The organism is Bradyrhizobium sp. NBAIM03 (assembly GCF_020194055.1).
Lineage (GTDB): Bacteria > Pseudomonadota > Alphaproteobacteria > Rhizobiales > Xanthobacteraceae > Bradyrhizobium > Bradyrhizobium yuanmingense.
Map to the genome: position 1 here is coordinate 1 of NZ_JADYVS010000002.1, position 446,220 is coordinate 446,220.

Here is a 446,220-nt window from a genome sequence, read left to right on the forward strand (position 1 = left end):
AACCATAGTCGATGCGTGGGGCGGGCTCAATCTGCCGGTCCGAAGTGGCCGCGACGAAGGTGTCAGGTGGGAACGACGTTCCATCCTCCGTCATTGCGAGCGCAGCGAAGCAATCCAGAGTCCCCCCGGCGGAAAGACTCTGGATTGCTTCGCTGCGCTCGCAATGACGATGTGGATGGAGCGAAGCCTTACCGCAGCGGCTTCTTCAGCAGCGAGAAGCGGTCCGGATCGAGGCCCATCGAGGGCTGCAGCATCGGGGCTTCGACGCTGGACATCGTCTTCGCGGGCGGTGCCGAGAACACGGGGTCGTTCGGCACGTCGCGCTGCGAGGTGGCGCCGCGCCAGCGTTCGAGCACGGCGCTGACGAAATGCATGTCGTGGCCGGAGGTGACGGAGGGCACGCTCGAGATGGTGGCCTCGCCGCGCGGCAATTGGTGCGGCGGCACCTCCTTGAAGCGCAAGCGGGTCGGCAGCGCCACGCCTTCGCCGAACGCCAGCACCTCGCGGGTGCCGAGCGACGGCACGAAGGAGAGCAGGTTCGCGGCGGCGTCCGACACGGCGGCGCGCAGCAGCGCCTGGTCGCGGTCGTTGGCGAGGCGCATCGTGAACAGCGTGTTGCACTGGGAGATGATGGTGGCGTCGAGCTCGGCGGGGCGCTGGGTGATGAGGCCGAGATAGACGCCGTATTTGCGGCCTTCCTTGGCGATGCGCGATACCGCCTTGCGGGTCGGGCCGAAGCCGATGTTGCGGTCGGCGGAGGCGTAGCGGTGCGCCTCTTCGCAGACGAACAGCAGCGGCGAGACGCCGTCGCTCCACAGGCCGAAATCGAAGGCCATGCGGCAGAGCACGGAGACGACGGAATCGATCACCTCGGCCGGGAAGCCGGCGAGCTGCATCACCGTCATCGGCTTGCCGTTGGCGGGCAGGCGGAACAGATGGCTGATCACCTCGGCCATGGTGTCGCCGCCGACATTGGCGTTGTCGAACATGAAGGCGTAGCGCGGGTCGTTGCGCACGGCCTCGATGCGCGAGATCAGCTTGTGATAGATGATGCGCGAGGAGCGGTTCTCGAGCTTGCCCATCCGCTCGTCGATCAGCGACAACAGGTCGACCAGGCGATAGGGCACAGGCGTATCGACGGTATAGCCGATCTGCTTGGGATCGATGCGCTTGAGGCCGATGCGGTCGGCGTTCTGGTACTGGGTGTAGACGCCTTTGGCGAGCGGGATCACCTCGGCGAGGATGTCGAGCTCTTCCGGCACGCCGGCGCGGCCGCCGAACAGCACGTCGACGATTTCCTCGAAGTTGAACAGCCAGAACGGCAGCTTCAGGTTCCGCGGGTTGAGCACCAGCGCGCGGTCGCCGAAGCAGCGGCCATATTCATTGTGCACGTCGAGCAGGAAGATGCGCAGGTTCGGCCGCGCCTTCAGGATCTCGTTGAGCAGCAGCGAGACGCCGGTCGATTTACCGACGCCGGTCGATCCCAGCACGGCAAAATGCTTGGACAGCATTTCCTCGACGTCGACATAGGCGATGACCGAGCGGTCCTGCTGCAGGAAGCCGACATTGATCTGGTCCGAGCCGGTCGGCGCGTAGATCGTGCGCAGCTCCTGGCTCGTGATCAGGTCGACGGCATCGCCGATGGTCGGATAGTTAGTGACGCCGCGCTGAAATTTGGCCTTGTCCGCGGCATTGAGGATCTCGCCGAGCAGGTCGACGGAGGCGATGGCAATGTAATTGTCGGAGCTCGACAGATTTTCGCAGGAGACCTCCGTGATCATCGCAACGATGACCGAGCTGGCGCAGCGAATGCTGACGAACCGGCCGACGGTGGCCCGCACCTCCGAGATCGGCATCCGGCTTTCCGCCAGAAGCCCAACCCGGGCGAGCGATCCGCGAACCGAAATCACGCGTCCAAAGGATGTCACGATGAATGAACCTGGCAAGAGCAAGGGGAGTTGCCCGGACTATGCGCGGCCGTCGCTGCACAAACGGTTAAACGCCGGACGCGCCGGCTCCGTTAAATCCGCGGTAATTCGGTCGGGAGCCTCGCCGCCAATGCCTGCTTATTGGCAAAATCGCCGGGAAAATGCTGCATTTTCCGGACCTTTCAGGTGAGATGGTCCTTAAGGAAGAGTTTACCATTCGGGCAGGCTGCCCGTCTCGTCCGGAGGCCGGCGGTCAGGCGCCGATCGCAGCAGAATACCGGCTGCTTTGTTGACTGGACCTAATGATTTGTACATTAGTACAAATGAGGTGCCGCGCCGAAAGCCCCGCGTCCGCTCCAGGAGGAAGCCATGCAGCCCGAACCGATCCTCGACCTTGCCCATCTCGGCCACATGGAGCTGCTGACGCCGAAGCCCGACGAGAGCCTGAAGTTCTTCGTCGATGTCATGGGCATGACCGTCAGCGGACAGAAGGGCGAGTCGGTCTATTTGCGCGGCTGGGACGATTACGAGCGCTATTCGCTCAAGCTCACGGCGTCGAAGACCTCGGGCATGGGCCACATGGCGCTCCGTGCGCGCAGCCAGCAGGCGCTGGAGCGGCGCGTCGCCGCGCTGAAGGGATCCGGCTTCGACATCGGCTGGATCGACGGCGACATGGGGCAGGGGCCGACCTTCCGCTGCCGCGACCCCGATGGCCACATCGTCGAGCTCTATTACGAGACCGAATGGTATCAGGCGCCGCCGGAGCTCAAGCCCGCACTAAAGAACCAGGCGCAGCGCTTTCCGGCGCGTGGCGTCAACGTCCGCCGGCTCGATCATCTCAATTGCCTCGCCGTCGACATCAAGGCCAACCGCGAGTTCTTCGAGAATTACCTCGGCTGCCGCCTCACCGAGCAGATCGTACTCAACGACGGCCGTGAGGCCGCGATGTGGCTGACGATGTCGAACAAGAGCTACGACTTCGCCTATTCGCTCGATCACTCGGGCGTGCCGGGCCGCTTCCATCACGTCACCTACGCGCTCGACAGCCGTGAGGAGATTCTGCGCGCCGCCGACATTTTTCTCGAGAACGGCGTGCACATCGAGACCGGGCCGCACAAGCACGCGATCCAGCAGACCTTCTTCCTCTATGTCTATGAGCCCGGCGGCAACCGCGTCGAAGTCGCCAATGCCGGCGCGCGTCTCATTCTCGCGCCCGACTGGAAGCCGATCGTGTGGACCGAGGAGGAACGCAAGAAGGGCCAGGCCTGGGGATTGAAGACGATCGAGTCCTTCCACACCCACGGCACGCCGCCGGTGGAGGTGAAGCACGACTAGCGTATTCACGCAGTGTCATTCCGGGGCGACGCGAAGCGGCGAGCCCGGAATCCATAACCCCGGCTGGTGGGTATGGATTCCGGGCTCCCTCGCTATGCTCGGGCCCCGGAATGACGTTAGTGGGTCGAACTTCGCACCCGCGAGATCGTCTCGCGCACGCCGGTCCAGGCCGGCTTGTCCGGCGCGAACTGCTTGCGCAAAAACGTCACGAGCTCCTCGACCTGTGCATCGCTCATGCTATTCCCGAACGCGGGCATGTAGCCGAGATCGCTGGAGACTGGGTCTGCAATGCCGTGCAGGATCACCTGCACGAGATTATCCGCCTTCGTGCTGTGAACGTTGCTGTTGAGCGCGAGTGAGGGCCGCGTGCCGAACAGCGGCAGACCGCCGACCTCGTGGCAGACCGCGCAGGCGCCTTGATAGAGGCGCGCGCCCGCGGAGGAGGCGACGGTCACTTCCGTTGTGCTTTCGAGCTTGGCGGCAAGCGCATCCTGCGCCTGTTGGTCGACCGCCGTGTCATTGAACGAGTTGAGATAGACCGCCATCGCCCGGATGTCCTGGTCGGGCAGAGCCTTGAGGTCCCGGACAACAGGCGCCATCGGGCCGGCCGCAACGCCGTGGTAACGCGAATGGCCCGTGCGCAAATAGGCGTAGAGCTCATCCTCGCTCCACGGGATCGGCGCGTGCGAGAGCGACGTCAGCGCCGGCGCTTCCCAGCCCTCGGCGAAGCCGCCGGCGAGATAGGCGTTGCGTTGCTCGGCGCCCAGCGCGTTGCGCGGCGAATGGCAGGCGCTGCAATGGCCGAGTCCCTCGACCAGATAGGCGCCGCGATTCCATTGATCGGACTTGGCGGGATCAGGCTTGAACTCCTTCGTGTCGTGGAACAGCGCATTCCAGCCCGCGAGCAACGAGCGGAGATTGTAAGGGAAGGCGAGTTCGTTCGGCGGTGCCGTCCCACGCACTGAAGGCTGCGCCATCAGATACGCATAGAGCGCCTGCATGTCCGCGTCGCTGGTCTTTGCAAAATGCGTGTAGGGAAAAGCGGGATAGAGCTGCCGTCCGTCGCGATGCAAGCCATCGCGCATGGCGCGCTCGAAGGCCGGATAGGACCAGGCACCGATCCCGGTCTCGACGTCGGGCGTGATGTTGGTCGAATAGATCGTGCCGAATGGCGTCTCCAATGCGCGGCCGCCGGCGTTGAGCGCGCCGCCAATGCTGGTATGGCACTCCGCGCAATTGCCAAGCGCTGCAAGCTGCTCGCCGCGGGCGATGGTCGCCGCGGAATAGACCGACGCGTCGGGCCGTGCGATCGGCGCAATTGCGCGACCTGGAAGGAGCGCCGCACCGATGCCGATGGCAGCGGTGCAGACGGCTGCGATCGCTGCAGCGATACCGGCGCGCCTGGCGAACGGATTCGCCCAGACCCGGGAGGGCCGCGATGCCGCCGGTGCGGGCAGAGCCTGCGGCGTCACCGCCGCATCGCCGCGCAGACCCTTGAGGATTCGCTCAGGCGTGAACGGCGGCTCGCGGAAGCGCACGCCGGTGGCATCGAAGATGGCGTTCGCGATCGCCGCTGCGCTCGGCACCGAAGCAGACTCGCCGACGCCGAGCGGCGGCTGGTCCTGCCGCGGCAGCATCAAGACGTCGATCTTGGGTACGTCGGGGAAGGGGATGATGGGATAGGCGCCCCATTCGCGCGCGGCCACCGTGCCGCGCTCGAACGACACCTCTTCCATCAGCGCGCGGCTGGTGGATTGGATGACGTTGCCCTGGATCTGGTGGCGCACGCCGTCCGGGTTAATCATCAACCCGGAATCCTGCCCCGCGACGACGCGCGTCACGCTGACGTCGCCGGTCGTCTTGTTCACCGCGACGTCGGCAACCCAGGCCGACCACGCCGCGCCATAGCCCGGAAACTTGCTGTGGACGTAGAGCGCGTAGGCAAAGCCGCGGCCGTGCACGACCTCGCCGTCCTTCTCCTCGCGAACGGGGCGGGGCGTCCAGCCCGCGCGCTCGGCCACAGCATTGACGAGATCGACAGCGCGCTGATCCTTCAGGTAGCGCAGACGATATTCGATCGGATCGACGCCGGCTTCGGTTGCAGCCTCGTCGATATAGGATTCATGCGCGAAGGTGTTCGGCAATGCCGAGACGCCGCGGAACCAGGAGGCCCGCACGATCGGCGGCGTGTCGTGGGCGACGACGCGCATGTGCTCGTAATCGTAAGGAGGGATCGCGGTGCGGTCGCCCATCTGGAGCACGGTGGGCTCGGGGGAGATGCGACAGGTCAGCAGCAGCGCCAGCGTCGGAGCGGCGTTCGAGGGGTAGCGCGTGGCGAGATCGTAAGCGGCGATGCTGCCGTCAGCGTCGAGGCCGCCATTGACGTCGATGAGCTGCGCGGTGCCCTTGGGCTCCCAGGCGTGCTCCTGCTCGCGCGTCAATTGCACGCGGACGGGACGGCCGACGGCGCGCGACAGCAGGAGCGCATCGGCGGAGACGTCGTCGGCGCAGTTGCGACCGTAGCAGCCGGCGGCCTCCAGCCGGATCACCTCGATCTCGCTCTCGGGGCGCTCGATCAGCAGCGCCAGGTCGCCGCGCAGCACGTGCGGGTTCTGCGTGCCCGACCAGACGCGGATGTTGCCGTCCTGGAAGTCGGCGACGGCGCAGGAAGGGCCGATCGAGGCGTGCATCTGATACGGCCAGACGTAAGTGCGCTGCATCGGCTTGGCCGCGCCCGATATCGCCTTGTCGACCTCGCCCTTGTCGATCAGCGTGCGCGGCGTCGATGGATTGGCACGCAGGGCGGTCTCGACATCGCCAAGATCGGTAAGCGTCGGCGTCGGCTTCCAGCTCACCTTGAGCTGCTCTGCCGCACGGATCGCATTCTCCTCGCGCTCGGCGACGACGCCGACGAAATCGCCGATCCGCACCACGGCGACAAGGCCGGGAATGTCGCGCACGGAGGATTCGTCGACCGCAATGAGGCTGGTGCCGACGAACGGTCCGGCATCGACGCCAGCATAGGGCGGCCGCACCACGCGGCCATGCACCATTCCTGATACTCGGACGTCGTGCACGAAAGTCAGCTCGCCCGTGGCTTTAGCAGGTAGATCGACGCGCGGCACCGACTGGCCGACGATCGCGTAATCGCCGACAGGCTTGAGCTCGACGTCATCGGCGAGCTCGAGGCGGATCGCTTCGTCGCCGATGAGCTCGCCATAGCTGACGCTGCGATTGTCGTGGCCGCGAACGAGTCCGTCCTCGATCTTGAGCTCGGCTTCGGGCAAGTCCAGGCGTTCCGCCGCGCGCGCGATCAGAAAGTGCCGCGCTTGCGCCGCGGCCTTCCGCAGCGGCACGGCCGTGATCTGGATGGTCTCGCTCGCAATCGTCGCGCCCTGGTTCGGCACCAATGCCGTATTGCCGAGCACGACGACAACGCGCGCAAAGGAGACGTCGAGCTCTTCGGCGACGATCTGGCCCAGCGCAGTGCGGATGCCGGTGCCGAGATCGACATGGCCGTTATAGGCCGTGACCGAACCGTCCGCGGTGATGCGGACGAAGGTCTCCGATGTGACCTCGTCCACGCTGCGCGCGACGACGAGCGAACCCGCACGCTCAGCTCCGTTCGTAACAAAGGACGCCATCAATCTGCGGCCTCGGTGAGCTGGCCCGATGCGCGCATCACTGCGCGAAGGATCTCGACATGCGTGCCGCAGCGGCAGAGATTGTAGCGCAGCGCCGCCAAGGCCTCCCGTTCGGTCGGCCGCGGGTTGATCGCGAGCAACGCCTTGGTGGTCATGATCATGCCGTTGAGACAATAGCCGCATTGTGCGGCCTGCTCGTCGATGAAGGCCTGCTGCACGACGTCGGGCTTGTCGCTTGTGCCGAGGCCTTCGAGCGTCACGATGTCGCGCCCGGCGCAGCCGCTCACCGGAATCACGCAGGAGCGTGCCGCCAGTCCGTCGATCAGGACAGTACAGGTGCCGCATTCCCCCAAGCCGCAGCCGTATTTCGGGCCGTTCAGCGCGAGATCATTGCGCAGCACGTAGAGCAGCGGCGTGTCGCGCGCTGCCGTGACCTCGTGGATCCTGCCGTTCACGGTGAGGCGGATCGGTGTCTGCGTCATCCTCGTTCCCAAGCCCAAGACGATATCCAAGATCATGCAATCGCGAAAATTCGTCGCTGCGACGATACCGTTTGTACACAAACGTGCAAGCCATGCATGCCGCACTGCAGCGCGGTTGCCTTCTTTGTGGACAGGGCGGATAGGCAAATGAGGTTTTATGCGGCAGTGGCATCTTTTGCGCTGCACCGCCGCTTGACAGCCCCGGGGCAGCGCGCGCAACATCGTTCGTATACGAATGATAACAGCGGTGTCCGCCGGCTCCGACATGGTGACAGAAACGACGAGCGCCGTCATCGACAAGATCCGCTGCGATGCTTGTCCGGTGATGTGCTACATCAAGCCGGGCGCGGCGGGCGCCTGCGATCGCTATGCCAATCACGACGGCAAGCTCGTCCGCGTCGATCCGCATGTCATCCTGGAGCGTACCGTTTCTCATGGCGGCAAGCTCGTCCCGTTCAGCCGCACCGAGGACTGGGACGGCAACATCGTCCATGAGCCCTCGACTTTCGTGACGGCGATCGGGGCAGGCACGACCTATCCCGACTACAAGCCGGCGCCGTTCATCGTCTCTGCGGAGGTCGACGGCGTCGACATGGTGACGGTCGTCACCGAGGGCATCTTCTCCTATTGCGGCATCAAGGTGAAGATCGACACCGATCGCTATCTCGGCCCGGAGACCGCGACCGTGCGCGCGCAGGGCGAGGCGGTCGGCCATGTCACCACCAGCGAATACGGCTCGCAGATGCTCTCGCTAGGCGGCGTGCATCATCTCACCGGCGGCTCCAAGAAGGAGGGCCGCGTCACCTGCGACACGCTGATGGACCTCGCCAATTGCAAGGCGGTCGAGCTCACCATCGATGGCGGCGCCACCGTGGTGGTGCAGGCCGGGCAGCCGCCGATCGTCAACGGCGTGAAGGAAGAGCGCATGCGCGTCGGCTGCGGCTCGGCGACGATCGGCATGTTCGCCAAGCAATGGCACGGCAAGGTGGACGAAGTCGTCGTGGTCGATGACCACATCACCGGCGTGCTCAGCGAGCATCAAGCGGGCAAGCTGCTCGACATCGCCGACACCGGCATCAAGATGAAGGGCCGTCGCTCGACGCCCGGCCGCTATTTCCAGGTGGCCGATCCAGGCACGGGCTGGGGCGGCACCAACATCTCAGATCCCCTGTCGATCCTTGGCCCGTTCGATGCCAAGGAAGCAAAGCCCGGTCTGACCATGCTGATGGTCTCCACCACCGGAGAGCATTCATCCTATTACGTGCTCGACCAGGCCTTGAAGCCGGTCGAGACCGAGATGCCTGACGACTTGAAGTTCTCGGTCGAGCGCATCCAGGAAAATTGCGAGCCCGCGTTGTGCACGGTGTTGTTCATGGCGGGCGCGGGCGGCTCCTTGCGCGCTGGCGTCACCGACAACCCGGTGCGGCTGACGCGCTCGGTGAAGGATGCGCTGACGCGCGTCACCAGCGGCGGCGCGCCGGTCTATGTCTGGCCCGGCGGCGGCATCACCTACATGGTCGACGTGACGCAGATGCCGTCAGGCGCGTTCGGCTATGTGCCGACACCGGCCCTGGTCGCGCCGATCGAATTCACCATGAAGCTGTCCGACTATGCCGCGCTCGGTGGCCACATGGATTATGTGAAGCCGCTCTCCGAGGTGCAGAGCGGCGACGATGTCCGCCAATTGCCCTGGCAGAACCCGATTCCGGGGCCTCGCACATGACCAGGCGCCCGCAAATCGCATTGCTGTCTGATGGCCGGCGGCTGCATTTGCAGGATGGACCGATCGATCTGATCGTGGAGGCGAGGGGACGTACGGATGCGGTGCGGGTCGCCTATGAGGCTGCGGCGCTGCGGTTCACTGGATTGCTCGACGAGCTTTGCGCGGAATTGCCAGGGCTGCGTACGGCGGTCGAGGAGAAGACCTCGCTGAAGGGCGTTGTCGCCCGCCGCATGCACGCTGCCGTCGCGCCTTATGCCGCCGATTGCTTCATCACGCCGATGGCGGCCGTTGCCGGCAGCGTCGCGGAGGAGATTCTGGCCGCGATGCTGCGCGCTGCACCGCTCGATCGGATTTACGTCAACAATGGCGGCGACATCGCGCTGCATCTCGGTGTGGGCGAGCATTTTTCGGTCGGCCTGATGGATCGTCCCGACCACGACGGCGTGATGCGGAGGATGCGGATCGATGCGAACGATCCGGTGCGGGGCGTCGCGACCAGCGGTCGGCACGGCCGCAGCTTTTCGCTCGGGATCGCCGATGCCGTGACCGTGCTGGCCGCAACCGCTTCGCAGGCCGATGCGGCCGCGACCGTGATCGCCAATGCCGTCGATCTGCCCGGGCATCCCGCAATCATCCGACAGCCTGCGAACGAGCTTCAGCCCGACAGCGATCTGGGCGCGCGCCTCGTGACGCGCGGTGTCGGCGAGCTGTCTCACAATGAGATCGCCGCCGCGCTTGAATCTGGCGCGGAATGTGCACGGCAATTGTTCGATCGCGGACTGATCGAAGGTGCCGTGCTGCGGCTTTGTGGTGATATGCTTGTCATCGGAACAAAGGATATAGAAGAGCAACGATCGCGCCCGCGTGTGCTGGAGAACGCGGTCCATGCCTGAACAGGGAAGCGAAACATGAGCGCGATCATCCGCAAGATCGTCACCGTCGTCGAAGAGACGCAGATGGAGATGGGACGCCAGGTGTCGCCGCCGACCCGGCGTGCCGCCGCGATCGCCGTGATCGAAAATCCTTTCGCCGGAAAATATGTCGAGGATCTTTCGCCGCTGATCGCGATCGGCGAGGAGCTGGGCGAGCTCTTATCGAAGCGCGCGGTGGCGGCGCTCGGCATCGATGGCGCCAAGGCACATAGCTACGGCAAGGCCGCGGCCGTCGGCGAGAACGGCGAGCTGGAGCATGCCGCCGCAATCCTCCACCCCAAGATGGGCGCGCCGGTGCGTAAAGTTCTGGGGAAGGGCGCGGCGCTGATCCCGTCCTCGAAGAAGCGCAGCGGCCCCGGCACGACCCTGGACATTCCGCTGGGGCACAAGGACGCAGCCTTCGTCCGCAGCCATTTCGACGGGATGGAGGTACAGATCAACGATGCGCCGCGCGCCAACGAGATCATGGTCGCTGTCGCCGTCACCGACAGCGGCCGTCCGCTGCCGCGCGTCGGCGGGCTGACGGTCGCGGAGATCAAGGGCGAAGACGGTCTGAGATAGAAGTCGTAGGCGAGTTCAAATTGGAGGTTGGGATGCGAGCAAGAAATACTATCGTCGGCGCGGCCTTCGCGCTTCTGGCAGGCGGCATGGCGCATTCGGCCCTGGCGCAGGACATCAAGATCGGCGAGATCAACAGCTATTCGCTGCTGCCGGCATTCACCGAGCCCTATCGCAAGGGCTGGCAGCTTGCGGTCGAGGAAGTCAACGCGGCCGGCGGCATCAACGGCAAGAAGCTCGTCGTCATCTCCAAGGACGACGGCGGCAAGCCGGCGGACGCGCAGACCGCGGCCAACGAGCTCGTCTCGAGCGAGGGCGTCGCGATGCTCGCGGGAACGTTCCTGTCGAACATCGGTCTTGCGGTCTCTGACTTCGCCAACCAGAAGAAGGTGTTCTTCCTCGCGGCCGAGCCGCTCACGGACGCCATCACCTGGTCCAAGGGCAACAAATACACCTTCCGCCTGCGTCCCTCCAACTACATGCAGGCGGCGATGCTGGTGGAAGCTGCCAGCAAGCTGCCGGCGAAACGCTGGGCGACGATCGCGCCGAACTACGAATACGGCCAGTCGGCGGTCGCGGTGTTCAAGAAGCTGATGTCGGAGAAGCGCCCCGACATCCAGTGGGTCGACGAGCAATGGCCGCCGCAGGGCAAGATCGACGCCGGCCCGGTGGTGCAGGCGGTTGCCGCCGCCAACCCGGAAGCGATCCTCAACGTCACGTTCGGCGCGGATCTCGTCAAACTCGTGCGCGAAGGCAACACCCGCGGCCTGTTCAAGGGGCGCGAGGTCGTCTCCTTCCTCACCGGCGAGCCCGAATATCTCGACCCGCTCAAGGACGAGACGCCGGAGGGCTGGATCGTCACCGGCTATCCCTGGTACTCGATCAAGACGCCCGAGCATGACGCGTTCCTGAAGGCGTACCAGGCCAAGTACAACGACTATCCGCGTCTCGGCTCGATCGTCGGCTACCAGACCATCAAGTCGGCCGCCGCGATCCTGGCCAAGGCAGGATCGACCGATCCGGAGAAGCTGATTGCCGCGGCGGAGGGGCTTACGATGCCATCGCCGTTCGGCGAGATCACCTTCCGCAAGATCGACCACCAGTCGACGCTCGGGGCCTTCGTCGGCAAGACCGCGCTGAAGGACGGCAAGGGCGTGATGGTGGACTCGTCTTACAAGAAAGGCGCGGACTATCTGCCCAGCGATGCCGAAGTCGCGAAGTTGCGTCCGAAGGATTGATACAACAGAGACCGGGGCCTTCATGGTTCGAGACGCGCGGCGTCGCCGCGCTCCTCACCATGAGGGTCCCGGACCTCATCCTGAGGAGGCGCGGAGCGCCGTCTCGAAGGATGAAGACCAGCACCGAGACCTAACCAACCCGGACCGCCGATGGCCTTTTACGTCGTACAGTTTCTGACCGGTCTCGCCAGCGCAGCGTCGCTGTTTCTGGTGGCCTCGGGCCTGTCGATCATCTTCGGCGTGACCCGGATCGTGAATTTCGCGCATGGCGCCTTCTACATGATCGGCGCCTACATCGCCTTCACGCTGACCGAGCGCTTGTCCGGCGCGTTCGGCTTCTGGGGCGGCATCGTCCTGGCCGCGTTCGCGGTGGCGCTGATCGGCGTCATCGTCGAGATGGTGCTGCTCCGGCGCATCTATCATGCGCCCGAGCTGTTCCAGCTGCTCGCGACCTTCGGCCTGACCTTGATGGTCGAGGATCTCGTCGTGCTGATCTGGGGGCCCGACGATCTCGTCGGCCGCCGCGCGCCGGGCTTCAGGGGCGCGATCGATTTCTTCGGCCAGAACATTCCGAGCTACGACCTGTTCCTGATCGTGCTCGGTCCCGTCGTGCTCGGCATTCTCTGGCTGCTGTTCCAGCGCACGCGCTGGGGCGTCTTGGTGCGCGCGGCGACGCAGGATCGCGACATGGTGGCCGCGCTCGGCGTCAACCAAAAGTGGCTGTTCACGTCGGTGTTCGCTGTCGGTGTCTTCCTGGCAGCGCTCGGCGGCGCGCTCCAGATCCCGCGCGATGCCGTGCACCACGCCATGGACCTGCGCATCATCGTCGAAGTCTTCGTCGTGGTGGTGATCGGTGGCCTCGGCAGCATCGTCGGCGCTTTCGTCGCGGCGGTGCTGGTCTCCGAGCTGAATGCCTTCGGCATCCTGATCTTCCCGAAGATCTCGATCATTCTCGTCTTCCTGGTCATGGCGGTGGTGCTGATCGTGCGTCCCTGGGGCCTGTTCGGCAAGCCGGAGGCGGCCGCGCGCAAGACGCCGGGTCTCACCGTCAATCCCTGGCGGCCGCTGACCTCGAACGAGCGGCTGATGGCGCTTGCGGCGCTGATCGTCGCGGCCATGCTGCCGCTGTTCGCCGGCAACTATCTGCTGACCGTGGGCTCGGAGATCGCGATTTTCGTGATCTTCGCCGTCAGCCTGCACTTCCTGATGTCGGTCGGCGGCCTCGCATCGTTCGGTCACGCTGCCTATTTCGGGCTCGGCGCCTATGGCATCGCCTTCCTCGCCAAGATGGCGGGACTTCCGATGATCGTCTGCTTGCTGCTCGGGCCGCTGCTCGGCTGCATGGGCGCGGCCGTGTTCGGCTTCTTCGCGGTGCAGCTCTCCGGCGTCTATTTCGCGATGCTGACGCTCGCCTTCGCGCAGATCGTCTGGTCGATCGCGTTCCAGTGGGTGGACGTGACCGGCGGCGACAACGGCATTCTCGGCCTCTGGCCGTCGAGCTGGGCGGCAAGCCCGTCGCGCTTCTACTGGCTTTCGCTCGGCGTCGTGGCGCTGGTGACCGTCGCGCTGCGGGCCATGGTGTTCTCGCCGTTCGGCTACGCGCTTCGTGCCACGCGCGACTCGGTTCTGCGCAGCGAAGCCATCGGCATCGATGCCAAGCGCATCCAGTGGACCGCCTTCGTGATCGCCGGCACGACCGCCGGCATCGGCGGCGCCTTGTTCGCCTACCTCAAGGGTAGCGTGTTCCCCGACAATCTCGGCATTTCGCTCTCCGTCGACGCGCTCGTCATGGTGCTGCTCGGCGGCGTCGAGACGGTCTCGGGCGCGGTGATCGGCGCCATCGTCTACAAGGCTTTGAACATCTGGCTGGTGAGCCAGACCGATCTGTCGAAGCTCGTGCTCGGCGGCTTCATCATGCTGATCGTCGTCGTCTTCCCCAAGGGCATCGTCGGCACGCTGGAGATGCTGGCGCAGCGCCGCAAGAAAGCATCGCCGCCGGGATCACCTTTGCTCGCCAAGCCGATCGAGTCTGCCGAATGAGCGTCGCACCTCCACTTCTCGCGGTCGAAGGCCTGACCAAATCCTATGGCGGCATCCATGCCGTGCGAGGCGTCTCGTTCTCGCTGCGGGCCGGCGAGATCCTGGCGCTGATCGGGCCGAACGGCGCCGGAAAAAGCACCTGCTTCGACATGCTCAACGGCCAGAACATGCCTGATAGCGGCCACGTTCGCCTGCTTGGCGAGGAGATCACCGGCCGGAAGCCGCGTGAGGTCTGGCGGCTCGGCGTCGGCCGCACCTTCCAGATCACCGCGACCTTCGCCACCATGACCGTGCGCGAGAACGTGCAGGTCGCGCTGATCTCGCACGGCAAGCAGCTGTTCAATCTGTTCGGCTCGGCGCCGAAGTTCGATCGCGACGAGGCCGGCCGCCTGCTCGAGCTGGTCGGCATGGGCGGCTATGCGGACCGGCCCTGCGGCGAGCTTGCCTATGGCGATCTCAAGCGGCTCGAGCTTGCGGTTGCGCTCGCCAATCAGCCCAAGCTGCTGCTGATGGACGAGCCGACGGCCGGAATGGCACCGCGCGAGCGCGTCGAATTGATGCGGCTGACCGCGCGCATTGCCCGGGAAAAATCCATCGGCGTTCTCTTCACCGAGCACGACATGGACGTGGTGTTCGAGCATGCCGACCGCATCCTCGTGCTCAACCGCGGGACGTTGATCGCGGAGGGCTCGCCGGCCGAAGTGCGCGGCAATCCCCAGGTGCAGGCGGTCTATCTCGGCGAGGGCCTTGTCTACGATGCCCGGCACCGCGAGGGAGCCTCCACATGAAGCTCACGGTGCAAGACCTCAACAGCCATTATGGTCCGGCGCATATCCTGTTCGACATCGGCTTCGAGGTCGGCGAGGGCGAGGTGGTGGCACTGCTGGGACGCAACGGCGCCGGCAAGTCGACCACGTTCCGCTCGATCGTCGGCCTCGTCGCGCAGCGCTCCGGCCGCATCACGTTCGAGGGCAAGGACGTCTCGACGAAACCGACGCACGAGATCGTGCGCGAGGGCCTCGGCTACGCGCCGGAGGAGCGTCGCATCTTCACGGACCTGACCGTCGAGGAAAACCTCGAAGTCGGCCGCCAGCCGAAGCGTCCGAACGCGCCGCACTGGACGCGCGAAAAGCTGTTCGCGCTGTTTCCTAACCTCGGCGAGATGAAGAACCGCCCGGGCGGACGAATGAGCGGCGGCGAGCAGCAGATGCTCACCATTGCGCGCACGCTGATGGGCAATCCCTCGCTGGTGCTGCTGGACGAGCCGTCGGAGGGCCTGTCGCCGAAGATCGTGGAGCAGATGGTTGATGCCATCCTGACCATGAAGAAGGAAGGCGTCAGCATCGTCGTCTCCGAGCAAAATCTGCATTTCGCGCGGCTGATTTCGGATCGCGCCTACATCATCGAGCGCGGCCGCATCTGCTTCGGCGGCACCATGGCCGAGCTCGACGCGCGCCCGGATATCCGCGACGCGCATCTGTCGTTGTGAGGCAAGGGGAAGGGCTGCGAACGGATGGCGAGAAGCGTTGCGGCAAAGAAAAGTGTCAAACCGGCGAAACCGCCTTACGTGCTCGACGAACAGGTCGGCTTCATCCTGCGCCAGGTCTGGCAGCGCCACAGCTCGATCTTCGCCCGCGACATCGGCACCAATCTGACGCCGACGCAATGGGCGGCGCTGTCGAAACTGGCCGAGACCGGGCCGTGCTCGCAGAACCAGCTCGGGCGCCTGACGGCGATGGACGTCGCGACCATCAAGGGCGTGATCGATCGTCTCACCGCGCGCGGCCTCACCGAGACGAGCCAGGATCCCGAGGACGGCCGCCGCCTGCTGGTGAGCCTGACCCGCGCCGGACAGCAGCTTGCCGAAAAGCTGGCGCCGAACGCGCTGGCGATCACCCGCGAGACGCTGGCGCCGCTCGAGGCGAAAGAGCGCGAGACGCTGATGATGCTGCTGAACAAGCTCAGGTGAAGGTTTCGTAGGGCGGGCAGAGCGAAGCGTGCCCGCCATCCTTTCTCGAGTCGCAAAAATCGTGGGCACGGCACTTCGCGCCGTTTGACCACCCTACGGCAGTTGAACAAGGTGCCGGAACTGGCGACTAACCTTGATGAAGGGTTTATCGAGGTTTTGGTCATGAGAGTTGCGACGCGCTTTGCGGTTGTCTTGAGTCTTGGTGCCGTGCTCGCCGGCCAATGCGCTCCCGCCTTGGCGGCGCAGCCTTACGAAGGCTTCTGGGCCTCGACCAAAAAGGACTGTCGCAACGAGGACAGTCCCAACCGCATGAGCATCGAGGGCGGCAATCGCCTGTACTGGTATGAGACGCGGTGCCGCGCCAGCCAGATCACGGCCGACGGAAGGCTCGGCTGGAAAATGAAGCTGGCCTGCGAAGGCGAGGGCGAAAAATTCCGCTCCAATCCTCGCGTCTCCGTCGCTGCGGATGGCAGGCTGGTGATGGACAACGGTCCAGTTGGGCGGGCCAAGCGCCAGACCTATGTGCGCTGTGAGATTGCGAAGAAGCGCTGATCTCTTACGTCTTTCCCGGCCATTTGGCGCGGTAGCGGATTTCGCTGCCGTCACCAAGCCGCCGCCACGTTCCGAATTCCGGCGTATGCGGCGCGCGGGCCGTCAAATCGATCGGATAGATCCGGCTCGGCTGGCCCTGGATGTTGATGGCGAGCTGCCGGTGCGAGGTTCGAAACGCCAGCTCGACTTCGCCGGCGATAACCGCCTGGTCGCCATCGCGATAGAACGCGGCCGGACTGACTTCGCCCGGCATGGTGTTGATGTCGGTTTGCAGTTCGATGGTGATGTCCTGCGCCGATGTTGGCACCGTTACTCCCGCCGGAAAGCGGACCTCGAACACGAGCAGGGGATTGGCGCCGTTGCGGTTGAGCCAGGGCGTTGCGGTCGCGTATGCGTACGCAATGTAGGCGCCGAGGCCGGCGGTGCAGAGCAGGGCGACGATGCCGAGCGACTTCAAGCTGTTCCGCGCGACGCCGCCGACGCCTGCGTCCTGCCCTGCATTTTTGCCTGAACGCGTCACGAGCCAATTGGCGAGGACCGCGCCGGCGATTGCACCGGTGGGCGAGTAGACGAACAGTCCCAGCAGACCCGATGTGATCGGGTCCGCACGGTTGCCGACATCGAGGAGAGAAAACAGCACAAAGATCGCGATATAGCCCGCCACCGCGCCAGCGACGCCCACGGCTATCCGTGATGGGTCCTTCATGTCAGCCTCGATGGTCGAACAATGAACTGCCGCCGCCGAGGGCTGCCTGCGTTAGACGCAACAGGCTTGCGACTTGTTCAATGCCTTCGAGGGACGGTGCGAGCGGCGGGCCGCTCCGGCTGCATCACTTCGCCACCACCTCCGGCACCTTGCCGGCGGGCGGCGTGTTGCGGCTGCGCTGGGTGCGGACGATGCCGTCGATGATGGTCATTCCGATGCCGGGGAGATCGCCGAGCTGAACGCTCTCCAGGATGTTCTTGCCCGGCGAGTGCTGGGCCTTGTCCATGATGACGAAGTCGGCGGAGCGGCCGACCTCGATCAGGCCGCAGTCGAGCTGGCGCATCCGGGCGGTGTTGCCGGTGGCAAGGCAGAATGCGATCTCGGCCGGCAGGTCGCCGAGCGAGGACAGCATCGAGACCATGCGCAGAATGCCGAGCGGCTGCACGCCGGAGCCGGCGGGCGCGTCGGTACCAAGGATGACGCGATGCAGGTCGCCCATCTCGCGGGCGGTGCGCAGCGTGAACAGGGCCGAGCGCTCATTGCCGTTGTGCACGAGCTCGAGGCCGCGCTTGCAGCCCTCGCAGATGCAGCGGATCTGGTCGTCGGGCAGAGCAGTGTGGCCGCCGTTGATGTGGCCGACCACGTCGGTGTCGGCCTCAAGCACCACGTCCTTGTCGATCAGGCCGGAGCCGGGGATCGACGGGCCGCCGGTGTGGATGGTGCTCTGGATACCGTATTTGCGCGCCCAGCCGACCATCTTCCGCGCGGTCGGGCCGTCCTTGACGCCGCCGAGGCCGACCTCGCCGAGCAGCTTGACGCCGTTCGCGGCCATCTCCTTGAAGTCTTCTTCCACCATCTCGCATTCGATCACCGGCGCGCCGGCGTGAACCTTCACCCCGCCAGGACGCAAGGTCCAGAATGCGCGCTGGGCGAACACGGCCATGGCCTTGAGGCCGACGACGTCGCGGGGTCGGCCAGGCATGTGCACCTCGCCGGCGGAGATCATGGTGGTGACGCCGCCGTGCAGATAGCTGTCGATCCAGTTGATCTGGTTCTGCCGCGGCGTCCAGTCGCCGGCGACAGGGTGGACGTGGCTGTCGATCAGGCCCGGCGCCACCGTGGTGCCGTTGGCGTCGACGATGGTGGTGGCGCCTTCGGTATTGACCTCCTTGAAGCGGCCGATCGCGCTGATCTTGCCGTTCTCGGCGACGATGGTGTCGCCGTCCAGGATCGGCTTTTCCAAAGCGCCGGACAGGATCAGGCCGATATTGCGGATCACCAGCTTCGAGGGTCCGGTGGCCTGGGGTGCGTCATGCGCCATGGAAGGGGCTCCTTATTCCTAACTGCAACGCTTCCGATCTTGGGCAGCCTTGACCGCGGGATCAAGCCGGATTATTCATTAGTATACGAATGATCGTGTACAAACGACGCATAGCTGCCGGCCTCGGAACCGCAATCGACGCGACAGGGAAGGTGAGATGAGCAATTTCAATCAAGAAAGCGTTTTGAGCGTCCACCACTGGACCGATACGCTGTTCTCCTTCAAGACCACCCGCACCCCGACCTTCCGCTTCCGCAACGGCGAATTCACCATGATCGGGCTCAGGGTCGGCGAGAAGCCGCTGCTGCGGGCCTACAGCGTCGCCAGCGCCAATTACGAGGACACGCTGGAGTTCTTCTCGATCAAGGTGCCGGACGGACCGCTGACCTCGCGCCTCCAACATCTGAAGGAAGGCGACGAGATCATCGTCAGCCGCAAGGCCACCGGCACACTGGTGATCGACAATCTGGAAGAGGGACGTAACCTCTACCTGATCGGCACCGGCACGGGTCTTGCGCCGTTCCTGAGCGTGATCAAGGATCCCGAGACCTATGAGCGGTTCGAGAAGGTGGTGCTGCTGCACGGCTGTCGGCACGTCAAGGAGCTCGCCTATGGCGAGATGATCACCGAGCATCTGCCGAAGGACGAGCTGCTCGGCGAGTACATCCAGAACCAGCTGATCTACTATCCGACCGTGACGCGCGATCCCTTCCGCAATCGCGGCCGCATCACCGATCTCATCACCTCAGGCAAGCTGTTCGCCGATATCGGCCTGCCGGTGCTGGAAGCCGCCCATGACCGCGTCATGATCTGCGGCAGCCCGGCCCTTGTGGCGGACACCCGCGTCCTCCTGGGTGAGCGCGGCTTCGTCGAGGGCAATCACGGCGAGCCTGCCCAGTTCGTGGTAGAGAAGGCCTTCGCCGAGCGCTGAAGCGTTTTCGAGCGAAGTGGATACCGGTTCGCGTCAAGAAGACCCGCCCAAATAAGAATCTAGGGTCCCGTTGCGGGGCTCCAGATCCGGAATTTCTGCGCGAGAAGATCGCATTTTCGCCACCGCCGGGGCGTTGCGGCGCCGATTCGGCGCACGATACTATGGGGGACCGAATCAGCGGAGTTCCCACATGGTTGCGGACAGCGACAGCAACATCGCCTGGCACCGGGTTCAGTTGAAGAAGAACCGCGCCGAGCTGAAGGCGCTGGAGACCGCGCGCTTCACGATGGGCGAGATCGCCACCTCGAAGCGCAACGGCCAGACGCAGAAGACGATCGCGGAACTCAAGCGCAAGATCGCACAGTCGGAGCGCGCCATCGCCGATCACGACAAACGGACGCGCCGTCCACTCGCAACCGACCTGCAGAGCCTCAGCAATGGCAGCTGGAGCCATTGGGACGCCTACACCCAACAGCAGCGCAAGAGCGGCCAGCGCTCCTCCGGGCGCGGATAGCCGCGGCTCGCCACGCCCGCGGCCGACGAGCAGACGCGCCCTTGCGCCGGCCGCGCCGCGCACCATCTCGGTGATACGCCACCAATCGTTCCGGTGATCCCATGACAGCGCGCCTCGATTTCACCAGCGAGGCCTTCTTTCGCGATCCGCCCAAGGCGATCGCGAAATTGCGCATGTCCGCACCCGTGGTCGCGACGCGGTTTCCCATCGTCGGCAATGTCTGGATCACCACGACTCATGACGCCACCGCGCAGGTCCTGAAGGACGGCGCGACCTTCACGTTGCGCAAGGAGGATGGCGACATCGCGGGCTTGCGCTGGTGGATGCCGAGATTCGTCAGGACCATCGCCAACAACATGCTGACGATGGACGAGCCGGATCACACGCGGGTGCGCAGCATCGTCGACGAAGCGTTTCGCCGCCGCGCGATCGTTGCGATGGAGCCGCGCATCCGGGCCATCGCTGACGGTCTGGCCGACGAGCTGTTCGCGCAAGGATCCCCGGCCGATCTGGTCCAGCGCTATGCGCGCATCCTGCCGCTCGCGGTGATCTCGGAGCTGCTCGGCCTGCCGCTCGCAGATCGTCCAAAGTTCATCGCCTGGGCCAACGCGATATCCTCGCTGACGAATGTCGTCAGCTTCTTCCGCCTGCTGTTCGCGGTGCGCAAGATGCGCGCCTACCTCGAGCAGCAGTTGCAGATCGCGCGTGTCCAGGGCGGCGAGGGCCTGATTGCCGAGCTGATTCAGGTCGAGCGCGAAGGCGGCCAGATCACGCCGGATGAAATGGTCTCGATGGTGTTTCTGTTGCTCGGGGCGGGATCGGAAACCACCACCCATCTCATCAGCGGTTCCATCTACGAGCTGCTCAGGAATCCCGAACGGCGCGATTGGCTGGAACAGGATTGGAGCCGTGTCGGGCTCGCAGTCGAGGAGTTTCTGCGCTTCGTCTCACCGGTGCAATTCTCCAAGCCGCGCTACGTGCGGCGCGATGTCGAGGTCGAGGGCGTGCGCCTGAAGAAGGGCGATCGCGTCATGGTGATGCTCGCCGCTGCGAACATGGATCCCGCGGTACATGATCGTCCCGAGACCCTCGATCTCGAACGCAAGCCGAACCGCCATATCTCGTTCGGCACGGGAATCCACTTCTGTCTCGGCCATCAGCTCGCGCGCATCGAGGCGGCCTGTGCGCTGGAGGCGCTGTTCGTGCGTTGGCCGAAATTGAGTCTTGCCGTCGATGCCGCTGAAATCCGCTGGCGCAGGCGGCCGGGCTTGCGCGCGATCGCGAAGCTTCCCGTCACGGCAGAGGGCCGCGGAACAGAGACGACTGCACGCAGCGGAACGAGGCACGATCGTTCCCTCACCGCGGCGAACTGACGTCGGCGGCGCCCTTTCGGAAAATCTTTGCCTGTTGTGATCGGCCAGGAACGGTGTGCCGTTCGTGCTGTTGTCATCCCGACATGACGCGGAGGGGAGTTCCTTGGGGCGCATGTCGCAGATCGACGTCTTAACGGGAGACCAGATCATGGCCAGCAAGATGCCACCTGTTCCACCGGACAATCAGAGCCGCAAGGGAACCGGCGATCGCAAGCAGATGTCCGCCGATCAGATGCCGCACGGTCAGGAGCGTGTACAGAATCCAGATCAGCAGGGACAGCAGGGCAACATCAAGCAGAACACGACCAACCAAGGCTATCAGCAAGATCGCTGAGGAGGACGACATTCATGTCGACATCCACGAAGACACCGAACAGCATTCGACAGGGCGGACCCGGCGCCTCGCATGAGAACGCGAAGGCACCGCTTCAGGTGAAGAAGCCGCCGGCGGACGATCCGCAGCGCAGCCACAGCCGGGTTTCCGGCGGCGGTGGCGAGCGCGATTCCCATCACACGCACGACGAGGCCGGAAAGGGCGGAGGCAGGTGACATGGCCAACAAGCAACCCAAGCTGTACGCGCCGACCGAGAAGGACCTGCATGACAACCCCCTGATCGGCGGATCCAATGGCGCGAACAGGGCAGGCGTTTCGCCTGACGACCTCGAGGACGTCTTGGGCGAGAACACGATCGAAGGCGACGTCGAAAACGACGTGAACGCCGGTGGCGGTATCGACAAGGATGTCGCGCGGAGCGGTTCGCCCCGAAGAGGCCGGTAAGATTGGAGGCCCACAATGCAGGGAAAGAAGACTCACGAACAGCAAGTGCGCATCCTCGAGCGGAAGCCAGATGTTCCGGATGCGCGAGAACTCGAACAGGCCGCCGGTCATAACCCGCAAGATACGCGCGTCCATCGTGCCAACCCCGAAGCTCGTCACAGCGAGTTTCCAGTGAGCCGCGGCGGTCTCAACCAGGAGAGCGATCACAACAAGCACAACGATCCCGGCCAGAGCGGCCACAAGCCGCCCAAACCGACGACGGCACAACAGAAGCACTAAATCATCGGAAGAGAGGAGAGACTGATGCCTGGTGGGCATGGCAGCAAGACGCACTTCAGATCGGGCATGCATGGCAAGGGCGACGGCACCGGCGCATTGACCGACGTGCCGAAGGAGATGATCGGCGACAACATGGTCCTGTCCAACCGAGACAAGAAACAGCATTCGGACATTCGCGGCATGGACGGCAAGTCCATCCAGACCGAACAATATCAGGACCACGCAGCAAACCGGCTCGATGAGAAGCCGGAGGCCGACGAGACCTGAGAGGGCGTTCCTTCCGCCGACTTGCGGACCGGTGTTCAGCCGGTCCGCTTTTTTGTGGGCGCAAGGTCGCGCTCCCAGCCGAACACCGAGCGGCCGTCGAGATCCGGTGAGGCCGCTCGTTCACCGGCGATGAAAGCCTCGACCGAAGGCCCGCGCGCGGTCCGCTCCAACCGCCGCGCCTGGTCGTCGAGGCGCTTGATCGCCTGCATCTCTTCCTCTCGCCCGAGGTTCGCGTTGTGGATCGCGCCCTTCAGCACCCGGATGGTCTCGTCATAGACCTTGATCGGAACGGGGTAGGGATGCCGGTCCTTGCCGCCATGGGCGAGCGAGAAACGGGCGGGGTCGGTGAAGCGATAGGGCGCGCCGTGCACGACCTCGGCAACCATCGCGAGCGAGCGCACCGTGCGCGCGCCGACGCCCGGCGTCAGCAGCAGCTCCGGAAAATCCGCCGGGCCGCGTTCGGCTGCAGCGGCGAGTGTGCCGTGCAGGCGGCGCGCGAACACGTCCTTCGGCCGCACATCATGATGCGGAGGCATGATCAGATGCGGCAGCATGCCTTGCGCCGGCGTGGACGGGGTCCCCGTGAGCCGCTCGAATTCGGAGACGATGCGATCCGGACCGAGGTCGGAGAGCAGCTCGAGCTGTGCCGTCCGAGATAGATCGGCGCGATGATCGGTGAGATTGACGATCTCCCCCTGCTGCGGCCCGTCGATTGCGCTGTGCGGCGTATCGACAAAGCTCTTCAGTGCCTCGGAGTGCCAGTGATAGCGCCGCGCCTGCCGCTTGTCGCCGTTCATGCCCTGCTGCACCACCGTCCATTTGCCCTCAGTGGTGACGAAGAAGCCGTGCAGGTAAAGGTCAAAGCCGTCCTGGACTGCGGCGCTGTCGACCTTGGCGACCAGACGGCTGGCCCGGGTCAGCTTGACGCCGTCGAATCCGACGCGGTCGCCGAGCTGCAACAGCTCGTCCGGCGTCTTGCGCGAATGCTGACCGCGACCGCCACAGACGTAAATCCCGAGCTCGTCCTGGAGCGGTCCGAGCCCGCGCTTCAGCGCGCCGATCACGGAGGTGGTGATGCCGGAGGAGTGCCAGTCCATTCCCATCACGGCGCCAAACGACTGGAACCAGAATGGATGCGACAGGCGCTGTAGAAATGCGTCGCGGCCGTAATGATGCACGATCGCCTGGGTGACGATCGCCCCGAGCGAGGACATGCGACTTGCCAGCCAGGGCGGAACCCGGCCAGTGTGAAGAGGAAGATCGGCGCTGCCGGTTCGTCGAGTCATGGCGGCAAGCCTAGCGCAGCTCAGCGACGGTTGCACCTGCGGGATGCTGCATTGCACGGGGCGGGGGAGCGAAGCCGGCCGGGATGCGTTGTGCGGGTTGCGTGAGTGCAATGATGGGGACGATCCATGGATTGGCAGGCTCTGACGGCCGATATCGACAGGATGTTCGGCTGGATACCGTCATGGTTCATCGGCCTCACCCTGGTTGCCGGCGCGATCCTTCTTGCCCTGCTCGTCTACCGGGTTGCCACCTGGCTGCTCAACCGCGCTTTCGGAACGCGGCTTCCGCTCTTGAGCGTGTTCATCGAGCGCACGGCAGGCCCCGCGCAAATGGCGCTTTGCCTTGCCGCCGTCGCAATGGTGCTGCCGCTGGCGCCGCTCGACGATACGATCCGCACCCCCCTGACGCGGCTGTTCGTCGTGGCCTTCATCGCGCTGATCGGCTGGATCTCGATCCGGATCGTCGACATGAGCGCGGCGCGCTACTTGCAGAACTTTCGCGATGTCACCGAGAATTTCGTCGCGCGCAAGCACGTCACGCAGGTGCGCGTGTTCAAGCGCGTCACCGACACCATCATCGTCATCATCACGGTCTCCGCCGCGCTGATGACGTTCGACTCCGTGAAGCAATACGGAGTCAGCCTGTTCGCCTCCGCAGGTGCTGCCGGCATCATCGTCGGCCTTGCCGCGCGCCCGCTGCTGAGCAATTTGATCGCCGGCCTGCAGATCGCGATCACCCAGCCGATCCGCATCGAGGATGCCGTGATCATCGAGAACGAATGGGGCTGGATCGAGGATATCGCCTCGACCTATGTCGTGATCCGGCTGTGGGATTGGCGCCGCATGGTGGTGCCGCTGTCCTACTTCATCGAAAAGCCGTTCCAGAACTGGACGCGCGACACCGCATCCCTCATCGGCGTCGTCGCGCTGCATGTCGACTATCGCGCCGACGTCCCGCGCATCCGACGCTGGCTGGAGGAGGCGGTGAAGCAGTCGAAGCTGTGGGACGGGGAGGTGGTGAATCTCCAGGTGATCGATGCCGATTCGCGCACCATCGAGCTTCGGGCGCTGGTCAGTGCCAGGAACGCACCGCAGTCGTGGGACCTGCGCTGCGAGATCAGGGAGAAGCTCATCGCCTTCATCCGCGACGAGATGCCGGAGGCGCTGCCGCGCGACCGCGCCATCCTGATCCCGTCGGGAGACGGAGAGGGCGATCTCGGACTGCGTCCCGCACCGCCGGAAAAGATGCGGGCGAGCGCCAGTCACTGAACGGCGCTTACGCGCCTGCGTCGTCCCGCCATTGCCACGTTCTTGTTGACGAGACCTGATCTTTTGTACGATAGTACAAATCTCATGGTACGCAAGCCCACCAAGGAAGCGGCCCGCAAGCCGAACATGCGCGAGGCGATCCTCGCCGCCGCGGAGGAGCTGTTCGCCACCAACGGCTTCAATGCCGTATCGGTGCGCGACATTGCGCAAGCTGCCGGGGCAAATCCGGGCAGCGTGACCTATCATTTCAAGACCAAGGACGGTTTGCTGCTGGAGATCTACCGGCGTCATTGCGGGCCGATGAATCTGCGCCGTTCCGAGCTGCTCGCGGCCGCAAAGCGCGTGCGCGATCTCCAGGACCGGCTGGAGGCGATCGTTCGGGCTTATGTGGTGCCGGCCTTCACCTCGGGCAGCGATCTCGCCGGCGGCGGGGCGCGTTTCACGCGGCTGCGCGCGGTGATGTCGGCGGAAGGTAACGAGGTCGCGCGAAAGATCATCGCGCAGACCTTCGACGACACCAGCCACGCCTTCATCGACGCGGTGCACGAGAGCCTGCCGCACATTCCGCGCACGGACATCGTCTGGCGCAGTCACTTCCTGCTCGGCGCACTCTATTATTCGCTGGTGACGCCGGAGCGCGTGTCGCGCCTGTCGCGCGGCGAGGCCGACGGCAGCGATGCCGCTTGCGCCATCGAACAATTGGTGCAGGCCACCGTCGCCGCCTTCCAGGCGCCGGCGCTGGATGAGGCCGCGCCGGCGCGGCGGCGGCCGGTCGTCGCCGGCAAGGCGTGAAACAAGAAATCTCGCTTCGGCGGTTCACCTCATGACGATGATGTACACGCCGACCATTCCACCGCCCGATCCTGATACGCGCACGCCGAAGTTCAGGCTGCCGAAGCTGTCGTGTGACGCGCATTGCCACATCTTCGGGCCCGGCGCGAAATACCCTTACGCGCCGGAGCGTTCCTACACGCCGCCGGATGCGCCGCTGGACGATTTTCGCGCGCTGCATGCCAAGCTCGGCGTGGAGCGCGCCGTCATCGTCAATGCCAGCGTGCACGGCACCGACAACAGGGTGGCGCTCGATGCGATCGCTGAGAGCAATGGCGCCTACCGGGCGGTCGCCAACATCGACGATACCATCACCGAGCGCGACCTGCGCGTCCTGCACGAGGGCGGTTTTCGCGGCTGCCGCTTCAATTTCGTCCGCCATCTCGGCGGCGTCCCCGACAAGCGCGTCTTCGACCGCATCGTCGCGATGGTCACGCCGCTCGGCTGGCACATCGACCTGCATTTCGATGCGATCGATCTGCCCGAATATGCCGACATGCTGACAAGGCTGCCCCTGACCTACACCATCGACCATATGGGCCGGGTGAAGGCGGCAGACGGGCTCGACCAGCTGCCGTTCAAGATCCTGATCGAGCTGATGCAGCGCGATGACAAGTGCTGGGTGAAGATCTGCGGCTCGGAGCGGGTGTCCTCTATCGGTCCGCCGTTCACCGATGCGGTGCCGTTCGCGCGAGAGATCGTCGAGACCGCGCCGGATCGCGTCATCTGGGGCACGGACTGGCCCCATCCCAACGTCAGGGTGATGCCGAATGACGGCGATCTCGTCGATTTGATCCCGCTGTTCGCGCCGGAGCCGGAGCTCAAGACGAAGATTCTGGTCGACAATCCCGCGCGCCTGTTCGGGTTCGAAGCGTGACGAGACGTTGCGCGACATGCGTTGCGGACGCTGGCGGATGCATACGAACGAAAAGGAGTAGCCCATGAAAACAGGCCTCGTCGTCACCGCCCATCCCGGCGATTTCGTCTGGCGCGCCGGCGGCGCCATCGCGCTACACGCGAAGAAAGGTTATCGCGTGAAGATCGTGTGCCTGTCCTTCGGCGAGCGCGGCGAGAGCCAGTTCGCCTGGAAGGAGCAGGGCGCGACGCTGGAATCGGTCAAGGCCGGCCGCAAGGACGAAGCGGAGCGGGCAGCCCGGCTACTGGGCGCCGAAATCGAGTTCTTCGATTGCGGTGACTATCCGCTGAAGCTCACCGAGGCGCATTTCGATCGTATGGTGGACATCTACCGCGAGCTCAATCCGAGCTTCGTCCTGACGCATGCGCTGGAAGACCCCTATAATTTCGACCATCCGAACGCCGCGCATTTCGCGCAGGAGACGCGCGTGGTCGCGCAGGCCATGGGCCACAAGCCCGGCGCGCAGTACAAATATTCGACCCCGCCGGTGTTCCTGTTCGAGCCGCATCAGCCCGAGCAGTGCAATTACAAGCCGGACACGATCCTCAAGATCGACGAAGTCTGGAAGGAGAAGTATGAGGCGTTCCAGATTCTCGCTGCGCAAAAACATCTCTGGGGCTATTACGAGCGCGTCGCGCTGAACCGCGGCATCCAAGGCAGCCGCAACACCGGCGTTCCCATGACCTATGGTGAGGCCTATCAGCGCCTGTTTCCGACCGTGGCGGAGGAGTTGGCGTGACGCCGGTCCGCACCATCAGGCTGAAAGCCGTGCTCGGCAGCCACCCTCACGTCGAGGCGGTGAAGAGCGGCGCGCTCCGCTCCGACCTGTTCGATCTCGACTTCGTCGCGTACACGCCGACCAACACGGCGTTCAAGCCAATGGTGCGCGAGCAGGCCTTCGACGTCTGCGAGATGGCGATCGTCACCTATCTGATGGCGAAAGCGCACGGCAAGCCGCTGGTGCTGCTGCCGGCGACCATGCTCGGCCGCTTCCAGCATTCCTACGCTCTCTATAATCCCGCGCATGGGACGCTCGGGCCCACTGATCTCGAAGGCAAGCGCGTCGGTATCCGCTCCTTCACGACCACGACGGGCGCCTGGATCAGGGGCATCCTCGCCAACGATTGCGGCGTCGATCTCGACAGGATTCGCTGGATAACCTTCGAGGATCCGCATGTCGCCGAATATGTCGACACCACCGAGCGCGCGCCGAAGGACAAGAAGATCCTGCAGATGCTGCGCGACGGCGAGCTCGATGCCGTTCTGGGCGAGACCTCCGATGATCCCAAGCTGAAGCCGTTGTTTCCCGATCCGGCCGCAGAGGCCGCCCGATGGTATGCGCGGCGCAGCGTCGTGCCGGTCAATCATCTCGTGGTCGTGACCGAGAGCCTCGCGAAATCGCGCCCCGACGTGGTCGCCGGCGTTTATGATCTCTTGAAGCGGAGCAAGGCGCAGGCAGGGCCGGCGGCAACGCCCGACCTCGTTCCGTTCGGGATCGAGGTCAACAGAAAACCGCTCGAGCTGATCGTCGACTACGCATTCCAGCAGGCACTGATCCCGCGCCGCTATGCGGTAGAGGAACTCTTCGACGAGACGACACGAGGGCTGAACTGATGGCAGGTGATCCCAGGCGCTGGCAGATCGGGTTGGTCGGCTATGGCGAGGTCGGCAGGATACTGGCTGAGGATTTGCGCCAGCAGGACATCAAAGTCTCAGCCTACGATATCAAGCTCGGAGGCGAGCAGGGTGTGCCGCTGCAGGAGCATGCGGCGAAATTCGCTGTCGCTCTTGCGACCTCTCACGCCGAGCTGACCGCGAAATCCGACTTCATCATCTCCGCCGTCACGGCGAGCCAGGCCGTGCCGGTCGCAGAGGCCTGTGCGACGGCGATCAACCAGGGCACCTGGTTTCTCGATTTCAACTCGGCCTCTCCCGGCGCCAAGCAGCGCGCGGCGGCGCTGATCGACGGTGCCGCCGGGCGCTATGTCGAGGGCGCGGTGATGACCTCGGTGCCGCCTTATCGCATCAAGGTGCCCTTGCTGCTCGGCGGACCCGGCGCGAGAGAGCTCGAGCCGCTGCTGAACGCGATCGGTTTCGCGGCCAAGGTTGCCAGTGACAAGCTCGGCGTGTCCTCGGCCGTCAAAATGTGCCGCAGCATCATGATCAAGGGCCTGGAGGCCATGGTCATCGAGAGCTTCACGACAGCGCGCGCCTATGGTGTCGAGGATGCGGTGTTGCCTTCGCTTGCGGAGACGTTCCCCGGGATCGATTGGGAGGAGCTGGGCGCCTATTGCTTCCAGCGCGTGATCGAGCACGGCCGCCGCCGGGCCGAAGAGGTGCGGGAGGTTGCCGAGACCGTGCGCGAGGCGGGGCTGACGCCATGGTCGGCGCAAGGCACGGCCGAGCGGCAGGCCTGGATGGCTGATCTCGCCGATGAGGGGCTGTTCGGGTTGAGGGGCAGCAGCGAATTCGCCCGCAGTGCGGACTGGCGCACCGAGGCGGACCGGATCCTGGCGAAGATCAATCGGACGAAATAGTCAGCTCAGGACCGGGTCGCGGGATTCGAAGCTCCCGACCTGGTCACGCGCGCGTTCGATGAGGTCGATCAGATTGCGGGATTTACGGACGAGCTGCTCGGTGGCCGGCTGGGTGCGGAACTCCGCCAGCACGGCGCGAACGCACTTGCTGGCGGCATCGAGCGTCCAGAGCGTACGGTTCACGTCGGCCTGCGTCTGGATGGCCGAGATGTCGAGGCCCGAGAGAACGTGGCCGATGCCGTCCAGCCGCTTCACCGCCGTATCGGTCGGCGTTCGGGCGTGGACGGAATCATCGATGCTGCTGAATGCGCTGAACAGACTCATACTTCCCCACTGAACGCAGATTGTCAGTGCACGTCCTAGTTACGGCGGCGCGGCCTGCCTCGCAATGCGTTGAGCTACGGTCCGGGATTCTACCGAACTCGGGTCGGCGCGGACCGGCGGTAAAATCGAACTGCCGTGGCCCCGCGGCCGATCAGGTCGTGCGCGCGATGCCCGAAATATCGGCCGCGAAACGCGCTCAGCTCTTGAACAGGGTCGGCCGCGGCCGTGCAAATGTCTGCCGGCCGCGCTTGAAGCCCATCAGGACGTCGGGCAGCTCGGCGATCGCGAGTCGGCTGTCCCTGGTATCGAGCACGATCAGATCGGCGGGATTGCCGACCTCGATGCCGTAGTCGGCGAGGTTCATCAGCCGGGCCGGCAGCTCGGTCACGAGGTCCAGGCAGGTGTCGAAGTCGCTGACAGAGGCGTGCGCGACGTTGGCGTAGAAGTTCGCCATCCGCAGCAGCGAGGCATCGCCGAACGGCGTGAAGGGATTGAGCACGTTGTTGGTCGCGACCGAGCAGAGCACGCCGTCGCCGGCAAGCTTGTGGGCGAGGGTCAGCCCGCGCGGCGCGTTGTGCGTGGCCTCGCGCCCCATCAGATAGAGATCGGTCGCGGGCAGGACGGTGACCGCAACGCCTGACCTTGCCAGTTGCGCAGTGGCCGCCTTCATCCGTTCGCGGGGCAAGGCCGACAGTTTCGTGGCATGGCCGATCGCGACGCGTCCGCCATAATTGCGCTGCTCGGTCTGGCGACAGACCTCGTCGAGATGCCACCAGGAGGGATCGAGGTCGAAGTCGAGATGGAGGTCGACGTCGATGTCGAATTCCCCGGCAAGGTCGAAGATGCGCGCAAGGTGCGCGTTCGGGTCGGTGTCCATGTAGGGGCAGCCGCCGATGGCTTCACCACCCTCGCGAAGCGCCTGGATCAGCAGCTCCTCCGCTCCGGGATCATTGGTGAGGCCTTCCTGCGGGAAGACGCAGAGCTCGAGATCGATCGCCCAGGCGTAATCGCGCTTCAGCGCCTTGACCGCCTCGAAGCCGCGAAGGCCGATGCGAGGGTCGATCTCGACATGCGTGCGCATGCGCGTCGTGCCGTTGACGATGGCGCGTTCGAGCACTCTTGCGCCGCGTGCGTAGACGTCCTCGATCGTGAAATCCTTCTTCATCGCGGCGACGGCGCGGATCGCCTCCGAGACGCTGCCGTGATCGTGGCCGCAGCGGCCGAGCAGGCAGGCCTTGTCGAGATGGATGTGGGTGTCGACGAAGCCGGGCAGGGCGAGGAGGCCGCCGAGATCGACGTCGGCGGCCTCGCAGGCCAGCTTGGGCGCGATCGCGGCGATGCGGCCGTCCTTCACCCCGATATCGACCGGTGCGGCGGAAGAGCGCAACAGCGCGTTGCGGAAGATCAGGTCGAAGGTGGCTTGGGTGGTCATGGCGTTGGATTCAGCCGTGGCAGCCTAGCGGAAGCCGTGGGGGCGGGCAGCTCCAGATTGTGTGCAATGCTGGGGCTGGATTGTCCAAAAATTGTGCATGCACTTTGAGGCCCGGATTGTAAGATAGCGGCATCCGGAGAGAATCCCGCGATGTCTACTGCCGCAAAATCCGAAAGCCCGATGACCGACGCCGAGATTGTCGAAGCCTATCTTACCGCTTCGATGATACCGGATCCCGACGCCGCTGCGGCCTATATGAAGCCGGGCACGGTGATCACGTTCACCGGCGGGCGCGCGTTCGACCATCCGCGCGGGCCGACCGGCTTCAACGCGAAACGCTATCGCTGGGTCAAGAAGAAGATGGACCGGTTCGACGTCTGCCCGGGCACGGACGAGACCGTCGTCTACAGCGTCGGCACGCTCTATGGCGAATGGATGGACGGCACGCCGTTCGAGGGCAACCGCTATGTCGATCGCTTCGTCGTGAGGGACGGGCAGATCGTGAAGATGGATGTCTGGAACGACAGCGCCGAGCGCATCCTCGTCCAGCGCGGCATCGAGGCCTAACTCCGTCGAGCCAGCTTCGGCAGCTTGATCACCCGATTGCTCGTCACCTCGTCCGCATAGGGTGCGAGGATGTCGAGCAGATCGCGGCCACGCTGCGGAGTGGGAGCGACCAGCGCACGATTGGCCACCGAATCCAGGTGATGATGCATCAATTCCATCACCTTGGCCGCATCGCCCTTGGCAAGCGCCGCGATGATGGCGCGGTGCTCGTTGATGGCGCATTCGGTGGAATGCGGCCGGCTGTACAGCGACAGCGTCAGGCAGCAGCGATAGGCGACCTCGCTGACATAGCGCACCAGAATCGGGCTGTTCGTCATATGGGCGAGCAGAATGTGGAATTCGGTCGCGAGTCGGATCGACACCGCATCCGTGCCGCCGCGGGCGCGATCCTCGGCATCGACATGGGCGTTCAGCTCGGCGATCTGCGCCTTGGTCAGCTTGCCCGCGAGCTGGCGCACGACGAGGCGTTCGAGCTCGATGCGGATGTCGAAGGCATCGCGCGCCTCCTGCCAGCTCGGCGTCGCCACCACGGCGATCCGGTTGCGGCGGAGCTCGACCAGGCCTTCGGCGGCGAGTTGACCCAGCGCATGGCGGGCAATGGTGCGGCTGACGCCGAAACGTTCGCCGAGCGCATCTTCCGGCAGCTTGGCGCCGGGCTCCAGCGCCTGCTCGATGATGGCGCGCCGGAGCGCGCGGCAGATCACGCTGACCTTGTCCGACGATTCAGAAGTCTTGCTGCTGGCGCGTGCCGCCATCGGCGAATCCCCTGGGAGTGATCTCTCTCTTTAGCACAGGCTCGCGTCGATTCAGCGCTCCAATTGCATGCAGTTTGGCCTCCGGACTGCCTAAATCGAATCCGGCGGTTTGGCGCGGATTCGGCTAGGCCTTTGATTTCGCGGGGCTCGATCGCTGGCATCCAGCTTGCATGCACTTTTTTCCGTGATGCGCATGCAACCCAACGCCCAGTTCGACGGCCAGCCCGTTCCCGAAGGCTCTGCGACGATCGCCATCGAGCTGTCGGAGGCCTCGGTGACCTTCGGGCGCGGCGACCGCGCCGTGCCTGCTTTGTCGAAGACCACGCTCAAGATCGCCGACGGCGAGTTTGTCGCATTGGTCGGCCCATCCGGATGCGGCAAATCGACCATTTTGCGGCTGGTCAGCGGCCTGGTGCAGCCGACCAGCGGCGTCGTCATCGTCGGCGGCCGCGAGGTGGCGGCACGGGCGATGCGGGTCGGCATGGCCTTTCAGAACCCGACCATGCTGCCGTGGATGACGATCGAGCGGAACATCATGCTGCCGCTGAAGATCGTCGAGCCGTTCCGCTCGAAGTTCCGCAAGCTGCGCAAGACCGAATTCCGCGACAAGGCCAATGCGCTGCTGGAGCAGGTCGGCCTCAAAGGGTTCGGCAACCGCTATCCCTGGCAGCTCTCCGGCGGCATGCTCCAGCGCGCCAATCTCTGCCGTGCGCTGATCCACGAGCCGCGCATGCTGCTGCTGGATGAGCCCTTCGGTGCGCTCGACCAGTTCACGCGCGAGGAGCTTTGGGCGATCCTCCAGAACCTCTGGATGACGCACAAGCCGACGGTGCTGCTGGTCACGCACGATCTGCGCGAAGCCGGCTTCCTTGCCAGCCGCATCTGTGTGATGAGCGCGCGTCCCGGCCGCATCCTCGACGACAGCCGGGTCGACTTCGCGCGGCCGCGCACGGTCGCGATGACGTTCGAGCCGGATTTCGTCGCGCTGAACCAGAAGCTGCGCGCCTTCATCGAGGATGCGCGCAGCGCCGCTGAGCAGGGGGCAGGCTGATGTTCGGGATCGATGTCAGGCAGAAAGCGTGGTCGGCGGGGCTGATCGTGCTGTTCTTCGTCGCCTGGGAGCTGTTCTGCCTGATGACCGGCATGTCCGACCTGGTGCTGCCGCGGCCCTCGCAGGTCTTCGTGACGCTGGTCCAGCGCTTCCCGGTGCTGTGGCCGCACATCGTGCAGACGCTCGCCACCACCATGCTCGGCTTCGTGCTTGGCGTCGCGCTCGGCGTCGCCCTCGGCGCGATCATCGGCGTGTCGAAGACGGCCTACGACACCTGCTATCCGCTGCTGATCGGCTTCTCCTCGATCCCCAAGGTCGCGGTGGTGCCGATCTTTGTGCTGTGGTTCGGCTCCGGCACGGTGCCGGCGGTGCTGACTGCGCTGTCGATCTGCTTCTTCCCGATCGTGGTCAATATCGCGACGGGACTTGCCACCACGGAGCCCGAGCTCGAGGACGTCTTGAAGGCGCTCGGCGCCAGCAAGCTCGATATCCTCTGGAATGTCGGTCTGCCGCGCACCATGCCGTTCTTCTTTGCTTCGCTGAAGGTCGCGATCTCCTACGCCTTCGTCGGCGCGGTGCTGTCGGAGACGGTCGCCTCCAACCGCGGCATCGGCAACGTCATGATGACCGCGTCCTCCAATTTCAACGTGCCGCTGGTGTTCGCGGGCTTGTTCGTGCTCGCCGGGCTCGGTGTCGCGCTCTACGTCGTGTTCTCGCTGATCGAAGGACAGGTCACCGGCTGGGCCACGCGCAAGAACGACGTGATCGCCACCTGATTTCTTGAACCGTCACGCAACGAAGCTGAGGAGGTCTCGATGTTGAGGAAGTTAACCGCCGCGCTGCTTGGATTGGCGCTATCCGCAGGCGCCGCCACCGCGCAGGAGACCACGATCAAGTTCACGCTAGGCTGGAAAACCCAGGGCAGCGACGCTGCCTTCTTCTATGCCAAGGACAACGGCTTCTTCAAAGAGGAAGGCCTCAACGTCGTCATCGATCAGGGCGAGGGCTCCGGCGCCACCGTCACGCGCGTGATGTCGGGCGCCTATGACGCCGGCTTCGGCGACGTCAACGCCATCATCCAGAACGCCTCGACCAAGCCGCAGGAGGCGCCCGTCATGGTCTACATGATGTGGAATCAGCCGCCGTTCGCCATCGTCGCCAAGAAGAGCAGCGGCATCAACACCATCAAGGATTTCGAAGGCCGCACGCTCGGCGGTGCGCAGGGCACGCCGACCACGCGCTTGTTGCCGGTGTTCACCCGCAAGAACGGGCTCGACGGCGAGAAGATCAAGATCTCCAACATGGCGCCGAACCTGCAGGAGCCGATGCTGATCAAGGGTGACATCGATGCGGCCCTCGTCTTCAACATCACCAGCTATTTCAATCTGGTGCTCAACCGCCAGGATCCGGACAAGGACTTCAAATGGTTCTCCTTCGGTGAATATGGCCTCGATCTCTACTCCAACGGCGTGATGGTCTCCCGCAAGCTGATCGCCTCGAATCCGAAGGCCGTGGCGGGCCTGGTGCGCGCCATCAACAAGGGTGCGATCGCGATTGCCAAGGACCAGAATGCCGGCATGAAGGCGGCACTGAACTACGACAACCTCATCAACGCCGAGGTGGAGAAGCGCCGGCTGCAATATTCCTTCGAGAAGCTGATCGTCTCGCCGGAGATGAAGGAGATCGGCATCGGCGACATCAAGGACGACCGGATGACGCGCGCGATCGGCATCGTGGTCGAGGGCTATCAGCTCGCCCGTGCGCCGACGCCGGCGGAGGTGTTCTCGCGCGAATTCCTGCCGCCGCGCGCGGAGCGGGAACTGGTGTACACTGCCAACTGAGATTGGAGGAACAGCCATGGCCACGGAGATCTCGGCAACCAGCCTGTTCCGTGGCCCTGACCGTGGCGTCAGCGAGAACGTCGTGCTGCGGCACGACGAGGGCGTCATCACCGAAATCTCGGAAGGAGCGGGGCCGGCGCCTCGCTCCTTCGTCATCCCCGCCTTCGTCAACGCCCATGATCATGCCCGTGCCACGGCGTCGTCCTTCGGTGCGGTCGGCATGCCCCTGGAAAGCTGGATTTTGCGCACCGCGCTGGGCTCGCCGGTCGATCCCTATCTGACAGCCGTCTCGGCATTGGCCCGTTCCGCCAAGGCAGGCTGCGCGGCGATGATGGTCCATTACACGCGTCCGAGCGGGACGATGCCGCTGCTGGACGAGGCTAAGACCATCGCGAAGGCCGCATCCGACGTCGGGATTCGCATGGCGTTTGCAATGGCGGTGCGCGACCAGAACCCCATCGTCTACGGTGATGCCGAGCCGGTGCTTTCAGGGCTTCCCGGGGACGATCGCAAGACGATCGAGGATCTCTTCGTTCGCGCGCCGCTGTCGCCGAAGGCCTATATCGAGCTGACCGACGCAATTGCCGCAGCCATCGCCGGACCGATGGTCGACGTGCAGCTCGGGCCGGCCGGTGTGCAATGGTGCTCGAAGCCGCTGCTGGAGGCCGTCGCGGAGAACTCCGCGCGGACCGGTCGCCGCATTCACATGCATCTGTTGGAAACAGTTTATCAGCGCGCCTGGGCCGACCAGCACTTTCCGGACATGGTGCGCTGGCTTCGCGACGTCGGCTTTCTCTCCGAGCGGCTGACGCTGGCGCATTGCATTCACGCCCGCCCCGAAGAGCTCGAGATGATCGCGGCCTCCGGCGCGCGCATCGTCACCAATTTCAGCTCGAACATGCACCTGCGTTCGGGCCTCGCCCCGATCGCCGCCGCGCACGGATGCGGCTGTGCCATCGCCGTCGGCGTCGACGGGCTGGCTTTGGACGAGGACGACGACATTTTGCGCGAGATGCGGCTGGTGCAGATGGTCCACGGCGGCCTCGGCTTCAAGGCGACATGGACGCCGGCCGAGATGTTTTCGCTCGCCATCCGCAACGGACGCCATGCGACCGGGGCGCCCGGGAATGGTGAGCTCGCCGCGGGCAATCCCGCCGACTACGTCGTGATCGATCTTGACCGGCTCGATCGAGACCAGATCATGCCGGTCGATCCCATGGCGCTGCTGTTCGCGCGCGGCAATGCGTCGCTGGTGAAGGAGGTCGTCGTCGCCGGCAAGACCATCGTGAGGGAAGGGGGCTGCACGAGCGTCGACCTGGTGGCCGTCGAGCGGGAATTGCGGGCGATGTACCGCGCCAATGTCGGCAAGCTCGACAGCTTCCGGCGGGTGTGGCCGTCCCTGTCGGATCGGTTGAGCGGCTGGTTCGAGCAGCAGCTGACCTGCGAGTGACGCGCCGATGGGCGCCGCGACGGAATGCATATCAAACAGCGATAGCTGGTAGACGCAGCCTCGTCTGGCGCATGACCGACCTCTAGGCTATCAGCTCCTCGATAGTTCGACACCAATCCCCTTCGAGGAGCCCCTGATGCGCCTACCGACCATTCTCCTGGCCCTGACATGTCTTGCCGGCGCAGCTTCGGCCGAAGACCTCACGGGCACGCTCCAGAAGGTCAAGGAGACCAAGAAGATCACGCTGGGCTATCAGGAGGCCTCCGTCCCATTCAGCTATCTCGACGGCAACCAGAAGCCGGTCGGCTTTGCCATGGACATCTGCCTCCGTATCGTCGAAGCCGTGAAGAAGCAGCTCGGCATATCAGACATTTCGGTCGAGACTGTCGCGGTGACGTCCTCGAACCGGATTCCTTTGATGGTCAACGGCACGCTCGACCTGCATTGCTCGGCGACCACCAACAATGCCGACCGCCAGAAGCAGGTCGCCTTCACCAACACGCACTTCCTCAGCGCGACGCGGTTCGCGGCCAGGAAGGCGGCGAGCATCAAGACCATCGACGATCTCAAGGGCAAGGCGGTCACGGCGGTCGCGGGATCTGTGAACCTGACGCAGCTCGCCAAGGTCAACACCGAGCGCAATCTCGGCATCAACATCATGCCGGCCAAGGACCAGGCCGAGGCGTTCCTGCTGCTGGAGACCGACCGCGCCCAGGCCTATGCGCTCGACGACGTCCAGCTCGCGGTCGCGATCGCGCGGTCGAAGGAGCCGCAAGCTTACATGATCAGCGAAGAAGCGTTCTCCAAGCCTGAGCCCTACGGCATCATGCTGCGGCGGGAGGATGCGCCGTTCAAGGCGCTCGCCGATCGCGCCACCGCGGAGCTTTATGCCAGCCCCGAGATCGAGGTGCTCTACAAGAAATGGCTGCAATCGCCGACGCCGCCGAACGGCCTCAACTACAACGTCCCGATGTCATCAGCCTTGCGCAACGCCTTCAAGAAACCGAGCTCGAGCGCCGATCCTGACGTCTATGTGGTGAACTGAAGCGAAGGAAGAGCGCCTTTCTTACGCGTTCGAGTATTTCTTCAGTTCGAGCCGCGCGATCTGGTTGCGATGGACCTCATCGGGTCCATCGGCAAGTCGCAGCAAACGCGCGGTGGCGTAGGCCTGCGTCAGGCCGAAATCGTTCGAGGTGCCGCCGCCGCCATGGGCCTGAATGGCCCAGTCGATGATCTGACAGGCCATGTTGGGCACGGCGACCTTGATCATTGCGATCTCTGCCTTCGCCACCTTGTTGCCGACCGTGTCCATCGCATGGGCCGCGTTCAGCGTCAGTAGCCGCGCCTGCTCGATCATGATGCGCGCCTCCGCAATGCGCTCCTGCGTCACCGTCTGCTCCGAGACGGGCTTGCCGAAGGCGACCCGGCTCCGCACGCGGCGGCACATCTTCTCCAGCGTGCGTTCGGAAAGGCCGATCAGCCGCATGCAATGATGGATGCGGCCGGGCCCGAGACGGCCCTGCGCAATCTCGAAGCCGCGGCCCTCGCCGAGCAGCATGTTCTCCTTGGGCACGCGCACATTGGTGAACACCACTTCGGAGGCGCGGTCGGGCACTCCGTAGAAGCCGAACACGGGCAGGGGACGCTTGACCTCGATGCCCGGCGTGTCCATCGGCACCAGGATCATGGATTGCTGCTTGTGACGGTCGGGATTGTCGGGGTCGGTCTTGCCCATGAAGATGCAGATCTTGCAGCGCGGGTCGGTCGCGTTGGTGGTGTACCATTTGCGCCCGTTGATGACGTAATGGTCCCCGTCGCGTACGATCGAGCTCTCGATGTTGGTCGCATCGGATGATGCGACCGCCGGCTCGGTCATGGCGAAGCAGGAGCGGATTTCGCCCGCGAGCAGCGGCTTCAGCCAGCGCTCCTTGTCCCGCTCGCTGCCGTAACGCTCCAGCACCTCCATGTTGCCGGTGTCGGGCGCCGAGCAGTTGAAGACTTCAGGAGCAAGGTGCGAACGGCCCATCACCTCGCACAGTGGCGCGTATTCGAGATTGGAGAGGCCCGCGCCGTGATCGCTCTCGGGCAGAAACAGATTCCACAGCCCCTCCGCGCGCGCCAGCGGCTTAAGCTCCTCGACGACCGGATAGACCTTCCACGGCCCGAGCTCTTCAGCCTCGCGGTAGAAGCGCTCCTCGTTCGGATAGATGTGCCGGTCCATGAAGCTTTCGAGCCTGCGCTTGAGCTCGACGACTTTCGGCGACATCGGATAGAGCATTTTCTGGTCTCCTTGATCGACGGCGAGCGGGTCACGCGACCCGGTACTCTTTGAACCTATCGCGCAGAGCGGATTTCAGCACCTTGCCGGTGCCGGTCATCGGGAATTCGTCGAGGAATTCGACAGCGTCCGGCAGCCACCAGCTCGCGATCTTCGGACGCATGTGCTCGAGCAGCGCCTTGCCGTCGACGGTCGCGCCCTTCTTGCGGACGACGAGGAGTAGGGGGCGCTCCTGCCATTTCTCGTGGCTGATCGCGACGACGGCCGCTTGCAGCACGTCGGGGTGGGACAGGGCGATGTCCTCGAGCTGGATCGAGGAGATCCACTCGCCGCCGGACTTGATCACGTCCTTGGAACGGTCGGTCAGCGTGACGTGGCCTTGTGGGTCGATCACGGCCATGTCGCCGGTGATCAGCCAGCCGTCGCGGTCGAGGCCTTCGTCCAGCTTCATGTAGCCGGAGGCGACCCAGGGGCCACGGGCGCGCAGATGGCCGACGGTCTTGCCGTCGCGCGGCAGCTCGTTGCCGGCATCATCGACGATGCGCAAGGCGGTGCCGAAGCAGGCGCGGCCGGAGACCTGGCGCCGGTCGAATTTCTCCTTCTCGCTGAGATGCTCCGAGCCCGGCCGCAGGCCGGGCATCGAGCAGCCCAGCGCCTCGGTCATGCCCCAGGCCTGGATGTAATCGACATTGTACTCGCGCTTCAGCTTCTCCACCATGGCGCGCGGTGGGGCCGAGCCCGACGACAACGTCGCGCGCAAGGCCGAGAATTTGTTGCCGGTCCGTCCGAGCCAGTCGAGCAGGATCAGCCAGAAGCTCGGCACGCCCGCCGACAGCGTCACCTTCTCGCCTTCCAGCAATTCATAGAGCTTGTCCGGCTCGTAGTTGCGGCCGGGCAGTACCAGCTTGGAGCCGGTATAGGGCGCGGTGAACGGCATGTTCCAGCCATTGCCGTGGAACAGCGGCGCCATCGGCATCATCACCTCGCGCACGCCTTCGACGTGTCCCGGCAGGAAGTCGAAATTGCAGCAGGTCATGGTCTGCAGGATCGCGGCGCGGTGCGAGTAGATTACGCCCTTGGGATTGCCCGTCGTGCCTGACGTGTAGCAGATCGTGGAGGCAGACTTCTCGTCGAACTCCGGCCAGGCGAAGCCGGCATCGTTCTCGCGTTCCAGAAGCTCTTCGTAACAATGCACGTTCGCGAGATTCGTCTCCGGCATCCGCTCGCGCGAGGACATCACGACATAGGCTTCGACCGTCGTTAGCTGCGGCGCGATCGCCTCCACGAGCGGCAGCGTGGCGCGATCGATGAAGAGCAGGCGGTCCCCGGCATGGTTGATGATGTAGATGAGCTGCTCGGGAAACAGCCTGGGATTGACCGTGTGCAGCACGTAGCCCATGCCCGGCGCGGCGTAGAACATCTCGAAATGCCGGTGTGTATTCCAGGCCAGCGTTCCGACGCGATCGCCTTGCTTCATGCCGAGCCGCTTCAGCGCCAGCGCCATGCGCTTGATGCGCGGATGCGCGTCTGAGTAGGTGTAGCGATGGATGTCGCCCTCGATCTCGCGTGCGACGATCTCGGCTTCGCCATGATAATCGGCCGCATACTGGATCAGGCCGCTGATCAGCAGCGGCATGTCCATCATCAATCCCTGCATGGTCTCCCTCCGGATAGCCACGTCGTTGCATGGCGTAGGCTCGTGATTTGCGCTCGAGGTTAGCGGAACGTCACGCAGCGTTCACGCAAAAAACAATCAGCGTGATTGCATGCAGCGCTTTTTCGGCGCTAACGTGCGGTGAGCTGCCGGCGAAGCAGCATGCGCGGGAGGAATCGAATGTCAGCGGAAAGACACAAGACCGATGCAAGCGGCGCTTCTACGGTCGATATTTCCGCCCTCCGTGCCCGTTATCGCGACGAGCGCGACCGCCGTCTGCGCGCCGAGGGCAAGGCGCAGTATGTCGAGGTTGCGGGCGAGTTCGGCCGTTATCTCGACGACCCCTGGGCCGATCCCGGATTTGCGCGCGCGGCCATCAACGAAGCGACCGAAGTGCTCATCGTCGGCGGTGGCTTCGGCGGCCTGCTGTGTGGCGCGCGATTGCGCGAGGCCGGCATCGCGGATTTTCGCATCGTGGAAAAGGCCGCCGACTTCGGCGGCACCTGGTACTGGAATCGTTATCCCGGCGCCGCCTGCGATACCGAGAGCTATATCTACCTGCCGTTGCTGGAAGAGACCGGTTACATGCCCGTGCGCAAATATGCCCGGGCGCCGGAGATCTACGAGCACTCGCGCCGCATCGGCCGTCATTTCGACCTGTACGAGCGCGCGCTGTTTCAGACCGTCATCTCGCGGATGACCTGGCAGGAGCATGAGGCGCGGTGGCTGGTCGAGACCAACAGGGGCGACCAGATCCGCGCGCGCTTCGTCATCCTCGCCGGCGGTCCGCTGAGCCGTCCGAAGCTGCCGGGGATTGCCGGCATCGAGACGTTCAGAGGTCACAGCTTTCATACCAGCCGCTGGGATTACGGCTACACCGGCGGCAACGCGAATGGTGGCCTTACCGGTCTTGCCGGCAAGCGCGTCGGCATCATCGGCACCGGCGCCACCGCCGTGCAATGCGTGCCGCATCTCGGCCGCTCCGCCAAGGAGCTCTATGTGTTCCAGCGCACGCCGTCCGCAATCGGCGTTCGCGACGATCGTCCGACGGACCCGACCTGGGCGCAGAGCCTCAAGCCAGGCTGGCAGCGCGAGCGCATGGACAACTTTACCGCCGTGATTTCAGGCGAGCCGTTCGAGCAGGACCTGGTGCAGGACGGCTGGACGGGCCTGCTCGGCGAAATCCTGCTGGCACCGCGCCGGCAAAAGCAGCCGGTGACCTCGATCGAGGAAGCGCTGAAGGTGATCGAGCAGGCCGACTATCGCAAGATGGAGGAGATCCGCGCGCGCGTCGACACCGTGGTCAAGGACGAGGCGACCGCGGCTGCGCTCAAGCCCTGGTACAAGGCGTTCTGCAAGCGGCCGTGCTTCCACGACGAATATCTGGACACCTTCAACCGTCCCAACGTGCATCTCGTCGATACCGGGGGGAAGGGCGTCGAACGCATCACCGAGAATGCCGTCGTCGCCGGCGGCAAGGCCTACGAGCTCGACTGCTTGATCTATGCCAGCGGCTTCGAGGTCGGCACCGATTACGCGCAGCGCATGGGCTTCGAGGTTTATGGCCGCGACGGCATGAGCCTGTCCGAGCGCTGGCAGGACGGCGTCAAGACGCTGCACGGCTTTTACAGCCGCGGTTTTCCGAACTGCTTCCTGATCGTCACCGTGCAGGCCGGCCAGAGCGCCAATTTTCCGCACATCATCGACGAGCAGTCGCAGCACATCGCCTATGTCATCAAGCAGGCGCGCGAGCGCAACGCACGCACCCTGGAGCCGACGCTTGCGGCCGAGAACGCCTGGGTCGAGGAGGTCGTCAAGGCCGCGCTCGGTCGGCAGACCTATCTCGCCGAATGCACGCCGGGCTACTACAATAACGAAGGCGTGTTCGATCCGATCGCGGCAAGAAACAGCCAATATTGGCGCGGGCCGGTGGCATTCCTGCGGCTGCTCGACAAATGGCGCAAAGAGGGCAACCTGGAAGGCCTCGAATTGTCCTATGATCGGGCCATGGAGTCGGCGCATTCCAGCGGGTAAGATTGCGCCGCCGAGCGGTACAGGACAGGAGAGGTCGGGCATGATCAGGGGCAGGGCTGTTGCGGGAGCGGTTCTTGGCGCAATGACGCTGCTCGGTTGCCTGGCATCCTCCGCCGAGGCCGCGCAATGCGGCAGCTCGCCGGCCGGCTTCGAGGCCTGGAAGCGCGAGTTCAGCGCGGAGGCGCAGGGCAAGGGCATCGGCCCCACGGCACTGTCGGCGCTGATGCAAACGAACTATGCCAGCGCCACGATCGCGGCCGACCGCGGCCAGCGCAGCTTCTCGCTGACGCTGGACCAGTTCCTGGCCAAGCGCGGCGCCACCACCATCGTCGCCAAGGGCCGGCAGCTCAAGCAGTCGCAGGCCGCTTTGTTCGCCTCGATCGAGCAGCGCTATGGCGTCCCGCCCGGGCCGCTGATCGCGATCTGGGGCATGGAGACCGGCTTCGGCAGCCAGCGCGGCAACCAGAACATGCTGTCGTCGATTGCGACCCTCGCCTATGACTGCCGCCGTCCCGAATTCTTCACCGACCAGCTCTATGCGGCCCTGAAGCTGATCGACCGCGGTACGCTGTCGGGATCGACCCGCGGCTCCATGCATGGCGAGGTCGGCCAGACCCAGTTCATGCCCAAGAGCATTCTGGCCTACGGCACCGGCAATCTCGAAGTTGCGGCCAATGCGCTGAACTCGACCGCGAATTTCCTCAAAGCCCATGGTTGGCGTGCGGGAGCCGGATACCAGCCGGGCGAGCCCAATTTCGCTGCCATCGAGGCTTGGAATGCCGCTGGTGTCTATCAGAAGGCGATCGCGCTGATGGGCCGGCAGATCGACGAGGGCGGGAGTGCCGCGGCCTCACGCTGAGCTCTTGCTCAGCGACGTGTGATGCGACGGCGAGAGAAAGTTGTTGCCTTCTGGAACCGACGGCACGAGGTTTGCTTTGATCAAGTTCAGGGCTGGGCATGAGGAGACTCAACATGGCTACCCAGATCGTGATGGACCAAACTGGCGATACGCGCCACGAGTTTGATCCTGGCAACGCCGAGGCGCTGGCGCGAGCCGAACGGCGCTTTCGTGAGCTGACCGGAGCGGGCTTCACCGCCGCGCTTCGAACCGGACCCGGCGAAGTGACCCGGATCCGATCGTTCGATCCGACCGCGCAGGAAACGCTGTTCTATCCCCGCCTGGTCGGCGGTTGATCTGAGCTGCTCATGATCGCGGCAGTTTGGCTCCGCGCGCCGGCGCGTGCGCGCCTGCATGCGCTGCGTGAACTCTATCGCCGCTTCTTCGGCGAGAACACGCCGGATGCGCGCGGCCGCCGGCTTCTGGCCGAATGGCTGTCACCGGCGCAGCGCGCTCAATTCGAGCAGTTTCGGTATTTCGACGTCGTCGGTTGCGACACCGGCCGGACCTATCGCATCCACTACGGCACAGCCGCCAACGTCCACGAGGTCGATAGTGAGGGGCGCGCGACGATGGGGTGGTGCTTCGTCCCGTCAGGCTTCCTGGTACCGGGCGATGTGATGTTGGCGCAGAAGATCGCGCTCGAGACGGACGAGAGAGGGGCGCTTGCGCTCGCCAACCGGTTTCCGCCGGCGACGCATTCCGAGCACTTCTACCGGCGACCTTTCTAGAGCATGATCCAGAGGAAAAGTGCGGAGCGGTTTTCCAAAAAGATCATGCTCAAACAACAACCTAAAGCGCGATGACGATTCATCCTAATCGCATCGCGCTTTAGCGTCAGAACGGTCAGGAATGCGTAGTGCGGTAAGCGTCGAACGCATGCGCCGCGAAGACGCCGATGCTGCACAGCGCGAGCAGGGCTGAGATCAGCTCGATCATAGCTCGTCCTCCCGCAGCGGCTGGGCAACGAGATTCTGGCAGCACGAATATTCGTAGATCAGGTCGAGGATGAACTGCATGGTGGCCGTCCCTGTATTTATTTTGACAACTACTTAAGCGGCCATCTGTTTCAGGCGTGTTTCGTCGCATCGGGAAAGGGGTTTCGTCAGGAACCTTGCGCTGGTTTGTGCGCTGCGGGCCCGCTATATCCCTCATGGCTCAGTCGATTTTGAGCCGTCTCTTCGGGAGCGGCACGTCATTTTGCGAGGCAAAATCATGGCGCAGGTCGAGTGGTTCGACGATCTCACCATCGGAATGCAGTTCAAATCCCCCGAAGTCGTGGTCACCGAGGCCGACATCAAGCGCTTTGCCGCCGAGTTCGATCCGCAGCCGATGCATCTCGACCACGAGGCGGCGAAGCAGACCCTGTTCAAGGGGCTTGCCGCCTCGGGATGGCACACCGCCGCGATAGCCATGAACCTTGCGATCCAGACCCGTCCGTTCGGCCCGCATCCGCTGATCGGCGCCGGTGTGGACGGCCTGCGCTGGACCATGCCGGTGCGGCCCAACGACCGCCTGCATCTGGTCGGCGAGGTCATGAGCCTGACGCCGTCGAAATCGAAGCCGCAAGGCATCGCGCTGGTGAAATGGACCATGTTCAACCAGAACGGCGAGGAGGTTTACACCTTCACTCCGATCGCGATCGTGCCGCGGCGGGGATAGGACGGCCGCCGGCCGTTCGCCTCGCCCTCTTGCGAGCCGCCGGGAGAGGTGGTCATCTCGGCGCGGGGAACGCGCTGGAGGCCGACATGAAACGATCTCTTCTTGCCGCCGGAATTCTCGCTTGCGTCTTGAGCGCAACCGCCTCGAGCTCGAGGCCCGCGCTTGCGCAACAATCCAAAGTCGGCGACTGGACCATCGAGAAGCGGGCGCAGGACACCCATTGCAATGCCAGCCGCGGCTACAAGGACAAGGATGACGAGAACCGCGACTACGTCATCGTGATCACCTATTCCGAGCAGGCGATCGTGATCGTGATGATCTACGACGGTTGGGAATGGGACAAGGCCGGTGAGATCCTCCGGGCCGATGTCGGCACCGACGATGCCGACATCATGAAGAAGGCCAAGTGGGAGGTCATGGACAAGACCACGGTGCGCGGCATCTTCGCATACGACCAGTCGATCATGGACCGCCTCGCGAAGGCCAAGCGCCTCACGCTGGACTTCGAGGACGACGACGATGACAGCATCGAGATGCAGATCCCGCGGGCCGGCGAGGCGCTGGCGGCGCTGAAATTCTGCGAGGAGAACCGGAAATGATGGTCCCGCCGGGGGCGTGCCGCGGCGGGACGCTGTTCACTCGGCAGGCCCCTGGACCGGCGCTGCGCTGATGTCACTGCCGTGATGAACCAGCGGCTTCATGCCGGTGACGGTTCTGAGCAGCACATAGAACACCGGCGTCAGGAATAGGCCGAACACGGTGACGCCGATCATGCCCGAGAACACGGCAACGCCCATGGCGCGCCGCATCTCCGAGCCGGCGCCGGTCGAGAGCACCAGCGGCAGCACGCCCATGATGAACGCCATCGACGTCATCAGGATCGGGCGTAGCCGCAAGCGGCTGGCTTCGATCGCAGCCCGGATCGGCGTGCGCCCGGCGAATTCGAGCTCGCGCGCGAATTCGACGATCAGGATCGCGTTCTTGGCGGAGAGGCCGACCAGCACGATGAGGCCGATCTGGGTGAAGACGTTGTTGTCGCCCTTGGAGATCCAGACGCCGAACATCGCGGCGAGCAAGCCCATCGGCACGATCATGATGATCGACAGCGGCAGGGTCAGGCTCTCATAGAGCGCGGCCAGCACCAGGAACACCAGCAGGATCGCCAGCGGAAACACCCAGATGCCGGAATTGCCGGCGATGAACTCCTGATAGGTCAGGTCGGTCCATTCGAAGGCAAAGCCCGGCGGCAGCACCTCCGCCGCGATCCGCGTCGCCGCTTCCTGCGCCTGGCCCGATGAAAAGCCCGGCGCGGCCGCCGCGTTGATATCGGACGAGAGGAAGCCGTTGTAGCGGATCGCGCGCTCCGGCCCCGCGCTCTGGCGGATATTGAGCAGCGCCGACAATGGCACCATGTCGCCGGACGACGAGCGCACCTTCAACTGTCTGATGTCGTCGGCGCGGGCGCGGAACGGCGCATCGGCCTGGACGCGGACCGAATAGGTGCGGCCGAACTTGTTGAAGTCGTTGACGTAGTAGGAGCCGAGGTAGATCTGCAGCGTGTTGAACACCTCGGTGACGGGCACGCCCAGCTGCAGCGCTTTGGTGCGGTCGATGTCGGCGAACAGCTGGGGCACGTTGACCTGGAAGCTGGAGAACACGCCCGCGATCTCCGGCGCCTTCTGCATCGCCGCCATGAAGGCGGTGGTTGCCTCGTTCAGGGCGTCATAGCCGAGACCGGCGCGGTCCTCGATCTGCAGCTTGAAGCCGCCGATGGTGCCGAGGCCGTTGACCGGCGGCGGCGGGAACATGGCGATGAAGGCTTCCTGGATGCCGGCATATTTCTTGTTCAGCTCGGCCGCGATCGCAGGGCCGCTGAGCGAGGGATCCTTGCGCTCGTCGAACGGCTTCAGCGTCGAGAACACGATGCCGGCATTGGATGAGTTGGTGAAACCGGAGATCGACAGGCCCGGGAAGGCTACCGAGCTCTCGACACCGGGCTGAGTCAGCGCGATGTCGCTCATCCTGCGGATCACCTCTTCGCTGCGGTCGAGCGTGGCGCCATCGGGCAGGCGGGCAAAGCCGACGAGGTACTGTTTGTCTTGGCCCGGCACGAATCCACCAGGCACCTGCTGGAACAGAAATGCGGTGAGTCCGACGAGGACCACATAAAGGCCCATCATCGCGGACTTACGCGAGATCACCTTGCCGACGCTGCCGCTGTAGTTCTCCGAGGACCGCGTGAACGCCTTGTTGAACCCGCGGAAGAACCAGCCGAGGCTCTTCTCCATGATCAGCGTCAGCCAGTCCTTCGGCTCGTTGTGGCCCTTGAGCAGCAGCGCCGACAACGCCGGAGACAGCGTCAGGGAATTGATGGCCGAGATCACCGTCGAGATCGCGATCGTTAGCGCGAACTGCTTGTAGAACTGTCCCGTGAGGCCGGAGATGAAGGCGAGCGGCACGAACACCGCGATCAGCACCAGCGCGATCGCGATGATCGGGCCCGAGACCTCGCGCATGGCCTGATAGGTGGCATCGCGCGGCGACAGCCCGGACTCGATGTTGCGCTCGACGTTCTCGACCACGACGATGGCGTCGTCGACGACAATGCCGATGGCGAGCACCAGGCCGAACAGGGTGAGCGCGTTGATCGAGAAGCCGAACACGTGCATCACGGCGAAGGTGCCGACGATCGACACCGGCACGGCCAGCAGGGGAATGATCGAGGCCCGCCAGGTCTGGAGGAACAGGATCACGACCAGCACGACCAGCGCGATCGCCTCCAAGAGCGTGTGGATCACAGCCTCGATCGAGGAGCGAACGAACTGGGTAGGGTCGTAGACGATCTGGTAGGACACGCCCTCCGGCATGTTCTTCTTGATCTCCGCCATGGTGGCGCGGACATTGTCGGAGATCTGCAGCGCGTTGGAGCCCGGCGCCTGGGAGATCGGGATTGCCACCGCATGCTTGTTGTCGAGCAGCGAGCGCAGGCCGTATTCGGACGCGCCGAGCTCGATGCGCGCGACATCGCGCAGACGGACGACCTCGCCGCGCGTGCCGGTCTTGACCACGATGTCGCCGAACTGCTCCTCGTTGGCGAGGCGGCCTTCGGCATTGACCGAGAGCTGGAGATCGATGCCTTTGACATTCGGAGAGGAGCCGACCACGCCGGCGGCGGCCTCGACGTTTTGCGCCTGGATCGCGCGCACGATGTCGCTTGCGGTCAGGCCGTGCTCGGCCGCCTTCTGCGGATCGACCCAGACCCGCATCGAATAGTCGCCGGCGCCATAGAGCTGGACGTCGCCGACGCCGTCGATCCGCGCCAGCCGGTCCTTGACGTTGAGCACGGCATAGTTGCGCAAATACGTCATGTCGTAGCGGCCGTTCGGCGACAACAGATGCACCACCATGGTGAGGTCGGGCGAGGACTTCTTGGTGATGATGCCGAGCTGGCGCACCACGGCCGGCAGGCGCGGCTCGGCCTGCTGCACGCGGTTCTGCACCAGCTGCGTCGCCTTGTCGGGATCGGTGCCGAGCCGGAACGTCACCGTCAGCGTCATCGCGCCGTCGGTGGTCGCCTGGCTCGACATGTAGAGCATGTTCTCGACGCCGTTGATCTGCTCCTCGATCGGGGTCGCCACTGTCTCCGCGATAACCTTGGGGTTGGCGCCGGGATAGGTAGCGCGCACCACGACGGAGGGCGGCACGACGTCGGGATATTCCGAGATCGGCATCGCGAACAGCGAGATCAGGCCGGCAAGGAAGATCAGGACCGACAGCACGCCGGCGAAAATCGGACGATCGATAAAGAACTTTGACAGATTCATGGCCTTGCCCCTGGGCAATATCCTGATGTTCTCCGAGACCTCCACTCGTCATTCCGGGGCGCGCGAAGCGCGAACCCGGAATCCTGAGGTGATGTGATCGGAGTTTCGTACGCTCGAGATTCTCAGGTGCGCAATTGCGCACCGTAGTTCGCGCGATGCGCGCCCCGGGATGACGGGGTGCATTAACGCTGCACCACGTCCTGGTTGCTGTGGTTCGACGCCTGCTGCGGCCCCCGTGCGCCCATCGCCGCCACCTCCGTCTTGAGGAGGGCTCCCGGACGCACGCGTTGCAGACCATTGACGACGATGCGGTCGCCGGACTTCAGGCCCGAGGTGACGATGCGAAGCCCATCGACGGCGCCGCCGAGCGTGACCGGCCGGTAGACGGCGCGGCTGTCGTCGCCGACTGCCATCACGAACTTCTTGTCCTGGTCGGTGCCGATCGCGCGCTCGTCGATCATCACCAGCGCCTGTTGCTTCGGCTGGCCCATGCGCACGCGCGCGAACTGGCCGGGGATGAGACGCCCATCGTCGTTGCGGAACACCGCGCGGACACGGATGGTGCCGCTCTGGCCGTTGACCTGGTTGTCGATCAGCTGGATGTTGCCCTTCGCGGACAAGCCGCCCGAGGTCGTCATCTCGACCGGGATCTGGTCGAGCTTGCCGCGTTGCCCGGAAGCATCGGCGATCGAGTTCAGCGCGCGCAGCACCACCTCTTCGTCCGCATCGAACGAGGCGTAGATCGGATTGACCGAGACCAGCGAGGTCAACACCGGCGAGGCGGTGCCGGCGGCGACGAGATTGCCGACGGTGACCTCGATCTTGCCGACGCGGCCATCCACGGGGGCGCGCACTTCGGTGTAGTCGAGATTGAGCTTTGCGGTCTGCAGCGTCGCCTCGGCCGCCTTGACGTTGGCGATTGCTTCGCGATTGGCGTTGTCGCGCTGGTCGTAGTCCCGCCGGGTGACCACGGCGTTGCCGACGAGCTGTGCGCCACGCTCGAGCTCGCTTTGGGTGAAGACGACGCGCGCTTTGGCGGCCTCGAGCTGGGCGGCAGCTTTGTCGACCTCGGCCGCATAGGGGGCGGGATCAATCTTGAACAGCACGTCGCCGGCCTTCACCAGCGCGCCCTCGGTGAAGTTCGCCGACATGATCGCACCCGCAACGCGGGGGCGGAGCTCGACACGGTTGATCGCCTCGAGCCGGCCGGAGAAATCGTCCCACAGCACGGTCTGCCGCGGCTCGATCATCGCGACGGTGACGGAAACGGCTTGTTCAGCTGCGGCCGCGGGTGCGGTCGCTTGCGCCGCATGAAAATAGCGGCCGGTCACGATCGAGCCGGCCGCGGCGAGGGCGCCCACGATGGCGACGCCGCCCAGAAGGCGGCGGAAATGGCCGGTGCGGGAGGTATTTTGGGAGGGATGCATTTGCGCGCTCCAGATATGTAGTGTTCACTACAGATGTGGAGCTGGATACCGCAGTGCAAGATAGTTATGTACCAATCACTAAGAAAATTGTACGCCGATACCGCGACGATTGGAAGACACAAGAAAAAGAAAGCTAGAACAAATAGATAGGATCCGGCGTTAGGCTGAGACAGCACGCCGAATCCGAGGAGACAGGCACATGGGCATGGGACGCCCCCGCGAATTCGACGCCGAAACGGCGTTGGACCAGGCGATGGAAGTGTTTTGGCGCCATGGCTATGAGGGCGCGACCATTGCCCAGCTCACGGAGGCCATGGGCATCAATCCGCCCAGTCTCTACGCCTGCTTCGGCAACAAGGAAGGCCTGCTGAAGGCTGCGCTCGACCGCTACACCACGCTGCGCAACATCTGGATGGACGAGGTGGTCGCAGCGCCCACCGCTCGCCAGGTGGCGGAGCGGATGCTGATGGGCATCGCCGACAAGCAGACCGATCCCGCCAATCCGCCCGGCTGCCTGCTCGTGCAGGGCGGCATCGCCTGCGGCACCGGCTCAGAAAACGTCCCCTTCGAGCTCGCCGCCCGCCGCGCCCAGAACGAGGACCAGCTCCGCGACCGTTTCGTCCGGGCCAAGGCGGAGGGCGATCTCAAGGAGAGCGCCGATCCGGCCGCGCTCGCGCGCTATGTCTCGGCGGTGGCGGTCGGCATGGGCGTGATGGCGTCTTCAGGCGCCGATCGTGAAGCGCTGCGGCAGGTCGCTGATGTCGCCGTGCAGGCCGTGGAAGCGCAGTCGGCCAGGGGGTAGAGACGAGTGGCCTGCGCTGAACGACGATCTGCCCGCTCGGGAGCGCGATAGATCGCAAGGCCGCTTAGCTCAGGTCGTGAAGGTCCTTTCCAAGCGGCGGTGTCAGACGAAAGTTCGAGAACACGACTTCCAGTCCCGCCCGCTCGGGCGTGCAGGCCATCGGGCCCACAAGATAGGAGCTTGCTGCCGGAAACGGCGCTAGCCGCATGAGAGGCCAGGTCTTGCCATCGGCCGAGACTTGTAGACGAAGGACGCCGTCGGCGACGGTTGCGCGGACCCAGAAGTCTCCGGCATCATGCTCATAGGGTGCCGTTGCCCAGTCCGATCGCCCGTCGGTTAGCACGCTTGCAAGCATGGCGCGGCCGTCCGACAGTTCGATGCCGGCCTTGACCCAATGTCGCGCGTCGATGCGCACCATGATGCCCGCCTGATCGTAGAGCGCCTGGAAGTCGCCCTGTACACGTAAGCTGGCGGTGAATGCCTCGCCGGTTGGAAAGCCCAGGAAATGCCCGCTGTCACGATAAAAGCCGTAGTAGGTTTCGCGCCAGAAATCGGTGCCTTTGTCCGTCACGACCTGGAGGCGATCGTCCTCTGCCGTCCATCGTTTCGGTTCGTTCAACCACACGCCGTCACTTCTGAGGAGAGTCATTTCCAACCTCGATTGCCGATGCCTGCCGTGGCTCGATCCATCTGCCGGACAAGCATGGCCTCGTGCAAACTGCGATCGGGCGCGTGCACAGAGTTCAGCCTCGCGCCATCGACAGTGGTGCCGATGTCGAGGCCGGCTCACGTTTGATAGCAGCCATGGCTTCCGACCGGTTAAGGGCGTCGGCGCGAGTTGCGGATTCACGATCGGCGATCATGCAACTTTGCGCCTGTTCTGCCCGACGTGTCAAACGGCCTTCGCCGGCAGGACCCGCACCATGCGGCGCGAAATTCTTCAATGATTCGTACTGTGCATGGGGTTGTTTTCGCATTTTTGTTTGAGCGTGCCCGGAGCCTGATCATCCAGCGCCGCAAACCGTATCGATACGGGAACCCCTAAGAGTTTTTACATACAGTTCTGGCACGTTCCGCGCGTCAATATCCGCAGCCTGCATCGTGTCTCATTTCGCGCACGAAAAGACGGAGCCGGCGGGAGTCGAGGGGCCGTAAGCCATGACTGCACTTGCTTCGGACGCCGGTCGCGCCAGGAGTGGGATCGTGCCGATCCTGTTGTGCGTCGTGCCGTTCAGCCAGGTTCCGCTCGATGCCTATACGCCGGGCCTGCCGCAGATGGTGGTGGATCTCGCAGCTGACGCGGCGTCGATGCAGAACACCGTCACCGCTTACATGCTCGGCATGTCTCTGGCGCTGGTGCCGGTCGGTATCGCCTCGGACACTCTCGGCCGCCGCAACGTGCTGCTCGCAGGCCTGTCGGTCCTGATCGCGATGAGCATCGCCTGTGCGATGGCCACCAGCGCCTCGCTGCTGCTCGGCTTGCGCTTCCTGCAAGGCATCGGCGGCTGCACTTGTCTCGTCGTCGCCTATGCGGTCGCAGCCGATTGTTTCCGCGGCCGCGAGCTCACCGCGATCTCCGGCTTGTTGGGTGCCGCCTGGGGCCTTGCGCCGGTGCTGGCGCCGGCAGCCGGTGGCTTCATCGTCGAGCTGACCTCGTGGCGCGGCGTCTTCGTCGTCATTGCCGTCGCCGCGGCGATCGTCGCCGCGATCGTCGCATTTCTTCTGCCCGAAACATTGCCGGCAGAGCGGCGCGCGCCGTTCGATCCGCGCCGCACTGCCGGTATTTTGCGCGATGCGCTGGTCCGCCCGGGCTTCCTCGCCTTCGTGCTGGTGTTTGTCGCGGCGGCCAGCGCGCAGCTGGCGTTCGGCGTCGTCGCGCCGTTCTTCTACCAGACCGGTCTCGGCTATTCGGCGGCCATCTACGGCCTCGTCGCACTCGGGCTTGGCGGGGTCAATCTCGCCGGCGAGCTCGGCTGCGCGCATTTCGCGCGCGTCATGCCGGCGCGCTTGCTGGGCTTCGGCGCCTTCGCGCTGTTCCTCGCCGGTGCGGTGGTCCTGACGGTAACAGGCATGACCCTCGGCCTCGATGTTGCGTCGATCACGATCGGCGGCGCGCTGGTGCTCGGCGGCTGCGGCGTGCTGTGCCCGATGATGTACGGCATGGCGCTTGGCCTGTTCGAACGCGACCATGGCCTGGTTGGCGGCCTCATCAGCGCGCTCTGCTATCTCGCCGTGAGCGGTGCCATGGCGATCACGGCGGTGTTGCCCGAAGCGACACAGGCGCCGATCGGATGGCTTTATCTCGGACTCTGCGCCATTGCGGGGACGCTGCTCGCGATCTCGCTGCCGTCGGCGCGGCAAGCGACACACAGTTAAATAAGGAACCAAATCATGACCACGGTCGGAATTCGCGGCACGTTCTTCGATTTCGTCGACGATCCCTGGAAGCACGTCGGCAACGAGCCGGCCGCCGCGCGCTTTCACCAGGATGGTCTCATGGTCGTCACTGACGGCGTGATCAAGGCGTTCGGTCCTTATGACAAGATTGCCGCCGCCCATCCGGGCGTCGAGGTCACCCACATCAAGGACCGCATCATCGTTCCCGGCTTCATCGACGGCCACATCCATCTGCCGCAGACGCGCGTGTTAGGGGCCTATGGTGAGCAGCTCCTGCCGTGGCTGCAGAAATGGGTCTACCCGGAAGAGCTCAAATACCGGGATCGCGACTACGCGCGCGAGGGCGTGAAGCGTTTCCTCGATGCGCTGCTCGCCTCAGGCACCACCACCTGCCAGGCCTTCACGAGCTCCTCGCCTGTTTCGACCGAGGAGTTGTTCGAGGAAGCGAGCAGGCGCAACATGCGCGTCATCGCGGGCCTCACCGGGATCGATCGCAACGCGCCGGCCGATTTCATCGATACGCCGGAAAATTTCTATCGCGACAGCAAGCGGCTGATCGCGCAGTACCACAACAAGGGCCGCAATCTCTACGCCATCACGCCGCGCTTCGCCTTTGGTGCCTCGCCGGAATTGCTGAGAGCGTGTCAGCGCCTCAAGCACGAGCATCCGGACTGCTGGGTCAACACCCACATCTCCGAGAACCCGGCCGAATGCAGCGGCGTGCTGGTCGAGCATCCGGATTGCCAGGATTATCTCGGCGTCTACGAGAAGTTCGACCTGGTCGGTCCGAAATTCTCCGGCGGCCACGGCGTCTATCTCTCCAACAACGAGTTCCGCCGCATGTCGAAGAAGGGCGCGGCGGTGGTGTTCTGCCCGTGCTCGAACCTGTTCCTCGGCAGCGGCCTGTTCCGCCTCGGCCGGGCCACCGATCCCGAGCATCGCGTCAAGATGTCGTTCGGCACCGATGTCGGCGGCGGCAACCGCTTCTCGATGATCTCCGTGCTCGACGACGCCTACAAGGTCGGCATGTGCAACAACACGCTGCTCGACGGCAGCATCGATCCCGCGCGCAAGGACCTCGCGGAAGCCGAGCGCAACAAGCTCTCGCCCTATCGCGGTTTCTGGTCGATCACGCTCGGCGGCGCCGAAGGCCTCTACATCGACGACAAGCTCGGCAACTTCGAGCCGGGCAAGGAGGCCGATTTCGTCGCGCTCGATCCGAACGGCGGACAGGTCGCGCAAGCGTGGCATCAATCGCTGATCGCCGACGGCGCCGGCCCGCGCACGATGGACGAGGCCGCGAGCATGCTGTTCGCCGTCATGATGGTCGGCGACGATCGCTGCGTCGACGAGACCTGGGTGATGGGCAAGCGTCTCTACAAGAAAGGCTGAGGCGGACCGCTGCCGATGCGCGCATCTCCTGAAACAGCCGGCCAGCCGGTCGCTCTCGTCATTCAGCGCCGCATCGCCGACGACGCCTTTGCTGCGTTCGCCCGGTGGAACGGTGAGGTCGGCGAGGTGCTCAAGGCCTGGCCAGGCTTCCTCAGCCTTGAAGTGGTGCCGCCGCAACCGCCGGCGCATGTGGACTGGGTGACGATCCTGCGTTTCGCGAGCCCCGCTGCGGCACGTGCCTGGCTGCAGAGCGAGGTGCGGGCGAAGCTGATCGCGGAAGTGCAGCGCTTCTTCGTCGGTTCGGAGGACGTCCATATCCTGCCCGACACCGGCGTCCCGCGCGACAGCGCGGTCTCGGCCGTCATCTCATTCAAAGTCCCTGATGGACTCGAGGACGCGTTCCTGAAATGGCAGCAGCGCATCCAGGCGGCGGAGGCCGAGTTCAAGGGATTTCTGCGGCACAAGATCGAGCGGCCGATTCCGGGCCTGCACGACGAATGGATCATCATCCTGTCTTTCGACAGCGATGCCAATCTCAATGCGTGGCTCGACTCGCCGTTGCGGCAGACGCTGCTGAAGGAGGGCGCGCGCTTCAATGCCGGAATGCACGTGAGGCGGGCGAGCTACGGCTTCAATTTCTGGTTCCCGGCCGGCAAGACGTCGGCCCCGGAGCAAGGGCCCGGTTTCATCTGGAAGAGCAACCTGATCGTTCTCCTGGTCCTTTATCCCGTAGTCTACCTCTGGGGCTATTTCATCAGCGCGCCCCTGATCGACAGAAACGGCGTGCCGGTCTGGCTGTCGCTGTTCATCGGCAATCTCGTCAGCACGCAGCTGCTCGGCTGGTGGCTGGTGCCCGCCGCCTTCAAGGCGCTCGACTGGTGGGTGACGCCGAAGGCGACGATCAGTCGCCAGATCGCGGGGTACGTGCTGCTCGCCGTGCTCTATGCCGCGTCGATGGGCCTGTACGCGCTGCTGCTCGCGTGGCATTGGGGACGGTGAGACCGTCAACCGTATCGACGCGGAGAAGGACGGTCGCTGGACATCGACGACCATGTTCGCCCTGACGTTTCTCGGGACATCGGCGAGCGTTCCCTCGGCGGAGCGCAACCATCCGGCACTCCTCGTGGAAGCCGCAGGCAAGCGCGTCCTGGTCGATTGCGGCGAGGGCACGCAGCGCCAGCTGCTGCGCAGCGGCGCCGGCTTCCGGCGGCTCGACCGCATCCTGCTCACCCACGCCCATCTCGACCACGTGCTCGGCATCCCCGGACTATTTTCGACGCTCGGCTTGCGGCAGACGTCCGAGACGATGACCGTTCACGGCGGCGCGGGCACGCTCGACCTCGTCACCCGCATGCTCGCCGGCCTGTGGGGCGCGGGCAGGGCGCCGATCGCCGTCCAGTTCGAAGCGCTGACCGAGGGACGAGCTATCGATACCGGTGAATTCGCCGTTGACTGTTTTCCGGTCCGCCACCGCGACACCGACAGCTTCGGCTTCATCTTCCAAAGCCCCGCGCGCCGTCATCTGCGGCCTGATCGCCTCATCGCGCTCGGTGTCCCCGATGGTCCGTTGCGCGGCGAGTTGGCCGCCGGCCGACCGATCGTGGTTGCCGACCGAACCATCGATCCGGAAGAGGTCCTGGGTCCTGTGAGCGGCGGCAGCAAGCTCGTCGTGATCGGCGACACCGAGACCACCGAGGGGTTGTCGCAATACGTCGCCGGCGCCGACATGCTGGTGATCGAGGCGACGTTCCTCGATCGCGACGCGCCGACCGCGCGGAATTACGGCCATCTCACCGCGGCAGAAGCGGCCTCCTTTGCCGCCGCGAACGAGGTCGGACAGCTCGTGCTGACGCATATGTCGGGACGCTACGAAGACGCAGAGATTCTCGCCGAGGCGGCAAAAATCTTCCCGAACACCCGGATCGCCGCAGACTTCGACCACATCGTCGTCTGTTCAAACGCGCCCTGACCCGATCCGTCCACCGCAGCGCTTGCCAGCCCAGATGCGAGCGGGTAGAAGGCTGCCACGCCTGAGCCGCGATTAGCGCGATGCGCTTCCCGGCCACAGTCGAACAAATCAAGCAGGCCTTTGAATTTGTTCGACTATTCCGTTGGGGAATGGTGTAACGGTAGCACAACAGACTCTGACTCTGTTTGTCTTGGTTCGAATCCAGGTTCCCCAGCCAGTTCCGGGCGCTTTCCCAAAGGTATGGTTCCGGTCCCTGGGCAGGATGGCAGGCAGGTTGATGGGCTGCCTCGCTGCTCGCGACGGTTTGCCTCACCTAGTATTTGCGTTTCCAAGTCGGATCGCCGCGCGCTGTATCGTCCTTGGGCTGGACAACCCAAGGAGATCCGCAAATGCCCTATGTCGATGGTTTCGTTCTCGCCGTGCCGAAGGACAATATCGAGGCCTACAAGGCGCTGGCGACGCAAGCCTGCGCCATCTGGATGGAGCACGGCGCGCTCGATTATGTCGAATGCATCGGCGATGACGTTCCCTATGGAGAGCTCACCTCGTTTCCGCGCGCGGTGATCGCGAAGGAGGACGAGATCGTGGTGTTCGCCTGGATCGTCTATCGGGACCGCGAGAGCCGCGATGCCATCAACAAGAAGGTGATGGCGGACCCGCGCATCAAATTCGAGGGCATGCCGTTCGACGGCAAGCGCATGATCTATGGCGGCTTCACAACGCTGCTTCGGGCGAGTGACATCGTGACGCGAGGCGTGCCTGCTACTTGATCTTGTCGTAGGCCGCCGCGAAATCGCCGAGCGGCATCGGGATCGCGATGGTCTCCTTGGCCATGTTCTGAAAAGAGACCTTCAGCTGCTTGCCCGACCGCAAGGCGGCGAGCAGGTCCGGCGCAACCGGGGTCGAGGCGTAGCAGCCGCGATTCTCGCAGGTCTGGATCTGGAGATCGAACGTCTTGCCTTCGTCGATCTGGAGCTTGGCCCCGACCGGAAGGTTGAGGCCGAGCGGCAATTGCAGAAGCGCGATCGGCGTGCGGGTGTCGGGCGCGATGCGGATGTTGATCAGGACGACGGTCTGGCCCGTCTTGGTCAGCACCGCGTTCTGCTCCATCGCGCATTCGAGCGGCGCGTCGCGGCTTGCGCTGGTGCAGCGGACGATCCAGCCGGGCTGTCCGGAAGCACCGTCAGCCTGCGCCTGTGTCGGGGCAGGCGCGGGCTGCGCGGCCGGGGCGGGCGCGGCGTTCTTCTTGGCGCCCTGCTGGGCGTGTGCTGCGCCCGCTGACAACAGGACAGCAGCGACAAGGGCGACAAGTCTGGATTGCACAGGCATGGGAAACCGCATTTGCGAACCGGGGTCTCGCTGTAGCGTCGCGGCAGGCGCGGCGCAAGCTTACTCGGCGGCTTCCTTGACGCTGCCGTGCTCGGGCGTCTCCTCGCCTTCGTCGTCCGAACGGCCCCAGGTCGAGAACCAGTTGTTGAGCTTGTCGAGGTAGAGATAGACGACCGGCGTGGTGAACAGCGTCAGCGCCTGACTGACGATCAGGCCGCCGACCATGGCGTAGCCGAGCGGCTGGCGGATTTCGGCGCCGGTGCCGTGGCCGAGCATGAGGGGCACGCCGCCGAGCAGGGCCGCCATCGTCGTCATCATGATCGGGCGGAAGCGCAGCAGTGCGGCCTGGCGGATCGATTCCTCCGGCGTCTTGTGCTCGTCGCGCTCGGCGGCAATCGCGAAGTCCACCATCATGATGCCGTTCTTCTTCACGATGCCGATCAGGAGAATGATGCCGATCAGCGCGATCAGGCTGAAGTCGAATCCGGCCGCCATCAGGATCGCGAGCGCGCCGACGCCGGCCGAGGGTAGCGTCGACAAAATCGTGATCGGATGGATGTAGCTCTCGTAGAGAATGCCAAGGATCAGATAGACCACGACCAGCGCGGCGAGGATCAGGAGCGGCACGGTGCCGAGCGATTGCTGGAACGCCTGCGCGGTGCCCTGGAAGCTCGAATTCAGCGTGGGCGGCGTCCCGAGCTCCGCCATCGCCTTCTGCACGGCCTCGGTGGCCTGGCCGAGCGCGACGCCTTGCGCGAGATTGAAGCTGATCGTGATCGACGGGAACTGGCCTTGATGGCTGATCGAGAGCGGGCGGACCGGATCGGTGGTCCAGCTCGCGAAGGTCGACAGCGGCACCTGGTCGCCGGTCAGCGGCGATTTCACGTAGAGCTTGTTCAGCGTCTCGAGATCGCCCTGCATCTCCGGCAGGACTTCCAGGATCACCTTGTAGGTGTTGAGCTGCGTGAAATATTGCGTGACCTGCCGCTGTCCGAAGGAATCATACAGCGTATCGTCGATCAGCTGGGGCTGGATGCCGTAGCGGGCGGCGGTGTCGCGGTTGATCTTGAGCTGGACCGTCGTGCCCTGCGTCTGCTGGTCGGTCGCGACGTCGCGCAGCTCCGGCAGTGTCTGCATCTTGCCAAGGATCTTCGGCGCCCATTCGTTCAGCTCGTCCAGATTGGCGTCTTGCAGCGTGAATTCGAACTGAGTGCGCGTGGGTCGACCGCCGAGCCGCACGTCCTGGGCCGCCTGCATGTAGAGGCGGGCGCCCTGGACCTTGTCGAACTGCGGACGCAGACGCGCGATGATCTGCTGGGCCGAAGCGTCACGCTCATTGCGCGGCTTCAGCGTGATGAACAGGTTGCCGTTGTTGCCGGCACGGCCGCTGCCACCGATCGACATGGCAACGCTGGCAACGTCGGGATCGGCCAGGATGATCTTGCCGAGTTGCTCCTGGCGTCTCACCATCTCCTTGAACGAGATGTCCTGCGAGGCTTCGGACGTGGCCGTGATCAGGCCGACGTCCTGCTGCGGGAAGAAGCCCTTGGGGATCAGCACGAACAGGTAGATCGACAGGCCGAGCGTGACGAAGAAGATCGCGAGCGTGGTGCGCCGCCAGGCGAGGGCGTGATCGAGCACATATTCGTAGCCGCGCAGCATCGCGTCGAAGGCGCGCTCGCTCCATTGATAGAAGCGGCCGTGCTGCACCTCACCATGGGCGCGCAGGAAGCGTGAGGCCATCATCGGCGTCAGCGTCAGCGATACGAACATCGAAACGAAGATCGTCATCGCCAGCACCACGGCGAATTCGCGGAACAGGCGCCCGATAATGCCGCCCATCAGGAGCAGCGGGATCAGCACCGCGACCAGCGAGATGCTGATGGAGACGATCGTGAAGCCGATTTCCTTGGAACCCTTGAAGGCGGCCTCCATCGGCGAGTCGCCTTCCTCGATGTAGCGCGTGATGTTCTCGAGCATCACGATGGCGTCGTCCACCACGAAACCGACCGCGATGGTGAGTGCCATCAGCGACAGATTGTCGAGCGAATAGCCGACCGGCCACATCAGGGCGCACGCGCCCAGCAACGCCAGCGGAACCGTGACGGTGGGAATGACCGTCGCCCAGAAGCTGCGCAGGAAGATGAAGATGACCATGACCACGAGCACAATGGTCAAGAGCAGCGTGAACTGGACGTCCTCGACCGCGGCACGGATGGTCGCGGTGCGGTCGCTGATGAGCTCGATCTTGATCGCGGGCGGGATCGCCGCCACGAGACGAGGGAGGGTCGCCTTGATCCTGTCGACGGTTTCGATGACGTTGGCGCCGGGCTGCTTGAAGATCACCAGGAACACGCCGCGCTTGCCGTTGGCCCACGCCGCCTGCTTGGCGTCTTCGGCAGCGGTGACCGCTTGGCCGATATCGCGGATTCGCAACGGAGCGCCGTTGCGATAGGCGATGATGACGTCGTTCCAGTCCTTCGCGTGGGTGAGCTGGTCGTTGGCGTAGATCGTATAGGCCCGCTTCTCGCCGTCGATATTGCCCTTGGGGCTGTCGACCGTGGTGATCGCGATCTGGCTGCGGATATCCTCCATCGACAAGCCCTTGGCGACCAGCTTTGCGGGATCGACCTGAATGCGGATCGAGGGTTTCTGCTGGCCGCCGATGAAGACCTGGGCGACGCCCGAGAGCTGGCTGATCTGCTGGGCGAGCTGGGTGTCGACGGCATCGCTGACGCTGGTCAGCGGCAGCGTCTCCGATGTCGCCGACAGTAGCAGGATCGGCGCGTCGGCGGGGTTGACCTTGCGGTAGGTCGGGGGCGACGGCAGGTTCCTCGGCAACTGGCCGCTGGCCGCGTTGATGGCACCCTGTACGTCGTTGGCGGCGCCGTCGATGTTGCGGTTGAGGTCGAATTGGATGGTGATCGACGCCGTGCCCAGATAGCTCGTCGAGGTCATCTGCGCGATGCCAGGAATCTGGGCGAATTGCCGCTCGAGCGGCTGCGCCACCGACGAAGCCATGGTCTCGGGGCTGCCGCCGGGCAAATTGGCGGTGACCTGAATGGTCGGAAAGTCCACCTGCGGCAGGGGCGCGACCGGGAGCAGGGGATAGGCGACCAGGCCGACGAAGAGAATGCCGGCCATCAGCAGCGAGGTGCCGATGGGATATCGGATGAAAGGCGCCGAAATCCCGCCCCCGATCATTGCTGTCGAACCTTGTTCTGGGTCGGATCCGAGCTTGCTACCGCCGTCGACACCAGGCTTCCGGGCTGCACCTTGAACTGTCCGCCGACGATCACCTGCTGACCGGGGCTCAATCCTTCCTCGATGACCGAATGACCGTCGATGCCATAGCTGACCTTGATCTTGTGCAGTTCGGCCTTGTTGTCCTGGTTGACCGTATAGGCATAGAGTCCGTTGGTGGAGCGCTGGACCGCGTCATCCGGAACGACCGTCGCATCCTTCAGCGTTCGCACCAGGAGCCGCGTCGAGACCGATTGCCCCGGCCACAGCGTTCTTTCCTTGTTGTCGAACACCGCCTTGAGCCGGATCGTGCCGCTGGTCGCGTCGACCTGGTTGTTGATCACCGCGAGCTTGCCCTCGGCCAGCGTCCTCTTGCCGTCGGTGGTGAAGGCGATCACCTTGAGCGCGCCGGCCTTGTGGCCTTCGCTGATATAGGGGAGCTGGTCTTCCGGCGCGGTGAAGATCACCGCGATCGGCTCGACCTGCGAGATCGTGACGATGGCGGTCTGCGACGAAGCGTTGACGATGTTGCCGATGTCGACCTGACGCAGGCCTGCCACGCCGGTGATCGGCGCCTTGATCTGGGTGTAATCGAGCTGGGTCTGGGCGTTGGAGATCGCGGCATCGTCGGCGGCGATCTGGGCGGTGAGCTGAGCGACGGTGGAGCGCTGTGTGTCGACGCGCTGGGCGGTGGCGAATTCGCCGAGCTTCGTGGCGCGCTGGAGCTCGAGATTGGCGTTGGCGAGACTGGCCTCGTCCTGCGCCTTCTTGGCCTTGGCCTGGTCAAGCGCGGCCTGATAGGGACGGGGATCGATCGAAACCAGGAGATCGCCCTGCTTGACGATCTGGCCTTCCCTGAATTCGAGCTTGTCGATCTGGCCATCCACACGGCTTCGGACCTGGACCGTGTTAAAGCCCTGAACCGTGCCGAGACCAGTGAGATAGACCGGAAAGTCGGTCTTCTGAACCGGCGCAACGCTGACCGGGACGGCGGAGGGGCGAGGCGGGCCTTTTTGTGCGGTCTGGGTTTTTCCCGCCTCGGACGTGCCGAATTTCTGCCAACCATAATAGCCCGCAGAAGCCACGGCCGCGATGATCAGAAGCCAAAGGATCGGCCGGGACTTGTTCATGTCGTCTCGTGTCGGCTCGTATGCCCTCGGCTACGAATATCGGGGCAATCGTACGGTTCCAGCATGATGTATAATACACGCCAACTTCCAGAGTAAACAGCACTATCGGGTGAGAATCCTAAACAATTGGAAAGCTTTGCACCGTGTAGGCAGCTCGTTGGCGCGGCGACGTGCAATGCCGCGTTTTCCCGCCGCGATCGGCCGGCGTGCAAGTCTTGCGTAGCACGCGGAGCAGTGTGCTCGGGACCGATCGGCCCCGCGCCGCGCTGCCTTTCGGATCTGCCGCAAGAACGGTTCTAAGTCGCCTCGTAGCCGTTTCGGTTACCATGGATTTCGGCATCGTCCATTTCGGCGCCGCAGCGACGGAGCAAAGCATGGACGAGCTGAACGGCAAGCTGATCGCGTGCCAGATGCTGATCGAGGGATTGATCGCGTGTCACCAACGAGCAGCGCGATCCCTTGTGCTTCCTCACCGACTTTCGCGACGAGATCAAAGCCGTTGTCAACGGCGCCAACATCGCCGGCATGGACAGCACCGATCGCGTGCGCGCCGTTGCGAAGACCGTCGACGAGTTGCTGTGGCTGATGAAACCCAGAGCGGCGATCGAGTGGCCAGCAATCGATTTGCGTTTAGGACGCATCCTTCGCTCAGAGAGCGGGGCAGTTTAGAATCGTTTTGATCTTGATCTATTCAAGGGTTCTCGCGAACGGCACGCATTGACCCGCAATTGTGTGGCCGATACCAACAGGCGACATTCGTTCGACGCGTGTGAACGACAGGAATTGGAGGGCCTTGTGCTCTATCCTCCAGCACCTCTCGTCGCCCCCGTGACCAGGGGGACGCGGGTTGCGTCTTTCTTCTGGCTTCAGAGCATGATACGGGACGATCAAGCCCGGAGCATGATCTATGGCCTCGACACCGCGATACAGGCGCTGGTGGAACGGCTCGGGCGTGACGATCCCGAAACGGTCAAATTGACGGGTATCTATCACAATCTCATTCGCTACTGGGCCGAAGTATGAAGACCATCTCCTTCCAAGCAAGCCTTGCCGCAGCCTTGATGCTGGCGTCTGCCTGGCTCGCATCCCCCGTTTCCGCCCAGACGCAGAGCCCGCCGGCACCGGCCCCATCGACGGCTCAGCCGTCCGCTGCCGGGACCGTCCCCCCGGCAGCTGCGCCTGCGGCCTCGACGGCTCCCGCCGTCGTGGGCGCCGCCCCGGTGGCCGCCAATCCCGCGGGTGCGAAGCCCGAGGCTGCGGCCATGAAGGAATTGTCGCCCTGGGTGATGTTTATGTCGGCAGACGTCATCGTGAAGGCGGTGATGATCGGGCTCGCCTTCGCTTCGCTGATGACCTGGACCGTCTTCATCGCCAAGTCGATCGAGCTGTCGGTCGCCTCCGGCAAGCTGCGTGCGGCGTTGAAGAAGATTGCGGAGGCGCGCTCGCTTGCCGAAGCGCAGATGGCGCTCGGCACCAAGGAGGGCATCCTGCCGTCGTTCCTTGCGGCGGCGTTGCGCGAAGCGCGGATGTCGGCTGGCCTGTCCAGCGATGCCGGCATCAAGGAACGCGCCGCCTCGAGCTTTTCCGAGATCGTGCGCGCGGAGCAACGGCGCATCCGGATCGGCATGGGCGTGCTCGCGACCATCGGCTCGACCTCGCCCTTCGTCGGCCTGTTCGGCACGGTCTGGGGCATCATGAACAGCTTCATCGGCATCTCGAAGTCGCAGACCACGAACCTCGCCGTGGTCGCGCCCGGCATCGCCGAGGCGCTGCTCGCCACCGCGATCGGCCTCGTCGCCGCCATTCCCGCCGTCATCATCTACAACCACTTCTCGCGCGTGACGAAAGGCTATCTCGAGCTCGTCAGCCGCGCCTCGGGCGCGGCGGGGCGACTGCTGTCGCGTGATCTCGACCGCAGCCACGGCAGCGTGCATTCGCGCGCGGCGGAGTAGACCATGGCCGTTTCGCTCGCTGACAATGATGACGACGACGATTTCTCGGAAACGCATGACATCAACGTCACGCCGTTCATCGACGTCATCCTGGTGCTGCTGATCATCTTCATGGTCGCCGCGCCGCTGTCCACGGTCGACCTGCCGATCGATCTGCCGACGTCGAGTGCGACGCCGCAGAAGAAGCCGGACAAGCCGACTTATCTCAGCATCAAGCCCGATCTGACGCTCGCGATCGGGGAGAACGCCGTTCACCGGGCCGAGTTGATCGGAACCCTCGACGGCCTTTCCGAGATGAGCAAGGATAAGTACGTTTTCCTGCGCGCTGATCGCTCGGTGCCCTATGGCGAGTTGATGGGCGTGATGGAGCTCTTGCGCTCGGGCGGCTATACGCGGGTGAAGCTGGTCGCGCTGGAAGGCGCACCGGGGGCGCCTGTGGCAGGCGCCGCCCAGCCTTAAGAAGACGGAACGATGGCGGACGAACCGAGACCATCCCGGAAGCTCTGGATCCTGGCGGCGGCGGCCGCGCTCGCCCTGCATCTCGGCGGTGCTGCGCTCGCGCTGGCGCATTTGCACGGCGACGACGACGGCGATGGTCTCGGCGCGGCCGGAGCCGAGTTCGCCGTCGAGATGGCTTCGCCGGAGGCTCAGGAATCCGATTTGCCGACCGGACCAAACGACTCCGCGGCACAAGAGGAGCGCCCGGAGCTTCCAGAGCAGAAGGCCGAACTGAAGGAGACGGAACTTCCTCAAGATCGACCGCAAGAGGCCGAGGATCCCGATCGCATTGTCAGCGAAAAGGTTGCGAAGAAGGAGCAGGACGACGATCCGAAGGCGGCTGCCGTTGAAACGCCCGCCATGGAGGCTGCCCCAAAGCAGGTTGATATGGCCCGGCAAACGTTCGAGGACGCAACGCGCGAGGCCGAAAAGGCCCTGGCGCCGGTGGTTGGGCTCGGCAAGGACATCCTGAAGATCACGGTGGACTGGAACAAGAAAATCAGTGCGCGTATCAAGCAGCACCAGATCAATCCGGAAGGCAGAGAGAACGCCAATCAGAAGGTCACGGTGAGTTTCGCGCTCAACCGAAAGGGAAATGTGGTCTCGGTCGACGTGATCGCGTCGTCCGGCGACGCCGCCTACGATGCAGCTGCGATCTCGATGGTTCGCAAGGCGGATCCTTTCGAGCCGCCTCCGGTTCAACTGACCGAGGAGCGTTTCGAGCGCACCCTCGAGATCAGCTTCGCCCCTGAGAAATCGAAGAAGACCGCCAACAAGAAGTCGGCTCAACGCCAGTAGAGCCGGATCCCGACATAGACCACCACCAGGCAGGCGAAGATCAGCGCCACGGGCAGGGGCCGTTTCTGGGCTCCGCTGGCCGCGCCTGTCCCGAAGAAACCAGCGCTTTTCGGCTTCGGCGCCGGGCGCCGGAAAGCGGTAACATTATCCGCTGCCGGCTCGGCCTCGCGCGGACGCACGTCGGGCGGCGTTCCAGCGCCACCCATCTCGACGTAATAGGCCTTGTAGATCGCACCGATGGTGGCCTCGGTGGCTTCGCCTTCGCTCATCTGCGCCAGCAGGTTCCTGTAGCTGCTCAGGAACTCCTGGGCCTCCGGAGGCAGCGCGGACGCCCCGTTGAGCTTAGCCATCATCTTCCAGGTGGCAAAATCGGCGCGGGCGCGGGTGTCGGCGCGTCGCGCGATCAGCATATCGGCAGCTTTGACCAAGTCGGCCTCTGGCCTTTCGGCTCGTGTTCGGGTGTTCCGGTTCAACTACGCATTGCCGGTCAGGAAGAGAACAGCCTGAATCACATAACCGGTCAACGTCCGCAGTATTGCTGAAATAACATCAAGATTTAGACCTAACTGCGAGCCCGCCAGCGGCAGCAGGATCAAGAGGCCGATCAGGATCAACATACCGAACGGCTCGAGCCGGGCGAGCGGCAAGGCCAGGGGGCGCGGCAGCAGCCCGACCGCGACGCGGCCGCCGTCCAGCGGCGGGATCGGCATCATGTTGAAGACGGCCAGGATGGCGTTGATGATGAGGGCATTCTTGAGGTTGTCGGCAACCCATTTCGCCGCGCTCGCGGGCACCAGCGGCAGGGCATGGAAGGCGAGGGCGGTGGCGAGCGCCAGCAGGATGTTGGTGGCGGGTCCGGCCAGCGCTACCCAGACCATGTCGAGCCTGGGATTGTTCAGCTTGCGGAAGTTTACCGGCACCGGCTTGGCGTAGCCGAACAGGAACGGCGAATGCGCGAACAGCAGCATCGCCGGCAGGATGACGGTGCCGAACGGGTCGATATGCCTGATAGGATTGAAGCTGACGCGGCCGAGCTGCGCGGCCGTGTTGTCCCCGAGCCGGTCCGCGACGAAGGCATGCGCGGCCTCATGGAAGGTGATGGCGAGCACGAGGGGAAGCACCCACACCGACAGGTCGTACAAGGAAATGTTCACAGCTCATCCATTTCGGTTAGCTAGCGGCCTTGCAACCGTCCTGACCAAACCGGCGCAGCAACGCTTCGGCTCAACATAGGGTGGCCGGTTCCGAATTGCCACGCTGCAGATGGATGCTTCGGCCGGCCGCCGTGCAGTCGCGCAAAGTCACGCCGGGATCGTCCCGGGATATTGCACCAAGCCGTCGTCGAGCTTCACCCAGGCGAGCTTTTCCGACACCCAGATGTGCTCGGTCGGCGCAAAGGCGTTACGATCATCGAAGGTGGCGAGCGCAACGCCCGCTAGCGTGCCGTTGCGGCGCCAGGCGAAAAGCCGCGTGCCGCAGCGCTTGCAGAACACGCGATCGATATTCTCCGAGGAGGCGTAGCGTGCAGTCTCGCCCTCGACGCTGAGCGCGCGCTGGTCGAACTGGGCGCGGGCGAAGTAGGGCGAGCCCATCGCCTTCTGGCAGATGCGGCAATGGCAGATGCGGACGTTGAGCGGCTCGCCCTCCGCCTTAAAACGCACCGCGCCGCACAGGCAACCACCTTCCCGGATCATGATGTCCTCAATAGGTCGCGCGCCCGCCCGAGATGTCGAACACCGCACCGGTCGAGAAGGCGCAATCCTGGGATGCGAGCCAGCTCACCATCGCGGCGAGCTCTTCCACCAGCACGAAGCGCCCCTTCGGGATCTTCGACAGCATGAAGTCGATATGCTGCTGCGTCATCTGGTCGAAGATCGCCGTCTTCGCCGCCGCCGGTGTCACCGCGTTGACGAGGATGTCATGGGCGGCGAGCTCCTTGCCGAGCGACTTCGTCAGCGCGATCAGGCCGGCCTTGGACGCCGAATAATGCGCGGCGTTCGGGTTGCCTTCCTTGCCGGCGATCGAGGCGATGTTCACGATCCGCCCGTATTTCTGCTTGAGCATTTCGGGCACGATCGCCTTGGAGACGATGAAGGGGCCGTCGAGGTTGATGCGCAGCACCTTGCGCCATTCCTCCAGGTCGGTCTCCCAGACCGGCTTGTTGACGCCGGCGATGCCGGCGTTGTTGACGAGAATGTCGATCTTGCCGAAGGCCTTGAGCGTCGCATCGCGTGCCTGCTCGACGGCCGCCGTGTCGGTGACGTCGACCTTGAAGACTTTCGTTTCGCCGCCGATCTCCTTTGCCGTCTTCTCGGCCAGCGCGGCGTCAAAGTCCCAGATCGCGACCTTGGCGCCGGAGGCGACGAAGCGCTCGGTGATGGCGCGGCCAAAGCCCTGCGCGCCGCCGGTGACGATAGCGATGCGGCCGTTGAGATCGATCTTGTTCATGCCGGAGGCCTTCCTGCGTCAGAGCATGTAGCCGCCGTCGACGACGAGATCGACGCCGGTGGTGAAGGCGCTCTCGTCGCTGCCGAGATAGACCGCCATCGCGGCGATCTCCTCGGCGGTGCCGAGCCGGCCCATCTTCTGGCGCGAGATGAACATCTCCTTGCCCTGCGGGCCCTGGGCTGCCGCGCGGTCGAGCATCGAAGGCGTCTCGACGGTGCCGGGACAGATCGAGTTGCAGCGGATGCCCTTGGTGATGAAGTCGAGCGCGACCGCGCGCGACAGCAGCGACACCGCCGCCTTCGACGAGCTGTAGACGTAGCGGTTCGCCGGCGGCCGCAAGGCTGCGCAGGACGAGATGTTGACGATGCTGCCGCCGCCGCCGGCGATCATGTCGGGCAGGAAAGCCTTGATGGTCCGGTGCATCGACTTGACGTTGAGGTCGAACGAGAAGTCGAAGTCCTCTTCCGAACATTCCAGGATGGTGCCGTGATGCACGAAGCCGGCGGCGTTGAGCAGGATGTCGATCTTGCCGACGCGCTTGGCGAAGGCGTTGACGTCGGCGGTGTTGCGGACGTCGAGCTTTGCGACCTCGGCGATGCCTTCCTTCGTCAGGCTCGCGATGCCGGCTTCGTTGATGTCGGTGGCGATGACGGTTGCGCCTTCACGCGCGAACGCGATGGCGCAAGCGCGCCCAATGCCTGCCGCGGCAGCCGTGACGACGGCGCGCTTTCCCTTGAGGCGGTCTGCCATGTTGTTTCTCCTGCGAATTTTCCTTCGTCATTCCGGGGCGCGCCTCTTGGCGCGAACCCGGAATCCATCGCGCCACAGCGCCGGTGGATGAATGGATTCCGGGCTCGCGACTGCGTCGCGCCCCGGAATGACCGTGTCAGTGATTGTCCCGCGCCACACCGAACGTACCGGCGACGTTCTGGTAGCGCGTGGCGAGCTCCATGCAGGCGCCGGTCGATTGCTGGCCGACGGTGTTGCGATAGATCTCCTGCCACGGCGTCTGGTTCGGCGGATGCTTGAAGCCGCCGCTGGCCTTGAGCTCGGCATGGCGCTTCTTCAGCTCCTCGTCCGAGATCAGGATGTTGGCGCTGCCCTTGTTGAGGTCGATGCGCACCTTGTCGCCGGTCTTTAGGACGGCAAGACCGCCATTGGCGGCAGCTTCCGGCGAGGCGTTCAGGATCGAGGGCGAGCCCGAGGTGCCGGACTGGCGACCGTCGCCGATGCAGGGCAGGGACAGGATGCCGCGTTTGATCAGCGCCGCCGGCGGCTGCATGTTCACAACCTCGGCGCCACCGGGGTAGCCGATCGGGCCGGTGCCGCGGATGAACAGCACGCAGCGCTCGTCGATGTCGAGCGAGGGATCGTCGATCCGCTCGTGATAATCCTCCGGCCCCTCGAACACGATGGCGCGGCCCTCGAAGGCATTGAGGTCCTTCGGGTTGCTGAGGTAGCGGTCGCGGAATTCCTTGGAGATCACGCTTGTCTTCATGATCGCGGAATCGAACAGATTGCCCTTCAGCACCAGGAAGCCGGCGTCCTTCACCAGCGGCTTGTCGTAAGCCCAGATCACGTCGTTGTCGGGAGCGGGCGCGTTCTTGCAGTTCTCGCCGATGCCGCGGCCGTTGACCGTGACCGCGTCCTCATGGATGCGCTTGTGCTTCATCAACTCGCGCACCACGGCGGGCACGCCGCCGGCGCGGTGAAATTCCTCGCCGAGATAGAAGCCGGCCGGCTGCATGTTGACCAGGAGCGGCACGTCGTGGCCGAACTTCTGCCAGTCCTCGATCGACAGCTCGACGCCGATATGGCGGGCGAGGGCGTTGATGTGGATCGGCGCGTTGGTCGAGCCGCCGATCGCCGAATTGATCACGATGCAGTTCTCGAACGCCTTGCGGGTCAGGATGTCGGAAGGCTTCAAATCCTCCCAGACCATCTCGACGATGCGTTTTCCGGTCTCGTAAGCGATCTGGCCGCGCTCGCGATAGGGCGCCGGGATCGCCGCGCAGCCCGGCAGCGAGAAGCCGAGCGCTTCGGCAAGCCCGTTCATGGTCGAGGCCGTCCCCATGGTGTTGCAATGGCCGACCGAGGGCGCCGAGGAGGCCACGATCTCCATGAACTCTTCATAGTCGATCTCGCCGGCCGCGAGCCGCTCGCGCGATTTCCAGACGATGGTGCCGGAGCCGGTGCGCTCGCCATTGTGCCAGCCGTTCAGCATCGGGCCGCCCGACAGCACGATCGCGGGCAGGTTCACCGTCGCCGCCGCCATCATGCAGGCCGGCGTGGTCTTGTCGCAGCCGGTGGTCAGCACCACGCCGTCGAGCGGATAGCCGTAGAGAATTTCGACGAGGCCGAGATAAGCGAGGTTACGGTCGAGCGCCGCGGTCGGTCGCTTGCCGGTCTCCTGAATGGGATGGGTCGGGAATTCCATCGCGATGCCGCTGGCCTCGCGGATGCCTTCGCGGACGCGGTGCGCGAGCTCGAGATGATGGCGGTTGCAGGGGGACAGATCGTTGCCGGTCTGGGCGATGCCGATGATCGGCTTGCCGGATTGCAGCTCGGCGCGGGTGAGGCCGTAATTCAGGTAACGCTCCATGTAGAGCGCGGTCATGCCCGGGTTGTGCGGGTTGTTGAACCATTCCTGCGAGCGAAGATGGCGGCGGGTACCGTTGCTGCCGGCGGCATGCCCGTTGGTTGGTTTCTTTGTCATTGGTTTCTCCTGCAATGCAAACGCGACTACCGTCCGTCTCATGGTGCGGCATGTGCGGTGCCCAACGGCGCGCGCGATGATCTGCCTTCCCGCTGGCGGGTCGTTTCCTCACGATTCCGATACTAGTCGTGGCTGCTTGGTAACGCTATCATTTTGTTCGCCGCGCCCGCGGCTGATACGGCTGGCCTGCTGTCCGAACGTCGCGCCGACGAGCTTTGCCGCTCGATCACCTTGAAGCCGAGATCGAGCACCGGCTGCTCCGGGCGGCGGCCCTCGATCGCGTCGATCAGCATGGTGGCGGCCGTCTTGCCCATCTCATAGCGGTTGGTGCGGACGCTGGTGAGGGTGGGGACGGCGGCGGCCATGAATTCGAGATCGTTGAAGCCGACGATCGCGATCTGCCCGGGGACTGCGATCTCCCGGCGCCGGCATTCGAACAGCACGCCGAGCGCGAGGTCGTCGTTGGCGCAGAACACCGCATCGATGTCCGGCTCGCGCGCCAGCAGATCGGTGAACAGGGCGCCGCCGAGCGTCACCGAGGTCGGCGTCGCCGTCGTGACCACCAGGCGCTGGTCGAACGATCCGGCGTCCTTCATGGCCGAGACATATCCGTCCAGCCGCCGCTGCACCCTGGGATCCATCCTCGCGCCGACGAAGCCGACCTTGCGGTGACCTTGCTCGAACAGATGCGCGATCGCCGCGCGGGCCGCATCATAGTGCGAAAAGCCGATCATCATGTCGACCGGGTCCGGGCCGATCTCCATGATCTGCACGATCGGACAGTCCGCGGCCTGAAGCATCGCGCGGGACTCCGCGGTCTGGTCGATCCCGGTGACGATCAGCCCGGCCGGCTTCTGCGCCAGAAACAGACGCAGCAACTTCTCTTCCTGGAGAATGCTGTAGCGCGTGTTTGACAACTGGATCGAGTAGCGGCTGCCTTCGGAGGCGTCATAGATGCCGCGCAGCACGTCCGAGAACACGTTATTGGTGAGCGATGGGATCAGGACACCGATGACCTCGGTGCGTTGCGAGGCGAGGGCGCGCGCGGCAAGGTTGGGCACATAGCCGAGCTCCTTGGCGGCGCTCTCGACCCGCGTCCGCTTCGCGACCGACAGGGCCTCCGGATTGCGGAAAAAGCGCGACGCGGTAATCGGGCTGACGCCGGCGAGCTCGGCCACTTCGGCCAGCCGGATTTTGCCTGACTTGGTGCGTTTTCGACCCATTTGCTGCTCTTAACACAGTCAGTCCCGCAAACAAAGGAACGTTGACAGCGCTACCAGCAACGACTAACCAAAGACAAATTGCCAAAACCGCACAAACTACCGACAATGTTGCCCGCTAATATCGGGCCTGGTTCGGTAAAGTCCGAAAAACAAGACGGTCGCGGCGCGAGAGGCGCCGTGGACTTTCGAGGAGGGAGCTAGATGTCGTCTGTGCAAATCCGCGACGTGCGGAAATCGTTCGGCAATTTTGAAGTCCTGCACGGCGTGACGATTCCGATCGAGGACGGCCAGTTCGTCGTCCTGGTCGGCCCCTCCGGCTGCGGCAAGTCGACGCTTCTGCGCATGCTCGCCGGCCTCGAGAACATCACTTCCGGGACGATCTCGATCGGCGACCGCGTCGTCAACAATGTCCAGCCCAAGGAGCGGGACATTGCGATGGTCTTCCAGAACTACGCGCTCTATCCGCACATGACGGTCGCCGACAACATGGGCTTCTCGCTCAAGCTGCGGAATGCCAGCTCGGACGAGATCAACAAGCGCGTCAAGCGCGCCGCCGAGATCCTCGCGCTGTCGCCGCTGCTCGACCGCTATCCGCGACAGCTCTCCGGCGGTCAGCGCCAGCGCGTCGCCATGGGCCGCGCCATCGTGCGCGATCCGCAGGTGTTCCTGTTCGACGAGCCGTTGTCGAACCTGGACGCCAAGCTGCGCGTGGCCATGCGCACCGAGATCAAGGAGCTGCACCAGCGGCTGAAGACGACGACCGTCTACGTCACCCACGACCAGATCGAGGCCATGACCATGGCCGACAAGATCGTTGTCATGCATGACGGCATCGTCGAGCAGATGGGCACCCCGCTCGAGCTCTACGACAAGCCCGACAACCAGTTCGTCGCCGGCTTCATCGGCTCGCCTGCCATGAACTTCCTCAAAGGCCATGTGCGCGTCAACGGCGTTGCGAGCTTCGAAGGACCGAACGGCGTCAAGCTCCCGCTCAAGACCGCGCCCGCCAATTCCGACGGCCGTCCTGCGGTCTATGGCGTGCGGCCGGAGCACTTCACCATCGCCGATGACGGCGCCGAGGCCGAGATCATCGTCGTCGAGCCGACCGGCTCGGAGACGCAGGTGTTTGCCAAGCTCGGCGGCGAGCAGGTCGTCGCGGTCTTCCGCGAGCGTCACCAGTTCAATCCGGGCGACAAGGTGCGGCTGAAGCCCGAGCCATCGCTGGTCCATCTGTTCGACGATGCGACGGGCAAACGCATGAACGCCTAACGCATCAGACGACAAGGCATAAGACGACAAAAAGCATCACAGGGAGGACAACATGCAAGACTTTACCCGCCGGTCTCTGCTTCAAGGCGGCACCGCTTTGGCTGCGACCGGCATGCTGACGGGGCCGGCACTGTTCGACTTCGCCAAGGCCTGGGCGCAGAGCGCGCCCTGGAAGGCCGAGCCCGGCGCCAAGCTGACGGTGATGCGCTGGAAGCGCTTCGTGCCGGCGGAGGACGATGCGTTCAACGCGATGGTGGCGGCGTTCAAGGCCGCGACCGGCACCGAGATGAACACCTTCAGCGAGTCCTTCGAGGACGTGCAGCCGAAGGCCTCGGTTGCGGCCAACACCGGCTCCGGCCTCGATCTCGCCTGGGGTCTGCACACCCTGCCGCAGCTTTTCCCGACCAAAGTGCTGAAGATGAATGATGTCGCCGATTATCTCGGCAACAAATACGGCGGCTGGACCGATGCGGCGGCCAAGACCTGCAAGCTCGGCAACGACTGGCTCGGCATTCCCGTCGCGACCAACGGCGGTTACATGACCTACCGCAAGTCGGCGCTCGACAAGGCTGGCTTCAAGGAATTCCCGAAGGACTTCCCCGGCTTCCTCGAGATGTGCAAGGCGCTCAAGGCCAACAACACGCCGGCCGGCTTCGCGCTCGGTCACGCCTCGGGCGACGGCAATTCCTGGCTGCACTGGGTGCTGTGGGGCCACGGTGCCTACACGGTCGACCAGAACGACAAGATCGTCATCAATTCGCCGGAGACGGCGAAGGCGCTGGAATATTGCAAGGCGCTGTACGACAACTTCATTCCGGGCACGGCGTCCTGGAACGATTCCTCCAACAACAAGGCGTATCTCGCCGGCGAGCTCTATTGCACGGCGAACGGCATCTCGATCTACGTCGCCGCCAAGACCGATCCCAGCAAGAAGGAGCTCACCGAGGACACCTATCACGCGCTCTGGCCGGTCGGTCCGGTCGGCAAGCCGACCGAGCTGCAGCTGGCGCTGCCGATCCTCGCCTTCAACTTCACCAAATATCCGAATGCGGCAAAGGCCTTCGTCGCCTTCATGCTGGAGAAGGAGAACTACGAGAAGTGGCTGGCCGGCGCGCAGGGCTATCTGACGCAGACCCTGAACGCCTATGAATCGGCGCCGATCTGGACGGCCGATCCCAAGAACGCCGTGTTCTCGCAGGCCTCCAAGCGCACGCTGCCGGCGTCGGGCATCGGCACCGTCGGCGAGAAGGCGGCAACCGCGATCGCCGACTTCATCGTCGTCGACATGTTCGCCAATTACTGCACCGGCGCCAAGGATGCGAAGGGCGCGATGGCGGAAGCCGAGCGCCAGCTGAAGCGCATCTATCGCTGAACAGTCACGGGGCGGGCGCCTCTTGGGTCGCCCGCTCGTCAACATTTCGATCAGGGATATCGGGCATGGCTGATGTCGCAATTCCCCGGGCCAAGCCTCAGATGACCGAGGCTGGCGCCTGGGCCCAGCTTAAACACAATCGCAATTGGCTCGGCTTCTGGTTCATGGTGCCGGCCATGGTGTTCCTGATCTTCTTCCTGGCCTATCCGCTGGGGCTGGGCATCTGGCTGTCCTTCACGGACACGCGCATCGGCAGGGTCGGACAGTTCATCGCCTTCGAGAACTACGAATGGCTGTGGGACGATTCCATCTTCTGGCTGTCGGTGTTCAACACGCTGCTCTACACCTTCGTCGCCAGCGCCTTCAAATTCGGCATCGGCCTTTACCTCGCGCTGCTGCTCAACGAGCACATGCCGTTCAAGGCGATGCTGCGCGCGATGGTGCTCATCCCCTTCATCGTTCCGACGGTGCTCTCCGCGCTCGCCTTCTGGTGGATCTTCGACTCGCAATTCTCGATCATCTCCTGGTCGCTGAAGCAGCTCGGCCTGATCAACCAGAACATCAACTTCCTCGGCGACACGACCTGGGCACGCATTTGCGTGATCTTCGCCAATATCTGGCGCGGCGTGCCGTTCGTCGCGATCACGCTGCTCGCAGGCCTCCAGACCGTCTCGCCGTCGCTCTATGAAGCCGCGACGCTCGACGGCGCCACGCGCTGGCAGAATTTCCGCTACATCACCTATCCGCTCTTGACGCCGATCATCGCCGTCGTGATGACCTTCTCGGTCCTGTTCACCTTCACCGACTTCCAGCTGATCTGGGCGATGACGCGTGGCGGCCCGGTCAACGCCACTCATCTGATGGCGACCCTGTCCTATCAGCGTGCGATCATCGCCGGGCAGCTCGGCGAGGGCGCCGCGATCTCCAGTGCGATGATCCCGTTCCTGCTCGCCGCCATCATGGTGTCCTGGTTCGGCCTGCAGCGTCGCAAGTGGCAGCAGGGAGAAAACAATGACTGATCTCCCCACCTCGCGGATCGATCTCAAGGCCGTCCTGCATAGCTCGGCTCCGACAGTCGCGAAGGATGATCACAGCGAGGGCATGAGCTATCTGCAGTCGGTGCCGCGCAGGCTGGTGACGCTGTACCTGCCGCTCGCCATCATCGTCGTCGTCCTGCTGTTCCCGTTCTACTGGATGGCGCTGACCTCGGTGAAGCCCGACGAGCAGCTGCTCGACCTCGACAAGTACAATCCGTTCTGGACCTGGAATCCGACCTTCAAGCACTTCCACAAGCTGCTGTTCGAGAGCTACTATCCGTACTGGCTCTGGAACACGATGTACGTGGCGATCTGCGCGACGGTGCTCTCGATCATCGCCTCGGTGTTCGCCGCCTACGCCATCGTGCGCTTGCGTTACAAGGGCGCCAATCTCGTCGGCGGGCTGATCTTCCTCGCCTATCTGGTGCCGCCGTCGATCCTGTTCATTCCGCTCGCCACGGTCGTGTATCAGTACGGCCTGTTCGATTCGCCGCTGGCGCTGATCCTGACCTATCCGACCATCCTGATCCCGTTCTCGACCTGGCTGTTGATGGGCTATTTCAAGACCATCCCCTTCGAGCTCGAGGAATGCGCGCTGATCGACGGGGCGAGCCGCTGGCAGATCCTGATCAAGATCGTCGTGCCGCTGGCCATTCCCGGCCTGATCTCGGCCTTCATCTTCTGCTTCACGCTGTGCTGGAACGAGTTCATCTACGCCCTGACCTTCCTGCAATCGACCAGCAACAAGACGGTGCCGGTCGCGATCGTGAACGAGTTCGTGGACGGTGACATCTACCGCTGGGGCTCGCTGATGGCGGGCGCGCTGGCCGGCTCGCTGCCGCTCGTGATCCTTTACGCCTTCTTCGTGGAGCATTATGTGTCGGCGATGACCGGCGCCGTGAAGGAATGATCGCGGGGCTTGCCGAGGGCGCGCCAATGGTTTCAAGAGCGGCGCGCTCCGGCCAATAAGTCCGGCCAATAAGAAGGAGTTGAGCTCTTGCACATTCTGGTTCTCGGCGCCGCCGGCATGGTCGGCCGCAAGCTCTGTGAACGGCTGCTGCGCGACGGCCGGCTCGGCAAGAGCGATATCACCAAGCTGACCATGCATGACGTGGTCGAGCCGAAGAAGCCGGAGCAGGCCGGTTTTGCCGTCGAGACCGTCTCGGGCGATTTCGCCGTCCCGGGCGCGGCTGAGAAACTGATCGCAGGTCGCCCCGACGTGATCTTCCATCTCGCCGCGATCGTCTCCGGCGAGGCCGAGCTCGACTTCGACAAGGGCTATCGCATCAATCTCGACGGCACGCGGATGCTGCTCGATGCGATCCGCCTTGCGGGCGGCGGCTACAAGCCGCGCGTGGTGTTCACGTCCTCGATCGCAGTGTTCGGCGCGCCGTTTCCCGATGCGATCGGCGACGAGTTCTTCCATACCCCGCTGCTCAGCTACGGCACGCAGAAGGCGATCGGCGAACTTCTGCTCGCCGATTATTCCCGCCGCGGCTTCCTTGACGGCATCGGCATCCGCCTGCCGACCATCTGCATCCGGCCGGGCCTGCCCAACAAGGCGGCATCGGGCTTCTTCTCCAACATTCTGCGCGAACCGCTCGCCGGCAAGGAAGCGATCCTTCCGGTCTCCGAGGACGTCCGCCACTGGCACGCGACGCCTCGCTCGGCCGTCGGCTTCCTGCTTCACGCCGGCACCATGGATCTCGCCACTGTCGGCCCGCGCCGCAACCTGACCATGCCGGGCCTATCGGCCACGGTCGGCGAGCAGATCGCCGCCTTGAAGCGGGTTGCGGGCGAGAAGGTCGCCGCGCGCATCAAGCGCGAGCCCGATCCCTTCATCGTCGGCATCGTCGGCGGCTGGCCGCGCAATTTCGATGCCAGGCGGTCGCGCGAACTCGGCTTCACCACCGCCGAGAAGACGTTCGACGATATCATCCGCATTCACATCGAAGACGAGCTCGGCGGCAATTTCGTCGCCTGAGCTCGGACTGAGCGGGCCCTGATGATGGCGAGCGTTGCTTGCATCGGCGAATGCATGGTCGAGCTGCGGCAGGCCCAGGGCGGCGCGTCCGCCGGGCAGGGGCAGGGCGGTGGCCTGTACTCACGCGGCTTCGGCGGCGACACCCTCAACACGGCGGTGTATCTGGCGCGGCTGGACGTCAAGGTCGATTATCTCACCGCGCTCGGCGATGACGCCCTGAGCGACGAGATGGTCGCTGCCTGGAATGCGGAAGGCGTCGGCACGCGGCGTGTCGTGCGGCTCGCGGGCAAGCTGCCCGGCCTCTACATGATCCAGACGGATGCGGAGGGCGAGCGCCAGTTCTTCCATTGGCGCGACAGTGCGGCCGCGCGCCAGCTGATGGGCCTGCCGGAGACGGACGAGCTGCTCAACTCGCTGATGAGCTACGACGTCGTCTATCTCTCTGCGATCACGCTCTCGATCTACGACGCGGACGGGCGCGAGCGCCTGTTCGGCGCCATCAAGCGCGCGCGCCTGCTCGGCACTCGCTTCGTGTTCGACACCAATTTCCGCGCGCGCGGCTGGCCGGACCGCGATATCGCGCGGGAGGTGTTCGCGACCGCCTTCGCAGCCGCCGACATCGTGCTGACCTCGACCGAGGATCTGCTCGCCCTCCATCCCGGCGAAAGTCACGACCAGCTGATGGCGCGCATCCCAACCCCGGAACTGGTGTTCCGTCTGCCCGAGCCGGTGAGCCTGTTGCGCTACCCCGGCGGCGCCAGCGAGGTCCGCGCCGAGCCCATGACCAAGCCCGTCATCGATACCACCGCCGCCGGCGACAGCTTCGCCGCGGCCTATATCGCGGCCCGGCTCGCCGGCGCCGAGCCGGTGGAGGCGGCCCTATCAGGACATCGGCTCGCCAGCCTCGTGATCTGCTATCCCGGCGCCATCATTCCGGGCTATGCCATGCCGCCGAAGAAGCGGCACCGGCCGGCGGCGTCCCGCCAGGCCAACAATTAGACAGCGACCAAATGAATCGAGACCCATGACCACGGCTGCCCAACAGAACCACCTCGTCGCGCTGTTCAAGGCTGCGACCGTCATTCCCGTCCTCACCATCGAGCGCATCCAGGATGCGGTGCCGCTGGCGCGCGCGCTGGTTGCCGGCGGTGTCCGCACGCTGGAGGTGACCTTGCGGACCCCCGTTGCGATCGAGGCGGCGCGCGCGGTGATGACCGAGGTCCCCGAGGCGGTCGTCGGCATCGGCACCATTCTCAATCCGGCCGACTTCAGCCGGGTCGAGAAGCTCGGCGTCGCGTTCGGCATCAGCCCGGGCCTGACCCCCGATCTGCTCAAGGCCGCGACCGACAGCTCATTGCCGTTCGCGCCGGGGATTGCCACGGCCTCGGAACTGATGATGGCGCTGTCCTACGGTTTCGACGTCGCAAAGTTCTTCCCGGCGGAGCAGGCCGGCGGCATCAAGGGCCTGCGCGCCCTCGGCGGGCCGTTCCCGAACGTGCGGTTCTGCCCGACCGGCGGGGTGGGCGAGGCCAATGCCGCGACCTGGCTGGCTGAACCCAATGTCGTTGCGGTTGGCGGGTCCTGGCTGTGCCCGACGGCGGAAATCCGGGCCGGGAACTGGGCCGGCATAACTGCCATCTGCGAGCGGACCCTCAAGGCGCTGAAAGCCGCGTGAAGTCTTGCCATCCCTGGGCTAAGACTTAGCTCAGGAAGAGGCCTCCAGGGAGAAATGACCATGACCGCCAGCATCGTCGGATGGGCGCATACGCCGTTCGGCAAGTTCGACACCGAAACCGTCGAAAGCCTCGTCACCCGCGTCGCCAATGAGGCGCTGGCGGATGCCGGCATCTCGGCCGGTGATGTCGACGAGATCGTGCTCGGCCATTTCAACGCCGGCTTCTCGCCGCAGGATTTCACGGCGTCGCTGGTACTGCAGGCTGATCCCAAGCTGCGCTTCAAGCCGGCGACCCGTGTCGAGAACGCCTGCGCCACGGGATCTGCCGCCGTGCATCAGGGCCTGCGCGCGATTGCCGCAGGGGCGGCCAAGATTGTGCTGGTCGTCGGCGTCGAGCAGATGACGCGCACGCCGAGCGCCGAGATCGGCAAGAACCTGCTCAAGGCTTCCTACCTCCCTGAGGACGGCGACACGGTCGGCGGTTTCGCCGGCGTGTTCGGCAAGATCGCCAGCTCCTACTTCCAGAAATACGGCGACCAGTCCGATGCGCTGGCGCTGATCGCGGCCAAGAACCACAAGAACGGCGTCGCCAATCCCTTCGCCCAGATGCGCAAGGACTTCGGCTTCGACTTCTGCCGCGCCGAGAGCGAGAAGAACCCCTATGTCGCCGGCCCGCTGAAGCGGACGGACTGCTCGCTGGTCTCCGACGGCGCCGCTGCGCTGGTGCTGGCCGATGCCGAGACGGCCAAGGGCATGACCAAGTCGATCGGCTTCCGTGCCACTGCGCACGCCCAGGACTTCCTGCCGATGAGTAAGCGCGACATCCTGCAGTTCGAGGGCTGCACGGTCGCCTGGCAGCGGGCGCTGGAGAAGGCCGGTGTCACGCTGTCCGATCTCTCCTTCGTCGAGACCCATGACTGCTTCACCGTCGCCGAGCTGATCGAGTACGAAGCGATGGGTCTGACGCCGAAGGGGCAGGGCGCCCGCGCCATCAAAGAAGGCTGGACGCTCAAGGACGGCAAGCTGCCGGTCAATCCGTCCGGCGGCCTCAAGGCCAAGGGCCATCCGATCGGCGCCACCGGCGTCTCCATGCATGTGATGACCGCGATGCAGCTCGCGGGCCAGGCGCCCGAGGGCATGCAGCTCAAGAACGCCAAGCTCGGCGGCATCTTCAACATGGGTGGCGCGGCCGTCGCCAACTACGTCTCCGTCCTGGAGCCGCTGAAGTAGTTTGATCCTGTAGGGTGGGCAAAGGCGCCATACGCCATGCCCGCCTTATTTCTTTGCGTTAGATCATGGTGGGCTCGCGCGGCCCCCTTAATGCTCTGATTGATTTTGCGGGAAATGCATCATGAGCACTAACTACGAAGATTCACTGTCGATGGACGCACTCAACGATCGTATCGCGATCCTCGAAGACAATATCCGCCAGCTCATCGAGCAGGCCGCTGCCGCCTCCGGCGAGCAGAACGAGTCGCGCATCGCCGACCGGATCAATCAGCAGAATGACGAACTCGACCGGCTCCTGAAGATCCGGGAATCCCGTCAGAAGAAATAGCGGCCGACGTCGCCCCGCGGCGCATGCCGCCATACGCCGCCCGCCCTTGCGCGAGCGGCGGCACTGCCGTTAGCTGGACCGAAATCGCGTGGGCAGTTGGGCTCGGCGCAATCGGGAGCGAACGATGGGGCCGCTGAAAGGCATTAAGGTCGTCGACATGACCACCGTGCTGATGGGCCCTTATGCGACCCAAATGCTCGGCGATTACGGTGCCGACGTCGTCAAGGTGGAATCGCTGGACGGCGACGTCACCCGCCTGATCGGCCCGATGCGTCACGCCGGCATGGGGCCGGTGTTTCTCAACACCAACCGCAGCAAGCGCTCGATCTGTCTCGATCTGAAGAAGGCTGCGGGGCGCGAAGCCGTGCTGCGGCTTTTGAAGGACGCCGACGTCCTGGTCTACAACGTCCGCCCGCAGGCGATGGCGCGGCTTCAGCTCGGCTACGACGTCGTCTCCGCCATCAACCCGCGTCTGGTCTATGCCGGCGTGTTCGGCTTCGGTCAGGACGGGCCCTATGCCGCAAAACCCGCTTACGACGACCTGATCCAGGGCGCCACGGCCCTGCCGGCGTTGATGGCGCAGACCGGCGATGGCGTGCCGCGCTACGTGCCGAACGCGCTCGTCGACCGTATCGTCGGCCTCACCGCGGTCGGCGCGATCTGCGCCAGCCTGGTGCACCGCGACCGCACCGGCCGCGGCCAGCGTCTGGACATTCCGATGTTCGAGACCATGGCCGGCTTCGTCATGGGTGATCACATGGGCGGGCTCACCTATGAGCCGCCGCTCGACAAGGGCGGCTATGCCCGCCACCTCTCGCGCGACCGCAGGCCCTACAAGACCTCGGACGGCTACCTCAGCGTCATCGTCTACAACGACAAGCAGTGGGAGAACTTCTTCAAGGCCACGGGGCGCGACGACCTGCGCGCCGATCCCAAATTTGCAACCTTCGCCGGCCGGGCCGCCAATATCAATGTGGTGTATGCCGAGCTCGCCCGCATCTTCGAGACGCGGACCACGGCCGAATGGATCGACCTGCTGACGAAAGCCGACGTGCCTGTCATGCCGATGCACGATCTCGCCTCGATCCTGCACGATCCGCATCTGGAGGCGACCGGCTTTTTCCCGGTGGTGACGCATCCGACCGAAGGTCCGATCCGCAGCATGAAGGTGACGGCGACCTGGTCCGAGACCGAAGCCGAGCCGGTACGCCTGGCGCCGCGGCTCAACGAGCACGGCGCGGATATTCTGAGCGAGATCGGCTATTCCGCTGACGAGATCGCAGCCATGGTGCGCGACGGCGTCACGCGCGTGGCGCCGGAGTAGGGAGAGTGGAGATGACCACGCTTCTCTCATCCGTCATTCCGGGGCGCGCCTCTTGGCGCGAGCCCGGAATCCATTCATCCTCCGCACATGCCGTTCGATGGATTCTGGGCTCGCGACTTCGTCGCGCCCCGGAATGACGGTGGAGAAATGGCACCATGAGCTTCATCACCGGCGTCGGCCTCACGTCGTTCGGCAAGCACGAGGGCTCCTCCTCGCTCGACCTGATGAGCGAGGCCGCGCAAGCCGCGCTCGACGATGCCGGCCTCAAGCGCACCGACATCGACGGCATCCTCTGCGGCTATTCCACGGTCTCCCCGCACATCATGCTCGCCACCGTCTTCGCCGAGCATTTTGGTATCCGCCCGTCTTACGCCCATGCCGTCCAGGTCGGCGGCGCCACGGGTCTTGCGATGACGATGCTTGCACATCATCTCGTCGCGTCAGGTGTCTGCCGGAACGTTCTGGTGGTCGCTGGCGAGAACCGGCTCACCGGGCAGAGCCGCGATGCCTCGATCCAGGCGCTGGCGCAGGTCGGCCATCCCGACTACGAGGTGCCGTTAGGACCGACCATTCCCGCTTATTACGGCCTCGTTGCCAACCGATACATGCACGAATACGGCGTGACCGAAGAGGATCTCGCCGAATTCGCGGTGCTGATGCGTGCCCACGCCTGCACCCATCCCGGCGCGCAATTCCACGATCCCATCAATGTCGCCGACGTCATGGCCTCCAAGCCAGTGGCGCTGCCGCTCAAGCTGCTCGATTGCTGCCCGGTCTCCGACGGCGGCGCGGCGTTCGTTGTCAGCCGCGAGCGAACCGGGGAAGCGGGCGTGCGTATCCGCGGCTGCGCCCAGGCCCACACGCATCAGCATGTCACGGCAGCGCCCGCCCTCAGCGAGCTTGGCGCTGAGATCTCCATCGCGCGTGCAAAGGCGGCCACGGGTCTCGCGATCTCCGACGTGCGCTACGCCGCGATCTACGACAGCTTTACGATCACGCTCGCGATGCTGCTGGAAGACCTCGGTCTCGCCGGCCGCGGCGAGGCGGCCGCGCGCGTGCGCGCCGGCCATTTCAGCCGTGACGGCGCGATGCCGCTGAATACCCATGGCGGCCTGCTCAGTTACGGCCATTGCGGCGTCGGCGGCGCCATGGCGCATCTTGTCGAGGCGCATTTGCAGATGACGGGGCGGGCGGCTAGCCGCCAGGTCCGCGACGCCTCGATTGTACTGCTGCACGGCGATGGCGGCGTGCTGTCGTCTCACGTCAGCATGTTCCTGGAGCGGGTGCGATGAGTGAGCGTCTGGCGGACTGGACCAAGGGTGAAGAGGCCATCACCTACCAGGCCTGCACCGCATGCGGGCATGTACAGTATTTTCATCGGGCCTTCTGCGCAGCTTGTGGCGAATCGGACCCGCGCGAGCAGCGCGCCAGCGGCAAGGGCAGGGTGTATGCGACCTCGTTGGTCTGCCGCGCGGCAACGCCCGAGACGCGCGCGCACGTGCCCTACAACATCCTGCTGGTCGATTGCGCCGAGGGTTTTCGCATGATGGCCCACGGCGAGAATGACCTCGCCATCGGCGATTCGGTCATTGCGAGCTTCAAGCCCTTTGCCGGCAAGCTGGTGCCGTTCTTTGCCAAAACCAAATAGGGAAACGCGAATGTAGCCCGGATGGAGCGCAGCGAAATCCGGGATTCGCACCTCGCGGACAGACTTCCCGGATTGCGCTGCGCTTCATCCGGGCTACACGCCAACGAGGGATCCGTCATTCGGGGGCGGTCACGTGACCGAGCCTGGAACGGGAATTCTGGGCTTGGCTTGTGCGAGAGCCACCCCGGAATGACGAAAACGCTGAGCGCCTGATCCGGAAAAGTGTGAAGCGGTTTTCCGAAAAGATCATGCGCAATCGAAATACTCTAACGCCCGTAGAACAAGATGCTGGCGATGACGAGCATCGCCGTCACCGCCAGCATATGCGCGAGCGCTCCCGAGGCTGCCCCCTTGGTGGCTTCCTTCATGCCGTTTCTCCCTAGACTTGGGCGTGACTCATCGTTGCGCGGTGAGCGCATACGACGGCCAATTGTTTTTACTCGGAACACCCCTTGCGAGTATCCGCCGCGATTTGTCCCCCCGCGGCGAATATCGACTGTGTCAGGGTCGATCAGCAATGCGGCGGCAATTTGACTCGATGATGTTGCTCGTGCGTCCCCACGCGAATAGAGTCTTCGGGAACCTTCGCCAATGGCGACAAAAAGCATCAAAAGATCAGGGAAAACTTCAGGAAAATCATGGCCCGCATTCAGTACAGCGACCCGTCCAAGGCATCCGACCGCACCCGCGAAATCCTCGACAAGAACCGCCATGCCAACATCTTCCGGATGATGGCGCATTCGCCGAGTTACTTTGAGCAATATTGCCGCCTCGGGGGCGCAATCAGGCACAAGGGCGAGCTCGACCCCATCGTGCGCGAGCTTGCGATCACCCGTACCGGCATTCTGTGCGAGGCACCCTATGAGATCGTCGCGCACAAGCGCATCGGCAAGAATGTCGGCGTCACCGACGAGCAGAACGAGGCGCTCGAGAACTGGCAGGCCGCATCCTGCTTCAACGAGGTGCAGCGCGCCGCGCTCGCCTTCACCGACGAGATCGTGAAGCTGACGAAGCCGACGGATGCGACCTTCAAGGCGATCGCATCGAAGCTGACGCCAGCGGCGCTGGTCGAGCTCCAGCTCTCGGTCGGCTTCTACATCATGACGTCAAAATTCCTGGAGACGTTCGAGATCGACCTCCAGCCCGTCACCGAAGTGGTGGGCTGATCCAAAGCTCGGCTTGCGAGGGATGCTCATGACAATCGATGAATATGCGGCCTGGGCCGCAACCATTGCCAAAGTCGACGAGCATCCGTCGAACGAGCGGTTGTCTTATCTCGGGCTGGGCCTTGCCGCTGAGGCGGGCGAGGTCGCCGAGCACATCAAGAAGCTCCTGCGCGACGACTGGCTCGACAAGGCCGGTCTCGTCGAAGAGCTTGGCGATGTCGTCTACTACTGGGCCTGCCTGTGCGCCGCCACCGGCCAGCAGCCGTCCGCGCTGCTCAACGCCAGTGCCGCCAAGATCAGGCGACGCATCAGCGAAGCGGCGAGCCGGTAGAGCAAGTGAAAGCTGGGAGCTCCGGCGTCATGGCCGGGCTTGTCCCGGCCATCCACGACTTGCCGCGCAGCACGAAGAACGTTGATGCCCGGGACAAGCCCGGGCATGACGATCTGTTGCGCATGAACCGCTCACGTCGAGGTCAGAATATCCACCTTGGCGTTGGCGACGATCAGGCGGTCGGCCAGGAGCTGGGCCAGGTTACGCATGATGCATTCGCTGGCGCGGGGGTGCTGCTTGCGGAAGCGCTCGAAATCCTTCAGCGGGACCTCGCATGCCGTCGCTGCCATGTCGGCGAACACGTCGGCGGAGCGGGTTTGTTCCAGCAGCGCCATCTCGCCGAACGCCATGCCGGCGGTGAGCGTCGCCAGCCTGACGCCATCGGGCAAGGTGACGTGCACAGCGCCGCTGCGCAGGAAGTACAGGGCATCGGCGGGGTCGCCGGCCGTGAGGATTTTGGCGCCGGATTGATAGGTCCTGATGGTGCAGAGCGAGGCGAGATCCGTCAGCTCTTCCTCGCTCAGCCCGGTCAGCAGCGGCTGTTCGGCTAGCTCGGTGGTCTCGTGAAAATCGATCGAGCCGCCGTAGCGATAGACGATCTGGTCTTCGGCCCATTCGATCGCAGTGTCGAGCAGATAGAAATCGCGCACGTTCTTCAGCTCAGCGGTCCATTCGCGTAACGTATTCCATTCCTTGGAGGCGCGCCGGACGCCCGACAAGACCACCGTGACATTCAGCGCGGCCAATTCCTCGAACGTTTCGGCCACAAGTCGTGCGCCGGCCCGCGTAGTCGAGGTCACGCGGTGGAGATCGAAGATCACGAATTGCGGCCGCGGTCGTCCCGCGAGCCGGCGCGAGACGTAATCCACCGCCGACAGCGACAGCGTGCCGACCAGTTCGATGATGCGCACCTCTTGCTCGTGGGCTGCCAGGATCTCGCGCTCCTGCGGGCGGCGCACGCGGCGCGACGGGCTCTTGCCGATGTCGTAGTCGGCGATGACGGCGTTGCGTGCGTCGTCGCTGCGGTTGAGCATGTGCAGGTCGTAATGCGAGGACAGCGCCTCGCAGACCTTGATGCCGCGCACGCTGTTGCCGTGCTTGTCGAGCTTTGGCGAATAGCTGCCGAGGCCGAGGCGGGCAGGGAGCGCGGCCAGGATGCCGCCGCTGACGCCGCTCTTGGCGGGGATGCCGATGCGGTAGATCCACTCGCCGGCATAGTCGTACATGCCCGACGACGTCATCACCGACAGCGTGCGCGAGATCGCGTAGGCGCTCAGCACCTGCTCGCCGGTGATCGGATTGATGCCGCGATTGGCGAGCGTTGCCGCCATCACCGCGATATCGCGCGCGGTCACCAGCACGGCGCATTGCCGGAAATAGACGTCGAGCACGCCGGCGACGTTGTCCGAGATCACCGCGTTGGTCTTGAGCAGATAGCCGATGGCGCGGTTGCGGTCGCCGGTCTGGCTCTCGGAAGAATAGACGGCGTCGTCGACGGAAAGGTCGCGGCCTGCAAAACGGCTGAGCGCAAGGCGGATCTGCTCGAAAGCCTCCGCGCCCTTGCTGTCGTAGATCAACCCGGTGCAGGCGATCGCGCCGGCATTGACCATCGGGTTGAACGGATGGTTCTCGGAATTGAGCCGGATCGAGTTGAAGGGATCGCCGGAGGGTTCGACGCCGATCGCGCCTTCGACCTTGCCGGCGCCGAGCAGGTCCAGCGCCAGCGCGAACACGAAGGGTTTCGACATCGACTGGATGGTGAAGGGCACCCTGGAGTCGCCGACTTCATAGACATGGCCGTCAAGCGTCGCCAGGCTGATGCCGAAATAGGCAGGGTCCGCCTTGCCGAGCTCGGGAATGTAATCGGCGACATGGCCCGACGTTTCGGCGGAGAATTCGCTGAGGCAATTGCCCAGAAACCGCAGCAGGGGCGGCTTCGAACGGGTCCAGGCGGTGGCGAGAGGCGAGAGCGGTTTCATCGCCTCCCTTGTGCAACGCAATCAGAGCACGCGCAACCCGTCCGGCATCACAGGCGGGCGCCGGACCAAGAGAAGCGCGATCAGGATCGTCGGCAGCAGGATGCCAAGGCCGAGCAGCGTCACTTGCATCTGCGACAGCGGCATGATGCCGCCGCCGGGGGTCGCCACCACGAAGCCGCCGATCACCAGCAGCACACGGATGGGCCATTCCAGGCTGCCTGTGCCGCGCAAGTCCCCGACGAAAGGCTGGTAGCCCTGGATGCCGCCGCAGATGAACAGCGTACCGAAGGCGGCGAGGCCCATCAGGCCGAGCCCGGCGAGGTATGGGCTCGAACCCTGCAGCACCAGCGCCGGATTGAGCACGAAGAAGAACGGCAGGAAATAGATGATGCTGCCGACCCACATCGATTCCCAGCCGGTCTTCATGGCCGGCGATCCGGCGATGCCGGCAGCTGCGAAGGAAGCGATCGCGACCGGCGGGGTGATCGACGACAGCATGCCCCAATAGAAGATGAACATGTGCACCGCCATGCGGTTGAGCCCGAGCTTCTCCAGCGCAGGCGCGACCAGGATGGCGAGGAAGATGTAGCAGGCCGTCGTCGTCAGGCCAAGGCCGAGAATGAGGCTGGTGAGGGCGCACATGCCGAGCAGCAGGAAGGCATTGTCGCCGGCGATGTGCAGGAGGTCGTTGGCAAGGCTCGACACCACGCCCGTCATCGAGAACGCGCCGATCAGCAGGCCGCAGCCGGCGAGGATGCCGACCAGCTCGACGAAGGTGCGGCCGTTGACCTCCAGGAACTTGCCGATCGTCGCAAATGTCCAGCGCGTGTCCTTCGAGAAGAACTGGTTGAGCACGAGAAGCAGCGCGGTGGCGTAGAACGGCGCGTGGCTCTCGCGCTTGAAGTAGAGCAGCATCACGATCAGAAGCGCGATGACGAAGACGTAGTACCAGCCGTCCTTGATCGTATCCATGATCCGCGGCAGCTCGGCGCGGGGAATACCTTTCAGCTTGTGGCGCGCCGCGTAAGCGTCGACCTGCATGAAGAGGCCGACGTAGTAGAGCACGGCCGGAATGATTGCGGCGAGGGCGACATCGGCGTAGCTGACGTTGAGGAACTGGGCGATCACGAAGGCGGTCGCACCCATCACTGGCGGCGCCAGCACGGCGCCGGTCGAGGCGCAGGCCTCGATCGCGGCGGCATAGGAGGCGCGAAAGCCGCTCTTCTTCATCACCGGGATGGTCATGGTGCCGGCGGTGAGCACGTTGGAGATGATCGAACCCGACATCATGCCGAGCAGGCCGCTGGCAAAGATACAGACTTTTGCCGCGCCGCCGCGAAAGGTGCCACACAGCGCGAAGGCCAGGTTGATGAAGAACTTTCCGGCGCCCGTCATCATCAGCGCGGTGCCGAACACCAAAAAGCCGATCACGGTGTCGGCGAAGGCCTGGATGGGGATGCCGAGCAGGCTCTCGCCCGAGAGCACGTGATAGGCGGTCGCCTGCTCGAGCGTCGATTGCGTGCCACGGAACGGTCCGAGCCAGCGGGCTTCGGCGAACAGGGGATAGACAGTGAAGGGCAGAACGCTGAGGAGCAGGCTCCAGCCGCCGGTGCGGCGCAACGCTTCCATCAGCATCATCCACATCACGAGGCCTGCGGCGATCACCGTGTTGGGCGCGCCGCCGAATTCCCAGCCGGCCTCCGCCGCCTTGCGCACGTTAACCATCAGTATGATCGCCGCCGCGAAGGTCACGACGAACAGGACGAGGTCATACCAGGGCATGCGGTCGAGCGGCGCGCGTTCGGTGCCCGGAAAGATCAGGAAGGTGAACGGCAGCATCAACGCGATCAGGAGATAGAAATATTCCGTGTTGAGCTGGGTGTATCCGACGAAGAAGCGCAGCGAGAATTGCTGGTTGATGCAGAGCAGGATCGTCGCCGCGGTCGCAACGATCAGCGTCCAGCGCCACGCGCCGCGCAACGTGCGGACGCGCGTGACTTCCGCTTCCTGCATGTTGCCGGCGGCGCCATGGGGATCATCGAACACGACGCGCTTGGGCTCGTCTTGCGGGACGGTGGAAGTGGAAGAGGACATCATCGATCCCGCGCGTGGGCTGGTGAACGCAATCAGGCAAACGGCAGTTGTTTGAACCGCTCTGGCCGCGCGCTCAACCTCTCCCGCGTGCGGGAGAGGTCGGCGCGAAGCGCCGGGTGAGGGCTTTCTCCTCTGGGGGAATCCCACCGCGGAGGCACCCTCTCCCCAACCCTCTCCCGCAAGCGGGAGAGGGGGCGCACTTCTCGCGAGGCAACGATCACGCCTAACAACACCTCGCTCTATTCCTCGAACCCGTTCGGCATGCCCGCTTTCGCTAGCGCCGCGGCACGCGCCTTCGTCCAGCCTTCGAGGAACGCCTTGTCGTCCGACGGCGGATTGGACTTGCCGTAATCGGCCCAGGCGGCCGCCAGCACCTCCTGCCGCTTGATCAGCTGGTTGTTGTGTGCCTCCTGAGCGTCGCTCCATTGGCCGGCCTCTTTCAACGCCTTCACCGCGCCGGGATGCACCGGCACCACCCAGTTCTTGGTCTGGCGGTTGGCCGCGAGTCCGCCGGCGCCGGGCGCGGAGTCCTTATAAGCGTCGTAGTTGACGATCATCGCCTTGGTGATCGCATAGACCTGGTCGGCCGGTTGCGAGGCGTAGGCGACGAAGATCGGGTAGGGATAATTGCCGAGCTCGATCGGCTTCTCCGGCGAGATGCCGGCACCGCAGGTCGCCAGCTGCGGGAAGAAGAACGAGCCGACCTTCTGCATCCGCGCCCAACCTTCCTTGTCCTTGGCGGGCAGCGGCGGCCAGATCAACCCGCGCGGCGAAGCCTCGGCCTCCTTGGCGGGACCGGTGATGGTGGTGCCGAAGGCGGCATCGACGTCGTTGTTGATCAGCCCTTTCCACATCGCGCCGTAGCTGGCGAATTCGACAGCCTTGACGTCCTTCTGCGTCAGCCCGGCGAAGGCGAGCACCGCGAGCGAGTTCTGGTTCAGCGCGGGTGAGCCGACCACGAAGCCGACGCGCTTGCCCTTGAGGTCCTTCAGCTCCTTCACGCCGGTGTCGGCGGCCACCGCAAGCGAGGCGCAATTGCAGTCGACGGTCGAGAGCAGGGTCTGCAGCGGCTGCGGACCCCATTCCTTCGAGCCGAACTCGAACACGCCTTCCTGCGCGAAGTAGGTGCCCGACCCCATCGCCGCGGAAACCGCGCGCTTGGCGCGCAGCGGCGCGAGGCGCGCGACGTCGTTGCCTGCGGGGAGCACGCGCACGTCGGTGCCGTACTTGTCCTTCATCATCTTGCCGACGCCGACCGCTATGTTGAATCCGGCGGTGCCGGTGTCATAGGCGGTGAAGGTCAATGTCGCCGGCAGCTTGATGTCTTCGGCGAACGAATAGCGTGTAGACGCAAAAGAAATGCCCGCCACCAGAGCAGGCGCGAGCACGAGCAGCCCACGAAGCATGTTTCCCTCCAATGATCTTCGCTTTGCCGCGAAGATTTTCATTCTTTGTTTGAAACAACGTTTTGTTTGAAACCGATCATGTCACCGCGATCAAGCGATGGCAACGCCATACAGCGCGCGTGGGAATGCGACTGACACATTGTCGCGGAAAAGACCGGATAAGACGCTCAGCTCGCGACGATCGCTATCGCCTGTCCCTCCGCAACGACGTCATCGACCTTTACCAGAAGCGATGTGATGGTGCCGTTTGCGGGCGAGGGCACTGGGATCTCCATCTTCATCGCTTCGACCACCACAACGTCATCGCCATCCGCGACGGTTCCTCCAACTTGCACGGGAGTTGCGCAGATGCGTCCCGCGACCTCCGTGACGATCTTAATTTCTGGCATGCCATCGCCTTTTTGTTGTCGTCGCAAAATGCCTGAGGTAGCGTCGTCTGCAAGTGGAATTTAATTCCGCACAGCGGAACACAACGGTAGGGATCATGGGACGACGTTCGGAGCGGTTGAGCAGGCAAGGTGCGCTCGCTGGCGAAGCCGGTGAGGGTGATGTGATCCAGGTGGTGTCGCGCGCGTTCGACGTATTACGATGCTTCGAGGGCCACGAGGCGCGACTCGGCAATCTCGAGATTTCAAATCGCTGCGGTCTGCCGCGCTCGACGGTATCGCGGCTCACGCATACGCTGACCCGCATGGGCCAGCTCGTGTATCTCCCGCGCGACCAGAAGTATCGCATCGGCCCGAGCGCGGTGGCGATGAGTGCTTCGATGATGAAGGGCGCGCAGCTGCGCAGCATGATTCGCCAGCGGCTGCAGGAAGTCGCCGAGCAGCTGCCGGGCACGGTCGGCTTCGTCGTCCCCGACCGCTTCCATCTCGTCTATCTCCAGTTCGCGCGTTCGGCGACGGCGCTCGGCTTGCACGAGGGCACCGGCAGCCGCATCTCGATGGCCTCGACCGCCGCGGGCGCGGCCTACACCGCGGCGCTCGCGCCGGAAGTCGGTGATGCCTTCGTCGCGGACATGGAGCGGGAAGCCCCCGAAGCTGCGAAGATTCTCAAGCCCCGCATCGAGGCCAACCGGCAGATGTTGCGCGAGCGCGGCTATGTCGTCGCCTGCGGCCTCTGGAGCCCGCACATCAACGGTCTCGCGGTGCCGATCTGGTCGCCGCAGTACCAGACCTTCGTGGTCATCACGATCGGTCTTCTGTCGGCGATGTATGACGAGCAGCGTCTGCACGAGGAAGTCGCGCCGATGATGCTCCAGCTTGGCCGCTCGCTCGGCAGCCTGATGGAAGGCGCGGAAGGCGACGCCTTCAACAACCGTATCTCGCGTAAGCCGGTCGCCATGGCCGTGCACAACAATAACAAGCCGATCCATTCGGAGGGAGTGAATGAACTGGAAGCCGGAACTCGACGAGCTCGCCCGGCGCGAAGCCTTTGCGCGGGAGATGGGCGGCGTTGACAAGGTCAAGCGACAGCATGACCAGGGCCGGCTGACTGTTCGGGAGCGTATCGACAAGCTGATCGACAAAGGCAGCTTTCACGAGATCGGTGCCGTCTCCGGCATCGGTGAGTACGATTCCAGCGGCGATCTGAAGAAGCTCACGCCGGCTAATTGCGTGTTCGGCCGCGCGCGCGTCGACGGCCGCACATTGGTCGTGGTCGGCGACGATTTCACCGTGCGCGGCGGCTCGGCGGATGCGTCGATCTCGGCCAAGCCGCTGATGGCGGAGGAGATGGCGCACGATTTCCGGCTGCCCATCGTCCGCATCATCGAAGGCTCCGGCGGCGGCGGCTCGGTCAAGACCATCGAGACCAAGGGCGCGGCCAATCTGCCCGGCGGCATCGGCGGCACGCGCTGGTATCGCTTCACGACGGAAAATCTGTCGCGCGTGCCCGTGGTCGCGCTCGGCCTCGGCTCGGTGGCAGGCCTTGGCGCCGCGCGTCTTGCCGCCAGCCATTACTCCATCATGACGCGGAAGTCCGCGATGTTCGTCGCGGGTCCGCCGGTGGTGAAGGCGCTGGGGCAGGACCTTACCAAGGAGGAGCTCGGCGGCGCCGATATCCAGACCCGCGCCGGCGCGGTGGATCATGCGGTCGACACCGAGGAGGAGGCGTTCGCCTGCGCGCGGCGCTTCCTCTCCTACCTGCCGTCATCGGCCTACGAGCTGCCGCCGACCTTGCCCTGCACCGACAGCCCCGAGCGCAGCGACGAAGCGCTGATGAACGCAGTGCCGCGTAACCGCAAGCAGGTCTACAAGATGCGGCCCATCATCGAGTCCGTCGTCGACAAGGGCTCGTTCTTCGAGGTCGCCAAGAACTTCGGCAAGCCGATCATTGTCGGCCTTGCGCGGCTCGAGGGCAGGGCGGTGCTGCTGCTCGCCAGCGACAGCTTCCACTATGGCGGATCCTGGACCGCGGATGCCTGCCAGAAAGTGGTGCGCTGGGTCGACTTCGCCGAGACCTTCCACCTGCCGGTCGTCTATCTCATGGATTGCCCCGGCTTCATGATCGGCCTCGATGCGGAGAAGGCGGCCACCATTCGCCACGGCGTGCGTGCCATGGCGGCGGTGAACCAGACCACCGTGCCCTGGTGCACCGTGATCCTGCGCAACGCGTTCGGCGTCGCCGGTGTCGTGCACCAGCCGGCCGACCGCTTCTCGATCCGCTATGCCTGGCCCTCGGCCTATTGGGGCTCGCTGCCGCTCGAAGGCGGCATCGAAGCCGCCTACCGCGCCGACATCGACGCGGCGGAAGACAAGGCGGCGAAGCTGAAGGAGATCGAGGAGCGGCTCAACAAGCTCCGCTCGCCGTTCCGCTCGGCCGAAAAATTCTGGGTCGAGGAGATCATCGATCCCAGGAAGACGCGATCGCTCCTGTGCGAGTTTGCCCGGCTCGCGGAGCCGCTGCGAAAGCCGGGGCCGCCGGAGAATATGACGATCAGGCCGTAGCATCCTTGTGCCAAGTCATGACGCTCGTGCCCCGGACGCAGCGCGCCGCTGCCCTGGCGATGCGAAGCATCGTCCAGTTCAGCGGTGCGCTGCAGAGCCGGGGCCCATGCCACAGCGAATCTGGAGCCTCCTGGGTCCCGGCTCAGCGCCGCAACGCTTGAAGCGTTGCAGTGCGTCCGGGACACGAGGTGCGGCATCGACACAATCCAAGACACTTCCACGGCAAAACAATAACGCGCTAAGCTCCGCCAACAAGAACAAGAGGAAGCGCCAATCGTGTACGACTTCATCATCGTGGGCGGCGGCTCGGCGGGGTCCGTGCTGGCCCACCGGCTCTCCGCCAGGAGCGCCAACAAGGTCCTGCTCTGCGAAGCCGGTCAGGACACGCCACCCGGCAACGAGCCAGCCGAAATCAGGGACAGCTATCCCGGCACCGCCTATTTCGATCCGCGCTTTCACTGGACCGAGCTCAAGGTGACGACCCAGGTCGTCAGCCACAACAATCCCGAGGAGTCGCGGCCTCCTTTGCGCAAATACGAGCAGGCGCGCGTGCTGGGCGGGGGCTCGTCGATCAACGGGCAGATGGCCAACCGCGGCGCGCCGACCGACTACGATGAATGGGAGGCGCGCGGCGCCGAGGGGTGGTCGTGGGCTGACGTGCTGCCGTTCTTCAAGAAGGTGGAGCGCGACCTCGATTTCGACGGACCGTATCACGGCAAGGACGGAAGTATCCCTGTCCGCCGCATCCCGCGCGAGCACTGGACGCGGCATTCGGAGGCATTCGCGCAGGCCTTCCAGCAGGCCGGCCATCAATTCGTGGCCGACCAGAACGGCGAATTCGTCGACGGCTTCTTCCCGGTGACGCATTCCAATCAGGCCGAGCAGCGCGTCTCGGCCGCGATGGGGTATCTCGATCGCGACACCCGCGCGCGTGCGAACCTTGCGATCTCCACCAACACGCAGGTACGAGAGCTGCTGTTCGAAGGCACGCGCTGCGTCGGCGTGAAGGCGATGGTCGACGGCCGCGAGCAGGAATTCCGCGGACGCGAGATCATCCTCTCGAGCGGCGCCATTCATTCGCCGGCGCATATGCTCCGCGCCGGCATCGGTCCCGTCGGTCACCTCAAGGACCTGGGCATTCCCGTGCTGGCGGCCTTGCCGGGCGTCGGCCAACGCCTGATGGATCATCCCTCGATCTCGCTGTCGTCCTTTGTCCGCCGCGGCGCGCGCATGAACGAGCACACCAGGCGTCACATGCAGCTCGGCCTGCGGTACTCCTCCGGGCTGCCTGATGTGCCCAAGGGCGACATGTTCGTCGTCGTCATCAGCAAATCGGCCTGGCACGCCGTCGGCGCGCAGATCGGCTCGCTCCTGACCTTCGTCAACAAGACCTATTCCGAGACCGGACAGGTCAGGCTCGCCTCGCGCGATCCTTCGGCAGAGCCGATCGTCGAGTTCAACCTGCTGTCCGACCGCCGCGATCTCGATCGCCTGATGAGCGGTTTCCGCAAGATGGCAGCGATCCAGATGAGCGAGGTGGTCAGGAAGGTGACGGACAAGCCGTTTCCGGCCGCATATACCGATCGCGTCCGCAAGATCGGCGTGGTCAACACCAGGAACAAGATTCTCACCACGATCGCCGCGACCCTGATGGACGGGCCGGCGGCGCTGCGTCACTACATGATCGACAATTTCGTCGTCGAAGGCTTCACCTTCGATCAGGTGATGAACGACGACGAGGCGCTGGAAGCCTTCGTGCGCAAGGCGACGATCGGCGTCTGGCACGCCTCGTGCTCGTGCCGCATGGGCCGCACTGAGGATCCGATGGCGGTGGTCGACAATCAGGGCCGCGTCAAGGGCGTGCAGGGCCTGCGCGTCGTCGATGCCTCGATCTTCCCGGTGGTGCCATGCGCCAACACCAACTTTCCGGTGTTGATGTCGGCGGAGAAGATCGCGGCCGCAATGATGCAATGAGCGGCAGCGAGTTCTGGCGATCCGGGCAGTGCGGTGAGGAGGAGCGCTGATGGATACTTGGTTGCATGCCGCCAGCTTGACGCGCTGATCGAGCATTCGAGCGCTGCGAGTTAATCATCTCAGGCGCTACGTGTAGGCTATGAGATCGTGCAGTCGTGGCGCGCGATCGCAGCCAGTTTCAGCCGCGCTTTAGGCCCATTTCAGCCAAACTGTTATTGGTCTCTTTGCCCGGGGCAGGGTCTCTCATTTGGAGTCCTGCAATGTTCAAGCGAGTATTTTCTGCGTGCGTCCTCGTTATCCTGGGTTCTGTCGCTTCGGAAGCGCGCCCTTATCGCATTCATCAAGCTCCTGAATGCAACGTCACCATGCCCTGCGACTTCTCCTACTCGCAGGCGCGACGCGAGCGGGCTGCGAGGCCCTCACTGGCTTCCAGATCTTCGTTGATTTCCAGGCCCTCACTGCAAGCGTATCGCTCGACACAACTGACGGTGACTGATGCTGGGAGCACGACCACGCCGGCGGTCGTCTCCGGTGCCCACGGCACTCGCATTGTCGGTGGCCGTCCGGCCGGTTGCCCTTCGTCGTTCTGCGGCTGCGGCGCGGCTCTGCGCGTGTTCGGCCGTATCGTGCCGGAATTAAATCTTGCGTCCAATTGGCTCCGCTTTCCCAGGACAACACCCGCACCGGGAATGGTTGCTGCGCGACGAGGACACGTGTTCGTCCTTGAGCAGCACCTCGGAGGCGACGTCTGGATGGCCTATGACGCCAACTCGGGTGGGCGCGCGACGCGAATCCACGCGCGTTCGCTGCGAGGGTATACGATTGTCAACCCGCGCGGTGGCTCGGTGGCTTGAGGCCAGCGGATAGCACTCCAAAAACGGCGGACGGGTCGCAACATCTTTGCGACCCGCCAACGCCGAACGCCGAGCCGATCACAGCCGGAGTACCTTGCCGGGATTCATGATGTTGTGCGGATCGAGCGCGCGTTTGATGGTGCGCATGATGTCGAGCTCGGTCTTCGAGCGGTAGTGGCTGAGCTCGTCGAGCTTGTCGATGCCAATGCCGTGCTCCGCCGAGATCGAGCCGCCCATGGAGGTGACGAGATCGTTCACAGCGCGCGTGATGGCGGCCGCGTATTGGTTTAGCGTCTGCTGGTCCATGCCCTTCGGCCCCATGAACGAAAAGTGCAGATTGCCGTCGCCGATATGGCCGAGCGGATAGGGCCGAATGGTCGGGAGAATGTCGAGCACGGCCTTGAGGCCCTTGTCGATGAACTCCGGGATTCTGGAGATCGCCACCGACACGTCGAAACTGATCCCCGGTCCCTCGGCGCGGGAGGCCTCCGCCATGGCTTCGCGGATGCGCCACATGTTGCGCGATTGACCGAATGTGTGCGCGATCGTCGCATCCAGCACGCGGCCGGCTTCGAGCTGATCGGTGAGAAACTGCTCCATCTTGCCGGACATGCCCTCGGTTCCGTCCTGCCGCGGGCGCGCCGACGACCATTCCAGCAGCAGGTACCAGGGCGTATCCGCCTTCAGCGGATCCTGCGTGCCGGGAATGTGGCGCAGGGAAAGGTCGATGGCCGCCCGGCTGAGCAGCTCGCAGGAGCCGACATTGTCCTCGGATGCCGCGTGCGCCTCGGACAGGATTTCCAGCGCCGCGCGGGGATCGCGGATCGCCAGCCACGCCGTGCAGACGTCCTTCGGTGCCGGCCACAGCTTGAGCACGGCCTTGGTGATGATGCCCAGCGTCCCCTCGGCGCCCATGAACAGGTGCTTGAGGTCGTAGCCGGTGTTGTCCTTCTTGAGCGCGCGCAATCCGTCCCAGACCTCGCCATTCGGCAGCACGACCTCGAGCCCCAGCACGAGATTGCGGGCATTGCCGTAGCGCAGCACCTGCACGCCGCCGGCGTTGGTGGAGAGATTGCCGCCGATCATGCAGGAGCCCTGGGCACCGAGGCTCAGCGGCAGGAAGCGGTCGTGCTCGCTTGCGGTCTCCTGAAGCGTCTGTAACACGCAGCCGGCCTCGACCGTCATCGAATAGCCGACGGGATCGACATCCAGCACGCGGTTCATCCGGCCGAGCGACAGCACGATGCCGGTGTGCGCAGGCCAGGGCGTCGCCCCGCCCATCAGGCCGGTGTTGCCGCCCTGCGGCACGATCGCGACGCCGTGCTCGTGGCAGAGCCGGACCACTTTCGAGACCTCCTCGGTGCTGCCAGGGCGAACGACGGCTCCGGCGTTGCCGACCAGCAATCCCCGCCAATCCGTCACAAACGGCTGCTTGCCATGCTCGTCCTCGATCAGGCCTTTGTCGCCGACGATCGCGCGCAACGCATCGCGCAATGGTTCGGTCACGGGAGCGGTCGGGATGGTGGGCAGGGACGTCGGGAGCGGCATTTGTTTCCTCTGGCACATCTTTGTGTGTACTGAGCGCGCGAAGCGCCGCAGCCATTGTCCACGTTTAGGCTGCCGAGTCTAACGGCAATGCGCCACGCGTGTGGGGAGTTTGGGTCGGCCTGACCGCTTGGAACGGTCCGCAGCAGCACGACGTTTGCTTCTCGGCACAACAGGAGAGCCGCATGGCGAAGGTTGACGAGGAGCTCATCCGGGTGAGAGCCCACCAGCTTTGGGAACTCGCAGGCAAGCCGGAGGGCCGCCAGGACGAGTTCTGGCGAGAAGCCGAGCGCGAATTATCAAACGACGCCGGCGCAAATGCCGAAGAATCCTCAAAGACTTTCACGGAGTAATCCGCGAGCGAACGGTCTCGCGCTATCGGGCTTCAACCAGCTGGCGGGCATTGGCCATGGCTGCGCCCGAAGCGGTGTTGTCGAAAATGCACCAGACCGAGGCCGCCGCGCATCCGGCCAGCCGCACCTTGAGCGCCGCCAAGGCAGCCGCGTCATAGCTGGAATAATAGACCCTCGGTGAACCGTGAAGCCGAAAATAGGCCAGCCCGGTCCAGCCGCCGGGCGCAGCGCCATTGGCGGCACGCGGTGGATCCGCGGCCACCCGCGCGACGCCTCGTTGCGCCAGCCAGTCGTCGGCCGGCCTGGTGAACCAGCTCGCGTGCCGTGGCTCGCAAACCACCGGCACCTGCCCCCCTTTCTGCAGCGCTATTACGAGCTTCCCGGCGCCGCGCCTTGCGAAGATTGTCGACGAAGGCAATTGCAGCAGCAGCACGCCGAGCTTTTGCCCAAGGCCGGAAATCTCCTCGCAGAACCGATCGACGTCCGCGCGATCGAACCTCAGCTCCGGCGCATGGCTGATCGATTGCGGGACCTTGACCGCAAAACGGAAGCCGGCCGGCACCGCAGCGCTCCATCGCTCATATGTCGTGCGCCGATGCGGACGATAGAACGACGTGTTGATCTCGGTGCAGTTCAGCACTGAGGCGTAGCGCTCAAGGTGGGAGCCCTCGGCCTTGAACGCATCCGCATGCTGGGACGGCACGTTCCATCCCGCCGTGCCAATCCGAAGGGCATGCTTGCGCGTCCGTCCAGGCCTGTCTGTCATCGCCACAGCATAGGAGGCATCTTTGCGGCGTGGTCATGTCGGAACGATTTGGCCCGCCTTCACGACACTGCGGGGCTCTGTTTCTTCTGTCAAACCGGAAGGCAGAAGACGTGGTTCCTTCTCACGCCATCGCCACTTGCGGCTTCGGCTGCCGCGACAGCGCCAGCACGATCAGGGCCGCGAACACGCAGAGCGCGCCGGCGATGAAGAAGGCGGGCAGGTAGCTCTGGTAGACTGTGCGCGAGAACCCCGCGCCGAACGCCGCGGCGCCGGCGCCGAGCTGATGGCCGGCGAATATCCAGCCGAACACCAGATTGGCGCGCTCGGGCCCGAACTTTTGCGCGGTGAGCCGCACCGTCGGCGGCACCGTCGCGATCCAGTCGAGACCATAGAACATCGCGAAGACCGAGAGGCCGTAGAAGGAGAAATCGCTGAACGGCAGGAAGATCAGCGAGAGCCCGCGCAGGCCGTAGTACCAGAACAGGAGCCAGCGATTGTCGTAGCGGTCGGACAGCCAGCCCGACATGATCGTGCCGAAGAAGTCGAAGATGCCCATCGCCGCCAGCAGGCTCGCCGCCTGCACCTGCGGGATGCCGAAATCGAGGCACATCGGGATCAGGTGCACCTGCACCAGCCCGTTGGTGGAGGCGCCGCAGATGAAGAAGGTCGCGAACAGGATCCAGAACGTCATCGACGTCGAGGCGTCGCGCAGCGTGCCGAGTGCAACGCCCGTGATCGAGCCGTGGCTGACGGGCGGCGCGGGCAAGGGTGCGGTGCCTTCGTCGCCGAACGGCTTCAGGCCGACGTCGCTGGGGCGGTCACGCATCGCGAGCAGCACGGCCAGCGCGGAAACACCGAGCATGATGCAGACGAGACCGAGCGCGAGGCGCCAGCCATAGCGCTCGGTGAGGCTTGCCAGCAGCGGCAGGAACACGAGCTGGCCGGTGGCAACGCTCGCCGTCATGATGCCGATGACGAGGCCGCGTCGTGCCGCGAACCAGCGCGTGGCGATGGTCGCGCCGAGCACCAAGGCCGTCATGCCGGTGCCGATCCCGATCACCACGCCCCAGAGGGCAATGAGCTGCCAGACCTCCGTCATGCCGAGCGAGAGCACGAGCGCCGAGACCACGATCAGCTGGGCGGCCAGCGTGACGTTGCGCAGGCCATAGCGGTTGAGCAGGGCGGCCGCGAACGGCGCCATCAGTCCGAACAGGATGAAGCGGATCGACAGCGCGGACGAGATCTCCGCCGTGCTCCAGCCGAACTCCTTCTGCAGGGGAACGATGAACACGCCGGGCGCGCCGACCGTGCCGGCGCTGATCAGCGCGGTGAGGAAAGTCACGCCGACCATCACCCAACCGTAATGAATGTTACGGCGGGACAGTGCTGCCGCGAGCCAGTTCGAGATCATTGGGCCTCAACATTGATGGGCAGGCCGAGACAGACCTGCGTCAGTCTAGAGAATGACACGGGATGTATCTGTCGCAAATGACAGAGTTCCCTCGTTTCCGGACGTCCGCGTCAGCGGCGTTCCACCGCGATGGCCGTGGCTTCACCGCCGCCGATGCAGAGTGCGGCGATGCCGCGCTTGAGGTTGTTGGCCTCCAGCGCATGCAGCAGCGTCACGATCAGCCGCGCGCCGGTGGCGCCGATCGGGTGGCCCAGCGCGCAGGCGCCGCCATTGACGTTCAGCTTGTCGCGGGGAATGCCGAGGTCGCGCTGCGCCGCCATCGCCACCACGGCAAAGGCCTCGTTGATCTCGAACAGGTCGACGTTGCCCGCGCTCCAGCCGACCTTGTCCAGCAGCTTGCGGATCGCCGGGATCGGCGCCGTGGTGAACCATTGCGGCTCCTGGCTATGGGTGGCGTGGCCCTTGATCTCGGCGAGAACAGGCAGGCCGCCCCGGTCGGCAAGCGCGCGCTTCGTCAGCACCAGCGCGGCGGCGCCGTCGGCATTGGCGGAGGAGGCGGCCGGCGTGATGGTGCCGTTGGCGCGGAACGCCGGCTTCAATCCGGGGATCTTGGCGGGGTCGACCTTGAGCGGATGCTCGTCATTGGCGATCACGCGCGGTCCGGCCTTTTCGGTCAGCGTGATCGGCGCAATCTCGGCCTTGAACGCGCCGCCCTCGACGGCCTTGCGGGCGCGGCTCAGCGTCTCCATCGCATAGGCGTCCTGATCCTTGCGGGTGAATTGATAGGCTTCCGCCGTGGCTTCGCCGAAATCGCCCATGGAACGGCCGGTCTCGTAGGCGTCCTCCAGGCCGTCCATCATCATGTGGTCGATGATGCGGTCGTGGCCGACGCGATAGCCGCCGCGCGCCTTGGCGAGCAGGTAGGGCGCGTTGCTCATGCTCTCCATGCCGCCGGAGACGACGATGTCGGCCGAGCCGGCGCGGATGATGTCGTGCGCCAGCATGGTCGCCTTCATGCCGGAACCGCAGACCTTGTTGACGGTGGTGGCACCGGTCGCATCAGGCAGACCGGCGCTGCGTGCGGCCTGGCGCGCCGGCGCCTGGCCTTGGCCTGCCGGCAGCACGCAGCCCATGAAGACCTCGTCGACCTTCTCGGGCGCGAGCTTGGCGCGTTCGAGCACCGCCCCGATTACGTGTGAGCCGAGCTTGTGGGCCGGGAGCGGCGACAACTCGCCCATGAAGCGGCCGAGCGGGGTGCGTGCGGCGGAGACGATGACGACGGGATCGGCGGCTTCGGCCATGACGAGAACTCCCTGGCGATGACGTGTAAGATGATGACCATCATATGATGCGGCGCAAAAAATGCAACCGCGGTTGGGATGAGAAAATGTCGTGGGTCGGATGAGATTTGGTCACTCCCTCGTCCGTGTCCCGGACGCGGCGCGACGTGCAACGTTGCGACGCAGAGCCGGGACCCAGATCGCGCCGACCTCATCGGTGCATGGGCCCCGGCTCAGCAGCGCACCGCCAAGCGGGCGCTGCGCTGCGTCCGGGGCACGGCAACCTGCATCCTACCGCTTCCGGTTGACAAACGCGCCCATCAGCCGCGTCGGCTCGTCCGTCAGGAATGACTCGCCGAACACTTTCACGCTCAAATTCACCGACTCGGTCAGCGGCAGTTCCTCCCATTGCCGCAGCAGCGCCTTTTGCGAGCGCAGCGCCTCGGGGCCGCATTCGAGCAAGGCCTTCACTAGATGCTCGACCTCGGCATCGAGCTCGCCGGGCGCAGCGACCTTGTCGACCAGGCCCCATGCCAGCGCCGTGGCTGCATCGATGTTCTCCGCCGTCATCACCAGCCAGCGCGCGCGGGCCCAACCGATCAGGCGCGGCAACAGCGCGGCATGGATCACCGAGGGGATGCCGACACGCACCTCGGGCATGCCGAAATGGGCATCATGCGCGGCGACGCGGAAGTCGCAGGCCGCCGCCACTTCGAGCCCGCCGCCGAGGCACCAGCCCGGCATGCGTGCGATGATCGGGGCAGGGAAGGCGCGCACCGCCTCGCAGAGATCGCGCAGGCGGCTGATGAAGGCCTCGGCGGATATCTGGTCGAGCCCGGCCATCTCCTTGATGTCGGCTCCGCCGATCAGGCTCTTCTCGCTCTGTCCGCGCAGCACCACGACGCGGATGCTGCGGTCGGATGCGAACTGCTGCAGGCCTTCGCGCACGGCGTCGGTCACGGGCGAGCCGAGGATGTTGAGCGGGCCGGCGTTGCAGATCGCGACATGAACGACGCCGCGCGCATCGCGCGTCACGCCGCAATGATTGTTGAGCATTTCCATCGTGGGATCTCGAAAGGTTTCGTGGACATGCGCGGGGCGCGCCGGTCGGGATCACTTCCGGGCCGAAACGTACGTCTTGTCAAGCGGCGGGGAGGGCGGGTTGCCAGCGTGAAGTCCGTGGCATAGTATGACGAATATCATCTAAAGAGGCTGCCATGACCGGTGACGATCAACCCGACCTGTTTTCGCCCGCGCAGAGGCGGGAACGCGTAGTGGACTGGCAGGTGCCTGCGCCGGTGGCGCGGGCGGCGATGGGCCTGTCGGGCATGGATGCCATGCTGGGCATCCGTGACGGCCGCCTGCCGCCGCCGCCCTTCGCCAAGCTGATAGGTTTCACCATGGCCGTGGTCGAGCCGGGCCGTATCGTCATGGAACTGCAGCCGCGCGAGGATCTCGAAAACACCATCGGTCTTCTCCACGGCGCGACCGCCGCGGCGCTGCTCGATACCGCGATGGGATGTGCCATCTCGACCCGGCTCGAGGCCGGACAAAGCTCGGTGACCCTCGATCTGAAGCTGACGTTTCTCCGCCCCCTGTCGGTTCGCTCGGGGCTGATCTCGGCCGAGGGCAAGATCATCAAGCTGGGGCGGCAGACCAGCTATACCGAGGGTTTCGTTCGCGACGGGAAGGGGGCCCTCGCGGTGCACGCAACTGCAACGTTCTCCATGATCGGAAGCAACTTGACATGAATTAATGCACCCATCGCGGCATTTGCGTGTTATGAGATGATCTCCGACATTCAATGAGATCCGCATGCGCTATTCCCGGGAACACAAGCAGGAAACCCACGATCGCATCGTGAAGAAGGCCTCGGTGCGGCTGCGGGAGAAGGGCGCCCACGGTATCGGCGTCGCCGACCTCATGAAGGAGGCCGGCCTGACCCACGGCGGCTTTTACGCGCATTTCGATTCCCGCGAGGCGCTGGTGATCGAGGCTTTTGCCTACGCGATGGACCGTTCGATGGAACACTGGCGCAAGCTCACCGGCGAGGTCGCTCCGGAAAAGCGGCTGGCGCTGATCGCGGAAAGCTATTTGTCCACGCTGCATCGCGACAATCCCGGTCACGGCTGCTCGATTCCCGCGCTGGGAGCCGAGATCGCCCGCGAGAGTCCGAAGACACGCAAGGCCTTTGCCGGCAAGCTGGATGAGATGATCGAGGCCCTGACCGACACCATCCCGAACATGCCCCGCAAGGCGGCACGCAAGCAGGCGATCGCGACGCTCGCGACGATGGCCGGAACCATGCTGCTGGCGCGCATCGCCGGCTCGAGCGAATTGTCCGACGAGATGCTGAAGGCCGGCCGGGACCACGCGCTCGAGGGAGCGAAGCGTGAGTCGAAGGTGGCGGCCGCGAAGAAGGCGAAACAGAACTAGGCGAAATGCCGTGTAGGGTGGGTTAGCCATGCGATTGCGCGAAGCGCATTCGCTTGGCGTAACCCACCACTGTGTTCGTCCGCGGAGACGGAAGAGGTGGGTTACGCCTTCGGCTAACCCACCCTACGAGACCGCCGTTCACCGCCCAGCAAACAACGCCCGCTCGCGCTCGACAATCTCCGAGATGTAATCCGCCACGGCCCTGATCCGCGCCAGGTCCTTACTGTCGGCGTGCATCAGCATCCAGAACGTCCGCGTGATCGAGATCTCTTCGGGCAGCACGGCGACAAGCTGCGGATAGTCGCTCGCCATGAAATGCGGCAGCACCGCGATGCCGAAGCCGGAGAGGGTGGCGTTGAGCTGCGCGATCAGATTGGCGCTGCGGAAGCGCGCCGAGATCCGCGGCGACACCTGCGGCAGATAGTCGAGCTCAGGCGTGAACAAGAGTTCCTCGATGTAGCCGACGAAGCGGTGCTGCGTCAGATCCTGCCGCGAGGCGATTTTCGGGAAGCGGTCGAGATAGGCGGGGGCTGCGTAGAGCCCGAGGCGGTAGTCGAGCAGCTTGCGCCCGACGATGCGACCTTCCTTCGGCATGGTCAGGCTGATGGCGATGTCGGCCTCGCGCTTGGAGAGGCTGAACAGCCGCGCGGTTGCTACAAGTTGCAAGTCGAGATCGGGATAGCGGTCCGCGAACGGCGTCAGCCGCGGCGCCAGGAAGGCGGTGCCGAACCCATCAGGCGCGCCGATCCGCACCGTCCCGGTCAGCCGCGCCACGGAGCCGCCGACCTGCTCCTGATTGGCAACAATGGTCGATTCCATGGCTTCGGCGCTGTCGGCGACGCGCTGGCCGGCCTCGGTGAGGAGGTAGCCGGTCTTGCGCCGGTCGAACAGCTTGGCCGAGAGGTGCTTCTCCAGCCGGTCGACGCGGCGGATCACGGTGGCATGGTCGACCCCCAGCTGTTTTGCCGCAGCCGACACCGAGCCGCCCCGCACGATGGCCAGCACGAAGCGAAAGTCGTCCCAATCGATAGCGCCTTGATCCAGCATTTTCGCACATCTATGGTGCATTATCTCAGACTTGAATCCTATAAAATGCAGGTCAATAGGATTTGTCAAAGCGACCACGCTCGCCTGAAGGAGACCATTCCATGCGTTCAATCGGACATTTCATCGGTGGCAAGGAGGTCAAGGGCACCTCGGGCCGCACTGCCGACGTCTTCGAGCCGATGACCGGTGACGTCCAGGCCAAGGTGGCGCTGGCGTCCAAGGCCGAAGTCCGCGCCGCTGTCGAGAACGCGCGCGCGGCACAGCCCGAATGGGCCGCGACCAATCCGCAGCGCCGCGCCCGCGTCATGATGAAATTTGTGGAGCTGGTCCAGCGCGATTACGACAAGCTCGCCGAGCTGCTCGCGCGCGAGCACGGCAAGACCGTCCCCGACGCCAAGGGCGACATCCAGCGCGGCCTAGAAGTCGCGGAATTCGCTTGCGGCATTCCGCATCTGATGAAGGGCGAATACACCGAAGGCGCTGGCCCCGGCATCGACATCTATTCGATGCGCCAGCCGCTCGGCGTCGTCGCAGGCATCACGCCGTTCAATTTCCCGGCGATGATCCCGATGTGGAAGTTTGCGCCGGCGATCGCCTGCGGCAACGCTTTCATTCTCAAGCCCTCGGAGCGCGACCCCGGCGTGCCGATGCTGCTCGCTGAACTCATGATAGAAGCGGGCCTGCCGGCCGGCATCCTCAACGTCGTCAACGGCGACAAGGAGGCGGTCGACGCCATCCTCGACGATCCCGACATCAAGGCCATCGGCTTCGTCGGCTCGACGCCGATCGCGCAATACATCTACGAGCGCGCCGCGCAGACCGGCAAGCGCTGCCAGTGCTTCGGCGGCGCCAAGAACCACGCCATCGTCATGCCGGACGCGGACATGGACCAGGCCGTCGACGCGCTGATCGGCGCCGGCTACGGCTCGGCCGGCGAGCGCTGCATGGCCGTTTCCGTCGCGGTCCCCGTCGGCAAGTCCACCGCCGACCGCCTGATGGAAAAGCTGATCCCGCGCGTCGAGTCGCTCAAGATCGGCACCTCGATCGATCCGTCGGCCGACTATGGTCCGCTCGTGACCCGCGAGGCGGTCGAGAAGGTCAAGAGCTACATCGACATCGGCGTCAAGGAAGGCGCGACGCTCGCCGTCGACGGCCGCGGCTTCAAGATGCAGGGCTACGAGAACGGCTTCTATCTCGGCGGTTCGCTGTTCGACAACGTCACCAAGGACATGCGGATCTACAAGGAAGAGATCTTTGGCCCGGTGCTCTCGGTGGTGCGCGCGCACGACTACAAGGAGGCGCTGGCGCTGCCTTCCGACCACGATTACGGCAACGGCGTTGCCATCTTCACCCGCGACGGCGATGCCGCGCGCGACTTCGCGGCCAGAGTCAACGTCGGCATGGTCGGCATCAACGTGCCGATCCCGGTGCCGATCGCTTATTACACCTTCGGCGGCTGGAAGAAGTCGGGCTTCGGCGATCTCAACCAGCACGGCCCGGATTCGATCCGCTTCTACACCAAGACCAAGACGGTGACCTCGCGCTGGCCGTCCGGCGTCAAGGAAGGTGCGGAGTTCTCGATCCCGCTGATGAAGTAAGGCTGTAGCCCAGCCTGTCATTGCGAGGAGCGTAGCGACGAAGCAATCCAGTATCTTTCCGCGGAGACGGTCTGGATTGCTTCGCTTTGCTCGCAATGACGAAAGAAAGAGCAGCCCGGCATGCAGTTCGCTCTGAATGAGGATCAGATCGCGGTTCGCGACATGGCATTGGCGTTTGCGGCCGAGAAGATCGCGCCGCACGCGCTGCGTTGGGACGAGGAGAAGTATTTTCCAGTCGAGGTGATGCGCGAAGCCGCCAAGCTCGGCATGGGCGGCATCTATATCCGCGACGATGTTGGCGGCTCCGCCATGACGCGGTTCGACGCAGCGCTGATCTTCGAGGCGCTGGCGACGGGCTGCCCGACCACCTCGGCCTTCATCTCCATCCACAATATGGCGAGCTGGATGATCGATGCCTTCGGCAGCGACACCCAGCGCCACCAATGGCTGCCGAAGCTCTGCACCATGGAGCTGATCGCAAGCTACTGCCTGACCGAGCCGGGTGCCGGCTCGGACGCCGCGGCGCTGCGCACGCGCGCCGTGCGCGACGGCGACCACTACGTCCTAAACGGCCAGAAGCAATTCATCTCCGGCGCTGGCGGCACGGATATTCTGGTCGCGATGGTACGTACCGGTGGCGACGGTCCCGGCGGCATCTCGACCCTCGTCATCGACGGCAAGGCGCCGGGTGTCTCCTTCGGCGCCAATGAACGCAAGATGGGCTGGAACGCGCAGCCGACCCGCGCGGTGATATTCGAGAACGCCCGCGTGCCTGTGGCCAATCGCCTGAGCGAGGAGGGCACAGGCTTCAAGATCGCGATGGCCGGCCTCGACGGCGGCCGTCTCAACATTACGGCGTGCTCGCTCGGCGGCGCGCAAGCAGCACTCGACAAGGCGCGCGCCTACATGAAGGAGCGCAAGGCGTTCGGGAAGCGGCTCGACGAATTCCAGGCGCTGCAATTCCGTCTCGCCGACATGGCGATCGAGTTGGAGGCCGCGCGCACCTTCCTGTGGCGCGCCGCCGCGGCGCTCGATCGCAAAGACCCCGACGCCACCATGCTCTGCGCCATGGCGAAACGCTTCGGCACCGATGTCGGGTTCGAGGTTGCCAACCATGCGCTGCAACTCCACGGCGGCTACGGTTACCTCAGCGAATACGGCATCGAGAAGATCGTGCGCGACTTACGCGTGCACCAGATCCTCGAAGGCACCAATGAAATCATGCGGCTCATCGTGGCGCGCAAACTGATCGAGGGCGCGCGATGAGTGGGGTGGAAGAGGGCGATCTGGTCGCGCGCGTCGAAGGCGCGGCCGGCATCATCAGGCTCAATCGTCCCAAGGCGATCAACGCCGTGACGCTTGAGATGTTTCGCGACATCGACAAGGCGCTCGATCGTTTCGAAGCTGATCCTGCAATTGCCGTGATCCTGCTGGAAGGCGCCGGCGAGCGCGGCCTCTGCGCCGGCGGCGACATCCGCACGCTCTGGGAAAGCTCGAAGGCGGGTGGCGATCTCGGCAAGATCCTGTGGCGCGAGGAGTACATCCTCAATGCCCGGATCAAGAAATTTCCAAAACCCTATGTCGCCTTCATGGACGGCATCGTGATGGGCGGCGGTGTCGGTCTGTCCGCCCATGCCAGCCACCGTATCGTCACCGATCGGACCAAGCTCGCGATGCCCGAAGTCGGACTCGGCTTCTTCCCCGATGTCGGCGGCACCTATCTGCTGTCGCATTCGCCGGGCGAGATCGGCACCTATTTCGGGCTGACCGGCCAGACCATGAACGGGCCGGACGCGATCCACGCGAAGTTTGCCGATTGGGTGGTGCCGGCCGTGAGATTGCCGGAGCTGCGCGAGGCGCTGACCAAGCTGCGGTCCGGTGCGACCGCAGCCGATGTCAGCAAGCTCATCGACGGCTTCGCCTCCGGCGAGACTGCGGGGCCGGTCGCCGCCAGGGAGCCGGTCATCGATGCGTTGTTCGGCTTCGACCGCATGGAGGACATTGTCGCTGCGCTGAAGCGCGATGGTTCCGAGTTCGCGCTGGCCACGCTGAAGACGCTGAACGAAAAATCGCCGCGCGGCATGGTGGTCACGCTGAAGCTACTGCGCCTTGCGCGCGGATCGAGCCTGGAAGAGTGCCTGGTTCGCGAATACCGCGCCGCGCTGGAGGTGTTTCGGAGCGATGATTTTCGCGAGGGCGTGCGCGCCGCCGTGATCGACAAGGACCGCAACCCGACCTGGTCGCCGCCGCGGATCGAGGATGTGACGCCGGAGGTGCTTGCGCCCTATTTCGCCGAGATCGGCGCGGACGAATTGAAGTTCAATTAACAACGCTGTAGCGGAGGAAACGACAATGGCGACGATCGCATTCATCGGTCTCGGCAACATGGGCGGCCCGATGGCGGCCAACCTCGTCAAGGCCGGCCACAAGGTGGTGGCGTTCGATCTTGTCGAAGCCTCGCGCAATCAGGCCAAGACCGATGGCGCCAGCATCGCCGACAGCGCCCCGGCCGCGGTGAAGGGCGCCGATGTCGTCGTCACCATGCTGCCCGCAGGCAAGCATGTGCTCGGCGTCTGGAACGAGGTCGTGCCCGCCATGACCAAGGGTGCGCTCATCATCGACAGCTCCACCATCGATGTTGAAAGCGCGCGGGCCGCGCATGCGCTCGCCGCCAAGCACGGCGTGCTCTCGGTCGATGCGCCGGTCTCCGGCGGCACGGGCGGTGCCAAGGGTGCGACGCTCACCTTCATGTGCGGCGGCGAGGAGAAGGCATTTGCCGCGGCCAAGCCCGTGCTCGAGAACATGGGCAAGAAGATCGTGCATTGCGGCGGTGCCGGCGCCGGGCAGGCCGCAAAAATCTGCAACAACATGATCCTCGGCATTTCCATGATCGCGGTGAGCGAAGCCTTCGCGCTCGGTGAGAAGCTCGGGCTCTCGCATCAGGCGCTGTTCGACGTCGCCTCGACCTCGTCCGGCCAGTGCTGGTCGCTGACGACCTATTGCCCGGTGCCGGGCCCGGTGCCGACCTCGCCGGCCAACAACGATTACAAGCCGGGCTTTGCCTCGGCGCTGATGGTGAAGGACCTCACCCTGGCGCAGGAGGCGGCCAAGGCCGCGGGCGCGGCCACGCCGCTCGGCAAGCATGCGCAGGAGATCTATCAGTCTTTCGACGCAGCCGGCCAGGGCGGGGTGGATTTTTCCGGAATTATCAAGCACGTTAGGAGTTTAGCCGGGAAAGCTTGATGACCACATTCCAGGAAGCACGCGCGTTCCTTCTGCAACACCGTACGGATTACGAGGCAGCGGTCAAAGGCTTCCGCTGGCCTGATCCGGTTCCTTTCAACTGGGCGCTCGACTGGTTCGACGCCGAGCTCGCGGCCAATGCGGACAGCAAGGATCGGCCCGCGCTCTGGATCGTCGATGCCGCCCAGGACAAGCAGACGAAGCTGTCCTTCGCGGCGCTGTCGCGCCGCTCCAACCAGGTCGCCAACTTCCTCCGCGCGCAGGGCCTCCGGCGCGGCGACCATCTCCTGCTGCTGCTCGGCAACGTGGTTCCGCTGTGGGAGACGATGCTTGCCGCGATGAAGCTCGGCGTGGTCGTCATTCCCGCCACGACGCTGCTGACCGCCGACGAGCTGCGCGACCGGCTCGATCGCGGCAAGGCGAGGGCGGTGGTCGCCGCGCAGGACCAGGTGGCGAAATTCGCGAGCTTGGGCGCCGAGAATGTCGTTCGCATCGTCGTCGGCGCGGCCTCCGACGGTTGGCTGGCATATGTCGAAGCAGCAAAAGCTTCCGAAAGCTTCGCGCCTGATGGTCCGACCAATGCCGACGATCCGATGCTGCTGTATTTCACCTCGGGTACGACAGCAAAACCAAAATTGGTGCGACACAGTCAGCGCAGCTATTCCGTCGGCCATCTCTCGACGATGTACTGGATCGGGCTGAAGCCCGGCGACGTCCATCTCAACATCTCCTCGCCCGGCTGGGCCAAGCATGCCTGGAGCTGCTTCTTCGCGCCGTGGAATGCGGGTGCGACCGTGTTCGTGGTCAACCAGCCGCGCTTTGATGCCAAGTCGCTGCTTGCCACCATCGGCCGCCGCGGCGTCACCACGCTGTGCGCGCCGCCGACGGTGTGGCGGCTGTTCATCCAGGAGAACCTCGCCTCGTTCAAGGTGGCGCTTCGCGAGGTCTGCGGCGCCGGCGAGCCGCTCAATCCCGAGGTGATTGATCAGGTGCAGGCGGCCTGGGGCCTCACCATTCGCGACGGCTACGGCCAGACCGAGACCACGGCGCTCGCCGGCAATTCGCCGGGCCAGCCGATCAAGATCGGCTCGATGGGCCGTCCGTTGCCGGGCTATCGCGTGCAGATCAGCGATGCCGACGGCCATCCCGCAAAGGAGGGCGAGGTGACGCTGGTGCTCGGCGCCGACCGCCCCGCCGGCCTGATGCAGGGCTATCAGGGCGACGACGGCAAATTGTCCGGCGCCGCAGGCGCGCTCTATCGCAGTGGCGACGTCGTATTCGCGGATGAGGACGGCTACTTGACCTTCGTCGGCCGCTCTGACGACGTCTTCAAATCCTCCGATTATCGCATCAGCCCGTTCGAACTGGAGAGCGTCCTGCTCGAGCACGAGCTGGTCGCGGAAGCTGCGGTGGTGCCGAGCCCGGATCCAATCCGGCTCGCGATCCCCAAGGCGTTCGTGCTGCTGACCGCGGGTGCAGAACGCTCGCCGGAAACCGCGCTATCGATCTTCAAGCACCTGCACGCGCGTCTGGCCCCGTTCAAGCGCATCCGCCGCCTCGAAATCGTCACCGAGCTGCCGAAGACGATCTCTGGAAAGATCCGCCGCGTCCAGCTACGACGGCTCGAACGCGACGACGATCGCAGCGATCCCTTGCGCGGCCGGGAATTCCGTGAGGAGGATTTTCCGGAGCTGGCGAAGACACGGAGTGAGACCTAAGTGAACGAAGTCTGGAAGAAGCCGCCTGTTACGCTCGAGGCCTATCAGGCCATGATCGGCAAGGAGATCGGCGTATCGTCGTGGCACCTGATCGATCAGCCCCGCATCGACAGCTATGCCGACGTGATCGAAGATCACCAGTTCATCCACGTCGATCCGGAACGCGCGAAGAAGGAAACCGCGTTCGGCACTACCATTGCGCATGGTTTTCTCACGATGTCGCTGCTGTCGATCATGTCCTACGAGGTGATGCCCGTGATTGCGGGCACCACGATGGGCGTGAATTACGGCTTCGACAGGCTGCGCTTCATCTCGCCGGTGCGCTCAGGTAAGCGCGTGCGTGGCCGTTTCGTGCTGGCGGAAGCCAAGCTCCGCAAGCCAGGCGAGCTCCAGTCCCGCACCAACGTCACGGTCGAGATCGAGGGCGAGGATAAACCGGCGCTCGTCGCCGACTGGCTCGGCCTGATCTATTTCGAGTAGGCCCGTGCCGTCCTTGCCGGGCTTGACCCGGCAACCCATCGCTGCTCAAAAGCCTGTCGATTTTGATGGATGGCCGGGTCAAACCCGGCCATGACGGCTAACATCTAGGAAACCCACTATGCCAATCAGGTTCGACGGACGCGTCGCCATCGTCACCGGCGCGGGCAATGGTCTCGGACGCGCGCATGCGCTGGGGCTGGCGAGCCGCGGCGCCAAGGTCGTGGTCAACGATTTCGGTGGCGCGCGCGACGGCACCGGCGGCTCGCTGTCGCCGGCCGAGGCCGTGGTCGAGGAGATCCGCAAGGCCGGCGGCACCGCGATGGCCGACGGCGCCGACGTCTCCAATTTCGAGCAGGTCACCGCCATGGTCGAGCGCGCTACCAAGGAGTGGGGCAGCGTCGATCTCTTGTGCGCCAATGCCGGCATCCTGCGCGACAAGTCATTCGGCAAGATGGAGGTGGCCGATTTCCAGAAGGTGCTCGACGTGCATCTCGTCGGCACCTTTTATTGCTGCAAGGCGGCCTGGGCCGGCATGCGCGACCGCAATTACGGCCGCATCGTGTTGACGACGTCGTCCTCGGGCCTCTACGGCAATTTCGGCCAGGCCAATTACGGCGCCGCGAAATCCGGCATGGTCGGCTTGATGAACGTGCTCGCCGAGGAGGGCCGCAAGAACGACATTCGCGTCAACATCATCTCGCCGACCGCGGCGACCCGCATGACCGAGGAGCTGTTGCCGCCGCAGGCGCTGCAGCTGATGAAGCCGAACGCGATCACGCCTGCGGTCGAGTACATGCTGAGCGAGGATGCACCGACCCGCACCATCATGGGCGCGGGCGCCGGCTCGTTTGCGGTGATCAAGATTTTGGAGAGCGAAGGTATCAACCTGCCGGAGAGCGAGTGGACGCCGGATGCGATCGCCGCGCATTTCGCCGAGATCAGCGACATGTCGAAGGCCAGGGCGCTGCAGGGCGCGTTCGAGCAGACGCAGAAATACGTCGCCCAGGCCGCGGCGCGGGCGGGGATCAAGCTCTGACCGACGTCGCCGTCATCGGCGCAGGTCCCGCCGGGCTGATGGCGGCGGAGGTGCTGGCGTCAGGCGGCGCCCGCGTCACTGTCTACGACGCGATGCCGTCGGCGGGACGCAAATTCCTGATGGCCGGCCGCGGCGGACTCAACCTCACTCACAGCGAACCGCTGCCGCAATTCATGGCGCGCTACCGCGAGGCCGCACCGAAGCTGCAGGCGGCGGTCGAGGCATTTTCGCCCGATGCGCTGCGTGCCTGGAGCGAGGCGCTGGGCGAGCCGACCTTCGTCGGCAGCAGCGGACGCGTGTTTCCGAAAACGTTCAAGGCCTCGCCCTTGCTGCGCGCCTGGCTGCGGCGGCTCGATGCCGCCGGTGTCCGCTTTGCTTTTCGCCATCGCTGGATCGGCTGGGACGGCGAGGGTCGGTTGATCTTTCAGACGCCGAAAGGCGTCTCCGCCATCGAAGCGAACGCCACGCTGCTCGCGCTCGGCGGCGCAAGCTGGCCGCGGCTCGGCTCGGACGCCGGCTGGGTCGACATCCTCGCTGCAAAGGGCATTGCCGTCTCGAAGCTGCGGCCGGCCAATTCCGGCTTCACGGTCGCATGGTCCAAAGTGTTCCGTGACCGTTTCGAAGGCCAGCCGCTCAAGGGCGTGGCGCTGACGCTTCGTGCGCACACGGTGCGCGGAGAGGCGATGATCACCCGCAGCGGCATCGAAGGCGGCGCGATCTACGCGTTGTCGGCGGAACTGCGCGAGGCTGTGCTGAATCTCGGACAGGCGACGCTGATGATCGGGTTGCGGCCCGATCTCGACGCCGCTGTGCTGACCACGCGGCTGTCAGGCGTGCGTGGCAAGCAATCGCTGGCGAACTTCCTGCGCAAGGCCGCGCAATTGTCGCCGGTCGGCACCGGATTGATGCAGGAGGCAGCCTTCGCCTCCGGCCGGCCGCTGGCCGCGTTCTCGCCGGCGGAGCTCGCAGGGCTGATCAATGCCATTCCAGTTCAGCTCACCGGAGTGGCGCCGATCGATCGCGCGATCTCGACCGCGGGTGGAATTATGTTCGACGAGCTCGACGAGCAATTCATGCTGCGCAAATTGCAAGGTGTGTTCGCCGCCGGCGAGATGCTGGATTGGGAGGCGCCGACCGGCGGCTATCTCTTGCAGGCGTCCTTCGCGACTGGGGCTGCCGCGGGCAGGGGCGCGCTGGAGTGGCTCAAACGCTAACCCCCGTCATTGCGAGCGCAGCGAAGCAATCCAGAATCCCTCCTCCGCGGAAGTCTGGATTGCTTCGTCGCAAGAGCTCCTCGCAATGACGGCCGTGGCAACGGCGCGCGTACACCTACCGCAGCTTCCCACGCGCGGCCACCGGCAGCGTGCCGATGATCTCCTCGCCGCGCACCATCACCACCTCGTCCATCATGTTGACGACGACGCAGACGTGGTTCGGCACGATGCGCACGACATCGCCGACATTGGGCCGGGTATTGCTGCGGGAGAGATCGAGGAAGCCGTGTTCCTCGGCGAATTTGGCGATTCTGGCTTCGGGATGCTCCAGGATCAGGCCGTGGCCCTCGAGCCCGCCGGTATCCGTGGTCAGCGTCTTCGAGCCGGCGTCCAAGATGCCGCGCTCGGGCGCGGCGCGGCTCACCACCGTCGAATAGATGTGCAGGGCGCAATCGTCCCAGGTCGCCGAGCCTGCGGCGACTTGCATGCGGTCGTTGTAGATGTAGGTGCCGAAGCGATGTTCGGTGCCGCCCTTGAGCTTGCCGATGTTGACGAGGTTCGGCGTGCCGCCGGTCGAGACGATCTTGGCGTCGAGCCCGTGCGCGCGTACGCCGGCCAGCGCTTCGTCGTAGAACTTTTGCGCGTCCGCCCAGCCGGTCTCGGTCGGGTAGAGCATGAAGCCGGCGAATTCGAGCCCCTCGGACGAGGCGATCTCGCGCGCCAGCGCGATCGCCTCAGCCGGCGTCTCGACACCCGCGCGCTTGCGCCCGGTGTCGCATTCGACCACGACGGAGAGCGGGCGGCCTGACGCCGCAGCCGCCTTGGGCAATCCCGCGACGACCGTGGGATTGTCGGCGGCCACCGTCATGTTGGCCTTGGCCTGCAGCGCGCCGAGCCGCGCCATCTTCTCCTCGCCGAGCAGATTGTAGCTGATCAGGATGTCGTCGATGCCGGCATTGGCCATGATCTCGGCTTCGCCGAGCTTCTGGCAGGTGATGCCCTTGGCGCCCGCCGCGATCTGAAGCTTGGCGATCGTCGGGTTCTTGTGCGTCTTGATGTGCGGCCGGTTGGCGATCCCGGCGTCGTCGCAAGCCTTCTGGATCCGCGCGATGTTGCGCTCGACCCTGTCCATGTCGATGACGGCGCAGGGCGTGCCGTATTCGCGGGCGATCTTGGCGGCGAGAGTTGTTGTCATAAGTTATGCCTGTTCAATCTCTTCACGTAGCATTTCGAGTTCGAGCCAGCGCTCTTCGGCGGCCGATAGTTCTTCATGCGCCTTGGCGATCGCGGCCGACGTGTCGTCGAATTTTTTCCGATCCTTGGCGTAGAGATTGGGATCGTCGAGCACGCGCTGCAGCCTGGCGATATCCGCCTGCAACGTTTCCATCTTCTTGGGAAGCGTCTCCAGCGCGTGCTTCTCGTTGAAACTGAGCTTACGCTTGGGCGCGGACGCCGGAGCCGCCGCGCGCTCTTCCTTCTTCTCGGCAGCCGTCGGCGACTTGGCCGTCTCGCGCTTGAGGTCGGCGCCGCGCTGGATCAGCATGTCGCTGTAGCCGCCGGCATATTCGATCCACTTGCCGTTGCCCTCGGGTGCGATCACGGAGGTGACGACGCGGTCGAGGAAGTCGCGGTCGTGGCTGATCAGGATGACCGTGCCCTCGTAATCGCCGAGCATCTCCTCGAGCACGTCGAGGGTTTCGAGATCGAGGTCGTTGGTCGGCTCGTCCAGCACCAGCAGGTTCGACGGCTTTGCCAGTGCGCGCGCCAGCATCAGCCGGCCGCGCTCGCCGCCGGAGAGCACCTCCACCGGCGTGCCGCGCTGCTCCTGCGCGAACAGGAAGTCCTTCATGTAGCCGACCACGTGCTTCGGCTTGCCGCCGACCATGATCTGATCGCCGCGGCCGCCGGTCAGGGCCTCCGCCAGCGTCGATTTGGGATCGAGGCTTTCGCGATGCTGGTCGAGCGTCGCGACCTCCAGGTTGGCGCCGAAACGTATCGTCCCGGAATCCGGCTGCATGCCGCCGGTGAGCAGATTGACCAACGTGGTCTTGCCGGCGCCGTTCGGCCCGATGATGCCGAGGCGGTCGCCGCGCTGGATGCGCGTTGAGAAATTGTCGACGATCTTGCGCTCGCCATAGGCTTTGCTGATGCCCTTGGCCTCGATCACCAGCTTGCCGGACTGTTCGGCCTCGCTGGCCGCGAGGTTGGCGCTGCCGGCTGTGCCGCGATAGTTGCGGCGCTGGTCGCGCAGCGCATGCAGATTGGCGAGCCGCTTGACGTTGCGCTTGCGGCGGCCGGAGACGCCGTGGCGCAGCCAGTGCTCCTCGTCGACGATCTTGCGGTCGAGCTTGTGCTGGTCGCGCTCCTCCTCGGCCAGCACCTCGTCGCGCCAGCTCTCGAACGAGGCAAAGCCGCGATCGATCTGCTTGATCCGGCCGCGATCGAGCCAAGCGGTGGAGCGCGAGAGATTGGTCAGGAAGCGACGGTCGTGGCTGATGATGACGAGCGCGCTGCGCCTGGAGTCGAGCTCCTGCTCCAGCCATTCGATGGTGGCGAGATCGAGATGGTTGGTCGGCTCGTCCAGCAGCAGGATGTCGGGCGAGGGCGCCAGCACGAAGGCCAGCGCCGCGCGGCGCGCCTCGCCACCGGAGAGGTTGTGCGGGTTCTCCTCGCCGGTGAGGCCGAGCTGCTCCAGGAGATAGCGCGCCTGGTGCTGGTCGTCCCCCGGCGCGAGCCCGGACTCGACATAGGCGAGCGTGCTCTTGTGCGCGCCGAAATCCGGCTCCTGCGGCAGGTAGCGCACCGTTGCGCCGGGCTGCACGAAGCGTGTGCCGGCGTCAGGCTCGACCAGGCCGGCCGCGATCTTCAGCAGGGTCGATTTGCCGGAGCCGTTGCGGCCGATCAGGCAGACCCGTTCGGATGGCGCGACGTTGAGCTCGACGCCCGACAGCAGCGGCGTGCCGCCGAAGGTCAGCCTGATGTCTTTGAGTTGGATCAGCGGCGGGGCCATGGCTAACTTTGGCTCGTTGCGGCCTGATCTGCGCGGCGGCGCTGGATCCGGCGCAGTGTCTGGTCGAGCGCCGAGAGGAAGCTGGAGCGGTCTCGCGGCGAGAACGAGCGCGGGCCGCCGGTGACTTCGCCGGCCGATCGCAGGTCCGTCATCAGATTGCGCACCGCCAGCGTCATCCCGATCGATTCTTCGGTGAACGGCTTGCCGTTCGGCGCGATCACGTCGGCGCCCGCCTTCACACAGCGGCTCGCCAGCGGAATGTCCGAGGTCACAACCACGTCGCCGGGCCTGGCGCGCTCGGCGATCCAGTCGTCCGCGGCGTCCATGCCGCTGCCCGCGGCGATGCGCTCGATCAGAGGGTCCTGCGGCACGCGGATGAAATTGCCGGCGACCACGCTCACGGGCACGCCGTGCCGGATCGCGACGCGATAGATTTCGTCCTTCACCGGACAGGCGTCGGCGTCGACAAAGATGCGGGTCGGGGTCTCGGTCATTCCGCCGCGTGGTACCGCATTCGGGCCGCAAAGGCGAGGGGATTGACCCCAGTTCCTCAGGCCCTACGATCGCTCCTGAAACAACAAGAACAGGGAAAGGCCAGTCATGCCGAACCGGCTCGAAACCTATCGCGTCACGGCCTACAACACCGCCAAACAATCCGAAAACAAGATGCACGACGACAATGTGGCCCGCCGCTTCGGCTTTTCCGGCGGGCTGGTCCCCGGCGTCGACGTCTTCGCCTACATGATGCACGTGCCGATCGCGCGCTGGGGGCGGGACTTCCTGTCGCGCGGGCTGGTCGAGGCCCGCTTCATCAAGCCGGTCTATGACGGCGAGACCGCCGATGTCGATGCCACCGAGCACAACGGCCTGCTGACCATCGAGGTGTTCAGTCGCACCGAGCTGTGTGCCACGGGAAAGGCGTCGCTGCCGGCGGCGGTGCCGGCATTGTCGTTGAGCGACTATGTCGAAGTCCCCGCCGCCGCCGAGCGCAAGCCTGTCAGTCCTGCGACATTCGAGCTGGGCAAATGGCTGGGCACGACGCCGCGCCGGTGGGCCGGGCAGGATGCGGCCGACTATCTCACTGACGTCAGGGAGGCCGATCCGATTTTTGCCCGCGAGAGCCTCGGCCATCCCGGGCTGATCCAGCGCGTCATGAACCGCGTCCTGGTGGACAACACCATCCTGGGTCCCTGGATCCACGTGGGCAGCCGCATGCAGCTGCTGTCCGCCGCGCGCGCCGGCGACGAGATCACGGCGCGGGCCAAGGTCACTGCGAATTACGAGAAGAAGGGCCACCGCTTCGTCGAGTTCGACGCGCTGGTCGTCGCCAACGGCACGACGCCGCTCGCGCATTGCCAGCACACCGCGATCTACCAGCCGCGCGAGCAGGCGGCGGCGTAGCGGACAGTTGGGAAAGCCCACGCCCGTCAATCAAGGACGTCGTCATTCCCAGCGAAGGCGGGGAATCCAGTACGCCGCAGCTTCTCGGTCAATCGCTGCCGTCTCGGAGTACTGGATCGCCCGGTCAAGCCGGGCGATGACAGTAGAGTTTGTGGCGACGACAGTGCCCCTTACGCCGCCTTGGCCTTCGCCTCCTGGATCGCGCGCCACACCCGCTCGGGGGTCAGCGGCATGTCGATGTGCTTGATGCCGTACTCCGACAGCGCGTCGAGCACCGCGTTCACCACCGTCGACAGGCTGCCGGCGCAGCCCGCTTCGCCGCAGCCCTTGCTGCCGAGCGGATTGGTGGTGGCGGGCACCGGGTGGTCGCCGACCGTCATGTTGGGGACGTCCTCCGCGCGGGGCAGGGCGTAGTCCATCAGCGAGCCCGTGATCGGCTGGCCATTGTCGTCGTAGCGAATGTGCTCCATCAGGGCCTGGCCGATGCCCTGGACCACGCCGCCATGGAGCTGGCCCGCGACCAGCATCGGATTGATCACCGTGCCGAAATCGTTGACCGCGCTGTAGCGCACGATCTGCACCACACCGGTGTCCGGGTCGATCTCGACCTCGGCGACGTGGCAGCCGTTCGGGAACGCCGAGGCGACCGGTTCGCTGGTATGGTCGACATCGAGGCTATCAGGCACGCCCTCCGGCACCTTGCCGTCATGCAGACGCTTGGCGAGCTCCATGATGTCGATGCTGCGATCGGTGCCGGCGATCGTAAAGCTGCCGTCGGCAAACTCGATGTCGGCTTCGGATGCTTCCAGCATGTGCGCGGCGGCGCGCTTGCCTTTCTCGATGACGAGTTTTGCGGCCCCCACGATGGCCTGGCCGGTCGCAGTGATCGAGCGTGAGCCGCCGGTGCCGTTGCCGGTGTGGACGATATCGCTGTCACCCTGCACGAGCTTGACGCTCTCGAAGGGGACGCCGAGCTGCTCGCACAGCACCTGCGCGAACGGCGTGGCATGGCCCTGGCCGTAATCGAGCGTGCCGGTGATGAGCTGCACGGTGCCGTCACGATCGAACACGATCTTGCCGAGCTCGGGGCTCGGCGGCGCGGTGACTTCGAGATAGGAGCCGACCGCGATGCCGCGCAGCTTGCCGGCCTTCTTGCTCTCCTTCTTGCGCTTGGCGAAGTTCTCGTGGTCGGAGATTTCGAGCGCCTTGTTGAACACGGCCTGGAAGTCGCCGCTGTCATATGTGACGCCGGACGACGCCGCGAACGGGATCTGGTTCGGCTTGATGAAGTTGCGCTTGCGCAAGGTCAGCCGGTTGATGCCCATCTCGTCGGCGGCGCGGTCGATCAGCCGCTCCATGTAATAGTTCGCCTCGGGCCGGCCGGCGCCGCGATAGGCCCCCATCAGCGTGGTGTTGGTGAGCACCACCTTGATGTCGACCGCCATCAGCGGCGTGCGATAGACGCTGGAGAAGTTCTTGCCGGTATTGAGCGAAAGCGGCCCCGGCGCGACGCCGGTGATGTAGGCGCCGAGATTGCCGTAGCCGGACAGCTTTGCCGCGAGGAACTGCCCCTCGGCATCGAGCGCGAGCTCGGCGTGGATCTTCTGGGCGCGGCCGTGGCTGTCGGAGAGGAAGCTGGTGGAGCGCTCGTCCAGCCACTTCACCGGGCGTCCCAGTGCCTTCGCCGCATACAGAATGCACATGTACTCGGGATAGTTGATGTTCTTCATGCCGAAGGAGCCGCCGACATTGGCGGTGAGAATGCGCACCTTCTCGTTCGGCACCTTCAGGTTCTTGGCGAGGTTGGCGCGGTTGCCGGCAACGCCCTGCGTCGGCACCTGAAGCGTGTAGCGCTCGGTCTTCTTGTCGTAGGAGGCAAGCCCCACGCGCGGCTCCATCGAGACCACGGCAACGCGGGTGTTCTCGATGTCGAGCTTGGTCACATGAGCGGCGCTGGCGAAGGCGGCGTTCACCTTGTCCATGTCGCCATAGTGGTAGTCGAGCGCGACGTTACCAGGAATGTGGTCATAGAGCTGCGGCGCGCCGGGCTTGGCGGCTTGCTCCGGGTCCGTCACCGCCGGCAGCGGCTCGATGTCGAGCTCGACCGCCTCGGCCGCGTCGCGCGCCTGAGCCAGCGTCTCGGCCACCACGAAGGCGACGGGATCGCCGACGAAGCGGACCTTGTCGGTCGCCAGGGGCTGGCGGTTGGTCTGGAGCAGGGGCGAGCCGTCGCGGCTCTTCAGCGGCAGGCCGCAGGTGAAGGGGCCATAGCCGGCGGCATCAAGATCCTTCCCGGACCACGCCCCCAGCACGCCCGGCATGGCCTTGGCGGCATCGAGGCCGATGCTGCGGATGATGCCATGGGCATGGGTCGAGCGGACGACTACGGCATGGGCCTGGTTCGGCAGGTTGAAATCGTCGGTGTAGCGGCCCTTGCCGCGCACCAGCGTGTCATCCTCCTTGCGGCGGACCGGTTGCCCGACGCCATACTTTTGCAGTGCAATAGCGTTCTCGAGCGTCGACGATTTGGTGTGTTCTTGCATGGGAATTGACCTGAAAAGCCGGCATTTGCGCATTTTCGCGGCAGCGGAGCACCGGACTCCCTCAAATAACCCACCACCCCCGTTCACGACAACGCACGATTGGACATGGTCCCATGTGATGCGTTGTTGCGCAGGCCTGCCGCGCTGCTAATGTTTCAGGCGAATAATCAATTCCAGACCGGCCCGACCGGCCGCGGAAAGACAGTTTGTATGAATGACCACACGCGGCTCCGCGACGGCCATGCGCCGCATAGCGAGCTGGAGGGGTCGATGGCGGCGGTGGCATTGGCCACCAATCCGGCCGTCGGCGCGCAGGCGCCGGGAACCGGCGTCTATGCGGCGCTGGACCTCGGCACCAACAATTGCAGGCTGCTGATCGCCTGTCCGACTCAGGACGGCTTTCGTGTGGTCGATTCCTTCTCGCGCATCATCCGGCTCGGGGAGGGCGTCTCGGCGACGGGGTGCATTAGCGACGCCGCGATCGAGCGCGCCATCGCCGCGCTCAGCATCTGCCGCGACAAGATCAATCTGCGGAAGGCGCGTCGGCTGCGGCTGATCGCGACCGAAGCCTGCCGCGCGGCTTCGAACGCGGAAGGTTTCCGCAGCCGCGTTGCGGCCGAGACCGGCATCGAGCTCGAGGTGATCGACCGCGAGACCGAGGCCGCGCTCGCCGTGCTGGGTTGCTCGCCGCTGGTCGACCCCAGGGGGCGGGGCGCGATCCTGTTCGACATCGGCGGCGGCTCCACCGAGCTGGTGCGGATCGAGCGCGACGCCACCAATCCGGAGCCGCGCATAAAAGCCTGGATGTCGATTCCCTATGGTGTGGTCACGCTCGCTGAGCAGTTCGGCGGACGCGACGTCACGCCAGAGATCTATGCCGCCATGGAGCAGGAGGTCGCAAGCCACGTCGCGCCATTCGCCGAGGAGCACGGCCGCGATCTCGCCGACATGCACCTGCTCGGCACGTCGGGCACGGTGACGACGCTGGCCGGCATCCATCTCAACCTCGCGCGCTATGACCGCCGCCGCATCGACAGCATCTGGATGAACGATGCCGACATCACCGCGACCATCAACAAGCTGCTCGGCATGAGCTACGAGGAGCGTGCCGCCAACAGCTGCATCAGCGTCGAGCGCGCCGATCTCGTCCTGGCGGGCTGCGCCATCCTCGACGCTATCCGCCGCGCCTTTCCGCTGCCGCGCCTGCGCGTCGCCGACCGCGGCTTGCGCGAGGGCATGCTGGTCGAGATGATGCGCGAGGACGGCGCGCTCAGGAGCTGGTGAGTATGGCCAAGGACACCACCGGCCGCTTGCACGTTCAGGTCAAGACCGGCGGCAAGCGCAAATTGTCGTCGAAGCTGTGGCTGGAGCGGCAGCTCAACGATCCCTATGTCGCCAAGGCCAAGGCGGCGGGCTATCGCTCGCGCGCCGCGTTCAAGCTCTTGGAGATTGACGACAAGTTCCGGCTCTTGAAGCCCGGCATGGCCGTGGTCGATCTCGGCGCGGCACCCGGCGGGTGGAGCCAGATCGCAGCAAAGCGCGTCGGATCATTGGAAGGCAAGGGCAAGGTCGTCGCCATCGATCTGTTGGAGATGCCGGAGATTCCCGGGGTCGATTTCGCGCAGCTCGACTTCATGGACAACGACGCGCCCGAGAAGCTCACCGCGATGCTGGGCGGCAAGGCCGACGTCGTGATGTCCGACATGGCCGCCAACACCACCGGCCACCGCAAGACCGACCAGCTCCGCATCGTCGGCCTGGTCGAGACGGCGGCGGCCTTTGCCTGCGACGTGCTCAAACCCGGCGGCACGTTCCTGGCGAAAACGTTCCAGAGCGGCGCCGACGCTGAGCTGCTGGCCCAGCTCAAGCGCGACTTCGCCACCGTGCGTCACGTCAAGCCGGCCGCGAGCCGGCAGGATTCGTCCGAACGCTACGTGCTGGCGACGGGATTTCGCGGCGGCGGAGCGGCGTAGCTACGTACTCCGTCATTGCGAGGAGCTCTTGCGACGAAGCAATCCAGAGTGCTTCTGCGGAGAGATTCTGGATTGCTTCGCTTCGCTCGCAATGACGGGAGGAGACTACCCCAGCCGCTGATCCCGCACGTCCTGCGTATCCTCGGACGCCGCCTTGACCGCGGCCTTCTCTGCGCCCTTGCCGGCGCCCTTGCGGCTCGCGATCTCCACCGCCTTGCGCCCCGAAATCTCGTGGCCTGCGTCCGCGGGCATCTGCCAGAAGAACCAGCTCGAGGCCGCCGAGGTCAGCGCCACCACGACGAAGGCGGGCGCGAACACCGTGGCGTTGAGCTCGCTGACGTGGCTGAACCACATCGTCGTCTCGACACAGGCCGCGCCGACGGCGACGCCGGCCGAGATCGCGAGCTGCTGGTTGACGCTGACGAGGGTTGTGGCGCGGCTCATTTGCGCGGTCTCGACGTCGGCATAGGCGACCGTGTTGATCGCGGTGAACTGCAGCGAGCGGAAGAAGCCGCCGACCACCAGGATCACCATGATGATGAGCAGCGGCGTCGTCACCGTGAACAGCGCGCAGACGCCGAGGAAGAACGCGCTGACGATCGCGTTCACCGTCATCAAATTGCGGAAGCCGAAGGTGCGGATGATGCGCGCCGCCAGCGTCTTCATGCCCATCGCCCCGAGCGAGGAGGCAAAGGTGACGAGGCCGGAATGGAACGGCGACAGGCCGAAGCCGATCTGCATCAGGAGCGGCAGCAGGAACGGCAGCGCGCCGATGCCGAGCCGGAACAGGAAGCCGCCGAACACGGCTGCGCGCAGCGTCGGCAGCTTCAGGAGCGAGAAGTCCAGCACCGGCGATCTGGTCCGCCGCGCGTGGATGACGTAGAGCGTCATCGAGATCGCTCCGCCCACGACCAGCGCGGCCACCGTGCTCCATGGCAGCAGGTTGAGCCCGGCAACGGAAAGGCCGAAGGCGATGCCTGCGAGCCCCAGCCCAGAGAGCACCATGCCGTAGAGATCGAATGGCTCGCGTTCCTCGCTCTTGATCGGGTCGATGTACTTCAGCGCCATGAAGATCCCGAGCAGCCCGATCGGGATGTTGATCAGGAAGATCCAGTGCCAGGACGCATAGGTCGTGATGAAGCCGCCGAGCGGCGGGCCGATCACGGGACCGATCAGGGCAGGGACCGTCACCCAAGCCATGGCGTTGACCAGCGCGCTCTTATCGACCGAACGCAGCAGCACGAGGCGCCCGACCGGCGTCATCATGGCGCCGCCCATGCCTTGCAGGATGCGCGCGAACACGAAGTCGGTGACCGAGGTCGAGAGCGCGCAGCCGACCGAGCCGACCATGAACACGCCGACGGCGATCGCGAACACCATCCGCGCGCCAAACCGGTCGGCGGTCCAGCCGCTCGCCGGAATGAACACCGCGAGCGACAGCAGATAGGAGGTGATCGCGAGCTTCAGCGTCAGCGGGCTGGTGCCGATGTCGGCTGCGATCGCCGGCAGCGAGGTGGCGATCACGGTCGAATCCATGTTCTCCATAAAGAGAGCCGTGGCCACGATCAGCGGAATGACGCGTTGCTTGTCGACCATGAGGGCAATGAAATCGGAAGGAGGAGTGGAGTTGCGGCTTATCACCGCCGTCCGCCGCCGACCATTGCGGATCCATGCATGGTACCTAAATCCCGCGTAACAACGGTGTGACCGTCTTTCGTCATTCCGGGGCGCGCCCACTTGGCGCGAACGCGGAATCCATCGGACTGCAGCATCCGCTGCGCGATGGATTCCGGGCTCGCGACTTCGTCGCGCCCCGGAATGACCGGTGGAGGGACGGCGTACCGAGCCCAACCCCGCTGAATCGGCCAAAAAACCCCTGTGCATGGCTGGCCAGCGGCCCGAATCGCTTTGATTCGTCACGCGGCCGTGCTATCGACCCGCGTCAACCCCACCGATGGGCTCCGATTCTCAAGGCGTTGCCGCAAGGGACGCCGAGGGCGGCGCTCATCCATTAGCATTTGCGGCAGGGCCGCAGGAAGGAGTTGGCAGATGGCCACGTTGCAACTTCAGGGCATCCGCGAAGCCTTTACGTTCGACGACGTGCTGTTGAAGCCGGGCCTGTCCGACGTCATGCCGGGCGAGGTCGACATTCGCTCCCGCGTCACCCGCGCCATCCCGCTCAACATCCCGATCATGGCCTCGGCCATGGACACCGTCACCGAGGCCCGCATGGCGATCGCCATGGCGCAGGCCGGCGGCCTTGGCGTCATCCACCGCAATTTCGATCCCGAAGGGCAGGCCGCCCAGGTGCGGCAGGTCAAGCGCTACGAGTCCGGCATGGTGGTGAACCCGCTCACCATCAGCCCCGACGCCACGCTCGACGACGCGCTCAAGCTGATGAGCGACCACGGCATCTCCGGCATTCCGGTCGTCACCGGCGCCGGCAAGAACACGCCCGGCAAGCTGGTCGGCATCCTCACCAACCGCGACGTGCGCTTTGCCACCGACCGCCGGCAAAAAGTCTCCGAGCTGATGACCCGTGAAGGGCTCGTCACGGTCCGTGAGAATGTCAACCAGGATGAGGCGCGGCGGATGCTGCACCAGCACCGCATCGAGAAGCTGCTGGTGGTCGACGATCAATATCGCTGCGTCGGGCTCATCACCGTGAAGGACATGGAGAAAGCGGTTGCCCATCCGCTCGCCTGCAAGGACGGGCAGGGGCGTCTTCGCGTCGCTGCCGCCACCACGGTCGGCGATACCGGATTCGAGCGCACCGAGCGGCTGATCGATGCCGGCGTCGACCTTGTCGTCGTCGACACCGCGCACGGCCATTCCCGTCACGTGCTGCAGGCGGTGAACCGCATCAAGCGCCTGTCCAATTCGGTGCAGGTGGTCGCCGGCAACGTTGCCACCACGGAAGGCGCGCAGGCGCTGATCGATGCGGGCGCGGATTGCATCAAGGTCGGCATCGGCCCGGGCTCGATCTGCACCACGCGCATCGTCGCCGGCGTCGGCGTGCCCCAGCTCACCGCGATCATGGATGCGGTCGAAGCGGCGAAGAAGGCCGACATCCCCGTCATCGCCGACGGTGGCATCAAATATTCCGGCGACCTTGCGAAAGCGCTCGCGGCCGGCGCCGACATTGCCATGGTCGGTTCGCTGCTCGCCGGCACCGACGAGACGCCCGGCGAAGTGTTTTTGTGGCAGGGCCGTTCCTACAAGGCCTATCGCGGCATGGGCTCGGTCGGCGCGATGGCGCGGGGATCGGCCGACCGCTACTTCCAGCAGGACATCAAGGACACGCTCAAGCTCGTGCCTGAGGGCATCGAGGGCCAGGTGCCCTACAAGGGCCCGGTCGGCAACGTCATGCACCAGCTCGCCGGCGGCTTGCGCGCCGCAATGGGCTATGTCGGCGCGCGCGACATGAAGGAGCTGCACGACAAGGCCCAGTTCGTCCGCATCACCGGCGCGGGCCTGCGCGAAAGCCACGTCCACGACGTCACCATCACGCGCGAGAGCCCGAACTATCCGGGCGGGGGTTAGGCGCTTCGGTCGCGCGCGCGTTTTGCGCGCGATAAGATACTGCCGTGCTTGGTTCGACCGGAGCGGCCCGCGACCGGATTTCGGATAAGCTCGTCGTCGCGGTCGCTCAGGTAAGGTTGAGATGCAATCCTACTCGGCGAATGGCGCTGCATCCACCAGATCAACCACCGAAGGCGCGCTGTATCCTTCGACAAAGCGCTCGCCGAAATCTCGGATGAAATTGTCGTAGCTTGTTTCCGGCCTGGTGCTTGCGATATGGCAGAAGCAGCGGCGGAATTGCCGCTTGATCTGCATTCGCGGGAATTCGGCGATGATCCGCGACACTTCGGCGGCGGGAATGACGTCGTATTGCAGCCCGATGACGTCGAAGCAGATGCCAGCTGTGGCGAGTGCAACCTCGCTCTCTTTGTAGAGAGCGATCGACGGGGTCGAGTTCAGCGCGACGCTGTCCCAGATCAGCTGGGCGCGGCGCCGGTCGAAGCCGCGCTCGGCGGCAAAGTGCCGCGCCAGGTCCGCGCCTTCGACCTCGAAGCGGCGAGGTCCGGCGAAGCTTTCATTCAGCGTGATGTCGTGCAGCAGGGTGCCGACCGCGAGCACCTCCTCATCGTGCACCACGTTCTGCAATTGTCCGAGCCTTGCCGCGAACAGCCACGAGCGGACGACGTGGTTGAACAGATACGGCGCGCAGTGCTGCCGCGCATGTTCGATTGCGGCATCGACTATGGGAGCGTCGGGAACGACGACGCCCGCGAGGGTGGGGTGGGCAGGTTTGTCCATGCTGCTGTCTTTCTCGTTGAGGTCTGCAATTCAGGTGAACGAGATCGCTAGCTCCGGATGAATTTCAGCAGCTCGGCGTTGATCTGATCCTGATGGGTGGCGGTCAGGCCGTGGGGGGCTCCCGGGTAGTAGACGTCCTTGGCGCCTTTGATGAGCTTCGCCGATTTGCGCGCGGAGTCCTTGACCGGCACGATCTGGTCGTCTTCGCCGTGCAGGACCAGGGTCGGCACGTCGAACTTCTTCAGGTCCTCGGTGAAATCAGTTTCCGAGAAAGCTTTGACGCTCTCATAGGCACTCTTGGCGCCTGCCTGCATGCTCCACAGCCAGAACTGGTCGAGCGTGCCCGGCGAGACTTTTGCACCCGGCCGGTTTGCGCCGTAGAAGGCAATCGCCAGATCCTTGTAGTATTGCGACCGGTCGCCGGCGACGCCTGCACGAATGGCATCGAACACCTCGACCGGAAGTCCCTCCGGGTTGGCTTCGGTCTTCAGCATGATCGGCGGCACCGCCGCGATCAGCACCGCCTTGGCGACGCGACCGGTACCATGGCGGCCGATATAGCGCGCGACCTCGCCACCGCCGGTGGAATGGCCGATCAGCGTGGCGTCCCGTAAATCAAGCGCTTCGATCACCGCGGCGAGATCGTCGGCATAGCCGTTCATGTCGTTGTGCTCCGAGGCCTGGCTGGAGCGACCATGCCCGCGCCGGTCGTGCGCGACGACGCGAAAGCCGTGCTGGGCAAGGAACAGCATCTGGCCGTCCCAGGCGTCTGCATTCAGCGGCCAGCCGTGCGAGAAGGTCACGACGGGGCCTTGGCCCCAGTCCTTGTAATAGATCTCGGTGCCGTCCCTAGTGGTGATCGTGCTCATCGTTTTGCGTCCTTTGGGGTGAGGAGAGAGTTGTGGAGCCAGTCGGCGAGCCGGGTCCGCCCGAGCTGCGGCTCGTCGCCCGGCGTCAGCGACTGATCGTTCAGGGGCAGGCCGAAATAGTCCGCCCGGATATCGGGGATCACTCGGCGTGTGTCGCCCCTGGCGGCCAGAACCTGCTGTGCAAACTCATCGAGGCCGCGCCTTTCGGGACCAGCGATCTCGACTATGCGGTTGCGAGGCGGACCAAGCGCCAATTCGGTCAGTGTGGCCGCGACGTCGTCGGCAGCGACGGGCTGGAGATGCGCAGGCGACAGCCGGATCACGTCGCCCTCGGCGCCGCCTGCGATGATCGCGTCGATGAATTCGAAGAACTGGGTCGCGCGCAGGATGGTGTATGGAAGGCTTGATGCTTGGATGAGCTCCTCTTGCACAAGCTTTGCGCGGAAATAGCCGCTCGTCTGCAGTCGGTCGGTGCCCACCACCGACAGCGCGAGATGATGCTTCACCTCGGCGGCGGTTTCGGCCGCCAGCAGGTTGCGGCCCGAGGTCCGGAAAAAATCCATCGCGGTCTTGTCATCGAAGGCGGGCGAATTCGAGACGTCGATTACGACTTGTGCACCGTCGACTGCTTCGGCGAGGCCCTCGCGGGTCAATGTGTTGACGCCGGAGGAGGGCGAGGCCGCGACCACCTCGTGGCCTTTGGCCTGAAGCCTGCGCACCACATTGCTTCCGATCAGGCCGCTGCCGCCGATCACCACGATCTTCATTGTGCCCTCGCGTCTCGTTCGCTCCAGATGCGGCAGGATGCGCCGGAATCCGGCCCAAGACCTTGGTATGGACGTGCAGCGCCCTTGGTTTTTGCTTGAAATCTGCTTGCAGTTTCGTCCAAACAGGGCGCAGCAGCCTCGGCTGTCGTGCGCCGAGAGCGGGATGCCGCTCGGGTTTCAATCAGGGTCTTTGTGGTGCGGTTCACCTTCGAAGCCTATGTCCTCGATGAGGACCGGCGGGAGTTGCGGCGGGACTCCGGGGCTGTCAGCCTCACGCCGCAGGCTTTCGATCTGCTGCTGTATCTGGTGCGCAACCGCGACCACGTCGTTAGCAAGAATGATCTGTTCGACACGGTCTGGGGCGGGCGGATCGTCTCGGAATCGACGCTGGCCAGCCACATCAACGCTGTGCGCAAGGCGCTGGAAGACAGTGGAGAGGGGCAGCGGCTGATTCGAACCGTTCCGCGCAAGGGGTTCCGCTTTGTCGGCGAGGTGCACGTAGCGGCCGATCAGCGCATCGCGATCGTGCCGTCGGCGGAGAAGCCGGTTGCCGCGCTCGACCTGCCCGACCGGCCCTCGATCGCTGTGCTGCCGTTTCTGAACCTGAGCGGGGACCCCGCTCAGGACTACTTCGCCGACGGCGTCGTCGAAGACATCATCTTCGGTCTGTCGCGAATCCGCTGGCTGTTCGTGATCGCCCGCAATTCCAGCTTCACGTACAAGGGCCGCGCGGTCGATGTGAAGCAAATCGGCCGCGAACTGGGCGTGCGCTACGTCCTGGAAGGCAGCGTGCGCCGCTCCGCTGGCCGCGTGCGCATCACCGGACAATTGATCGACGCCTCTACCGGCGCTCATCTGTGGGCTGAGCGGTTCGAGAGCGCGATGGACGACATCTTCAAGCTGCAGGACCAGATCACCGCCAGCGTCGTCGGCGCGATTGCGCCGCAGCTCGAGCTCGCCGAAATCGAACGCGCCAAGCGCAAGCCGACCGAAAGCCTCGATGCCTACGACTATTATCTCCGCGGCTTGGCGCAATTCCACACCGCGACCCGCGACGGAATCGATGGGGCATTAGCGCTGTTCTACGGGGCGATCGATCGCGATCCGGACTTTGCTGCGGCTTATGGCATGGCGGCGTGGTGCTTTTACTGGCGCAAGATGAATCGCTGGCTCGCAGACCGCGCCGCCGATGGCGCCGAGGCGGCGCGGTTGTGCCAGCGCGCGGTGACGCTGAACAAGAACGACGCAGTTGCATTGTGCCGTGGCGGCCACGCATGGCCCCATTTCGGCGGCGATCTGGACACCTGCGTCGCCCATGTAGACCGCGCGCTGGTGCTCAATCCGAATTCGTCGACGATCTGGTATCTCGGCGGGTATCAACGAATCTCGATGGGCGAACACGACAGCGCGATCGACTATTTCAGTCGCGCCATGCGGCTCAGCCCGCTCGACCCCGAGATATTTCAGATGCAGACCGGGATCGCGATGGGACATCTGTATTGCCGCCGCTTCGACGACGCGGTGGCGTCACTGCAGCGGGCATCGCGGCAGATGCCGAACGTCCTGCGGGTGGCCGCCTTCATGGCGGCGAGCCACGCGCTAGCCGGGCGGATGGACGAAGCCCGTGAAGCGATGGCCCACGTCCGCAGGCTGGATCCGACTTTACGGGTCAGCGTTTTGGAGGATTGGCTGCTCGTCCGCCGCCCGCAGGATTTCGCGCTCGCCTCGGAGGGCATGCGGATGGCCGGGCTACCCGAATGAAGGACGCTGTCTCGGCACAAAATGCTGGAAACGGCGACAACGGATCTGAACAGGCTTGATCGGCGATAGGCCTTGAATCGACGCTGACGCGCCCTCGGCTCCGAGGGGCCAACCGCTCACCGCTTTTGTGTTGACGCGCCTCGCTGCCTCCGCTTCCGTCCGTATCGAAAGACAAAAGGAGGAAGCCATGGCCCAAGCCAAACGCATCGTTCTCGCCGCGCGTCCCGTCGGCGAACCCAAGCCGTCTGATTTCCGTTTGGAGGAATTCGCCGTTCCGACGCCAGGGCAGGGCGAAGTCCTGCTGCGCACGATCTGGCTGTCGCTCGATCCCTATATGCGCGGGCGCATGAGCGAGGGGCCGTCCTACGCAGCTCCGGTGCCGGTCGGCGGCGTGATGGAGGGCGAGGCGGTCAGCGAGGTCGCGGCGTCCAACAATCCCGATTTCGCGGTCGGCGACATCGTGCGCATCCGCTCGGGCTGGCAGACTCATGCGATCTCGAGCGGCAAGGGCCTGATCAAGGTCGATCCCAAGCTCGGGCCGATCTCGACCTCGATCGGCGTGCTCGGCATGCCCGGCATGACCGCCTATACCGGCCTGCTCGACATCGGCAAGCCGCAACAGGGCGAGACTGTCGTCGTTGCCGGTGCGTCCGGCGCGGTCGGCTCGGCAGTGGGGCAGATCGCCAAGATCAAGGGCGCCCGTGCGGTCGGCATCGCCGGCGGCAAGGACAAGTGCGACTACGTGGTGAAGGAGCTCGGCTTCGATGCCTGCATCGATCACCGCGATCCCGATCTCGCCGCCAAGCTGAAGGACGCCTGCCCTGATGGCATCGACGTCTATTTCGAGAATGTCGGCGGTGCCGTGTTCGAGGCGGTGTTTCCGCTGCTCAACCCGTTTGCGCGCGTGCCGGTGTGCGGCCTGATCGCCCATTACAACGACACCGAGGCCAAGCCGCCGAAATGGGCGGCCAGCCTGATGCGCGCGACGCTGACCAAGCGGCTGACCTTCCGCGGCTTCATCGTCTCCGACTTCGCCGCCCGCCACGGAGACTTCCTGCGCGACATGTCCGGCTGGGTTCGCGACGGCAAGGTCAAGTACAAGGAGTTCGTCACCGAGGGCCTGGAAAGCGCCCCCGGCGCCTTCATAGGCCTGCTGAAGGGGGCCAATTTCGGCAAGCAGCTGGTCCGGATCGGGCCGGACAAGGCCTAGGCATGCTCCGGAAAAGTGCGAAGCGGTTTTCCGGAAAGATCATGCCCAAACAACAACCTAAAGCGCGAGCGCATTCATCGCGCTTTAGGTGACAGGGACTGGGACTCACGTGGCCCCGCGGCCACACGCCGCGTGGGGATAGTTAAGAAAGAGTCACCAAATGGTCACACCTGCCCGCAAAAGCCGCGGGTGTGACCGCCTGTTCATTGACGGCCGGACGAAGGCATTGAATCATCGTGCATATTTTAGGTGCTGCGATGTTAGAGATTGGTATTTTCTGCGTCATCCTCCTGGCCGTCGGCTATTGGGCGACCATGTTCATCATGGGCCGTCGCGACGACGTCATCCATGGCAAGTTCGTTCACGCCGAGGACGAGGGCGAATTCGCCCCGGCCGCAATGCCTGCGCCTCCGCTATTCCCGAAGCGTCCCGTGAAAGCTGCGCAGCGCCCCGCTGCCGAGCCAGCCAGCACCGAGGCCAAGCCGGTGAACAGCGCCGCGCTGCAATCGCTGCTCGCCGCGATCCAGCAGGATCTCAAAAGCGTGGCTTGAGTCTTTCGCGAGGCCGCAACACAAGAGCGGCTGAGGTTCAGCCGCACATGTGCGCCATGGCTGTGACAGCGCGCTACAGCATGATTCGGAAAAGTGGGTAGCGGTTTTCCGAAAAGCTCATGCTCAAACAGTAACCCAAAGCGCGATGACGATTCATCTTAATCGCGTCGCGCTTTAGGCGGCGTGCCGCATGCGTTCGATACTCTGAGTAATATGGTTTCCTGCATCGTCAGCCACCTTCAAAGACATGTCCGCCATCCGGCGGCTGGTATCGAGGGCGCTTCTGATCGAATCGCGCATCAGATCGGTCTGCACAGCCGCCAAATCCTGCGGAGTTCGGCAGCGCCAGAGTTCATTCATACGGTCCATGGTCCTCTCGATCTGCTGTCGAACGAAATCGAAGTACTCGCGTGAGACGCCGTTCATTCCTTTGACGACCGCGGTTGTAGAGTACATGATTGCTTCAGCGTTGCGGACCGATCGTTCTGTTGCCTGCTCCGTTTCATTGCCCGTCACACCGAACGTGCGACCAAGCTGATCAGCAGACCGGCCCAACATTACAGTGGCCATGTCGACGCCGAAGCGCCAACTGTTTTGCAACATCTCGGCATTCTGTTGCAGCAGGTGACTGCTGGCTTGGGCCACCTCCTCGCTGGCCTCAGCGGTAGCTAAGCCGATCCGTCTGGTTTGCTCAGCGGTCCTTTCGGCGGCGCGGCGCATTGTGTCCTCAGGGCTTTGCGTAGACTTTTCCTCCTGGCGTGGATTAGCCATCTGTTGCTCCTTGGTTATTGTTGGTGACGTCGGATCCTCTCCGTCACAGGTGCGATCCTTAGCGGCCAACGTGGGCATTTCTGGACCGTTCCGGGGCACGTGATTTTTAATCAATCCTCCGCGATCGCGCGCAGGAACGAGCGCTTCAACTTCCAATTACTCCATGGATTGGTTCACTTGCTTGGCACCGCGGGTCTCATGTTCATACCCTCGATCATCAAGGGTCAGTAATGACCACCGCTGAAACCGTGTTGCTCATCGCTGCCTTGTTATTGGCGCTTCTCGTCGTCGGTAACATCGGCTTCTCCAAACTGGCCGAGTGGAGGAATCCACCAATCGGCAAGTTCCTCGAATGCGACGGCGTAGTGCTCCACTATGTCGATCGAGGGGATCCGGCCGCTCCTTGCGTCGTGCTGCTCCATGGCAACGGATCCATGATCCAGGACTTCACGATCAGCGGTCTGGTCGATCTTCTTGCCCGCACCAATCGCGTGGTGTGCTTCGATCGCCCAGGCTTTGGCTATAGTCAGCGGCCGCGGCTCCGAATATGGACCGCGGCAGCTCAAGCCGCTCTGCTGGCGAAGGCGCTCAATCAACTTGGAATCCGCAATCCGGTTGTGCTCGGCCATTCTTGGGGCGCCTTGGTCGCTATCGCTCTCGCCGTGCGAAAGGATTATCCGACCCAGGGTCTTGTGCTTGCGTCAGGGTACTATTTCCCGACCGGCCGATTGGACGTGTGGCTGATGTCAGGTCCAGCCATACCGGTCCTGGGCGACCTGGTCAGTTACACTGTCGCGCCGATCGTTTCGTGGGCCGTCCTGCCAGGAGCTCTTCGCAAGATCTTTGCGCCCCGTTCTGTCCCGCAGACGTTCAGGAATGAATTTCCAGCGTCTTTGGTGCTCAGACCCACACAGTTGAGGGCGGCTGCGGAGGAAAGTGCACTCCTCATTCCAACTGCAACACAATTCCAAGCTTATTATCCAGCCATCGGCGAGCGAGTGCAGATATTCCACGGAACAGAGGACCAAGTGATCGAATTCAGACAAGCGCAGGATTTACATCAAGCACTGCCTCGGTCCGATCTTCACCTTGTTCCAAATGCCGGGCATATGGTCACGTACGCAGACCCCGCCGCCATCGTGGAGGTCGTCAACTCAATGACGAACTCCTGAGATCGGCAGCGACGGCCGTCACTGGGCCTTGCCGCGTGCAGGCGCAGCAACCGGCCGCAATTCCATTCTTGATATGCCTGCTGCGACGTTCACACCTGTCTGCGCCTGGACGGACACCGGCTGCAAGGCAATCGTACGATCCGAGCCGCCCACCAGGAGGTTGGCACCAACTCCGGCGCCGACAGTGCCGCCGGCGGTCGCGCCCGCATAAGTTCCGGCCAAGGCTGCCCGGCGAACTGTCGTTGGCGCAAACACGGTCCAAACGAGCTGACCGCCGGACGTGGCTCCTATGTCCAGACCAAGCGTGCTGACGGTGCCTTCGTAAGCCTCGCGCGCCCTGCCTCGTGCCGATGCATAGATGCAGCTCAGCTGCCGTTGTCCCGCAACAATCATGCCGACTCCGGGCGATATGTTGCACGTGAGTGTGCCGACTCTCGAGCGCCCAGCCTCCTGCGCCGTTGCCGGAACCATCGTGAGGACGAGTGCCAAGGCCGCGCAAGCCGTGGCCAAATTGGTCAGCCTCGCTTCATTCAGCGTTGTCCTGGTCATGGGGCCTCCATCGACGTAGTCTGATCGTCCTTCAATGCGCGCGGAGCCAGCGATGTTCCTGTTGGTCGCAAGCCGAAGCTCCAGAACCACTAGACAGGCCTCGCTTACGGGGTCGGGATGTGGAGCACGCGTGTCCGGCTCTGCGCTAGGTGTTGAGTGACAGGCGGACATCAAGCGCGCCTACTGCACGCAGCCGATTTTATCAGTGCCCGTCGCCCATCTGGATGAGCAGCTCCTCGATATCGACATCGACCTGGCCGGCCGCCCTGATGTGGCGGACCTCGAGACTGTCGGGCTGGAAGCGGTATTCGACCAGGCCGACTTCCTTGATCGCGATCCGGTCCTGGCGCTGATCGTTGATGACGAAGCCCGCTGACGGCGCCCAGACGTGGCGGGTGTGGCGGAAGGTGAAGTCGCGGCGCTGGTGCACGTGCCCGCTGGCGATGAGACGCAGGTCGACCTTGCCGAACATCTCGATCAGCCGCGCCCGCGCCGGCTGCGGCACGTAGCGGATCGACGTCTCCGGCGTCTCGGCGTCGTCGGGCAGGTTGAGGAACAGCGGCTTGTGCAGGAACAGTGCGACCGGCCTGCCGTTCACGCGCGAGATTTCCTGAGACAGCCAGTCGAGCTGCTCGGCCTCGAAGGCGAGGCCCGAATTCATCACCAGCGAATTGAGGCCGATGAAGCGCCAGCCCGCGGCGTCAAACGCCCAATGATCTTCGCCGATGATGTCGCAGAACTGCTGGCGGTGCGTCTCGCTGACCGGCGGCTTCGGCGCCGGCCCGATCGCGGTCGGATTGTCCCCGATATCGTGATTGCCGGGGAGATAGCGGCAGGTGACGGGCAGCGCGTCGTGCAGGCTCTTCGCGAATTCGACGTCGTCGCGGCTGGTCGGCCCGTCGAACGAGACATCGCCGGTGTTGACGACGAGATCGGGCCTACCGGCGTCGATATGCTCGCTGATCGCCGCGAAGTTGGCGATCAGGCCGGGAAAGCGCCGGCCAAGATGGGTGTCGGAAATCTGCGTGAGACGAAATTCGGACATGCGATCATCCTACCGGTCGCCGCGCGTCGGCACGATGACGGGGCGGGCATGGATCGCAGCGAACAAAGTTTAAAGCACGCGATAGCGGATGCTGTAGCCGTCCTGCGGGGCGACGGCAGCGGCGAGCGGGGAAGCGATGCGGTCGGCGAGGTGCCAGGGGCCGAACTGGCCGGAGCGATGCGGCTCGGCCGGCAGGCGGAGGCGGAACTCGAAGACGCCCTTGCCTGAGAGGTTCACGACCAGAACGCGATCGGCCGTGCGGTGGTTGAGCACCACTGCGCCGCGCAGCACGGCCCGGCCGTCCGAGAGGTCGCGCACGCCGTCCACCAGCGCCAATGTCTGGTTGCGGTCGGTGTGCAGCTCGATCTGGCTGTCGTTCACCGCCGTCAGCATCTCCCGGGGCATGCGGATCTCGAACTCGATGGCGGGCTTGGAGGGATTGAGGCCGAGATAGGCGAGCGCCGCATGGCGCATGTCGTAGGCGGCAAAGGCGAACAGCGCGAGCGCGGCCAAGGTCGCCAGGCCATGCCTGATGACGTCGCGCCAGGTCCTGTAACTCAGGCGGAAGTAGACCGTCATGGCCAGCGCGACCGCGAGCGCTGCCGCGATCCCCGACAGCGCCGACATCAGGATCCCGAGCTGGCCCGCGGCGGCTTCGCTGAACAAGCTGGACAAGGAATTCATGGCTGGCTCGCCTCGGGGCCCAAGGGGCCGAAATCGCTTCAACAATCTGGGGTTGGTCGGGGAAGCGGGAATGCCGGTTCAAGTCGTTCATTGTCAGCGCCAAAAGTCGCGGCTAATGACGTCGGCGGCATTTCGCCTCCCGGGAAAGTTCCGATGTCCGTTCAAATGGTCCTGCTGCCGGTCTTCGTGCAGGTCGCTCTCACCTTCGCGCTGCTGATCGGCATGGTCCTGGCGCGCCGCAAGACCTTGGTCTCCGGCGAGACCAAGATCCGTGACATTGCGCTCGGCGAGCCGAACTGGCCGAAGGGCGCCACACAAATCGCCAATTGCTACCGCAACCAGTTCGAGCTGCCGGTGCTGTTCTATGTCCTGATTGCGCTGGCATTGCCCTTGCGCCGCGCCGATCTCTTCATCGTGCTGATGTCCTGGGTGTTCGTGGTGACGCGCTTTGCCCATGCCGGCGTGTTCGTTTCCTCCAACGATCTCGGCCGCCGCTCCACGGTCTGGCTCGCCGGCGTGCTGGTGCTGCTCGCGATGTGGATTTACTTCGCGCTGAAGCTTTTGCTGCTGATCTAGGCGCTGCGCACCACTTGAAAGAACGCGAATGACCCCTGCTGCCCGGCTGTCCGCAGCCATCGAACTGATCGACACCATCGAGAGGGACCGCGTGCCCGCGGCGAAGGCGCTGAAGGAGTGGGGCACCGCGCACCGCTTCGCCGGTTCCGGCGACCGCGCGGCCATCGCCGGCCTCGTCTGGGATGTGCTGCGCCGCTACGCCTCGAGCGCCTGGCTGATGGATTCCGATACCGCGCGGGCCCGGCTGATCGGCATGCTCCGCCTCGAGCGCAACATGGACACGGCGACTATGGGCGCCTTGTTCGACGGCAGCCGCTTTGCGCCGGCGCCGCTGACCGAGGCCGAGCAGGCTGCGCTCGCCTCGCGCTCCCTCCAGGACGCACCTGCCGCCGTCGCCGGCGACTACCCGGAATGGCTCGACCCGCACCTTGCCAAGGTGTTCGGCGAGGACCGCGCCGCGGAGGCGGCCGCCATGGCGAGCCGGGCGCCGCTGGACCTGCGCGTCAACACGCTAAAATCCAACCGCGACAAGGCGCTGAAGGCGCTTTCTCATCTTCATGCAAAACCGACGCCCTGGTCCGCAACCGGCCTGCGCATCGAGCTTTCGGCCGATGCGCGCAATCCCGGCATCCAGGCGGAAGAGGATTTCATCAAGGGCGCGATTGAAGTGCAGGATGAGGGATCGCAGCTTGCGGCCCAGTTCACCGCGGCAAAACCCGGCGAGCAGGTGATCGATCTCTGCGCCGGCGCCGGCGGCAAGACGCTGGCGCTGGCCGCCCTGATGCAGGGCAAGGGTCGGCTGATCGCAACCGACCGTGACAAGCGCCAGCTCGCGCCGATCCATGAGCGGCTGTCGCGCGCCGGCGTCCACAACGCCGAAATCCGCACGCCCAAGGGCGAGGCCGATTCGCTTGCCGACATCCGCAGCACCGCCGACCTCGTCGTGATCGACGCGCCCTGCACCGGAACCGGCACCTGGCGCCGCAACCCCGATGCCAAATGGCGCATGCGCCCCGGCGCGCTGGAGATCCGTCTGCGCGACCAGGCCGAGGTGCTGGAGCGCGCGGTTCCGCTGGTCAAGCCGGGCGGCCGCATCGCCTACATCACCTGCTCGGTGCTGGCGGAGGAGAACGGCGAGCAGGTGAGGGCGTTCGTCGGCCGACATGGCGAGTTCTCGGTCGTCCCGCCCGAGCAGACTGCAAGCGTGCTCTGGGACAAGGCGGAAGCCTTTGGCGAGGCTGCGCTGCAGTCAGCCGAGGGCTGGCTGATGACGCCGCGCCGGACCGGGACGGATGGGTTTTTCGTGTCGGTGCTGAAAAAGACCGGCTGATCGACGTTGTCATTCCGGGGCGCGCGTAGCGCGAGCCCGGAATCCATCGTGCGGCGGTCTCCGCGGGTCCATGGATTCCGGGTTCGCCCTGCGGGCGCCCCGAAATGACATCAAAAACAAAAGCCCCGCAGACCGATCCCGGTCGCGGGGCTTTCGAGTTCCAACGTTCTGCCGGTATGTCCGCGGTCAGAACGGTGCGAGGGCGTTAGCCGACGCGGAGATTGTCAGCCGACGACTTGCCGCTGCGGCGGTCGGCGACGATGTCGAACGAGACCTTCTGACCCTCGTTGAGGGAGGAGAGGCCAGCGCGCTCGACGGCGCTGATGTGAACGAACACGTCCTTCTGGCCGTCATCCGGCTGGATGAAACCATAACCCTTTTGGGTGTTGAACCACTTCACGGTGCCCATAGCCATGGGAATTTCCTTGTTAAGTTAGAGAGGTACGCACGCAGACCGGTACGCAGCATTGCGCCCATAGTCCCTGATGAGTCGATGTTTGGAGAATTCATCTGAAGCGTGCGCGCCCGTCAGCAACGAAGCGAAGCGGCCCAGTCGTTCGGCCAAGTATCGATGATCACAATATAGCGAGAATTTGGGGCCACTTCAAGGCACCACCCGCGACCCGAAACGTCGCGCGACTTTGCTATTTTGCGGTGCAAATTAACCGTCGGCGCGCTTCAGTCGACGATGAAGAGCGTCGCCCCCGTCGTCGTCGAGGACCGGTGCGCGGCGTCGCCTAAGTCCGATACCTGGTAGCTCATCCCCGCCGTGAGCTTGAATTTGCGCCCGTCGCGCAACTCAGAGTCGAGCTCGCCCTTCAGCACATAGAGCACGTGGCCGCGATCGCACCAGTGATCGGCGAGATAGCCCGGCGAGTACTCCACCATCCGCACGCGGAGTTCGCCGATGTTGAGCGTGCGCCATGTGGCCTCGCCGCTCTCGCCCGGATGCGTGGTCGGCTCAACCTTGCTCCAGTCGGTGACGGTGAAGGGGGAGGTGGGGAGTTTCATGGGGGCGATCCTGTCTCGGAGCCGGCGCCGCTTTTGTTAGCGCACGCTGTTGCCTCCGTCATTGCGGGCGCGAGTCGTCGCCCCGATGTGGCCGCTTTTTCTTGGAGCGCTCGTTAGCGTTGCGACGACGTTTGCGTTGACCAAATTAGGTAAATATTACTTACCTAAGCGCCTCGTGTCCATGCCCAAAGAAGCATGTGGGCGCTCCACCACCGCGGTTGCGGCCCGCGCGCCGCCAGCGTATTGGCTGGCCATGACAGCAGCACAGAACGACCGCTCCGCGTCGACGCCCTCGGTGGCCTCGGCGCACGACAAGATTCTCATCGTCGACTTCGGCAGCCAGGTGACGCAGCTGATCGCGCGTCGCGTGCGCGAGGACGGCGTCTATTGCGAGATCGTCCCGTTCAACAAGGCGGAAGCCGCCTTCGAGGAGATGAAGCCGAAAGCGGTGATCCTCTCCGGCGGCCCCGAGTCGGTGCATGAAGCCGGCTCACCCCGCGCCCCGCAACTCATCTTCGATTCCGGCGTGCCGGTGATGGGCATCTGCTACGGCCAGATGACCATGGCGGCCCAGTTAGGGGGCGAGGTCGAGGGCGGCCATCACCGCGAATTCGGCCGCGCCGATGTCGAGGTGAAGGCCGAGAGCCAGCTGTTCGCAGACGTCTGGTCGTCAGGCAGCAAGAACCAGGTCTGGATGAGCCATGGCGACCGCATCACCAGGATGCCGCCGGGCTTCTCCGTCGCCGGCACCTCGCCGAATGCGCCCTTCGCAATCATCCAGGACGAGAAGCGCAAATATTACGGCCTGATGTTCCACCCCGAAGTGGTGCACACGCCCGACGGCGCAAAGCTCATCCGCAACTTCGTGCGCAAGATCGCCGGCCTCACCGGCGACTGGACCATGCGCGCCTTCCGCGAGGAGGAGATCGCAAAAATCCGTGCACAGGTCGGCAAGGGCAGGGTGATCTGCGGCCTCTCCGGAGGCGTCGATTCGGCCGTGGCGGCCGTCCTGATCCACGAGGCCATCGGCGACCAGCTGACGTGTGTGTTCGTCGATCACGGCTTGATGCGCCTCAACGAGGCCGAGCAGGTCGTCGACCTCTTCCGCCACCACTACAACATCCCGCTCGTCCACGTGGACGCTTCCAAGCAATTCCTCGGCGAGCTCGAGGGCGTCACCGACCCCGAAGCCAAGCGCAAGACCATCGGCCGCCTCTTCATCGAGGTGTTCGAGGCTGAGGCCAAGAAGATCGGCGGCGCCGATTTCCTGGCGCAAGGCACGCTCTATCCTGATGTGATCGAGAGCGTCTCCTTCACCGGCGGACCTTCCGTCACCATCAAGTCGCACCACAATGTCGGCGGCCTTCCTGAGCGCATGAACATGAAGCTCGTCGAGCCCCTGCGCGAGCTGTTCAAGGACGAGGTGCGCAAGCTCGGCCGTGAGCTCGGCTTGCCCGAAATCTTCGTCGGCCGCCATCCGTTCCCGGGCCCGGGCCTTGCCATCCGCTGCCCCGGCGACATCACCAGGGACAAGCTCGACATCCTGCGCAAAGCCGACGCCGTCTACATCGACCAGATCCGCAAGCACGGCCTCTACGACGAAATCTGGCAGGCGTTCGCCGTGCTGCTTCCCGTGAAGACCGTCGGCGTCATGGGCGACGGCCGCACTTACGATTACGTCGTTGGCCTGCGCGCCGTGACCTCGACCGACGGAATGACCGCGGACTTCTACCAGTTCGACATGAAGTTCTTAGGGGAGACCGCGACGCGGATCATCAACGAGGTGAAGGGCGTGAACCGCGTGGTGTATGATGTGACCAGCAAGCCGCCGGGGACGATCGAGTGGGAGTGATCTGGTTGGTTGGCACGGCCCGGAACCAGAAAGGTGAAACCCTGGAACGCCCGCAGAGATGCGGGCTTCTTCGTTTTCAAGCTGGTGCTTGCGAGCGCCGGCAAGACTCGCGTCGCTGTCCATCTTTGCCAAGATCGATAGGTAGCGGACCATCAGCTTGCGGCGGATCTGGCAACACTTTCTCGAGGTCGAAGGAGGAGCTGCGATGACCATCTCGACAAGCGAAGTGGAACAGTTCTTTGAACGATATGCCCAAGCCTTCAGAGATGGCTTGGACGGTACTCTTGATGAGGAGTTTTTCCGTTCGCTTTTTTCCACCCAATATATCGCTGCAGGACCAAAGGGTGTCATGGCAGGGGACAACGATCACAGTTTTGTCGAGCGGATTTCAAAAGGATACGAGCGCTACCGTCAGATCGGAAACAAGGCGGTCACCGTCTCCGAGATCGAGATGCATTCGATCGATGAAACACATTGCCTTGTCCACGTGGGCTGGAGCAGCGAATTCGAGAAAGATGGCAGGCGTATCGACGTGCCTTTTACCAATGCCTATCTGCTTGAGCAGAATGATGGGCTGCTGAAGGTTTTCGGCTGGATTACGGGTGATGAAGTTCAACTGCTCAAGGACAATGGCCTCTTGTGAGGCTTGCCCAACGGCAGCGCGTCAGCAACTTGCATTGATCAAATAAGCTCTGCGCCGGCTCTTCGAAGCCGGCAGAACGGCCTCTGCGCGTCGAACTCAACCGCAACTCGTCCGTTGCAGGCCGTGCGCGGGGTAGGACATTCCGGCATATTGAGATGGTAATGTGCCGAGGATAGCCTTCAAGGACAGTGCCCGCAGAATGCTTAAAACCCTCGACATCGGATGTTCGAGGCAGTTGGAACAAGCGTAGGTTGAAAGCGTTAGCTGCGGGCCGCACTTGATGTCGGGGGCGGAGCTATGTCCGACTTATTACCCAGCGCGTTGGATCTTGCGCGCTTCCAGTTTGCCTTCACGGTGGTCTGGCACTTCCTGTTTCCGGCCTTCACGATCGGGCTGGCGAGCTATCTTGCGGTGCTCGAAGGGCTGTGGCTGTGGACGGGCCGGGGCGCCTATCTAGATACCTACCGCTATTGGCTTAAGATTTTCGCTGTCGCTTTCGCCATGGGCGTGGTGTCGGGCTTGGTCATGTCATACCAGTTCGGCACGAACTGGTCGGTGTTTGCCGACAAGACATCCCCGGTGCTCGGGCCGCTCCTCGGCTACGAGGTGCTGACGGCATTCTTTCTCGAGGCCGGCTTCCTTGGAGTCATGCTCTTCGGCCTGGGACGCGTTGGCCCGCGCCTGCATTTCGTCGCGACCTGTTTCGTCGCGGGCGGCACCTTGCTCTCGGCCTTCTGGATTCTAGCCGCAAATTCCTGGATGCAGACGCCGGCAGGACACGCGATGGGAGCGGACGGCCAATTCATCCCCGAGAGCTGGCTCGCGATCATCTTCAATCCGTCGTTCCCTTATCGCTTCGCCCACACGGTGACGGCGGCTTACCTGACGACCGCGATGATCGTGGGAGCCGTGGGCGCCTGGCACCTGCTGCGGAACAGGATGAACGAACGCGCTCGCATCATGTTCTCAATGGCGATGTGGATGGCCGCGATCGTGGCCCCGCTACAGCTTCTGATCGGCGATCTGCATGGGGTGAATTCGTATCACCACCAGCCCACCAAGGTCGCCGCCATGGAGGGTCACTTCGAGACCGAGCGCCGCGCGCCTTCCATCCTGTTCGGAATGCCGGACGCCGAAGCCGGGGTGACGCGCGGCCAAATTGCCATTCCTGGCTTTGCGAGCCTCTATCTCACGCATAGCCTTGATGGAGAGGTCAAGGGGCTCAAGGCTTTCCCGAAAGACACCTGGCCGACCAACATTCCGCTCGTCTTCTGGGCGTTCCGCATCATGGTCGGCTTGGGGATTCTGATGATCGTGCTCGGCATGGCCTCGCTCGTTCTGCGTTGGCGAGACGCCCTGTACGACACGCCATGGCTGCATCGCTTTGCCGTGGCCATGGGGCCGTCGGGGCTGATTGCTGTGACAGCTGGATGGACAGTGACGGAAGCGGGACGCCAGCCATTCACGGTTTATGGACTGCTGAGGACCGCCGATAGCGTGGCGCCGATCGCAGCGCCGGCCGTGGCCGCGTCTCTGGCGGCATTCGTTGTCGTGTACTTTGTCGTGTTCGGCGCGGGGATTGCTTATCTGTTTCACCTCTTCCGCCAGACCCCTGAAGCCGGCGAGCACGGACCGCCACAAGGCCAGCCGGTCCGCACGGCCGGCATCACGCCGGCGCCAGCCTTGATAGCAGGGTCAGACACGCACAGAGCAGAGCCGCGACAAGCGGGGATCCGGCCATGAGCATCGACCTCACATTGATTTGGGCGCTGCTGATCGCCACGGCCGTGCTGCTCTACGTTGTGATGGACGGCTTCCACCTCGGCGTCGGCATCCTGTTTCCGGCCGAGGTGGCGAGGCCCGATCGCGATGTCATGGTCAACTCGGTGGCACCGGTCTGGGACGGCAACGAAACCTGGCTCGTCCTCGGTGGCGGCGGATTGTTCGCCGTGTTTCCACTGGCCTACGCGACGATTTTTCCTGCGCTGTACATGCCGCTCATTCTGATGCTGCTGGCGCTGGTGTTCCGCGGAGTAGCCTTCGAAATGCGGTTTCGAGCGCGGACGTCGGCTGGTGAAATATGGTGGGACCGCGCCTTCTCGTGGGGCAGCTTTGCGGCCGCATTGCTCCAGGGCGTTTGCCTTGGTGCCATCGTGCAGGGCATCCGCGTGGAGGGGCGTGCTTACGCCGGCGGGTGGTGGGACTGGCTGACACCTTTCTCGGTTTTGACCGGTGTTGCCCTTGTCGTCGGCTACGGCCTGCTCGGCGCGTGCTGGCTGATATGGAAGACCGACGGCGCGCTTCAGGCACGCTGCCGCAACTACGCACGCGTTCTCGGGTTTGCGACACTCGGCTTCATCGCCCTCATATCACTGATGATGGTCATCCAAAGCCCTGCGTTCCGGGAGCGATGGCTGACGCTGCCGAACATGCTTTACGCAGCGCCTGTGCCAGTTCTCTTGGCCCTGCTGGCATGGCGCTTTCACCGCGCGCTCGCGAAGGGCGAGGATGGGATGCCGTTCCTGTGCGCGCTCGGCTTTTTCCTGCTTTCTTATGCCGGGCTGGGCATTAGCATGTGGCCGATGATCGTGCCGCCCTCGATTACGATCTGGCAGGCAGCCACGCATCCCAGCAGCCAGTTGTTCCTGCTCGTCGGCGCGGCGGTGCTGGTACCGGTGATCCTTGTCTATACCGGCTACGTCTATTGGATCTTCCGCGGCAAGGTGCGGCACGGCGAGGGGTATCACTGATGCTGCGCGCATCGCGGACCTGGAAGCAGCTGCTATGGTTCGTGACGCTGTGGGCTGCAGGTGTCACCACGCTCTTCGTGATCGCATTGCCGATCCGGTGGTTGCTCAAGGCGGGATGAGGAATCCGGAGCGGGCAGGATCGGCAGGCTGCCACTCCTCTCGGCATAGTGCGGCGCTGCGAGCCCCTCGCGTGCCATGCTTGGCCACGTCATCCCGACTGTGCGTAGCTCCCCGGCACAAACGTCGGATGCCCGACCTCTGCTCCCGTGATACGACATCCGCATCGTCTCCAAGGAGCCCGCTTAATGTCCGTCGCGACTGCCGCCAGCCAGCAGCCTGCTGCCGCTGAAACCGACCCCGAAACCCTCGGCTATATGCGCGGCTTCCCGCCATCCCCCGACCGCCTCATTACCTTCCAGGACGGCTCCTTCCGCAGCTTCCCCGAGCTGCGCTGGGCCTGGAGCAACATCCGCCAGCTCGTGCCGACCGTGAACGTCTGGCGCGGGGCAGGGCCGGCGTCGGTGTTGCCGCGGGCGGAGCAGGACATCGGCCGGGTTGCCTCGGTCACGATGGACGGCCGACCCATGACGTTCGAAAAGATGCTGGAGGAGACCTACACTGACGGCATCGCCGTGCTGCACCGGGGCAGGCTGATCTATGAGCGCTATTTCGGCGCGTTGAAGCCGCACAAGCCGCATATCGCGATGTCGGTGACGAAGTCGTTCACCGGCGTGCTCGCGGGGATTCTGGTCGCTGAGGGCAAGGTCGATCCGCAGGCGCCCGTCGTCGACTATGTTCCGGAGCTGAAGCCAAGCGCGTTCGGCGATGCGCGTGTGCACGAGGTCATGGATATGACCACGGGGCTCGCCTACACCGAGGTCTACACCGACAAGAACTCGGACGTGTGGGGCCTCAGGCGCGCCAACGGCATGGCGCCGATCCCTCCGGGCTATGACGGCCCCACCACCATCTTCGATTTCCTCATCGCGCAGAAGAAGCAGGGCGAGCACGGCAAGGCCTTTGCCTACAAGACCGTCAACACCGACGTGCTCGCGTGGATCATCAGGCGCGCCAGCGGCCTGACGCTGTCCGACCTCCTGTCCGAGCGGATCTGGCAGCCGATGGGCGCTGAGGAGGACGCGCATTATCACGTCGACCGCATAGGCACCGAGAGCGGCGGCGGCGGTCTCTCCACGACATTGCGCGATCTCGCTCGCTTTGGCGAGACCATGCGCAACCACGGCCGCTTCAACGGCCGCCAGATCGTGCCGTCGCAGGTGGTCGAAGACATCGCGCGCGGCGGCGATCCCGAAAAATTCAAGCCGGCCGGCTACACCACGCTGCCGGGCGCCTCCTACCGCAATCAATGGTGGGTGACGCACAACGCGCACGGCGCCTACATGGCGCGCGGCGTCTACGGCCAGGGCATCTACATCGATCCCAAGGCCGAAATGGTGATCGCACGCTACGCCTCGCATCCCATGGCAGGCAACGCCGCCAACGATCCCGTGACGCTGCCGGCCTACATGGCGCTAGCCAAAGCGCTAGTGGTCGGTGCGTAGGGTGGATTAGCCTGCGGCTGCGCGAAGCGCAGTCCGCCGGCGTAATCCACCATCTCTCGCCGCGCCGTGTCGGCAATGGCGGATTACGCCTTCGGCTAATCCGCCCTACGAGCTGGCGAAGGCGCTGATGCCCGGCGGGTAGTGCGTCGCAGCTCGTGCCTCACTCATGCGCCTCCTGCCAATGCGGATAAGTGACATAGGCGGTGACGGCGCCTTGCTCGTGCGAGCGGATCGTGACCGTCTCGCCCTTCGGCATATGGACGATCTCGCCGGGCCCCGCGGTCACGGTGCTGCCGTCGCTCGTGACCGACAGCTTCCCTTCGAGGACGATCATGACATCGTCGACCTTCATCGTCTCCTTGAGATTTTGGTTCGGCGCGTAGCGGCCGAAGCCGATCGTGATAGGTCCGCCGTGGCGCTGGTCGACCAAGTTGGCGACGAAGATATCGCCGTCCTGTCCCGGTGAGCGCTCGAGCGAGGCGTCGGCGATGGCGAATTTGCGAACTTTCATGAGGTCATTCCGTCTTGTGGGGCTGGGGGAGGGCACGGATAGACGCCGTGGCCGTTGTTTGGTTCCGCCTCGCGGGCGGTTTGACACAGCGGAACGTCGCGCAATATAAGTATTGACTTATATTAGTCGCGATCGATATTTGTTCGGCGGATGAACCACAGGGAGAACCGAAAATGCAGATCGACGTCGCCAGGGTCTTGGGGCTTGTGACGCGCTCGGTGAGGAGCTTGGAGAGAGACGGCAAGCCGGCTAGCGCGGTGACGCTAACGCGGCTCTACGACACCAGCGTCGACGATCTCTGGGACGCCGTGACCAGCAGGGAGCGGATCCCGCGCTGGTTTGCGCCGGTCGAGGGCGACCTCCGGCTCGGCGGACGCTACCAGGTCAAGGGCAATGCCGGCGGCACCATCACGTCCTGCACGCCGCCCACCCATTTCGCCGCGACCTGGGAATTCGGCGGCGCCACGAGCTGGATCGACGTCAGCCTGAAAGCCGAGCGGAGCCAGGCGCGCCTGACGCTTGAGCACACCGCGATCATCGAGGATCATTGGAATCAGTTCGGTCCGGGTGCGGTCGGTATCGGTTGGGACCTCGCGCTTGCGGGACTTGAGCGATATCTTGCGACCGGGGCATCGGTCGATCATGAAACGGCGGAGGCGTGGATGGTCTCGCCCGAGGGCAAGGACTTCATGACGACGAGCGGCGAATATTGGCGTGCGGCGCATGTCGCAAGCGGGGTCGATCCTGACGAGGCGAAGCAGCGCTCGGACCGCACCATCGCATTCTATCGCGGCGAGATGCCGCCCGACATCGTTCATCCCGGCACCGGAAGCTGATGCACGCCTTCGAGGTCCTCGCCGATCCCGTGCGCCGCCGCATCCTCGAGCTGCTCGGCCTCAAGGAGATGGCGTCCGGCGAGGTCGTCGAAGTCATCGGGGCCGAGTTCGGCATCACCCAGGCGGCCGTCTCGCAGCACCTCAAGGTGCTGCGCGAGAGCGGCTTTGCGAGCGTCCGGGCGGAGGCGCAAAGGCGCCTCTATTCGGTCGACGCCGCCGGGCTGCAAGCGGTCGATGCCTGGGTCGGCCAGTTCAGGATTTTCTGGGAGCCGAAGCTGGACGCGCTCGCCACCGAGATCGCGCGCGGCAAGCGCGAGCGTCGCAAGGCGCCGATCATCAAGCGGACAGGGAAGAGGGCGTAATCGGGCTCCGTAGCCTGGATGGAGCGCAGCGTAATCCGGGGTGTCCCACACAGGCAGTAGCGTAGGGTGGATTAGCAGGCCGCCGCGAAGCGCAGCGGGCGGCGTAATCCACCATCTCTCTCATTTTGTCGTACTCAGGTGGATTACGCTGCGCTAATCCACCCTACGAATTCCGCGACATCTTCTCGAACTTCTTCACCAGCCGCTCCCGCTTCAGCCGCGACAGCCGCTGAATCCAGAACATGCCGTCGAGCTGGTCGATCTCGTGCTGATGGCAGACAGCTCGCAGGGCTTCGGACTCCTCGGTGTGCATGTTGCCGTCGAGATCCCGATAGCTGATCCGCACCCGCGCGTGTCGCTGCACCTCGTCGTTGATCCCCGGCATCGAGACGCTGCCTTCGCGGTGCATGATCATCTCCGGCGAGACCCATGTGATCTCCGGATTGACGTAGGTCTGCGGGCCGTCCTTCGCGTCGAGCTCCAGCACCACGACGCGCAAGGGCACGCCGATATGCGGCGCGGTGATGCCGATGCCGGGCGCGGCGCGCATTGTGTCGAGCAGATCCTGCGCGAGCTCGCGCAAGGAATCGTCGAACGCGGTGACGGCGCGGGCCGGCAGCGCAAGCCGGCGGTCGGGATAGCGCACGATCGGGCGGATGGTCATGCAGGGCTCCTACCACTCACTCACGGATCATTGAAGCATCCTCGCTTGACCGCCTACCTACTGGAAGGTAGCTAAGCGCCATGAGCACCGCTTCCTCGACCGCCGACGACATTCTTGGCTGCGCCCGTACGCTGATCATCGCGGGCGGCTACAACGGCTTCAGTTACGCCGACATCGCCGATGTCGTCGGCATCCGCAAGCCGAGCATCCACCACCACTTTGCCAGCAAGATCGATCTGGTCCGCACCCTGGTGTCGCGCTATCGCGAGGAGGCCCAGGCAGGGCTGTCGGCGCTCGAGCGCAATGTCGCCGACCCCGCCGAGCAGCTCAAAAGCTACATCGCCTATTGGGAGGCGTGCATCAAGGATGCGACGGCTCCCTTCTGCGTCTGCGCGCTCCTTGCCAGTGAGCTTCCGATTCTGCCCGAGGAAGTGGCGCTCGAAGTCCGCGCGCATTTCCGCTCCGTGTCGTCGTGGCTGGCTTCGGTGATGGAGCGCGGCAAGCGGCAAGGCCGGCTCCATCTCTCCGGCACCGCGCGGGCCGAGGCGGAGGGATTCATGGCAACCGTTCACGGCGCGATGCTGTCGGCGCGGGCCTATGGCGATCCAAAAATCTTCGGGACAATCACCCGGCCGCTGCTGGAGCGGCTTTCCACCAGGCACTGACGAGATCGGCACAGGCCGGGCAGGGCGGTGCTCGGCGTCGTATGTAAACTACCAACTAGTAGGTAAGGAGCAGAAAATGAGAACCAGCGAGATGGCTTTGGGCGCCGACCAGGCGCAATGGCTGAAGCAGTACTACTTCATGCGTGCCGCGTTTTCCGTCGCTTGGGTCATTGCGGCCCTCGCGATCGCGCCGTCATCGGCAGTGATCGCAGCGACGTTGCTCGTTGCCTATCCGGCCTGGGACGCTGCCGCCAATTATCTCGACGCGCTCTGGAGCGGTGGCTTGAACCAGAACCGCACGCAGGGCCTGAACGTGCTGGTCAGCCTCGCCACCACCATTGCGGTCATCCTGGCCTTGCAGGTCAGCATGAACTGGGTGCTCGGAATCTTCGGAGCCTGGGCGATCCTGTCCGGACTGCTCCAGGTCGGCACGGCCGTGCGGCGCTGGAAGCGTCTCGGCGCGCAATGGGCCATGGTGCTCAGCGGTGGCCAGTCGGCCCTGGCGGGCGGCTTCTTCATCTTCCAGGCCGCGACGCCTGCGGTGCCGTCGATTGCGAATGTCGCGGGCTATGCCGCGGTCGGCGCGATCTACTTCCTGGTCTCGGCGGTCTGGCTCACGGTCGGCGACTGGCGCCGTAGTGCGGCCCTGTGAGCCGCAATGTCACTTACAGATAGGGCGTGCCGTCCTTGTGCAGGAAGCGGCCGTCCGCTGCCGGGCTCATCATGTCGATGTCGGAGCAGGTGATGAGGTCGGCTGGCGAGCGTGAGCCGATCTCGAGATAAACCGCCGTCACGCTCGACCTGTTGATCATGTGATGGCCGTTGCCGCTGGCCTTGGGGAAGGCGGCGCAATCGCCGGCGTGCAGCACGGTTTCGCCGCCATCCTCGATCAGCGTCACTTCGCCTTCGAGAATGTAGACGAACTCGTCCTCGTGCGAATGCCAGTGCCGCTGGCTCGACCAGGTGCCCGGCGGCAGGCGCATCAGGTTGACGCCGAAATCCGACAAGCCTCCGGCATCGCCGAGCCGCTTGCGAATGCGCTCGGCGCAAGGCGCATTGAAAGGCGCCGGATAGCCGGAGCCCTTGCGGGCCGGCACGGTGGCGACGTCGATCTTTGGCATGTGGGACTCCCTGCAATCCACCAACAGACCGGCGGCGCGAAGCATCATCACGATGAACATCGCGGACCAGATCAATATGTGTGGGATGCTGTCATTCTGCGGCTGTTTTGCCCGACGTGTCAAACCGATCTGTGATGATGTCGCGCGAGGACAGGGAGCCGCTGAGCTGTCGTTCCTGGTAGGTAAGTCATTGATCCCGCTGGCGCCGGCTACTGTGCATGGGGTTGTTTTGCGAGTTTTGCTGGCCGCTCACGAAAGCGTGCGGCAAAAATGACGTCGGCCTGTCGGCGGGCGCAGTTCCCATTCGTCTTTCACGCGAGACAGACCTGACGGGAGACTGAAATGACTTCGTCCAACTATCGCTGGGTGATCGTCGCCGCCGGCGGCGTGCTTGGCTGCGTCGCGATCGGCGGCATGTTTTCGCTGCCGGTGTTCCTGCAGCCGATCACCAAGGACACCGGCTGGTCGGTGACCGGCATCTCCAGCGCGATGACGATCGGCTTTCTGGCCATGGCCTTCACCAGCATGGCTTGGGGCACGCTGTCCGACCGGTTCGGGCCGCTGCCGGTGGTGGTGACGGGATCGGTCGTGCAGACGCTCAGCCTGTTTGCGGCGAGCCACGCCACCTCGCTTCTCGTGTTCCAGATCGTGTTCGGCCTGCTGGTCGGCGCCGCTTGCGCTGCGATCTTCGCGCCGATGATGGCGACCGTCACGGGCTGGTTCGACACCAATCGCGGCCTCGCCGTGTCGCTGGTCTCCGCCGGCATGGGCATGGCGCCGATGACGATGTCGCCGCTGGCGGCCTGGCTCGTCTCCGGCCACGACTGGCGCACCTCGATGCAGATCATCGCGCTCGTGGTCGGCGCCATCATGATCCCGGTCTCGTTCCTGGTGCGCCGTCCGCCGGCGCTCGCGCAAGGTCCGGCCGCGCCCGCCGGCGAAACCGCCGGACAAAACGAGATGTCGATGGGCGAGGCGTTGCGCTCGCCGCAATTCCTGATCCTGCTCGCCACCAACTTCTTCTGCTGCGCGACGCATTCCGGCCCGATCATCCACACCGTCAGCTATGCCGTGAGTTGCGGCATCCCGCTGGTCGCAGCGGTGACGATCTACAGCATCGAGGGATTTGCCGGCCTCGGCGGGCGCATCGCCTTCGGGCTGATGGGCGACCGCTTCGGCGCCAAGCGCGTGCTGGTCTCGGGCCTGCTGCTGCAGGCCTTCGGCGCGCTCGCCTATGTCTTCGCGCAACAGCTGACGACGTTCTATGCGGTCGGCGCGATCTTCGGCTTCATCTATGCCGGCACCATGCCGCTCTATGCCGTTCTGATCCGCGAGAACTTCCCGCTCAAGATGATGGGCACGGTGATCGGCGGCACGGCGATGGCAGGCAGCCTCGGCATGGCGACCGGCCCGCTCGCCGGCGGCCTGATCTACGATGCCTTCTCCAGCTATGCCTGGCTCTACATCGCCTCCTGGGCGATGGGCTTAGGGGCCTTCCTGATGGCCATGACGTTCCGCCCCTTCGCAAAGCCGCAAGGCGAGGTGGCGCCCGCGGCGGCGTGAATTCGAGATCGAGGCGTGGCGTCAGAGCTGCGCCTCGATCGCGGCCTTGTCGATCACCGACCAGACCTGCCGGATCTTGCCGTCGAGAAATTCGTAGAAGACGTTTTCGCAGAAGGACACGCGCCGCCCGTTGACCGCAAGACCAACGAATGTCCCGACCGGTGTGCAGTCAAACTTCAATCGGGCGGCGATGCGGGGAGGATCGGAGATCAGCATCTCGATATGGAACTGCAGATCGGGGATCTCCCGAACATCCCGTTCCAGCATCGCGCGATAGCCCGCAAGCCCAAGGGGCCGCGCGTTGTGGGTGGCCTCCTCATGCACGAATTGTCCGAGTGCCGGCCAATCCCGCCGATTCAGGCAAGCGATGTAGGCGCGGTAGATGTCGGCGAGGTCGTCTCTCATCATTATCGAAGCTCCCACGGCCTCGACCAACGCGCGAGGACCGCGAACCGGTCCAGCGTCAGAGGCGCTTTTCGAAGAAGAGGTCCGGATAGGGATCGTCGTTGAACCGCGGGATCTCGCGCCAGCCCGTGCTGCGATAGAGCTGACCGGCTTCGGGCAGTGCGCTGTTGGTGTCGAGCCGCAGCAGTGCGATGCCGAGCTCGCGCGCGGCGCTCTCGGCCGCATCCATCAGGCGGCGGCCGAGCCGCAGCCCGCGCGCGGCGGGCGCGACCCACAGCCGCTTGATCTCGGCGTAGCCGTGATCGGTGCCCTTCAAGCCGACGCAGCCGATCGGCAGCGTGTCCGACATCGCAACGAGGAATGTGCCGCGCGGCCGGCGCATGTCCTTGGCGTCGGGGTCGCGTGACAGCGAGACGTCAAAGCCCTGGCTGAAGCGGCGGCCGAGCTCGGCATAGTACTCGCCGAGGCAGTAGCGCGCTTGCTCGCAGCGCGGATCCGTCTCCTCCAGCGCGACGCGCTCGCGCGTCAGCGCGGAGGCGATCAGGTCCATCGCCGCCAGCAACGCCTCGCGTTGCGAATGTTGCGCGAGGAGGCCTTCGGCCTGCGCGTTGGACAGCGCCTCGTAGGCTGCGAACTCGCGCCGGCCCGCCCGTGTGAGCGTTGCCATGCGCCGCCGCGCATCGTCCTCGCGTGCGGCGGTCTCGATCAGCCCTTCGTCCTCGAGGCTGCGGAGCAGCCGGCTCATCAGCCCGGAATCGAGACCGAGATAGTCGCGGATCTCCGCCACGTCCGATCGCCCGTGCCCGATCGCATTGAGCACGCGCGCGGCACCCAGCGGCCGGCCGCGCCCGAGAAACGACGTATCGAGTGCTCCGACCGCAGAGGTGACGGCGCGGTTGAAGCGGCGAACGCGGGAGACGGGATTGAGCATGATATCTGACTTTAGTCAGATATCGCGGCTTGTCAATCGTGCGAGAGCTGATCGAGTTGCAGTTGCGCGCCTCTTTGTGAGTTGTTCCCGTGTCGGGAGCCGTTACCATGCGGCCGCTCGGGGAGTCTGAATTCACAACGAGCGGAGGCGGCATTGGGCGGGATGGAACGCAAAGCGAAGGGATCGGACCTGTTTGTCGCGGCGTTGGAGAATGAGGGTGTTGACCGCATCTTCGGCATCCCCGGCGAAGAGAATCTCGATCTGGTCGAATCGCTGCGTGCTTCGAGGATCGAGCTGATCCTGACCCGCCACGAGCAGGCCGCGGCCTTCATGGCCGCAACGCACGGGCGGCTGACCGGCAAGCCCGGCGTTTGTCTGTCGACGCTCGGCCCGGGTGCTCTCAATCTGTCGACGGGCGCCGCCTATGCGCATCTCGGTGCCATGCCGATGATCCTGATCACCGGCCAGAAGCCGATCATGAGCAGCCGGCAGGCCCGCTTCCAGATCGTGGACGTCGTGGCGACCATGAAGCCGCTGACCAAGCTGTCGCGGCAGATCGTCAGCGCCTCCAGCATCCCGACCGTGGTGCGCGACGCCTTTCGCGTCGCGATGGAGGAGCGGCCCGGGCCGGTGCATCTCGAACTGCCCGAGGACGTTGCCGGGGACGAGGTGCCTGCGGTCCCCGTGATCCCGGTCCATCCGATAGAAATCCCGGTCGCCCATCGCGCCGCGCTCGACCGCGCCGCCGAGATGATCATGGCCGCCAAGCGCCCGCTGGTGATGATGGGCGCGGCGACCAGCCGGCCGCGGTCGACACACGGCATCGCAAGCTTCGTGCGGCGGACAGGCATGCCGTTCTTCACGACGCAGATGGGCAAGGGGACCGTGCCCGGCGGCACCAATCTCTACATGGGCACTGCCGCCTTGTCCGAGCGCGACTATGTGCATGATGCCATTGACGCTGCCGACCTGATCGTTGCGATCGGTCACGACCCGATCGAGAAACCGCCCTTCATCATGGGGCCGTCAGGGCCAAAGGTCATTCACGTCAGCTACACGCCGGCGAGCGTCGAGCAGGTCTATTTCCCCGATGCCGAGGTCGTAGGGGACGTCGGCCCGAGCCTGGAGCTGCTGGCGGATCGACTCGAAGGCAAGCTGCCGCAGGCCGCGGCGCTGCTGCCGCTGCGCGAAGAGATACTGAAGCACATCGCCGACCGCGCCATCGAAGCGCGCTGGCCGCCGACGCCGCAGCGCATCGTGCACGACATCCGCCAGGTGATTCCGGAGAACGGCATCGTCGCCCTCGACAACGGCATGTACAAGATCTGGTTTGCGCGCAACTATCGCACCCGCGTCGCCAACACGCTGCTGCTCGACAATGCGCTGGCGACCATGGGCGCCGGCCTGCCGTCGGCGATGATGGCCGCGATGCTCTATCCCGACCGCCGCGTGCTTGCGGTTGCCGGCGACGGCGGCTTCATGATGAACAGCCAGGAGATAGAGACGGCGGTCCGCCTCAAGCTCAACCTGGTCGTGCTGGTGCTGGAGGACAAGGCCTACGGCATGATCCGCTGGAAGCAGGCCGTCGACCGCTTTGCCGATTACGGCATGACGTTTGGCAATCCGGATTTTGCACTATACGCCAAGGCTTATGGCGCCAAGGGTCATCGCATCGAAAGCATCGACAGCTTCGGCACGACGCTCGATGCCGCCTTCAGGGAGGGCGGCGTGCATCTGGTCGTGGTCCCGATCGATTATTCGGAGAACGTGCGGGTGCTGGTCGACGAGTTGCGGGCGCACGAGAAGGCGAAGGCGTGAATTTTGTGCGACGCTCTCACCGTTCGTCATTGCGAGGAGCCCTTGCGACGAAGCAATCCAGACTGTCACCGCGGAAAGATTCTGGATTGCTTCGCTGCGCTCGCAATGACGGAGCCTGTGGCGCACGTCTCGGTTCAACATGACAACCACACTTGTGTTGGGCGTGCCGATCGTCGAAACTCTCCACTACCCAACCAGCCACAGGAATAAAGCATGCCTCGCGTTCGTTGTGTCACCGAGATGGGCATGGGCGTCGACGTCCACGGCAGGGACGCCACCAAGGCGGCCAAGCGCGCGGTCTCCGATGCCATCAGGCATTCCAGCCTCGGCTTCTTTCGGATGATCGGCAAGACCGCGAACGACATGTTCGTGGACGTCACGATCGGCGTGCCGAACCCAGAAACCGTCGACAAGGAAGCCGTCGCCAAGGAGCTGCCTTACGGCACCGTGACCGTCACCGCGGTCAAGGGCGGGCTGGAGATCCCCTCGGCCACGGAAGTGGCCAACGATCCCATCCTGATCGCCAATGCCGCCGTCATCGTCAGCTTCGACAAGGATTAGGCCGATGTCCGCGAGCGATGAGGCGCTGCTGGATCGCCCGATCTGGAGCGCGTTGACGACGAGCCAGAAGCATCTGGCCGAGGGCGGCCCGCGGGCTCTGCGCTATCCCGTGGACATGACGCCGTTTGCCGATATGGCGGACATGTCCGCGGCAAGTTTTGCGGCGCTCGGCGATCTCATGTCGGGCTCGCAAGTCGCGGTGCTGTTCACGCCCGAGCCCGTCGAAATTCCCGCCGGCTTCAAGGTGCTGCTCGCGGAGCCCGGCGAGCAGTTGATCGGCTCGCCCGCCGACACTTCGCTGCGCGATGCCGAGATCGTCCGCCTCGGCGCGACTGACGTTCCCGCCATGATGGCGCTGACCGAGCTGACCAAGCCCGGGCCGTTTGCGGCGCGGACGCACGAGCTCGGCACATTCCTCGGCATCCGTGCACGCGGCGAGCTGGTCGCCATGGCCGGCGAGCGGATGAAGCCGGGCAATTTCACCGAGATGACGGCGGTCTGCGTGCATCCCGATCATCGCGGTCGCGGTTACGCACAGGCGTTGCTCGCCGCCATCGCGCGCCAGATCGAGGCGCGCGGCGAAATTCCGTTCCTGCACGTGTTCGCGAGCAATACGTCTGCCATCGCGCTGTACCAGCGGCAGGGCATGCGGATTCGGCGCCGGCTGCAGGTCACCGTGCTGATGAAGCAGGGATGAGCTGCACCGTGGGCTTCATATCCTGAGAAATCGCGCTATATCGATTCCAACCACAAATCGGGGGGCGAGCACATGGACGCCAGAACGACTGATTTTTCCGCCGTACGGACGGCGATGCAGCGCTACGTCGATCAGGAGATCATTCCCGGCGTATCCTGGGCCGTGCTGCGCGGCCGCGAGGTGGTCGATCAGCAATGCGTGGGCTTTGCCGACCGAGAGGCCAACACTGCGCTGCGGCCCGATCATATCTTCCGGGCGTTCTCCAACACCAAGATCTTCGTCACCTGCGCGATCATGCTGCTGGTCGAGCAAGGCCGCATCGGGCTCGATGACGCAGTCGAAAAATTCCTGCCGCAGCTCGGCAATCGCAAGGTGCTGAAGCAGGGCGCTTCGAGCCTTGCCGATGTCGAGCCGGCGAAGAGTCCGATCACGATCCGCCAGCTCCTGACCCACACCTCCGGTCTCAGCTACGGTATCTTCGATCCCGGCACGGTGCTGTTCAAGGGTTACAACGAGGCGCGCGTGCTCAATCCGCTGACGCCGCTCAGCGACATGATCGACAGGCTCGCCGACCTGCCGCTGTCCTATCACCCTGGCACGGCCTGGGAATATTCCGTGGCGACCGACGTGCTCGGCCGTGTGGTCGAGGTCGTCTCGGGCCAGCCGCTCGACGCCTTCCTGAAGGCGCGCATCTTCGATTCCCTCGGCATGACCGACACCGGCTTTTATATCCCCGAGGCCCAGCAGGGCAGGCTGGTCGCGCTCTACAACGGCGCCGACGTGCTCGACCCCATGAAGCCCGGCCTCACGCGGGCCGACCATCTGCCTTACCCGCAAGCCTATCGGCGGCCGCTGCCGCGGCTCTCGGGCGGCGGCGGTCTGGTCTCGACCTTGCCAGACATGCTCGCGCTGGTGTGTGCGCTGCTGCCCGGGTCCGATGCGTTGCTGAAGCCGGAAACGCTGCGGCAGATGATGACGAACCAGCTGCCCGCAGGCCAGACCATCCGCTTTGCCAATCTCGGCCCGATTCCCGGCAAGGGCTTTGGCCTCGGCGGCGCCGTCACCTTCGCGCCGACACCGTTCGATCCCCCGAACTCGACCGGTGAATTCCAATGGGGCGGCCTGGCCGGGACCCATTGGTGGATCTGTCCGGAAGCCAATACGGCGGGCGTGCTGATGGCCCAGCGCTATATGGGCTTCTGGAATCCGTTCTTCTTCGAGTTCAAGCGCCTGGCCTATCAGGCGGTCGGAGCCTGATCGCAAAAAAATCTTCCGTCAGCGCGAATCCTTCTTGGCCGTCGCGTCCTCTTGTTGGTCGAGGCAATCGGTCTCGGCCCATATCGGAGGATGTGATGGGATTCTATAGGAAGAACATCGGCGGACTGCATCAGGTGGTGCGGGTCGTCCTGGGGATTGCGGTGGCGGCTGCGGCGTTCGTTTATCTTGCCGGCGCGACAGCATGGCTGGTCGCGCTCGGTGGCGCCGGCTTCGCGCTGACCGGTCTCGTCGGTTATTGTCCGATGTGCGCGATAGCGGGCATCGGCAAGGGAGGGGTGTCGTGAGCGCGGCGGCGATCTCGCCAAACCTGTTCGAGGCCGCGCGGCTCGGCGATGCCGAGGCGATTGCGCGTCTGCTCGAGACGACGCAGCCGGACATCCGTCGCTATGCGCGGGCGACCTGCCGCAGCTCGGCGGACGCCGAGGATGCGACGCAGGAGGCGCTGTGGATCCTGTTCCGCCACGTCGGCACGATCCGTTCGCTGCTGGCGTTGTCGGCCTGGCTGTTCAGCGTGGTCCGGCGCGAATGCCTGCGGCTCGCGCGCCGGGCCGGCGTTGTGCCGGCGGTCGATGGCGCCGAGGCGGAGGCCGCACTGCTGTTGCGCCCTGAGGCCGATCTGCGGCTCGACGTCGCCGCGGCGTTCGAGGCGCTGCCGCCGCACTATCGCGATGTCGCGCTGATGCGCGACGTCAAGGAGATGACGATCGAAGAGATTGCCGCCGCGCTCGGCGCGAGCAGGCAGACCGTGAAGGCGCGGCTGCATCGCGCCCGCGCGTTAATGCGCGAATATCTGACGAGATGAGAGGCGACCGGATTCAAAGAAAGAAAATGGAGTGACGTGGGCGGGAGACGTCGCCTCCCGCCCACGGTTTCGCTTTAGTCCTTCCACGGATCGAACTCGCCTTCGCCGGCCATGGCGACGGCGAATGGCCGCAGCGTGTGCAGCACGCGCACGGTGCCGGCGTGCTGGGCCAGCACGTCCGGCAGGCGGCGATAGGCCATCGGGCTCTCGTCGAGGTCGGCACCGATCAAGGTGACGCCGCGCTCGTTCAGCCAGCGGTCCATCTCCTCGCGCGAGAAGCGCCGCTTCGCCTCACGCCGTCCGAACAGGCGGCCGGCGCCGTGCACGGTCGAGTAGAGCGAGGCCTTGGCCTCCGGGCTGTCGACGCCTTCGAGGATGACGGCGTCGTCACCCATCGAGCCGCCGACGAACCCCTTCTGGCCGGGAAACGCCGGCGTCGCGCCCTTGCGCACCACCCACAAATCCTTGCCGTCGTGGGTCTCACGCCAGGCATAATTGTGGTGGTTGTGCACGCTCTCGGTCACGCTGCCGCCGATGATCTGGCGGACGCGCTCGACGACCCATTCGCGGCCCGCATAGGCATAGCGCCCGGCGAGCTGCATCGCCGCGATGTAGCGGCGGCCGAGCTCGCTGTCCTCGTCGACGACGGCGGGCGGGACGTTCATGCCGTCCTTGCCGCCGGCGGCCTTGAGGTAGCGCGTCGCGGAGGTGTGCCCGAGACCGCGGCTGCCGAAGTGGACGCCGATCCAGACGAAGCCTTCCTCGTCGCGCATGAGGTCGACATAGTGGTTGCCCGATCCGACCGTGCCGAGCTGCTTCACCGCCTTCTGACGGTAGTCCTCCATGTCGCTTTCGCGCCAGGCCTCGCCGTCGTCGAACAGGTCGTGCTCGGCCCGTTCCGCGTTGGCACGTCCGACGCCGAACGAGATCACCTTGGCGACGTCGCGGATGATCGTGGGAGCGATCCCCGCGATGTCGTCGAAGCGCGTGTCGAGCCGAGCCGCCATGTTGCCGCAGCCAATGTCGAAGCCGACGCCGGAGATGCTGATCTGCTTCTCATAGGCGATCACCCCGCCGACCGGCTGCGCATAGCCGAGATGGCCGTCGGCGCAGATCACGCCGGAGACGACATTGCCGATGGCCATGCAATTGCGCATCTGCGCGATCGTCGCCTCCTCATGCGGGCCGAACACCTTCAGCGGCGCATTCTGGAAGCGGGCGTCCTGCGTCCGGAACGCGGCGATCGAGCTCGCGGTCGCATTGGCCTCGCGGGCAAGATGCTCCTTGCGCGCTGCGTCCTTGTACAGGCACCAGGCCGGCTGGCCGCGGCCTTCGCCGACGCGCGAGTCGGGATCGACACCGGCGGCGAGGCAGAGCTCGCGGGCGCGTTCCATGTAGGGATCGGGTCGTCGCATGGTCGTAGATCCTTGTCATTCCGCGCGCACCATAACGGGGGCGGGCGGATCATTTCAGAGATTTCGTTGGCCCGGGCGCATCTCGCGTCCGGGGCCATTGTTGTTGCGCATCAGGTCAACGCCGTCTCGGACGCCGCGATCCACGCGACCACGGCCTCGGAGAAGCCGTTGACGCGGGTCCAGGCGCCGTGACCGACGCCGTGCTGATACGAGGCCACGTTGACCATGGTGCCGCGCGCCCTCGGCTCGGGGACCTGGTCGTGGCTCTGCTCGTCGGTGAAGACGATGAGGCGATCGCCCTTGCAGTCGATCTCCGTCACCGCCTTGCCGAGATAGGTTCCGCCATGCGGCTGCGAGTTGATGATCGCATCCCGCAGCGCGAAACCGCGGCGGGGAGGGACCTTCACGACCTCGTTGGAGAAGGTGAAGATCTCGACCTCGTCGCAGATCTCGCGGGCGAGAATGGCAAGGCCACACGCCACCTCCGCGCGCGTCATTTCCGACTGCGCGGAGAGCGTTGCGAACATCGAGCCGGACACGTCGATCAGGAGCCGGGTGCGGCCCGGAAGCCGCACATGGTCCTTGATCGACTTGAGCATCGCAGCCTCGAGCTCGGGCTCGAAGTCCGGCGCATAGCGCGCCGCCGTGATGAAGCGATAGGGCAGGATACGATCCGTCCGCATCGCCTCGATCGCGCCTGCGATGGTCTCGCGCGGGACCTGCGCGTTCTGCATCAGGCGCAGATTGCGCAGTAGCGCCAGGCCGCCGAGCTTTCGCTCGGCGATCAGCCGCTCGAAGGTCTCGCGCTTGTTCTTGCCGGCCGAGAGCGAAACCTCCCAGGTGTCGGGGGAGGCGAGCTCGCCATCGACGAGCTGCTTCCACACCTTCGCCTGATCGGCGTCTTTCGGCTTGGCGTGCACCAGGAACAGAACGTCCCTGATCCGCACCGCGCCGTCGCGGTCCCACTTGGCGAGCTGATAGGCGTCGAACTTGGTCAGCGCGCGGGCAAGACCCTTCTTCACCTGTGCCGAGACCGGCTGGCGCTTGCGCTGCTGCATCGGCCCCAGCGCATCCGCCCAGTAGATCGCGAGCAGCTCCGTCATCTCGTCGGGACGCTGGATCACCTGGGCGAGCGTGTCGGCAACGAGGGTGCGGTGCTTCTCGTTCCGCGCCATCTCGCGGATGACGAGGAGCGGTGCGTGCCGCAGCTTCATCACCTCGCGCGCCTCGATCGCAAGCTGCGCGACGCGCGCGGGCGCGACCTTGGGCACGAGGGCCTTGATGCGGTCGGCGATGGCGACGCCATCCTCGTAGAACTGGTCCTCCCACAGGAGGCAGTTCATCAGCGCGCGCTTCAGCTCCATCTCGGGCGTGAAGCGAATTGCGCGTGCGCCCTCCCGCGTGAAGGCGCGAACGATCTTGTTGAGCCTGACCATGATGGCCTCCTCTTGGGTTGATGGGGATGGAAACGGAACAGGCGAGGCTGTACTGCCCTTGCGGGCAAGTCACATGCTCTACCGCTGAGCTACGGACTTTCGTCCGGAAGGAGTCGAACCTTCGACATTGCGATCCGAAGTAACAGCGCTCCTCACCACCGGCGGTGGCTAGGGGACACGATCCGGGAACGGGCGATTGCTGTACCCGACGAGCCGAAGCTCGCCGGAAAGCGCTCTATCCTCTGAGCTACCGGTGCATGGGACACCGGGCGGGATTCGAACCCGCGACCTCTCGCGTTGCAGGCGAAGTAACAGAAATCTTCACCACGGATCGTGACGGGTTGGCGGGGAACGATCGATGCTGTTGCTGCCCTTGCGGGCGATCCGCCTTTCGGCGCGCAGGGTTCGAACCTGCTCGGCGCTTTCCCGCCTTTACCACGAAGTAACAGACATCTTCACCACCGCCAGGCCAGTGCTTTCGCATCGGCCATTGATGGGTACGCTGGGGAACGGGCGATATCGGCTTTCAGTGACAACAACACAGTCTCTGTCCCCAACGGATAGATCCTGCGCCGGGCCGCGTGCAAGCCTTTTCGGAGGCCGCATCCCGGTGCGTGTGTCAAAGGCGGGAGGCATACCCGCTGTGCCGTGTGGAGAAGTATCCGACATCTTCACCACCAGCGTCGGTTGAGCCGCGATCCCTCACGGCAAACCGAGTTAGAAAAATTCGATCGCGGCGCTGTCGACGCGCCGCACATTGCGAACCCACTGGGTTCGCTCTGCCATCGGTGTCCGGCTCATCGCCTCGTTCCCTCCGGCAGGCCCCGCGCATTTGGGCACGCGCCTCTCCAGCGCGAGCCCCGAGATCCGGGTCTCTCGTTCCGGCCATTGCCGGGATGTTCGGTGGGGCCGCGCGGCGGGCAACAAAAAACCCTCCGGAGCGGCAGGCTCGGGAGGGTCCGTGAGAAGCGGACTGTCGATCTTGCGGTCAGGCAAGATCGCTCCCATGGGCCGGGCATGCGCAATCGAACAGCTTTGGGCTATTCGGTATGCGGATAATTCTTTCGTAGCGGTACGACATCGCTCGGTTCATGGTGTCTGTCGCAAACGGAAGTGCTTGCGAGGGCGCGGGACATACGCCCGCAACTTGCGGATGTCAAGCGAGACGCGCGAGGAAACTGAAATTGACGGACGCATGACTTGCAAAAACTATCTGGGGCTCGACGGATTTCGCTTCGGCTGGGTCGCAGCGTGGATTGACGAGCGCGGCGATCAAGGCTTCGATTATTCGCCAAGCCTGATGCGTCTGCTCGCAATCCCGCACGCCCGCGCGATGATCGACATGCCGATCGGACTGAACGCGAGCGGCTACCGCGCCTGCGATTTGCGCGCACGCGAACTGATCGGCCCAGCCGTGTTTCTCGGCGCGCGCCGCGACCTCTGGGCGTTCCACGACATGGCGGCGGCCAATCGCCATTACTGGAAGCACGAAGGCGAGGGCAGGGGCGTGTCGGCGCAGCTCTGGAATATCAGGGACAAGATGAGGGAGGTCGACAAAGCCATGACGCCGGCGCGGCAGGCGACGATCGGCGAAGCGCATCCGGAATTGATCTTCTGGAATCTGGCAGGACGCGTGCGGCTCGAACCGAAGTCCTCGCCGCGGGGCCGCGAGCAGCGTATCGCGCTTTTGAGAGGCCGCGGCTTCACTGAGGTCAAGAGATGGCTCACGCTTCGCCACGGCACCGGGATCGGTCGCGACGATCTCATCGACGCCTGTGCCTGCGCTGTCGCAGCGCGCGACAGCACGCAATCCGTTGGTGACGGCAGGATCGATCCGCGCGGACTACGGATGGAGATCAACTTCTGAAGGCGATCAGCCCTGCCGCTCGCCTTTACCTTCCAGCCGGCAGCGACTATTGCGGCTTGGAGTCGAGCGGACGTCTTCGTCGTCCAGTCTTGTTGCTCTCGCTTCGTACTCCTCGGCCATCGCCCGCAACCGCTGCGCCGCTTTGCTGTGCGTGAGATCGTTCGCGACGCGGCGACAGCGTTCGGCGTGGTCGAGCAGGGCGCGTTTCTCGATGTTCATTATGCGACAACGCGCGAGGGGGCCATTGGTCCCTTTGAGAGCCGCCGGAACAGAGCGATGCCGTCGCAGCAGGATCGGGAAAAAGTAGCAATATTTGGTTGCCGTCTGGAACGTGGCGCCTGAGCCGACGTTCTACGCCAGAGGCTGTCGAGGGATATAGAACACCATGTACGACGTGTGCCAATTGGCGACCGCGATGCTCGCGGTTGCCTTTACGGCCCTGCTGCTGATCACGGGTCAATGGTTCATCGAGTCGAGGCTGCAGATCGAGTCGAGGCTGCAGTATGAAGCAATGCCCCCGTTCGTGGCGATGGCGACACTGCCGCCCTAGCACAGCCGGAAGTGACTTGCGCGGTGCGGTACCTTGCCTAGATTGAGCACGCCTCAGTCCATGCACCCAGAGTCCCGATGTCCGATATGTCCTCCATTCCTGTCCCCAACTGGGACCGTCTGTCAGTCTTTCCGATCACCAGGCGCTGGCCACCCAAGCATCCGGAATTACTTCAGCTCTATTCGCTGCCGACGCCGAACGGCGTCAAGGTTTCGATCATGCTGGAGGAGATCGAGCTTCCTTACGAAGCGCATCTGGTCGACTTCGGCAAGGACGACCAGAAGACGCCCGAATTCCTCTCGCTCAATCCCAACGGTAAGATTCCGGCGATCCTCGATCCCAACGGTCCCCGCGACAGGAAACCATTGGCGCTGTTCGAGTCCGGGGCGATCCTGCAATATCTCGCGGAGAAGACCGGCAAGCTGCTGCCGCAGGATGCCGCGCGGCGTTATCAGACGCTGCAATGGCTGCACTTCCAGATGGGCAGCGTCGGGCCGATGTTCGGTCAGGTCGGCTTCTTCCACAAATTCGCCGGCAAGGATTACGAGGACAAGCGGCCTCGTGACCGCTACGTCGCCGAAGCCAAGCGCCTGCTCGGCGTGATGGATACGCATCTGGCCGGCCGGCAATGGTTCATGGATGACGACTACACCATTGCAGACATCTCCATGCTCGGCTGGGTGCGCAATCTCATCGGCTTTTATGGTGCCGGCGATCTCGTCGAATTCGCCCAGTTTAAGGCGGTCGGCGCCTGGCTCGAACGCGGCCTCGCGCGTCCCGCGGTGCAGCGCGGATTGAACATTCCGGCAAGGCCCTGACAAGGCCCTGAGGCTAGAACAGCCGTCCGCCGTTCGGCACCGGCTTGCTCGGCTGCACCAGCACCACCTTGCCGTCGGCATCGGGGAAGCCGAGCGTCAGCACCTCGGAGACGACCGGGCCGATCTGGCGCGGTGGGAAATTGACGACGGCCGCGACCTGTTGGCCCACGAGACTTTCGAGCGGGTGGTTGTCGATGATCTGGGCCGAGCTCTTGCGCACGCCGATGGCGGGGCCGAAATCGATCCACAGCCGCCAGGCTGGCTTGCGCGCTTCCGGAAACGGTTTGGCGTCGACGATGGTGCCGACACGGACGTCGACCGCGAGGAATGTGTCGAAGTCGATGGTCGGTGCGGCCGCCGCTGCGGGATCGTGGGTGACGTGCATGGGATGTCCGTTCGGTGGGGTGACGCGTCTCGCGACATTGTCGCGCGACGCGGAGTTTCGTACAACGCCACGCACATCACCGCTACGCCATGCGCGAGGACCGTCTTGCCCACCATCATCTACGGCATCAAGAACTGCGACACCATGAAGAAGGCCCGCGCCTGGCTCAATGGCCATGGCGTGGCTTACGCGTTTCACGACTACAAGGCGGCGGGTGTCGAGAAGGACAGGCTGAAGCAGTGGAGCGACAAGGTCGGTTGGGAGACCCTGCTCAATCGCGCCGGGACGACCTTCAAGAAGCTGCCCGACTCCGACAAGGAAGGCCTCACCGAGAAGAAGGCGCTGGCCTTGATGCTAGCGCAACCATCGATGATCAAGCGGCCGGTGCTCGAAATCGGCGGCAAGCTGTTGGTCGGCTTCAAGCCGGATATCTATGCCAAGGAGGTCGGCGGCAAGGCGCGCTGACGGCTAGTTCAGCTCAATGATCTCGTTGGAGATGGCGCGGCCCGGCTGGTCCGAGAACTCGACCGGATCGGCGGGTGCGATGCGGCCGGGGGCGCGATGAAACAGCTCGCGATCGATCACGGCCCGCAGCTTCGGGCGCGGCAGCGCGTCATTTCCGCGCATCAGATTCTTGATCTCGAAGCCGCCGTCCTCGCAGAAGGTCTTTACTGACGCGATGACGTGGCTGACCCTGCCGTCGGTCAGGAACGGCAGCAGCAGCCGCTCATACGCGACGATTCGGCCATAGGCGTCGTCGACGTCGGCAACGCTGTAGATCGGAAGGCCGCGCGCGACGCATTCATGATAGATCGGCATCACGTATGGTGCGAGCCGCGGCCCGACGTAATCATCGAGCGAAACGCCCTTGCCGGTATGCCCATAGGCGCGCGAGATGCGCGTGCCTTCGCTCTGGATGACCAGACGCGGCGTCGGCGTCGAAAGCTCCACCGTATAATAGATGAGATCCGACAGCTCCTCCTCGAGCCGCGCGGGCTGATACTCCCAGATCGCGGGAGCGATCTGCTGGCGCGCATAAAGTCGCAGCCACGTGTTGAGGAGATCACGCTGGCGGATCGACTTGACGACGGAGGGAGCGGCGCTTGCAAAATCCAAGACAATATTCTCCGCGCGTGAAAACCCTGGGATGATCGGGCTTGCGGGAAAATTTTCGATGAAGGCTGGCGCGGGAGACGAAAGACCGTTAACGACGGCTTGATGGCCGGTGCCTTGCGAACCGGAAAGGCCGGGCAGGCACGACATCGACCTCTGCGACTAAGGGAGCATTTGTACCCCGGCCGGAGGCCTGACCTGCTCAGCTTTCCGCCTTGCCTAACCCCCGTCACCTCCGGCATATTCCGCGCCCGGAGGCGGCGCCCCGGTGGGCTGCAAGTCCTCCGGACAGCCGAAGCAACAAGGACAGCCACGCGCCGCGCGCGGGCAGGGGGAAAACTGTTTGGCCGATGAGTTCATTCTCGAAACGGAAGGCTTGACCAAGGAGTTCGCGGGCTTCTTCGCCGTCCGCGACGTTGCGCTCAAGGTTCGCCGTGGGAGCATTCATGCGTTGATCGGCCCGAACGGGGCCGGCAAGACGACCTGCTTCAATCTTCTGACCAAGTTCCTCAAGCCGTCGGCCGGGAAAATCCTGTACAAAGGGCAGGACATCACCGCGATGGCGCCGGCGGATGTGGCCCGCATGGGGCTGGTCCGTTCGTTCCAGATTTCGGCGGTGTTTCCCCATCTCACCGCGCTCGAGAACGTCCGTGTCGCGCTGCAGCGCCAGCATGGCTCTTCGTTCGATTTCTGGCGCTCCAAGTCGGTGCTCAACCGCTTCAACGACCGCGCGCGCGAGCTGTTGAACGATGTCGGCCTCAACGAGTTTGCCAACACGCCGGCAGTCGAGATGCCCTATGGGCGCAAGCGTGCACTTGAGATTGCGACCACGCTGGCGCTCGACCCGGAGATGATGCTGCTCGACGAGCCGATGGCCGGCATGGGCCACGAGGACATCGACAAGATCGCGGCGCTGATCAAGCGCATCTCCGCGAAATACACCATCCTGATGGTCGAGCATAACTTAAGCGTCGTGGCCAACCTCTCCGATATCATCACCGTGCTGACGCGCGGGCAGGTGCTCGCGCAAGGCCACTACTCCGAGCTCACCAAGGACGAGCGCGTCAAGGAAGCTTACCTGGGAGCCGGTCATGCCTGATACAGCGATCGCCGAGGCTCCGGCCAGGGCTGCGACTGGCGGGAACATCCTGCAAGTCCGCAACTTGGAAGCCTGGTACGGCGAGTCTCACATCCTGCACGGGATCAACTTCGACGTGAACGCGGGCGAGGTCGTCACCCTGCTCGGGCGCAACGGCGCCGGCAAGACGACGACGCTGAAGTCGATCATGGGCATCATCGGCAAGCGCACCGGCTCGGTGAAGTTCAACAACCAGGAGATCATCCGCGCGACCTCCGACAAGATCGCGCGCATGGGCGTCGCCTTCTGTCCGGAAGAGCGGGGCATATTCTCCAGCCTCGACGTCCGCGAGAATTTGATGCTGCCGCCGGTTGTCCGCGAAGGCGGTTTGCCGCTCGACCAGATCTTCGAGCTGTTCCCGAACCTGAAGGAGCGGCTGAACAGCCAGGGCACCAAGCTGTCGGGCGGCGAGCAGCAGATGCTGGCGATCGCGCGCATCCTACGCACCGGCGCGAGCTTCCTGATGCTGGACGAGCCGACCGAGGGTCTTGCACCCGTCATCATCCAGCAGATCGGCCATACCATTGCGCGGCTCAAGAAGGAGGGCTTCACGATCCTCCTGGTCGAGCAGAACTTCCGCTTCGCTTCCACCGTCGCCGACCGCTATTACGTAGTCGAGCACGGCAAGATCATTGACGGGTTTTCCAATTCGGAGCTTGCCGCCAACATGGACAAGCTCCACACCTATCTCGGTGTGTAGCCGAGCAGGCCGGACGATCGAGAGTAACTATCAAAGGAATATTGGGAGGTCGGATTATGAAGCACAGCATTTCGGCAATGTTGCTCGGGACGGCCCTGGCGCTCGGCGCGGCAGGCGGCGCGGTCGCGCAGGACAAGAACATCAAGATCGGCGTGCTGACCGACAATTCAGGACTTTATGCCGATCTCGGTGGCGCCGGCTCGACCGTCGCCGCACAGATGGCGATCGAGGATTCCGGGCTCGCTGCCAAGGGCTGGAAGCTCGACCTGATCTCCGCCGACCATCAGAACAAGCCCGACATCGGCTCCACGATTGCTCGGCAATGGATCGACGTCGAGAAGGTCGACATCTTCATGGATGTCCTGAACTCCGGCGTTGCGCTGGCGGTGAACAATATCGTCAAAGAGAAGAATTCCATCCTGATCAACACAGGTGCGGCGACGTCGGATCTCACCAACGCGCAATGCTCGCCGAATACGGTCCACTGGGTCTATGATACCTATATGCTGGCCAACAGTACCGGGCAGGCGCTGGTGAAGGCGGGCGGCGACACCTGGTATTTTCTCACCGCGGACTACGCCTTTGGCCATGCCCTCGAGCGCGACACCGCCGCGGTGGTGGTGAAGTCGGGCGGCAAGGTGATCGGCAACGTCAAGCATCCCCTGAATACCGCTGACTTCTCGTCCTTCCTGCTTCAGGCGCAGGCCTCCAAAGCCAAGATCATCGGCATGGCGAATGCCGGCGGCGACACCACCAACACCATCAAGCAGGCGTCCGAGTTCGGCATCGTCTCGGGCGGCCAGAAGCTTGCGGGTCTGCTGCTCTTCATCACCGACGTGCACTCGCTCGGTCTGAAGGTGGCGCAGGGCTTGAATTTCACCGAGACCTTCTATTGGGACATGAACGACGGCACGCGCGCCTTCTCCAAACGCTTTTCCGAGCGGATGAAGAACAAGGCGATGCCCTCGATGGTGCAGGCCGGCGTCTATTCGGGCCTGCTGCACTACTTCAAGGCGCTGGAGGCGATGGGCGGCAATCCGCATGACGGGGCCAAGGTGGTCGCCAAGATGAAGGAGATGCCGACCGACGATGCGTTGTTCGGCAAGGGAACGATCCGTGCGGACGGTCGCAAGCTGCATCCGGCCTATCTGTTCGAGGTCAAGAAGCCCGAGGAATCCAAGGGCCCCTGGGACTATTACAAGCTGATCGGCACGACCCCCGGCGACCTGGCCTTCCGGCCGCTGTCGGAAAGCGCCTGTCCGCTGGTGAAGAAGTAACGGTGAACGATGCGGGCCGGCGCGCAACGGCGCCGGCCTGTCTTTGAGGAATAGAAGGGACCGGGTGCGGGATCGATGCAGGCTCTCTACGCTCAGCTACTGGTGGGACTGATCAACGGCTCGTTCTACGCGCTGCTCAGTCTCGGGCTTGCCGTCATCTTCGGCATGCTCAACATCATCAATTTCGCCCACGGCGCGCTCTACATGATGGGCGCCTTCGTCGCCTATTTCCTGTTGAACCTTGGTGGCATCAATTATTGGTGGGCGCTGCTGCTGGCGCCGATCATCGTCGGCATCTTCGGCATGATCCTGGAACGGACCATGCTGCAATGGCTAACCGGGCTCGATCATCTCTACGGCCTGCTCCTGACCTTCGGCATCGCGCTGATCGTGCAGGGCGTGTTCCAGAACTATTTCGGCTCCTCGGGCCTGCCTTACGCCATTCCCGAGCAGCTCAGGGGCGGCATGAATCTCGGCTTCATGTTCCTGCCGATCTACCGCGGCTGGGTCGTCGTGTTCTCGCTGGCGGTGTGCCTTGCGACCTGGTTTCTCATCGAGAAGACGCAGCTCGGCGCCTACCTGCGCGCCGCCACTGAAAATCCGACGCTGGTGCGTGCCTTCGGCATCAACGTGCCGCGCATGATCACGCTCACTTACGGTCTCGGCGTCGGCCTTGCCGCGCTTGCCGGCGTGCTCTCGGCGCCGATCAACCAGGTGCGGCCGCTGATGGGTGCCGACCTCATCATCGTCGTGTTCGCGGTGGTGGTGATCGGCGGCATGGGCTCGATCATGGGCTCCATCATCACCGGCTTTGCGCTCGGCGTGATCGAGGGCCTGACCAAGTATTTCTACCCCGAGGCCTCCAACACCGTCGTGTTCGTGCTGATGGTGCTGGTGCTGCTGGTGAAGCCGACGGGATTGACGGGAAGGGCGGCCTGAGATGACAACCCTGACGGACGACACGCTTCCTGTGACCCCGCGCGCAATGCGCGACGAGATGATTGTATTCGCAGTGATGGCGCTGCTGCTCGCAGCGGTGCCGTTCACGGGCGTCTATCCGTTCTTCGTGATGCAGGCGCTGTGCTTTGCGCTGCTCGCCTGCGCCTTCAATCTGCTGGTCGGCTATGGCGGCTTGCTGTCGTTCGGCCACGCGATGTTTCTGGGCACGGCCGGCTATTGCAGCGCGCATGCGCTGAAGGTCTGGGCGCTGCCGCCCGAGCTCGGCATTCTCGTCGGCGTCGCCGCGGCGTTCGTGCTCTCGATCGTCACCGGCTACATCTCGATCCGACGCCAGGGCATCTATTTCTCGATGATCACGCTGGCGCTGTCGCAGCTCCTGTACTTCATCTATCTCCAGGCCCCGTTCACCCATGGTGAGGACGGCATCCAGGGCATCCCGCAGGGACGCATGTTCGGCGTGCTCGATCTGTCCAAGCCGACGGTGCTGTACTATGTCGTGCTGGTCGGCTTCCTCGCCGGCTTCCTCCTGATCTTCCGCATCATCAACTCGCCGTTCGGCGAGGTGCTGAAATCGATCCGCGAGAACGAGCAGCGCGCGATCTCGCTCGGCTACCGCACCGACCAATACAAGTTCCTGGCCTTCGTGCTGTCGGGGACGCTCGCCGGACTTGCCGGTGCGCTGAAGGTGTTCGTGGCGCAGAACGCTTCGCTCACCGACGTGCACTGGACGATGTCGGGCGAGGTCGTGCTGATGACGCTGGTCGGCGGGCTCGGCACCGTTTTCGGTCCCGTGGTCGGCGCCTTCGTGATCATCGCCATGCAGCAATATCTGGCCGGCTTCGGCCAGTGGGTGACGGTGATCCAAGGCGCGATCTTCGTGGTCTGCGTGCTCACCTTCCGCCGCGGCGTCGTCGGCGAAATCGCGCATTACTTCCGGCGATCGCTCTAAGTAACTGGTATTGCATCAGTTTCATTGATGCATGAAAGCGGTGGATGATCCGGCTCCGCGGGCGTGAGGCGACACGCGCGCGGATCGAAAATGGTCTATGACAGTTTTGTGACAGCCCTTGCGGGCCTGACCATTTTCCAACCGGTAGTTTGTCCCCATGATGCGATGGTTTCGTGCGTTCCTGCCCAGGGAAGAGCGGTTCTTCGACCTGTTCGACCGCCATGCCCAGACCGTGATCCAGGGCGCGGTCGCGCTCCAGGGCATGCTCAACGGGGGCGAGGAGACGCCGGTCTATTGCCAGCGCGTCAACCAGTTCGAGAACGACGCCGACAATATCACCCGCGAGGTGCTGACGGCGGTGCGCCGCACCTTCATCACCCCGTTCGACCGCGGCGACATCAAGAACCTGATCACGTCGCTGGACGATGCCATCGACCAGATGCAGCAGACGGCCAAGGCCGTGATGCTGTTCGAGGTGCGCAGTTTCGAGCCGCCGATGCGCGAGATCGGCGGACTCTTGATCGAATGCGCCAATCTGGTCGGCCGTGCGCTGCCGCTGATGCAGGAGATCGGCAAGAACGTCGCCATGCTGACCGCGATCACCGAGGAGCTCGGCAAGCTCGAGGGCCGTGTCGACGATCTCCACGACATCGGCCTGAAGGAGCTGTTCCTCAAGCATCGCGACGGCAATGCGATGGACTTCATCGTAGGCGTCGAGATTTACGACCATCTCGAGAAGGTCGCCGACCGCTTCGACGACGTCGCCAACGAGATCAACAGCATCGTCATCGAGCAAGTGTAGGGCAGGGCCGCCGTGGATGCTGCGTTGGCTTTTCCCGTCCTGGTCGGCCTGATCGCCGTCGCGCTGCTGTTCGATTTCCTGAACGGCCTGCACGACGCCGCCAATTCGATCGCGACCATCGTTTCGACCCGCGTGCTGCGACCGCAATTCGCGGTGTTCTGGGCCGCGTTCTTCAATTTCATCGCCTTCCTGGTGTTCGGGCTGCACGTCGCCCAGACCATCGGCACCGGCATCATCGATCCTGCGGTCGTCGACGCCCAGGTGATCTTCGCAGCCCTCGTCGGCGCCATCGTCTGGAACCTCGTGACCTGGGCGCTCGGCATTCCATCGTCGTCGTCGCACGCGCTGATCGGCGGGCTCGTCGGCGGCGGCTTGGCCAAGGCCGGTATTTCGGCCGCGGTGTGGAGCGGCCTGTCCAAGACCGTGCTGGCGATCGTGCTGTCGCCGCTGGTTGGCTTCCTGCTCGCAATGGCGCTGGTTGCGATCGTGTCCTGGGCCTCGGTGCGCTCGACGCCGTTCGCGGTCGACCGCGCCTTCCGCATCCTGCAATTCGTCTCCGCTTCGCTCTATTCGCTCGGCCATGGCGGCAACGACGCGCAGAAGACCATGGGCATCATCGCGGTGTTGCTCTATTCGCAGGGCCATCTCGGCAGCGAGTTCTCGGTGCCGTTCTGGGTGGTGCTGTCGTGCCAGGCGGCGATGGCGCTGGGCACGCTGATGGGCGGCTGGCGCATCGTCCGCACCATGGGCCTGCGCATCACGAAATTGACCCCGATGCAGGGCTTTTGCGCCGAGACCGGGGGCGCGGTGACTCTGTTCATGGCGACCTACCTCGGGGTTCCTGTCTCGACCACCCACACCATCACCGGCGCCATCGTCGGCGTCGGCGCCGCCCGCCGCGTCTCGGCCGTGCGCTGGAACGTCGCAAGCTCCATCGTCTATGCCTGGGTGATCACGATCCCGGCCTCAGGCATCGTGGCCGCGCTGACCTGGTGGGTGGTCCAGCTCGTCAAGTGACGAGCTTCAGTCCGATGATGCCGGCGACGATCAGGCCGATGCTGGCGAGGCGGAAGGCCGTCGCCGGCTCGCCGAACAGAACCATGCCGAGCGTCGCGGTGCCGACCGCGCCGATGCCGGTCCAGACCGCATAGGCGGTTCCGACGGGCAGGGATTTGAGCGCAAATCCGAGCAGGATGACGCTGCCGGCCATGGCCGCGAGCGTGACCGCGGACGGGACAAGCTTGCTAAAGCCCTCGGTGTATTTCAGGCCGATGGCCCAGGTGATCTCGAGGAGACCGGCGACGAACAGGATGCTCCAGGCCATGACGACCCTCCATTCAAGGCAGGGTCGTCCCCGCGGCTGGTGTGCTGATGGGCAGGGAGGTCGTCCTCCCAAAAGGGGGATATGGGGCTGGCCGGAAACCTTCGCAATCACCAAATGAGGCTTGATCAGGCCCGTTTTCCCTGCCACACGCTCCCGCCATGTCCGACATCGCCGCCACCACAGCCGAATCGCCGGCCCGTTCCCCGCTTGCCGCCGAGGTGGCGAGGCGGCGGACCTTTGCGATCATCTCCCATCCCGACGCCGGCAAGACCACGCTGACCGAAAAGCTGCTGCTGTTCGGCGGCGCCATCAACCTCGCCGGCCAGGTCAAGGCCAAGGGCGAGCGGCGCAACACGCGTTCGGACTGGATGAAGATCGAGCGCGAACGCGGCATCTCGGTGGTGACCTCGGTGATGACCTTCGAGTTCGAAGGCCTCGTCTTCAACCTGCTGGACACGCCGGGCCACGAGGACTTTTCGGAAGATACCTATCGCACGCTGACGGCGGTCGATTCCGCCGTGATGGTGATCGACGCGGCCAAGGGTATCGAGGCGCGCACCCGAAAGCTGTTCGAGGTGTGCCGTCTGCGCGACATCCCGATCATCACCTTCATCAACAAGATGGACCGCGAGAGCCGCGACGTGTTCGAGCTGCTCGACGAGATCGAGAAGACGCTGGCGCTCGACACCACGCCGATGACCTGGCCGGTCGGCCGCGGCCGCGACTTCCTCGGCACCTATGACGTCGTCAATGGCGGCGTGCGCCTGCTCGAAGGCGGTGGCGCCAAGACCGGCGCGGCGCTCGAGATCGAGATCGAAGAGCTCGCCAAGCTCAACGCCAATCTCGATGTCTCCGCCGTGAAGGACGAGCTCGAGCTCGTCACCGAGGCGTCGAAGCCGTTCGAGCTGGACGCGTTCCGCGAGGGACATCTGACGCCGGTCTATTTCGGCAGCGCGCTGCGTAATTTCGGCGTCGGAGACCTCCTGGAGGGCCTCGGCAAGTTTGCGCCCGAGCCGCGCGCGCAGGACAGCGACCAGCGCAAGGTCGAGGCCACCGATCCGCGCATGAGCGCCTTCGTGTTCAAGATCCAGGCCAACATGGATCCCAACCACCGCGACCGCATCGCGTTTGCGCGCCTGTGCTCGGGCAAGCTCAGCCGCGGCATGAAGGCCAAGCTCGTGCGCACCGGCAAGAGCATGCCGCTGTCGAGCCCGCAATTCTTCTTCGCGCAGGACCGCTCGGTCGCGGACGAAGCCTTCGCCGGCGACGTCGTCGGCATTCCCAACCACGGCACGCTGCGCATCGGCGATACGCTGACCGAGGGCGAGGATTTCAACTTCGTCGGCGTGCCGAGCTTCGCGCCGGAAATCGTCCGCCGTGTCCGTCTCACCGACGCGATGAAGGCGAAGAAGCTGAAGGAAGCGCTGCAGCAGATGTCGGAAGAGGGCGTGGTGCAGGTGTTCCGCCCCCGCGACGGCGCCCCGGCGCTGGTCGGCGTGGTCGGCGCGCTGCAGCTCGACGTGCTCAAGGCCCGGCTCGAGGCGGAATATTCGCTGCCGGTCGAGTTCGAGGTCAGCGAGTTCCAGCTGGCGCGCTGGGTCTCCTCGGAGGACCGCAAGAAGCTCGACAGCTTCATCGCCGCGAACAATTCGAGCATTGCCGACGATGTCGATGGCGATCCCGTCTATCTCGCCCGGAACGAGTTCTACCTCGGCTACACCCGGGAGCGTGCCGAGGGCATCGAGTTCAGCAACGTCAAGGATGTCAAGAAGAAGGGGTAATGTTTCCCAGACCTTTTCCGTGAAGCAGGACAGCGAGGTCGACGGTCATGAGGCGGCGCGAATTCATCATGCTCGTTGCAGGCGCGGCGGCCTATCCGCTGAGCACATCCGCGCAGGGGAATGTGCGGCGGATCGGTGTGTTGGCGGGAGGCAGGTCGAGCGATCCGGAGAGCCAGGCCGGCTACCAGAAACTGAGACAGCGTCTGGGCGAGCTCGGTTGGGAACAGGAGCGCAACATCCATATCGAGTATCGCTGGTGGGCCGGCGATCCGAATGTCGCCGATGCCCAGGCGGCGGAGCTCGTGAAGTGGGGGCCGGATGTGCTTCTGGCAATCGGCACTCCCTCTGTGGAAGCCCTGAGGCGACGCGCGCCGACCTTGCCGATCATCTTCACGGTCGTTGCCGATCCCGTGGGTGCCAGTTTCGTCCAAAGTCTGGGCAAGCCGGGCGGAAATATCACGGGGTTCACGACCTTCGAGCCTGAAATGGCGGGCAAGTGGCTGCAATTGCTCAAGCAGGCGGCACCCGCGATACGGAGGGTTGCCGCAATCTTCAATCCGCGAACGGCGCCCATGATCTTGATGCCGTCCGTGAAGGCGGCCATTCCGGCAGTCCAGCTCCAGCTCGTTCCGGCGCCGGCGCACAACGCCGCCGAGCTCGAACAGGCGATCTCCCGCTTTGCAGAGCAGCCAGACGGCGGGCTGCTGATCTTTCCCGACGCATTTCCACTCGTTCATCGGCAATTGATTCTGAACTTGGCGGCCGCGCATCGTCTGCCGGCGATGTATCCGTTCCCGTCCTTCGTCACGGACGGCGGGCTGATGTCTTACGGAGTCTCGATCACGCAGCTCGTCGGTCGCTCGGCGGATTATGTCGACCGCGTCTTGAGAGGAACCCGTCCCGCAGACTTGCCAGTCCAACAACCGAATGAATTCCAGTTCCTGCTCAATCTCAAGACAGCCAATGCGTTGGGGCTGAATTTACCGCCCACGCTGGTGGCGCAAGCGGATCAGATTGTCGAGTGAAGCGAACCATCGCGGCCAGCCTTGAAGCTTTCATAGCCGTCGCCACCTGTTGCAAATGCCATTGCGGTCCCGGTACATGTGGCGCTGCATTCTTGTTCTTGCCTTGCTGGCAATGACCTCGATCGCCGCCGACGCGCAGCGACGCCAGATCAATCCGATTCCGTTCGCGCACGAGCCTTGCAGCGTGCTCGACGGCGAGCCCTGCACGCCATCCTATTGCAGCCCGCTCGAGCCCGGCCCCTGTATTCCCGAGATCGACTACCCTTACGGCCAGAACCTCCAGCTCACGATCGAGAGCGTGCCTGCCGAGGCCGACCGCGCCAAATACCGGAAGCCCGATCACGATCTCGACACGATCGGCGACCTCTTCGCCGCGCTGCGCAGCTGCTGGTCGCCGCCATCGGACCATGCGCGCGCAGGCATGCAGATGTCGGTACGCTTCAGCTTCAACAAGACCGGCGGCCTGATCGGCCCGCCGCGCCTCACATACGCGACTGCGGGCGTGCCGGCGGACACCCGGACGACCTATCTGAACGCCATCAATGCATCGCTGAAGGCCTGTCTGCCGCTGAAATTGACCAGCGGGCTCGGCGGGGCGTTGGCCGGGCGGCCCATCGCGATCCGTTATGTCGACAATCGGGAGCTCGGCAAATAGCGCGCGAGTTGCGAGCATCGGCCGATCGATGATACTTCAGTGGCGGGGGCTGCTTTGCGGGGAGGATGTCGTGGGTCTGCTGGTCATGATCCTGGGGCTGGTGCTGTTTTTTGCATCCCATATTTTCACAACCAGACGGAAGGCCCGCGCGCAGGCGATCGCGAGGCTGGGCGAGGGGACTTACAAGCTCCTCTATTCGGCGGTCTCACTCGCGGGGCTGGCGCTGATCATCTGGGGCTATGCCCACTACCGCAGCTCCGGCTGGATCGACGTCTGGTATCCGCCGAAGGCGATGAAGCACATCGCGTTGGCCTTGATGCTGCCTGCAGTCATCCTCGTGGTGGCGTCCTACATGCGTGGCCGCATCTATGCGACGTTGAAGCATCCGATGCTGGCCGGCATCAAGCTGTGGGCGGCGGCGCATCTGCTCGCCAATGGCGATCTCGGCTCCATCGTCCTGTTCGGCTCGTTCCTCGCCTGGGCGGTCTATGACCGCATCTCGCTGAAAGCTCGCACCGACGCCGGTGCCCCGCCGATTCCGGTCGGCGGCCCCACCAACGATCTGATCGCGGTCGCGGTGGGCGTGGTCGCCTATCTGGCCCTGGCCTTCGCCTTCCATCCGGTGGTGATCGGTGTGCCCGTGATCGGGGTCTAGCCGATCGGCGCAAGACGGGGCTCGCCTGACCGTGCGGGGAAGATAACGAGAGCAACAAGCCGAGGGCATCCCATGGACTGGTCGCAATCTCAGATCCCGCCGATGCGGCTCGAGTCGCGTTTTGGCGAGCGGGTGGTGCCGGCATTTTGCGATCGGCCATCGAGCCTCTGGGCGATGATCGCGGAGGCGCGCGGCCGCAATGCCGATGGCGAAGCCTTGATCTGCGGCAATGTCCGTCTGAGCTGGCGGCAGGCAGCGGAGCAGGCGGCACGGATCGCTGCGGGATTGCGTAAGCTCGGATTGCAGCGTGGCGATCGCGTCGCCATCCTGCTCGGCAACCGCATCGAGTTTCCGCTGCTGCTGTTTGCCGCGGCACATGAGGGGCTGGTGACCGTGCTGCTCAGCACGCGCCAGCAGAAGCCGGAGATCGCCTATGTGCTCGCCGATTGCGGCGCGAAGATCCTGATCCACGAGGCCTCGATCGCCGAGCGACTGCCCGACGCAAAGGACGTGCCCGATGTGATCCGTCGCATTGCCATCGATGACGATGCCGCGCGGTCGAGCTTCTCTTCGCTCGCCGAAAACGCTCCGGCATCGGCACCGATCGAGGTGAGCGAAGAGGACACCGCGATGATCCTCTACACCTCCGGCACCACGGGCAAGCCGAAGGGCGCGATGCTGGCCCATTGCAACATCGTCCATTCCTCGATGGTGTTCGTATCCTGCCTGCAATTGACGGAAGCCGATCGCTCGATCGCAGCTGTGCCGCTCGGCCATGTCACCGGAGTCGTCGCCAACATCACGACGATGATCCGCTGCGGCGGGACGCTGATCATCATGCCCGAGTTCAAGGCCGCCGATTACCTCAAGCTCGCCTCGCGCGAGCGCGTCACCTACACGGTGATGGTGCCGGCGATGTACAATCTCTGCCTGCTCCAGCCCGATTTCGATGGCTATGATCTCTCGAGCTGGCGCATCGGCGGTTTCGGCGGCGCGCCGATGCCGGTCGCCACCATCGAGAAGCTCAAGGCGAAGATTCCGGGCCTGAAGCTGATGAACTGCTACGGCGCGACCGAGACGACCTCGCCCTCGACCATCATGCCGGGCGAGCTGACCGAGCGCCATATCGACAGCGTCGGCCTGCCGTGTCCCGGCGCGCGTATCGCTGTGATGGGCCCGGACGGGCGCGAGCTGCCTCCCGGCGAGATCGGCGAGCTCTGGATCCAGAGCGCCTCCGTGATCAAGGGCTACTGGAATAACCCGAAGGCCACCGCCGAAAGCTTTACGGGCGGATTCTGGCATTCAGGTGATCTCGGCTCGGTCGATGCGGAAGGCTTCGTTCGCGTGTTCGACCGGCAGAAGGACATGATCAATCGCGGCGGCCTGAAGATCTATTCGGCCGAGGTCGAATCCGTGCTGGCCGGCCATCCCGCCGTGGTCGAGAGCGCGATCATTGCCAGGCCTTGCCCGGTGCTGGGCGAGCGCGTCCACGCCGTGGTGGTGACGCGACAGCCGGTAACCGATACGGACCTGCGCGCCTGGTGCGCCGAGCGCCTGTCCGACTACAAGGTTCCCGAAACCATGGCGATCACGGCAGACCCGCTGCCGCGCAACGCCAACGGCAAGGTGCTGAAGCGCCAGCTGCGGGAGCTGCTGGGAGCTTGAGCCGGGCAGGGGCATCCGGGATGTCCCGGGTGGTTAACGCCTTGATCGGGCTCGCTTTGCCTTGCCACCGCCATATCGTTAGGCTACCTCGCCGCCACACGGGGACGGGATTCCTGACGCGAACGCTTTGGCGCGCGCACCCGGACGGGCATGGGATTGGCATAAGTGTCTGAATTATTTGACGAAGTCAACGAGGAAGTACGTCGCGAACAGTTCAAGAAGCTGTGGGACAAGTATTCGATCTACTTCATCGCGCTGATGGTGCTGATCGTCGCCGGCGCCGGTGGCTGGCAGGGTTATAGGTATCTGGAGGCCCAGAAGGCCGCCGCGGCCGGCGCCGCTTTCGAGAAGGCCGCCGAGCTGTCCGAGCAGGGCAAGCACGAGGACGCCGAGAAAGCCTTCACCGAGCTCGCCGCCAAGGCGCCGTCCGGCTATCGCACCCTGGCGCGGCTGCGTGCTGCGGCCGAGGCCGCGAGCCGCGATCCCAAGGCGGCCGCGAAGATGTATGACGACATCGCCGCCGACCGCAGCATTGGCGGCGAGTGGCAGGATCTGGCCAAGATCCGCGCCGCGGGGCTCCTGCTCGACAGCGCCGGCTATGCCGACATCCAGCAGCGGCTGGAAGCTTCCGCCGCGCCGAAATCGACCTTCCGCCACACCGCCCGCGAGATGCTGGCGCTGTCGGCCTGGCGTAACAACGACATGACTGCAGCCCGCAAATGGCTCGAGGCGATTGACGGAGACGGCGAAACGCCGCCCGGCCTGCGCTCTCGCGCCGAGGCGCTCCAGGCTTTGTTGCCACCCGTCGCCAAAAGCTGACGACGGTTCTCTGACGTAACGAGACACCAAGATGCGCCGCACGCCACGCTTGATCGCAGCCGCCTTCCTGATCGCCTTCACCGGCGCCCTGGGCGGCTGCTCCAGCTTCGATCCGAGCGATCTGCTCGACTTCCTCGACACCAAGAAGAAGCTGCCGGGCGACCGCAAGCCGGTCTTCCCCGAGGGCGTGCCGGGGCTCGAGCAGGGCGTGCCGAGGGATCTCTACAAAGGCGCACAGCAGCAGCAGCCCGATCCCAATGCACCTGCGGTCGCGGCATTGCCTGCCGAGCCGGAGCCGGCCAAGCCGGCGAAGGGGGCCAAGGCAAAGCAGACCAGGCAGCCCGCCACGGCCGCTGCGCCAGCCGAAGCACCCGCTGGCGAGTTCGACGGCGAGGCGCAGCCGGAGGCAGCGCCGGCGACGTCCGCTCCGCCGCCCAAGCACAAGATCGTCCGCAGGCGCACCACCGCGCCGCCGCCAGATCAGCCGGCCCAGCAGGCGCAGCCGACCCAGCAGGCGCAGCCGACCAAGCCCCCGCAGCAGCAATCGCAGAGCGCCTTCCCGGCACCGCTGCCGAGCGGCAGCTTCTCGCGCTAGAGCATGATCCGGACCCGGAGGGCCGCGTTAGCGCAAAGTGTGAAGCGGTTTTCCGAAAAGATCATGCTCAAACAATATTTCCCGTTGCATTGACAGGCGCAGCCCCGGCAGCGCACGAATGACCGATGTCCTTCACGATCGCCATCATCGGCCGGCCCAATGTCGGCAAGTCGACGCTGTTCAACCGCCTGGTTGGGCAGAAGCTCGCGCTGGTCGATGACCTGCCGGGCGTCACCCGCGACCGCCGCGAAGGCGAGGCCAGGCTCGGTGATCTCCGCTTCACCATCATCGATACCGCCGGCCTCGACGAGGGCGCCAAGGGCTCGCTGACCGCGCGCATGCAGGAGCAGACCGAGACCGCGATCGCGCAGGCCGACGCGCTGTTCTTCGTGGTCGACGCCCGCATCGGCCTGACGCCGACCGATCGCGCCTTCGCCGATTTCGCCCGCAAGGCCGACAAGCCGGTGCTGCTCATCGCCAACAAGAGCGAGGGCAAGCACGGCGATGCCGGCGCAATGGAAGCGTTTGCGCTCGGCCTCGGCGATCCCATCCAGATCTCGGCCGAGCATGGCGAGGGCATGGGCGAGCTTTACGACGCGCTCGCGAGGCTAATGCCCGAACCCGTCGACGAGGATGAGGACGAGGATGATGCGGAGCTTTCCGAGGAAGAGGCCGCGACGCGCCCGATCCGGGTCGCGATCGTCGGCCGGCCCAATGCCGGCAAGTCGACGCTGATCAACCATCTGCTCGGCGAGGAGCGGCTGCTGACCAGCCCCGAGGCCGGCACCACGCGCGATTCCATCGCAGTCGAGATCAACTGGAAGGGCCGCGATTTCCGCGTCTTCGACACCGCGGGCCTGCGCCGGCGCTCGCGCATCGAGGAGAAGCTGGAAAAGCTCTCGGTTGCGGACGCACTGCGCGCGGTGCGCTTTGCCGAGGTGGTCGTGCTGATGATGGATTCGCAGAACCGCTTCGAGGAGCAGGATCTGCGCATCGCCGACCTGATCGAGCGCGAGGGACGGGCGGTCGTGCTCGCCGTCAACAAATGGGATCTGATGGAGACCAAGGGCGGCGGCGCGATCTCCGGCCTGCGCCGCGATGCCGATCATTGGCTGCCGCAGCTCAAGGGCGTGCCCATCGTCGCCGTCTCGGGCTTGATGGGCGAGGGCATCGATCGCCTGATGCAGGCGATCCAGGACGCCTATGCGATCTGGAACAGGCGCGTGCCGACCTCGGCGCTCAATCGCTGGTTCGAGCAGGCGATCCAGGCCAACCCGCCGCCGGCGGTCTCCGGCCGCAGGCTGAAGCTGAACTACATCACGCAGACCAAGGCCCGGCCGCCGAGCTTCGTGCTGTTCTGCTCGCGCGCGGACGCCGTGCCGCAATCCTACTTGCGCTATCTCACCAATTCCATGCGCGAGACCTTCGAGCTGCCGGGCACGCCGGTGCGCATCACGCTGCGCGAGAAGGCCAATCCCTTCGCGCGCAAGCGCAAGCGGCCATCGTGAGCGACGGTGCCGGCGAGGCGGTGGTGCAGGACGCAGCGCCGGCCCCGCGCGGCGCGGTCGCCTTCATCTTTGTCACGATCCTGCTCGACATGGTCGCGCTCGGCGTGATCATGCCGGTCCTGCCGAAGCTGATCGAAAGCTTCGTCGACAACGACACCGCACATGCCGCGCGCATCTTCGGCCTGTTCGGCACCGCCTGGGCCTTGATGCAGTTCGTGTTCTCGCCGGTGCTTGGTGCGCTGTCCGATCGTTTCGGACGCCGGCCGGTGGTGCTGCTGTCGAATTTCGGGCTCGCAGCCGATTACGTCTTGATGGCGCTGGCGCCGTCGCTTGTGTGGCTGTTCATCGGCCGCGTGATCTCCGGCATCACCTCGGCGAGCATCTCGACCGCCTTCGCCTATATCGCCGACATCACGCCGCCGGAACGGCGTGCGGCGGTCTTCGGCCGGATCGGCGCGGCCTTCGGCGCCGGCTTCATTTTGGGGCCAGCGCTCGGCGGCCTGCTCGGCGACATCGATCCGCGCCTGCCGTTTTGGGCCGCGGCGGCCCTGAGCTTCGCCAACGCGCTCTATGGCCTGTTCGTGCTGCCGGAGTCGCTTGCGCCCGACAAGCGCGCGCCGCTGCGCTGGCGCAGCGCCAATCCGCTCGGGGCGCTGCATCTGCTGCGCTCCGACGCGCTGCTGGCCGCGCTGTCGATCGTCAACTTCATCGCGCAGGTCGCCCATGTCGTGCTGCCCTCGACCTTCGTGCTCTACGCGACCTATCGCTACGGCTGGGATGCCAAGACGGTGGGCTTGACGCTCGCCATGGTCGGCATCTGCGCCATGGTGGTGCAGGGCTTTGCGATCGGCCCCATCGTGCATGCGCTCGGCGAGCGCAACGCGCTCCTGCTCGGCCTCTGCTGTGGCGCGATCGGATTCGTGGTCCTCGGCGCTGCGCCGACCGGACCGCTATCGTGGCTCGGGATTCCCATTCTGGCGCTGTGGGGCATCTCTGGTGCCGCCTCGCAAGCGCTGACGACGCGGCTCGTCGCGCCGGATCAGCAGGGCCAGCTGCAGGGCGCAACCCCGCGTGCAGAGCGTGTCGCAGCTCGTCGGCCCGTTCCTGTTCACGCTGACATTTTCCTATTTCATCGGCGCCAGCGCGCCGCTGCATCTGCCCGGCGCCCCGCTCCTGTTCGCCGCGGTGCTGATGGTGGTGTGCGTGGCGATCGCGGTGCGGTCGCTGGGTGCGACCAGGACAGTCTCGTAGGGTGGGTTAGCCTCGCGGTTCGCGCGAAGCGCAAACCGCGAGGCGTAACCCACCTCTTTCATTTCCGCGGAGGCGGAAGAGGTGGGTTACGCCAGCGGACTGCGCTTTGCGCAGCCGCATGCTAACCCACCCTACGATCCTACTTCTTCACCAGCGGGCAGTCGCTGTCCTTGAGCGGCTTGGCCGCATCTTCCGGCGCGATGGTGGCGACCAGCTTGTAATAGTCCCACGGCCCCTTCGACTCCTCGGGCTTCTTCACCTCGAACAGATAGGCGGGGATGAGGCGGCGGCCGTCCTGGCGCAGCGGGCCCTTGCCGAACAGCGGATCGTCGGTCGGTAGCTCCTTCATCTTGGCGACGACCTTGGCGCCGTCACGCGGATTGCTGCCGAGCGCTTCCATCGCCTTCAGGTAATGCAGGATCTCGGCGTAGAGGCCCGCAACCGTCATCGAGGGCATCGAGCCCTTGGGCGAGACCTTCTGGAAACGCTTCGACCATTCGCGGGTCTGGTCGTTGAGGTCCCAGTAGAACGACTCGGTGAAGGTCAGGCCCTGCGCGGTCTTCAGGCCGAGCGAGTGCACGTCGTTGATGAACAGCAGCAGCGCGGCGAGCTTCTGGCCGCCCTGGACGATGCCGAACTCGGCGGCCTGCTTGATCGCGTTGGTGGTGTCGCCGCCCGCATTGGCAAGGCCGATGATCTTGGCCTTGGAGGACTGCGCTTGCAGCAGGAAGGAGGAGAAGTCGGCCGTGTTCAGCGGATGCTTGACGCCGCCGAGCACCTTGCCGCCGGTCGCCGTGACGACCGCGCCGGTATCACGCTCCAGCGCATGGCCGAAGGCATAATCCGCGGTGAGGAAGAACCAGCTGTCGCCGCCCGCCTTGGTCAGCGCCTTGCCGGTGCCGTTGGCGAGCATGTAGGTGTCGTAGGTGAAGGACACGGTGTTGGGCGTGCAGGCCTTGCCGGTGAGGTCGGCGGTGGCCGCACCCGAATTGAGCAGCACCGCATTCTTTTCCTTGACGAGGTTGCTCACCGCGAGCGCGACGCCGGAGCTCGGCGTGTCGGCGATGGCGTCGACCTTGTCGGCGTCGATCCATTGCCGGGCGATGTTGACGCCGATGTCGGGCTTGTTCTGGTGATCGCCGGAGAGCACCTCGATGGTCCAGCCCTTGGCCTTCAGGCCGGAATCCTCGACCGCCATCTTCACTGCCGCCACCGAGTTCGGGCCGCCGATGTCGGCATAGAGGCTCGACATGTCGTTGAGCACGCCGATCTTGATGGTCTTGTCTTGCGCGAAGGCGGATGTGGCAAAGCCGAAAGCGGCACAGGCCAGAAGAGCCGCGGCGCGGCGTGCGGGCATCGTCATAAAGGCTTCCTCCATTGTCAAATATGCGGACGGCTCTCTTCGGGAGCCTTATTCCAATTGACGCTCTACCGTGTCCCATGGCCGACGGCAATGCACCTAAAGCCGGATGACGCTGCGTCGTAGCGTCATCCATCGGTTAACTTTTGGGCAAAATGCGTTGAGACGCTATTTCAGCGCGTTCGATGTCGGCTTGAAATTCTAAATGTGCTTTCCGGTATCGAACTCGGCGGTACGGACATTACCGCCGGCATGACGTCCAAGGCGTCGGAGGGCAATCAGGCCGGCGCGCGGAAGCTCATCAGGGTGCGGCTCTTGTAATCGTAGAATTTGCCGGTCTCGGTCCAGTCGGGCGCGCACAGCGGCACGATGAATTCTGCGACCTGCTCGGGCGTGTCGAGCGTCGCCGGATCCTCGCCGGGCATCAGGGTGGCCCGCATGCGGGTGCGCACCGGGCCCGGATTGAACAGGTTGACGCGCAGCTTCGTGTTTGCGGTTTCCTGCGCCCAGGCACGTGCCAGCGTCTCCAGTGCGGCCTTGGAGGCCGCGTAGGGGCTGACGTAAGCGGTGGCCTTGTTGGCGGCGCCCGAGGTGATGAACACGGCGCGGCCGGCATCGGATTGCCTGAGCAGCGGTTCCATGCAGCGGATCAGCTGGAAGTTCGCGGAGACGTTCACCGCGATCACGTCGTTGAAGGTCTTCAGCTCGATATGGCCGATCGGCGAGGAGGGACCGAGCACGCCAGCATTGCCGACGAGGATGTCGAGCTTGCCATAGCGTTCGTGCAGGCCGGCGCCGAGACGGGCGATTCCGTCGGAATCGGTGAGGTTGAGCGGCACCAGGGTGGCGCTGCCGCCGTCTTTGCGGATCTCGTCGTCGAGCTCTTCCAGCCCTCCTTGCGTGCGTGCGGTGGCCACAATATGCGCGCCGGCTTTCGCCAGTGCGATTGCCGTGGCGAAACCGATGCCGCGCGAGGCGCCGGTGACGAGAGCGATACGGTTGGCGAGAGGCTTTGTCATGGCGGGGTTTTACAGCCGTGGACGGCCGGGACAAGCCCAGCCACGACGGAATTTGGCCCTCAAGCTTTAGCTACCGCCGCCCGATTGAATATTGTCGCTGTTGGTTCCGTTTCCCGAGCCGTCGGGGGTGACCTTCATGCCTTGTCTGAAGGCGAACACAACAAAGCCGACCAACATTACTCCGCAGAGAATTGCGATGGTCAGCTGCATCGGCGCGCCCTTGCGTCAGCTCGCCTCGGCCAGCAGCGACAATTGCCGCGGCTGCGGCTCGGTCTGGGTCTGGTCGGTGAGGTGGGTCGGATAGACGCCGGTGAAGCAGTGATCCGCAAACTTCGGATTAGCGGGGTCGCGGCCTGGCTCGCCCATGGCGCGGTACATGCCGTCGATCGACAGGAAGGCGAGCGAGTCGGCGCCGATGAGCTCGCGCATCTCCTCCAGCGAATGCGTCGCCGCCAGGAGGCCGCCGCGGTCGGGCAGGTCGATGCCGTAATAATCGGGATAGAGGATGGGGGGCGAAGCGAGGCGGAAGTGCACTTCCTTGGCACCGGCATCGCGCATCATGCGCACGATCTTCTTGGAGGTGGTGCCGCGCACCAGGGAGTCGTCGATCAGGATGATGCGCTTGCCTTCGATCGCGGCGCGGTTGGCCGAGTGCTTCATGCGCACGCCGGATTCGCGGATCGCCTGCGTCGGCTGAATGAAGGTGCGGCCGACATAATGGTTACGGATGATGCCGAGCTCGAACGGCACGCCGGAATACTGGCTGTAGCCGACCGCGGCCGGCACGCCGGAATCCGGCACCGGCACGACGACGTCGACCGGAACGTGGCTCTCGCGCGCGAGCTGCGCGCCGAAATTCTTGCGCACCTCGTAGACCGAACGGCCGTGCACGATGGAATCCGGCCGCGAGAAGTAGATGTATTCGAAGATGCAGGGGCGCGGCGCCATCGGCGGGAACGGCTTGTGGATGTCCTGGCCGTTCTCGTCGAACACGATGACTTCGCCGGGCTCGATGTCGCGCACGAAGCGCGCGCCGATGATGTCGAGCGCACAGGTCTCGGAAGTCAGGATCGGGCAGCCGTCGAGCTCGCCGAGCACCAGCGGGCGGATGCCGCGCGGATCGCGGGCGCCGACCAGCTTCTTGTTGGTCAGCGAGACCAGCGCATAGGCGCCCTCGATCTCGCGCAGCGCGTCGATGTAGCGCTCGATGAAGCGGACGCGCTTGGAGCGCGCCACCAGGTGCAGGATCACCTCGGTGTCGGAGGTCGATTGCATCATCGCGCCGTTCTTGACGAGCTCGCGGCGCAACGTCAGGCCGTTGGAGAGGTTGCCGTTGTGAGCGACCGCGAGACCGCCGGCATTGAGCTCGGCGAACAGCGGCTGCACGTTGCGCAGGATGGTCGCGCCGGTCGTGGCGTAGCGGACATGCCCGACCGCGACATTGCCGGGCAGGCGGTCGATCACCTCGCGGCGGGAGAAGGTGTCGCCGACGAGGCCGAGGCGGCGTTCGGAGTGGAAGCGGCTGCCGTCGTAGGAGACGATGCCGGCGGCCTCCTGGCCGCGGTGCTGGAGCGCGTGAAGGCCGAGCGCGGTGATGGCGGCCGCATCAGGGTGGCCGTAGATGCCGAAGACGCCGCATTCCTCGCGCAGCGTATCGCCTTCCAGATCGTCCTGAAGCTCAAGCGCCGCCGGGCCTGGACCGGCGTTTGGATCGAGATCAAGCAGGGCGTCCTGGTCAGGGTGTCGCATCTCGTTCTCGCCTCTCTTTTGGGGCCCTATCAACGCGCCGCAGGTTTCTCGATCAGCTTTTTCATGCCGTCACGAGCCGACTTACTGTACCCGTCGCCACTGCCCGAAGGCTGCTGCTCGGATTCAGCTTGATCATCATCTGGTTTGTTTTTCTTGAATCTCTTCAAGATGGTGTTCTCGGGGTCGTCAGGCAAGAGGGCCATCAGCCAATCGCCGGTTCCCTGCAGCACGACGCGGGACTTGGCCCCGCTGACCCAGTCGGGGCGCTGCTTGTCCGGCACCAGCCAGGTGAAGAACAGGAACGCGACCACGACGATCAAAAGCCCGCGAGCCAGCCCAAACAGGAAGCCGAGGGTCCGATCCAGCGCGCCGATCCGCGAATCCAGGATCATGTCGGAGATCCGGACCGTGATGACGGAGACCACGACCAGGGTGCCGATGAACACGCCGGCCACCACGACGACGCTCGCCACCGTGTCGTTGTTGAAATAGGTCTTGGCGGTCGGCAGCAGCTTCGAGAACGAATACAGCGTCACGATCGCCGCGGCACCCCAGGCCGCGATCGACAGGATTTCGCGCATGAAGCCGCGAACCATCGCGAGCAGGCCCGAGATCAGCATCACACCGAGCAGGATCAGGTCGAGGATGGTTACTGGCATCGGCTGGTCTGGTCCGCTCGTACTTCAAAGGTGCTCTAGCGAATCGGTGCTTGGCCGCTGCCCTAAAAGAAGGGCAGACGGCGTTCCCGGCAAGGCCGCAACCACGCAATCCCATGCTGCTTTTGTGACGGCTGTATAGCGGCGGAGGCCTCCGGCGTCACCTCCACCTAACCCTCTCCACGGCGGAATCTGGCCGGTGTGGCATTTTTCTCTGGCTGTGCGCTGGATTCGCCCCGGCGGGAGCCCCGCGCTGCGATTTCGGCGACCAGTGTCGTCAGGCTGTTCACCGCGTTCAGGGACAGTCCGGCGTCGCCGCCCGCTTCGCCCCGTGCCGATTCGGGCAGCACGGCGCGCTGGAAGCCGAGCTTTGCCGCTTCCTTCAGCCGGGCCGGGGTCTGCGCCACCGGGCGCACCACGCCCGACAGCGAGATTTCGCCGAAATAGACGGCATCGGTGGGTAACTGTGCATTAACCAGCGATGACACCAGGGCCGCGGCGGCGGCGAGGTCCGCCGCCGGCTCGTGGATGCGCAGGCCGCCAGCAACGTTCAGATAGACGTCGTGGCCGGACAGCTTGACCCCGCAGTGGGCCTCCAGCACCGCCAGCACCATTGAGAGCCGGCTCGGATCCCAGCCGACCACGGCCCGGCGCGGGGTGCCGAGCGAGGTCGGGGCCACCAGTGCCTGCAATTCGACCAGCACGGGCCTCGTGCCCTCGATGCCGGCAAAGACCGCGGTGCCGGGCGTGCCGAGGTCGCGCTCCGACAGGAACAGCTCGGAGGGGTTGGTGACCTCGCGCAGGCCGAGACCGGTCATCTCGAACACGCCGATCTCGTCGGTCGGCCCGAAGCGGTTCTTCACCGCGCGCAGGATGCGGAATTGCTGCGAGCCTTCGCCCTCGAACGACATCACCGCATCGACCATGTGCTCGACCACGCGGGGGCCGGCGATCTGGCCGTCCTTGGTGACGTGGCCGACCAGGATGATGGCGGCGCCGGTCTTCTTGGCGAAGCGGATCAGCGCCTGCGCCGAGGCGCGCACCTGCGTCACCGTGCCGGGCGCCGATTCCACCGTGTCGGTCCACATGGTCTGGATCGAGTCGATCACGATCAGCCGGGGCACCGCGCCCTCCGACAGCGTCGAGACGATGTCCTCGACCGAGGTCTCGGCCGCGAGCTGCACCGGCGCGTCCGACAGCCCGAGCCGCTCGGCGCGCAGGCGCACCTGGGCGACCGCCTCTTCGCCGGAGATGTAGACGACGCGGTGGCCGGCGCGCGCGAGCAGGCTGGTCGCCTGCGTCAGCAGCGTCGACTTGCCGATGCCGGGATCGCCGCCGACCAGCAGCACCGAGCCGCGCACGAAGCCGCCGCCGGTGACGCGGTCGAGTTCGGTCATCCCCGAGGACAGGCGCGGCGCATCCGGGCTCTTGCCGGCGAGACTCTCCAGCGCGAAGGTCCTTCCTTTGCGCTTGGAGCGGATCGACACCGGCACGCTGCCGCTGGTGTCTTCTTCCGCGAGCGTATTCCACTCGCCGCAGGACTCGCACTTGCCCTGCCAGCGGTTATAGGCCGCGCCGCAGTTCTGGCAGACGAAGGAGAGGGTGGATTTGGCCATGGGAAGCGCGAGTCGCGGGTTTCAGATGTGTTGATAGCACGGATTGGCAGGCCGATCGCCGGCGCTTCGAATATCTCAATTCGGCAGAGGAGATATACCTTTCGTTAGCCCTGCGCCGCTGTGCCCGGTGCGATTTTGCCAATTCTTAGCGGACGTGGGTCCAATCTCGGAACCAATGGGGGCGGCGAAATTGACGAGATTCCTGCAAATATTGCTCGCGGCGGGCATGGCCTGCGGCGTCTTCGGGTCCGTTGGCGGTAGCATCGCCAAGCCGCTCAACATCGTCTTCGTCAATCCCGGCAAGTCCGGCGAGGTCTATTGGGACATGGTCGCGCAGACCATGCAGGCCGCCGGCCGCAAGCTCGACGCGCATGTCGAGGTGCTGACCAGCGAGCGGAACCACCGCACCATGCAGGAGCTCGGCTTCGGCGTGGTGGCCCGTCCCGACAAGCCCGATTTCCTCATCCTGTCGAACGAGGAGTCCGCCGCCGTTCCCATCCTCGAGGCGGCCGAAGCCGCGGGCGTCAAGACGCTGCTGCTTTCGAACACGCTGATCGGCGAGGACGCGGTGCGCCTTGGACCGCCCAGGCAAAAGCTCAAGACCTGGCTCGGCGACATCACGACCGATCTTCAGACCGCGGGCGCGCGGATGGCCAATGCGCTGATCACCGCGGCGCGTGCCGAGAAATGGCAGAGCGCGGACGGCAAGATCCACATTCTCGGCATCGGTGGCGACGAGACCACGCCTGCCTCAATCGCCCGCAACGCCGGCCTCACGCTCGCGGTGGATGCTGCGTCCGACGTCGTGGTGGACCGCATGCTGTTCGCCAACTGGACGAAGTCCGAGGCCGAGCGGGTCACGGCAAACTACCTGAGCTGGGCCGCGCGCAAGCAGATCCGGCCCGCCGGGATCTGGGCCGGAAACGATCCGATGGCGCTCGGCGCGCTGCGCGCGACGATCGCCGCCGGCCTCGTGCCCGGCGAGAACATCCAGGTGGTCGGCCTCAACTGGTCGGAGGATGCGCTGCGCGAGATCAAGGCGGGCCGCATGCTCCTGACCGATGGCGGGCATTTCCTGCTCGGCGGCTGGTCCGTCATTCTCCTGCGCGATTATGCCGATGGCTGCGATTTTGCAGCCGTCTCGCCCCGCGTCGAGGTCAAGACGTCGGCGATCACGCGCGACAATCTCGCTTCGGTCGGCGACCTCATCAAGACCCGTGCGTTCGACCGGATCGACTTCGCGCGGTTCCGGGCGAAGGCCGGGCGCTGCGGCCAATATGACTTTTCCCTCGATGCGCTCATCTCGTCGCTGCCGGTCGCCGAAGGCGTTGCCGACTGATGCGCAAGGATGAGGCGATGACCGAGCCGGATCGCAACGAGCAGGCAGCGCCGCCGCGCTTGCGCTCGGTCGTCCACGCGATGATCTGGGCCACCGTGCCCGTTCTGCTGCTGGTGCAATTGCTCGCCTCCGCCGGCGTCGAGGCATCGAGCTTCTGGTCGCAGCTCAGGCAACTCGACGCCCGCATGGCCCGCGTCGCCGAGAGCCGGGCCGAGCTGATCGCCGAGCCGCTCTGGAAGATGCGCTACGACCAGGTCACGGGCGTGCTCAACGAGATCATGCACGACGAGACCATTGCGGCGGCGGCCGTCTATGACGATACCGGCGCTGCGATCGCCCGCGTGGTCGCACGCCCCCAAGGCCAGTCGGTCGCCGAAGTCTCGCACCCGATCCACTACAGCAACGGCAATATGGCCGTTCAGGCCGGCCGCATCGCCATCGCGTATTCGCGTGCGACGCTGTACGCGGATGCGGGCAGCCGCCTGATGCTGCTGCTCGTCGTCGGGCTGCTCGCAACGTTCGCGACCCTGATCGCTATGCGCATCTCCGCCAACATCTTCATCGGCCGGCCGCTCGCGGCCATGATGTCGGCGATCCAGCGCAGCAAGCAGGACGGCCGGGCCTATCCGGCCGATGTCACGTCCTCGAACGAATTCGGGCAGCTCGCGCGCGCTTTCAACGCCATGCAGCACACGACGTCGGGCGCGCTGGACCGGCTCGGGCACATGGCGACGCACGATCCGCTCACCGGGCTGCCGAACCGGCGCTCCCTGACCGAGCGCCTCGCCGTGACGAGCCAGAATGGAGGCGCGCCGGATACGCTGGTCGCGTTCTGCTTCATCGATCTCGACGACTTCAAGGGCATCAACGACACCTTCGGTCACGAGGCCGGCGATGCGTTCCTGGTCCAGATTTCGCAGCGCCTTCGTCGCGCGGTCGAAGCCGAGGATTGGGTCGCCCGGCTCGGCGGCGACGAGTTCGTCGTCATTCGCCCCGAGGTGAGCGACGAGCAGGCCGCGCACGCATTCGCTCAACGCGTGCTCGATGCCATTTCCGAGCCGATCCGCCTCCATGACAAGCAGGTGGTGCCGCGCGCCAGCATCGGCCTTGCCGTGCGCCACGCCGACGATCCGGAACTGTCGCATCTGCCGACGCTCGCCGACATCGCGCTTTATCACGCCAAGAGCAAGGCGCCCGGCACGGTCGCCGTGCTGGACGAAGCGCTTCAGCGCGACTATCGCCGCCGCAGGGATCTCGAGCTCGCAATTCCCACCGGCTTCGCCGAGGGCCAATTCGAGATCTGGTACCAGAGCCAGGTCGATCTCGATAGCCATGAGGTCGTCGGTCTGGAAGCGCTGATCCGCTGGCGCCATCCCGAGCACGGCGTGATCGGCCCCGGCGAATTCCTGCCGCTGATCGAGCGCAGCGGCAACAATGCGCGGCTGACCCGCTACGTGCTGACCGATGCCTGCCGGGCCTTGCAGCAATTGGCCGCTGCGGGCAGGCCGCAGCTGCGCATCGCGATCAATCTGCCGCCGTCCGAGCTTGCCGACCACTCGCTCGCCGCCGAGCTGCACGCGACCTGTGCGCGCTTCGGTGTCGCGGCATCGATGCTCGAGCTCGAGATCACGGAAGGGTCGCTGATCAACAACATCGCCAGCGCCTCCGAAACGCTGCATCGCCTGCGGCGCCTGGGGGCCACGATCGCGCTCGACGATTTCGGCACGGGCTACTCTTCGCTCGCCCATCTGCGCCGGTTTCCGCTCGACAAGGTGAAGATCGACAAGGCGTTCATCAGCGAGATCCCCGACAGCGCCGAGGACAAGGCCATCGTCGGCGTCATCGCATCGCTTGCCGCCACGCTGGGGCTGACCCTGGTCGCCGAAGGCATCGAGCGCGCCGAGCAGGCCGAGGCCATGCGTGAGATGGGCGTGAGGCTCGGGCAGGGTTTCCTCTATCAGCGGCCGCAGCCGCTCGGGGCCGTGCTGCAATGGCTCGACGGGCAGCCGGCCGTGGTGAGCCGCGTCGTCGCTGACGGCCCATCGATCACCCCCGAATTCGCCGTCTGAGTAGCGGCTGGGTCATGGCTGCGTTGCGGTCCAGAGCATCGAGAGCCCCGCCGCGATCATGATCGCGTCCATCAGCAGGCGGAAGGTTTCCGGCCTCAGATGCAGCACGAAGCGTTTGGCGATGAAGGCGCCCGACATCAGTGAGGCGCCCGCGATCAGACCCTTGATGAAGACCTCCCCGGTCAGGGCGCCGAAACGCTCGAAAGTCACCGACTTCGCGAAATAGAGCCCGAGCGAGGAGGCCGCTTCGGTGGCGAGGAACGCGCCCTTGGACAGGCCATAGAACAGGAACAACGGCACGCTGAGCGGCCCGGTCGAGACCACGATGCCGGTGAGATAGCCGATCAGCGCGCCGCCGATGGCGAGATGCCAGAGATTGGCCTTGAGCTCGTGCCGCGCCAGAAAGTGCCGCACCGGCACCATCGCGATCAGGAAGAGGCCGATGGTGAGATCGACGGCATGCGAGGGCAGTGCCAGCAGCGTCCGCGCGCCGAGCGCCGCCGCCGGGATGCCTGTGACCGAATAGGCCGCGCAGGCCCGCCAATCGACCTCGCGCCACCAGGCCAGGATCCGCGAAAAATTCGCCATGACGGAGGCCACCGCCATGATCGGCACGGCCTCCTTCGGCCCATAGGCATACACCAGCACCGGCATCAGCATGATCGACGAGCCGGTGCCGACGATGCCGGAGATGGTGCCGGCGACGAGGCCGACGGCGAGGACGAAGAGAAAGGCCAAAACAGCCTCCAGGAATCGGGAGAGTTTAGCCGCGGGCAGCGATGCGGGCGATCAGTCCTACGCGAGGGAGCCCATCGCGCTGCGCATGGGCATGCCGGTCTGGGCGCCGGCCTTGAGGCATTTCAAAGCCGCCGCTTCGCAACTCACTTCGAGCGCGCGTTGCAGCGACACGCCTTCGCTGATCATCGCCGCAAAGGCGCCGACGAAGGTGTCGCCGGCGCCGGTCGTGTCCACCGGCGTGATGCGCTGGGCGGGCGCCCGCAGGCGGGTGCCTTCCGCCGTCACGGCGAGCGCGCCTTGTGCGCCGGCGGTGACAATGCAGGTGAGGTTGCCGGACTTCGCGAGTCCGGCGCTTGCGGCTTCGTAGTCGGCGGACGCCAGGCCGATGGCGGTGGCGGCGTCGCGCGCCTCGTGCTCGTTGACGAGGAGATAGTCGGTGACGGCGAGAAGCTCGGTGACCATCTCACGCGTCATCTGCTCCGGAACGGGTGCAAGGTTCCAGATGACGGTGCCGGAGGCCGCGGCGGTTCTTCGGGCAGCTTCCAGCGCGTGCGCAAAGGGCACCTCCATCTGAAGCACTAGCACGGTGTCCAAATTGAACAGCTCGCTCGCAAGATCGCCGGCACGCGCCGTCATGTTGGCGCCGCTCGCCACCGTGATTGCGTTCTCGCCGGCCTGATCGACGGTGATGAAAGCGCAGCCGGTCGGCTCGTCGGCTCTGATGACGCGGTCGGCGTCGACGCCGTTGGCTCTGAGGTTCTCGATCGCGCTGTCGCCAAATCCGTCCCGGCCGACGCGGCCAGCCATGCTCACGCGTCCAGGCCCGGCGATCCGCGCGGCGGCAACGGCCTGATTGGCACCCTTGCCGCCGAAATGCGTCCGGTAGGACGGCGCCAGCACCGTTCGGCCGGGACCTGGAATCACCGGGACCTGCGCGACCAGATCGATGTTGAGCGATCCGAACACCAGGATCATGGCGGAGAGCCCTCAGCCTTCCTCGTCCATGACGCGCAGCTTCTCGACGCGGCGGCGGAAATCCTCGTCGGTGGAGAATTCGGCGGACAGGTACGACGACACGAGATCGACAGCGAGCCAGGCGCCGACGATCTGCGCGCCGATGCACATGACGTTGACGTCGTCATGCTCGACGCTCTGATGCGCGGAGTGGACGTCGTGGCAGACCGCGGCGCGGATGCCCTTCATCTTGTTGGCGGCGATCGAGGCGCCAACGCCGGTGCCGCACACCATGATGCCGCGCGCGGCTTCGCCCGACGTCACCTTCGCCGCCACGGCGCGGGCGATGTCGGGGAAATCCACCGGCTTGTCGTCATAGGAGCCGACGTCGATGACCTCGTGGCCGAGCTTGCGGATGTGGTCGATGACGGTCTGTTTGAGCGGCCAGCCGGCGTGGTCGGATCCGATGACGAGACGCATTCTTTGTCCTTCTTGATCTTTGCATTGATCGTGACAGCCGCGCGCGGCTGTCACGATGTCTTTCCCCGTGGTTCAGCTGCGCATGTCCGCCGGCAGATCGACGCCGTGGAATTTCTTGTAGATGGCGTTGAGCTTGCCGTTCTTGACGTTGTCGGTGATCCAGGCGTTGAGCTTGTCCATCAGCGGCTGCTCACCCTTCTTCAGGCCGATCGCGAGGTCGAAGGTCGCCAGCGGAATCCGGGACTCGAACACGCGCGAGGGATTCTTCACGCCGATCTGGTTGATGATTGTCGCGGACGAGCCGACGCAGTCGACCTGGCCCGACACCGCCGCCGTCACCATGGTGGCATCGTCGTCATAGCGTGCGATCTTGAGGTCCTTGTCCTTCATGTTGGACAAGGTCGTGTCCTGCGTGGTGCCGCGCGAGACGCCGATCGGCTTGTCCTTCAGGTCCGGCCAGTCCTTCACGGTCGACGATTTCAGGCAGCCGACGTCGGATTGCAGCGTCGCATAGCGCTTGGTGAAGTCGATCACCTTGGCACGCTCGGCCGTCACCGACAGGGTCGAGATGATGATGTCGGCCTTGCCGGTCAGGACGTTCGGGATGCGGGTCGCACCGGTGGTCTGGATGAATTCCAGCTCGAGGCCCCAATCCTTGGCGAGCATCTGCGCCACTTCGACATCGGAGCCCGTCGGCTTCATGGTGGAATCCATCATGCCCGAGGGCGGGATGGCGAGGTCGGTCGATATGCGGATCTTCTTCGCCTTCATGATGTCGTCGAGCAGATCGGCCGACGCGGGCGTTGCCGCCATCATGATGAGGCCGCACAACGCGGCGGCAGTCCCCAGCACCATTCTGTTGGTCATCCCTTGGTTCTCCTCTCCCTGTTATGATTTTAGGTTCCCCGTCCCCACGAATTGCGTGAGTTCGGGCGTGGTCGGCGACGTCAGGATCGAGGCAGGTCCGGTCTCGTGGACCTTGCCTCGATGCATGAACACGATCCGGTCGGCGATGCCCTTGGCGAAGCCCATTTCGTGGGTAACCATCACCATGGTCATGCCGTCAGCCGCGAGCTGTTCGATCACCTTCAGCACTTCGCCGGTGAGTTCGGGATCGAGCGCGGAGGTGACCTCGTCGAACAGCATCACCTTCGGCTGCATGGCGAGCGAGCGGGCGATTGCGGCGCGCTGCTGCTGGCCGCCCGAGAGCTGCTCGGGATAGGCGTGCAGCTTTTCATCCAGCCCGACCTGCGCCAGAACTTTTCGTGCGAGATCCTTGGCCTGCGACGTCGCCATGCCCTTCACCGCGCAGGGCGCGAGCGTGATGTTCTGCTCGATGGTGAGGTGCGGAAACAGATTGTAGCTCTGGAACACGATGCCGACGTCCTGGCGTAGCGCACGCAAGTTCACGTCGGGACGGTCGACGCGATGCCCGCAGACCACGATCTGGCCGCCGTCGACCTTCTCGAAGCGGTCGATGCAGCGCAGCGCCGTGCTCTTGCCGGAGCCGGAGCGGCCGATCAGGGCGAGCACCTCGCCACGTGCAACGGCAAAGGAGACGCCGTCGAGCACGCGGAGCGCGCCAAAGCTCTTCTGCACGTTGTGGAGCGACACGATCGGTTCGGAGGAGGGGGCGTTTTGCTGCATGTCAGGCTGGCGCGAGGTTGGACCTGCCACGTCCCATCCGCCGTTCCAGCCTCTGGCTGAACAGCGACAGGGGATAGCACATGGCGAAGTAGGTGACGGCGATGATGGCGTAGATGGCGAACGGTTCGAACAGCGAATTGTTGACGATCTGGCCCGAGCGCATCAGCTCGACGAAGCCGACCACGGACGCGAGCGAGGTGTTCTTGATGATCTGCACCATGAAGCCGACGGTCGGCGGCGTCGCGATGCGGATCGCCTGCGGCAGGATCACCTTGACCATGCGCTGGGTGCGGCTCAGCGCCAGGCCTTCGGCGGCTTCCCATTGCGGCTTCGGCACAGACTGGATGCAGCCGCGCCAGATCTCGCCGAGATAGGCCGCGACGTAGAGCGTCAGCGAGGCACCGGCCGCGACCAGCGGCGAGACCTTCAGGCCGATCGCGGCAAGACCGAAATAGCCGAGGAACAGGATGACGAGCAGCGGCGTGCCCTGGATCAACTGGACATAGATCGCACTGGCGAGCCGCACCGATTTCAGCGGCGAGATGCGTGCCAGTGCGATCACGAAGCCGACGATGCCGCCGCCGATCAGCGCGATCAGCGACAGACCAATGGTCCACAGCGCGCCCTGGCCGAGGAACATCAGGTGATTGATGTTGAGATGTCCGCCCATGGTCATCTCACAACGGCGTGCCGAGCCTGCGCCGGCGCGGAAACAGGAGGAGGCCGAGGCCCCAGAAGCCGGCACGCATCACCAGCGACAGGATGACGTAGAGCACGGCGACGATGATGTAGGTCTCGAACGCGCGATAGGTGTCCGACTGGATGTAGTTGGCGATCGCGGTGAGCTCCTCGGCCGAGATCTGCGAGCAGACCGAGGAGGCCAGCATCAGGAGCACGAACTGGCTGGTGAGCGCAGGATAGACCTTCTCGACCGCCGGCAGCAGGATGATGTGCCAGTAGATCTGGAAGCGCGACAGCGCCAGCCCCTCGGCGGCCTCGATCTGTCCGCGCGGAATCGCCTCGAAGCCGGCCCGCATGATCTCAGCAGTATAGGCGCCGACATTGATGGTCAGCGCCGCCACCGCCACCGTGAAGGCGGAGTATTTCAGGCCGAGGCTGGCGAGGCCGAAATAGACCAGGAAGATCTGCACCAGCAGCGGGGTGTTGCGGATGGTCTCGACATAGACTTTGCAGGCACCTGCAATCAGCGAATTGTGCGTGCCGCGTCCGACCGCCGCGAGCGTGCCGAGCAAAGCGCCTAGCACGGTCGCGAAGAATGCCAACTCAAGCGTGAGGACGGCGCCGGCCAGAAAGCTCGGCCAACGCTCCAGCACCGCGGGAAAGTCGAGTTGGAGGCTCATCGTTCCAGGGTCAGCCGGTGGTCTGGTTGGTCATGCGGTCATAGACGCGGAACAGCGCCTGGTTGCCGTTGCTGCCTTCGCCATGGGCGCGCGCATCGACGTATTGGCTGGTGACGAGCGCGGTGCCGGGCAGGGGCACGTTCAGGGCCTGTGCGTGCTCCTGCACGAGGCGAAGGTCTTTGAGCTGCAGATCGATCCGGAAGCCCGCGGAGACGTCGCCGGCGATCATCGCGGGGCCGAGCTTGTCCAGCATCCAGGAAGCGGCGGAGCCGCCGAGCAGCACCCGGCGCAGGACGTTGAGATCGAGGCCCGAAGCGCGGCCGAGCGCGAGCGCCTCGCAGATCGCCTGGATGTTGATGCCGCAGATCAGCTGATTGCAGAGCTTGACGGTCTGGCCGGCGCCGGATGCGCCGACATGGGTGATGGTCGTGCCCATCGCGCGGAAGAACGGCTCGGCCTTGGCGAACGTGTCCGCATCGCCGCCGGCCATGATCGAGAGCGCGGCGTTCCTGGCGCCCACCGGCCCGCCGGAGACCGGCGCGTCGATGAAGCCGACGCCTGTCTTCTGCAGGTCCGAATGGATGCGGCGGACGGCGACCGGCGAGATCGTGCTCATGTCGACGATCAGCTTGCCCGGCGGCGGGGAATTCAGCAGGCCCTGCTCGCCGTAGATCGTCGCCTCGACGTGCGGCGTGTCGGGCAGCATGGTGATGACGATATCGGTGCCTTGCGCGGCATCGGCAGGGCTTTTGGCACGCGTCGCGCCTTCCTTGACGCTGTCGGCCAGCGCGGCTTCGTTCAGATCGAAGACGCGGACCGCGTGGCCCGCCGCCTGCAGGTTGCGCACCATCTCCCGCCCCATCGTGCCGATGCCGATGAAGCCGACCTTGCCCTTGTCGTTCCGTCCCATGTCGTCAGTCCGTTTCTTGTTTAATTGGCGTCTTGATTGAAGGGCTGTGCGCGATCAGCCCGAGGCACTGGTCTTGTCGATGTCGCCGACGACGGCGCGTCTGCGGTATTCGTCGCCGATGGCGAAATGCTTGCGCAGCGTCGCATCCGCGCGCTCGGGATCGCGCGCAATGAGGGCTTCGAAGATGCGGCGGTGATCGTCGACAAGGTAGGTCTTCATCGACGGGAAGGCCTGCACCAGCTCGCGGCGGCTGCGATGCGAATGTGTCAACAGGCCCGCCATGGAGGCGTGCAGCACGCTCAGCGTCTCCGAATGTGAGGCGACGACGATCGCGCGGTGGAAGTCGAAATCCGCCATGCCGCCGGCATCGGCTTCGTCGATGGTCTCGCCGATCTTCGTCAGCGCGCGCTGCAGCCGTTCGAAATCGGCGATGTTGGCGCGCTCGCAGGCGAGCCGGATCGCCTGGCATTCGATCGCGACACGCGCCTGCATGACGTCCTCGAGCATGTCGGCCTGCTGGGCGAGGGCGAAGGTGAAGAAGTCGTTCAGCACCGAGACATCTGGCCGCGTCACGACGGTGCCGATGCGGTCGCGGATCTCGACGATCCCGAGGACGGTGAGGGCGCGCAGCGCCTCGCGGACGATTGGCCGGCTGACGCCGAGCAGGGTGGCGAGCTCGCGCTCCGAAATCAGGCGGTCGCCCGGCCTGAGCGAGCCGGTAAGCAGGCGCTCGCGCAGGAAGGCAAACACCTTCTCGAACCCCTTTTCGCCGTCGGCGGCTCGCTTGAACTCCATCCCCGTCTCTTGGTCTGATTGTGGTCAGACCAGTATGCTTACCAGGCCGCGGAGGTCAAGAGGCTTCGCTCCAAGGGATCAGCGGGGCGAACTCGATCGCGGGGCACCGCAATGATGAGGCTTCATGGCGCCGCCGTCGGCTCGCTTTGCATCTTTCGTCTGACGGCTCAGCCTTGAACGTTCGGACCGGCTCTCCTCGCGTGCTCCTGATGTTCGACGGACGCAAGGAGCTCCAGTTGGCTCGCCAGAGCGAGATAGGCGTTGGAAACGCTCAGAAGCACATTGGCGAGGCGCTTCGCCGATGTGGCATCATTCGCGCGCGCTCGATATTGCTCCGCAAGCTTGCGACAATCGTCGGGTTTGAGCATTCAGCCCCCAAAGAGAGCTGAACACCGCGTCGCGGTCCGGGTTCCTAATCGCGAGGGCCACTCTAGGTATACAGACGTCGTCGGTTGCGGCACACGCTCCGAGTTGCCAACATCCGTGCAAACCGCGATCATGGTGCAGTGACCCTCACGTCTCTCAAAAGCAACGTCCGACTCCTTTACGAGGGCGCAACGCCGGACGGCGTGCGCTTCCGTTATGCGCTGCTCATCTTCGATATCGTGACGGTGCTGTTCATTATTGCGACCTCGTTCCTGCCGCCCAGTGACATCGTCGAGACGCTCGACGTCCTGTTCGGCGTTATTCTGCTGGCCGACTTCTCCGCCCGGCTCCTGGTCGATCGGCATCCGTTTCAAAAATTCACCCAGCTCGCGACGTGGGCAGACATGGTTGCGATCGTATCCTTCCTGGCGCCGCTTGCCGGCGAGGCGGGCGGTTTTCTCCGGATCCTGCGAACGCTGGGCCTGCTTCGCGACTACCAGATGCTGGTGAGGCTGCGCATCGATTCCCCGTTCTTTCGTCGCAACGAAGAGGTCATCTTCGCCGTCACGAACCTCGCCGTTTTCATCTTCGTGATGACCGGGATCGTTTACGAGACCCAGAAGTTTCGCAACGACGAGATCCGGAACTATGCCGATGCCCTGTATTTCACCGTCACGGCGCTGACGACGACCGGCTTCGGCGACATCACGCTGGCGGGTACGTTCGGTCGTCTGATCACCGTCGTGATCATGATTTTCGGCGTGACGCTGTTCTTCAATCTCGCCCGCGCGCTCCTCAGCCCCCACAAGGTGCGGTTTCCATGCCCGACGTGCGGGCTCCAGAGGCACGATGCCGACGCGGTGCATTGCAAGGCTTGCGGCACCGTCCTCAACATTCCCGATGAAGGGGCGATCTGAAGAGCCCTCGGCGCCCCGTGAACGCCTTCGATGGTGACATCATGCCAGTGTTTTGCCCGACGGATCAACTTTGATTTCGGTTTACCCGTAAGTCATTGAGCGGACTGGGGCCAGCTACTGTGCATGGGGTTGTTTTTCAGGTTTTTGTCGGGCCGCGATCACCGCAACACCACCCACGCCGGCGCGTGATCGCTCGCGCCGTCCTCGCCGCGGATCTTCTTGTCGACGCCGGCTTTGGCGAGGCGCGGGGCGAGGGCAGGGCTGAGCAGGAGATGGTCGAGCCGCAGGCCCGCATCGCGCGGCCAGCGGTTCCGCTTGTAGTCCCAGAACGTGTAGATGCGCTCGTCCGGATGCAGCTCGCGGATCGCGTCGCACCAGCCTTGCTCGACCAGCGCGGCAAAGGCTGCGCGGCTCTTCGGCTGGATCAGCGCATCCTTGTCCCATGAGCGCGTCGGATAGATGTCGATCTCGGTGGGCGCAACATTGTAGTCGCCGGCGAGCACCACCGGCAGGTCCTGCTTGATGAAGGTGTTGGCGTGGCGCCGCAGCCGCGCGAACCAGTCGAGCTTGTAGTCGAATTTCGGTCCCGGCTGCGGATTGCCGTTGGGCAGATAGATGCTGGTGACGATGACGCCACGCACGGCGGCCTCGATGTAGCGCGCTTCGAGATCGGCAGGCTTTCCCGGCAAACGGTCGCGCGTCAGCACGGGCTCGGCATTGCGGGCGAGGATGGCGACGCCGTTCCAGGTCTTTTGTCCACGCCACACCGCGCCATAGCCGGCCCTTTCGATGGCGGCTGCCGGAAATTCGCCATCACTTGCCTTCAACTCCTGGAGCGCGACGACATCGGGCCTCGCCATTCGCAGCCATGCCAACAGATTGGGCAGACGGCGGTTGATGTTGTTGATGTTGAATGTCGCGATCTTCATCTAGAGCTACCGGCTCTGCCTTTCGTCCCCGGAGATACAATGTCCAAACTGAGCTTTGCCGCTACCGCCTTCATCGTCGCGTTCTCCGGGGCCACGGCACAGTCAGCCGAAACGCGCGGCGCGTGCAAGGCGGACTACGACAAATTCTGCGCCGGCATCGCGCCGGGCGGCGGCATCGTCGCCTGCCTCAACGCCAAGCGCGACCAGCTCAGCGCCACCTGCAAGACGGCGCTGGACAGCAGAAAGAAGAAGTAGGTGCGGATGGTTTAACTTGGCAGCGGCGGCAACGCCGACGGCTGTTCGATCGACGGTGGGGAAGGCGGCTGCCCCGCGTTCGAGGCGGGCTCCGGCTTCGTCAGCGGCTCCTCGACATTGCCACCCTTGTAGACGCGGGCATAGCGGCGGCCGAGGCTGGTCAGCACCTCATAGCCGATCGTGCCGAAATGGTGCGCGAGCTCGTCGACGGTGATGCCTTCGCCGAGCAGCGTCACCATGTGGCCGCGCCGCACCGCGTTCGGCGGCAGATCGGTGATGTCGATCGCGATCAGGTCCATGGAGATGCGGCCCGCGACAGGGCAGCGCTTGCCCGCCACGATGACATCGGCGCCGCGGGTGCCGTCATTGGAGCTGGCGGCGCGGAAATAGCCGTCGGCATAGCCGACCGCGATGATCGCCAGTTTCGTCGGCCGCCGCGCGGTCCAGGTGCCGCCATAGCCGACGGTCTCGCCGCGCTCGATGCTGCGGATCTGCACGATGCGCGCCTTGAGGTCGACCACCTGCTGCATGGGATTGTCGGCCTCCGGCGTCGGGTTGACGCCGTAGAGCGCAGCTCCCGGGCGCACCAGGTCGAACTGGAAGGGCGCGCCGAGGAAGATGCCGGAGGAGTTGGCGAGCGCCGCCGGCACGCCTGTGAACTCACTGGCGATGCTGCGGAAGGTCGCGAGCTGTCTGGCATTGATCGGGCTGTTGAGCTGCTCGGCCGAGACCAGATGGCTCATCACCAGCGTGATGCCGTGATCGCCGGCGTTGATGCGGGGGATGATGGCCTGCGCCTCCGACAGCGTCAGCCCGAGCCGGTTCATGCCGGTGTCGATGTGAACAGCGGCGCCCCCGTTCCAGCCGGTGCGGCGGCAGAACACGTCCCATTCGGCGAGCTCGTTGAGATCGCCGATCACCGGACGGCAATTGATCTTGGCGTAGTGCTCGCCGGTGTTCTGGAAATAGCCGCCGAGCACGTAGATCGTGGGCTCCGGAACGGCGGCGCGCACCTTGCGCGCTTCCTCGATGGTGGCGACGAAGAAGGTCTTGCAACCGGCCTTGCTCAGGGCGCGCGACACCTGCTCGGCGCCGCAGCCATAGGCGTCGGCCTTGATCACCGCCGAACATTCGGCCGGCACCGCGGTCTTCTCGAGCTTGCGCCAATTGGCGATGATCGCATCGAGATCGACGGTCAGCACGCCGCCGAAGGCGGCGAGCGCGGCAGCCTGGTCGGCCTCCGGGGAGAGTGGGCCGGATTGCGGGATTGATTTCGGGGCGGACGCCATTGTCATGGCGTCGTTTTACGCAAGAGACCGGCCCCGTTCAACCCGGGGAACAATCTAGTAGTCGCTGCGGTCCGGCAGCTGGCCGTCATGCGCGAGGTCGCCGAAGCGCGTGACCGAGGCATCGAAGTGCAGCTCGACGGTGCCGGTCGGACCGTGGCGCTGCTTGCCGATGATGACTTCGGCGCGGCCCACGGTGCGTTCCATGTCGGCCTGCCATTTGGCATGCTCTTCGGTGCCGGGGCGCGGCTCCTTCATGGCGAGGTAATATTCCTCGCGGAACACGAACAGCACGACGTCGGCATCCTGCTCGATCGAGCCGGATTCACGCAAGTCCGACAGCTGCGGCCGCTTGTCGTCGCGCGATTCCACCTGACGCGAGAGCTGCGACAGCGCGATCACGGGAACGTTGAGCTCCTTGGCCAGCGCCTTCAGGCTGGTCGTGATCTCCGTGATTTCCTGCACGCGACTGTCGCTGGCGCGCTTGCCCGAGCCCGACAGCAGCTGGATGTAGTCGATCACCAGGAGATCGAGGCCCTTCTGGCGCTTGAGCCGGCGCGCGCGCGCCATCAGCTGCGCGATCGACAGGCCGCCGGTGGCGTCGACGTAGAACGGCAGCGACTGCAGCTCGATCGAGACCTGCCGGATCTTCTCGAAATCGGCCTCCGTGATGCCGCCGCGGCGGATGTGGGAGGAGGGAATGCCGGTGCGCTCGGCCACGATACGCGTGGCGAGCTGGTCGGCCGACATTTCGCAGGAGAAGAAGCCGATCACGCCGCCATTGGCGGCCTTCATGGTGCCGTCGGCCTGAAGCTCCGGCACGTAGGCCTGCGCGACGTTGTAGGCGATGTTGGTCGCCAGCGACGTCTTGCCCATGCCGGGGCGTCCCGCGACGATGATGAGGTCGGAATGCTGCAGGCCGCCCATCTTGGTGTCGAGGTCGCGCAGGCCCGTCGAAATGCCCGACAGCTTGCCGTCGCGCTGGAATGCCTTGGCCGCGAGATCGACCGCGACGGTGAGGGCCTGCGAGAATTTCTGGAAGCCTCCGTCATAACGGCCGGACTCGGCGAGCTCGTACAGCTTTCGCTCGGCATCCTCGATCTGCGCCCGCGGTTGGAAGTCGACCGGGGCGTCATAGGCGACGTTGACCATGTCCTCGCCGATGCCGATCAGGTCGCGGCGCAACGACAGATCGTAGATGGTGCGGCCATAGTCCTGGGCGTTGATGATGGTGGTAGCTTCGGCCGCAAGCCGCGCCAGGTATTGTCCGATGGTCATGCCGCCGACATCGGTATCGGCCGGCAGGAACGTCTTCAGCGTGACCGGGGTGGCGATCTTGCCCATCCGGATCAGGCTGCCGGCGGTCTCGAAGATGGTCTGGTGCAGCGGCTCGAAGAAGTGCTTGGCCTCCAGGAAGTCGGAGACGCGGTAGAAGGCGTCGTTGTTGACCAGGATTGCGCCCAGAAGGCTCTGTTCCGCCTCGATATTGTGCGGTGCGCTCCGATAGGCGGGAGTTCCGGCATCGGGCGCGAGTTTGAGAACGTTCGAATCAGTCAGTGCCATGGTCGGACGTGCTTAGCAATTTTCTTGGGCGGATGCGGGGCCGGGATAAAGCGCCGCCGCAGGTCAAAGCGGAAGCAAAAGCTGACCGCTATCAACCGCTCAGTTAAAATGGTGGATGATTAGCAGTCGCAGCACGGGCCGCGCTTGACTGGATTTTGGCGGAGCTCGCTCGGCGCAGAGGGCTGTGATCGCGCCGCGGAAAAATCCTGAAACCCGTGAACCCTGGGGGCTGACGCGCAGACCTACCGAGAGGCGCGCAAAATGACGCACGCTGACCGATTCGGCTCGGCTTCAGACCAGCAGGAGGTAGACCAGCGCAACCAGAGCCGCCCCAACGCCGGTGACGATCAGGGCGTAATCGGTGCGGAGGTCGTCCTGCACGTCGAATGAGGTTTGGGTCTCTTTGCTCATGGCGACGGTCTAAGCCAGGCCCGACCAGACTTCTGTGAACCAGATCACATCTCCCCGGATTCTTTCGGGTGTCATGTCGGAACAGGCGGATGGGCAGGGGATTATCTCATTCCCCGCCAACGAGGGATACGAGGCGAGCGATGCAGCCAGAACGGCAGCACCAGAACTGGCGAAGCGAGGCAGGCAGCCGGCTTTGGCTGTCGGGGCTGATCGCGGCTATGAAGCACGCGGAGCGGCCCGAGGTACGTCGCCAGCCGGTCGCCCCCGAAATCCTGCTGGAATTGCGGGCGCAATTGGCGTTAACGGCGTCTTTCCGGACGTCCGGGATTTCGACCCTGCGTCACTAGGATCCGGACCTATTCACCAGCCAGCTTGAGCTTCGGCATGGCCGCGCCCTCCCGGGCCCGCAGCCGGGCTTCTTCCTGCGGGATATAGTCGCGGGTCATCGGCACCACGCCCTGGCGACGGGTGATCTGGATCTGGAAGTTCATCATGGCTTGCTTGCGGAACGTCATCTCGCAGGCCGCGAGGTAAAATTCCCACATCAAGGCGAAGCGCTCGTCGTAGAGCTGCACGGCTTCCTCGCGCCGCGCCATGAACCGCTCGCGCCAGGCCTTCAGCGTCTCGGCGTAGTGCAGGCGCAGAATCTCGATGTCGCAGACCAGCAGGCCCGCGCGCTCGATCGCCGGCAGCACCTCCGAGAGCGCGGGAATGTAGCCGCCGGGGAAGATGTATTTGGCGATCCACGGATTGGTCGAATCCGGGCCCTGCGAACGGCCGATCGAATGCAGCAGCATGACGCCGTCTTCCTTCAGCAGCTCGGCGCAGCGCTGGAAGTAGGCGTCGTAGAACCTCGCCCCGACATGTTCGAACATGCCGACGGAGACGATGCGGTCGAACGTACCTTCGACGTCGCGATAATCCTGGAGCTGGAATCTGGCCGAGCCCGTCAGGCCCTTTTCGGCGGCGCGCGCATTGGCGACCTCCAGCTGCTCGGTCGACAGCGTGATGCCGGTGACGTCGGCGCTCGCGATCTCGGCGAGATAGAGCCCGAGGCCACCCCAGCCGGAGCCGATGTCGAGCACGCGCTGGCCATTGCTGACGAGAAGCTTCGCCGCGATATGCCGCTTCTTGGCAAGCTGCGCGTCGTCCAGCGACATCTCGGGCGTCTCGAAATAGGCGCAGCTATATTGCTTGTCGGCATCGAGAAACAGCGAATAGAGCCGGCCGTCGAGATCGTAATGATGAGCGACGTTTTGACGGGAGCGCGGGCGGGGATTGAACTGCTTGAGGTGCCGCGTCAGGTAGCGCAGGTGCCACCACGGCTTTGCCCACTGCGGCAATGGGTCGGGTTGATCGAGCAGGATCGCGAGGGCATCAGCTATGGTGCCGCGCTCGACCACGAACTCGCCGTTCATGTAGGCCTCGCCCAGCCCCAGCTCGGGATTGACGAGGACCCTCCGCTCGGAGTCCGCAGTGACGAAGCGGACTGCGACCGGCTCGCCGGAGCCGTCGCCGACGGTGAACTTCGACCCGCTCGCGCTGGTCACCGTCAACGACCCGCGGCGGATGAATTGGGACAGAAATCGACGCAACAAACGGTCCATCGGCAATCCTCTCGAGCGAACCCGAAAGATGCGACTACCCGGCCTTTATAACTGACGCCCAGGCGCCGCAGCGGTTCCTATGCGTTTGCATTCAAATCTAGCGAGCCGGTTCCGGCTGCGCTAGTTGCACTGTGTTCAAAGTAGATATTCGAAAACCGCTTAATCACATCCTTGCGCGCGGACCTGCTTCCATTCGCGGCTCAATCGGTTAAAAGGTGACCGCCGCCGCGCCGGATGCCGGCTGCATTTGCGGAAATTCAACGGAGATGATGGGAATGTCGAGCCGAGCGCTCAGCCTCGCGACGGTGTTGCTTCTGATTGGCTTCGGTGCGGCTAATTCCGTTCTTGCGCAGGCGACGAACCTCGAGGCTGGCAAGACCCCGTCGCAGCTGTTCTCGCAGACCTGCAATGTCTGCCACAAGAGCCCGCGCGGGCTGCTGAAGTCCGTGTCGCCCGGCTCGCTGCCGGGATTCCTGCGCCAGCACTACACGACGAGTTCGGATATGGCGGGCGTCCTCTCCGCCTATCTGATCTCGAACGGTGCCACCGACACCCGCTATCAGGCCAAGGACGCCAAGAAGGACGGCGCCGCGCCTGAACAACAGGGTCGACGCCAGCGCGCGCAGGATGCCGCGAGGCCGGAGGGCGAGGGCGCTGCTCCTGCCGCCGAGGGTACGCGCCAGAAGCGTGCGGCGCGGCCGGCCGAGGAGGGTGCCAAGCCGGAGGGAGAGGCTGCGCCCGAGGCACGCAAAGGCAAGCGGCGCGCCAAGCCCGGCACGGAGGAAGCCCCGAAGGTCGATGCCGCGGCGCCGGCGACCGACGAGAAGAAGACCGAGCCGAAGCCGGAGCCCGTCAAGCCTGACAGCGCCAAGGTCGAGCCGCGCAGCGAGACGCCGGCGCTGCGGCCCGATCTGGTCCCGCAGGTGACGCCGGCCGCTCCAGCCGCCGCCAAGCCCGCTGAGCCGGCCGCGCCCAAGCCGGTGGAAGAGGCTGCTCCGAAACCTGCCGAGCCGGCCCCCGCGGCCAAGCCGCAGGAACAGGCGCCGCCCGCGACCGCTGCAGCCCCGCCGCCGCCGGCGCCGCCTGCGTCCTCCGGTCCGCCGGTGCCGCCGATCTCGCGCTAAGTCACCCGGATCTTTCGATCGACGATGCGAAGGCCGCGCCCATCCGCGGCCTTCGCATCGTCTTGACCGTCATTAGAGTAGTACTCTAGAGTATTGCTCTAGGAGGCGCCTATGACGGCGAGCGTACGAGACGATCTGTTGGCGGCCGGCCTTGCCGTGTTCGACCGCGTCGGCTTCGAAGCCGCCACGGTGGCTGCGATCCGCACCCGCGCGCGGGCTTCCAACGGCAGCTTCTTCCACGTTTTCGGTTCGAAGAAAGAACTTGCCGGTGCGTTGTTTCTGGAGGTCTTGCGGCACTATCACGCCGCGATACTGGCCGCGCTCGATCCCGGCCCCGACGCCGAGCGGGGCATCGATCGCCTGATCCGGGCGCATCTCGACTGGGTCGTCACCAGCCGGCGCGAGGCGCGCTACCTCTTCGAGATCTCGCGCAGCGAGTGGGGCGAAGACGTGCGCGACGCCCAGCGGGCGCAGAATGCGCGGCTTGCCGAAGGCATTGAGCGCTGGCGCGCGCCGCTGGTGGCAAGCGGCGAACTTCTGCCGATGACGCCGGTGATGTTCGTCAGCCAGCTGATCGGTCCGGCGCAGATCTTCTGCCGCGCCTTCCTGTCGGGTCGCGAGCGAACCGATCCGCGCATCGAGGCGGACACGCTGATCGCCTGCGCCAATCGTGCGCTGAGGCCGTTCGATCGCATCAACAAGCAATAAGGGGAGATCGCATGCGGGCCGAAGCTGATCCGGAATTTGCGCCGATTGCCGAGCGCATCCACGCCAATATCGGCCGGCAGGGTTTCATGAACCTGGTCGGCGCCGAGCTCTCCGAATTGTCGCGCGGCACCTGCACCATCGCCGTGGAGCGCCGGCCGGAGCTGTTACAGCAGCACGGCTTCTTCCATGGCGGCGTCACCGCCTTCCTGGTCGACAACGCCACCACGATCGCAGCCGCCACGTCGCGCGGCCAGCCGGCGCTGACGGCGGAATACAAGCTCAATCTGTTGTCGCCCGCGGTCGGCGAGAAGCTGATCTGCCGCGCCCGGGTGATCAAGCCGGGCCGCCAGGTCGCGGTGGTTGCCGCCGACGTGTTCTGCGTCAGCGACGGCGTCGAGAAGCATACGGCCACCGCGCTGGCCTCGATCGCGATGTTGAGCGAGGACGTCGCTGCGAAAACGAAAAGCCCGGCCGCGTGAGGCAGCCGGGCTTTGATCGGGATCGTCATCCGGGTCTGGTCCTTCGGACCATCCCGGAATGACGAGTTCAGCTGCTTACTTCTCTTCCGCAGCCGGCGCCGGCGCGACCTCGTCGTGCTGGGCTTCCGGATCGAAGAACTCGCCGGCGGCGGCGATCGCCTCGGCGGCCGCATCGCGATCCTCGTTGCGGGTCGAGATGTCCTCGCCGCGGTTGATGCGCTCGGCCTCGTCCTGGCTGCGGGCAACCGTGACGGTGATCTCGACCTCGACTTCGGGATGAACGGCAACGGTGATCGAGTGCTTGCCGATGGTCTTGATCGGCGCGTCGAGCTGGATCTGCGGACGGGCGAGCGAAACGCCGTCGGCTTCGAACGCGAGCACGATGTCACGCACGTTGACCGAGCCGAACAGCTGGCCGGCTTCCGAGGCCTGGCGGATCACGATGATGTTCTTGCCCTCGATCTTCTCGGCGACCTTGGACGCCTCGGCCTTCGAGGCGAGGTTGCGCGCTTCGAGCTCGGCCTTCATGCCGTCATACTTGGCCCGGTTGTCGGCGGTGGCGCGCAGCGCCTTGCCGCGCTTGAGCAGGAAATTGCGAGCGTAGCCGTCGCGAACCTTCACGACTTCGCCCATCTGGCCGAGCTTGTTGACGCGTTCCAGCAAAATGACTTCCATATTCGTTCTCCTTTTGAAGTGCTCTCGAAGGTTTCAGTTTCGGGGTTGAACTCAAGGTGTAGGCAGTGGCGGCGGCTGCCGGCTGCGCAGGAAGCGTTCGCGCAAGCCAAACAAGGCATCCGCAAGCCCAAGGATTACCATCGCGACCACGGGCCATCCGAACACGACCACGGCGGCGTAGGTCGAGCCGAGCCAGAACGTGCGGCCGTTCAGCGCGAGCGTCAGCGTATGCAATACGGCGAAACCGGCCAGCGCATAACTCATCATCAGCGCGGCGGTGGCGATCTGCGCCACGATGCCAAGCAGCCCCCCGGTGAAGCAGAAGGCGAGGGAGATGCACAGCACCACCAGCGTCATCTGCGGCAGCTCGGTGGTCTTGAGGTCCGGCCAGGGACGGCGCAGCCGGCCCGACGTCGCGGTCACCTTGGCGCTGAGCCAGAGGTTGAGAGTGAGCGTCATCGTCGCGGCAATCGTGGCGGCGGCGGGTGCGATGCGCACCAGCGCGTCGACGAACTGGCTGGCTTCGCCCGAAGTTTGCGGGTCGGTGGCGCGCAGGAGGCGCGTCAGGCCACGGCGCAACGTGCCGGTGATGGTCTCCGCGTCGGTCCCGAGAGTGAGCAACGCGGCCATCGTGGTCAGCGTCGCGAAGCCTGCAATCCAGAGCAGGATGCGGCCGACCGGGTACCACTCGACGTCCGGCTCCGCGGAGGGCGCTGTGCCGGTGGCAGGCGCGGCGCTTCCCACCTGACGTCCGAGCAGGACGAGATGGCCGAGCCACCACGCCGGCAACGCGACGGTGACGGCGAAGGCGATGCAGTAGGGCAGGCCGAACAGGGCGCCGAGGCCGATCGCGGCGGCGATGCCACCAATGCTCGCGCAAAGCGGGCCCCAGCCGATCGCGGCGACCATCAGGGGGAGCGGAGCGAGATAGAACAGGACAAGCGCGATCAGCGCCCCCGAGATGATCGAGGCGAACATCAGGGCCGACGCAGCGCCGGCGATCAGGGCTATCAGTCCAAAGGCCATCATCAGCTGTCCCGCTCCCTTCGAGCGGTTAGAGGCGTCGCTTGCCCCAACCATCGGCGACCGGACGACCCGGAAGCCTTATGAGTTCGAAAAGTCGCGACCGGCGGCGCTAGCCGCCGCCGGTCGAATTGGTCGTATCAGCGAATGACGTAGGGCAGGAGGCCCAGGAAGCGCGCGCGCTTGATGGCGCGGGCGAGCTCACGCTGCTTCTTCGCGGACACCGCGGTGATGCGGCTCGGCACGATCTTGCCGCGCTCGGAGACGTAACGCATCAGCAGCTTGGAGTCCTTGTAGTCGATCTTCGGAGCATTGGCGCCCGTGAACGGGCAGCTCTTGCGACGACGGAAAAACGGGCGGCGTGCACCAGCTTCAGCCATGATTCTTACTCCCCATCCGTGGTTTCAGCTTCATCGCGCGGACGGCGCGGACCGCGATCACCGCGGAAACCGCCCTCGCGGTCGCCACGGAAGCCGCCTTCGCGCTCGCCGCGGAAGCCACCGCCGCGATCGTCACGCTCGCGATCACGGTCGGCCTTGCGCATCATCGCGGACGGGCCTTCCTCGAGCTCCTCGACGCGGACGCTGAGATAGCGGATCACGTCCTCGCTGATGCGCTCCTGGCGCTCGATCTCGGCGATCGCCGCGGACGGCGCGTCGATGTTGAGCAGCACGAAGTGCGCCTTGCGGTTCTTGTTCATCCGGTAGGTGAGGGAGCGCACGCCCCAATTCTCGGTCTTGGTGATCTTGCCGCCGAGACCTTCGACGATACCGGTCATCTGCGCAGTCAGCTCTTCGACCTGCTGCGGGCTCGCGTCCTGACGCGCGAGAAAAACATGCTCGTAAAGAGGCATGGTCGTCCTTTCCTCATGTTGGCGCATCGCCCGGCGTCAAACCCTTAAGAGGCCTTCGGAAAGGACTCTGGGATCAAGCTCAGAAGGCGGAAACACGGGACGACGGGCCGACTGGCCCTGCCACACCAAAATCACGAATGATTTGCTGAGACCGTCCGTTCAGCTCCCGGCCGGGGTCTGCGGATGGGCGCCTTATACGGATTTTGGCCGGCTTTGCAAGGCGGAGGGGCATTTTCAAGCCGTCCAACGGGAACAAGAACCCCATCCTCCAATATCAAGATTCGGCTTGATCTGTTTGTTTGTATAACATACAAATAAATCGACGAAGAGGATCCCATGGCAGAAGCGTCGGCCGATGCGCCGCTCGAAGCGGCAGGCGACCCCAAGCACGCCGCGCGCGCGACGCGCTCGGCCGGCCGCAAGATGCGGTCACTGCTCCTGGATGCTGCGAGCCCGCTGTTTCGGGAGCGGGGGCTGTCAGGCACGTCGATTACCGACATCGCGGCCGCCGCGGACGCGTTCCCGAGCCAGATCACCTATTACTTCCGCACCAAGGAGGCGCTGTTTGTCGAATGCGCCTGCCGCGATCTGTTGTATCTGGCGCGGGCCACCGAGCAGGCGGCGCTGAAGGCGCGGACTCCCGGGGAATACACCCATGCGCTGGCCGAGACCGTGACGGCGAGCGATTCGGTCGCCTTCTTCGCCGAGGCGCTGACGCTGACGCGGCGTCGCCAGGATCTCGCGCCACTGGTGGAGCGTACCATCGAGCGCCTGCACAGCGAGGGTACGCGCGCTTATGCAGGGCAGGTCGCGCGGCACGGCTGGCGCTCGCTGCGCGCGCCCGACGAAAGCTCGCGGCGGTTCTGGGCCGTCGCCATCGGCGTCATTCTCGAGGGCTACGCGATGGGCCGCTCGCCCGAGGCGCTCTGCGCCGAGATGCTGCGCGTGCTGGGCGAGCAGGCGAAATCCACTGAAGACACCGCCCGCCTGCGTCTCGTCGAGGTGCGCGAGGCATCCGACAATTCGAATGGAAAGGGTTAGGCCATGACCGCGCTTCGCATGCGTGCCCGCGATTTCCTGACCGACGATCAATTGGCCGAGGTGCGCCAGCGCGCGACGTGGAAAGGCGCTGCGCTGATCGCGCACGCCTGGACGCTGATCATTGCAGCCATCGCGCTGGTCGCGTGGTGGCCCAATCCGCTCACCTATATCTTCGCCGTCGCCATCATCGGCTCGCGCCAGCTCGGCCTTGCGATCCTGATGCATGACGGCGCACATGGTTGCCTGTCCGCCGACGAGAAAACCAACCTGACGCTGAGCCAGTGGTTCTGCGCCTATCCGCTGTTTGCGGAGACGCGCAGCTACCGGCGCTATCACCTTCAGCACCATGCGCGCACCCAGCAGGAGGACGACCCCGACCTCGTGCTGTCGGCGCCGTTTCCGATCACCAAGTTGAGCTATCGCCGCAAGTTCATCCGCGACGTCACCGGGCAGACCGGCTACCAGCAGCGCAAGGCGCAGTTGCTCAACGCGCTCGGGCCAAAGGACTGGTCATGGCGGCAGCGCGCAGCGCATTTCTGGGAGATGCTCGGCCCGCAATGTGTGGTCAACGGGATCATGTTTGCCGCGCTCGCCGCGGCCGGCGTGTGGTGGGCCTATCCGCTGCTCTGGCTGGTGCCGCTCTTGACGTGGATGATGGTCATCACCCGCATCCGCAATATCGCCGAGCACGCCGTCGTCCCCGATAGCAGCGACCCCTTGCGCAACACGCGCACGACGCATGCCAATTTTCTCGAGCGCCTGTTCATCGCGCCGTATTACGTGAACTATCACCTTGAGCATCATCTGTTGTTCTACGTGCCCTGCTACAATCTGCCGAAGGTGCACCGGCTGCTGAGTGCGAGCCGGTACGCCGATCGCATGGAAGTGCAGCCGAACTACGCTTCGGTGCTGCGGCTGGCCACGGCAAAGCCGAACCGCGAGGATCGGCCGGGGCAACTGGTGAACAGTGCGCGCCGAGCGCGGGCAGGAGCGGACGTCGATGCCAACCAGACCGCCGGCGGGTTTTGAGGGGCTTATTCCCCGTTGAATGCTGCTCCAAGTTCCCGTCTCGGCTTGACAGTGCGGCCCCGGACGGTGTCTACGGCCCCCTTTGGAGCATGATCCGGAACCATGGCCCAAGGAACCACGGCCTAAGGCCGGGCGTAAATCGGCTGCCGGTTCAGAACAGGGATCATGCCTGACAGCAGGGAGCGCCGATGACGGCTGCATTCACATTTCCTGGGCAGGGTTCCCAGGCTGTCGGCATGGGCAAGGCCCTGGCCGACGCCTTTCCGGTGGCGCGCGCCGTATTCGACGAGGTCGATGCCGCGCTCGGGGAGAAGCTGACGGCCATCATCTGGGAAGGTCCGGCCGAAACTCTCCAACTCACCGAGAACGCCCAGCCGGCGCTGATGGCCGTGTCTATCGCGACCTTGCGCGTGCTCGAGGCCGAGGCTGGTTTTTCCGTGGGACGAGACGCGGCCTTCGTCGCCGGCCACTCGCTCGGTGAATATTCGGCGCTCGCGGCGGCCGGCAGCCTGACGGTTTCGGATACCGCGCGTCTGCTTCGCACCCGCGGTCTCGCAATGCAAAAGGCGGTCCCGGTCGGCGCCGGCGCGATGGCCGCGCTGCTCGGTCTCGACTACGAGGCCGCCATGGAGGTCGCGGGCGAGGCGGCGCAGGGGCAGGTCTGCCAGGCCGCCAACGACAATGGCGGCGGCCAGGTCGTCGTCTCCGGCGACAAGGCTGCGGTCGATCGCGCCGTCGAGATCGCCAAGGCCAAGGGCGCCAAGCGCGCGATGCTGCTGCCGGTGTCCGCCCCGTTCCATTGCAAGTTGATGCAGCCGGCTGCGGATGCCATGGCGGAAGCGCTGTCGAAGGTCACGATCAAGGCGCCGGCCGCCCCGCTGGTGTCGAACGTGCTGGCGAGCGCCATCACCGATCCCGACGAGATCCGCCGCCGCCTGGTCGAGCAGGTCACCGGCACGGTGCGCTGGCGCGAGTCGGTGGCTTACATGGCCGGGCAGGGCGTCACCCGCTTCTTCGAGATCGGCGCCGGCAAGGTGCTGACCGGTCTCGTCAAGCGTATCGCGGACGGTGCCGTCGGCATTGCGGTCGGCGGCCCGAACGATATTGCCGCCGCCAAGGATGCATTGGCCGCTGCGAAGCAGGCTTAAAGGAGTCCATCAATGTTCGATCTGACTGGCCGAAAGGCGCTCGTCACCGGCGCGACCGGCGGCATTGGCGGCGCGATCGCGCAGGCGCTGCACGCGCAGGGCGCCACCGTCGCCATTTCAGGGACGCGCAAGGAGGTGCTGGACGAGCTTGCCGGCAAGCTCGGCGAGCGCGCCCACGTGCTGCCCTGCAATCTCTCCAAGGCCGATGAGGTCGAGGCGCTGGTGCCCGCTGCGGAAGCGGCGATGGGCCAGGTCGACATTCTCATCGCCAATGCCGGCATCACGCGCGACAATCTCTTCGTGCAGCTTCGCGACGAGGACTGGGACGAGGTTATCAACGTCAATCTGACCGCGACCTTCCGCCTGGCGCGCGCCGCGACCAAGCTGATGATGCGCAAGCGCTTCGGCCGCATCGTCGCCATCACCTCGGTGGTCGGCGTCACCGGCAATCCCGGGCAGGGCAATTATACGGCGTCGAAAGCCGGCCTGATCGGCATGATCAAGACGTTAGGGGCCGAATACGCCAAGCGTGGCGTGACCGCGAACTGCATCGCGCCGGGCTTCATCAAGACGCCGATGACCGATGCGCTCAACGACAAGCAGCGCGAAACGATTCTCACCAAGGTTCCGGCCGCCCGCCTGGGGACGCCCGAGGACATCGCAGCGGCCGCCGTCTATCTGAGCTCGAACGAAGCAGCCTACGTCACCGGGCAGACCATCCACGTCAACGGCGGCATGGCCATGATCTGACATCTCGTGCCGCGTCGCCTGTCACGGCGGTGCGGCATGCGGCAAACGGCCGTTTCCGGAGCGAAATGAGGCTTGTAGTCAAGGCAATTGAAGTATGATAACCGGACCTCCAACGGATGGGCAAAGAACGCCATTGCAGGTTTTTGAAACCCTGTATATTGGCGATGCGGAGCCTTTGGCCGTCGTTCGCCGGGGCCTCCATCGGTTAGGATGGGCCAAATCAAAGTTCGTAAGCGAAGGCAGTCAAACGACCACGACGGCTCGTATCGTCCCGGGGGGTCGGGTCTACAGGGAACAACACGAGGTTAAGCAATGAGTGACATTGGCGAGCGGGTTAAGAAGATCGTGGTCGAACACCTTGGTGTTGAACCCGAGAAGGTTGTCGACAACGCGAGCTTCATCGACGACCTCGGCGCCGACAGTCTGGATACCGTCGAGCTGGTGATGGCGTTCGAAGAGGAATTCGGTTGCGAGATTCCGGACGACGCTGCGGAAACGATTCTCACCGTCGGCGACGCTACGAAGTTTCTCGAGAAGAACGCGAAGAGCTAAGGCTCTTCAATTTCGCGGGGACAACATTGAAACCGGACGGGCCGCTTCGCAGCGGTCAGCCGGTTTCTTGTTATTGGCCGTGAATCTTTCGATGCGGAGTTTTCGGATATGAGGCGGGTTGTCGTCACGGGTCTCGGCATGGTCTCGCCACTCGGCTGTGGCGTCGAGCCGACCTGGAAGCGCATCCTCAACGGCGAAAGCGGTGCGCGCAGGATCGAGAGCTTCGATGTCTCCGATCTGCAGACCAAGATCGCCTGCACGGTCGTGCGCGGCGACGGCTCGAACGACAGCTTCAATCCGGACAAGTGGATGGAGCCGAAGGACCAGCGCAAGGTCGACGACTTCATCATCTTCGGCATGGCCGCGGCCGGTCAGGCGCTCGACGACGCCAACTGGCATCCCGAGACCGAAGAGGACAAATGCGCGACCGGCACCATGATCGGCTCCGGCATCGGCGGCCTCAACGGCATCGCCGACACCGCGATCCTGCTGAAGGAGCGCGGGCCGCGCCGGGTGTCGCCGTTCTTCATTCCCGGCCGCTTGATCAATCTCGCCTCCGGCTACGTCTCGATCGCGCACGGGCTGAAGGGGCCGAACCATTCGGTGGTCACGGCATGCTCGACCGGCGCGCATGCGGTTGGCGATGCCGCCCGCCTGATCGCGCTGGGCGATGCCGACGTGATGGTCGCGGGCGGCGCCGAGTCGCCGATCAGCCGCATCGGCATTGCCGGCTTCAACGCCGCGCGCGCGCTGTCGACCGGTTTCAACGAGACTCCCGAAAAGGCCTCGCGTCCCTACGATAAGGACCGCGACGGCTTCGTGATGGGCGAGGGCGCCGGCGTCCTCGTGCTGGAGGAGCTGGAGCACGCCAGGCGGCGCGGCGCGAAGATCTATGCCGAGGTGATCGGCTATGGTCTGTCGGGTGATGCCTATCACATCACCTCGCCGTCGCCCGACGGCGATGGCGGCTTCCGCAGCATGTCGGCCGCGCTCAAGCGTGCCGGGCTGACGCCGTCCGATCTCGATTACATCAACGCGCACGGGACCTCGACGCCGCTCGGCGACGAGATCGAGCTCGGCGCGGTCGAGCGTCTGCTCGGCAACGCCGCCTCCAAGGTCGCGATGTCCTCGACCAAGTCGTCGACCGGCCATCTGCTCGGCGCGGCCGGTGCGATCGAAGCGATTTTCGCGATTCTGGCGATTCGCGATAATGTCGTGCCGCCGACGATCAATCTCGACAATCCGTCGGTCGAGACCGCGATCGATCTCGTGCCGCACAAGTCGAAGCAGCGTGAGGTCAACGTCGCGTTGTCGAACTCTTTTGGTTTTGGCGGTACCAATGCGTCGGTGATCGTCCGGCGCCTAGTCAGTTAGTTTGTGTTTGAGACGAATCCACCGTTTTGCCGTATTCGGCGATAGTCATGGACGTGGGCGCGTGCGTTTTTGGCAGGGCAAGCGATTGTCGGGCCGCTATTGAACCGGCAGGATTCAGGTTGTTTCGATGAGTGAAAGGCCGCCCATTTCACCCCGGAGTCCGCGGGCCGCGCTCGAGCCCGAGCAACTTCCGCCGCCGCCCAAGCGGTCGGACCGCGCGCGCAATCCGTTCGTCGTCGTCGGCAACGCCATCATCACGCTTCTGCTGATCGCCATGCTCGGCGCCGGCGGCGTCTATTATTACGGCCGCCAGGTGCTCGAGGCGCCCGGACCGCTGAAGGAGGACAAGATCGTCAACATCCCGCAGCGTGCGGGCAAGCGCGACATCGCCGAGACGCTGAACCGGGAAGGCGTGACTGACGTCAATCCCTGGGTGTTCATCGCCAGCGTCGCCGCGTTGAAGGCGAGCTCGGACCTCAAGCCGGGTGAGTATTCCTTCCAGAAGAACGCCTCGCTGCGCGACGTCATCGGCACCATCGTCGAGGGCAAGGTGGTGCAGCACGCCGTGACGATTCCCGAAGGCCTGACCTCCGAGCAGATCGTGGCGCGGCTGTCCGACAACGACATCTTCACCGGCAGCGTGCGCGAGCTGCCGCGCGAAGGCACGCTGCTCCCGGAGACCTACAAATTCCCGCGCGGCACCCCGCGCGAGCAGGTGGTCCAGCGCATGCAGCAGGCGCACAAGCGTGTGCTGTCGGAGATCTGGGAGCGCCGCAATCAGGACATTCCGGTCAAGACGCCGGAGCAGCTGGTCACGCTGGCGTCCATCATCGAGAAGGAAACCGGCAAGGCGGACGAGCGCAGCCGCGTCGCCGCGGTGTTCGTCAACCGGCTGAAGCAGCGGATCAAGCTGCAGTCCGATCCGACCATCATCTACGGCCTCGTCGGCGGCAAGGGAACGCTGGGCCGGCCGATCAAACGCAGCGAGATCACGCAGCCCTCGCCCTACAACACCTATGTGATCGACGGCCTGCCGCCGGGCCCGATCTCCAATCCGGGCCGCGCCTCGCTCGAAGCTGCCGCCAACCCGGCCCGCACCCGCGACCTCTATTTCGTCGCCGACGGCACCGGCGGGCATGCCTTTACCGAAACCTACGACGCGCACCAGAAGAACGTCGCCAAGCTCCGCGCGATGGAGAAGCAGATCCAGAACGACACGGTCGAGCCGCCCGAGGACGCGCAGCCGCCGGCCGTTGCCGCGCCTGGCGCTGCCGACGCGCCGACCGCGGCCACGCCGGCACGGCCCAATCAGCAGAAGAGGCCGCCGGCAGCGCGCCCGGCTGCTCCAGCCAATCCCCCACCGGCCCGGCAGGGCGCGGTGCAGGGCTCGCCGCCGGTGGTTCAGCGCTGAGCCTTGCGCGCAGACCGGCTTGCGGACATTGCCGATTCCACTTTCCGGCAAAATAGTCTTAAGATTCGCGTGGCTTGATAGCCTCGCGAATCCCGTGTTCCTGGAGAATTTGAACTGATGGCGCTGTCGTCCATGACCGGCTTTGCGAGATGCCACGGCGCAAGCGGGCCGTATACGTTCGAATGGGAGTTGAAGTCGGTCAATGCCAAGGGCTTCGACTTGCGCGTGCGGCTGCCGCAGGGGTTTGATGAGCTCGAGGCCCATGCCAAGAAGCGCGCGGGCGAGCTGCTCTCGCGCGGCACCGTCTATGCCAATCTCACCGTCAAGCGCACCAATGCCGCCGCCACCGTCCGCATCAACGAGGACGTGCTCAACGCGGTGCTGAAGGCCGCCGCGCTGATCTCGGGGAAGGTCGACGCGGTGGCGCCGAGCATCGACGGCCTGCTCGCCATCAAGGGCGTCGTCGAGGTCGCCGAGCCCGAGGGCGACGAGGAGGAGGACAAGGCAGCGCGCACTGCTGCCGCCGAGGCCTTCGACAAGGCGCTCGACGAGCTCGTTGCGATGCGCAAGCGCGAGGGCACTTCGCTTGGGCAGATCCTGACCCAGCGCGTCGACGAGATCGAGCAGCTGGCGAAGAGAGCGGAGGCCGCGCCCGGCCGCAAGCCGGAGGCGATCAAGGCGAAGCTCGCTGAGCAGATCGCAGCGCTGCTCGACACCTCCGACCGTTTCGACTCCGACCGCCTGATGCAGGAGGCGATCCTGATCGCGACCAAGGCCGACATCCGCGAGGAGCTCGACCGCATCGCCTCCCACATCGCGCAGGCGCGCGAGCTGATCGGCAAGGGCGGCCCGATCGGGCGCAAGCTGGATTTCCTGGCGCAGGAGTTTCACCGCGAGGTCAACACCTGCTGCTCGAAGTCGAACGACATCGAGTTGACCAACACGGGCCTCGCCATGAAGAACGTGGTCGAGCAGTTCCGCGAGCAGGTACAGAATCTGGAGTGATCGATGACGACGGGCGGTCACGGAACTGACGGTGTCGAGCGGCGCGGATTGATGTTCGTGCTGTCCTCGCCATCAGGCGCGGGCAAGACGACGCTGTCGCGCATGCTGATCGACCGGATGCCGGGCTTGAAAATGTCGGTGTCTGCGACCACGCGCGCGATGCGGCCGGGCGAGGTCAACGGCAAGGACTATACGTTTGTCGACAAGGCGACGTTCGATGCCATGGTGAAGGCCGACGAACTGCTGGAATGGGCGACGGTGTTCGACAACAACTATGGTACGCCGCGCGGTCCCGTGGATGCGGCGTTGTCGGCCGGCCAGGACGTGCTGTTCGACATCGACTGGCAGGGCACCCAGCAATTGAAGCAGAAGGCGCGCGCCGACGTCGTCAGCGTCTTCATCCTGCCGCCCTCGGCGGCCGACCTCGAGAAGCGCCTGCATTCGCGCGCGCAGGATTCCGACGAGGTGATCCGCAAGCGCATGAGCCGCGCCAGCGACGAGATGAGTCACTGGGCCGAGTACGACTACATCGTGATCAACCACGCGGTCGACGAAGCCTTCGCCGAGGTGCAGTCGATCCTGAAGGCCGAGCGCCTCAAGCGCGAGCGGCGGATTGGCCTCGTAGGCTTCGTGCGAAGTTTGCAAGGTCAGCTTCAAGGTTAGGCCGCGACAGGCGCGGCCCTTCCTTCGCCAGCTGCTCCAGCATAGTCGTGATCGCGTCGACATCGACGGCATCGGTATCCCGACCTGCCGGCGCGTCATCGCGATCCGCCTCAATTTCGTTGGCGGCAAGCTTGGGTGCAGCAGCCCGATCGAACAACTTGATCTCGACCTTGTCGCTTCTGGACTCGACCGGTTTTGCGGCCGGAGCGACGGCACGTTGCCTGCGCGCGTCGATCAGCTCGATCTCGCGGCCGATCGCGGCGAGTTTCGTCACTTGTCTTGTCGGTTGCGGACGTGCCGCATCGAAGTCGATCGGGCGGGGCGGCTGGGCGGCGGCCGGCGGTGAATCGCGCCAGGGCGCGTGGCTTCCGTCATGGTCCTGCGGCGCCCAATCGTCCCAATGCCCGCGGCGGTCGGCGGCCCTGGCGCGGACGCGTCCGCCGGCGAAGCGGTAGATGACGCTGGCGAGGATGCCGGCGAGCGCCAGCGCACCGCCGATCACAAGCATCAGCATCTGCAGCGAACCGCCGGACTTGTCAGTCGTGCCATCGGCCGCGGGCGGGAGCGGAGCAGGGGATTTTGACAGCTTCGCGTTTGGCTGCGCGGCTGCTGCAACCGTGGTTTCCGCCGGCTGATGCGCTGGCGCGGTGGACGCTGTGGAGGCCTCGGGCCAGCGCGCGGTCACGGCCGGCTGCTGCGCGTTGGTTTCGGCGACGCTGCTCGGCGGCTGCGGCGCGACCGCGGGTGCATTCGCTGCAGCCGGCGCGGGCGCGGCCATGTTCGGCGTGCCCGCTGCGGCACTCGTCTGCGGCGCGATATATTCCGCGCGCGCGTTCTGCACGGCCTGCGGCGGTGCTGCATCCGGCTCGGATGTATCGGTCGTCGCCTGCGCGGTCTGTGCGGCTTTGCCGCCTGCGGCGCGCAGATACCAGCACTTGCGCTTCGTCGTGCGATCGAGGCGGTAGTACCAGTGCTGGCCCTGCGGCGTGGCATCCTTCGGCGAAGCCAGGCAGTCGGGCGCCGCGGCGGCCGTGCTCGATGGCGTCGGCGCGTTCTGCGATACCGCGGCCAATGGCGCGCCCGCGAGGATGCTGGCGACGAGGGTCGAAATGAACTTTGCGGCGCGGTTGCCCATCCTGGTCTCCCGGTTACGCATGACGCAACTCTCAACGAGCCCCTTCTCGTCAAAGACTTGGGTGGCAATGAGCCGCAAATCCGGAGAGGATGTGGCTTGAATCGGGCCTGCGCGACGTTCGTTCCGCCCCCGGATGAGACTCTCCGAACGTCACGATCAGAGTTCCACGCCACGACCTGAGCCGGTTGACACGATCATAAGTCAGTACTAATCATTATTAGTAACTTATGACAGGTCGAACAAGCGTGGCATGGGGCGGGGAGTGTCTATGGCTAAGGACAGCGCACAACTGGCCGCACTCGGCGATCCCACCCGCAGGCGGATCTTCGAGCTTGTCGGTGCACGGCCACGCACGGTCGCCGAGATCACGCGACAGCTGCCCGTGTCCCAGTCGGCCGTCTCACAGCATCTCAAGGTGCTGCGCGAATCCCGCTTGGTTCGTGCAGAGCCGAAGGGCGCCAGCAACGTCTATTACGTCGATCCGGCGGGACTCGGCCAGATGCGAGCCTGGCTCGACCGGTTCTGGAGCGACACGTTGGCCGCTTACAAACTAGCCGTCGAAAAACCATCGGAGGGATCCAGATGAACACACGTGTATCGATTGCGCCCGTCAAACATTCCATCGTCGTCGAGGCGCCGATCGAGCGCGCGTTCAAGGTCTTCACCGAAGACTTCGGCAGCTTCAAGCCGCGCGAGCACAATCTGCTCGCCGTTCCCATCGCAGAGACCGTATTCGAACCTCGGGTGGGTGGAAGCATTTATGATCGGGGGATCGACGGCAGCGAATGCCGCTGGGCGCGCGTGTTGGCGTTCGAACCACCCAATCGAGTCCTCTTGAGCTGGGACATCAGCCCGCGCTGGCAAATCGAGACCGATCCCGCCAAGACGAGTGAATGGGAGGTCCGGTTCATTGCGGAGACACCAAGCCGGACCCGCTTGGAGCTGGAGCACCGTCACCTCGATCGGCATGGCGAGGGCTGGGAAGGCGTCCGCAGCGGCGTTGACAGCGATCAGGGTTGGCCGCTCTATCTGCGGCAGTTTGCCGAACTGATTGCCGCCAAGCGTTGACGCCCTTCCTTCCGACGCCGCGTCATGACGAGGAGAGGCCCTGTCGGGCCTTGCTCCGATCGGGCCCGGAAACTTCTCACCTCCGCAGCCGTTATTTCGCGGCTGAGGAGACGTCATGCCGGTCAAGGATCAGATCAAGAACTTCGCCAAGAAGCTGGTAGAGGAGCAGCCCGATGCGGCGACGCTGCGGGGGCTGGTACGGGCCCGCAAGCCCACGGCCATGCACTTTCGCGATGACGGCATCGTGCCGAACCATCCGCGCTTCCCGGCGCTGCTCTATCGCGGCGCGGTGAAGCTGAACGGTCGGCGCTTTCCGCCCGAGGTCGTCATCGACACGCTGTTCGACACCCATGGCTGGGGCCGGTCGTGGCGCGACACCGTGTACGACTTCGTCCACTATCATTCGCAGATCCATGAAGTGATGGGCGTGGCGCGCGGCACGGCGAGGATCGAGTGCGGCGGGATCAAGGGCCGCATCCTGAAACTGAAAGCCGGGGACGTGCTGGTCCTGCCCGCGGGCACCGGCCACCGGCTGATCGAATCCAGCCGGGACTTTATGGTCGTCGGCGCCTACCCGCAGGACGGCACCTATGACGAGTGCACCGACACACGCCAGCGTCCCGACGCGGTCAAGCGCATCGCCAAGGTCCGCAAGCCGAAGACGGATCCCGTGCTGGGGAGCGGCGGACCGCTGCTCGCCGCGTGGCGGTCCGCTCAGCTTAGATAATCAGGCGAGAAATCCGCAAGTCTGCGCAGCTCGTCGGGCTGGAGCAGTTCGATCTCGCTGCCGTCCCAGGCGATCAACCCGCGATGCCTCAGCTCCTGGATGGTGCGGTTGACGTGGACGATCGACAGTCCGCAGGCGTCCGCGACGTGACGCTGCGTCATCGGCATCTGGAAGCAGTTGCGCTTGACGAGGCCGACGATCTCCAGCCTTGCCGCGAGCTCGCAGATGAGGTGCGCGACCTTGGGCAGCGCCGCCTGCGCGCCGAGGCGGGCGATCCATTGCCGCGAGATGGCCGCGTCGATCAGCGTCTCGCGCCAGAAGGCGCGGGTCAGGTGGATCGAGCTGTCGAGCAGCTGGCGGAGCTGGCTGTGGGCGACGGTGCCGACGATGGTCGGGCCGAGCCCCACGAGATCCGCGTCCATCGGCGAGACCAGCAGCGTGTGCAGGCATGGCATGTCGCCGGGAACATGGAAGGCGAGGGTCTGGCTGCGATCGCCGACGATGCGCGACTGGTAGAGGAAGCCGCTGACGACGAAGACGCAGCGGCTCGCGGCCTCGCCTTGGCGCAGCACGATCTCGCCATCCGCGACCTGGCGCAGCGTGGACGGCAAGCCCGCGATCTGGCGGCGCTCGTTGTCGGACAGGCCTTCGATCGTCTGCAGACGGACGATGAATTTCGGATGTGGCATGGGCCTCGCGTGCAGCTTCAGCCGTCCCGCGGCACGGACGCCTCGGCCAGGCGACGCGACAGTTTCGCAAGCGTCCAGTCGGAAACCGGCACGGAGCGGAACTCGCGGATGGCGCGAGCGAGCTCCTGATCCGACATCGGCCGGACCGGCTCCCTCAGCGTTCCCTTCAGCAAGGCGTCGCTGATGCTGTCCAGATGCTCGCCGGCATCGGATGCGAACAGGCGCCGGATGCGCTCCAGGAGAGTGGTGCTTTTCATGTTAAGGCCGGCTGGTCCGAATGGGGGGAATGGGGTGGCTGCGATCGATGCGTCGCAAGCCGGTTAGCAACCTGTGCTTCCGATCTGCGTTCTAGTCCGCTGAACGCAAGCCGGACGTATCATTTGATAGAACCGGCGCGATTTTTGGCGGCTCCATGGAAAAGGCTCACGACGTGCTGATACGGAACCTCGGCGAGCACACCGCGCTCGCAGAGGAGGATATTGGCGAAATTCGCGCGTTGACCTTCATGCTGCGCGATTTCGCAACCAATGAGGATTTCATCCGTCAAGGCGATGAGCCCGAGCATTCCGCTTTGGTCGTCTCCGGCATGGTTGCCCGCTATCACCTGCTCGGCAGCGGGCGGCGGCAATATCTGGCGTTCCATCTCACCGGCGATCTTCCGGATGCGCAGGGGTTGTTCATCGACCAGATGGATCACGGGCTCAGTGCGCTCGGGCCGGCGTCGGTGGCGTTCATCCCGCACCGCGAACTGTTCATCGCGTTCCGGCGGCGGCCGACCTTCGCCCTCGCGGTCTGGCGCGAGACGCTGCTCGATGCCGCGATCTTTCGCGAGGCCATCACCAACAACAGCGCCCGGCCGATGCAGACGCGCATGGCGCACTTGTTTTGCGAGCTGTTCTACCGCGCCCGCGCTGCGCAGCTGGTGCGCGGCAATCGTTGCCGCATGCCGATCAGTCTCACGCAACTCGGCGAGACGCTCGGCATGGCGATCGCGACGGTGAACCGGACGCTCGCCGATCTCAGGCGCAGCGGCGCGATGGATCTTCGTGATGGCGAGCTGGTCGTGCTGAAATGGCGCGAGCTGCAGCGGCTCGGCGATTTCAGTCCGACCTATCTGCATCTGAAGCGGCAGTCGCCGCCGCATGCGTGAGGCGGAGGCATCAACCCTCCGCGGGTGCCGCTCCACCGCGCACCTCGTGGAAATGCTTCTTCACCCAATCGTTACAGCAGCAGGCTCTCGCTTCGAGCGCTGCTGCGTCGAGGATCAGGATGGCGCCGCGGCGGGTCGCGAGGATGCGCCGCGCCTTGAACATCTGGATGACGCGGCTGGCATAGCTGCGGGAGACGCCCAGCATGCCGGCGAGCTGCTCGTGGGTGAGAGGAATCTCGGCTCCGCCGATATGTTCCTGCGCGGACATGATCCACTTGGCGGCCCGCTGCTCGATCGAATGCGCAGCGTTGCAAGCCGCAGTCTGCAAGAGCTGCGCGAACTGGCAGTCGGCATAGCGCGCGAAGGCCTCCTGGAGCGTCGCCGATCTCTGCTGCGCCTGCTCGAGCGCGCGCAACGGCAGCCGCACCAGGGTGCCGCCAAACTTCACGACCATGCGCGAATAGGCGAGCGAAGGGCTGGGGCCGGCGGCGATGCCGACCGCGCCCTCGCGCCCGACCAGCAGGCTTTCGACCTCGCGATCGTCCTCGACCGGCACGGCGAACGACACCAGCGCGGGACCGTATGGAAAATGCACCGCGGCAATGTCGTCGCCGGCGTGATGCAGGACCTGACTCGCCCCGACGTCGATCGGCTGGAGGTGAGGCGCGAGCAGTTCGAAATCCTGATGATTGAGCTGCCGGAGCAGATCGTTCTGGGGCCGACCGGTCACATTGCGTTCTCTTGGGCGGGCCGGGAATCGGCGCCAGCGGCAAACCTACGTTTCCGCGGCGGAACCGACGGTTCCAAAGTGCACACAACGGACTTTTGGGCGTCGAAAACTGGAGCACGACGTCGCGGGCTTCAGCGGGCTGGACGGCAGCGAGGATCGTCAGCCGCAGCGGGCTTCGCGATCTCCCGTCAGTCGGCCCTGTGCCGCAGCGGCGCGGTAAGCGTCGATCGCCCGGTTGGCGAGCATCAATTGCCGGCGCTCACCGGTTCGAAGCTGGGCCTCGATGGCGTCGAGCAGGAAGTTCGCGCTCGCGTCCGGCGGCCCGAGCTCGCCGCTCTTCTCGAGGCAGCTCCAGGCGATGAAGAATGCGCTTTCGACGGTGCAACGGATCGACATGCGCAGCCAACGCGGCGCGGCCGCAGGCGTTCCGTGCGGCGGGCGAGACTTGCATCGGACCCACCGCGCCGCGGTCAGTTCTTCAGGACGATGCGGCCGACGACCTTGCCGGCACGCAATTCGTCGATCCACTTCTGCACGTCGCCCATCGGCTCCTCGCGCATCGGCGTCGGCTTGATCTTGCCGGCGCGGGCGAGCGCCATCAGCTCGTGAGCCTCCGCGAGCGTGCCGACCATGAAACCTTCGATGGTCATGCGCTTGTAGACCCATTGCACCGTCGGCAGCGTGAACTGGCCGCCCATCAGGCCGGAGACCACGATCTTGCCGCCGCGCGCGGCAACGGCGACGGCAAAGGCCATCGACTTCTCGTTGCCGGCGAAATCGACGATCTCGTCGAAGCCGCCCTCGGTCTCCTTCAGGATGCGCTTGATCACGTCGGGCTCGGCCGGATCATAGGCCGCCGCCGCACCGTTCTTGAGGGCGGTCTCGCGCGCGGCCGGCGAGAGGTCGGCGACCGTGATCGGCTGCTTGAACATCGCCTGCGCGAACGACAGGCCCATCATGCCGACGCCGCCGAGGCCGATCAGCAACAGATTGCGCTGGCGCGGACGGTCGACCAGGCGCTTGAGCGCGCCATAGGCGGTGACGCCGGAGCACATCAGGGTGGCGGCCTGGTTGACGGGCAGGGGATCGTAGTCGAGCAGATATTTGGCGTCGGGGACCAGCACGTGGGTGGCGAAGCCGCCGTCGATGGAGACGCCAAGGAAGCGTTGCTTCACACAAAGGTTCTCGTCGCCATTGGCGCAGTCGCGGCACTGGCCGCAGCCGATCCACGGAAACACCGCCTTCTTGGTGCCGACGAGGCTGGCCGGAACGTCGGGGCCGACCTCGTCGACGACGCCCGCGATCTCGTGGCCGAGCGTGAAGGGCAGCGTCATGCCGCGCGTGGTGTCGAGCTTCTTGCCGCCGCCGAGATCGGCATAGCCGTCCTGGATGTGGAGATCGGAATGGCAGAGACCGCAGCGCTCGATGCGGACCAAGACCTCACGGCCCTGCGGCTTGGGCGTCTCGACGATGGTCTCGCACAGCGGCGCATCGAACTTGACCAGGGACTGCCGACGCATCAACGCCATTTTCTTTCCTCCGGAATTCTTGGTTACTCGGTTTCGCTGCGTATATCCGCCAATTCACGCGCCATGGCAACAAAGCCGGAGATGGGAATGGTCTCGGCGCGCCGCGTCGCATCGACGCCGGCGGCATGTGCAAGCCGCGCCGGATCGACATTCAGTGATTTCAAGCTTTGCCGCAGCATTTTCCGGCGCTGGCCGAAGGCGGCGGCGGCGACCTGTTCGAGCATCCTGCGATCGCAGGCAAGCGGCTCTGCGCGCGGCTTGAGGCGCACGACCGAGGAGGTGACCTTCGGCGGCGGCACGAAGGCGGATGGCGCAATGTCGAACAGGATCTTGGTCTCGCAGCGCCAATTGGCGAGCACGCCGAGCCGGCCATAGGCCTCCTCGTCCTCGCGCGCGACGATGCGCTCGCCGACCTCGCGCTGGAACATCAGCACCATCATCTCGTACCAGGGCGGCCAGGGCTCGGTAATGAGCCAGTTGATGAGAAGCTGGGTCGCAATGTTGTAGGGCAAGTTGGCGACGATCTTGGCGCGTTCGCCCGCGAGCAGCGGGCGTGGATCGAAGGTCATGGCATCGCCATGCACGATCTCGAGTCTGCCCGGGTAGCGCGCGGAAATATCCTGCAAGGCGGGGATCGCGCGCTCGTCGTGCTCGATGGCGATGACGCGGCGGGCGCCGAGCGCGAGCAGCGCCCGCGTCAACCCGCCCGGGCCGGGGCCGATCTCGACGATGGTGGAATCCTCGAGCGGCGCCGCCGCACGCGCGATGCGCGCGGTGAGATTGAGGTCCAGCAGGAAGTTCTGGCCGAGCGATTTGCGCGCCGACAGCGCGTGCTGGCGAATGACCTCGCGCAGCGGCGGGAGGTCGTCGATCGCGCTCATCAGCTTGTCGCAGCCGCCATGCGGCTGGCGAGCCGCAGCGCGGCGATCAGGCTCGCCGGATTGGCCTTGCCCGTGCCGGCGATGTCGAAGGCGGTGCCGTGATCGGGCGATGTGCGGATGAAGGGCAGTCCGAGCGTGACGTTGACGGCGTCGTCAAAGGCGACGGTCTTGATCGGGATCAGCGCCTGGTCGTGATACATGCAGACCGCGCAATCATAGGTCCGTCGCGCCGCCTCGTGGAACATGGTGTCGGCGGGCAGCGGCCCTCTGGCCTCGATGCCGTCGTTGCGCAGCGCTTTCAGCGCCGGGACGATGACGGTCTGCTCCTCGTGGCCGAGCGAGCCGTCCTCGCCGGCATGGGGATTGAGCCCGGAGACCGCGATGCGCGGCCTTGCGATGCCGAAGCGGGACTTCAGCTCGGTGGCGACGATGCGGACGGTCGAGACGATCAGCTCGCTGGTGAGCTCGCCCAGCGCATCGCGCAGCGAGACGTGGATGGTCACGGGCACGACGGCGAGCTGGGGCGACCACAGCATCATCACCGGCTGCGGCACGCGGCCGTTCTCCGCGGCGAGCTCGGCGAGGAATTCGGTATGGCCGGGATGACGGAAGCCGGCGCGGTAGAGCACGCTCTTGGCGATCGGGTTGGTGACGACGGCGCCGGCACGGCCCGCGCGCACGTCGAGGACCGCCTGCCGGATCGAGGCGAGCGCGGCCGGCGCGCTGGATGAATCGGGCTTGCCGGGCTCGGCGGTGGCGCGCTCGCCGGTCGCGACCACGGGCAAGGCGTCCGTGAACGCGGAACCCGCTTCACTGGGGCCCACCGCGGCGATCCTGATATCGGCGCCGAGCGCCTTGGCGCGGCGCGCGATCAGGGCCTCGTCGCCGAGCAGATAGAAGGCGGGCAGGTTCAGCTCGCCCCGCCTGAGCCAGGCCGCGATCGTGATGTCGGGGCCGATGCCGGCGGGCTCTCCCAGGGTGAGGGCAAGGGGCTTGGCTGCAAGGGGCTTGGTTGCAAGAGGCTTGGCTGCGGACTCGGTGGAGGGCTCTGAGAAGGGCTTGGCCATCAGCGGTTGCGATATTCGATCATCGCCGCCTTGCGCAGCTCGTCGAGATAGGCCTTCTGCGTCTTCTCGTACTTCTCCTGATACATCTTCTCGCGGACCTCACGCTTCTTCGGCGTGTCGATCATGGTCGGCTTGCGCGAGCACAGCACCACCATCTCGATGCCGTTCTTGGTCATCTCGGGCGCGGTCAGGCGGCCGATCGGGGTGTCGTCGAGCACCTTGCGCAGCGGCTCCGGCAGCTCCGCGGTGGTCTTGGTGACGGTGTCGCGGATGGTCGCGTTCGGGGTCGAGCGGAACAGCGAATTGGCCTCCTCGCAGCTCCCGACGCGGGCCCGATAGGACTCGGCTTCTTTCTTCCGGGTTTCCAGGAACGCCGCCGACGAGCCGCGCGGCACGATCAGCACGATCGGCTGCATCTTGTACTCGGTGCCCTCGATCTGAAGCTTTTCGCCGGTCTGCGCCTGCACGGCCTGCGCGACGTCGCGCTCGCCGACCAGCAGCTTCTCCTTGAAGCGGCCGCGCACGAGGCTGCCCCAGACCATCTCGGCCCTCATGCGGCTCTTCAGCGTCTCCGGGCGGACGCCCTTGGATTCGAGCGACTTGGTGAGCTGATCCGGCGTGATGCGCATGCGCTGCGCCATGCCGTCATAGGACTGGTTGATGTCGGACACGCTGGGATCGACACCGTATTTCTTGCCTTCCTTGATCTTGACCTTGTCGTCGATCAGCACGTTGATGACCTCCTGCCGGCTGGGGGTCTTCTGTGTCGACAGCTGGTCGAGCTTGATGCGCTGCTCGATGTCGAAATCGGTGATGGGATCGCCGTTGACCATCACGGCGATGTTCTGCGCGCGCGACGGCGAGGGCAGGGCGGCCAAGATCAGCCCGGCACCGATGGCGAGAAGGAGGCGGAAGACAGGCAATGGCGTCGTCATGATGTCGCTCGCATGTCGGCCGCGTTGAGATAGGGCAAACGCGGCCGGCACTTCAAACTATTTACTGGAGGCCGGTGGAACCGCTGGTCGTCGATGAGTTCGCCAGCGTGCGCAGGCCGATTTGGAACATGAACGCGTGGCTCAGCGTGGGCGGTGCGGTGCCCGCCGAATAGCTATACGAAGTTACGTAATTCGCCGCCAGCACGAAGCAATCGTCGACATAGCCGGCACCGAGCACATATTGGTTGATCTTGTTGGCCTCGAGGTCCCAGCGCGCCGAGCCCGACACCACCCAGTTGGTCGCAACCTTCAGCGAGCCCGTGGTCAGGATGCCCTCGCGGCGGGTCAGATAGCCCAGCTCCGGCTGCTCTGCGTAATTGCCGTACAACACGCTGACCGACCAGCGATTGAAGTTGGCGCGGCCTTCCGCCTCGAAGCGCTGCACGTTCCAGGTCTGCTCGTCCATGCGGGAGCGGACGCTGAACGTGTAGGTGCTGTTCGGCGAGTAGTTGGCGCTCGCAACGTAATCCGACCGCGGCTTGTCGAGGCCGGAGTTCAGGCCGGTATTGATGGCATCCTGCACCGTGAAGGAGTTCAGGCCGAAGAGGTGGTAGGACTGGCCGAACAGCACCTTGACGGCGCCGCCCCTGTCGAACTGCGTGGTGGACTGCACGCCGACATTGGCGCGGCCGCCGCCCTCGACGCGGTCGTAGCCGGAGAACTTGTCGACGCTGAACAGGTTCGAGGCGTCGAACACCAGGCTCTGGGCGTCCTCGTTCGGCAGCCTGCCGGCATAGGTCTCGTTCGGCCGGATGATGATCTGCGCGATCGGCTCGAGGGTGGTCGAGCCCCAGGGCTGAACGTTGATGAATGGATAGCGGTACTCCAGGCCCACGGTCGGCATCAGGCGGAACGCCTCGGTGTCGCCGACGGGCAGGTAGTTCGACACGCCGGGCTGGTTGGAGACCGAGGACCTGATCGCGTCGGCACGCAGACTCGCGAACGGCGTCCAGATCTGGCCGAACGGGTCGGTGAAGGACTTGCGCCACTGCGCTTCCGCGGTGAGGCGGGTGTAGGTGCCGGGGAAGCCGCGCAGCAGGCACTGCGAGGGCATCCGCGCCAGCGGATCGGCCGATGCCGTGGTGCACAGGCTGTTGGTGTTGGCGAGCGTCGTGATCGGGTCGAACACCGCATCGTCGCGCGACAGGTTCACGAAATTGGTCTTGTAGCTGACCTCGCCGCCGAAGACGGGATAGTTGAGCACGTTGGAATAGTCGATCACCGGGTAGACGATCGGCACCTGGCTCTGGTTGCCCGAATAGCTCAGCCAGTACATCGTGCGCGCATCGAAGAAGCTGCGGTTGCCGACGCCGGTCAGATAGAGCTGCGACAGCGCTTCCGTCGGCAGCAACAGGAACGAGCCGAGCGGATCGCGGTACTGATAGAGCCGGTAGTCCGAGAAGAAGTAGTAGTCGGACATCAGCACGCCGTCCCAGCCCCAGACCCATTTGTCGTTGAGGGCGAACTGACCCTTGGTGTCGATGGCGCCGCGGAACTCGCGGTCGCCGGGCAGCCCCGCGAATGCTCCGGGATCGAGCTGGTAGATGCCGTAGGCACGGATCTGGTAGGCGCCGTCGATCAGGCGCTGGCGGAATTCGCCCTGCACCAGCGCGCCTTGCCGCGACAAGAAGCGCGGGGTGATGGTCGCGTCCATGTCGGGCGCAATCGCCCAGTAATAGGGAACCTCGACGCCATAGCCCGTTCTGTCCGTGCCGGAAATATAACCCGGCATCAGGAAGCCGGATTTACGCTTCACGGTCGGGTCGGGCGTCGAGAAATAGGGCATGTAGGCGAGCGGCACGCCGAAGAACTCGATCTGTGCCGTCTCGAAATACAGCATCTTCTCCTGCTGGTCGTGGATGATGCGGGCACCCTTGACCTGCCACAGCGGCGGCTTCTTCGGATCGTCCTTACACGGCGCGCAGGCCGTGTAGACGCCGTTCTCGAACACCGTGTAATTGCCGCTGGAGCGGTCGGCGCGGCTCGCGGCCATGCGGGTCTGGTCCGCCGTGTCCACGCGCAGCGAATCGACGAAACCGTCGCGGTAATCGTCGGAGAGATCCAGGATCTCGGCATAGGTGATCTTGCCGTCGGCATCCGTCATGCGGATGTTGCCCTCGGCATGCAGCCGCTTGGTCTTCTGGTCGTAGATGACCCGGTCGGCCTCGACGCTGGTGCCGTTGTAGAACAGCTGCACGTTACCGACCGCGGAGACGCGCGAGTTGTTGTAGTCGTAGTTCACCTCGGTGGCCTGAACCAGCATCTGGTTGTCGTTGGGGGCCTTTGGCGGCTTCGCACGCGGCGGCAGCGGATTGTAGGTGAAGCTCTGGGCCTTCGCCGGCGCCACGGCGGCAGCGTCGATCAAGCCGCCGAGCGAGGCAGCCGCGACGGCGGCAATCAGGAGCCTGCGGACGGACAAGTCGCGCCCGTTCGCGCGCACCCATGTGCGCCGCGTCAAACGAGACACGTGCCCTCGGCGGACGGCAGTCACTATCCGTCCTCCTGATAGAGCAAGGCCAAAAAGCCGGTGAGGCCGCCCACCACAACGGGCAACCACGCCGCAGCGATCGGATGCATCAACTCAGCCTTGCTCAAGTCCTCAGTTACTTTCGACAGAACGTAGAGCAGAAAGCCTGCGCCCACGCCACTCAAAACCATCTTCTGCACGCCGCCCATCCGGAAGAAGCGCAACGACACGGAGGCCGCGAGCATCACCATGGCTGCGAGCAAAAACGGCTGCGCCAGAAGCTTCTGATACTGGAGTCGGTATCCCGCTGTCGCGAAGCCCGAGCTTTCGGAGGAGCGGATGTAGCTCGGTAGTTGCCAAAAGGACACAGTCTCGGGGGTGGAAAAGCTGTTGCGGACCTGCGCCTCGGTCAGCGTGGTCGGAATCTCCAGGGTGGCCTGGTCGATCGGCGGTCCGTCCAGCGAGAAGCGGCGGACGCCCTTGAACAGCCAGCGGCCGGCATCCAGCGTCGCCTCGCGCGCCTCGACCCGCTCCTTGAAGTGCTGGTCCTGGTCGAACCGGAACAGCGTCAGCCCGGTCAGCCGGATGCCCTGCTGCTCGCTGCGCGCCGCATTGATGATGGTCTGCCCGTCGCTGGTCATCTGGTTGAGCCAGAAGCCGGAGGCGTCCTGGATGCCGCCGCCGGGTGCGGAGCCGAACAGCTCGGCCTCCATGCGCTTGGACAGCTCGCGCAAATTGGCCGACATCGGATTGTAGGCGACGGTGGCGATCACGCCGATCAGGAGCGCGCTGCCGAGCGCGGGCGCGATGAACTGCCAGGCGGAGATGCCCGCGGCGCGCGCCACCACGAGCTCGAGCCGGCGGGAGAGGGCGAGATAGCAGGTCATGGCGCCGATCAGCATGCAGAACGGCGTCAGCTTCTCCAGGAGCTGCGGCACCCGGAACAGCGAGGTCTCGGCCACCATGATCGCGGAGGCGGATGCAAGGCCCGAGGTCTTGCGCACCATCTCGATGTAGTCGACCAGCACCAGCAGCAGGAAAATGCCGCCGAAGACGCCGAGCGCCGCGACCACGAAGCGGCCGGCGAAATAGCGCCCCAGTGTGTTGGTGAGCATGCTCATGCGGTGGCCGGACGTCCGAACAGCCGTGCGATCCGTGCGTTCGACCGGTTGATGGCCTCCATCAGGCCGGGAGGCGGCTCGACCACGACACCGCGGATGATCATCCACAGCCCGACGCCGATGGCGCCGAAAACCATCGCATATTGAGCCAGCACCGCGCCCGGCGACTTCACCGTCATCACCGAGCAGGCGAAACCGGCCATGCGCAGGCCGAACACCGCCACGATCGAGGAGGCGATGGAGAAGTTGCGGCTCTGGCGAGTGGTGCGCGGCGCTCCGAGAAAGGCAAAGGTCAGCACCGCAAAGGCGAACGGATACATCGGCGCGAGCAGGCTGTCATGCAGGGCCGCGCGGAACTGCCCTGGAATCTGCTTGTAGACGGGATCGTTGTCGGATGGCGAGAACAGCTCCCAGAGATAGCGCTCACGGATGCCGAGGGTGACGTCGCGGCCCTTGGCGAATTTCGACATGTCGAAGCCGTAGCGGCCGAAGGCCACGAGCGCCGGATCGCGCTTGCCCGCCTCGAAGCGCTGGAGATTGCCGGTTTCCAGCACCAGGAACGAGCCGGTCTCGTTCTTCACGACCTCGCCGTGCTCGGCGACGATCGAGACGCGCTCGTTCGGATCGCGGCGGTCGTCGATGAAGATGCCGGCGAGGATGCCGCCCGGTTGGCGTTCGCGAATCCGGATCGTGAGGTTCTCGTCGAGCCGGGCGAAGCGGCCGGGCTGCAGGATGTTGGTGAGCACGTCCGCGGTGATCTCGGCATCCCACTGCTTGATGCGCCGCATCCCGTCTGGGGCGAGATAGGCCGCGATGAAGGCGACCAGCAGCGCCACCACGCAGGTGGCATAGAAGAACGGAACGAACAGCCGGATCGGCGAGAAGCCGGCGGCATTCATCACGATGATCTCGGAATCGGTCGCGAGCTTGTTCAGTGTGTGCGAGATCGCGATCATCAGCGCGATCGGCGAGATGATCAGGACCAGGGCCGGGATCACGAGGCTGGTGATGCCGAGGAAGGTGAGGATGGTCTGACCCTGGCTCGTCATCAGGTCGATGCCGCGCAACGCCTGCGTAATCCAGATCACGCCGGTTAGGCTGACCAGGACCAACGCAAACGACGCCAGCGTCGTGCGGAAGATATACCTATCGATCGACCCCATGCGCTACCGCACGAATTCCCACCAAGCCCCAATTCCGATCGGAATTCCGGCTGCCCAACCAATCCCCGATCAGGGGATCCCCAAGGTCGGCCAACAGCTCTTCCGCCAGTTCATCCTCTCACTACCATCCCTTTGATCCGTCAACAAAATGGCTGCCCCGTGGCACCCTCATCATATGGTTAATATTTCGCTGTTGTGGCGTGGGGGCCACGGCGGAGCTTGGCATCTGCCGGGCGGGTGGCCCATAGTGGGGGACGCCTCAGTGAATCGCCGTTCAGCTGCGGTTGTGGCTGGAACGCCCGAACGACGAAAAGCCCCATCTTTTGGAGGAGTTATCCATGTCCGATGCCATCAAGGTCGGCTTTGTCCCGCTGTCTGCCGCCCCTCGTGGCATCCTGGTCGTGTTCTGCGACGACGGCCTGAAGCTCGGTCCGGCGACGGTCAAGGCCCTCGGCGGCGCTGCCGAGATTGTGAAGCGCGCGGCGGCTGCGGCCGCCTTCAAGGGCAAGAGTGGTGCTGCGCTGGACATTCTGGCGCCGGAGGGGGTGAAGGCGACCCGGCTGATCGTGATCGGCGCCGGCAAGGCGACCGGCCTCAAGGCCAACGATTTCCTCAAGTTCGGCGGGGTGGCGGCCAGCAAGCTGCCCGCCGGCACCAGCGCCATGACCATCCTGGCGGAGCTGCCGGGTGGCGCCCTGACCAGCGAGCAGGCGGTTGCGATCGCCTCGGGCCTGCGCTTACGCGCTTACAAGTTCGATCGCTACAAAACCAAGAAGAAGGACGGTGAGGAGGGCGGCGCGCGCGCCGACGTCTCGCTTGCGGTCGGCGATGCCGGTGCGGCGAAGAAAGCGTTCGCCGCGGCCGGCCATGTCGTCGACGGTGTGATCATCGCACGCGACTTCGTCAACGAGCCGCCGAACGTGCTTTTCCCGGAGGAGTTCGCCCGCAGAGCGGGTCAGCTCCGCAAGCTCGGCGTCAAGGTCGAGGTGCTCGACGTCAAGGCGATGCAGAAGCTCGGCATGGGCGCGCTGCTCGGTGTCGGCCAGGGCTCGGCGCGGCCGAGCCGCACCGTGATCATGCGTTGGGACGGGGCCAAGAAGGGCGAGGCCCCCATCGCCTTCGTCGGCAAGGGCGTCTGCTTCGACACCGGCGGCATCTCGATCAAGCCGGCCGGCAGCATGGAGGACATGAAGGGCGACATGGGCGGCGCGGCCTGCGTCGTCGGCCTGATGCATGCGCTCGCCGCGCGCAAGGCGAAGGTCAACGCGGTCGGCGCCATCGGCCTCGTCGAGAACATGCCCGACGGCAACGCGCAGCGGCCGGGCGACATCGTCACCTCGATGTCCGGCCAGACCATCGAGATCATCAACACCGACGCCGAGGGCCGCCTCGTGCTCGCCGACGTGCTTTGGTACGTCGCCAAGAAGGTGAAACCGAAATTCATGGTGGACCTTGCGACGCTGACCGGCGCCATCATGGTGGCGCTCGGCACCGAGCATGCCGGCATGTTCTCCAACAACGACGAACTGGCCGACCGGCTGCTCACGGCAGGCATCGAGAGCGGGGAGAAGGTCTGGCGCATGCCGCTCGGCCCGGAATACGACAAGCTGATCGATTCCCAGTTCGCCGACATGAAGAACACCGGCGGCCGCCATGGCGGCTCGATCACCGCCGCGCAGTTCTTGCAGCGCTTCGTCGACGGCGTGCCCTGGGCCCATCTCGACATCGCCGGCACCGCCATGGGCGCGCCGAAGACCGACATCAACCAGAGCTGGGGCAGCGGCTACGGCGTTCGCCTGCTGGACCGCCTGGTCGCCGACCATTACGAGCGCAAATGACCCGACATGACTGAAGTGCTGTTTTACCATCTGCAAAACATGACGGTGGAGAATGTGTTGCCGCCGCTTCTCGAGAAATCGCTCGAGCGCGGCTGGCGCGTCGTGGTGCAGTCGACCTCGGAGGAGCGCGCCGATGCGCTCGACTCGCACTTGTGGACCTATCGCGACGATTCATTCCTGCCGCACGCGACATGGCGGGTGAACGATGTGGCCGACCAGCCGATCGTGCTGGCGATCGAGGGCGGCAATCCCAACGGGGCCAATGTCCGCTTCCTGGTCGACAACGCCGCGCTGCCGGAGGACGCGCAGGGCTATGAGCGCATGGTGCTGCTGTTCAACGGCGACGATCCCGACGCGCTTGCGCTCGCCCGCACCGCCTGGACGGATTGCAAGGCGCGGGGATTTGATGTCACCTATTGGCAGGCCGACGACCGCGGCCGGTGGCAGAAGCGCAGTTAGCCGCAATTAATGATAATTTGCACTTTTCGGGCGATGCTGGCTTCGGCCACCTTCATGCCGCAAAGGGATGTTGGGACAATCGCTTAGGGCTGGTCCTTCACGTGGGGAATTCGTTTATCGTGCGACATCAAAAGCTTCCCGGCTCGCTCTTGATTGCGTTGGCTGCCGTAGCACCGCTGGTCGCGGGCTGCGCGGGCGGGGCCGATTTGCTGTCGAAGGATGCCGAATGGTTCCAGAAACCCGGCCGCCTCTTCATCAAGAACATCTCGATCGAATCGCCGCCGCTGACCCCCGACAAGCCGGTGCGGGCTGAGGATCTCGTCAGCGCCGACGGCGCCTGTCCCGGCATGGCGCCGCCGCCCGGACCGGCCGATGCCAATGCCTCGACGACGCCCGCGCCGATCGGCGGCACGGTCGCGCTCGGCCACACCGAATGCGACGTGGTGCGCGGCATCGGCGCGCCCTCGACCGTCAACCTGTCCAACGACGCTGGCGGCCGCCGCGTCGCCGTCGTCACTTGGACCACTGGTCCGCGCGCCGGCATCTACACGTTCACCGCCGGACGTCTGTCCTCGATCGAAGGCAATCCGGACCCGCAGCCGGTGCCGAGGGCGGCCAAGGGGAAGAAGAAGCAGGCATAGGCGGGGATCACTTCCGCAGCAGTGAAAGAATCTTCGCGGATCGGCTTGGTGCTCAAGCGATCAGGCTCGCGAACGCGGAAACGGCCCTTCATCTTGAGGCCGTCACGCATGTTGAGACCGAGCAGAACGATGTTCGCTGCTCCGGCGGCCAGCTCGAGAGCCTGCACGGCGTAGAACGTGGTGTCGAACTCCGCGGCCTTCGCCTTGGAGGCAAGAAACAACGCGGCGGGAATCAGAATCAGGATGCCGTTGCCGGCAATGAACGGCATGCGTTTGATCTTCGCACCGATCAGGCCGGCGCGCCGCTGCTTTGCCAGGACGAATCCCGAGCCTCCCGTCGCCGCAAGCATCGGAATGAGCAGCAGGAAGCCCCACGGTATGGCGGTCTTCACCATGGCTATGGTCTCGTGTGACGCAAACAGCTCGGTGAGAGCCGTGGAAAGCCAGAAAGTCGCAATGGTGATCAGTGCGACCGCTCCCGCGACTGGGTGGATGATCTTGGTCATGGGTCTGCCGTTTTCGAAGCGAGCTACGCGACGCAGATGCCGGGCACCGCGACTTTCTGGAACAGGTGCGGGGAGGCGACCGCGGATGCAGGGTAAGCCGAGATCTTCGACCTGAACTCGGGGTGCGTGAACGCAGCCCGGAAGTCGGCATTCGTCTGCCAAACTGCGTAGTTCAGATACGTGGGGCTTTCGCCGATCGCCCGATGAAGTTGGGTGGAGATGAAGCCGGGCTGCCGCTTCATGAAGGCGGCATCGTCCTGCCAGACCTGGAGAAAGCTTTGTTCGTCGGCCTTGTCGAGCGTGAACAGATTCACCAGCACCAAAGGGCCGGTGTCGATGCCGAGCTGACGCTCGATGGGAAAGTCAGGGTCCAGTGGGCGTAAGCGTGCCATGACGAACTCCGTCGAGATGGTTTTATGATGTCAATATGGTACTATATGCAATCTAGTAATTTGACATCATGATGTCAATAACTGTCTATGGTGACGGATGCGGAAATCCCAACGGACGCCGGCCGGCGATGCCCTGACGAACCTCATGCTTGACTTGTTCCGGCTGAACAGCCTGCTCCTGACCGCAGGGGACCGTTTGGTGGCCCCGCTCGGGCTCACCAGCGCCCGCTGGCAGATTCTCGGCGCCATCGTGCAGGCAGAGCGACCGCAGCCGGTAGCCTGGCTCGCCCGCGATCTCGGCGGCAACCGCCAGAACGTGCAGCGGATCGTCAACGACCTCCATGCGGAAGGCCTCGTTGCCTTCGAGGCCAATCCGCATCACCGCCGCGCACAGCTCGTCGTCCTCACCGACAAGGGGCGGCGCGCTTTCGACGCCGCCATGGCTTTGCAGATGCCGTGGGTCAACAGCCTTTCCGAAGGGCTTGCGGTCAAGGATCTGCAAACGGTTCATCGCATCGTCGCGGCACTGCGGACGAAGCTCGAGAGCGAAGCCGAGGCGCAGACGTGAGGTGGGCGATGGCGAGGCCGTGTGCAGGTCGCATGTCCTCCATCGAAGGCAATCCGGACCAGCAGCCGATGCCGAGGGCAGCCAAGTCCGAAGAGGAAGCAGACGTAAGGTAACGGCTACGGCCGTCCCTTCATTGCATCTTCGAACAACAGGATCTGACCGCTCAGTCCCCTGAATGTAGTTTTCTCGGGCCAAATTTTCTCGAGCTCGCCGAGCAGATGGCGGGTGAGCGGCTTCCAGTCCCAACCCGACCTTAGAGAATAGATGCTGAGGGTCATGCCTTCATCCGCACGAGTAGGATGGATACGAGCGAGCCACGGCTCGTCGTCCACGCTGATGCTGATTCCGGCATCGTTGCACAGGCTTACGCTCCGCCATATGACGTTTCCATCCTGGCTGTGTACGTCGCGCCGAATTGATAGCGCTTGCGCTTGACCGAAGTCGGCGAAGGTTTGCTCGAGTTTTTTCCATTCTTCGGGCGGCACCCTTAGATTTGCATGGACTTGTAGTCGGACGGGCGTGCGGCTGTCCCGGAAGAGATTGTGGCAGCTTTTGTCTCTTACGACGACCGGCAGGACGAAGACGCCGCATGTCAGAAGGACGGCTGCAGAAACGACACGCCATGATCGTTCATCAGACCCGGATATTCGTATGGCGGCCCAAAAGGTGAGGCCGCCAACAAGGCCCAACGAACCCAGGAGTCCTAAGGTGCTGACGTACTCGATCCAACCAAACGGGGGTGGTGCGCCGTTGAACCAATTGATCGTTGTCGGCGTGCCGCCACCGATCATGGAAATCAATGCTAGGACTCCGAATGGCATTGCCCCGACGGCGAAACCTCCGAGAGCGCAGGCCGCAATCCCGACGTGCGATCGCTTGCGGCTGATGAGAAGATAGAGGGGAAGACCGAGCAGCACTGCGTGCGCCGTTGCGACCATGAACGTCGTCATGGTCAGGTTCAGGCCTTGCGTGATCACGACGATATTGATCGTCTCTTCGATCTGCATGAAAGATGGGATGACGAACGCAATGGTCGCAGCGAACGCCGCAAGTAGAGCCGCAGCCAATAGATGCAAATGCCGCTGAAATCGCATGTCGAGTGGTGGACCAGATTGTCGTGATCCCACAACTGACAACTTAAAGCATGATGCGGAAAAAGGGCGAAGCGGTTTTCCGGAGAGTTCATGCGCAGCGAACAGCCAAAAGCGTGACAGCTCAGGATCTCGTCGCGCATTAGCGCACCGCCTGATCAATTGCCGGCTGCTTGCCACGGGCCCGGTCGCAGTCGCTCAGATATCCGTCTGCGTTGGTGGCCCGACCATAATCGTGATCGCAACACTCCTGCTGACGTCGCTTTCGTGATGGCCGCGCGCCCCGGAATGCGCTTTGATGGCGCAAACAACAATCCGGAGGAAACTAATGCGGTTCATAGCCCTCGTATCGGCGCTGCTTTTGCCGCTCGGTGCGGCATTCGCCCAGGACTATCCGACCCGGCCCATCACCATGCTGGTTCCATTCGCGGCGGGCGGGCCGACCGACACCATCGCGCGCCTGACCGCGGCCGGCATGGCGAAATCGCTGGGACAGCAGGTCATCGTCGAGAACGCGACCGGTGCCGGCGGCACCATCGGCACGACCCGCGCTGCGCGCGCCCAGCCGGACGGCTACACGCTGCTGATCCATCACGTCGGCATCTCGACCGCGGCGACGCTCTACCGCAACCTCAGCTACGACACCAAGACGGCCTTTGCGCCGATCGGGCTCGTGACCAACGCGCCGATGACCATCATTGCGCGGCCCGATTTCCCGGCCAACACGCTCAAGGAGCTCGTCGCCTACGCCCAGCAGCAGGGCGACAAGCTGACCTACGCCAACGCCGGCCTGGGTGCGGCCTCCCATCTGTGCGGCATGCTGTTCATGACCGCGATCCAGAAGCAGCTCACCACGGTGCCCTACAAGGGCAACGGCCCGATCATGAACGACCTGCTCGGCAAGCAGATCGATCTCACCTGCGACCAGGCGACGAACACGACCGGGCCGATCACGGCCAAGCAGGTCAAGGCCTACGCGATCACCACCAAGGAGCGGCTGAAGAGCCTGCCCGATCTGCCGACGGCCGACGAGGCCGGCCTGAAGGGTTTCGAGCTCGGTGTCTGGCACGGCATCTATGCGCCCAAGGGCACGCCGCCGGCGGTCGTTCAGAAGCTGACGGCGGCGCTGCAGACCGCGCTCAAGGATCCCGCGCTGATCGCCCGGTTCAACGACATCAACACCGAGCCGGTCCCGCAGGACAAGGCGACACCGGAGGCGTTGGGCGCGATGCTGACCAGCGAGATCGACCGCTGGGCGCCGATCATCAAGGCCGCCGGGCAATACGCGGATTGAGCTATTGCGTCCCGCCGGGCTTGAAGGCCGAGCGGGCAAAAAGCAGCTTGTTCAAAGGCTCGCTTGCCGGTGCCATAGTGCCGGTACTGTGCATGGGGTTGTTTTGCACGTTTGGTTGGAGTGCGGTGGAGACGTTAGCCCGCCGCCTCGTCGAACTGCGCGCTCGCCTCGAGCCATTGCTCCTCGGCGCGTGCCAGCGCGTCGGCGGCATTGGCACGCGCCTTGGACAGCTGCGCCGCCTGCTTGGGATCGCGCGTAAAGATGTCGGGCAAAGCGAGTGCCGTGTCGATCTTGGCGATGATCTCGCTGACGCGGGCGATCTCGGCCTCGGCTTCGGCGATGCGCTTCTTCAGCGAGCCGCGATTGTCCGCTTTCGGCCGCTGCGGCTTCTCAGGCGGCGCACTGCGCTCGCGCGGGGCTTCCGCGTTGCGCGTGGACAGCACCAGGCGGCGATACTCGTCGAGATCGCCGTCGTAATTGGTCACGGTGCGGTCGGCGACGATCCAGAGCCGATCGGCGCAGGCCTCGATCAGATAGCGGTCGTGCGAGACCATGATCACCGCGCCGGGAAACTCGTTGATCGCTTCCGCGAGCGCGCCGCGGCTGTCGATGTCGAGATGGTTGGTCGGCTCGTCCAGGATGATCATGTTGGGGCCGAAGAAAGTCGCAAGCCCCAGCAGCAGGCGCGCCTTCTCGCCGCCTGACAATTTGCCGGCCTTGGTGTCGGCCGCCTTGCCGGAGAAGCCGATCGCGCCGGCGCGGGCGCGCACCTTGGCTTCGGGCGCATCGCCCATCAGCTTGCGGACGTGGTCGTAGGCGGAGGCGTCCTCGTTGAGCTCGTCGAGCTGGTGCTGCGCGAAATAGGCGATCGACAGCTTGTCGGCGCGCGTCACCTTGCCCGAGAACGGCGCGAGCCGTCCCGCGAGCAGTTTTACAAGCGTCGACTTGCCGTTGCCGTTGGCGCCGAGCAGCGCGATGCGGTCGTCGTTGTCGATGCGCAAGGTGACGCGGCCCAGCACCGGGCTCGCCGGGTCGTAGCCGACCGAGGCGTTGTCGACGGCGATGATCGGCGGCGACAGAATCTTTTCCGGCGCCGGGAAGCTGATCTCGCGCACGTCCTCGGTGACCAGCGCCGTGATCGGCTTCAGCCGCTCCAGCATCTTGACGCGCGACTGTGCCTGCCGGGCTTTCGAGGCCTTGGCCTTGAAACGATCGACGAAGGACTGCAGGCGAGCGCGCTCGGCCTCCTGGCGCTTGACCGCCTTGGCGTCGAGCAGCTCGCGCGCGGCGCGCTGCTCCTCGAAAGAGGAGTAGCTGCCCTTGTAGAGCGTGAGCTTGCCGCGCTCGAGGTGCAGGATCTGGTCGACCGAGCTTTCCAGGAGGTCGCGGTCGTGGCTGATCACGATCACCGTGCGCGGATAATGCGCAAGGTGATCCTCCAGCCATAGCGTGCCTTCGAGGTCGAGATAATTGGTGGGCTCGTCGAGCAGCAGCAGGTCGGGCGCCGCGAACAGCGTTGCCGCGAGCGCAACGCGCATGCGCCAGCCACCGGAGAACTCGGCGCAGGGGCGGAGCTGATCAGCGGCGGAGAAGCCGAGGCCGGAGAGAATCGCAGCCGCGCGGCTCGGCGCCGAATGGGCGTCGATGTCGACGAGGCGGGTCTGGATCTCCGCGATGCGGTGCGGGTCGGTGGCGTGCTCGGCTTCGTTCAGCAGCGCGTCGCGCTCGAGGTCGGCCTTGAGCACGACCGAGATCAGGCTTTCGGGGCCGTTCGGCGCTTCCTGCGCGAGGCTGCCGATGCGCCAGCGCGGCGGCAGGGTCACCGAGCCGTGCTCGGCCGCGAGCTCGCCGCGGATCACCTTGAACAGCGTCGACTTGCCGGTGCCGTTGCGTCCGACCAGGCCGACGCGCGATCCGGGCGTGATCTGCACGGAACTCTGGTCGATCAGAAGGCGTCCGGCGAGGCGGATGGAGAGGTCGGTGATGGCGAGCATGCGGCCTTGTCACCGCAAGGCGCGGCGAACGCAACTCGTTTTTGCGTTAGTGCGTCTCGCGTTCGCGCCGCTGCAGCTCGTTCAGGAGCTGCTCGAGATGGGTCGGAAGGCGCGGCTCGGGCCGGAGGCTCTGCTGCAGCCGTTCGCCCACGGCATCGCAAATCGAGCGGCTGGTGCGCCGGTCGATCTGTTCGCTGTCATTGGCAAAAAGCCCAGCCATCGCAAGGTTCCGTGTTCTCGAAGTAAAGACACGGTACCAAGTCATTGCCGGCGAAATGGTTTCGCTGGCTTTGGGGAAAGCCGGGTATTCTCGTAAAAATTGTATGAGCGGCGCTTTGTACGCTCAAGGCAAAGCCCCGGCGAGGGGGGCGCCGGGGCTTCTCTTGGAAGGTACCTGGGGGGCTTAGGTAGCCTTCGGAAGGTGCTGACGGATTCAGTAGCAGCGGTTGATCAGCCGCCAGCGGGGTCCCCAGGGGGTCGGGACCAGCCGGCGCACATAGCAGCCGCCATAACCGTAGGAGACGGGACCGCCGGCGTAGAAGCGCGGTCCGCCCCAGCCATGGCCGTGGTGATGGCCGTGGTGATGGTGCGCGTGCCCGTGGTGCCGGCCACCGCCATGCCCGCCGCCTTGCCAATGAGCGGAGGCCGAGGTCGGCGCCAGCGCAGCTCCCAGCGCGGCTGCGGCGACAGCGGCAAGCGAAAGTTTCCTCAACATGGTTATCTCCTGAAGACTGCCAGCGCGGGGCTATCGCGCCGATGGAAAGGCCGCCGAAACGGTCCGCCTGAGGTCAGGCTTCGGTTTCGATGGGCCCAACCTTACGCCGGGGAAGCTGAACCGGATCCTGACAGCGGTTTCAGATTGGGTTCATCTGGGTGAAATTGTCGTCATCCAGCGGATCGGGAGCCATCCCCTCGCGGAAACCGCCTATGAGGCTGTTCCGCGGTCGCTTGCCGTCCGGCAAAGGCGCCGATATAAGCCCCGCAACCCCGAACCCCCGCTTTCTCCCCAAGGACAAGATCATGGCCATCGAACGCACTTTCTCGATCATCAAGCCCGACGCGACCGAGCGTAATCTGACCGGCGCAGTCAACGCCGTGATCGAGAAGGCGGGCCTGCGCATCGTCGCGCAGAAGCGCATCCGCATGACCAAGGAGCAGGCCGAGACCTTCTATGCCGTCCACAAGGCGCGCCCCTTCTTCGGCGAGCTCGTCGAATTCATGACCTCCGGCCCGGTCGTGGTTCAGGTCCTGGAAGGCGAGGGCGCGATCGCCAAGTACCGCGAGGTGATGGGCGCGACCGATCCGTCCAAGGCCGCCGAGGGCACCGTGCGCAAGCTCTACGCCAAGTCGATCGGCGAGAACTCGGTGCACGGTTCGGATGCGCCGGAGACCGCCGCGATCGAGATCGCGCAGTTCTTCTCGGGTAACGAGATCGTCGGCTGATCCAGTCGGCAGACTAGAGGCGACGGGCGAAGGGACTCATTGTGGACTGGCTCTGGCAGATCTTCGATCCCGCTACGATCGGGAGCTTCTTTACCCAGTTCCGCAACGAGATGGCCGCACCGACTTTCTGGATCGCGGTCGGCAAGATCATCTGGATCAACATCCTGCTCTCCGGCGACAACGCGCTGGTGATTGCGCTCGCGTGCCGCGGTCTGTCGCCGCGGCATCGGCTCTGGGGCATGATCTTCGGCGCCGGCGCAGCGGTGATGCTCCGGATCATCTTCACCGGCGTCGTCGCTACCCTGATGGAGCTGCCGTACCTCAAGCTGCTCGGCGGCCTTGCGCTGATCGTGATCGCGGCAAAGCTCCTGGTGCCGGAGAACGAGGACGAGAACGACGTCGACGCTGCCGCGCATCTGTGGCACGCCATCCAGATCGTCGTGGTGGCCGACATCGTCATGAGTCTCGATAACGTCATTGCTGTCGCTGCCGCGGCCAATGGCAGCGTGCCGCTGCTGATCCTCGGCCTTACCATCAGCGTGCCGCTGATCGTCGCCGGCGCCGCGCTGATCATGGCACTGCTCACAAAGCTCCCGGTGCTGGTCTGGGCCGGTGCGGCGCTGCTCGGCTGGATCGCGGGCGAGGTGATGGCGACCGATCCCGGGGTCACGCCGCGGCTGCACGCGCTGTTCGAGGGGCCGTTCGGCGCCTCGCTCGACGCCATGCTCGGGGTCTCGCGCATCCCGCCGCAATTCGGCCATGGCGGGGCCGGCGGCGAGTATTTCTGTGCTGTGATCGGAGTCGTCGTCGTGCTGGTGGTCGGCACCATCTGGCGCCGGCGCAGTCTCACCGCGGCTGCCCTCGAATCCTCCGAACGGCACGCCAAGGCCTCCACGGAGTGACGTTGAAGCGCTGATCGGTGCGGCCGCCCCTCCAGCGATGAGAGGCGTCCACATCACTGAGGCGCTTCCCGCGTTGGCAGGACGCGAGCGATCACCGGCCACGGGTTCGGCCGAATCCTCCCATCATTGCATTCGTATGACCGGCGCGCATCACGCTTCGCGAAAGCTCGCGTCGCGCGCGCGTGCGCGCGGGCGTTGCGTGGAGAGTGGTCGTTCGCAACCCTCACGCGATTTAGACCTTGTCTTATTATAAACTACTAAGATTCAAGGGTGCTTTCGTTGACTCGACGAGGGTTCCCACGGCACCTCGCCCCGACGTTCATGTTCATGAAATCGGAAGGTGCGATGTCGTCGAAAGTGTTTTCTCGTCCTGTTGCCGTTCTTGCCGCTCGCATCAAGACGCTTCTGACGTGCGCCAGCCCGAGAGCCTTCACGGTTTCCGTGGTCTCCATTGCCTTGTGCAGCGACGGCGTCCTGCACGCCAGCAGCGCGCAGAGCGCTGCGCCCCAGGCCGCGGGGGGAAGCACGTTGCCGGCGGTGACCGTCACCGCAGACGCGCCGAAGCCGCGCGCGCGTCCACGAGCCAATCCAGTCAGGAGGGCGGGCCGCGGCGCGCCTGCGAACGAGCGGGCCAAATTGCAGGCGGAAGGCACCCCGACGGCTGCGAGGCCCGGTGCACTGCCGCGGACCTACGCAGGCGGGCAGGTGGCACGTGGAGGCCAGGTCGGCTTGCTCGGCAACAAGGATTTCATGGATACGCCGTTCAACATCACGAGCTTCACGGCGAAGAAGATCGAAGATCAACAGGCGGTCACCGTCGCCGATGTCGTCACCAACGATCCCTCGGTCCGTTTCACCGGCCAGACCGGCGGCATTCTCGATTCCTTCTTCATCCGCGGCTTTCCGATCGGGGAAGGCAATGTCGGGGAAATCGCCTTCCACGGCGTCTATGGCGTTGCACCGAACTACCGCGTGTTCACCGATTACGTCGAGCGCATCGAGATCGTCAAAGGCCCGACCGCGCTGCTCTACGGGATGGCGCCGAACAGCAGTGTCGGCGGCACCATCAACATCGTTCCGAAGCGTGCCGGGGATGTCGATCTCACGCGGGTCACGACTGACTACGCGTCAAACACCCAGCTCGGCACGCATCTCGACGTCAGCCGGCGGTTCGGCGAGAACCGCGAATTCGGCATTCGCGTCAATGGCAGCTATCACAACGGCGATACGCCGTTGGACAATCAGTCCCGCGAGGCGCATGTCGGCTCCGCAGCGTTCGATTATCGCGGCGAGAAGTTCAGGGCCTCGCTCGATTTCATCGATCAGGAGGAAAAGTTCGACGCGCCGACGAGACCGTTCCTGGTCGCAACCGGCGTCGCCGTTCCGACCGCGCCGGTCGGACGGCGCAACGTCACGCAATCCTGGGAATTTGCCAAGGTTCACGACAACTCGCTTCTGGCGCGCGCCGAATACGACGTGACTGACGCAGTGACGGTGTTCGCCAATGTCGGCGGCGGCAGGACCCAGGTCGACCGTCTGTTCGGGACGCCGACGATCCTGAACGCGGCTGGCAACACCACGTCGACACCGGGACGATTCAAGTTCGACATCGACAGGAACGTGGCCGACGTCGGCGTGCGGGCCCGAATCGAGACTGGCGCGATCAGTCATGCCGTGAGCTTGCAGGGGAGCTACTACGGGGATGAGATCTCGCGGGGCTCGGTGAACGGCACGGCGGTGTCGTCCAACATCTATGCGCCGATCGCCCGTCCCCAGCAGTTCGTTGCGGCTCCCGCGACCGTGCCGCGGCTGTCGGACACCGAGCTGACCGGCATTGCGCTGGCGGACACCATGTCGGTTCTCCAGGAGCGGCTTCAGCTGACGGTCGGCGTCAGGCAGCAGGGCGTTAGGTCGAACAACTACAACACCACCACGGGCGCCGTGAGCTCGGCCTATGACCAGACGGCGTTCACACCGATGGTCGGCGTGGTCGTCAAGCCCTGGAGCAACGTTTCGCTCTACGCCAACTATATCGAAGGGCTCAGCAAGGGCGATACCGCACCGACGACGGCGGCGAATCAAGGCGAGGTCCTTGCGCCGTATCTGAGCAAGCAGAAGGAAGCAGGCGTCAAGGTCGATTTCGGCACGCTCGCGACCACGATCAGCCTGTTCGAGATCACCAAGCCGTCGGGGCAGACGGGTGCCGGCGACGTCTTCCGGGCTGATCAGGAGCAGCGCAATCGCGGCGTGGAATTCACGGTGTTCGGAGAAGTGCAACCGGGCATTCGCGTTCTTGGCGGCGTGACGTTGATCGACGCGGAGCTGACGAAGACGAACACGCTGGCCAATCTCGGCAAGACGCCGATCGGAGTGCCCGAGGTGCAGGCCAATCTGTCCGCCGAATGGGACACCCCGTTCGCACCGGGGCTGACATTGGTCGCCAACACCATCTATACCGGGCACCAATATCTGAATGGGGCAAACACGCAGGTTGTTCCGGCCTGGACGAGGCTCGATCTGGGCGCGCGCTACACCACGCGCATCAACAACCGGCCAGTGACGGTTCGGGCCCTGGTCCAGAATGTGTTCGACACCAACTACTGGGCTGGCGTCGCGAGCTTCTCTGCGCTAGCGCAAGGCTCGCCCCGAACCCTGCTCTTGTCGATGTCGACCGACTTCTGAGCTTTGGCCTCCTCGGGCCGGCTGCGGAGCTGGATCGGGCGCAGACGACGGGTGCTCTGAATGGACCAAACAATCAGGGCACCACGTCGAGGCGGCTCGGCGCCCGCCCGATCCAGGATGATGCCCGGACGCGTGCAGCACGCGCTGCTGTGGGCGCACCGTTGGTTCGGATTGATCGGCGGCATCGTCGTGGTGCTGATCGGCCTGACTGGAAGCTTCATCGTCTTCTACCGGGAGATCGATGTCGCCCTGAATCCGGCGCTCTATGCGCCCGCCGGTCCGGAGCAGAGCGTCACGTTAGCGGAGGTGATGCACGCCGCCGCGGCAGCGGATCCCGCGCCGATCGCGACGATCCTGGCGCCAGACCGGACCTGGCCAGTCTGGATCGTGATCCATTCGCACGAGACCACGCCAGGCAGCTACCCGAACCGGTGGACGACTATGGTCGATCCTTCCAACGGCAAGGTGCTCGGGCGGCGTGACTACGCCAACGCGTTCGCGCTCAAGGTTTACCGTCTCCATTTCACGCTGCTGCTCTACGAGTTCTGGGGCAAGGAACTGGTCGGCGTGGCCGGGTTCGTGCTGCTCGGCTTGGCGGTCTCGGGTCTCTTCCTTTGGTGGCCGAAGCCGGGGCGATTTTGGCGATCGATCTCGGTGCGCAAGAACGTCTCGCTGCTTCGATTTGTTCTGGACCTTCACGGTGCGGCAGGCTTTTGGGCGCTGTCCGTGCTCTTGTTGATCTCGATCACCGGCGTCGGCATCGTTTTTCCCGACCTGGTGCGGCCCATCGTCGGCCTCGTGTCGCAGCCGACGCCTGATCGCTCGCCGCGAGTCGAAATGCCGCCTCCGGCAGGGACGCCGGTGCTCTCACCTGACGCGATCATGCGACGCGCGCAAGAGGTCAAGCCCGGTGCGACGGTCGCCATGCTCAATCCGCCGACCGCAACGCGCAACACCTGGCGGGTGCAATTCCGTCCTGATGGAGCTGATCCCGCGGTGCGGTCGCGTGGAGCGATCTGGCTCGATCCGTGGAGCGGCGCTGTGGTGCACGACCGCACGCCGGGCACCATGTCGATGGGGGACCGCTATCTCGCCGAGCAGCTCTGGCTCCACAATGGCGCGTCGTTCGGATTCGCAGGACGCCTGCTGGTGTTCGCGGCCGGCTTCGCACCGCTCGTCCTCTTCGTCAGCGGCGCGATGATGTGGCTCAAGAGACGGCCCGGGAGGATGAGGCCCGGCTGAGAGGTCAGCGCCTGACGATTGAACCGGCGCGGCCAACCAGGCGGGCGAGCTGACGGAAGCGGCTGCCGACGCGGTCGGCGACGAGGTCGCCGAGCCGGTGCTCGAACACCAGCATCAATTTGCGGCCCTGGCTGCGGAAATGCGTGGCTGGCAGGACGCCGGGACGTGCGGCCGAGATCAGATGCGCGACGCGGAACGCAGCGCCCAGGAGGCGCGCGCGTTCGAGCTGGGCCGGCGTCAGCAGCTCCTGCATGGTGACCGGCGGCTGGTTTTCCTCGCTGAGGCCGGCATAGCGATAGAACACCGACAGGCCGACGAAGGCGCGTTCGGTGTGGGTGATCGCGCCGAAATTGCCGTTGACGACGAGGCTGAGCGTCTGCTCGCCGCGATGATCGGGATGCACGCGCCAGCCGATGTCGGAGAGCAGGCACGCGGTGTGGCGGAGGCGGCGGTCCACTTCCGTCTCGCGCAGCTTGACGACGCGCACCAGGCGGTCGGTCCAGGCAATCAGCTCGCGCGCGTGCCTGGCCGAACGCGACAGCAGCTGGTTCAGCTCCTCCGCCGCGCAGATCAGCCCGTCCTTGTTGCGTTCGGTCTCGGGCAGCTTCTCGTGCAGCAGGCCCTCGCGCACGCCGAAGGTGGAGAACACGATGTTCTTTGGCTTCGCGACGCGGATGATGTGCTCGAGCACCAGCGCCGCATAGGTGAGGAGAGGGCGCCGCGCATCGGCGACGATCTCGATGTCGGCAAGCATGTCGGCGGCGGCGAGGCGCCGCAGGCGGCGCGAGAAGTCGAGCGCCTCGGCAGCCGGAATGGAATAGCCGTGCATCACCTGAAGCGGATAGCCGCTCTGGATGATGTGGATGCGCGCGAGCGCGCGCCAGGTGCCGCCGACGGCATAGAAGGTGCGACCGCGGCCGGCAGTGAGTAAGTGGACCCCGTCGATCTCGTCGCGCACGATGCGGTCGGCGCGCTTGAGCGATTTGTGGGCGAGGTCCTGCAGTGCGAGGCCGCCGAGCGGCAGCGTCACGCCGCTGCGTACGGCGTTCCTGCGCACGTCGATCAGCTCGAGCGAGCCGCCGCCGAGGTCGCCGACGATGCCGTCTGGATGGTGGATGCCGGAGATCACGCCGAGCGCGGACAGTCGTGCTTCGCGCGAGCCCGACAGGATCTCGATCTTCACCGCGCAGATCCGCTCGGCCCTGGCGATGAAATCGGGGCCGTTGGAGGCGTCGCGGCATGCGGCGGTCGCGATCGCGAACACGCGTCCGACCTTCATCACCCGGCACAGCGCGCGAAACCGTTTCAGCGAGGTCAGCGCCTTGTCGATGGCGTCGGGCGCGAGCAGGCCCGTGCTCTGCACCTCGCGCCCGAGGCCGCACAGCGTCTTCTCGTTGAAGATCGGGATCAGGCTGCGCGCCAGCGCCTCGTAGACGACGAGGCGGACCGAGTTGGAGCCTATGTCGATAACCGCGACGCTCGAGCCGCGCTTGCGCGGCCGCTTCACGTCGCAAATCCCCGATCAGGATTGATGACGTTCGTTCCGGCGCGTGAGACGACGCGGCGAGGATTCCTTGAGCGACTTTCCACGGCCAGACAGACTCGGATTCGTCATGAAGTAGTTGTGGACGTTGAAAGGCTCCTCGCCCTTCGCGGTCTTCATACGCGTTGAAGACCCATCCGGCAACAACTGCCAGCTCTGCTCATTGTCCTTCAGGTTCGCGACCATGATCTGTTCGAGAACCTGCTGATGCACCGTCGGATTTTGCAGCGGACACAGCACCTCGACGCGGCGGTCGAGGTTGCGCGGCATCATGTCGGCGGACGAGATATACACAGCCGCTTTCGCGCTCGGCAGTCCCTGGCCCATGCCGAAGCAGTAGATTCGGCCATGTTCCAGGAAGCGGCCGATGATCGACTTGACGCGGATGTTCTCCGACAGACCGGGAATGCCGGGCCTGAGGCAGCAGATGCCGCGCACCACGAGCTCGACCTGGACACCGGCCTGCGAGGCCTCGTAGAGCGCGTCGATGATGTCGGGATCGACCAGCGCGTTCATCTTCATCCAGACCGCGCCGGGACGGCCATGCCGCGCATGTGCGGTCTCGCCCTGGATGTGCTCGATGATGCGCTTGCGCAAGGTCAGCGGCGACACCGCCATTTTTTCCAGATCGCTCGGCGCGGCATAGCCGGTGATGAAATTGAACACGCGCGCGGCATCGCGGCCGATCGTCGGGTCCGAGGTGAAGTAGGAGAGATCGGTGTAGATGCGCGCGGTGACCGGGTGATAATTGCCGGTGCCGGTATGGACGTAGGTCGTCAGGCTGCCGCCCTCGCGGCGCACCACCATCGAGAGCTTCGCGTGCGTCTTCAATTCGAGGAAGCCGTAGACGACCTGCACGCCGGCGCGTTCGAGATCGCGTGCCCAGCGGATGTTGGCTTCTTCGTCGAACCGCGCTTTCAGCTCGATCAGCGCGGTGACTGATTTGCCGGCTTCGGCCGCTTCGGCCAGGGCGCGCACGATCGGTGAATTGTTGGAGGTGCGGTAGAGCGTCTGCTTGATCGCAACGACGTCGGGGTCGCGCGTGGCCTGCTGCAGGAATTGCACCACCACGTCGAACGACTCGTAGGGATGGTGGACGATCAGGTCCTTCTGCCGGATCGCGGCGAAGATGTCGCCGCCATGCTCGCGCACGCGTTCGGGGTGGCGCGGCACGTAAGGGGTGAATTCGAGGTCGGGCCGGTCGAGGCGGGTGAGCTGCGAGAGCTCGTTCATCGCCTGCACGCCGTCGACCAGGAAGATCTCGTCGTCGGCGGCGGAGAGCGCGTGCTGCACGAAGCTGCGCAGCTGCTCCGGCATCTTGGCGTCGATCTCGAGCCGGATCACCGATCCGCGGCGGCGGCGCTTCAGCGCGGTCTCGAACAGGCGGACGAGATCTTCGGCCTCCTCCTCGATTTCGAGCTCGGAGTCGCGGATGATCCGGAAGGCGCCTTGGCCGTGCAGATTGTAGCCGGGGAACAGGCGGTTGATGAACAGGGCGGTGGCCTGCTCCAGCGAGATCAGGCGCACCGTGCCATCCGCCGGCAGGCGGATGAAGCGGTCGATCTTGCCGGGCATGCGGATCAGCGCGTTCATCTGCTTGCCGTCGGCGGCGCGCGTGAGCTGCAGCGCGATGGTGAAGCCGAGGCTCGGAATGAACGGGAAGGGGTGGGCCGGATCGATCGCCAGCGGGGTCAGGAGAGGGAACACGTTGTGGAGGAAGTAGTCCTCGATCCAGGTTCGTTCCGCCTTTGTGACGTCCTTGCCGTCGACCAGCACGATGCCGACCTCGGCCAACGTGGCGCGCAGGTCGCGCCAGATCGCCTGCTGGTCGGAGGCGAGCTGGGAGACGGTGCGGTTGATCAGCGCCAGCTGCTCGGACGGCGTCAGGCCGTCGGGGCTGCGCTCGGCGATGCCCTCGCGGACTTGGGCCTTGATGCCGGCGACGCGAACCATGAAGAACTCGTCGAGGTTATTGGCCGAAATCGACAGGAATCGCACCCGCTCCAGCACGGGGTGGCTCGGGTTGACCGATTCCTCCAGGACGCGGCGGTTGAAATGCAGCCAGGACAGCTCGCGGTTGATGAACCGCTCGGGACTGGACGCGATCGCCGGAAGGCTCTCGGTTTCCGGGGCTTTCTCTTTCGTTTCAACAGCTTGCGCAGAGTCCATCAGAAGTCGGTCCATCCAGTTCACCCCAATTGCGACTCAAGCGCAAAAATCGGCGGGAGCATGTGTTAGAGCGATGACGTTTCGATGACATTGATGTTCCGCCCCTGCACCGCGTCAAGCGGACTTCGGGGAGGCCTGCGAGCCTGTCAGGCGTCCCGGAGCAGCTCGGCGGCCAGCGCCCGGGTGACGGGACGGCCGAGCCGCAGGGCTTCGCTGTCGAGCAGCTCGACGGCCCGCCGGGCGGCGGCCGAGGACCGTTCCAGGCGCGTCGCGAGGTAGCCGACCACGCTCTCGTCCACATTGAGCTGGCGGTCGGCGCAGAACTTGACGATGAGGCCGCGGAACAGCTGGTCGTCGGGCGGCAGCAGCGTGACCGCCGGAACGGCGCGCAGGCGCGAGCGCAGGTCGCGAAGCTCGATCGGAAGCGCGGCCGGCGCCTCGCGGCCGGTGAACAGGACGTAGGCGCCGTCCTCGCGGGCGAGGTTCATCAGGTGAAACAGGGCACGCTCGTCGAAGTCCCCAGCCTTGAGATCCTCGACCACCAGCGCGCCGGTGGCGAGCGCGCCGGGCACGTCCGTCGCGGTCAGCGCATTGGCGGTGGTCGAGCGGGCGCCGGCTTCCTCGGCCCAGATCGCGGCGAGATGGCTCTTGCCGCTTCCTTCCGGGCCCGCCAGCCACATGATCCGGTTCGGCCATTCCGGCCAGCCGTCGATGAGGCCTAGACCGGCCGCATTGGCGGGGCCTTCGAGGAAGTTGTCCCGGCTGAGGCTCTCCGCATGCGGAAGCGCAAACGCCAATTGTCGGGGATGAACGCGGCCTGCCACGCTTGCTCTGCTCCATGCCGGCGCGCCGGCCCGCTTGTAGAGATTCGACTTGATGGTGCGGGACTTGGCCTTTTGCTGGGCTGCTTCCTCGCTCATTTGGCCTCGATCGTGCTCATGTGCCGCAGCCACTCGACGAGATAGAGCGACACGGAGGAGAGCGTGAAGACCGTGACGAGACCCATCAGGATGATATCATAAGGCGCGGGCTTGAAGCCGAAGGCAAGCGCCGCCAGCACCAAAGCTGCGAATGCCACTTGTGCCACCGTGTTGAGCTTGGACACTTTCGACGGCTTCATCTCGACCGGCCGGTCGAACAACCAGGACACGATCACGGCGGCGACAATCATGATGTCGCGCGAGACCACCAGGATCACGATCCAGCGCGGGATCGCACCCCAGATGCCGAGCGCCATGTAGATCGAGACCAGCAGCGCCTTGTCGGCGAGCGGATCGAGCAGGGCGCCGAGCTCGCTCGTCATGTTGAAGCGCTTGGCCAAAAAGCCGTCCACGGCATCGCTGATGCCGGCGATCAGGAAGACGGCGAACGCCACCTCCATTTGGCTCGACACGATGGCCCAGACGATGATCGGGACCAGCATGATGCGGCCCAAGGTAATGATATTCGGAATACTCACGAAAGCGCTTCCCGGCACCGGTTCTGACCTCAAATCCGGCCCGTTGCAGGCTGAACCGGTTGATATGTCTACATAGTATAGCGGGGAGCGCCATGCGAGCCATTGCGCGTCCCCGGAATTCAACGTAACCAGCCGCAAACCCACTGGAAATCGGGCATGACCGACCGCAAAAACGGCCTCACTTACGCCGATTCAGGCGTCGATATCGACGCGGGCAACCGCCTGGTCGACCTGATCAAGCCGATGGTGCGCGCCACCGCGCGGCCGGGCGCCGATGCCGAGATCGGCGGCTTCGGCGGCCTGTTCGACCTCAAGGCGGCCGGCTTCAAGGATCCGGTCCTCGTGGCCGCGACCGACGGTGTCGGCACCAAGGTCAAGATCGCGATCGAGACCGGCCTGCATGGCGGCATCGGCATCGACCTCGTCGCCATGAGCGTCAACGACCTCGTGGTCCAGGGCGCCGAGCCGCTGTTTTTCCTGGACTATTTCGCCTGCGGCAAGCTCGATCCGGAGGCCACGGCCGCCATCGTCGCGGGCGTTGCGGAGGGATGCCGCGAATCCGGCTGCGCTTTGATCGGCGGGGAGACTGCCGAAATGCCCGGCCTCTACAAGGACGGCGACTACGATCTCGGCGGCTTTGCCGTCGGCGCCGCCGAGCGCGGTACGTTGTTGCCGCGCAAGGACATCGCCGCGGGCGATGCCGTGATCGGTCTCGCTTCGTCCGGCGTGCATTCCAACGGCTTCTCGCTGGTCCGCAAGATCGTCGAGCAGTCGGGCCTCGGCTTCGAGGCGCAGGCGCCGTTCGCGCCGGTGATGACGCTCGGCGGCGCGCTGCTGACGCCGACCAGGCTGTACGTGAAATCGTGCCTGCGCGCGATCCGCGAGACCGGGGCGGTGAAGGGGCTCGCCCACATCACCGGCGGCGGCTTCACCGACAACATCCCGCGCGTGCTGCCGAAGCATCTCGGTGTCGGCATCGACCTGGCACGCCTGCCGGTGCTGCCGGTGTTCAAATGGCTGGCGGCCCAAGCCGGCATCGCCGAGCTGGAAATGCTGCGCACCTTCAATTGCGGCATCGGCATGATCGCGATCGTCGAGCCCGACAAGGTCGACAAGGTCGTCGAAGTCTTCACCGACGCAGGCGAGACCGTGGCGCAGCTCGGCACCGTGATTCCGGCCGAGGGCGAGCACCGCGTCGTCTATAACGGCCACCTCGACATGGCGCTTTAATGACTGGCGCCGTGATGAAGCGCCGCGTCGCCATCCTGATTTCCGGGCGCGGCTCCAACATGGCTGCGCTGATCAGGGCAGCCGCCGCCGCGGATTTCCCGGCGGAGATATCGCTCGTCATCTCGAACAAGGCGGATGCGCCCGGGCTCGAACGTGCCAGAGCGAGCGGCGTGACCACCGAGGTGATCGAAAGCAAGCCGTTCGGCAGGGACCGCGCCGGCTTCGAGACGGTGCTGCAGGCCGCGCTCGACAAGCACGGCATCGAGCTGATTTGTCTCGGCGGCTTCATGCGCCTGTTCACGGCCGAGTTCACCAAGGCCTGGTACGGGCGGATGCTCAACATCCATCCCTCGCTGCTGCCATCGTTCCCCGGCCTCGACCCGCACGGCCAGGCCCTGCGCGCCGGCGTCAAGCTCTCCGGCGCGACGGTCCACTTCGTCATTCCCGAGACCGATGCCGGCCCGATCGTGATGCAGGGCGCGGTTCCCGTCAGCGACCACGATACCGCGGAGACGCTGTCCGAGCGCATCCTCGAAGTCGAGCACCGCATCTATCCCGAGGCGCTGCGGCTGCTCGCGGCCGGTAAGGTCCGCATCGAGGGCGATGTCTGCAGGACGGCGGGAAGCGCAGCGTCGGAGAATTTTCTGGTTGCGCCGGTGGCGCGCTGAAGAGTCGTCGCCGTTTCGGCGCCACAAACAAAATCCCCCGGCAGAGCCGGGGGCAACGTCATGATCGCTCGCATGCCGCGAGAGACATCAGGAAACCTTGAGGTTCTCCGCGGATGATTTGCCGCGGTTCTCCACGAGGTCGAATTCAACCACCTGGTTCTCGTTGAGGGTAGAGAGTCCCGCACGCTCGACGGCGGAGATGTGGACGAACACGTCCTTGTCGCTGCCATTCGGCTTGATGAACCCATAGCCCTTTGTCGGGTTGAACCATTTGACGGTGCCCTTTTGCGGCATCGCTCGTCTCCTCCACTAGATATAAAAACGACGCGGCCGCTTTTTCGCGTGCCACGCCACAAACGGGCTCCCGGAAGTCTGTTCGAGTCTTGAGGCGCAATGTCGCGAAACGCACAGCAAACGGCCAATTCCGATTGTGAACGTTATTGCAACATGAAATTCGCCGGCTAGCAAGCCGCGCGCGGATTTCAAGAGCAAGCCAGGTGCCTTCAAGCGCAATTTGCGACCTGTGGCAGCAGAACCACAATCGGTGCAATAGCCTCGGCCGTTATGCGCCAACCGGTTGACCCCTCGTGGCAGTTCGGCCCAAATCGCCGCAAGCGCCGCAGACCGTGTTGCATTTTTGCGCGCCCGCCACTTCGCTTTCGGGATTCATCGCATGCGCTGCGCCGCGCAGCTCTTCGGGACACGGCAGACGATCGGGCTGGACCGCGTCCGCCGGATCGTGGCTGCGCTCGCGATGGCGTTTGCCCTGGTCGTGACGATGGCGGCCGTAACGCCCGGCTTCGCGCAAAGCACGCCCACGCCGACCCCGACGCCCACGCCGACACCCACGCCGTCACCGACCCCGATTCCGTCGCCGACCTCGACCAATCAAAATCAGTCAGCCGGCAACAGCATGCTCAATTTCGGCTCAGGCTTTCTGGAGCGGCTCGGCAATCAGGCCTCGAGCGGCGTCAGCCGGGCGTTCCGCACCAATCCGGGCGGCGGCGGCGCCTCGGTGGCTGCGGAAGATCCGCGCTACCGCACCTGGTTCGAGGGCTATGGCCTGTCGGTCCGCACCGAAGCGCAAGGCGACTTCGTCGGCGACAAGCGCAAGACCTTCGGCGGCGTTGCCGGCTTTGGCGCGCGGCTCGCACCCGGCGTCAACATCGGATTCTCCGTCGACCACAGCCACACCGACATCGACGTGCCGCTGGCGCTGCAATCCGCAACCCTCGATCTCACCCAGCTCGGCTTCAGCGGCTCAATCGACAAGGGCCCGTGGACCTGGGCCTTTGCCATGGTGCACGGCTTCGGCAAGGTCCATTCCAGCCGCGATACCGGCCTTGGCCTTGCGACCGCGCGCTATCGCGCCGCCGTGGACGGCGCGCTGACCGAGATCAGCTATTACTGGACCAAGGACGAGATGCGCATCGTGCCCAAGGGCGCGCTGGAATATGTGCGTGCCACCAGCGCCGCGTTCCAGGAGACCGGCGGGCTCGATCCGCTCAACGTCGGCTCGTCGGCGCTCTCGCGCGCGCGCATCATGCTCGGGGCCGAGGTCGGCCGCTATTTCATCATCGACCAGAAGATCCTGGACCTCTCGGCCTACGGCAAGTTCGTCGACAATTTCCACCAGGACCTCGGATCCATCCAGGTCAGTCTGGGCGCCCAGAACGTCATCGTCCCCGGCATCGGCGAGAGCCGTTACGGCGCGGATGCCGGCGCCTCGGCTTCGCTCAGCCTGACCAACGTGGCGAGGCTCTACGTCAATTACGACGGCAAATTTCGCAACGAGCTCACCTCGCACCAGGGCACGCTCGGCTTCGAATACAAATGGTGAGCTGACGCTCGCCTGCGTTAAGTCGGCGCCGTCGCCACGTATCCCGCCAGGCCAAAGCCCTCGCGCGCCGCCGTCATCATCGGCACCAGCGCGTTCGGATGGATGAACTCGTCGCGGAAGCAGGGATAGGTCCTGGCATCGAAGATCTTCTTCAGCCAGTCGACCACGATCTTGTGCCGCTCGGAGCTGCGGAACTCCTTGTGATAGGTGAGCCAGAGATCGGCGTGATGGCTGACGCCGAGATCGACCGCAACGAGCGGCGCACCGAGCGCGATCGATACCGTCGGCAGGAAGCCGATGCCGGCGCCGCGCTCCACCGCGTAGAGCACGCCCACCGACGAATTGGTCTTGATCCCGACGATGCCTTCGAGCGACTTCAGCCCGAGCACGCGGGCATAGGCGCCGTCGTCGACCTGCGGCGCGCTCTGCTTGATGATGCGGTGATTGTTCAGTTCGGCGAGCGTTGCCGGCACGCCGTAGAGGCTTTCATACTCCTTGGAGACGAAGGGATAGATGTGGAGGCGGCCGAGCTTGGCGACGATCAGATCGGGATTGGTCGGCGGCTCGAGCTGGATCGCGATATCGGATTCGAGCCGCGCGACGTCGGCCTGCTCCATCGCGCAGCGCAGATCGACCGTGATCTTGCGGTACGTCTTCTGGAAGTCGATCAACCGCGGCAGGATCCAGAAATTGCCGGGGCCTTCCGTCACCGCGACGCGAACGGTGCCCGAGGTGTCGTTCGAGGACCGCGCGGCGCGGCGGAAGACGTTGAAGGCATGACGCTCCATATGCGTGACGTCGGCGATCATCGCGGCGCCTTCATCGCTGAGCGTCAGCCCGCTCTGGTCGCGCAGGAACAGCTTGCACCCAATGCTCTCCTCGAGCCGGTCGATGCGGCGCATCAGCGTGGTGGAGGTGAGGCCGAGCTCTTCGGCGGCATTCCGAAAACTTTTAAATTTTGCGCACGCTAAAAACAGCTTCAAATCATCCCAGGACGCGCCCAGGGCTTCTTCACGGTGCTGCATCATCGCAGCACCCCGGTGCAATAACTGCTGCATACTCCTGATCCCCAACCGCTAAGCTCGTCGTAGCGGGGCATGAAAGCCTCGAACGATAGAGGCGCGACATGAGTATGGAAAGGGGCACGTTTGCCGCAAGGCATGATTTCGATGCCTTGCCGCTGAGCCCGGACGTCGACGTCCGCTGTGCGCAATTTTCCGAAATTGGAGCGCTTTCGGAGATGGCGCACCGGCTGGTGCCGGGCGTGCAGATCGGGACGGCGGAGCTTGCCAAATATTACGTCTTCGATCCCCAGAGCATCCTGACATTCAGCCGCAAAGGCAAGCTCGTCGGCGGCATGGCCTTCCTGTTTCTCAATGACCGCGGACATGACGCGCTGCTGCTCGACGAGATTTGCCTCACCGCGCCCGAGACGCGTTATCTCGCATCGGCAGACGAAGACGTCGCTGCCATCTACATCTGGGCGATCGCGGCGACGGGCCGCGGCATCGCCGGTCTCGGTAAGGCCGCGGCTCATCTGCGGCAGATAAGGTTTCGCGATGCGGATTGCTATGCGCAGCCGTCAACGGTGGCCGGACGCGACATCATGAAGGCGACAGGCTTTGCGCCCGTCCCGAGCTTCCAACCCGACCTTTGGTGCTACGAGCGGCCCTGGCATCGACAGCCGATGCGCATGCCGGGAGCGATCATCCAATCAAGGAGCTTTGCAGATGCACGGTACTAGGATTCCAGTCGCCAAGCCCTGTTCCCGCGCTATCACCATCCGCCTCGCGCGCGACCCAAGCGATCTCATGCTGGTGACCGCCATCCGCTCGGCGGTCTACCTCGCCGAGCAGGATTGTCCGTTCGAGGAGGAGTTCGACGGCAACGACATGGTCGCGGCGCATTTCATCGGCTTCGTCGGCAACGAGCCTGCGGGCTGCCTGCGGGTGCGCTTCTTCGGCGATTTCGCCAAGGTGGAGCGGCTTGCGGTGCGTCACCAATATCGGCGCTCGCGCGTCTCGTTCAAGCTGGTGCAGGCCAGTGTCGATTATGTGAAGCGCAAGGGCTTTCGCAAGATCTACGGCCAGGCGCAGGACCGGCTGGTCGATTTCTGGGCCCATTTCGGTGCCAAGCCGCTCGGTCACAACCGCAAGATCACGTTCTCGGATTTCTCCTACACGGAGATGCTGCTGGAGATCGAGCCGGGCCCGGACGCCATCACGCTGGATAGCGATCCCTATGTGATTATTCGTCCCGAGGGCGATTGGGACCGTCCTGGCGTGCTCGATGCCTCGGCCGGGCGGGCGGTGACCTCGCCGCTGCGGGACCTCGCGCTCGCCGACCGCTGAAACAGGTGCAGCTGCGCGCAACTCGATGCTGGTTTCAATGCACGATGATCCGCCGATCCTGGTCTGTGCGGATCTTCAGGTCGAGTACCTGACCCCCGGCCGCCGTCACGTTATCCGCGAGGGCGATGCGACGACAGCGCGCTGCCTGGAACTCCTGACGCTGTGGCGCAGCAATCTATGGCCGGTGATGCATCTGAAGCGCATCGCGCAGGCGGCTTGGTTCAATCCGTCATCCAGGCTGACCGATTGGATCGCGGAGACCAGGCCACAACCGGGCGAGATGACGTTCGAGCACCCACTGCCGTCCGCCTACAGCTCGTCGCGGTTTGGCGGCCACATGTCCGCTATCCGCACCACACGCTGCATCCTGATCGGCTTTTCCCTGGACGAGACCATCCTGGCCACTGCCGTCGAGGGGTTTCACCGCAGTCATCGCTACCATGTGATCACCGACGCGGTGGCTTGCCGGCAGCCGGGCACGGACGATGCCGCGGCCTACCGGCATGCGGTAGTGGATGTCATTGCGAATTTTGCTACAATCCAGTCCAGCGCCGAACTGATCAGAACCAGCGGCGCCGTTGCGGTGTAGGCGGCCGCGGCCGGTCGATGGGGTTGAGAATTGTCGCGGGGAGACGAGCTCAAGGAGCTGGCGAGCGATCTGTCGCATGCCGCCGAGAAGGCGCGCAGACTTGGGCTGCCTACCACGGTCTACTTGCTCTCGATGGCGCTGGTGGAGGTGAGGGAAGCCGTTTCCGCCACCGACGAAGTGGACGACGACGGCGCGGCGTGAGAGCTGCCCAGCCCGATTCTGCGATCCGCGGTCCTATCATGTGCGGCTTTGTGCATCGCTGCTGAGCGCTTGCCGCCGACGAATTGGCATTGCAAGTTTTGCGTCGTGGCAATAGCCAAGTACTTGAGACAAGTACTCGCCATCGAGTGATGACGCCGGCCCGCCGGCGGCGTGACGCTTTTAGGGATCATCGCAAATGTCCATGCTGCCCAATTCGCAAGAGGCCCGGGATGTGGCCTATCAGCTCCATCCCTACACCAATGCGCGCACGCATCAGCAGGCCGGTCCGCTGGTGATCGAGCGCGGCGAGGGGCCTTACGTCTTCGACGCGTCGGGCAAGCGCTATTTCGAAGCCATGGCGGGCCTGTGGAGCGTCGGGCTCGGCTTCAACGAGAAGCGACTGGTCGAGGCGGCGCACAAGCAGATGCAGGCGCTGCCGTTCTACCATACGTTCTCCGCCAAATCGCACGGTCCCTCGATCGACCTCGCCGAGAAACTGGTCGCGCTCGCGCCGGTGCCCATGAGCAAGGTGTTCTTCACCAATTCCGGCTCGGAAGCGAACGACACCGTGTTGAAGCTGATCGCCTATCGCTCCAACGCGCTCGGCCAACCGCAGCGCAAGAAGGTGATCAGCCGCCTGCGTGCCTATCACGGCGTCACCATCGCATCCGCCAGCCTCACGGGCCTGCCGAACAACCACCGCTCGTTCGACCTGCCGCTGCCGAACATCCTGCATACGGGCTCGCCGCACTTCTACAAGGACGGCGCCCCCGGCGAGAGCGAGGAAGCCTTCGCCACGCGCCGGGCCGAGGAGCTCGACGCCCTGATCCAGAAGGAAGGGCCGGATACGATCGCGGCGTTCTTCGGCGAGCCGGTGATGGGGGCGGGCGGTGTCGTGGTGCCGCCGGCGACCTATTGGGACAAGATCCAGAAGGTCCTGAAGAAGTACGACATTCTCCTGGTCGCCGACGAGGTGATCTGCGGTTTCGGCCGCACTGGCAAGATGTTCGGCTGCGAGACCTACGGCATTAAGCCCGATGCGATCGTCGTCTCCAAGCAGATCACATCGAGCTATTTCCCGCTCTCGGCGATCATCCTGAACGACCGCATGTTCGAGCCGATCGCGGACGAGAGCAACAAGATCGGCGTGCTCGGCCACGGCTTCACCGCGGGCGGCCATCCGGTCGGCTCGGCGATTGCGCTGGAGAACCTCAAGATCATCGAGGAGCGCGGCCTCGTCGCACACGCGGCCGAGCTCGGTGGCTACATGCAGGGCCGCTTGCGTGAACTCGCCAGCCACCCGCTGGTCGGCGAGGTCCGCGGCGTCGGCATGATCGCCGCGCTCGAGCTCGTGCTCGACAAGGCGCGCAAGACCGCGGCGGCAACGCCGGGCGCCGTCGGCGGCATCGCCAGCCGCATGCTCCAGGAGCGCGGCGTGATCTCGCGCAACATGCTCGATGCCATCGCGATCTGCCCGCCGCTGATCACGACCAAGATCCAGATCGACGAACTGGTGGACGCGATCTCCGGCGTGCTGAACGACATGAAGAGCGAAGTGGCGAAGCTGACGCCGGCGTAAGGCTTCGTCGCTCTCTCCGTCGTCATTGCGAGGAGCTCTTGCGACGAAGCAATCCAGACTGTTTCCGACGAGGGATTCTGGATTGCTTCCCTGAACCTGTCATCGGGCCGCGCTTCGCGCGGACCCGTTGGCTCGCAATGACGGGAAATCGGCGCGACAGCGTGCCCCTACGCCCGCTGCACCCCGATCACGCGGCCTTTCTCGATCGCGAGCGCGAGCTCGCCGCGCTTGAGCTTCAGCGCGGCGTCGCCGAACAGCTCGCGGCGCCAACCGCGCAAGGCGGGCACGTCGGCCTCATCGTCCGCCGCGATCTCCTCTAAGTCGTCGACGGTCGCGATCACCTTGCTTGCGACTGCGTGGCGCTCGGCGGTCATCCGCAACAGCACCTTCAACAGCTCGACGATGGCGGCGCCGTTGGAATTGTTGCGCGGTTTCTCCAGCTTGGGCAGCTTCGAGAAGTCCCGCGCCAGCCCCCGCTCGACCGCGGCGATGATGTCCGCGCCCCATTTGGATTTCTCGAACCCCTTCGGCACCGAGCGCAGATGGGCGAGCTTCTCCAGCGTGGTCGGCGCGTGGGTCGCGATATCGGTGACGGCTTCGTCGCGCAGCACGCGGCCGCGCGGCACGTCGCGGCTCTGCGCCTCCTGTTCGCGCCAGGCCGCGACCTCCATCAGCACCGCGAGGTCTTTGGGCTTGCGGACCCGCGTCTTCAGGCGCTCCCAGGCGCGCTCGGGATGGAAATCATAGGTGCGGGGGGAGGTCAGGACCTCCATCTCGATGGAGACCCATTCGCTGCGGCGGCGCTTCTTCAGGTCGGCGTCGAGCGCGGCGAACACGTCGCGCAGATGGGTGACGTCGGAGACCGCGTAATGCATCTGCTCCTTGGTCAGCGGCCGGCGCGACCAGTCGGTGAAGCGGTGGGTCTTGTCCGGACGGTGGCCGGTGACCTTCTCGACCAGCGCGTCATAGGCGATGCTGTCGCCGTAACCGAGCACCATCGCAGCCACCTGGGTGTCGAACACCGGGTGCGGGATGATGCCCGCCTGGTGCCAGATGATCTCAATGTCCTGGCGGGCGGCGTGAAACACCTTGAGCACGCCCTCGTTGCCCATCAGCTCGAAGAACGGCTTGAGATCGATCCCCTCGGCCAGGGTGTCGATGACCACGGCTTCCTCGGCGCTGGCCATCTGCACCACGCACAGCAGCGGGTAGTAAGTGGTCTCGCGCAGGAATTCGGTATCGACTGTTATGACGGGGTGCTTGGCCAGCCGGCTGCAGGCAGCCGCGAGGTCAGCGGTGGTGGTAATTAAATCCATGAACGGCCCATGACACTTGGTATCAGCCGTTCCGCCGAAAGTGCTGTGATGTCAAGGGGCTCTAAGCGAATTCGAGCCTTGCATCGGGCCGGAATCGTCCCTTTCCGACGAAATTCCTATTCGTAACGGATCCGGTGCGAGGATTTGCGGGCGCAGGGCAGCGCCACCACGATCACGCACATGGCGACCAAGGCCAATCCCAGGAACTCGAAAACCAACAGATCCACGGCGAAATCTCCAGAAACATTGATAGATTTGTCGGGGGTGCGTTGAGGGTCTGTTAATTGCGATGGTTACCGGCGGCGGGCCGGGGCGGATGGTGGACGAGAAGTTAATTGGGCGCAGCCATGGTCACGCCATCAGCTTCGGCAAGCCGGTCGCGAGGATGTCCACGGCAGCGCGCACCTTCGGCGGCAGCCGGGGTGAGCGCGGCCAGAGAGCGTGGCACTCGTAGAGGAATTGGGGCTGACTGCTGAAGAGATTGACCAGCGCACCCGTGTCGAGGCGCTCGCGGACCAGCCAATAGGGTAGCCAGGCGAGACCCATGCCTTGTGCCGCGGCATCGGCAATCGCCTCCAGGTCGTCAAGTCGGAGCCGGCCCGATGGCATGATCTCGCGCGGAGGCGCGCCCTCCTGCGGAAAGAGCCACGGCCGGACACGCCCTGAGCCGCGATAGATGATCGCTTGATGGGCGGCGAGATCGTCGAGCGATTTCGGTTTGCCGCTCGTGCGCAAATACGACCGGGCGCCACATACCACCATGCGCTGGCTTGCGATGCGCCGTGCGATCAGGCCGGACTGGTCGTCGAGATCGCCGGTTCGGATTGCCAGATCGTAGCCGGCCTCGACGATGTCGGCAATCGGATCGCCGAACGAGAGGTCGAGTTCGAGATGCGGATATTTCCGCGCGAGCTTCATCAGCAACGGCGCAATGCAGTGCCGTCCCAGCAGGGCCGGCATGGTGACGCGCAGCCTGCCGCGCGGCTCCGACAGCTGGTCGGCAACGACGCTATCTGCGGCTTCGGCCTCGCTCAGCACCGCGCGGCAGCGTTCGTAGTAGGCCTGGCCGGCGTCGGTCAGGCTCTGGCGCCGCGTGGTGCGGTTGAGGAGCCGTGCCCCGAGGCGCTCTTCGAGGAAACGGACGTGCTTGCCAACCATCGGCCCCGACATCTCCAGGGCATCGGCCGCAGCCGCAAACGAGCCGAGATCGACGGCCCTGACGAACACGGCCATGCTGGTCAGGCGGTCCATGATTGAAAACTCCTGGTTTCGACTGTTGGCTTGCTTGGGCGATTTATCCCCTTCGCATGGATCGGCATAGCTCTATTCAGTTCAACTGTTTTGGAGTGCATCCATGGCCCGCGTCGTTCGCTTTTATCGCCATGGTGGTCCCGACGTGCTGCGCATCGAAACCATCGATGTTCCGCCACCGGCGACGGGCGAGGTGCAGATCCGGGTCAAGGCACTCGGCCTCAATCGCGCCGAGGCCCTGTTGCGAAGGGGGACCTATATCGAGCGCGCGACATTTCCGTCGGGGCTGGGGGTGGAGGCGGCCGGCATCGTCGATGCGGTCGGGGATGATGTGACGAGCTTTGTGCCGGGCGATGTCGTGAGCATCGTGCCGCCGCTGTCGATGGTGCGATGGCCGGCCTATGCCGAGCTCGCGACGTTTCCGGCCGAACTCATCGTGAAACATCCGCCGGAGCTCGGCTTCAAGAAGGCGGCGGCCGTGTGGATGCAGTATCTGACGGCCTACGGCGCTTTGGTCGACATCGCCCGACTTGGCCGAGGGGACATCGTCGCCATCACCGCTGCATCCAGCAGCGTCGGGATTGCGGCGATTCAGATTGCGAACCGGGTCGGCGCGACGGCGGTCGCGCTGACCAGGACCTCGGCCAAGCTTGGGGCCTTGCGCGATGCCGGCGCGCCTCATGTCGTCGCCTCGGACGAAGACGACATTCGGGCGCGGCTGGAGGCGATCGCCGGATCTAACGGGGTCCGCGTCGTCTTCGACGCCGTCGGTGGTCCCGCGTTCGAGCCGCTGACCGCGGCCATGTCGCCGGGCGGGATCCTGATCGAATATGGTGGATTGAGTCCTGAGCCGACCCCGTTTCCGCTCTTCAACGTGTTGACCAAGAGCCTGGTGCTGCGCGGCTACCTCGTGCACGAGATCATCCGCGATCCCGCGCGCCTTGCGCAGGCCAAGGCGTTCATTCTCGACGGGCTGTCGGATCGCACCTTGCAGCCGGTCATCGCCAGGACGTTCCGCTTCGAGGACATCGTCGAAGCGCATCGGTTTCTGGAGTCGAACGATCAGTTCGGCAAGATCGTGGTGACGATCTGATCGAGCGCATTCCCAACGCATTCGGCGCCCCGCATGACGGGGCGCCGAAGCTTGTTCGTGCGATGGACAGCCGATTTTACGGCAGCTTCAGCGACGTCTCCGCGTTGTATGGCTTCAGCGTCTCGTCGGCGGCTTTCTGGGCGGCGGCGAGAGCTTCCTTCGGCTGCTTCTTGCCGTTGAGGACCAGCATCACCTCGTCCTCGAGGTTCTTGCGCACCGGCACGGTCTTGTAGGTCGCGAACCACGGCTTTGCGACGTCGAGCTGCTCGACGGCGGTCTTGGCGTCCGGGTTCTTGGCCAGGAATTCGACCATCTCCGGCGTCTTGTAGGCGGCCATGTTCGGCGCGAAATAGCCGGTGGCGCGGCTCCACCAGCCGCTCTTCTCCGGCGAGGTCATCCACTTGATCAGCGTCCAGGCGGCCTTCTGCTTGTCGGCCTCAAGCCCGGCCGGCATGATCAGCGAGGCGCCGCCGATCGGCACCGCGTTGCGGACGTTGCGCGGGATGAAGGCGACCTTGTAGGGGAACTTGGCGTTGTCGCGCACATAGGTGAGCGAGCCTGTCGACAGCATCATCATCGCGGCATTGCCCGAGATGAAGGAGGTGCTGACGGCAGGGCCGGGCGTGGCGCCGGGCGTGTGGACCTTGTGCTTGTAAATGAGGTCATTCCACCAGGTGAGCGCGCCGAGCATCGAGGGCGTGTCGTAATAGACCTCGCCGCCGAACTCCTCGTTGTAGTAGCGGCCGCCATTGCTCATCGTGAGCGTTTCCATCATCCAGCCGCAGTAATCGTAGGCGCAGGGGATTGCGATGCCCCATTGGGTCACCTTATCGCCCTCGCGCTTGGTCAGCTTCTTGGCCCAGTCGGTGAGCTCGGCCCAGGTCTGCGGCGGCTTGCTCGGATCAAGGCCCGCTTCCTTGGCCTTGTCGGCGTTGATGTAGAGCAGCGGCGTCGAATTGTGGAACGGCACGCCGTAGACCGAGCGGTTGATCACGGCATTGCCGTGCAGCGCCGGGAAGAACTGGCCGAGGAACTGGTCCTTGGTGGTGCCGTCGGCCTTGATCAGCGCATCGAGATTGGTGAGCTCGTTCTCGATCTGCATGTCGAGCAGGAAGTTCGCTGACATGATCACGGCGGCCGGCGGCTTGCCGGCCTTGATCGCGGCGCGGGTCTTGATCAGCGTGTCGTCATAGGAGCCGGTGTAGACCGCAGTCGCCTTGACGCTGGGATGAGTCTCGTTGAACTCCTTGATCAGGGTGCCCATGTCGCGGGCGAGCTTGCCGTCGACGGGGACGGGAAAGAACAGGTCGACCTCGGTCGGACCTTCGGCCTTGGCCGGAATGGCGAGGACGCCTGCCATGGTACCTACCATGGCAAGGCCGAGCATGAGCCTGCGGGAGAACAGCATCGGAAAGTCTCCTATTTGATGCCTGAGGTGACGAAAGAGCTGATGAAGCGTTTCTGGAAGATCAGGAAGGCGACGAGCAGAGGCGCGATCACCATGAGCGTGCCGGCGGCGATGGTGCCCCAGGCCTGCGTGCCTTCGGCGGTCTTGGTGAAGACGGAGAGGCCGATCGTGAGCGGGCGCTTGTCCGGCGAATTGATCACCATCAGCGGCCACAGGAAGTCGTTCCAGTGGCTGGTCACGGAGATGATGGCGAAGGCCGAGAAGCTCGGCATCGACAGCGGCACGTAGATGTGGCGGATGCGCTGGAACAGACCGGCGCCATCGATCAGCGCGGCGTCTTCCAGCTCGGTCGGAATGGCCTCGAACGCCTGGCGCATCAGGAAGGTGCCGAAGGCCGAGGCGAAGAACGGCATCATCACCCCGGTGAGCGTGTCGTAGAGACCGAGCTGCGCCACCAGCGACAGGTTCGGCACGATCAGCAGCACCGGCACCAGCATCAGCTGCATCAGGAACAGGTAGAAGATCGGCGTCTTGCCGGCGAAATCCAGGCGCGCGAAGGCAAAGCCCGCCAGCGTGATCGTGACGAATTGCACCAGCAAAATGCCGGTGCAGATGATCGTGGTGTTGAGCGTGTAGCGCGGGAAATCGCCGATCTCCCAGGCGTCTCTGACATTGTCGAGCGTGGGCTTGAGGCTCGGCATCAGCTCGGCCATGGCGTTGATGCCGTCGGAGGCCGGCCGCAGCGTCGCAACGACCATCCACAGGAAGGGGATCAGCCAGACCATTGCGAGCAGCACGGTCAGGGCGAAGCCGAGCTTGGGCGTGATCTCGCCGCGGGTGGCGAGCGGGGCGTCCTTCCACAGTGTATCGATCAGCTTCATGGCCCGCCCTCGCGGTTCGCCATGGTGCGGAAGGACAGCGCGGTGAGGGCCATCAGCGCGGCCAGCGTCAGCAGCGTCGCGGCCGAGGCCTTGCCGATGTCGTAGTGCTCGACCGCCTGCTGGTAGATGTAGAACAGCACGAGATTGGTCGCGTTGGACGGCCCGCCCTGGGTCATGACGAAGACGTGGTCGACCTGCGTCACCGCATTCAGCGTGGCGATGACGGTGACGAACAGGAAGGTGGGCTTGAGCTCCGGCAGGATGATGTGGCGCAGCCGCCGATACGGTCCGGCGCCGTCGAGATGCGCGGCCTCCATCACGTCCTCGGGCACGGCCTGGAGGCCGGCGAGGAAGAACAGCATGTAATAGCCGGCATTCTTCCAGATCGTGATGACCATGATCGCATAGAGCGCGATGTCGGGATCGCCGAGCCAGTTCGGCAGCACCGGCAGCAGCCGGCCGATGTAATAGTCGAGCAGGCCGACATTCGGCAGGAAGATGAACAGGAACAGCGCCGAGGCCGCGACCATCGGGATCAGCACCGGCAGGAACAGCGCGGCGCGCAGCGCGCTGGTCACCGCGTTGGTGCGCGACAGCGCCAGCGCGAACAACAGCGCAAGCGCAATGCTCGGCACCGCCGTGCCGACGGCGTAGATCAAATTGTTGACGACGGCGCCTGCGAAGGCGGGGTCGGCGAGCACCGCGCTGATGTTCTCAAAGCCGACGAAACGCACCGGCGCCTTCGGCGTCGCGCGCTGATAGAGCGCATCGATCAGCACGCGCCCCATCGCGCCATAGGTGAACAGCGCGAGGAAGACCAGCGAGGGCAGGAGCAGCAGATAGGCCGGCAGCGAGGCCTTGAAGCGGCTCGTGAACCGTTTCAGGACGTGTAGACGCGGTGCCGCCGACGTCGCGACCGGGAGAGCCGCGGGTTCAGCGAGGCTCATCTCATCGCGCCCGGAAATTGAGCGCGTAGTCGCGGCCGTCCACTCCCGCCGGTGGCTCGAAGGGGAAGCGCAGACTCTGGTCGAGGAAATCGTGGCTGTGCACGACGAGGTTCTCGTCGTCGATCAGCACGACGCCATAGGCCGGCGGCTCGTGGCTGGCGAGATGCTCGCTGGCCGCGACGTCGAGCTCGAACCAGACCTGGTGGTTGGTGCCGCGCAGCGTCGAGAACGGGATCTTGCCGTAGCTGCCGAAGATCGGCCGGTGCACATGGCCGAAGAAGAGGTGGCGGATCCGCGCGCGATAGGGCGCGATGACTTCCGCGAATTCGGCGCTCTGCTTCAGCGCGATCTCGTCCATGGCGTGGACGCCGACCGGGAAAGGCGGATGGTGCATGAACACGACGAATTCCTGGTCGGCGGATGCGGCGGCGAGCGTATTCGCCAGCCAGCCGAGGCGCTTTGCGCACATCTCGCCGGCATGGCTGGTCTCGTCCAGCGTGTCGAGGAAGACGAATAGGCCGTGCTCGGTGGTGCGCGTGCCCTGCACGAAGCCGTTGGCATCGCGCGGCGCCGCCTTCAGCGCGTCCAGGCAGGTGACGCGCTTGTCGTGATTGCCGACCATCGCGATGTAGGGAATCTTCAACGCCGTCATCGCCTCGGCGAAGTTGGCGTAGGACTCAGGCTCGCCCCAATGGGTGAGATCGCCGGTCACGACCGCAAACGCAGCGTCGGACTGGTGCTTGTTGATGTCGGCGATCGCCGCATCCAGCCGGGCGCGCGGATCGAGGCCGTAGAGCATCGAGCCGGGATTCGCGAGATGCGTGTCGGTGAGGTGGATGAATTTGAAGGGCATGGCGCGCCTAAATCGGGACGGTGGGAGGATCTGCGCCTCCGGCAAGACGGCGCTGTCAGCCCGTTAGAGCGCGTGTGTTTCAGTTTGATGACAGCGGTTCCCGCGGCCTGCTGAAGATGTGGACACGCCTCCGGGGGCAGATGCGACGCGGATGGCGCCTCACGATTGCGCTGCAGTGAAGGAGCTACCTTGCCGTGAAGATGCGGTCATGGTTTGCTGGGTCCAAGCCTCATTTGCATCACGAGTTTCCCCAATGCCGCCGCGAGTCTTCCGCAAGCTGGGATTGCTTGCTCTCTCCGTCCTGCTTGCCGTGTTGAGCACCGGTCCGCGTGCGACCGCGGCCGAGTTCAACTTCGCCCGCTACAAGGAGACCGATCTCGACGAATTCCTGGCGCGCCGGCGGCCCGCCACCGGCATGGACATCTACCCAATGTCGCCGCTGAAGCTCGATGTCACGCTGGCCTCTCACGGCGAGCCGTGTGCCAACGGAGCGCTCAAGCGTCTCTGATCATGAGCGGCATGCCCAAGCAGGATGCCGACAGCCTGCAGGCGACCAACTGCATCACGGTGCGCTCCGCCAAGGGGCGCGAGCTCAAGGTCTTCATGCAGGACGTGGTTTACGGGTTTCTCCCGAACGAGGTGCCGGTCGGCGGCAAGCTCTCGCTTTATGCGATCCACGCCTTCACCTCGCCCGACGGGCCGGGACTGCTGGTCAGCGAATTCCTGACCCCGCGCAGCTTTCCACGTGCCGACAAGCCGGCGGACACGACGATGACATCCTGCGGATGCTGGACCCACGACGAGCATCCCGGTGTCGATTTCACCGCCGACAAGCCGGGCGCTCCGGTGGCAGCGATGGCGGACGGCGTTATCGTCAAGATCGAGACCGGCGAGCAGGCGCCGGCCGATTTTCCCGGGATCGGCGGCTGCGGCCGATACGTCGTGCTCAAGCACACCTATCCCAATGGCGGCATCGTCTACACGCGCTACGTCCAGCTCGGCCGCGTGGTCGGTCCGAAAGGCGAGACACTTAGGGTGGGAGCGACCGTCAAAGCGAAGGACACGATCGGCGAGATCGGCCCGAGCAAGGTGCTGCATTTCGAGCTTCGCCCCGTCGCTCCCGGCAACACGACGACGGACAAGGCCTGGAGCGAACGCTACGGCAAGATGCCGGACATGGAGTGGTCACGCTACGAGACCGTCGATCCCCAGAAGTTCGACGTGGCATCGTTCGGCGGGGTGAAGAAGGCGACGAAGTAGAATGAGTGCGTAGGGTGGATTAGCGAAGCGTCATCCACCTTTTCGCTCTTCGCGCGTCGAGAGAAGTGGTGGATTACGCCTTCGGTTAATCCACCCTACGCAGCGGGCTCGATCTCGCTTCGGCTACGTCCCGCAGAACGTCTGCAACACGCGCTGATCCGGCAGCGGCGGATCGGCGTAGGCTGCATACTCCGGCTGGTCCTCGAACGGCTTCGCCAGCACCTTCACCAGCTCCTCGAACGGCGCGTAATTTTCGTCGTTCACCGCGGCCTGGATCACGGCCTCGACGCGGTGGTTGCGCGGGATAAAGAGCGGGTTGACCGCGTGCATGGCGGCCTGCCGCTCGGCTGCGCTCTGTGGCTCCAGCGCGATGCGCGCGCGCCAGCGGCCGGCCCATTCGTCGAAGGCTGCGGGCTCCATGAACTGCGCGCGCACGTCGGCGCCCTCATCGGCCGCGGCGTCGCCCAGCTTGCGGAAGGTGAGGGTGAAATCGGCCTGGTTCTTGGCCATGGCATCCAGCAGGTCCTGGATCAGCGCATCGTCGCCGTCGCGCTCGGTGAACAGGCCGACCTTCCGCCGCAGGCCGGCCTGATAGGCGGCGCTGAACTGATCGGAGAACGCGCCGAGAATGTCCTGCGCCTCGGCCACCGCCTTCTCCTGCTCGTCCGAAAACAGTGGCAGCAGGCATTCGGCGAGGCGCGTCAGATTCCACAAGCCGATTCGCGGCTGGTTGGCATAGGCGTAGCGGCCCATCTCGTCGATCGAGGAGAACACCTGGGCAGGATTGTAGGAATCCATGAAGGCGCACGGACCATAATCGATGGTCTCGCCCGAGATCGAGCTGTTGTCGGTGTTCATCACGCCGTGAATGAAGCCGACCAGCAGCCAGCGCGCGATCAGCTCGGCCTGGCGCGCGACCACGGCGGCGAGCAGCGCGTGATACGGCCGCTCCGCCTGAAGCAGCTCCGGATAGTGACGCGCGATGACGTGGTCGGCGAGCCGGCGGATCGCCTCGGTGTCGCGCCGGACGGCGAAGAACTGGAAGGTGCCGACGCGAATGTGGCTGGAGGCGACGCGGGTCAGCACCGCGCCGGGCAGCGCGGTCTCGCGGATGACATGCTCGCCGGTAACGACCGCGGCGAGCGAGCGCGTGGTCGGGATGCCCAGCGCGTACATGGCCTCGCTGACAATGTATTCGCGCAAGACCGGACCGAGCGCCGCGCGGCCGTCGCCGCGGCGGGAGAATGGGGTGGGGCCGCTTCCCTTGAGCTGGATGTCGCGGCGGACGCCGTCTTTGTCGATGACCTCGCCGAGCAGGATGGCACGGCCGTCGCCGAGCTGCGGCACGAAATGCCCGAACTGGTGCCCGGCATAGGCCATGGCGATGGGATCAGCTCCGGCGGGAACCGTCTTGCCGGCCAGGATCTCGGCGCCATCAGGGGTCTCCAGCACATCAGGATCAAGCCCGAGCTGGACCGCCAGCGGCCGGTTCAGCTTGATCAGCCGGGGGGCGGCGACGGGGGTCGGCGCGACGCGAGCGAAGAAGTTGTCCGGCAGCGCCGAATAGGAGTTCTGGAAGGGGAAATGCACCGTCATGACCTCAAGATAGGGCTGGAACGTCAATCGGCAAAGGTTCGTCCCCGGATAAGCCAAAAATGGGCATCTGAGGTCCAAATCCGGCCGTTCCCTTGGTTGCCGCCCCCGTCCTGCCGGGGTAAACCCTGCCGCAACTTCGGACCGGCCATCACGGGCCGTTCGATTCGCTTCCTTCCGACATTGATTTTGGGACGACCATGCATCGCTACCGGTCACATACATGCGGCGCGCTCCGCGAGAGCAACATCGGCGAGACCATCCGCCTCTCCGGCTGGGTCCATCGCGTCCGCGACCATGGCGGCGTGCTGTTCATCGACCTGCGCGACCATTACGGCCTGACCCAGTGCGTGGTCGACCCGGACTCGCCGGCATTCTCGCTGGCCGAAAAGCTGCGCTCGGAATTCGTGGTCAAGATGGACGGCAAGGTCCGCCGCCGCCCCGATGGCACCGACAATGACGACCTGCCGACCGGCAAGGTCGAGGTCTACATCAGCGAGATCGAGGTGCTGGGACCGGCCGGCGACCTGCCGCTGCCGGTGTTCGGCGACCAGGAATATCCCGAAGACATCCGCCTCAAGTATCGCTTCCTGGATCTGCGTCGCGAGAAGCTGCACCAGAACATCAAGACGCGCGTCGAGATCATCAAGTCGATGCGCCGGCGCATGGAGGGGCAGGGCTTCTTCGAGTTCAACACGCCGATCCTGACCGCGTCCTCGCCGGAAGGTGCGCGCGACTTCCTCGTCCCGTCGCGCATCCATCCCGGCAAGTTCTACGCGCTGCCGCAAGCGCCGCAGCAGTACAAGCAGCTGCTGATGATGTCGGGCTTCGACCGCTACTTCCAGATCGCGCCCTGCTTCCGCGACGAGGACCCGCGCGCCGACCGTCTGCCCGGTGAGTTCTACCAGCTCGACGTCGAGATGAGCTTTGTGACGCAGGAAGACGTCTTCGCGGCGATGGAGCCTGTGATCACGGGCGTCTTTGAAGAGTTTGCCAAGGGGAAGCCGGTGACCAAGGGCTGGCGCCGGATTCCGTTCGCCGAGGCGTTGCGCAAGTACGGCAGCGACAAGCCGGACCTGCGCAATCCCATCGAGATGCAGGACGTCTCCGAGCATTTCCGCGGCTCCGGCTTCAAGGTGTTCGCGCGCATGCTCGAAGATCCCAAGAACCAGGTCTGGGCGATCCCGGCACCGGGCGGCGGCAGCCGCGCCTTCTGTGACCGCATGAACTCGTGGGCGCAAGGCGAGGGCCAGCCCGGCCTTGGCTACATCATGTGGCGCGAGGGCGGCGAGGGCGCAGGTCCTCTCGCGAACAACATCGGGCCCGAGCGCACCGCCGCGATCCGCGGGCAGCTCGGCGTCAAGGAAGGCGATGCCGCCTTCTTCGTCGCCGGCGATCCCGACAAGTTCTGGAAGTTCTCAGGTCTCGCCCGCAACAAGGTCGGCGAGGATTTGAACCTCACCGACAAGGAGCGGTTCGAGCTCGCCTGGATCGTCGACTTCCCGATGTACGAGTACAACGAGGACGACAAGAAGGTCGACTTCTCGCACAACCCGTTCTCGATGCCGCAGGGCGGCCTGGAGGCGCTGAAGTCGCAGGATCCGCTGACGATCAAGGCGTTCCAGTACGACATCACCTGTAACGGCTACGAGATCGCCTCGGGCGGCATCCGCAACCACGTGCCGGAAGCCATGGTGAAGGCGTTCGAGATTGCAGGTTACGGCGAGCAGGAAGTGGTCGACCGCTTCGGCGGCATGTACCGCGCCTTCCAGTACGGCGCGCCGCCGCATGGCGGTATGGCCGCCGGCGTCGACCGCATCGTGATGCTGCTCTGTGGCACCACGAATCTGCGCGAGATCTCGCTGTTCCCGATGAACCAGCAGGCCATGGACCTCCTGATGGGCGCTCCGTCGGAAGCCACCACAAAACAGCTCCGCGAGCTGCATGTGCGGGTCAACCTGCCGCAGAAGTGAATTTGACGGTTTCTAGTCTGGTGCCCCGGACGCAGCGCGGCACGCGAGTGATGCGCTGCTGAGCTGGGGCCCAAGAATTCCGGTGAACTTGCTCTTTTCGTCTTCGTCGTGTTCAAGTTGACGTTAATCGTGACATCGATCTAAGGTCGCGTCGTGGACGGAGAGCTCAATGAGCAACAGTCGCGTCGCCGCCCTAGTCTTGGCAGTGATTGCGCTGCTTATCGCCGGCATGATGCTCGACTTTTACTGGGACTGCCGCCTCCTGAAGGGGGGAACGATGAAAGACTGCATGCCCGGTCGCCCCGGACCGACGGGACTTCACTGACGACACGAGTTGAAGCCCTCCCGAGCCGCATCCGGGAGATCGAACTACAGCCCCGTCGAGGCCTCGATCCTGAACTGCGCCAGCGCGCTCTGCGGGTCGGTTTGCGAGAGCTGCATCAATTGCATCAACGGCACCTTGGCGCGGGGCGTCAGCTTAATGGTCAGCGTCTGCCCCGGCGCTTCCACGAATCCGGCGAGCGCGTCGACCGCGCCCCTGGCATCGCTATTGGTCCCTGCGATCTTCTCGCCTTGCGCCCTGATCATCGCGACGATGGCGCTGCGGGCAGCATCGCGGCTGACATTCTGCATGCGTGCGAACTGCGCCACGACGAGATCGACCACGCCGCCGTCACGCAGCGAGGCCTCAAGCGCGCCGGTTTCGACCAGCGCTGCCTGACCCATCGCCTGCGCCGGGTCGGTCGTGAACAGGCCGCGCGGCACATTGACGAGCGCGACGCGGGTCTGCAGCCTGGCGAGGTTGCCGAGATCGAGCGTAGCGGGGGCGAGCGCGAACGCGCCCGACGATTCCGTCCAGGCCGCGCCGAGATCCAGATCGATCGCCAGCTTGTCCACGCCTGCCACGATCAGCGGCTGCAGCGCCGGATTGGCGGGATCGGTCGGCGCGACCATCTTCACGACCAGATTGACCTTGCTCGGGATCGGCCCGACGAACTCCCCCCAGTTCAGGCTGATCGTATCGATGGTGAAGAGCTGCCGCGTCGTCTTGTACGACGAGACCACGCCCTTGATCTCGGCACCTTGGAGCACGCGGAATAGGCCGACCATCTGATCGGGCGAGGGCGGCCGTCCCGGCGTTTGGAGACTCGCCGCCCAGCGCATCAGATTTGCCACGCTGAAGGACTTCAACGCGAAGCGGTCCATCTTGAACTGGCCCTGCGGCATCGGGATGTCGAGGCCCTGCAGCGTTATTCTGTCCTGATCGTATTTGACCGCGTCGAGCCGTCCCGTCCCTTGCGGCGTCTCGGCCGTTTGCCGGCCAATTTCGGCCTTGCCGATCTGGAAGCCGTCGAAGAGGTCGGCCACCTTCTCGATCATGTCATGCGACTGTGCCGGCGTTGGGATCGAGCCGTCGGCCGGCACCAGCGCGATGATCTCGGCCGGCCGGAATTTCGAGGGCCGGATGGCAATGTCGTCGAAGGTGAACCCGTCCACCTGCATGCGCATGCCGGGAGCCGCCGTCACGACATAGGAGTTGACCGAGATGCGCCGATAGATCCTGTGAAAATTGTCGTCGTTCGATCCTTGCGGATCGAGCGCAGCCCTCACGGCGGTTGGGTCGAATTCGTAGATGGCCAGGCCGGACAATTCGCCGGTCATCTTCGCGGGCCTGCCCGGCTGGGTCAGGTCGACCGTAAGGGCGACGCGGTCCATCTTCGCCGTTTCGATCTTGCCCCGGTTGACGTTCTGGATGGACACGCCCGAATAGACATAATCACCGCCGCCGGCATTGCCGCCCGCATCGACGTTGACCTCGAGGGTCGGCACCGCGATCTCCGACGCCGAGATGTTCGCGTATTGCGCGAGGATGAAGCGGTACATGTCGATAATCGAGCCGGTCACCGGCGTGCCCTCTGCGCGGGTCGGGCCGGAAAAATTGCGCGCGGTGATCTGCGGGAGCTTGTAGTTCGCCTTCACGGTGATCCGCTCGGTGGATGTAAAGCCGACCTCGACGCCCGACGCCTCGATGCTGTCGGCCGAGAAACGAGCCTCGTCCGGCTGGCGCACACCGACGGCCGTGATCTTGGCGACCTTCAAGGTGGCGAGCTGCGCCTGGGCAGGCTCGACTTTGATGTCCTCCACCGTCAGCGTCCGGGTCGCGAGCTCGAACCCGATCTTGCCATGGCTCGCCTTGCCCCCACCCGAGCGGATCTGCGCGAACACCGCCTCGACCTCGGCGGTCGCCCGGTTCTGCACATACAGATTGAAGCCGAACCATCCGCCCGCGGCGAGCACCGCTGCCACGACGAGGCCGATCAGGATTCGCTTCATTCCCAGCTCCGATTGCCGATTTTGGATCGCGCAACCTGCCATATTCGCGAAACGCCGCGCGGTCCAGAGAAAGCTATGTTTTCAAATATTTGACGGCGCGCCCTGTTGACGGGGATGCAATCGGATGTTGCCACCGGGCCTTCGGCCGTGCTTCATCCCGTTTCCATGACCCGGAAATACGGTCCGCTTGGGCCGTCGAATCGCATTTTTGAGGCCGGTAACGCGAGGCGAGACACCGCATGTCGTCCTATTCTGATGATCTCCACCAGGCGGCGCTCGCCTACCACCGTCTGCCGCGCCCTGGAAAGCTCGAGATCCAGGCAAGCAAGCCGCTTGCCAACCAGCGCGACCTTGCGCTGGCCTATTCGCCAGGCGTCGCCGCGGCCTGCACCGAGATCGCCAAGAACCCGGCCGAGGCGGCCACGCTCACCACGCGCGCCAATCTGGTTGCCGTGGTCTCCAACGGCACCGCGGTGCTCGGCCTCGGCAATATCGGTCCGCTGGCCTCCAAGCCGGTGATGGAAGGCAAGGCGGTCCTGTTCAAGAAATTCGCCGGCATCGACGTGTTCGACATCGAGATCGCCGCCGACACCATCGACCGTGTGGTCGAGACCGTGGCCGCGCTGGAGCCGACCTTCGGCGGCATCAATCTGGAGGACATCCGCGGACCGGAATGCTTCGAGATCGAAGCGCGCTTGAAGGAGCGCATGAAGATTCCGGTCTTCCACGACGACCAGCACGGCACTGCGATCATCGTCGCCGCCGCCATCACCAATGGTTTGAGGCTGAACGGCAAGAAGCTGTCCGAGGTCAAGATCGTCGCGTCGGGGGCAGGGGCCGCGGCGATCGCGACACTCAATCTCCTGGTCTCAATGGGCGCGCAGCGCAAGAACATCTGGGTCTGCGACATCGACGGCCTCGTGCACGAGGGCCGCAACACCTCGATGGACCGCTGGAAGGCGGTCTATGCGCAGAAGACCGACAAGCGCACGCTCGCCGACGTGATCGGCGGCGCCGACATCTTCATCGGGCTCTCGGCGCCGGGCGTGCTCAAGCCGGAGATGGCCAAGGCGATGGCCGACAAGCCTTTGATCATGGCGCTCGCCAATCCCGTGCCGGAAATCATGCCGGAAGAGGCGCGCAAGGCGCGCCCCGACGCCATGATCTGCACCGGCCGTTCCGACTACCCGAACCAGGTCAACAATGTCCTCTGCTTTCCCTTCATCTTCCGTGGGGCGCTCGACGTCGGCGCCACCGCGATCAACGAGGAGATGAAGCAGGCCGCCGTCGAGGCGATCGCGCAGCTCGCGCGCGAGGCGCCGTCGGATGCCGTCGCGCAGGGTTTCGACACCGGCGAGACGCAGGGCTTCGGTCCCGGCTCGCTGATCCCGAGCCCCTTTGATCCCAGGTTGATCTTGCGCATCGCGCCGGCCGTGGCGAAGGCGGCGATGGAATCGGGCGTCGCAACGCGCCCCATCACCAATTTCGACGAATACACCGCGCTGCTCGAGCGCTTCGCCTTCCGCTCCGGCCTCGTCATGAAGCCGATGTTCGCCAAGGCCAAGACCCAGCCGGTGCGCGTGATCTATGCCGAAGGCGAGGACGAGCGCGTGCTGCGCGCCACGCAAGTCGTGCTGGAGGAAAAGCTGGCGCGGCCGATCCTGGTCGGCCGTCCGTCGGTCGTGGAGGCGCGCATCAAGCGCTTCGGCCTCTCGATCCGGGCCGGCAAGGATTTCGACCTCGTCAATCCCGAGGACGATCCGCGCTACCGCTCCTACGTGCAGTCCTATGTCGAGGTCGCCGGTCGCCGCGGCGTGACGCCGGATGCAGCCCGCACCGTGGTGCGCACCAACAATACGGTGATCGCCGCGCTTGCGGTGACGCGCGGGGAAGCAGACGCCATGCTCTGCGGCGTCGAGGGCCGCTACATGAGCCATCTGCGCCACGTCCGCGAGATCGTCGGCTTCTCGCCTGGAATCAGCGACTATGCGGCGCTGGCGCTATTGATCACCAGCAAAGGCGCCTTCTTCATCGCCGACACGCAAGTTCGCCCCAATCCGAGCGCGGAGGAGCTTGCCGAGATCGCATCGCTCGCCGCGGTCCACGTCCAGCGCTTCAACATCAAGCCGAAGATCGCCTTCGTCTCGCATTCGGATTTCGGCAGCTACGACACCGATTCCTCGCGCAAGATGCGGCTGGCGACCCAGCTTCTGAAGGACAAGCATCCGGAGATCGAGGCCGACGGCGAAATGCAGGGCGACACCGCGCTCTCCGCAGCTGCGCGAAGGATGGTGCTGCCGCATTCCAAGCTGGAGGGCGAGGCCAACATCCTGATCATGCCGACCCTGGATACTGCCAACGTCGCCTATCAGATGATCAAGTCGCTGGCGGACGCGCTGCCCGTCGGCCCGATCCTGGTCGGCCCGGCGCGCCCCGCGCATATCCTCACCCCCTCGGTGACGGCACGCGGCATCCTCAACATGACGGCCGTGGCCGTGGTGGAAGCGCAGGAACGCGCCTCGCGGCAGCAGCCGACGTTGTTTACGTAAGGCACCGCTGTCGCGCCGCTGGAGGTGCAATCCTTCTCCCCTTGTGGGAGAAGGTGGCATAGGCGGCCTTCGGCCGCCGTTCTTAGCGACGCCGAAGCGAAGCTTCGGCCGTGGCGCCGGATGAGGGGGCCGTTTCCGCGAGTCGGGATCTCGCGAGTTGCCCGTGCCGATAGATACCCCTCATCCGTCTCGCCCTTCGCGGCGAGCCACCTTCTCCCACAAGGGGGAGAAGGGAAGAGACCGGCAATTTTGAATTCCTATCAGTTCGCCATTTCCCCGTTTGTAAACCGGCGCACGACTCTCCATAATCTCCTTAAGCGTTCTGCGCTCTGAGCTTGCCAAGAGGCCGATCATGCCAGCGTTCGTGACTTTCGGGCGAATCCTGTTCGCCGTGCTGTTCATCTACACGGGCGCGACCAAGCTGTTTGCCATCCAGGCCACCGCCGACGTCATCGCAACCAAGCTCGTGGTGCCCGATGTCGTCGCGCCTTATGCCCAGCAGGTCGAGACGGCGACCGCCATGACCACGCCGCAGCTCTTGGCGATCGCGATCGGCGGGCTCGAGATCATTGCAGGGCTGATGATCGCGCTGAATTTCGGCGCGCGTTTCTTCGCGATGCTGCTGATCGTCTACGTCGCCGTCGCGACCGTCCTGTTCTACGATTTCTGGAACATGGCGGCGCCCGACAACGCCAAGATGCTGGTCGACGCGCTCAAGAACCTCTCGATCATCGGCGCGCTCTGCATGATCATCGGCTATGGCCGCACCACGCGTCCGGCCGAGGCGGCCTACGGCGACGTCTAGCGGTCACTCCGCTCTCGGCGGCGCGATCTCGCGCATCCAGCGGGAAATCGTCGCGCTGCTCGCTCCATCGCTGCCGCGCTGTCGGCCGAGCAGGGCGGCCTCCCGTGCGGCGCGGGGCGTGATGCCGTAGGCGGCCTTGAACGAGCGCGTGAAATGCGCGTCGGTGCCGAGCTGCCAGCGCCGTGCCACCTCGCTGATCCGGGGGCCCCGCGCGCCCGAATTGGCGAGGTCGAAGAAGGCGCGGTGCAGCCGGCGGCTGCGGATGTAGTCGGCGATGCCGCCGACCGGGGCGAACAGCCGGTACAGCGAGGCCCGGGACAGGCCGAAATGGGCGGCGATCGAATTGGCCGACAGATCCTCGCTGGCAAGGCCAGCCTCGATATATTGGCGGATCCGCATCAAGGACGGGCTTGCCGCGACACCATGGTCGGCATCGGCCTCGCCCCGTTCGATTTCGTTGCGAAGGCACGCGGCCAGCAGCGACACCGTGCCCTCGACCACGGATTGGCATTCGTCGAGGCTCATGCGCGGGGCAAATTCGAACAGGGCGGTGAGATGCCCCGCCAGCAATCGCGCGATCACGCTGCTGCCCGGCAGCACCAGGCCATGCAAATCATCGACCCGCAAGAGATGGGCGGCGAACATCGGGCGCGGCACGACCAGCGTGACATTCTCGAACGCCGTCGCCTTGGTCTCCAGCGCCTGGGCGAGATCGAACAGGCAGATGTCGCCGGCGCGTACGCGCATCGGCCGTGTGCTGGCAACGCCGTCATAGCCGCCCTTCAGATAGAGCTGGAGGATGATGTGGTCGACGCCGCTGCGCGCGATCGTTTCGGCCGTCCGGCGGAAACGCTGGCCGCTGGCACGGCTCAGCCCGATCAGCACCGGTCCCATGGAGTAGGAGCTGAGGTCGGCGCGAAACGGGCCCGGTTCGCCGGCGGCGAGCTCGTCCACCTCGAACAGCGTGGCGACGGCTTCCCGCCACGCTGCGATGTTCGCCTCCGTCTCCATCTGATCGGCGCTGAAGCCGAATGCCGGCAGCAGGGACGATATGGGGGCGACATCGTCATTCAATCCGGAAGCGTCCGTCGGACTAGTCGTCGTGCAGTCGTCGCTCATTCTGGCCGTGGGTTAGTTTTTGCTCTTTTGTCTCAGTCTATTGATGCGGTGTGTCGCAGCCGTTGGCCCGTATTGACGCCGCGCCTCGGACGTTGGCTATAGCGCCACGACCGCCGTCGGGGCCGATTTTCGGGTCTCGGCAAATATGCTAGCCGGCTTTGCGCTGGCCGGCGGCGGGACCAATTTTAGAACGGCACACCAGCAATATGTGGAGCGGTATGATGTTGCCGGTACTGTGCATGGGGTTGTTTTTCCAGTTGGAGTCGGAGCCGGCGTAAGCGCCGCCACTGCCGGCAGGCTACCCCCGCCGCCACGGGGTCACGGTCACCTCATGCGCCGCGTCGAGGAGGTAGGGCGCACCCGGCCTCATCCCGCGCGCAGCCAGCACCTCGTGAGGCGTCCGCTGGGGTACGCCGACGAAGCAGCCCTCGCCGCCGGGCAGCCGCACATGCGGAGCCTCCGACAGCCAGAACGTGTCGTAGCGATCCATGAACAGGTCGAACACGACCGGTCCGCCGATGACGGCGACCATGCCGGAGGCGACGTCGGCGAAGGCGCAGGCCTCCTCGAAGCTCGCATGCTCAGGATTCCACAGCGTCGCGTTCGGCATCTCCGGATCGACGGTGAGGTCCCTGGTCTTGCGGGTCAGGATCAGCCGCTTGCGGCTGGCCGAATTCGGCTGCTGCTCGTGCGAGTTGCGGCCGTGCACGATCAGCGCGGCGCGATCGAGCGCCTGCTCGAAGAACCGCTTGTCACCTTCGAATTTCAACGTCTCAGGCATGATGTGCGACGGATCGGCGAGCATGCCGTCCGCGGAGACGATGACGTAGCCTTCGAAGCGGAAAGACAATGGCCTACTATTCGGAAACGGTGGTCACCACCGAATTGACCGGGCGCTGGCTCACCGTCGGCAGCTTGAGATCCTTGAGCAGCTCCTGGTCGTATTCCGGCAGCGTCGAGGCCGGGAACTTGGCGCGCATCGCTACCACCTTGTAGCCGCCCGCCTTCAGCCGCTTGAGCAGCTCGGGCAGGGCCTCCGCGGTGTGCTTCTGGAAGTCGTGCATCAGGATGATGCCCTTGCCCTTGGTGTCGAGCTTCTTCATCACGGTCTCGACGATCTTCTCGGGCTTGGAAGCCTTGAAGTCGAACGAGTCGATGTCGCAGGAGAAGCTCGCGACATTGCGGTTGCCGAGATAGGTGACCATCTCGGGCGGATGCTGCAGCGCCGGGAAGCGGAAGAACGGCGCGGGCGAGATGCCGCCGAGCGCCCACTTCACCGCCGCAAAGCCCTTCTCGATCTCGTCCTTGCGCTGCGCTTCGTTGAGCTTCTTGTTGTTGAGGTTGGCGTGCGACCAAGTGTGGGCGCCGACGGTGTGGCCGGCTGCGTAGACCTGCTTGAGGACCTCCGGCTCGTAGGTCGCGTGCTTGCCGATGATGAAGAAGATTCCGGTGGTGCATTCGTCCGCGAGCGCCTTCAGCACCGCGGGCGTGTTGCGCGGCCAGGGGCCGTCGTCGAAGGTCAGCACGACCTCCTTGTCACGCAGGAAGTCGAGCTCCTTGAAGTGTTCGAAGCCGAAGCCGGGACCGCCCGTGGTGTCGATCTCGACCGTGCGGGCGACGCCGAGGGCGCCCGGCGTGTTGCAGGCCGCGCGGGCCGGCTGCGGCGGCTGTTTCGGCGGGGGCGGATTGACGAAGCCCGCTGGCGCCGCAGCCGCTGCTGCGGGCGCTGGAGCTGCAGGGGATGTTGCAGCCGCTGGTGTTGCCGCCGGCGCGGCTTGCGGTGCGGCCGCGGGCTTCGCGGCCGGCGTCTGCGACCATGCGGCGCCGGAGAGCGCCACCGACATCGCACCTGCTAAAATCAGTCCTGCCGCCACGCGCATGGTGATGTCCCTCGAGATTGATCCCGTTGTTCCGCCGTGGCTTTTCGCCTGCGGCAAAAACCGTCCTGCCCAAAACAATCCTAGCCTAGATGGTGGGCCATCGCCATTGCAACGGCTGTTTGATGCCGCGTCGCAATTGTGCCCAGCCGGATGGCGTGCACTTGAGTCGTGCACGTGAGTCAAGTGTCGGCCAGGGCCCTTGCAATGGCGGTCTTGATCCGCGTGTCGGCCGGCTCGACGGCGGATGGAAATACCTCGGCGATATAGCCGTCGCGGCCGATCAGGTATTTGTGGAAGTTCCAGCGCGGAACTTCCTTCGGTCGGGCTTCCGCGGCCCATTTGTAGAAGGGATGCGCCCGCGCACCGACCACCGCAGCCTTGGCCGTAATCGGGAAGGTAACGCCATATTGGTGGTGTGCGGTCTGCGTGATCTCGCTGCTGCCACCGGGCTCCTGGCCGCCGAAATCGTTGGACGGCACGCCGATCACGGTGAGCCCGCGCCCGCGAAACTCGTTCCAGATTTCCTGCAGGCCGGCATATTGCGGCGTGTAGCCACAGAGCGAGGCCGTGTTCACCACCAGCAGCGGTTTGCCGGTGAACGTGGCGAGGCGGATGTCGTCGCCTGACAATGCGGGGAAGGAGAAGGCGTAGGCCGAGATCCGGCTCATGGCGCCATCGGCGAGGGCGCGCGTGACAGGCGCGAACGCGCCCGCAAGCGTGACGCTCAGCACGGTTCTGCGATTCATCATGACGGCGTCCCCCGAGATGATCCGAGGGCAGATTACTCCGCCACTGCGGCCTCGCGCGTCAACACCGCGTTATCGGTCCTGCGAGAGAGCTAGTACAGGCGGACGATGAAGTCGGTACCTTCGCCGGTCTCGCCCTGGTTGATGCCCTGGTCGGAGACGATGATCGAGCCGCCTGACGTCAGCATCTCGTTGATTTTCGCCATGGTCTCAGTGGGGACCGAGATGCGGTTGAGGGCTTCGGCTGGGCTGTCCGGCGTCACCACCGGTTTTGCGGCGACGGGGATCACGGCGGCACCGCGCTGGCGGCGCGCCACGCGGTTGTCGTCCTCGCGCGCCACGGAACGGGCGGACACGGGCAGCGACACCACCGACCAGTGCAGCGTGTTGGCATCGGCCTTGTCGAGCTCGGCGGTGAAGACATGCGTGCCGAGCGGCCGGTCGCTCGCGGCGATCGTGACAGGCACCTCGAACAGCGGCGCAAAATTCTGCCGCACATAGAGCTTGGAATCCTTGCGGCTGATGAAGACGGCAATCTGGCCGGCCCGCTTGGGTGTGTCCGGCTTTGCCGCCGGCGCAGGATCGGTGAGGCGGCCCTCGTCCTTCTTTGCATCGGGTGCGGTGGCGAGCGCCGGCGCATCGGGTGCCTTCGCGGCTTCCGTTTTGACCGGGTCGACCTTGTCGGCAGGCTTGTTCTCGGTCGCCGGCTTGGCGGTGTCTTCGGACGCAGGCTTGGCCGCTTCGGCCGTCTTGACCTCGTCGGACGTCGCCGCGGCTTCCTCGCGCGCAGCCGCATGGCCGGTGGTCACGTCCGACAACACGGTGTGGCCGACCGAGGTGCGCAGCTCGACCACGCTGTCGGCGCTGGCCGTCTTGGTCTCGACCGGCTTGGCTTCGGTCGTGCCCTTATCGGCCTTGTCAGCGACATTGGTCTGCGGCGCGAGGCTCGCGGCGGGCTGCGGCGGCACGCGCATGGAGGCGAGCACGGGATGGGAGAAGCTTTGCGGCGACACCTGGCCGGGCGCCACGATCACGCGCGCGCCCATCCTGGTCCAGTTCCACATCTTCATCGCGAACGCCATGGGCATGCGGATGCAGCCATGCGAGGCCGGATAGCCCGGCAGCGCGCCAGCATGCATCGCGACGCCGGACCAGGTGATCCGCTGCATGTACGGCATCGGCGCGCCGCTATAGAGGTTGGAGCGGTGGAATTTGTGCTTCTGGATGATGCTGAACACGCCCATCGGCGTCGAGTGGCCCTTCATGCCCGTCGACACCGGTGATTCCGCGAACACGCCGGCTTTGTCGTAGACCGTCATCTTCTGCCGGTCGATCGAGACGACAATGACGAGTGGCCCTTGCGGCTTGGTGCCGGCTTCCTTCTCGACAACGACGTCCTTCTTGCTTGCGGCGCCGCGCTTTTGCGGCTTCTGGCGCGGTATTTCGGGAAGCCGGTTCGGCCGGGCGTAGTAGGGCCGGTCGGAATAGTCCGTCCAGTAATAAAATGCTGCGTTTGCTTCGCTGGTTGCGCCGATCGCACCCGCCGCCGTCAACATGGCGACCTGCCACAGCCGTGCCGGCTTGGCAGGCGAACCCCACCCGTTCACGCTGTTCATCCTCGAATCCATTATCCAAATCAGACGTTAGTCTCGCAAAGGGGATACGCGTTCACCAGCAGCGCGGTTCTGCCATCAGCTACTTTTGTCCAAGGCGTAGCAAAAAAGCCTCACGGAGCGGTAAACGGCGGCCGGGTCCGCTCCTCTGCCGCCTTCCTGACCGCCGCTTGCGTTCCTACATTGCGGGGACTTGTTAGCGGAGAACTTCATGTCATCTCGTTTCCCCGGTCTTTCGAGCATCCGTCTGAAAGGCCTCGCTTTATTCCTCCTGGCTCTGACCGCGCCAATGGCCTCGGCATCTGCGGCCGACGAACCTGATCTGATCTTCCGCCGCTCTACCGTGTTCAAATGGATGAGCCCGAACGACAAGCTCGCGACCTATGGTCTCGACGATCCCGAAGTCGAAGGCGTCGCCTGTCATTTCACGGTGCCGGAGAAGGGCGGCTTCAAAGGCTGGCTCGGCCTTGCCGAGGAGGTCTCGGACATCTCGCTGGCCTGCCGCCAGGTCGGCCCAGTCAAGTTCAAGCACAAAATGGAGCAGGGCGACGACATGTTCCGCCAGCGCCGGTCGCTGTTCTTCAAGAAGATGCAGATCGTGCGCGGCTGCGACGCCAAGCGCAACGTGCTGGTCTACATGGTCTATTCAGACAAGCTGATCGAAGGCTCGCCCAAGAACTCGACCTCGACCGTGCCGATCATGCCGTGGGGACCGGCGGACGCAAACGTCCAGAAGTGCGGCGAGTTCTTCACGCAATGAGGCGCTCCGCGTTCACTCCTGCAACGCGCTCGCGTTCACCCGGCGGCGATCGCGCGGCGTCGCAAGGCGCGATTCGGTCAGTCGCACGAACGTCTGCGGCGCCGCCTCGAGGCCGCGGCTCGATTGCAGCGCCATTGCGCCGGTGCTGCCGCGAATGATCGGTTGATCTGCGCGCTCCGTCGGTGGATTTTCATCGCGCGGCGTTGCGCGATTTCCCGCCATCATGGCCATCCCTCACGTGAATGCGCCCGATGATCCGGGCGTCTCGGTTTCGATGGCTTGGGTCGTTGCTGAACCAATTCCGGTTCGACAGGATCCAGCCTTCTTTTGCCGCCCTTTCAGCAGAAAAACGTAAAATGCATGTGAAGCGTGCGCGGCGGCCGCGTGACAACGCCTGGGCGGGGTGCACGTCCGTGCCGGCGCCGGAACTTGGCAGGCGACTTTGGCCTGCCGCCAGACCTATCTGAAATAACTGGCATTTTCCGAGAATTGTTTCGTCGCCGTGGCCGGGACGAAACAATTCTCACGAAGACGAAACCATTTTCAGTTTTTCGCGCATCACGCGCGAAACCGCCCATGGTTATCAGGCTGATAACGACGACGGCGCACCGCCGGCAATCGAATTGGGACACAGATCATGCGCGCGCTCAGCTTCATCCTTGCTTTCGGTTTCGTGCTCGCCGGCTCCTCGTTGGCGGGTGCGCCCGACGGCAATCTCCCCGGTGTCGGTACCTTCCAGTACAGCGGCTCGCCCGTTGCGGTTCCGGCCGCTCAGCCGATCATGGTCGCCGCGCGCTTCTGACTGCACACAACGAAACAGCCGGCAAAACTATCATGTTGCTTCGTCTCTGCGCCGCAGCGTTCGTGTCCCTTCTGACGATCAGCTCCGTTCAGGCGCAGGTCCGCTCACCTTCCAGGCTACCCGATCCGCGTGGCGAATTCGTGCGCCAGTGTGCGCCGCACATGCTCGGGCGCTGGCAGCATCCGGAAGCGGTCTGCGGCTGCCTGCACGATCACGCCGCCGCGGCCGTCGAGGATCGCGATCTGCGCGAAGCGCTGCTGCGCGGCATCAGCGAGACCGGCGTGCCCACCATCGAGACAGATTGGGTACCGGCCTCCAAGCACAGCGAGATCGGCCCGACCTTCACCAAGATCGCCAAACCGACCCTGCAGTGCATGTTCGATCCGGCGAAATAGTCCTGGATCCTTACTTCGTTTTCGGTCCGTGCCGGGGCACGCAGGAACTCGTGCGCGAGACTCCCTTGTCGGTCATCTTCGCGCCGCGCACTTCCCTGAGCTGACCGGCGGGGCAGGTTCCGTCATCCACGAGCACGCGCTGGCCGAGCTTCAGATCGCCGATGTCCTGCTCACGTCCGACTGTGGCAGCGCGTGCCGTCGAGACAAGCGCGATGGAGATCAGCAGCGAGAGGCAGGTCGCGTGGCGCAGCAGCATGATGTGAGGTCCCGGAATCGATGCCGCAATCTAGGGAGCGGCGGGCGATTCTGATAGTGAAGCTTCGTCAGGCCCGGCGGGCCGGTTTTCCTTTTGCGGCCAAGGCTGCGCGCGATTCCCTCGCGAGACGTTCCGCGGACGCCACGAGCTGCGGCACGGGATGTCCGGAAAATCCCAGCACGAAGCCGGGCAGGGGACGCCCGCGCGAATAGGTGTCGGCCAATAGCCAGCCTTCGGCGCCGGCCGCCTGCTTGGCCAGCGCCGCCACCGCCGGATCGACGGCAGGATCGAACCGGGCGACAAGATGCAGGCCTTGTGAGGGCACCGGCACCGAAAGCGCGCCACCGGATGCGACTTCCAGCCTCTCGGCGAGCACGTCGCGCGCCTCGCGATAGAGTTTCCGCACGCGCTTCAGATTCGCGGCGAAGGCGCCGGAATTGAGCATGTCCGCCACCGCGCCCTCCATCAGCGTGCCGGGAAAGCGGTCGAGCGCCGCCCGCGCCGTCGTCACGTCCGCGATCAGGCGTTCGGGCAGCGCGCAATAGCCGATGCGCAGGCCCGGAAACAGCGTCTTGGCAAAGGTGCCGAGATAGATCACGCGCTGGAGCCGATCGATGCCGGCGAGCGACATCAGCGGCGCGCCGTCATAACGGAACTCGCTGTCGTAATCGTCCTCGAGCACGAATGCGCCGGCCTGTTTGGCCCAGTCCAGAAGCTCGAGCCGTCGCGGCATCGACATCTGCACGCCAAGCGGAAACTGGTGCGACGGCGTAACGTAGGCCGCGCGCGCGGACGGCGCCGCGATGCGGCCTTTGGCGACGCGCATCCCGTGCTCGTCCACCGGGACGGGCACGGCGCGATAACCGCAATGGGCGATGGTTTTTCGCGCGGCGGGATAGCCCGGATCCTCGCACCAGACATGGTCGCTGGATTTCAGGATCGCGCTCAGCACGATGCGCAGCGCGTGCAGCGTGCCTGAGGTCAGCATGATCTGGTCGGGATCGCAACGCAGCCCCCGCGCCGACAACAGATGGTCGGCGATCGCAACGCGCAGCTCGCGGCTGCCGCGAGGGTCGCCGTAATGCAGGTGCTCAGTTCCGAATGCGCGCATGCGGCGGCCGACGAAAGCGCGAAAACGCTGCACGGCGCGTTCGTCGATATGGGTGCAGCCAAGCGCAAACGCGCCCTGCTTTGGAGCTTCGAGAACGACCTTCGGCTTGTTCGGCTCGGCGGCGCGCTTGGGGATACGTGCCGCGACGAACGTTCCGGAGCCGACCGTCGCGTCGGCAAAGCCGTCGGCGATCAGGCGCTCATAGGCGGTGACGACGGCGTTGCGGCGGAATCCGGTCTGCCTGGCCAGCGTCCGCGACGGCGGCAGCGGCTCGCCCGGCCTGACCAGGCCGGAGACGATCATCTCGCACAGCGCCTGATAGAGCCGGTGCGCGGCGGAAGCGCCGGCCGTGACGTGAGGGCCGCTGAGGTCGAGCGGAAGCTCGGGCGTGGTTCGGGACGACGAATTGGTCGGAATTTTTCGCATGGAATTGGAACTATCGCAGACCAAATGCGCCGCTACAACTGCTCCGGATTTCTTCCATCCGAGCAGGAGCGGCCGTGAGCCAGACCGAGACCTCGAATTCCTATCCGACATCGGCACGCAACCAGGTGAAGCGCCGGCACGACCGTGGCTTCTATGATCACGACACGGTTCACCGCATCCTGGATTCCTCGATGCTGTGCCACGTCTCCTACGCAATCGACGGCCAGCCTTATTGCACGCCGACCTTCTTCTGGCGCGAGGGCACCAGGCTCTACTGGCACGGATCGAGCGCCAGCCGCATGCTGCGCAACCAGAGCAAGGGCGAGCGCGTCTGCCTGACGGTCGCCCATCTCGACAGCCTCGTGCTGGCACGCTGCGGCTTCAACCATTCCGCCGACTACCGCGCCGTGATGGCGTTCGGCATAGCCTATCTCGTCACCGACCCCGATGAGAAGGAGCGGGCGGTGATCGCGATGGTCGATCGCTTCTTCCCGGATCGCACCGCCGGCCTGCGACAGAGCACCACGCAGGAAATCAAGGCGACGTCCTTCATCGCAATGGAAATCGAGGAAGCCTCGGCCAAGATCCGCGCCAAGGGCGTCGCCGACGATGACGAGGACTATGCGCTGCCGATCTATGCGGAGCGCATTCCGGTCCGCACCGTGCTCGGCGCCCCCGAACCGTGCCCGCGCCTGCTCGATGGTGTCAGCCGGCCTGCGACTCTGAACGGCTATTCCGAAGGCCGGCTGCTCGAAGATGCATTGCGGGATGCATATTTTCTGGAGTACCCGAACGGCTGAAATCGGCTAGTTTGCGCGCTCCCTGGGACCATTGGAATGTCTGGAGTCGCCCGAATGAATGCCGAAACGCAGCAGAGGATTCTTGACGCCGTCGACAGCGGCTTCGAGGCTCAGCTCGCAACCACCCGCGATTTCGTCGCGATCCCTTCGACCCGCGGGGCGGAGGGACCATGCCAGGACATGATCGGCGATCTCCTGCGCGAACGTGGCTACGAGGTCGACGACTGGCATATCGACGTCGAGGATTTGAAGGATCTGCGCGGCTTCGGTCCGATCGAGCACGACTTCTCGAAGGCGCGATCCGTGGTGGGAACTTACCGTCCGAGAACCAATGGCGGCAAGTCGCTGATCCTGCAAGGGCACTGCGATGTGGTGCCGGCCGGTCCGCTGGAATTGTGGGAAACGCCGCCATTCGCGCCGGTCATCAAGGACGGCAAGATGTTCGGCCGCGGTGCCTGCGACATGAAGTCCGGGACGATCGGTGCGCTCTATGCGCTGGACGCGATCAAGGCCGCGGGCTTCAGGCCGACGGCGCGGATCCATTTCCAATCGGTCATCGAGGAGGAGAGCACCGGTGTCGGCGCACTCTCGACGCTGCAACGCGGCTATCGCGCGGACGCCTGCTTCATTCCGGAGCCGACCGGCGGCAAGATGGTGCGCTCCCAGGTCGGCGTGATCTGGTTCCGCCTCCGCGTGAAGGGGCATCCGACCCACGTTGCCTTCGCAGGCTCCGGCGCGAACGCGATCATGGCGGCATATCACCTGATCCAGGCGCTGCAAAAGCTCGAGATCGAATGGAACGAGCGGGCCAAGGCCGACCGTCACTTCAAGACGCTCGACCATCCCGTCAACTTCAACGCCGGCATCATCAAGGGCGGCGACTGGGCCTCGAGCGTGCCGGCCTGGTGCGATGTCGACTGCCGGATTGCGGTGTTGCCGGGCTGGTCGATCGCCGATCACCAGAAGGAGATCATGGCTTGCGTCGCCGCCGCTTCGCGCAACCACCGCTTCCTCGCCAACAATCCGCCGCAGGTCGAATGGTCCGGCTTCCTGTCGGAAGGCTATGAGCTGACCAACGCCGCGGAGCCCGAGGCTGCGTTCGGGAAGGCCTTCAACAGGGTCTATGGCGGTACGCCAGAGGACCTCGTCTTCACGGCGCTGACTGACACGCGCTTCTACGGCCTCAACCACGGCATCCCGAGTCTGTGTTTTGGTGCCAGCGGAGGCGAGATGCACGGCTTCAACGAGTTCGTCGACCTGGAGTCATTGAAGAAGGCGACCAAGGCGATGGCGCTGTTCATCGCGGAATGGTGCGGCGTGGAGAAGGCGTAGCGGTCTCCCCATCGCCACTGCGGTAGGTGGGCAAAGGCGCACTTGCGCCATGCCCACCACCTTTCTCTCGGATGAACCAAGATGGTGGGCACGCTCCGCTTTGCCCACCCTGTACCCTCGTAGCGGTCGCTGCCCAATCCACCGGCTCCCTCAATCCTTTAAGCTTAAAAGAAAGACTAGGATGCCGCCCTGACCGGTGGCAGACTGGCGTTCGGTTAGTCCTCGGGAGCAACGATGCGCGATTGGGATGACGCTTACGCCAATTCGGCCCACATCCCGGGCTCAGACAAGCTGCCGGCTCTGTGGGCGGAGCGGGCGGCGGCCTACCGCACCGGGCTGAAGGAATTTCGCCCCGACATCGCCTACGGCGCCGGCGAGCGCCAGAGGCTCGATCTGATCCTGCCTGACGGCGACAGCAAGGGTCTCGTCGTCTTCGTCCATGGCGGCTACTGGATGCGCTTCGACAAATCGACCTGGACCGATCTCGCCGAAGGTGCGCGGCACCATGGCTGGACGGTGGCGCTGCCGAGCTACACACTGGCACCAGCTGCCCGCATCTCCGATATCACTGCGGAGATCACCGCCGCGATCGCCAAAGCGGCATCGCTCGTCTCGGGGCCGATCCGGCTCGCCGGCCATTCCGCCGGCGGCCATCTCGTCACACGCATGCTGTGCGGCGACAGCCGGCTCGAGTCCGCCGTCTACAACCGCATCGCCGGTACGCTCTCGATCAGCGGCCTGCACGACTTGCGTCCGCTCCTGAAGACGGGGATGAACGAGACGCTGCGCATGACGATGGAGGAGGCGACGCTGGAAAGCGCGGCGCTGCATCTGCCACGAGGGCGTTCGCCAGTGACGGCCTGGGTCGGCGGCAGCGAGCGGCCCGAATTCATCCGCCAGTCCGATCTGATGGCGAACATCTGGACCGGCTTCGACGTGCCGACGCACCTCGTCGTCGAGCCCGGCCTCAACCATTTCACGGTGATCGACGGGCTCAAGGATCCGTCGTCACAGATCACCGCGCGCCTGATCGGCCTCGATGAATGAGGCCAGGGACGATCGATCGAGAGGGGCCAGCCATGACGTCCAGCGATTACGATCCCACAAGCGAAGGCGCCGAGACCGATTTCACCCGGCGCATGTCCTACGGTGATTATCTCGCGCTGGACGCGATCCTCGGTGCGCAGCATCCGCTGTCGGAGGCGCATGACGAGATGCTGTTCATCATCCAGCATCAGACCACGGAACTGTGGATGCGGCTCGCCATCCACGAGCTCGCCGCTGCGCGCCGTGCGATCTCACGGGATGAGGTGCAACCCGCGATGAAGATGCTGGCCCGGATGTCGCGTATCTTCGAGCAGCTCAACGGCGCCTGGGACGTGCTGCGCACGATGACGCCCAGCGAGTATACCCGCTTCCGCTCGCAACTCGGACAATCCTCGGGCTTCCAGTCGCGGCAATACCGGCTGATCGAATTTCTGCTCGGCAACCGCAACCACGCCATGCTGAAGCCGCACGCGCACGATGCGGAGACGATCAAGCTGCTCGAAGCCGAGCTCGCGACGCCGAGCCTCTATGACGAGGTGCTGCGGCTTGCCGACCGCAACGGGCTCAACATGCCTGCTGCGGTGCTGGCGCGCGACGTTCGCGAAACCCACAGCTTCAACGAAGGCGTGCTGCAGGCCTGGCGTATCGTGTACGAGGCGCCGGAAACCCACTGGATGCTCTACGAACTGGCCGAGAAGCTGGTCGATTTCGAGGACTATTTCCGGCGCTGGCGCTTCAACCACGTCACCACGGTCGAGCGCGTCATCGGCTTCAAGCGTGGCACCGGCGGCACTGGCGGCGTCAGCTATCTCAAGCGCATGCTCGAGGTCGAACTGTTTCCCGAACTCTGGCGCGTGCGTACGATTCTGTAGGGATGTCCATGACCCGGCTTCGCGTCTACGACGATACCAGAGCCTTGTTCCATTTGCCTGACGGCGTGATCTATCTCGACGGCAACTCGCTGGGTGCGCTGCCGCTGGGCGTTGCCGAGCGTGTCAACCGCGTGATCACCGAGGAATGGGGCAACGAGCTGATCCGCGCCTGGAATAGTGCAGGCTGGTATGTGCAGCCGCGCCATGTCGGCGACCGCATCGCGCGGTTGATCGGCGCGGAGGCCGGCTCGGTCATGGTCGGCGACACGCTGTCGCTCAAGGTCTATCAGGCGCTAGCTGCCGCGCTCGACATGAGCGTCTCGCGCAAGGTGATCCTGTCGGATACCGGTAACTTCCCGACTGACCTATACATGGCCGAAGGCCTGATCGCGACGCTCGGACGGGGCCATCAATTGCGCCTGGTAGCACCGGAGGAGATCGAGGACGCATTGTCTGAGGAGATCGCCGTTCTGTACATCACCGAGGTCGACTACCGCACCGGCCGCCGCCACGACATGGCGAAGTTGACAGCGAAAGCGCATGCGCTCGGCATCGTCACGGTCTGGGATCTCGCCCATTCCGCCGGCGCGCTGCCGGTCGATCTCGCCGGGAGCGGCGCCGATTTCGCCGCGGGGTGCACCTACAAATATCTCAACGCCGGCCCCGGCGCGCCGGCCTTCCTCTATGTCGCACCGCGCCATGCCGACGGCGCGCGCGCCGCGCTGTCGGGGTGGATGGGCCACGCAAAACCGTTTGCTTTCGAGCTTGCCTATGCGTCCGCGGGCGGCGTCGAGCGCATGCGCGTCGGCACCCCGCCGGTGCTCGCCATGGCGGCGTTGGAGGCCTCGCTCGATATCTGGGACAAGGTCGATATTACCGAGGTTCGTGCGCGTTCGCTGGCGCTGGGCGATCTCCTGATCGGTGAAGTCGAGCGCCGTTGTCCGCAACTCAAGCTCGTGACGCCGCGCGACCATGAGCGGCGCGGCTCGCAAGTCTCCTTCGCCTTCGCCGGCGGCTACGCCGCGATGCAGGCCCTGATCGCCCGCGGTGTCGTCGGCGACTTTCGCGCGCCCGACATCATGCGCTTCGGCCTCACGCCGCTGTACATCGGCGAGAGCGAGATCGTGCGGGCCGCGGAGATCGTCGAAGAGGTGATTTCAGGGGAGGTGTGGCGACGGCCGGAGTATCAGGTCGTGCATGCAGTGACGTGAGGGTGGTCTCGTGCCCCGGACGCAGTGCAGCGCTTCCCGGCTCTGCGCGCCGATGTCAGCATCGCCATTACCTCGGACGTCATTGCTTTGCGGCTTGAAGCAATTCACGTTGAGCCAACAAGAAGTTGGGAGGAGATCCGATGACGCCGCTCGAGAAACTTAAAGCGATGAAGATGCCGTTCGCCGAACTCAAGGGCGTCGAATTTGTCGAGGCGGAGAAGGACCGCGTGGTGGCGCGGATGACGGTCCGGCCCGAACTCTGCACGCTTCACCACACCATCCACGGCGGGGCCGTGATGGCGCTGGCCGATTCCGTCGGCGCGGCAGCGACCGTGATCAATCTGCCCGAGGACGCCAAGGGTACGACCACGCTGGAGAGCAAGACCAATTTCATCGGTGGGGCCAAGGAGGGGGCCACGGTCATCGCCACCGCCACCCCGGTGCACAGGGGTCGGCGGACCCAGGTCTGGACCACCAGATTGGAAACCGAGGACGGCAAATTGGTTGCGGTGGTGACCCAGACCCAGCTGGTCCTGTGAAACCATGGGACTTTGATTTATTAACGAATTGGTCGCTTCGGTGCCCGAAACTTGGGCAGGTCTCCGTCTTGAAAATCATGGTGCGATGCACAATATAGGAGGCCTAGGGATTCGAACGCCTCCTCGAGGGAACACCAAGAGGAGTTCTGACGTGGTACTTGAAGACGCCGTCCGTACCGTTCCCGGCTATGTGCGGACCCTGATCCAGCAGGAAGAATTGCCGCTCCTGCGCGATCACCTGCTGAGGCTTGATGCCGGCAGCCGGCACGACCGTTTCAACGGCTTTCTCGACGACAGCTTCATCGAGCGCTACGCCGCCCGCTGTGCCGAGGACGGCACCGTCATCGTTGCCTATATCGTCGAAGGCGTGGTGCGCGGCGCGGCCGAGCTGCACCCGCCGGAGGACGGTTCCTTGCCGGAGGTCGCCTTCAGCGTGGAAGCCTCCGCGCGCCGCCAGGGCGTCGGGACCGTGCTGTTCCGCCGCCTGATCGCAGAGGCCCGCTGGAAGGGCTACAAGCAGCTGCGCATCACGACGGGCGCGGACAATCATGCGATGCGGGCGCTCGCCAGGAAGTTCGGGGCCCATCTGGCTTTCCGCCATGGTGAATCGACCGGCACGATCGACCTCGCCAAGACGCCCGAGGCCGAGCTTGCCGATCTCGCGGCCTCGCCGTTCACGGCCGGGCGCGCGCTTCTCAGCTTCAACAGCACGTGCTGGAAGCTGATCTCGAGCATGTACGGCAATCGCGCCGCATAACCGGGAAATTGCGGACAGGAATCAAAAAGCGGACCGGCCAGGCCGGTCCGCTTTCGTGTTCGGTGCGATGAAAGGAATGCTCAGCTGCGCGTGCCGGCGCCGAAGCGGCGGACGACGCGGCGTTCGACCACGACGGAGCGCTGCGCGCCCTGTTCGCCGGCGATCACGCGGGTGGCGGTGATGCGGCTGTTGGAGCGGGCCTGCTTCTTCACCTCGGCCTGGACGACGTCGAGCGGCATCCCCATCAAGGCTGCGGCGATCTCGGCCTGCTGCGCCTGGTCGTCTGTGATGCCGACAGCGGCGAAGATCGCCTCGTCCAGGGTCGGGGGATCGTGGCGGACGCGCCGCGTGCCATATTTGGTATTCCAGTCTGCGCTCATAACGGCCTCATCTTGATGCCGGGATACCTAGTGCCGCCAATGTTGCATTGCAATATGAAATCGGTGCGGCATCTCAGCTATGCACCGGTTTGGTGTCACAGCGGTGACGCAGCACCTGCGCCGACCTCCACCCGTTGCTGAGGCCAACGTTTCAGGGCGGCGTGTCCAGCTTCGGTGAGCCGGTAGATTCCCCGCTCCGTGCGTTCGAACCAGCCATACACATTGTTAAGTAAGATCTTGCCGGCATCGGGGCAGCGTTCGCGCAGCTCGCGCACCGGCTTCGGCCCTTCGGCAAGAGCCGACGCGCAGGCCAGCGCCTGCTGGCGATAGGCCGTCATGATCGGTGCGCGGGTGCTGCCGCCGAGCACGGGGTCGCCCTGGCGGCGCTGATGCTCGGCGACGAGACGCGAGCGCACCTTCGGCTCGCGGCGCGGCGCCGCGGTCGGCGGCTTCACCAGCACTTCGACCTGGCCGCGATCGGTCACGCCGAGCATGCCGAAGCCGAGGCGGCGGCAGAGATTGCGATAGCGTGCGTCGCTCTCGCGTCCCTTGCCCCGCGCGGACATCTTCGCTGCGATCCAGACCTCGTCACCGGCCGGCGCGCGATCGACCGCCTGCAGGATCAGCTCGAGATTAAAGGCAAGCTTGAGCTCGCCGATCACCACCACTGGCGGATCGCCCGCGCTGAGGCCGACGAGATCGCAACCACCGATCTCGCCCTTGACCGTGAAGCCGAGCTCTTCGAGGAAGCGTTTGACGGGCAGGTAAAGCGCGGTTTCCAAGGGACGTCCGATCAGAGAATCAGTTGCAGCCAGTCTAGAGCGTTCTCGGCCCCGATTGAATCGGAGCCGGTGCCTCTAACGTTTTGATCGGAACGCGACTACACCCGGCCACCGACCGGGATCAGGGCGCCCGTGACGCCGCTCGCGGCATCGCTGGCGAGGAACAGGATGACTTCGGCGAGCTCCTGGGGCGTCACCCATTTGGAAAAGTCGGCTTTCGGCATGTCGGCGCGGTTGGCCGCGGTGTCGATGATCGAGGGCAGCACCGCGTTGACGGTAACCTTGCCCTTCCACTCGTTTGCGAGGGCCTCGGTCAGGCGATGCACGCCGGCTTTCGACGCGGCATAGGGGCCCATCCCGTTGCCGGCCTGCAGTGCGCCCATGGCGCCGATATTGACGATGCGGCCGGCCGTGGACTTGGCAAGGTGCGGCAGCGCCGCGCGCGAGGCGTTGAGCGCGGTCAGCACGTTCAGCTTATGCATGCGCTGCCACGTCGCGATGTCGCCATCGCACACAGTCTCGAAGGCGAACCCGCCGGCGATGTTGATCAATGCGTCGAGCCGGCCGAAATGCTTTGCCGCCGCATCGACGGCCGCTTTCGCCTGCGCTGGGTCGGACAGGTCAACGCCCGCGATGTCGATGTGGTCAGCGCTTGCGGCGGTTTGCGAAGACGCGTGATCGATGCCAGCCACGCGCGCGCCGCGTACCAGCGCCGTTTCCGCGACTACTTGGCCGAGCGCGCCGCGTGCGCCCGTCACGATCAAGATCTTGCCTTGCATGATCGTTCTCCCGGCACAGCCGCCCTATGCTTGCAGATAGCGCGTCTTCAGCGCGTCTCGCTCTGCCGTGCCGAGCTTGAGCCCGTCGCGCAAATAGGTTTCGAGATCGCCATATTCGCTGCCGACCGCTTCGAACGCGGCCGCAAGGTACGAGGCCTCGACGCTGCCGATCGCGTCGAGGACGTCGGCGGGCAGATCGAAGACGTTCGACGGGTCGCGCTTGTAGTGCCGGTTGGTCAAGAGATAATCCTCGGCGATGACCTCGTCCGCCACGCCGAGCGCATGCAGGATCAGCGCGCTGGCGAAGCCGGTGCGGTCCTTGCCGGCGGTGCAGTGAATCACGAGCGGCGCGCGATCTTCCAGCAAATGACCGAACAGCGCGCGGAAGCTGTGCGTGTTGTGGCGCACATAATTGCGATAGGACTCGCGCATGAGCTCGAGCGCCACGGCCGCGGTCAGCGTGCCCTTCGCGAGCTCGGCGCGCAGCCCGGCCACGACGGTCGGTTCGATCGGCAGCGAATGCACCGTGATCTCGTCCACGACGCAGATGCCGGCCGCGCGCTCCTCCAGGCCACGGAAATCGAACGCGCTGCGCACGCCAAGCGCGCGGACGACCTCGATGTCGGCAGCAGTGAGCTGGCCGAGATGGTTGGAGCGGAAGATGTGCCGCCAGCGTGTGGTGCGGCCATCAATGGTCGGGTAGCCGCCGAGGTCGCGGAAATTGCTCGCACCCTGAAGGGCGAGATGGCGGGCGGGGGAGTCCTTCAGGGAGGAGTCTTGCATGGGATCAGCTTGGGTTATGGTTCCACCGGATGCACGTTTGGCGTCCTTGCGGTCTATTACAGGGGGCGATCATGGGCCGGCACAAGGCCATTGTTTTGACGGTCAGCATGCTGGCGGGCGCAATGGTCGGCGCGCGGCAGGCCGATGCGCAGACCTTCCACACCTACCGCTGCGCCGATGGTACGCAGTTCATCCTGGGCTTTTATGACCACGACAAGCGGGCCTTCGTCCAGATCGATGGCCAGCCGGTTACGCTCGCCAAGCGGCTGGCGGTTTCGGGGATGCGCTATTCGGGGGCGGGAGTCACGCTGAGGATTCCCAAGACCGGGCCCGCTACGGTCAAACACCTGAAGCGGCCGGTTACGGCCTGCGCGGTGGTCGACAAGCCCGGGATCTAGGCGCGGGCGCGCCTGGAATCAAAAAGGGCCGAAACGCCGTTGTTTCGACCCTTTTTCAAACTGCCGCTGCCGCTTGCGAAAGCCCGGCACTGTCAGACCAGCAGCTGGCATCAGCGTTCCCATTTGGGCTTGGCTTCGTCGACCGCATCCTGGTGATACCAGCTGTCGCTGCAGATCGAGACGTTCGCGGGCAGCGAAGCCTGATCGGCGGGAAGGCGGGTCTCGCCATAGCGGCGTCCGGCGAGGGCCGCACGGCCGCCGACGGGGAATTGGTAGATCTTTGCAGATCCGTGACTCAGACCATTGTTCATCATTGCGATTCTCCTTGGTCGAAGCGCCTTGGCCTCCATGGTGCGCCCGACTCGTTCGATTGTGGTTACTGGAATCCCCATATCGGCCGCTCATCCCCGATTGGAAAGTGCTGAAAAGGAAATCAGTTTCCGCTCAATTTGTAGGCAGGAAGCCTTCTGCATCCTCCAAGGCACGCTACCGCTGACCAACGCGTGGGCCATTCCGAAGGTTGCTGAGGAGGGGTGGGGGAGTTTGCGAAAGTTACCGGACGTTGATGCGCGTTTCATCGGCAATGCGCGGTCGGCGTCCGCTGCTTCTAAATCGGGCGTTTTCCGCCGGATTTTTGCAGCGCAGCTTCGGGCCAAGGTGCGCGGCTATGACGCACGGTGCCGTGGAGGGCCCGTCTGTGGCGAAGAGGAGCCGGAAGCGGTGGAAAACCGCCCGTACTGCGGCCTTTTGGCACGCGAAATGCTTGGGAAAGGCTGGCCGATGATGGCCGGGTACAAACGTGCGGGGGCCCTCCCGGGCCCCCAACCTTTCGCATCATCTACAGAGAGGCTCAATGACCAAGTACAAGCTCGAGTACATCTGGCTCGACGGATATACGCCGACTCCGAACTTGCGCGGCAAAACTCAGATCAAGGAATTCGCGTCGTTCCCGACGCTCGAGCAGCTTCCGCTCTGGGGCTTCGACGGCTCCTCCACCCAGCAGGCCGAAGGCCACAGCTCCGATTGCGTGCTGAAGCCGGTCGCGGTGTTTCCGGACGGTGCGCGCACCAACGGCGTGCTGGTGATGTGCGAAGTCATGATGCCCGATGGCAAGACCCCGCATCCGTCCAACAAGCGCGCCACCATCCTGGACGATTCCGGCGCCTGGTTCGGCTTCGAGCAGGAATACTTCTTCTACAAGGACGGCCGTCCGCTCGGCTTCCCGACCGCCGGCTATCCGGCGCCGCAAGGCCCGTACTACACCGGCGTCGGCTACTCGAACGTCGGCGACGTCGCCCGCAAGATCGTCGAAGAGCATCTCGACCTGTGCTTGGCTGCCGGCATCAACCATGAAGGCATCAACGCGGAAGTCGCCAAGGGCCAGTGGGAATTCCAGATCTTCGGCAAGGGCTCCAAGACCGCTGCCGACCAGATGTGGATGGCCCGCTACCTGATGCTGCGCCTCACCGAGAAGTACGGCATCGACATCGAATTCCACTGCAAGCCGCTCGGCGACACCGACTGGAACGGCTCGGGCATGCACGCCAACTTCTCGACCGCCTATATGCGCGAAGTCGGCGGCAAGGAGTATTTCGAGGCGCTGATGGCCGCCTTCGAGAAGAACCTGATGGACCACATCGCCGTCTACGGCCCGGACAACGACAAGCGTCTGACCGGCAAGCACGAGACTGCGCCGTGGAACAAGTTCAGCTACGGCGTTGCCGACCGCGGCGCTTCGATCCGCGTTCCGCACTCCTTCGTCAACAACGGCTACAAGGGCTATCTGGAAGACCGCCGTCCGAACTCGCAAGGCGACCCCTACCAGATCGCTTCGCAGATCCTGAAGACGATCTCGTCCGTGCCGACCGACAAGAAGGCCGCGGCCTAAGATCCTCCCGGCCCGGGCTGGGGGGCTGGCCCGGGTTGGCATTCAATCCGCCGGAGCGAAGGCTCCGGCGGATTTTTGCATTTTGATGACAACCGTTCCTGTGCCTGCCGACCCGGGCGCCGCGAAACTTGTCCATCGCCGCCGAAAGCGGGATAGAGTGCATCCGGATGCGCGCAGGGCCGGGGACACGGCTGGTGATTGAAGGCTTCTACAAAGTCAGATTTCAGCTCGGCGATACCGTCGGCCGCAGCGTGATGCATGCCGGCGACGGCAAGATGCTCGGCGGCAATTCGGCCTTCGCCCATATCGGCACCTATGAGAAGACCGACAGGGGCGTCGACATCGTGATCAAGACCGTCCGCCATAATCCCGATCCGAGCTACCGCGCCATGGCAGGCACCGACGATGCAACCCTGATCGCGAAGGGCTGGGCCGACGGCGATCTCTATCGCTTCAAGGGCGAGCTCAAGGAGTTGCCGGGCGTGCCGTTTCAGTCGCTGATGACGCCGATCACTGACGAGGAGGTGCCGATCGCCGGCGGCGTCGGCGAAGACGGCATCAGCGACGGTCTCTACTCCATCCATTTGCGCATGCTCGACGGCCTCGACGGCGGACTCACCGGGGTGATGCTGCTCAACCAGGGCCGCATCCTCGGCGGCGATGCGGCTTTCTACTACCTTGGCAGCTACACCGCCGCGAAGGGACGCTGGAAGGGCCAGATCCTCAACCAGGAGCACACGCCGGCCAAGGACGATCCGATCTTCGGCGGCCACGAGGTCGGCATCGGCTTCTCCGGCAGCTATGACGCGGAGCAGGCGGTGCTGGAGGCAACCGCGCTGGCCGGCAAGCGGAGCTTGCGCCTGACCGCAGCGCTCAAGCTGATGCATCGCGCCTGAGCCACCCATCGCAGACGCGAACCGACTTGAGCCTTGAATTTGCCGGGCCACAGACGCAACGTGACGATCATGCGGACTTTCCTCCTTGCCATGCTCTTTGCGCTCGCCGCGCCCCTGACGGCACAGGCGCAATCAGCCGATCTCGTGTTGTGCGACCGTCTTGCCGCCGATCCCAGCGATCCCGACAAGCCGGGCGACGTGAAGGGCGTCGCGGAGATCGCTTCCGCCGACATCGCGACCGCGGTCAAGTTCTGCAAGCAGGCGGCAAACGCCTCGCGCCGCGCGATGTTCGAGCTCGGGCGCGCTTACGCGGCGAACCGGCAGACCACGGAGGCGATCGCGGCCTGGCGCAAGGCGGCCGACAAGGGATCCAGTGCGGCCATGGTCGAGCTCGGTGTTACCTACGCCACCGGCTCGGGCGTCGCCAAGGACGAGGCGCAGGCGCGTAAGCTTTTCGAGAAGGCGGCGCAGGCCGGCAACCCGCGCGGCGTCAGCAATCTCGCAGCGCTCGGTGGCGCAGGTGGCGCCGCGCCGGCCGATCCCGCCCAAGCCCGTGCGCTGCTCGGCAAAGCCGCCGAGACCAATGCGGAAGCGCAGTACCAGCTCGGCCTGATGTTGTCTGAAGGCGATGGCGGCGCAAAGGACGATGTCGCGGCGCGCGCGCTGTTCGAGAAGGCGGCGGCGCAAAACCATCCCGGCGCGCTGGAGCGGATGGGCGCCTTCGCGCAGGAGGGGCGCGGCGGTGCGAAGGACAAGGACGCCGCAAAGGCCTACTACGAGCGCGCCGCCGCGCTCGGCGACGAGGATGCCAAGAAGGCGCTGGAGCGCATTCGCTGTCCCTATGCGATCAAGGACAAGCAGGGCAGGCTGGTCACCACGCTGTGCTTCTAAAGCGCGATGCGATCAGGATGAATCGTCATCGCGCTTTAGCCTATTGTTTGAGCATGATCTTTTCGGAAAACCGCTTCACACTTTTCCGGATCATGCTCTAGTTCACTTCATGTAGTAGGCGAGATCGTTGCGGGCATCGCGGTAGGTGGTCTCGAGATAATGCGGATATTTCCGCGCGGCCTGTTTCACCGCGCGCGCCACGCAATCCTCGAAATCGCCGTTCCAGTCGAAGTGCTTGTTGTAGGCGTCTTCGAATTTGACCGCCGTGATGATGGCTTGCCGGATCGCCTGATCGTCGGCGCGCGGATGAGCGCGCTTCACATAGCCGAACATCGGCCCTTCATGGGCGTGGGCGCGTTCATGGCGGTACTGGATGATGAATTCCTCCGGCGAGAAGGTGCGATTGACCCGCACCTCTTCGGCGGTGGGGCGGCCCGCGATGGCCTCCAGACGGTAGCGTTGGCGCCAGAGCGCGTAGGCGGCATCGAGCAGCGGCTGCTTCGCGGCGCCGGCGATGATCGCGCTGAGCTCGTCTTCGGCTGATTGCGTGTCCATGCGCGATTGGTCGTGCGTCCGTGGGGGCAGGTTCGAGCCTGGCACCGGTCGGCCGAGGAGCTTTTTTCGGAGGCCGGCAAACAAACCTCCAAAACGACCCCATGCACAGTAGCCAAGTCCCTGAAATCGTTGACTGCGGGTTTTACGAAGTGAAGTTTTGACCCGTCGGGCAAAACAGGGGCATAATGGCATCACGGCGGGCGGAGGTCCCCGGGGTGGCGATGCGCGCAAAAGCCGATGGCTTCGCTGTGGCGTCGGTGCTAGGTAGCCCGCAATTCATTTTCGATTTGCAGGTTCAAGACGTTGCTGGACGGGCTCTACAAGGTTGAATACGGCGTCAACGATGGGTTCGGCTGCAGCATCATGTGCCTGCACGACGGAAGGATGCTGGGCGGCAATTCTGGCTTCGCGCATCTCGGTACCTATGTCGAGCGCGACGGCGAGATCATCGCCCAGGTCATCACCGAGCGGCACAACCTCGACCCCAGCTACAAGCCGCTGATGGGCGCCGACGTCGCCTCGATCGGAGCGCGTGGCCGGCTCTACGGCAACCAGATCCGTCTCGAGGGCGGCGCGGACACCATGCCCGGCGCCAGGTTCTGGGCCAATCTCACGCGCCTCGACGACGAAGGCTTGCCGCCGAGCGGAACGGTCGGACCGGGCGGCATCGCCAACGGGCTCTATGGGATGGGCTTGCGCGCTCTCGACGGCGTCGATGCTGGACTGTCCGGCGTGATGCTGCTGATCGACGGGCGCATCCTCGGCGGCGATGCGTTCTTCTACTATCTCGGCGCCTATTCCTCGGCGGACGGCCGCTGGAAGGGCGAGATGCTGAACCAGGAGCACACGCCGGCGAAAGGCGAGAACCCGGTGTTCGGCGGCCTCGAGGTCGGCATCGGCTTCTCCGGGACCTGCACGGAAGACAGCGGCGAGCTCGAAGGCATCGCGCTCGCGGGAAAGCGGAGCCTGCGGCTGACGGCGTCGCTCAAGCTGATGCGAAGAGCGTAGGGCGCCGATCGTTCTGTCGCGTCTGCTCCGGAGGCGACAATCAAGTCGCGCATCTGGATGTCCGCATTGGGCCATAGGCGCCATTAACCAACCACACCTAGCAATTAGCAAGAAAGCGCCGAACCAGTTCGGCGACCTTATCGGTCGCCTCGTCCAACGCGAAATGACCTGCTTCAAGCAGGTGGACCTCCGCGTCAGGCACATCGTCGACGTACGCAGTTGCCCCCGCCACGGTGAACGAAGGATCGTACTTTCCCCAGACCACTAGCATCGGTGGCTGAACTTCGCGAAGCCATTTCTGCCAGCGCGGATAGGATGCGACGTTGCTGCGATAGTCCAGGAACAATTTCGCCTGAATATCCGCCTGACCCGGACGGGAGAGAAACGCGTGCTCGTCGGTCCAGCTATCCGGATCATACCGCTCGGGATGCGGGCTGGTCCCGACATGCCGCAGCCGGGTTGCCTCCAGCGAGGTGAAATTGGCCTTGAGGTTATCGAGTTCGCCGGCCGGATCGGCCCAGTACCTGCGGCGGGCGTCCCACAGCGAACTCAAACCCTGCTCATGCGACACCGCGTTCTGGACAACGATGCTGCGCACCCGTTCGGGATGAGCGAGCGCTAGGCGGAAGCCGACGGGCCCGCCATAGTCCTGAACGAACAGGACATACTTGGCGAGGCCGAGCTTCGTCACAAACGTGTCCATGATCTGCGCGAGCCGGTCGAACGTATAGGTGAAATCGGATGTCGGCGGCGCGCTGCTGTGACCGAAGCCGGGATAATCAGGCGCAATCAGGTGATATCGATCGGCAAGGAGCGGCAGCAACGGCTCCCACATCCGCGATGAGGATGGAAAGCCGTGCAGCAGCAGCACGGTCGGCGCATCGACCGACCCTGCCTCCCTGTAGAAGATCTCGAGGCCGTCGATCTCGATGCTGCGATAGGCGATCGACTGTCGTGTCGAACGCAGATCGCGATTTGTTGCCCGCACGCTCATACCGATCTCCTAACCATAGAGAAACGGCGGGCTGAATTGGATCAGCATGAGCAACGCGATGAGGGCGAGTGCCGCCAGAACACTTGTCTTGCGCATGGTCACATTCTCCTCGTTCGCTCGACGGGATCAGGCTTCGCCATCGACATCGATGATCGCCTCTGCGAATGCGCGCGGCGCCTCCTGGGGCAGATTGTGCCCAATGCCGCCCGAGATGGTCCGATGCTCGTACTTGCCAGAGAATTTTTTGGCGTAGGCGGCCGGCTCCGGGTGCGGCGCGCCGTTGGCGTCGCCTTCCATGGTGATTGTAGGCACGGCGATGGCAGGACCCTGCGCGAGTTTCGCTTCGATGTCCTCGTATCTAGCCTCGCCATCGGCAAGCGCCTGCCGCCAGCGGTAATTGTGAATGACAATCGCGACATGATCCGGATTGTCGAAGGCGCTCGCGCTGCGCTCGAAAGTGGCATCGTCGAAATTCCACTTCGGCGACGCCAGCTGCCAGATCAGCCTGGAGAATTCCCGGCGATACTTGTCATAGCCGAGCTGGCCGCGCTCGGTGGCGAAATAGAACTGGTACCACCATTGCAATTCCGCTTTCGGCGGCAGCGGCATCTTGCCGGCCTGCTGGCTGCCGATCAGATACCCGCTCACAGATACCATCGCCTTGCAGCGTTCCGGCCACAGCGCCGCCATGATGTTGGCGGTCCGCGCGCCCCAGTCGAAGCCGGCGACAACAGCCTTCTCAATCCTAAGCGCATCGAGTAAAGCGATCATGTCTAGCGCAATCGCCGAAGGCTGACCGTTGCGAAAGGATGTCGGGGAGAGAAACCGCGTCGATCCGTAGCCGCGAAGATACGGGATGATCACGCGATAGCCGGAGCCGGCGAGCAGCGGCGCGACATCGATGAAGCTGTAGATGTCATAGGGCCAGCCGTGCAGCAGCAGGACCGCGGGTCCATTTGTCGGGCCGGTCTCCACATAGCCGACATTGAGCAGGCCAGCATCGATCTGCTTGAGGGCAGAGAAAGCCGTATTCGTGCCCGGCTTGATCGCTGGTAGGCTGCCCGATTTCGTCCGGTTGAGATCCGCATCGGCTGCGGCGGTCAGCTTGGTAAGGCCAGCCTGCGAGGTGCCGGCCAGAGCAAATTGAGCCGTGGCGAGCGTCATCGCGGCGGTGCCGAAGAAGTTGCGGCGCTGAACGTCGATCTTGTCTGACATGGTAATTTTCCTGTCGTTGGCCCGTCCAGCTTTCGGTCGAGCTTGGTTGCGAGCTCACTGTGCAACGACACGGCGATTTCCGCCCGTTAACTGATGTTATTTGGCGCGAAACGGCGCCATTCCGGCGGTTCGCATGCCGGTCCAGCCTTCCGCGGGCGGCCATTAACATCGCTTTACATCTATGAACTCGCGCCGCGCGCGTAGGCGGCGGCACCATGGCCTAGTTGAAACGGGGAGAATTAGACATGATTCCGCTCCTGGCCGAAGCGATCGAAGCTCATGGTGGCGAAAGCCGCTGGCGGGCGCACGGCCGTCTCAGCGCATCGTTCGTCATCACGGGCGAACTCTGGGACCTGAAATGCGTGCACCAGAGTGGCCTTCCAAGGACGGTGCATGTCGATCTGCACCGGCAATGGGCGTCTGTCGACGATATCGGCAAACCTGGACAACGGAGTGACTTCACCCCCGACCGCGTCGCGATCCTGTCCGGCGGCAGCAGGACAATCGCCGAGCGCAGGAACCCGCGCGCATCGTTCGATGGCCACGACATGCGTACCGCCTGGGATCTACTGCACCGGGCCTATTTCGGCGGCTACGCGCTCTGGACTTGCCTGACCGTGCCATTCCTGCTCACGATGCGCGGCTTCACGCTGCGCGAGATCGAACCATGGCGCGAAGGCGCGGAAATCTGGCGCGGATTGCGGGCCGTGTTTCCGGAGAGGCTAGCCAGCCACAGCCTCGAGCAGGACTTCTATTTCGGACCCGACATGCTGATCAGGCGCCACGACTATCACGTGCAGATCGCCGGCAATTTTCCTGCCGCCCAATACTTCTCCGAGCCGGTCGTGATCGACGGCATCACGATTCCGACCAGGCAGCGCGCCTATCTGCGCGACCGTGATTTGAAGCCGATCCCGGAAGATCTGATGGTCGGCATAGATCTATCTGTGGTTCGTTTCAGCCCGGCCGAGTCGAATGCCGGATCGTGACCCTATATTGGGCGCATCTCCCATGACCTAACTGTGTATTGATTTGAAGCTCCGCCCGCGACATGCTTCCTCATTGGCCTCGACCGCAGTACTGCTAATTTTCCCGGAATAGTTGTGAAATGCGCGAAATAAACGGCAACGAAGCAACGCGCGCGCCGCGGATTGCATCGCGACGATTGTCGAAGTAGCGGGCGATGCCTTCCAGCCTCCCAGCAAAGCACAGAGGCGCACAGCCATCTCGCGCGAGCGAGCCTGATTCCCTGGGCGTAAGATTCGGCCGGTTTTGTCTTTACGAAAAATCCCGATTGCTCGAAAAAGATCAGGGTCCCGTCAAGATCGGTAGCCGCGCGCTCGACATTCTGTGCCTGCTGGTTGGTCGTGCGGGAGACATTATTCACAAGGACGAGTTGTTGGCGCACGCCTGGCCGAACCTGACGGTGGACGAGGCCAGTCTCCGCGTCCACATCGCAGAGATCCGAAGGGTGCTCGGCGACGGCAAGGACGGTGCGCGCTTCATCACCAACGTACCCAATCGGGGATACTGCTTCGTTGCGACCATCGAACAGCGCCAGCCGGCGCAGGATGCCCCGAAGCCGGCGGCAATGGTCTCGGGCGAACCGTCGTTTCCGCTGCTGCTGACCCGCACGATCGGACGGGAAGATGTGGTTCAGCGCCTCTCGGAGCGATTACTCGCCGAGCAGTTCATTACGCTGCGGGGACCTGGCGGCATCGGGAAGACGACGGTTGCGCTTGCGGTTGCCCACGCATTGTCGGGCCGCGCGCAGGAAGTGCGCTTCGTCGATCTTGGGCCCCTGAAGGAAGGCGAGCTTGTTCCAAGCACCGTCGCTTCGGCGCTCAATCTGGTCGTGCAAACCGCGGACCCGACCTCAAGTATCGTGCAATTCCTGGGCGGCCGGCGCGTCGTGCTCATTCTCGACAGCTGCGAGCACGTCATCGAACATGCCGCACGGCTCGCCGAAGCCATCTATCTGCAGGCGCCTGGCACCAGCATTCTTGCCACCAGCCGAGAATCCTTGCTGGTTCAGGGAGAGCAGATCGTCGAGTTGCCGCCGCTCGCAACCCCCCCCGCGGACCAGGCGCTCACATCGGAGGAGATGCTGGCCTATCCGGCGGTCCGGCTCTTTACGGAACGAGCGACGGCGGCCGGATACAGCGTGGAGATGAGTCCCGACAATATGCGGCTCCTCGCCGGCATCTGCGAGAAACTCGACGGCATCGCGCTCGCCATCGAGCTCGCGGCCGTTCGCCTCGGCGCGCACGGCCTGCGCGAGATCGATGCGCTGCTGGACGGTCGGCTGAAACTGGAATGGCGGGGGCGTCGTACGGCACCGCCGCGCCACCAGACGCTGAGCGCAATGCTGGACTGGAGCTACAATCTCATCACCGACGCCGAACGGCTGGCGCTTCGGCGGCTTGCCGTGTTCGCCGGGGCGTTCACCCTGGAAGCTGCAATAGCGGTTGCCGGAGCTGAGCCCGAAGACGAGCAGGTCATCGACATGATCGGGCAACTCGTCGCCAAGTCCCTGCTGTCAGCCAGGCCAATCAAATCGTCGATGCGGTATCGGTTGCTTGACACCACCCGGACCTACGCGCTGAAAAGGCTCAGCGAAAGCGGCGAGGCCAATACCATCGCGCGACGGCACGCGGAATACGTGATGAGCGCGCTGGTCCGTAGCGGGTCGAACGGAAATGCCCTAGGCCTGCCGGCGCGCTCCGAACTGCTCGGCGACGTGCGTGCCGCGCTGTCATGGGCCTATTCGGATGAAGGTGCGGCAGAATTGCGCGTTCCCTTGAGCGGCGCTAGTGCTCCGCTGCTCGTCGAACTGAACCTGCTCAACGAGTGCAGCCGGGTGGCGCAACGCGCCCTCGGAGCGCTCGACGACACCAACCGCGGCGGAATCTGGGAAATCGAACTGCAATCGGCGCTCGGTCACGCAGCCATGTTCACAGAGCGCAACAGCGAGCAGGCCGAGGCCGCGCTGCTACGAGGGCTCTCCGTCGCAAGGAAATTGTCGGATCGACCCAACCAATTCCGGCTGCTGTCGCGCCTCAACATGTTCTACCGGCGAACCGGCGAATGCGACCGCCTGGTACCGTCCGCGGAGGCGGCCGAGGAAGTGGCACGCGAGATCGGCGATCCCGCAGGACTTGCCGGAGCAAGCGTCCTGCTCGGCGTTTCCCATCATTTGGCCGGCAATCAGATCCTTGCGCAGCATCACCTCGAAAAGGCCATGCAAAACGACATCGCGCTGCGCGTTGCCGGTCCCAGCCACTTCGCCTTTGCGCGCACGCCACGCATTCCGCTGGCGCGAACATTGTGGTTGCGGGGATTTCCTGATCAAGCGGTGGAACTCGCCCGTGCGGTCACCAATGATGCCGCGCCAAAAGACGTTGTGATGTACAGCATCGCGCTGTGCTGGGCTGCATCAGTATTTGGCTGGGTCGGCGATTGGGCGAGCGTGGAAAAATTGACCGCGCGCCTGAGCGAACACGCCTTGATGCACGGCTTCGTTCCGTATCAGGCCGTGGCCGACGGATTCCGTGGTCAGGTGATGGTAGCCCGCGGCGACGTGAAGGACGGCGTCGATCTTCTCCACGACGTGCTGCCCCGCCTGCACGCCGACCGCTACGAACTCTACGCATCCGGGTTCAGCGCCGACCTAGCGCAAGGGCTAGGCCGGCTAGGGCGGGTTGAGGAAGCGCTTGAAGCGCTCGACAACTCGATGTCCCGTACATCCGCCGGCGGTGAGATTTTTGATATGCCGGAGTTGCTCCGGCTTCGCGGCAAGCTGAAGGCCCAGGGCGGCGACGAAGACGGCGCGAGGCAGAGCCTCAAATCATCCATTGAACTCGCCGAGACGCAAGGCGCGTTGTCCTGGCGGCTGCGCTCCGAGATTACGCTGGTCGTGCTTTCCGGCAAACAGGGCAAGAAATCCGCGCTGACGGCTTTAGCCCAGACGTTGGCTCGCTTCAGTGAGGGGCTTGAGACAGCCGATTTGCAGTCGGCTCGCGGCCTGCTCCAGTCCTGATCATTCTCGGTGGGCGACGCTTCGCGTTATCGCGAGGCAAGCAAGCGGCCCAGCGGAGCATAACGCGCTTTTACATCACCTAACGAGCAATCTCCCAGGTTCTGCGCAAGTGTGGCGGCGTCACGAACCGCCTGGCCGGCCATATCGACGGCCCGCAAACCAAGGAGATTAAAATGATCGCGCAGTCCACTTCCGAAACGATCGACCAGGATCGCCGCCAACTGCTGGGTACCGCCGCCATGGGCATCGTCGCCGCGGGAGCCGTCAGCCTTCTGCCGTTGCAGCCCGCCTCGGGCAAGACCGCTGGCGAAATCCGCCCCTTCCACGTCCATGTTCCCGAGGCCACTTTGATCGACCTTCGTCACCGCCTCGGCGCGACGCGGTGGCCGGAGAAGGAGACCGTGACTGACGACAGTCAGGGCGTGCAGCTCGCGACCGTCAAGAAGCTGGTCCAGTACTGGCAGACGGACTACGACTGGCGCAAGGTGGAAGCACGGCTCAATGCACTGCCGCAATTCATCACCGAGATTGACGGGATTGACATCCACTTCATTCACGTTCGGTCCCGGCACGACAATGCGCTGCCGCTGATCGTAACGCATGGCTGGCCCGGCTCGATCATCGAACAGCTGAAGATCGTTGATCGCCTGGTTAATCCCCTTGCCCACGGGGCGGCAGCGTCGGATGCTTTTGACGTGGTGATCCCGTCGATCCCCGGCTACGGGTTTTCCGGCAAGCCCGAGACCACCGGCTGGGATCCGCAGCGCATCGCGCGCGCCTGGATCGTGTTGATGAAGCGGCTCGGCTACATGCGGTTCGTCGCGCAAGGCGGCGACTGGGGCAACGCCATCACCGAACAGATGGCGCTTCTCGGCGCACCCGAACTTGTTGGCATCCACACCAACATGCCTGCAACTGTTCCTGACGACGTTGCGGCTTCGCTCCAGGCCGGTGGGAAGCAGCCGTCAGGTCTCTCCGGCGAAGAGCAGAACGCGTGGAACCAGCTCGACTTCTTCTACAAACACGGCCTCGGCTACGCTATCGAAATGGCCAACCGGCCGCAGACGCTGTACGGCATCACGGATTCGCCGGTCGGCCTCGCAGCATGGATCCTCGACCACGATACACGCAGCCATCAGCTTATTGCCCGAGTCTTCGGCGGCGAGACCGCCGGGCTCACGCAGGACGACATCCTCGACAACATAACGCTGTACTGGGTGACGAACACGGCAATGTCATCGGCGCGACTTTATTGGGAGAACAAGCTTCAGTTCTTCCAGCCGAAGAATGTCACTATTCCGGTCGCAGTGAGCGTGTTCCCGGACGAGATCTACGCCGCCCCACGGAGTTGGACGGAACGTGCCTATCCCAAGCTGATCCATTTCAACCGGCTTGATCGCGGCGGACACTTCGCCGCCTGGGAGCAGCCCGAGCTGTTCAGCGCGGAGATGCGCGCCTCGTTCCGCTCTTTGCGTCAATCGTCCTGAAAAATGGAGGCGCGCGAGGATATTGCGCGCCCCCATCAGCACCTGACGCCCCTTGCCACTCAAACCAAACACGGCGTGTTCACCTGATGGCGCCGACAATGGGAGTTTCCAATGAGAATCCTGATGGTCATGACTTCGCACGATCAACTCGGTAACACCGGCCGCAAGACCGGTTTCTGGCTCGAGGAATTTGCGGCGCCCTACTTCACCTTCCTTGATGCCGGCGCGGACATCACCGTAGCTTCGCCCCGGGGCGGTCAGCCGCCGCTCGATCCCGTCAGCGATACGCCGGAAGGTCAGACCGACCTGACCAGGCGATTCAAGCAGGATCCCGCAGCGCAGGCGGTTCTTGCCAATACGCGCAAGCTGTCGCAGATGAAGCCCGCAGACTTTGATGCGGTATTCTATCCGGGTGGTCACGGCCCTATGTGGGACCTCGCCGAGGATCCGGATTCCGTCGCGCTGATCGAAGCCTTCTACAACGCCGGCAAGCCGGTGGCGGCCGTCTGCCATGCGCCGGGCGTGCTCCGGCACGTCACATACAACGGCGAGCCGATCGTGAAGGGCAAGCGCGTGGCCGGATTCACCAACAGTGAGGAAGAAGCGGTTGGGTTGACGAAGGTCGTGCCGTTCCTTGTCGAAGACGAATTGAGGCGGCTGGGCGGGCTATTTGAAAAGGCGCCGGACTGGCAGAGCTTTGTCATCACCGACGGAAGGCTCGTCACCGGCCAGAATCCAGCCTCGTCAAAGGCCGGCGCCGAGGCGCTGCTCAAGCTCCTGAAGCCTGCAGCCACCCGCGGCATCAGGCTGCAACGCCGCACGCCATCTTACTGGCGCGTCACCTTCGACCTTCCGCCGCTGAATATCTTTGGGCCCGAGAACATTCCGCAGCTCAACGAAATCATCACGGCGATCGAGACCGACCCGCAGGTCAAGGTGGTCGTGTTCGACAGCGCAGTCGAGGGCTTCTTCCTGACGCACTACAATTTCTTCGCCCCGCTGGAGGAGTCGACGAAGATTCCGCCGGGGGCCACCGGACTGCAGGCGCTACCTGACCTGCTGGTCCGTCTGAGTCGCGCGCCGGTCGCGTCAATCGCCATGGTCCGTGGCCGCGCCACCGGCGTTGGCAGCGAACTGGCGCTGGCAAGCGACATGCGCTTTGCGAGCCGCGAAAATGCGATCCTGTCGCAATGGGAAGTCGGCGCTGGCCTCGTGCCGGGCGGCGGCCCAATGGCGCGGCTCCCGCGCTTGATCGGCCGGGGTCGTGCCCTTGAGGTGCTGCTAGGCGCCGATGACATCAGCGGGGATCTTGCGGAACGCTACGGTTACGTCAATCGATCGCTGACGGACGCAGAACTCGACGGCTTCGTTGACGCCCTGGCCAGACGAATCGCCTCCTTCGACAAGCAAGCGATCGCCGAGACAAAGCGGCTGGTCAACGTCGCGAGCCTGCCGTCGGATGCGGACATCGCGCCCGAATGGGACGCTTTCCTCGCGTCGGTCCAGCGTCCGGCCAGCCAGAGCCGAATCAAGATCCTGCTCGATCGTGGCTTCCATCGGCCGGGCGATGTTGAGAACCGGCTCGGATATCACGTCGGCCGGCTGAACAACTAACCATCCGGAGAATCCGCGACAAGGGGCTGCCCCGAGGCGGCCCCCTCTCAGGTCTTCGCTAGCAGAGGAGAGGTTATGATCCTCGAGCATCAATTGGATGAGGATACATTCCGAGCGATTCTGCCGGAAGAAATTACGTGGGAGCCGTTCCCGGCGTTTCCAGCGGGCGCACGTCTAGCTGTTATGGTTGGTCACCCCGCCGAACCGGGGCCGTACCTAATTTGGGTTAAAGTACCGCGCGGAACGAAGCTTATGCCGCACAAGCATCCGGAGGACCGGATCTACACGGTCATATCCGGGGTCTTCTATATCGGCCTTGGAGAAGCCTTCGATGACGACAAGCTCAAGGCCTATCCACCTGGGAGCGTCATTGTCCTCCCGGGCGAGACCTGGCATTTCCACTGGGCGAAATCAGGTGAGTACGTCACGCAGGTCTCGGCGCTCGGTCCGCTCGGCCTCGAGTATCACGACTCGCGAGATGATCCGCGCGGCAGTGCGGGGGCCGCAATCGGAAGCGAGAGGAGCAATGGTCGTCTCTGCGACCACAGCAACTCCGCTTCGGGTGAATTCGCCTATCACATCGATAAGCAGTTCCGTCATACTGCAGTCATCGATCCGCGACGACTGTTCGTCAGCAGGGAACGGATTGAATGAGCGGGTTGTCGCATGACCGCAACGGGTCACAAGCTGCGGTCCGACCGCTCTGCTCGTCCGGTCCGGTTTCTCTCCGAGAGCAGGCTTCGCGGCAGTTCATGGGCAGTTCGGCTGAGGGCCAATGACCTGACATTCGATGCAAAAGCGCTTCGGTCGCTCACGGCGGCGGAAAGGCTCCTGCTATTGGCCCGACGACGTCGCGGCCAGCTGCCGGTCGATGGGATCGAACGAAAATGAAACGAGATGCTACGGGTATATCCGCTTCGGAGCGACCATCCTGGCCGATGAGTATCAATCCGGCGCCGCCATTTGCCACATTCAGAATGATCGGCTCGCCGCTCCATGTCTTGATCGGGTCCATTCCGATGATGAGAAATTCGCCGATAGGCTGGTCGAAATATTGAAGACGCAATTGCGGGCCGACTTCGGCCGCAGCGAGTTCGAGGCCGAACTGCTGGGCGCGTGCGTAAACGTTAGCCAAAGTCACGGTATCGGACGTGAATCCAAGCTGCGCAGGCGATAGATCGAGAAGCTCCACATATGTCTTCCGAGAGCTAACGGTGAACGTCGGCCTAGCAAGGATTTCAGCGGCTTGACCACCGACATTGCAGCCCTTGCTATCGAGTTCGTTGCGCAAGGCAAGAGAGTCGGCGAAGGTACCTGTTGTGATCGTTTTCCATGTCGCAACGTCGCGCGCGGACTTAATAGGCTGTTGCGACGCCGGAGCCGAGCGCGTCTTGAGCTTCAGCTTGTTTTGCAACACGTCGCGCGCCGCGCATTGAGCGGACGCGGCGCTCGCAAAGGAAATGACGCAGGCCGCCGAGAGTATGGAAGCCAAAAGGTAGAGGAAAGGTCGGCTTGCTTGGTTATGACCTGCCGCGCGCCGGGCTCGGCTTGTGAAAATACACATGGCAAATGACTTTTCTGAAAACGTTTGGACCGAAAAAGCCCAATTCCGGCAGCGGACGCTGCGCCGACGCGATGCCCTTCTCTTATCCGGCTTCTTCCAACCGTACTCCGTTTAACTAAGACAGCATGTGAACCAGCTCACAGCCTCCTTCGACGCGTGCTTACGCGCTTACATCACCGGCGCCGAACTTGTGATCAACGGCGGCTACCTGCCGCAATAGCCCGCTGCCACGGCGGTACGCGCGCTAAGCATTGCACGGCATACAGCGCGCGTCCGCCGTGATGCAGCTCGATTGAAAAAAGAGTAGGGAGCACGCTTGGCAACGTCTAAACTATCACAAGAGCCATCGCCCTGACATCATGCTCTGGCGTTCTCGTCTCCTACCGCCCGCCTCAATCACGCTTTAGTCACCTCACCACCTGAGGAGCAGAAATTGAACCATCTCGCGCCGCCTCGCTCCTCTGGTTGCCTGCTGGCCCTGATCATCCTCGCATCGGTGGCGGCCCCGGTGCCGGCTCACGCACATGTCAAATGGTTTGCGCCCTATATTGTCGGAGCGCCACCACAGTCGATCGGGGCCACGTTGACCAATGTATGGTTCTGGACCGGCATTGCGCTCGTGCTGGCATTCTTCCTCGCGTCACGAGCCATCGAGAAGTCGAGCGCCGGCGAGTCGGTCCTGCTGGCCATGGATCGCATCACCGACCCTCTCTGGATGCGCCTCGACGACTTCGTGCGCGTCGTCATCGCCGCCTTCTTCGTGGCGATCTTCGCCGTCGGCGGCGTCTACCTGACGCCAGATCTCAAAACGCCGGCCGAATGGGTGTCCTGGACCCAGCTCCTGATCGCCGGGTTGATCTTCTCTCGCAAGACGCAGCCACTTGCGGCTCTCGGGATCATCGCCTTGTGGCTACTCGCGCTGCGCGACTATGATGTCTTCCATTTGCTGGACTACCTGGCGCTTGGAGTCGGTGTCGCCGCCTATCTGGTGTTGGAGGCTTCATCCAATCCGGAATGGCGCAACCATCGCTTCGAGGCGCTGCGCTGGGGCGTCGCCATCGCGCTGATGTGGTCGAGCCTCGAAAAGTTTGCCTATCCGGACTGGTTCTACCCGCTCGTGCAGGAAAAGCCCTTCTTGACCTTCGGCATGCCGCGCGACGTATTTATCCCGATGGCGGGCGTCGCCGAATTCACGATGGGATTCGGATTGATCTGGACGCCGCTTGTCGGCCGGCTGTCGGCCATCGCTCTTTTCATCATCTTCAACGCAGCCGTCTATCCGTTCGGGCGAACCGACCTGATCGGACACGCGCTCATCATGGCGGTCGTCGTTGCCATTGCTGCCGATCATAGTCGTGAGGTTCATTTCCTGCCCGCACTCAAGCGAAGGCTTGCCGGCGTCCCGGCCGGACTTGCGGCGGCGCTAGTCATTTTCACATCGGGTTACTGGGACTGCACATTGCGATTTATGGCATCGAAGGAGACATCGGAACGCTGGCTGGAGAGCGGCTGACCCATACGCCGAACCCCGAACATCCGCATGGCATGCACGGCGCTGCGGCGATAGGGTTGACGGCTCCGGATGCCTACCGCGCCGCCATGGACCGCATGCACGGTCCGATGATGCGAGGCATCACCAATGCTGATCCCGATGCGGCCTTCGTGCTCGGCATGATCCCACACCATCAAGGCGCAGTCGACATGGCCGAGATCGTCCTCAAGTTCGGCAAGGATTCTCGAAACCAGCACTTTGCTCGCGAGATCGTCGACACCCAAAGGCGAGAGATCGGCGAGATGCGCGCATGGCTCAGTCAGAAGAACATTCCGCAACCGTGAGGAAGGGCGATGAGCGCGACAGGCTCCGTCGTCCTGATTGGTCCCGCTTGAGCGCAACAGATGCTCGGCAGGAACAAACATCACGTCAGTAAGCAGCCAGCTCTTCTATCGATCCAAGCTCTTACGAAAGCACTGAGCAGTCCACAAACGGTGCGGCCAACCCAGCAGTTCGCTCTCCATCACGACAGGCCGGGGGTTACCCCAAGCCGACCGAGGCCAGGTAGCTTGAGCGCCGGGCGTCGGATGTCGATGCCGAGAACGGCGCCGAAGAAATTGATCTCCAGACCTTCGACCCAGCCGAGCGAGAAGCCGATGTATCCGGCAAGCGAGGCGTAGATGCCCGTGCCGGACGCCGTTACGCCGAACCATTTGCCGGTGTACGGGAAGTCCTTGCCGATCGCGGTCGGTGGCAGGACGGCCCGGAGCTCAGGGACGGAATCGAGTGCGGCCTGCACGAAGGTGTTCGAATTGGGCCCAGGCCAGACGCTGTAATCTCCATAGGATCGAAACCTGTAGTTTTCGACCACATGCCTGATCTTCGGGATCAGCGCCTCCGCACGCTCGCCATCGACGGCCACGACGATTTCAGGCACAGCGCCGAACCATCGCCCGTCCGGAGCGAAGCCGTTGGTGCGGATCGGCTCGCCCCAGGCCGTGTAGTCGTACCTTGTGTAGGTCGGCGCATCTTTCTCTTTGACGACGATCCAGGTGTGAATCGCGAAGATGCCGCGCCATCTCACCGTTCTTGCTCCGAACACCCGGATGACGGCCTCACGGTGGTCGGTCGCGGAGGTCAATAGACCCGCGCTGGAGCGGTCGGCCGTTTGCCAGTTCTGGCGGCCATCATCCAGCCAAAAATATCTCGCCGCCGATGCGGCAAGCGGTGCGAAGAGGAGGAACAGAAAGATGAGCAACGGCTTTTTCAAGGGAGCGGTAACGGCGGGGATCTTCGACAAGCATATAGTTCGCATCGATGTCGACGCCATAGCCGCTGCCCCCGGTCGCCGAACGAGCCTGTCACCTCGGTCGGGCGGGCACGAGATCGATCGAGTTGTTCCGCAACGGATGGAGCACACGCATGGACATGAAGGAAGCCGCGGCAATGACGGAAGCCTCCGGGCTGACGGACGATCAGGGCGGCATGGAGCGGACTTCAGGCCCGCGGCCGGGTTCCGGAGAGCAAGGAGGAGCTTTTGCTCCGCAGGCCCGCACGCCGTCGCCAGAGCCGGCGAAGCGATGGGCCGACCAGTTGCGCGAGGTGACGGTGAGGGCGCCGTTACGGTCCTTGCTCGTCGCTTTCCTGGCCGGAGCATGGATCGCTCGCCGCCGCTAGGAACTGTGACAAGAAGCAAGCGGTTTCAGGCGCTGGCATAGGAAAGGGTGGACGATGAGACTTCTGGTTTTGGCCGCGACTGTCCTTCTGGGCACCATCTCGTTTTCCATGGCGCAAAGCTCAGGAGGCGGTTCGGGAGGTGCTTCCTCCGCTGGAGGGGCGGGCGCAACCGGTTCGGGCGGCGCTGGTGGCTCGACGCTCTCGAACGGGACGACGCTGAGCGGAACCGGCGGTTCGCCCGGGCCCAACACGCTCAATGCAAAAGGGCAGGGAACGACGGGCCAGAGACTCGGCGTGACCCCGTCCGGTCAGGAGGGCGGCGGATCTCGACCGTCTTACAACACGCCAGCCGCAAACGCCGCCGTCCAGCAGCTTGGAAACACCAACACGGGCATCCTTAAGAAGTAGCGGTGATCAAGGCGGCGTGCCCACTCGCTGTGGCGGCGGCGCTTTGACGTTCGCCCTGCAGTGGACCAGGAGCAGGCACCTGCAGGTCCAGATCGTTGAGCGACCGCAAGGGCTGCTCACCTGCATTGCAACTCGAGCCTTTTGAATCGGCCTGTGCAATTTCGGGCCTAATTGAGAAGGTGTTGGCTTCGCAGGAAGCCAATCGCGCTTGCGACGCCGTCTTCGACGCGGATCGCTTCGCCAAGGCGGTTCGCTCGCTGCTGAATCAACGGATTTCCGGTGGCCTCTGCGATCGCGGCGGCCAGCCAATCGGCTGAAAGGTTCCTCACTCCTCTTGATCTTGGTCCGACGCCCAGATCATCGATGCGCCTTCCCCAGAACGGCTGGTCGCCAAAGAAGGGACAAATGATATTCGGCTTGCCAGCTCGAAGCGCAGCCCCCGTAGTGCCGGCCCCGCCGTGATGGACGCAGGCCGACATCAGCGGGAACAACTGCGCATGCGGTGCGCCTTGGATGAAATGGACGTGACTGGCTCCGAGATCGCCTCGAAGAGCACCGCCGCCGACCGCTAGAACGCCGCGTTTCCCAGCCTTGGCCAATGCCTCCAGTACGAGTTTCGTCAGGGACGTCGGGTCGACACCTGGCATGCTGCCAAAGCCCACATAAACAGGCCGCTCATCGCCCTCTACGAAGCGCTGGAGTTGCGGGTCAGGCTGCCAAACGTCGTCGCCTCCCAGGAACCAGTACCCAGTCACCGCGACAGTATTCGGCCAGTCCGGCGGAACGGGCACGACATGCGGACTATAGGCGTAGAGCGTCGCGCGAGGCCGCAGCTTCTTCTCCGGCGTGTTTGCGAGGTGGAGCTCGGTGGCCCGCCATTCCCCGATCATCCCGCGAAAGAGGGCGTAGGCGCTGTGAGCCATCGCGCTGTGCGTGAGTCTGTTGAGGGGGCCAAGCGAGCGGAACGGCACGAGCGGGCTCGCGAACGCTGCTGTCGGTGTGAAGCCAGGCAGGGGAGAAGCCAGAACGGCAGGGCAGGATAACTTTTCTGCGATATGCGCCGCGGCGATGGCCTTCGGGTGATAGATGATCAGTTCTGGACGAAATCGTCGGGCGGCTTGCCATTCGGCGCTGAGCTGTTGGCGGCCGATCGGCCTGAACTGCTTCAGCATCCTGAAGCCAGCCATAAACCCCGCACCGCCCGCCATTGCCGCCTTGGCTTCCGGGGTTTCCAGGAGGGCGAGATATTCACTCGGAAGATGCGCGAAAGCGATGCCGCGGCTCACGACGAACGATTCGAACTGCGAGGGCGCGGCGATCAGCACTTCGTGCCCGGCCTGCTTCAGACCGAGCGCCAAGGCGAGATAGGGTTGCACGTCGCCGCGGGTGCCTAGTGTATGGATTGCGACTCGCATGCTTCTGACCATTGAGAAATGGATTGGGACGACAACCGCTGCTCAGACAAGCCGCTTCTGATGAAGCTTTGATCTCCCGGAAGGATCAAACTTGCTGGCGGCTCGATAGTTGTTTGTCCCTCCCCAGTTCACTGACCACACCCCACCCATGTGTCGCAATCGGGCGCGAGTTTCTGCTCACTGGTCAGACGCTCCGGTTTCGGGAGATCGAGAGATCGGCCGATAGTGTGACGGCCCGCCAGGCTTTATGTTTGAGCCTCATCGTTCAGCGACGCCAATGAGCGCGGTCGAGCTTATCGGCAGCACCGAACGACCATCGGCTCTGGCCCGCACCTCGGCAATCACCGCCGCCTTTTCGATGTCGTCCAGGCTGGTCCAGTCGGGCGACATGCCAAAGAGCGTGTCAGGCGCGTCGAGCGCCGCGACGTCGAGCAGATAATCATGAGTCACCGTGTCGATCCGGGGATTGCGATAGCCGGCAGCGACGAGGGCGCGGGCGAAATCGTCCGGATCGCTCAGGGCCTGAACGGCTTGAGGCATTGCCATGCCCGGCCGATCAGGGAACAGCTTTTGCCGCACTTCGCCCAACAGGAGGAAGGTCGCCGCGCCCCGATCCTGCCAGGTCGCAACCACGCCATGCCCGCCGGGGCGCGTCACCCGTCGCATCTCGGCCAAACCCTTGCGCCAATCGGGGAACATGATGACACCGAAGATCGAAAAGACGGCATCGAAATGTGCGTCGGGCAGGTCCAGCGCCTGTCCGTCCATGACCCGCGCCTTCACATTGGGCAGACCAGCAGCTGCGATGCATCCGACCATGCCGGGCGAGAAGTCGGTCGCCAGGACTCGTGCGCCGGTGCGAGCGGCTGCGAGGGCGAGCGCGCCGGTGCCGGCTGCCACGTCGAGAACATGACTCTGAGGCGTCAGGGTTACGCGCGCCAGCGCCTCCTCCGCAAACAGGGCGGTGAAGGGGTGCGCGGTCTCTCGATAATGCCTGGCTGCGCTGTCCCAGTGGTCTGGATCCTCAAACTGTTGCACGTCGGATACCTCACGAGTCATGTAACTTTATATGTATCATGACTGCGTGCCCTTGCCAATGATGGGATGCGTGCGAAAGATCAGCCGATGCGAAACGACAGCCGCCTTTCTCGAATGCTGCATGTGCTGCTCCACATGGCGCGACATGACGGCCCCATGACCTCGGAGGCGATCGGCACGATGCTGGGGACCAATCCGGTCGTCGTTCGCCGCACATTGGCGGGGCTGCGCGATGCGGGCTATGTCCGGTCGGACAAAGGGCATGGCGGCGGCTGGGTCATCGCGTGCGACCTCGAGCGCGTGTCACTTCTCGATGTCTATCGTGCGGTTGGTGGTCCCCGGCTATTTGCGATCGGGAACGAGCATTCCAATCCAGACTGTGCGATCGAGCAACTCGTCAACGCAGCGGTGGACGATGTCCTTCGCGATGCCGAAGCATTGCTGGTCGAACGGTTGGGCGCGGTGAGCCTCGCAGACTTGAGCAAAGGTCTCGACGCGCGCTGCGCAGGCGATCCCAGGTGGCAGCTCGAACGGGTTGGCCGCTAAAGCTCTCTTCTTGTCGTAATTCCGGCTGCTCCGGCCAATGCCGAGAAGTGAAGCGTCTTCTTGCCATGGGGCATTCAGCGAGGCGCGCCGTTCGTCCGCAGGGATCGCACGAAATCGATCACGGCCAGCACCACGACGCAGACAACGATGATGATGAGCGGAATGGCCTTGATCCAGACCAGCAGGATTCCAAGAAATGCGATCATGAGCGCGAGGCCGATGAGTCCGGTGATCAGATTGGTCATCGCACTTTCCTTTTCTCCGCGCCGGGAGCCGAGTTCGATCCGGCGCTCGGGGCGTTGCGCCGACCGCTGCCACGCATGCGCCCAATGGTCTTGATCAGCCAGTGCGCCGTGCGCAAGAGGCGGGCGTCGTTGCCGCGGCGGCCGACGAGCTGGGCGCCCAGCGGAAGGCCCGTTTCTGAACGCATCAAGGGCAGGCTGATGGCGGGCACGCCGAGATAGGTCCAGAGCGAGCAGAAGACCGGATTACCCGTCGTTTCGATTGCGGGCGCCGCGCCCGGTGCCGCGGGCGTCAGGATGGCGTCGTATTCATCGAAAACGTGGTCCAGGGCCTGGTTGAGCGGCGCAATCCCGGCCAGAGCGTTGCAATAATCCGCCGCAAGATGCGCGCGGCCGCGCGCGATCGCCTGGCGTAGCCGCGTGCTCAGTCTGTCGCCGCCGCGTTCGTCATCGCGCCGCAGATTGTGCGCCATATCGACTTCCATGATGATGCGGTGCATGTCGACGGCCCCGTCGAAGCTCGGCCCAAGCTCGACCTCGCTGCACGCTTCGCCCAAAGCGTCGACGAGCTCGGCAAAGGCTTCACGCGTCTCCGGCTCGGCCTGATCCCAGACCGGAGAGCGCACGAAGGCAAATCGCGGCGGCAACGGCGGCTCGCTCGCCGCGACCGCAGAAAACGGCGGGCGTGCAACAGGCCGGGTGTCCGGATCCTCCGGGTCGAAGTCGACCATGACCTCCGCCAGCAGGGCCGCGTCCTCGACGTTGCGCCCGAACACGCCGACATGATCGAGCGTGCGCGACAATTGGAGCGCGCCGCTGCGTGGAATGAGACCATGCGTGGGCTTGAAGCCGACCACGCCGCAGAAGGCGGCAGGGCGGATCACCGAGCCGTTGGTCTGCGAGCCGATGGCACCCGGCACCATCAGCGCCGCGACGGCCGCGGCGGAGCCCGAGGACGATCCGCCGGGGGTGTGATTTGGGTTGTGCGGATTTCGGGTCTTGCCCGGATTGTAGTACGCGTACTCGGTGGTCACCGTCTTGCCGAGGATCACCGCTCCAGCCGCCCGCAGACGCGCCACGGCCGCCGCATCGCGCCGCGGCGTGCGTCCGGCCCACAGCTCCGATCCGAATTCGGTCGGCATGTCGCCGGTGTCGAAGATATCCTTGATGCCCACGGGCACGCCATGCAGCGGGCCTGTGGCCTTGCCGTGCTTGCGATGATCGTCGGCCGCCTCGGCCTGCCGCATCGCGTGGTCGCGATCGAGAAACGCCCACGCCTGGATATCGCGATCGACCTCATCGATGCGCCTGAGGCAGTCGCCGACGAGCTCCACCGAGCTGAGCCGGCCGTCGCGGATGCCGGCCGCGGCGTCCGCGAGGCCGAGCGCGTTGAGACTCATGCGCAGCCTCTCGTCGGTTTGCCGGGTCCGCTCATCGCGCCCCATAGAGATAGCTCGGCAGCCACAATGCGATCCCCGGGAAGATGTAGACTAGTGCCATGGTGAGGAAGACCAGGCCGACGAACGGAAGCGCGCCGGAGAAGATGTCGGTCAGCTTGACCTCGGGCGGCGCCACGCCCTTCAGATAGAAGGCGGCCATCGCGACCGGCGGCGTGTTGAAGGCCGTCTGCGTGTTCAGTGCGACCAGGATGCCGAAGAAGATCGGATCGATGCCGTACTGCGGAAGCAGCGGCAGGAAGATCGGCACGAAGATGATGATGATCTCGGTCCATTCCAGCGGCCAGCCGAGCAGAAAGATGATGATCTGGGTCAGCAGCAGGAACTGGATCGGCGAAAGGTTCATCGAAGTGAAGAACTGCTCGACCACCGATTGTCCGCCAAGGACGGCAAACACCGCCGAAAACGTCCAGGATCCAATGAAGAGGTAGCAGACCATCGCCGTGGCGCGCACGGTCAGGTACACGGATTCGCGTATCATCTCGTAGTTGAGCGAACGATAGGCAGCCGCCAGCACGATGCTCATGAGGGCTCCCACCGCGGCCGCTTCCGAGGGCGTCGCGAGCCCAAACAGGATCGCGCCGAGCACCGAAACGATCAGCAACGCGAGCGGCAGGAACGACGTGGCAAGCGCCCAGATGACCTTCGAGGTCGGCACGTCGGTCTGCTCGCGCGGCAGCTTCGGCGCGAGCGCGGGATTGATGATCGCGCGCGTCATCGCATAGAGGACATACAAGCCGGCCAGCATGAACCCCGGAAAGAACGCCGCCGCGTAAAGCTTGACCGCCGAGACGCCGGCAGTCGCCGCATAGACGATCAGGAGAATGCTCGGCGGAATCAGGATGCCGAGGCAGCCACCGGCGCAGACGACGCCCGCCGACAGCTTGGCGTCGTAGCCCGCTCGCAGCATCGCCGGCAATGCCAGCAGCCCCATCAGCGTGACGACGGCACCGACGATGCCGGTGGCGGTCGCGAACATGGCGCAGGTGATCAGCGTGGCCACGGCAAGTGCGCCCGGCACGTTCTTCATCGACAGCTGCAGCGAGTAGAACAGGCGGTCGAGGATGTTTGCGCGCTCGATCAAATAACCCATGAACAGGAATAGCGGAACCGCCACCAGCACGTCGCTGGATGTGACCTCGAACGTCTTCTGCACCAGAAGCGTGAAGATACGGTTCTGAAAGAAGTCCTGACCGGGGGTGTAGTAGGCATAGTAGCCGAACGAGACGCCCATCGCCATCAGCGTGAAGGCGATCGGGAAGCCGAGCATGATGATGAAGATGAAGAGGCCCAGCATCAGCATGCCGAGTTGAGGATCGGTCATGCGCCTGGTCCCTTCTCACTCTGCGGCTCAGCCGCGTGCTGCTGATGTTCGCGGATGACGAGGCTCTCGGTCTCCTCCACGTCGTGCAGGCGCTGCGGCCATCGACCGGTGCGGATGCACAGCACGCAGCGGATGATCTCGGCGACCCCTTGCAGGAACAGAAGGAAGCCGGTGAGCGGAATCAGCGCCTTCAGTGGAAACACGGGAACGCCGGCCGGACTGAAGATGCTGACTTCGCGGAAGCGCACCGACATCTGGGCGTAGTTCCAGCCCGAATACATCAGCGCCGCGATCGCCGGCAGGAAGAACAGGATATACAGGACGAGGTCCATCGTCGCCTGGGTGCGCGGCGACCAGAGGCGGTAGACCACGTCGGCGCGGACATGGCCGTTTCGCGAGAGCGTGTACGCGCCGGCCATCAGGAACATCGCGCCGTAGGTGATGTAGCTGATGTCGAAAGCCCAGGTGGTCGGCGCACGCAGCACGTAGCGCACGAACACCTCGTAGCTGACTCCCAGGGTGAGGACGAGGATCAGCCAGGCGAACGCCTTGCCCACCCACGTGCTGAGCTCATCGATGAAGAACAGGAATTTCGTCATGCGAGCTGAACTCGCTGCGAGCAGTCCATCCGGATGTCCCCCTCCAACTCGTGGGCGGCGCTTCAATTGCGCCGCCCTCGCGATAAGACCTGACGCGATCCCCCGCGACAGCCGTCAGACCTTGAGCACGCCCGGGAAGTGATGCTCGAAGGCGCCGCGGTAGTCCGTCGCGTTGTTCATGTTGTAGTAAACCACGCGGCGCACCCATTCCTTCTGCGAGTCCATGACCTTCTTCATGAACGGATCCGAGCCGAGCTGGGCGATCAGACCGTCCCACGCCTTGATCTGCGCGTCGAACACCGACTTCGGTGTGCGCTGGACGTTGACCTTGTCCTTGTTGATCAGCTCCTGCAGGTCCTTCGAATAATAATCCATGGCCTTCCATTCGTTGGCGGAGGACACGGCCTCGGCGGCGTATTGCAGGATCGCCTGCTGTTCCTTCGGCAGCGCGTTGAATTTCGTCCGGTTGAACATGATCTCGAAATATTCCGTCGCCTGATGATGGCTGCCCATCATGTAGTTCTTGGCGACATCCTGCGCGCCGAAGCGCCGGTCCGAGGTCGGATTGTTGAACTCAAATCCGTCGATCACGCCGCGCTCCATCGCGGGCACGATCTCGCCGCCGGGCAGCTGCGCGACCGATGCACCCATCGCCTGGAAGAGATCGGCGGCCAGACCGACCGTGCGATATTTCAAGCCCTTGAGATCGGCGTCGCTGGTGATCGGCTTCTTGAACCAGCCGAGCGGCTGGGTCGGCATCGGCATGGCGAAGAAGCTCTTGATGTTGACGTTCATGATCTTGGTCTGGAGTTCCTCGAACAGCTCCTTGCCGCCGCCGTTGTGGATCCAGCCAAGGCCTTCGTTGGCGTTGAAGCCGAACACCGGGCCGGTGCCGAACAGCGAGGCGGCCTTGTGCTTGCCGTACCAGTACACCGTCACCGTGTGTGCCGCGTCGATCTGGCCGCCATGAACGCCGTCGAAGACCTGGAACGGATGCACGACCGAGCCGCCGACCAGATAGTCAATGCGCAGCCGGCCTCCGGCCATATCGTTGACGCGCTTCACATAATCTTCGGCCATCTCGTTGAAGACATCGGCCTTGCCCCACGAGCCCTGCATCTTCAGGGTCGCTGTCTGCGCCCGGCTGACTTGCGGCATGGCGATGGTGGCAGCGCCGGCCGCGCCGGCGGTCAGCAGGAATTTGCGACGAGTTGTTCTGGTCTTTTCGGACTTTGCAGTCATGGACGTCCTCCCTGGCGGCCTGATTGTTCGAACGCGTTTCGACGCGCTTGTCGTTGTGAACCGCTGGAGGTATGCCGCATTCCAGCGACTTTGATCACAGTTTGGACGCATTGCCGGCATCCGACAAGCCCCGGTGTCGCATTATTGGTCTTAGACGTTCGACTCCAAGCAGCCGGATATTCACGCGCATGTCGCGGCGCAGCAAAGATGCAGCCGGACTTCTGCCAGTGGTGCCCGCCCGATGCGATTCTGGAAAATTTCGCGGCTCCTCAGGGCTCGCGTGCCGTCATAGGATCGGATCATCCGGGCTTCATTTCCAAGCCCGTTCGTTGTGAACTCGACCTTGGCGGCGGAAGCAGATCTGGACATCCAGCCCGGCCGTTGCCGCGAACAAAAGCACAGAGGGGGGATCATCATGCTTGCGTTGTCACGCCGCGATTTCCTGGCACTCTCGACGGCGGCCGCCGCCGTCGGCCTCGCCGCGCCCGCGCGCGGGGCGATGGGGCCGAACGACAAGTACGATCTGGTGATCCGCGGCGGCGAGGTGCTCGACCCCAGCCAGTCGCTGCGCGCCAGGCGCGATATCGGTATCCGCTGGGGCACGATCGAGGCGGTCCAGGAGACGATCCCGGCCGAGCGCGCGCTGAAGAGCATCGACGCCTCGGGCAAGCTGGTGATGCCCGGCCTGATCGATCTGCATTGTCACGTCTATCCCTACGGCTCGGCCATCGGCATTCCCGCCGACGAGCTGGTCCAGTTCCAGGGCACGACGACCGTCGTGTCGGCGGGCGATGCCGGCGTCAACAATCTGGCGGCGTTGCGCCGCTTCATCGTGGCCCAGACGCGGGCGCGGATGTACGCCTTCGTCCACATCGCCAATAACGGCCTGTCGGCGTTCCCGGTCGCCGAGCTCCACAACATTGATACAGCGCAGACCGAAGCCTGCGCCATGGCACTGGCCGAGAATTCGGACTTCCTGCTCGGGGTCAAGGTGCGCATGTCGGAAAACGTCATCTTCAAGCATGGGCTCGAGCCGCTCAAGCGCGGCATCCAGGCGTGCGAGATGTGCGGCTGGCCGGCGAAGATGATGGTACATATCGGCGGCGTCGAATCCAAGGAGCTGATGTCGCAAATCCTCGACCTGATGCGCCCGGGCGACGTGCTGACGCATGCCTATTCGGGCGCCCCGAACATGTCGAGCGTGTTCACGAATATCGTTCAGGACGGCAAGCTGCTGCCTGCGGCTCTCGCGGCCAAGCAGCGCGGCGTCATGTTCGACGTCGGGCATGGCGGCGGCAGCTTCGATTTCACCGTGGCGGAAGTGGCGATCCCCGGCGGATGCGCTCCTGATACCATCTCTTCGGACATCCACGTCTTCTCCGGCAATTCGCCGGGGATTCCCTTCCTGCCCAACGTCATGAGCAAGTTCATGACGCTCGGTTTCACGCTGGAGCAGGTGGTCGCAATGGCAACGACCGCGCCGGCGAAGATCATCAGCCGCGCGCCGAAGATCGGCACGCTGCAGGTCGGTGCGCCCGCCGACGTCGCGATCATGGAGCTGGTGGAGGGACCGGTCAGCTTCGTCGACACGCGCAACAACAGGAGGGAAGGGAAAGCCCACCTCAAGCCGATCCAGACCGTCATCAACGGCGTGCCGTTCGGGCGGCCGTATCAGGCGCCGTTCTCAGTAAGATAGAGAGGCGGCGCCGGTCTCAGGTCTCTTCGAGATTCGGCGAAAGTTCTTACAGGCCGAGCGTTGATCTCCGGGCCTTCGACCCAGCCGATGGAAAAGCCGACATATCCGGCAAGCGAAGCATAGATGCCCGTGCCGGACGCAGTTTGCCCGACCCATTTGCCCGTAGGCCCCGAACCGAGCGGTCACGAGCGAATGGGCTGAATCCCGGCCTGTCCCGGGCTTCCCCTCACGCCCCGTATGGCCTATGACGCTGCAACGCAAAAATCCCCCAAAAGTCACTCATGATCCGCCTCGACAACGTCAGCAAGCAAGCCGGCCACCAGATCCTGTTCATCGAAGCCTCCGCGGCCCTCAACAAGGGGGAGAAGATCGGTCTCGTCGGCCCGAACGGCGCCGGCAAGAGCACGCTGTTCCGGATGATCGCCGGCGAGGAACTGCCCGACGAGGGTCAGGTCTCCATCGATCGTGGCATCACCATCGGCTATTTCAACCAGGACGTCGGCGAGATGAGTGGCCGCAGCGCGGTGGCCGAGGTGATGGACGGCGCCGGCCCCGTCAGCGAGGTCGCGGCTGAATTGCGCGAGCTCGAGGCCGCCATGGCCGACCCCGACAAGGCCGACCAAATGGACGAGATCATCGCCCGCTATGGCGAGGTGCAGCACCGGTTCGAGGAGCTCGACGGCTATGCGCTCGACGGCCGCGCGCGCGAGGCGCTCTCCGGCCTCGGCTTCAGCCAGGAGATGATGGACGGGGATGTCGGCAAGCTGTCCGGCGGCTGGAAGATGCGTGTGGCGCTGGCGCGCATTCTCCTGATGCGCCCCGACGTCATGCTGCTCGACGAGCCGAGCAACCATCTCGATTTGGAAAGCCTGATCTGGCTGGAAAAATTCCTGCACGATTACGAAGGCACGCTTCTGATGACCTCGCACGACCGCGAGTTCATCAACCGCGTGATCTCCAAGGTGATCGAGATCGATTCCGGCTCGCTCACCACCTACACCGGCGATTACGAATTCTACGAGCAGCAGCGGGCGCAGAACGAGAAGCAGCAGCAGGCGCAGTTCGAGCGCCAGCAGGCCATGCTCGCCAAGGAGATCAAGTTCATCGAGCGCTTCAAGGCGCGCGCCTCGCATGCGGCCCAGGTGCAGAGCCGGGTCAAGAAGCTCGACAAGATCGAGCGGGTCGAGCCGCCGCGCCGCCGCCAGAGCGTCGCGTTCGACTTCCTGCCGGCGCCGCGCTCGGGCGAGGACGTCGTCGCACTCAAGAACGTGCACAAGGGCTATGGCTCAAAGCGCATCTATGACGGGCTGGACTTCATGATCCGCCGTAAGGAGCGCTGGTGCGTGATGGGCGTCAACGGCGCCGGCAAGTCGACGCTGCTCAAGCTGGTTGCCGGTGCGAGCGAGCCGGACGAGGGCACCGTGGCGCTGGGCGGCAGCGTCAAGATGGGCTATTTCGCCCAGCACGCGATGGATCTGCTCGACGGCGAGCGCACCGTGTTCCAGTCGCTGGAGGACGCGTTTCCGACGGCGGGGCAGGGCTCCTTGCGCGCGCTCGCCGGCTGCTTCGGCTTCTCCGGCGACGACGTCGAGAAGCGCTGCCGCGTGCTCTCGGGCGGCGAGAAGGCGCGCCTCGTCATGGCCAAGATGCTGTTCGACCCGCCGAACTTCCTGGTGCTGGACGAGCCCACCAACCATCTCGACCTCGCCACCAAGGAAATGCTGATCAACGCGCTGTCGGATTTCGAGGGCACCATGCTGTTCGTCTCGCACGACCGGCATTTCTTGGCGACGCTGTCGAACCGCGTGCTGGAGCTGACGCCGGAGGGCATCCACCAATATGGCGGCGGCTACACCGAATATGTCGCGCGCACCGGGCAGGAGGCGCCGGGGTTGCGGAGCTAGTCATGGCTTTTGCCCGTCAGTCTGGCGACGGTCTCGATTTCGTTGGTCCAAATGCCGCCGGAATAGCTTTGCGGAAGGCGGGCGAGCAATTCCGCCGTGTCGACGCCCGTAGAAAACCCGCCGCCGCTGTAGGGGCCGAGCACGAACGCGGCGCTGTTGACGCCATTCATGCGTGCGAGGAAGCGATCGGGCCAGCCCCATAGCCAGGGGGCGACGTTGATTGGCACCAGCACCATCGCGTTGCGGCAAGCCTGCGGGACGAGGCCTGTCCAGCCGTAGCCGATATAGCGGACCAGGCAGCTTCGGATGGCTGCGCGCGAGATCGTGCGGACATCCGGGACGAGGCGACGGATCACGTCGATGGGCTCGTCGCCGCCATAGACCATGATGGTGCTGCGCCTCCCGGCCGGCAACGCGGTCAGCACGCCGGCAAGTTTCTCGCCTTCGTCCGGGTCCCGGCTCTTCACGTTGATGAGCAACTGCTTGTCGGAGAAGGCAGCGAACACCTCCGACAATGTCGGCATCATGCCGACGCCCTTGCCGCGGAACGGGAAGGTCTTGCCGCCGTCGGCGGTGTAGCCGTAGCCGATATCGAGCGTCTTCAGCTTTGCCATGCTCTGCGCGCGGGTGACGCCGAGGCCGTCGGTCCGGCAGTCGAGCGTCCAGTCATGGAAGACGGCGAACTCGCCGTCATTGGTCGGGTGCACGTCGAGCTCGACGATGTCGGCACCGGCCGCGAAGCTCGCGCGCATCGAGCGCAGCGTGTTTTCGAGATAGTCGTGCACCGGCGGCAGCATCCGCGCGGCGGTGCAGGTATCGTTCTTCAGGTCGCGTTCATCGAACCGCTGCGCCATGCCGCGATGGGCGAGCAGCACCGGCTTGCCGTCCCGATGTGGCGCCAGAAGGCTTGTATTGTTGACGTAAATTGCAGCTGCGACGGCGATCATGATCGCCGCGGTCACTTTCAGTTTCCTGCCCACCAGACATTCCTCATTCCATGATCATCATCCTCAGTGTTTGAGGTCGATTTGCGGCACCCCGCGCAAGACGTCCCGGCACGGTCGGCGTCTTGAATGCCTCCCGTTCGTTCGTTACGCTTCGCAAAATGGGAACGAACAACCATGAAGCAGCTGCGGATCGGCGACATCACCATCGATGCGGTGATCGAGCGGGAGGGGCCGTGGCGGCGGCCCCAGGACTTTTTCCCGACCTATGACGAAGACGTCTTCAAGCGCCATCTGCCGACGATGGAGCCGGAGGTGTTCGATGCCGCGCGCGGCATGATGGTGATCACCTACCAGACCTTCGTGGTCCGCACGCCGCGTTACACCATCCTTGTCGACACCTGCACCGGTGAGGACAAAGGCCATCCGCCGCCGTTCGATTTCCCCGGCAAGGCGCGCTGGCGCAATGAGCTGTTTGCGCTCGGCATCGGCTTTGAGCAGATCGACTACGTGTTCTGCACGCATCTGCACATCGACCATACCGGATGGAACACGACCCTGCGCGACGGCCGTTGGGTGCCGACGTTCCCGAATGCGAAATATATTTTCCACAAGGGCGAGTATGCGGCCTGGGAAGCCGAGCATGCCAAGGGCAACAATCCGCCTGGCACCGTCTTTCGCGACAATTGCCGGCCGGTCGCCGAGGCCGGGCAGGCGCTGCTCGTCGACGACGACTACGCGCTCGACGACACCGTTACGCTCACGCCGACGCCGGGGCATTCGCCGTGCCATTGTTGCGTGAACATTCTTTCGAAGGGCCAGCGCGCCGTGGTCGCGGGCGACCTCATGCACCACCAGATTCAGTGTCGTGAGCCGGATTGGTCGGCGAAGCCGGATTGGGATGCGAAGCTGTCGACGGTGTCGCGACGAAAGTTCTTCGCCTCTGTTGCCGACACCGACACGCTGATCCTGCCGATCCATTTTCCGACGCCCACGGTTGGCCTGATCAAGCCGTTCGGCGCGGCGTTCGATTATCGTTTCAAGCGCGACTAGGCTCTAATAGGTGTAGAACATCCGCTGAATGTCCTTGGTGTCGCTCGTCTTGGTCAACGCCAGCATCAGCAGAATGCGCGCCTTCTGGGGATTGAGCGTATCGGAGACGACGAAGTCGTGCTCATCGTCCTTGGCCTCGCCATTGCGCGCGACGATGCCGTTGCCGACGCGGCTGCTGCGAAGGATCACCACGCCCTTCTTGCGGGCATCGTCGAGCGCCGGCTCGACCGCCGGGCGGGCGAGGCTGCCGTCGCCTACGCCGGCATGCACGATCCCCTTGGCGCCGGCGGCGACAAAGGCGTCGATCGCGACCCGGTTCATGTTGGCGTAGCCGTAGACGATGTCGACCTGCGGCAGGACATCGAGCTTGGATACGTCGAATTCGGAATCCGCCGTGTGCCGGCGGGTCGTTTGGCGATAGAAATACGGCTTGTTGCCTTGCATGTAGCCGAGAAAGCCGAGTTCAGGCGTGCGAAAGGTGTCTGCCGTGGACGTGTTGTTCTTGGTGACGTCGCGCGCGGCGTTGATCTGATCGTTGAGGGCGACGAGCACGCCTTTGCCGACGGCTTCTTCACTGCCTGCGAGGATCACCGCATTGAAGAGGTTGATCGGGCCGTCCGCGCTGATCGCGGTCGATGGCCGCATCGCACCGACGACGACCACAGGCTTCTTGCTCTTGACGACCAGATTGAGGAAATAGCTGGTTTCCTCGATCGTGTCGGTCCCGTGCGTGATCACGATCCCGTCCACGTCGTCCTGCGCGAGGAGCGTATTGACGCGCTTGGCGAGCTTCAGCCAATAATCATTGTTCATATTCTCGCTGGCGATCTGGAAGACCTGCTCGCCCTTGACGTTGGCCACGGTTTTCAACTCGGGGACGGCGTTCAAGAGGGTCTCGATGCCCACCGTGGCCGCGGTATACCCGATGACGGTGGTGCTGCTCGCCCCGCTGCCGGCGATCGTGCCGCCGGTTGCGAGAACCATGACGTTGGGCAGGCCGGGGCCTCTCGCGTTGGCAACGTCAACGATCATGAGCAGCGCAAAGAGCACGCTCATTATCGCCATCATGTGATCACGCACGCGGAACTGCAACATCTCGTCCATCCTTTGCTGGAAGCCTCGTTGATGCGCCCCGGTTCGCTCAGCGTCGCATCATCTGTCAGCCGCTGCGTTCTGTCTAGGGTCGCGGCGCGTTTGCTTTACGCGCTCGGCGCGTGTCGGAAACTGGCGGTGGGGAGGCACCAAAAAGCAAATGGCCGGGACATTCTCGCGCGAAGACGCGCTTCTGCCCGGCCATGACGGCATTTCGCTTGTGGCTTTGCTGAAAAAGCCGGGAACGGACTGCGCGTTACGCGCTGGTCTCGCACTTCTTCATGAAGCTGTTCTTGGCGGCGCCGGCGAGCGGCTTGCCGTCTGCGCTGACGGCCTTGGGCGCGCAGGCGTCTTCCTTGCACTTCTTCAGGAACGAAGTCTTGGCGGCGCCGGCCAGCGGCTTGCCGTCCTTGCCGACGGCCTTGCTCTCGCAGGTTTCTTGCGCAAGGGCCGAGCCCGCTGCGAAGGTGGCAACGATCGCAGCGAGGAAAATCCGTTTCATCATGGGGGTCTCCTGAACCAGAAATGGCCGGGAGAGTGGAGCCGGGAATCGTGGCGCAATCAAGCAGGATGAGCACTGGGCCGCCCGGTCGCCCGCTGATTTTTGCGCGCCAGCTCGGAAGATGTCGCCTCTGTTGCAGTGCTCGCTGACCGCATCGGGCGATCCTGCTAGCGTCGGTCCCTTGAGATGGAGAGGAAGCATCGTGATGGACGCCGCGATCCCGCACGACCAGGCAGCCGATCGGCATTCCCACCTGGTTCGACCCCAAGACATGGATTGGCAGAAGACGCGCTTTCCGGGCTGCGAGGCCAAGACGCTACTGTTCGATCGCCGTACGGGGCTGATGACCGCCTTGATGCGTTTTGCGCCAGGATCGGTGCTGCCCGATCACGAACATGTCGGCATCGAGCAGAGCTGGGTGATCGAAGGCGCGCTCGTCGACAAGGAGGGTCCGGCCAAGGGCATTGCCTGCAAGGCCGGCGAATTCATCTGGCGCGAGGCGGGGAGCCGGCATGCCGCCTGGTGCCCCGACGGCGCGTTGATCCTGGCGATCTTCCAGGTGCCGAACAAGTTTTTCGAGGCCGACGGCCGCGTGGTCGATGCCGCTGGCCAGGACTGGGATGAGACCTGGGGGCACACCGCGGCGCAGCGGGCGCAGAGCGCCTGATCGCCTTCACGCGCCGCGCATCAGCAGCGCCTTGAAGTCGGCCCGCGCGCGCTGCGCCTCAGTGCGCGCGACGTCGGAGGCGTCGCCCATGCCGAAATAGCCATGGATCAGGCCGGGGCCCTCATGGTGCTTGACCTTCACGCCGGCCGCCTCCAGCGCCCGCGCATAGGCGGCGCCTTCGTCGCGTAGGGGATCGAACCAGGCGGTGGTCACGACCGCGGGCGCGACGCCGGCCAAGGAGGCGGCCCGCAGCGGCGAGACGCGCCAGTCGCCGGCGTGTGCGGGATCGGCGAGATAATGGCCGCAGAACCATTCCATCGTCGCCCGCGTGAGGAAGTAGCCCTCGGCGTTCTCGCTGCGCGAGGGATAGCGCGCGTTCGCGCGCGCATCGGCATAAGCGCCGACGACGTCGGTGACCGGATAGACCAGCAGTTGCGCGGCGAGCTTGATGCCGGCCTCCCGGCAGGCGATCGCGCTCGTCGCTGCGAGATTGCCGCCGGCGCTGTCGCCGGCAACGCCGAAGCGCGTTGCGTCACCGCCAAATTCCGCCACGCGGCCAAACACGTCGCTGACCGCGGCGAAAGCATCCTCGAAGGCGCCGGGAAAGCGCGTCTCGGGCGGGCGGCGATAGTCGACGGAGACGACGACCGCGCCGGTCTCGATCGCAAGGTTGCGCGCCTGCCGGTCGTGGGTTTCGAGATCGCCCGCAACCCAGCCGCCGCCGTGGAAGAACACCACCGTCGGCGCCGGCGTGGCGCCGACCCGATAGACCCGTGCGGGAAGCAGACCGGCGCCGCCTTTCACGTTGATATCCTCGACGCTATCGACGGGCGGCGGCGGAATGGCGGCACGCGAGGCAGCCAGTGCGCGCAAGGAATCGCGGGCGCTCTGTGGCGTCATGACCGTGGGATCGCGCATCGGCATGAGCGGAATGATCTGGGCGATGACGGGATCGAGCGGTGCGGCCATGGGCTTTCCTCACAGGGTTCTTGGTCTTGCTTGGTCATTAGCATAGGTTTTGCGGGCCGCATCGGCAACCGGCGTGCGTCGCAAGGCCGGACGAACGGGCAGGGAGGTTCACGAGGTGGAATTCGAGACGCTGGTCCAGTCGCGCCGCAGCGTGCGTGGCTTCAAGAACGAGCCGGTGCCGCGCGCGGTGATCGAGGCGATCATCGAGAGCGCCAAGCGCGCGCCCTCGTCGATGAACACCCAGCCCTGGCATGTCCATGTGCTCACGGGTCATCCGCTGGAGGAGGTGCGTCGCCGCAACATGTCGGAGATGGCCGGCGGCGCCAAGGTCAAGCGCGACATCGTCAGCCATGGCGAATACCAGGGCGTGCATCGTACCCGGCAGGTCGACATCGCCAAAAAGCTTTTCGGCGCGATGGGAATCGCGCGCGACGACAAGCCGATGCGGCAGGACTGGGTGCTGCGCGGCTTCCGCCAGTTCGACGCGCCGGTCTCGCTGGTGCTGACCTATGACCGCGTGCTCGATCCCGGCGCGGTCTGCCACTTCGATCTCGGCGCGCTCTGCTACGGCATCGTGCTCGCGGCGTGGGACCGCGGGCTCGGCTCGGTCATCAACGGGCAGGGCATCATGCGCTCCGACATCGTGCGCGAGGTCGCCGAGATTCCGGAGGACGAGGTCATCATGACCTGTGTCGCGATGGGCTATCCCGACGACGGCTTTGCCGCGAACGCCGTGCGCTCGGACCGCGAGCACAACCACCAGTTCGTGCGTTACGTGGGTTTTGCCGATTAGCACGAGCAAGAGGAGATTATTCTCTGGCGGAAAATTTTTGGTGCGGTGTCGCGAGTGGCCTCTTGCAATCTCGAAGTCGCGGGAGGAACAATATGCGGACTGAGAGGTTTGTTGCTGGCGCGAGGGAATTGATATGCGGCGGCTGGCTAGCCTGGTTCGGCGGTTCTTCGGTCCGCGACTGCGGCCCAAGATCGATGATGATCCGAGTCTTCCTTTCACACCCGAAGAGTTCGGCCGGCTGATTCGCAGCGGCCGGCACGAGGACATGAAGCTGCTGGCCGACGGGCTGGCCTGCCGCTCCATCCCGCGCCGCGCCAGCCATCGTGCGACGCATTAGGCTGCGCTCGAGACGGGTCACAGCGCTCACCGCGTGAGCGCGACCTGCTTGAACGCGCGGACTAGCGCCTTCTCCAGCTTGCCTGTCATCTCGCACAGAACGTCGTAGGCCTCCGCGCGCGGCATGGTCGGCTTGTAGTGCCGGTGCTCGATCAGGGCTGCGAAGATGTCCGAGATCGTTAGAATCCTGACGATATCGCCAATGCTCTCGGCGCAGAGCGCATCGGGATAGCCGCTCCCGTCGAGGTACTCGTGATGATGGCGGACGGCATCGAGAATCTCCGGCGAGATCCCGTCATGGTCCTTGAGAAACGTATGGCCGGCGGCGGGATGCGTTTCGATCAGCGCGCGCTCGGCGGCATCGAGGCGGCCCGGCTTGTCGAGGATGGCGAGCGGAATCTGCGCCTTGCCGATGTCATGGAACATGGCCGCCGAGTAGAGACGTTCCAGGTCGGCTCTGCCGACGCCAAGGCTCAGACCGAAGTCGATGGCGACACCGGTGACGAGCAGGCAATGCTGATAGGTTCCTTCGTGGTGCCGCCGCACCGTCATGAGCCACTCCGTCAGGCCATGCCGGGTGATGCGATCGGCGATCTGGCGCCCCGCTTCCTTGGTGGCGTTGACGTCAAGCGGCTGGCCCAGGGTGACGGAGGTAAACATGGATGCGATCGCGGTCGCGGCGGTCTCGACGGCAGTGTCGGCCTGCGCGCTCTCGCGCGACGCGGCCGAGAGCGGATCAGGCGGATCGGACAGCGCCGCCAGCAGCCTCGCCCGGTTGATGGTGCCCGGCAGGACCAGCGTCGCTCCAAGCGCATAGGCCTGCGAAACGGCGACATGCGAGGTGTGCTCCAGCAGGAAAATCCGCTTCTTCGCCTTTGCGAGCTTGCCCGCCCGTTTCTTGATCGCCGCGATATTGTCGACATCGCGAAGCTCGGCGCGAATGACGATGGCGGACGGCACCTCTGACAGCTTGGCCTCGGCGTCCAGCCGCTCGCCCGCGACGGCGAAGCGTTGCTCGAGGAGCGAGCACACACCGGCCAGCTTGTCGGACGTGTCGGCCAGCACATGAACGAATGGGCGTGGCGCTGCAGCGACCGCGACGCCGCCAAGGCTGGTGGGTTTGAGTGTGGTTTGCGCGTTCTGCACGGATATGCCCCGGAATAGCGCGGGCTCCAATCGATGGGTCGAATTCTCGGTCTATTTGGCCTGATCGGAGCTCTGCGCTGCGGCAGCCGGCGTAATCGCCTGCTTCTTCTTGCTTTGTGCGGTGACGAAGTGGATGCCAGCGGTGGTGCCGTCGATCCAGACCAGCTCGCAGCGCCGGTAGGCCAGGCCCGTCGACGACAGCAGCATGAAGAATTCCTTGGCCTGAAGCACATCCAGCGTGCCCTCGACCTCGACCTTCGCGCCCGTCTGCGAGACGTCGAGCAGGACGCAGCTGCGCCGCCAGGTGCCGTCGGATCCCATGAGATTGACCGGCTGCCTGTGGTCCATTTTCACGCGAAAGGCTTTGCGACCGTCGAACTTCATCGGCTAACCCCCATCTTTTTTGCGTCGCGCTGTCCCCGACCGCACTCCTTGGCGTTTGCGGCAATTTCGCCCCACCGCACCGTCCACTGGCTGGTCGACAGCAGCAGCGTCTCGAAAATGTGCTGCGCGCGTTCGCGCTCGGCGAAAGAAAGCCGTGTGCCGCAGCGGTTGCTCAGGATGGCGAGCGTGGTCTGCCAGTTCAGCCGCGAGGCGCGGCAGGCCATGACGAGAGCCTCGCAATCCTCGTCGGTCATGACATGTTCGACGATCTCGATGGGAGCGCCCGAAAGCACCGACAGCGCGGTGATGAGGTTGGCGGTCTCGCCGCGGATGGCGAAGCGGTTCACCGTGGAATCGTTCAGCTTGCCGATGCGGCTGAGTGCAACGATCTCTGGCCGTGCGCTTGCATAGGCGGCCGCGGAGGGTAGCTTGGTGACGATGGGTGCGGCCGTTGCGGCTTGAAGCGAGACGGTAGCGTTCGGCCCGATGCCGGATTTCGGCGCCGGCGAGGCCGACAGCAACTTCCGCATGACTGTGTCGGGCGTGTCGGGCCTGAGCGCCAGTGCCTTGGTGAGTTCGTCATCCACAAGGCACTTCTCAACCAGCGCAACGTAAGCGGCTTCGGAGAATCTTGCCTCGCTGTTGCCGATCAGCGCAAGACAAACGCTGGAAGTGCCACCCTTGATCAGCGTCTCCATCACCCGTGGATCGATCGGCGCGCGGCCGGCGATGGCACATTGCTGCCGTACGCCGCTTGCGGCTGCGATCAGTGTGAGATCGGCCGTGGACAATGACTGCGAGCGGAGCAAAACGGGGCAGGCGACTTCCGGATCGCGGTGCGAGGCGAGACGTCGCACGGTGTCCGGCGGAGCCGCCTTGAGCTCTGCGAGCGCCGTGCTGGCATCGATCAGCGTGCTGGCCTCAACCCGCTCGATCAGTCGCAGCAGGACGCCGTCGACCACATCGGCGAGCAATTCCTGGGATCGACCACGGCTGCTTGTGAGCAGTTGCAAAAGGCCCAAGAGGATGCGGGCGCACCGGTCCAGCGGACACGTTGCAACCGCGTTCTCCAATTCGGCCAGATTGTCGGCAGGCGAATTTGCCGTCATGGCAGGAGCCTGAAATGAAATAAATTGCACAATCAAACGACGGTTATTCCGCCGCAAAGGCGTTAATTTGAATCTTAAATGGCAACGGCTTCGGTATTGGCGCACCGCCTCAATCGCAGGAAACGCTATCGAAATTCGGCGAGACAGGGTTGTCCCGGATTGTTCTTTCAACCGGCCCGTCTCCAATTGATCAGGGCACGTTAGGATCGATTCTAACGAAATAACCGAAGGAGGCAGCGAACGGCACCCCGCGGCCGGACGCACATTCAGAGCGGCGCGGCATTTTTCGTATTTCCATGAACAGCATTGACGATGTGCCGAGGTCGGCACTCAAAACATTTCGTTTTTCAGACGTCGACGAATTTCGAAGCGCTATACGCGGGCTGAATTTCGAATTCACCCCTTTTGTGCGGAAGATTTCGGCTGAGCAGACGATCTTGGCCTTACCGGGCTGCGACGTGAATTTGACGCGCGCGTTTCCGCGGGTGGTTGACGCACAACTCGTGGAGAATTGCACGGCGATCGGCTTCACGATGGATGATCTCAACGTGCCAATTCGCTTTAACGGCTCGCAACGGGCGCGACCCGCCGTGGTCATTGGCAGCGGCGGGGCGGCCTACACCACCATCGAGGAGGTGCAGCGGCAAATCGCCTCGGTGGTTTTCCGGCCCGAGGTGAGGGATCGTGGCTGGCCGCCCACGCTCTCGAGCTTCAAGATTTTTGAAATCTCCACGGCCGGCTTGCAGCGGTTGCGCGGCGTGGTTAGGGAGGTGCTGGCCGAGGCGGCCGGGCCGATTTCGGCACCGGAACTCTTGTTGAAGGGCGCGGCGATGAAGGAGTCCTTGCTCGGGGCCGTCGACGAGGCGTTTGCAACGATCGTTCCGGCCCGCTGGACCTTTGCACCCAACGACGGACGGAATTTCAGGCTATTCCAGGACATCCGCGCGCTGCTGTCTGACGACCTGTCGGAGCCGATTTATAGCGACGAGATCGCGCGCAGGCTCGGACTGTCCGTTCGCACCATGCACGACGTCGTGCGCCGCTATCGCGGCATGAGCCTGCACCGCTATTTGCGTCTGCATCGGCTGTGGCTGGTGCGTCGGCGCCTTCTCGCCGGGGCCGATAGCGTCAAGGCGGTCGCGCTGGCGTATGGCTTCTGGCATCTCAGCGATTTCTCAAGAAGCTACCGCGACCAGTTCGGCGAGACGCCGTCGCAAACACTGGGCCGTGGTCGCGGAAGGTAGTGCGACAAATCGGGTAGGGCTGGACGCCGGTTTCGTGCTACCGTCCGGCCATGAGCAATCGCATTCTCGTTCTCTACGGTTCTTACCGTTCCGACCGCATGGGCATCCGCCTTGCGAATTTCGTCATCAACCGGCTGCGCGATCGCGGCGAGGACGTCGAATTCATCGACGCCAAGGCGATCGGGCTGCCGATGCTGGACCGGATGTACAAGGAACATCCCAAGGGCTCGGCGCCGGAGGCGCTGGAGAAGCTGGCCGGGCAGATCCGCGGCGCCGACGGATTCGTCTTCGTCACCGGCGAGTACAATTGGGGCATGCAGCCCGGGCTGAAGAACCTCACCGACCATTTCCTGGAGGAATGGTTCTGGCGCCCGGCCGCGATCGTGAGCTATTCGGCCGGCCGGCTGTCCGGCGCGCGCGCAGCGACCGCCTGGCACGGCACGCTCTCGGAGATGGGCATGGTGGTGATATCGAGCACCATCGGTGTCGGCCCGATCGCGCAGACGCTGTCGGACGCCGGCGAGCCGATCGGCGACGGCGGCAAGGCTCTGGAGCGCTCGTTTCCGCGCTTCGCCGACGATCTGACCTGGTGGATCGAGGCGGCGAAAGCACAGCGCGCGCGCAAGGCGCCGCCGTATTGAGGTCGCGTAGCCTGGATGGAGCGACAGCGTAATCCAGGGTCTCGCGCGTCAACGGCACTGTCCCGGATTGCGCTGCGCTCCATCCGGGCTACGACTTCGCGTGCTACGCCGCCCGGACCTCACCGAGGAAGCGCTCGAACTGGCCGGCGAGATCGCGCGACTGGGTCGAGAGCTGCTCGGCCGCGCCCAGCACCTCTCTTGCCGCGGCGCCGGTGTCGTCGGCGGCGCCCTGCACGCCGGAGATGTTGCTGTTGACCTCCTGGGTGCCGCGGGCAGCCTCCTGAACGCTGCGGGCGATCTCCTTGGTCGCCGAGCCCTGTTCCTCGATCGCCGCGGCGATGGCGGTGCCGATCTGGTCGATCTCGGCGATGACGTCGGCGACGTTGCGGATTGCCGCCACCGTCTCGTCGCTCGCGGTCTGGATCGCGGTGATCTGCTCGGAGATCTCGGTCGTGGCCTTGGCGGTCTGCCCGGCCAGCGACTTCACTTCGGAGGCGACCACGGCAAAGCCGCGGCCGGCCTCGCCGGCACGGGCGGCTTCGATGGTTGCATTTAGCGCAAGCAGGTTGGTCTGCTCGGCGATGCTCTGGATCAGCGTCACGACGTCGCCGATCTTCTGGGCGCCTTCGGCGAGCGTCCGCGCGGTGTCGCCGGTGCGGCGGGCATTGTCGACGGCACGGGCCGCGATCTCGGTGCTTTGGGCGACCTGACGCCCGATCTCCGCGATCGAGGAGGTCAGCTCTTCGGTGGCGCTCGCGACCGTCTGCACGTTGGTCGAGGTCTGTTCGGAGGCGGCGGCGACCACGGCGGCCTGGCTGTTGGTCTGCGCCGCCGTCGAGGTCATCGACTGCGCGGTGCTTTCCATTGCAGCAGAGGCCCGCGACAGGCCGCCGACCAGCTCGGTCACCTTGGCCTCGAAGGCGCGGGTGAGATCGTCGAGCGCCTGGTCGCGGCGCATCTTGCCGTCGTTCTCGGCCTGCTTCTCGGCCGCGAGCCGATCGGCGCGGATCATGTTGTCCTTGAACACCTGAACGGCCGCGGCCATCGCGCCGATCTCGTCGGAGCGCTCGGCGCCCGGAATGCTCTCCTCAACCTCGCCGTCGGCGAGCCGCGACATGCGCGTCGTCAGGCCGACGATCGGCGCGCAGACGCGGCGGCGAACCGTCACGATGAGGCCGGCGCTGGCGATCAGCACGGCGACAAGGCCGACGAGCGCGATCGTGAAGCTGGTGTGCGCGGCCGACGAAGCGCCGGCGAGAATCTGCTCGGCGTTGTCGTAGAAGGCGTCGCGGACGCCGATGATGGTGCCGAGGCCGCGCTGCGTGGCGGCGTAATAGGTGTCCATGTCGTGCTCGTACTTGCCGGTGATCGCGCCGTCCTTCACCAGCTTGAGCTCGCGGCCGAACTCCTCGACATAGATCGCGTTGAACTTCTCCAGGGCCTCCGCGACATTCGCCGGCGTTGTTGGATTGCCGCGCAATTCCTGCAGCGACATCACGATCTGATCGTTGCGGCCCTGCGAGCGGGCAATGTCGGCCTTCTCGGCGTCGGTCGCCGGCTTCTTTCCGCCGAGGAGGTTCTTGTGCAGGCTGGAATTGAAGCCGCCGACGTCGCGCAGCGTCATCGCGACATTAGCGTAGCTGGCCTGCCGGTAAGCGTCACCGTTCAAGATCGCCATGCGGCGGACCTGCTCGTTGAGCAGCGCAGTCACGCCGCCGTTGAGCACGGCATTGTCGGCGACGATCTTCTTGGCCGCGTCTTTGCGCGCCTCGGCGGGACCCGCCAGCGCCTTGTCGATGGCCTCGCGCAACGCGGTGAACTTCGCGTTGATGCCGTCGATGTTGCTGCCGATCGTGGTGCCGTCGTCGAACGGGCCGGGCAGCTCCTTGCGCAGCGCGTTCATCTTGTCGCGGGCGCGGTCGGTCTGCTTGCGCAGCTTGTCCTGCTCGGCCAGCAGCGCAGGGTCGATGGCCGCAGGTCCGTAGAGGATGTTGGTGGAAAAGCCGCGCTCCGGATTGAGATAGCGCGGGATGTCGCTGACCGCACGGACGATTGCGAGCCGCCCCTGCGCTTCAGTGATCCGTTCCATGGTCTGGTACTTCGTCGCGGCGACGTAGACGGCGAGACCGCCGCCGACGGTCGAGAGCGAGACGATGGCGCTGGTCAGGAGCGTACCGATTTTCATGATCTGTCCGGCAAATAACGGAGAAGTATTTTGCCCGGACGATAGGGCGGCCATGTTAATCTGCGGTTTACGCTCCCTGGCCGGCTCAGCTGTAGGTCGCGCTGACCGATCCCAGCGGACCAAAATCGGCAACGTAGGTCTCGCCAGCCTTGGGCCGGAGCATACCGGTCAGCGTGCCCGTGCTGATCGTCTGGCCGGCCTTGAGACCGATGCCGGTCCGCGACAGCTCGTTGGCAAGCCAGGCCAGCGGCACCAGCGGATGGTCAATCGCCTCTGCAGCGGAGCCGCGGCGTCTCTCGATGCCGTTGCAATTCAGGACGACATCTTGAGTGGCGACGTCGCGGCTACGCCAGTCGGCGATGGGCTCTCCGAGCACGATCGTTCCTGATCCGGAGCCGTCGGCCATGATCGCCGGCATCGGCGGAAACGCCGCATCGTGAATGAAGCGGCACTCGGCGAGCTCGATGCCGGGATGCAACGAGACCACGGCGTCGCCGACCTCGTCCACCGTATAGGGCTTCGCGCGCGGCGGCAGATCGGCGCCGAGACGCGCCTGGAACTCGACTTCAGGGATCGGGCTGCATTGTCTGGCATGCTCGACGCTGGCGGGCGAACTCTTGATCAGGGGCGCGAACACCCGCCCATAGATCGGCGCGGAGATGCGAAGCTGACGCTGGAGCCCCGACTTCATGCCCGCGATCTTCCAGCCGACGACATCCCAGCCGAGTTCTTCTTCCACCATCTGCGCGACTTGGTACGCCGTGTCCGCATCCGGTGGGACCAGCCGTTCGTCGAGGCCGCTCTGTTGCCGGCCCTCGCGACGCAAATCGGCGAGCTGACGGGCGAGTTCGCGTTGCCGGGATAAGTCCATTGCGCGTCTCCAATCTATTTTTTTGTGCAGGCGAGGGCGGTTGCGAGGACGATCTCCAGTTCCTCCTGAACCTGATCGAGCGCGTCGGCGCTGCGGCTGGCGCGACACATCGCGACCGTGCCTTCGATCGAGGCGACGACGAGCGTTGCAAGCCGCTCGGCGCGCTCGGCAGCCAGTCCTTCGCGCAACAAGGCTGCCAGCATGATCCGCCGCCAATCGGCGAACACGCCTTCGGCGAGATCGAGCAGGTGCTGCTGCGCGGCCGCGTCGTCCTTGTCACTGGGCTCACCGACATAGCGATCGACCGCCACGGCGAGCACGGGGCAGCCGGCCTCGAAGCCGGTTGCCTCCAACTGGCGGCGCCATGATGCGACAAAAGCCTTGAGGCCGCCGATCACGCCGCGTTCGTTCATGGCTTTCTCCAGAGGAATGGATACCTGCCGGCCGGCGAAGGTCACGGCTTCGGCGATCAATTGCGGCTTGCCGTCGGGGAAGTGGTGGCTGATCGAGCCGCGCGGCGTCGCTGTGTGGCGGACCACGTCGCGCATGCTGGTGGCGTTGACGCCGCGGCGGCTCATCAGGTCGGCGGCGCCGGCGATCATCCTGTCGCGTGTGGTGGCAGTCATCGGGAATCCTGCAATTGGCCATCTCCATCTAGACTATGACACTTGACATAGGCAAGCCGTGCTGAGATATGACGAGTGTCATATTCGTGGAGAGGTGCCGATTTGACCATCATTACCGTCACCGCGCCGGCCGGACGGCTCGGCCTGCCGCAGCGCCGGCAGCTTGCGGAAAGCCTGACCGACGCTGTGCTCGAGCCCGAGGTCGGCCAGAAGGCGCCGGCGGCCCGAATGGGGTTCCAGGTGCACTTCCACGACCTGCCGCCCGACAGCATGGCGATCGGCGGCCGGTTGCTGTGCGACCAGGACAAGCCGCGCGACATCATCACCGTCAACATCGCCGTCATGAGCGCGGCCTGGCCGGCGGAGGTGCGCGCCGAGGTGATCCGCAACGTGCTGGCGCGGCTTGCGGAGGCCTGCGGCATGCCGGCGCCGTCGCCGACCTGGTGGGTCAATTTCGAGATCATCGATGAGGGAAGCTGGGGATCGCGCGGCGGGGTGCTCTCGATCCTTCAGCTGCTGGATTCCGGCGTGTTCACGCCGGCCCGGATCGAGGCGATCCGCGCGGCGCTTCAGCAGCCGGCCTGACTTGCTGCCAACACCAACAATCGGGAGACGAGCACATGAGCGAAGGTCAGATCGGCACCGAGGTGCACGGCCACGTCCTCAAGATCATCATCGCCAACGCCGCGAAGAAAAACGCGTTCACGCCTGCGATGATGGAGCAATTGTCCGATGCACTCACCGAATTGCACCACAACGAGGCCTATCGCGTCGGCGTGGTCTGCGCCGAGGGCGGGGATTTCACTGCAGGTCTCGATATGCCCAAATTCTTCGGTCCCACCGCGGAGAAGCGCAACATCAAGGACGGTAATGTCGACCCGTTCGGGCTCAATAAGCGCTGCCGCAAGCCCATCGTGACGGCCGTGCAGGGTATCGTCTACACCATCGGCATCGAGCTGATGCTCGCCGGTGACATCGTGGTTGCGGCCGATGATTCACGCTTCTGCCAGATGGAGGCGAGGCGCGGCATCGCACCGCTGGGCGGCGCGCATTTCCGCTTCCTGTCGCGGGCCGGTTGGGGCGATGCGATGTATCATCTGTTCCTCTGCGACGAGTTTTCGGCGCAGCGCGCGCATGCGATCGGTCTCGTCCAGGAGGTCGTGCCTGCAGGCGAGCAGATCGGGCGGGCGATGACGCTCGCCGCCATGATCGCGCGCAATGCGCCGCTCGGCATCCAGGTGACCAAGGAAGCGGCGGCGAACTATGTCGAAGCTGGCGAAGCGGCTGCGATTGCCTACATCCCGAAAATTCGCGATCGCGTGCTCGGCAGTGCCGACGCCAAGGAGGGCATCCAATCCTTCATTGAGCGTCGCGCGGCCGTCTTCCAAGGACGCTGATCGGCGCCTGCTAATGCCGAGCCTGATCGAGCCTTTCGAGGATCTCCAGCGTGGCGCCGTCGCGTTCGCCCGCGAAATAGCGGGCGAGCGCCTGATCGAAGACGGGCTCGGCGGAGATCGCGCCGAACAGCGTCATCGACGAGCGGAATTTGGCGTCATCCGGCGCGCCGAGGATCGCGTTGATGGTCCGGCCCTCGACTGCGAGCACCAGCTTGGTGCATTCGATCAGCCGCCCGCCCAGGATAGGGTGGACGAGATAGGCCTCGGCCTCCGCGCGGGAGCCGATGGCATATCGCTGCGACATGGCGCTGGCGCCGAGACCTGCGACCTGGGGGAAGATGAACCACATCCAGTGAGTCTGCTTCCGGCCCCTAGTCAGCTCGCCCAAGATGTCGCCATAGACCGGGTCTTGGGCCTGGACAAAGCGATCGAGATCGAACGGATCGGTCATTGGATACCTTAGGGGATACCTTTGGAGGGCCTTGGCGGCCCCGATTATGCCTAACTTTTGGCTCCCAATGTGGTAGCTGGTATAGAGTCTCTCCGGGTGGGGGTGGGTAAGCCCCCGGGGGTCGATTTGGGGATCTGATGGTTTCCGACGCAGCACACGCCGAGAGGCTGTTGTCGCGCCGCCGTGTCGGGCGGGCTGAAACGATTCTGCTGTCTGTGGCCGCGATGGCGCTGGCGCTCGGCGCCGCCGCGTGGGTCGCCGATATCAGCGATTCGACCCCGCTGGTCTCCGCGGCGTTGCCGCCGGCCAATGCCCCCTCATTCGAGGACCGTTTCGCCTCGGCCTCAGCCGGCCCGTCGCCGCGCGAGCTTGGTCTGCGGGTGCTGGAGCGCTCCGCGGTGAATGCGGCCCAGCTCAAGCTGCGGGATGCCAAGGCGATGCTGGCCCAGAAGCTCCAGGGCGACGACTGGCGCTCGATCCTGACCGAGGACGACCGGTACATGACCGAGGAGGCGAGGCGCTCGCAGCGCGCCGACGCCATCCCCATGCCGCGCGCGCGTCCAGTCCAGGCGGACTTCTCCGCTCAGATCGCCTCCAGCCAGGCCTATGCGGACACCAATCTCAGGGTCGACAACCGCAATTTCTTCGAAAAATTCACCGACAAGATCAAGCTGGCCTCGCTGACGCCCGGCGACGGCCTGCTCGGCAGGGGGCCGGACCTCGCCGCGCTCGGCTACGATTCGCGCACCGCGGTCTATGACATCTCGGCCAAGGCGGTCTATCTGCCGAGCGGCGTGGCGCTGGAAGCTCATTCCGGCCTGGGCGCCCTGATGGACAATCCTGACCATGTCGACCGGCGGATGGTCGGCGCGACGCCGCCGGCGATCTACGATCTGAAGCCGCGCGAAAAGCCGTTCCACGGCGTCCGTGCGCTGCGCATGACCCCGGTCGAAGGCACCAGCGCGCTCGGCCGCGTCGGGCTGCTCACGCACAATTACCTGCTCGGGCCGCGCGGCGATTCCAACGGCTGCGTCTCGATCAAGGACTATGATCGGTTCATCAAGGCCTACGACAATGGCGAGTTCAACCGCCTGGTCGTGGTGCCGAGTCTGCGCGGCGCGGCGACCGCCTCGCAGCGCGCGAGCACCGATTCCTGATATTCGCCTGCGACGGCGGGGCTGCCGTTTCCCCTTCGTTAAGCCGTCCTCGTCCAGAAGCAGCCCATGAGCGATCCATCCAATTCCGAGACCCCGCTGCGCACGACGTTCAAGATCAAGCTGAACGGCGACACGCTGGCGATCGCGACCGTCGGTCAGGCCTATCAATTCCTGACCAACTTCAAATCGGTCGAGTGGATGGAATTTCGCTCGCTGCACGAGGACGCCGTCGCGGCCCTGGAAGGCGCCGCCGGTAACGCCATGCTGGCGGTGCAGGCAACCAACGCCGTGCGCGCGCTGTTCGTCAGCGCCAAGCTGCTCTGAGAGAATCTCTCCCTCTGGCCTGATCCGTCGCCCTCGAACCCACTGCAAGGCGGGTGCGACGAAGGCTTGCGCGTCCGCGCCAGGGAGAGGGAATATGAAATTGGCAGAATTCATTGCAGGCATCGAAGTTGGCGCGGAGCAACCAACCGAAGCCGCGCTCACCGCCTTCGAGACGTCCATCGGCTGTCGCTTGCCGGACGACTATCGCCGCTTCCTGCTGGCCTGCGCCGGCGGCTATCATCAGGGGGGCGCCGGCTTCAATTGGCCGCATGGGGACTGGGCGGGTTCGGTGCAGGAGGTCCTGGGATTGCGGTCCGACGAGTGCTCGCTGGTGCAGACGCGCCAGACGCCGCAATGGCCGACCGTCGATGAGCTGTTGTGGATCATGAGCGACCACGGCGGCAATCCGATCTGCATGACGATCGACAAGGCCCATTTCGGCGAGATCTGGTTCATGGACCACGAGATGGCCGAATACGAAAAGCCCTGGACACTGGCGCAGGCGATGTCCGATCAATGGGGCTATGTCCTGCCGCTAGCACCGACGTTCAGCGATTTCATCGCCGGCCTGTACGAGGAAGCAGCGGCCGCCTGAGGCGAGGCCGGGCCGAGCGGGCGGGTCCGCCGCGACATGCTGGGTCCAGCTGGTCCACGGTATCCGGTGCAAGCCCGACCTTTCTTTTCCGTCGCTTGAACTCCGCTCCCGGAACGGGCAAACGGTTCGCCAAGAAACCGTGGCCCAGGCCATCCATTCGACGCTGAGTTCAAGGGAGACCCATCATGAAACGCCGTACATTCCTCCAAGGTGGTGCGGTCGCCGGCGCGACCACGCTGGTTGCGGCCCCTGCGATCGCGCAGAGCATGCCCGAGATCAAATGGCGCCTGACGTCGAGCTTCCCGAGATCGCTCGACACCATCTACGGCACGGCGCAGACCTTCGCGAAATATGTCGCCGAGGCCACCGACAACAAATTCCAGATCCAGACCTTCTCGGCGGGCGAGCTCGTGCCCGGCCTGCAGGCGCTCGATGCGGTCAGCACCGCATCAGTGGAGATGGCGCAGACGCCGCTCTATTTTTACATCGGCAAGGAGCCGGCGCTGGCCTATGCCACCGGCGCGCCCTTCGGCATGAACCATCGGCATCAGGAATCATGGTGGCACTTCGGGGGCGGCGCCGACCTCACCAACGAAGCGCTCAAACCCTTCAAGGCGCACGCCATCCTCTGCGGCAATTCCGGCACCCAGATGGGCGGCTGGTTCCGCAAGGAGATCAAGTCCGTCGACGACCTCAAGGGCCTGAAATTCCGCATCGCCGGCATGGGTGGCCATGTGCTGGCAAAGCTCGGGGTCGTCCCGCAGCAGATCGCGGGAGGCGATATCTATCCGGCGCTGGAGAAGGGCACGATCGACGCGGTCGAATTCGTCGGTCCTTATGACGACGAGAAGCTCGGCTTCTACAAGGTCGCCAAATACTACTACTTCCCCGGCTGGTGGGAAGGCGGTGCCATGTTGCACATGATCGTCAACGACGAGAAATGGAATTCGCTGCCTAAGCAATATCAGGCGATCGTCAACCAGGCGGGCGCGGCGGCCGGTGCGTGGATGCTCGAGAAATACGACAGCGTGAACCCCGGTGCGCTAAAGCGGCTGATTGCGAACGGCACCGAGCTGAAGGCGTTCCCGCAACCGGTGCTGGAGGCCTGCTACAATGCGACTCAGGACCATCTGAACGAGCTCGCCGCCAAGAGCGACCTGTTCAAGCGGACCAAGGAGGGCCACGACGCGTATATGAAGGAGGTGCTGTTCTATACGCAGATCGCGGAGAATTTCTACGACAACTATCTGCTCAGCAAGACGCGCAGCAAGACCTGAGCGGAAGAGGCGAGGGCGCGGTGTTTACGCCGCGCCCAGCTTCGTAGCCCGGATGGAGCGCAGCGCAATCCGGGAGAGTGCCGGGTGATGCGCGAGACCCGGATTGCACAAACGGGCGGCGCTTTCGCGCCGACCGTTGGCTCTATCCAGGCTACGGGACCGCGCATCCACTCACGTAACTGCGCGGAGACATTAACCAGCCATTAACCATATCGGCCGCATCGTTAACCATTCAATAACAGGGAACGAGTCGGCCGCCATGGAGGCTGCAGCAAAGGTCCAACGTCAGATGGTGCGCCTGCGCGGGCGCTCCTATGTGGCTTTCGTGTTCACGCCGACGGTTCCGGTCCAGGACTGGCTGCACGAGATCGACGCCACGATTGCGCGCTCGCCCGGCTTTTTCGCCGGCCGGCCGGTGGTGATCGACCTGTCTTCGGTCGATCTCAGCCAGGCCGGCATCTGCCATCTGCTCACCAGCCTGCAGGACCGCAACATCCGCGTGCTCGGCATCGAGGGTGTGGAGGAGGGAAGGCTGACGCCGACGATGCCGCCGCTGCTGTCGGGCGGACGCAGCTGCGTGGTCGAGCCGAGCGCGTCGAAGAAGGCCGAGGTGAAGGTCGAGACCAAGCCGACGTCGCTGCTGCTCGAAACCCCGGTGCGCTCGGGCCAGACCGTGATCTTCCCGGAAGGCGACGTCACCATTCTCGGCTCGGTCGGCTCGGGCGCCGAGGTCGTCGCCGGCGGCTCCATCCACGTCTACGGCGCGCTGCGCGGCCGCGCCATGGCGGGCGTCAATGGACACACCAGCGCGCGCATCTATTGCCAGAAGATCGAAGCCGAACTGCTTGCAATCGACGGATTTTACCAGACCGCCGAGGACATCGACGAGGCCCTGCGCGGCAAGCCGGCGCAGGCCTGGCTGCAGGGGAATACCATGCGAATTACAGCACTGAACTGACCAGCAAAGGAGACATTTCAGATGAGTAAGGTACTGGTCGTGACATCAGGCAAGGGCGGGGTCGGTAAGACCACGACCACCGCCGCGCTGGGAGCTGCCTTGGCGCAGCGCGGCGACAAGGTGGTCGTCGTCGATTTCGACGTCGGCCTGCGCAACCTCGACCTCGTGATGGGCGCCGAACGCCGCGTCGTGTTCGATCTCATCAACGTGGTGCAGGGCGTCGCCAAACTCCCGCAGGCGCTGATCAAGGACAAGCGGCTGGAGAATTTGTGGCTGCTGCCGGCGTCCCAAACCCGCGACAAGGACGCGCTGACGGAGGAGGGCGTCGGCAAGGTCATTGCCGAGTTGCGCAGCCGGTTCGACTGGGTGATCTGCGACAGCCCGGCCGGCATCGAGCGCGGCGCTTCCATGGCGATGCGCTTTGCCGACGAGGCCGTGATCGTCACCAATCCGGAAGTCTCCTCGGTGCGCGATTCCGACCGCATCATCGGCATGCTCGATTCCAAGACGGTGCGGGCCGAGAAGGGCGAGCGCGTCGAGAAGCATATTCTCATCACTCGCTACGATCCCTCACGCGCCGCGCGCGGCGAGATGTTGACCATCGACGACATCCTGGAGATCCTTGCCACGCCCTTGCTCGGCATCATCCCCGAGAGCCAGGACGTGTTGAAGGCCTCCAACGTCGGCACGCCTGTGACTCTGTCGAATGCCGATGGAGCGCCGGCACGAGCCTATATGGACGCCGCTAAGCGCCTCTGCGGCGAGAACGTGACAATGCACGTTCCTGCCGAGCGCAGAGGATTTATGGACCGGCTGCTGCGACGGAGGGCTGCATGAGCATGGGTCTGCTTCGACTCCTCCGCGGCAAGAAGGCCACAGCACCCGTCGCGCGCGAACGGCTGCAGATCCTGCTTGCCCATGAGCGTGGAATGCGCGGCCAGCCCGATCTGCTCGGTGTGCTGCGTGAGGAAATTCTCGCTGTCGTGTCCAAACATGTGACGCTGGACCCGACCAAGGTCATCGTCCGGCTCGAACGCGGCGACGAGGTCTCGACCCTCGAGGTCGACATCGAGGTGCCCAACGATTTCGAGGGCAAGAAGGTGGCGGTCGCGTAGGGGACGCGGCCCGCAGACTCCCGTTTTGGGGTGGGTGAGAAGGCGGTCCGCCGGGCATGGCGGGCCGCCCTTGTCTTGCCGCTCACATCGATTGGACGGAACGCGCCCCGCGCCTCGACCGTTGTGAACCACCCGCGGCAGCGTTGCACCGCGGCTGGTCAGACGGGAGAGCGCCCATGATGTCCGAGGTCCAGGTCCATACACTTGCCCGGCAGATGCTCGAACAGCACGGCTTTGCTGCGATCGCGAAGGCCGCTGAGCAGGCTCAGGCCTGCGAGGGCCGCGGCGAGGCCGATGAGGCCAGGGAATGGCGTCACATCGTGGACGCCATGAAGATCATGCGCGGCCCGCATCAGAGCTGACATCCGAAGGCGCGAGCCCCTTCAACGCTCGCCGCGATCGCCGCCTTGGGACGAATTGCGGTTCTGTGTCTGCGGCTGCGCGCGCTCGCCCGATTCCTTGCAGGGCAGCGGTTCCCACGAGCCGTCCGGCGCCTGCTGATAGGCACTGCAGGACGGCGAGGTGGACTTTTCCCCGCCCTTCTGGGCGTCGGAATTTCTCGCCAGTGCGGGCGCAGTCAGCACCGCGGCGGCTGCAATCGCGCCGGCGAAAACGAAATGGATACTCCGCATGAGGACCTCCTGTTCGAATTCGGAAAGAGGCCGCATGCTGTGAAAAATTATGACGATTTTGGGCCGCGGCAGAGGTTCCGTCGCGGCGTGCTTAACGGGGCGGCGCGCTAGCCACCCTTGCTGCGGATCAGGCCGGCGAGATTGGTCTTCTGGGCTTCGCACCAGCCGGACATGCCGAGGCGGCGCTGGTCCATGTCGGTCGCCTGGGTCGCGATCGCGACCTCCGCCATCAGGTCATCGTCCTGCTTCTCGCCCATCTTGCCGCCGGTATGCAGCCAGGCGATCGCCTTGCGCACCTTCTCGGTGGTGCCGTCGGGCAGGTGCATCTGCTGCGCCCTCTGCACGAGGTCCTGATAGGCGAGATCGGTGTTGGGGCACTCGACCTTGGCGGCGAACGCCTGCAAGACCATCGTCACATAGGTCGATCGCGGCGGCGCATCGCCCGCGAGGGCCGGCGCGGCCAACAGCAACAGGCCCGTCATCAGAAAACCGGTGCGCATCCCTGGGACCTCCTCCATTTCATCGAGAGGCTAGCGTCCGGCGCGCCGCTCGGCAATGGGACCGGGACACAATTGTCGCCGATCGGCCCAGTAGGCTAACCTGCGCTCCCCAGCATCGGAGCGCGATATGAGCCTGTTCAGCACGCCGTTCGATCCCACACGCGACACCGCGCTTGTCACCGGCGCAGGCAACGGCATCGGCCGCGCGATCGCGCTCGGCCTGGTCGGCGAGGGCGTCCGCACCGTGTTCGCGGATGTCAGCGCGGAGCGGGTGCGTGCCGCGATCGGCGCGAGCGAGAGGCCAGGTCTCGCCGTGCCCTGGGTCGGCAATCTTGCCAGCTTCGAGGCCTGCGATGAGCTGCTGACATCAGCGCATTCCGCGCTGGGCGAGGTCACGCATTTGGTCCACAGCGCCTCGCCGCCGCGGCGCGAGGCGGATCACTTGCTCGCAGTCGATCGCAACACCTGGCAGGAGATGCATGCCGTCAATCTCGATGCCGGCTTTCACCTGGCGCGCGGGCTCGCCAAGCGGCTGATCGCGGCGAAGCGGCCGGGCTCGTTCCTGTTTCTGACCTCGCTACATGCGGGCACGCCGCGCAACCTGGCGCATTACTCGACGGCAAAGGCCGCCATGGCGATGCTGGTGAAGGAGCTGGCCAAGACGCTCGGACGCTACGACATCCGCGTCAACGCGCTGGTCCCCGGCGCGATCGCAGCCGGCGGGTTCGTCGCCGATCCCGCGCTGGCGCGGCACATTCCGCTCGGACGCCTCGGTGAGGCCGGGGATCTCGCACCGATGGCGCTCACGGTGCTGTCGAACAAGCTGTCCGCTTACGTCACCGGCGCAGCCTTCGTCGTCGACGGCGGATTGTCGCTGACGAACTGGTTCGAGGCGCCGGTGCTGGATTAGCCTAGCGCTGCCAGGCCGGCACCGGATCGAGCGGCGTGCGATAGACCTCGTTGTGATCGCGATCGGTGACGCGCACCGCGCAACCTTTCTGCTGTAGTTCGGGCTTTACCTGCGACAGCTCGCAAGCCAATTGGTCGGCGCGATCGGAGGCAACCTCGATGTCTTCGAGGATGATTCCACCCTGGTTCTTGAACTCACCACCAACCACGAGATCGAAAGAATAGTAGGGCATCCGAATTCCCCGGTGTGACGATCTGAGCTTCAGTGCAAGTCTCAACACATGTCGGATGGTACCACTGAGTCGACATCTATCGAATGAACAGAGCGCGCAATCTCTGGGCTTATGGCGCAGAAATGATGTGCAACGTGCGGGCTCGTTAAGAGTTTATTAAATATACCCGCGCGATCATTAGGCATCGAATTGCAGCAGAACCGGGCTCCGGGAACCGGCAGCTGCAAGAGAAGGCCGCCGGCATAGATCCCGACGGCCTTTTCTCTTGAGCGAGACGTCGCTCACCGTAATCGCCCGGAGTTAACGCTTCACATCGACTCGGACAGCGTGCGTGAGCGCGTGACAGCAAGGCTGCGTCGCTGCTCTAAAGCGCGATGCGATCAGGATGAATCGTCATCGCGCTTCAGGTTGTTGTTGTTTGAGCATGATCGTTTCGGAAAACCGCTGCGCACTTTGCGCTTACGCGGCCCTTCGGGTTCGGATCATGCTCTAGCGCAGCGGCATCGGCGGACGCACGATAGGTCCGTCGTCATCAGCAACGGCTTGCGTCGTCGTGGTCGGCGCAGCCGGCGGCGTGGCGGCGGCGGCCTGCGATAGCGGCGGCGGAGGCGCGAGCGGTGCGGGCGAAGAGGCCGGCATGTAGGTCCGCGTTACAGGCGGCTTGGGCTTGCGAACCGGCGCCGCCGCAGGCTGCGGCGGGAGCGCGGCTGCGCGCGCGCGCGGATCGACCGGCGGCCTCGCCTCGGTGACCGGCTTCGGTGCGGGAGGCCTCGCCATCTCACGCGCCATCTGCTCCTGTCCGGCTTTCAACTCGGCGATGTTGGCCTTGAGCTGCTCGATCTGCTGCGCCATGGCGGCGAGATCGCGTGTCATCGATTGCACCGATTGCGCCGCGTCGACCGACTGTGGTGCCGCGGGCGCAGTCGCAGCTAGCTGAGCCGCGGGCGGCGTCGCAGCTTGATCTGCGGTTTGGTTGGGCGTGGCTTCCGCTGCGGGCGGCGCAGCCTGGGCGGCGGCGACCGGCGCGCTTTGCTGCGGTGTCGCAGACAACAACGAGGTCGTCGGGAGCAGCGAGGTCAGCACCGGCGTCCATTCGGCCAGTAACTGCTTTGCTGTGTCGCCGTGCTTCTCCCAGGCGATGCTGGCGGCCACGCTGGCGCCGGCAAGCAGGAACGTGACGAACGCCCCGCGCAGCCACTTGCCGACCGAGGACCGCTTCTTCATCACGGGACCATCGCTGGACGTGACGCGGACAGCGGTGTCGATCGACGGTGCCGCAGTGGATTTTCCGTAGACGACGTTGATGCTTGGCTCGGGCGCGCGCGCCGGCTCCAGAGTGAACTTCGGCGTGACCTTGGGCTGCGGGGCAAACTTGGGTTCCGGGGCAAACCTGGGCTCCGGACGCGGCGCGATCTCTGGCGCCAGCGCAGGCGACACGCTGGCGGGGCGCGAGGCCCGCACGATCTCGGGCGAGATCTGGACCGCGTCGTGAGGATCGTTGTCCTTGACCGTGTCTTTCACGATCTCATCGACGATTTGCTTGGCGTTCAGCGTCGCGAGCATCGCAGCTCCTTTGAAGCCCAGTGTTCGAGGTTAAGGCATCCGCATTGGCGCGGGGCTGATCCGAGGTGAGGCCATACCCAGTCCCCAAGTCGCACGAGTCCAGCCGGGTTTGACCAAAGCAAGGCGAGGGGATGGAGATGATGCGACACTCTTCCGCCCTTTGTGGTGATGGAACCCAATTTGCCGAACACGCGCATGTGTTCCTGCACCGCCTTGTTTTCAGCACGATTTTGGCAATATCTGGTGACGGCGGGGGCGTCGTTATTCCGCTATCGGGGGGCCGGCGGTGCCAAGATCTCTACTCGTTTTGTTCGTCGCAGCCCTGCTGCCGCTGGGCGGCTGCATGCAGACGACACTTTCGCCATCGACGGATGCGAGCATGACGCCGCGCGACCGTCAGTTGCTCGCGCACGCGCCTTACGCCAAGGCGAATGTGCCCCAGCAATATCTGCGTCACATCGTCGATTACCACCGCAAGGAGCAGCCGGGCACGATCCTGGTCGATACCGACGCGCGCTACCTCTATTACGTGCTGCCCGAGGGCAAGGCGATCCGCTACGGCGTTGCCGTCGGCGAGGAAGCCATGGCGTTCTCCGGCGTCGCGCGGGTCGGTCGCTTGGCGGAATGGCCGGACTGGGTCCCGACCGCGGATATCCAGGCGCGACTCGGTCCCTATCCCGCCCGCGTTCCCGGCGGTCCCGCCAATCCGCTGGGCGCGCGGGGCATCTATCTCTATGTCGGCAACAAGGACACGCTCTATCGCATCCACGGCACCAACCAGCCCGAATATATCGGGCAGGCGATCTCGTCCGGCTGCATCCGGATGCGCAACGAGGACGTCATCGATCTCTACGACCGGGTGAAGCTCAATTCGATGGTCGTGGTGCTGCCGCCGGGGCAGAGCGCGCAGGCCGCGGCGGGCGGGCGCTGGCGCGGCTGAGGTCTGAGCCGGTCAGTTCGAGTTTAGGTGCGTTGTCACGCTCTAGTTCTCAGGCCGGGCGACCCGCCATTGCAGCGTCGTGGCGTTGCCGTTGGCGTCGCCCGGCGCCTTGTCGGCGGGCGACGTGTAGAGCGGGCGATAACGGTAGGCCCACATCTTGCTGCCGTCGTTGCGGTTGATCACGGTGAAGTCGCCGACGGCCCTGGCGTCGGCCGTTGCGGCGAGCGGCACCCAGCTCTCGATGCACTTGCCGTTGCAGTTCGACGTCTTTCCCGTGGTGTCGCGCTCATAATAGTAGAGCGTCATGCCGTTGAGATCGACGAGCTTGGGCCCCTGCTTGGTCAGGATCACCTTCGCGGGAGCCGTTGGCGCCTCGACCTTCGGCGGAGGAGGATCGCCGCCGCCATGGCCCCCTGCGACCGCCTGAACGGTCGAGAGCGCGACGGCCGCGGCCACAACGAGGAACCTGAACATTTGAAACTCCGCCCCGCAAAGTTAATCGCGCGTTAAGCGCCCCAAATGCGGCCGAGGTTAGCAGCCGAAGGTTAGTTCCTGGTTTCGTGCGCTGCGACAATTACGGACATGGTCCGAGATCAGAGCTGCGCATCGCGCAGCGGCGCGCGGCTGAGCTCGTTGCCGGCGGCGATCGCCTTGCGCAGCAGCCGCATCAGCTCCTCACCCTCTTTCGCGCTGAGGCCGCGCAGCATGATGCGCTGCGCGGATTCGACGGCCGGGGTGATCTTGCGCAGCGTGCGGCGGCCCTCGTCGGTGATCTCGAGCTCACGCGCGCGGCGGTCGCGGCTGGAGGGGCGCCGCTCCGCGAGGCCCTTCTGGACGAGGCGATCGATCACGCCGGTGATGGTGGTGCGATCGTAGGCGATCAATCCGGCGAGCGTCACCTGATCGAGCCCCGGATTGGCCTTGATGGTTGCAAGCGCGGCGTATTGCACCGGAGTGAGATCGAAGCCGGCGTCCTCGACCTCGGCCAGGAACACCGCGACCGAGATCTGCTGGAAGCGGCGTGCCAGATGTCCGGGCATGTCGTTGTTGTCTTTCACCGAGATCTCCTCCGGAGCAGAGCGGATCATTGACAAGTATACTGATAGTCAGCATACTGATCAATAAGAAACAGAATTTGGCGGGAGAGGTGCTCATGCAGTTCCATCTCAATGGATTTCAGCCGGGCGACCCTGAAATCGCCGATCCTGCCGCGCGCGTTCAGGCATCGGGAGCGGCGGGCGCCGTGCCTGGCGAGGTCGATGTCCTCATCGTCGGCTGCGGGCCGGCCGGCCTGACGCTCGCCGCCCAGCTCGCGCAATTCGCCGACATCAGGACGTGCATCGTCGAGCAGAAGCCGGACCGCCTCCTCGTCGGCCAGGCCGACGGCATCGCCTGCCGCACCATGGAGATGTTCCACGCCTATGGCTTCAGCGAGCGTGTGCTGAAGGAGGCCTGTTGGGTCAACGAGACCACGTTCTGGAAGCCGGATGAAGCGGCGCCGGAGAAGATCGTCCGCAGCGGCCGGGTGCAGGACGTCGAGGACGGGCTGTCGGAATTCCCGCACCTCATCCTGAACCAGGCGCGCGTCCATGATTGCTTTCTCGACGTCATGCGCAAGTCGCCGGCGAAGCTCGCGCCGTATTACAGCCGGCGCGTGCTTGATGTGAATGTCGATCCGGCCGCCGGTGCCGACGATCATGCCGTGACCGTGCGCCTCGAACGCGTCGATGCCGCGAACGAGGGCAAGGTCGAGGCGATCAAGGCCCGCTACGCCGTCGGCTGCGACGGCGCCCGCAGCACGGTGCGCAAGTCGATCGGGCGCGAGCTGCACGGTGATTCCGCCAACCACGCCTGGGGCGTGATGGACGTGCTGGCCGTGACCGATTTTCCGGACATCCGCTTCAAGTCGCTGATCCAGTCGGCCAAGGACGGCAGCCTGCTGATCATTCCGCGCGAAGGCGGCTACATGGTCCGCATCTATGTCGAGCTCGCCAAGCTCGATGTCGGCGAACGCGTTGCCAATCGCAACATCACCGCCGATGATGTGATTGCGAAAGCGCAGCGGGTCCTGAAGCCGCATCGGCTCGAGGTGAAGGAGATCGCCTGGTGGTCGGTCTACGAGATCGGCCAGCGCCTCACCGACAAGTTCGACGACGTGCTGGAGGGCGAGATCGAGACGCGCCAGCCGCGCATCTTCATCGCCGGCGATGCCTGCCACACCCACAGTCCGAAGGCCGGGCAGGGCATGAACGTGTCGATGCAGGATGCCTTCAATCTCGGCTGGAAGCTCGCCGCCGTGCTGCGGAGGCAGTGCGCGCCAAGCCTGTTGCATTCCTATTCGGCCGAGCGCCGGGCAGTCGCGAAGGAGCTGATCGATTTCGATCGCGAATGGGCTGATATCCTCGCCTCCGCCGCCAAGGCCGGCGGCGCCGATGCCGCCAAAACGCAGGACTATTTCGTCCGGCACGGACGTTTTACCGCGGGCACGGCAACGCATTACAAGCCGTCGATGCTCACCGGCGCGGCCACGCATCAGCACCTCGCGCAGGGCCTCATTATCGGCACGCGCTTCCATTCCGCGCCGGTGATCCGGCTGGCGGACGCCAAGCCGGTGCATCTCGGCCATGCCGCACGGGCCGATGGCCGCTTCCGCATCTACGCGTTCTCGCCCGATGAGAACCCGGCAGCGTCGGGCTCGGCCATTCGTGCCTTGTGCAATTTCCTCGCGGAATCCCGGAAGTCACCTATCCGTCGATATACGCCTGTTGGAGCTGACATCGACAGCGTGATCGATCTGCGCGCGGTGTTTCAGCAGGACCATCGTGAGCTCGCCATCGAGGCAATGCCGCCGATGTTGCTCCCGAGCAAAGGCCGTTACGGCTTGTACGACTACGAGAAGATGTTCTGCCCGGATCTCAAGAGCGGCCACGACGTTTTCACGATGCGCGGCATCGATCGGGCGGCCGGCTGCATGGTCGTGGTGCGGCCCGACCAGTATGTCGCGACCGTGCTGCCGATCGACGATTTTGCCGGGCTCGCCTCGTTCTTCGACGCATTCATGCTGCCGGCGAGGTGACGCCGAAAGCGCCGCGCGCGCCGTGCTGCCGGCGATGCCGCATGCGGCGCAGCCGAGCTAGCACTGGCTGCAACGAAAGCCCGGCCCTCGTGCCGGGCTTACCGCTTGCGCGCGCCCTCCGGTTCCGTGCGCGTACAATTTAAGAAAGTTCTTCGCGGGCAGATTTCATCGATCGTAATATGTCTATCCAAAGCTGTAAGCATCCACTCGGGGCAGCGGGGCACCGGAGGATGACGATGAGACAGAACCAAGCGGAGACGCGCCGTCAGCAAAATGTCGCGAAGCGGTCGATGACCAAGGAGGCCAAGCAGCTGGCCGGCCTGATTGCCGGACTGCGCGAATCCCTCGAGGAGATCCACAAGGAGCGGGCGGGCACCAAGCTGTCGGGCGCAGAAATGGGACTACTCGATGAGCGTCGCAACAATCTGCTGCTCACCATCGCAGCCCTCAATGACCGCCTTTCGGCGGTGCAGGGCCTGATCAATCTCGGCCGCCCGCATATTATCCGCGTGCACTAGCGCCGATCCGAGGCAACGAGATCGGCTCTGTTGCGACGGCACGGGGCCGGCCACAGGCCTCGTGGATGGCACCAAATTGCCACGCTCCCGGCGAATTGCCGCCAAAGCCCGCTGCCACGACAAGGCCGGGTGCAGGGCGACGCAAGGGGATGCGAATTGGCCTACAAGATGGTCGCAGAACGCGACAACGAGAAGTACAGTTTCGCCCGCGAGAGCCGGTTGCTCATCGTAGCGAAGGCGAAAGTGTGGGCAAGCGAGGGGTGGCGGGTGGTCGTCACCGACCAGGATGGCAAGGCCTACGCGCCGTCCGAGCTCGATCAGCTGTCCGCAGCGTGATGGTGGGGCGCGACCTCTTGCTCAGAGTCGGCACCGCGCGCATCAACGCACGGTGGTCTCCGAGAACAGGTTGATGATCACCACCCCTGATACGATCAGCGCGATGCCGACGAAGGCTGCGGCGTCCAGGATCTGACGGAACAGCACGAAGGAGACGGTGGCGGTCAGGATGATGCCGACCCCGCCCCAGATCGCATAGGCGATGCTCAACGGGATCACCCGGATCGCCACCGAGAGCGCGTAGAACGAGGCGACGTAGAACAGCACCATCGCCAGCGTCGGCCAGGGACGGGTGAACTGCGCGGACTGCTGCAGGAACGCCGACGCGGTGACCTCGAACACGATGGCGAGGGCGAGAGCCGTATAGGCGTTGAAGACGGAGGTCATGCGGAGGCTGTGTCCGGGCCGACGGATGGCTGACGTGCGACCGCAAATATCACGCGGGAATGACGAGTCCGCGACAGGACGCAGCGCTTGCGTCGCCCGAAGTTTGACTCTACGGACCTCTTTCATGCTCGTCATCTCCATCCAGAGCCAGGTGGTCCACGGCCATGTCGGCAACAGCGCGGCCGCCTATGCCATGCAGGCGGAGGGCGCGAACGTCGCTGCGGTGCCGACGACGCTGCTGTCCAACCATCCGCGCTATCCGAGCCTGCGCGGACGGGTGCTGGAGACCGAGCTCGTCGCCGATCTCCTGAGGGGAGTCGAGGAGCGCGGCCTGGTCGACGAGGCCGCGGTGGTCGTCACCGGCTATCTCGGCTCGCCCGGCAATGCCGCCGTCATCGCCGATTTTGTCGAGCGGGCGCGCACGCGCAATGGGAAGCTCGTCTATCTCTGCGATCCCGTGATCGGTGACGACGGCCGCGTCTATGTCGCGGACGGCATCCTGGACGTGCTCCGCCACCGGCTGCTGCCGACGGCGAACCTGACGACGCCGAACCAGTTCGAGCTCGAGCTGCTCTCTGGGGTCGCAATTGCCGACGCCGAGAGCCTCAGCGCGGCCTGCGCGGTGCTGGCTGGGGCAGGCACCGACGTCGTCGCCACCGGCTGCACCCTCGCTGACACGGCGGCGGGCCAGGTGGAGACGATCCTGTGCACTGATGGGCGATTGTCGCGCTTTGCGACGCCGCGCCTGCCGATCCGTCCCTACGGCACCGGCGATCTCCTCACCGGGCTGATCGCGGCGCATCTGGCCAAGGGCGAAGCAATGGAGTTGGCGGTACGGCGCGCGGTCGACACGGTCTTTGCCGTGCTGGTGCGCACGCAGGACGCCGGCTCGGCCGAGATGCGGCTGGTGCCGCTGCCGACGGCAGAGCGCAAGCCGTAAACCGTCAGGTCGCGCGCTTGCCGGCCGATTGCGCCGACTTCTGCGGCTTGGTCGCCGGGCCCTTCTGCTCGCGCGCGACGTCGGCCTTCGGCGGCTTGGCGCTCGCAAGGCCTTGTGTCTTCTTCGGCTTGGCTCCGGCAACGTCCTTGCGATCGGAGGTGCCGCGCTTCGAGATATATTCCTGGCCGTCGATCGGGCCGACATGGGGCGGATCGCGGCCGAGATAGGGTCGGCCGATGCCGTACGCCTTGCCGTTGGCATCGACCCACTTCCACAGGATTTCGGTCGAGACCCAGCGCTGCGCCCTGTTGCTGCCTTGCGTGCTGACGATGTCTGCCGCCATGCCGTGACCGTAGCCGCCGCGCGTGCTGCCGCCGTGATAGGAGCGGTTGGAGGCGGCCTTCAGGCCGCTCGCGATCGACTGGCGATAGTCGTCGCGGAACGCGCTGGTGATGCCCGGCGACAGGCCGGCGGCTTCGGCCGCGAGCATCATGCGGAACAGCTTCTGCTTGAAGCTCTTGTCCATGCCGCCGATGACGTAGTCCATCATCGACATGCCGGCGCGCTCGGCCGCATGCGGATCCTTCCAGGTGAAGTCCTGATCGACCAGCTTGGTGAAGCTGCGCATCACCGTGACGGTCTTGCCCTTGCGCTTGATGGTGACTGCGCGCCGCTCCTGCACCTTCATCGTGTCTTCCTTGGCGGTGCGCTGATAGAGCGCCCAGAGGTAGCGGTCGATGCAGGCCTCCATGACGAAGCATTCGTCGAGCACGGCGATGTTGTCGGCAGGCGGTGACGCCTTGCGCGCAGGCGCAACGGGGTCGCTCGCGATCGCCGCGGCCGACAATGTGTCCGTCGTCACGATCTCGGTGGGATCGGTGGATGCGAGCTTGACGGGCTCCGCCACAGGGGCGGGGGCAACCTCGCTGACGACGGGCTCCGGTTCAGGCAAGATAGGCGGCGCGGGCACGGCTTCCACCGGCAGGATCAGCGCCGGGTCGGCCGAGGCAAGCTTGATGGTGGAGGCGGGCTCTTCCGGCGTTGCCTCTGCCGGCGCGGGAGGGTCGGGCAGCGCAGTGACGGTGGCGGCGATGTCGGCGGTCAAGGCGAAGCGGTCCTCAAGGGTCGCAGCGCGCGGCACGTCGGCGAGGTCGATGCGGCCGAGATCCTTGGCATGATCCTTGGCACGATCCTTGGCGCGCGAGATGGCGGCCGCATTGGCGGCGCTGTTTTCGATGAGCGCAGGCGCATAAGCGGAGAGAGACAATGCCAGCCAGCCGGCGAGAACGGCCGAGGGACACGACACCGCCACCAGAAGAGACCGCCGATCGTTCATGATCCCTGCCTCCAAACGGTCTGCTCGAACAATCTTGCCCGAACAGTGATGATGCAAACAGTCTGACGAAACAGTCGCACGGAAAGGCACGCAGCACGTCGATTGTTCGGGCCACGGTGTGGCGGCGCAATGGCGCAAATCGGGGAGTGCGGGCTTTTCGGGGCAACTGTGGCCGAGGTGCAACGCCCGGTTCCATTTGACGTTGCCGCAACTTTGTTGCGGCTGGTGCGTTGGAGGCGCCATGACGCATCCCTCGCTTCGTCCCATGGACGCCTTCGACCCCACCGAGCCCGCCATCCTGCACGATCGTCTCTCCGACACGATCATCACCTGGACCGCCGACCAGGCCGAGGACTACCGCCGCGCCAGCCGGCCCGGCGCGGATGGAACCGTGGCCTGGAAGACCTATCTCTTCGACGGCTGGGGCAACGTGCTTGGTGGCTGAGCGGCTCCTCTGGAGGCGCCGCGTCGCAGCCGGCGTGATTCGCCCAAATCCCTGGACGCATTAGGCATATCGTCATGCACCGCATGCGATGTTGCAATGCAGCGGTGTATGTCGCGCTGCAGCAAAATGTGCCTAAATAGGCTCCGACTCTCAAACCTCGGAGCATCACCAATGAACAAGAAGACCTTGTCGATCGCCGCCTTCCTGACGATCGCGGGCGGTACCGCGGCTTTCGCCGCCGAGCTGCCGACCTATGAGGCCAACGGTTTCCCGGTTTCCCCGCTGCAGGTGCGCGTGCTCGGTGCCGCACATGTCGAGCAGCAGGTCGCAGTGCCAAGCGCAATCGCCTCGGTCCACCAGGCGAAGGTGCTCAGCCCGCGCAAGGTGAAGACCGCGGACGTGATCACAGGCGCGGGCCGCTAAGCTCGCCGCGCGCGCAGGCTTGACGGCGAGCGGCCGTAGAGTTCGGCGAAGGCGGCGTTGAACCTGCGCAGGCTGCCGAACCCGGCTTGGAATGCGATAGCGGTCATGCTGTCATCGCCGGCATCGAGCAGGCGCTTGGCGCGCTGGACGCGCAGTGTCTTGGCGAGCTGCTGCGGCGTAGCGCCGACATGGCGCTCGAACAGGCGCGCCAGGTGACGCGACGAGATGCCGAGCCGCGTCGCGAGATCGACCACCGAGCCTTCATCCAGCGCGCCGTCATCGATGAGCCTCATGGCCCGGGCCACCGTGGAGCGCGTGCCGTTCCAGGCCGGGCAGAAAGGAGCGGTCTCGGGACGGCAGCGCAGGCAGGGCCGGAAGCCGGCGGCCTCGGCAGCCGCAGCCGTCGGATAATAGACCACATTGCGCGCCAGCGGTTGCTTGGCCGGACAGACCGGCCGGCAATAGATGCCCGTGGTCTTCACCGCCGTGAAGAAGCGGCCGTCATAGCGGGGATCGCGGCGCAGGCGCGCGGCGTTGCAGACATCAAAGCTCAGCATGATCGCATGGTAGCGCATGAGGTCGGCGGCGGAAGGGCTGCCGGATGACCGAGTCCGATTGCGGCGAGCCGCGGCTCGCACCGCGGCCTAGAAGGCGGTTCTCATCGCAACACGGCCGGAGACCCCATCGTGACCAGCCCGAGAGACGTCGTACTGAACGCCTGGAAGACCTTTTCGTCACGCGATCCCGAGCGCATCGCGGCACTCTTCACCGAAGACGCCGAATGGATCGCGCCGAAGGGAAATGCCACCGCCGTCGCGCTCGATCATACCGATCACATGGTGGGAGCGCACCAGATCGCCCGCTTCATCGCCAAGGAAATGCACAGGCTGTTTTCGAGCATCGATATCACGTTCCGCGGCGTCTATGTCGAAGGCGATGTCGTGATCGTGGAGGAGCGGATGCGCGCCACGCTGCCCGGCGGCAAGCCGTACGAGAACGAGTATTGCTTCGTGTTCGAGGTGGTGGGCGACCGGATCAGGCAAGTGCGGGAATACATGGATACGCGCAAGGGATGGCGGATGGTCTTCGATGAGGGGCTGTAACACGCGTAGTCGGCATCGCCCTCGCGTGACAGCCCTGCAGCCGCGTGGGTTGAGCGGCTCAGCGCGCCGACATATCGAGTGATTCATGGATCAGCGGACGAGCGGCGCCGACGCTCAGAAGAAGGATACCGCGCCGGCACTGCTCGGCGTGGTCTGCGGCCTTGCCGCAGCGCTGTTCTGGGCGCTCGGCTTTGCCGCCACGCGGCACGGCCTCAAGGCCGGCTTCACGCCGGTCGATCTGCTGGTGCATCGCTATGTCTGGTCGGGGATCGCATTCCTGCCCCTGGTGTTGCGCGCCGGACTCTCCGATCTCTGCGGCATCGGCTGGGGCAGGGGGCTCGTGCTGATGGTGCTCGGTGGTCCCGTGATGTCGCTGATCTCGTACATCGGCTTCCTGTTCGTCCCGCTCGGCCATGGCAGTGTGATCCAGCCCTCTTGCGCCACGCTCGGCGGCCTCCTGCTCGCGGCGGTCGTGCTGAAGGAGCGGATCTCCGCCTCGCGCCTGACTGGCGCGCTCGTCATCGTCGGAGGCCTCGGCGTGATCGGTGCGGAATCAATCGGCCACATCGGTGCCGACGGCATTCAGGGCGATCTCATCTTCGTGCTCGCCGGATTCATGTTCGCCGGCTTCGGCGCGATGCTGCGTCGATGGCGCGTCTCGGCCGTGTCGGCTGCGCTCGTGATCAACGTGCTGTCGCTGCTGCTGGTGCCGGTCTACGTCGCCACGGTGGGCCTCGCCCACATTGCGTCGATCGGCATGACCGAGAACGCGATCCAGGCGCTGGCGCAGGGCGTGCTTGCCGGCCCCGCCGCGCTCTATCTCTACGCCGTCTCGGTCCAGCGTCTCGGCGTCGCCCGCGCCGCGGTGTTTCCGGCCTGCGTGCCCGCGCTGACGCTGCTCACGGGCTGGTTGCTGCTTGGCGAGCCGCCCACGATGCTGCAGATGGCAGGCCTCGTGACGGTGCTGAGCGGGTTCTACCTGGCGCAGCGGCAAAGCTAGCGGACCTCACGCCTTCTTCACGAACTCCGACTTCAGATTCATCGCGCCGATGCCGTCGATCTTGCAGGCGATGTTGTGGCCGTCGCTGGCGTCCTGCAGGCGGATGTTGCGCACCTTGGTGCCGCCCTTGACGACCGAGGACGAGCCCTTGATCTTGAGATCCTTGATCACGATGACGCTGTCGCCGTCGGCGAGCAAATTGCCGTTGGCATCGCGCACGCCCGTATCCTGCGCCGTGTCCGCGGCCGCGTCCGCCGCGCCGCTCCATTCATGGCCGCATTCCGGGCAGACCCAGAGATCGCGGTCCTGATAGGCGTGTTCGGAATTGCAGGTCGGGCATTTCATCGTGTCGGTCATGACGGGTCTTGTCTCGCGCGTTCGTTCGCGGCGCGACCGTAGAGGCGCGAACCGGGAAAGCAAGCAAAAGCTGCGCACGGCGCGGGCCGAGCGTGACCTACGGGTGCGATATAACGGACCGGTGCCTGCCGGCGACTTCAACGTCGCCGGCGCGCGTTTGAGCTGCATCAACGGCACTGCGCGCGGGGGGCGTATCGTGTCTTCAGGAATGACCGCCGGAGGCAGCGATGGACGACACACTCAGACGAAAAATCCAGACCTTGCTGGACCAGCACCGCACGATGCGGATCGCGACGCTTCGCGCCGATGGCTGGCCGCAAGTGACGACTGTCGGCTATGCCAACGAAGGTTTCACCATCTACTTCCTCTGCGGCCCCGACAGCCAGAAGGCGCAGAACATCTCGCGGGACGAGCGCGTGTCGCTGGCGATCGACGACGATCCGGCGCAAGTGATGGAGATCACCGGCCTGTCCATGGCGGCGCGGGCGGTGGCCGTGACCGATCCAGCCGAGGCCGAGAAGGCGATCGCGCTTTTGATGGCGCGCTATCCCGAGCAGAAGGCCATCGGCCTCCCCATGCCGAAGCCATCCGAGGTGCGGCTGATCCGTCTCACACCGACGGTGATCTCGCTGCTCGATTATTCCAAGGGATTCGGCCACACCGATCTCGTCACGTGCTGAGGACGCGAGCTGCGAGCTGGCTTGACGCAGATCAAGCTGGCGTCGTGGTGCACATCTAAGCTGCTCCACGATTCAATGCCGTGAGGTCGAGCGATGTCGCACAATGTTCGAATCTCCATCGGCATCGCCGTCCTGATCGCGCTGTCGGTGCTGTTCCTGTTCAGCCTCGTCCACACTGCTGCCGGGGCGCCGAGGCCCGGCTCGCGCGCGGTCGCCGCAGGTCATCGCCTGGCGCAGGCGTGGTGCCAGTCGTGTCACGCGATCGAGCCGCACATGGCCGGCTTCTTCGAGGAGGCACCGAGCTTCCAATCCATCGCCGACCGCAACGGCACCACCGCGCTCTCGCTCAAGGTGTTCTGGCGGACCAGTCACCAGACCATGCCGAATCTCGTGATCTCGCCGGAGCAGGCCGAGGTGCTATCGGCCTATATCCTTAGCCTGAAGCGCAATTGAGGGCCGACTCAAGCAAGTGTTGCGAAAACAACCCCATGCACAGTAGCCATCCCCATGGAATTGCTCGGGGTTTTCCTGACTTCGGCAAAATCGAACAAGAGTTGACCCGTCGGGCAAAACAATGGCATGATGACATCGTGGGACGCGGTCGGGGGCGTCAGGTGCGGCACCATCCCGGATTACGCTTGCGCTCCATCCGGGCTACGCTCGCTTCGCAACTTGCGACGAGTTCCCTCATGAGCTTTCTCCTCAACATCGACGTTCCCGACGTGGCGAAAGCCACGACGTTCTACACCGAAGCCTTTGGCCTCTCGGTCGGCCGCCGCTTCGGCGCCGACTTCGTCGAGCTCAACGGCTGGCCCGCGCCGGTGTATCTGTTGACCAAGCAGGCCGGCACCATCGGCGCCGGCGGCGACCGCCGCCGCTATGAGCGGCACTGGACGCCGATGCATATCGACGTCGTCGTCGACGATGTCGACGCCGCCGTCGCGCGTGCGCTCGCTGCCGGGGCGATCCTGGAAGTGCCGGCGAGCGATGCGCCCTATGGGCGGATCGCGATGCTGGCCGATCCGTTCGGGCACGGTTTTTGTCTGTTGGCGTTCAGCGCGCAAGGGTATGACGCGTTGCTGGAAGGTGCGTAGCCTAATCCGGGCCGAGCGTGCTGAGCCACCCGGATTGCGCTTTGCTCCATCCGGGCTACGATCGCCTGCGGAAGGCTGCGCCGACATCGGAGCGACATGCCAAAGAAGCTGAAGACCTACCAGACCTCGCTCGGCTTCTACGATCAGGCGATCGCCGCGCCCTCGATGAAGGCGGCGCTTGCTGCCTGGGGCGCCAGCTCCAATCTGTTCCATCAGGGAGTCGCCAGGGAGACCGACGACCCTGATGTCGTCGCTGCAACCATGGCGAAGCCGGGCGTGGTGCTGAGGCGTCCGGTGGGTTCGAACGGCCCGTACACCGAGAGCGCTGAGCTGCCGACAGATCTCGGCGAGGACGAGGCCAAGCCCAAGCGCAAGTCCAAGAGCAAGGCCAAGAGCAAGCCGACGTCGAAGACGCGTCCCGCCAGGACGGCCCGGAATGCATCCCGCGAGATCGATGCTGCGGCCGCGCGCAAGGCCGCTGCAGCTTTCGAGAAGGAGGAGCGGCGGCGCGAGGCAGCGCGTGCCAAGGAGGAGGCCGCTCGCGCCAAGGAGCGTGCGCGGCGCGACAAGGCGGTTGCCGCGGCGGAAGCCGCACTCGACAAGGCAAGACGCGAGCACGAAGCGAAGGCCGGGGCGATCGAAGCCGAGCGGGCCGCGCTCGAGGCGCGTGCCGAGGCCGAGCAGGAGCGCTGGGACAAGCAGAGGCACAAGCTGGATCAGGCCCTGCGCCGCGCGCGTGAGTGAGCGGCAGGTGCCGACGTCCGGGACTTCTGCTGCTCATCCAGACCACTCTTGCGTCATACTCGCCGTCATTGCGAGCGGAGCGAAGCAATCCAGGCTCCCTCCGCGGAAGGACTCTGGATTGCTTCGTCGCAAGTGCTCCTCGCAATGACGGGGAGAGGTCGGAGCGCCAAAGCGCACAGCGCTTATGTCCGCACCTCGCGCGAAATTTGCTTGCCTCGGCTGGCATCCTTTTGCACTCTTTAAGCGAAGGAGACTAACGCATGACCAAGATGACTGCCGCCTGCGCGCTCGGAACCGCCCTGGTTCTGAGTAGCCTTGCAATCTCGGACGCCGAAGCCCGGACGCGGAGAGCCGTCGTCGTTCGCGCGCCGCAAGAGCGGCTCGTCATCACGGCGCCGGTGCTGAGGCCGACGCCTTGGGATTACAACATCGTGCCACGCTATCGTTACCGCCCCGAGCACGACCGGGTCGATCCCTACGGACCGCCCTTGGTGCCGTCCTATGTGCGCTATGAGGGATGGCGCTGGCCGTATTGGTGGTGAAGGCCGACGGACGCCAAACTGATCGGCGCATGAGGGTGGGTGAGCTGAGCAGAGGCACGACGTGCACCTGCTCGTCATGATCACCACTCTCTATCGGCAGAGAAGCGAAAGGGGCGGGGCTGCGCCGCCCGTGCTCCTACGGCCGCTCCGGTCCTTGCCTCTGATAACCAGTGGTTGTACGCTGCACTGCAGAAAAGTGTAGTGTAAATGGATCGGCTGAAATGAGCGTGGTTGAGAGCGTGGCATCCGAGCAGCTTGCGGAGCCGAAGATGCCGCCGGGCGTGCTGACCGAAGGTCCGGTGGTCGAGGCCAAGTTTCGCGATTCCTACATCTCGTTCGCCATCATGGTCGGCGGCTCGGTCGCGGCGCTGGTCTGGGCCTTCTGGCAAGGCATCGGCTGGGTCGAGGTTTCGGTGTTCGCCGGCACGTTCATCATGTCCACGATCGGCATCGGCTTCATGCATCGCTACTTCGTGCACCGCAGCTTCCGCTGCGGTCCGGTGATGCGGACGATCTTCGCCGCGCTCGCGACCATGGCGGTGCAGGGCTCGATCCTGAAATGGGTGAGCAACCATCGGCGGCACCATCTGCACTCCGACCGGCCCGGCGACGTGCACAGCCCCTATTACGACGGCGGCGGCCATCCCTATACCAGTTTCGCCAAGGGCATGACGCATGCGCAAGGCGGCTGGGTGTGGGACCGCGAGACCACCGATGCCAGCTACTACGCCAAGGACATCCTGGCCGACCCGATCGCGATGTTCTTCACCAGGACGCGCTGGTACTGGTATGCGCTCTCGGCGCTGATCATTCCGGGCGCCATCGGCTATGCCTTCGGCGGCGCGCGCACGATGATCGGCTGCATCCTGTTCGCCGGCCTGTTCCGCAGCTACCTCATGACCATGGCGACCTCGCTAGTGAACTCGGTCTGCCACAGCGACGGCCGCTGGGGCTACCGTCGCTTCGAGACCCATGACGGCACCACTAACGAGCTGGTGACCACGCTGCTCACCTTTGGCGAAGGGCTGCACAACAACCATCACCGCTTTCCGCGCGACGCCTACATCTCGCACGCCTGGTACGAGGTGGACATCAACGGGTTGATCATCCTGGGGCTGGGGAAGCTCGGGCTGGTGCATGATATTTTCGCGGCGGGCGGTGCCGGCCGCCAACGTGCGGCGGATGCAGAGCCGGGCGAGCCTGCGCCAGCCGCCGTCGGGAATGCCTTCGAGGGCGACGACCTTCGCGCCCCCGGAACATAATCGTGCCCGCCAATGGCGGGCGCGATGCGGATTTCCGCTGCGCAGGCGGTTCGCCGGACGTTGAGGTTGACGACAGTGCCGGTCGAACTCGTTGTCAGGTTCGCGCGTTCGAACAGGTGCACGGAAAAATTGAAGTTTGATGGCTCGCCGTCTCTGCGTGCAGAGTTGGCGATTGGGTAAAAGTGGCAAAGTGGAGACTGTCAAGAATACATAGAGGTAGAACGGCATTTATCCCCGTAATAAACCCAATGCTGCTTGGGGTTCTGGGCGCGTATTGGGAGGACAGTCATGGCAAGTGTCGAACAATTGCACAGACGGGACGGAGTGAACTTGGTCCAACTCGAAGCGGACATCACTTCGATCCGGTCGGGAAACTCCATTACTTCAATTAATCTGCCTGATTACGTCGAGCACACCGCGGGGGTGTCCCGGGTCGGTGCGCTCAGTGCAGAAGCGGTCATTCGCGACTATGAGTCCGCTGCAAAAGAGATCGAGGCCATGGGCACCGAGTTGATCGACGCTGCGCAAAAATGCGAGGCGCTGACGGCCCAGGTTCATGATGCGATCGCCTTCATGCGAGAAACGGCGGCAGGCTACCGAGAAGAGGGACGGAAGATCTTCAAACGTATCGAAGAATGCGCGCTGTTCACCGAAGACGTTCGCAAGACCTGCGAACAGGTCAAACGCAGAATGGCTGAAGTCTCGGTCGGCCCTTCCGATGAGGAGCTTGCGCCGCAAGAGCCCGAGCTGACGGGGATCGCGGCCAAGGTGACGATGAGCGAGATACGCTGAGGGGAGCGTAGGGTGGGTTAGCTGCGCGACTGCGCAAGGCGCAGCTCGCGCAGCGTAACCCACCACGTCTGCCTCCGCTGAAATCAAAGTGGCGGGTTACGCCAGCGGACAGCGCTTCGCGCCGTTGCAGGCTAACCCACCCTAAGGCTCTTCAAATCGCGCGCCTTCGCGAAACGGGCTCACCAATCCGGATCGCCGTAATAATAAGGGTCGGCCATATAGCGCGGCGGCATCCAGGGGCCTCGCGGCGGCGGCCTCGGCCGCCGTGGCGCGGCGTCTGGTAGGTGCGCCCGGGCACGCGCAGCCGTGTCGTTGTTGACCACGCTGCGCGCGACGGGCTTCGCAGGTGCAGAGGCGGATGGCGCCGATGACGCGCTCAGTTGCGTTTGCAACGCCTGGACCTGCGCGGCGAGGCGCGCATTGTCCGCCGCGTCCTTCTCCTGCGCGGCCTTGAGCTGTTCGATGGTGGCGGCCTGGTCGCGCAGGGTCTGCTCGCTGCGGCTCTTCAACTGCTCGAGCTTGCCGTTGATGTTCGCAAGCTCGCTCGTGATGGCCTTGAGCGATTGCGCGAGCTCGGACGATGACGGCTCGGCCGCCGTGGCGGCAGGCTTCGGAGCGCTTTCGGTGTCCTTGGGCCCCGGCGGCGCCGGCACTGGGGTCGGCTCATCCGCGGCCGCCAGCAGCACCGTCGCCGGCTGCTCCGGATTTTCCGCGGCGGTCGCTTGCGGGGGTGCGCTCGCGGGTGGAGCCCATCGCGCCATGATGGACTTGCCGATCGATGTCGCCTCGTCGCTGTATTGCGATGCGACGGCGGCACCGAGAAGGCCGATCGCCATCACGAGAATGGCCAGAGCGCGCATCATGGCCCTGTCTCCCCTCAGGCCCTGATCGCGAGGCTTGGTGTTTAGAACCCTGGCATCCGGCGTCGGCGCCTTGTTTGCGGAGGTGGCGGCTGCCGTCGCGGCGGCGCTTGCGTGCGAGGTCCGCGGGGCTTCGCTGCTCCGTTCCATTCCGGAAACAAGGCGGTCTAGCCGCGCCAGGTCTTCCTCTGCGCTCTTGATCCTGTCGTAGGCCCGCGCCAGCCCACCGTCGGCGCGCGCCTCGTCCGGCTTGGCGGTTTCAGGCTTGGCTGCATCAAGCTTGTCGGTATCGGGTTTGGGGTCGTTCGTGTCAGGCATCGATGCGCTCTCCATCCGGTCGGGCGTCAATGGGAGGCAGTCCGATCAAGGATAGGTCTCGCTGCTATCAGACACAACGCGTGTGCAAAGGAGAAATTATGACGGGCGAGGGAGCGGGCGGCGTGAGCGCGTAGGATGGGTTGTCGCCGCGACTGCGCAAAGTGCATTTCGTAGGGTAACCGAGCGGATCGAAGCTCATCAACGAATGACGATCCCAGGGGCGTCCAGCCCCGCGGCGCCATGAACGTTCGCTGAGGGGAACGGGCGCTAGTCCATTCCGTTTCCTTCGAGGGGGCTTGTTCGAGGAGGACAACATGAAAGCAATGATCATCGCGCTTTCGGCTGCCGTTGTCATGGCTACCGCACCAGCCGTATTTGCTCAGGGTGTATCGAGCAAGACGCCAGGTCATGAGATGCAGCAAATGGGCAAGAAGGGCGAGCCGGGCGCTTCCAGCTACGCTCCGGGACACAAGAAGAAGCAGCACGCGAAGTCCTCGAAGAGAACCAGCCCCGGCGCGTCGAGCTACGCTCCAGGACGAACTACAGGGCAAACCACAGGTCAAACCACAGGCGCGGGCACCGGGTCGACCACCGGCACGAAGTCAGGGTACTGAACTCCAGGCGGTCCTCAGGCGCGTAGGGTGAGTTAGCTCCGCGACGGCGCAAAGCGCAGGTCGAGTAGCACAACCCACCTCTTTGATCTCGGCGGCGGAGAGGTGGTGGGTTACGCCGGCGGACCGCGCTTCGCGCAACCGCCAGCTAACCCACCTTGCGTCCCGCGGCGCCGCAATGTGCACCGTCGTTAGTGACGTATCGCGCGGATTTCGAGCGTGGTCTGGGTGAGCCTGGCCACGAACCCCTCAAGATGCATGACCCTTTCTCTGGTCAATTGTTCTTGCAGCTCGGCGATCTTCTGGGATTCGGCGACAAACGAGTCGCACGCCTCTTTCGCGTACGCCATCTGAAGCTCAAAGGCCTCGACGGGTGAGCGCGCCGTCGCGAGCTTTCCAAGGAAGTTCCAGGCTTGCTCAAGCGAGATCCTGATGTAGTCGCTATAGGCGTCGGCAATCGCTTGCGTGCTGGCCTGGAAGGGTTCGACCGGTGCGACGGGCGGGCTTGCAGCTAGCTCCATCCCGGAAGCCTCGTCCGGCAAGGCCGCAGCCGAAGGTATCTCCGCACTGATCGGTCGGCTCGGCTCTTGCTCGGTCCCTTGCTCGATCTTTTGCTCGGTCTCTTGCCTGTTCTGCGCCGAGGCATCCGGCAATTGATGCGCTGCACTTGCGCGTTGCTCGCCGGCCCCGGTCCGATGTCCTGATTTCTTCTTGCCGCCGCGCCGGCCGGATTTTCCCCTTGGCTTGTTGTCCACCGCACTCAACATTGCAAATGGCTCCTGAATATCGATGAAGCCGCGAGCCTCCGTCGCGTTTGCGCTGAAATCGCGATTGTGGGCTGTCGCTTGCGTGGCGGCCATGTGGTGAGATTTTGCCGCTGCATCGTCGAGGCATACGGCAAGACGTCGCCGATCCAGATAGCCGCGGGGTGGCCGCCTGTGTCGCCGCCTTAGAAGGCCGCCATACGGCATCGGGTGCGGCAACTCGGTTAACACATTGGTCATTTCTTTGCGGGCATTTTCACGACCTCAGTCAGCAAAGAGGCACCATGTCCGATATCACCATTCCCGGCGGCAAGATCCGTTCCTTCGTCGAGCGGATCGAGAACCTCGACAGCGAGATGCAGGAGTTGAGCGAACAGAAGAAGGAAGTCTTCGCGGAAGCCAAGGGCGAGGGTTTTGACGTGAAGATCCTCAAGGAGATCATCAAGCTGCGCAAGGAAGACAAGAACGAACGCGACGAACGCGAAAGCCTGCTCGACCTCTACATGCGCGCGATGGAGACGGCCTCGCCGGAGCAGGCGAAAGCGGCGTGAGACGGACAGGTTGATCGGTGAGGAGAGATGGCTGCGATCGTAAGGATTGCGGCCGTCATGCGGTGGAAGCCACGAAGAGGTGGAACGCAGCAGAACTCACCGTCATTCCGGGGCGCGCGAAGCGCGAGCCCGGAATCCATTGTGCCACGCGTCGTGCCGCCCGATGGATTCCGGGCTCGCGCCCAAGCGGGCGCGCCCCGGAATGACGGTGTCGGCAATCAATAGCGGCCGCCGCTGCCCTTTTGCTGCGTGATCCAGTCCGACAATGATTTCGGTTTCGATTTCACAATCCGGCCCGGTGATGCCTTCGGATTGTCGCGGACACCTTTCGCCGAATTGCTGCGCGGTGCGTGCGTGGCGCTGACGCTTCTCAACGCCGCCATCGATGCCTCCGCCGCTTCCTTCTCGAGGCGCAACTGCTTCAATCGCGCCATCTTGATGCGCTCGGCCTCGACTTCGGGTCGTTCGGCGAGCTGCGGCTTGTGTTGAGCAAGCTCGGCTGTAACAAGGACTCCGAGAATGGTCGTCTCGCCGAGCGCCTTGCAGGCCTCTAACCGATGCAGTCCCTCGACCAGAACGAGGCGGTCTCCGTCGCGCTGAACGGAAATCGGGGCCTGTTGTCCGATCTCCAGAATACTCTCCGCGATCTCAGCGACGGTCTCGGGCTTGACGGCTTTCCTCTGCTTGGTGGAAACGAAGATCTTCTCGATCGGGAAGCTTTCCGGTTTGGGCATAAATTTAACTCCGCTGCTACCGGGCCCGTCGGAACCCATGCCGGTGAGGGGGAGTTTAGGAGGGAAGGGGACGATCGCAAAGGCAATTCGCCGGTGAGCGTTGATGAGCATAGAAGCCGGGAACCAACCTGCGATTATGGCAGCAAGATTAGACCGACAGTGCACCAGATTGACTCCGTCTACCAAACGGGAGCCGCAGCCAGAGAGATATGGCGGGGCGTCGATAGCGAATGAACTCAGCGCTCTGTCATCGAAGTTCTGACTCAAGGCTACGACGTTAAGATACGTACATAGTCAGCCCGATGAGATGCCAACGTCATAGCTGATACGCCTTCGTCATAGGCATCTCGAATCGACTTTCCAGCGCCGACTGCATCGTAAAAGCCCTTGGAAAACTGAAGTGCAGCCGGTTCGGAAATCTTCTTATCCATCCCTATTGTCCAATCAGCGATCGAAGCAACCATACCCTTCACGGTCTCACACCCGTTTAGAATCACACATCGTACGGAAGGATGTCGTTTGATTAGGTCTGCGACGGCCGAAATAGGAACCTCCACCGCCTTGTTCTCGCTATCTGCGAAAACGAGCGCCTTCCTGTTTGCATGCCCCGAGAAATGAACAATGTCGTAGCTGTTTTCGAGAAGACTCCGGCGGAGATCGTCAGTCGTAGCGCTTGGAAGCAACTCTAGTGTGATCTTTCCTCCGTGTGGCGATAGCTTCAGTGCTTCCTTGATAGCTCGCTGCTCCGCATCAAGATTAAGGCGAGCGCCAGTACCTTCCGGGTCGCAACTCACAAAAAGAACGCGTACGGGAGCATCGGCATTAAGTGCGCCAACCAGATCGCCTGCGATACCCGAAGAAGACTTAATGTCATTGCGGAATTGCTCATCGAGCTCCTTCCAGATTAACTGGATCTCGTTGAGGAGCCCTTTAACGTCGAGCGGAGAAGCGCGTACTCCAGCAGGCTTTTCGGAACTTTGAATTCTGAGCGCTTCGGCCCGCAAGTTGCCAGCCACCTCTGGCTTTGCCTGTTCGACCGCCGCCGCAATTTTCAAACAGATCATGACCAGAGCATGGTTGGCACCGCCACGATCAAATGGCAGCTTGTTGCTAAGTCCTAAGTAGCCCCCGACACTTTCAAGGGCCAGGTGTGCGGCAGCTTCTCCGTCAGAGGTGAACTGCTCGGTGTTTGTAATAAAGAGCGTCTCCTCTTGGCGGATCGTCAATTCTTTGGCCAGTCGCCCCACCGTAGCCTGAGGAATTGCCGGGCAGGTGCAAACGCGAGACCCGCACTGGGTACATAAGCCTGGATAGCGTGCTACAAATTCATTCCCAAAGGAAAAAGATCGTCCTTCTTGCGCCTCCCGTATACTGTGCTCATTGGCAAGGCCCATGATGTAAGAAAAAATATCGGCGGCTTCTCCCAAAAAATAACGAGGATGTACATCGAAGACTCGAATCGCTTCGGCTAACTCTCCGAGTTCCTCCAAAAGCCCGAGGCTGCTCCGACCACCATCTCCGACCTGACGTGGATATATCTTGTTGAACATCAATTGCCACCCGTCGAGTTCTTTAGGCCTATCGGGCCATGCTCGATCGAAGTGCCCGACTACATCGTCGTGATTTACAGTGGCGGCCGTCCCTTTGACTTGCTTGCAGATCAAGTCCTCATGAGGCGCTTTGCGACAATAAGGACAAACACCAGGAAATTTACGAAACACAAGCGCCTCAACGCTTCGTATCCTCAGTTTGGCGAGGAGAGGGAAATACCAACCCAATGATTTGCAGAGTGCATCAACGAAGTCGAAATTTTCCTGCTTCTTTTTCCGATCGTAAGTCGTCAACATTCCGCAGACTTCCACGAAATGCGCAAACGTAGCCTCTCTGGATCGCATCGAGCTACGATCACTATAAATGTGGGAAGTCATCCAATAGAGCTGATCCAATCCAAGATTTGATGCCATTATGTTTGCCGACTCCAGCCTTCTAGCGATGCAATGAACATTTTGAGATCGCTGGCGCACTAAGGTTGCCTGTCGATGTTGGAAGCGCCAGAGCCGAAGGCTTGTACGATAGATTGTGGCGTGGCGGTTCCTGTCAAAACGGCTTGTAGTTCTTTGACATAGGTGGAAAAGCGCTCGATCATTTCACGCGCCTGGCGCCGTTCCTTTGGATCGAGAACATGCAGATAGCCATGTAGTTCGTACTCTAGTTTCCCCCATCGTCCGCATAGCGCTAGCACCAAGTCCCGTTCTCTATGCACAAGCCTCAGTGCGGTGCCGTCGGGTTCGTGTGTTAATCGAAGAAGTAGAGCCAATATTTCTTCTCCAACCAATCCCGCGGGGTTCGACAGTAGACGGCTCTGTTGGCGCCCAAGGAGAAGTAGTTCCTCAAGGATGCGATCATGCTCAAGCTGTTTTTGCTCGTGTCGAGGTGGAGTGCTGCGCAGCTTCTGGAGCTTCGGCTGAATGGCACTGTCTAGTTTGAACCAGACTGAATCAAAGACTGTGGAAAGGTGCTTTTCTTCCCTGGCGTTCGAACCGGTGGCCCCGTTCATCGATTTTACAACTCGAAAGATGTCGTCTTTTTCGTATAGCGCTGCCTGAAACATTGAAAGTGGTTGTTGTACGTCAGAGTGCTTCAAGCCGAAAAGTATTGGCACTAATCGGCCTTCTTCAACTGATTTGGCAATCGCGCCTGCCTCGAAATGAAGCCATGTAGATTCGATGTTCTCGGGGGTGAGAATGACGATCCCGAATGCGCTCTGTTCGAGTTCTCTTCGAATTGTGGCTGACCAATGTGCTCCCTTGTCAGTGTCTTCCTCAGACATAAAAGGATCAATCGTCTGATTGACGAGTGGCAGCCACTCTCGAAACTCCTGAGCAATCTGGCGACTTATGTCCTGAGACCAGCTTATGAACAGCTTCATGGTGTTGTGACCGATGCAGAGAGGCTTGTGGCAATTTCCTTTGGTGCATCCCAGTCCATGGCGTCTCCCGAGCTCCCTTACAACCGTAATTTATGAAATAGTATCTCTGCAGTTTCAACGTGTAAAAGCCATTAGGCAAAAAAGCAAAAGGGCGGCCTTTCGGCCGCCCTTCGCATATGCTCGGGCAAGCCCGCGCCTAGCAATTTAGCTCTTACCCCCTCACGAACACCCCGTCGTGCTTCCGCACGTATCGCACTTCATGCACGTCCCATTCCGTACCAGCGTGAAGTTGCCGCACTCCGAGCACATCTCGCCTTCGTAGCCCTTCGCCTTCGCCTCCGCGCGACGCTCGGCCTTGGTAGGCGCTGCGGTCGCGGCGGTGCCGGCCTTGCTCCATTGCAGTTGCTCGAGCTTCTCCGTCGGCGACAGATCGTGCTGGGCTTCCTGCTTCAGGGCGACGGCGCCTTCGATGGCGTCGCCGACGCGGGCGCTAACGCCGTGGGCGGCCAGCGCCGTGACCCGGCTGCCGCCTGACGGCGCGCTGTCGTTGCCTTGGCTGACCGCGGCCGAGCCGCCGCGCATCACCACGAGGTTGTCCGTGCGCGAGCGGGTGAGGCCGCGCGAGACCAGCTTGGTCGCGTGCTGGCCGCCGTCCTCGTCCGGCTCCTTGCCTTCCTCGACGCCCTTGCCGAGGGCGTCAAAGCCCGTCTCGTTGGGATCGACGTGGGCGAGGTCGAAGCGGGACAGGTAGCTCACCGCGAGCTCGCGGAACACGTAGTCGAGGATCGAGGTCGCGTACTTGATGCTGTCGTTGCCCTGCACGGGGCCCGCCGGCTCGAAGCGGGTGAAGGTGAAGGCGTCGACATATTCGTCGAGCGGCACGCCGTATTGCAGGCCGAGCGACACCGCGATGGCGAAGTTGTTGATGAAGGAGCGCAGCGCCGCGCCTTCCTTGTGCATGTCGATGAAGATCTCGCCGAGACGGCCGTCATCGTACTCGCCGGTACGGAGATAGACCTTATGTCCGCCGACGACCGCCTTCTGGGTGTACCCCTTGCGGCGATCGGGCATCTTCTCGCGCTCGCGCATCACGACGATGCGCTCGACCAGCTTCTCGACGACCTTTTCGGCCACATGGGTGGCACGCGCCGCCATCGGCTTCTCGTGCAGCAACTCGACCGCATCGTCCTCATCCTCGTCGTCGCTGATGAGCTGCGAGTTGAGCGGCTGGGAGAGCTTGGAGCCGTCGCGATAGAGCGCGTTGGCCTTCAAGGCGAGCTTCCACGACAGCATGTAGGCGGACTTGCAGTCCTCCACCGTGGCGTCGTTCGGCATGTTGATGGTCTTGGAGATCGCGCCCGAGATGAAGGGCTGCGCCGCCGCCATCATGCGGATGTGGCTCTCGACCGACAGATAACGCTTGCCGATCTTGCCGCAGGGGTTGGCGCAGTCGAACACCGGATAGTGCTCGGCCTTGAGGTGCGGGGCACCTTCCACGGTCATCGCGCCGCAGATGTGGACGTTGGCGGCCTCGATCTCGCGCTTGGTGAAGCCGACGGCCTGGAGCAGGTCGAAGCCGGGAGCTGCGATCGCCTCGGCGCCGATGCCGAGCTGGTCGCGGATGAAGTCCTCGCCAAAGGTCCACTTGTTGAAGGCGAACTTGATGTCGAAGGCGGTCGGCAGGGCCTTCTCGACCTTGGCGATGGCTTCATCCGTAAAACCCTTGGCCTTCAGCGTGCTGACGTTGATGCCGGGGGCGTTCGCCAGCGAGCCGTGGCCGACGGCGTAGGCCTCGATCTCGGCGATCTCGCTCTCGCGATAGCCGAGCGCGCGCAGCGCGGCCGGCACGGCGCGGTTGATGATCTTGAAGTAGCCGCCGCCGGCGAGCTTCTTGAACTTGACCAGCGCGAAGTCGGGCTCGATGCCGGTAGTGTCGCAATCCATGACAAGGCCGATCGTGCCGGTCGGCGCGATCACCGTGGTCTGGGCATTGCGATAGCCGTGCTTCTCGCCGAGCTCGAGCGCCGCATCCCAGGCTGCCTGGGCATGGCCGACGAGGTCGGCTTGCGGGCAGGAGACGAGGTCGAGCGGCACCGGGTTGACGCTGAGCGCCTCATAGCCGTTGGACTGGCCATGCGCCGCGCGGCGGTGGTTGCGGATCACGCGCAGCATGTGCGCGGCGTTCTTCTTGTAGCCGGGGAAGGTGCCCAGTTCAGCAGCGATTTCCGCGGAGGTCTTGTAGGTGATGCCGGTCATGACCGCGGTGAGGGCGCCGCAGAGCGCGCGGCCTTCCTTGCTGTCATAGGGCAGGCCCATGGTCATCAGCAGGCCGCCGATATTGGCGTAGCCGAGGCCGAGCGTGCGGAACTCATAGGAGAGCTCGGCGATCGCCTTCGACGGGAACTGCGCCATCATGACGGAGATTTCCAGCACGATGGTCCAGAGCCGGCAGAGATGCTCGTAGCCCTCGACGTCGAAGCGCTTGGTGTCGGTGTTGTAGAACGTCAGCAGGTTCGCCGAGGCGAGGTTGCACGCCGTGTCGTCCAGGAACATGTATTCCGAGCACGGATTGGACGCGCGGATGTCGCCGGACGCCTTGCAGGTGTGCCAGTCGTTCATCGTGGTGTTGAAGTGCAGGCCCGGATCGGCCGAGGCCCAGGCGGCGTAGCCGATCTTCTCCCAGAGGTCGCGCGCCTTCAGCGTCTTCGTCACCTTCTTCGAGGTGCGGGCGTTCAGATTCCAGTCGCCGTCGGTCTCGACCGCGCGCAGGAAGTCGTCCTTCAGCGAGACCGAGTTGTTGGAGTTCTGGCCCGAAACGGTGAGATAGGCTTCGCTATCCCAGTCGGTGTCGTAGGTGTCGAACTGGATGTCCTTGTAGCCTTGCTTGGCGAACTGGATGACGCGCTTGATGTAATTGTCGGGCACGAGGCTGCGGCGCGCGAGCTTGATCTCGCGGCGGAGCGCCGGGTTCTTCTCGGGGTCGAAGCAATCGTCGCCCGAGCCTTCGCAGTTGACGCAGGCCTTCAGCACGGCCTTCAAGTGCTTCTGGTTGATCTTCGAGCCCGTGACGAGGGCGGCGACCTTTTGCTCCTCCTTCACCTTCCAGTCGATATAGGTCTCGATGTCGGGGTGATCGACGTCGACGACGACCATCTTGGCGGCGCGGCGCGTGGTGCCGCCCGACTTGATCGCGCCGGCGGCGCGGTCGCCGATCTTGAGGAAGCTCATCAGGCCGGAGGAGCGGCCGCCGCCGGAGAGCTTTTCGCCTTCGCCGCGCAGGCGCGAGAAGTTGGAGCCGGTGCCGGAGCCGTACTTGAACAGGCGGGCTTCGCGGACCCAGAGGTCCATGATGCCGCCCTCGTTGACGAGGTCGTCGCCCACGCCCTGGATGAAGCAGGCATGCGGCTGCGGATGCTCGTACGCCGACTTGGACTTGGTCAGCTTGCCCGTGAAGGGGTCGACGTAATAATGGCCCTGGCCGGGGCCGTCGATGCCATAGGCCCAGTGCAGGCCGGTGTTGAACCATTGCGGCGAGTTCGGCGCGACCATCTGCATGGCGAGCATGTAGCGGAGCTCGTCATAGAAGGCCTGGGCGTCGTCGTCGCTGGTGAAATAGCCGCCCTTCCAGCCCCAATAGGTCCAGCAGCCGGCGAGGCGGTCGAACACCTGCTTGGCCGAGAGCTCGCTGACATAGCGCTCCTTCTCGGGCAGCGCATTGAGGGCGTCGGTGTCGGGCACGGAGCGCCACAGGAAGGAGGGGACCGATTCCTCCTCGACCTTCTTCAGGCGCGCGGCAACGCCGGCTTTGCGGAAATATTTCTGGGCCAGCACGTCGGAGGCGACCTGCGACCACTCGGTCGGCACCTCGACATTGTCGAGCTTGAACACGACCGAGCCGTCGGGATTGCGAATCTCCGACGTGGTCAGGCGGAATTCGATACCCGCATAAGGTGACTGTCCCGAAGTGGTGTGGCGCCGCTCAATCCGCATGGTCTTGCCCCGTCCTTTTCTTTGACCGGTCCCGCCCCTCGTTGAGGGCGTGCCGGGTCGTCATTGCATTCGCGGCGCCTTCGGCCGTTCGGCCTTGGAGCACCGCAGTTCAGCCGGTGGATCCGGCCCTGTTTTTTCCCGGCGCGAGCTCGATGCGTCGCATCGATCATCCCGCCGGCATGTCCACGCCCATCCGCCCCCAAGGGGATGTGCGCGACATGCGTTCAACGCCCCACAACGTCACTTCGTCATCGATGCCATCCGAGCCTGTTGCCGGCCCGTTCTGGCGCCCCGAAGAGCCTCTCATTCCGAGGGCAGACAAGCCCTCATCCGCAGCCTTTGGCCGGCTGGCGGAGCTAAAATTTGCGAGACCCTTTGGGGGAGTGCCGGCGGGACGCAAACTCACTCGCGCCGAACGGACCGAAAGCTAGGACTCTCCGTTGCGCCCGTCAAGAACTAGTGCGAGTTCCTGAATCAAATACTAAATATGGTGGATTGCGGGGGATAACAGGGGTCTTCGCCGCGCCTGTCGTGGACCCAAGTATCAGTGAGTCCTCAGGGATTCCCAACTGAAAAAATTTGCATGCCGTGATGACGCGGGGCCTTCATCCCGCTGTTCACAGGGCAGGTATATTTTTGAGCAATGGGATTGCGTCAGCAGGACTCACGTAGCCCTACGGACGGTGAGGGCAGGCATGCCCGCCAAAGCGGTGGTGGGACGCGCGAATCCGGGCCAAGCTGGCCGCCAGATTTGCCGGACTAGCCGACATGCTTGATTCGACGACGCCGGGCGTGCGGCCGCGCATCGCCCCGGCCGGCCTGATGTTCCTTGCGATCACCTCGATCGGCTGGGGCTTCAACTGGCCGGTGACGAAATTCCTACTTGCCGAGCTGCCGCCTCTGACACTGCGCGGGGTCACCGGCGTGCTCGGCGCGCTGCTGCTGGCGCTGCTTGCGGTGATCCGGCGGCAAAGCCTGTACGTGGAGGGCGCGATCTGGCCGCGCCTGCTCACCGCGGCCGCGCTCAACGTCACCGGCTGGATGGTGCTGATGGGCCTTGCGCTGCTCTGGCTGCCGGCGAGCGAGGCGGCGCTGATCGCCTATACGATGCCGGTCTGGGCCTCGATCATCGCCTGGCCGGTCCTCGGGGAGCGGCCGACGGTCTTGCGTACGCTCGCCCTGGTGCTGGCGTTCGCGGGGCTTGCCTCGATCATGGGCGGCAACGGAATCGCCGCCAGCGCTTCGAAGCTGCCGGGCATCATCATGGTGCTGGTCGGCGCGTTCGGCTTTGCCCTCGGCACCGTGCTCTCGAAGAAGTACCCGATTCACCTGCCGCCGCTCGCGGCGGCAGCCTGGCAGATCGGGATCGGCTGCCTGCCGATCTCGATCGTCGGCCTCCTGATCGAGACGACGCATTTGTCGCATGTGACGCCGCTCGGCTGGTGGCTGCTGGTCTATTCGGTCGTCGGGCAGTTCTGCATCGCCTATGTCAGCTGGTTCGCAGCACTGGCGCGCCTGCCGGCCTCGGTCGCCGCGATCGGCACCATGGCGGTGCCGGTGATCGGCGTCGTGGCCTCGGCGGTCGCGCTTGGCGAGCCGCTCGGGGCAGGGCAGATCGCGGGGCTGGTGTTTACGCTGGCCGCGGTGGTGCTGGCGACACGGGGGTAGCCGTCCGGAGGTCGGGGTATCAGTGGTCCTGAGGTTCTTTCTCTCGCCGGCGTTGTGCCGGGCCCGGCGGTTTCAACGGCAGGTCAGCAGGTGCGACGGCAAAGACCTCGAGAGCCTGGTCGTAGCCTTTGATGGTCCGCTGTCCGAGCGATGCCATCGGGACGCTATCCCTTACCCTTTCAGCGATCGTGGGATCAGCCAGGATCTGCGCGTCCTTTGCGAGATTACAGAGCCGCGACGCCAAATTCACCACGGCTCCCATCGCCGTGTAATCCAGCCGGCCGTTGTAACCGACCGTTCCTACCGTTGCCGGTCCCATGGCAACGCCCACACCAAAGCCGATCGCGTGGCCGGCGTCACACCATTTGCCGGCAAGGGACTGAACCGTCATTTGCAGGTCGATCGCGAGGCGGACCGCTTGAGTTGCCGGCTGTTCGCATGCGATCGGGGCATTGACCAGCAGCATGACTCCGTCGCCATCAAAGCCGATGAGCGTTGCCTCGTGACGAGTCGTCACGGCGCCGACGGCCTCGTAGTACTCTCGCATGACGGCCATGATGACATCGGGTTCATTGCGAGTGGAGAACGCCGTGAAGCCGCGCAAGTCGCCAAAAATGACAGCCACTTCACGGCGCTGCCCTTCGAGCAGTTCGTGAGAATGTTCGACCAATTCGGCGACCTGTGATGGCAGGAACTGCTTCAGCCGTTCGATCCGCGCAGATTTCTGCTGCGAGATCGCCAGTTCAGAAGCCATTTCATTGAAACGCAACGCCAGCTGCTGCAACTCGTCACCGCTGAAGATTTTGATGCGATGCTCGAATTGTCCGGTTCTAATCCGCTCCACGCCCTCTTCCAGTTGCTTGATCGGACCGGACATTCTGTGCGCGCGCCAATAGGCGAGCGCCAGTGCGACAAGAACACCAAAGGCAATGAGAATTGACGAGCGCCACAAGGCCGCCCGAATTGATGCAAAGGCTTCCGCGGTTGGCTGCATCGCGATCACCGTCCATCCCACATCGGCGGCCTGAACGGATAGCGCCACCACCGGGTTGCCTCGCTCCCCGGTTATCACCGCCGCTCCGCTCGCCGCGCCAACGAGATGCTTGATCCGGCCAAAACTGCCGGAGCTGGCGCGGCCGCGCAGAACCCGGCTGATATCGGGATGTGCGATCAGATGACCGGAATCATCGACGACAATGGCGTAGCCGGTCTCGCCGATTCTAATGGCTGCGATGACATCCCAGATCAGCTTCAGATTGACCTCGGCGATCGCAACCCCTGCGGCCGGCAGGCTCCCGGCAACCGCGATCCTCATATAGGGCTCTGAATCTTGCTGGTACTGAACCGGTCCGTACCAGACTTTGTTGCCGCGTGCGCCCAGAACAGCGGGATCCGCGGACATATCGATGCCGCGCCCGGTCCTGTTCAGAAGCAGCCTGGAAACAAAGACCCGTTCGGTGCCGGTCTCATCCAGAAGCGAAACCGAAGCGATTGCAGGCACCTGCTGGAGGAGACGCAAGGCATCGATCTTATGTTGCGCATCGTCTCCGGCAGACCAGGGAAGCTGCACCATCCAACCCAGCTGATCTCGCATGCCATCGGTGAACGCCTCGATCCTGTCGGACGCCGCGCGAGCATCGGCCTGCAGCACCGCGCTGATCTGGCGACGCTGGTCTCGGTAACCGAAAGAAGCCTCGACGGCCGCGCCGAGTATCAGAGGCACGACCGCAGCGACAAACAACGTCGCGAAGTACTTGCAGAACAGCGAGCGACGCGGAGGCATCGTACACGAAGAGGGCTGCGCAGCACCGTCCTTCATAGCTACTCTCAGGAGATCACCTTGCTGGCGCGAAACAGGATCGACGACACATCCAGCTTGATACCCAGAAGCCTGGCTGTCTTCATATTGATTGCCAGTTCAAACTTCTCGGGACGCATCACCGGAAGATCTGACGGATATTCACCGCGCAGGATGCGATCGGCATAAGTGGCAAGCCGAAAATAGGTCGTGCGCTGGTTTGCGCCGTAACTCAAGAGACCTCCAGCGTCACAATATTCAGACCAGCCAAACATCGAAGGCAGCCGGTGCGCGATTGCAAGCTCCGCAATCTTCGCACGATGCACCAGCGTCACAGCATCGGGAAACACGAGGAGAGCATCCGCGTCCACCTTGCCGGCAGCCATCAACCCATTCTCGATTTCGCGCGCGCCGCAGAACGGAACGTAGGCTGCCTCTATCCCAAGGTTTCGGCACGACTCCAACGTCGCACGCCATTCCAGCGGCTCTCCCGGATGATCCGTATTCGAGAAGACCGCCAGCTTTCGCAGCTTTGGATAAATGTCCTTGAGCAGCTCAACGCGCTTTCCTGCCAGCTCGAGCGACAGGAATGTGCTGCCGGTGAAATTGGTGCCGGGGTGAGCAAGGCTCTTCACCACACCCAAAGCGACGGGGTCGCCGCTCAATGCAAACAGCACTGGGATGTCGGTGATTGCAGTCATGCCGCGTGTCGCCGGACCGCTCGAGACCACAAGGTCGACATCCCCTCGCTGCAACTCGGAGACGATCTTGCGCAGTGCCTGCGGATTTCCAGGGGCATAATGCGTCTCGAAGGTTACGGTCTTGCCTTCGACATATCCCAGGGCGCGCATTCCATCGCGAAAGCCGTCCAGGAAGGGATCCGGTTCGGACTCAGTCGAGACCCAGAAGATTCGATGCAGCTTGGCTCCGCCCTGCGCCCGTGCGATCGCAGGCCAGGCCAACCCCCCACCAATCAAAAAGATGAACTCTCGTCTTTTCATGCGAGCACCTATCGAAGCTGGGCCTTGCAGTTCCGGCCGCAGACCAAGATCCTAGCTGTGCGTCTGATGACTGCTGCGCTCCGCAAGCGGACTGTCGCGCCACCGGCTCCGACATTTGTCCTCGTGAGCATGCTCAGAGACTGGGCTGGCGAGACGATTTGTCCTTGAGATGCGCTTGATTTTTACTTGAGACCGGCCCGGTTAAGACCAAAACGGCCTTGCGCGTTGCATCGCGCGGTGTCTGAACACCTCCAGCGCGGATCCGGGCTAGCTATGGCGCCTCAAAAGGACAGTTGGAACTCACATCCTGAGCCAGTGCCCACGACCTCATAGATTGGGTGACTTCAGCGCCTTCGGCAACTCACGGGCTAGCGCGTGTACTCATACGGGCTAGGGGCTCATAAAGGCAATGTTCGCTCCTGAGGGACGAGCGGAGATATTCTGATCTGCCAGAGCATCACTGCTTGTGACCCAGAGCCGTCATGAGACCGATGCGCTCAATACCGCCTGACGGATCCTCATCATTGCGAGATGAACCAATCTGTACCCTGGGGTTTGGACCCGCAACGGAACATATGGCGCTAAATCGTCGGGCGCGCTGGCGATTGCCCAAGTGCCAGAAGCGCTGCGGCCAGCGCCGCCGCGGCCTTTTCGGGCCGGGCTTTCTCATAGATTGCGAACTCAAGGTCAGGAAGGCGCGGCAGCCCCTCTTGCGATCCCAGAATGCGCAAACCTGCAATGACCGCGCTCGCGGGAAGCGGCGTGATGGCGAGACCAGCGAGCGCCGCCGCGCGCACACCTGTCAGGCTGGGGCTGGTATAGATGATCTCCCACGTCAGTTCGCTGTCATTTAGCGCGGCGAGCGCTGCCTCACGCGATACTGACCGCTCGCGATAGAGCGCCAGCGGCAGCACCGCGCCCGGAACCAGATCAAACGCGTCGGCGGCGGCCCAGACCATGGGTTCGCGCCAGACCAGGCGCCCACGCGACGTACCGAGCGGACGCTTAGCGAATACGACGTCGAGTCGTCCCTTGTTCAACTGCTCGATCAATTCCGCACTAACGCCGATCTGCACCTCGAGCTTCACGCTCGCGTGCAACATGGCGAAGCGTCCCAGCGCCGATGGCAGCGAGCCGCCGGCGACTTCCTCGACCACTCCAAGACGCACGGCTCCTGACAGGCGCGGCGCTGACAGGCGATGGCGGGCCGCCTCCTCGAGTTGCAACAGACGACGGGCGTCACCCAGCAGCATCTCTCCATCGTCGGTCAGCGCGACGCTGCGGGTCGTGCGCCGGAACAGCGGACGTTTGGTTTCAAGCTCCAATCGCTTGACCTGCTGGCTGATGGTCGACTGCGTCAGATTGAGCCGTTCGGCGGCGCGGTGGAAGCCGCCGCAATCCGCGACGGCAACAAAGGAACGCAAAAGCTCGAATTCCAGCATGCCGATTGATCCAAATTCATGATCAATCATATTACAAAATATCGTTTCTATAATCAATACTGGTCACCTAACTTCTGCATCGAAGACAGCGTCGAGCGAAGGAGGTTCATCATGCACGCCACATCACGACGGGGCGCGGATCGCTCCGCGAGGCTAGCTCGGGCCGCCACGATCTGCTCTGAAAAGCTCTGCCCTGCCGAGCGCGCGACCGAGTTGCTCGAAGCGATCATCGAGCCGGGCGACCGCGTTGCCATCGAGGGCGACAATCAGAAGCAGGCCGATTTTCTTGCCGCCGCCCTGACGAGCGTGGATCCGGCGCAGATTCACGATCTGCACATGGTGCAGTCGGTGCTGGCGCTGCCCGATCATCTCGCCGTGTTCGAGCGCGGTGTCGCCAATCGGCTCGATTTTGCCTTCGCAGGTCCGCAGAGCCGCAAGCTCGCCGAACTGGTCGGCAGCGGCACGGTGAAGATCGGCGCAATCCATACCTATCTCGAGCTCTATGCTCGGATGTTGGTGGACCTGACGCCGCACGTGGCGCTGATCGTCGCCGACAAGGCCGACCGCAACGGCAATCTCTACACCGGTCCCAACACCGAAGACACGCCGACCATCGCCGAATCCGCGGCCTTTCGCGGCGGCATTGTCGTGGCGCAAGTCAACGAGATCGTTGACCGGTTGCCGCGAGTAGACGTCCCCGGCGACTGGGTCGATTTCGTCATACCGAGCCCAAAGCCTTACGCGATCGAGCCTCTGTTCACGCGCGACCCCGCCAAGGTAAGGGACGAGAACGTGCTGATGGCGATGATGGCGATTGCTGCGGTCTATGAGCCATTTGAGGTCCGGCGGCTCAACCACGGCATCGGTTACGCCACCGCGGCGATCGAGCTGATCCTCCCGACATTTGCCGCCCGGCGTGGCCTGAAGGGCAAGATCGCGAGCCAATTCGTGCTCAACCCGCACCCGACCCTGATCCCGGCGATCGAAGCCGGCTTCGTCGACGGCGTCTATTGCTTCGGCTCCGAGCTCGGTATGGAGCGCTACGTCGCAAAGCACGCCGATATATTCCCGATCGGCGCCGACGGCAGCCTGCGGTCGAACCGGGCACTGGCGCAGGTCGCCGGACAATATGCCTGCGACATGTTTGTTGGCGCCACGCTGCAAATCGACGCGCGAGGCAACAGTTCGACGGCCACAAAAGACCGGATCGCAGGCTTCGGCGGTGCGCCGAACATGGGCGCGGATGCACGCGGTCGTCGCCACGACAGCCCCACCTGGCTTCGCGCCGGTCAGGAAGCAGGCGATCCCTTACGCGGGCGCAAGCTTGTGGTGCAGATGGTGCAGACCCATCAGCCAAACGGCACGCCCAGTTTTGTCGAGCGTCTGGACGCGTTCGATCTGGCCGCCTCCGCCGGCTTCGCATTGCCGCCGGTGATGATCTATGGCGACGACGTGAGCCATGTCATCACCGAGAAGGCCGTGGCGAACCTGTTGCGCTGCCGATCACCGCAAGATCGCGAGGCGGCATTGCGCGCGATCGCCGGCGACACCGAATTTGGCAAGCGCCAATCGCCTGACACAACCGAGAGCCTCCGCCGTCGCGGCATCGTGATGTTTCCGGCAGACCTTGGCATCGACGTCGGCACGGCGACGCGCGATCTGCTCGCCGCCAAGACGATCGATGACCTCGTGGCCGCCTCGAGCGGACTCTACGCGCCACCGGCCAAGTTCCGCCGCGCCGTCACCGCCCAAGCTTGAGGAGGAATAGTCATGTCCGCAATCCGCCAAACTTTCAACGATCCATCCAGCACGACAATGCCGCTCCTCGATCGCGCGAAGCAGCTCGCAGCATCGCTGCTCTCCGAGCGCAGCCAGGCGTCAGGAGCGCTGGTCGCGCGGCAATTGCGCGAGATGCTTGGTGCACTCGACGACAACGATCGCCGCTGCTTTCAGCGCTATCTCGCCACGGAATTCCATCCTCACGGTCCGGCTTTGCGCGCGGCGGCGCAGCGCTACCTCGCCGAAGGCACCGCAGAAGCCGCGGCCGCACTCGCGCGTGCTGCCGAGCCGCCGCGCCAGGAACTGCTGCGGCGAATCAACATGGCACCCGGCGGGATCAGCGCGCTGATCGCGATTCGCAGCGAAATTGCTTCATACATGCGCACTGACCCCGAACTGAAGTTGCTCGACGCGGATCTCAAGCATTTGTTCGCCTCATGGTTCAACCGCGGCTTCATCGAGTTGCGGCGCATCGACTGGCAGACACCGGCCGCGGTGCTGGAAAAGCTGATCGCCTACGAAGCCGTGCACGAAATCAAGGGCTGGGACGACCTGCGCCGGCGCCTTGCACCCGATCGGCGCTGCTTTGGCTTCTTTCATCCCGCACTTCCAGGCGAGCCACTGATTTTCGTCGAGGTTGCTTTGGTGGAAGGACTGGCCACGGCCGTGCAGCCGTTGTTGTCGCAGGACGACGGTGAAGCCATCGCGCAGCAACGCGCCGCGCGCGCCGACACCGCGATCTTCTACTCGATCTCCAATTGTCAGGACGGCCTGCGCGGCGTGGCGTTCGGCAATTTCCTGATCAAGCAGGTCGTTGAAGAGCTGCAGTCGGAGTTTCCGCAGCTGAAGCGTTTTTCCACCCTATCTCCGGTACCGGGATTTCGGCAATGGCTCGCTAATCGGCTTGCAAATGCAAGTGATCCCGATGCGGCGCTGTTATCGCAACTGGAGAGCGATAGCTGGTGGAATGACCCGGCGCAGAGCGAGAAGCTGCGCGTGCCCTTGCTGCGGCTCTGCGCTAGCTATCTGACACGGAAGCCCTCGATACGCATCGACCCCGTGGCGCGTTTTCACCTCGGCAACGGCGCACGGCTCGAGCGCATCAATTGGCTCGGCAATACCGCTCTGCGTGCGATTCAAGAATCCTTCGGGATCATGGTCAACTATCTTTATGACCACAACAGCATTGAGACCAATCACGAAGCATTTGTACGCGACGGCACTATCGTCCGTTCGCCTGATGTCGATGCTCTACTGCACATCACCGACTGAGCCGCGATCAAGTTCGTTGCGCTAGCTCGGCGCCATCCCGCCGCCGTTCAGCGCCTTGCGGATCATCTCGGCGAGCTGGTTGCGCCGATAGGGCTTGGTCAGCAGCAGCACGCCGTCGTCGAGCTTGCCGTGATGGACGATGGCGTTGTCGGTGTAGCCGGAGGTGTAGAGCACCTTCACGCCCGGCCGGCGCCTCGCCACCTCGTCGGCGAGCTCGCGGCCGCTCATGCCGCCGGGGATGACGACGTCGGTGAACAGCAGGTCGAAGCTCTGGCCGGCCTCGATCAGGTCCAGCGCCGCCTTGCCGTCGGGGGAGGCGACCGTCTTGTAGCCGAGGCTCTGCAGCTGCGCGGTGACGAAGTTGCGGACCAGCGGATCGTCCTCGACCACGAAAATGGTCTCGGCGCCGCCTTGGGCCGTCGGCGTGACGCCGGTTGCGATGTCCGCGGCGCCTTCGCCCGGCGGCAGATAGAGCTTGATCGTGGTGCCGTGGCCTTCCTCGCTGTAGATCTTGATGTGGCCGCCGGATTGCTTGACGAAGCCGTAGACCATGGAGAGGCCGAGGCCGGATCCCTTGCCGACCTCCTTGGTGGTGAAGAAGGGCTCGAACGCCTTCTGCTGCACGTCAGGGGGCATGCCGGTGCCGGTGTCGCTGACCGCGAGCATGATGTAGGGGCCCGCTGCCACGTCGGCATTGGCCTGCGCATAGGCTTCGTCGAGCACGACGCGGTGGGTCTCCAGCAGCAGCTTGCCGCCGCCCGGCATGGCGTCGCGGGCGTTGATCGCCATGTTGAGCACGGCGTTGGTGAGCCTGGACGGATCGATATGCGTCGTCATCGGCCCCTGTTCCAGGACGGTCTCGATCTGGATCTGCTCGCCGAGGGTGGGGCGCAGAAGCTTTGCGATGTCCGAGATCGCGGCGTTGATGTCGACGTTGCGCGGCTCGAGCGGCTGCCGGCGCGCGAATGCCAAGAGGTGCTGGATCAGCTCGGCGCAGCGTTCGGCGGCATCGTCGATCAGCCGGGCCGTGCGCTGCAGCTCGGGCTGGTCCTTCAGGCGCTCCACCAGCGTCTCGGTGTTGCCGGAGATGACCGTGAGCATGTTGTTGAAGTCATGCGCGACGCCGCCGGTCAGCTTGCCGATCGCATCCAGCTTCTGCGACTGGTGCAACTGCCGCTCGGTCTCGCGCGAGGTCGTCGCATCGTGATAGACCAGCACCGCGCCGGAAATGTTGCCTTGCCCGTCCCGCATCGGCCGGCCGCTGACCATGAGATGGCGCGGCGGGTTGCCGCTGTGCGGGCGGACGATCATCTCCAGCTCTTCGAACTGCTCGCCGCGCAGCACGCGCGTCGATGGCAGCTCGTCGGCCGGAAGCGGCGTGACGCCGTCGCCGTGAAACACGTCGGACAGCGCGCGCAGATTGCCGACGTTCATGCCGGTGCGATGCAGCAGCATGCGCTCGGCGGCCGGATTGGACAGCAGCACGGTGCCCTCGGCGTCGATGACCAGCACCGCCTCCGCCATGCTGCGAAACGTGCTCTGGAGCACGTTGACCGACAGGCGCAATTCGTCATGCGCGGCGACGAGGTGCTCGGTGCGTTCGGCCACCGCCGCCTCGAGCGCCGCCTTGGCGGCTTGGGTCTGCTCGAGCGAGCTCTGGAGCTCACCCGTCGTGCGGCGGCTTTCGCGCATCACCAATGCGACCAGGAGCAGGATCAGCACGGCGCCGGCGACGTCGATGCCGAGCAGCACGATGCCGGTGCGGCGCGAATCCTGGGAGCGGGCGGCGAGCAGGCGTTCTTCCTCCGCGCTCAGGCGGTCGAGATTGCGCATCACCGTGTCCATGAGGCCGCGGCCCTCGGCCTTGCTGTTGAGCGCGGCAATGCCGGCCTGGTCGTTGGCGGCCCGCAGGCGCATCGCGGTGGCGGCGATCTCGATCCGGCGCAGCGCCAGCGGCTCGGTGCCCTCAAGCAGGGCGACCTGATCGGGGGTGTCGCGCACGTCGCGCTTGAGCTCGGCGAGGGCCGGCGCGAGCTTGGCGTGCACCGCCTGGAACTCGTCGCTGAAGCCCTGGCTGCGATAGAGCTCGTAGCCGCGCGCGGCGCTCTCGGCCCGGCGCAGCAGCACGCGCAGATCGGAGATCTTCTTTTGCACCTGGACGGTGTGGTTCACCGACGCCGCGTCGGACCGCGACTTGACGTCGAGGGCGATCGAGGCCGCGGTGATGATCAGGAGGATGGCAAGTCCAACACCGAGAATGACGCGCTGCGTTGGAATCAAGGGGCTTCTTTCTGGTCCTTCGGCGGCGCGCTCTCGCCCGCGCCGGCAAGGCATTCCCGGATCGTGGTCAGCAGCGCTTCCGGCGTGAACGGCTTGCGCAGGCAGCGCGTTGCGCCGAGCTCAAGCGCCATGCGGAGAAAATCGGGAGAGGGCGAGGCGGACGAGGCGAAGGCATAGCCTGACATCGCGATCAGCGGCGTGGCAGGGGCGCGCTCGTGAAAGATGCGGATGGATTCGAAGCCGCGCATATGCGGCATGAAGATGTCGACCAGCATGACGTCGAAGGCTTGCGATTCCAGCGCAGCCAGTCCTGTTTCGCCGCCGTCGGTCAGCGTGACGTCGAAGCCCTGACGTTGGAGGAGGACCTCGATGGTCGCGCCGACCATCGGATCGTCATCAACCACGAGAATACGCGGCATGACACTTCCCAGAAGATCGAAGTCCCCACTGTGGTTTGTGATATCCGCGAATCGTGGGTCCGGTCAATTTGCGATTGGATCGCGCAGGATATGCACGGTTTGGTGCATAAAGGTCCATTTGCATCGATTTGTATTTATCCGCGAGGGTGATGGAGCCGAAAGGAGCGAGGAAGGCGCCGATTGCAAAAAAGGCGCCGCATCGCTGCGGCGCCTTTCGCCTCTAGTCTTCGCGATCTGCTTACGGGCAAGGATGCCGCCGGCCGTCGTAGCCGAGATAGGTGCCCGAGGCCGGGTCGTAAGATTTGAAGCGCCGCGCGCAATAAGCGGCGTCGCCGCCGCCATCCTGCACTACGGCAACCGACGGCTCGTCATAGTAGCCGTAGTAGTAGGGATCATCGTAATAGCCGTAGCCGCTGCCGTAATAGGCGTAGGAGCCGAGGCCGCCGATCGCGGCGCCAGCCGCAAAGCCCGGCCAGAAGCCGCCGTGGCGATGATGATGGTGGTGGCGACCGTGCCAGTGACGACCGCTCCAGTTGCCGCTGCCGCCCTGCCAATTGCCGCTGCCGCCCTGCCAGTTGCCCGCAACTGCAGCGCTACGGGTCCCACTGAAGCTCGGCGAGATAGCGGCACGGTCTGCCGCGCCCCCGACGAAACTGCCACCGCCCGGACGGACCGCGCCACCGCCTGCGAAATTGCCACCGCTCGGGCGCATCGCGGCTCCGCCCCCGAAACCGCCGCCACCGCCCTGGAACGCGGCGCCGCCGCCGCCCATGCGGGCGCCGCCACCGAAGCCGCCGCCTCCGCCACCGACCGCGGCACCTCCGCCACCGATCGCCGCACCACCGCCCGCTCCGACCGCGGCGGCACGACTCTGCTGCGCAAAGCTCGGGCTCGCCAAGGGAAGAACCAACGCCACCGTCGCAGCGGCACTCAACAATTTCAGACTGTTCATGGTAAACTCCTTTCCCGGAAAGCAACCCTGAGAAAGCGCGGGGGTTCCTGGGATCACGCCGGTTTGCGCGCGCATGGAGCCTCAGGTCCCGCCGCTGTACCGGGCATGAATGAATCGCGTCGGCTTTGCGGCAGGGGCGTGCGCGGCAGGCGGATTTGCGGGGGCGCCGACGCGCCTGCCGAACTGGACATTTCGGCCCCCGGATGGCATCAGGACCCCACGAAGCAGGGCCCTTGCCGCATGAAACAATTCTTCCTCAAGTTCTTCACCTGGTGGAATGGCCAGACCTTTGGCACCCAGCTCTGGACCAAGCGGTATGGCGAGCTGGTCGGGGAGGACGAGCAGGGCAACCGTTACTACCGCACGCGGGGCGGGGCGATCGATCCGGCGCTCGGCTTCGAGCGGCGCTGGGTGATCTATAACGGCTACGCGGAAGCGAGCCGGATTCCACCGTCCTGGCATGGCTGGATTCACCACGTCGTCGACAAGCCGCCGACCGAAATCGATTATCAGCCGCGCGAGTGGGAGAAGCCGCACCAGCCGAACCTCACCGGCACAGCGAAGGCCTATCGGCCCTCCGGCTCGACGCTCGCCAGCGGCAGGCGTCCCAAGGCGACCGGCGACTATCAGCCCTGGACGCCCGGCTAAGCCCCTTTCGGCCGACCCACGAATCACCATCGTCCAAAGCGGATGCACATGCATCCGCGCCGCGCCGCTGTGGACAACGGGAACAGCGGGGATGCCGCCTGCGCAGGTGTTGCCGCGAGGCGGGCGATGCGGCTCAATGATCCCATCTTACGGAGATGGGAGACCATCGCGTTCGGTTCGGGCAACAGTTCGCGACTGTCCCGAGATGCAGCGGCCGCCGAGGAAGGACTCGATCGGGAGATAGGCCCCCGGTCTGGAAGCTCCGACATCGCCCGATGTGAATGTGCAGCCACCGTGAGACAGGAAAGGCCGCTTGGGAAACCGAGCGGCCTTTTTCTGTCGTTGTTCGCCTCGCGTGTCCCGGACGCGCTGCAGCGTGAAACGCTGCGCTGCGTCCGGGGTACAAGAGCAAACCCGATCCTTTACGCCACCCGCTCGGCCGCGCGCTGCACCGCCTCGAGCCGCCGTGCATGGTTCTGCGCGCCGCGCTCCCTCAGCAGCGCCAGCACTTCGGCTGGCGCGGTGTCGGGCGATCCGGCATTGAACGGCGGGGCTGGATTATATTCCATCTGGAGCTGGATCGCTTCGGCGGTGGTGCGATTGACCATGATCGAGACCAGCGTCAGCGCGAAATCGATCCCGGCGGTGACGCCGCCGCCGGTGATGCGGTTGCGATCGACGCAGACGCGTGTCTTGGTCGGCGTCGCGCCGAACTGTGCGAGCATCTCCATTGCGCTCCAATGGGTGGCGGCGCGGTAGCCCTTCAGAAGGCCGGCGGCGCCGAGGGCCAGCGATCCCGTGCAGACCGAGGTGACGTACTTGGCGCCTGCCGCTTGCCTGCGCAGGAATGCGAGCACGTCCTCGTCGTTGAGAAGGTCGTTCGTGCCCTGGCCGCCCGGCGCGCAGATGACATCGAGCTGGGGGCAATCCGCAAAGGTCGTGGTCGGCGTCAGCGTCAGCACGGAATCGCTCGGTACCGGCTCGATCCGCTTCCAGATCAGGTGCAGCTTTGCGTCCGGGACCATGGCGAACACCTGCAAGGGGCCGGTGAAGTCGAGCTGGGTGACGCGCGGAAATACCAGGATTCCGATCTGGAGCGGTGACGACATGGGAGCCTCCGATAATGCGCTTGACGCCGGCAGAATGGCATGGTGCCCTTCTGTCTGAAATGGCATAATTCCCTCGCTTTCGGACATACCAACTCTACATACCAGGCTTGGCCCATGATCGGCATCCTGATCTTCCCGGACTTCCAGCTGCTCGATGCGGCAGGTCCGATCTCGGCGTTCGAGATCGCAGCGCGCTGCCTCGGCAAGGCGCCAGCCATCCGCGTGCTGGCCGCCAAGCCGGGGCTGGTGCGCAGCTCGTCGGGCGTCGAGATGATGGCGCGCGACTTCAAGACCGCGAACGCGATCACGACGCTCGTCGTCGCCGGCGGCATGGGCGTCGCGGAGGCCGCGCGCTGCGAGGTCACGCGGGCCTTCGTGCAGCGGCTGGCACGGCGCGGCGTGCGGGTCGCGAGCGTCTGCTCGGGCGCCTTCGTGCTCGCCGCGGCGGGGCTTCTCGACGGCCGCCGCGCCACCACACATTGGGGACGGACGCGCGATTTCATCGCGCGGTTTCCCAAGGTGAAGTTCGAGCCGGACCAGATTTTCACCCGCGACGGTAATGTGTGGACCTCCGCAGGTATCACCGCAGGGATCGACCTCGCGCTGGCTATGGTCACCGAGGACCACGGCGAGGAGATCGCGCAGGCAACTGCGCGGCAGCTCGTTCTGTACCATCGCCGCAGCGGCGGCCAGTCGCAGTTCTCGTCGCTGCTGGAATTGAAGGCGCCAAACGGACGCTTCGGCACGCTCTTGTCCTGGGCACGCGAAAATCTCGACGCGCCGCTGACGGTGGAGGATCTCGCCGATCGCGCCGGCATGAGCGCGCGGCATTTTGCCCGCGCCTTTGCCGCCGAGACCGGCACGACACCGTCCAAGGCGATCGAGCGGCTCAGGCTCGAAGTCGCGCGCGAGCGCGTGCAGTCCTCGCGCGAGGCGATCGAGCGCGTGGCGGAGGTGACCGGCTTCCGCGACCCCGAGCGCATGCGGCGTGCCTTCATCCGCGCCTATGGCCAGCCGCCGCAGGCGCTGCGGCGCGCGGCGCGGGCGGGGTAGGACGTTTCTCTTGACCTTGGCGAGCCCTGCGGAACGGCGAAGTCGGGCGTTGCTCAGAAGCGGACTTCGGCGATGCTCACTTGTCCGGCTTCTCGCTCACGATGGCGCCGGTTTTGGGATCGGCACGGAATTCCATCTTCTGGCCGTTCTTGATGCCTTCGCCCTCCCACCGGCCATCGTCGGCTTCAAGCTTGGTGACCTCGGAATAGCCCGCCTCCAGGATCTTGGCTATCACTTGTTGCATCGGCATCCAGTCGGGGCCGGGTCGATCGGCTCTCGCGGCCGAGCCCAGCGCGAGCGAGCCGAGAACCAAAATCACGGCAAACCTCATCGCGACCTCCTTTGGGTAACAGACCTTGAACGGCCACCTTAGATTGTTGTTCCTTCACGGCGCTCCTGTGACACAAACGAGTGAACTTCGGCCTTTTTTGCCTCGCTGGACCCATTCGTGCGTGCCGTCAGGCGCCTTGCGATCGGCATCAGCATGTACGGCGCAAAGTGAATCGGAAACTGCGTCAGCGCGAAATAGAGCCAGGTCGTCGCCGGCAGCGCGCCGGCGGTGGCCGCCAGCATCAGGCCCAGATTGCGCTGTGACACCATCAGGCCGAGTGCGAACGCGCGCTCGGTGCCGGCACGTCGGAAGATCAGCGTGGTTGCGGCGAGGAGGGTGAAGTAGACCGCAAAAGCGAGCAGCGCGACGGCGATCGTGAACAGCGGATCGGCGAGAAACTCGGTTGCGACGTCGCCCATCACTGCGGAGGCGAACACCAAGAGTATGATGATGTTGAGGCCGTCGATCGGCCGCTTGTGGCGCTGGATTGCATCACTGCCCACCAGACGGCGGATGATCGTGGCGGTCACCAGTGATGCGGCGAGGATGCCGAGCAGCTTCAAGCCGAGCGTCATCGGAGAGATGCTGAGCATGCCGCCGAGAAACAGGCTCGCGTACAGCGAGGCGGTGAATGGCACGAGCGCGGTCGAGGTCACCAGCGTGACCAGCACCAGCGCGGCATCGAGGCCCATCAGCGCGGCAAGCGCTGGCGCCGCCATCATCGGCGAGGCCATGCCCTGGAGCATCAGCGCGAGAGCAAGGCCTGGAGAGCTCGTGGAGAGCCCCGTCGCGTGGGCAGCGAGGGCGAAGATTAGCGGCACGCCGATCGTGGTCCAGGCGGTGGCGGCCGCGACCAGCGCCGGCCGGCGCAGATGTCCGTACAGCGCGCCGAGATCGACGCGCATGAAGGAGATGCAGAGCAGAAGGAAGATCGCCTCGGTGACGTAGGGGCGCAGCAGCGCGCCGAGCGGCGGCACCGCGACCGCGATGAAGGCAATCGCCGCCACCGCGCGCGTGCCCTGGCCACCAAGCCAGCCGAGGGCACGCAGGGGAAGGGCGAGGACGGCTCGGAGGAGGGAGGGCATTTCTGTCGGTATTATCGGCTGCGTAGCGCTTTGGAGGGCATGCTCGCCTTCGGCCATGGGGGTGCCCCGGCGAGGGGCTCAGGACTATCCCATCCGGGAGCCGGCCTGGCCAGACCGGGCCGGGAAGGGCAGGGATGCCGCCCTTCCCCCGCCGTATTCGGCGTGTTAACCGGAAGGCCTGCGAGCGGCGGTATCCCCTGTAGAATGTCCAACGAGCCCGATTCGCTGTTGAAGCCGCGCGAAATGTTCAAAACCTTTTCCCTGACCGGTCTTGCGGCGCTTTTGGCCGCCACCGCACTGACGGCTGCGACGCCGGCAAGTGCGCAGATCGGCACGATCTTCTCCGATCCGCCGCCGCTGCGGCCGCCCGGCAGCATTCCGCGCGGCCAGCCCCAGCCGCAGCAGATGCCCGAGGACGACGAAGAGGTGCCGGAGCTGCCGCCGCAGGGCCGGGTGCTGCCGTCGCGCCCGATGCCGCCGCCTCCGGGCCGGCAGGGCAACGTGATGCCCGGGCCGGTCGAGACCCAGCCCCTAGCACCGCCGCCGGGCTCGACCCTCGCGCCGCCGAACCAGCCGCCCTCGGCCGCGATCACTCCGCCGGGTCCGCAAGGCGCTCCCGGAGCGCCCGGTCAGCGGCAGCCCCAGCAGAAGGGCGGCGTGCCGCAGACGCCGGCCAGCCTCCAGCCGGGCGACGAGGTCGTGACGGAGCCGCCGGCCCAGAAGATCGTGAACAAGAAGGCGACGTTCTCCGGCCTCGACAAGATCACCGGGCGCATCATCAATTTCGACGAGGAGATCGGCGAGACCGTCCAGTTCGGTGCGCTCCGCGTCAAGACCAACGCCTGCTACACGCGTCCGGCGACTGAAGCGGCCAACACCGACGCCTTCGTCGAGGTCGACGAGATCACCTTGCAGGGCGAGGTGAAGCGGATCTTCTCGGGCTGGATGTACGCGGCGAGCCCCGGCCTGCACGGCGTCGAGCATCCGATCTACGACATCTGGCTGACCGACTGCAAAGAGCCGCAGCAGACTGTGGCGACGGCGGCACCGGATCCGGCCGCGGCCAAGCCGCCGCCACCGCCGCCCGCGCAGAAGAAGGCCGCGCCCAAGCAGGTGCAGCAGCGCCCGCCGCAGCCGCTGCCGCCGATCCAGCAGCAGCAACCGGCGCCGCCACCGCCGCCACCACCGGAGCAGCGCCCAGGCCTGTTCGGCATTCCCGGATTTGGCCGCTAACCGAGCTGTTCGTTATTGCCGCGCAGCGATGATCTCGAGGGCTCGTGCGCCCGGGATCGCTTCGCCGGCGGAGAGCTTCAGGAAATCGCCGGGCTCGCCCGCCAGCGCCTTGTCGAGCAGCGCGGTATAGCGTCGCCGCGAGATCTCGACGGCGCCGAAGCTCTTCAGGTGCTCGGTGACATATTGGGTGTCGAGCAGCTCGAAGCCGCCGTGAATGAGCCGCGCGACCAGATGCACCAGCGCGACCTTCGAGGCATCGCGCACATTGTGGAACATGCTCTCGCCGAAGAAGGCCCGCCCCAGGCTGACGCCGTAGAGACCGCCGACCAGCTCGTCGCCCTGCCAGGCTTCGACGCTGTGGCAATGGCCGAGCTCGAACAGCCCGCCATAGAGGTCGCGGATACGCTTGTTGATCCAGGTGTCCTCGCGGCCCACTTGCGGCGCCGCGCAGCCGGCGATGGTCGCCTTGAATGCGGTGTTGACGGTGACGCGAAACTGATCCGAGCGCACCGTGCGCGCGAGGCGCGAGGCGACGCGGAAGCCGTCGAGCGGGATGACGCCGCGCAGCTCCGGCTCGACCCAGAACAGGGTCGGATCGTCGGCGCTTTCGGCCATCGGAAAGATGCCGCAGGCATAAGCGCGCAGCAGCACGGCCGGCGTGATTTCAGACGGGGCGGAGTCGCGCGAAGTCATGGCTTGCCATCATAGCAGGATCGCAATGCAGTTGCGATGGGTGCGGCCGGACCGCTCAGCTCGCGGCAGCGGTGCTGGTCTTGCCGACGCTTGCGGGCATGCGGCCGAACTTCAGCACGACCCGGGTTCCGGAATGCGCGGGATCGCGCTCGACCGTGGCGTCGAGCTTGGTGGCCATGGCCGCGACGATGCGCTGGCCCATGCCAGTGGAGCGCGGATCGGCCTTGGCGTTGTCGCCGACGCCGTCGTCGGTGATCGAGAGCAGGAGGTCGTCGCCTTGCGAGATCAGCTCGACATGGATCGGGCCGGCGCCGTCGGGATAGGCGTATTTCACCGCGTTCATCACCAGCTCGTTGACGATGATGCCGACGGCGACCGCACGGTCCGGATCGATCTCGATCGGCTCAGCCTTCAGCGTCAGGCGCGACATGCGGTTGCCTTCGGCCGACCGCCTGAGATCCTCGAGCAGCGAGTCCAGATACTGATTGAGGACCACGCTCTTGAGGTCCTGCGAGGTGTAGAGGCGGCGGTGCACCTGCGCCACCGCGGCGACGCGGCCCATCGCGTTGGTCAGCGCCGCCTTGACCTCGTCCTGCGCGGCGGAGCTTGCCTGCAGATGCAGCAGCGAGGCGATGATCTGGAGCGAGTTGCCGACGCGGTGATTGACCTCGCGCAGCAGGAGCTCGCGTTCGGCGGCGAGCGCCGCGTAGCGGTCGCGCGAGGCGTGGATCTCGGCCTCGGCTTCCTCGCGAGCCCGTTGCAGCTCGGCCTGGCGTAGCGCGCCTTCGGCGGCGACGTGGAGGAGCGGGATGAAGTCGCCCTGGACGTCCTTGACCAGATAGTCGGCCGCTCCCGCCTTGAGCGCCGTCACCGCGATGCTGGAATCCTGCGAGGCGGTCACGAACACGACGGGCGGCGCGTCCGGGATCGCCATGATCTGCTCGAGCGTCTCGAGCCCGTCGAGGCCTGGCATGTACTGGTCGAGCGCGACGACGTCGATGCCGCCTACGGTGCTGTTCTGGGCGGCGGCGCGGCGGATGTGCTCGAGACCTTCCTCGCCGCTCGCGGCATGGACGACCCGGAAGCCGCGCCGCGTCAGGCCGCGATCGACCAGGCGCGCCAGCGCCCCGTCGTCGTCGATGTAGAGCAGTGTCGGCGTGCGCTGGTTCATGTGGCGGCGGGCGGGACCTGGATGACCGAGAAGAACAGACCGAGCTGCCGGATGGCGTTGGCGAAATTCTCGTAGTTGACGGGCTTGGTGATGTAGACGTTGCAGCCGAGCTCGTAGCAGCGCTTGATCTCCTGGGAATCGTCGGTGGTGGTCAGCACCACCACGGGCGAGGCCTTCAGGTACTTGTTCTCCTTGATCTGCTTCAGGATGTCGATCCCGGTCATGTCGGGGAGGTTGAGGTCGAGCAGGATCAGGAGCGCGTTGCCCTTCTGCACCAGCCCGGAGCCGTCGGCGCCGAACAGGTGCCGCATGGCGTCGGTCCCGGTGGTGAAGGAGACGATCTCGTTGTTGACGCCCGAGCGGCGGATATTGCGCTCGATCAGACGGGCATGGCCCTCGTCGTCCTCGACCATGATGATGGTGACAGGCTGGGTCATCGATCTCTGTTCCGGTTGCTCACGTTCCAGGCGATCGGCAGCGTGATCGTGAAGGTGCTGCCCGTGTTGAGTTCCGATGATACCGACATGGTGCCGCCGAGGCGACGCACAAGTGCACGCACATGGGCAAGACCAATGCCCTGGCCGGGCTTGTCCTGGGTTCCCGCGCGGCGGAACAGGTCGAATATCCGCTGGTGGTCCTTGGGATCGATGCCGCGGCCGTTGTCGCTGACCTCGAAGATAGCGTAGCCGAGCTTGGTCCGCCCGCGGATTCTGATCTCGCCGGGCACGCCGGGCTTGAGATATTTGATGGCATTGTCGATCAGGTTGGAGAAAATTTGCTCGAGGGCGAGACGGTCGCTCACGAGGTCCGGCAGGGGCTCGACGTGAATCTCGGCCTGCGCCTCGGCGGCCTGGTGCGCCAGCGTCGTCACGATGGCCTCGATCAGCTCGCGCGTGTCGACCTTCACCGGCTGGAATTCGCGCCGGCCCTCGCGGGTGAGGTTGAGGATGGCCGAGATCAGCCGGTCCATCTTGGCGATCGACGATTTGATGAAGCCGAGCGCTTCGGAGAAATCCTCCTGGAGCTGCTTGTCGCCGCCCTCGAGCGCGATCTCGCCCGGCGCGGCGGGCGCGAGCGGCGCTCCTTCCGCGGGGGCGTGCGAGAGGCTGCCGATGCGGCGGAAGATGTCGCCGCCGAGCTCATCGAGCTCGCTCGTGAAGCCCATGATGTTAACGAGCGGCGAGCGCAGATCGTGGCTGACAATATAGGCAAAGCGCTGGATCTCGTCGTTGGCTTCGCGCAGATCCGCCGTGCGCTCGTCGACGACGGTCTCGAGGTTGGCGTAGGCCTCGCGCAGGCGCGCTTCGGCCGCATCGCGTTCGCGTGTCGAACGCCGCACCAGCCAGATCGAGATCAGCGCCAGCACCACAACCAGGCCGGATCCGATACCGGTCATCGAGGCGGCCAGGGTCTGGCTGCGGTCGGAGTTGGCCGTGCGGAGGCGGAACAGCCGCTCCTCCTCCCGCATCATCGTGTTGGCGACGCTGGCGATCCTCGCCGTGGCGTCCTGGGCTGCTAGCTCACGCACCAGTGCCGTGGCCTTGTCCGGCTGGCCTTGCCGAATGAAGGTCATTTCCTGCGCGAACTGGTTGAGCCGGGTTTCGATCGCCGCGCTCAGCTTCTCGACATTCTCGCGTTGCCCCGGATTGTCGACGCTCTGGCGGGTGAGCTTGTCGAGGGCCGGGATGATGGCGGCCACGGCCTTTTCATGGTCAGTCCTGAAGTTGTCTTCCCCGGTCAACAGGTAGCCACGAGCGCCGCTCTCTGCACGTCGGATCTCCAGCAGCAGGGCATTGATCTGGTTCTCCACCTCGATGGTGTGAACCACCCATTTGCTGTCCTCCCGCGCCTTGTTGACGAGGTAGACGGAACCGGCGCTGATCACGGTCAGCACCAAAAGGCCCGCCGCGAACAGCAGGATCTGCCAGAATGCGCGCCGTCGCTGGCCGTCAGCCGTCACGACGGTTCACCTGTTTACAGGCAATGGAGTCCAAAACACCCCCTTAGAACTGGCCCCAACCCTCCAGAACGCGATTGGAGGCAAGGGGTTCCATGAGAGGGCGTGATTATCGTGGCGCTGGTTCCACCTTGCCGGCCAGGTACTGCTCCAGCCAGTGGATGTGGTAGTCGCCGTTGATGATGTCGGCTTCGCGCACCAGCGCGCGGAACAACGGCAGCGTGGTCTCGATGCCCTCGACCACCATCTCGTCCAAGGCGCGGCGCAGCCGCATCAGGCATTCGGCGCGGGTCTTGCCATGCACGATCAACTTGCCAACGAGGGAGTCGTAATAGGGCGGGATCGTGTAGCCCTGGTAGACGGCGGAATCGATCCGCACCCCGAGGCCGCCGGGCGGATGATATTGCAGGATCCGGCCGGGGGAGGGGCGGAAGGTCTGCGGATTCTCGGCGTTGATGCGGCACTCGATCGCATGGCCGATGACCTGGACCTCGTCCTGCCTGGCCGGCAGGTCGCCGCCGGCGGCGATGCGGATCTGTTCCAGCACGAGGTCGATGTCGGTGATGCTCTCGGTGACGGGATGCTCCACCTGGATGCGGGTATTCATCTCGATGAAGTAGAACTCGCCGTCCTCGAACAGGAATTCGATGGTGCCGACGCCGAGATATTTCATCTCGCGCATCGCTTTCGCGCAGGTCTCGCCGATCTTGGCGCGCGCGGCGGCGGCGAGCACGGGCGAGGGGCCTTCCTCCCAGACCTTCTGGTGGCGCCGCTGCAGCGAGCAGTCGCGCTCGCCGAGATGGATCGCGCCGCCGCGGCCATCGCCGAGGATCTGGATCTCGATGTGGCGCGGCTTCTGCAGGTATTTTTCCAGATAGACCGAGGCGTCGCCAAAGGCGGATTTGGCCTCGTTGGCCGCCGTCGACAGCGCCAGTTGCAGGTCGGCCTCGCTGTGCGCGACCTTCATGCCGCGGCCGCCGCCGCCCGCCGCCGCCTTCACCAGCACGGGGAAGCCGATCTTCCTGGCGATCGCCATCGCATCGTCGTCGGGACCGACGGCGCCGTCCGAGCCGGGCACCACGGGGATGCCGAGGCGCTTGGCGGTCTTCTTGGCCTCGATCTTGTCGCCCATCAGGCGGATGTGCTCGGCCTTCGGACCGATGAAGTGCAGATTGTGCTCGGCGAGGATTTCCGCAAAGCGCGCGTTCTCGGAGAGGAAGCCGTAACCGGGATGCACCGCGTCGGCGCCCGTGATCTCGCAGGCCGCGAGCAGGGCGGGCACGTTGAGATAGCTGTCCTTGGACGCCGGCGGCCCGATGCAGACGCTCTCGTCCGACAGCCGCACATGCATGGCATCGGCGTCGGCGGTGGAGTGCACGGCGACGGTGGCGATCCCGAGCTCCTTGCAGGCCCTGAGGATGCGAAGGGCGATCTCGCCGCGGTTGGCTATGAGGATCTTGTCGAACATGTTGTCCTGCAGCGAATGGCGAGTGGCGAATGGCGAGTAGGGAAGGCTGACGCCATTCGCTATTCGCTATTCCCCATTCGCGTCACTCAATGATCACCAGCGGCTCGCCGTACTCGACCGGCTGGCCGTCCTCGACCAGGATCTGCGTCACCGTGCCGGCGCGCGGCGAGGGGATCTGGTTCATCGTCTTCATGGCTTCGATGATCAGCAGGGTCTGGCCGACTGAGACCTTGGTGCCGACGTCGATGAACGGCTTTGCGCCCGGCTCCGGCGCCCAATAGGCGGTGCCGACCATCGGCGAGGTCACGGCGCCGGGATGCTTCGACAGATCGGCCGCGGCAGGGGCCGCGGGGCTTGCTGCCACCGGCAGGGCGGCCGGAGGAGCCGTCACCTGCATCGGCATGGTCGCGGCAACGCTGATGTTGCGGGCAACGCGCAGTCGCAGACCCGCTCGCTCGATCTCGATCTCGGTGAGGCTGGTCTCATCGAGCAGAAGTGCCAGCTCGCGGACGAGCGCGGAATCCTCGCTGGAAAACTTTGCGGCTGCTTTGTCGTCTGGCTGGCGCGCCATGTTGTTTGATCCGAATGTTCTGTTGGAAGGGAGCGTCAGGCGTTGGGCTTGATGCCGAGCTTGGCGGCAAGGCCCTGGATGGCGAGGCGGTAGCCCTCGATGCCGAAACCGCAGAGCGAGGCGAAAGCCGCGCGCGCGGTGTAGGAATGGTGACGAAAACTCTCACGGGCGTGGATGTTGGTCACGTGCACCTCGACCGTCGGAATCTGCACCGCGAGCAGCGCATCGTGCAGTGCGATGGAGGTGTGGGAATAGCCGCCGGCATTGATGATGATGCCCTTCATCTTGCGCGCATGCGCCTCGTGGATGAAATCGATCAACTCGCCTTCGCGGTTGGATTGCCGGCAGTCCGCCTTCAGGGCGAACGTCGCGGCCGTGTCCCGGCACAGCGCCTCAACGTCGGCCAGCGTCGCATGGCCATACTTGTCGGGCTCGCGGGTCCCCAGCATGTTGAGGTTCGGCCCGTTCAGGACGAGGATCGTGTCGGTTGCAGGTTCGGCCATTCCAATCCCGGAAGAGGTGTTTCGGCGTGGCGGGGGTTATAGGTAACAAAGCGCGTGAGGGGAAGCCTTGAAGGGCCTTGAGGTTGGGTTCAACCGCCTCATCCAGTGCGCAAAAACCTGTGCGGAAACCACGGAAATTGCTTGTTAACCAGTCCGAAGCATGGCTGCCGGGCGCATGCAAAGGGGCGGGCATCGCTGCCCGCCCCTGAGATTGCCCGTGTCCGCCTTAGACGTTCAGGACGGCCACGATCTCGTAGGTGTCCGGATCGATGATGACGATCTCTTCCCGGACCAGGACGTACTTGTAGCTCCGCCATTCCGGATAGATCGACACGACCCGCGACGGCAGGGCGTGAAGGGTGATGCCCTCCCGCGGGATGCGGGTGCCGACCGAGATCGAGAAGTTCACGTTGGTCACCGGGGCGACGCGCTGCTCGCGGATCACGGACGTGATCTGCGTGCGCTGCTCAGTCGAAAGCTTGGCAGCGGCGCCGGCCTGGCCGACCGTGGTCGAGCTCTGGCCCTGCGCGTTCTGGGTCGAGCTGGTGCCAGTCTGACCCTGCACGTTCTGGTTGGTGCTGGTGCCGGTCTGGCCCTGAGCATTCTGGTTGGTGCTCGTGCCGGTGCCCTGTCGGGTCTCGGTGGTCGAGGTGCCGCTCTTGCTGCCCTCAGCCTTCATGTCCTTCTGGTCCTTAGCACCGGACTTGCTGGTGTCCTGGCTCATGCTCTTGGACTTGTCCTGCTGGGACTTGTCCATCTGGCCCTGCGCGCGATCATCGGTGCGCTGGCCCTTGGTGGTACCAGACTTGTCCTCGGCCGCGTTCTTGTTCATCGCGCCGCCCGAGGAGCGCTCGTCCTTCATCGCGCCGGACTTGTCTTCGGACTTCATCGTCCCGGAGCCGCCGGCCTGGCCAACGGTCCCCTTGTCCTGGCTCATCGAGCCACCGCGCTCAGCCGCGCCGCCGGAAGGCTGCGAATGCTGCATCTGCGCGCCACCGGCGCCGCCGCCGCTATCGCGGCCCATGTTGCCTTGCGCGTTCGCGAGGCCAGTGCCCGCGACGAGCGCGACTGCGGCAACCGAAATCATAAAGCGGTTCAACATCGAAATTCTCCTCACGTGTTCATTCGCGTCATTGCCCGCGCCGACAACGAAAGGGGATTTGAGTTGTTCCGGAACTTCGACTGTTCCGCGGCTTTTGTTTGTTGAACGCCAGATGAATGACTTTGCACGAAGGCGCCAACGTTCAGCGCAAGAAAAAAGGCCGGCATGTCTGCCGGCCTTTTTGTGTTCTCGCTATCGTAAAACTGTGATCAGCAGGTCGCCTTGCCGCAACGGGCAATGCCGATCTTCTCCTTCAGGCTTTCAACACCGACGGCACCGATCACGATCTGCTTGCCGATCACGTAGCTCGGCGTACCGTTCATGCCCATCGCTTCGGCAAGCTTGAAATTCTCCTCGAGGGTGGCGCGCACCTCGGGGCTGGCGATGTCCTTCTCGATGCGAGCCGTGTCGAGACCGGCTTCCTTGGCGGCTTGCATCGCGCGGGCCTTGTCGGCGGCGCCGCGGCCGCTGAGCAGTTTCTGATGGAAGTCGAGATATTTCTTGCCGGAGGGATCCTGCATGCGCACGGCGACCCCGACCTGCGCCGCTTCCACCGAGCCCTGGCTCAGCACCGGAAATTCCTTCAGCACCACCTTCAGCTTCGGATCGCCCTTCATGATGGTCAGCATGTCGTCCATCGCGCGCTTGCAATAGCCGCAATTGTAGTCGAAGAACTCGACGAAGGTGACGTCGCCGTCCCTGTTGCCGAGCACGACCTGGCGTGGCGAGTTGAAGATCGCCTCGGCGTTCTGCGCGATGCTGGCTTGGTGCTTCTGCGTTTCGGCCGCGGCCTGGCGCTTGCTGAGCTCGGCCATGGCCTCCTCGAGCACCTCGGGATGGCTGACGAGATAGTTCTTGATGATCTTCTCGATCTCGGTGCGCTGGCTGTCGGAGAAACTGTCGGCCGAGGCGGGCACGGCTGCGCCGAACATGGCGAGCGCGAACAAGGCAGGAGCGAACAGGCGCAGCGAAGGCATAGTCAAATCCTCTTATCCAAAGCAGGTTTCGAGAAACGTCCCGGCGGATTCAAGCCCGGTGTCGTGACGTCGTGGTCGGGCGTCGTTCGAGTTTGCGTCAGTTGCGCGGCGGCTTCGCCGCCACGATGTCGTCGGCCTTGACCCATCCGGGGGTGCCGACGGCGAAACGTGTTTTCGCGCGCGTGGCAAGCTCGCGGGCGGTTTTGTTGTCGCCGCGCAAATATGCGGCCTGGGCCGAGGCGAGATCTGCCTCCGCATAATCTCCCTTCCGGCCATAGGCCATCGCGAGCTGGGTATAACCGAGCGCCGCCTCGGGCTCCCGGGCCACCGCGGCGCGGAGAATCCGAACGGCATCGTCGGTGTAGGCCTTATTATCGGTTCCGACCAGAGCCTGCCCAAGTAACATCTCGATGAGGGGGGCGTTGTTCGAGAGGGCGACGGCCTTACGCAAGGGAGCGATCGCTTCGGCCGCCTTGCCGCTTTCCAGGAGCGCCTGGCCGCGCACCTCGTAGAAATACGGGTTGTTCGGCTGCACCTGGATCAGCGCGTCGATCTGAGCGAGCGCGCTGCGCAGATCACCGTGCAGATAGGTGCTGATGGCGCGGGCATAGCGCGCCGGCAGGCTGTCGTTGGTCTGGGGATAGCGGCGGTACACCGTCTCCGGCCGCTCCATGAAGGCGGAGATTTTGGCGCGGACCATGTCATGCCGAAGCTGGAGCGCGGGATCGTCCTTCTTGTTCCAGTAGGGGCTGGAGCTTGCGAACTCCTGTAGTGCGGCGACGCGCTCGGCCGGCATCGGATGCGACTGCAGATAGGGATCGGCGCCGCGCGCGGCGAACAGGCTCTCGCTGGTGAAGCGCTTGAACGTCTCGTACATGCCCTTGGGCGATTGCTGGGTCGCAGCCAGGAATTTCACGCCGGCGCGGTCGGCATTCTCCTCCTGCTGGCGCTGGTAGGACAGCAGCGTGCGGCGGATCACCTCCTGCGGAGCGGCGATGGCGGCCGCGCCAGCATTGGCGAGCCCGTTGTTGCCTACGCTGCTGCGCTGCGTGCTGCCGGCCGCAATCGCGCCGGCGCCGAGCAGCATCGCGATGATCATCTGGGTCTGGGCGGCGGCGAGCTGCTCGCGCAGCTTGGACAGATGGCCGCCCGCCAGGTGTCCGGTCTCGTGCGCGAGCACGCCGATGATCTGGTTCGGCGTCTCCGATTGCAGGATCGCGCCCCAATTGACGAAGATGCGGCGGCCATCCGCGACGAAGGCGTTGAACGAGCCGTCGTTGATGATCACCATCTGGATGTTGTGCTTCTCCAGACCCGCAACGCGCAGGATCGGACGCGTGTATTCGCGCAGCAGCTGCTCGGTCTCGGTGTCGCGCAGGACCGGCGGCCCCTTGGCCTGCGCGCGCGCGGCCGTGAACGGCGTCAGCGCGATCGCCGTGGCCGTGACGAGGGCGGTGAGGGCGGAGGCCTTCTTGCGCAATGCGATCTGGAGCGACATCAAGCGGTCTTGGTCAAAAGGGGCTCGGTCAAGTGGTCTTGGTCAAGCAGTTCAGTGATTGGTTTTGGCGATTGGCGGCGGACCGGATACGCGATATGCCCTTGTGAGCGGTGCCCTTATGAGCCGTACAATGCGGCCAGTCTGGGGCACAAGCGCCCCGTTTACGGACCGGACGGACCGGTTCGCCAGCCAATAGCAGAAATCGATGCACGACGCGACATTGAGGAACCGGTTGGGGCAGTGGCTCGAGCCCTCCCGCCGCAGCGATGTTCCCCCGTTCATGGTGATGGACGTCATGGCCGCGGCGGCCCGAATCGAGGCCGCCGGCGGTCATGTGATCCACATGGAGGTCGGCCAGCCCGCGGCCGGCGCGCCCAGGACCGCGATCGCGGCCGCCCATGCGGCGCTCGAGGCCGGACGAATCGACTATACGTCCGCGCTCGGCATCCCTTCCTTGCGCGCGCGCATCGCGCGCCATTATCGCGACACCTATGGCTGCGATGTCAGCCCCGAGCGGATCGTGGTGACGACGGGCTCATCGGGCGGCTTCATCTTGGCGTTCCTGTCGATGTTCGAACCTGGCGATCGCGTCGCCGTGACGGTGCCGGGCTATCCGCCGTATCGACACATCCTGACCGCGCTCGGCTGCGAGCCGGTGCTGATCGAGACCACGAACGAAACGCGTCACGCGCTCACCGGCGAGGCCCTGCTCGCAGCGCATCGCAAGGCGCCGCTGAAGGGTGTTCTGGTCGGCAGCCCCGCCAATCCGACGGGCACGATGATGTCCCGTGAAGCGCTCGCCGGCCTGATCGCGGCCGCGGAAGACGCCGGCATCCGCTTCATCTCCGATGAGATCTATCACGGGCTCGATTACGCGTTTCCGGCCGTGACTGCGGCCGCGCTGTCCGAGCACGCGCTCGTGATCAATTCGTTCTCGAAGTATTTTTGTATGACCGGTTGGCGCGTCGGCTGGATGGTGGTGCCCGAGATCCTTGTGCGGCCGATCGAGCGGCTGCAGCAGAACCTCTCGATCTCGGTGCCGGCGCTGTCGCAGATCGCGGCGGAGGCCGCCTTCGACGGCGCGGCCGAGATGGAGGAGATCAAGCACGGCTACCAGGAAAACCGGCGCGTCCTGATCGATGGTTTGCCCAAGGCGGGACTGACGAAATTCCTGCCGGCCGACGGCGCCTTCTATCTCTATGCAGACGTCTCGGACTTCACCGCCGACAGTTTCGAATTCGCAAAGCAGATGCTGGAGCAGGCGCGCGTGGCGGCAACGCCCGGCCTTGATTTCGATCCCATCCATGGCCGCTCGTTCATTCGTTTCTCCTATGCGCGCTCGCCAGGGGAGATGCGTGAGGCAGTTGACCGGATTGCTGAGTGGCTTAAATAACTGCGCCAGTTTTCTTCAGCCTTCCGGAGTTCAGCTTGTCAGACCGTTCCGTCCCGTCCGCCGCTGCGCCACATTCCTCTCTCGCCGCTTTGATGTGGCCGACCCGGCCAGGCGAATCCGTCGGCGCGCTGCGTGCCGTCGTGCTGGTCGCGCTCGGCACGGCGTTGATGGCGCTGTCGGCCAAGGTGAATCTGCCGCTGCCTTACGTGCCCATGACGTTGCAGACGTTGGTGGTGCTGATGATCGGCGCCGCCTATGGCTGGCGCCTCGGCAGCGCGACCATGATCGCTTACCTCGCCGAGGGCGCGATCGGGCTGCCGGTGTTCGCGGGCCCCGTGGGCGGGATCGCGCCGCTGGTCGGCCCGACCGCGGGCTATCTGTTCGGTTTCGTGCTGGCTGCGTTCGCGACCGGTTGGCTCGCCGAGCGCGGCTGGGATCGCAGCGTCGTGCTGCTGTTTGCGGCGATGGCTGTTGGCCACATCGTCATTCTCGCGGCCGGATTCGGCTGGCTGGCATTCGGCCTTGGTCTCGGCGCCACCAAGGCCTGGCAGGTCGGCATCGTGCCGTTCATCGCGGCCTCGCTGGTCAAGAATGCGCTCGGCGCGACCCTGATGCCGGGGGCGCGCCGGATTGTCGAGCGTCGCGGATAGGACGCGCTCGCTAAAATCGCTCGGGCCGGTACGGCGTGGGATCGACCGCGGGCGTTTCGCCGCTCATCATTTCCGCGAGCAGGCGCCCGGTCGCAGGTCCCAGCGTAAAACCCTGGTGGCCGTGGCCGAAATTCATCCACAGGCCGGGGTGGCGCGGGGCTGGGCCGAGCACCGGGAGCATATCGGGCGTGCAGGGCCTCGTGCCGAACCACGGATCCGGCTCGACCCGTTTGCCGAGGTCGATCAGCTCGCGCGCCGAGGCTTCGGCGCTGGCGAGCTGCACCGGGGTTGCGAGCGCGTCCGCGCCCGTCAATTCCGCGCCGGTGGTGATGCGGATGCCCTTGGCCATCGGCCCCATGGCGTAGCCACGGGCCTTGTCGACCAGCGGCAGGTCGAGCGAAGCGCCGCCGCTGTAATGCATGTGGTAGCCGCGCTTGCGCACCAGCGGGATGCGATAGCCGAATTTGTACAATAAATCAGGCGACCACGGCCCGAGCGTCACGACGGCGTGGGCAGCGTCGATGCGGCCCTGGTCGGTGTCCACCGACCAGCCGGTCGCGGTCTGTCGCAGCGACTGCGCATCACCGAGCACGATCCTGCCGCCGAGGCGCGCGAACAAGTCGGCATAGGCCGTGACCAGCGCGCCGGGGTCGGACACGGTCCAGGTGTCGAGCCAGTGGATCGCTCCCGGGAGATCGTCGCGCAGGATCGGCTCGGCCCTGGCAAGCTCGCTGCCCGACAGCACGCGGTAGTTCACGCCAAATTCGCGCTGATCTTCCTCGGCAGCCTTGACCGAGAGATCCAACGAAGCGGCATCGCGAAACAGCGCTCGGTAGCCGGCGCGGCGGATGAGATTGTCGGCATGCGCCTCGCGGATCAGGATGTCGTGCTCGGCCGTTGCGTAGGCGATCAGCCGTGCCCAGGCCTCGATCGCCTCGCGATGCCGCCTCGGCGCCGAATGCCACCAATAGCGGAGCAGGGGCTCGATGTGGAGATGCAGCGAGGAGAGGCTGTAGCGCACGTCGTTGGTGCGGCCGGTCGCGATCTTCAAAAGCGAAGCGAGGTCGCGCGGCATCGGATAGGGGCGTACCGCTTCGGCCTGGATCATCCCCGCGTTGCCGTAGCTGGTCTCGCGGCCCGGCTCCCTGCGATCGATCAGCGTCACCCACCAGCCGCGCCGCTGCAGATGCAGCGCGGCGCCGACGCCCACCATGCCGCCGCCGAGAATGATCGCGCTTTGCATCGCAACTGACCTCATCAAATCAAAACCGCCCGGTTGGGCCGGGCGGTTTCAATTCCATTTGTCCCTTTACTCGCCGCCGCCGAAACGGCGTGACCACCAGCCGGCACGACGTGGGGCGGCCGGGGTTTCGCTTGCCGCCTCCGGCGCGGGCTCAGGTGCCGGCGCGGGTGCAGCAACCGGCTCGGTCGCCTCCGCCGCCGGCGTTGCGGGCTCCGCCTGGCTGTTCGCCAGGAAGCTCACCTTTTCGCGCACGGTGGAGCGGCGCCGCGCGGCCCTGTCGCCGGCTGACTCTTCGTCCGGCGTTGCGGTCGTCGCGGCGGGAGCGGGCTCCGGCTGGGCCGGCGCCTCGGTTCGGATCTCGGCGTGCGGCTCAGGCTCCGCAACTTGCGGCTCGCCGGTCGGCTCGGCCTGCGCGATCGAAGGCGAAGCCTGGCTGCCGAGGCCGTCGAAATCGGCCACTGCATCGGCAGCTTCCGGCGGCGGGTTGGTGCCGAGCTCGTCGCTGATGGAGCCGGCAAGACCTTCCTCGCCGCCACCGCGACGGCGGCGACCGCCGCGGCGGCCACGCCGACGCCGGCGATCACCGCTGCCCTGCTGTTCGCCACGGGCGGCCTGTTCCTCGCCCTCCTCACCGTCCTGCTCGGACTCGGTCTCCTCCTCGCTTTCGCCGGCGATCATCGCGGGCTCAGGCACGGTCGGCGCCGTATCCTCGCGCAACTCTCCTTCGCGCTGGCCGCCGCGGCCGCGCCGGCGGCGCCGGCGCTTGCGGCGCTGGCCGTCCTGCTCCGAGGCTGCCTCGCCGCCAGCCTGCTCGTCGGCAAGGCCTTCGGTCTCGTCGGTTTCGACCTCGGATTCCGTCTCCAGGTCGAAGACGTCCTCGTCGTCATAGGCCTCTTCGGCCGGTGGCGGCGGGCTCGCAGCGGCTTGCGCAACGAGCAGCGCCTTGGCGGCTTCGAGCGTATGCACCTGCTCGCCGCGGTCGATCACATAGGCCTGCGGACCGCTGACGCCGGGATCGGCGATCACCGACAGCGTGACCTTGAAGCCGTTCTCGAGATCGCGCAGATGGCCGCGCTTGTGGTTCAGCACATAGAGCGCGACGTCGGTGCGGGTGCGGACCACGAGATTGTGGGTGGCGCCCTTCATCAGGATCTCTTCGAGGCCGCGCAGGAGCTGCAGCGCCACCGAGGACACCGAGCGGACGTGGCCGGTGCCGCCGCAATGCGGGCACGGATCGGTCGAGGATTCCAGCACGCTGGCGCGGATGCGCTGGCGCGACATCTCGAGCAGGCCGAAATGCGAGATGCGGCCGACCTGGATGCGCGCGCGATCCTGCCTGAGGCAATCGGACAGCTTGCGCTCGACCGCGCGGTTGTTGCGCTTCTCGTCCATGTCGATGAAATCGATGACGATCAGGCCGGCGAGGTCGCGTAGGCGGAGCTGGCGGGCGACCTCTTCAGCCGCTTCCATGTTGGTCTTGAGCGCGGTGTCCTCGATATGGTGCTCGCGCGTCGATCGTCCCGAGTTGACGTCGATCGAGACCAGCGCCTCGGTCTGGTTGATGACGATGTAGCCGCCGGAGCGCAGCTGCACGGTCGGCGAGAACATCGCATCGAGCTGGCTCTCGACGCCCATGCGCGAGAACAGCGGCTGGCCGTCGCGATATTGCTTCACCGCGCCAACATTGGCGGGCATCAGCATCTTCATGAAGTCGCGGGCCTCGCGGTGGCCGGCTTCGCCGGCGACCAGGATCTCGTCGATCTCCTTGTTGTAGAGGTCGCGCAGCGAGCGCTTGATCAGCGAGCCTTCCTCGTAGACGAGGGTCGGGGCCTGCGATTTCAGCGTGAGGTCGCGCACCGTCTCCCACATCCGGATCAGATATTCGAAGTCGCGCTTGATCTCGGGCTTGGTCCGGGCGGCGCCCGCGGTACGCAGGATGATGCCCATGCCCTCGGGCACGTCGAGGTCCTGCACCACTTCCTTCAGGCGCGAGCGGTCCTGCGCGCTGGTGATCTTGCGGCTAATGCCGCCGCCGCGTGCGGTGTTCGGCATCAGGACGGCGTAGCGGCCGGCGAGCGAGAGGTAGGTCGTCAGCGCCGCGCCCTTGTTGCCGCGCTCTTCCTTGACGACCTGAACCAGCATCACCTGGCGGCGCTTGATGACTTCCTGGATCTTGTACTGGCGGCGCGGGCGGAAGGTGCGCTCCGGCACTTCCTCGAGCACGTCGTCGCCGCCGACGGATTCGACGACTTCCTCTTCGGCATCCTCGCCGTCCTCGTCCTCGTCGTCCTCCTCGGCTGCTTCCCCGGCGTCCGCATGCGGGGCTTCCGTGCTTTCGCCGGCGGTGTAGATGGCCTCGGCCGGCTCGGCGGCCGATGTCACGGCTTCGGCCAGAGGCTCCGCCTGCGCTTCCGCGGCATGAGCTTCTGGAGCGGGAACGTCGAAGGTTGACGCCGGCTGCGGCTCGGCAGCGGTTTCGACCGCGGGCTCGGCGCCGACCGCCGCGACAGGCGCGGGCGTCTCGTCGGCGTGATCATGATCGTGATGATCGCGTTCGTCCTCGCGGCCGTGGGCATCATCGTGAGCGTGATCGTGCTCGTCATCGCGGGCATGACGATGTTCGTCATGATCATGGTCACCATGATCGGGATCGTGGCCTTCGTGCTCGCCATGATGCTCCGTATCGGCGTGCGGATGCTCGCCCTCGGCATGCTCGGGCAGCGCGGCGCCTTCGACCGGCTGAGCGGCGGGATCGGCGCCGGCTTCGAGACCTTCGACGATGTCGCTGCGCACGCGCTCGCCATGACCGCGGCGGCGGGCGTTGCGGTGCCGCGAGCGGCGACGGCCGTGCGAGCGGTTCTCGCTTTCTTCCTCGGCCTCGCGATGGGCCTGTTCCTCGGCCTCGATCAGCGCCTGCCGGTCGGCGACCGGGATCTGGTAATAGTCGGGATGGATTTCGCTGAAGGCGAGAAAGCCGTGGCGATTGCCGCCATATTCGACGAAAGCAGCCTGGAGCGAGGGTTCGACCCTTGTGACCTTGGCGAGGTAGATATTCCCGCGCAGCTGCTTGCGTTGCGCGGTCTCGAAATCAAACTCTTCGACACGATTGCCGCGGACCACGACGACCCGGGTCTCCTCCGGGTGGGTGGCATCGATCAACATCTTGTTGGGCATGTCTTAACTCTTGGCGGCGGCGGACGCGATAAGCCGTGGGCGCGTATCGCGCCGGCGGGTGACGCGACGGTCCACCTGATTCGGGGGTGAGGGGAAGGCCGAAACGCCGTCTCTCGCGCCTTGCCGAACCGGAAGCTTCAGGACCATTGCGACGCACGGGATTGTCACTCCGCAGCGTCGCGAATGCTCCTTCAGATTTCGTCGGCACAGTCTGGCGCATCAAGCGTCGGCCCGTATGAAACACTGGGCGGCGAGGCCGCCCTTCAATCAGTTGCTGCTGGCCAGGCACGGCGCGAGCGCGCTCGCCTTGGGGATCACGAACCGCCCCCTTGGGATCAAGGGACCGGGTAATGGTTACGCCGCTGTCAGAACCGTCCCGGCAACATGAGTGGTAGCCCGAGACCGTCCGCCGCCGGGGCTTGACCCGCTCCACCTCGCTGCCGCGCACCGCGCTGGTCATAGAGGGAAGTGGAAAACGCTGGAATTCTCAAACCTTGAGAGTTCCGGCGCTGCACCGGGAGGCTGAATGCGACACAACCGGAAATATCGGCCGTCAGCATTCCGTACATACGAGGAATGAGCCATCCGTGCAAGGGAGCGTCGCACGGCGGTCACAGTCGCCGAGTTTCGCGTTTCCGTCATTAAGGATCGATTAACCCTGTGGTTCTATTGCGCTAAGAGAGCTGCTCGGAGGCACGGAATCGGTGGCGAGCCGCACAAATCGACGGATTTTGCTGGGGGGCGTGTTGCTGTGCACTGCGGCATTGCCCTGTGCCGATTCCGCGCGCCTGATCGCCGCCGAGAGCCGGCTGCAACCTGCTGCCGTTGCGGCGAATTTTCCGGTCGCCTCGGCCGCCCGCCTGGCCGGCGACGGCAAGCAGACCCGCTTCATCCTCGACCTCGACCAGACCGTCACCTTCCGCGCCGTCACGCTGGGCGACCCCTACCGCGTGGTGGTGGACGTGCCGCAGGTCAATTTTCAGCTGCCCGCCGGGACCGGAAGCGGGGGGCGGGGGCTGGTCAAGGCCTTCCGCTACGGGCTCGTCATGCCCGGCGGCTCGCGAATCGTGTTCGACCTGACCGGACCGGCGAAGATCGCCAAATCCTACGTGCTGGAGGCGGCCAACGGCCAACCCGCCCGGCTCGTGCTCGAGCTAGAGGAGGTCGAGCGCACCGCCTTCGTGTCGTCACGTGCCCCCGAAAACCGTCCCGAGCTGCGGCCCGCGATCGCTGAAGCGCCGCCTGCCACGGTTCCCAGTGCCGCGGCCCCGGATGGCGCGCAGCAGAAGGCCGATACTCGACCGGTGGTGGTGATCGATCCCGGCCACGGCGGCATCGACAACGGGACGCAGTCGAGCGGCGAGAGCGAGAAAAACCTGGTGCTGGCCTTTGGCCTGGCGCTCCGCGACAAGCTGGAAAAAGCCGGCAAGTACCGCGTGGTCATGACGCGGGACGACGACTCCTTCGTTCCGCTCAATGACCGCACCAAGATCGCCCGCAATCTCAAGGCGGCCTTGTTCGTCTCGATCCACGCCGATGCGCTGCCGCGGGCGGAAGGGGATGCGCAGGGCGCGACCATCTATACGCTCTCCGACAAGGCGTCCGACGCCGAGGCCCAGCGGCTGGCGGATGCGGAGAACCGCGCCGATGCGATCGCCGGCTTCAACCTCGCGGAGGAGCCGACCGACGTCGCCGACATCCTGATCGACCTCACGCAGCGGGAAACCCGCACCTTTTCAAACCGTTTCGCCCGCCATTTGATGAGCGAAATGAAGCAGACGGTGCGGATGCACAAGCATCCCCTGAAATCCGCCGGCTTCCGGGTTCTGAAGGCGCCCGACGTGCCATCGGTGCTGGTCGAGATCGGCTACGTCTCCAACAAGGGCGATCTCGAGCAGCTGGTCTCCGAGGGCTGGCGCTCCCGCGCCGTGGGCTCGATGGCCCAGGCGATCGACGGATTTTTGACCAAGCGGATGGCCACGGCGGGGACGTCGAACTGAGCCGGTTTGTTCCTCCCGGCCCGAAGGCCCTAGTTTGGCCACAGCGGACGCTTTATAGAAACCGGTAGAGGGTTCCGGAATCGGCGAGAACCTGTTCGGCAAGCGTCTTAAGTCCGGCCTCGATGTGATTGCGTAAGCCGGTGAATTCGCGGCGTGAGGTTGGTACCGTTTTGTGTGCCAAAGGGCTGATACTGGGCTGATCCAGAGTTTGAACGGATAAACAGATAATGCGCTTGCTGGTGCGGTTCATGGGCTTCCTGTTCGCCGCGGGAACAGTGGTGTTCCTTGTTGGCGTCGGGGCCGTGGCAGGCCTGATCTGGCATTTCTCCAAGGACTTGCCGGACTACTCTCAGCTTCAGGATTACGAGCCGCCGGTGATGACGCGTGTGCACGCGGTCGACGGTTCGCTGGTCGGCGAATACGCCAAGGAGCGGCGGCTGTATCTGCCGATCCAGGCGGTGCCGAAGCTCGTGATCAACGCCTTCCTCGCGGCCGAGGACAAGAATTTCTACGAGCATGGCGGCATCGACTACACCGGCATGGCTCGCGCAGGCCTGCTCTATCTGCAGAACTACGGCTCCAACCGCCGTCCGCAGGGTGCGTCCACGATTACGCAGCAGGTCGCCAAGAACTTCCTGCTCACCAACGAGGTCTCCTTCTCACGCAAGATCAAGGAAGCCTTGCTGGCGATGCGCATCGAGAAGACCTATTCGAAGGACAAAATCCTCGAACTGTATCTCAACGAGATCTATCTCGGCCTCGGCGCCTACGGCATCGCGGCGGCCTCGCTGGTCTATTTCGACAAGTCGGTGAACGAGCTGACGGTGGCGGAAGCGTCCTATCTGGCGGCGCTGCCGAAGATGCCGGCGACGCTGCATCCGGTCCGCAACCGCGACCGCGCCATCGAGCGCCGCAATTACGTGATCGACCGTCTCGTGGAAAACGGCTGGATCAAGCAGGCCGACGCGGACAAGTCGCGCAAGGAGCCGCTCGCCGTCACCAGCCGTTCCAACGGCGCCCACACCTTTGCCGGCGAATATTTCGCCGAGGAAGTCCGCCGCGACATTTTCGAGCGCTACGGCGAGAAGAAGCTCTACGAGGGTGGCCTGTCGGTTCGCACCACGCTCGATCCGAAGATTCAGGTCATGGCGCGCAAGGCCATGGTCGCCGGCCTCGTGAATTATGACGAGCAGCAGGGTTATCGCGGCGCCATCAGCAAGCTCGACATCTCGGGCGACTGGGGCGTGAAGCTCGCCGAGATCAAGTCGCTGTCCGACATCTCGCCTTGGCGCATGGCGGTAGTGCTGGAGACCAGCGATCAGTCGGCACGGATCGGCTTTCAGCCTGGCCGCGAGCTCGGCGGCGCGGTGAGCAAGCAGCGCGAGACCGGCATCGTGACGGTCGACGGCGTGCGCTGGGCGCGGGCGCTGCAGGGCGGCACGAGAGGCAAGACGCCGACAGCGGTGTCGCAGGTGCTCCAGCCCGGCGACGTCATCTATGCCGATCCCCTCTACAAGGACGGCCACCCCGTCGAGGGCCAGTACCGGCTTCGCCAGATTCCGGAAGTCTCCGGCGCGATGGTGGCGATGGATCCCTGGACCGGCCGCGTGCTCGCGATGGTCGGCGGTTTCTCGTTCGACCAGAGCCAGTTCAATCGCGCCACGCAGGCCTACCGGCAGCCCGGTTCGTCGTTCAAGCCGATCGTCTATTCGGCCGCGCTCGACAACGGCTACACGCCCTCGACCGTCGTGCTCGACGCGCCCATCGAGATCGACCAGGGGCAGGGCGCCGGCGTGTGGCGGCCTGAAAACTTCTCCTCGGGCAAGTTCCAGGGACCGGTGACGCTGCGCAATGCGCTGCGGCAATCGCTCAACACCGTGACGGTGCGCCTCGCGCAGGACATCGGCATGCCCCTGATCGGCGAATATTCCCGCCGCTTCGGCGTCTATGACGAACTGCCGAACTATCTCTCCTACGCGCTCGGCGCCGGCGAGACCACGGCGATGCGCATGGTCACGGCGTACTCGATGCTCGCCAATGGCGGCCGCCGCGTGAAGCCGACGCTGATCGACCGCATCCAGGACCGTTACGGCCGCACCATCTTCAAGCACGACCAGCGCGAATGCCGAGGCTGCGACGCGCCGGGCGGCTGGAAGAACCAGCCCGAGCCGCAGCTGATCGACCGCCGCGAGCAGGTGCTGGATTCCATGACCGCCTATCAGATCACCGAGCTGATGGAGGGTGTGGTGCAGTCCGGTACGGCCACGGTGATCAAGGAGGTCGGCAAGCCCGTCGCCGGCAAGACCGGCACCACCAACGAGGCCAAGGACGCCTGGTTCGTCGGCTTCTCGCCGGACATCGCAGTCGCAGTTTACATGGGCTACGACAAGCCTCGTCCGCTCGGTAAGGGCAATGCCGCGACCGGCGGTCATCTCGCTGCTCCGATCGTGCGTGACTTCCTCAAGCTCGCGCTCGCCGACAAGCCCGCGGTCCCGTTCAAGGTGCCCGCCGGCATCAAGCTCGTTCGCGTCGTCGCCAAGACCGGCATGCGCGCCGGCCCCGGCGAGACCGGCGGAACCATCCTCGAAGCCTTCAAGCCCGGCACGGCGCCGCCGGACAATTATTCGGTCATCGGCGTTGCCGACGCCGACGGGCGCGGCATGCCGGTGCAGCAGCAGCAGCCGGATTCCGGCTTCCTCTTCCGGCCGGGCACTGGCGGGTTGTGGTAGGCCGCGGATAAGGCCGGCGATCATGGTTTGGGCGGTTGCGCTTTGCGGCCGCCGCCGCTACATCCCCTCTCGAACTGCACGCGGGATTCCGCAAGACAGAGAACAACATGCGCGCCGAAATCGAACGGTTGGTAGAAGAGATCAAGCAGTCAGTCGGGCTGCTGAGGAGGCATCTTTGACGTCGAGAAATCGACGGCGCGCCTCGCTGAGCTGAACAAGCTCGCAGAAGATCCCAATCTCTGGAACGACCCTCAGAAAGCCCAGAAGCTGATGCAGGAGCGCACCTCGCTTGAGGATGCGCTCTCAGGCATCGGCAAGGTCGAGCAGGAGCTCGAAGACGACATCGGCATGATCGAGCTCGGCGAGGCCGAGGGCGATGACGGCGTCGTCGCCGAAGCCGAAGCTGCGCTGAAGAACCTCAAGAAGGAAGTGGCGCGGCGCGAGCTCGAGGCACTGCTCTCGGGCGAAGCCGACCGCTTCGATTCCTATCTCGAAGTCCATGCCGGCGCCGGCGGCACCGAGAGCCAGGACTGGGCGCAGATGCTCCTGCGCATGTACACGCGCTGGGCCGAAACCCACGGCTTCAAGGTCGAGTATCTCGAAGAGTCCGAGGGCGAAGAGGCCGGCATCAAGTCGGCGACCATCCAGGTCTCCGGTCACAACGCCTACGGCTGGCTGAAGACTGAAGCCGGCGTGCATCGGCTGGTGCGCATCTCGCCATTCGATTCCAACGCGCGGCGGCACACCTCGTTCTCGAGCGTGCAGGTGTTCCCCGTCATCGACGACAGCATCAAGATCGACATCAAGGAATCCGACGTCCGCGTCGACACGATGCGATCGGGCGGTGCCGGCGGCCAGCACGTCAACAAGACCGAATCCGCGGTGCGCCTGACGCATATCCCGACCGGCGTCGCCGTGGTCTGCCAGGCCGGCCGCTCCCAGCACAAGAACCGGGCGCAGGCCTGGGACATGCTGCGCGCGCGTCTGTACGAGATCGAGCTGAAGAAGCGCGAGGAGAAAGCCGCCGCCGACCAGGCCGCCAAGACCGATATCGGCTGGGGCCACCAGATCCGCTCCTACGTGCTGCAGCCCTATCAGATGGTGAAGGATTTGCGCACGGGCGTGCAGACTTCCGACACATCGGGCGTGCTCAATGGCGAGCTCGACGAGTTCATGGCCGCGACCTTGGCGCAGCGCGCCTTCGGCACCACCGCCGGCGACGTCGAGGACGTGGACTAGCCATGTCCCGAATCGCCTTCATCGGGCTTGGGCGGATGGGCCATGGCATGGCCGGCCGCTATCTCGATGCCGGCTTCACGGTAACGATCTGGAATCGCAGCAAGGCAAAGGCCGAGGACCTGATCGCGCGCGGCGCGATTTGGGCGACCTCGCCGGAGGATGCCGCGATCGATGCCGACGCGGTCGTGACCATGGTCGCCGACGACGAGGCCTCGCGCGCGGTCTGGCTCGGGCCTGACGGCGCCGCCAAGACGGCGAAGGCCGGCACCATCGCGATCGAATGCTCCACCGTCTCCTATGACCATTCCCGTGAGATGGGCCGCGAGCTCAACGCGCGCGGGCTGATCTATATCGACTGCCCGGTGACGGGATTGCCGGACGCGGCGGCGGCCGGGAAGTTGACGCTCTTGGTTGGCGCCGACGCGGCCGATCTCGAGCGCGCGCGGCCCTATCTGACGCCGATCGGCTCGACCATCCGCCATTTCGGCGCGGTCGGCTCCGGCACGGTCTACAAGCTGATCAACAATCTCATGGGCGCGATCCAGATCGCCGGCCTCGCCGAGGGCCTTGCGATTGCCGAGCAGGCCGGGCTCGACATGAACCTGGTGCTGGAATCGATCCAGGCAGGCGTCGCGGCAAGCCCGCAGGTAGCGCGTCACTCCAAGCGCATGTTCGCCCGCGATTTCAGCGGCGCGACCTTCACCGCAGCGCTGCGGCACAAGGATGCCGCCTACGCCGTGAAGCTCGCCGAGAGCCTGCTCGCGGGCAAGCCGCTGGTCGCGCGCGCCGCGGTCGAGGCGTACGCGCAGGCGAAAGCGGTGATGCCGGACGATGATGAAGGCAGGATGATCGAGCTGGTGTCGCGGCCGAAGAAGCCATCCTAGTCAAACCGCGCTAACCGGTGCCCCTCAGTCACTCCATTCGCGCCGAGCATCGGTTTGTAAACCGGGACCTCGTCAGAAATCGGGTGGCGACATTGATCGCACCGTTCTAGGCCATGGGGCTGAGGTAAGACCCCATGCCCGACAATGACCACCGGATCGATGCACGCGACTGGTCGTTGCTCGCTCTGCTCTCGATCCTCTGGGGCGGCTCGTTCTTCTTCAACGGCGCAGCCTTGCGGGAATTGCCGCCGCTCACACTGGTGTTTTTGCGCGTCGCGCTCGGCGCTGCAATGCTGCTGCCGCTACTGCGCGCACATGGCATCGGCTTTCCCAGGAGCTGGACGGGCTGGGCGCCGTTCATTGCGATCGGGCTGCTCAACAACGTCGTCCCGTTTTCGCTGATCGCGATCGGCCAAACTTTCATTCCGAGTGGGCTGGCCTCGATCCTGAACGCGACCACGCCGATGTTCACGGTGGCCGTGATGATTGCAGCGGGCCAGGAGGCCTTGCAGATGCGCCGCCTGGCCGGGGTGGCGTTGGGCTTTGTCGGCGTGATCCTGCTGCGCGGATGGGGCTTCGAGACCAGGCCGGGACAGGGGCTCGGCATTCTGCTCTGCCTCGGCGGGGCACTGAGCTACGGCTTTGCGGCGCTGGCTGCGCGGCCCTTGCTGAAGGACGCAGCGCCGCTGGGGACGGCGACGTTTCAATTGATGTCATCCACGGTGATGATAGCGGTCGTCGCCGGCGTCGTGGAGCAGCCTTGGCAGTTACCGATGCCGAGCCTCACGACCTGGCTCGCCGTGCTCGGGCTCGCCGGGCTTTCGACGGCGCTCGCCTACATCGTCTTCTTCCAGATCGTGCGGCGCTCGGGTGCGAGCAACGTGATGCTGGTGACGCTGCTCATTCCCGTCACCGCCATCCTACTGGGCTGGCTGGTGCTGGATGAGCCGATCTCCGGCCGCGAGATCGCCGGCTCGATCGTCATCGCCAGCGCGCTGCTGGTGATTGATGGGCGTGCATTCAGCTTACTGCGCAAGCTCTCGGCCGCCATCTCTGGCTCTCGGGAAGCTCTGCGCTGCGAAACTGAAAAGCGCGGGCCTAACCCGCGCTGAGCCGCACGCCGGCGCGCAGGAATTTCTGCGGATCGACCGCTTCGCCTTCGATGCGGGTCTCATAGTGCAAATGCGGACCGGTGGAGCGGCCGGTCGAGCCGACGAGGCCGATGACCTGGCCGATCTTCACGGTCTCGCCGACCCTGACGTTGATCTCGGAGAGATGACCGTAGCGGGTCGAAAGCCCGTTGCCGTGGTCGACCTCGACCATGCGGCCGTAGCCGCCGGACCATCCGGCGGAAACCACCTTGCCGTAGGCGGTGACGCGGACGGGATCACCGCTGGCGGCGCGGAAATCAAGGCCGGTGTGCATCGCAGGCCGACCCAGGAAAGGATCGCTGCGCACGCCAAAGCCCGAGGTGAACTCGACCTCGCCAATGACGGGCTTGCGATACGGCACCAACGCCAGCGTGCGGTTGAGACGGTCCATCTCGGCGCGCGTGGTGTGGATGCGGTGGAGCTGCTTCTCGAACGGTCCGGCATTCGCCGTCAGCTTGACCGGGACGAACGGTCCGCCCATCGCACTGCGCGGCACGGCGGCTTCGAGATGGGAAAGGTTCAGGCCGAGGTCGCTGACCACGCTGCGCATCCGGCGCATGCGCGAATCCATGCTTTCCTCGACCGCGTTGAGCGTCGCCATCTGGCGCCGCTCGACCTGATCAAGCGAGGTCGTGAGCCGGACCAGCACGTTGTCGAAACCGCGGTTCTTGGCGAACTGGCTGGTCGGCGTTGCCGCAACGCTCGGCGCGCGCGATTCGAGGCGCGCTTCGCGATCCGGTGGCGCCACGAAGATCACGGTGTCGCTGATGGGCGACGGTTTTGGCGTGGTCGGGCTTGCATCGCTGCGCTGCGGAGCGGCGCGGGGAATCGAGCCGGTCACGTCGGGCATGGCGCCGAGCGCCGTGGCCCGGGACTCGAGCGCCGTCTGGCGCTTCATGATCTGATCGAGCTTCTGGTCGAACTGCTCCTGGTCGAGCAATTGACGGCTCGTGGTGCGATCGATCTTGGCGCGCAGCTCGGCGATGCGGTCCTCATAGGCGTATTGCATCTCGGCCTGGCGGGCGATCAGCCGGGTCAGGACGTCGTCACGGAACGCGAAATAGGTGGCGGTGGCGGCCGACCACAGCCCGAGCAGCACCACGGTGCCGACCACGATCCAGAACACCACGGGTCCGAAGCGGACCTGCTTGCCGGCATGCACGATGGTGTAGGCATCGTCGGTGGCGGGCAGGGGAATCGCGGTCACCGCCGCCGGGGCACCCAGAGGGCGCCGGAAGGCGCGTCCGTGATCGTGAGGATGATGTTGGGGGTACTGCGAGTATTGGGCAGAACTTTTCGACATCGGCACTCCCGCGCCGGTCGGATGGGTTCCTTGCGGCTCAATTGCCGCCGCAATCTGGGCCGCTCATGGTTAATTTTCCGCAAATGGGAACGCGCGAATTTAAAGGATTGGTTAAAGGCTCCTTGCCGCCTCCAGCACTTCGTCGGCATGGCCATCGACCCGGACATTGCGCCAGATCCGCGCCACTTTACCGTCAGTCCCGACCAGCACCGTGGTGCGAAGGATCCCAAGGAAGCTCTTGCCATACATGGACTTTTCGCCCCAGGCCCCATAAGCCTCCAGCATCTCATGCGTCTCGTCCGAGATGAGGGGGACGCCGAGCTTGTGCTTGTCGCGAAACTTCTCCTGGGCCCTTAACGGATCGGCGGAGATGCCGAGCACGGCGGTGCCGGCGGCCGCGAAGGCGCCCGCCAGGCGCGTGAAGTCGATCGCCTCCCGCGTGCAGCCGGGGGTGTCGGCGCGGGGGTAGAAGAACAGGACGAGCTTTCGGCCGGCGTAGTCGGCGAGCGTGACCACGTCGCCGCCATCGCGCGGCAGGCGGAAGGCCGGGGCCTTTTGGCCCTCGGCCAAGCCGGACTTCAAGCCCGACTTGGCGGCAGCCGGAGAAGAGGCGGATTTGGAGGATTTTAACTGTTTCGATGCGGCCTTATGCGATCCTGCTTTTGCTACGGTCGCAGCTGATTTGCGTGCCGGTGTGCGCTGCGTTTTCGCGGATCTTGTTTGAGTCGATGCCCGCGTTTTTGCGGACTTCTTTGCAGCGGTCGGACTGCCGGAGGGCGTTTTGGACGATTTCTTTCGGGATTTCTTGGACATACGCCTTCCTTTCGACGCTTTCGGCAGGTCAACCGAAGCGGTATTGCAGCTCTTGTCCGGCGAGCCGGAATCGTGCCCTCGGCTGGGCAAGTCTGGCGACGCCGGAGTATGGTTACAAGGAATTCCACGCACCACCCCACTGCTCGTTGAACGCGCTCCCGGGGCGAAATGACGAACAGCAGGAATATTCGAGGTATGGCGGCAGTGCCGGCGCAGGGAGCATCACTTCCCGCGAACGGCTGCGGTCCCGGCGGCGCTCAGTCCTATGACGGGCGCCTGTATCGAGAGGCAATGGCAAGGAATACGTCGCCCCAGGACTACAACCGGGATTTTGATCGGCGCGGCGGCCAACTCGAGCCGCAGGAATGGGACGACGCCGACTGGGATCCGGATCAGGAAGCGGCTGCGCGCAATCGCGCACGCCGGTTGCTGGCGCGTTCCGGTTCGGGCTTTCTTCGCTTCGGTGGTGGATTTAGCGCGCTGCGCCGCTGGACGGGTGGGGGACGCTGGCTGAAGCGCCTGGCGGTGGCCGTCGCCACCGTCATCGTCATTTTCATCGGCTGCTTCGGTGCGCTGTGGTGGCGGCTCGGTGCCGGTCCCATCAGTCTGGACATCGCAACGCCGTGGCTCGCAGCCGCGATCGAGGACAATATCGGCCACGGCAACACCGTTGAGGTCGGCGGCACTCAGATCGAGCGGGCCGGCCGGGTCCGCGTCGCCGTCCGCATCCGAGACATCATCGTTCGCGACCGCGATCACGCCGTCGTCGCCAGCGCGCCGAAGGCCGAGGTGAGGCTGTCGGGTGCGGCCCTCCTGATGGGGCACCTGCGTGCCGAGAGTCTTAACCTGGTCGATGCCGAGCTCGCCATCCGCATTGCGCCCGATGGCACCGTCACCGTGTCCGCCGGCGACACCGCAAAGCCGCTCGCGACCGGTGTCGCGTCCAAGAAGGATGCGGGCCTGCCGCCGACATTCCCGCGCAGCGGTGTCCCCCCGCCGCCATTCGCGACCGCGCCTGCGAGCCCGGACGCATCGCAGGCCGCACCGCAGGCGACCGCGCAGAGCGGCATCCTTCAGGGCCTCGATTGGCTCGACAGCCTGAGCATGACGGGCCTCGACGGTCAGAACCTCAACGAGATCGGTCTGAAAAACGGCGTCCTGATCGTCGACGATCAGCAGCGCGGCAGCAAATGGTCGTTCGAGAACATCACGCTCAGCCTGAGGCGGCCGAGCCGCGGCGGCGTCGCGCTCAGCCTCGGCGAGCAGGGCGCGCGTCCGTGGCTGCTGCGCGCCACGATCGGACCGGCCGAGAATGGCGTGCGCTCGGTCGACATCAAGGCCGACAAGGTCTCGACCTCCAACATCCTGCTGGCGCTGCGGGTGAAGGACCTCACCTACACCGCCGACCTGCCGCTGACGGGCGAGCTCAAGGGCGAGCTCGGCCGCGACGGCGTGCCGACCTTCTTCCGCGGCAAGATCGCGGCCGGCGCCGGCAATATCATCGATACCGACACGCCCGACTACCCGATGGCAATCGACTCGGCCGAGATCAACGTCGAGTGGGATGCGAACCGGCGGGTGCTGGTCGCGCCGTTCAAGGTTCTCTCCGGCGCGAACCGCCTGACGCTGCTGGCCCATCTCGAGCCACCCAACGGCAACATCAACGACTGGCAGCTCGGCTTCAGCGGCGGTTCGATCCTGCTCGGCGGCATCGACAACGAGCCGCCGCTCGTCTTCAACCGCATCGCGATCGGCTTCCGCTTCGACGCCGACCACAAGCGCATCCTGCTGACACAGGCCGACGTCTCCAACGGCGAGATCGGCGTCGCCGGCACCGGCGCCCTCGACTATTCGGGCGAGCCGCGGCTCACCCTCGGTTTCGCGGGCACGCCGATGTCGGCCTCCGCCTTGAAGCGGATGTGGCCGACGCTGATCGTCCCCGAATTGCGTGAATGGGTGATCGAACGGATCGAGCGCGGCACGCTCCAGCGCATCGAGATCGGCGTCAACTCGCCGACCAGGAACCTGCCACGTAAGGGCCCGCCCATTCCAGACGACGGCCTGTCGGTCAACATCGTGGCGAGCGGCGTTGCGGTGCGGCCCGTGGACGGCATGCCGGTGGTGCGCGATGCCGATCTGAAGGCGCGCGTGACCGGACGGACCGCGACCGTCAACATCGGGCAGGGCGTTGCCGATACCCCCGCGGGCCGCAAGGTCACGATCTCCGATTTCGTGTTCGAGGTGCCCGACATGGCGCCGAAGCCGTCGCCTTCGCGGAGCAGATTCCGTGTGGAAGGGCCGGTGCCCGCGGCCGCTGAAATGCTCGCCAATGATCGGCTGAGCGACCTGTCGGCGACCGTCGTCGATCCCAACACCAGCAAGGGAACGTTCTCGGCGAACATCCAGCTCGGCATGCCGGTCAAGGGCGAGCTGACCAAGGCCGACACCACCTACGCCGTCACCGCCGACCTCAACGGTTTTGCCGCCGACAAGCTGGTGATGAACCAGAAACTGGAAGCCAACAACCTCAAGATATCAGCCAACAACCAGGGCTATCAGGTCAAGGGCGACGTCAAGATCAACGGCCAGGCGGCCTCGCTCGATTATCGCAAGCCGGCCGAGGGCGACGCGGACGTCAGGCTACAGGCGACGCTGGACGATGCCAGCCGCGCGCGGCTCGGCTTCGATCTCAGCCCCGCCATCGTCGGATCGTTGCCGATCAGGCTGTCGGGCAAGATCGCGAGCGGCGCGGACCAGACGACGAAGCTCGGCGTCGAGGCCGATCTGACCTCGGTCAGGCTCGACAACATCCTGCCCGGCTGGGTCAAGCTGCCGGGCAAGTCCGGCAAGGCCAGCTTCAAGGTAGTGCCGACGGCGCAATCGACGCGCTTCGAGGACATCGTCATCGAAGGCGGCGGCGCCTCGATCAAGGGCTCGCTCGAGCTCGACGCGAACGGCGATCTCGTGAACGCGAACTTCCCGACCTACGCGCCGTCCGACGGCGACAAGGCCTCGCTCAGAGTGGAGCGCAGCCAGGACGGTGTGCTGCGCGGCACCATGCGTGGCGACGTGTTCGACGGCCGCGGCTTCCTGAAGTCGGCGATCTCAGGCAATTCCAAGGACGACAAGAACAAGCTGAAGAACGTCGATTTCGACATCGACGTGAAGCTCGGTGCCGTCGCCGGCTTCAACGGCGAGGCCATGCGCAGCCTCGATGCCAAGATGTCGAAGCGCAATGGGGCCATCAAGGCGTTCGCGCTGAGCGGCAAGATCGGCCGCGACACGCCTGTCGCTGCCGACCTGCGCGGCGGCCGCGCCCAGGGCAACCGCGAGGTGATCTACCTGCAAACCAACGACGCCGGCGCGCTGCTGCGCTTCACCGACACCTACACCAAGGCGGTCGGCGGCCAGATGGTGGTGGCGATGGAGCCACCGGCCTCCGAGCCGAACACCGCGCGTGAAGGCCTGATCAATGTCCGCGACTTCACCGTGAAGGGCGAGGCGCAGCTGGAGCGCGTGGCTGCCGGCGCGCCGAACGGCACCGGCAACGGCGTCTCCTTCAGCGCGCTGCGCGCCGAGTTCACCCGGCAGAACGGTGCGCTCACGGTCCGCGACGGCGTGGTCAAGGGGCCGATGATCGGTGCCACCATCGAGGGCTCGATCGACTATCCCGGCAACCAGGTGTGCATGAGCGGCACCTTCGTGCCGATGTACGGCGTCAACAACATCTTCGGCCAGATCCCGCTGTTCGGCATCTTCCTCGGTGGCGGCAACAATGAGGGGCTGATCGGCGTGACCTACGAGGTCGTCGGCACGCCTGCCGCGCCCGTGATGCGCGTCAATCCGATCTCGGCGATGGCGCCGGGCCTGTTCCGCAAGATCTTCGAGTTCAACACCGGCAAGCAGAACTCGCCGTTCGAGGAATTCCCCTCGCATTCAAACGACGGTTCGACCGGATCGACCCGCCAGCTGTCGAGCGGTTGCACCCTCGCGCGGCGGCAGTAGCGGGGCTCGTCGCTTAAGAGCATTCGCAGACGTCCGTCATGCCCGGGCTTGTCCCGGCTGCGCGGCCGAAGCCGCTTCGGCGCGGCGAAGGCCCGGGCATCCACGTTCTTCCTGTCGCGGTGCTAGAAACGTGCATGGCCGGGACAAGCCCGGCCATGACGCAAGTGGAGATATTCGCGCTCGAAGGGCTACGCCGCGCGCACGCCCTTCAGGAACGTGCCGACTTCGCCGGAGAGCTGCTCGGCCTGCTTGGAGAGGTTGCTGGCTGCTGCGAGCACCATGCCGGCAGCGTTGCCGGTCTCGTTGGCCGCCGTGGAGACGCCGCCGATATTGGTGGTGACCTCTTTGGTCGCCTCCGCGGTCTGCGAGACGCTGCGGGCGATCTCGGCGGTGGCGGCGCCTTGCTCCTCGATGGCCGCGCCGATCGAGGTGGCGATGCGGCTGACCTCCTCGATGGTGGCGGTGATGCCGCCGATCGCATCGACAGCTTCCTTGGTGGCGCCCTGGATCTGAGTGATCTTGTCGCCGATCTCGCGGGTGGCTTCCGCGGTCTGGCTCGCCAGCGACTTCACCTCGGAAGCGACCACGGCAAAGCCGCGGCCGGCTTCGCCGGCGCGGGCGGCCTCGATGGTGGCGTTGAGCGCGAGCAGGTTGGTCTGCGCCGCGATGTTGGAGATCAGCTCGGCGACATGCTCGATCTGCTGGGCGCCGTCCGAGAGTGCGCGCACGATGGTGTCGGTGCGGCGGGCGCTGTCCACGGCACGTCCCGTGACCTCGGCCGATTGCGCGACCTGGCGGCTGATCTCGGTGATGGAGGAGGAGAGCTCCTCGGCGGCGGAGGCGACGGTCTGGACGCGCTGGCTGGCCTCATTGGCGGCCGAGCCGACCACGGCGGCGCGGCGATTGGTGCCTTCGGCGGTCGACGACATCGACTTGGCCGTGGTCTCCAATTCACCGGAGCCGGAGGCCATCAGGCCGACGAGCTGGCCGACGGAGGCATCGAAGCGGTCGGCAAGGGCGATCAGGGCCTCGCGCTTCTCCTGCTCGCTGCGGGCCTTGGCCGCGACCTGCTCGGCCTCCAGCGTGCGGGCCGTGAGCGCGGTCTGCCTGAGGATTTCGAGCGTCTCGGCCATGCGGCCGATCTCGTCGCCGCGGTCGGTCTCCTCGACCGGCTTGTCGATGGCGCCTTCGGAAATCGCCTGCATGCGATTCTTCTGACGGTCGAGCGCGCCGAGCACGTCGCGGGCGATCAGCCAGGACAGCGCCGCCATCAGCAGCATCAGGCCGATGCCGATGGCGCCAAGCTCCAGCGTCAAGGCGCGCACATCGGCGTCGATGTCGTCGACATAGAGGCCGTAGCTGATGATGACGTTCCAGGGCGCGAATTTGCGCGCGAACACGGTCTTGCGGACCGGCTCGGTCTGGCCGGGACGGGGGTAGAGATAGGAGGTGACGCCGCCCTGCGCAGTCTCGCTGCCGGCCTTGATGATGGCGTCGGCAATCAGCACGCCGTTTGAATCCTTGGCGCCGGTGATCTTGCCTTCGAGCTGCTGGTTGGCGCCGTTCACAACCAGGGAGCCGTCCGGATTGTAAACCACCGGATAGCCCTGGTTGCCGTTGAAGTTCATGCGGCGGCCGCGCTGGTGGAACAGGCTCTTGGCCTCGGCCGGCGTCAGCTTGCCGGCGGTCACTTCGTCCTGGAGCGCTTGGGCGTAGTTGTAGAGGAGTTCGACGGCGGTCCGCATCTGCTCGACGCGGTCCTCCATCATCCGGCTCTTGCTGAGCACGGCCGATACGCCGATGATGGCTGTGATCGTGAGAGCCGCGAGGCAGACCATGCTGGCAAGCTTGGTGCGGATCTTCAAATGACTCAGCAGTTTCATCACAGCCCCTACGGAATGGTTGTTATTGCTCGCACCGGTAGCATGAAGTTCTTACCAATCATGAATGGAGGCATGCGGCGGCCTGCCGCGCGGACAACGTGCGCAGGCGCGTGCGCAATGGTGCAGGCAAATCGCCGTGCAGACGGACTCCAGCCCGTCTGGGGAAGGGAATCGATCTTGGGTTTTGGCAGCTAGACCGTCTGGACGGACCTGCAATGAATCGATTCGTTCATCGCATCATCATGTCTCTGCTGCTCGTCGCGGCCCTCGTTCTGATCTGGAACGTGCTGGGCGCGCGCTGAGACGGCACCGGAGATCTGCCGGCGCCATCCTCGTGCTTAGCGGATGAGATGTGCTTCAGCGGGGCGCGGATGCGCCCGCCGGTCCGGCGGCTATTTCTTGCCCATCGCTGCGTCGACGCTGACCGGGCCTCCGCCCGCCGCCGAGAGATACAGGCAGGCGAAGCAGAACAGGATCGCCAGGGTGCCGTTGTTCAGCAGCGGCAGGAAGATCGGCGTCTCGCCCCTGAACATGTGGCCCATGAAGTAGGCGAAAGCCATTTCACCGGACAAGATGAAGGCTGCGAGGCGCGAGAACAGGCCGATCATGAGCAGCCCGCCAAGCACCAGTTCGAGCGCACCGGCGGCGCCGTAAAGCGACATCAGCTCGACCTTGGCGAACATTGGGACAGCCGGAAACTTGAACAGCTTGGCGACGCCGTACTGGAACAGCAGCAGGCCGGTGATGAAGCGAAACAGGCTCAGGAGAACCGGTTGAAAGCGAGTGAGATAAGGAAAGTCCATTGGTTTGCCCTCCATCCAATGCTGGACCCAATGCTGCGACTTGGACCGCATTCGCTTCCGCCTCGCAAGCCACCAGGATCAATTCAGCGCTGACATTTTCGTCATGTCGGACAAAACACCGCAATGCGCCGCCACCAGCTGCACGCGACCCTCTTTTTTGCACGTTCGCCTCGCGCTCGTCCGTAGGATTCCGGTGAAACCAGGGTGTGCAGGTTACGTCGGGGAGACCTACTCCCGCAAAGCAGGGACGACCAGGAACGGAATCATTCCGAGGATCACGCTCGCAAGTGCGAAGACGAGCAGGAGATCGTAGCCGTGCGTGGCATCGTGGATCAGGCCGCCGCTCCATGAACCGAAGGCCGAGCCGAGGCCGCTGCCGATCGAGATCGTGCCGAAGATGGTGCCGACGCGTTTGCCGCGAAAGATCTTCATGGCGGTGGCGCTGATCAGCGGCCCGCGGGAGCCCATCATGCTGCCGAAGCAGACGACGAAACCGGTGAGCAGAATGACGTTCGGATAGTACTGCAGCAGCCAGAGCAGAACGATGCCGAGAATCGAGATCGCGTAGCTGAGCAGCACCGACGGCCGGCGTCCGATCAGTCCGTCGAGCGCCGAGACGCCAAGCATGCCGAACACCAGCACGATTCCGGAGAAGCCCCAGGCGGTCGCGGCCTGGAGCGGCGGAAAGCCGGCGTCGATCAGATAGGCCACGATCTGCGCCGCGATCGCATACATGCCGACCGCGGTGAAGAAGAAGGTCGAGAACAGCGCCCAGAATGCGTGGTGGCGCATCGCGCTCGCAAGCGTCCAGCCGCTGTCGACGAAGTCAGGATCGCTCTTCTTGGCGACGTGCGGCGAGCCGGCCGCGAACATGCGCCAGGGCAGCAGCAACAGCGGCGCCAGCAGCCCGAGCGCTGCAAAGCCGAACAGCTGGTAGGTCTCGCGCCAGCCGAGATGATCGATCAGGAGCTGCGAGGCCGGCAGCAAGGCCAGCACGCCGCCGCCCATCGCCGAATAGACCACCGCCATGGCGGTCGGCAGCTTTGGTCCGAACCAGCGACCGAGCAGGATCGAGTTCGGCACATTGCCGATGAAGCCAACGCCGATGCCGACGCAGATGCCGATCGAGAGCTGGAATTGCCAGAGCGCGTGCGCATGGCTCGCGATCAGAAAGGCCGAACCGAGCAGGAGCAAGCCGAGCGCATAGACGAGGCGTGGCCCGGAATGATCGAACAGGCGCCCGACCAGGGGTGCAGTCATGCCGCTGACGAGCCAGGTGAGGGAGTAGATCGAGACGACCTGGGCGCGATCCCAGCCGAGGCTTTCGGAGATCGGCTTGAGGAAGACCGTGAAGCTCTCGCTCAAGCCCCGGCCAAGAACAGCCAGCGTGAAGCAGAGGCCGAGCACGACGAGTGCGGTGCGCACCGCGTCCCGCCGGGTGACTACGGCGCTATCCTTGCTCGCTTCCTTGGGCGTGTTCTGGTCCATTGCCGTCAGGGAGCGCGCATCCGTGCGCCATGACAAGCAGCGAAAAGCTCATGCGCCTATGCAGGCTTGATGAGGACGTGCTTCTTCCGATTCACTATCAATCGGAGCCTAGCGTCAGGATTCCTCTCTTCCTTTTCCCTGTGCTTAGCAACACGCGTCCGTCGTCATCGAAGTCTTCCCTCCGTAGGCGATATTGCGGATCGGTCACAACACGACCACCAAGGTTCATTGCGCCGTCCTTGATGTATTGACGAGCCTGAGCGTTTGAGCTCGAGAAACCAAGCTGCGTATTTGCTGCAGGCAGGGAGTCGCCAACCGAGACGATCAATACTGGAAGGTCAGTACCGAAGCTTCCATATTCGTAGGTCTCCTGTGCTGTGCGTTCTGCTTGCTCTGCGGCAGACCTTCCATGCATCAACGCTGTGGCTTCCCTAGCCAAAATCTTCTTTGCTTCGTTGATCTCGGCGCCTTCGAGACTTGCAAGGCGGGCGATGTCGGTCTGGCGTAGAGTAGTGAAAAGTTTCAAAAACCGTACAACATCCGCGTCTTCGGTGTTGCGCCAGAACTGGTAATATTCGTACGGCTTGAGCATATCGGCGTTCAGCCAAACCGCTCCAGATGCAGTTTTTCCCATCTTGGCGCCAGATGCAGTCGTTAGTAGAGGGCACGTTAAGGCGAACAGTTGAGGTGTGCCCATTCGTCTGCCAAGTTCAATACCGTTGACAATGTTTCCCCATTGATCAGAGCCTCCCATTTGCAAACGGCAGTCGTAACGCTTGTTGAGCTCAACGAAATCGAACGCCTGTAAGATCATGTAGTTGAATTCGATGAAGCTCATCTCTTGGTCTCGCTCCAATCTGAGCCTAACAGAATCCATCGCGAGCATTCGATTGACAGAGAAATGCCTCCCGACGTCGCGCAGCATTTCAATCCAGTTTAGGCGAGTCAGCCACTCAGCATTATCTGGCATGATCGCGTCTCTGGGGCCGGATCCGAATCTGACAAACTCAGGTCTGAATGTGCGGCGGATAGCGTCCTTGTTTGCTTCGATTTGCTCATACGTGAGCAGCTTTCGCGTTTCATCTCGCCCAGAAGGATCTCCAACTCGAGTGGTGCCGCCTCCCATCAGCGTGATTGGCCGATTTCCATACTCCTGCAGCCAATGGAGCATCATTATTGATAGTAAGTGGCCGACGTGGAGCGAGGGCGCTGTGCAGTCATAGCCGACGTAGGCGGTCAGTTCCCCCCGCCTCGCCAAGTCATCCAATGGTTCAACCGGCGCTGAGATTTGATGGATAAAGCCGCGCCACTGCAGCTCTCGCAGAAAATCTGATTTAAATTCAGTCATTTGTGTGCGACTCGGATAGTTCCAAGTTTACGGTGATTGCCGCAAGTTGCGGAACCCTTGCTCCTCGGGCTCCGGCAGTCTAGCTCGCTGTGGCATTATAAGATGTACTTGGTTGATACAAGTCACGCGTCCAGCAGCGACGTCGAGGCGCGCTTAAGATGATGTTGACGGCACTCGGTTTGATGAGCGGCACCTCGCTGGACGGGGTGGATGTCGCGCTGATCGAGACCGACGGAAAGCAGGTGAAGGCGTTCGGGCCGTCCGGTTACCGGCCCTACGGCCCGGCCGAGCGCAACCTGCTGCGCCAGGCGCTGAGCGAGGCCGTGCATCTGCAGCAACGCGACGCCCGCCCGGGCAGTCTGGGCGATGCCGAGCGTGCGGTGACGCAGGCCCATGCCGAAGCGGTCGCGGCCTTCCTCGCCCAGAATCGGATGAGGGCGGAGGACGTCGACATTGTCGGCTTCCACGGCCAGACCGTGCTGCACCGGCCCGAGAGGCGGCTAACGGTGCAGATCGGCGACGCGCCGGCGCTCGCAAGGGCCATCCATATTCCCGTGATGCACGACTTCCGCGCCGCCGACGTCGAGGCTGGCGGGCAGGGCGCCCCGCTCGTGCCGGTTTACCACCGCGCGCTCGCCCATTCGCTGGAGCGCGAAGGGCCGACCGTCGTGGTCAATATCGGCGGCGTCTCCAACATCACCTATATCGACGGCAACGATGCGTTGATCGCCTGCGACACCGGCCCCGGTAACGCGTTGCTGGACGATTTCATGTACCGCACCATGAACCAGTCGTTCGATGCCGAAGGCAAATTCGCCGCGCTCGGCAAGGTGGATGAAGCCTGGATCGCGCGGGCGCTGGAGCTGCCGTTCTTCGCAAGTCCGCCGCCGAAATCACTCGACCGCAACGATTTTGCGGCCCTGCGGCTCGGCGACGTGCTGCCTGCCGACGGCGCGGCGACGCTGACCGCCTTCACCGCGGCCGCGATTGCCCGCATCATTCCGCTGTTGCCGCGGCGGCCGCGCAGCTGGATCGTCTGCGGCGGCGGTGCCCGCAACCTCACCATGCTGCGGATGCTGCGGGAGCGGGTGGGCTCGGCCACGGTCGAGGCGGCCGAAACGCTCGGCTGGGCCTCGGACGCCATCGAGGCCCAGGCCTTCGGCTTTCTCGCGGTCCGCGGCATGAAGGGCCTGCCGCTGTCCTATCCCGCGACCACGGGCGTGCCGATGCCAATGACCGGCGGGGTGATCGCCAGGCCGTAAAGCGGGGTGCCCGCCGGCCAGCTTTGCGAGGAGACCGAACTTGAACGATTCTACGAATGGTTTTCCTCCGGGTCCCTCTGATGGTTTGCGGGGCACCTGTCTCCAATGTCAGCATCCCATCGGCTATCATCATCTGGAGGGCGATAGGTGCAGCTGCAAAGATTGCCACTGCCCGGGATTTGAAGACTATCCCCGTCCGGCAAACTCAAACTCGAAGCTCCCGGGCTAATATTTGGTAGTTAATGCAGGTGCATGGATCTTGACGATTGGATGCAGTTGCATCTATATTGGATGCAGTCGCATCTAACTGCCGGGATCCTTGCCATGACCTCTTCCCTGAAACTGATCAGCCACAAGCTTTGTCCCTATGTGCAGCGCGCGGTGATCGCGCTGAAGGAGAAGGGCGTGCCGGTTGAGCGGATCGACATCGATCTCGCCAACAAGCCCGACTGGTTTCTCAAACTCTCGCCGCTCGGCAAGGTGCCGGTGCTGGTGGTGACGGAGAAGGGCGAGGTCGCGCTGTTCGAGAGCAACGTGATCTGCGAGTACATCGAGGAGACGCAGGCAGGCAGCAGGCTGCATCCGGCGGATCCGTTGCAGCGGGCCGAGCACCGTGCCTGGATGGAATTCGGCTCGGCGATCCTCGGCGACCTCTGGGGCTTGGAGACCACAACCGATCCGGCGACGTTCGAAAGCAAGCGCCAGGCGCTGGTCGCAAAGTTCGCGCGTGTCGAGGCCGCGCTCGGCGCAGGTCCGTTCTTCGCCGGCAATGCGTTCAGTCTGGTCGATGCCGTGTTCGCGCCGATCTTCCGCTACTTCGATCTGTTCGACGCGCTGACAGAGCACGGCATTTTCAACGACGTGCCGAAGGTTCGTGCCTGGCGTGCCGAGCTCGCAAAGCGCCCGAGCGTGCGCAGCGCGGTCGGGGCGGACTATCCGCAGCTCTTGCGCGCCTTCCTCGTGCGCCACGACGCACATCTGCTCAAGCTCGCGGCCTGAGCACATGTCGCAATCAATGGCCTGGCTGTTGCTGGTGATCGCCGGCGCGCTCGATGTCGGCTGGGCGATCTCGATGAAATATGCGGAAGGCTACACGCGGGCAGGCTGGAGCGTTGCTTCGCTGGTGCTGCTTGCGGCCTTCGTCTTTTTGCTCGGACGCGCCTTGAAGGTGCTCGAGGTCGGCGTGGCCTATTCGGTGTGGACCGGCATTGGCGCCGCCGGCACGTTCCTGATGGGCGTGGTGCTGTTCGGCGAGACCTTGAGCGCGATGAAGCTTGCCGGCATCGCGCTCGTCTTGACGGGGATCGTCGCGCTCAAGCTGGCTTGAGCCGCGAACTCAGCCCGTAGCCCGGATGGAGCGAAGCGCAATCCGGGTCTTCTTCCGTGGATAGAGTCTCCCGGATTTCGCGTCGCTCGATCCGGGCTACAGAGTTTTCACCGCACGTTGGCGAGGCGCATGTCGAGATAGGCCGTGATGGTTTCCATCAGCGGCTCGAGCTTGGAGTCGAAGAAGTGGTTGGCGCCGGGGATGATCTGCTGGTCGATCACGATGCCTTTCTGGGTCTTCAGCTTCTCGACCAGCGTGTTGACGTCCTTGGGCGGCACCACCGCATCCTTCTCGCCATGCACGATCAGACCTGAGGACGGGCAGGGCGCGAGGAACGAGAAGTCGTAGAGGTTGGCCGGTGGCGCGATCGAGATGAAGCCCTCGACCTCGGGGCGGCGCATCAAGAGCTGCATGCCGATCCAGGCGCCGAAGGAGAAGCCGGCGACCCAGCAGGCGCGAGCCTCGGGATTGATGGTCTGCGCCCAATCGAGCGCGGCGGCCGCATCGGACAATTCGCCGGTGCCGTGGTCGAACGCGCCCTGGCTGCGGCCGACGCCGCGGAAATTGAAGCGCAGCACCGAGAAGCCGCGATGGGCGAAGGCGTAGTAGCACTGGTACACGATCTGATGGTTCATCGTGCCGTGGAACTGCGGATGCGGATGCAGGATCATCGCGATCGGCGCATTCTTCTGCTTGGCCGGGTGATAGCGGCCCTCGAGGCGGCCGGCGGGGCCGGTGAAAATGACTTCAGGCATCGATGATCTCTGATCTAAGTCCCTTGGAGGTGATCCCTGCGCAATCGTCCGATTGGGACTCTCGCAGCGTTGCCGCCGACGAGAGCACGGATGAAGGGTGGAGAGGCGCGCCCTCGGATGATGCGCGAGTGGCGCGCAGGTGAACTGACGCGCGCTTCTAACACAAGGCCAGGGTCAAAAAGCAAGCTTCTTCGACATCTCTCAATCAGCTCAAGAGCTTAGCCAGTCATTGCATTGTCATCTCTGGCTTGCCTGCCGCGACCTGGACCTGCCTGAATCAACCGAAGCACGGCAAGAGCCGGCCGTCCTGCCGAAGGGTGCTATCCAACTTATTGAAATCACGATTGTTTAGGGGGCGCCTGGGACGATTGCCGCGGGCGCGGTTCGGCTTCCGAGCGACGCGACCGCCGGCCGGTAGCGCCGGCTGCCGCCGAGCGTCTGGCCGTTGTCGAAGGCGAGCTCGAAATCCCCTGATGGCTTGAGGTCCACGCCGCGCACCCGGTCGAGATTGGCGAGCTTGGTCCGGTGGACGCGAACGATGGAAAAGGGCGCCAGCTCGCTTTCCGCCGCTGCCAGCGTGCCCCGTATGAGGTGCTGGGTGCCGTCGGCGAGGCTGTATTCGATGTAATTGCCGGCTGACGCGACCCAGAGGATATCGCGCGGCACCACGCGAATGCGGCTGGTGCCGTCGCGCAGCCAGATCAGATCGGGGGACGATGGCTGCGGCGGGGTGGGCGGCGCCGACGATGCGACTGCCGCGCTCTTCAGCTCACGCCGGCTTTCGAGCAGCCAGATCGTGGCGGCGATCAGAACAAAGGCCACGGCGTCTTTGCGGAATTCATACAGGACCGTCGCGAGCGAGAAACGGAAATCGTAGGCGCCGCCGGCGAGCCAGAGCGCGAGCTTCCGCACCCAGACCATGCCGGTGATGTGGAGGGTGGAGAAGCCGAGCAGAGCGATCGCCCCGATGGCCGCCTGGGCGGCGAGGCCGGCTGTCCGGCGCATGCGGCGCACGGCCAAGACCAGCATCGGCAGCAACAGCAGGATGACGGCGATGCTCGACATCTCCCAGAACAGCCGCCGGCCGATGTCGTAGCTGTCGCCGCGCCAGGCCGCGTCCTGGGCGAACGAAAACGCATTGACTACTCCGATCACGAGCGCGACGGCCGCAATCGCTGCCAACATCATCCGATCGCCGCTGCTGATCCCGAAATGGCAGCGACTCGTCCCAGCTGCCGGCGGCTCATCCCCTCGTGTCCGATTCTGATCCCAAACCGGCTCGACGCGCGCCGCAGGCGGAGCATTTTCGGTGTCAGCCATTTTCGTCAGTCCTGGCCGCAAAACCGCGTTCGTCGTCCCGTCAAGGAGCAGAAAACCATGACAACACCACAGCAATCCCAAAGCTCTGAAAGGCGTATCGACCTGGACTGGGTGCGGATTTTAGCCTTCGCGCTGCTCATCTTCTACCACGTCGGCATGCTCTACGTGTCCTGGGGATTTCACATCAAGAGCACGCACCGGCTGACGTGGCTGGAACCGGTGATGCTCTTCCTCAACCCATGGCGGCTGTCGCTTCTGTTCCTGGTGTCTGGGGTTGCCACCCGCTTCATGCTCGGCAAGTCCAGCCTCGCCTCGCTTGCCGGTGCGCGATCGGCGCGGCTCCTGATCCCGCTCATTTTCGGCATGCTCGTGATCGTGCCGCCGCAGGCCTATCTCCAGATCGTCGAAAGCCTCGGCTATCCCGCCGGCTTCTTCGATTTCTACGCCAGGCACTACTTCGCCTTCGGCGCGCAATTCTGTCCGAAGCCGTGCATCGTGTTGCCGACCTGGAACCACCTCTGGTTCGTGGTCTATCTGTGGGTCTACACCATGGCGTTGATCGGCGTGCTCGCGTTATGGCCGGCCGGAGCTGACTGGCTTGGCCGAAAGCTGGCTCGTGCGCTCACCGGCCCATGGCTCCTGATCGCGCCCTGCCTGCTGTATGCGGCCTGGCGCCTGGTGCTGTTCCCGGCTTTCCCGTCGACACACGCGCTGTTTGGCGACTGGTACAACCACGCGGACCACGCCACGGCCTTCCTGATCGGTTTCCTGCTGGCCAAGCAGGAGGGGATCTGGCGCGAACTCGAACGCCTGCGCTGGGCGGCCCTGCTGGCGGCCGCCGCCTGTTTCGCTGGCTTCATCCTGGTACGCGCCGGCCTGTTTGCGCCGTCGCCCATGCTGAAGTGGTTCGCCGCCTCGGCCTATGGCTGTTATCAATGGCTCGCGATCGCCGTCGTGCTGGGCTTTGCGCGGCGCACCTTCACAGCCGACAGCCCGGCGCGGCGCTATCTGACCGACGCGATCTTCC

The 446,220-nt window shown here is 64.6% G+C and carries 438 protein-coding genes, 2 tRNA genes and 7 pseudogenes (1 of these 447 only partly in view); 249 read left to right on the top strand and 198 right to left on the bottom strand.

All coding sequences use genetic code 11. The features are described from left to right. Positions 1-188: 188 nt before the first annotated feature. Positions 189-1,928: a DUF87 domain-containing protein gene (locus I6F21_RS02600; protein ID WP_036001369.1), complete on the bottom strand. Its 1,740-nt coding sequence runs from the start codon at positions 1,926-1,928 to the stop codon at positions 189-191. Between the two features lie 369 nt (positions 1,929-2,297). Between I6F21_RS02600 and I6F21_RS02605 the strand changes: the two genes are divergently transcribed. Beyond that, positions 2,298-3,263: a catechol 2,3-dioxygenase gene (locus I6F21_RS02605; protein WP_036001365.1), complete on the top strand. Its 966-nt coding sequence runs from the start codon at positions 2,298-2,300 to the stop codon at positions 3,261-3,263. 116 nt (positions 3,264-3,379) lie between these two features. Here I6F21_RS02605 and I6F21_RS02610 read toward each other — a convergent pair whose 3' ends face one another. Further along, a complete protein-coding gene (locus I6F21_RS02610; RefSeq protein WP_225140158.1) occupies positions 3,380-6,907 on the bottom strand; it encodes a molybdopterin cofactor-binding domain-containing protein in 3,528 nt (1,175 codons plus the stop codon). Further along, entirely contained in the window at positions 6,907-7,389 is a 483-nt protein-coding gene (locus I6F21_RS02615; protein WP_225140159.1) for a (2Fe-2S)-binding protein, read from the bottom strand. Before I6F21_RS02615 ends, I6F21_RS02610 begins: the two co-directional genes overlap by 1 nt. Positions 7,390-7,654: 265 nt before the next feature. Here I6F21_RS02615 and I6F21_RS02620 point away from each other — a divergent pair, with 265 nt between their 5' ends. From I6F21_RS02620 to I6F21_RS02660, 9 genes are all read left to right on the top strand, one after another. Continuing rightward, a complete protein-coding gene (locus tag I6F21_RS02620; RefSeq protein WP_225140356.1) occupies positions 7,655-9,112 on the top strand; it encodes a 6-hydroxynicotinate reductase in 1,458 nt (485 codons plus the stop codon). Then, the gene (locus I6F21_RS02625; protein ID WP_225140160.1) at positions 9,109-10,005 is read left to right on the top strand and encodes a UPF0280 family protein; all 897 of its coding nucleotides are present in this window, start codon (positions 9,109-9,111) and stop codon (positions 10,003-10,005) included. The genes I6F21_RS02620 and I6F21_RS02625 overlap by 4 nt, the downstream gene beginning before the upstream one ends. Before the next feature lie 15 nt (positions 10,006-10,020). Further along, positions 10,021-10,605 carry an amino acid synthesis family protein gene (locus I6F21_RS02630; RefSeq protein WP_025035619.1) on the top strand — a complete coding sequence of 195 codons (585 nt, stop codon included), beginning with the start codon at positions 10,021-10,023 and terminating at the stop codon, positions 10,603-10,605. A gap of 32 nt (positions 10,606-10,637) precedes the next feature. Beyond that, positions 10,638-11,840, top strand: coding sequence for an ABC transporter substrate-binding protein (locus I6F21_RS02635; protein ID WP_225140161.1), 1,203 nt, complete (start codon positions 10,638-10,640; stop codon positions 11,838-11,840). A 150-nt stretch (positions 11,841-11,990) separates the two neighbouring features. Next, complete coding sequence (locus tag I6F21_RS02640; protein WP_225140162.1) at positions 11,991-13,880, top strand: ABC transporter permease; 1,890 nt, start codon at positions 11,991-11,993, stop codon at positions 13,878-13,880. Next, on the top strand, positions 13,877-14,668 hold the full coding sequence (locus tag I6F21_RS02645) for an ABC transporter ATP-binding protein (protein WP_036001349.1): 792 nt from the start codon (positions 13,877-13,879) through the stop codon (positions 14,666-14,668). Before I6F21_RS02640 ends, I6F21_RS02645 begins: the two co-directional genes overlap by 4 nt. After that, positions 14,665-15,369 (top strand): ABC transporter ATP-binding protein, encoded by a 705-nt coding sequence (locus tag I6F21_RS02650; protein ID WP_225140163.1) that lies wholly within the window; start codon positions 14,665-14,667, stop codon positions 15,367-15,369. Before I6F21_RS02645 ends, I6F21_RS02650 begins: the two co-directional genes overlap by 4 nt. Before the next feature lie 24 nt (positions 15,370-15,393). After that, positions 15,394-15,849 carry a MarR family transcriptional regulator gene (locus I6F21_RS02655; RefSeq protein ID WP_036001344.1) on the top strand — a complete coding sequence of 152 codons (456 nt, stop codon included), beginning with the start codon at positions 15,394-15,396 and terminating at the stop codon, positions 15,847-15,849. 162 nt (positions 15,850-16,011) lie between these two features. Continuing rightward, a complete protein-coding gene (locus I6F21_RS02660; RefSeq protein ID WP_036001342.1) occupies positions 16,012-16,401 on the top strand; it encodes a hypothetical protein in 390 nt (129 codons plus the stop codon). 4 nt (positions 16,402-16,405) lie between these two features. Here the strand turns inward: I6F21_RS02660 and I6F21_RS02665 are convergent, their stop codons facing one another. Together I6F21_RS02665 and I6F21_RS02670 are read right to left on the bottom strand one after the other, a co-directional pair. Continuing rightward, positions 16,406-17,107 (bottom strand): hypothetical protein, encoded by a 702-nt coding sequence (locus tag I6F21_RS02665; protein ID WP_036001338.1) that lies wholly within the window; start codon positions 17,105-17,107, stop codon positions 16,406-16,408. A 124-nt stretch (positions 17,108-17,231) separates the two neighbouring features. Then, positions 17,232-18,428: an amidohydrolase family protein gene (locus I6F21_RS02670; protein WP_036001335.1), complete on the bottom strand. Its 1,197-nt coding sequence runs from the start codon at positions 18,426-18,428 to the stop codon at positions 17,232-17,234. A 157-nt stretch (positions 18,429-18,585) separates the two neighbouring features. Here I6F21_RS02670 and I6F21_RS02675 point away from each other — a divergent pair, with 157 nt between their 5' ends. The 8 genes from I6F21_RS02675 to I6F21_RS02710 all read left to right on the top strand — a co-directional run bounded on the left by I6F21_RS02675 (position 18,586) and on the right by I6F21_RS02710 (position 22,570). Continuing rightward, positions 18,586-19,359 carry a ferredoxin--NADP reductase gene (locus I6F21_RS02675; protein ID WP_036001332.1) on the top strand — a complete coding sequence of 258 codons (774 nt, stop codon included), beginning with the start codon at positions 18,586-18,588 and terminating at the stop codon, positions 19,357-19,359. 190 nt (positions 19,360-19,549) lie between these two features. Next, positions 19,550-19,873, top strand: a complete 324-nt coding sequence (locus tag I6F21_RS02680; protein ID WP_036001330.1) for a hypothetical protein — start codon at positions 19,550-19,552, stop codon at positions 19,871-19,873. 101 nt (positions 19,874-19,974) lie between these two features. Further along, the gene (locus I6F21_RS02685; RefSeq protein WP_225182802.1) at positions 19,975-21,246 is read left to right on the top strand and encodes a cytochrome P450; all 1,272 of its coding nucleotides are present in this window, start codon (positions 19,975-19,977) and stop codon (positions 21,244-21,246) included. 148 nt (positions 21,247-21,394) lie between these two features. After that, entirely contained in the window at positions 21,395-21,580 is a 186-nt protein-coding gene (locus tag I6F21_RS02690; RefSeq protein ID WP_036001413.1) for a hypothetical protein, read from the top strand. Positions 21,581-21,594: 14 nt separating this feature from the next. Next, the gene (locus tag I6F21_RS02695; RefSeq protein ID WP_036001325.1) at positions 21,595-21,795 is read left to right on the top strand and encodes a hypothetical protein; all 201 of its coding nucleotides are present in this window, start codon (positions 21,595-21,597) and stop codon (positions 21,793-21,795) included. A 1-nt stretch (position 21,796) separates the two neighbouring features. Beyond that, complete coding sequence (locus I6F21_RS02700; RefSeq protein WP_225140164.1) at positions 21,797-22,024, top strand: hypothetical protein; 228 nt, start codon at positions 21,797-21,799, stop codon at positions 22,022-22,024. Positions 22,025-22,039: 15 nt separating this feature from the next. After that, positions 22,040-22,303 carry a hypothetical protein gene (locus tag I6F21_RS02705; protein ID WP_036001319.1) on the top strand — a complete coding sequence of 88 codons (264 nt, stop codon included), beginning with the start codon at positions 22,040-22,042 and terminating at the stop codon, positions 22,301-22,303. A 24-nt stretch (positions 22,304-22,327) separates the two neighbouring features. After that, positions 22,328-22,570, top strand: a complete 243-nt coding sequence (locus tag I6F21_RS02710; RefSeq protein ID WP_036001316.1) for a hypothetical protein — start codon at positions 22,328-22,330, stop codon at positions 22,568-22,570. A gap of 35 nt (positions 22,571-22,605) precedes the next feature. Here I6F21_RS02710 and I6F21_RS02715 read toward each other — a convergent pair whose 3' ends face one another. Further along, positions 22,606-23,856 (bottom strand): DUF763 domain-containing protein, encoded by a 1,251-nt coding sequence (locus tag I6F21_RS02715; protein ID WP_225140165.1) that lies wholly within the window; start codon positions 23,854-23,856, stop codon positions 22,606-22,608. A gap of 126 nt (positions 23,857-23,982) precedes the next feature. Here I6F21_RS02715 and I6F21_RS02720 point away from each other — a divergent pair, with 126 nt between their 5' ends. The 6 genes from I6F21_RS02720 to I6F21_RS02745 all read left to right on the top strand — a co-directional run bounded on the left by I6F21_RS02720 (position 23,983) and on the right by I6F21_RS02745 (position 29,409). Further along, positions 23,983-25,125, top strand: a complete 1,143-nt coding sequence (locus I6F21_RS02720) for a mechanosensitive ion channel family protein (protein ID WP_036001308.1) — start codon at positions 23,983-23,985, stop codon at positions 25,123-25,125. Positions 25,126-25,209: 84 nt separating this feature from the next. Continuing rightward, positions 25,210-25,917, top strand: a complete 708-nt coding sequence (locus tag I6F21_RS02725; RefSeq protein WP_225140166.1) for a TetR family transcriptional regulator — start codon at positions 25,210-25,212, stop codon at positions 25,915-25,917. 31 nt (positions 25,918-25,948) lie between these two features. Then, positions 25,949-26,833 carry an amidohydrolase family protein gene (locus tag I6F21_RS02730; protein WP_225140167.1) on the top strand — a complete coding sequence of 295 codons (885 nt, stop codon included), beginning with the start codon at positions 25,949-25,951 and terminating at the stop codon, positions 26,831-26,833. Positions 26,834-26,897: 64 nt separating this feature from the next. Beyond that, positions 26,898-27,611 carry a PIG-L deacetylase family protein gene (locus I6F21_RS02735; RefSeq protein WP_225140168.1) on the top strand — a complete coding sequence of 238 codons (714 nt, stop codon included), beginning with the start codon at positions 26,898-26,900 and terminating at the stop codon, positions 27,609-27,611. Then, the gene (locus I6F21_RS02740) at positions 27,608-28,486 is read left to right on the top strand and encodes a hypothetical protein (protein ID WP_225140169.1); all 879 of its coding nucleotides are present in this window, start codon (positions 27,608-27,610) and stop codon (positions 28,484-28,486) included. Before I6F21_RS02735 ends, I6F21_RS02740 begins: the two co-directional genes overlap by 4 nt. Next, complete coding sequence (locus tag I6F21_RS02745) at positions 28,486-29,409, top strand: NAD(P)-dependent oxidoreductase (RefSeq protein WP_225140170.1); 924 nt, start codon at positions 28,486-28,488, stop codon at positions 29,407-29,409. Before I6F21_RS02740 ends, I6F21_RS02745 begins: the two co-directional genes overlap by 1 nt. Here the strand turns inward: I6F21_RS02745 and I6F21_RS02750 are convergent, their stop codons facing one another. Together I6F21_RS02750 and I6F21_RS02755 are read right to left on the bottom strand one after the other, a co-directional pair. Then, positions 29,410-29,733, bottom strand: coding sequence for a hypothetical protein (locus tag I6F21_RS02750; RefSeq protein ID WP_085968782.1), 324 nt, complete (start codon positions 29,731-29,733; stop codon positions 29,410-29,412). A 196-nt stretch (positions 29,734-29,929) separates the two neighbouring features. Next, positions 29,930-31,165: an amidohydrolase family protein gene (locus I6F21_RS02755; protein ID WP_109144106.1), complete on the bottom strand. Its 1,236-nt coding sequence runs from the start codon at positions 31,163-31,165 to the stop codon at positions 29,930-29,932. Between the two features lie 150 nt (positions 31,166-31,315). Here I6F21_RS02755 and I6F21_RS02760 point away from each other — a divergent pair, with 150 nt between their 5' ends. Beyond that, entirely contained in the window at positions 31,316-31,732 is a 417-nt protein-coding gene (locus tag I6F21_RS02760) for a nuclear transport factor 2 family protein (RefSeq protein ID WP_225140171.1), read from the top strand. Here I6F21_RS02760 and I6F21_RS02765 read toward each other — a convergent pair. Then, a complete protein-coding gene (locus I6F21_RS02765) occupies positions 31,729-32,487 on the bottom strand; it encodes a GntR family transcriptional regulator (RefSeq protein ID WP_057028867.1) in 759 nt (252 codons plus the stop codon). The genes I6F21_RS02760 and I6F21_RS02765 overlap by 4 nt on opposite strands. Before the next feature lie 193 nt (positions 32,488-32,680). Here I6F21_RS02765 and I6F21_RS02770 point away from each other — a divergent pair, with 193 nt between their 5' ends. The 5 genes from I6F21_RS02770 to I6F21_RS02790 all read left to right on the top strand — a co-directional run bounded on the left by I6F21_RS02770 (position 32,681) and on the right by I6F21_RS02790 (position 37,874). Continuing rightward, positions 32,681-33,538: an ABC transporter ATP-binding protein gene (locus tag I6F21_RS02770; protein WP_225140172.1), complete on the top strand. Its 858-nt coding sequence runs from the start codon at positions 32,681-32,683 to the stop codon at positions 33,536-33,538. Continuing rightward, the gene (locus I6F21_RS02775; protein WP_036001283.1) at positions 33,538-34,314 is read left to right on the top strand and encodes an ABC transporter permease; all 777 of its coding nucleotides are present in this window, start codon (positions 33,538-33,540) and stop codon (positions 34,312-34,314) included. Before I6F21_RS02770 ends, I6F21_RS02775 begins: the two co-directional genes overlap by 1 nt. 39 nt (positions 34,315-34,353) lie before the next feature. Further along, positions 34,354-35,379 (top strand): ABC transporter substrate-binding protein, encoded by a 1,026-nt coding sequence (locus tag I6F21_RS02780; RefSeq protein ID WP_109144102.1) that lies wholly within the window; start codon positions 34,354-34,356, stop codon positions 35,377-35,379. A 16-nt stretch (positions 35,380-35,395) separates the two neighbouring features. Next, complete coding sequence (locus tag I6F21_RS02785) at positions 35,396-36,829, top strand: amidohydrolase family protein (RefSeq protein WP_225140173.1); 1,434 nt, start codon at positions 35,396-35,398, stop codon at positions 36,827-36,829. Positions 36,830-36,965: 136 nt separating this feature from the next. Next, positions 36,966-37,874: an amino acid ABC transporter substrate-binding protein gene (locus tag I6F21_RS02790; RefSeq protein WP_225140174.1), complete on the top strand. Its 909-nt coding sequence runs from the start codon at positions 36,966-36,968 to the stop codon at positions 37,872-37,874. 21 nt (positions 37,875-37,895) lie between these two features. On the opposite strand, the gene I6F21_RS02795 is transcribed toward I6F21_RS02790, so the two are convergent. Both I6F21_RS02795 and I6F21_RS02800 read right to left on the bottom strand, forming a co-directional pair. Continuing rightward, positions 37,896-39,107, bottom strand: coding sequence for an acyl-CoA dehydrogenase family protein (locus tag I6F21_RS02795; RefSeq protein WP_225140175.1), 1,212 nt, complete (start codon positions 39,105-39,107; stop codon positions 37,896-37,898). Positions 39,108-39,138: 31 nt separating this feature from the next. Beyond that, the gene (locus I6F21_RS02800) at positions 39,139-40,764 is read right to left on the bottom strand and encodes a long-chain fatty acid--CoA ligase (protein WP_225140176.1); all 1,626 of its coding nucleotides are present in this window, start codon (positions 40,762-40,764) and stop codon (positions 39,139-39,141) included. A gap of 177 nt (positions 40,765-40,941) precedes the next feature. Between I6F21_RS02800 and I6F21_RS02805 the strand changes: the two genes are divergently transcribed. The 6 genes from I6F21_RS02805 (at position 40,942) to I6F21_RS02830 (ending at position 45,954) form a co-directional block, all read left to right on the top strand. Then, the gene (locus I6F21_RS02805; RefSeq protein ID WP_225140177.1) at positions 40,942-42,795 is read left to right on the top strand and encodes an NAD(P)/FAD-dependent oxidoreductase; all 1,854 of its coding nucleotides are present in this window, start codon (positions 40,942-40,944) and stop codon (positions 42,793-42,795) included. Between the two features lie 40 nt (positions 42,796-42,835). Beyond that, positions 42,836-43,654 (top strand): lytic murein transglycosylase, encoded by an 819-nt coding sequence (locus I6F21_RS02810; protein WP_036001257.1) that lies wholly within the window; start codon positions 42,836-42,838, stop codon positions 43,652-43,654. 113 nt (positions 43,655-43,767) lie between these two features. Continuing rightward, the gene (locus I6F21_RS02815) at positions 43,768-43,989 is read left to right on the top strand and encodes a hypothetical protein (RefSeq protein ID WP_007592399.1); all 222 of its coding nucleotides are present in this window, start codon (positions 43,768-43,770) and stop codon (positions 43,987-43,989) included. A gap of 12 nt (positions 43,990-44,001) precedes the next feature. Beyond that, complete coding sequence (locus I6F21_RS02820; protein ID WP_036001255.1) at positions 44,002-44,424, top strand: hypothetical protein; 423 nt, start codon at positions 44,002-44,004, stop codon at positions 44,422-44,424. A gap of 484 nt (positions 44,425-44,908) precedes the next feature. Then, positions 44,909-45,355, top strand: coding sequence for a MaoC family dehydratase (locus I6F21_RS02825; RefSeq protein WP_036001252.1), 447 nt, complete (start codon positions 44,909-44,911; stop codon positions 45,353-45,355). Between the two features lie 86 nt (positions 45,356-45,441). After that, positions 45,442-45,954, top strand: a complete 513-nt coding sequence (locus I6F21_RS02830) for a hypothetical protein (protein WP_036001249.1) — start codon at positions 45,442-45,444, stop codon at positions 45,952-45,954. A gap of 36 nt (positions 45,955-45,990) precedes the next feature. Here I6F21_RS02830 and I6F21_RS02835 read toward each other — a convergent pair whose 3' ends face one another. Together I6F21_RS02835 and I6F21_RS02840 are read right to left on the bottom strand one after the other, a co-directional pair. After that, positions 45,991-49,179, bottom strand: a complete 3,189-nt coding sequence (locus I6F21_RS02835) for a multidrug efflux RND transporter permease subunit (protein ID WP_225140178.1) — start codon at positions 49,177-49,179, stop codon at positions 45,991-45,993. 182 nt (positions 49,180-49,361) lie between these two features. After that, positions 49,362-50,606, bottom strand: a complete 1,245-nt coding sequence (locus tag I6F21_RS02840) for an efflux RND transporter periplasmic adaptor subunit (protein ID WP_036001246.1) — start codon at positions 50,604-50,606, stop codon at positions 49,362-49,364. Positions 50,607-50,805: 199 nt separating this feature from the next. Here I6F21_RS02840 and I6F21_RS02845 point away from each other — a divergent pair, with 199 nt between their 5' ends. Further along, positions 50,806-51,408 (top strand): TetR/AcrR family transcriptional regulator, encoded by a 603-nt coding sequence (locus I6F21_RS02845; RefSeq protein WP_036001244.1) that lies wholly within the window; start codon positions 50,806-50,808, stop codon positions 51,406-51,408. Between the two features lie 64 nt (positions 51,409-51,472). Here the strand turns inward: I6F21_RS02845 and I6F21_RS02850 are convergent, their stop codons facing one another. After that, positions 51,473-52,057, bottom strand: coding sequence for a DUF1349 domain-containing protein (locus tag I6F21_RS02850; protein WP_225140179.1), 585 nt, complete (start codon positions 52,055-52,057; stop codon positions 51,473-51,475). A gap of 509 nt (positions 52,058-52,566) precedes the next feature. On the opposite strand from I6F21_RS02850, the gene I6F21_RS02855 reads away from it, so the two are divergent. The 6 genes from I6F21_RS02855 (at position 52,567) to I6F21_RS02880 (ending at position 57,936) form a co-directional block, all read left to right on the top strand. Continuing rightward, positions 52,567-53,784, top strand: coding sequence for a multidrug effflux MFS transporter (locus I6F21_RS02855; RefSeq protein ID WP_225140180.1), 1,218 nt, complete (start codon positions 52,567-52,569; stop codon positions 53,782-53,784). A gap of 15 nt (positions 53,785-53,799) precedes the next feature. Then, positions 53,800-55,197: a guanine deaminase gene (gene guaD, locus I6F21_RS02860; RefSeq protein WP_225125813.1), complete on the top strand. Its 1,398-nt coding sequence runs from the start codon at positions 53,800-53,802 to the stop codon at positions 55,195-55,197. Positions 55,198-55,212: 15 nt separating this feature from the next. Beyond that, entirely contained in the window at positions 55,213-56,196 is a 984-nt protein-coding gene (locus I6F21_RS02865) for an antibiotic biosynthesis monooxygenase (protein ID WP_225140181.1), read from the top strand. 52 nt (positions 56,197-56,248) lie between these two features. Then, the gene (gene rnz / locus I6F21_RS02870) at positions 56,249-57,166 is read left to right on the top strand and encodes a ribonuclease Z (protein ID WP_225140182.1); all 918 of its coding nucleotides are present in this window, start codon (positions 56,249-56,251) and stop codon (positions 57,164-57,166) included. A gap of 143 nt (positions 57,167-57,309) precedes the next feature. Next, a tRNA-Gln gene (locus tag I6F21_RS02875) sits at positions 57,310-57,383 on the top strand. Positions 57,384-57,555: 172 nt separating this feature from the next. Beyond that, entirely contained in the window at positions 57,556-57,936 is a 381-nt protein-coding gene (locus I6F21_RS02880) for a DUF1428 family protein (protein ID WP_225140183.1), read from the top strand. Here the strand turns inward: I6F21_RS02880 and I6F21_RS02885 are convergent. Genes I6F21_RS02885 through I6F21_RS02895 form a run of 3 tightly spaced genes read right to left on the bottom strand, consistent with a single transcriptional unit; the run spans position 57,929 to position 62,868 of the window. Further along, positions 57,929-58,495: an invasion associated locus B family protein gene (locus tag I6F21_RS02885; RefSeq protein WP_036022432.1), complete on the bottom strand. Its 567-nt coding sequence runs from the start codon at positions 58,493-58,495 to the stop codon at positions 57,929-57,931. The genes I6F21_RS02880 and I6F21_RS02885 overlap by 8 nt on opposite strands. A gap of 60 nt (positions 58,496-58,555) precedes the next feature. Then, the gene (locus I6F21_RS02890; protein ID WP_036022406.1) at positions 58,556-61,699 is read right to left on the bottom strand and encodes a multidrug efflux RND transporter permease subunit; all 3,144 of its coding nucleotides are present in this window, start codon (positions 61,697-61,699) and stop codon (positions 58,556-58,558) included. Beyond that, positions 61,696-62,868: an efflux RND transporter periplasmic adaptor subunit gene (locus I6F21_RS02895; protein ID WP_225140184.1), complete on the bottom strand. Its 1,173-nt coding sequence runs from the start codon at positions 62,866-62,868 to the stop codon at positions 61,696-61,698. The genes I6F21_RS02890 and I6F21_RS02895 overlap by 4 nt, the downstream gene beginning before the upstream one ends. 374 nt (positions 62,869-63,242) lie before the next feature. Here I6F21_RS02895 and I6F21_RS02900 point away from each other — a divergent pair. The 5 genes and pseudogenes from I6F21_RS02900 to I6F21_RS02920 all read left to right on the top strand — a co-directional run bounded on the left by I6F21_RS02900 (position 63,243) and on the right by I6F21_RS02920 (position 66,116). Next, positions 63,243-63,537 (top strand): annotated as a pseudogene (locus I6F21_RS02900) (hypothetical protein). 126 nt (positions 63,538-63,663) lie between these two features. Beyond that, a pseudogene (locus tag I6F21_RS02905) lies at positions 63,664-63,891 on the top strand (PKHD-type hydroxylase); the annotation flags it as partial. After that, on the top strand, positions 63,888-64,820 hold the full coding sequence (gene exbB / locus I6F21_RS02910) for a tonB-system energizer ExbB (RefSeq protein WP_225112193.1): 933 nt from the start codon (positions 63,888-63,890) through the stop codon (positions 64,818-64,820). The pseudogene I6F21_RS02905 and the gene exbB, both read left to right, overlap by 4 nt. A 3-nt stretch (positions 64,821-64,823) precedes the next feature. Continuing rightward, positions 64,824-65,279, top strand: a complete 456-nt coding sequence (gene exbD / locus I6F21_RS02915; protein WP_036001202.1) for a TonB system transport protein ExbD — start codon at positions 64,824-64,826, stop codon at positions 65,277-65,279. A gap of 12 nt (positions 65,280-65,291) precedes the next feature. Next, positions 65,292-66,116: a TonB family protein gene (locus tag I6F21_RS02920; RefSeq protein ID WP_036001198.1), complete on the top strand. Its 825-nt coding sequence runs from the start codon at positions 65,292-65,294 to the stop codon at positions 66,114-66,116. On the opposite strand, the gene I6F21_RS02925 is transcribed toward I6F21_RS02920, so the two are convergent. The 7 genes from I6F21_RS02925 to I6F21_RS02955 form a co-directional block, all read right to left on the bottom strand. Next, on the bottom strand, positions 66,104-66,526 hold the full coding sequence (locus I6F21_RS02925; protein ID WP_036034307.1) for a hypothetical protein: 423 nt from the start codon (positions 66,524-66,526) through the stop codon (positions 66,104-66,106). The genes I6F21_RS02920 and I6F21_RS02925 overlap by 13 nt on opposite strands. Before the next feature lie 63 nt (positions 66,527-66,589). Beyond that, entirely contained in the window at positions 66,590-67,270 is a 681-nt protein-coding gene (locus I6F21_RS02930) for a site-2 protease family protein (protein ID WP_036022448.1), read from the bottom strand. A 147-nt stretch (positions 67,271-67,417) separates the two neighbouring features. After that, positions 67,418-67,810 carry a GFA family protein gene (locus tag I6F21_RS02935; RefSeq protein ID WP_036022450.1) on the bottom strand — a complete coding sequence of 131 codons (393 nt, stop codon included), beginning with the start codon at positions 67,808-67,810 and terminating at the stop codon, positions 67,418-67,420. 7 nt (positions 67,811-67,817) lie between these two features. Then, positions 67,818-68,564: an SDR family NAD(P)-dependent oxidoreductase gene (locus tag I6F21_RS02940; protein WP_036022452.1), complete on the bottom strand. Its 747-nt coding sequence runs from the start codon at positions 68,562-68,564 to the stop codon at positions 67,818-67,820. A gap of 18 nt (positions 68,565-68,582) precedes the next feature. After that, a complete protein-coding gene (locus I6F21_RS02945) occupies positions 68,583-69,314 on the bottom strand; it encodes an SDR family oxidoreductase (RefSeq protein WP_036001186.1) in 732 nt (243 codons plus the stop codon). A gap of 136 nt (positions 69,315-69,450) precedes the next feature. Then, positions 69,451-71,280, bottom strand: coding sequence for an IlvD/Edd family dehydratase (locus I6F21_RS02950; RefSeq protein ID WP_225182803.1), 1,830 nt, complete (start codon positions 71,278-71,280; stop codon positions 69,451-69,453). Between the two features lie 122 nt (positions 71,281-71,402). Then, positions 71,403-72,503, bottom strand: a complete 1,101-nt coding sequence (locus I6F21_RS02955; protein ID WP_036022457.1) for a LacI family DNA-binding transcriptional regulator — start codon at positions 72,501-72,503, stop codon at positions 71,403-71,405. Between the two features lie 201 nt (positions 72,504-72,704). Between I6F21_RS02955 and ugpC the strand changes: the two genes are divergently transcribed. From ugpC to I6F21_RS03025, 14 genes are all read left to right on the top strand, one after another. Continuing rightward, positions 72,705-73,772: a sn-glycerol-3-phosphate ABC transporter ATP-binding protein UgpC gene (ugpC, locus tag I6F21_RS02960; RefSeq protein WP_036001178.1), complete on the top strand. Its 1,068-nt coding sequence runs from the start codon at positions 72,705-72,707 to the stop codon at positions 73,770-73,772. Positions 73,773-73,824: 52 nt separating this feature from the next. Then, complete coding sequence (locus I6F21_RS02965) at positions 73,825-75,144, top strand: ABC transporter substrate-binding protein (protein ID WP_036022467.1); 1,320 nt, start codon at positions 73,825-73,827, stop codon at positions 75,142-75,144. 65 nt (positions 75,145-75,209) lie between these two features. After that, a complete protein-coding gene (locus tag I6F21_RS02970) occupies positions 75,210-76,163 on the top strand; it encodes a sugar ABC transporter permease (protein WP_085972022.1) in 954 nt (317 codons plus the stop codon). Then, positions 76,156-77,091 carry a carbohydrate ABC transporter permease gene (locus tag I6F21_RS02975; protein WP_036022472.1) on the top strand — a complete coding sequence of 312 codons (936 nt, stop codon included), beginning with the start codon at positions 76,156-76,158 and terminating at the stop codon, positions 77,089-77,091. The genes I6F21_RS02970 and I6F21_RS02975 overlap by 8 nt, the downstream gene beginning before the upstream one ends. Positions 77,092-77,178: 87 nt before the next feature. Then, on the top strand, positions 77,179-78,165 hold the full coding sequence (gene denD / locus I6F21_RS02980) for a D-erythronate dehydrogenase (protein WP_036022474.1): 987 nt from the start codon (positions 77,179-77,181) through the stop codon (positions 78,163-78,165). A gap of 24 nt (positions 78,166-78,189) precedes the next feature. Further along, positions 78,190-79,164, top strand: coding sequence for a sugar kinase (locus I6F21_RS02985; RefSeq protein ID WP_225140357.1), 975 nt, complete (start codon positions 78,190-78,192; stop codon positions 79,162-79,164). Positions 79,165-79,189: 25 nt separating this feature from the next. Then, positions 79,190-79,840 (top strand): bifunctional 4-hydroxy-2-oxoglutarate aldolase/2-dehydro-3-deoxy-phosphogluconate aldolase, encoded by a 651-nt coding sequence (gene eda, locus I6F21_RS02990; protein WP_192893238.1) that lies wholly within the window; start codon positions 79,190-79,192, stop codon positions 79,838-79,840. 60 nt (positions 79,841-79,900) lie between these two features. Then, entirely contained in the window at positions 79,901-81,070 is a 1,170-nt protein-coding gene (locus I6F21_RS02995; protein ID WP_027571779.1) for an acetyl-CoA acetyltransferase, read from the top strand. A 121-nt stretch (positions 81,071-81,191) separates the two neighbouring features. Then, positions 81,192-81,398, top strand: a complete 207-nt coding sequence (locus I6F21_RS03000) for a hypothetical protein (RefSeq protein WP_036001140.1) — start codon at positions 81,192-81,194, stop codon at positions 81,396-81,398. Positions 81,399-81,522: 124 nt separating this feature from the next. Continuing rightward, complete coding sequence (locus I6F21_RS03005) at positions 81,523-82,722, top strand: CoA transferase (protein ID WP_225140185.1); 1,200 nt, start codon at positions 81,523-81,525, stop codon at positions 82,720-82,722. A 155-nt stretch (positions 82,723-82,877) separates the two neighbouring features. Next, positions 82,878-84,014, top strand: a complete 1,137-nt coding sequence (locus tag I6F21_RS03010; RefSeq protein WP_225125787.1) for a thiolase family protein — start codon at positions 82,878-82,880, stop codon at positions 84,012-84,014. Next, on the top strand, positions 84,011-84,370 hold the full coding sequence (locus I6F21_RS03015) for an OB-fold domain-containing protein (RefSeq protein ID WP_225125785.1): 360 nt from the start codon (positions 84,011-84,013) through the stop codon (positions 84,368-84,370). The genes I6F21_RS03010 and I6F21_RS03015 overlap by 4 nt, the downstream gene beginning before the upstream one ends. 638 nt (positions 84,371-85,008) lie before the next feature. Then, on the top strand, positions 85,009-85,536 hold the full coding sequence (locus I6F21_RS03020) for a carboxymuconolactone decarboxylase family protein (RefSeq protein ID WP_036001128.1): 528 nt from the start codon (positions 85,009-85,011) through the stop codon (positions 85,534-85,536). Between the two features lie 28 nt (positions 85,537-85,564). After that, a complete protein-coding gene (locus I6F21_RS03025; protein WP_036022497.1) occupies positions 85,565-85,867 on the top strand; it encodes a nucleoside triphosphate pyrophosphohydrolase family protein in 303 nt (100 codons plus the stop codon). A gap of 131 nt (positions 85,868-85,998) precedes the next feature. Here the strand turns inward: I6F21_RS03025 and glsA are convergent, their stop codons facing one another. From glsA to I6F21_RS03045, 4 genes are all read right to left on the bottom strand, one after another. Continuing rightward, positions 85,999-87,846: a glutaminase A gene (gene glsA / locus I6F21_RS03030; RefSeq protein ID WP_225140186.1), complete on the bottom strand. Its 1,848-nt coding sequence runs from the start codon at positions 87,844-87,846 to the stop codon at positions 85,999-86,001. 21 nt (positions 87,847-87,867) lie between these two features. Continuing rightward, positions 87,868-89,943 (bottom strand): TRAP transporter permease, encoded by a 2,076-nt coding sequence (locus I6F21_RS03035; protein ID WP_156447100.1) that lies wholly within the window; start codon positions 89,941-89,943, stop codon positions 87,868-87,870. 236 nt (positions 89,944-90,179) lie between these two features. Beyond that, a complete protein-coding gene (locus I6F21_RS03040; RefSeq protein WP_036001123.1) occupies positions 90,180-91,346 on the bottom strand; it encodes a TAXI family TRAP transporter solute-binding subunit in 1,167 nt (388 codons plus the stop codon). A gap of 167 nt (positions 91,347-91,513) precedes the next feature. Then, the gene (locus I6F21_RS03045; protein ID WP_036001120.1) at positions 91,514-91,735 is read right to left on the bottom strand and encodes a biotin/lipoyl-containing protein; all 222 of its coding nucleotides are present in this window, start codon (positions 91,733-91,735) and stop codon (positions 91,514-91,516) included. A 95-nt stretch (positions 91,736-91,830) separates the two neighbouring features. Here I6F21_RS03045 and I6F21_RS03050 point away from each other — a divergent pair, with 95 nt between their 5' ends. The 3 genes from I6F21_RS03050 to I6F21_RS03060 all read left to right on the top strand — a co-directional run bounded on the left by I6F21_RS03050 (position 91,831) and on the right by I6F21_RS03060 (position 96,268). Next, positions 91,831-92,805 carry a helix-turn-helix domain-containing protein gene (locus I6F21_RS03050; RefSeq protein WP_225182804.1) on the top strand — a complete coding sequence of 325 codons (975 nt, stop codon included), beginning with the start codon at positions 91,831-91,833 and terminating at the stop codon, positions 92,803-92,805. After that, the gene (locus I6F21_RS03055) at positions 92,735-94,294 is read left to right on the top strand and encodes a carboxyl transferase domain-containing protein (protein WP_225140187.1); all 1,560 of its coding nucleotides are present in this window, start codon (positions 92,735-92,737) and stop codon (positions 94,292-94,294) included. Before I6F21_RS03050 ends, I6F21_RS03055 begins: the two co-directional genes overlap by 71 nt. A 276-nt stretch (positions 94,295-94,570) precedes the next feature. Beyond that, positions 94,571-96,268 carry a GMC oxidoreductase gene (locus tag I6F21_RS03060; RefSeq protein WP_225140188.1) on the top strand — a complete coding sequence of 566 codons (1,698 nt, stop codon included), beginning with the start codon at positions 94,571-94,573 and terminating at the stop codon, positions 96,266-96,268. A 932-nt stretch (positions 96,269-97,200) separates the two neighbouring features. On the opposite strand, the gene I6F21_RS03065 is transcribed toward I6F21_RS03060, so the two are convergent. Further along, positions 97,201-98,670 carry an FAD-binding oxidoreductase gene (locus tag I6F21_RS03065; RefSeq protein WP_225140189.1) on the bottom strand — a complete coding sequence of 490 codons (1,470 nt, stop codon included), beginning with the start codon at positions 98,668-98,670 and terminating at the stop codon, positions 97,201-97,203. Positions 98,671-98,852: 182 nt separating this feature from the next. Between I6F21_RS03065 and I6F21_RS03070 the strand changes: the two genes are divergently transcribed. After that, on the top strand, positions 98,853-99,020 hold the full coding sequence (locus tag I6F21_RS03070) for a DUF2934 domain-containing protein (RefSeq protein ID WP_081494475.1): 168 nt from the start codon (positions 98,853-98,855) through the stop codon (positions 99,018-99,020). 22 nt (positions 99,021-99,042) lie between these two features. Here I6F21_RS03070 and I6F21_RS03075 read toward each other — a convergent pair whose 3' ends face one another. The 4 genes from I6F21_RS03075 to I6F21_RS03090 form a co-directional block, all read right to left on the bottom strand. Next, the gene (locus I6F21_RS03075; RefSeq protein WP_225132888.1) at positions 99,043-99,723 is read right to left on the bottom strand and encodes a DUF72 domain-containing protein; all 681 of its coding nucleotides are present in this window, start codon (positions 99,721-99,723) and stop codon (positions 99,043-99,045) included. Between the two features lie 184 nt (positions 99,724-99,907). Then, the gene (locus I6F21_RS03080) at positions 99,908-101,197 is read right to left on the bottom strand and encodes an MFS transporter (protein WP_225140190.1); all 1,290 of its coding nucleotides are present in this window, start codon (positions 101,195-101,197) and stop codon (positions 99,908-99,910) included. A 110-nt stretch (positions 101,198-101,307) separates the two neighbouring features. After that, positions 101,308-102,498, bottom strand: a complete 1,191-nt coding sequence (locus I6F21_RS03085; protein WP_225140191.1) for an acetyl-CoA C-acyltransferase — start codon at positions 102,496-102,498, stop codon at positions 101,308-101,310. A gap of 270 nt (positions 102,499-102,768) precedes the next feature. Further along, positions 102,769-103,539 (bottom strand): enoyl-CoA hydratase, encoded by a 771-nt coding sequence (locus tag I6F21_RS03090; protein ID WP_225140192.1) that lies wholly within the window; start codon positions 103,537-103,539, stop codon positions 102,769-102,771. Between the two features lie 155 nt (positions 103,540-103,694). Between I6F21_RS03090 and I6F21_RS03095 the strand changes: the two genes are divergently transcribed. Further along, entirely contained in the window at positions 103,695-104,228 is a 534-nt protein-coding gene (locus tag I6F21_RS03095) for a PaaI family thioesterase (RefSeq protein ID WP_192893237.1), read from the top strand. A gap of 64 nt (positions 104,229-104,292) precedes the next feature. Beyond that, positions 104,293-104,913, top strand: coding sequence for a TetR/AcrR family transcriptional regulator (locus I6F21_RS03100; protein WP_036001077.1), 621 nt, complete (start codon positions 104,293-104,295; stop codon positions 104,911-104,913). A 138-nt stretch (positions 104,914-105,051) separates the two neighbouring features. On the opposite strand, the gene I6F21_RS03105 is transcribed toward I6F21_RS03100, so the two are convergent. Further along, on the bottom strand, positions 105,052-105,960 hold the full coding sequence (locus I6F21_RS03105; RefSeq protein WP_036001074.1) for a LysR family transcriptional regulator: 909 nt from the start codon (positions 105,958-105,960) through the stop codon (positions 105,052-105,054). Between the two features lie 101 nt (positions 105,961-106,061). On the opposite strand from I6F21_RS03105, the gene I6F21_RS03110 reads away from it, so the two are divergent. From I6F21_RS03110 to I6F21_RS03145, 8 genes are all read left to right on the top strand, one after another. Further along, the gene (locus tag I6F21_RS03110; RefSeq protein WP_225140193.1) at positions 106,062-107,558 is read left to right on the top strand and encodes a CoA-acylating methylmalonate-semialdehyde dehydrogenase; all 1,497 of its coding nucleotides are present in this window, start codon (positions 106,062-106,064) and stop codon (positions 107,556-107,558) included. Positions 107,559-107,678: 120 nt separating this feature from the next. Continuing rightward, positions 107,679-108,824 (top strand): isobutyryl-CoA dehydrogenase, encoded by a 1,146-nt coding sequence (locus tag I6F21_RS03115; RefSeq protein WP_109144067.1) that lies wholly within the window; start codon positions 107,679-107,681, stop codon positions 108,822-108,824. Beyond that, positions 108,821-109,885, top strand: coding sequence for an enoyl-CoA hydratase/isomerase family protein (locus tag I6F21_RS03120; RefSeq protein ID WP_225140194.1), 1,065 nt, complete (start codon positions 108,821-108,823; stop codon positions 109,883-109,885). The genes I6F21_RS03115 and I6F21_RS03120 overlap by 4 nt, the downstream gene beginning before the upstream one ends. Next, positions 109,881-110,801 carry a 3-hydroxyisobutyrate dehydrogenase gene (gene mmsB / locus I6F21_RS03125; RefSeq protein WP_345944149.1) on the top strand — a complete coding sequence of 307 codons (921 nt, stop codon included), beginning with the start codon at positions 109,881-109,883 and terminating at the stop codon, positions 110,799-110,801. The genes I6F21_RS03120 and mmsB overlap by 5 nt, the downstream gene beginning before the upstream one ends. Next, positions 110,801-112,519 (top strand): AMP-binding protein, encoded by a 1,719-nt coding sequence (locus I6F21_RS03130; protein ID WP_225182805.1) that lies wholly within the window; start codon positions 110,801-110,803, stop codon positions 112,517-112,519. Before mmsB ends, I6F21_RS03130 begins: the two co-directional genes overlap by 1 nt. Continuing rightward, complete coding sequence (locus tag I6F21_RS03135) at positions 112,520-112,999, top strand: MaoC family dehydratase (protein ID WP_036001055.1); 480 nt, start codon at positions 112,520-112,522, stop codon at positions 112,997-112,999. It abuts the gene before it with no gap. A gap of 118 nt (positions 113,000-113,117) precedes the next feature. Continuing rightward, positions 113,118-114,035: an SDR family NAD(P)-dependent oxidoreductase gene (locus I6F21_RS03140; protein ID WP_225140197.1), complete on the top strand. Its 918-nt coding sequence runs from the start codon at positions 113,118-113,120 to the stop codon at positions 114,033-114,035. Further along, positions 114,032-115,249 (top strand): TIGR03862 family flavoprotein, encoded by a 1,218-nt coding sequence (locus tag I6F21_RS03145; RefSeq protein WP_225140358.1) that lies wholly within the window; start codon positions 114,032-114,034, stop codon positions 115,247-115,249. Before I6F21_RS03140 ends, I6F21_RS03145 begins: the two co-directional genes overlap by 4 nt. Positions 115,250-115,364: 115 nt before the next feature. Here I6F21_RS03145 and I6F21_RS03150 read toward each other — a convergent pair whose 3' ends face one another. From I6F21_RS03150 to I6F21_RS03160, 3 genes are read right to left on the bottom strand one after another with little or no spacing between them, the layout of a single operon-like run. Next, positions 115,365-116,444 (bottom strand): D-TA family PLP-dependent enzyme, encoded by a 1,080-nt coding sequence (locus I6F21_RS03150; protein ID WP_225140198.1) that lies wholly within the window; start codon positions 116,442-116,444, stop codon positions 115,365-115,367. A gap of 3 nt (positions 116,445-116,447) precedes the next feature. Continuing rightward, the gene (locus I6F21_RS03155) at positions 116,448-118,259 is read right to left on the bottom strand and encodes an ATP-binding cassette domain-containing protein (RefSeq protein ID WP_225140199.1); all 1,812 of its coding nucleotides are present in this window, start codon (positions 118,257-118,259) and stop codon (positions 116,448-116,450) included. 2 nt (positions 118,260-118,261) lie between these two features. Continuing rightward, the gene (locus I6F21_RS03160) at positions 118,262-118,753 is read right to left on the bottom strand and encodes a YaiI/YqxD family protein (protein ID WP_057028908.1); all 492 of its coding nucleotides are present in this window, start codon (positions 118,751-118,753) and stop codon (positions 118,262-118,264) included. Positions 118,754-118,859: 106 nt separating this feature from the next. Here I6F21_RS03160 and I6F21_RS03165 point away from each other — a divergent pair, with 106 nt between their 5' ends. Further along, the gene (locus I6F21_RS03165) at positions 118,860-119,660 is read left to right on the top strand and encodes a hypothetical protein (protein ID WP_225140201.1); all 801 of its coding nucleotides are present in this window, start codon (positions 118,860-118,862) and stop codon (positions 119,658-119,660) included. Positions 119,661-119,830: 170 nt separating this feature from the next. Here I6F21_RS03165 and I6F21_RS03170 read toward each other — a convergent pair whose 3' ends face one another. Continuing rightward, on the bottom strand, positions 119,831-122,203 hold the full coding sequence (locus I6F21_RS03170; protein WP_225140202.1) for a xanthine dehydrogenase family protein molybdopterin-binding subunit: 2,373 nt from the start codon (positions 122,201-122,203) through the stop codon (positions 119,831-119,833). Positions 122,204-122,413: 210 nt separating this feature from the next. Here I6F21_RS03170 and I6F21_RS03175 point away from each other — a divergent pair, with 210 nt between their 5' ends. Both I6F21_RS03175 and I6F21_RS03180 read left to right on the top strand, forming a co-directional pair. Beyond that, positions 122,414-123,487, top strand: a complete 1,074-nt coding sequence (locus I6F21_RS03175) for a Ppx/GppA phosphatase family protein (RefSeq protein WP_036001035.1) — start codon at positions 122,414-122,416, stop codon at positions 123,485-123,487. 2 nt (positions 123,488-123,489) lie between these two features. Next, complete coding sequence (locus tag I6F21_RS03180; RefSeq protein ID WP_036022539.1) at positions 123,490-124,176, top strand: RlmE family RNA methyltransferase; 687 nt, start codon at positions 123,490-123,492, stop codon at positions 124,174-124,176. A gap of 105 nt (positions 124,177-124,281) precedes the next feature. Here I6F21_RS03180 and I6F21_RS03185 read toward each other — a convergent pair whose 3' ends face one another. Beyond that, on the bottom strand, positions 124,282-125,772 hold the full coding sequence (locus I6F21_RS03185) for an MDR family MFS transporter (RefSeq protein WP_225140203.1): 1,491 nt from the start codon (positions 125,770-125,772) through the stop codon (positions 124,282-124,284). Positions 125,773-126,225: 453 nt separating this feature from the next. On the opposite strand from I6F21_RS03185, the gene guaB reads away from it, so the two are divergent. Beyond that, a complete protein-coding gene (guaB, locus tag I6F21_RS03190; protein WP_225140204.1) occupies positions 126,226-127,719 on the top strand; it encodes an IMP dehydrogenase in 1,494 nt (497 codons plus the stop codon). A gap of 129 nt (positions 127,720-127,848) precedes the next feature. On the opposite strand, the gene I6F21_RS03195 is transcribed toward guaB, so the two are convergent. Genes I6F21_RS03195 through I6F21_RS03205 form a run of 3 tightly spaced genes read right to left on the bottom strand, consistent with a single transcriptional unit; the run spans position 127,849 to position 130,132 of the window. Continuing rightward, the gene (locus tag I6F21_RS03195) at positions 127,849-128,496 is read right to left on the bottom strand and encodes a hypothetical protein (RefSeq protein WP_225182806.1); all 648 of its coding nucleotides are present in this window, start codon (positions 128,494-128,496) and stop codon (positions 127,849-127,851) included. A gap of 47 nt (positions 128,497-128,543) precedes the next feature. Beyond that, the gene (locus I6F21_RS03200) at positions 128,544-129,365 is read right to left on the bottom strand and encodes an alpha/beta hydrolase (protein ID WP_225140206.1); all 822 of its coding nucleotides are present in this window, start codon (positions 129,363-129,365) and stop codon (positions 128,544-128,546) included. Next, the gene (locus I6F21_RS03205) at positions 129,362-130,132 is read right to left on the bottom strand and encodes an SDR family oxidoreductase (RefSeq protein WP_225140207.1); all 771 of its coding nucleotides are present in this window, start codon (positions 130,130-130,132) and stop codon (positions 129,362-129,364) included. Before I6F21_RS03205 ends, I6F21_RS03200 begins: the two co-directional genes overlap by 4 nt. Before the next feature lie 195 nt (positions 130,133-130,327). On the opposite strand from I6F21_RS03205, the gene I6F21_RS03210 reads away from it, so the two are divergent. The 3 genes from I6F21_RS03210 to I6F21_RS03220 all read left to right on the top strand — a co-directional run bounded on the left by I6F21_RS03210 (position 130,328) and on the right by I6F21_RS03220 (position 133,654). Next, positions 130,328-131,893, top strand: a complete 1,566-nt coding sequence (locus tag I6F21_RS03210; RefSeq protein ID WP_225140208.1) for a winged helix-turn-helix domain-containing tetratricopeptide repeat protein — start codon at positions 130,328-130,330, stop codon at positions 131,891-131,893. A 187-nt stretch (positions 131,894-132,080) separates the two neighbouring features. Next, positions 132,081-133,103: an NADP-dependent oxidoreductase gene (locus tag I6F21_RS03215; RefSeq protein ID WP_225140209.1), complete on the top strand. Its 1,023-nt coding sequence runs from the start codon at positions 132,081-132,083 to the stop codon at positions 133,101-133,103. A gap of 257 nt (positions 133,104-133,360) precedes the next feature. Next, complete coding sequence (locus I6F21_RS03220) at positions 133,361-133,654, top strand: hypothetical protein (protein ID WP_225140210.1); 294 nt, start codon at positions 133,361-133,363, stop codon at positions 133,652-133,654. A gap of 174 nt (positions 133,655-133,828) precedes the next feature. Here the strand turns inward: I6F21_RS03220 and I6F21_RS03225 are convergent, their stop codons facing one another. Beyond that, a complete protein-coding gene (locus tag I6F21_RS03225; protein ID WP_036001015.1) occupies positions 133,829-134,425 on the bottom strand; it encodes a phasin family protein in 597 nt (198 codons plus the stop codon). 230 nt (positions 134,426-134,655) lie between these two features. Here I6F21_RS03225 and I6F21_RS03230 point away from each other — a divergent pair, with 230 nt between their 5' ends. Beyond that, positions 134,656-135,597, top strand: coding sequence for an alpha/beta hydrolase (locus tag I6F21_RS03230; protein WP_036022562.1), 942 nt, complete (start codon positions 134,656-134,658; stop codon positions 135,595-135,597). A gap of 18 nt (positions 135,598-135,615) precedes the next feature. Here the strand turns inward: I6F21_RS03230 and I6F21_RS03235 are convergent, their stop codons facing one another. The 3 genes from I6F21_RS03235 to I6F21_RS03245 all read right to left on the bottom strand — a co-directional run bounded on the left by I6F21_RS03235 (position 135,616) and on the right by I6F21_RS03245 (position 137,875). Further along, positions 135,616-136,146 (bottom strand): DUF992 domain-containing protein, encoded by a 531-nt coding sequence (locus tag I6F21_RS03235; RefSeq protein ID WP_050995857.1) that lies wholly within the window; start codon positions 136,144-136,146, stop codon positions 135,616-135,618. A 202-nt stretch (positions 136,147-136,348) separates the two neighbouring features. Next, positions 136,349-137,191: a metallophosphoesterase gene (locus I6F21_RS03240; protein WP_225140211.1), complete on the bottom strand. Its 843-nt coding sequence runs from the start codon at positions 137,189-137,191 to the stop codon at positions 136,349-136,351. 69 nt (positions 137,192-137,260) lie between these two features. Next, positions 137,261-137,875: an acriflavin resistance protein gene (locus tag I6F21_RS03245; RefSeq protein ID WP_225140212.1), complete on the bottom strand. Its 615-nt coding sequence runs from the start codon at positions 137,873-137,875 to the stop codon at positions 137,261-137,263. 153 nt (positions 137,876-138,028) lie between these two features. On the opposite strand from I6F21_RS03245, the gene I6F21_RS03250 reads away from it, so the two are divergent. Continuing rightward, positions 138,029-138,451: an MAPEG family protein gene (locus tag I6F21_RS03250; protein WP_036000992.1), complete on the top strand. Its 423-nt coding sequence runs from the start codon at positions 138,029-138,031 to the stop codon at positions 138,449-138,451. Between the two features lie 28 nt (positions 138,452-138,479). Beyond that, positions 138,480-139,781: an RsmB/NOP family class I SAM-dependent RNA methyltransferase gene (locus tag I6F21_RS03255; protein WP_225140213.1), complete on the top strand. Its 1,302-nt coding sequence runs from the start codon at positions 138,480-138,482 to the stop codon at positions 139,779-139,781. Positions 139,782-139,986: 205 nt separating this feature from the next. On the opposite strand, the gene I6F21_RS03260 is transcribed toward I6F21_RS03255, so the two are convergent. Together I6F21_RS03260 and I6F21_RS03265 are read right to left on the bottom strand one after the other, a co-directional pair. Next, positions 139,987-140,196 carry a cold-shock protein gene (locus tag I6F21_RS03260; RefSeq protein ID WP_008141931.1) on the bottom strand — a complete coding sequence of 70 codons (210 nt, stop codon included), beginning with the start codon at positions 140,194-140,196 and terminating at the stop codon, positions 139,987-139,989. A 263-nt stretch (positions 140,197-140,459) separates the two neighbouring features. Continuing rightward, entirely contained in the window at positions 140,460-140,792 is a 333-nt protein-coding gene (locus I6F21_RS03265; RefSeq protein ID WP_225140214.1) for a DHCW motif cupin fold protein, read from the bottom strand. A 253-nt stretch (positions 140,793-141,045) separates the two neighbouring features. Here I6F21_RS03265 and guaA point away from each other — a divergent pair, with 253 nt between their 5' ends. From guaA to I6F21_RS03295, 6 genes are all read left to right on the top strand, one after another. Next, entirely contained in the window at positions 141,046-142,644 is a 1,599-nt protein-coding gene (gene guaA, locus I6F21_RS03270) for a glutamine-hydrolyzing GMP synthase (protein WP_225140215.1), read from the top strand. A 205-nt stretch (positions 142,645-142,849) separates the two neighbouring features. Next, positions 142,850-143,287: a nuclear transport factor 2 family protein gene (locus tag I6F21_RS03275; protein ID WP_225140216.1), complete on the top strand. Its 438-nt coding sequence runs from the start codon at positions 142,850-142,852 to the stop codon at positions 143,285-143,287. Positions 143,288-143,584: 297 nt separating this feature from the next. Continuing rightward, complete coding sequence (locus I6F21_RS03280) at positions 143,585-145,030, top strand: cytochrome ubiquinol oxidase subunit I (RefSeq protein WP_225112227.1); 1,446 nt, start codon at positions 143,585-143,587, stop codon at positions 145,028-145,030. Then, a complete protein-coding gene (cydB, locus tag I6F21_RS03285; RefSeq protein WP_225182807.1) occupies positions 145,027-146,037 on the top strand; it encodes a cytochrome d ubiquinol oxidase subunit II in 1,011 nt (336 codons plus the stop codon). The genes I6F21_RS03280 and cydB overlap by 4 nt, the downstream gene beginning before the upstream one ends. After that, entirely contained in the window at positions 146,037-146,156 is a 120-nt protein-coding gene (locus I6F21_RS03290; RefSeq protein ID WP_225140218.1) for a DUF2474 family protein, read from the top strand. The genes cydB and I6F21_RS03290 overlap by 1 nt, the downstream gene beginning before the upstream one ends. Positions 146,157-146,342: 186 nt before the next feature. After that, positions 146,343-147,599: a serine hydrolase gene (locus I6F21_RS03295; protein WP_225140219.1), complete on the top strand. Its 1,257-nt coding sequence runs from the start codon at positions 146,343-146,345 to the stop codon at positions 147,597-147,599. A 160-nt stretch (positions 147,600-147,759) separates the two neighbouring features. On the opposite strand, the gene I6F21_RS03300 is transcribed toward I6F21_RS03295, so the two are convergent. Then, a complete protein-coding gene (locus I6F21_RS03300) occupies positions 147,760-148,110 on the bottom strand; it encodes a cupin domain-containing protein (RefSeq protein WP_036022587.1) in 351 nt (116 codons plus the stop codon). A 173-nt stretch (positions 148,111-148,283) separates the two neighbouring features. On the opposite strand from I6F21_RS03300, the gene I6F21_RS03305 reads away from it, so the two are divergent. Then, positions 148,284-148,946: an SRPBCC family protein gene (locus tag I6F21_RS03305; protein WP_036000961.1), complete on the top strand. Its 663-nt coding sequence runs from the start codon at positions 148,284-148,286 to the stop codon at positions 148,944-148,946. Further along, positions 148,946-149,308 (top strand): metalloregulator ArsR/SmtB family transcription factor, encoded by a 363-nt coding sequence (locus I6F21_RS03310; RefSeq protein WP_057028929.1) that lies wholly within the window; start codon positions 148,946-148,948, stop codon positions 149,306-149,308. Before I6F21_RS03305 ends, I6F21_RS03310 begins: the two co-directional genes overlap by 1 nt. A 163-nt stretch (positions 149,309-149,471) precedes the next feature. Here the strand turns inward: I6F21_RS03310 and I6F21_RS03315 are convergent, their stop codons facing one another. Continuing rightward, positions 149,472-149,972 (bottom strand): peptide deformylase, encoded by a 501-nt coding sequence (locus I6F21_RS03315; protein ID WP_225140220.1) that lies wholly within the window; start codon positions 149,970-149,972, stop codon positions 149,472-149,474. An 80-nt stretch (positions 149,973-150,052) separates the two neighbouring features. Between I6F21_RS03315 and I6F21_RS03320 the strand changes: the two genes are divergently transcribed. Together I6F21_RS03320 and I6F21_RS03325 are read left to right on the top strand one after the other, a co-directional pair. Beyond that, a complete protein-coding gene (locus tag I6F21_RS03320) occupies positions 150,053-150,637 on the top strand; it encodes a TetR/AcrR family transcriptional regulator (protein WP_225140221.1) in 585 nt (194 codons plus the stop codon). 76 nt (positions 150,638-150,713) lie between these two features. Further along, positions 150,714-151,289, top strand: a complete 576-nt coding sequence (locus tag I6F21_RS03325) for a DUF308 domain-containing protein (RefSeq protein ID WP_225182808.1) — start codon at positions 150,714-150,716, stop codon at positions 151,287-151,289. Between the two features lie 13 nt (positions 151,290-151,302). Here I6F21_RS03325 and I6F21_RS03330 read toward each other — a convergent pair whose 3' ends face one another. Beyond that, the gene (locus tag I6F21_RS03330; protein WP_225140223.1) at positions 151,303-151,758 is read right to left on the bottom strand and encodes a cupin domain-containing protein; all 456 of its coding nucleotides are present in this window, start codon (positions 151,756-151,758) and stop codon (positions 151,303-151,305) included. Here I6F21_RS03330 and I6F21_RS03335 point away from each other — a divergent pair. Next, complete coding sequence (locus tag I6F21_RS03335; RefSeq protein ID WP_225140224.1) at positions 151,757-152,032, top strand: hypothetical protein; 276 nt, start codon at positions 151,757-151,759, stop codon at positions 152,030-152,032. The genes I6F21_RS03330 and I6F21_RS03335 overlap by 2 nt on opposite strands. Positions 152,033-152,100: 68 nt before the next feature. Next, positions 152,101-153,321 carry an MFS transporter gene (locus I6F21_RS03340; RefSeq protein ID WP_225140225.1) on the top strand — a complete coding sequence of 407 codons (1,221 nt, stop codon included), beginning with the start codon at positions 152,101-152,103 and terminating at the stop codon, positions 153,319-153,321. Between the two features lie 21 nt (positions 153,322-153,342). Here I6F21_RS03340 and I6F21_RS03345 read toward each other — a convergent pair whose 3' ends face one another. Continuing rightward, the gene (locus I6F21_RS03345) at positions 153,343-153,729 is read right to left on the bottom strand and encodes an ester cyclase (protein ID WP_109144036.1); all 387 of its coding nucleotides are present in this window, start codon (positions 153,727-153,729) and stop codon (positions 153,343-153,345) included. A 55-nt stretch (positions 153,730-153,784) separates the two neighbouring features. After that, positions 153,785-154,657 carry a bifunctional helix-turn-helix transcriptional regulator/GNAT family N-acetyltransferase gene (locus I6F21_RS03350; protein WP_225140226.1) on the bottom strand — a complete coding sequence of 291 codons (873 nt, stop codon included), beginning with the start codon at positions 154,655-154,657 and terminating at the stop codon, positions 153,785-153,787. Positions 154,658-154,819: 162 nt separating this feature from the next. On the opposite strand from I6F21_RS03350, the gene I6F21_RS03355 reads away from it, so the two are divergent. From I6F21_RS03355 to I6F21_RS03380, 6 genes are all read left to right on the top strand, one after another. Further along, a complete protein-coding gene (locus I6F21_RS03355) occupies positions 154,820-156,475 on the top strand; it encodes an acetolactate synthase large subunit (protein WP_225140227.1) in 1,656 nt (551 codons plus the stop codon). 213 nt (positions 156,476-156,688) lie between these two features. Next, positions 156,689-157,036, top strand: a complete 348-nt coding sequence (locus I6F21_RS03360) for a Lin0512 family protein (protein WP_225140228.1) — start codon at positions 156,689-156,691, stop codon at positions 157,034-157,036. 4 nt (positions 157,037-157,040) lie between these two features. Continuing rightward, complete coding sequence (locus tag I6F21_RS03365) at positions 157,041-157,733, top strand: GNAT family N-acetyltransferase (protein ID WP_225132997.1); 693 nt, start codon at positions 157,041-157,043, stop codon at positions 157,731-157,733. 72 nt (positions 157,734-157,805) lie between these two features. Continuing rightward, positions 157,806-158,990, top strand: coding sequence for a serine hydrolase domain-containing protein (locus tag I6F21_RS03370; RefSeq protein ID WP_225140229.1), 1,185 nt, complete (start codon positions 157,806-157,808; stop codon positions 158,988-158,990). A gap of 95 nt (positions 158,991-159,085) precedes the next feature. Beyond that, positions 159,086-159,295: a DUF2892 domain-containing protein gene (locus tag I6F21_RS03375; RefSeq protein WP_036022623.1), complete on the top strand. Its 210-nt coding sequence runs from the start codon at positions 159,086-159,088 to the stop codon at positions 159,293-159,295. Beyond that, the gene (locus I6F21_RS03380) at positions 159,292-159,813 is read left to right on the top strand and encodes a sigma-70 family RNA polymerase sigma factor (RefSeq protein ID WP_036034160.1); all 522 of its coding nucleotides are present in this window, start codon (positions 159,292-159,294) and stop codon (positions 159,811-159,813) included. Before I6F21_RS03375 ends, I6F21_RS03380 begins: the two co-directional genes overlap by 4 nt. Before the next feature lie 74 nt (positions 159,814-159,887). On the opposite strand, the gene I6F21_RS03385 is transcribed toward I6F21_RS03380, so the two are convergent. The 3 genes from I6F21_RS03385 to I6F21_RS03395 all read right to left on the bottom strand — a co-directional run bounded on the left by I6F21_RS03385 (position 159,888) and on the right by I6F21_RS03395 (position 162,918). After that, positions 159,888-161,228: an RtcB family protein gene (locus tag I6F21_RS03385; protein ID WP_036022627.1), complete on the bottom strand. Its 1,341-nt coding sequence runs from the start codon at positions 161,226-161,228 to the stop codon at positions 159,888-159,890. Between the two features lie 110 nt (positions 161,229-161,338). Continuing rightward, the gene (locus I6F21_RS03390) at positions 161,339-162,664 is read right to left on the bottom strand and encodes a TROVE domain-containing protein (RefSeq protein WP_225140230.1); all 1,326 of its coding nucleotides are present in this window, start codon (positions 162,662-162,664) and stop codon (positions 161,339-161,341) included. Between the two features lie 98 nt (positions 162,665-162,762). After that, a tRNA-Arg gene (locus I6F21_RS03395) sits at positions 162,763-162,918 on the bottom strand. Positions 162,919-163,859: 941 nt separating this feature from the next. Between I6F21_RS03395 and I6F21_RS03400 the strand changes: the two genes are divergently transcribed. Further along, the gene (locus tag I6F21_RS03400; RefSeq protein WP_225140231.1) at positions 163,860-164,531 is read left to right on the top strand and encodes a DUF429 domain-containing protein; all 672 of its coding nucleotides are present in this window, start codon (positions 163,860-163,862) and stop codon (positions 164,529-164,531) included. A gap of 6 nt (positions 164,532-164,537) precedes the next feature. On the opposite strand, the gene I6F21_RS03405 is transcribed toward I6F21_RS03400, so the two are convergent. Then, the gene (locus I6F21_RS03405; protein WP_128262035.1) at positions 164,538-164,750 is read right to left on the bottom strand and encodes a hypothetical protein; all 213 of its coding nucleotides are present in this window, start codon (positions 164,748-164,750) and stop codon (positions 164,538-164,540) included. Between the two features lie 166 nt (positions 164,751-164,916). On the opposite strand from I6F21_RS03405, the gene I6F21_RS03410 reads away from it, so the two are divergent. After that, positions 164,917-165,081 carry a hypothetical protein gene (locus tag I6F21_RS03410; RefSeq protein ID WP_167361654.1) on the top strand — a complete coding sequence of 55 codons (165 nt, stop codon included), beginning with the start codon at positions 164,917-164,919 and terminating at the stop codon, positions 165,079-165,081. 86 nt (positions 165,082-165,167) lie between these two features. Then, positions 165,168-165,899 carry a glutathione S-transferase N-terminal domain-containing protein gene (locus tag I6F21_RS03415; RefSeq protein WP_036022638.1) on the top strand — a complete coding sequence of 244 codons (732 nt, stop codon included), beginning with the start codon at positions 165,168-165,170 and terminating at the stop codon, positions 165,897-165,899. Between the two features lie 13 nt (positions 165,900-165,912). On the opposite strand, the gene I6F21_RS03420 is transcribed toward I6F21_RS03415, so the two are convergent. After that, entirely contained in the window at positions 165,913-166,284 is a 372-nt protein-coding gene (locus I6F21_RS03420) for a tRNA-binding protein (RefSeq protein WP_074447872.1), read from the bottom strand. Positions 166,285-166,389: 105 nt separating this feature from the next. Here I6F21_RS03420 and I6F21_RS03425 point away from each other — a divergent pair, with 105 nt between their 5' ends. Next, a complete protein-coding gene (locus tag I6F21_RS03425; RefSeq protein ID WP_036022641.1) occupies positions 166,390-166,749 on the top strand; it encodes an ArsC family reductase in 360 nt (119 codons plus the stop codon). 3 nt (positions 166,750-166,752) lie between these two features. On the opposite strand, the gene I6F21_RS03430 is transcribed toward I6F21_RS03425, so the two are convergent. Next, the gene (locus tag I6F21_RS03430; RefSeq protein ID WP_167361655.1) at positions 166,753-167,400 is read right to left on the bottom strand and encodes a hypothetical protein; all 648 of its coding nucleotides are present in this window, start codon (positions 167,398-167,400) and stop codon (positions 166,753-166,755) included. A gap of 340 nt (positions 167,401-167,740) precedes the next feature. Between I6F21_RS03430 and I6F21_RS03435 the strand changes: the two genes are divergently transcribed. The 7 genes from I6F21_RS03435 to I6F21_RS03465 all read left to right on the top strand — a co-directional run bounded on the left by I6F21_RS03435 (position 167,741) and on the right by I6F21_RS03465 (position 174,240). Beyond that, positions 167,741-168,496 carry an ABC transporter ATP-binding protein gene (locus I6F21_RS03435; protein ID WP_018317619.1) on the top strand — a complete coding sequence of 252 codons (756 nt, stop codon included), beginning with the start codon at positions 167,741-167,743 and terminating at the stop codon, positions 168,494-168,496. Next, positions 168,489-169,235, top strand: a complete 747-nt coding sequence (locus tag I6F21_RS03440; protein WP_036022650.1) for an ABC transporter ATP-binding protein — start codon at positions 168,489-168,491, stop codon at positions 169,233-169,235. Before I6F21_RS03435 ends, I6F21_RS03440 begins: the two co-directional genes overlap by 8 nt. A 56-nt stretch (positions 169,236-169,291) precedes the next feature. Then, on the top strand, positions 169,292-170,512 hold the full coding sequence (locus I6F21_RS03445; RefSeq protein ID WP_036000846.1) for an ABC transporter substrate-binding protein: 1,221 nt from the start codon (positions 169,292-169,294) through the stop codon (positions 170,510-170,512). Between the two features lie 75 nt (positions 170,513-170,587). Beyond that, entirely contained in the window at positions 170,588-171,451 is an 864-nt protein-coding gene (locus I6F21_RS03450) for a branched-chain amino acid ABC transporter permease (protein ID WP_036022653.1), read from the top strand. 1 nt (position 171,452) lies between these two features. Next, a complete protein-coding gene (locus tag I6F21_RS03455) occupies positions 171,453-172,421 on the top strand; it encodes a branched-chain amino acid ABC transporter permease (protein ID WP_036022655.1) in 969 nt (322 codons plus the stop codon). A gap of 157 nt (positions 172,422-172,578) precedes the next feature. Beyond that, positions 172,579-173,223, top strand: a complete 645-nt coding sequence (locus tag I6F21_RS03460) for a DUF47 domain-containing protein (RefSeq protein ID WP_036000836.1) — start codon at positions 172,579-172,581, stop codon at positions 173,221-173,223. A gap of 12 nt (positions 173,224-173,235) precedes the next feature. Next, on the top strand, positions 173,236-174,240 hold the full coding sequence (locus I6F21_RS03465) for an inorganic phosphate transporter (RefSeq protein WP_036022657.1): 1,005 nt from the start codon (positions 173,236-173,238) through the stop codon (positions 174,238-174,240). On the opposite strand, the gene sugE is transcribed toward I6F21_RS03465, so the two are convergent. Further along, a complete protein-coding gene (gene sugE, locus I6F21_RS03470) occupies positions 174,233-174,547 on the bottom strand; it encodes a quaternary ammonium compound efflux SMR transporter SugE (RefSeq protein ID WP_036022660.1) in 315 nt (104 codons plus the stop codon). The two genes, I6F21_RS03465 and sugE, sit on opposite strands and share 8 nt — an antisense overlap. 158 nt (positions 174,548-174,705) lie before the next feature. Here sugE and I6F21_RS03475 point away from each other — a divergent pair, with 158 nt between their 5' ends. From I6F21_RS03475 to I6F21_RS03515, 9 genes and pseudogenes are all read left to right on the top strand, one after another. Further along, positions 174,706-176,328, top strand: coding sequence for a peptide chain release factor 3 (locus tag I6F21_RS03475; protein WP_036022662.1), 1,623 nt, complete (start codon positions 174,706-174,708; stop codon positions 176,326-176,328). Positions 176,329-176,375: 47 nt separating this feature from the next. Then, on the top strand, positions 176,376-177,353 hold the full coding sequence (locus I6F21_RS03480; protein WP_036022665.1) for an ABC transporter substrate-binding protein: 978 nt from the start codon (positions 176,376-176,378) through the stop codon (positions 177,351-177,353). Positions 177,354-177,429: 76 nt separating this feature from the next. Next, the gene (locus tag I6F21_RS03485) at positions 177,430-178,008 is read left to right on the top strand and encodes a hypothetical protein (protein ID WP_036022667.1); all 579 of its coding nucleotides are present in this window, start codon (positions 177,430-177,432) and stop codon (positions 178,006-178,008) included. Between the two features lie 70 nt (positions 178,009-178,078). Then, complete coding sequence (locus I6F21_RS03490) at positions 178,079-178,663, top strand: NnrU family protein (RefSeq protein WP_036022669.1); 585 nt, start codon at positions 178,079-178,081, stop codon at positions 178,661-178,663. Between the two features lie 72 nt (positions 178,664-178,735). Next, entirely contained in the window at positions 178,736-180,328 is a 1,593-nt protein-coding gene (locus tag I6F21_RS03495; protein WP_036022673.1) for a class I adenylate-forming enzyme family protein, read from the top strand. Positions 180,329-180,493: 165 nt separating this feature from the next. Beyond that, positions 180,494-181,147, top strand: a complete 654-nt coding sequence (locus tag I6F21_RS03500) for a tetratricopeptide repeat protein (protein WP_036022675.1) — start codon at positions 180,494-180,496, stop codon at positions 181,145-181,147. 31 nt (positions 181,148-181,178) lie between these two features. Next, complete coding sequence (locus tag I6F21_RS03505) at positions 181,179-181,742, top strand: hypothetical protein (protein ID WP_225140232.1); 564 nt, start codon at positions 181,179-181,181, stop codon at positions 181,740-181,742. A 125-nt stretch (positions 181,743-181,867) separates the two neighbouring features. Then, a complete protein-coding gene (gene der, locus I6F21_RS03510) occupies positions 181,868-183,250 on the top strand; it encodes a ribosome biogenesis GTPase Der (RefSeq protein WP_225140233.1) in 1,383 nt (460 codons plus the stop codon). Beyond that, positions 183,247-184,501, top strand: a pseudogene (locus I6F21_RS03515) (TCR/Tet family MFS transporter). Before der ends, I6F21_RS03515 begins: the two are co-directional and overlap by 4 nt. 139 nt (positions 184,502-184,640) lie before the next feature. On the opposite strand, the gene I6F21_RS03520 reads toward I6F21_RS03515, so the two are convergent. The 6 genes from I6F21_RS03520 to radA form a co-directional block, all read right to left on the bottom strand. Then, the gene (locus I6F21_RS03520; protein WP_050991666.1) at positions 184,641-185,858 is read right to left on the bottom strand and encodes an ABC transporter substrate-binding protein; all 1,218 of its coding nucleotides are present in this window, start codon (positions 185,856-185,858) and stop codon (positions 184,641-184,643) included. Between the two features lie 281 nt (positions 185,859-186,139). Continuing rightward, the gene (locus I6F21_RS03525) at positions 186,140-186,880 is read right to left on the bottom strand and encodes an SDR family NAD(P)-dependent oxidoreductase (protein WP_225140234.1); all 741 of its coding nucleotides are present in this window, start codon (positions 186,878-186,880) and stop codon (positions 186,140-186,142) included. Between the two features lie 66 nt (positions 186,881-186,946). Next, positions 186,947-187,090, bottom strand: a complete 144-nt coding sequence (locus I6F21_RS03530) for a hypothetical protein (RefSeq protein ID WP_225140235.1) — start codon at positions 187,088-187,090, stop codon at positions 186,947-186,949. A 15-nt stretch (positions 187,091-187,105) separates the two neighbouring features. Next, complete coding sequence (gene purF / locus I6F21_RS03535; RefSeq protein ID WP_225112248.1) at positions 187,106-188,629, bottom strand: amidophosphoribosyltransferase; 1,524 nt, start codon at positions 188,627-188,629, stop codon at positions 187,106-187,108. A 29-nt stretch (positions 188,630-188,658) separates the two neighbouring features. Then, positions 188,659-189,288 (bottom strand): CvpA family protein, encoded by a 630-nt coding sequence (locus tag I6F21_RS03540; protein WP_036000794.1) that lies wholly within the window; start codon positions 189,286-189,288, stop codon positions 188,659-188,661. 167 nt (positions 189,289-189,455) lie between these two features. Beyond that, positions 189,456-190,901, bottom strand: coding sequence for a DNA repair protein RadA (radA, locus tag I6F21_RS03545; RefSeq protein WP_128262018.1), 1,446 nt, complete (start codon positions 190,899-190,901; stop codon positions 189,456-189,458). Positions 190,902-191,127: 226 nt separating this feature from the next. Here radA and I6F21_RS03550 point away from each other — a divergent pair, with 226 nt between their 5' ends. Both I6F21_RS03550 and I6F21_RS03555 read left to right on the top strand, forming a co-directional pair. Continuing rightward, complete coding sequence (locus I6F21_RS03550; protein ID WP_036000788.1) at positions 191,128-192,240, top strand: ABC transporter substrate-binding protein; 1,113 nt, start codon at positions 191,128-191,130, stop codon at positions 192,238-192,240. Continuing rightward, positions 192,240-194,309 (top strand): GGDEF domain-containing protein, encoded by a 2,070-nt coding sequence (locus I6F21_RS03555; protein WP_225140236.1) that lies wholly within the window; start codon positions 192,240-192,242, stop codon positions 194,307-194,309. Before I6F21_RS03550 ends, I6F21_RS03555 begins: the two co-directional genes overlap by 1 nt. 12 nt (positions 194,310-194,321) lie before the next feature. Here I6F21_RS03555 and I6F21_RS03560 read toward each other — a convergent pair whose 3' ends face one another. From I6F21_RS03560 to I6F21_RS03605, 10 genes and pseudogenes are all read right to left on the bottom strand, one after another. Further along, on the bottom strand, positions 194,322-195,047 hold the full coding sequence (locus I6F21_RS03560) for a sulfite exporter TauE/SafE family protein (RefSeq protein ID WP_109144015.1): 726 nt from the start codon (positions 195,045-195,047) through the stop codon (positions 194,322-194,324). 57 nt (positions 195,048-195,104) lie between these two features. Next, positions 195,105-196,022, bottom strand: a complete 918-nt coding sequence (locus I6F21_RS03565) for a ribokinase (RefSeq protein ID WP_225112251.1) — start codon at positions 196,020-196,022, stop codon at positions 195,105-195,107. A gap of 12 nt (positions 196,023-196,034) precedes the next feature. Continuing rightward, complete coding sequence (rpiB, locus tag I6F21_RS03570) at positions 196,035-196,481, bottom strand: ribose 5-phosphate isomerase B (RefSeq protein WP_036022692.1); 447 nt, start codon at positions 196,479-196,481, stop codon at positions 196,035-196,037. Between the two features lie 72 nt (positions 196,482-196,553). Further along, positions 196,554-197,348, bottom strand: coding sequence for a transporter substrate-binding domain-containing protein (locus tag I6F21_RS03575; RefSeq protein ID WP_225140237.1), 795 nt, complete (start codon positions 197,346-197,348; stop codon positions 196,554-196,556). A 21-nt stretch (positions 197,349-197,369) separates the two neighbouring features. Continuing rightward, on the bottom strand, positions 197,370-198,128 hold the full coding sequence (locus I6F21_RS03580; RefSeq protein ID WP_036000768.1) for an amino acid ABC transporter ATP-binding protein: 759 nt from the start codon (positions 198,126-198,128) through the stop codon (positions 197,370-197,372). Between the two features lies 1 nt (position 198,129). Further along, complete coding sequence (locus tag I6F21_RS03585; RefSeq protein ID WP_036034095.1) at positions 198,130-198,798, bottom strand: amino acid ABC transporter permease; 669 nt, start codon at positions 198,796-198,798, stop codon at positions 198,130-198,132. A 7-nt stretch (positions 198,799-198,805) separates the two neighbouring features. Next, a complete protein-coding gene (locus I6F21_RS03590; protein ID WP_036034066.1) occupies positions 198,806-199,489 on the bottom strand; it encodes an amino acid ABC transporter permease in 684 nt (227 codons plus the stop codon). Positions 199,490-199,499: 10 nt separating this feature from the next. Then, a pseudogene (locus I6F21_RS03595) lies at positions 199,500-200,402 on the bottom strand (NAD(P)-dependent oxidoreductase); the annotation flags it as partial. A gap of 51 nt (positions 200,403-200,453) precedes the next feature. Continuing rightward, complete coding sequence (locus tag I6F21_RS03600; protein WP_036000760.1) at positions 200,454-201,194, bottom strand: FadR/GntR family transcriptional regulator; 741 nt, start codon at positions 201,192-201,194, stop codon at positions 200,454-200,456. Positions 201,195-201,361: 167 nt separating this feature from the next. Continuing rightward, positions 201,362-201,562 (bottom strand): hypothetical protein, encoded by a 201-nt coding sequence (locus I6F21_RS03605; protein WP_225140239.1) that lies wholly within the window; start codon positions 201,560-201,562, stop codon positions 201,362-201,364. Between the two features lie 138 nt (positions 201,563-201,700). Here I6F21_RS03605 and I6F21_RS03610 point away from each other — a divergent pair, with 138 nt between their 5' ends. Continuing rightward, positions 201,701-202,477: a potassium channel family protein gene (locus I6F21_RS03610; RefSeq protein WP_036000861.1), complete on the top strand. Its 777-nt coding sequence runs from the start codon at positions 201,701-201,703 to the stop codon at positions 202,475-202,477. 158 nt (positions 202,478-202,635) lie between these two features. Here I6F21_RS03610 and I6F21_RS03615 read toward each other — a convergent pair whose 3' ends face one another. Beyond that, on the bottom strand, positions 202,636-203,406 hold the full coding sequence (locus tag I6F21_RS03615) for an exodeoxyribonuclease III (protein ID WP_036000754.1): 771 nt from the start codon (positions 203,404-203,406) through the stop codon (positions 202,636-202,638). Between the two features lie 39 nt (positions 203,407-203,445). Between I6F21_RS03615 and I6F21_RS03620 the strand changes: the two genes are divergently transcribed. Beyond that, positions 203,446-203,661 (top strand): hypothetical protein, encoded by a 216-nt coding sequence (locus tag I6F21_RS03620; RefSeq protein ID WP_036034055.1) that lies wholly within the window; start codon positions 203,446-203,448, stop codon positions 203,659-203,661. 11 nt (positions 203,662-203,672) lie between these two features. Here I6F21_RS03620 and alr read toward each other — a convergent pair whose 3' ends face one another. Beyond that, positions 203,673-204,950 (bottom strand): alanine racemase, encoded by a 1,278-nt coding sequence (gene alr / locus I6F21_RS03625; RefSeq protein ID WP_225182815.1) that lies wholly within the window; start codon positions 204,948-204,950, stop codon positions 203,673-203,675. A gap of 54 nt (positions 204,951-205,004) precedes the next feature. Then, positions 205,005-206,510 carry a replicative DNA helicase gene (locus tag I6F21_RS03630; RefSeq protein WP_036000744.1) on the bottom strand — a complete coding sequence of 502 codons (1,506 nt, stop codon included), beginning with the start codon at positions 206,508-206,510 and terminating at the stop codon, positions 205,005-205,007. 551 nt (positions 206,511-207,061) lie between these two features. Here I6F21_RS03630 and I6F21_RS03635 point away from each other — a divergent pair. Then, positions 207,062-207,268 carry a hypothetical protein gene (locus I6F21_RS03635; RefSeq protein ID WP_036000858.1) on the top strand — a complete coding sequence of 69 codons (207 nt, stop codon included), beginning with the start codon at positions 207,062-207,064 and terminating at the stop codon, positions 207,266-207,268. A 9-nt stretch (positions 207,269-207,277) separates the two neighbouring features. On the opposite strand, the gene I6F21_RS03640 is transcribed toward I6F21_RS03635, so the two are convergent. After that, a complete protein-coding gene (locus tag I6F21_RS03640; protein WP_036022698.1) occupies positions 207,278-208,528 on the bottom strand; it encodes a cyclopropane-fatty-acyl-phospholipid synthase family protein in 1,251 nt (416 codons plus the stop codon). A gap of 275 nt (positions 208,529-208,803) precedes the next feature. Here I6F21_RS03640 and I6F21_RS03645 point away from each other — a divergent pair, with 275 nt between their 5' ends. From I6F21_RS03645 to I6F21_RS03655, 3 genes are all read left to right on the top strand, one after another. Beyond that, a complete protein-coding gene (locus I6F21_RS03645; protein ID WP_225140240.1) occupies positions 208,804-209,652 on the top strand; it encodes a hypothetical protein in 849 nt (282 codons plus the stop codon). Between the two features lie 111 nt (positions 209,653-209,763). Then, positions 209,764-210,360, top strand: coding sequence for a TetR/AcrR family transcriptional regulator (locus tag I6F21_RS03650; protein WP_036000737.1), 597 nt, complete (start codon positions 209,764-209,766; stop codon positions 210,358-210,360). 11 nt (positions 210,361-210,371) lie between these two features. Then, the gene (locus tag I6F21_RS03655) at positions 210,372-210,839 is read left to right on the top strand and encodes a PaaI family thioesterase (protein WP_036000734.1); all 468 of its coding nucleotides are present in this window, start codon (positions 210,372-210,374) and stop codon (positions 210,837-210,839) included. Positions 210,840-210,914: 75 nt separating this feature from the next. On the opposite strand, the gene rplI is transcribed toward I6F21_RS03655, so the two are convergent. The 4 genes from rplI to rpsF all read right to left on the bottom strand — a co-directional run bounded on the left by rplI (position 210,915) and on the right by rpsF (position 213,390). Continuing rightward, on the bottom strand, positions 210,915-211,514 hold the full coding sequence (gene rplI / locus I6F21_RS03660; protein WP_036000730.1) for a 50S ribosomal protein L9: 600 nt from the start codon (positions 211,512-211,514) through the stop codon (positions 210,915-210,917). 51 nt (positions 211,515-211,565) lie between these two features. Beyond that, positions 211,566-212,543, bottom strand: coding sequence for a DUF2232 domain-containing protein (locus tag I6F21_RS03665; RefSeq protein WP_225112260.1), 978 nt, complete (start codon positions 212,541-212,543; stop codon positions 211,566-211,568). A gap of 134 nt (positions 212,544-212,677) precedes the next feature. Further along, positions 212,678-212,917, bottom strand: coding sequence for a 30S ribosomal protein S18 (gene rpsR, locus I6F21_RS03670; RefSeq protein ID WP_007592020.1), 240 nt, complete (start codon positions 212,915-212,917; stop codon positions 212,678-212,680). A 5-nt stretch (positions 212,918-212,922) separates the two neighbouring features. Continuing rightward, positions 212,923-213,390, bottom strand: coding sequence for a 30S ribosomal protein S6 (rpsF, locus tag I6F21_RS03675; RefSeq protein WP_025035823.1), 468 nt, complete (start codon positions 213,388-213,390; stop codon positions 212,923-212,925). A 336-nt stretch (positions 213,391-213,726) separates the two neighbouring features. On the opposite strand from rpsF, the gene I6F21_RS03680 reads away from it, so the two are divergent. The 9 genes from I6F21_RS03680 (at position 213,727) to gmk (ending at position 222,363) form a co-directional block, all read left to right on the top strand. Beyond that, a complete protein-coding gene (locus tag I6F21_RS03680) occupies positions 213,727-214,431 on the top strand; it encodes a TetR/AcrR family transcriptional regulator C-terminal domain-containing protein (RefSeq protein ID WP_225112261.1) in 705 nt (234 codons plus the stop codon). Positions 214,432-214,434: 3 nt separating this feature from the next. After that, positions 214,435-215,460, top strand: coding sequence for a fatty acid desaturase family protein (locus I6F21_RS03685; protein WP_225112262.1), 1,026 nt, complete (start codon positions 214,435-214,437; stop codon positions 215,458-215,460). A gap of 188 nt (positions 215,461-215,648) precedes the next feature. Continuing rightward, positions 215,649-216,608 carry an ACP S-malonyltransferase gene (fabD, locus tag I6F21_RS03690; protein WP_109144010.1) on the top strand — a complete coding sequence of 320 codons (960 nt, stop codon included), beginning with the start codon at positions 215,649-215,651 and terminating at the stop codon, positions 216,606-216,608. A 12-nt stretch (positions 216,609-216,620) separates the two neighbouring features. Further along, positions 216,621-217,358 (top strand): 3-oxoacyl-[acyl-carrier-protein] reductase, encoded by a 738-nt coding sequence (gene fabG, locus I6F21_RS03695; protein ID WP_025035827.1) that lies wholly within the window; start codon positions 216,621-216,623, stop codon positions 217,356-217,358. Positions 217,359-217,670: 312 nt separating this feature from the next. Beyond that, positions 217,671-217,910, top strand: coding sequence for an acyl carrier protein (locus I6F21_RS03700; RefSeq protein WP_008551805.1), 240 nt, complete (start codon positions 217,671-217,673; stop codon positions 217,908-217,910). 108 nt (positions 217,911-218,018) lie between these two features. Next, entirely contained in the window at positions 218,019-219,284 is a 1,266-nt protein-coding gene (gene fabF, locus I6F21_RS03705; RefSeq protein WP_109144009.1) for a beta-ketoacyl-ACP synthase II, read from the top strand. 127 nt (positions 219,285-219,411) lie between these two features. Next, on the top strand, positions 219,412-220,695 hold the full coding sequence (gene mltG, locus I6F21_RS03710; RefSeq protein ID WP_036000702.1) for an endolytic transglycosylase MltG: 1,284 nt from the start codon (positions 219,412-219,414) through the stop codon (positions 220,693-220,695). 117 nt (positions 220,696-220,812) lie between these two features. Continuing rightward, a complete protein-coding gene (locus tag I6F21_RS03715; protein ID WP_109144007.1) occupies positions 220,813-221,700 on the top strand; it encodes a YicC/YloC family endoribonuclease in 888 nt (295 codons plus the stop codon). 3 nt (positions 221,701-221,703) lie between these two features. After that, positions 221,704-222,363, top strand: coding sequence for a guanylate kinase (gene gmk, locus I6F21_RS03720; protein WP_057028965.1), 660 nt, complete (start codon positions 221,704-221,706; stop codon positions 222,361-222,363). Here the strand turns inward: gmk and I6F21_RS03725 are convergent. Then, complete coding sequence (locus I6F21_RS03725; RefSeq protein WP_225140261.1) at positions 222,296-223,498, bottom strand: hypothetical protein; 1,203 nt, start codon at positions 223,496-223,498, stop codon at positions 222,296-222,298. The two genes, gmk and I6F21_RS03725, sit on opposite strands and share 68 nt — an antisense overlap. A 268-nt stretch (positions 223,499-223,766) precedes the next feature. Here I6F21_RS03725 and I6F21_RS03730 point away from each other — a divergent pair, with 268 nt between their 5' ends. The 3 genes from I6F21_RS03730 (at position 223,767) to I6F21_RS03740 (ending at position 225,293) form a co-directional block, all read left to right on the top strand. Then, positions 223,767-224,084 (top strand): metalloregulator ArsR/SmtB family transcription factor, encoded by a 318-nt coding sequence (locus I6F21_RS03730; RefSeq protein ID WP_036000689.1) that lies wholly within the window; start codon positions 223,767-223,769, stop codon positions 224,082-224,084. Beyond that, positions 224,081-224,566, top strand: a complete 486-nt coding sequence (locus tag I6F21_RS03735; protein WP_036000685.1) for an SRPBCC family protein — start codon at positions 224,081-224,083, stop codon at positions 224,564-224,566. The genes I6F21_RS03730 and I6F21_RS03735 overlap by 4 nt, the downstream gene beginning before the upstream one ends. A 115-nt stretch (positions 224,567-224,681) precedes the next feature. Next, entirely contained in the window at positions 224,682-225,293 is a 612-nt protein-coding gene (locus I6F21_RS03740; RefSeq protein WP_225140262.1) for a cupin, read from the top strand. Here I6F21_RS03740 and I6F21_RS03745 read toward each other — a convergent pair. After that, entirely contained in the window at positions 225,281-225,982 is a 702-nt protein-coding gene (locus tag I6F21_RS03745; protein ID WP_225140263.1) for a Crp/Fnr family transcriptional regulator, read from the bottom strand. The two genes, I6F21_RS03740 and I6F21_RS03745, sit on opposite strands and share 13 nt — an antisense overlap. 17 nt (positions 225,983-225,999) lie before the next feature. Then, complete coding sequence (locus I6F21_RS03750) at positions 226,000-226,239, bottom strand: hypothetical protein (RefSeq protein ID WP_036000675.1); 240 nt, start codon at positions 226,237-226,239, stop codon at positions 226,000-226,002. 155 nt (positions 226,240-226,394) lie between these two features. On the opposite strand from I6F21_RS03750, the gene I6F21_RS03755 reads away from it, so the two are divergent. Then, positions 226,395-227,132: a Crp/Fnr family transcriptional regulator gene (locus I6F21_RS03755; RefSeq protein WP_036000673.1), complete on the top strand. Its 738-nt coding sequence runs from the start codon at positions 226,395-226,397 to the stop codon at positions 227,130-227,132. A 10-nt stretch (positions 227,133-227,142) separates the two neighbouring features. Here the strand turns inward: I6F21_RS03755 and I6F21_RS03760 are convergent, their stop codons facing one another. The 9 genes from I6F21_RS03760 to lptF form a co-directional block, all read right to left on the bottom strand. After that, a complete protein-coding gene (locus I6F21_RS03760) occupies positions 227,143-227,862 on the bottom strand; it encodes a Crp/Fnr family transcriptional regulator (protein WP_225140264.1) in 720 nt (239 codons plus the stop codon). Positions 227,863-228,021: 159 nt separating this feature from the next. Beyond that, positions 228,022-228,258, bottom strand: a complete 237-nt coding sequence (locus tag I6F21_RS03765; protein ID WP_036022716.1) for a hypothetical protein — start codon at positions 228,256-228,258, stop codon at positions 228,022-228,024. 74 nt (positions 228,259-228,332) lie between these two features. After that, positions 228,333-229,391 (bottom strand): alcohol dehydrogenase, encoded by a 1,059-nt coding sequence (locus I6F21_RS03770; RefSeq protein WP_225140265.1) that lies wholly within the window; start codon positions 229,389-229,391, stop codon positions 228,333-228,335. Positions 229,392-229,414: 23 nt separating this feature from the next. Continuing rightward, positions 229,415-230,272, bottom strand: coding sequence for a 16S rRNA (adenine(1518)-N(6)/adenine(1519)-N(6))-dimethyltransferase RsmA (gene rsmA, locus I6F21_RS03775; RefSeq protein WP_225140266.1), 858 nt, complete (start codon positions 230,270-230,272; stop codon positions 229,415-229,417). Further along, positions 230,272-231,339 (bottom strand): 4-hydroxythreonine-4-phosphate dehydrogenase PdxA, encoded by a 1,068-nt coding sequence (gene pdxA, locus I6F21_RS03780; RefSeq protein ID WP_225140267.1) that lies wholly within the window; start codon positions 231,337-231,339, stop codon positions 230,272-230,274. Before pdxA ends, rsmA begins: the two co-directional genes overlap by 1 nt. Next, positions 231,339-232,274, bottom strand: a complete 936-nt coding sequence (locus I6F21_RS03785; protein WP_036000650.1) for a SurA N-terminal domain-containing protein — start codon at positions 232,272-232,274, stop codon at positions 231,339-231,341. The genes pdxA and I6F21_RS03785 overlap by 1 nt, the downstream gene beginning before the upstream one ends. A gap of 61 nt (positions 232,275-232,335) precedes the next feature. Further along, positions 232,336-234,753 (bottom strand): LPS-assembly protein LptD, encoded by a 2,418-nt coding sequence (locus I6F21_RS03790; protein WP_225140268.1) that lies wholly within the window; start codon positions 234,751-234,753, stop codon positions 232,336-232,338. A gap of 71 nt (positions 234,754-234,824) precedes the next feature. Beyond that, positions 234,825-235,922: an LPS export ABC transporter permease LptG gene (gene lptG, locus I6F21_RS03795; RefSeq protein ID WP_225140269.1), complete on the bottom strand. Its 1,098-nt coding sequence runs from the start codon at positions 235,920-235,922 to the stop codon at positions 234,825-234,827. After that, positions 235,919-237,085, bottom strand: coding sequence for an LPS export ABC transporter permease LptF (lptF, locus tag I6F21_RS03800; RefSeq protein WP_225140270.1), 1,167 nt, complete (start codon positions 237,083-237,085; stop codon positions 235,919-235,921). Before lptF ends, lptG begins: the two co-directional genes overlap by 4 nt. A gap of 338 nt (positions 237,086-237,423) precedes the next feature. Between lptF and I6F21_RS03805 the strand changes: the two genes are divergently transcribed. From I6F21_RS03805 to I6F21_RS03815, 3 genes are all read left to right on the top strand, one after another. Next, positions 237,424-238,923, top strand: a complete 1,500-nt coding sequence (locus I6F21_RS03805; RefSeq protein ID WP_225140271.1) for a leucyl aminopeptidase — start codon at positions 237,424-237,426, stop codon at positions 238,921-238,923. A gap of 6 nt (positions 238,924-238,929) precedes the next feature. Further along, positions 238,930-239,382 carry a DNA polymerase III subunit chi gene (locus I6F21_RS03810; protein WP_057028976.1) on the top strand — a complete coding sequence of 151 codons (453 nt, stop codon included), beginning with the start codon at positions 238,930-238,932 and terminating at the stop codon, positions 239,380-239,382. A 158-nt stretch (positions 239,383-239,540) separates the two neighbouring features. Then, positions 239,541-240,023, top strand: coding sequence for a hypothetical protein (locus I6F21_RS03815; protein ID WP_081494469.1), 483 nt, complete (start codon positions 239,541-239,543; stop codon positions 240,021-240,023). Positions 240,024-240,094: 71 nt separating this feature from the next. Here I6F21_RS03815 and I6F21_RS03820 read toward each other — a convergent pair. Together I6F21_RS03820 and I6F21_RS03825 are read right to left on the bottom strand one after the other, a co-directional pair. Further along, positions 240,095-240,529 (bottom strand): annotated as a pseudogene (locus I6F21_RS03820) (hypothetical protein); the annotation flags it as partial. Between the two features lie 23 nt (positions 240,530-240,552). Further along, on the bottom strand, positions 240,553-240,921 hold the full coding sequence (locus I6F21_RS03825; protein ID WP_036000602.1) for an antibiotic biosynthesis monooxygenase family protein: 369 nt from the start codon (positions 240,919-240,921) through the stop codon (positions 240,553-240,555). 97 nt (positions 240,922-241,018) lie between these two features. Here I6F21_RS03825 and I6F21_RS03830 point away from each other — a divergent pair, with 97 nt between their 5' ends. Beyond that, positions 241,019-241,489 (top strand): MarR family winged helix-turn-helix transcriptional regulator, encoded by a 471-nt coding sequence (locus tag I6F21_RS03830; RefSeq protein WP_109143994.1) that lies wholly within the window; start codon positions 241,019-241,021, stop codon positions 241,487-241,489. 116 nt (positions 241,490-241,605) lie between these two features. Here I6F21_RS03830 and I6F21_RS03835 read toward each other — a convergent pair whose 3' ends face one another. Then, positions 241,606-242,496, bottom strand: a complete 891-nt coding sequence (locus tag I6F21_RS03835; RefSeq protein ID WP_225140272.1) for a hypothetical protein — start codon at positions 242,494-242,496, stop codon at positions 241,606-241,608. Positions 242,497-242,908: 412 nt separating this feature from the next. Between I6F21_RS03835 and I6F21_RS03840 the strand changes: the two genes are divergently transcribed. After that, positions 242,909-243,874, top strand: a complete 966-nt coding sequence (locus tag I6F21_RS03840; RefSeq protein ID WP_036000623.1) for a tripartite tricarboxylate transporter substrate-binding protein — start codon at positions 242,909-242,911, stop codon at positions 243,872-243,874. 134 nt (positions 243,875-244,008) lie between these two features. Here the strand turns inward: I6F21_RS03840 and I6F21_RS03845 are convergent, their stop codons facing one another. From I6F21_RS03845 to I6F21_RS03855, 3 genes are all read right to left on the bottom strand, one after another. Further along, complete coding sequence (locus tag I6F21_RS03845) at positions 244,009-245,868, bottom strand: ABC-F family ATP-binding cassette domain-containing protein (protein ID WP_225112272.1); 1,860 nt, start codon at positions 245,866-245,868, stop codon at positions 244,009-244,011. Between the two features lie 46 nt (positions 245,869-245,914). Beyond that, the gene (locus I6F21_RS03850; protein ID WP_167361656.1) at positions 245,915-246,088 is read right to left on the bottom strand and encodes a hypothetical protein; all 174 of its coding nucleotides are present in this window, start codon (positions 246,086-246,088) and stop codon (positions 245,915-245,917) included. Positions 246,089-246,301: 213 nt separating this feature from the next. Further along, positions 246,302-246,583 (bottom strand): sulfur globule protein precursor, encoded by a 282-nt coding sequence (locus I6F21_RS03855; RefSeq protein ID WP_225140273.1) that lies wholly within the window; start codon positions 246,581-246,583, stop codon positions 246,302-246,304. 305 nt (positions 246,584-246,888) lie between these two features. Between I6F21_RS03855 and ndk the strand changes: the two genes are divergently transcribed. From ndk to I6F21_RS03875, 4 genes are all read left to right on the top strand, one after another. Then, entirely contained in the window at positions 246,889-247,311 is a 423-nt protein-coding gene (gene ndk, locus I6F21_RS03860) for a nucleoside-diphosphate kinase (protein WP_036000620.1), read from the top strand. Between the two features lie 41 nt (positions 247,312-247,352). Then, positions 247,353-248,213: a TerC family protein gene (locus I6F21_RS03865; protein WP_225140274.1), complete on the top strand. Its 861-nt coding sequence runs from the start codon at positions 247,353-247,355 to the stop codon at positions 248,211-248,213. 750 nt (positions 248,214-248,963) lie between these two features. Beyond that, positions 248,964-250,895: a TonB-dependent siderophore receptor gene (locus tag I6F21_RS03870; protein WP_225140360.1), complete on the top strand. Its 1,932-nt coding sequence runs from the start codon at positions 248,964-248,966 to the stop codon at positions 250,893-250,895. Between the two features lie 117 nt (positions 250,896-251,012). Continuing rightward, positions 251,013-252,137, top strand: a complete 1,125-nt coding sequence (locus I6F21_RS03875) for a PepSY-associated TM helix domain-containing protein (RefSeq protein ID WP_036000582.1) — start codon at positions 251,013-251,015, stop codon at positions 252,135-252,137. Positions 252,138-252,141: 4 nt separating this feature from the next. Here the strand turns inward: I6F21_RS03875 and ppx are convergent, their stop codons facing one another. The 4 genes from ppx to I6F21_RS03895 all read right to left on the bottom strand — a co-directional run bounded on the left by ppx (position 252,142) and on the right by I6F21_RS03895 (position 257,308). Then, positions 252,142-253,644, bottom strand: coding sequence for an exopolyphosphatase (gene ppx, locus I6F21_RS03880; RefSeq protein WP_225140275.1), 1,503 nt, complete (start codon positions 253,642-253,644; stop codon positions 252,142-252,144). 15 nt (positions 253,645-253,659) lie between these two features. Then, positions 253,660-255,849 (bottom strand): RNA degradosome polyphosphate kinase, encoded by a 2,190-nt coding sequence (locus tag I6F21_RS03885; protein WP_036000566.1) that lies wholly within the window; start codon positions 255,847-255,849, stop codon positions 253,660-253,662. Between the two features lie 146 nt (positions 255,850-255,995). Beyond that, complete coding sequence (locus tag I6F21_RS03890) at positions 255,996-256,673, bottom strand: DnaA/Hda family protein (RefSeq protein ID WP_036000575.1); 678 nt, start codon at positions 256,671-256,673, stop codon at positions 255,996-255,998. Positions 256,674-256,765: 92 nt separating this feature from the next. Beyond that, positions 256,766-257,308: a CDP-alcohol phosphatidyltransferase family protein gene (locus tag I6F21_RS03895; RefSeq protein WP_025035876.1), complete on the bottom strand. Its 543-nt coding sequence runs from the start codon at positions 257,306-257,308 to the stop codon at positions 256,766-256,768. Between the two features lie 156 nt (positions 257,309-257,464). Between I6F21_RS03895 and purM the strand changes: the two genes are divergently transcribed. Then, a complete protein-coding gene (gene purM, locus I6F21_RS03900; protein ID WP_036000563.1) occupies positions 257,465-258,538 on the top strand; it encodes a phosphoribosylformylglycinamidine cyclo-ligase in 1,074 nt (357 codons plus the stop codon). Between the two features lie 14 nt (positions 258,539-258,552). After that, positions 258,553-259,206 carry a phosphoribosylglycinamide formyltransferase gene (gene purN, locus I6F21_RS03905; protein ID WP_036000572.1) on the top strand — a complete coding sequence of 218 codons (654 nt, stop codon included), beginning with the start codon at positions 258,553-258,555 and terminating at the stop codon, positions 259,204-259,206. Positions 259,207-259,293: 87 nt separating this feature from the next. Here purN and I6F21_RS03910 read toward each other — a convergent pair whose 3' ends face one another. Further along, positions 259,294-259,500 carry a cold-shock protein gene (locus I6F21_RS03910; RefSeq protein WP_027576280.1) on the bottom strand — a complete coding sequence of 69 codons (207 nt, stop codon included), beginning with the start codon at positions 259,498-259,500 and terminating at the stop codon, positions 259,294-259,296. A 379-nt stretch (positions 259,501-259,879) separates the two neighbouring features. Between I6F21_RS03910 and I6F21_RS03915 the strand changes: the two genes are divergently transcribed. After that, on the top strand, positions 259,880-261,046 hold the full coding sequence (locus I6F21_RS03915; RefSeq protein ID WP_036000554.1) for an autotransporter outer membrane beta-barrel domain-containing protein: 1,167 nt from the start codon (positions 259,880-259,882) through the stop codon (positions 261,044-261,046). Between the two features lie 17 nt (positions 261,047-261,063). Here I6F21_RS03915 and I6F21_RS03920 read toward each other — a convergent pair whose 3' ends face one another. Continuing rightward, positions 261,064-262,104, bottom strand: a complete 1,041-nt coding sequence (locus I6F21_RS03920; protein ID WP_036000552.1) for a LysR family transcriptional regulator — start codon at positions 262,102-262,104, stop codon at positions 261,064-261,066. 68 nt (positions 262,105-262,172) lie between these two features. Here I6F21_RS03920 and I6F21_RS03925 point away from each other — a divergent pair, with 68 nt between their 5' ends. From I6F21_RS03925 to I6F21_RS03945, 5 genes are all read left to right on the top strand, one after another. Beyond that, a complete protein-coding gene (locus tag I6F21_RS03925) occupies positions 262,173-262,790 on the top strand; it encodes a hypothetical protein (RefSeq protein ID WP_036000548.1) in 618 nt (205 codons plus the stop codon). Further along, complete coding sequence (locus I6F21_RS03930) at positions 262,777-263,397, top strand: GNAT family N-acetyltransferase (RefSeq protein WP_036000546.1); 621 nt, start codon at positions 262,777-262,779, stop codon at positions 263,395-263,397. The genes I6F21_RS03925 and I6F21_RS03930 overlap by 14 nt, the downstream gene beginning before the upstream one ends. Positions 263,398-263,422: 25 nt before the next feature. Then, complete coding sequence (locus tag I6F21_RS03935; protein ID WP_225140276.1) at positions 263,423-263,986, top strand: isochorismatase family protein; 564 nt, start codon at positions 263,423-263,425, stop codon at positions 263,984-263,986. Between the two features lie 30 nt (positions 263,987-264,016). Beyond that, positions 264,017-264,187: a hypothetical protein gene (locus I6F21_RS03940; RefSeq protein ID WP_225133048.1), complete on the top strand. Its 171-nt coding sequence runs from the start codon at positions 264,017-264,019 to the stop codon at positions 264,185-264,187. Positions 264,188-264,383: 196 nt separating this feature from the next. Next, positions 264,384-265,766, top strand: coding sequence for an aspartate aminotransferase family protein (locus I6F21_RS03945; RefSeq protein ID WP_225140277.1), 1,383 nt, complete (start codon positions 264,384-264,386; stop codon positions 265,764-265,766). 167 nt (positions 265,767-265,933) lie between these two features. On the opposite strand, the gene rnd is transcribed toward I6F21_RS03945, so the two are convergent. Next, a complete protein-coding gene (rnd, locus tag I6F21_RS03950; protein ID WP_036000537.1) occupies positions 265,934-267,082 on the bottom strand; it encodes a ribonuclease D in 1,149 nt (382 codons plus the stop codon). A 351-nt stretch (positions 267,083-267,433) separates the two neighbouring features. Next, a complete protein-coding gene (locus tag I6F21_RS03955; RefSeq protein WP_036000535.1) occupies positions 267,434-268,333 on the bottom strand; it encodes a LysR family transcriptional regulator in 900 nt (299 codons plus the stop codon). 103 nt (positions 268,334-268,436) lie between these two features. Between I6F21_RS03955 and I6F21_RS03960 the strand changes: the two genes are divergently transcribed. Further along, on the top strand, positions 268,437-269,426 hold the full coding sequence (locus tag I6F21_RS03960; protein WP_225140278.1) for a zinc-dependent alcohol dehydrogenase family protein: 990 nt from the start codon (positions 268,437-268,439) through the stop codon (positions 269,424-269,426). 76 nt (positions 269,427-269,502) lie between these two features. Here the strand turns inward: I6F21_RS03960 and I6F21_RS03965 are convergent, their stop codons facing one another. Genes I6F21_RS03965 through I6F21_RS03980 form a run of 4 tightly spaced genes read right to left on the bottom strand, consistent with a single transcriptional unit; the run spans position 269,503 to position 273,515 of the window. Further along, the gene (locus tag I6F21_RS03965; protein WP_225140279.1) at positions 269,503-270,834 is read right to left on the bottom strand and encodes an ABC transporter substrate-binding protein; all 1,332 of its coding nucleotides are present in this window, start codon (positions 270,832-270,834) and stop codon (positions 269,503-269,505) included. 11 nt (positions 270,835-270,845) lie between these two features. Beyond that, positions 270,846-271,715, bottom strand: coding sequence for a carbohydrate ABC transporter permease (locus I6F21_RS03970; protein WP_225140280.1), 870 nt, complete (start codon positions 271,713-271,715; stop codon positions 270,846-270,848). Beyond that, a complete protein-coding gene (locus tag I6F21_RS03975) occupies positions 271,712-272,662 on the bottom strand; it encodes a sugar ABC transporter permease (protein WP_225140281.1) in 951 nt (316 codons plus the stop codon). The genes I6F21_RS03970 and I6F21_RS03975 overlap by 4 nt, the downstream gene beginning before the upstream one ends. Position 272,663: 1 nt before the next feature. Beyond that, positions 272,664-273,515, bottom strand: a complete 852-nt coding sequence (locus tag I6F21_RS03980; RefSeq protein ID WP_036033944.1) for a phosphodiesterase — start codon at positions 273,513-273,515, stop codon at positions 272,664-272,666. A gap of 253 nt (positions 273,516-273,768) precedes the next feature. Between I6F21_RS03980 and I6F21_RS03985 the strand changes: the two genes are divergently transcribed. Together I6F21_RS03985 and I6F21_RS03990 are read left to right on the top strand one after the other, a co-directional pair. Beyond that, complete coding sequence (locus I6F21_RS03985) at positions 273,769-274,023, top strand: hypothetical protein (RefSeq protein WP_225140282.1); 255 nt, start codon at positions 273,769-273,771, stop codon at positions 274,021-274,023. A 2-nt stretch (positions 274,024-274,025) separates the two neighbouring features. Continuing rightward, positions 274,026-274,775: a M23 family metallopeptidase gene (locus I6F21_RS03990; RefSeq protein WP_225182809.1), complete on the top strand. Its 750-nt coding sequence runs from the start codon at positions 274,026-274,028 to the stop codon at positions 274,773-274,775. A 123-nt stretch (positions 274,776-274,898) separates the two neighbouring features. On the opposite strand, the gene I6F21_RS03995 is transcribed toward I6F21_RS03990, so the two are convergent. Continuing rightward, positions 274,899-276,371, bottom strand: a complete 1,473-nt coding sequence (locus tag I6F21_RS03995; RefSeq protein ID WP_225140361.1) for a protein adenylyltransferase SelO — start codon at positions 276,369-276,371, stop codon at positions 274,899-274,901. 197 nt (positions 276,372-276,568) lie between these two features. Between I6F21_RS03995 and aspS the strand changes: the two genes are divergently transcribed. Further along, positions 276,569-278,341: an aspartate--tRNA ligase gene (gene aspS, locus I6F21_RS04000; protein WP_225182810.1), complete on the top strand. Its 1,773-nt coding sequence runs from the start codon at positions 276,569-276,571 to the stop codon at positions 278,339-278,341. Positions 278,342-278,510: 169 nt separating this feature from the next. Continuing rightward, positions 278,511-278,666, top strand: a complete 156-nt coding sequence (locus I6F21_RS04005; protein WP_158284410.1) for a hypothetical protein — start codon at positions 278,511-278,513, stop codon at positions 278,664-278,666. A gap of 44 nt (positions 278,667-278,710) precedes the next feature. Here the strand turns inward: I6F21_RS04005 and I6F21_RS04010 are convergent, their stop codons facing one another. Beyond that, a complete protein-coding gene (locus tag I6F21_RS04010; protein WP_225182811.1) occupies positions 278,711-280,675 on the bottom strand; it encodes a hypothetical protein in 1,965 nt (654 codons plus the stop codon). Positions 280,676-280,914: 239 nt separating this feature from the next. Between I6F21_RS04010 and I6F21_RS04015 the strand changes: the two genes are divergently transcribed. Together I6F21_RS04015 and I6F21_RS04020 are read left to right on the top strand one after the other, a co-directional pair. Beyond that, entirely contained in the window at positions 280,915-283,224 is a 2,310-nt protein-coding gene (locus tag I6F21_RS04015; protein ID WP_225140286.1) for an NADP-dependent malic enzyme, read from the top strand. A gap of 352 nt (positions 283,225-283,576) precedes the next feature. Further along, positions 283,577-284,029: a DoxX family membrane protein gene (locus I6F21_RS04020; protein ID WP_036000486.1), complete on the top strand. Its 453-nt coding sequence runs from the start codon at positions 283,577-283,579 to the stop codon at positions 284,027-284,029. A 3-nt stretch (positions 284,030-284,032) separates the two neighbouring features. Here I6F21_RS04020 and I6F21_RS04025 read toward each other — a convergent pair whose 3' ends face one another. The 5 genes from I6F21_RS04025 to I6F21_RS04045 all read right to left on the bottom strand — a co-directional run bounded on the left by I6F21_RS04025 (position 284,033) and on the right by I6F21_RS04045 (position 289,390). Beyond that, the gene (locus tag I6F21_RS04025; protein ID WP_225140287.1) at positions 284,033-285,148 is read right to left on the bottom strand and encodes a helix-turn-helix domain-containing protein; all 1,116 of its coding nucleotides are present in this window, start codon (positions 285,146-285,148) and stop codon (positions 284,033-284,035) included. Between the two features lie 298 nt (positions 285,149-285,446). After that, positions 285,447-285,998 (bottom strand): dihydrofolate reductase, encoded by a 552-nt coding sequence (locus I6F21_RS04030; protein ID WP_225140288.1) that lies wholly within the window; start codon positions 285,996-285,998, stop codon positions 285,447-285,449. A gap of 7 nt (positions 285,999-286,005) precedes the next feature. Then, on the bottom strand, positions 286,006-287,028 hold the full coding sequence (locus I6F21_RS04035; protein WP_036000479.1) for a polysaccharide deacetylase family protein: 1,023 nt from the start codon (positions 287,026-287,028) through the stop codon (positions 286,006-286,008). 179 nt (positions 287,029-287,207) lie between these two features. Continuing rightward, the gene (locus I6F21_RS04040; protein ID WP_036022762.1) at positions 287,208-287,777 is read right to left on the bottom strand and encodes a glutathione peroxidase; all 570 of its coding nucleotides are present in this window, start codon (positions 287,775-287,777) and stop codon (positions 287,208-287,210) included. A gap of 89 nt (positions 287,778-287,866) precedes the next feature. Further along, the gene (locus I6F21_RS04045; RefSeq protein WP_225140289.1) at positions 287,867-289,390 is read right to left on the bottom strand and encodes a L,D-transpeptidase family protein; all 1,524 of its coding nucleotides are present in this window, start codon (positions 289,388-289,390) and stop codon (positions 287,867-287,869) included. A 208-nt stretch (positions 289,391-289,598) separates the two neighbouring features. Here I6F21_RS04045 and I6F21_RS04050 point away from each other — a divergent pair, with 208 nt between their 5' ends. Continuing rightward, a complete protein-coding gene (locus tag I6F21_RS04050; protein ID WP_036000425.1) occupies positions 289,599-290,147 on the top strand; it encodes a CreA family protein in 549 nt (182 codons plus the stop codon). Between the two features lie 12 nt (positions 290,148-290,159). Here the strand turns inward: I6F21_RS04050 and I6F21_RS04055 are convergent, their stop codons facing one another. Then, on the bottom strand, positions 290,160-290,378 hold the full coding sequence (locus I6F21_RS04055; protein ID WP_346656809.1) for a hypothetical protein: 219 nt from the start codon (positions 290,376-290,378) through the stop codon (positions 290,160-290,162). 406 nt (positions 290,379-290,784) lie between these two features. Here I6F21_RS04055 and I6F21_RS04060 point away from each other — a divergent pair, with 406 nt between their 5' ends. After that, positions 290,785-290,949 (top strand): hypothetical protein, encoded by a 165-nt coding sequence (locus tag I6F21_RS04060; RefSeq protein WP_167361658.1) that lies wholly within the window; start codon positions 290,785-290,787, stop codon positions 290,947-290,949. Between the two features lie 32 nt (positions 290,950-290,981). Then, positions 290,982-291,344 carry a hypothetical protein gene (locus I6F21_RS04065; RefSeq protein ID WP_036000421.1) on the top strand — a complete coding sequence of 121 codons (363 nt, stop codon included), beginning with the start codon at positions 290,982-290,984 and terminating at the stop codon, positions 291,342-291,344. 10 nt (positions 291,345-291,354) lie between these two features. Here I6F21_RS04065 and I6F21_RS04070 read toward each other — a convergent pair whose 3' ends face one another. After that, a complete protein-coding gene (locus I6F21_RS04070) occupies positions 291,355-291,600 on the bottom strand; it encodes a DUF6719 family protein (RefSeq protein WP_036022769.1) in 246 nt (81 codons plus the stop codon). A gap of 67 nt (positions 291,601-291,667) precedes the next feature. Continuing rightward, on the bottom strand, positions 291,668-293,137 hold the full coding sequence (locus I6F21_RS04075; RefSeq protein WP_225140290.1) for a PLP-dependent aminotransferase family protein: 1,470 nt from the start codon (positions 293,135-293,137) through the stop codon (positions 291,668-291,670). A gap of 74 nt (positions 293,138-293,211) precedes the next feature. On the opposite strand from I6F21_RS04075, the gene I6F21_RS04080 reads away from it, so the two are divergent. From I6F21_RS04080 to I6F21_RS04110, 7 genes are all read left to right on the top strand, one after another. Further along, on the top strand, positions 293,212-293,937 hold the full coding sequence (locus I6F21_RS04080) for a pyridoxamine 5'-phosphate oxidase family protein (protein WP_225125648.1): 726 nt from the start codon (positions 293,212-293,214) through the stop codon (positions 293,935-293,937). Between the two features lie 54 nt (positions 293,938-293,991). Beyond that, on the top strand, positions 293,992-295,269 hold the full coding sequence (locus I6F21_RS04085; RefSeq protein ID WP_036000410.1) for an ArgE/DapE family deacylase: 1,278 nt from the start codon (positions 293,992-293,994) through the stop codon (positions 295,267-295,269). A 234-nt stretch (positions 295,270-295,503) separates the two neighbouring features. After that, positions 295,504-296,316 (top strand): alpha/beta hydrolase, encoded by an 813-nt coding sequence (locus I6F21_RS04090; protein WP_036000407.1) that lies wholly within the window; start codon positions 295,504-295,506, stop codon positions 296,314-296,316. A 32-nt stretch (positions 296,317-296,348) separates the two neighbouring features. After that, entirely contained in the window at positions 296,349-297,188 is an 840-nt protein-coding gene (gene kynA / locus I6F21_RS04095) for a tryptophan 2,3-dioxygenase (RefSeq protein ID WP_225140291.1), read from the top strand. A gap of 8 nt (positions 297,189-297,196) precedes the next feature. Next, positions 297,197-298,399 (top strand): kynureninase, encoded by a 1,203-nt coding sequence (kynU, locus tag I6F21_RS04100; protein WP_225133067.1) that lies wholly within the window; start codon positions 297,197-297,199, stop codon positions 298,397-298,399. A 140-nt stretch (positions 298,400-298,539) separates the two neighbouring features. After that, a complete protein-coding gene (locus tag I6F21_RS04105; protein WP_036000401.1) occupies positions 298,540-298,938 on the top strand; it encodes a PaaI family thioesterase in 399 nt (132 codons plus the stop codon). A 151-nt stretch (positions 298,939-299,089) separates the two neighbouring features. Next, the gene (locus tag I6F21_RS04110) at positions 299,090-299,695 is read left to right on the top strand and encodes a GNAT family N-acetyltransferase (protein WP_109143965.1); all 606 of its coding nucleotides are present in this window, start codon (positions 299,090-299,092) and stop codon (positions 299,693-299,695) included. An 80-nt stretch (positions 299,696-299,775) separates the two neighbouring features. On the opposite strand, the gene I6F21_RS04115 is transcribed toward I6F21_RS04110, so the two are convergent. From I6F21_RS04115 to I6F21_RS04130, 4 genes are all read right to left on the bottom strand, one after another. Then, positions 299,776-300,075 carry a hypothetical protein gene (locus tag I6F21_RS04115; RefSeq protein ID WP_036000395.1) on the bottom strand — a complete coding sequence of 100 codons (300 nt, stop codon included), beginning with the start codon at positions 300,073-300,075 and terminating at the stop codon, positions 299,776-299,778. A 95-nt stretch (positions 300,076-300,170) separates the two neighbouring features. Continuing rightward, complete coding sequence (locus I6F21_RS04120) at positions 300,171-300,857, bottom strand: DUF2161 family putative PD-(D/E)XK-type phosphodiesterase (RefSeq protein WP_057029000.1); 687 nt, start codon at positions 300,855-300,857, stop codon at positions 300,171-300,173. A gap of 98 nt (positions 300,858-300,955) precedes the next feature. Continuing rightward, positions 300,956-301,636, bottom strand: a complete 681-nt coding sequence (locus I6F21_RS04125; protein ID WP_036033877.1) for an SDR family oxidoreductase — start codon at positions 301,634-301,636, stop codon at positions 300,956-300,958. Positions 301,637-301,660: 24 nt separating this feature from the next. Beyond that, a complete protein-coding gene (locus I6F21_RS04130; RefSeq protein WP_036000457.1) occupies positions 301,661-302,404 on the bottom strand; it encodes a tyrosine-protein phosphatase in 744 nt (247 codons plus the stop codon). 86 nt (positions 302,405-302,490) lie between these two features. Between I6F21_RS04130 and I6F21_RS04135 the strand changes: the two genes are divergently transcribed. Next, on the top strand, positions 302,491-302,817 hold the full coding sequence (locus I6F21_RS04135) for an MliC family protein (protein ID WP_036000389.1): 327 nt from the start codon (positions 302,491-302,493) through the stop codon (positions 302,815-302,817). Between the two features lie 110 nt (positions 302,818-302,927). On the opposite strand, the gene I6F21_RS04140 is transcribed toward I6F21_RS04135, so the two are convergent. Beyond that, the gene (locus I6F21_RS04140) at positions 302,928-303,131 is read right to left on the bottom strand and encodes a DUF2735 domain-containing protein (protein WP_036022780.1); all 204 of its coding nucleotides are present in this window, start codon (positions 303,129-303,131) and stop codon (positions 302,928-302,930) included. A gap of 539 nt (positions 303,132-303,670) precedes the next feature. On the opposite strand from I6F21_RS04140, the gene I6F21_RS04145 reads away from it, so the two are divergent. From I6F21_RS04145 to I6F21_RS04155, 3 genes are all read left to right on the top strand, one after another. Continuing rightward, the gene (locus tag I6F21_RS04145) at positions 303,671-304,705 is read left to right on the top strand and encodes a glutamine synthetase beta-grasp domain-containing protein (RefSeq protein ID WP_036000382.1); all 1,035 of its coding nucleotides are present in this window, start codon (positions 303,671-303,673) and stop codon (positions 304,703-304,705) included. Between the two features lie 194 nt (positions 304,706-304,899). Continuing rightward, complete coding sequence (locus tag I6F21_RS04150; RefSeq protein WP_225140362.1) at positions 304,900-305,601, top strand: GrlR family regulatory protein; 702 nt, start codon at positions 304,900-304,902, stop codon at positions 305,599-305,601. Between the two features lie 69 nt (positions 305,602-305,670). Continuing rightward, positions 305,671-306,492, top strand: coding sequence for a tetratricopeptide repeat protein (locus tag I6F21_RS04155; RefSeq protein WP_225140292.1), 822 nt, complete (start codon positions 305,671-305,673; stop codon positions 306,490-306,492). A gap of 102 nt (positions 306,493-306,594) precedes the next feature. Here I6F21_RS04155 and I6F21_RS04160 read toward each other — a convergent pair whose 3' ends face one another. Next, entirely contained in the window at positions 306,595-307,047 is a 453-nt protein-coding gene (locus I6F21_RS04160) for a hypothetical protein (RefSeq protein WP_036022783.1), read from the bottom strand. A 303-nt stretch (positions 307,048-307,350) separates the two neighbouring features. On the opposite strand from I6F21_RS04160, the gene I6F21_RS04165 reads away from it, so the two are divergent. Next, complete coding sequence (locus I6F21_RS04165; protein WP_225140293.1) at positions 307,351-308,055, top strand: hypothetical protein; 705 nt, start codon at positions 307,351-307,353, stop codon at positions 308,053-308,055. Positions 308,056-308,152: 97 nt separating this feature from the next. On the opposite strand, the gene I6F21_RS04170 is transcribed toward I6F21_RS04165, so the two are convergent. Together I6F21_RS04170 and I6F21_RS04175 are read right to left on the bottom strand one after the other, a co-directional pair. Further along, the gene (locus I6F21_RS04170) at positions 308,153-309,049 is read right to left on the bottom strand and encodes an alpha/beta hydrolase (RefSeq protein WP_225140294.1); all 897 of its coding nucleotides are present in this window, start codon (positions 309,047-309,049) and stop codon (positions 308,153-308,155) included. A 126-nt stretch (positions 309,050-309,175) separates the two neighbouring features. Then, a complete protein-coding gene (locus I6F21_RS04175; protein ID WP_225140295.1) occupies positions 309,176-310,264 on the bottom strand; it encodes an alpha/beta hydrolase in 1,089 nt (362 codons plus the stop codon). A gap of 245 nt (positions 310,265-310,509) precedes the next feature. Between I6F21_RS04175 and I6F21_RS04180 the strand changes: the two genes are divergently transcribed. The 6 genes and pseudogenes from I6F21_RS04180 (at position 310,510) to I6F21_RS04200 (ending at position 318,058) form a co-directional block, all read left to right on the top strand. Continuing rightward, on the top strand, positions 310,510-311,253 hold the full coding sequence (locus I6F21_RS04180; RefSeq protein WP_036022789.1) for a hypothetical protein: 744 nt from the start codon (positions 310,510-310,512) through the stop codon (positions 311,251-311,253). Between the two features lie 305 nt (positions 311,254-311,558). Then, on the top strand, positions 311,559-314,303 hold the full coding sequence (locus I6F21_RS04185) for a winged helix-turn-helix domain-containing protein (protein WP_225140296.1): 2,745 nt from the start codon (positions 311,559-311,561) through the stop codon (positions 314,301-314,303). A gap of 173 nt (positions 314,304-314,476) precedes the next feature. Then, positions 314,477-315,790, top strand: coding sequence for an epoxide hydrolase family protein (locus I6F21_RS04190; protein WP_225140297.1), 1,314 nt, complete (start codon positions 314,477-314,479; stop codon positions 315,788-315,790). A 111-nt stretch (positions 315,791-315,901) separates the two neighbouring features. Next, a pseudogene (locus I6F21_RS38640) lies at positions 315,902-316,570 on the top strand (type 1 glutamine amidotransferase domain-containing protein); the annotation flags it as partial. Further along, a complete protein-coding gene (locus I6F21_RS38645) occupies positions 316,556-317,404 on the top strand; it encodes an enoyl-CoA hydratase/isomerase family protein (protein WP_050995869.1) in 849 nt (282 codons plus the stop codon). The pseudogene I6F21_RS38640 and the gene I6F21_RS38645, both read left to right, overlap by 15 nt. Positions 317,405-317,479: 75 nt before the next feature. Beyond that, positions 317,480-318,058, top strand: coding sequence for a cupin domain-containing protein (locus I6F21_RS04200; RefSeq protein ID WP_225140298.1), 579 nt, complete (start codon positions 317,480-317,482; stop codon positions 318,056-318,058). 157 nt (positions 318,059-318,215) lie between these two features. Here the strand turns inward: I6F21_RS04200 and I6F21_RS04205 are convergent, their stop codons facing one another. Further along, entirely contained in the window at positions 318,216-318,968 is a 753-nt protein-coding gene (locus tag I6F21_RS04205; protein ID WP_225140299.1) for a hypothetical protein, read from the bottom strand. A 433-nt stretch (positions 318,969-319,401) separates the two neighbouring features. On the opposite strand from I6F21_RS04205, the gene I6F21_RS04210 reads away from it, so the two are divergent. After that, a complete protein-coding gene (locus tag I6F21_RS04210) occupies positions 319,402-320,481 on the top strand; it encodes a hypothetical protein (RefSeq protein ID WP_225140300.1) in 1,080 nt (359 codons plus the stop codon). 32 nt (positions 320,482-320,513) lie between these two features. Next, positions 320,514-320,804, top strand: a complete 291-nt coding sequence (locus I6F21_RS04215) for a DUF305 domain-containing protein (protein ID WP_225140301.1) — start codon at positions 320,514-320,516, stop codon at positions 320,802-320,804. 179 nt (positions 320,805-320,983) lie between these two features. Here I6F21_RS04215 and I6F21_RS04220 read toward each other — a convergent pair whose 3' ends face one another. Next, positions 320,984-321,718, bottom strand: coding sequence for a DUF3750 domain-containing protein (locus I6F21_RS04220; RefSeq protein WP_225126006.1), 735 nt, complete (start codon positions 321,716-321,718; stop codon positions 320,984-320,986). A 164-nt stretch (positions 321,719-321,882) separates the two neighbouring features. Between I6F21_RS04220 and I6F21_RS04225 the strand changes: the two genes are divergently transcribed. Continuing rightward, positions 321,883-322,137: a hypothetical protein gene (locus tag I6F21_RS04225; protein ID WP_036022803.1), complete on the top strand. Its 255-nt coding sequence runs from the start codon at positions 321,883-321,885 to the stop codon at positions 322,135-322,137. A 575-nt stretch (positions 322,138-322,712) separates the two neighbouring features. Here I6F21_RS04225 and I6F21_RS04230 read toward each other — a convergent pair. Further along, positions 322,713-323,960, bottom strand: coding sequence for a glycosyltransferase (locus I6F21_RS04230; RefSeq protein ID WP_036022807.1), 1,248 nt, complete (start codon positions 323,958-323,960; stop codon positions 322,713-322,715). A 258-nt stretch (positions 323,961-324,218) separates the two neighbouring features. Further along, positions 324,219-325,019, bottom strand: a complete 801-nt coding sequence (locus tag I6F21_RS04235; protein WP_225140302.1) for a class I SAM-dependent methyltransferase — start codon at positions 325,017-325,019, stop codon at positions 324,219-324,221. 66 nt (positions 325,020-325,085) lie between these two features. Here I6F21_RS04235 and I6F21_RS04240 point away from each other — a divergent pair, with 66 nt between their 5' ends. Continuing rightward, entirely contained in the window at positions 325,086-325,544 is a 459-nt protein-coding gene (locus tag I6F21_RS04240; protein WP_036000430.1) for an Rrf2 family transcriptional regulator, read from the top strand. Between the two features lie 74 nt (positions 325,545-325,618). Here I6F21_RS04240 and I6F21_RS04245 read toward each other — a convergent pair whose 3' ends face one another. The 5 genes from I6F21_RS04245 to I6F21_RS04265 all read right to left on the bottom strand — a co-directional run bounded on the left by I6F21_RS04245 (position 325,619) and on the right by I6F21_RS04265 (position 330,408). Beyond that, positions 325,619-325,789 (bottom strand): hypothetical protein, encoded by a 171-nt coding sequence (locus I6F21_RS04245; protein ID WP_157284651.1) that lies wholly within the window; start codon positions 325,787-325,789, stop codon positions 325,619-325,621. Then, positions 325,786-327,186, bottom strand: coding sequence for an amidase (locus I6F21_RS04250; protein ID WP_225114118.1), 1,401 nt, complete (start codon positions 327,184-327,186; stop codon positions 325,786-325,788). The genes I6F21_RS04245 and I6F21_RS04250 overlap by 4 nt, the downstream gene beginning before the upstream one ends. A gap of 31 nt (positions 327,187-327,217) precedes the next feature. Beyond that, the gene (locus tag I6F21_RS04255) at positions 327,218-328,567 is read right to left on the bottom strand and encodes a TRAP transporter large permease subunit (RefSeq protein WP_036000352.1); all 1,350 of its coding nucleotides are present in this window, start codon (positions 328,565-328,567) and stop codon (positions 327,218-327,220) included. Continuing rightward, the gene (locus tag I6F21_RS04260) at positions 328,564-329,166 is read right to left on the bottom strand and encodes a TRAP transporter small permease subunit (RefSeq protein WP_025035930.1); all 603 of its coding nucleotides are present in this window, start codon (positions 329,164-329,166) and stop codon (positions 328,564-328,566) included. The genes I6F21_RS04255 and I6F21_RS04260 overlap by 4 nt, the downstream gene beginning before the upstream one ends. Before the next feature lie 114 nt (positions 329,167-329,280). After that, positions 329,281-330,408, bottom strand: coding sequence for a TRAP transporter substrate-binding protein (locus tag I6F21_RS04265; protein ID WP_036000349.1), 1,128 nt, complete (start codon positions 330,406-330,408; stop codon positions 329,281-329,283). Between the two features lie 415 nt (positions 330,409-330,823). Between I6F21_RS04265 and I6F21_RS04270 the strand changes: the two genes are divergently transcribed. Continuing rightward, positions 330,824-332,104 carry an amidohydrolase/deacetylase family metallohydrolase gene (locus tag I6F21_RS04270; protein ID WP_225114117.1) on the top strand — a complete coding sequence of 427 codons (1,281 nt, stop codon included), beginning with the start codon at positions 330,824-330,826 and terminating at the stop codon, positions 332,102-332,104. Positions 332,105-332,163: 59 nt separating this feature from the next. Here I6F21_RS04270 and I6F21_RS04275 read toward each other — a convergent pair. Then, a pseudogene (locus I6F21_RS04275) lies at positions 332,164-332,268 on the bottom strand (DUF3750 domain-containing protein); the annotation flags it as partial. A 117-nt stretch (positions 332,269-332,385) separates the two neighbouring features. Between I6F21_RS04275 and I6F21_RS04280 the strand changes: the two are divergent. Continuing rightward, positions 332,386-334,008 (top strand): ABC-F family ATP-binding cassette domain-containing protein, encoded by a 1,623-nt coding sequence (locus tag I6F21_RS04280; protein ID WP_109143956.1) that lies wholly within the window; start codon positions 332,386-332,388, stop codon positions 334,006-334,008. On the opposite strand, the gene I6F21_RS04285 is transcribed toward I6F21_RS04280, so the two are convergent. Next, on the bottom strand, positions 334,005-334,955 hold the full coding sequence (locus I6F21_RS04285) for a glycerophosphodiester phosphodiesterase family protein (RefSeq protein ID WP_109145822.1): 951 nt from the start codon (positions 334,953-334,955) through the stop codon (positions 334,005-334,007). The two genes, I6F21_RS04280 and I6F21_RS04285, sit on opposite strands and share 4 nt — an antisense overlap. A gap of 174 nt (positions 334,956-335,129) precedes the next feature. Between I6F21_RS04285 and I6F21_RS04290 the strand changes: the two genes are divergently transcribed. After that, entirely contained in the window at positions 335,130-336,005 is an 876-nt protein-coding gene (locus I6F21_RS04290) for an MBL fold metallo-hydrolase (RefSeq protein WP_225140303.1), read from the top strand. 3 nt (positions 336,006-336,008) lie between these two features. On the opposite strand, the gene I6F21_RS04295 is transcribed toward I6F21_RS04290, so the two are convergent. Together I6F21_RS04295 and I6F21_RS04300 are read right to left on the bottom strand one after the other, a co-directional pair. Beyond that, complete coding sequence (locus tag I6F21_RS04295) at positions 336,009-337,061, bottom strand: type II asparaginase (RefSeq protein ID WP_225140304.1); 1,053 nt, start codon at positions 337,059-337,061, stop codon at positions 336,009-336,011. Between the two features lie 292 nt (positions 337,062-337,353). Next, on the bottom strand, positions 337,354-337,602 hold the full coding sequence (locus I6F21_RS04300; RefSeq protein ID WP_036000331.1) for a hypothetical protein: 249 nt from the start codon (positions 337,600-337,602) through the stop codon (positions 337,354-337,356). Positions 337,603-337,804: 202 nt separating this feature from the next. Here I6F21_RS04300 and I6F21_RS04305 point away from each other — a divergent pair, with 202 nt between their 5' ends. Further along, a complete protein-coding gene (locus I6F21_RS04305) occupies positions 337,805-338,266 on the top strand; it encodes a cupin domain-containing protein (RefSeq protein ID WP_036000328.1) in 462 nt (153 codons plus the stop codon). A gap of 6 nt (positions 338,267-338,272) precedes the next feature. Here the strand turns inward: I6F21_RS04305 and I6F21_RS04310 are convergent, their stop codons facing one another. Next, a complete protein-coding gene (locus I6F21_RS04310) occupies positions 338,273-339,235 on the bottom strand; it encodes an alpha/beta hydrolase (protein WP_225140305.1) in 963 nt (320 codons plus the stop codon). Between the two features lie 115 nt (positions 339,236-339,350). Here I6F21_RS04310 and I6F21_RS04315 point away from each other — a divergent pair, with 115 nt between their 5' ends. Then, positions 339,351-340,028 carry a nitroreductase gene (locus I6F21_RS04315; RefSeq protein ID WP_225114113.1) on the top strand — a complete coding sequence of 226 codons (678 nt, stop codon included), beginning with the start codon at positions 339,351-339,353 and terminating at the stop codon, positions 340,026-340,028. Positions 340,029-340,161: 133 nt separating this feature from the next. Further along, positions 340,162-340,365: a hypothetical protein gene (locus I6F21_RS04320; protein ID WP_036000317.1), complete on the top strand. Its 204-nt coding sequence runs from the start codon at positions 340,162-340,164 to the stop codon at positions 340,363-340,365. A gap of 26 nt (positions 340,366-340,391) precedes the next feature. On the opposite strand, the gene I6F21_RS04325 is transcribed toward I6F21_RS04320, so the two are convergent. From I6F21_RS04325 to I6F21_RS04335, 3 genes are read right to left on the bottom strand one after another with little or no spacing between them, the layout of a single operon-like run. Beyond that, the gene (locus I6F21_RS04325; protein ID WP_225140306.1) at positions 340,392-341,510 is read right to left on the bottom strand and encodes an HD domain-containing phosphohydrolase; all 1,119 of its coding nucleotides are present in this window, start codon (positions 341,508-341,510) and stop codon (positions 340,392-340,394) included. Between the two features lie 51 nt (positions 341,511-341,561). Continuing rightward, the gene (locus I6F21_RS04330) at positions 341,562-341,894 is read right to left on the bottom strand and encodes a PilZ domain-containing protein (RefSeq protein WP_036033812.1); all 333 of its coding nucleotides are present in this window, start codon (positions 341,892-341,894) and stop codon (positions 341,562-341,564) included. After that, a complete protein-coding gene (locus I6F21_RS04335) occupies positions 341,891-343,003 on the bottom strand; it encodes a DUF2336 domain-containing protein (protein ID WP_225140363.1) in 1,113 nt (370 codons plus the stop codon). The genes I6F21_RS04330 and I6F21_RS04335 overlap by 4 nt, the downstream gene beginning before the upstream one ends. Before the next feature lie 296 nt (positions 343,004-343,299). On the opposite strand from I6F21_RS04335, the gene I6F21_RS04340 reads away from it, so the two are divergent. Together I6F21_RS04340 and I6F21_RS04345 are read left to right on the top strand one after the other, a co-directional pair. Then, entirely contained in the window at positions 343,300-344,247 is a 948-nt protein-coding gene (locus tag I6F21_RS04340) for an AraC family transcriptional regulator (protein ID WP_225125625.1), read from the top strand. Between the two features lie 50 nt (positions 344,248-344,297). After that, positions 344,298-344,888, top strand: coding sequence for an NAD(P)H-dependent oxidoreductase (locus tag I6F21_RS04345; RefSeq protein ID WP_036022824.1), 591 nt, complete (start codon positions 344,298-344,300; stop codon positions 344,886-344,888). 103 nt (positions 344,889-344,991) lie between these two features. Here I6F21_RS04345 and I6F21_RS04350 read toward each other — a convergent pair whose 3' ends face one another. The 3 genes from I6F21_RS04350 to I6F21_RS04360 form a co-directional block, all read right to left on the bottom strand. Then, positions 344,992-347,073 (bottom strand): HAMP domain-containing methyl-accepting chemotaxis protein, encoded by a 2,082-nt coding sequence (locus I6F21_RS04350; RefSeq protein ID WP_225182812.1) that lies wholly within the window; start codon positions 347,071-347,073, stop codon positions 344,992-344,994. Between the two features lie 85 nt (positions 347,074-347,158). Beyond that, on the bottom strand, positions 347,159-347,944 hold the full coding sequence (locus I6F21_RS04355; RefSeq protein ID WP_225128566.1) for a fumarylacetoacetate hydrolase family protein: 786 nt from the start codon (positions 347,942-347,944) through the stop codon (positions 347,159-347,161). Positions 347,945-347,958: 14 nt separating this feature from the next. Then, on the bottom strand, positions 347,959-348,546 hold the full coding sequence (locus I6F21_RS04360; RefSeq protein ID WP_225140308.1) for a helix-turn-helix domain-containing protein: 588 nt from the start codon (positions 348,544-348,546) through the stop codon (positions 347,959-347,961). 126 nt (positions 348,547-348,672) lie between these two features. On the opposite strand from I6F21_RS04360, the gene I6F21_RS04365 reads away from it, so the two are divergent. Together I6F21_RS04365 and I6F21_RS04370 are read left to right on the top strand one after the other, a co-directional pair. Continuing rightward, positions 348,673-349,155: a tautomerase enzyme gene (locus I6F21_RS04365; protein ID WP_225140309.1), complete on the top strand. Its 483-nt coding sequence runs from the start codon at positions 348,673-348,675 to the stop codon at positions 349,153-349,155. Between the two features lie 35 nt (positions 349,156-349,190). Further along, the gene (locus tag I6F21_RS04370; RefSeq protein ID WP_225140310.1) at positions 349,191-349,967 is read left to right on the top strand and encodes a crotonase/enoyl-CoA hydratase family protein; all 777 of its coding nucleotides are present in this window, start codon (positions 349,191-349,193) and stop codon (positions 349,965-349,967) included. A gap of 10 nt (positions 349,968-349,977) precedes the next feature. On the opposite strand, the gene I6F21_RS04375 is transcribed toward I6F21_RS04370, so the two are convergent. Beyond that, the gene (locus I6F21_RS04375) at positions 349,978-350,418 is read right to left on the bottom strand and encodes a DUF1810 domain-containing protein (protein ID WP_225140311.1); all 441 of its coding nucleotides are present in this window, start codon (positions 350,416-350,418) and stop codon (positions 349,978-349,980) included. 206 nt (positions 350,419-350,624) lie between these two features. Between I6F21_RS04375 and I6F21_RS04380 the strand changes: the two genes are divergently transcribed. From I6F21_RS04380 to I6F21_RS04415, 8 genes are all read left to right on the top strand, one after another. Continuing rightward, on the top strand, positions 350,625-351,575 hold the full coding sequence (locus I6F21_RS04380) for a DUF2778 domain-containing protein (protein ID WP_036000297.1): 951 nt from the start codon (positions 350,625-350,627) through the stop codon (positions 351,573-351,575). Between the two features lie 66 nt (positions 351,576-351,641). Continuing rightward, on the top strand, positions 351,642-351,899 hold the full coding sequence (locus I6F21_RS04385) for a hypothetical protein (protein ID WP_036000273.1): 258 nt from the start codon (positions 351,642-351,644) through the stop codon (positions 351,897-351,899). A gap of 94 nt (positions 351,900-351,993) precedes the next feature. Beyond that, complete coding sequence (locus I6F21_RS04390; protein ID WP_225113942.1) at positions 351,994-352,494, top strand: SMI1/KNR4 family protein; 501 nt, start codon at positions 351,994-351,996, stop codon at positions 352,492-352,494. A 185-nt stretch (positions 352,495-352,679) separates the two neighbouring features. Beyond that, positions 352,680-353,771 carry a substrate-binding domain-containing protein gene (locus tag I6F21_RS04395; protein WP_225140312.1) on the top strand — a complete coding sequence of 364 codons (1,092 nt, stop codon included), beginning with the start codon at positions 352,680-352,682 and terminating at the stop codon, positions 353,769-353,771. 259 nt (positions 353,772-354,030) lie between these two features. Continuing rightward, entirely contained in the window at positions 354,031-354,729 is a 699-nt protein-coding gene (gene minC, locus I6F21_RS04400; RefSeq protein WP_225140313.1) for a septum site-determining protein MinC, read from the top strand. 21 nt (positions 354,730-354,750) lie between these two features. Next, positions 354,751-355,566 (top strand): septum site-determining protein MinD, encoded by an 816-nt coding sequence (minD, locus tag I6F21_RS04405; RefSeq protein WP_036022837.1) that lies wholly within the window; start codon positions 354,751-354,753, stop codon positions 355,564-355,566. Next, positions 355,563-355,844, top strand: coding sequence for a cell division topological specificity factor MinE (minE, locus tag I6F21_RS04410; protein ID WP_036033781.1), 282 nt, complete (start codon positions 355,563-355,565; stop codon positions 355,842-355,844). The genes minD and minE overlap by 4 nt, the downstream gene beginning before the upstream one ends. Positions 355,845-356,020: 176 nt before the next feature. After that, positions 356,021-356,206 (top strand): hypothetical protein, encoded by a 186-nt coding sequence (locus tag I6F21_RS04415; protein WP_036000257.1) that lies wholly within the window; start codon positions 356,021-356,023, stop codon positions 356,204-356,206. A 21-nt stretch (positions 356,207-356,227) separates the two neighbouring features. Here the strand turns inward: I6F21_RS04415 and I6F21_RS04420 are convergent, their stop codons facing one another. After that, positions 356,228-356,476 carry a hypothetical protein gene (locus I6F21_RS04420; RefSeq protein ID WP_057029327.1) on the bottom strand — a complete coding sequence of 83 codons (249 nt, stop codon included), beginning with the start codon at positions 356,474-356,476 and terminating at the stop codon, positions 356,228-356,230. A 107-nt stretch (positions 356,477-356,583) separates the two neighbouring features. Then, positions 356,584-356,976 carry a hypothetical protein gene (locus I6F21_RS04425; RefSeq protein WP_036000295.1) on the bottom strand — a complete coding sequence of 131 codons (393 nt, stop codon included), beginning with the start codon at positions 356,974-356,976 and terminating at the stop codon, positions 356,584-356,586. Between the two features lie 127 nt (positions 356,977-357,103). On the opposite strand from I6F21_RS04425, the gene I6F21_RS04430 reads away from it, so the two are divergent. Next, positions 357,104-357,886: an SDR family oxidoreductase gene (locus tag I6F21_RS04430; protein WP_225140314.1), complete on the top strand. Its 783-nt coding sequence runs from the start codon at positions 357,104-357,106 to the stop codon at positions 357,884-357,886. A gap of 1 nt (position 357,887) precedes the next feature. Here the strand turns inward: I6F21_RS04430 and I6F21_RS04435 are convergent, their stop codons facing one another. Both I6F21_RS04435 and I6F21_RS04440 read right to left on the bottom strand, forming a co-directional pair. After that, entirely contained in the window at positions 357,888-358,118 is a 231-nt protein-coding gene (locus tag I6F21_RS04435) for a hypothetical protein (protein WP_057029028.1), read from the bottom strand. A 489-nt stretch (positions 358,119-358,607) separates the two neighbouring features. Next, a complete protein-coding gene (locus I6F21_RS04440) occupies positions 358,608-359,681 on the bottom strand; it encodes a hypothetical protein (RefSeq protein ID WP_225182813.1) in 1,074 nt (357 codons plus the stop codon). 343 nt (positions 359,682-360,024) lie between these two features. On the opposite strand from I6F21_RS04440, the gene I6F21_RS04445 reads away from it, so the two are divergent. Continuing rightward, positions 360,025-360,621, top strand: coding sequence for a L,D-transpeptidase (locus I6F21_RS04445; RefSeq protein WP_167361659.1), 597 nt, complete (start codon positions 360,025-360,027; stop codon positions 360,619-360,621). A gap of 42 nt (positions 360,622-360,663) precedes the next feature. On the opposite strand, the gene I6F21_RS04450 is transcribed toward I6F21_RS04445, so the two are convergent. Together I6F21_RS04450 and I6F21_RS04455 are read right to left on the bottom strand one after the other, a co-directional pair. Then, entirely contained in the window at positions 360,664-361,095 is a 432-nt protein-coding gene (locus I6F21_RS04450) for a hypothetical protein (protein ID WP_036000243.1), read from the bottom strand. A gap of 119 nt (positions 361,096-361,214) precedes the next feature. Continuing rightward, a complete protein-coding gene (locus I6F21_RS04455) occupies positions 361,215-361,679 on the bottom strand; it encodes a MarR family transcriptional regulator (protein ID WP_036000241.1) in 465 nt (154 codons plus the stop codon). A 95-nt stretch (positions 361,680-361,774) separates the two neighbouring features. On the opposite strand from I6F21_RS04455, the gene I6F21_RS04460 reads away from it, so the two are divergent. The 3 genes from I6F21_RS04460 (at position 361,775) to I6F21_RS04470 (ending at position 364,551) form a co-directional block, all read left to right on the top strand. Beyond that, the gene (locus I6F21_RS04460) at positions 361,775-363,697 is read left to right on the top strand and encodes an FAD-binding monooxygenase (protein ID WP_225140316.1); all 1,923 of its coding nucleotides are present in this window, start codon (positions 361,775-361,777) and stop codon (positions 363,695-363,697) included. 236 nt (positions 363,698-363,933) lie between these two features. Further along, positions 363,934-364,215: a hypothetical protein gene (locus tag I6F21_RS04465; protein WP_036000293.1), complete on the top strand. Its 282-nt coding sequence runs from the start codon at positions 363,934-363,936 to the stop codon at positions 364,213-364,215. A 129-nt stretch (positions 364,216-364,344) separates the two neighbouring features. Next, positions 364,345-364,551: a hypothetical protein gene (locus I6F21_RS04470; protein ID WP_036000235.1), complete on the top strand. Its 207-nt coding sequence runs from the start codon at positions 364,345-364,347 to the stop codon at positions 364,549-364,551. A gap of 42 nt (positions 364,552-364,593) precedes the next feature. On the opposite strand, the gene I6F21_RS04475 is transcribed toward I6F21_RS04470, so the two are convergent. Then, the gene (locus tag I6F21_RS04475) at positions 364,594-364,938 is read right to left on the bottom strand and encodes a multidrug efflux SMR transporter (protein ID WP_036000232.1); all 345 of its coding nucleotides are present in this window, start codon (positions 364,936-364,938) and stop codon (positions 364,594-364,596) included. A gap of 124 nt (positions 364,939-365,062) precedes the next feature. On the opposite strand from I6F21_RS04475, the gene pdxY reads away from it, so the two are divergent. Further along, entirely contained in the window at positions 365,063-365,878 is an 816-nt protein-coding gene (pdxY, locus tag I6F21_RS04480; protein ID WP_225140318.1) for a pyridoxal kinase, read from the top strand. A 4-nt stretch (positions 365,879-365,882) separates the two neighbouring features. Here the strand turns inward: pdxY and I6F21_RS04485 are convergent, their stop codons facing one another. Further along, the gene (locus I6F21_RS04485; RefSeq protein ID WP_225146709.1) at positions 365,883-367,214 is read right to left on the bottom strand and encodes a hypothetical protein; all 1,332 of its coding nucleotides are present in this window, start codon (positions 367,212-367,214) and stop codon (positions 365,883-365,885) included. A gap of 241 nt (positions 367,215-367,455) precedes the next feature. Here I6F21_RS04485 and I6F21_RS04490 point away from each other — a divergent pair, with 241 nt between their 5' ends. Continuing rightward, a complete protein-coding gene (locus I6F21_RS04490; RefSeq protein ID WP_025035973.1) occupies positions 367,456-367,659 on the top strand; it encodes a hypothetical protein in 204 nt (67 codons plus the stop codon). A gap of 171 nt (positions 367,660-367,830) precedes the next feature. Further along, positions 367,831-368,082 carry a hypothetical protein gene (locus tag I6F21_RS04495; RefSeq protein ID WP_225140320.1) on the top strand — a complete coding sequence of 84 codons (252 nt, stop codon included), beginning with the start codon at positions 367,831-367,833 and terminating at the stop codon, positions 368,080-368,082. Here I6F21_RS04495 and I6F21_RS04500 read toward each other — a convergent pair. Further along, the gene (locus tag I6F21_RS04500) at positions 368,079-368,639 is read right to left on the bottom strand and encodes an Ada metal-binding domain-containing protein (protein ID WP_074447944.1); all 561 of its coding nucleotides are present in this window, start codon (positions 368,637-368,639) and stop codon (positions 368,079-368,081) included. The genes I6F21_RS04495 and I6F21_RS04500 overlap by 4 nt on opposite strands. A 129-nt stretch (positions 368,640-368,768) precedes the next feature. Between I6F21_RS04500 and I6F21_RS04505 the strand changes: the two genes are divergently transcribed. After that, positions 368,769-369,185, top strand: coding sequence for a nuclear transport factor 2 family protein (locus tag I6F21_RS04505; protein ID WP_225140321.1), 417 nt, complete (start codon positions 368,769-368,771; stop codon positions 369,183-369,185). Positions 369,186-369,270: 85 nt separating this feature from the next. Next, positions 369,271-370,185 carry a DMT family transporter gene (locus I6F21_RS04510; RefSeq protein WP_225140322.1) on the top strand — a complete coding sequence of 305 codons (915 nt, stop codon included), beginning with the start codon at positions 369,271-369,273 and terminating at the stop codon, positions 370,183-370,185. Between the two features lie 6 nt (positions 370,186-370,191). Here I6F21_RS04510 and I6F21_RS04515 read toward each other — a convergent pair whose 3' ends face one another. Further along, positions 370,192-370,542 (bottom strand): zinc ribbon domain-containing protein YjdM, encoded by a 351-nt coding sequence (locus tag I6F21_RS04515; protein WP_225140323.1) that lies wholly within the window; start codon positions 370,540-370,542, stop codon positions 370,192-370,194. A 227-nt stretch (positions 370,543-370,769) separates the two neighbouring features. On the opposite strand from I6F21_RS04515, the gene I6F21_RS04520 reads away from it, so the two are divergent. From I6F21_RS04520 to I6F21_RS04550, 7 genes are all read left to right on the top strand, one after another. Further along, positions 370,770-371,222: a pyridoxamine 5'-phosphate oxidase family protein gene (locus tag I6F21_RS04520; protein ID WP_225140324.1), complete on the top strand. Its 453-nt coding sequence runs from the start codon at positions 370,770-370,772 to the stop codon at positions 371,220-371,222. 93 nt (positions 371,223-371,315) lie between these two features. Further along, on the top strand, positions 371,316-371,675 hold the full coding sequence (locus tag I6F21_RS04525) for a cytochrome c (RefSeq protein ID WP_225140325.1): 360 nt from the start codon (positions 371,316-371,318) through the stop codon (positions 371,673-371,675). A 236-nt stretch (positions 371,676-371,911) separates the two neighbouring features. After that, entirely contained in the window at positions 371,912-372,316 is a 405-nt protein-coding gene (locus I6F21_RS04530; RefSeq protein ID WP_057029035.1) for a VOC family protein, read from the top strand. A gap of 96 nt (positions 372,317-372,412) precedes the next feature. Then, positions 372,413-373,060, top strand: a complete 648-nt coding sequence (locus I6F21_RS04535) for a cell envelope biogenesis protein TolA (protein ID WP_225140326.1) — start codon at positions 372,413-372,415, stop codon at positions 373,058-373,060. A gap of 260 nt (positions 373,061-373,320) precedes the next feature. Then, positions 373,321-373,602 (top strand): hypothetical protein, encoded by a 282-nt coding sequence (locus tag I6F21_RS04540; RefSeq protein ID WP_225140327.1) that lies wholly within the window; start codon positions 373,321-373,323, stop codon positions 373,600-373,602. Positions 373,603-373,823: 221 nt separating this feature from the next. Next, positions 373,824-374,864: an acyl-CoA desaturase gene (locus tag I6F21_RS04545; RefSeq protein ID WP_225140328.1), complete on the top strand. Its 1,041-nt coding sequence runs from the start codon at positions 373,824-373,826 to the stop codon at positions 374,862-374,864. A 288-nt stretch (positions 374,865-375,152) separates the two neighbouring features. Beyond that, positions 375,153-375,656: a hypothetical protein gene (locus tag I6F21_RS04550; protein ID WP_036000202.1), complete on the top strand. Its 504-nt coding sequence runs from the start codon at positions 375,153-375,155 to the stop codon at positions 375,654-375,656. Between the two features lie 179 nt (positions 375,657-375,835). On the opposite strand, the gene I6F21_RS04555 is transcribed toward I6F21_RS04550, so the two are convergent. Next, positions 375,836-376,834, bottom strand: a complete 999-nt coding sequence (locus I6F21_RS04555) for a hypothetical protein (RefSeq protein WP_225140329.1) — start codon at positions 376,832-376,834, stop codon at positions 375,836-375,838. Between the two features lie 314 nt (positions 376,835-377,148). On the opposite strand from I6F21_RS04555, the gene I6F21_RS04560 reads away from it, so the two are divergent. Then, positions 377,149-377,448: a hypothetical protein gene (locus I6F21_RS04560; protein WP_128261897.1), complete on the top strand. Its 300-nt coding sequence runs from the start codon at positions 377,149-377,151 to the stop codon at positions 377,446-377,448. Between the two features lie 188 nt (positions 377,449-377,636). Here I6F21_RS04560 and I6F21_RS04565 read toward each other — a convergent pair whose 3' ends face one another. Beyond that, entirely contained in the window at positions 377,637-378,305 is a 669-nt protein-coding gene (locus I6F21_RS04565; RefSeq protein WP_225140330.1) for a phasin family protein, read from the bottom strand. Positions 378,306-378,493: 188 nt separating this feature from the next. Here I6F21_RS04565 and I6F21_RS04570 point away from each other — a divergent pair, with 188 nt between their 5' ends. Further along, positions 378,494-378,760 (top strand): DUF2312 domain-containing protein, encoded by a 267-nt coding sequence (locus I6F21_RS04570; RefSeq protein ID WP_025575662.1) that lies wholly within the window; start codon positions 378,494-378,496, stop codon positions 378,758-378,760. Between the two features lie 218 nt (positions 378,761-378,978). Here the strand turns inward: I6F21_RS04570 and I6F21_RS04575 are convergent, their stop codons facing one another. The 4 genes from I6F21_RS04575 to I6F21_RS04590 all read right to left on the bottom strand — a co-directional run bounded on the left by I6F21_RS04575 (position 378,979) and on the right by I6F21_RS04590 (position 386,413). Continuing rightward, positions 378,979-379,494 carry a ParB N-terminal domain-containing protein gene (locus I6F21_RS04575; protein ID WP_225140364.1) on the bottom strand — a complete coding sequence of 172 codons (516 nt, stop codon included), beginning with the start codon at positions 379,492-379,494 and terminating at the stop codon, positions 378,979-378,981. Between the two features lie 269 nt (positions 379,495-379,763). After that, positions 379,764-381,341, bottom strand: coding sequence for a CHAT domain-containing protein (locus I6F21_RS04580; protein ID WP_225140331.1), 1,578 nt, complete (start codon positions 381,339-381,341; stop codon positions 379,764-379,766). Between the two features lie 176 nt (positions 381,342-381,517). Next, positions 381,518-382,423, bottom strand: coding sequence for a toll/interleukin-1 receptor domain-containing protein (locus I6F21_RS04585; RefSeq protein ID WP_225140332.1), 906 nt, complete (start codon positions 382,421-382,423; stop codon positions 381,518-381,520). 219 nt (positions 382,424-382,642) lie between these two features. Then, positions 382,643-386,413, bottom strand: a complete 3,771-nt coding sequence (locus I6F21_RS04590; RefSeq protein WP_225140333.1) for a vitamin B12-dependent ribonucleotide reductase — start codon at positions 386,411-386,413, stop codon at positions 382,643-382,645. A gap of 768 nt (positions 386,414-387,181) precedes the next feature. Between I6F21_RS04590 and I6F21_RS04595 the strand changes: the two genes are divergently transcribed. Further along, a complete protein-coding gene (locus tag I6F21_RS04595) occupies positions 387,182-388,081 on the top strand; it encodes a DMT family transporter (RefSeq protein WP_109143925.1) in 900 nt (299 codons plus the stop codon). A 19-nt stretch (positions 388,082-388,100) separates the two neighbouring features. Here the strand turns inward: I6F21_RS04595 and I6F21_RS04600 are convergent, their stop codons facing one another. The 3 genes from I6F21_RS04600 to I6F21_RS04610 all read right to left on the bottom strand — a co-directional run bounded on the left by I6F21_RS04600 (position 388,101) and on the right by I6F21_RS04610 (position 392,322). Then, positions 388,101-389,900, bottom strand: coding sequence for an adenylate/guanylate cyclase domain-containing protein (locus tag I6F21_RS04600; RefSeq protein WP_225140334.1), 1,800 nt, complete (start codon positions 389,898-389,900; stop codon positions 388,101-388,103). Positions 389,901-389,908: 8 nt separating this feature from the next. Then, positions 389,909-390,880, bottom strand: a complete 972-nt coding sequence (locus I6F21_RS04605) for an ABC transporter substrate-binding protein (RefSeq protein WP_036022868.1) — start codon at positions 390,878-390,880, stop codon at positions 389,909-389,911. A gap of 581 nt (positions 390,881-391,461) precedes the next feature. Further along, the gene (locus I6F21_RS04610; protein ID WP_036000125.1) at positions 391,462-392,322 is read right to left on the bottom strand and encodes a LysR substrate-binding domain-containing protein; all 861 of its coding nucleotides are present in this window, start codon (positions 392,320-392,322) and stop codon (positions 391,462-391,464) included. Between the two features lie 111 nt (positions 392,323-392,433). Between I6F21_RS04610 and mdcA the strand changes: the two genes are divergently transcribed. Both mdcA and I6F21_RS04620 read left to right on the top strand, forming a co-directional pair. After that, the gene (gene mdcA / locus I6F21_RS04615; protein ID WP_225125586.1) at positions 392,434-394,080 is read left to right on the top strand and encodes a malonate decarboxylase subunit alpha; all 1,647 of its coding nucleotides are present in this window, start codon (positions 392,434-392,436) and stop codon (positions 394,078-394,080) included. A 12-nt stretch (positions 394,081-394,092) separates the two neighbouring features. Then, positions 394,093-395,373, top strand: coding sequence for a malonyl-CoA decarboxylase family protein (locus I6F21_RS04620; protein WP_225140335.1), 1,281 nt, complete (start codon positions 394,093-394,095; stop codon positions 395,371-395,373). A gap of 21 nt (positions 395,374-395,394) precedes the next feature. On the opposite strand, the gene I6F21_RS04625 is transcribed toward I6F21_RS04620, so the two are convergent. The 3 genes from I6F21_RS04625 to I6F21_RS04635 form a co-directional block, all read right to left on the bottom strand. Next, entirely contained in the window at positions 395,395-397,653 is a 2,259-nt protein-coding gene (locus tag I6F21_RS04625; RefSeq protein ID WP_225125582.1) for a CHASE3 domain-containing protein, read from the bottom strand. Then, entirely contained in the window at positions 397,650-398,072 is a 423-nt protein-coding gene (locus I6F21_RS04630) for a response regulator (RefSeq protein ID WP_036022871.1), read from the bottom strand. The genes I6F21_RS04625 and I6F21_RS04630 overlap by 4 nt, the downstream gene beginning before the upstream one ends. 238 nt (positions 398,073-398,310) lie before the next feature. Next, positions 398,311-399,024: a BA14K family protein gene (locus tag I6F21_RS04635; protein WP_225113967.1), complete on the bottom strand. Its 714-nt coding sequence runs from the start codon at positions 399,022-399,024 to the stop codon at positions 398,311-398,313. A 240-nt stretch (positions 399,025-399,264) separates the two neighbouring features. Here I6F21_RS04635 and I6F21_RS04640 point away from each other — a divergent pair, with 240 nt between their 5' ends. Further along, positions 399,265-399,672 carry an NADH:ubiquinone oxidoreductase subunit NDUFA12 gene (locus I6F21_RS04640; protein ID WP_036022873.1) on the top strand — a complete coding sequence of 136 codons (408 nt, stop codon included), beginning with the start codon at positions 399,265-399,267 and terminating at the stop codon, positions 399,670-399,672. A gap of 422 nt (positions 399,673-400,094) precedes the next feature. Here I6F21_RS04640 and I6F21_RS04645 read toward each other — a convergent pair whose 3' ends face one another. Further along, on the bottom strand, positions 400,095-400,781 hold the full coding sequence (locus I6F21_RS04645) for a DJ-1/PfpI family protein (RefSeq protein WP_225140336.1): 687 nt from the start codon (positions 400,779-400,781) through the stop codon (positions 400,095-400,097). Between the two features lie 114 nt (positions 400,782-400,895). On the opposite strand from I6F21_RS04645, the gene I6F21_RS04650 reads away from it, so the two are divergent. Further along, positions 400,896-401,834, top strand: coding sequence for a GlxA family transcriptional regulator (locus I6F21_RS04650; RefSeq protein WP_225140337.1), 939 nt, complete (start codon positions 400,896-400,898; stop codon positions 401,832-401,834). A gap of 76 nt (positions 401,835-401,910) precedes the next feature. Here I6F21_RS04650 and I6F21_RS04655 read toward each other — a convergent pair whose 3' ends face one another. Both I6F21_RS04655 and I6F21_RS04660 read right to left on the bottom strand, forming a co-directional pair. Continuing rightward, positions 401,911-402,165: a PepSY domain-containing protein gene (locus I6F21_RS04655; protein WP_036000102.1), complete on the bottom strand. Its 255-nt coding sequence runs from the start codon at positions 402,163-402,165 to the stop codon at positions 401,911-401,913. Positions 402,166-402,203: 38 nt separating this feature from the next. Continuing rightward, positions 402,204-403,250 (bottom strand): Na+-dependent transporter, encoded by a 1,047-nt coding sequence (locus I6F21_RS04660; protein WP_225113970.1) that lies wholly within the window; start codon positions 403,248-403,250, stop codon positions 402,204-402,206. 204 nt (positions 403,251-403,454) lie between these two features. Here I6F21_RS04660 and I6F21_RS04665 point away from each other — a divergent pair, with 204 nt between their 5' ends. Beyond that, positions 403,455-404,483 (top strand): DUF2155 domain-containing protein, encoded by a 1,029-nt coding sequence (locus I6F21_RS04665; RefSeq protein WP_192893224.1) that lies wholly within the window; start codon positions 403,455-403,457, stop codon positions 404,481-404,483. A 12-nt stretch (positions 404,484-404,495) separates the two neighbouring features. On the opposite strand, the gene aat is transcribed toward I6F21_RS04665, so the two are convergent. The 10 genes from aat to I6F21_RS04715 form a co-directional block, all read right to left on the bottom strand. Next, positions 404,496-405,176 (bottom strand): leucyl/phenylalanyl-tRNA--protein transferase, encoded by a 681-nt coding sequence (aat, locus tag I6F21_RS04670; protein ID WP_225125575.1) that lies wholly within the window; start codon positions 405,174-405,176, stop codon positions 404,496-404,498. Between the two features lie 55 nt (positions 405,177-405,231). Further along, positions 405,232-406,347 (bottom strand): histidine kinase dimerization/phosphoacceptor domain -containing protein, encoded by a 1,116-nt coding sequence (locus I6F21_RS04675; RefSeq protein WP_225140338.1) that lies wholly within the window; start codon positions 406,345-406,347, stop codon positions 405,232-405,234. Continuing rightward, positions 406,344-406,784 carry a response regulator gene (locus tag I6F21_RS04680; protein ID WP_036000093.1) on the bottom strand — a complete coding sequence of 147 codons (441 nt, stop codon included), beginning with the start codon at positions 406,782-406,784 and terminating at the stop codon, positions 406,344-406,346. The genes I6F21_RS04675 and I6F21_RS04680 overlap by 4 nt, the downstream gene beginning before the upstream one ends. Then, positions 406,781-408,307 (bottom strand): CHASE3 domain-containing protein, encoded by a 1,527-nt coding sequence (locus I6F21_RS04685; protein ID WP_225140339.1) that lies wholly within the window; start codon positions 408,305-408,307, stop codon positions 406,781-406,783. Before I6F21_RS04685 ends, I6F21_RS04680 begins: the two co-directional genes overlap by 4 nt. A 106-nt stretch (positions 408,308-408,413) precedes the next feature. Beyond that, positions 408,414-409,772, bottom strand: coding sequence for an acetyl-CoA carboxylase biotin carboxylase subunit (gene accC / locus I6F21_RS04690; RefSeq protein ID WP_057029059.1), 1,359 nt, complete (start codon positions 409,770-409,772; stop codon positions 408,414-408,416). Between the two features lie 82 nt (positions 409,773-409,854). Further along, positions 409,855-410,343 (bottom strand): acetyl-CoA carboxylase biotin carboxyl carrier protein, encoded by a 489-nt coding sequence (gene accB, locus I6F21_RS04695; RefSeq protein WP_036022883.1) that lies wholly within the window; start codon positions 410,341-410,343, stop codon positions 409,855-409,857. A 35-nt stretch (positions 410,344-410,378) separates the two neighbouring features. Further along, complete coding sequence (aroQ, locus tag I6F21_RS04700; protein WP_036033642.1) at positions 410,379-410,846, bottom strand: type II 3-dehydroquinate dehydratase; 468 nt, start codon at positions 410,844-410,846, stop codon at positions 410,379-410,381. 226 nt (positions 410,847-411,072) lie between these two features. Next, on the bottom strand, positions 411,073-411,948 hold the full coding sequence (locus I6F21_RS04705) for a DUF1236 domain-containing protein (RefSeq protein WP_109143915.1): 876 nt from the start codon (positions 411,946-411,948) through the stop codon (positions 411,073-411,075). 209 nt (positions 411,949-412,157) lie between these two features. After that, positions 412,158-412,925: a DsbA family protein gene (locus I6F21_RS04710; RefSeq protein WP_036000050.1), complete on the bottom strand. Its 768-nt coding sequence runs from the start codon at positions 412,923-412,925 to the stop codon at positions 412,158-412,160. A 97-nt stretch (positions 412,926-413,022) separates the two neighbouring features. Next, positions 413,023-414,423: a M48 family metalloprotease gene (locus I6F21_RS04715; protein WP_225140340.1), complete on the bottom strand. Its 1,401-nt coding sequence runs from the start codon at positions 414,421-414,423 to the stop codon at positions 413,023-413,025. Between the two features lie 205 nt (positions 414,424-414,628). Between I6F21_RS04715 and I6F21_RS04720 the strand changes: the two genes are divergently transcribed. Together I6F21_RS04720 and I6F21_RS04725 are read left to right on the top strand one after the other, a co-directional pair. Next, positions 414,629-415,816 (top strand): aminotransferase class I/II-fold pyridoxal phosphate-dependent enzyme, encoded by a 1,188-nt coding sequence (locus I6F21_RS04720; RefSeq protein ID WP_225140341.1) that lies wholly within the window; start codon positions 414,629-414,631, stop codon positions 415,814-415,816. Positions 415,817-415,908: 92 nt separating this feature from the next. Then, positions 415,909-416,466 carry a biotin transporter BioY gene (locus I6F21_RS04725; RefSeq protein WP_225140365.1) on the top strand — a complete coding sequence of 186 codons (558 nt, stop codon included), beginning with the start codon at positions 415,909-415,911 and terminating at the stop codon, positions 416,464-416,466. Between the two features lie 10 nt (positions 416,467-416,476). On the opposite strand, the gene I6F21_RS04730 is transcribed toward I6F21_RS04725, so the two are convergent. Beyond that, complete coding sequence (locus I6F21_RS04730) at positions 416,477-417,709, bottom strand: FAD-binding oxidoreductase (RefSeq protein WP_225140342.1); 1,233 nt, start codon at positions 417,707-417,709, stop codon at positions 416,477-416,479. 66 nt (positions 417,710-417,775) lie between these two features. Continuing rightward, the gene (locus I6F21_RS04735) at positions 417,776-420,883 is read right to left on the bottom strand and encodes a ribonuclease E/G (RefSeq protein WP_036000036.1); all 3,108 of its coding nucleotides are present in this window, start codon (positions 420,881-420,883) and stop codon (positions 417,776-417,778) included. A 704-nt stretch (positions 420,884-421,587) separates the two neighbouring features. Between I6F21_RS04735 and I6F21_RS04740 the strand changes: the two genes are divergently transcribed. From I6F21_RS04740 to I6F21_RS04760, 5 genes are all read left to right on the top strand, one after another. Beyond that, complete coding sequence (locus I6F21_RS04740) at positions 421,588-422,883, top strand: N-acetylmuramoyl-L-alanine amidase (RefSeq protein WP_036022894.1); 1,296 nt, start codon at positions 421,588-421,590, stop codon at positions 422,881-422,883. 227 nt (positions 422,884-423,110) lie between these two features. Next, complete coding sequence (locus I6F21_RS04745; protein ID WP_036022896.1) at positions 423,111-425,612, top strand: penicillin-binding protein 1A; 2,502 nt, start codon at positions 423,111-423,113, stop codon at positions 425,610-425,612. A 107-nt stretch (positions 425,613-425,719) separates the two neighbouring features. Continuing rightward, positions 425,720-426,851 (top strand): peptide chain release factor 2 gene (prfB, locus tag I6F21_RS04750; RefSeq protein WP_100213427.1). Its coding sequence is split into 2 segments (ribosomal slippage): positions 425,720-425,788 and positions 425,790-426,851, totalling 1,131 coding nucleotides; the frame shifts between segments, so codons are not numbered across the junction. A 2-nt stretch (positions 426,852-426,853) separates the two neighbouring features. Further along, positions 426,854-427,735 (top strand): NAD(P)-dependent oxidoreductase, encoded by an 882-nt coding sequence (locus tag I6F21_RS04755; protein ID WP_036022899.1) that lies wholly within the window; start codon positions 426,854-426,856, stop codon positions 427,733-427,735. 134 nt (positions 427,736-427,869) lie between these two features. Next, a complete protein-coding gene (locus I6F21_RS04760) occupies positions 427,870-428,847 on the top strand; it encodes a DMT family transporter (protein ID WP_081492891.1) in 978 nt (325 codons plus the stop codon). On the opposite strand, the gene I6F21_RS04765 is transcribed toward I6F21_RS04760, so the two are convergent. After that, a complete protein-coding gene (locus I6F21_RS04765) occupies positions 428,834-430,189 on the bottom strand; it encodes a M23 family metallopeptidase (protein ID WP_193375177.1) in 1,356 nt (451 codons plus the stop codon). The genes I6F21_RS04760 and I6F21_RS04765 overlap by 14 nt on opposite strands. 111 nt (positions 430,190-430,300) lie before the next feature. Further along, positions 430,301-431,002, bottom strand: coding sequence for a peroxiredoxin (locus I6F21_RS04770; RefSeq protein ID WP_074447901.1), 702 nt, complete (start codon positions 431,000-431,002; stop codon positions 430,301-430,303). A 195-nt stretch (positions 431,003-431,197) separates the two neighbouring features. Here I6F21_RS04770 and I6F21_RS04775 point away from each other — a divergent pair, with 195 nt between their 5' ends. Beyond that, complete coding sequence (locus tag I6F21_RS04775; protein ID WP_225140343.1) at positions 431,198-435,007, top strand: DUF3971 domain-containing protein; 3,810 nt, start codon at positions 431,198-431,200, stop codon at positions 435,005-435,007. A gap of 188 nt (positions 435,008-435,195) precedes the next feature. Here the strand turns inward: I6F21_RS04775 and I6F21_RS04780 are convergent, their stop codons facing one another. The 4 genes from I6F21_RS04780 to tyrS all read right to left on the bottom strand — a co-directional run bounded on the left by I6F21_RS04780 (position 435,196) and on the right by tyrS (position 440,529). Beyond that, positions 435,196-436,890 carry a methyl-accepting chemotaxis protein gene (locus I6F21_RS04780; protein WP_225182814.1) on the bottom strand — a complete coding sequence of 565 codons (1,695 nt, stop codon included), beginning with the start codon at positions 436,888-436,890 and terminating at the stop codon, positions 435,196-435,198. Between the two features lie 392 nt (positions 436,891-437,282). Next, on the bottom strand, positions 437,283-437,693 hold the full coding sequence (locus tag I6F21_RS04785; RefSeq protein WP_036000011.1) for a DoxX family protein: 411 nt from the start codon (positions 437,691-437,693) through the stop codon (positions 437,283-437,285). 228 nt (positions 437,694-437,921) lie between these two features. Beyond that, positions 437,922-439,181 carry an MFS transporter gene (locus I6F21_RS04790; RefSeq protein ID WP_225140366.1) on the bottom strand — a complete coding sequence of 420 codons (1,260 nt, stop codon included), beginning with the start codon at positions 439,179-439,181 and terminating at the stop codon, positions 437,922-437,924. A gap of 97 nt (positions 439,182-439,278) precedes the next feature. Continuing rightward, positions 439,279-440,529, bottom strand: a complete 1,251-nt coding sequence (gene tyrS, locus I6F21_RS04795) for a tyrosine--tRNA ligase (RefSeq protein WP_225140345.1) — start codon at positions 440,527-440,529, stop codon at positions 439,279-439,281. Positions 440,530-440,687: 158 nt separating this feature from the next. Here tyrS and I6F21_RS04800 point away from each other — a divergent pair, with 158 nt between their 5' ends. From I6F21_RS04800 to I6F21_RS04810, 3 genes are all read left to right on the top strand, one after another. Further along, complete coding sequence (locus I6F21_RS04800) at positions 440,688-441,791, top strand: anhydro-N-acetylmuramic acid kinase (protein WP_109143901.1); 1,104 nt, start codon at positions 440,688-440,690, stop codon at positions 441,789-441,791. 324 nt (positions 441,792-442,115) lie between these two features. Further along, entirely contained in the window at positions 442,116-442,790 is a 675-nt protein-coding gene (locus I6F21_RS04805) for a glutathione S-transferase family protein (RefSeq protein WP_225140346.1), read from the top strand. Between the two features lie 4 nt (positions 442,791-442,794). Further along, on the top strand, positions 442,795-443,118 hold the full coding sequence (locus tag I6F21_RS04810; protein WP_225140347.1) for a multidrug efflux SMR transporter: 324 nt from the start codon (positions 442,795-442,797) through the stop codon (positions 443,116-443,118). Positions 443,119-443,225: 107 nt separating this feature from the next. On the opposite strand, the gene I6F21_RS04815 is transcribed toward I6F21_RS04810, so the two are convergent. Together I6F21_RS04815 and I6F21_RS04820 are read right to left on the bottom strand one after the other, a co-directional pair. Further along, complete coding sequence (locus I6F21_RS04815; protein ID WP_035999994.1) at positions 443,226-443,873, bottom strand: alpha/beta hydrolase; 648 nt, start codon at positions 443,871-443,873, stop codon at positions 443,226-443,228. 348 nt (positions 443,874-444,221) lie between these two features. Then, on the bottom strand, positions 444,222-445,061 hold the full coding sequence (locus tag I6F21_RS04820) for a LytTR family DNA-binding domain-containing protein (RefSeq protein ID WP_225140348.1): 840 nt from the start codon (positions 445,059-445,061) through the stop codon (positions 444,222-444,224). 189 nt (positions 445,062-445,250) lie between these two features. Here I6F21_RS04820 and I6F21_RS04825 point away from each other — a divergent pair, with 189 nt between their 5' ends. After that, positions 445,251-446,220, top strand: partial view of an acyltransferase family protein gene (locus I6F21_RS04825; RefSeq protein ID WP_225140367.1) — the 5' portion only. The gene runs 221 nt beyond the window's last position; only the first 970 of its 1,191 coding nucleotides appear in the window; the start codon lies at positions 445,251-445,253; the stop codon falls past the right edge of the window.

What these genes read in the sequence shown, in the direction of transcription:
- I6F21_RS02605 (WP_036001365.1), top strand. Translation starts at nt 2,298, where the DNA reads ATGCAGCCCGAACCGATCCTCGACCTTGCCCATCTCGGCCACATGGAG.
- I6F21_RS02610 (WP_225140158.1), bottom strand. Translation starts at nt 6,907, where the DNA reads ATGGCGTCCTTTGTTACGAACGGAGCTGAGCGTGCGGGTTCGCTCGTC.
- I6F21_RS02615 (WP_225140159.1), bottom strand. Translation starts at nt 7,389, where the DNA reads ATGACGCAGACACCGATCCGCCTCACCGTGAACGGCAGGATCCACGAG.
- I6F21_RS02620 (WP_225140356.1), top strand. Translation starts at nt 7,655, where the DNA reads ATGGTGACAGAAACGACGAGCGCCGTCATCGACAAGATCCGCTGCGAT.
- I6F21_RS02625 (WP_225140160.1), top strand. Translation starts at nt 9,109, where the DNA reads ATGACCAGGCGCCCGCAAATCGCATTGCTGTCTGATGGCCGGCGGCTG.
- I6F21_RS02630 (WP_025035619.1), top strand. Translation starts at nt 10,021, where the DNA reads ATGAGCGCGATCATCCGCAAGATCGTCACCGTCGTCGAAGAGACGCAG.
- I6F21_RS02635 (WP_225140161.1), top strand. Translation starts at nt 10,638, where the DNA reads ATGCGAGCAAGAAATACTATCGTCGGCGCGGCCTTCGCGCTTCTGGCA.
- I6F21_RS02640 (WP_225140162.1), top strand. Translation starts at nt 11,991, where the DNA reads ATGGCCTTTTACGTCGTACAGTTTCTGACCGGTCTCGCCAGCGCAGCG.
- I6F21_RS02645 (WP_036001349.1), top strand. Translation starts at nt 13,877, where the DNA reads ATGAGCGTCGCACCTCCACTTCTCGCGGTCGAAGGCCTGACCAAATCC.
- I6F21_RS02650 (WP_225140163.1), top strand. Translation starts at nt 14,665, where the DNA reads ATGAAGCTCACGGTGCAAGACCTCAACAGCCATTATGGTCCGGCGCAT.
- I6F21_RS02655 (WP_036001344.1), top strand. Translation starts at nt 15,394, where the DNA reads ATGGCGAGAAGCGTTGCGGCAAAGAAAAGTGTCAAACCGGCGAAACCG.
- I6F21_RS02660 (WP_036001342.1), top strand. Translation starts at nt 16,012, where the DNA reads ATGAGAGTTGCGACGCGCTTTGCGGTTGTCTTGAGTCTTGGTGCCGTG.
- I6F21_RS02665 (WP_036001338.1), bottom strand. Translation starts at nt 17,107, where the DNA reads ATGAAGGACCCATCACGGATAGCCGTGGGCGTCGCTGGCGCGGTGGCG.
- I6F21_RS02670 (WP_036001335.1), bottom strand. Translation starts at nt 18,428, where the DNA reads ATGGCGCATGACGCACCCCAGGCCACCGGACCCTCGAAGCTGGTGATC.
- I6F21_RS02675 (WP_036001332.1), top strand. Translation starts at nt 18,586, where the DNA reads ATGAGCAATTTCAATCAAGAAAGCGTTTTGAGCGTCCACCACTGGACC.
- I6F21_RS02680 (WP_036001330.1), top strand. Translation starts at nt 19,550, where the DNA reads ATGGTTGCGGACAGCGACAGCAACATCGCCTGGCACCGGGTTCAGTTG.
- I6F21_RS02685 (WP_225182802.1), top strand. Translation starts at nt 19,975, where the DNA reads ATGACAGCGCGCCTCGATTTCACCAGCGAGGCCTTCTTTCGCGATCCG.
- I6F21_RS02690 (WP_036001413.1), top strand. Translation starts at nt 21,395, where the DNA reads ATGGCCAGCAAGATGCCACCTGTTCCACCGGACAATCAGAGCCGCAAG.
- I6F21_RS02695 (WP_036001325.1), top strand. Translation starts at nt 21,595, where the DNA reads ATGTCGACATCCACGAAGACACCGAACAGCATTCGACAGGGCGGACCC.
- I6F21_RS02700 (WP_225140164.1), top strand. Translation starts at nt 21,797, where the DNA reads ATGGCCAACAAGCAACCCAAGCTGTACGCGCCGACCGAGAAGGACCTG.
- I6F21_RS02705 (WP_036001319.1), top strand. Translation starts at nt 22,040, where the DNA reads ATGCAGGGAAAGAAGACTCACGAACAGCAAGTGCGCATCCTCGAGCGG.
- I6F21_RS02710 (WP_036001316.1), top strand. Translation starts at nt 22,328, where the DNA reads ATGCCTGGTGGGCATGGCAGCAAGACGCACTTCAGATCGGGCATGCAT.
- I6F21_RS02715 (WP_225140165.1), bottom strand. Translation starts at nt 23,856, where the DNA reads ATGACTCGACGAACCGGCAGCGCCGATCTTCCTCTTCACACTGGCCGG.
- I6F21_RS02720 (WP_036001308.1), top strand. Translation starts at nt 23,983, where the DNA reads ATGGATTGGCAGGCTCTGACGGCCGATATCGACAGGATGTTCGGCTGG.
- I6F21_RS02725 (WP_225140166.1), top strand. Translation starts at nt 25,210, where the DNA reads ATGGTACGCAAGCCCACCAAGGAAGCGGCCCGCAAGCCGAACATGCGC.
- I6F21_RS02730 (WP_225140167.1), top strand. Translation starts at nt 25,949, where the DNA reads ATGACGATGATGTACACGCCGACCATTCCACCGCCCGATCCTGATACG.
- I6F21_RS02735 (WP_225140168.1), top strand. Translation starts at nt 26,898, where the DNA reads ATGAAAACAGGCCTCGTCGTCACCGCCCATCCCGGCGATTTCGTCTGG.
- I6F21_RS02745 (WP_225140170.1), top strand. Translation starts at nt 28,486, where the DNA reads ATGGCAGGTGATCCCAGGCGCTGGCAGATCGGGTTGGTCGGCTATGGC.
- I6F21_RS02750 (WP_085968782.1), bottom strand. Translation starts at nt 29,733, where the DNA reads ATGAGTCTGTTCAGCGCATTCAGCAGCATCGATGATTCCGTCCACGCC.
- I6F21_RS02755 (WP_109144106.1), bottom strand. Translation starts at nt 31,165, where the DNA reads ATGACCACCCAAGCCACCTTCGACCTGATCTTCCGCAACGCGCTGTTG.
- I6F21_RS02760 (WP_225140171.1), top strand. Translation starts at nt 31,316, where the DNA reads ATGTCTACTGCCGCAAAATCCGAAAGCCCGATGACCGACGCCGAGATT.
- I6F21_RS02765 (WP_057028867.1), bottom strand. Translation starts at nt 32,487, where the DNA reads ATGGCGGCACGCGCCAGCAGCAAGACTTCTGAATCGTCGGACAAGGTC.
- I6F21_RS02770 (WP_225140172.1), top strand. Translation starts at nt 32,681, where the DNA reads ATGCAACCCAACGCCCAGTTCGACGGCCAGCCCGTTCCCGAAGGCTCT.
- I6F21_RS02775 (WP_036001283.1), top strand. Translation starts at nt 33,538, where the DNA reads ATGTTCGGGATCGATGTCAGGCAGAAAGCGTGGTCGGCGGGGCTGATC.
- I6F21_RS02780 (WP_109144102.1), top strand. Translation starts at nt 34,354, where the DNA reads ATGTTGAGGAAGTTAACCGCCGCGCTGCTTGGATTGGCGCTATCCGCA.
- I6F21_RS02785 (WP_225140173.1), top strand. Translation starts at nt 35,396, where the DNA reads ATGGCCACGGAGATCTCGGCAACCAGCCTGTTCCGTGGCCCTGACCGT.
- I6F21_RS02790 (WP_225140174.1), top strand. Translation starts at nt 36,966, where the DNA reads ATGCGCCTACCGACCATTCTCCTGGCCCTGACATGTCTTGCCGGCGCA.
- I6F21_RS02795 (WP_225140175.1), bottom strand. Translation starts at nt 39,107, where the DNA reads ATGCTCTATCCGATGTCGCCGAAAGTCGTCGAGCTCAAGCGCAGGCTC.
- I6F21_RS02800 (WP_225140176.1), bottom strand. Translation starts at nt 40,764, where the DNA reads ATGCAGGGATTGATGATGGACATGCCGCTGCTGATCAGCGGCCTGATC.
- I6F21_RS02805 (WP_225140177.1), top strand. Translation starts at nt 40,942, where the DNA reads ATGTCAGCGGAAAGACACAAGACCGATGCAAGCGGCGCTTCTACGGTC.
- I6F21_RS02810 (WP_036001257.1), top strand. Translation starts at nt 42,836, where the DNA reads ATGATCAGGGGCAGGGCTGTTGCGGGAGCGGTTCTTGGCGCAATGACG.
- I6F21_RS02815 (WP_007592399.1), top strand. Translation starts at nt 43,768, where the DNA reads ATGGCTACCCAGATCGTGATGGACCAAACTGGCGATACGCGCCACGAG.
- I6F21_RS02820 (WP_036001255.1), top strand. Translation starts at nt 44,002, where the DNA reads ATGATCGCGGCAGTTTGGCTCCGCGCGCCGGCGCGTGCGCGCCTGCAT.
- I6F21_RS02825 (WP_036001252.1), top strand. Translation starts at nt 44,909, where the DNA reads ATGGCGCAGGTCGAGTGGTTCGACGATCTCACCATCGGAATGCAGTTC.
- I6F21_RS02830 (WP_036001249.1), top strand. Translation starts at nt 45,442, where the DNA reads ATGAAACGATCTCTTCTTGCCGCCGGAATTCTCGCTTGCGTCTTGAGC.
- I6F21_RS02835 (WP_225140178.1), bottom strand. Translation starts at nt 49,179, where the DNA reads ATGAATCTGTCAAAGTTCTTTATCGATCGTCCGATTTTCGCCGGCGTG.
- I6F21_RS02840 (WP_036001246.1), bottom strand. Translation starts at nt 50,606, where the DNA reads ATGCATCCCTCCCAAAATACCTCCCGCACCGGCCATTTCCGCCGCCTT.
- I6F21_RS02845 (WP_036001244.1), top strand. Translation starts at nt 50,806, where the DNA reads ATGGGCATGGGACGCCCCCGCGAATTCGACGCCGAAACGGCGTTGGAC.
- I6F21_RS02850 (WP_225140179.1), bottom strand. Translation starts at nt 52,057, where the DNA reads ATGACTCTCCTCAGAAGTGACGGCGTGTGGTTGAACGAACCGAAACGA.
- I6F21_RS02855 (WP_225140180.1), top strand. Translation starts at nt 52,567, where the DNA reads ATGACTGCACTTGCTTCGGACGCCGGTCGCGCCAGGAGTGGGATCGTG.
- guaD (WP_225125813.1), top strand. Translation starts at nt 53,800, where the DNA reads ATGACCACGGTCGGAATTCGCGGCACGTTCTTCGATTTCGTCGACGAT.
- I6F21_RS02865 (WP_225140181.1), top strand. Translation starts at nt 55,213, where the DNA reads ATGCGCGCATCTCCTGAAACAGCCGGCCAGCCGGTCGCTCTCGTCATT.
- rnz (WP_225140182.1), top strand. Translation starts at nt 56,249, where the DNA reads ATGTTCGCCCTGACGTTTCTCGGGACATCGGCGAGCGTTCCCTCGGCG.
- I6F21_RS02880 (WP_225140183.1), top strand. Translation starts at nt 57,556, where the DNA reads ATGCCCTATGTCGATGGTTTCGTTCTCGCCGTGCCGAAGGACAATATC.
- I6F21_RS02885 (WP_036022432.1), bottom strand. Translation starts at nt 58,495, where the DNA reads ATGCCTGTGCAATCCAGACTTGTCGCCCTTGTCGCTGCTGTCCTGTTG.
- I6F21_RS02890 (WP_036022406.1), bottom strand. Translation starts at nt 61,699, where the DNA reads ATGATCGGGGGCGGGATTTCGGCGCCTTTCATCCGATATCCCATCGGC.
- I6F21_RS02895 (WP_225140184.1), bottom strand. Translation starts at nt 62,868, where the DNA reads ATGAACAAGTCCCGGCCGATCCTTTGGCTTCTGATCATCGCGGCCGTG.
- exbB (WP_225112193.1), top strand. Translation starts at nt 63,888, where the DNA reads ATGAAGACCATCTCCTTCCAAGCAAGCCTTGCCGCAGCCTTGATGCTG.
- exbD (WP_036001202.1), top strand. Translation starts at nt 64,824, where the DNA reads ATGGCCGTTTCGCTCGCTGACAATGATGACGACGACGATTTCTCGGAA.
- I6F21_RS02920 (WP_036001198.1), top strand. Translation starts at nt 65,292, where the DNA reads ATGGCGGACGAACCGAGACCATCCCGGAAGCTCTGGATCCTGGCGGCG.
- I6F21_RS02925 (WP_036034307.1), bottom strand. Translation starts at nt 66,526, where the DNA reads ATGCTGATCGCGCGACGCGCCGACACCCGCGCCCGCGCCGATTTTGCC.
- I6F21_RS02935 (WP_036022450.1), bottom strand. Translation starts at nt 67,810, where the DNA reads ATGATCCGGGAAGGTGGTTGCCTGTGCGGCGCGGTGCGTTTTAAGGCG.
- I6F21_RS02940 (WP_036022452.1), bottom strand. Translation starts at nt 68,564, where the DNA reads ATGAACAAGATCGATCTCAACGGCCGCATCGCTATCGTCACCGGCGGC.
- I6F21_RS02945 (WP_036001186.1), bottom strand. Translation starts at nt 69,314, where the DNA reads ATGGCAGACCGCCTCAAGGGAAAGCGCGCCGTCGTCACGGCTGCCGCG.
- I6F21_RS02950 (WP_225182803.1), bottom strand. Translation starts at nt 71,280, where the DNA reads ATGACAAAGAAACCAACCAACGGGCATGCCGCCGGCAGCAACGGTACC.
- I6F21_RS02955 (WP_036022457.1), bottom strand. Translation starts at nt 72,503, where the DNA reads ATGGGTCGAAAACGCACCAAGTCAGGCAAAATCCGGCTGGCCGAAGTG.
- ugpC (WP_036001178.1), top strand. Translation starts at nt 72,705, where the DNA reads ATGTCGTCTGTGCAAATCCGCGACGTGCGGAAATCGTTCGGCAATTTT.
- I6F21_RS02965 (WP_036022467.1), top strand. Translation starts at nt 73,825, where the DNA reads ATGCAAGACTTTACCCGCCGGTCTCTGCTTCAAGGCGGCACCGCTTTG.
- I6F21_RS02970 (WP_085972022.1), top strand. Translation starts at nt 75,210, where the DNA reads ATGGCTGATGTCGCAATTCCCCGGGCCAAGCCTCAGATGACCGAGGCT.
- I6F21_RS02975 (WP_036022472.1), top strand. Translation starts at nt 76,156, where the DNA reads ATGACTGATCTCCCCACCTCGCGGATCGATCTCAAGGCCGTCCTGCAT.
- I6F21_RS02985 (WP_225140357.1), top strand. Translation starts at nt 78,190, where the DNA reads ATGGCGAGCGTTGCTTGCATCGGCGAATGCATGGTCGAGCTGCGGCAG.
- eda (WP_192893238.1), top strand. Translation starts at nt 79,190, where the DNA reads ATGACCACGGCTGCCCAACAGAACCACCTCGTCGCGCTGTTCAAGGCT.
- I6F21_RS02995 (WP_027571779.1), top strand. Translation starts at nt 79,901, where the DNA reads ATGACCGCCAGCATCGTCGGATGGGCGCATACGCCGTTCGGCAAGTTC.
- I6F21_RS03000 (WP_036001140.1), top strand. Translation starts at nt 81,192, where the DNA reads ATGAGCACTAACTACGAAGATTCACTGTCGATGGACGCACTCAACGAT.
- I6F21_RS03005 (WP_225140185.1), top strand. Translation starts at nt 81,523, where the DNA reads ATGGGGCCGCTGAAAGGCATTAAGGTCGTCGACATGACCACCGTGCTG.
- I6F21_RS03010 (WP_225125787.1), top strand. Translation starts at nt 82,878, where the DNA reads ATGAGCTTCATCACCGGCGTCGGCCTCACGTCGTTCGGCAAGCACGAG.
- I6F21_RS03015 (WP_225125785.1), top strand. Translation starts at nt 84,011, where the DNA reads ATGAGTGAGCGTCTGGCGGACTGGACCAAGGGTGAAGAGGCCATCACC.
- I6F21_RS03020 (WP_036001128.1), top strand. Translation starts at nt 85,009, where the DNA reads ATGGCCCGCATTCAGTACAGCGACCCGTCCAAGGCATCCGACCGCACC.
- I6F21_RS03025 (WP_036022497.1), top strand. Translation starts at nt 85,565, where the DNA reads ATGACAATCGATGAATATGCGGCCTGGGCCGCAACCATTGCCAAAGTC.
- glsA (WP_225140186.1), bottom strand. Translation starts at nt 87,846, where the DNA reads ATGAAACCGCTCTCGCCTCTCGCCACCGCCTGGACCCGTTCGAAGCCG.
- I6F21_RS03035 (WP_156447100.1), bottom strand. Translation starts at nt 89,943, where the DNA reads ATGATGTCCTCTTCCACTTCCACCGTCCCGCAAGACGAGCCCAAGCGC.
- I6F21_RS03040 (WP_036001123.1), bottom strand. Translation starts at nt 91,346, where the DNA reads ATGCTTCGTGGGCTGCTCGTGCTCGCGCCTGCTCTGGTGGCGGGCATT.
- I6F21_RS03045 (WP_036001120.1), bottom strand. Translation starts at nt 91,735, where the DNA reads ATGCCAGAAATTAAGATCGTCACGGAGGTCGCGGGACGCATCTGCGCA.
- I6F21_RS03050 (WP_225182804.1), top strand. Translation starts at nt 91,831, where the DNA reads ATGGGACGACGTTCGGAGCGGTTGAGCAGGCAAGGTGCGCTCGCTGGC.
- I6F21_RS03055 (WP_225140187.1), top strand. Translation starts at nt 92,735, where the DNA reads ATGAACTGGAAGCCGGAACTCGACGAGCTCGCCCGGCGCGAAGCCTTT.
- I6F21_RS03065 (WP_225140189.1), bottom strand. Translation starts at nt 98,670, where the DNA reads ATGCCGCTCCCGACGTCCCTGCCCACCATCCCGACCGCTCCCGTGACC.
- I6F21_RS03070 (WP_081494475.1), top strand. Translation starts at nt 98,853, where the DNA reads ATGGCGAAGGTTGACGAGGAGCTCATCCGGGTGAGAGCCCACCAGCTT.
- I6F21_RS03080 (WP_225140190.1), bottom strand. Translation starts at nt 101,197, where the DNA reads ATGATCTCGAACTGGCTCGCGGCAGCACTGTCCCGCCGTAACATTCAT.
- I6F21_RS03085 (WP_225140191.1), bottom strand. Translation starts at nt 102,498, where the DNA reads ATGGCCGAAGCCGCCGATCCCGTCGTCATCGTCTCCGCCGCACGCACC.
- I6F21_RS03090 (WP_225140192.1), bottom strand. Translation starts at nt 103,539, where the DNA reads ATGGAAATGCTCAACAATCATTGCGGCGTGACGCGCGATGCGCGCGGC.
- I6F21_RS03095 (WP_192893237.1), top strand. Translation starts at nt 103,695, where the DNA reads ATGACCGGTGACGATCAACCCGACCTGTTTTCGCCCGCGCAGAGGCGG.
- I6F21_RS03100 (WP_036001077.1), top strand. Translation starts at nt 104,293, where the DNA reads ATGCGCTATTCCCGGGAACACAAGCAGGAAACCCACGATCGCATCGTG.
- I6F21_RS03105 (WP_036001074.1), bottom strand. Translation starts at nt 105,960, where the DNA reads ATGCTGGATCAAGGCGCTATCGATTGGGACGACTTTCGCTTCGTGCTG.
- I6F21_RS03110 (WP_225140193.1), top strand. Translation starts at nt 106,062, where the DNA reads ATGCGTTCAATCGGACATTTCATCGGTGGCAAGGAGGTCAAGGGCACC.
- I6F21_RS03115 (WP_109144067.1), top strand. Translation starts at nt 107,679, where the DNA reads ATGCAGTTCGCTCTGAATGAGGATCAGATCGCGGTTCGCGACATGGCA.
- I6F21_RS03120 (WP_225140194.1), top strand. Translation starts at nt 108,821, where the DNA reads ATGAGTGGGGTGGAAGAGGGCGATCTGGTCGCGCGCGTCGAAGGCGCG.
- I6F21_RS03130 (WP_225182805.1), top strand. Translation starts at nt 110,801, where the DNA reads ATGACCACATTCCAGGAAGCACGCGCGTTCCTTCTGCAACACCGTACG.
- I6F21_RS03140 (WP_225140197.1), top strand. Translation starts at nt 113,118, where the DNA reads ATGCCAATCAGGTTCGACGGACGCGTCGCCATCGTCACCGGCGCGGGC.
- I6F21_RS03150 (WP_225140198.1), bottom strand. Translation starts at nt 116,444, where the DNA reads ATGACAACAACTCTCGCCGCCAAGATCGCCCGCGAATACGGCACGCCC.
- I6F21_RS03155 (WP_225140199.1), bottom strand. Translation starts at nt 118,259, where the DNA reads ATGGCCCCGCCGCTGATCCAACTCAAAGACATCAGGCTGACCTTCGGC.
- I6F21_RS03160 (WP_057028908.1), bottom strand. Translation starts at nt 118,753, where the DNA reads ATGACCGAGACCCCGACCCGCATCTTTGTCGACGCCGACGCCTGTCCG.
- I6F21_RS03165 (WP_225140201.1), top strand. Translation starts at nt 118,860, where the DNA reads ATGCCGAACCGGCTCGAAACCTATCGCGTCACGGCCTACAACACCGCC.
- I6F21_RS03170 (WP_225140202.1), bottom strand. Translation starts at nt 122,203, where the DNA reads ATGCAAGAACACACCAAATCGTCGACGCTCGAGAACGCTATTGCACTG.
- I6F21_RS03175 (WP_036001035.1), top strand. Translation starts at nt 122,414, where the DNA reads ATGAATGACCACACGCGGCTCCGCGACGGCCATGCGCCGCATAGCGAG.
- I6F21_RS03180 (WP_036022539.1), top strand. Translation starts at nt 123,490, where the DNA reads ATGGCCAAGGACACCACCGGCCGCTTGCACGTTCAGGTCAAGACCGGC.
- I6F21_RS03185 (WP_225140203.1), bottom strand. Translation starts at nt 125,772, where the DNA reads ATGGTCGACAAGCAACGCGTCATTCCGCTGATCGTGGCCACGGCTCTC.
- guaB (WP_225140204.1), top strand. Translation starts at nt 126,226, where the DNA reads ATGGCCACGTTGCAACTTCAGGGCATCCGCGAAGCCTTTACGTTCGAC.
- I6F21_RS03195 (WP_225182806.1), bottom strand. Translation starts at nt 128,496, where the DNA reads ATGGACAAACCTGCCCACCCCACCCTCGCGGGCGTCGTCGTTCCCGAC.
- I6F21_RS03200 (WP_225140206.1), bottom strand. Translation starts at nt 129,365, where the DNA reads ATGAGCACGATCACCACTAGGGACGGCACCGAGATCTATTACAAGGAC.
- I6F21_RS03205 (WP_225140207.1), bottom strand. Translation starts at nt 130,132, where the DNA reads ATGAAGATCGTGGTGATCGGCGGCAGCGGCCTGATCGGAAGCAATGTG.
- I6F21_RS03215 (WP_225140209.1), top strand. Translation starts at nt 132,081, where the DNA reads ATGGCCCAAGCCAAACGCATCGTTCTCGCCGCGCGTCCCGTCGGCGAA.
- I6F21_RS03220 (WP_225140210.1), top strand. Translation starts at nt 133,361, where the DNA reads ATGTTAGAGATTGGTATTTTCTGCGTCATCCTCCTGGCCGTCGGCTAT.
- I6F21_RS03225 (WP_036001015.1), bottom strand. Translation starts at nt 134,425, where the DNA reads ATGGCTAATCCACGCCAGGAGGAAAAGTCTACGCAAAGCCCTGAGGAC.
- I6F21_RS03230 (WP_036022562.1), top strand. Translation starts at nt 134,656, where the DNA reads ATGACCACCGCTGAAACCGTGTTGCTCATCGCTGCCTTGTTATTGGCG.
- I6F21_RS03235 (WP_050995857.1), bottom strand. Translation starts at nt 136,146, where the DNA reads ATGACCAGGACAACGCTGAATGAAGCGAGGCTGACCAATTTGGCCACG.
- I6F21_RS03240 (WP_225140211.1), bottom strand. Translation starts at nt 137,191, where the DNA reads ATGTCCGAATTTCGTCTCACGCAGATTTCCGACACCCATCTTGGCCGG.
- I6F21_RS03245 (WP_225140212.1), bottom strand. Translation starts at nt 137,875, where the DNA reads ATGAATTCCTTGTCCAGCTTGTTCAGCGAAGCCGCCGCGGGCCAGCTC.
- I6F21_RS03250 (WP_036000992.1), top strand. Translation starts at nt 138,029, where the DNA reads ATGTCCGTTCAAATGGTCCTGCTGCCGGTCTTCGTGCAGGTCGCTCTC.
- I6F21_RS03255 (WP_225140213.1), top strand. Translation starts at nt 138,480, where the DNA reads ATGACCCCTGCTGCCCGGCTGTCCGCAGCCATCGAACTGATCGACACC.
- I6F21_RS03260 (WP_008141931.1), bottom strand. Translation starts at nt 140,196, where the DNA reads ATGGCTATGGGCACCGTGAAGTGGTTCAACACCCAAAAGGGTTATGGT.
- I6F21_RS03265 (WP_225140214.1), bottom strand. Translation starts at nt 140,792, where the DNA reads ATGAAACTCCCCACCTCCCCCTTCACCGTCACCGACTGGAGCAAGGTT.
- guaA (WP_225140215.1), top strand. Translation starts at nt 141,046, where the DNA reads ATGACAGCAGCACAGAACGACCGCTCCGCGTCGACGCCCTCGGTGGCC.
- I6F21_RS03275 (WP_225140216.1), top strand. Translation starts at nt 142,850, where the DNA reads ATGACCATCTCGACAAGCGAAGTGGAACAGTTCTTTGAACGATATGCC.
- I6F21_RS03280 (WP_225112227.1), top strand. Translation starts at nt 143,585, where the DNA reads ATGTCCGACTTATTACCCAGCGCGTTGGATCTTGCGCGCTTCCAGTTT.
- cydB (WP_225182807.1), top strand. Translation starts at nt 145,027, where the DNA reads ATGAGCATCGACCTCACATTGATTTGGGCGCTGCTGATCGCCACGGCC.
- I6F21_RS03290 (WP_225140218.1), top strand. Translation starts at nt 146,037, where the DNA reads ATGCTGCGCGCATCGCGGACCTGGAAGCAGCTGCTATGGTTCGTGACG.
- I6F21_RS03295 (WP_225140219.1), top strand. Translation starts at nt 146,343, where the DNA reads ATGTCCGTCGCGACTGCCGCCAGCCAGCAGCCTGCTGCCGCTGAAACC.
- I6F21_RS03300 (WP_036022587.1), bottom strand. Translation starts at nt 148,110, where the DNA reads ATGAAAGTTCGCAAATTCGCCATCGCCGACGCCTCGCTCGAGCGCTCA.
- I6F21_RS03305 (WP_036000961.1), top strand. Translation starts at nt 148,284, where the DNA reads ATGCAGATCGACGTCGCCAGGGTCTTGGGGCTTGTGACGCGCTCGGTG.
- I6F21_RS03310 (WP_057028929.1), top strand. Translation starts at nt 148,946, where the DNA reads ATGCACGCCTTCGAGGTCCTCGCCGATCCCGTGCGCCGCCGCATCCTC.
- I6F21_RS03315 (WP_225140220.1), bottom strand. Translation starts at nt 149,972, where the DNA reads ATGACCATCCGCCCGATCGTGCGCTATCCCGACCGCCGGCTTGCGCTG.
- I6F21_RS03320 (WP_225140221.1), top strand. Translation starts at nt 150,053, where the DNA reads ATGAGCACCGCTTCCTCGACCGCCGACGACATTCTTGGCTGCGCCCGT.
- I6F21_RS03325 (WP_225182808.1), top strand. Translation starts at nt 150,714, where the DNA reads ATGAGAACCAGCGAGATGGCTTTGGGCGCCGACCAGGCGCAATGGCTG.
- I6F21_RS03335 (WP_225140224.1), top strand. Translation starts at nt 151,757, where the DNA reads ATGTGGGACTCCCTGCAATCCACCAACAGACCGGCGGCGCGAAGCATC.
- I6F21_RS03330 (WP_225140223.1), bottom strand. Translation starts at nt 151,758, where the DNA reads ATGCCAAAGATCGACGTCGCCACCGTGCCGGCCCGCAAGGGCTCCGGC.
- I6F21_RS03340 (WP_225140225.1), top strand. Translation starts at nt 152,101, where the DNA reads ATGACTTCGTCCAACTATCGCTGGGTGATCGTCGCCGCCGGCGGCGTG.
- I6F21_RS03345 (WP_109144036.1), bottom strand. Translation starts at nt 153,729, where the DNA reads ATGATGAGAGACGACCTCGCCGACATCTACCGCGCCTACATCGCTTGC.
- I6F21_RS03350 (WP_225140226.1), bottom strand. Translation starts at nt 154,657, where the DNA reads ATGCTCAATCCCGTCTCCCGCGTTCGCCGCTTCAACCGCGCCGTCACC.
- I6F21_RS03355 (WP_225140227.1), top strand. Translation starts at nt 154,820, where the DNA reads ATGGAACGCAAAGCGAAGGGATCGGACCTGTTTGTCGCGGCGTTGGAG.
- I6F21_RS03360 (WP_225140228.1), top strand. Translation starts at nt 156,689, where the DNA reads ATGCCTCGCGTTCGTTGTGTCACCGAGATGGGCATGGGCGTCGACGTC.
- I6F21_RS03365 (WP_225132997.1), top strand. Translation starts at nt 157,041, where the DNA reads ATGTCCGCGAGCGATGAGGCGCTGCTGGATCGCCCGATCTGGAGCGCG.
- I6F21_RS03370 (WP_225140229.1), top strand. Translation starts at nt 157,806, where the DNA reads ATGGACGCCAGAACGACTGATTTTTCCGCCGTACGGACGGCGATGCAG.
- I6F21_RS03375 (WP_036022623.1), top strand. Translation starts at nt 159,086, where the DNA reads ATGGGATTCTATAGGAAGAACATCGGCGGACTGCATCAGGTGGTGCGG.
- I6F21_RS03385 (WP_036022627.1), bottom strand. Translation starts at nt 161,228, where the DNA reads ATGCGACGACCCGATCCCTACATGGAACGCGCCCGCGAGCTCTGCCTC.
- I6F21_RS03390 (WP_225140230.1), bottom strand. Translation starts at nt 162,664, where the DNA reads ATGGTCAGGCTCAACAAGATCGTTCGCGCCTTCACGCGGGAGGGCGCA.
- I6F21_RS03400 (WP_225140231.1), top strand. Translation starts at nt 163,860, where the DNA reads ATGACTTGCAAAAACTATCTGGGGCTCGACGGATTTCGCTTCGGCTGG.
- I6F21_RS03405 (WP_128262035.1), bottom strand. Translation starts at nt 164,750, where the DNA reads ATGAACATCGAGAAACGCGCCCTGCTCGACCACGCCGAACGCTGTCGC.
- I6F21_RS03410 (WP_167361654.1), top strand. Translation starts at nt 164,917, where the DNA reads ATGTACGACGTGTGCCAATTGGCGACCGCGATGCTCGCGGTTGCCTTT.
- I6F21_RS03415 (WP_036022638.1), top strand. Translation starts at nt 165,168, where the DNA reads ATGTCCTCCATTCCTGTCCCCAACTGGGACCGTCTGTCAGTCTTTCCG.
- I6F21_RS03420 (WP_074447872.1), bottom strand. Translation starts at nt 166,284, where the DNA reads ATGCACGTCACCCACGATCCCGCAGCGGCGGCCGCACCGACCATCGAC.
- I6F21_RS03440 (WP_036022650.1), top strand. Translation starts at nt 168,489, where the DNA reads ATGCCTGATACAGCGATCGCCGAGGCTCCGGCCAGGGCTGCGACTGGC.
- I6F21_RS03445 (WP_036000846.1), top strand. Translation starts at nt 169,292, where the DNA reads ATGAAGCACAGCATTTCGGCAATGTTGCTCGGGACGGCCCTGGCGCTC.
- I6F21_RS03450 (WP_036022653.1), top strand. Translation starts at nt 170,588, where the DNA reads ATGCAGGCTCTCTACGCTCAGCTACTGGTGGGACTGATCAACGGCTCG.
- I6F21_RS03455 (WP_036022655.1), top strand. Translation starts at nt 171,453, where the DNA reads ATGACAACCCTGACGGACGACACGCTTCCTGTGACCCCGCGCGCAATG.
- I6F21_RS03460 (WP_036000836.1), top strand. Translation starts at nt 172,579, where the DNA reads ATGATGCGATGGTTTCGTGCGTTCCTGCCCAGGGAAGAGCGGTTCTTC.
- sugE (WP_036022660.1), bottom strand. Translation starts at nt 174,547, where the DNA reads ATGGCCTGGAGCATCCTGTTCGTCGCCGGTCTCCTCGAGATCACCTGG.
- I6F21_RS03475 (WP_036022662.1), top strand. Translation starts at nt 174,706, where the DNA reads ATGTCCGACATCGCCGCCACCACAGCCGAATCGCCGGCCCGTTCCCCG.
- I6F21_RS03480 (WP_036022665.1), top strand. Translation starts at nt 176,376, where the DNA reads ATGAGGCGGCGCGAATTCATCATGCTCGTTGCAGGCGCGGCGGCCTAT.
- I6F21_RS03485 (WP_036022667.1), top strand. Translation starts at nt 177,430, where the DNA reads ATGTGGCGCTGCATTCTTGTTCTTGCCTTGCTGGCAATGACCTCGATC.
- I6F21_RS03495 (WP_036022673.1), top strand. Translation starts at nt 178,736, where the DNA reads ATGGACTGGTCGCAATCTCAGATCCCGCCGATGCGGCTCGAGTCGCGT.
- I6F21_RS03505 (WP_225140232.1), top strand. Translation starts at nt 181,179, where the DNA reads ATGCGCCGCACGCCACGCTTGATCGCAGCCGCCTTCCTGATCGCCTTC.
- der (WP_225140233.1), top strand. Translation starts at nt 181,868, where the DNA reads ATGTCCTTCACGATCGCCATCATCGGCCGGCCCAATGTCGGCAAGTCG.
- I6F21_RS03520 (WP_050991666.1), bottom strand. Translation starts at nt 185,858, where the DNA reads ATGCCCGCACGCCGCGCCGCGGCTCTTCTGGCCTGTGCCGCTTTCGGC.
- I6F21_RS03525 (WP_225140234.1), bottom strand. Translation starts at nt 186,880, where the DNA reads ATGACAAAGCCTCTCGCCAACCGTATCGCTCTCGTCACCGGCGCCTCG.
- I6F21_RS03530 (WP_225140235.1), bottom strand. Translation starts at nt 187,090, where the DNA reads ATGCAGCTGACCATCGCAATTCTCTGCGGAGTAATGTTGGTCGGCTTT.
- purF (WP_225112248.1), bottom strand. Translation starts at nt 188,629, where the DNA reads ATGCGACACCCTGACCAGGACGCCCTGCTTGATCTCGATCCAAACGCC.
- I6F21_RS03540 (WP_036000794.1), bottom strand. Translation starts at nt 189,288, where the DNA reads ATGCCAGTAACCATCCTCGACCTGATCCTGCTCGGTGTGATGCTGATC.
- radA (WP_128262018.1), bottom strand. Translation starts at nt 190,901, where the DNA reads ATGGCCAAATCCACCCTCTCCTTCGTCTGCCAGAACTGCGGCGCGGCC.
- I6F21_RS03550 (WP_036000788.1), top strand. Translation starts at nt 191,128, where the DNA reads ATGGCCTGCGGCGTCTTCGGGTCCGTTGGCGGTAGCATCGCCAAGCCG.
- I6F21_RS03555 (WP_225140236.1), top strand. Translation starts at nt 192,240, where the DNA reads ATGCGCAAGGATGAGGCGATGACCGAGCCGGATCGCAACGAGCAGGCA.
- I6F21_RS03565 (WP_225112251.1), bottom strand. Translation starts at nt 196,022, where the DNA reads ATGATCCTGGTGTTCGGATCGCTCAACATCGATCTGGTCGCGCAGGTC.
- rpiB (WP_036022692.1), bottom strand. Translation starts at nt 196,481, where the DNA reads ATGCGTCTCGTCATCGGATCCGACCACGCCGGCTGGCCGCTCAAACAG.
- I6F21_RS03575 (WP_225140237.1), bottom strand. Translation starts at nt 197,348, where the DNA reads ATGACCAACAGAATGGTGCTGGGGACTGCCGCCGCGTTGTGCGGCCTC.
- I6F21_RS03580 (WP_036000768.1), bottom strand. Translation starts at nt 198,128, where the DNA reads ATGCAGCAAAACGCCCCCTCCTCCGAACCGATCGTGTCGCTCCACAAC.
- I6F21_RS03585 (WP_036034095.1), bottom strand. Translation starts at nt 198,798, where the DNA reads ATGGGCGGACATCTCAACATCAATCACCTGATGTTCCTCGGCCAGGGC.
- I6F21_RS03590 (WP_036034066.1), bottom strand. Translation starts at nt 199,489, where the DNA reads ATGAGCCTCCAACTCGACTTTCCCGCGGTGCTGGAGCGTTGGCCGAGC.
- I6F21_RS03600 (WP_036000760.1), bottom strand. Translation starts at nt 201,194, where the DNA reads ATGGAGTTCAAGCGAGCCGCCGACGGCGAAAAGGGGTTCGAGAAGGTG.
- I6F21_RS03605 (WP_225140239.1), bottom strand. Translation starts at nt 201,562, where the DNA reads ATGCTCAAACCCGACGATTGTCGCAAGCTTGCGGAGCAATATCGAGCG.
- I6F21_RS03615 (WP_036000754.1), bottom strand. Translation starts at nt 203,406, where the DNA reads ATGAAGATCGCGACATTCAACATCAACAACATCAACCGCCGTCTGCCC.
- I6F21_RS03620 (WP_036034055.1), top strand. Translation starts at nt 203,446, where the DNA reads ATGTCCAAACTGAGCTTTGCCGCTACCGCCTTCATCGTCGCGTTCTCC.
- alr (WP_225182815.1), bottom strand. Translation starts at nt 204,950, where the DNA reads ATGGCGTCCGCCCCGAAATCAATCCCGCAATCCGGCCCACTCTCCCCG.
- I6F21_RS03630 (WP_036000744.1), bottom strand. Translation starts at nt 206,510, where the DNA reads ATGGCACTGACTGATTCGAACGTTCTCAAACTCGCGCCCGATGCCGGA.
- I6F21_RS03635 (WP_036000858.1), top strand. Translation starts at nt 207,062, where the DNA reads ATGCAGCCAGAACGGCAGCACCAGAACTGGCGAAGCGAGGCAGGCAGC.
- I6F21_RS03640 (WP_036022698.1), bottom strand. Translation starts at nt 208,528, where the DNA reads ATGGACCGTTTGTTGCGTCGATTTCTGTCCCAATTCATCCGCCGCGGG.
- I6F21_RS03645 (WP_225140240.1), top strand. Translation starts at nt 208,804, where the DNA reads ATGTCGAGCCGAGCGCTCAGCCTCGCGACGGTGTTGCTTCTGATTGGC.
- I6F21_RS03650 (WP_036000737.1), top strand. Translation starts at nt 209,764, where the DNA reads ATGACGGCGAGCGTACGAGACGATCTGTTGGCGGCCGGCCTTGCCGTG.
- I6F21_RS03655 (WP_036000734.1), top strand. Translation starts at nt 210,372, where the DNA reads ATGCGGGCCGAAGCTGATCCGGAATTTGCGCCGATTGCCGAGCGCATC.
- rplI (WP_036000730.1), bottom strand. Translation starts at nt 211,514, where the DNA reads ATGGAAGTCATTTTGCTGGAACGCGTCAACAAGCTCGGCCAGATGGGC.
- I6F21_RS03665 (WP_225112260.1), bottom strand. Translation starts at nt 212,543, where the DNA reads ATGATGGCCTTTGGACTGATAGCCCTGATCGCCGGCGCTGCGTCGGCC.
- rpsR (WP_007592020.1), bottom strand. Translation starts at nt 212,917, where the DNA reads ATGGCTGAAGCTGGTGCACGCCGCCCGTTTTTCCGTCGTCGCAAGAGC.
- rpsF (WP_025035823.1), bottom strand. Translation starts at nt 213,390, where the DNA reads ATGCCTCTTTACGAGCATGTTTTTCTCGCGCGTCAGGACGCGAGCCCG.
- I6F21_RS03680 (WP_225112261.1), top strand. Translation starts at nt 213,727, where the DNA reads ATGGCAGAAGCGTCGGCCGATGCGCCGCTCGAAGCGGCAGGCGACCCC.
- I6F21_RS03685 (WP_225112262.1), top strand. Translation starts at nt 214,435, where the DNA reads ATGACCGCGCTTCGCATGCGTGCCCGCGATTTCCTGACCGACGATCAA.
- fabD (WP_109144010.1), top strand. Translation starts at nt 215,649, where the DNA reads ATGACGGCTGCATTCACATTTCCTGGGCAGGGTTCCCAGGCTGTCGGC.
- fabG (WP_025035827.1), top strand. Translation starts at nt 216,621, where the DNA reads ATGTTCGATCTGACTGGCCGAAAGGCGCTCGTCACCGGCGCGACCGGC.
- I6F21_RS03700 (WP_008551805.1), top strand. Translation starts at nt 217,671, where the DNA reads ATGAGTGACATTGGCGAGCGGGTTAAGAAGATCGTGGTCGAACACCTT.
- fabF (WP_109144009.1), top strand. Translation starts at nt 218,019, where the DNA reads ATGAGGCGGGTTGTCGTCACGGGTCTCGGCATGGTCTCGCCACTCGGC.
- mltG (WP_036000702.1), top strand. Translation starts at nt 219,412, where the DNA reads ATGAGTGAAAGGCCGCCCATTTCACCCCGGAGTCCGCGGGCCGCGCTC.
- I6F21_RS03715 (WP_109144007.1), top strand. Translation starts at nt 220,813, where the DNA reads ATGGCGCTGTCGTCCATGACCGGCTTTGCGAGATGCCACGGCGCAAGC.
- gmk (WP_057028965.1), top strand. Translation starts at nt 221,704, where the DNA reads ATGACGACGGGCGGTCACGGAACTGACGGTGTCGAGCGGCGCGGATTG.
- I6F21_RS03725 (WP_225140261.1), bottom strand. Translation starts at nt 223,498, where the DNA reads ATGGGCAACCGCGCCGCAAAGTTCATTTCGACCCTCGTCGCCAGCATC.
- I6F21_RS03730 (WP_036000689.1), top strand. Translation starts at nt 223,767, where the DNA reads ATGGCTAAGGACAGCGCACAACTGGCCGCACTCGGCGATCCCACCCGC.
- I6F21_RS03735 (WP_036000685.1), top strand. Translation starts at nt 224,081, where the DNA reads ATGAACACACGTGTATCGATTGCGCCCGTCAAACATTCCATCGTCGTC.
- I6F21_RS03740 (WP_225140262.1), top strand. Translation starts at nt 224,682, where the DNA reads ATGCCGGTCAAGGATCAGATCAAGAACTTCGCCAAGAAGCTGGTAGAG.
- I6F21_RS03745 (WP_225140263.1), bottom strand. Translation starts at nt 225,982, where the DNA reads ATGCCACATCCGAAATTCATCGTCCGTCTGCAGACGATCGAAGGCCTG.
- I6F21_RS03750 (WP_036000675.1), bottom strand. Translation starts at nt 226,239, where the DNA reads ATGAAAAGCACCACTCTCCTGGAGCGCATCCGGCGCCTGTTCGCATCC.
- I6F21_RS03755 (WP_036000673.1), top strand. Translation starts at nt 226,395, where the DNA reads ATGGAAAAGGCTCACGACGTGCTGATACGGAACCTCGGCGAGCACACC.
- I6F21_RS03765 (WP_036022716.1), bottom strand. Translation starts at nt 228,258, where the DNA reads ATGTCGATCCGTTGCACCGTCGAAAGCGCATTCTTCATCGCCTGGAGC.
- I6F21_RS03770 (WP_225140265.1), bottom strand. Translation starts at nt 229,391, where the DNA reads ATGGCGTTGATGCGTCGGCAGTCCCTGGTCAAGTTCGATGCGCCGCTG.
- rsmA (WP_225140266.1), bottom strand. Translation starts at nt 230,272, where the DNA reads ATGAGCGCGATCGACGACCTCCCGCCGCTGCGCGAGGTCATTCGCCAG.
- pdxA (WP_225140267.1), bottom strand. Translation starts at nt 231,339, where the DNA reads ATGGCCAAGCCCTTCTCAGAGCCCTCCACCGAGTCCGCAGCCAAGCCT.
- I6F21_RS03785 (WP_036000650.1), bottom strand. Translation starts at nt 232,274, where the DNA reads ATGACGACGCCATTGCCTGTCTTCCGCCTCCTTCTCGCCATCGGTGCC.
- lptG (WP_225140269.1), bottom strand. Translation starts at nt 235,922, where the DNA reads ATGAGCATGCTCACCAACACACTGGGGCGCTATTTCGCCGGCCGCTTC.
- lptF (WP_225140270.1), bottom strand. Translation starts at nt 237,085, where the DNA reads ATGGGGTCGATCGATAGGTATATCTTCCGCACGACGCTGGCGTCGTTT.
- I6F21_RS03805 (WP_225140271.1), top strand. Translation starts at nt 237,424, where the DNA reads ATGTCCGATGCCATCAAGGTCGGCTTTGTCCCGCTGTCTGCCGCCCCT.
- I6F21_RS03810 (WP_057028976.1), top strand. Translation starts at nt 238,930, where the DNA reads ATGACTGAAGTGCTGTTTTACCATCTGCAAAACATGACGGTGGAGAAT.
- I6F21_RS03825 (WP_036000602.1), bottom strand. Translation starts at nt 240,921, where the DNA reads ATGGCACGCTTACGCCCACTGGACCCTGACTTTCCCATCGAGCGTCAG.
- I6F21_RS03830 (WP_109143994.1), top strand. Translation starts at nt 241,019, where the DNA reads ATGCGGAAATCCCAACGGACGCCGGCCGGCGATGCCCTGACGAACCTC.
- I6F21_RS03835 (WP_225140272.1), bottom strand. Translation starts at nt 242,496, where the DNA reads ATGCAGATCGAAGAGACGATCAATATCGTCGTGATCACGCAAGGCCTG.
- I6F21_RS03840 (WP_036000623.1), top strand. Translation starts at nt 242,909, where the DNA reads ATGCGGTTCATAGCCCTCGTATCGGCGCTGCTTTTGCCGCTCGGTGCG.
- I6F21_RS03845 (WP_225112272.1), bottom strand. Translation starts at nt 245,868, where the DNA reads ATGCTCGCCATCACCGACCTCTCCATCCGCCTCGCCGGACGCCTTCTG.
- I6F21_RS03850 (WP_167361656.1), bottom strand. Translation starts at nt 246,088, where the DNA reads ATGGCTGGGCTTTTTGCCAATGACAGCGAACAGATCGACCGGCGCACC.
- I6F21_RS03855 (WP_225140273.1), bottom strand. Translation starts at nt 246,583, where the DNA reads ATGTTGAGGAAACTTTCGCTTGCCGCTGTCGCCGCAGCCGCGCTGGGA.
- ndk (WP_036000620.1), top strand. Translation starts at nt 246,889, where the DNA reads ATGGCCATCGAACGCACTTTCTCGATCATCAAGCCCGACGCGACCGAG.
- I6F21_RS03870 (WP_225140360.1), top strand. Translation starts at nt 248,964, where the DNA reads ATGGATACGCCGTTCAACATCACGAGCTTCACGGCGAAGAAGATCGAA.
- I6F21_RS03875 (WP_036000582.1), top strand. Translation starts at nt 251,013, where the DNA reads ATGATGCCCGGACGCGTGCAGCACGCGCTGCTGTGGGCGCACCGTTGG.
- I6F21_RS03885 (WP_036000566.1), bottom strand. Translation starts at nt 255,849, where the DNA reads ATGGACTCTGCGCAAGCTGTTGAAACGAAAGAGAAAGCCCCGGAAACC.
- purM (WP_036000563.1), top strand. Translation starts at nt 257,465, where the DNA reads ATGACCGACCGCAAAAACGGCCTCACTTACGCCGATTCAGGCGTCGAT.
- purN (WP_036000572.1), top strand. Translation starts at nt 258,553, where the DNA reads ATGAAGCGCCGCGTCGCCATCCTGATTTCCGGGCGCGGCTCCAACATG.
- I6F21_RS03910 (WP_027576280.1), bottom strand. Translation starts at nt 259,500, where the DNA reads ATGCCGCAAAAGGGCACCGTCAAATGGTTCAACCCGACAAAGGGCTAT.
- I6F21_RS03915 (WP_036000554.1), top strand. Translation starts at nt 259,880, where the DNA reads ATGCGCTGCGCCGCGCAGCTCTTCGGGACACGGCAGACGATCGGGCTG.
- I6F21_RS03920 (WP_036000552.1), bottom strand. Translation starts at nt 262,104, where the DNA reads ATGCAGCAGTTATTGCACCGGGGTGCTGCGATGATGCAGCACCGTGAA.
- I6F21_RS03925 (WP_036000548.1), top strand. Translation starts at nt 262,173, where the DNA reads ATGAGTATGGAAAGGGGCACGTTTGCCGCAAGGCATGATTTCGATGCC.
- I6F21_RS03930 (WP_036000546.1), top strand. Translation starts at nt 262,777, where the DNA reads ATGCACGGTACTAGGATTCCAGTCGCCAAGCCCTGTTCCCGCGCTATC.
- I6F21_RS03935 (WP_225140276.1), top strand. Translation starts at nt 263,423, where the DNA reads ATGCTGGTTTCAATGCACGATGATCCGCCGATCCTGGTCTGTGCGGAT.
- I6F21_RS03945 (WP_225140277.1), top strand. Translation starts at nt 264,384, where the DNA reads ATGTCCATGCTGCCCAATTCGCAAGAGGCCCGGGATGTGGCCTATCAG.
- rnd (WP_036000537.1), bottom strand. Translation starts at nt 267,082, where the DNA reads ATGGATTTAATTACCACCACCGCTGACCTCGCGGCTGCCTGCAGCCGG.
- I6F21_RS03955 (WP_036000535.1), bottom strand. Translation starts at nt 268,333, where the DNA reads ATGGACCGCCTGACCAGCATGGCCGTGTTCGTCAGGGCCGTCGATCTC.
- I6F21_RS03960 (WP_225140278.1), top strand. Translation starts at nt 268,437, where the DNA reads ATGGCCCGCGTCGTTCGCTTTTATCGCCATGGTGGTCCCGACGTGCTG.
- I6F21_RS03965 (WP_225140279.1), bottom strand. Translation starts at nt 270,834, where the DNA reads ATGCTGTTCTCCCGCAGGCTCATGCTCGGCCTTGCCATGGTAGGTACC.
- I6F21_RS03970 (WP_225140280.1), bottom strand. Translation starts at nt 271,715, where the DNA reads ATGAAGCTGATCGATACACTGTGGAAGGACGCCCCGCTCGCCACCCGC.
- I6F21_RS03975 (WP_225140281.1), bottom strand. Translation starts at nt 272,662, where the DNA reads ATGAGCCTCGCTGAACCCGCGGCTCTCCCGGTCGCGACGTCGGCGGCA.
- I6F21_RS03980 (WP_036033944.1), bottom strand. Translation starts at nt 273,515, where the DNA reads ATGCCCTTCAAATTCATCCACCTCACCGACACGCATCTCGCGAATCCC.
- I6F21_RS03985 (WP_225140282.1), top strand. Translation starts at nt 273,769, where the DNA reads ATGCCGCCGCGAGTCTTCCGCAAGCTGGGATTGCTTGCTCTCTCCGTC.
- I6F21_RS03990 (WP_225182809.1), top strand. Translation starts at nt 274,026, where the DNA reads ATGAGCGGCATGCCCAAGCAGGATGCCGACAGCCTGCAGGCGACCAAC.
- I6F21_RS03995 (WP_225140361.1), bottom strand. Translation starts at nt 276,371, where the DNA reads ATGACGGTGCATTTCCCCTTCCAGAACTCCTATTCGGCGCTGCCGGAC.
- aspS (WP_225182810.1), top strand. Translation starts at nt 276,569, where the DNA reads ATGCATCGCTACCGGTCACATACATGCGGCGCGCTCCGCGAGAGCAAC.
- I6F21_RS04005 (WP_158284410.1), top strand. Translation starts at nt 278,511, where the DNA reads ATGAGCAACAGTCGCGTCGCCGCCCTAGTCTTGGCAGTGATTGCGCTG.
- I6F21_RS04010 (WP_225182811.1), bottom strand. Translation starts at nt 280,675, where the DNA reads ATGAAGCGAATCCTGATCGGCCTCGTCGTGGCAGCGGTGCTCGCCGCG.
- I6F21_RS04015 (WP_225140286.1), top strand. Translation starts at nt 280,915, where the DNA reads ATGTCGTCCTATTCTGATGATCTCCACCAGGCGGCGCTCGCCTACCAC.
- I6F21_RS04020 (WP_036000486.1), top strand. Translation starts at nt 283,577, where the DNA reads ATGCCAGCGTTCGTGACTTTCGGGCGAATCCTGTTCGCCGTGCTGTTC.
- I6F21_RS04025 (WP_225140287.1), bottom strand. Translation starts at nt 285,148, where the DNA reads ATGAGCGACGACTGCACGACGACTAGTCCGACGGACGCTTCCGGATTG.
- I6F21_RS04035 (WP_036000479.1), bottom strand. Translation starts at nt 287,028, where the DNA reads ATGCGCGTGGCGGCAGGACTGATTTTAGCAGGTGCGATGTCGGTGGCG.
- I6F21_RS04040 (WP_036022762.1), bottom strand. Translation starts at nt 287,777, where the DNA reads ATGATGAATCGCAGAACCGTGCTGAGCGTCACGCTTGCGGGCGCGTTC.
- I6F21_RS04045 (WP_225140289.1), bottom strand. Translation starts at nt 289,390, where the DNA reads ATGAACAGCGTGAACGGGTGGGGTTCGCCTGCCAAGCCGGCACGGCTG.
- I6F21_RS04050 (WP_036000425.1), top strand. Translation starts at nt 289,599, where the DNA reads ATGTCATCTCGTTTCCCCGGTCTTTCGAGCATCCGTCTGAAAGGCCTC.
- I6F21_RS04055 (WP_346656809.1), bottom strand. Translation starts at nt 290,378, where the DNA reads ATGGCCATGATGGCGGGAAATCGCGCAACGCCGCGCGATGAAAATCCA.
- I6F21_RS04060 (WP_167361658.1), top strand. Translation starts at nt 290,785, where the DNA reads ATGCGCGCGCTCAGCTTCATCCTTGCTTTCGGTTTCGTGCTCGCCGGC.
- I6F21_RS04065 (WP_036000421.1), top strand. Translation starts at nt 290,982, where the DNA reads ATGTTGCTTCGTCTCTGCGCCGCAGCGTTCGTGTCCCTTCTGACGATC.
- I6F21_RS04070 (WP_036022769.1), bottom strand. Translation starts at nt 291,600, where the DNA reads ATGCTGCTGCGCCACGCGACCTGCCTCTCGCTGCTGATCTCCATCGCG.
- I6F21_RS04075 (WP_225140290.1), bottom strand. Translation starts at nt 293,137, where the DNA reads ATGCGAAAAATTCCGACCAATTCGTCGTCCCGAACCACGCCCGAGCTT.
- I6F21_RS04085 (WP_036000410.1), top strand. Translation starts at nt 293,992, where the DNA reads ATGAATGCCGAAACGCAGCAGAGGATTCTTGACGCCGTCGACAGCGGC.
- I6F21_RS04090 (WP_036000407.1), top strand. Translation starts at nt 295,504, where the DNA reads ATGCGCGATTGGGATGACGCTTACGCCAATTCGGCCCACATCCCGGGC.
- kynA (WP_225140291.1), top strand. Translation starts at nt 296,349, where the DNA reads ATGACGTCCAGCGATTACGATCCCACAAGCGAAGGCGCCGAGACCGAT.
- kynU (WP_225133067.1), top strand. Translation starts at nt 297,197, where the DNA reads ATGACCCGGCTTCGCGTCTACGACGATACCAGAGCCTTGTTCCATTTG.
- I6F21_RS04105 (WP_036000401.1), top strand. Translation starts at nt 298,540, where the DNA reads ATGACGCCGCTCGAGAAACTTAAAGCGATGAAGATGCCGTTCGCCGAA.
- I6F21_RS04115 (WP_036000395.1), bottom strand. Translation starts at nt 300,075, where the DNA reads ATGAGCGCAGACTGGAATACCAAATATGGCACGCGGCGCGTCCGCCAC.
- I6F21_RS04125 (WP_036033877.1), bottom strand. Translation starts at nt 301,636, where the DNA reads ATGCAAGGCAAGATCTTGATCGTGACGGGCGCACGCGGCGCGCTCGGC.
- I6F21_RS04135 (WP_036000389.1), top strand. Translation starts at nt 302,491, where the DNA reads ATGGGCCGGCACAAGGCCATTGTTTTGACGGTCAGCATGCTGGCGGGC.
- I6F21_RS04140 (WP_036022780.1), bottom strand. Translation starts at nt 303,131, where the DNA reads ATGATGAACAATGGTCTGAGTCACGGATCTGCAAAGATCTACCAATTC.
- I6F21_RS04145 (WP_036000382.1), top strand. Translation starts at nt 303,671, where the DNA reads ATGACCAAGTACAAGCTCGAGTACATCTGGCTCGACGGATATACGCCG.
- I6F21_RS04155 (WP_225140292.1), top strand. Translation starts at nt 305,671, where the DNA reads ATGCGGACTTTCCTCCTTGCCATGCTCTTTGCGCTCGCCGCGCCCCTG.
- I6F21_RS04160 (WP_036022783.1), bottom strand. Translation starts at nt 307,047, where the DNA reads ATGGACACGCAATCAGCCGAAGACGAGCTCAGCGCGATCATCGCCGGC.
- I6F21_RS04170 (WP_225140294.1), bottom strand. Translation starts at nt 309,049, where the DNA reads ATGAGCGTGCGGGCAACAAATCGCGATCTGCGTTCGACACGACAGTCG.
- I6F21_RS04175 (WP_225140295.1), bottom strand. Translation starts at nt 310,264, where the DNA reads ATGTCAGACAAGATCGACGTTCAGCGCCGCAACTTCTTCGGCACCGCC.
- I6F21_RS04180 (WP_036022789.1), top strand. Translation starts at nt 310,510, where the DNA reads ATGATTCCGCTCCTGGCCGAAGCGATCGAAGCTCATGGTGGCGAAAGC.
- I6F21_RS04190 (WP_225140297.1), top strand. Translation starts at nt 314,477, where the DNA reads ATGATCGCGCAGTCCACTTCCGAAACGATCGACCAGGATCGCCGCCAA.
- I6F21_RS04200 (WP_225140298.1), top strand. Translation starts at nt 317,480, where the DNA reads ATGATCCTCGAGCATCAATTGGATGAGGATACATTCCGAGCGATTCTG.
- I6F21_RS04205 (WP_225140299.1), bottom strand. Translation starts at nt 318,968, where the DNA reads ATGTGTATTTTCACAAGCCGAGCCCGGCGCGCGGCAGGTCATAACCAA.
- I6F21_RS04215 (WP_225140301.1), top strand. Translation starts at nt 320,514, where the DNA reads ATGCACGGCGCTGCGGCGATAGGGTTGACGGCTCCGGATGCCTACCGC.
- I6F21_RS04225 (WP_036022803.1), top strand. Translation starts at nt 321,883, where the DNA reads ATGGACATGAAGGAAGCCGCGGCAATGACGGAAGCCTCCGGGCTGACG.
- I6F21_RS04230 (WP_036022807.1), bottom strand. Translation starts at nt 323,960, where the DNA reads ATGCGAGTCGCAATCCATACACTAGGCACCCGCGGCGACGTGCAACCC.
- I6F21_RS04235 (WP_225140302.1), bottom strand. Translation starts at nt 325,019, where the DNA reads ATGACTCGTGAGGTATCCGACGTGCAACAGTTTGAGGATCCAGACCAC.
- I6F21_RS04240 (WP_036000430.1), top strand. Translation starts at nt 325,086, where the DNA reads ATGCGAAACGACAGCCGCCTTTCTCGAATGCTGCATGTGCTGCTCCAC.
- I6F21_RS04245 (WP_157284651.1), bottom strand. Translation starts at nt 325,789, where the DNA reads ATGACCAATCTGATCACCGGACTCATCGGCCTCGCGCTCATGATCGCA.
- I6F21_RS04250 (WP_225114118.1), bottom strand. Translation starts at nt 327,186, where the DNA reads ATGAGTCTCAACGCGCTCGGCCTCGCGGACGCCGCGGCCGGCATCCGC.
- I6F21_RS04255 (WP_036000352.1), bottom strand. Translation starts at nt 328,567, where the DNA reads ATGACCGATCCTCAACTCGGCATGCTGATGCTGGGCCTCTTCATCTTC.
- I6F21_RS04260 (WP_025035930.1), bottom strand. Translation starts at nt 329,166, where the DNA reads ATGACGAAATTCCTGTTCTTCATCGATGAGCTCAGCACGTGGGTGGGC.
- I6F21_RS04265 (WP_036000349.1), bottom strand. Translation starts at nt 330,408, where the DNA reads ATGACTGCAAAGTCCGAAAAGACCAGAACAACTCGTCGCAAATTCCTG.
- I6F21_RS04270 (WP_225114117.1), top strand. Translation starts at nt 330,824, where the DNA reads ATGCTTGCGTTGTCACGCCGCGATTTCCTGGCACTCTCGACGGCGGCC.
- I6F21_RS04280 (WP_109143956.1), top strand. Translation starts at nt 332,386, where the DNA reads ATGATCCGCCTCGACAACGTCAGCAAGCAAGCCGGCCACCAGATCCTG.
- I6F21_RS04285 (WP_109145822.1), bottom strand. Translation starts at nt 334,955, where the DNA reads ATGATCGCCGTCGCAGCTGCAATTTACGTCAACAATACAAGCCTTCTG.
- I6F21_RS04290 (WP_225140303.1), top strand. Translation starts at nt 335,130, where the DNA reads ATGAAGCAGCTGCGGATCGGCGACATCACCATCGATGCGGTGATCGAG.
- I6F21_RS04295 (WP_225140304.1), bottom strand. Translation starts at nt 337,061, where the DNA reads ATGAGCGTGCTCTTTGCGCTGCTCATGATCGTTGACGTTGCCAACGCG.
- I6F21_RS04300 (WP_036000331.1), bottom strand. Translation starts at nt 337,602, where the DNA reads ATGATGAAACGGATTTTCCTCGCTGCGATCGTTGCCACCTTCGCAGCG.
- I6F21_RS04305 (WP_036000328.1), top strand. Translation starts at nt 337,805, where the DNA reads ATGGACGCCGCGATCCCGCACGACCAGGCAGCCGATCGGCATTCCCAC.
- I6F21_RS04310 (WP_225140305.1), bottom strand. Translation starts at nt 339,235, where the DNA reads ATGGCCGCACCGCTCGATCCCGTCATCGCCCAGATCATTCCGCTCATG.
- I6F21_RS04320 (WP_036000317.1), top strand. Translation starts at nt 340,162, where the DNA reads ATGCGGCGGCTGGCTAGCCTGGTTCGGCGGTTCTTCGGTCCGCGACTG.
- I6F21_RS04330 (WP_036033812.1), bottom strand. Translation starts at nt 341,894, where the DNA reads ATGAAGTTCGACGGTCGCAAAGCCTTTCGCGTGAAAATGGACCACAGG.
- I6F21_RS04335 (WP_225140363.1), bottom strand. Translation starts at nt 343,003, where the DNA reads ATGACGGCAAATTCGCCTGCCGACAATCTGGCCGAATTGGAGAACGCG.
- I6F21_RS04340 (WP_225125625.1), top strand. Translation starts at nt 343,300, where the DNA reads ATGAACAGCATTGACGATGTGCCGAGGTCGGCACTCAAAACATTTCGT.
- I6F21_RS04345 (WP_036022824.1), top strand. Translation starts at nt 344,298, where the DNA reads ATGAGCAATCGCATTCTCGTTCTCTACGGTTCTTACCGTTCCGACCGC.
- I6F21_RS04350 (WP_225182812.1), bottom strand. Translation starts at nt 347,073, where the DNA reads ATGAAAATCGGTACGCTCCTGACCAGCGCCATCGTCTCGCTCTCGACC.
- I6F21_RS04355 (WP_225128566.1), bottom strand. Translation starts at nt 347,944, where the DNA reads ATGGACTTATCCCGGCAACGCGAACTCGCCCGTCAGCTCGCCGATTTG.
- I6F21_RS04360 (WP_225140308.1), bottom strand. Translation starts at nt 348,546, where the DNA reads ATGATCGCCGGCGCCGCCGACCTGATGAGCCGCCGCGGCGTCAACGCC.
- I6F21_RS04370 (WP_225140310.1), top strand. Translation starts at nt 349,191, where the DNA reads ATGAGCGAAGGTCAGATCGGCACCGAGGTGCACGGCCACGTCCTCAAG.
- I6F21_RS04375 (WP_225140311.1), bottom strand. Translation starts at nt 350,418, where the DNA reads ATGACCGATCCGTTCGATCTCGATCGCTTTGTCCAGGCCCAAGACCCG.
- I6F21_RS04385 (WP_036000273.1), top strand. Translation starts at nt 351,642, where the DNA reads ATGAGCGATCCATCCAATTCCGAGACCCCGCTGCGCACGACGTTCAAG.
- I6F21_RS04390 (WP_225113942.1), top strand. Translation starts at nt 351,994, where the DNA reads ATGAAATTGGCAGAATTCATTGCAGGCATCGAAGTTGGCGCGGAGCAA.
- I6F21_RS04395 (WP_225140312.1), top strand. Translation starts at nt 352,680, where the DNA reads ATGAAACGCCGTACATTCCTCCAAGGTGGTGCGGTCGCCGGCGCGACC.
- minC (WP_225140313.1), top strand. Translation starts at nt 354,031, where the DNA reads ATGGAGGCTGCAGCAAAGGTCCAACGTCAGATGGTGCGCCTGCGCGGG.
- minD (WP_036022837.1), top strand. Translation starts at nt 354,751, where the DNA reads ATGAGTAAGGTACTGGTCGTGACATCAGGCAAGGGCGGGGTCGGTAAG.
- minE (WP_036033781.1), top strand. Translation starts at nt 355,563, where the DNA reads ATGAGCATGGGTCTGCTTCGACTCCTCCGCGGCAAGAAGGCCACAGCA.
- I6F21_RS04415 (WP_036000257.1), top strand. Translation starts at nt 356,021, where the DNA reads ATGATGTCCGAGGTCCAGGTCCATACACTTGCCCGGCAGATGCTCGAA.
- I6F21_RS04420 (WP_057029327.1), bottom strand. Translation starts at nt 356,476, where the DNA reads ATGCGGAGTATCCATTTCGTTTTCGCCGGCGCGATTGCAGCCGCCGCG.
- I6F21_RS04425 (WP_036000295.1), bottom strand. Translation starts at nt 356,976, where the DNA reads ATGCGCACCGGTTTTCTGATGACGGGCCTGTTGCTGTTGGCCGCGCCG.
- I6F21_RS04430 (WP_225140314.1), top strand. Translation starts at nt 357,104, where the DNA reads ATGAGCCTGTTCAGCACGCCGTTCGATCCCACACGCGACACCGCGCTT.
- I6F21_RS04435 (WP_057029028.1), bottom strand. Translation starts at nt 358,118, where the DNA reads ATGCCCTACTATTCTTTCGATCTCGTGGTTGGTGGTGAGTTCAAGAAC.
- I6F21_RS04440 (WP_225182813.1), bottom strand. Translation starts at nt 359,681, where the DNA reads ATGCTCGCGACGCTGAACGCCAAGCAAATCGTCGATGAGATCGTGAAA.
- I6F21_RS04445 (WP_167361659.1), top strand. Translation starts at nt 360,025, where the DNA reads ATGCAGACGACACTTTCGCCATCGACGGATGCGAGCATGACGCCGCGC.
- I6F21_RS04450 (WP_036000243.1), bottom strand. Translation starts at nt 361,095, where the DNA reads ATGTTCAGGTTCCTCGTTGTGGCCGCGGCCGTCGCGCTCTCGACCGTT.
- I6F21_RS04460 (WP_225140316.1), top strand. Translation starts at nt 361,775, where the DNA reads ATGCAGTTCCATCTCAATGGATTTCAGCCGGGCGACCCTGAAATCGCC.
- I6F21_RS04465 (WP_036000293.1), top strand. Translation starts at nt 363,934, where the DNA reads ATGAGACAGAACCAAGCGGAGACGCGCCGTCAGCAAAATGTCGCGAAG.
- I6F21_RS04475 (WP_036000232.1), bottom strand. Translation starts at nt 364,938, where the DNA reads ATGACCTCCGTCTTCAACGCCTATACGGCTCTCGCCCTCGCCATCGTG.
- pdxY (WP_225140318.1), top strand. Translation starts at nt 365,063, where the DNA reads ATGCTCGTCATCTCCATCCAGAGCCAGGTGGTCCACGGCCATGTCGGC.
- I6F21_RS04485 (WP_225146709.1), bottom strand. Translation starts at nt 367,214, where the DNA reads ATGAACGATCGGCGGTCTCTTCTGGTGGCGGTGTCGTGTCCCTCGGCC.
- I6F21_RS04490 (WP_025035973.1), top strand. Translation starts at nt 367,456, where the DNA reads ATGACGCATCCCTCGCTTCGTCCCATGGACGCCTTCGACCCCACCGAG.
- I6F21_RS04495 (WP_225140320.1), top strand. Translation starts at nt 367,831, where the DNA reads ATGAACAAGAAGACCTTGTCGATCGCCGCCTTCCTGACGATCGCGGGC.
- I6F21_RS04500 (WP_074447944.1), bottom strand. Translation starts at nt 368,639, where the DNA reads ATGCTGAGCTTTGATGTCTGCAACGCCGCGCGCCTGCGCCGCGATCCC.
- I6F21_RS04510 (WP_225140322.1), top strand. Translation starts at nt 369,271, where the DNA reads ATGGATCAGCGGACGAGCGGCGCCGACGCTCAGAAGAAGGATACCGCG.
- I6F21_RS04515 (WP_225140323.1), bottom strand. Translation starts at nt 370,542, where the DNA reads ATGACCGACACGATGAAATGCCCGACCTGCAATTCCGAACACGCCTAT.
- I6F21_RS04520 (WP_225140324.1), top strand. Translation starts at nt 370,770, where the DNA reads ATGGACGACACACTCAGACGAAAAATCCAGACCTTGCTGGACCAGCAC.
- I6F21_RS04525 (WP_225140325.1), top strand. Translation starts at nt 371,316, where the DNA reads ATGTCGCACAATGTTCGAATCTCCATCGGCATCGCCGTCCTGATCGCG.
- I6F21_RS04530 (WP_057029035.1), top strand. Translation starts at nt 371,912, where the DNA reads ATGAGCTTTCTCCTCAACATCGACGTTCCCGACGTGGCGAAAGCCACG.
- I6F21_RS04535 (WP_225140326.1), top strand. Translation starts at nt 372,413, where the DNA reads ATGCCAAAGAAGCTGAAGACCTACCAGACCTCGCTCGGCTTCTACGAT.
- I6F21_RS04540 (WP_225140327.1), top strand. Translation starts at nt 373,321, where the DNA reads ATGACCAAGATGACTGCCGCCTGCGCGCTCGGAACCGCCCTGGTTCTG.
- I6F21_RS04545 (WP_225140328.1), top strand. Translation starts at nt 373,824, where the DNA reads ATGAGCGTGGTTGAGAGCGTGGCATCCGAGCAGCTTGCGGAGCCGAAG.
- I6F21_RS04550 (WP_036000202.1), top strand. Translation starts at nt 375,153, where the DNA reads ATGGCAAGTGTCGAACAATTGCACAGACGGGACGGAGTGAACTTGGTC.
- I6F21_RS04555 (WP_225140329.1), bottom strand. Translation starts at nt 376,834, where the DNA reads ATGCCTGACACGAACGACCCCAAACCCGATACCGACAAGCTTGATGCA.
- I6F21_RS04560 (WP_128261897.1), top strand. Translation starts at nt 377,149, where the DNA reads ATGAAAGCAATGATCATCGCGCTTTCGGCTGCCGTTGTCATGGCTACC.
- I6F21_RS04565 (WP_225140330.1), bottom strand. Translation starts at nt 378,305, where the DNA reads ATGGCCGCCACGCAAGCGACAGCCCACAATCGCGATTTCAGCGCAAAC.
- I6F21_RS04570 (WP_025575662.1), top strand. Translation starts at nt 378,494, where the DNA reads ATGTCCGATATCACCATTCCCGGCGGCAAGATCCGTTCCTTCGTCGAG.
- I6F21_RS04575 (WP_225140364.1), bottom strand. Translation starts at nt 379,494, where the DNA reads ATGCCCAAACCGGAAAGCTTCCCGATCGAGAAGATCTTCGTTTCCACC.
- I6F21_RS04580 (WP_225140331.1), bottom strand. Translation starts at nt 381,341, where the DNA reads ATGTTGACGACTTACGATCGGAAAAAGAAGCAGGAAAATTTCGACTTC.
- I6F21_RS04585 (WP_225140332.1), bottom strand. Translation starts at nt 382,423, where the DNA reads ATGAAGCTGTTCATAAGCTGGTCTCAGGACATAAGTCGCCAGATTGCT.
- I6F21_RS04590 (WP_225140333.1), bottom strand. Translation starts at nt 386,413, where the DNA reads ATGCGGATTGAGCGGCGCCACACCACTTCGGGACAGTCACCTTATGCG.
- I6F21_RS04595 (WP_109143925.1), top strand. Translation starts at nt 387,182, where the DNA reads ATGCTTGATTCGACGACGCCGGGCGTGCGGCCGCGCATCGCCCCGGCC.
- I6F21_RS04600 (WP_225140334.1), bottom strand. Translation starts at nt 389,900, where the DNA reads ATGAAGGACGGTGCTGCGCAGCCCTCTTCGTGTACGATGCCTCCGCGT.
- I6F21_RS04605 (WP_036022868.1), bottom strand. Translation starts at nt 390,880, where the DNA reads ATGAAAAGACGAGAGTTCATCTTTTTGATTGGTGGGGGGTTGGCCTGG.
- I6F21_RS04610 (WP_036000125.1), bottom strand. Translation starts at nt 392,322, where the DNA reads ATGCTGGAATTCGAGCTTTTGCGTTCCTTTGTTGCCGTCGCGGATTGC.
- mdcA (WP_225125586.1), top strand. Translation starts at nt 392,434, where the DNA reads ATGCACGCCACATCACGACGGGGCGCGGATCGCTCCGCGAGGCTAGCT.
- I6F21_RS04620 (WP_225140335.1), top strand. Translation starts at nt 394,093, where the DNA reads ATGTCCGCAATCCGCCAAACTTTCAACGATCCATCCAGCACGACAATG.
- I6F21_RS04630 (WP_036022871.1), bottom strand. Translation starts at nt 398,072, where the DNA reads ATGCCGCGTATTCTCGTGGTTGATGACGATCCGATGGTCGGCGCGACC.
- I6F21_RS04635 (WP_225113967.1), bottom strand. Translation starts at nt 399,024, where the DNA reads ATGAACAGTCTGAAATTGTTGAGTGCCGCTGCGACGGTGGCGTTGGTT.
- I6F21_RS04640 (WP_036022873.1), top strand. Translation starts at nt 399,265, where the DNA reads ATGAAACAATTCTTCCTCAAGTTCTTCACCTGGTGGAATGGCCAGACC.
- I6F21_RS04645 (WP_225140336.1), bottom strand. Translation starts at nt 400,781, where the DNA reads ATGTCGTCACCGCTCCAGATCGGAATCCTGGTATTTCCGCGCGTCACC.
- I6F21_RS04650 (WP_225140337.1), top strand. Translation starts at nt 400,896, where the DNA reads ATGATCGGCATCCTGATCTTCCCGGACTTCCAGCTGCTCGATGCGGCA.
- I6F21_RS04655 (WP_036000102.1), bottom strand. Translation starts at nt 402,165, where the DNA reads ATGAGGTTTGCCGTGATTTTGGTTCTCGGCTCGCTCGCGCTGGGCTCG.
- I6F21_RS04660 (WP_225113970.1), bottom strand. Translation starts at nt 403,250, where the DNA reads ATGCCCTCCCTCCTCCGAGCCGTCCTCGCCCTTCCCCTGCGTGCCCTC.
- I6F21_RS04665 (WP_192893224.1), top strand. Translation starts at nt 403,455, where the DNA reads ATGTCCAACGAGCCCGATTCGCTGTTGAAGCCGCGCGAAATGTTCAAA.
- aat (WP_225125575.1), bottom strand. Translation starts at nt 405,176, where the DNA reads ATGACTTCGCGCGACTCCGCCCCGTCTGAAATCACGCCGGCCGTGCTG.
- I6F21_RS04675 (WP_225140338.1), bottom strand. Translation starts at nt 406,347, where the DNA reads ATGAACCAGCGCACGCCGACACTGCTCTACATCGACGACGACGGGGCG.
- I6F21_RS04680 (WP_036000093.1), bottom strand. Translation starts at nt 406,784, where the DNA reads ATGACCCAGCCTGTCACCATCATCATGGTCGAGGACGACGAGGGCCAT.
- accC (WP_057029059.1), bottom strand. Translation starts at nt 409,772, where the DNA reads ATGTTCGACAAGATCCTCATAGCCAACCGCGGCGAGATCGCCCTTCGC.
- accB (WP_036022883.1), bottom strand. Translation starts at nt 410,343, where the DNA reads ATGGCGCGCCAGCCAGACGACAAAGCAGCCGCAAAGTTTTCCAGCGAG.
- aroQ (WP_036033642.1), bottom strand. Translation starts at nt 410,846, where the DNA reads ATGGCCGAACCTGCAACCGACACGATCCTCGTCCTGAACGGGCCGAAC.
- I6F21_RS04705 (WP_109143915.1), bottom strand. Translation starts at nt 411,948, where the DNA reads ATGTTGAACCGCTTTATGATTTCGGTTGCCGCAGTCGCGCTCGTCGCG.
- I6F21_RS04710 (WP_036000050.1), bottom strand. Translation starts at nt 412,925, where the DNA reads ATGCCTTCGCTGCGCCTGTTCGCTCCTGCCTTGTTCGCGCTCGCCATG.
- I6F21_RS04715 (WP_225140340.1), bottom strand. Translation starts at nt 414,423, where the DNA reads ATGTCGCTCCAGATCGCATTGCGCAAGAAGGCCTCCGCCCTCACCGCC.
- I6F21_RS04720 (WP_225140341.1), top strand. Translation starts at nt 414,629, where the DNA reads ATGCACGACGCGACATTGAGGAACCGGTTGGGGCAGTGGCTCGAGCCC.
- I6F21_RS04725 (WP_225140365.1), top strand. Translation starts at nt 415,909, where the DNA reads ATGTGGCCGACCCGGCCAGGCGAATCCGTCGGCGCGCTGCGTGCCGTC.
- I6F21_RS04730 (WP_225140342.1), bottom strand. Translation starts at nt 417,709, where the DNA reads ATGCAAAGCGCGATCATTCTCGGCGGCGGCATGGTGGGCGTCGGCGCC.
- I6F21_RS04735 (WP_036000036.1), bottom strand. Translation starts at nt 420,883, where the DNA reads ATGCCCAACAAGATGTTGATCGATGCCACCCACCCGGAGGAGACCCGG.
- I6F21_RS04745 (WP_036022896.1), top strand. Translation starts at nt 423,111, where the DNA reads ATGCGCTTGCTGGTGCGGTTCATGGGCTTCCTGTTCGCCGCGGGAACA.
- I6F21_RS04755 (WP_036022899.1), top strand. Translation starts at nt 426,854, where the DNA reads ATGTCCCGAATCGCCTTCATCGGGCTTGGGCGGATGGGCCATGGCATG.
- I6F21_RS04760 (WP_081492891.1), top strand. Translation starts at nt 427,870, where the DNA reads ATGCCCGACAATGACCACCGGATCGATGCACGCGACTGGTCGTTGCTC.
- I6F21_RS04765 (WP_193375177.1), bottom strand. Translation starts at nt 430,189, where the DNA reads ATGTCGAAAAGTTCTGCCCAATACTCGCAGTACCCCCAACATCATCCT.
- I6F21_RS04770 (WP_074447901.1), bottom strand. Translation starts at nt 431,002, where the DNA reads ATGTCCAAGAAATCCCGAAAGAAATCGTCCAAAACGCCCTCCGGCAGT.
- I6F21_RS04775 (WP_225140343.1), top strand. Translation starts at nt 431,198, where the DNA reads ATGGCGGCAGTGCCGGCGCAGGGAGCATCACTTCCCGCGAACGGCTGC.
- I6F21_RS04780 (WP_225182814.1), bottom strand. Translation starts at nt 436,890, where the DNA reads ATGAAACTGCTGAGTCATTTGAAGATCCGCACCAAGCTTGCCAGCATG.
- I6F21_RS04785 (WP_036000011.1), bottom strand. Translation starts at nt 437,693, where the DNA reads ATGGACTTTCCTTATCTCACTCGCTTTCAACCGGTTCTCCTGAGCCTG.
- I6F21_RS04790 (WP_225140366.1), bottom strand. Translation starts at nt 439,181, where the DNA reads ATGGACCAGAACACGCCCAAGGAAGCGAGCAAGGATAGCGCCGTAGTC.
- tyrS (WP_225140345.1), bottom strand. Translation starts at nt 440,529, where the DNA reads ATGACTGAATTTAAATCAGATTTTCTGCGAGAGCTGCAGTGGCGCGGC.
- I6F21_RS04800 (WP_109143901.1), top strand. Translation starts at nt 440,688, where the DNA reads ATGATGTTGACGGCACTCGGTTTGATGAGCGGCACCTCGCTGGACGGG.
- I6F21_RS04805 (WP_225140346.1), top strand. Translation starts at nt 442,116, where the DNA reads ATGACCTCTTCCCTGAAACTGATCAGCCACAAGCTTTGTCCCTATGTG.
- I6F21_RS04810 (WP_225140347.1), top strand. Translation starts at nt 442,795, where the DNA reads ATGTCGCAATCAATGGCCTGGCTGTTGCTGGTGATCGCCGGCGCGCTC.
- I6F21_RS04815 (WP_035999994.1), bottom strand. Translation starts at nt 443,873, where the DNA reads ATGCCTGAAGTCATTTTCACCGGCCCCGCCGGCCGCCTCGAGGGCCGC.
- I6F21_RS04820 (WP_225140348.1), bottom strand. Translation starts at nt 445,061, where the DNA reads ATGATGTTGGCAGCGATTGCGGCCGTCGCGCTCGTGATCGGAGTAGTC.